This window comes from Enterobacter sp. PL_is379, assembly GCF_055817355.1.
In genome coordinates, this window is sequence record NZ_JBVPGT010000031.1 from 54,718 (window position 1) to 494,378 (window position 439,661).

The following is a 439,661-nucleotide window of genomic DNA, read 5'->3' on the forward strand; positions in this document are numbered from 1 at the left end:
GGACGAGTACGGATTTCTGCGATAACGGTAAGCATGTTTACTACTCCTTTAATTCCAGGCTACCAGTTAAGCAAAAATTTTCGCGAGATGCTTGCGATATTCTGCGATATAGCTCGGGACATCAGGCATTTTAATCACGTCGTTGACGATAAAGGTCGGCAGCGGATCCATGCCCAGGAACTGATTCGCCTTGTGGAACGGCAGGTACGCGCCGTCCACGCCCACGCCTTCGAAGAACTGATCTTTCTCGGTGAAGGCTTCCAGCGGCGCGTTCCAGGTCAGTGACAGCATATATTTTTTGCCCTGAATCAGACCGCCTGAACCGTATTTTTTGGACGCGTCAGAGCGGGTGCGACCGTCGCTGGCATACAGTGAGCCGTGACCTTCGGTGAACACGTCGTCCATGTATTTTTTCACGGTCCACGGCGCGCCCATCCACCAGCCTGGCATCTGCCAGATCACCACGTCAGCCCACAGGAAGTTCTGCACTTCGGCCTTCACGTCGTAGTTACTGTCTGCACGCACGACCTTAACATCATGCCCGGCGTCGCGCAGGAAACCATCCGCGACCTCGGTCAGGGTGTCATTCAACTGGCCTTTAGAGTGCGCAAATTCTTTTGCACCGTTAATAATCAGAATGTTGCTCATTTTTTGTCCTCGACGATGAGAGTATGCCGGGTATTCTACGCGCGAGGACGGAGCGGAAAAATGAGCAAAATGTGCAAAGTCTTTTGCGTTAAACGCAATAATTCCTTACCAGCTGACCTTCGCTTCAAAACCACCTTCAGGGGCATTGCTCAGCGAGACGCGCATCCCGTGCAGCGCGGCGATGCGTTTTACGATGGATAATCCCAACCCGCTGCCCGTGGCATCCTGACCCGGCGGACGATAAAAGCGCTCGCCGATGCTCGCCAGCGCGTCCGGTGAAATCCCGGGACCGTTGTCGCGCACGCTAAAGCTACGCGCGTCCAGCGTCACGTCCACCACGCTGCCGTGCGGGCTGTAGCGAATCGCGTTATCCAGCAGGTTGCGCACCAGCAGGCTCAGGAGCAGCGGCTGGCCCGTACGTGTAACCTCTGGTGCATGGATATTCAGGCGAACATCAATGCCTGCCTGCTGCGCCGGATGCCAGATATCCAGCACCGCCGACTGCAGTAGATCGGCAAGCGTTATAGGTTCGACATCGTCCAGGTTGTCCAGCGTATCCAGACGCGACAGCGTGAGGAGCTGGTCCACCAGCCGGGAAGCGCGGTCGATTCCCGCATGCAGCTGCGTCAGCGCCTTTTCCCGCGCCTGCGGATCGTCATGAGAGAGCTGCGCCACGTCAGTTTGTACCTTCAGGGCCGCCAGCGGGCTGCGCAGCTCGTGGGCCGCATCGGACGTAAAGCGGCGCTCGCGGGTCATCATCTCCTGGGTGCGCGCGAAGAGATGATTCAGCGCGTCGAGCAGGGGGCGTACTTCTGTTGGTACGCCCTCCGTCGGCAGGTTATCTGTGGCGTCCGGCGAGCGGGAGCGCAGGGTCTGTGCCAGCTTTTTCAGTGGCTTCAGCTCCCGACTGAGGAGGAGAACCAGCAGCAGCAACATCACGGGCAGCGCCACCAGCCAGGGGGTCAGTTGTGAGCTGACCACGTCCAGCGCCATATCCTGGCGGTACTCCCACTCCTGACCGACCACCACGCGGTACTTCCCGTCGGGTGAGGTCAGCCACAGGAAACGCCATTCGTCGTTGTCGTCCTGGAGCTGCCCGTTATCAAACCCGTCGCGGCGATAGTGGTACGGAATATCGCGCCCGTTCTCGCCGTCGTTCAGCAGCATTTTGCCCTCGACGCTGTAAATGGCGAAAGCCAGCGCGTCGTCATCCAGACGACCATGCTTCACTTTTTTGGGGATCTCACGCATGCGTTCGGGGGCGCGGATCTCGTCAAGATCCATCGTCAGCAGCCGTTTGGCAAACAGCATCTGCTGCGTGTCGAAGAGCTTATCCAGCTTGTGGGTGGTCTGCTGCCAGGCCACCAGGCTGGCGGCAAACCATGCCGTCAGGGAAAGCGCTAAAAAAAGGAGCGTCAGGCGCAGCTTCAGGCTCAGGCGTTGCGTCAGCTTCATGCGTCACCCAGGATATAGCCGATGCCGTGCACGGTGCGGATAAACTCGCTGCCAAGCTTGCGGCGCAGATGATGAACGTGAACTTCGATGGCGTTGCTGGAGACGTCGTCGTCCCAGGTATAAAGCTTTTCCTCGATAAGCTTTCGCGGCAGCACCCGGCCCGCGTTACGCATTAATAGCTCCAGCAGCGCGAACTCTTTCGGCTTCAGCGTCAGCGGCTCACCGTCCAGCGTGGCGACGAGTCGGGTCGGATCGAGCGTGACCTTGCCGTGGCGTAGCTCGCTATGCGTCTGGCCGTGGCTGCGGCGGACCAGCGCCTCAAGGCGGGCACCCACTTCAATCAGCGCGAACGGCTTACAGAGATAATCATCCGCGCCAAGACGCAGCCCCTCCACGCGCTGGTTAAGCGCATCCCGTGCGGTCAGGATCAATACCGGCTCGCTGCGCCCGCTTTCGCGCCACGCGCGCAGGATCTCCAGACCGTCGATTTCCGGCAGCGTCAGATCCAGCACCACGGCATCATAGGGCGCAGAAGCGAGCGCGGCCTGACCGGTTTTACCGTCGGTAAACCAGTCCACGCTAAAGCCCATTTTGCTTAACCCCGCCTTGATACCGTCACCGATTAACCTGTCGTCTTCTACCAGTAAAATGCGCATGTTCCCTCCTTGATGCCGTCAGTCAGTAAACCCTCTGTAAGCGCCTGCTGTACAGCAATAATAAATAAATTTTTCCCTTAAGAAGTTGTTAAGGATTACCCTGTTTAATGGACTGCGAAACCAGATTAAAGGGAGAGTTAATATGAAAAAATTCGCTGCTATTGCCGCCATCATGATGATGACCACTGCCCCCGTTTTTGCCGCGCAGGGCGGATTTAACGGCCCGTCTGCCGCACAGACCCAGACCCAAACGCAGGCAGGCGGTTTTGTCGATAATGACGCCAACCTCACCACCGCGGTGAAGGTGAAAGAGATGAAGGACGACAGTTGGGTGAAGCTGCGCGGGAACATCACCCAGCGCCTGTCCGATGACCGCTACACCTTCCGCGATGAGACCGGCACGGTGAACGTGGAAATTGACCACAAGCGCTGGAACGGCGTGACCGTCACCCCTCAGGATAAAGTGGAAATCCAGGGCAAGGTCGATAAAGAGTGGAACGATTTTGAAATCGACGTGAAGCAGGTCATTAAGCTGAACAAATAACCCTGAAAGGGCCGCATAAGCGGCCCTTTTTCTTTGTGACTCAACTCGCCAGATAAGGTAGTATCTGCGGCAATATTGCCTGAAACCCTTCGGTTTCTGAGTTGAGGAATCACACGTAATGAGCGATATGGCAGAGCGCCTCGCGCTACATGAATTCACGGAAAACGCCTACCTGAACTACTCCATGTACGTCATCATGGACAGGGCGTTGCCGTTTATCGGGGATGGCCTGAAGCCCGTTCAGCGCCGCATCGTCTATGCGATGTCCGAGCTGGGGCTGAACGCCACCGCCAAGTTCAAGAAATCCGCCCGTACCGTCGGTGACGTGCTGGGTAAATACCATCCGCACGGCGACAGCGCCTGCTATGAAGCGATGGTGCTGATGGCCCAGCCGTTCTCTTACCGCTACCCGCTGGTGGATGGCCAGGGGAACTGGGGTGCGCCGGACGATCCGAAATCCTTCGCGGCGATGCGTTATACCGAATCCCGTCTGTCTAAATATGCCGAAGTGCTGCTGGGCGAACTGGGTCAGGGAACCGTTGACTGGGTACCGAACTTCGACGGTACGCTGCAGGAGCCGAAGATGCTGCCTGCGCGTCTGCCGAATATCCTGCTGAACGGCACCACCGGTATTGCGGTCGGTATGGCGACGGACATTCCGCCGCACAACCTGCGTGAAGTGGCGAAAGCCGCCATCACCCTGATTGAGCAGCCGAAAGCCTCGCTCGACGATCTGCTGGATATCGTGCAGGGTCCGGATTTCCCGACCGAAGCCGAAATCATTACCTCGCGTGCGGAAATCCGCAAAATCTACCAGAACGGTCGCGGCTCCGTGCGCATGCGCGCGGTGTGGAATAAAGAAGACGGCGCCGTGGTGATCACCGCGCTGCCGCATCAGGTTTCCGGTGCCAAAGTGCTGGAGCAGATCGCCTCCCAGATGCGCAATAAAAAGCTGCCGATGGTGGACGACCTGCGCGACGAGTCTGACCACGAGAACCCGACCCGTCTGGTGATTGTGCCGCGCTCCAACCGCGTGGACATGGAGCAGGTGATGAACCACCTGTTTGCCACCACCGATCTGGAAAAAAGCTACCGCATCAACCTGAACATGATCGGCCTCGACGGACGCCCGGCGGTGAAAAACCTGCTGGAGATCCTCACCGAATGGCTGACGTTCCGCCGCGATACGGTACGCCGTCGTCTGAACCATCGTCTGGAGAAAGTGCTTAAGCGCCTGCATATCCTTGAAGGTTTGCTGGTGGCGTTCCTCAATATCGACGAGGTGATTGAGATCATCCGTACCGAGGACGAGCCGAAGCCGGCCCTGATGTCGCGCTTTGGCATCAGCGAAACCCAGGCCGAAGCGATCCTCGAGCTGAAGCTGCGCCATCTCGCCAAACTGGAAGAGATGAAGATCCGCGGCGAGCAGAACGAGCTGGAAAAAGAGCGCGATCAGCTGCAGGCGATCCTCGCGTCCGAACGCAAGATGAACACCCTGCTGAAGAAAGAGCTGCAGGCCGATGCCGACGCGTTTGGCGACGACCGTCGTTCTCCGCTGCACGAGCGCGAAGAAGCGAAAGCGATGAACGAGCACGACATGCAGCCGTCCGAGCCGGTGACCATTGTCCTGTCGCAGAGCGGCTGGGTGCGCAGCGCCAAAGGCCACGATATCGACGCGCCGGGGCTCAGCTACAAAGCGGGCGACAGCTTCAAAGCGGCGGTGAAAGGGAAGAGCAACCAGCCGGTGGCGTTTATCGATTCCACCGGCCGCAGCTACGCCATCGACCCAATCACACTGCCTTCCGCGCGCGGGCAGGGCGAGCCGCTCACCGGCAAGCTGACGCTGCCGCCGGGCGCGACGGTTGACCATATGCTGATGGAAGCCGATGAGCAGAAGCTGCTGCTGGCGTCCGATGCGGGCTACGGCTTTATCTGTACCTTTAACGATCTGGTTTCCCGCAACCGTGCCGGTAAGGCGCTGATTAGCCTGCCGGACAACGCTCACGTGATGGCGCCGCTGGTGATTGAGAACGAAAGCGACATGCTGCTGGCGATCACTACCGCCGGACGTATGCTGATGTTCCCGGTCAGCGATCTGCCGGAGCTGTCGAAAGGCAAGGGCAACAAGATTATCAACATCCCGTCGGCGGAGGCCGCGAAAGGCGAAGATGGCCTGGCGCACCTCTTCCTTCTGCCGCCGCAGAGCACGCTGACCATTCACGTCGGCAAGCGCAAAATCAAGCTTCGTCCGGAAGAGCTGCAGAAGGTGGTGGGTGAGCGCGGTCGCCGTGGCTCGCTGATGCGCGGTCTGCAGCGTATTGACCGCGTGGAGATTGACTCTCCTGCACGCAGCACCGCGGGTGACAGCGAAGAGTAATGTCGTGATATCCCCCTCTGTCCGGAGGGGGAATTTCAATAAAATTTCCCGTAAAATCGTTGTTAATTCGTGCGTTGCGATTAACAATACGCGCTCGTAATAAAGTCCTTACCTGGCCACAGGTGAAGTATAATTGTCAGCTGTTGGGGCTTCAGAGGTCGCTATGCTATATATTGTTCGTCTTATTCTTACCGTTATCTACTGCATTCTGGTCTGTATTTTCGGCTCTATTTATTGCCTGTTCAGCCCGCGTAATCCGAAGCATGTCGCCACCTTCGGCCATATGTTTGGTCGCCTTGCGCCGCTGTTCGGTCTGAAGGTTGAAAAACGTCTGCCGGAAGGGGCGGAGAATTTCGGTAACGCCATCTATATCGCCAACCATCAGAACAACTACGATATGGTGACGGCCTCTAATATCGTGCTTCCACCGACCGTGACGGTGGGCAAAAAAAGCCTGCTGTGGATCCCGTTTTTTGGTCAGCTGTACTGGCTTACCGGTAACCTGCTGATCGACCGTAACAACCGTGCAAAAGCGCACAGCACCATTGCGGAAGTGGTGAATCATTTTAAAAAGCGCAAAATTTCAATCTGGATGTTCCCGGAAGGGACGCGCAGCCGCGGCCGCGGCCTGCTGCCGTTTAAAACCGGTGCGTTTCATGCCGCAATTGCGGCAGGTGTTCCAATTATTCCTGTGTGCGTTTCCAATACTTCGAATAAGATTAATCTTAACCGCCTGAATAACGGGCTGGTGATTGTCGAAATGCTGCCACCCGTCGATACCAGCAAATACGGTAAAGATCAGGTGCGCGAGCTGGCCGCGCACTGCCGTGATCTGATGGCTGAGCATATTGCGCTGCTCGACAAAGAAGTCGCAGAGAGAGAAGCCGCCGGTAAGATTTAATCCGGCGTTGAAGGGAAAACGAATTCCCGCGTTGTTAGTCGTTTCAGATGGAGCTTATATGTCACTCAGTCGGCGTCAGTTTATTCAGGCTTCGGGGATCGCCCTTTGTGCGGGTGCGATGCCGCTGACAGCCAGCGCCGCCGGGCAGCAACAGCCGCTGCCTATTCCGCCACTCATTGAATCCCGTCGTGGTCAGCCGCTTTTCCTGACTCTGCAGCGCAGCCACTGGTCCTTTACCCAGGGGACGCGTGCGCCGGTCTGGGGCATTAACGGACGTTACCTTGGGCCGACCATTCGCGTGTGGAATGGCGATGACGTAAAGCTCATCTACAGTAACCGCACCCCTGAAAATGTCGCCATGACCATCAGCGGCCTGCAGGTGCCTGGCCCGCTGATTGGCGGCGCGGCGCGAATGATGTCTCCCAGCGCCGACTGGGCGCCCGTTCTGCCGATTCGCCAGAGCGCGGCAACCCTGTGGTATCACGCCAACACGCCTAACCGCACGGCGCAGCAGGTCTATAACGGCCTGGCCGGAATGTGGCTGGTGGAAGATGAGGTCAGCAAATCCCTGCCGATCCCGAACCACTACGGCGTGGATGACTTCCCGATTATCATCCAGGACAAACGTCTGGATAATTTCGGTACGCCGGAATACAGCGAACCGGGCAGCGGCGGCTTCGTCGGCGATACGCTGCTGGTAAACGGCGCGCAGAGCCCGTTTGTCGAAGTGTCCCGTGGCTGGGTGCGCCTGCGTCTGCTCAACGCGTCTAACTCGCGCCGCTATCAGCTGAAAATGAGCGATGGCCGTCCACTGCACGTAATTTCCGGCGATCAGGGCTTTTTACCGGCGCCGGTTTCCGTCAAACAGCTGGCGCTCTCGCCGGGTGAACGTCGCGAAGTGCTCATTGATATGACCAATGGGGATGAAGTGTCTGTCACCTGCGGTGAAGCGGCCAGCATTGTTGACCGTATTCGCGGGTTCTTTGAACCGTCGAGCATACTTGTCTCGACCCTGGTGCTGACCCTGCGTCCAACCGGTCTGCTGCCGCTGGTGACCGACAGCCTGCCAATGCGTCTGCTGCCGCAGGAAATCATGAGCGGCTCGCCGGCGCGCAGCCGTGATATCAGCCTGGGCGACGATCCGGGGATCAACGGCGCGCTGTGGGACGTTAACCGCATCGACATCACCGCGCAGCAGGGCACCTGGGAGCGCTGGACGGTTCGCTCGGATATGCCGCAGTCGTTCCATATTGAAGGGGTGTCATTCCTGATCCGCAACGTTAACGGCGCGATGCCGTTCCCGGAAGATCGCGGCTGGAAAGATACCGTCTGGGTGGACGGTCAGGTTGAACTGCTCGTCTACTACGGTCAGCCTTCGTGGCCACACTTCCCGTTCCTGTTCCACAGCCAGACGCTGGAGATGATGGACAGGGGCTCCGTGGGGCAGATGCTGATCAATCCGGCACCGTAAATTGCTTTTCTCCCTCTCCCTGTGGGAGAGGGCTGGGGTGAGGGCAACAGCCTGCATAATACCCCTTCATTTCCCACATTGATCCAGCGTATAATCCCGCTCCTTTTGTCTATTTTTTCTTCGGAAGCATTATGAGCGCAATTTCCCTGATCCAGCCGGATCGTGACCTCTTCTCCTGGCCCCAGTACTGGGCGGCCTGCTTTGGACCGGCGCCGTTCCTGCCGATGTCCCGGGAAGAGATGGACCAACTGGGCTGGGACAGCTGCGACATTATTCTGGTCACGGGCGATGCCTACGTTGACCACCCGAGCTTCGGCATGGCCATCTGCGGCCGTATGCTCGAAGCGCAAGGCTTCCGCGTGGGGATCATCTCCCAGCCTGACTGGAACAGCAAAGACGACTTTATGCGTCTGGGTAAACCCAACCTGTTCTTCGGCGTGACCGCAGGCAACATGGACTCGATGATCAACCGCTATACCGCCGACCGTAAGCTGCGTCATGACGACGCCTACACGCCGGATAACGTGGCGGGTAAACGCCCCGACCGCGCGACCCTCGTCTATACCCAGCGCTGTAAAGAAGCCTGGAAAGACGTGCCGGTGATCCTGGGCGGCATCGAGGCGAGCCTGCGCCGCACCGCGCACTATGACTACTGGTCAGATACCGTTCGCCGCTCGGTGCTGGTGGACTCCAAAGCCGACATGCTGATTTACGGTAACGGCGAGCGTCCGCTGGTAGAAGTGGCGCACCGTCTGTCGCAGGGCGAGCCGGTGAGCAGCATCCGTGACGTGCGCAATACCGCGATCATGGTAAAAGAGGCGCTGCCGGGCTGGCGCGGTGTGGATTCCCGCATCATTGATATGCCGGGCAAAATCGACCCGATCCCACACCCGTACGGTGAAGATCTGCCGTGTGCCGATAACAAGCCGGTTGAGCCGAAAAAAGCGGAAGCGAAGGCTATCGTCGTGCAGCCGCCGCGCCCGAAACCGTGGGAAAAGACCTACGTGCTGCTGCCGTCCTACGAGAAGGTGAAAGCCGACAAGGTGCTCTACGCGCACGCGTCCCGTATTCTGCACCATGAAACCAACCCGGGCTGCGCCCGCGCGCTGATGCAGAAGCACGGCGAGCGCTTTATCTGGATCAACCCGCCGGCGATCCCGCTTTCCACCGAAGAGATGGACAGCGTCTTTGCGCTGCCGTACAAGCGCGTGCCGCACCCGGCGTACGGCAACGCCCGCATCCCGGCGTATGAGATGATCCGCTTCTCGATCAACATCATGCGCGGCTGCTTCGGCGGATGCTCCTTCTGCTCCATTACCGAGCACGAAGGGCGTATTATTCAGAGCCGTTCGGAAGAGTCGATCATCAATGAGATCGAAGCGATTCGCGACACTGTGCCGGGCTTTACCGGCGTGATTTCTGACCTCGGTGGCCCAACCGCCAACATGTACATGCTGCGCTGCAAGTCGCCGCGCGCGGAGCAAACCTGTCGTCGCCTCTCCTGCGTCTATCCGAGCATTTGCGAGCACATGGACACCAACCACGAGCCGACGATCAACCTCTACCGCCGCGCGCGCGATCTGAAGGGCATCAAGAAGATCCTCATCGCGTCCGGGGTACGTTACGACATCGCCGTGGAAGATCCGCGCTACATCAAAGAGCTGGCGACGCACCACGTCGGCGGCTATCTGAAGATTGCGCCGGAGCATACCGAAGAAGGCCCGCTGTCGAAGATGATGAAGCCGGGCATGGGCAGCTACGATCGCTTTAAAGAGCTGTTCGACACCTATTCGAAGCAGGCGGGTAAAGAGCAGTACCTGATCCCGTACTTCATCTCCGCCCACCCGGGCACGCGCGATGAGGACATGGTGAACCTGGCGCTGTGGCTGAAGCAGCGTCGCTTCCGTCTGGATCAGGTACAGAACTTCTATCCGTCACCGCTCGCCAACTCGACGACCATGTATTACACCGGCAAGAACCCGCTGAGTAAGATTGGCTATAAGAGTGAAGAGGTGGTGGTGCCGAAAGGGGATAAACAGCGTCGTCTGCACAAGGCGCTGCTGCGTTACCACGATCCGAAAAACTGGCCGCTGATCCGCCAGGCGCTGGAAGAGATGGGTAAAAAACATCTGATCGGCTCGCGCCGCGACTGCCTGGTACCGGCTCCGACGCTGGAGGAGATGCGCGAAGCGCGTCGCCAGAACCGCAATACGCGCCCGGCGCTGACCAAGCACACGCCAATTGTGCATCAGCGTTCAAACGGTAGGGCGGGAACGAAGAAGAACGTAAAACGTAAGATCGGTTAAACCTGTAACAATGCCCGGTGGCGCTGCGCTTACCGGGCCTACAGGTCAGCGCGTAGGCCGGGTAAGGCGCAGCCGCCACCCGGCTTTTTTCTGCATAAGGATAGGAGGCCAAAAATGAAAATAAGGAAGTTAACAGGAACGATGCTGATTGGCCTGACGTTATGCGGTTGTGTAATGCACCGCCAGACACAGCCAGAAGTGGAAGGACGTCTAATCGACAGCGCAGGTAAGCCAGTCTCTGGCGCTAAAATAACATTAGAGAGGGAGCAAACGCTTTCTGACGACAACGGTCGTTTTGCTTTTCAGAGCCAGCATGAGTGGATCTTTTTTCTGCCAATAGGTCCGATGGACTGGATTTATCACACCCCGCTCCAGATAAGTGTCAACGGAAAGGAATATGATGCAGAAGCAGGCGGCGGTCTCGGTGGGCCACATAAACTTGAAGGGAAAGCGTATAACGTTATTTGCACATTGCCTGATCTTCCCGGAGAAGCGAGATGTCAGTCCGGTTTATAGATTAAAACGAGCCCGGCGGAAGACCAGGCTCGTTTTAGGTATTACCCGCCAAACTGATCCGGGTCCGGCCCAAGCCGCTTACCCTTATCCAGCTTCGCAATCTCACCCAGCTCGTCTTTGTCCAGACGGAAATCCCAGACGTCGAAGTTCTCGGCGATACGCGACGGCGTGACTGATTTCGGTATCACCACCAGGCCGTTGTCCAGATGCCAGCGAATGACGATCTGCGCCGGGCTTTTGCCGTATTTATCCGCCAGTTCGCGGATAATTTTTTGATCGAACACGCCCTGGCCACCCTGCGCCAGCGGGCTCCAGGACTCGGTCTGGATTTTATGCGTGGCGTTCCAGGCGTGAAGCTGACGCTGCTGCAGCAGCGGGTGCAGCTCGATCTGGTTAATGACAGGCGCGACGCCCGTCTCGTCAATCAGCCGCTGCAGGTGATGAACCTGGAAATTACAGACGCCGATGCTTTTCACCAGCCCCTCTTTCTGCAGTTCAATCATCCCTTTCCAGGCATCAACGTAGTGATCGATAGCCGGAACCGGCCAGTGCATCAGCCAGAGATCGACGAAGTCGAGCTGGAGTTTTTCCAGGCTCTCTTCCAGGGCTTCGCGGGGACGTTTTTGGTCGTCGTTCCAGAGTTTAGTGGTGATGAACAACTCATCGCGAGGGACACCGGCGCTGGCCAGTGCGGTACCCACGCCGTCCTCGTTTTTGTACGCGGCGGCAGTGTCAATCGACCGGTAGCCGACTTCCAGGGCTTTATGAATGGCGGAGACGACCTCGTCGTTACCGGCTTTCCATACACCTAGCCCCAGCTGGGGCATCACGTTGCCGTCCTGCAGCTTGATTACGGTTTGGTTTGCCATTTTTCCTCCTTCAGGTGCGCATCGCCGGAGGGTTCCTCCGGCGATGGGGTGTGCATTAAGTCTGGACGAAATGTCAAAAAACGAAAGTCGGGGGGACAAAAACGCTTAGCGTGCCGCCTCGTAAATACGACGGCTGACGTCCAGCGTGATGTCGCCGTGCTCGCCCAGATGGGTCATACCGTGCTCTTCGAGTTTCGCCAGCAGGGCAGGGATAGAGCTGCCGTCCAGGCCGTAGCCAGACAGACGCGTTGGCACGCCCAGACCTTCAAAGAAGCTGCGGGTCGCTTCGATGGCGGCATCAATACGCGCATCGTCAGAACCCTCGGTGATGTTCCACACGCGTTCAGCGTACTGCAGCAGTTTGGCGCGTTTGGTGTCGCGTTTTTCGTTCCACAGGGCAGGCAGCACAACGGCCAGCGTCTGAGCATGGTCCAGACCGTGCATCGCCGTCAGCTCGTGGCCCAGCATGTGGGTTGCCCAGTCCTGCGGCACGCCAGCCCCGATCAGGCCGTTTAGCGCCTGCGTGGCGGCCCACATTACGTTGGCGCGAACGTCGTAGTTTTCCGGCTCTTTCAGCGCTTTCGGACCTTCTTCGACGAGCGTCAGCAGAATGCCTTCCGCGAAGCGATCCTGAATTTTGGCATTCACCAGATACGTGACGTACTGCTCAACGGTATGAACAAAGGCGTCGACCACACCGTTCGCTACCTGACGCGCAGGCAGGGTGTAGGTGTAAACTGGGTCCAGAATGGCGAACACAGGCTGAACGTGTTCGTTCATGAATGCTTGTTTGTCGCCGGTGGTTTTACGGGAGATCACCGCGCCCTTGTTGGATTCAGAACCGGTCGCTGGCAGGGTCAACACGGAGCCCATCGGGATAGCGCTTTTGATGTCGCTGCCGCGGGTTTCCAGAATGTGCCATGGATCGATGCCGTCAGCGTAGTGCGCTGCCGCCGCGATGAATTTGGTACCGTCCAGCACGGAGCCGCCGCCGACCGCCAGCAGGAAGGTGATGTTTTCTTCGCGGGCGATTTTCACCGCGTTCATCAGCGTTTCGTAAGACGGGTTTGGCTCGATGCCGCCGAACTCACGAACGTCCAGACCGTCCAGCGCGCTGTAAACCTGATCCAATACGCCGGTTTTTTTCACGCTGCCGCCACCGTAGGTGATCAGCACGCGGGCGTCAGCAGGGATCTGCGCGCGCAGATCGGCGATAGCGTCTTTACCAAACAGAATGCGGGTTGGGGTGTGAAGATTAAAGTTGTTCATTGCTCGTTCCCTTTAGTGGGTGAAAAACCGTGGTGGCGCAGAGGGCGACCTGATGCTGCTCATTGTGGCCGCCCGGGGCTACGCCCTCAATGCACATTCCTGCCGATGTCTTGCCCATTTCTACAGAGCGCTGGAGAAAGCGCGGAAAACAACGCACACTGTCAACGTCGAAAACCGCACCCGGAGTAACGCAAGATGAACCGTGAGGCTATCTGCCAGCAGCTCACTGCGCAGATTAAAAGACTGATAGATAACGAAAATGGCGTCAGTGGCCTGCTTCCTGACATTCGCCTGCTTTATGGCACTCAGCCAGGGACGCGCACGCCGGTCATGTACCAGCCGGGCATCGTTTTTCTCTTCTCGGGCCATAAAATTGGCTATATCAACGAGCGCGTGTTCCGCTACGACACCAATGAATATCTGCTTCTGACGGTACCTTTACCCTTCGAATGTGAAACCTTCGCGACAGAGGCCGTTCCGCTGGCGGGTATTCGCGTCAACGTCGATATTCTGCAGCTGCAGGAGCTGCTGATGGAGATAGGCGAAGATGAACTCTTCCAGCCTTCGATGGCGTCGAGCGGGATTAACTCGGCGACGCTGTCGGAAGAGATCCTCTGCGCCATTGAGCGTCTGCTGGACGTGATGGAGAGGCCGCTGGACGCGCGCATTCTGGGCAAGCAGATTATCCGCGAAATTCTCTACCACGTGCTGCTGGGCCCGGGGGGCGGAGCGTTACTGGCCCTGGTGAGCCGACAGACCCACTTCAGCCTGATAAGCCGCGTGCTCAAGCGTATCGAGAGCCAGTACACCGAAAACCTCAGCGTCGACCAGCTGGCGGCGGAAGCGAACATGAGCGTCTCGGCGTTTCATCATAATTTTAAATCGGTGACCAGCACCTCGCCGCTGCAGTACCTCAAAACCTACCGGCTGCATAAGGCGCGGATGCTGATGATCCACGACGGCATGAAGGCCAGCGCGGCGGCGATGCGGGTGGGCTACGAAAGTGCGTCGCAGTTCAGTCGGGAGTTTAAGCGCTATTTCGGCGTTACGCCGGGAGAAGATGCATCACGTATAAGAACGATGCAGGGAGTCTGACGAAAAACGTAGGCCGGGTAAGCGATAGCGCCACCCGGCTTTGTTGAATTATGCACTGCAGTACTTCTTCTTAATCACCACTGCGATAGTCCCCACCAGGCCCGCCACCAGCAGGAACATCGGCAGCACCATCAGGAAGGTCATCACCTGATCTTCGTGGTGTTTCACGAAGGGGATCATATTCAGCGCGTAGCCGAGCGTCGTCACCACGCCAACCCACAGCAGGGCGCTCAGCCAGTTGAAGAACTGGAAGCGGCGGTTCGACAGGCCGGAAATGCCCGCCATCGTCGGCAGAAGGGTGCGAACGAACGCCAGGAAACGCCCCGCCAGCAGCGCCAGCAGGCCGTGCCGGTCAAACATGCAGGTCGCACGCTGATGATATTTATGCGGCAGCTGCGCCAGCCAGCTTTTGACGACGCGCGTGTTCCCCAGCCAGCGGCCCTGCAGATAGCTCAGCCAGCAGCCCAGGCTGGCTGCGGAGGTAAGGATAACCATCGTTGGCGTGAAGTCCATGACGCCTTTACCGATTAACGCCCCGGCAAGTAAAAGCAGGCTGTCACCGGGTAAAAACGAGGCTGGCAGTAATCCATTTTCCAGAAACAGAGTTGCGAACATCACGAAATAGACGATACCGACGACGTGAGGATCCGCCAGCGCGGCAAAATCGTGGTGCCAGAGCGCCGCAATAATATCTTGAATAACAGCCATGGACTTTCCTGTGGAACAGCAGATATAGCGCTATTGTACTCCCTTATTCGCCCGTCGGGTTTGATCCCGGGCGCAACTCATGCAGACTTTTCCGCTTGCGGTGTCCATAAAAGCGTCCAGGGAGTACATTTTCAGCCAGCACTCTACACGATACGCTCGAACCCTGCTGCTAAATCCGCAATCAGATCGTCAACATTTTCTAAACCGATATGCAGTCGAATCAGGGTACCGCTGAAGTCCACGTCGCCACCGGGGCGCAGGGCCGCAATCTGTTCCGGCTGGTTAGCCAGGATGAGGGATTCAAAACCGCCCCACGAGTAGGCCATGCTGAAGAGGGTAAAATTATCCAGATAGCTTGCCAGCTCGTCATTATTCAGCCGTTTTTTCAGCACAAACGAGAACAACCCGCTGCTGCCCGTAAAGTCACGTTGCCAGAACTCATGGCCTTTACTGCCGGGTAGCGCGGGGTGATTCACGCGCTCAACCTGCGGATGCTGCGCCAGCCATTCGGCCACCTTCAGGCTGCTTTCATGGTGCTGACGCAGGCGAACGCCCAGCGTGCGGAGTCCGCGGCTGGTCATGTAGGCCGTGTCGGCATCCACCATCTGGCCCATCAGGTAGGCGTTTTCACGCAGCTGATCCCAGCAGCGCGCGTTGGAGACCGCAGTACCGATCATGCCGTCAGAGTGGCCAATCAGGTACTTCGTCGCCGCCTGAATCGAGATATCAATGTCGAAGTCCAGCGCTTTGAACAGCACGCCTGCCGCCCAGGTGTTGTCGATCATAACGATCGCCTCTGGCGCTTTGCTGCGCACGGCCTTCACGATAGCCGGCACGTCGTGAATTTCCATGGTGAGCGACCCCGGCGATTCCAGGAACACAATGCGCGTGTTTGGCTGAATAAGTTCGGCAATACCTTCACCAATCAGCGGGTCGAACCAGCCGGTGGTCACGCCGAGCTTGCTGAGAATTTTGGTACAGAAGTCCTGGCTGGGTTCGTAGGCGGTGTTGGTCATCAGGATGTGATCGCCCTGTTCCACGAACGCCAGAATGGTGTTGGCGACTGCAGCCGCTCCGCACGGGAACAGCGCGCAGCCTGCGCCGCCTTCCAGCTCGCACATCGCCTCCTGCAGAGAAAAATGGGTTAGCGTGCCGCGACGGCCATAAAACAGGCCGCCTTTCGCGCGGTTGCGCGTGGCGATTTTTTTCTCCTCAACGGTATCAAACACCAGCGAGGAGGCGCGTTGAATCACGCTGTTGACAGATCCCTGAGTATATTTTTTGCTGCGTCCTGCCTGTACCAGCGTGGTATCAAGATGCTTCTTTGTCATGTTCGCTAACCCTGTTTTTATACGTCTGGACGTCCAGACTACCACGATTGGAAAAAACTGCACCCGCAGGCTTATCGAATAAGCAGAAAATATTAGCAAAAAAACGCATAAGAAATTTTTACTGCGTAAGCGCAAGGAAAGTGAACGAAAATTGCGGCACTATGCAAATACTAATGAGAACTACTATCAATTCGACGACGTTTTGATATTATTACGTTCAGATTTTGTGATTTGCGTCCTGGAGATACAGAGTGGGTAATAATTTGATGCAGGCGGATCTCTCCGTTTGGGGCATGTATCAGCATGCTGACATCGTGGTTAAGATTGTGATGATCGGCCTGATTCTGGCGTCCGTTGTCACCTGGGCTATCTTCTTCAGCAAGAGCGCCGAGCTGCTTTCGCAGAAGCGTCGTCTCAAGCGGGAACAGCAGCAGCTGGCTGAAGCCCGCTCTCTGGATCAGGCTTCAGACATGACCTCATCCTTCCACGCGAAAAGCCTTACCACCCTGCTCGTGAATGAAGCGCAGAACGAGCTGGAACTCTCCGCGGGCAGTGAAGATAACGAAGGCATCAAAGAACGTACCGGTTTCCGCCTGGAGCGTCGCGTGGCGGCCGTTGGCCGACACATGGGGCACGGCAATGGTTATCTGGCGACCATCGGGGCGATCTCACCGTTTATCGGCCTTTTCGGTACGGTCTGGGGCATCATGAACAGCTTTATCGGTATCGCGCAGACCCAGACCACCAACCTGGCGGTTGTGGCCCCGGGTATCGCAGAAGCGCTGCTGGCGACGGCGATTGGTCTGGTCGCGGCGATTCCGGCGGTGGTTATCTATAACATCTTCGCGCGTATGATTGGCAGCTACAAAGCCACGCTGGGTGACGTTGCCGCGCAGGTTCTGCTGCTGCAAAGTCGCGATCTCGACCTGAATGCCAGCTCGGTTAAGCCGGTGCACGCGGCGTCCAAACTGCGCGTGGGTTGATAGTATGGCGATGCGTCTAAACGAAAATCTGGACGATAACGGTGAAATGCATGAGATCAACGTGACGCCGTTTATCGACGTTATGCTGGTTCTGCTGATTATCTTCATGGTGGCTGCGCCGCTGGCGACGGTGGATGTGAAGGTAAATCTGCCTGCCTCATCCAGCCAGCCCCAGCCGCGCCCGGAGAAGCCTATCTACCTGTCGGTGAAGGCGGATAAATCCATGTTCCTCGGCAATGACCCGGTGACGGCCGACTCTGTCATCCCGGCCCTGGATCAGCTTACGGGCGGTAAGAAAGACACCACGGTCTTCTTCCGTGCGGATAAAACCGTTGATTATGAAACCATGATGAAGGTAATGGACACGCTGCATCAGGCGGGTTACCTGAAGATTGGGCTGGTCGGCGAAGAAAAAGCGGCCAAAAAATAGAACGAAAGCTGGCGAAAGCCAGCTTTTTTGTTTTCTGCCACGCAACATCGTTATTATTTTCTGCTGTATATCCCCATTCTTCATATTTCCTTATCAATAAAGCAATAATTAATAATCCATTGATAGTTAAGTAAATATCAGTATTCGGCTGAGCCATTAAAATATATCGTTGGCTGAAATGGCGTCGGGGAATATCCCCACTACGCTTAAAAAAGATAATAAAAACAAACCTTCTTCGAAGGCTCTTTTCACCTGCACAGCAAGAGACTCCCTATGGCTACGATGACATGGCTGTATCCGCACGCGCCTCAAAACGATCTGTTTTCGCTTTCTGCCATTCGACGACGCGCCGACAGGCTAATACTGGTGCTCATCTGGTCGCTGTGGGCCATCTCGCTGGGCGTGGGCTATATCAACGAAAACATCATGCAGGGGGCGATTGTCGGCACTTCACTGGCCTGTTTATCGACGCTGCTGACGATGGTGTTCCCCGGCGCGCTGTTACTCCGCCTGAGCTCTGCGTTTGTGCTAATGGCATTTTCCGCGCTGCTGATTCATCTGGGCGAAGGTGAAACCGAATACCATTTCTCGGTTTTCGTCCTGCTTTCCGCGCTCCTTGCCTGGCGAGACTGGCGCCCGCTGGTGATGGGGGCGGCGGTCATCGCATTACATCACCTGGTGTTCAACTATCTGCAGGAAAACGACCTGTACGGCGTCGTGGTGTTCATGCACACCGGCTTTCATATGGTGGTTTTCCACGGGCTGTTTGTGGTGGTCCAGACCGCGATCCTGGTGCTGTTGGCGATTCGTATGGAGCAGGACGCCCGCTCGGCGAGCGAGGTGGCAAGGCTGGCGGGGGTGATCAACCGCGAACCGGGGTACCTCACGCTGGCCGTCGATGCGGCACCCGCAGAGTCTCCCTTTGCCCGCACGTTCAGCCTGACGCTGGGCACCATGCGCGCCACGCTTGAGCAGGTCAGCGCCAATATTGGGCAACTGCTGGAGGCATCCCGCGCGTTAGGACAACGCAACAGCGCGCTGTCGGAACGTACCGATCACCAGGCAAGTTCGCTGGCGACGGCAGCCAGTGCGATGGAACAACTGAGGGCTGTCGCCACCCTGACCAGTGAAAAAGCCCGCCAGGTTCGGGAGGTGGCATTCAGTACCAGTAACGTGGCGGAGCAGGGAGGCCATAACGTACGGCAGGCGATTGCGGCGATGGAGCACATTCGCGAGGAGTCGCAGCGCATTTACGCCATTCTGGAGCTGATCGACGGGATTGCGTTCCAGACCAATATCCTGTCGCTCAACGCCTCGGTCGAGGCTGCCAGAGCGGGGGAACATGGCAAAGGCTTCGCGGTGGTTGCCTCGGAAGTGCGCGTGCTGGCCCAGCGCAGCGAGGGGGCTGCAAAAGACATTCGCCAGCTGCTGACCGCATCGCAGGCAACCACGCTGCAGGGCGTCGAGCAGGTTGAGCAGGCCGGTATGACAATGAAGTCGATCATTGAGAGCATTGAAGGGCTCCGCTCTCTGCTGGAGGAGCTGTCGCAGATGAGCGAGCAGCAGCGGGCGAGCATTGCGCAGATGAACGACAGTATTGCCAGCATCGATGCCAGCGTGCAGGAGAACGTGCGTCACGTAGCGCAAACGCTGCAGGTGGCTGAAGCGCAGCGGCAGCAGACGGGGCAGTTAAAAGAGGCGATTGCCGTATTCAGATTTAATTAGCGTTGCGGTTCGGAAGGGGCGCTGGCGTCAGACGCCAGCGCGTCCTCATCAAGCGCAACGCAGGTGACGTTTGAGGTGCGGTACTCACCGTCTGACAGTTTGCGCGTCAGGCGCAGAGTGGCGATTTCTCTGGCAAGCAGATACTGGTAATTGGCCTCGAGGCGACCCAGAAGCTTCTCTTTCAGCTCTGGCCGCTGTTCCATGATGGCGTTCATCACGGCACCGTAAATTTCTTCTTTGACCTGTAGCGGATAAATTTCACGGCGATTCTGCCATTTCAGCCGCACCAGCGTTGCCGGGATCGATACCAGGTCCTGGGTAATACGCGTCATCTCGTCATTTTTTGTGTTTCGCAGCGCATCGAGATTTTGCTTTAAGATAAATTCATCACTTTTCTTATCATCTAAAGTCAAATAAACGTCGTTGTTTTTAACTTCCTTCACGTTAATCCTCCCCCAGGCTATAAAAAATTGGGTTGTTTTTTTCGCGCGTAATTAAGTTAAGCCAAATTTCATTGCCCGCTTCGTTAATTTCTTTGGTCTTTTCGGCCAATATTTGACTTAGTTTCTGGGCATCTATTTCTCCTTCGGCCTGCAGATCGTTCAGCAGGTGGACGAAGGCTTCAATTTTTATGGCGCGAAATAAGCGGTCTTTAATATGGCGATCGTGCTCTTCCAGCAACATATTACGGGATTTGCCGGTGCGGGAAACACCAATTAATATATCAGGCTCGAAATCAGAGAGCTTTCTTTTCCCCTGAGTGAAACTGGCCTCTTTTTCTGCTTCCGTCGGTTGCTGTTCCACAGGCGTAATGTGGTACTTAGCCGGGACGAGATAGTCGGGCAGCATTTTTAATTTCCTTTAATTTCAACAGGGTGGGGTTGGTAAAGGCGTGAGATTCGTTGACAATATCATGAGGCAAATTTAAAATCAAAAAAAATGGAGCCTACCCATGAACAGCATCTTTTTTACGGTCATCACATTACTATTACTGACCGCTGGTGTTCTTTTATTGATGCAGGAGTTCAATAAAACGAAAGTGTCGAAAGACACCAGTGAACCCCCGCAACCTGAACTGATGACAAAAGAGGAAGGTGAAGACCATTTCTCTGTATTGATGAACTCCGTTACGCCGGTCTGGTACTGGCGGGTGAACCACGAATATATCGACTTTTTACACGCGACAATTAAGCGCATGAAAATGTCGGAAATTAATGATACGCCCGGACTGTTTGAGGCGCAGCGTCGCTGTAGCGACCTGAATTCAGCCGTGTATAAATATTATGACAATATCAAAAAGCGCTGCCTTAACGGCGAGAAGGTCTCTTATTCCGATCTGGACGTATTAAATTTGCGGCAGTGTTTTCGCGAGTTCAGTCTGGAAGCCTATCCTGAGCTGGTGGCGCTTGTCTGGCCGGAGTACGCCCGTCCCGAGGTTAACCCGGACAACGTCTGAGTGGCGTACTGTTGAGTTATTGCAAACAGTCAGCGCCGTTGAGATATACTGGGCGCTGGTTTCTTTTGCAAACAGGACTTTATGGAACGCTTTTTTGAAAATGCCATGTACGCCTCTCGCTGGATACTGGCCCCCGTCTATTTTGGCCTTTCGCTGGCGCTTGTCGCGCTGACGATTAAGTTCTTTCAGGAAATCCTGCATGTTCTGCCGAACATTTTTTCCATTGCCGAAGCGGATTTGATTCTGGTTCTGCTGTCGCTGGTGGATATGACCCTGGTGGGCGGGCTGCTGGTGATGGTGATGTTCTCCGGCTACGAGAATTTTGTCTCCCAGCTTGATATCGACGAGCGTAAAGAGAAGCTCAGCTGGCTGGGCAAAATGGATGCGTCATCGCTGAAGAATAAAGTGGCCGCGTCGATTGTGGCGATCTCCTCTATTCACCTGCTACGCGTGTTTATGGACGCGAAGAACGTGCCGGATAATAAACTGATGTGGTACGTCATTATCCACCTGACGTTTGTGCTCTCTGCGTTTGTGATGGGGTATCTGGATAAGATCAGTAAGAAGTAAAGTACACTTTACCCCTCACCCTAACCCTCTCCCCAAAGGGGAGAGGGGACTGCTCGGTGCGGCCTTTCTCCCTCTCCCCTTTGGGGAGAGGGCGGGGTGAGGGGCAAGGGCATCAGCCCGCACTATTTCTCAGACGACGCCTGCCACAGATTCAACTCCCCATCCGCAACATGCTGGTCAATCCGCTTGAGTTCGTCCTCCGTAAAGCGCAGGTTTTCCAGCGCCTGAACATTCTCTTCCAGCTGTTCCGGGCGGCTTGCGCCAATCAGCACGGACGTCACGCGCGCATCTTTCAGCAGCCAGCTTAGCGCCATCTGCGCCATGGTCTGACCGCGCGCCTGCGCCATTTCACTCAGTAAACGCAGGCTGTTCAGGTTGGCTTCGGTCAGCATTTTTTCGTTCAGACCGCGGACTTTCTTGCCTTCACGCTGCATGCGTGAATCTTCAGGAATACCGTTCAGGTATTTTCCGGTCAGCAAACCCTGCGCCAGCGGGGTAAAGGCGATACACCCCGTACCGTTTGCTTCCAGCGCATCCAGCAAACCGGTCTTATCGACCCAGCGGTTGAGCAGGTTATAGGACGGCTGGTGGATCAGCAGGGGGATCTTCCACTCGCGCAGCAGCTCGGCCATTTTTTGCGTGCGCCCGGTTGAGTAGGAGGAAATGCCCACATACAGCGCTTTGCCGCTCTGCACGGCGTGGGCCAGCGCAGAGGCCGTCTCTTCCATCGGCGTGTTTTCATCCACGCGGTGGGAATAGAAAATATCCACATACTCGACGCCCAGGCGCTTCAGGCTCTGGTCGAGGCTGGCGAGCAGATATTTGCGGGAACCGCCCGAGCCGTACGGCCCTGGCCACATGTCGTAACCCGCCTTGGTGGAGATAATCACCTCGTCGCGGTACGCGGCGAAGTCCTCACGCAGCAGGCGGCCGAAATTCTCTTCCGCGCTACCCGCCGGAGGTCCGTAGTTATTGGCGAGATCGAAATGGGTGATGCCGAGGTCGAAGGCTTTGCGCAGCAGCGCGCGCTGGGCATCAAGAGGCTGAACGTGGCCGAAGCTGTGCCACAGTCCCAGCGACAGCGCAGGAAGGCGCAGACCGCTCTTTCCACAGTAGCGGTACTGCATATGTTCATAGCGGGTAGCGTCAGGGTACCAGGACATGATGTCTCCTTTTCTTATCGATAATTTTTTGAAACGTCGTTTTCATTCTGAACTTATCACATCACTAAGCGCGAAGATAATGGTTAACGGCGGCTGTGCGACCAGTGAAGCCACGCTAATTAAAAATGATCACAAAACGTTATAATTTCCCTCGTTCCTGCCGATAACGAGAGTAGTACTCGCCTCTGGGCGAACTCACCCTCACGGCAAGGAAGACTTATGAATATGCTCCGTAATTTCACGATCCGCTTCGTCATGCTGGCGATTCTCGGGATCTTTTGTTTAATGTGGGCGGGTGTTGGACTGTACAGCACCTGGTCCCTGTCTCGCGTGACTGATGGCAACGAGGTGGACCGCCAGTTGGTCAAACAGATGACGGTGCTCAGTCAGGGCAACGATCAGTATTTCCGCTTTGTGACCCGTCTGAGCCGAGCGATGGAAGTCAAAGCTGCAGGCGGCACGCCGGATCTGGCCTCTGCCCAGCAGGCGCTGGATAACATGGGCAAGAAGCTGGCTGAAATGAAAGCCATTTCCCCTGGCCCGATGGATGAGCAGATCTCTTCCCGGGTGATCGGCACCTGGCAGGCGCTGCTTGAACAGGGCGTGACGCCGCAAATGCAGCAGGCGAAGCTGGGCGCGCTGGACGGCTACCGTCAGCAGGCCAACAACGTCACCCCACCGCTGAGCCGCGCGTTCGGCGCGGCGGCTGAAGAGTTCAACAATGCTGCCGCGAAGTCGCTCGACAGTACCCGCGTGGTGGTGGACGGCCTGACCAGCATGACCCGCACGGTGATAATCGTCGCCACGATTATCGGCCTGCTGATCCTGTTCTTCACCGACCGTTACCTGGTGGCGATGCTGGTCAAACCGCTGGACCGCATTCGCCAGCAGTTCCGCCAGATTGCCCAGGGCGATCTCAGCCAGCCCATTGAGCCGTTCGGCCGCAACTGCGTGGGCCAGCTGGTACCGCTGCTGAGCGCCATGCAGGACAGCCTGCGTGAAGCGGTCAGCACGATCCGCTCCGGCAGTGAAAATATCTGGCGCGGCGCGACGGAAATCTCCAGCGGTAACAACGATCTCTCGTCCCGTACCGAAGAGCAGGCGGCTGCGCTGGAAGAGACGGCAGCCAGCATGGAACAGCTGACCGCCACGGTGAAGCTGAACGCGGAAAGCGCGCGTCAGGCAAGCCAGCTGGCCGATGTGGCCTCTACCACTGCCAGCCGCGGCGGCTCACTGGTGGAAGAGGTGGTGACCACCATGAGCGGGATTTCGGAAAGCTCGAAGAAAATTGCTGAAATCACCAACGTAATCAACAGCATTGCCTTCCAGACCAATATTCTGGCACTCAATGCGGCGGTTGAAGCGGCGCGCGCGGGCGAACAGGGGCGTGGTTTCGCGGTAGTGGCAGGTGAGGTCCGCAACCTGGCAAGCCGCAGCGCCAACGCGGCCAAAGAGATTGAGGGGCTGATTACCGACTCCGTTTCCCGCGTCGAGCAGGGGGCGAAGCTGGTGGGCGACACCGGCACCACTATGGATGCGATTTTGCGTGACGTGACGGAAGTGACGACCATTATGAAGCAAATAGCCTCTGCCTCTGAGGAGCAAAGCAAGGGCATTTCGCAGGTCGGGGTTGCCATTACCCAGATGGACGGCGTTACCCAGCAAAACGCCTCGCTGGTTGAAGAGGTTTCCGCGGCGGCGGCGGCGCTGGAGCGCCAGACCGAAGATCTTCAGCGCTCGGTGCAGAAGTTCCGCCTGACGGCATAACGCAGCGCTGCAAGGCCGCCTTGTGCGGCCTTACATTATTAACGTCTTCCCCTCCAGCTCGCGCTGAAACTGCTATTCTTTTGCTAACCCCCCTGACGTTCTGGGCTCTCTTCTATGAGGTGTTGCTATGAACAGATCGTTATCTGTCATCCCTGTTCTCTCTTTCATTTTTCTGATGCTGTTTTCGGTTTTTGCCAGTGCGACCCAGCAGGCGCAGGAACGGCGCGTGGCGCGTGATGTCAGGCAGGAAACCCGCGATACGTCACGGCAGGTGAAGCAGACCTGCGTGGCAAACAATAACCAGAGTAATCACGACTGCCGCCAGGACAAGCGCCAGATGAAACAGTCCGGACGGCAAAAAGCGCGGGATATTAAGTATTAACATAACAGGTGAGGCGGCATGCAAGCGTATTTCTTGCCGCCTTTTAAAAAAACGTAAGTCAATATTTTTTAAATATTAAAGTATTTGCTTGTAACAATATATTTGGCATTTTCTGCACATTCCAGAACATGAAAATTAATATTGTCTTAAGATTCAGCCGACATAATGAATTATCTTCTTGATACCGGAAATAATTCAATTTATGAAAAACCGTATTATTTTATTTGCTGCCCTGGCAGGTTTTGCCGTGGTCAATACAGCGATGGCCCAGAGCGTCACGGTCGATGTCCCTGCCGGGTATAAGGTCGTGATTGTTCCGCAGTCAGCCACGGTTCCTGAGGCGGTAAGCGTTGCGCCTGCACCTGCACCTGCACAAACAACGTATGTCGCCCCTGCACCGGTCTATCATCCGCGTGCACGCCATGTGGCGAGCGTGGCGGAAGGGATGGTGATTGAGCATCAGTATGACGATCACCATTGATGTATTCCGGGTGACATTTCTGGCCATAAGTTGAGGGCAAATAGTCGTGATTGGGTGCAGGGAGTTATTACTGAACAGTCATGAGGCCGGGCACGCGCTGCGACGCCCGGCGAAGTTTATCAGTGCGTCGCTTCACCAATCAGCGCGCCCGTTCCCGCGCCAACGGCCGCACCTTTCAGCACGCTCTTGCCGGTAACCGCCGCGGCACCTGCGCCCACGGCAGCACCTACCGCACCACCTTTACGCGCGGCTTTACCTTTGTCGCCGTTTTTGAACATGGAACCGGTGCCTGCGCCAACGACGGCGCCGCCAACCGTCGATTTCAGATCTTTACCCGTCGCCGCGCCAATGGCTGCGCCTGCTACCGCGCCAGCGGCGGTTTTGTCGATGGCCATTCCCGAGGTGGAAAAAATGAGGGCGCTGATAACCAGCGTTGTTTTAATAAGTTTCATAACAGATCCTTTGTGACTGCTGTCGGTTGATACGTTGCTTCTCACTCTGAGGTGAGAAAAACGCACAGATAGTGCCAGCAATGCCGGCTCAACCTTTAGGCCAATCATGCCCTGAGCAAGGATCTCTGTTGCCGGGCGGCGATCCGCCCGGCTAGTCGTCACGCCTGACGTTTGTCTTCTGTATTGGTCTCGAAGTCGCTCGCCGCGTGGCGTTCGTGGAGCTGCTCGTTCAGCTCGCCGCTGGTGCGGTTAACGATACGTCCGCGCTTAACGGCATGGCGGTTCGCCACGTCTTTCGCCCAGCGCTGCACGTTGGTGTACTTTTCTGCGTCGAGGAACTCAGCGGCGTTATACACGCTGCCCAGCGCTACGCAGCCGAACCATGGCCAGATAGCGATATCCGCGATGGTGTACTCCTCACCCGCCACGTAGCGGCCGCGCGCCAGCTGTTTATCCAGCACGTCGAACAGGCGTTTGGCTTCCATGGTGAAGCGGTCAATCGCGTACTCAATTTTCACCGGCGCGTAGTTGTAGAAGTGGCCAAAACCGCCGCCGAGGAACGGCGCCGCGCCCTGGAGCCAGAACAGCCAGTTCAGCGTTTCGGTGCGTCCCGCCGGATCCTTCGGCAGGAAGTGGCCGAACTTCTCCGCCAGATAGAGCAGAATATTGCCGGACTCAAATACGCGCGTTGGCGGGTTCGTGGAGTGGTCACGAAGCGCCGGTATTTTCGAGTTCGGGTTCACCTCAACGAAGCCGCTGGAGAACTGATCGCCCTCGCCGATGCGGATCAACCACGCGTCGTACTCCGCGCCCGTCACGCCCAGCGCCAGCAGCTCTTCGAGCATGATCGTCACTTTCTGGCCGTTCGGTGTTCCCAGCGAGTAGAGCTGTAGCGGGTGCGAACCGACAGGTAGATCTTTCTCATGGGTCGCGCCGGAAATGGGGCGGTTGATGTTGGCGAACGCGCCGCCGTTGTTCTTTTTCCATTCCCACACTTTTGGTGGCTGATACGTGTTGTCTGACATGTTGGCCTGCCTTTTGAGTGATGTGTTGAGGCAGTGTAGCAGGAGATTTGTGAAGCGTTTAACCAACTGAGCGTAATCGATCTGCCGCTATTCCTTCCGGCGCTTATATATATCAAATCCGGCATAAGCTTAATCGAAAATCGCATTTTCATAATTAATGCGTAAACGGATAAAGCTGCATATGATGCTTCAACATAAATAAAAGATGCAGTAATAAACACTTTATAAGGCAAGGAGTTAGTGAGATGCGCAAGCTTCTGTTATCGGCAGTGGTCGTTTCGCTCGCGTTAGGCCTGGCGGGCTGTGATGATGCGAAAAATAAAGAGACCAATACGCCCTCAGCGGCAAAAAGCGACGCGCTAAAAGAGGGCGGTTCGCTGATTATCGGTATTACCTCCGGCGACCCGTTAGCCGTTAATCCGCTCTATGCCAGCGACCGTACCACGTTAACGATCATGCAGGCGCTCTATGCCCCGCTCTATAGCTTCAACAACGGTAAGATCGAGTGGGGCCTGGCGGAAAGCCTGACGCCCTCCGCCGACAACCTGAGCTACACCCTGACGCTAAAACCCAACCTGAAATGGCAGGACGGACAGCCGCTGACGGCGGACGACGTGGTCTTTACATTCAATAAGCTGCTGGATGCCAAACAGCACAGCTTCTTCCGCAGCATGTTCACCTACGGCGATAAGCCGGTACAGGTAAGCAAGGTTGACGACCGCACCGTTAAGTTCACCTTACCGCAGGTTAGCGCCGCCTTTACCGGCACTCTGGTTCAGATCTACCCGATTCCGCAGCACGTGTTCGCAGGTGAAGGTGACCTGGAAAAGAGCAGCAAAAACGATGCGCCGGTAGGCTCCGGGCCGTTCAAATTTAAAGAGTACCGCGCCGGGCAGTATTACGCCCTGACCCGTTTCGATGATTACTGGAACGGCAAAGCGAAGCTTGATTCGGTCACTTACCGTTTCGCCAAAGACAGCAACGCCGCCAACCTTGCGCTGCAAAACGGTGAAATCAACCTCAAGATGGTTGACCCGCAGGACGTGAATCGCCTGAAAAATACCGGTAAGTTCGACTTCGTGGTCTATCCGGAAGGCCGCCTGGCCTATATGACGTTCAACCAGAACGTGCCGGTGATGAAGAGCAAAGCGCTGCGTCAGGCCATCGCGTATGCCATCAACAAAGACGAGCTCACCCAGACCGCCTTTACCTCGCTGGACTACGCGAAACCGGCGACGTCGTTCCTGACGCCCGATACGCTTTACAAGACGGATGACGTCGAGCAGTACAAGTTTGACCTGCAAAAAGCCCAAGACCTGCTCAAGAGCTCCGGCGCGCCGGACAACCTCAAGCTGCGCCTGGCGTATGTGAACACCAACAAAACCCAGGAGAGCATGGCGCTCTATATTCAGCAGGCGCTGAAGGCGATTGGGGTGAACGTGGAGCTGATGCCGCTGGACTCCAACGCCATGTCTCAGCGCAGCCTTGATATGAACAACACCGCGTGGGAGCTGAATCTGGGCGGCTACATCATGGGCTCCGAGCCGGACGGTTACAAATCGCTGTTCATGAGCAACGAAGCCTATAACTACGCGCACTACAAAAATCCGCAGTTTGATGCTCTGTGGGATAAAGGCGCCGTGGAAACCGACGCCGCGAAACGTGCCGATATCTACAAGCAAATTCAGCAGACCGTGGCGAACGACATGACGTACTACCCGATTGCCTACACCAATGCGACCGTCGCGGTGGACAAGCGCTTCGGCGGCACCCAGGAGGCAGAGCCGAAACCGGTCTATCTGTTCCAGGATCTGTCAAAAATCTATCAGAAATAAGTGATTGCCCCGGCCGTCAGGTCGGGGATTTTGTAAGGGCATGTCGTGAACACACTCCTCACGCGTCGGCTGCTGCAACTGCTGCCGATGCTGTTCTTTATTTCACTGGTGGCGTTTTTGCTGGTCAAGCTCGCGCCCGGCGATCCGGTGGCGGCGTACATTACGCCGCGCATGGCCCCGGAAGATATCGAACGTATTCGCCAGAGCCTGGGGCTGGATAAGCCGCTGGTCACGCAGTACGTCCTGTGGCTGAAAAACGTCCTGCAGGGCGATCTCGGCTATTCGCTGATTTATCACCGCCCGGTGCTGGAGATGATCGGCGAACGCATTCCGGCCACGCTGGGGCTGATGGGCGCGTCGCTGCTGATGGCGATCGTGCTGGCGATCCCGCTGGGCCTGCTGGCGGGGGCATTTAAGCACCGCTGGCTGGATCACGTGCTTAACCTGTTCGCCTATATCGGCATCTCGGTGCCGATTTTTTGGTTCGGCATCTTGCTCATTACGGTCTTTGCCGTGCAGCTTAACTGGTTCCCCAGCATGGGTATGCGCACCATCGGCATGGAAGATAACGCGCTGGACGTGCTGCGTCACGGCGTGCTGCCGTGTATTGCCCTCACGTTCTACAACCTTTCCAGCTACGTGCGCTACATCCGCTCCAACACCATCTCGCAGCTCTCGGCCGACTACGTGCAGACCCAGCTGGCCTACGGCGCCACGCGTTCCGGCATTCTGTTCCGCCACGTGCTGAAAAATGTGCTGCTGCCGGTGATTACCCTGTTCGGCCTGTCGTTCGGTGAGCTGATTGTGGGGGCCTATGTGACGGAAAGCGTCTTCTCGTGGCCGGGGATGGGGCTGCTCGGGATCCAGTCGATCGCCTCGCTGGACTACCCGCTGATCATGGCGATCATCATGCTCTCGTCGATGATGCTGATCGTCGGTAACCTGATCGCCGATCTGCTTTATCGCTTCGCCGATCCCCGCATTCGTACGCTGAGGTAACCCGGATGAGCAGACGCTGGCAGCAGGTTCGTCACCAGCTGCGCCGCAACCGTCCGGCGCAGTTCTCCCTGTTTGTGCTTTTTATTTTCGTTGTCGCCGCGCTCTGTGCGGGCCTAAGTCCGTACGATCCGGATCGGATGGCGCTCGGCGCACGCACGCTACCGCCGGATGCCGCGCACTGGTTCGGCACCGACGAGTATGGCCGCGACTACTTCACCCGCGCGCTGTATGGCGGCCAGATCTCCCTGATGGTCGGTTTTCTGGCGATGCTCTTTTCCACGCTTATCGGCACGGTGGTAGGAACGGTGAGCGGCTATTTTGGCGGCTGGCTGGATAACCTGATGATGCGCGCCGTGGATATCCTGATGGCCATTCCGGCCTTCTTCCTGCTGCTGGTGGTGAATGCTTACCTCAAGCCGGGCGTGGATAACATCATTCTGATCATCAGCCTGCTGACGTGGATGAACATGTCGCGGCTGGTGCGCGCAGAAACCTTATCGGTGAAAGAGCGCGAGTATGTGCTTTATGCCCGCGCGTCGGGGGAAAACCCGCTGCGCATTATCGTGCGCCACATTATTCCCGGCGTGCTGCCGACCATTATCGTGGCCGCCACGCTCAATATCGCCTCGGCCATTCTGATGGAGTCGACGCTCAGCTTCTTAGGGCTGGGCGTGCAGGCGCCGGCGGCATCGTGGGGAAGCATGCTCAACAACGCCCAGTCGTATATTGGCGAAGCGTCGTGGCTGGCGATGTTCCCCGGCATTTTGATCCTGCTGACGGTGTTCAGCTTTAACGTGCTGGGCGATGTCTTCCGTACCGCCTTTGAGCCAGGAGCGAATCGCGATGAGTAACCTGTTAGCGCTTGAGAACCTGCAAACCACCTTCCGCACCCGCGAGGGCGAGGTTCACGCGGTGCGCGGCGTGAGCTTTCAGGTGCAGCCGGGCGAACTCGTCGGTATCGTCGGCGAGTCGGGCTGCGGGAAAAGCGTCACCTGTAAGTCGATCATTCAGCTACTGGGGAACAACGGACGGATAACCGGCGGCAGCATCCGCTTCCAGAATGACGATCTGGCGCAGAAAACCCCTGAGCAGATGCGCGCCATTCGCGGCAACGAAATCGCGATGATTTTCCAGGATCCGATGACCGCCCTGAACCCGGTGCTGACCATCGGCAAACAGATGGCGGAGATCCTGATGCGCAATAAAGGACTGACCAAAAAAGCGGCCAAAGCGGCGGCCATCGCCATGCTGGAACAGGTGGGCATTGCCGAGGCTGAACGCCGATACGACCAGTATCCCCACGAGTTTAGCGGCGGGATGCGCCAGCGGGTGATGATCGCGATTGCGCTCTCCTGCAACCCGAAGCTTCTTATTGCCGATGAGCCAACCACCGCGCTGGACGTGACCATTCAGGCGCAGATCCTGCGTCTGCTGAAAAGCCTGCAACAGCAGACCCAAACCGCGATTCTGCTGATCACCCACGATCTCGGCGTGGTGGCGCAGGTCTGCAGCCGCGTGGTGGTGATGTACGGCGGGCTGGTGATGGAGGAGGGGAGCGTGGAGGACATTTTTTATCGCCCTGCGCATCCTTACACTCAGGGTCTGCTGGCCTCGCTGCCGCGCCCGGATGAGGTTAACCAACGCTTATCGCCCATCGAAGGCGCGCCGCCTGGCCTGCTTAACCCGCCGCCGGGCTGTCCGTTCGCCGAACGCTGCCCGAAACGCATGCCCCAGTGTGAACGGCAGCCCGCATTTTACACCGCCGGAGAGGGCCATCGCGCCGCCTGCTGGCTATGGGCCGATAAGGAGATTCAGGCATGAGTGAACAACAGGCGCCATTAGTGAGCGTTCGCGATCTGCGCAAACACTATCCGCTCAACGGCGGTCTGCTGCATAAAGGCGTGGCCGTGAAGGCGGTTGATGGCGTGAGCTTTGATATTCAGCCCGGCGAGACGTTTGGCCTGGTGGGAGAGTCCGGCTGTGGGAAATCCACCCTCGGGCGCGCCATCCTGCGCCTTTTCGATATTACCTCCGGCGAGATCCTCTTTGCCGGGCAGGCGATCGCTCACGCCCGCGAAAAAGAGCTCAAGCCGCTGCGTAAGCGGATGCAGGCGATTTTTCAGGATCCTTACTCCTCGCTCAACCCCGGCATGACGGTACGACAGCTGGTGGCCGAGCCGATGCAGATCCACGGCTACAGCCGCGAAGAACAGCGGGAACGTACGGAAACGCTGCTCTACAAAGTGGGGCTGAAGCACGAACACCTTGAACGATTCCCGCATGAGTTCAGCGGGGGGCAGCGTCAGCGCATCAGTATTGCCCGCGCGTTGTCCGTGCGTCCTGAATTTGTGCTGTGCGATGAACCGCTTTCGGCGCTGGACGTCTCGGTGCAGGCGCAGGTGGTGAATATTTTGCAGGATCTGCAGCAGGAGCTGGGGCTGACCTATCTGTTCATCGCCCACGATCTCTCCATGGTGCGCCATATCTCCAGCCGCATTGGGGTGATGTATCTCGGTAAGCTGGTGGAGGTGGCCCCGGCGAATGAACTGTATCAGCGTCCGGCGCACCCCTACACCCGCGCGCTGCTGGCGGCGGTTCCCCGGCCCGATCCGCGCATCCGCAATCTCGAAGACGCCACCCTGCGCGGCGACATTCCAGGCCCCACGTCCGCGCTGCCGGGCTGTAAGTTCTGCAGCCGCTGCCCGCACGCCATGCCGGTTTGCCAGACGCAGGAGCCTGCCATGCGGGAGATTGCGCCAGGGCATTTCGCGGCGTGCTGGTTGTTTAACGTGTAATTAATGCCCCACGCAGGTGTATGATAAATGCCCCTCTGTCAGGTTAATTACAACGTGCAGACGACGACAACCCTTAAAAAAATTGCCGCCTGCCTGTTTTAGGTTGGATACATGCGTAAAGGAAAGTTAAGCAGTGATGCGCCATTCGGGACATTGTTAGGCTATGCGCCCGGTGGCGTGGCGATTTACTCTTCAAATTACGGCAGTCTGGACCCGCGCAACTACCCGGAAGATGCGGATTTTCGCAGCTATATTGGCAACGAATACATGGGCCACAAGTGGCAGTGCGTTGAATTTGCCCGCCGTTTCCTGTTTCTCAACTATGGCTTCGTGTTTACCGACGTCGGCATGGCATGGGAGATCTTCTCCCTGCGCTTTTTGCGTCAGGTGGTGAACGATAACATCCTGCCCCTTCAGGCTTTTGCTAATGGCTCAAAACGCGCGCCGCGGGCCGGGGCGCTGCTGATCTGGCAAAAGGGCGGCGAGTTCCATGAGACCGGCCACGTGGCGGTGATCACCCAGCTTCTGGACGATAAGGTGCGTATCGCCGAGCAGAACGTGATTCACTCTCCGCTGCCGCTCGGGCAGCAATGGACGCGCGAGCTGCGTCTGAGCGTGGAGAACGGGTGTTATACGATCCATGACACTTTCAACGACACGGAGATCCTCGGCTGGATGATCCAGACCGACGACACGGAACACAGCATTCCCCAGCCGGAAATCGACGGCGAACTGCTGAAAATCAGCGGCGCGCGGCTGAAAAACAGGCGTCAGTTCGACGGAAAATGGCTTAACGAAAATGACGCATTGCAGCAGGCGTATATCCGCGCCAACGGCCATGTGATCAACAAAGATCCCTGCCAGTACTTCACCATTACCGAAAGCGCCGAGCAGGAGCTGATCAAGGCCACCAACGAACTGCATCTGATGTACCTGCACGCGACGGACAAGGTGCTGAAAGACGACAGCCTGCTGGCGCTTTTCGACATCCCGAAAATCCTCTGGCCGCGCCTGCGCCTCTCCTGGCAGTGGCGTCGTCACCATATGATCACCGGTCGTATGGATTTCTGCATGGATGAGCGCGGGATCAAGGTCTACGAGTACAACGCGGATTCCGCCTCCTGCCATACCGAGGGCGGGCTGATTCTCGAAGAGTGGGTGAAAAACGGCTATCGCGGCAACGGGCATAACCCGGCGGAAGGGCTGCTGGAAGAGCTGACCGGCGCCTGGAAGCACAGTCACGCGCGGCCGTTTGTCCACATCATGCAGGACAACGATGTCGAAGAGGACTATCACGCGCTCTTTATCCAGCGTTCGCTGATGCAGGCCGGGTTTGAAACCAAAATCCTGCACGGGCTGGGGGCGCTGAGCTGGGATGCCGCCGGACAGCTGATTGACGACGAAGGTCGCCACGTCAACTGCGTGTGGAAAACCTGGGCGTGGGAGACGGCGATAGAGCAGATCCGTGAGGTCAGCGAAACCGAATATGCCGCCGTGCCGATCCGCACCGGACATCCTGAAGGCGAGGTGCGCCTGATTGACGTCCTGCTGCGCCCGGAGGTGCTGGTCTTTGAACCGCTGTGGACCGTCATTCCCGGCAACAAGGCGATTCTCCCGGTACTGTGGCAGCTGTTCCCGAACCACCGTTACCTGCTCGACACCGATTTTGAGGTTAACGATCTGCTGAAGCAGACCGGCTATGCCGTCAAGCCGATTGCCGGACGCTGCGGCAGCAATATCGACCTGATTAGCGCCCAGGACGAGCTGCTGGATAAATCCAGCGGCAAGTTTGTCGACCGTAAAAACATCTACCAGCAGCTGTGGTGCCTGCCGAAGGTCGACGGCAAGTACATTCAGGTCTGCACCTTCACCGTGGGTGGGAACTACGGCGGAACCTGCCTGCGCGGCGATGACTCGCTGGTGGTGAAGAAAGAGAGTGATATCGAGCCGCTGATTGTAGTTAAAGATAAGTAGCTCTTACCCGCAGTAAAAAAGCCCCCGCAGGGCATTCTGCGGGGGCTTTTCGTTACTGTTCTTCCTCTTCCAGCCCGTTGATCTTCAGATCGATGATGCGGCCAATCTGGTCATGATAGACCGTCAGCAGGTTGTACTGGCTCATCTCGGAGATGATCTGCGGTGAGACATTAAAGCTGCGGGCTAGCTCCTCCTGGTGAAAATAGCCCGGCTGACGCCGCCTCACGTGGGCGCGGCGGCGGTTGTACTGATACCACAAAATCAGCAGCCAGCCGTTGAGCGCGGCGAACAGTAAATAGATCAACACCGTATTAAAGGACGCAATAATGACGCCCCAGCGGTGGTCGCTCTCCTCGGTGAGCTGCATCCAGAGCCGGGCATACAGGAAAAACAGAAAGCCTCCCCACGCCACCAGCGTTAACGCGGCATCGAAAACACGTGGCAATAGCCGATGTTCGGTCAAAATTAAGGTATTTTCGTTCATTGAATGCTTCCTTTTCCCCGGTCCGGACTGATCCAGCGCGCGCGGGCGCGCTGGCGTTTAAGCATGACTTTTGGAAATGCGACGAGGGTGGTGAACAGGCCAATCATCCAGTACACCATCGGGAACCAGATCACCCAGAAAAGCGAGCTGGCCACCTTCCGTTCATAGCGCCGCTCGATGTACAAACTGACCAGGAACTGCAGGAGGCACATCACCCCCAGCAGCAGCCCGGTAAACTCCGGTGGAAAAAGGCTCTCCACGGTCAGCCTGGCAGGAACAGGGGCGATATGGCTGAGGATAAATAACAGCACCGTCATCGCGTACGCGAAGGCCCACAGCGTTGACAGGGCATACTCAAGAAACAGGGGCCACATGCGGTGATGCTCCCAGCGCACAATCCTGCGCAGGTTGACCAGAAACACCTCCGCGCCGCCCTGGGCCCAGCGCAGACGCTGTTTCCACAGACCCTTGAGCGTCTCCGGCATCAGGATCCAGCACAGCGCCCGCGGCTCGAAAAAGATATCCCAGTGGCGCAGCTGGAGCTTCCAGCTGATGTCGATGTCTTCGGTGATCATGTCCGGGCTCCAGTACCCGACGTCCGCCAGCGCCTGTCGGCGAAAGGCGGCAATAACGCCCGAGACGGTAAAGACCCGGCCATAGATCCGCTGCGTCCGCTTGATGAGCCCAATAATCGATGAGAACTCGCCCACCTGGATGCGACCAATCAGCGTGGAGCGCGTGCGAATACGTGGATTGCCGGTGACTGCCCCAACGTGGGGATACTGAATCAGCGGTGCCACCAGATACGCTGCCGTATCGCGATCGAGCAGGGCGTCACCGTCAATGCAGACCAGCAGATCGCCCCGGGCCGCCGCTGCCCCGGCTTTGAGCGCCAGCGCCTTCCCCTGGTTCTCCGCGAGGTTAATCACCCGCAGGCGCGGATGTTCCTGCGCCAGAGCCTGCAATACCTCCGCCGTGTTGTCAGACGAACCGTCGTTGATGGCGATAACTTCTATATTTTCATACCGCTGAACCAGCGCGGCGCTGATGGTCTCCCGGGCATTTCGTCCCTCGTTAAAGCAGGGGATCAGAATGGAGATGAGCGGCTCACCGGCGAGCGTCGGCGCGGGCGTGTCTTTATCCCACGACCAGTGGCGTTCAAGCTGAAACCAGAAATAGAGGCCGCCGGTTATCCAGAGCACCGACATGAACAGCGGCCAGAAGAACACAAAATCCAGAATCAGCTCACCGGTAAAGAGGGCGGCCACGCCTAACGGCAACCCGAATACCAGACATAAAATAGAAAAGGCGATAATGCGATCAGTCATTGTCAGGATACCAGTACGAAGAAAATACAGGCCTGATACGTGAGATATCAGGTTGGTTGTTGATGAAATCATCGGGGTAGTAGCCGTAGTTTTTGACGCCGTTCAGCTGGAGCACGCGCATCCACTGTGCCAGCTGGCTGTCGGAAACGGCGCGCGGCGGTTGCTTATCCCAGTCTCTGGCCTGCAGCTCGAAAATGGTTTTATCGAGCGCGCCGGGACGCGTGGCGACCGCTTTAACCAGACGCGTCAGCCAGGCATCGCTTTCGTCTACCGGGACGGACTCCATCAACGGCATGGCCATCGGCACCGTCCAGTCATACTCCGCCAGAAAATCGTCAAGATTCTGCGCGAACCACGCCTCGCTTTCGGGCTGCAGAATGGGTAAGGCGAACATATTGCGCGCGGTTTTTATCTGCGGGCCACGGATATGCTTCACCGCCAGGCTCAGGGCGTGGGTAAACCCGATAAGCAGTTGGCTCTTCTGGCGAGTCGTGTCCTGCCCGGCATCGTCCACGTCCGTCAGCACCGCATCGTCATGAAACAAAATCCCATTGAAGCTGGCATAGCGGGACAGATCTTCATAGATGTCCGTCACCTGCTGGCGCACCTGCGGGTCCCACGGGGAGAGCCGGATATAGGGCTCGGTGGCCTCGCTCAGTTGGCCTGTCTGGCGATCCCGGCGCTGCACGCGCGGCAGAGCAGGATCGAGATCGAACGAGAGCACCGGCATCCACGCGAAGACTTTCACGCCCGCGCGGGTTTGCAGCTGCCAGGAGACAAAATTAAAGAGATCGGCCCGGACCGGCAGCTGGCGGTTGGGAAAATAGAGTGCCTTGATCCTGCCGTCGCCCTGCGGGTCGGCAAACGCCTGCAGGAAAACATGGCTGATTTTCATGTCGTAGACCCGCTGGATCAGCCTGTTGATATTTTGGGTCTGCTGGGCCGGATCGGGATCGTAAACGTAGTCGAGATCGACGTGCATGACGCGCACGGGCTCTCGCTCCTGAACCTGGCTTACCGTACTGGCAAACGCCTTGAGGGAGGGATTACCGGCGATCAGCAGACGAGGGATGTTCCCCAGCTCCTGCACGTTCCCCAGCCCGTCTTCAAGGGTAAAGGCCAGCTGATAACCCTGCTGTCTGGCGATCGCAAGCGACGTACCGTTAGCAGCGCCGTAGGGCCAGACCCAGGCGCGCGGTGCCTTGCCCGTCACCTGCGCGATTTTTTCGGTCACTTTACGAACGTCATCGCCGATCCGCTGGTTGAACTGTTGGTCGGTTTCATAGCGGCCCGTTGCTTTATCATAAAAACGATTGGCGATCGCCGGTTCGCGGCTGCCCTGCGGGTTGGCCGGAATGCCGTAATGCGAGGCCCAGGTATGCGATCCAATCTCAATCAGCGGGGACTGGCTGAGCTCGCGCACCATGTCCCACGTCGCGAAGCGATCGCGGGGCGTCATCAGGCCACCGAAGTTAACTTTTTGATTTTCCGGCGTATCCACCCAGCTGCCCACCGGCGCCCACAGCGCAGGAACGTTCCACGCCTGAAGCAGCGGCCAGACGCGGGTGTAAAAGCTGCTGTAGCCGTCGTCAAAGCTGAGCAGAACGGCTTTGGGCGGCAGCGTTTTTTTCCCGTCATGGGCATCCAGGATGTCCTGCACGCTAATGACGTGATAACCGTTGTGCAGCAGCCAGCTTATCTGCTCGTTTAGCGCGCTGGTACGCACGGAGAGGTAGCGCTGATCGGCGGCATCGTCTTCGACGTCGTGGTAGGCCAGTACCAGAAACTGGTTCTGCGGCCAGGGTTTGCTCGCCTCCAGCTGTGGCCGCGCGTTGGGCGCAATAAACGAAAATGCCTGCGCGCAGACGCTCGCGCTGAGGCAGAGCCAGCCGATGAGTATCAGGCTCACGGAAAAACGTGTGTTCATCATAATCATCCTTAAAAGCGTAAAGTCGCATCAAACGTGACGGAGAGGTTGCTCTCGCGTTTGCCGTCGTAAGGGCGCTTGTCCCAGTTCAGCATCACGCCGGTGTCCATGACGTTGTTCCACTGAACGCGTTGTCCGTAACCCAGCAGGGTGATGGCGCCAGCGGACTGATTTTTCTGCCAGTAGCCGCCTCCACCCGCCACGAACTGCTGGCTCCAGAGGGTGTCGTAATGGCGATACATTTCATGGTCGACGGACAGGGCGGCCGTCACGGACAGGTCCCGCGCCGGGTTGTAATAGAGCGTGTCGTGCAGGCTGTTTTTACTGGCGGCGATCCCTGGTTCGAGATCCAGCGTCAGGGACGGGGTCTGCCAGAGACGCTCCTTACCCGTGAGGGTGTATTCCTGTCGGCGGTTATGGTCCGAAAAGCGGCTGAGGGCGGCGCTGAACTGGTACTCACGGCGCTCGTTTTGATACCAGCGCACCCCGCCTTCCCCCCGGTTGGCGCTGATCCCGTTGCGTAACGCCCGCAGGGGCGTAGTGCGCGACAGGCGTTCAAGGCTGCCGCTGACCTGCCAGTTATCCGTCAGAACGTACGAGGTTGAGAGGCGAGCGCCCGGCTTGTTTTCCCCGTGATAGCGGTTGCTGGAGAGCTCGGCTTCGAGCTGGAGGTCGCGTGGTCGCCATTCGACGCCGCCCAACAGGTGACGGCTGGTGCCTTTGCCTTCTTCGAAATTACTCTGCGCATAGCGGGTGCCGGCAAATAGCCGCCAGTTATCCGCTACGGGCGGGCCATAGAGCGTGGCGTCCCAGTTGAGGTCGTGCGTCCCGCTGACGGGGTTATCGGAGTGCAAGCCCTTGCTCGCGTTGAGGCGCAGTTCGGACATATGGTGGACGGTGCGTAGCCTGTCCAGACGCCTGGCGCTGCGATCGACGGGCGTGCGGGTGATGACGTCGTCGGCCAGTAAATCCATCTGCCGCCACTCCTGCAGATCCATGGCGACGTAAGCCTGCTGCTGCTCAAGTTCCAGATTCGAGGGCTCCAGCGCCTCGGCCATTTTCAGCGTTTGCTCGGCCGCGCGCGGCAGACCCCGCGCCTGAAGCAGCGTGGCGTAGTCAATCTGTAAGCCCTGATTGCCCGGCGCCGTTGTCGCCAGATGGTGCGCCAGCTTTTCGGCTTCCGGCAGGGCATTCGTCGCCAGCAAATAGTTAAAACGGAGCGACTGCCCGGTAAGCCACAGATCGTTAGGCTGAGGGGTAGGTGAGCCGAAATCGTAACGGGTCCAGGGGACGTTGCGGGTCTGGCGCTCTGCATACCGGCGGGCGGACGGATACTCCCCCGTATCCAGCCAGGCGTAGAAAAGCGCGTGCTCCTCGTCCTGCGGGTCGGAAGCGTATTGCGGATAGCGTTGCAGAAGCGAGAAGGCGGCAGCCGCGTTTTTCTCCTGCAGGTACGCGGAGATCACCCAGCCGATTGCCCAGCCCGGCACCGGATGCTGGGCTGCCGTCAGATCCTGATATTCGCTGATGACCCGCGGGTAATCACCATGGGCGTACAGCGCGCCGAGCCGGTCGATACGCGCAAGGATGATGTCTTCCGCCGCCTGCGGCTCGCGTTGCCAGCGAGCAAGCAGCGCGCCGTAACGATTCAGCGCAGATTGCGCAAGCTGCAGGCGCTCCTTTTCTGTTCGGCCAGGCACATCGGCAAGGCGAACGCTTTCGGCTGCGGCATTCAGCTCAAGGCGACGACGCCCTGCGGGGGACAGCGCCACCTTTTGTGAAAGAAGGAGCGCGGGGGTATTGACCCGGTTATCCGTTAGCGCATCAATCAGCTCCCTGAGGAGCGTTTTATTCTCAGGTGCGATATTCAGCGCGCGCGTGTCTGCTAAGAGCCGATCCCAGCTTTTTCCCTGGCGTAACCAGACATACGCCAGCGTCTGAAGATGCGCCTGAGAGGGATTTTCCGCCACCAGCCGCCGGGCTTCCTGCAGGGCAAGCGTATCTTTGCGTGCATCGGCCAGGGTTTTGATATAGCCGATACGATAATCGTCGTTATCCGGCGCAAGGCTGCGCGCCTTTTCCCAGAGCGCCAGGGCGGGCTGCCACGCCTTTTGATTTCGCCTGGATTGCGCGACAGCCGCAACGCCACGGGCGGGTAGCGGCATATAAATGCTGTAGCGCTGCCAGACCTGAATAACCTCGTCATCATGACCTGCCCAGGCCGCCACCTGTAACCAGTCCGCAACGTGTTCAGGCGTCAGGGCATGCTGCTGCTGATAACGCTGAAGATAATCGAGAAACGACGTGTAATTACCGTTACGCGCCTGTTGAATCTGTTGCTCATAAACGGATTCCGTAGCCTGAACCAGAACAGGAAAGAGTAATAACAGAAACAATAATGTTGGGGTGCGATAAAAGAATAATGTACTGAAGCTAAGTGATCTTTCCATATCTATTTGCCATTTGTTTATCATGAATCCATTGCATAACACGGCCGCCTTTAAGCTCAGCGTAAAAGGCCATAAATGAGAACATTAAATCTGAATGCAGTGATGTTACGGGGTACTTACTTAAAGGTAATTATGGATCCTCATCTCAGTAGACTGGATGGGAGGTAATGTACACCTGATATGTTGCCGGATAAATATGCTGAAAAGCGGCTGAGTAGTTTTGAGATAATTCTGGAACGAGCAGGTTTTAATGATTATTTTGAATTGGGGTCTTAATCGTAACTAACTGAAATAAAATGATTTTATTTTTATTGTGACAGTTTTGTATATATTTTTTATGACGTTTATCTGCCTCAATTAAAGTACTTTCTGGTGCATGTTTGGGAAGTTTCATGACAAAAATTCTTAATGTTTAGAGAAGTGACTTTTCTGCGATTGTTTTTTATTTATAATTAATGGCAGACATTGAATGATAGTCTACAGGAAGTCTTACTCATCAATGTCTGTATTGAGGGATGTCCAAAGCCAGAATACATTTATCGTTAATATAACAGCGCTATAAAACGAAGGCGGCCTTCTTTCTGAAGGATCGTTCTTGCTTTAATCTAAAAGGGATGGTTAGTGGCAACTTCAATAGTGTTAGTGACTCAGGATCGCTACCTTGTCAGGGGAATGCGGATATTTTTTCCGGATATTATCCTGCTCGATTCGATTGACAGAAACATATTTGATAACGGTGCAGATGAATATTCTGTATTGATTGATAGTCGTTGTCCGCTCCGTTTATATGATTACCTGATACGCCATCCGGCCAGAACGAAAAAAACAATCTGCTGCGTTATGCTTGATATGCGTCACCGCGAGGAGAATCTGCTCAGTATGAAGCTGTTTATCAATACGTCGCTGACGGCGCCGGACATGGCCTCGCTGTTTAATCTGGTGCTCAATATGAAGGGCAGGCGCCTGACCACGAAGTGGCTGCTGAATTTACGGCTGAGCATGCACGAAACGATCATGTTGCGGTTGCTGAGGGCAGGGATGTCAATGGAGGAGATTGCAGGCGAGCTGAATACGTCGGTGAAAAGCCTCTACCGCAAACGGACGGCGCTCTCAGAACGGCTGGGGGCGGAGAACTTTAATGAGGCGTGTTTGTTTATCTTCAAAAACAAACTGCTGGGCACTGGTGGGAACGATCCCTAGGTTGGGGAGAGAACAAAAGCATAATTGCGGGCGGTATTCTGAGGTTTGAGAACGCTGGATGAGGATAACTTCCTGGCCTTGGGTTTGGATTTACTCTGGCTCAAAACGACACAAGGACGTTGTCATGGACACGATTGAAGAGTCTGGTCACCGCCACTGTAAGATATCTTCAACTATTTGATATAAATATAAATTTGACAAATATCGTCAGGTAGCGATTTATCCGTCAAATTCAGTTAAACTTCGTCACATGTTTCAGTGAGTTATGGGACGGTTAGTAGAATGACCAGCGAAGAAGCACTTTTAAAATCAGGTTTTAGTAAACGAGATCTTCAAAAGCTTAAAAACAATATCGAGAATTACGGTGGTTCGTTTGATAGCGTAACTCATGATCTGGCCAATCGTTTTAAGGCAATGAAGTGGATAACTATTATTGCCTTTATCATACTGGCTTTAACTCTTTTACTTGCATCCAGGGATACAAGTCTGACACTTGCGCTCACGTTATTGATTGTACTACCTTTTATCTGGTATATAACGCCAGCAAAACTTGGCTACAAATCCTGGCGTTACCGTAAAATGCTGACTAATTCTGAGACGGGTCGCTGACGGACAACAGATCAAAAATAATCTTAGCTTTCACGCCGTAACCCGCTATTTTCATTGTAAGCTGCGGGCGGCTCAATGTGCTCACCTTTCGGTAATAGTCTGTGGGCATATAACGAAACAGTCGCCAGGTACCTGGTCGCCGCAACAAGCCAAAAATGGTATAAGCGTTAGCGGCCAGTGAAATAGATTTGTAGACACCTAACCCGTTCTCACGACTAAAGCCCATAAACTCAGCTGTAGACATCGCGGCATCCGCGACCAGCCCTTCACTGGTAGTGTTGTTCGTTGCGTAGCGAGCCACTTCTTTACTGATGCTGTTTGCCCCGTCAGTAACCAGAACCGCACCAGCAAGGACCCCGAGAGGGGTCATAGTGCCAATAAGGGTAAATCCTGCGGCTATTTCAGCACCGGCCAGGACAACACTAACTGCCGAGATAACATACCCAACAATTTTGTTATTCTCTCGGATGAACTCGACTTTAGCGTAAAGCTTCGCTGCCTTAGTTCGTAATAAACGAGCTTGTTCCAGAAGGTTATAGTTTTCTTCTCTAAGTTTTTTAACGCATTCCATGCATTCTTCATCTGATTTAGCCCGACGAGCTAACGTAAACTGTTGTTCTATGAGGTCCCGAATTTCCTGAATAAACTTCATTCGAGTCAGACCATCGCTGAGATGAAAAGCCGACAGAGTGTTGGCTGTATTTACCAGTTTTCTGGCTTCCATATTCACCATCGTTTCCGCCCAGGCTTTATTTCTTCCACCTGATTGCATCATGTTAAGCAATGCTGCATCCATTGTAATTCCTCTCAATTGCTTTACCGGCATCTGTTTAGACTGATAAACGGCTCCCTCTGACAGCCATGCGTGCCAACGCATGGACAATATAGTAGCAATGTAGTTACGGGGTCTGAAGCAGAAGTCGCTTTTTACAGCTTCGCTCCTCGGCCTGATTTGTTGCTGGTGCTCACATATGTTGTGCCACTCCTGCTCCAGTGAATAGCTGCCCTACATATCTGAAAGCAATCTTTGCACTTTCGATAAAGCCGGATGACGGGGAGAGCCCCTATCCTGTTGAGTAATTTACTCATTTCGCTGAGTGGTTGGCGGGGTCAGTCCATGTTGAGGGCAGGGATGTTAATGGAGGAGGTTGCAGGCGAGCTGAATACGTCGGTGAAAAGTCTCTATCGTAAACGGACGGCGCTCTCGGAACGGCTGGGGGCGGAGAATTTTAATGAGGCGTGTTTGTTTATCTTTAAAAACAACCTGCTGGGCGCAGGTAGGAACGATCCCTGGGTTGGGGAGAGACCAAAAGCATAAAACTTTCTGCGGGCGCTATTCTGAGTTTTAAGAAAAATGGACGGTGACAGCATCCTTGTTTCAGATATGGATTTATTCTGGCTCAAAACGAGAGAAAGGACGCTGTAATGGACACGGTTGAAGAGTCTGGTGGAACGTATTTCTATCACGGTAATGCTAACGTAACAGCGCAGGAGCTATTTTTGCTCATATTTGCTGAAGGTCTTGCAAATCATATGGGAGTGACGGTTGAGACTGCTGCAACCATTTTGGCTGGGCAACCCCTTCTGCCTAAGCGAAAGGTCCTGGGTGCATCCGGATCACGGACAAGTATTGCCTCGAAAGTTGCGCGGCGTATTTTAAAGGGAGCACGTTTCCCCGATGGCATAAGGGTCGAAACCACCATTGGTATGGGTAAGACACGTCTAACAAACAAGGTCGGGGCAGCAGTAGGGCGGGCGGTACCGTATGTTGGTTATACTCAGGCGGTGATTATTTTTATTACGGTTGCCAGAGAAACGAGAAGCAAGTACAACCTCATCGCGCGACCTAAAGATTGTATTACCTGGACATATTTCTGATGTTGCTTCCTGATGAGCAAGAATTAGTAGATTACATCACTGAGAATTATAGTGACCGTAAAACTCCGGCAAGGAAAGAATGGACCTTCCAGGAGCATTTCAATCTCGTACCTGAAGATCTTGAAGACATGCTGCTTGACCTTTTCACCCGGTATGGAATTGAATACAGCAACTTTGTGATGGACCATTATTTTGAACCGGAGCTGTATTGGTTTCAGTTTCGGCTCAGAAAAAAATTCCGCGATCGGCAGTACAAGCCGCTAACGCTCGAAATGATTATTGAGTCGGCAAAAGCGGGGCGCTGGCTGTATGACTAAGGGGCTGAAAGCCCCTTATGATGTTTACGCCGATTGGCACTCGTTACATGCATCACTAAAAATGATGTTCCCATCGTTCTGCTTCCAGGTGATTTCTCATACTTGAGTTCGAAGGTTTCCATAGGGTTTTCGTTAGGGTTATCGCCTGTAGTCATCGCAGGGAAATCGATACTATCCTGACGTCTTCAGACAACATGTTGAAATACTCTTCTCCAAGGCCAGAGTAATTTATCCGATACTACTTTATCTCAGCTGCTGACAGGTTTTGACCTGTCGCAACAGCTTTGTACAGGTATGGGCTTGAACAATCGAATTCCTTAATGACCAATATAGTCGAGTACAGTCGCGTACCGGTTATTTTACCGGTTGCGGTATCCGTTGGGAGCACAAGGTTATGGTGAAAACCTTTGACTTCAAAAAGGACCAATGGGCTAAGATAATGCCCATTGGTGAGGAGTGATACAAAACCGAAAACGTAATTTATCACTCTGTTTTATTTTGCATTCCATACCAAAGTACAGCGGGTACAGGAGTTCTAAAATGTCGACAGGCAATCAAATCGAGAATAATCAAACCTGCCTGTATCGCACTTGACTCTTTGAAAATATTATATCTTTCGTTTTCTCGTAGTTCATCCATTCTCTTCTTGTAATCATTCATATTATCCGGAAAAACTATTGGTGCCTCTGTCTCACCAGTGAAGGATTGTGCCTGATGAAAGTAAAGGTGACTATAAAGGTCATTTGTTGGATGCCAGAGCTGAGAGCATATATTTTTATATGATTCTTTTATACCAGTTAATAATGCAAGATATCCTTCTTCTTTTTCCAGTATCACACACCATCCCATTAAAGTGGGGATAATCCATGACATGCTTGTTGTTTTTTCTTTTAAATATGCATCATCGCTATTGCATTCCATACTAATAAGATCGTCAATAGAGTCCGTTGATATTGGATGTTCTCGCCCAATCCGCAGGACGTAATCCAATCTCGAAATTAGTTCTCTAAGCCATGTTTCGACAGCTTCCTTCCTCCCCATCAGCGTAAGAAATATTAATCCGAGAGTAATTTCTATGGCATTCTCATCAAGACGTGGCGAACCAGAGGCGGGATTGTTTATGATTAATGCACATAAGCTATCGGCAACGATATGGGCATTATGAATGTGGACTGTCCCTCCATTACAATCGTTCCTAAGTGCGAGAAAGAAATTATTTAATCCGAGAGTTGCAAGTATACCAATATGTTCAAATACAGTTATATTGACCAACGAACTTTCAGTTGAATATAAAGAAAGAAGATATTTTTCATGGAAATATGGCTGAACTTTGGAGAAATATTCATCTGAAATGTTAATATAATTTTGCCATATAACTTCAAACGCAGGGAAGTATTTTTCTGGGTTTTTTTCAAGATTGATACGATGCCATACCCATAGAAGGCATCGTTCGGATACAAACAACGCTTGTTTCGTGTTGCCATCCTGTATCGCCCAGTAAGCTAAAATATTAGCTGCGAGATAGCAGGTGCGGATAGACTTTTCCAGTTCTGCTTTCTTCATTTCTTTAACTTTTTTCCCGTCATTATCAAGCATCAGGATTCGTAGTAGTAATCGATGGTAATCAACTCGAGAATAATCATTTTCACTAATCAATGATAGAGACTTTCTTAAATCGGTTCTGTCAATATCATTGAATATATGCTCATTTAACATGTATTTTTCAATAAAAGTGGAAAGCTTATCTGCTCCCCAGAAATCAAACTCATGGGACTTATGAACATCAAGATATCCGGCCCAATTTTGATTTATCTCTTCTTTCATATCACCACTAGTGGATAATATTATTTTCTTGGGCAATTTTTTGTGTTTTGGTTGTAAATGATGTCTAAGGTAAACATCAAATACTTCATTTAAACTCTGTCGTATGGACTGTGGCCCGGAATCCCATTCAGCTCTACCAAGATCTTTTTGCTTTATTACAAATATAAATAGTTTTTTTTCTCCATCATCAGGATCTTTACCTATTGCAGCAATGTCAACACCATATTGTCTTGTCCCTGTTTGTGTAGTAAATAGAGGGACGATATTCATTGATAATAATAAATTAGGCAACAACCTGTCGAGTTCATTCCTCTCTTTCAATGTTCGAATATATTGGGAAATTAGTATTTTCATATTGTATCCTTTTTTGCTGTCTTGAGCATTATCGTACGTAATTCATAGCCAACATTGTCCATGACATACCTTCTCGGAAGAGAATAGCTACTCGAAAAAGGGTGCAGATATGATGGTTCACTGTAGCCAGAACCAAAGTCATCATTATAATAAAACGAAGCTACCCCTGCTTTAAGTTGTATACGAGTAGCTATTTTAAATACAAGCGAATCTTCATTTATAGCCTCTTGTGTTTTGGCCATAACTTTATTCCGTTCTTTTTGAAAGGACAGTACATATGCTGAAGGTGGTTCGAATTCTTTTATTCTTGGATGTGTTTTTAGTGAGTTAAGATAGTCTTCCGTACGAACAAGAATTTCATCATATATTTTTAATGTGCGATTTCTTTTATTTCTGATTTTGTTTTTGCAATCTCTTATTACATCTATGACATAGTTTGGATAGTCTAAGGCTATTTCATTTGATATGACAGATAATACAATTTTATCCGCTCTATTATTTGCAGTATCAATATTCAGTAATGATAGTATGGAAGTCATCAAATGTTTCTCATTAGTAATATAACCTAGAGTTCTGCGCACCAAAAAAATTAAATCTCTTTCAGTGAAATCATTAATAATGGGTAGGCTATAACTTAATGAATTACTACTATTATTAACCATTAAATGTTTGGATAGTAATTGTGAAAACTCAGTGATTTTTGGATTGTCATCGATTAGTGCTAATGTGAAAATCTTATTGAGTAATTCATTGGATTTTGTAGTGTGATATAAAAAACTCTCTATCTCCTGAGATTTTCTAACTATAGAACCATTCTTTATCATTAAAAATAAACAATTAATTAGTATTTGGTGTTTGGTTTCATCTTCAGTTAGGGATGATAAAATATGAAATACTAACCCTCTGAGTTCGATATTATCTCCTGAGTTAATACAGATAGTATTTATCCAGTCAGGAAAGTCAGCATGAGATTGTAACTTTTTAGCCGTTGCTATTTTTTGGCAAAGTAATATTATTGCTTTTGTATTTTTATCCTTGAGTAAATCATGGATGACTTGACAAAAATCAGGTATTTTATCTACCGTGTTTACAATTGCTTGTATAGCAGCATTGGAAATTTCTGTAAACGGAGAAGTGATTTTTTCTTTGATGATTGATTTTATTTCATTGTTACGATATTCTATATTATTTACTTCTACAAATCTACTGAGTATCCACAAGGCTTGTGGTGACAAGATAACGTCATTTTCTTCTATGTCATCGAGCAAAATATCAATAGCTGATGTATAGTTTTCTTTTCTTAGTGAAAATAAGGCGATGTTATAGAGGTGAAGAGTTTCTTTTTTTATATCCGAATGAAATGTATTAATTATCTTGTGACATTTTTGAGGGTTATTGGCCAGTCGTTCTCCTAACAATGTAAATATTCCAGAATATTGGTTGTATTTATTGTGAATGGCGGAGAAGAAGTTAAATAAAGTATTTATATCTAGGTTGTTAGAGTGTTTTATAAATTGATCGGCCAGAGACGTAACCTCATATTGGTTACGTTCAGATGAGAGCAGCATTTGCCAAATATTGATTTTATTTTCATATAAACTAAGAAATATGCCAGCGGTTGAACGATCGCCGCGAAAACTCTTACCCCATATGCAAAAAGCAGTCTGTAGTATGATTTTCTCCGCATCGATACAATCACTGTCTATTTCTGAGAAATAATGATGGGAAACATAATGATCTCTGTCTTCATAAGATGAAAAGATTAATTTACCGCCCTTTAGAGAGTAGCCTTCAGATTTCTCTACGTTTAGAAATGAAAGCTCCTGTTCAGTGAGTTCATACTCCAATTCATCTGAGTTTGACAAAAAAAGCTTATAAGCAATATCTTGAACAATATTATCCTTCATTATCATACCTCCAATAAAGGCAGGGTCATGCCTGTAGGGTTTAACTCTATTCTTTATACCAGAAAAATGGGCTTGACCAGCCTTATCAAATCAATATCTGTGTCTTTTACCGCAAGCATAGTTTTGTTTTGTGTGTCGTGGGAGAGGAGATAGATTTGGTTTAATGAACAGGCTGATACCTAGAGAACATGCTTCACCAGTTGCTTTTTTTACTTTCTACGATCTATCTTCCATAACCTCGCTTGCTGCTATTGGCTAATTGCAGTATCTTTTACCCGCACCTGCAAAATCAGGTGTCGGGCTTGACCTCCTGAAAATTGTTACAGGCGACATACGACGCGCCAGCGTCTTTTTTTATGTCGTACGCACGGCTATACCTCAATGGTGGGCCGGGCGGGGGCGTCGAAAGACGCGCCGGTTTCCTGTAACGCCGGTAAGGTCAACCCTGCTCGGTTCCGCCACCCGTGAGATTGACCTCTCCAGTTGCGGAAATATAAACGTTACAGGAGGATGCCACTATGGCTACTATCCCAACCTCGTTTCACCCTTTATTTACCGTTCCCTTCAATCACAAAACTGACTTCACGGAACTCGCGGACAACTGCGAGCGTTTTAGTGAAGCGCTGGTAGAGTGCCATGATCCTGTACAGAAAATGGCGCTGTGCGGACGGCTTTGCGGCTGCCTGGCCTTATTACAACCGACATTGACGGAACCTGTTCCGGAGTGTTTGAAAGAGAGCCTAACGGTGGATGAATTACCACTGCATGTACCTGCTTTTGAAGTGGAAGTGGAGCAGGTGGGGCACTACTGCCAGGTACTGACACAGTTGATAGTGAGTGGGTCTCTGACGGTGGAAACAGAAAGAGTCATCAGTGATTTACTGTATGAACTGGTGGGATATTACGCCGAAACGTTAAAAGCACCGCGTTGGCTAAGAACAAAAGAAGGAAGTATTGAGCTGTTAGATTAGCCCAAAGCAAAAACCCAGCCATAGGCTGGGTTCTTTAAATAGTGGTGCCCGGACTCGGAATCGAACCAAGGACACGGGGATTTTCAATCCCCTGCTCTACCGACTGAGCTATCCGGGCAACGGGGCGCATTAAACCCGATCTGCCCGGTGGCGTCAACGAAAAATGTTGTTTTCGTTACGGACTGCGCAATCTCTCACCATTTCGCCGCATCCTTAAGCGAAAAAGTGCGTCCAGAGCGCGGAGAGCGGCATGGCGAGCAGCAGTGCGGGCAGCATGTTCACCACGGCAAACATCTTGATCCCACAGATGCGCAGCCCGGTAGCCAGCAGCAACAGGCCGCCGACGGCGGTAAAGTCTGCCATCATCGCCGGCGTAGTGAGCGGGAGAATTAACGTGGCGCAGGTAGCCAGTGCCAGCTGGATAAGCAGCATCGGGAAGCAAATCGCCGCCACGGCAATGCCGAGCGTGGTGGCAAAAATAGTGGCGGTGAAGAAATCAAGAAACGCTTTTGCAATCAAAATGCTCGGGTCGCCCGTCATCCCTTCCTGCATCGAACCGAAAATCCCGGTGCCGCTGGCGCAAAACAGAATAATGATGGCGACATAGTTCTGAATAAACGTCTCGTGCGTGCCGTGTTTCGCCTTGCCCGGTCGGGCTATCAGGTTTTTGGCTTTGCTCACCGCGCTGTTAATGCCTTTTTCAAGATAGCAAAACTCGCCAATCAGCGCGCCGAGCAGGGTGGCCAACACCATCACCGGCAGGTTGGCGCATTTGACCACCAACAGAATACCGATCCCTAACGATGCCAGGCCGAATATTGAGGGCATGGAGGTGCGAATACGCTCCGGCAGCCGCTGGCTTAGCACTGCGCCGAGTACCCCGCCCAGCAATACGGCTCCTGCGTTGATAAATGGCCCGATAACCACGCTTAACTCCTGTTATTTAATCATTGATATTGCATTATTATGGCACGTCAGCGCTGCGCGGGCCTTAGCTTTGGGTGGTTTCGTGCATACTGATTCCTTCTTGCACCTCAAAATAAAAGGTGACATTATTGCGCGAATTTTCTCCTCCCTGTCTCACCGTTCGGTGAGGGTAATTGCGCTTATGAAAACCATGAAAATCGCCGTCAGCCGCGAGCTGCTCTCAACTGTGTCTACGCACCGCGAAAAGGTGACGCTGGACAGCACGGATTTCACCGATGTGGCAGCCGTCGTCATGACGACGACAGAGAGTCGCAGCGGCATCCTTGCATTGCTGAAACGCACGGGCTTTCATTTACCGGTGTTTATTTTCTCGCAGGAGCCAACGGAGGTGCCCGATGGCGCCACCGCGGTCATCTCGGGTAAAGCTCAGGAGTTTCTGGAGCTGGAAACTGCTGCCAGCCGTTACGAAGAGAACCTGCTGCCGCCCTTTTTCGACACCCTGAGTCAGTATGTGGAGATGGGCAACAGCACTTTCGCCTGTCCGGGCCACCAGCACGGCGCCTTTTTCAAAAAACACCCGGCAGGGCGGCAGTTCTATGATTTCTTCGGTGAGAACGTATTTCGCGCCGACATGTGCAATGCCGACGTGAAGCTGGGCGATCTGCTGATCCACGAAGGGTCCGCCAAGCATGCGCAAAAATTCGCGGCTAAAGTGTTCAACGCGGATAAAACGTACTTCGTGCTGAACGGGACGTCGGCGGCCAACAAGGTGGTAACTAACGCGCTGCTCACCCGCGGCGATCTGGTGCTGTTTGACCGCAACAACCATAAATCTAACCACCACGGAGCGCTGATCCAGGCGGGTGCCACGCCGGTTTACCTTGAGGCCGCGCGTAACCCGTTTGGCTTTATTGGCGGGATTGACGACCACTGCTTTGATGACGCGTATCTGCGGGATCTGATCCGCGAGACGGCGCCGGAGAAGGCCGACGAGGCGCGTCCGTTCCGCCTGGCGATCATTCAGCTAGGCACCTACGACGGGACGATCTACAACGCCCGTCAGGTGATCGACAAGATCGGCCATCTGTGCGACTACATCCTCTTTGACTCCGCCTGGGTGGGCTACGAGCAATTTATTCCGATGATGGCGGAAACATCCCCGCTGTTGCTGGAGCTGAACGAGAACGATCCGGGGATTTTCGTGACCCAGTCGGTGCACAAACAACAGGCCGGATTCTCGCAAACCTCGCAGATCCATAAAAAGGATAACCACATTCGTGGTCAGGCGCGTTTCTGCCCGCACAAGCGGCTGAACAACGCTTTTATGCTGCATGCCTCCACCAGCCCGTTTTACCCGCTGTTTGCGGCACTGGATGTCAACGCGAAAATACATGAAGGGGAGAGCGGACGCAGGCTGTGGGCGGAGTGCGTCGAGCTGGGCATTGAGGCGCGCAAGGCGATCATCGCCAACTGCCATATGATCAAACCGTTTATCCCACCGGTGGTGGCGGGGCGGCCGTGGCAGGATCATCCGACGCACGCCATCGCCAGCGAGCTGCGCTTCTTCAGCTTCGAGCCGGGGGCCAAATGGCACGGGTTTGAGGGCTATGCAAGCGAGCAGTACTTTGTCGACCCGTGCAAGCTGCTGCTGACCACGCCGGGCATCGATGCCGAGACGGGGGAGTACACCGATTTCGGGATCCCGGCAACGATTCTGGCGCACTACCTGCGTGAAAACGGCATCGTGCCGGAGAAATGCGACCTCAACTCGATCCTGTTCCTGCTGACGCCTGCCGAAAGCAGCGAGAAGCTGGCGCAGCTGGTGGCGATGCTGGGCCAGTTTGAACAGCATATTGAAGACGACACGCCGCTGGCGGACGTGCTGCCGACGATCTTCCAGAAATACCCGGTGCGCTACCGGGATTACACCCTTCGCCAGCTGTGCCAGGAGATGCACGATCTCTACGTCAGCTTTGACGTCAAGGATCTGCAGAAGGCGATGTTCCGCAAGGAGAGCCTGCCGGAGGTGGTGATGAACCCACAGGATGCCAATCAGGCGTATATTCGCGGAGAGGTGGAGCTGGTTCGCATACGGGATGCCGAAGGACGGATTGCTGCCGAAGGGGCGCTGCCCTATCCGCCGGGCGTGCTGTGCGTGGTGCCGGGTGAAGTCTGGGGCGGGGCGGTACAGCGTTACTTCCTGGCGCTGGAGGAGGGGATCAACCTGCTGCCGGGCTTCTCGCCGGAGCTGCAGGGGGTTTACAGCGAGAAGGATGCCGACGGGATCAAGCGGCTGTATGGGTATGTGTTGAGATAGTGCAGGCTGCTGCCCTCACCCTAACCCTCTCCCACAGGGAGAGGGAACCTTTCATCAAACCGCACTACGCTTGTACATCCTCCTCGGATGCCCAATCTTGCCGTACAGCATCTCCACCGTCAGAAAACCCGCCTCCACGCAGTGTTCCAGATAGCGCCGGGTGGTGGTTTTGCTTAATCCCGTTTCGCTCACCACTTCATCCACGGTAAAGCAGTGCGTTGCCTTGTCGTTAAACAGCGACTGCACCCGCGCCAGCGTATTTTCCTCAATGCCCTTGCTGCCGTTGTCCAGGCGGTAGTTTTTCGCCTGTAGCTGATACAGCGAATCCACGTTCTGCTGGTCGACAATCTTCCAGACCCGCTGCTGTTCGGCAAACTGCACAAACCGCTCCAGCGACTGGCTGAGCCGCTTCCAGGAGACGGGTTTGAGGATGTAGTCGAACGCGCCGTTGCGAATCGCCTGGCTGCAGGTGTCCATATCGCTGGCGGCGGTAATAAAAATCACCGAGCAGTTGGCGCGGGCCAGCATGGGGTTATTGATCAACGAGATCCCTTTGCCGTCCGGCAGATAGTTATCCAGCAGCACCAGCTGCGGCTGTTTGTTTGCAAGTTCTGCCTGAGCCGCAGCCAGCGACGAGGCAATGCCCACCAGCCTCAGTCGCGGATGTTTGCTTATCAGCTCCGCGTGCAGTTGCGCCAGCTCGTTCTCGTCTTCAACAATCAGTACGTCGATAAGTTCATGTTGCATAGTCGGTGTCTTCCAGTTGCCGGGCGGTTCCCGTGGCCGGGATAAACAAGGAGAAAATGGCGCCGCGCGGGGTATTATCGGCAACTTCTATCGCGCCGCCAGCCTGTGTGACATAGCTTTCGATCAGATACAGGCCAATCCCATGATCGCCGCGTGTTTTGGTGGTGATGCCGCGTTCAAAGATCCGGTCACGGATCCCCGGTGTAATGCCAACGCCCTGGTCGGCCACTTCAATAATCAGCTCCTGGTCGCTGAGTTTTATCAGCACTTCTACCGGCGCATGGGGAAGCGGCGACCGCTGCGTCGCTTCGATGGCGTTATCCAGCAGGTTGCCAATAATCGAAATCAGCTCTTGCTCCCCTAACGGCAGGAACGGCCTGTCCAGCCGACATGCCGGGTCGAAACTCAGTTCGACGCCTTTCTCCCGCGCGCGGGCGGCTTTGCCCAGCAGCAGGCCACACAGGGTCGGGGAGCTGAAGCGCGAAGAGATAAAGTCCAGCAGCTCCTGGGCATGCTCCGACTGCGCCTGAATGTAGCCAATGGCTTCCTCATAGCGGCCCATATGCAGCAGGCCGGAGAGCGTGGTCATTCGGTTTAACTGCTCATGGCGCATAATACGCAGGTTATCGACATAGCGTTTTACCTGGCTGAGCTGGGCGCTCAGCGAGTCGATTTCGTTGCGATCGCGGAAGGTGATCACCCACCCCTGCAGCGACCCCTCAAGCATGATGTGCACTCGGCTGGCAATCACCGTGAGATCGTTAAAGCGGCAAATCTCGTCATGGGTATCTTTCGCCAGCATCGTCTGCGTGTCGAAGAACGGGACCGGATCGATAACCTGGCTTATCAGCTGCCCGCGCAGCTCCCGGGCCGGCTGGCTCAGACCCAGCAGCTTGCGCGCCGCCTGGTTGATCACTTCAATCCGCCGCCGATCGTCAATGGCAATCACCCCTTCATAAATAGACTCCATCATCGCCTTCTGCTGGCGCACCAGCAGCCCGATTTCTCGCGGCTCAAGAGAGAAGATCTGCTTCTTGATGCTGCGGGTAAAGAACCAGGAGAAGATAAAGAGAGCGATCAGCAGCAGCACGGCGGCAATCAGGATATTGACCACCTTACTGACGGTAATGGTGTCCAGGTAGCTGGTGAGATAGCCGACAGAAACAATGCCGACCACCTGTCCGGCAGCGTTGAAAATGGGGGCCTTACTGCGCAGCGAAATACCCAACCCGCCTTTGCGAATGGTGGTGGTGCTTTTACCCTGCAATACGGCGTCGTTGTCACCGCCTACCAGGGTTGTGCCCACTCTGTCGGCGAAGACGGAGTGAAAAAGATGCTGGCCCTTATTATCGCCAATCACAATAAAGCTGGCGTCACTGTGCGCAGAAATCTTCTGCATAAAATCATGGATGGCGATGATATTCTTCTGTTCAACTTCATGTCGCAATGTTGGAATAAGCGCAATCTCTTCAGCCTGTATTTTGGCGCGCGTGCTCATTTCCTGATAAAGCTGTTTCCCGACATCGGCATAATAATATCCGCCCAGTAACGCAAAAAGCACTGAGAAAAAGGCAACCAGCGAAATAAACAGCTTGATCTGGAAAGAGACTTTCATAACTATCACGCAAGGTAGCGACAAAGATCGCCAATATATCATCTTTTTTCACGCGGGCGCCCGCTTTGCCGAAAACTTGTGATCCCTTGCACAGCGGGCGTTGTAAAAGCATCATCCCAAAGACGGGTGGCCTCTGGCTGCACGAATAAATGTTATTTGTTTGTTCAATTCAGAAAAGAAACCATAAAAACCACGACAATAAATAAGGCATAAATCACATTAAATAAAAGAAACCATTAAAACCATAGCTGCCATTAAAACTTCGCTTTTAATATGTCATTCCTCACATAAAGTAAGCCTTTGTGACTCTAAGCTGAACGCACAAAATAACCAAGGGGCTTATTATGAGCACAACTGACGATTCTTTCTCTGTTACCCACGACCCGATTGAAATTCAGCGGCCTTCGCTTAAAGAGCGCTGGTGGCATATTATGGATACCTGGAAAATCGGGATTATTCCTCTGCCGCTGTTCGTTCTGGCGGGCGCGCTGATCGCCATTGATTGCCTGGGCGGAAAACTGCCGAGCGATATCGTGGTGATGGTGGCGACGCTGGCCTTCTTCGGCTTTGCCTGCGGTGAGTTTGGTAAACGCCTGCCGATTGTCGGCAAGCTCGGCGCGGCGGCGATTTGCGCCACCTTTATCCCTTCCGCGCTGGTCTATTATGGCCTGCTGCCGGACGTGGTGGTCGAGTCCACCACCAAGTTCTACAAATCCACCAACATCCTCTACCTCTATATCTGCTGCATTATTGTCGGCAGCATCATGAGCATGAACCGCACGGTGCTGATTCAGGGCTTCCTGCGCATCTTCTTCCCGATGCTGTGCGGCGAAATCGTCGGCATGCTGGTGGGGATGGGCGTCGGCCTGGCGCTGGGTCTTGAGCCATTCCAGATCTTCTTCTTTATCATCCTGCCAATCATGGCGGGCGGCGTTGGGGAAGGGGCGATCCCGCTTTCCATCGGCTATGCCACCCTGCTGCATATGGATCAGGGCGTGGCGCTCGGTCGCGTGCTGCCGATGGTCATGCTCGGCGGTCTGACGGCGATCATCATCTCCGGCTGCCTGAACCAGCTTGGTAAACGCTACCCGCATCTGACCGGTGAAGGCCAGCTGATGCCTAACCGCGCTAATGCCGATGCCACCGTCTCTCAGCCTGCGTTCTCCGGCAAAGCGGACGTGACCACGATCGCCTCCGGCGCGCTGCTGGCGGTGCTGCTCTACATGCTGGGCATGCTCGGCCACAAGCTGATTGGCCTGCCTGCGCCGGTCGGCATGCTGTTTATGGCGGTGCTGGTGAAGCTCTGCAACGGCGCCTCTCCGCGCCTGCTGGAAGGCTCTCAGGTGGTGTACAAATTCTTCCAGACCTCTGTGACCTACCCGATTCTCTTTGCCGTTGGCGTGGCCATCACCCCATGGCATGAACTGGTGGCCGCCTTCACGCTGACCAACCTGCTGGTGATTATCAGCACCGTCTCCGCGCTGGTGGCGACCGGGTTCTTCGTCGGCAAAAAGATTGGCATGCACCCGATTGATGTCGCCATCGTCTCCTGCTGCCAGAGCGGCCAGGGCGGTACCGGCGACGTGGCGATCCTGACCGCAGGCAACCGCATGAGCCTGATGCCGTTCGCCCAGATTGCTACCCGTATCGGCGGGGCGATTAACGTCTCCATCTCACTGCTGATTCTGGGCAACTTCCTCGTTTAAGTTTTCAGGAAAGAACAATGAAACTCGCAAGCTTTTTATACCAGGGAAAACGCAGCTACGGCATCGTGCAGGCCGACGGCGTGATTGATTTAGGCCGCCGTCTGGGCGACCGCTACAGCGACCTCAAGGCGCTGCTGCAGGGCAACGGGCTGGCGCAGGCCACCCGCTACCTGAACGATGCCGTGGACGTGCCGATGAGCGCCATCACCTTCTTACCGGTGATTGAGCAGCCGGAAAAAATCCTCTGCGTGGGCATGAACTACGCCGACAAGCGCAAGGAGTTTGACCAGCACAACCCGGCCCCGACGCTGTTTGTCCGCTTCCCGGATTCACAGACCGGCCACAACGAGCCAGTGCTGAAGCCGCGCCACTCCAGCGAATTCGACTACGAAGGCGAACTGGCGGTGATCATCGGTAAAGGCGGGGAGAACATCAGCCGCGACGACGCCCTGCGCCACGTGGCGGGCTACAGCTGCTACATGGACGGCTCCGCCCGCGACTGGCAGCACACCTGGTTCACCGCCGGTAAAAACTGGCGTCAGACCGGCGCGTTTGGTCCGTGGATGGCGACGGCGGATGAGATCCCCGATCCGCACCAACTGGCGATTCGCACCTGGCTGAACGGCCGCATGGTGCAGGAAGACAACACCAGCAGCATGATCCACAAGGTTGCGGAGCTGATCGAGTACATCAGCACCTTCACCCGCTTAAGTCCTGGCGATGTGATCATTACCGGATCCCCAGGCGGGGTGGGTAAAAAGCGTAACCCGCCGCTGTTTATGAAAGAGGGCGATCGCATTGAGGTGGAGATCGAGCATATCGGTCATCTGAGCAACGTGATCGTGGAAGCGCCAGCCGTCGGGCTTGCGGCGGCACACTGAGTAAGGCGGCATGAACAGTCAACCCATCGATTTTCGCCACACGCTGGTGGCGAAACATCCGGAACGCTTAAGTCAGATCCGTTATCTGCTGGCAGACAGCGGCCTTGGCCTGGACAACGACATCACGCTGTTCGTCGAAGCCTGGTCCGGCTCGCAGCTGGTGGGTTGCGCAGGGCTTGCCGCCAACGTCATCAAGTGCGTGGCGGTTAACGAGCAGCTTCGCGGCGAGAACCTCAGCGCGCGGCTGCTGGCAGAGGTGGAACATGCGGCGCTGGAGCGCGGCCATTTTCACCTCTTCCTCTGCACCCGTCCGTGCAACCGGGAGCGTTTTGCCCGCAGCGGCTTCTGGCCGATTGCCCAGAGCGGGAACAACGCCGTGCTGATGGAGAACACCCCGCAGGGGATCGAGCGCTACTGCCGCTCTCTGCGCGCGAACCGCAGGTGCGGGGAGAAGATTGGCGCCATCGTGATGAACGCCAATCCGTTCACCCTCGGCCACCGCCATCTGGTGGAGCAGGCGGCGGCGCAGTGCGACGCCCTGCACCTGTTCGTGGTGCGCGAAGACGCGTCGTTCTTCCCGTTCAGCGCGCGCCTCGAGATGGTGCGCGCGGGCGTGGCGCATCTGCCCAACGTCGTGGTGCATGAAGGCTCACAGTACATCATATCTCGTGCCACGTTTCCGGCCTACTTCCTGAAGGAGACCGGCAAAGTGCAGCAGGCGTGGAGCGAGATCGACGTGCTGATCTTCCGGGACTTTATCGCCCCGGCGCTCGGCATCACGCACCGCTTCATCGGCTCGGAGCCGTTCTGCGATATCACCCGCCAGTACAACCAGACGCTGCACGACCTGCTGGCCTCGCATATCGAGGTGGTGGAGATGCCGCGCATCAAGGCCACCGGCGACGCCATATCGGCGTCCGAAGTGCGCCGATTACTGAAGACACAGCAGTTTTCCCGGATCCGGGAGATTGTCCCGGACTCCACCTTCGCGCATCTCGAAACGCATTACCGTGCGAGTGCGGAAGTCGCTTAACTACCAGGAATTTATCATGAAAATTGTAAGGGAGGCGCTGGCCGGAACGCAGGAGTCCAGCGACCTGATGGTGAAAATCGCTCCCGCTCACGGCGAGCTGGAGATCGTCATCCACAGCGAAGTGATTAAGCAGTTTGGCGAGCAGATTCGCCAGGTGGTCAACGACACGTTGCGCGCCATGAACGTGCACCAGGGATTAATCATTATTGAAGACAAAGGGGCGCTGGACTGTGTGATCCGCGCCCGCCTGCAAAGCGCGCTGATGCGTGCCGCCGACGAACAGACCATCAACTGGGGGGCGCTGAAATGAGCAAACTCCGCCGCAGTATGCTGTTCCTGCCGGGCGCCAACGCCGCCATGCTCTCCACCGCCTTTATCTACCGTCCCGACTCCATCATGTTTGACCTTGAGGACGCCGTTGCCCTGCGCGAGAAGGATACCGCGCGCATGCTGGTGTTTCACGCGCTGCAGCACCCGATGTATCAGGATATCGAAACCGTGGTGCGCATTAACCCGCTCAGCACGCCGTTTGGCCTGTTGGATCTGGAGGCCGCCGTGCGGGCCGGCGTGGACGTGATCCGCCTGCCGAAAACCGACACGCCGGACGACATCTACGAGCTGGAGGGCCACCTTGAGCGTATCGAGCGCGAGTGCGGCCGCGAGGTCGGCTCCACCCGCGTGATGGCGGCGATTGAGTCGGCCATTGGCGTCATCAACGCCGTGGCGATTGCCCGCAGCTCTCCGCGCCTCATCGGCATCGCGCTGGCCGCCTTTGACTACGTGATGGACATGCAGACCGAGCGCGGCGACGGCACCGAGCTGTTCTACGCCCGCTGCGCCGTGCTGCACGCCGCCCGCGCTGCCGGTATCGACGCCTTCGACGTGGTGTGGTCAGACGTTAACGACGAGGCCGGTTTCCTGCGCGAGGTCGATCTGATCCGCAAGATGGGCTTCAACGGCAAATCGCTGATCAACCCGCGTCAGATTGACCTGCTGCACAACGCCTACGCCCCGACGCAGGAAGAGGTGGATTACGCCAGAAGGGTGATTGAGGCGGCAGAAGAGGGCGAGCGTAACGGCCTGGGCGTGGTGTCGCTCAACGGCAAAATGGTGGATGCACCGATTATTAACCACGCGCAGGTGGTGCTGGAGCGCGCGGCAGCCTCCGGCGTGCGTCGGTAAGGATGAGATGATGAATCAGACTGAACTTCTTCACGTGAATTTTCCCCATCTGCGGGACTTAAAACCCTTCGATACCGCCCACAGCGCCACGCCGTGGCTGGCGGACAGCGATGCGAAGCACAGCCGTAAGCTCTGCGCCTCTGTTGAAGAGGCGGTTAAGCGCTGCGGCCTGCAGGACGGGATGACTATCTCCTTCCACCATGCGTTTCGCGAAGGCGACCGGGTGATCAACACCGTCGTGGCGCTGCTGGCGCGGATGGGCTTCAAAAACCTGACGCTTGCCTCCAGCTCGCTGATGACCTGCAACGATGCGCTGATCGAGCATATCGAAAGCGGCGTCATCACCCGGATTTACACCTCCGGCATGCGCGGCAGGCTGGCGGACGCCATCTCCCACGGGTTGATGGACGAGCCGGTGCAAATTCACTCCCACGGCGGGCGCGTGAAGCTGCTCCAGGACGGCGAGCTGAATATCGACGTGGCGTTTCTCGGCGTGCCGTGCAGCGATGAGTTTGGCAACGCCAACGGCACGCACGGCAAATCGTGCTGCGGTTCCCTGGGCTATGCGATGGTGGACGCCCACTTTGCCCGCAAGGTGGTGCTGCTGACTGAAGAGCTGGTGCCGTTCCCCAATATGCCCGCCAGCCTGGTGCAGGACCAGGTGGACTACATTGTGCAGGTTGAAAGCGTGGGCGACCCGGCGAAAATCAGCGTCGGCGCGGCGCGCGTCACCAGCAACCCGCGCGAGCTGATGATCGCCCGCTATGCGGCGGACGTCATTGAACACTCCGGCTACTTCAAACCAGGCTTCTCGATGCAGACCGGCTCCGGCGCGGCGGCCACGGCCTGCACCCGCTTTATGGAAGAGAAGATGGAGCGCAGCGGCGTGAAGGCGCGCTTTGCGCTCGGCGGCATCACCGGCAGCCTGGTGGATCTGCACGAGAAGGGGCTCATCGAAAAGCTGCTCGATACCCAGTGCTTTGACGGCCAGGCGGCGGCCTCGCTGGCGCGTAACCCGAACCACGTGGAGATCTCCACCAACGTTTACGCTAACCCAGGCAGCAAGGCGGCAAGCTGCGACCAGCTCGACGTGGTGATCCTCAGCGCGCTGGAAATCGACGTCGAGTTCAACGTCAACGTCATCACCGGATCCGACGGCGTGATGCGCGGCGCGTCCGGCGGGCACTGCGACGTGGCCGCCGCGGCGAACCTGACCATCGTCGTTGCGCCGCTGCTGCGTAGCCGCATTCCGACGGTGGTGAAGCGGGTTACCACGCGCCTCACGCCGGGCGAAAGCATCGACGTGCTGGTTACCGATCACGGCATCGCGGTCAACCCGGCGCGCCCGGAGATCCGCGAGCGGCTGCTGGAAGCCGGGCTAAAGGTTGTGGATATCAACGCGCTGTATGAGCGGGCGATCTCCCTGACCGGCGTCCCGAAACCGATTGAGTTTACCGACAAAATCGTCGGGGTGATCCGCTACCGCGACGGCAGGGTGATCGACACCGTGCGACAGGTGAAGGAGGAAGTATGACTTTAGCGACACCCGTGCGGGCGGGTGTCAGCCTTGACGAACTGCTGGCGGCGAAAGAGCGCCGCGCAGCGCGCCAGGCTGACATGCTTGAGCACTATCAACAACCGGTGATTTCCCTCACGCTGGTCACGCCTGGGGAAATCAAGGACAGCCTGCGCTATCGCAATACCATGGGCGTGGCGCTGCAGATGTGCGACCAGCTCCTGTGGGAGAACCGCTGGCAGGTGCTGGATCGCCAGGTACTGTGGCTCCCGACGGGACCTGAAGCCCTCTGGTGCGTGGCCCATCCGGCGGTGGAAATCAAAGCGCACTGTACGGATCTGGAGCAGACGCACCCGCTCGGCAGGCTGTGGGATCTGGACGTGATCTGCCCTCAGCATGGCCACGTCGGGCGTCAGTCGCTGGGGGCGAATCTCAGGCGCTGCCTGATCTGCGACGCGCCCGCCCACGCCTGTTCCCGTTCGCGCAACCACCCCGTTGAGCAGGTGGTTTCCCGCGTGGAGAAGACGATCGATGACTGGTTTGCTCGCGACTAAACCGCGCCCGGCTGACGTGCCTGCGTTTGCCGAAGCGGCGCTGTGGCAGGAGCTGGATCTCACGCCCAAGCCGGGGCTGGTGGATAAGCTCAACAACGGTTCCCATCGCGATATGGACCACGCGCTGTTTGTCCGCAGCATTGCGGCGATTACGCCATGGTTTTCGCGCTTTGCCGAGCTGGGCAGCGCGCATGCGGATAAACCTGCTGCCGAACAGTTAAGGATTATCCGCCCGATGGGGATGGCCTGCGAGCAGGCGATGTATGCCGCGACGAACGGGGTGAACACCCACAAAGGCGGGATTTTTGCCCTGGGTTTACTGTGCTTCGCCGCCGGGCGTGTGAAAAATATCTCCGCAGAGAGCCTCTGTTGTGAGGTGAGTAACATCTGCAGCGGGCTGGTATCGCGGGAGCTGGCCGCACGCAGCGGACAGGCGACGGCGGGCGAGCGACAGTTCCAGCAGTACGGCTTAACCGGCGCGCGCGGTGAGGCGGAGAGCGGCTTTGCGACGGTGCGTAAGGCGCTGGCGCAGTGGAATGGACATTCACTTCACGGCCTGCTGTTACGCCTGATGGCCGTCAATCAGGACAGCAATCTGGTATCTCGCGGCGGCATGGAAGGGCTGCGCTACGTTCAGGGCTACGCGCGGGAACTGCTGGCTAACGGCTGGGACCGCGAGGCGTTGATCAGAATGGATAACGCACTGATTGAACTTAACCTGAGCCCGGGCGGCAGCGCGGATTTACTGTCGGTGGGGTGGGTGCTGTCTGGAATAAAATAGCCGGGTGGCGGCTTCGCCTTACCCGGCCTACGGTCTGGTTTTGTAGGCCCGGTAAGCGTTAGCGGCACCGGGCACAACAATCAATGCGCGATCGGCTGCGCACCGTGTGGTTCACGCACGTGCTTGTACTTGAACAGCGCGATGAACGCGAAGAACAGCACCAGCGAGTACGCCGCGAAGATCAGCCACACCGGCTGCCAGTTGGTGATGCCGTTGGTGGTGTACATCTCAACCACTTTACCGCTCACCACGCCGCCCAGAATACAGCCGAAGCCGTTGGTCATCATCAGGAACATACCCTGCGCACTGGCGCGGATTTCAGGCTTCACTTCTTTTTCCACAAACACCGAACCGGAGATGTTGAAGAAGTCGAAGGCGCAGCCGTAAACAATCATCGACAGCACCAGCAGCACGGTGCCGAACGGGCTTGGGTCGCCGTAGGCGAACAGACCGAAGCGCAACATCCACGCCGCGATACTGATCAGCATGACGTTCTTGATGCCGTAGCGGCTCAGGAAGAACGGAATGGTCAGGATGAACAGCGTCTCAGAGATCTGAGAGATGGACATCATCACCGACGCATGTTCAACGATAAAGCTGCCGGAGAACAGCGGGTTGTTATCGAAGCTGTGCAGGAAGGTGTTGCCGAACATGTTGGTGATCTGCAGCTCCGCGCCCAGCAGCATGGAGAAGATAAAGAAGATCGCCATGCGTTTGTTTTTGAACAGCGCGAAGGCATCCAGGCCGAGCATGGTGCTCCAGCTCTGGTTTTTCTGCTGGTTAGACACCGGAATGGTTGGCAGCGTCAGGGTGAAGATCGCCAGCAGCACGGAGAGCGCCGCACCGATATAGAGCTGCATATGGCTCAGTTCGAAGCCCGCGAAGCTCACGCCCCACATCGCCATGATAAAGCCGATGGTGCCCCAGATACGGATTGGCGGGAAATCGGTCACGATATCCATATCCGCGGATTTCAGACGGTAGTAGGAGATGGTGTTGATCAGCCCAAGCGTTGGCATATAGGCCAGCGAGTTAAGCAGGATCACCATGAACATTGCCCCCGGCGTGGTCACCTGAGCCGCCATAAACAGCGTCCCCGCGCCCACCAGATGGCAAAGCATGTACAGCCACTTGGCGCTTAGCCATTTATCCGCCACGATCCCCAGCAGCGTCGGCATGAAGACCGCCGCAATACCGAGCGAGCTGTATACGGCACCGATTGACGCACCATCGAACTTGAGCGTCACAAACATATAGGAGCCGAGTGTAGTCAGCCAGCTACCCCACAGGCAGAACTGCAGAAACGACAATATTTTAAGCTGCAGCTTAAGGTTCATGTTACTTTCCTCACAAGTGAGCGGGAGATATGTTGTTATAGGAACATTCAGGGTTGTTATTTGATGCAATTCTATCAGTTGGCAACGATATGTTTTGTTACCTCCCGCAAAAAAATGCAATCCACATTAATTTGCAGTTTGGATTGTGATGCAAATAACATTTTCGTATGGGTGGGGGGAAGCAGAACACCTTCTCCTGCAAGGAGAAGGTGTGCCGATCACCGACGACGATAGTTTTTCTGCGCGGTATTCACCTTATACAGGTACCGGCGGGATTCCGCAGAAGGGTGGCGGGTGGTGAGGGTGGAGTAAACATCCCCCGGCGCCATGCTGTTGATGATGTTCGCAGCCTGCACTTTGTCATTCGAGAAGACGCGCAGCACGCTGCCCGCGCCGCCGTTATAGGCGGTGATCACCGCATAGCGGCGCGACGTTGGGTTATCAATTCCGCCCAGATACACATTGTTCAGCATCGCCAGATAGGCGGTACCGGTATCAATGTTGCTCTGCGGGTCGAACAGATAGCTGCGGCTCGGCGTGCCGGATTTCCCCTGCGCGCGGAAGACGTCTTTCCCGGCGCTGTGCTGCACCACCTGCATCAGCCCCAGGGCGTCGGAACGGCTTACCGCATACGGGTTAAACGAGGATTCGGTCTGCATAATCGCCAGGATCAGCGACTCATCCACGCCGTACTTACGTGAGGCCTGACGCACCATCCCAATGTACTTATGCGCACGCTTGTCGAGGTGGTTCGGGACGAGGTTGATGGTGACGCTGTAGATAATCTTCAGACCGTTAGAGCGGCTTTTCAGGCGCGTCTGCAGCAGGTAGTCGGCAAATTTCGTGGCGCGACCTTCCCAGCGGATCGGCTGGCCGGTCTGATCGACAACCTGGCCGTACAGGAACGGCTCTTTCGAGATCGTAATATCGTCGGCATCGGAGTAGAGATCGATAGATCCCGGATCGTCACCCATCAGCAGGGTTTTGATAATGGCCTGACGTAAGCGCGCTGCAGGGTCAGTGCCTGCAATGGTCTCAATCGTGATCGTACCCTCATCAAAGTTGATGTGGCTACGGGTCAAATAGGCGTCGGTGTACTTAACGTAGTCCTTGGGTCCGGCAATAAGAACTTCGTTAAATCCCCATATGTTCTCGATGTTGTGGGCAAACTGCCCCATCAAAATGTCAAAACCGTTGGTGTCCTTGATCCAGGCTTCGTTGTAATCTTCGCCTTTTTTTGACGAACACGAGACAAGCAACGGCGCAACAAGGGCTAGCGCTAAAAGTTTTTTCATCATTCCGGGAGTGCGTGTTGTGTTTGCTTTAACGGCGGGGTTTCCCCCGCACGCTGTTATTTTTCCGGTGGCGTATAGCCTTCGATGTGTACGTCTTTACCTTCGAACAGGAAGCTCACCATCTCCTGCTCCAGCAGCTTGCGGTGTTCCGGGTTCATCATGCTGAGTTTCTTCTCGTTAATCAGCATGGTCTGCTTTTTCTGCCACTGTCCCCAGGCTTCTTTGGAGATTTCATTGTAGATGCGTTTACCCAGGTCGCCCGGATAAAGCTGGAAATCCTGGCCCTCAGCGTCACGCTGCAGGAAAGTACAAAAAATCGTTCTGGCCATACTCATTCCTCTTTTTCTTGTCGATGCTAAACCATTGCACCGGCACGTAATTGCTGTAACAGGCGCTCCACGGGAGCCGCCAGTCCGACTGATGGCGGTTGCGCTAAGTTATACCAGAGAGCGGTGCCTTCATCCATGCACGAGGCAAATGACGACACGGGAAGCCACATGGGTACAATATCCAGGTGGAAATGGCTGAAGGTATGGCGAAACGCGGTCAGCTGCGTCAGGTTATCGGCAGCAATCCCACGCTTTTTAAGCCATTCACGCAGCAAGTCTTCATCTTCAAACTGTGGGAAGCAGTATAGACCACCCCACAGGCCGCTCGGCGGACGCTGGGCCAGGAAGACCTCGTCGCCGTGCTGCATCAGCAGCATATAGCCGGCGCGCTCCGGCAGCGTCTGTTTGGGTTTCTTACCCGGATACTGCGCCCAGGAATGGTTGGCATACGCCACGCAGAGATTTTTCACCGGGCAGAGTTCGCATTTTGGTTTTGAGCGCGTGCAGACCATGGCACCGAGATCCATCATCGCCTGGTTGAAACGCTCGACGCCGTTGGCCGGGGTGACCGCTTCACTAATTTCCCAAAGACGTTTTTCAACGTCCTTTTTCCCCGGCCAGCCGTCGACGGCGTAGCAGCGTGCCAGCACGCGCTTTACGTTGCCGTCGAGGATCGGGAAATGCTTGCCTAACGACAGGGAAAGAATCGCACCTGCGGTTGAGCGTCCGACGCCGGGGAGATCGGCCACCTCGTCGAAGGTTTCCGGGAATTTCCCGTTGTGGCGCGTCGCGACCTGCTGTGCGGCCTTGTGAAGGTTACGCGCGCGGGCGTAATAGCCAAGACCGGTCCACAGGTGCAGGACCTCGTCCAGCGGGGCGTTGGCCAGATCGGTCACCGTCGGGAAGCGCGCCATAAAACGCTCGAAGTAAGGGATCACCGTGGCGACCTGCGTTTGTTGCAACATCACCTCGGAGAGCCATACTTTGTAAGGCGTTTTTTCAATTTGCCAGGGCAGGGTTTTACGCCCGTATTTGTCGTACCAGTCCAGCACCTGGGCTGAAAATTGAGAGGCTTGCATGGTCATCGATTCGCATAATCAGGGACGCAGATTGCAGCACAGCGTCAATCTGCTGTAAACCGGATCTTTCCCATGCTTGCATAGAAGCCTTAACTTTGGATAATGCCCGTTTCCCGAACATTCTCACAAGCAGACAACTCTTTTATGAAAAACGACGTCATTTCACCGGAATTTGATGAAAACGGTCGCCCGCTGCGCCGTATTCGCAGCTTTGTCCGTCGTCAGGGCCGCCTGACAAAAGGTCAGCAACACGCGCTGGACAACTACTGGCCGGTGATGGGCGTTGAGTTCAGCGAGCAGCCTCTGGACTTTACTGAACTGTTCGGCCGCGAAGCACCCGTCACGCTGGAGATCGGTTTTGGTATGGGCACCTCGCTGGTGACCATGGCGAAAGCCCGCCCGGAGCAGAACTTCCTCGGTATTGAAGTCCACTCCCCGGGCGTGGGTGCATGCCTGGCAACGGCCCATGAAGAGGGCGTTGAGAACCTGCGCGTGATGTGTCACGACGCGGTGGAAGTGCTGCACAAAATGATTCCTGACAATTCTTTAACCATGGTTCAGCTCTTTTTCCCTGACCCGTGGCACAAAGCACGTCATAATAAACGCCGTATCGTTCAGGCACCGTTTGCCGAGCTAGTGAAAAGCAAGCTGAAGCTGGGCGGTGTCTTCCATATGGCGACCGACTGGGAACCGTATGCGGAACATATGCTGGAAGTGATGTCGTCGCTGGACGGTTACAAAAACCAGTCTGCGAGCAACGACTATGTACCGCGTCCGGAATCGCGTCCGGTAACGAAATTTGAACAGCGTGGCCATCGTCTTGGTCACGGTGTATGGGACTTAATGTTCGAGAGGGTGAAATAATGGCAAAGAATCGTAGCCGTCGTCTGCGTAAAAAGATGCACATCGAAGAATTCCAGGAAGTGGGCTTCTCCGTTGCGTGGCGTTTCCCGGAAGGCACCAGTGTAGAACAGATCGATCAGGACGTGGATGCGTTCATCAACGACGTGATTGAGCCAAACAAGCTGGCCTTCGACGGTAGCGGCTACCTGGCATGGGAAGGTCTGATCTGCACCCAGGAAGTGGGTAAATGCACCGAAGAACATCAGGCGCTGGTGCGTAAATGGCTTGAGGACCACAAGCTGGAAGATGTCCGCGTCAGCGAACTTTTCGACGTTTGGTGGGACTAATAAAGAAGTCAGGGGCCAGCATTAGCTGGCCCATTTTGTCTGAGGGAGTGTTTAAGATGCGCAAAACGTTGCTGGCTGTTGCTTTGATGGCAACTGGATTCACCGCCCATGCGGATTATCAGTGTAGCGTCACCCCGCGTGATGACGTGGTGTTAAGCCCGCAAACCGTGCAGGTCAAAGGCGAGAACGGCAATCTGGTGATTACGCCGCAGGGGAACGTCACCTTTAACGGCAAGCAGTACAACCTGACTGCCGCACAGCGTGAGCAGGCGAAAGACTATCAGGCCGATTTGCGTACCGCGCTGCCGTGGATTAATGAAGGTGCCCTGACGCGCGTCGAAAAGAGCCGCGTGGCGCTGGATAAGATCATCACTAAAGAGGTGGGGGAGAGCAGCAATATGCGCACCCGCCTGACGAAGCTTGATAAGCAGCTTAAAGAACAGATGAACCGGATTATCGAGACGCGTTCCGACGGCCTGACTTTCCACTACAAGGCGATTGATCAGGTCCGTGCCGACGGGCAGCAGCTGGTGAACCAGGCGATGGGCGGCATCCTGCAGGACAGCATCAACGAGATGGGCGCCAAAGCGGTGCTGAAAGGCGGCGGTAACCCGCTGCAGGGCGTGCTGGGCAGTCTGGGCGGCCTGCAAACCTCTATTCAGAACGAGTGGAAGAACCAGGAAGATGATTTCCAGCAGTTCGGCAAAGACGTGTGTAAACGCGTGGTGTCGCTGGAAGATAGCCGGAAGGCGCTGGTGGGGACGCTGAAGTAAGATCTCTGCGCGCTGGGCCCCTCACCCTAACCCTCTCCCCAAAGGGGCGAGGGGATGGTTTACTCCCTCTCCCTTTCAGGGAGAGGGCCGGGGTGAGGGTTGCAGCATTTGCAGTGTCTCAAGGATCTTTTCTAAAACCACCTCTTCGTTATCCCAGAGTTCGTTATTCCAAAATCGAATGACATGCCAACCTTTCTTGTTAAGCCAGCACGTTCTTTGACGATCGTATTCCTGATTTTCATCATGCTGTCCGCCATCCAGCTCAACTGCCAGACGTGCTTCGCAGCAGGCGAAATCGAGTATGTAATTTCCTGCCGGATGCTGGCGGCGAAATTTATAATTTTCGAAACGGCGGCTGCGCAGTAGATACCAAAGTCGCCTTTCTTCCGTTGTCAGCTCGCGTCTGAGCTGTTTTGCATATGAACGAGTAATTTCCATCCCCGCACTCTGCCAGCCTTTCCCTCAGCCGGCAGAACGGGATGCAAAATCCTGAATCAGCCTTCAGGATTCTTCGGCGAGGAACAGCTCAAGAAGGGAGTTTAAGAACAGTTTGCCGTGCTCGGTGATCTGCCAGTATTCATCACACTCGGTGAGATACCCCTGGGCCAGCGCCTCGTCGATTTGCGGGCGAATCACCGACTCCGGCAGCCCGGTGTAACGTGTAAATTCCGCGCGCGGCGCGGCCTCCAGCAGGCGGAAGCGGTTCATAAAGAACTCAAACGGCTTATCCGCCGCCTCGACGTCGTGCTGACGCTCCAGGTAGCGGCCTTCCATATACCCGCGCGGGTGGCGGGTTTTGGCGGTACGCAGAATGCGCCCGTCCGGGAAGGTCACCTTGCCGTGCGCGCCGCAGCCAATCCCGAGATAGTCGCCAAAGCGCCAGTAGTTCAGGTTGTGCTGACACTGGTAGCCCGGCTTCGCGTACGCGGACGTTTCGTACTGCTGATAGCCCGCAGCGGTTAACAACTGGTGACCTTGCTCGAAGATATCCCACAGCGCGTCGTCGTCCGGCAGCACCGGCGGGCGGGAACCGAACAGCGTGTTTGGCTCGATGGTGAGCTGGTACCACGACAGGTGCGGCGGGTTCAGTGCAATGGCCTGGCGCAGGTCGTCCAGCGCCTCGTCCAGCGACTGATCCGGCAGGCCGTGCATCAAATCGAGGTTGAAGCTGCGAAGATTAAGCCCGGTCGCCAGGTTTGCCGCGCGCTTCGCCTCTTCCGGGCCGTGAATGCGCCCCAGACGTTTTAGCTTCGGTTCGCTAAAGCTCTGCACGCCGATGGAGATGCGGTTTACGCCCGCGCGCTGATAGTCGACAAAACGGTCGGCCTCAACGGTGCCGGGGTTGGCTTCCATCGTAATTTCAGCATCCGCCGCCAGGTTCAGGCGCGCACGCACGCCGTCCAGCAGCGTCTGCATCGCCGGGCCTGAAAGCAGGCTCGGCGTACCGCCACCAATGAAAATGGTCTTAACTTCACGTCCCTGTGCGTAAGGTACATCGGCGTCCAGGTCGGCCAGCAGATGCGCAACGTAATCATCGTGCGGCACTTCGCCCTTCAGCGCGTGCGAGTTGAAATCGCAGTACGGGCATTTCTGCACGCACCACGGGATGTGAATATAAAGACTCAGAGGCGGCAAATTAGCCATTACGCAGTGCTTCCAGTAACAGTTTCAGCGCGCGTCCACGGTGGGAAATCGCGCTTTTCTCTTCGCGGGTCAGTTCCGCAGCGGTTTTGCCCTCGGAAGGGACAAAGAAAATCGGGTCGTAGCCAAAGCCGCCGTTGCCAGCCGCTTCACGGGTAATCACGCCCGGCCAGCTGCCGTGGCAGACGATAGGCGTAGGGTCTTCCGCGTGACGCATATAAACCAGTACGCAGTGGAACTGCGCGGTACGCTGTTCGTCCGGTACGTCTTTCAGGGCGACAAGCAGCTTTTCGAGATTCTGCTGGTCGGTGGCGTCAGCGCCGGAGTAGCGCGCGGAGTAAATCCCCGGCGCACCGCCGAGAAAATCCACGGCCAGGCCGGAGTCGTCGGCAATCGCGGGCAGGCCCGTAATCTGCGCGGCGTGGCGCGCTTTCAGGATCGCGTTTTCGATAAACGTCAGCCCCGTCTCTTCGGCGGAATCCACGCCAAGATCGGTCTGGGCGACCACGTCCAGCCCAAAATCATTTAATAGCGAGGCCAGCTCGCGCACTTTACCAGCGTTGCCGGTCGCGAGAACAACTTTCTGCATGGTTTAGTCCTGTTCTTTCAGTGCCGCGACTTCCGTCGGGATAGATTGTGGATTAAGGATTTTTACCTGTTTATGTCGCCCAAGTTCACCTTTTTCAATGATGACCTGGCTTTTGGCGACGCGAAACTGTTTTGCCAGATATTTAGTCAGATGCGCGTTCGCCTGGCCGTCAACCGGCGGGGCGGTGATGGCGACTTTTAACTCGTCGCCATGCAGCCCAACAATACCGTCACGGCTGGCTTTTGGCTGAATATACAGCCGCAAGACCAGCCCGTCAGCGCAGGTGCTTACTGCACTCATGGCGCCATCCACAGCCCCGGCAGCAGCATATTGCCCGTGGACTGTAACAGCTCAGCGATCCCCATGTTGACCACATAGAGCAGCAGAACCAGGATCATCGGGGAAAAATCGATGCCGCCCATAGACGGAAGCAGGTTACGGATTGGACGCAGCAGCGGCTCTGCCAGCTGAATCAAAGCATACTCCACCGGGCTACGCCCCTGGCTGACCCAGCTCATGATGGCCATCACCAGCAGCACCCAGAAAATAAGCAGACCGATGGTTTTGACCAGAATCAGGACCGCAGCAATCCAGATAATCGGCTGGAAGGTGATGACCATAAACAGCACGATCGCTTTGATAACGCTCAGAATAAACGCCACCAGCAGAGACGAACTGTCGATGGGGCCCATGGCCGGGATAATACGGCGCAATGGTCCGACAACAGGCTGCGTGATTTTCACGACAAACTGCGAGAACGGATTGTAAAAGTCACAGCGGGCCCACTGCATCCAGACGCGCAGCAAAAGCGCCATCGTATACAGCTCAAGCACAGTTGAGAGCAGGAAAGTCAACGTCTTCATGGCGTTCCTCAGGTTTCCTTATTATTTTGAGTAGTCGCGCGCACCGAAAATTGCCGTGCCGATGCGCACCATAGTGCTGCCTGCCGCGATGGCGGCTTCCATATCATCCGACATGCCCAGAGAAAGCGTGTCTACCGTGTTATAGCGCGCTTTAAGCGCCTCAAATGCTACAGCCATTTGCTGTGCCACGGCAAACTGCCTTTCATAACTTGACTCAGGCGCCGGAATAGCCATCAGCCCGCGCAGGGTTAAGCGCGGCAGTTCGGCCACCTCTGCGGCCAGCGCGTCCAGCTCGCTCAGCGCAATGCCGGACTTGCTGTTTTCGTCGCTGATGTTGACCTGAATCAGCACGTTAAGCGCTGGCATCTCTGCCGGACGCTGGTCGTTCAGACGTGTCGCAATGCGCAGACGGTCGATGGTGTGACACCAGTCGAAGTGCTCTGCCACCAGACGGCTTTTGTTCGACTGCAGCGGGCCAATAAAGTGCCACTGCAGATCCGTCTTCCCCTGTTCCTGGAAGTAGCGAATTTTATCCACGCCTTCCTGCACGTAGTTTTCACCAAACGCCCGGTGGCCTGCCGCTATCGCTTCTGCGATGGCGCTCGCAGGCTTGGTTTTGCTGACTGCAAGCAGGGTAATTTCTTCTGAAGCCCGGCCGCAACGCGTTGCTGCGGCTGAGATTTTGTCCCGGACCTGTGCCAGGTTATGCGCAATGTCGTTCATTTTCCGAGGAGTAGTCTATGGATGTGGAAGAAATTGTGGCCCTTAGTGTAAAGCATAACGTCTCCGATCTACACCTGTGCAGTGATTCGCCACCCCGCTGGCGCAGAACAGGCCGCCTTGAGCCGGCACCGTTTCCTCCTCCCGACGTCGGGGCGTTGTTAAAAGCGTGGCTCAACGACGAGCAGCAGGGGATATGGTGGGCCAGCGGGCAGGTGGATTTTGCCGTGACGGTGGCGGGAGGCCAGCGTCTGCGCGGCAGTGCCTTTAAGCAGATGAGCGGTATCTCTGTAACGCTCCGGCTGTTGCCGCGTACCTGCCCGCAGCTCGCTTCGCTGGGCGCGCCGCGGGCAATCCCGGAACTGTTGTCCAATGACGCCGGACTGATTCTGGTGACAGGAGCAACCGGCAGCGGTAAATCAACTACGCTGGCGGCGATGGTCGATTTTCTTAACCGCCATGCTGATGGCCATATCCTCACGCTTGAAGATCCGGTGGAGTTTATCTACCGGAGCGAACGTTGTCTGATCCAGCAGCGGGAGATAGGTCAGCACAGCCCGTCATTTGCAGAAGCGCTGCGCAGTGCCTTACGCCAGGATCCGGACGTGATTCTGCTTGGAGAGTTGCGCGACAGCGAAACGATCCGCCTTGCGCTAACTGCGGCGGAAACCGGGCATCTGGTGCTGGCGACCCTGCATACGCGCGGGGCATCGCAGGCGATTGAACGGCTGGTCGATACGTTCCCGGCGCAGGAGAAAGATCCGGTGCGTAACCAACTGGCCGGCAGCCTGCGGGCGGTGCTGGCGCAAAAGCTGCTTCCCGATCTCCAGGGCGGGCGCGTCGCGCTGTATGAACTGCTGGTGAACACTGCAGCGGCGGCGAATCTCATTCGTGAAGGGAAAACGTGGCAACTGCCCGGCATCATTCAAACCGGTCAGCAGGCAGGAATGCAGAACTTTGACCAGAGCCTGGCGGAGAGACGGGCGCAGGGGCGGCTGTAGGCCCCTGTGCTTAAAAGCCCTGTTCGAAATAGCTTTCGAGGATGATGACGGCAGAAGCGGAGTCCACGCTGCCTTTGTTCAGCGCCCGGAAGCCGCCGTGCTCAAACAGACCCGAGCGCGCTTCGACGGTGCTCAGACGCTCGTCGTGCAGCTTCACGGAGACGCCAAAGCGGCCATGGATTTTATTGGCAAACTTACGCGCCCGGGCGGTCAGCGGCTGTTCGGTACCGTCCATGTTGAGCGGCAGCCCAACAATCACGTCATCCGGCTGCCACTCTTTGAGCAGGCGCTCAATGAGGTTCCAGTCCGGCGTGCCGTCGTTGGCCTTCAGGGCCGTAAGCGGACGCGCGGTACCGGTGATGCGCTGCCCCACGGCGACGCCAATGCTTTTAGTACCAAAATCGAAGGCAAGAAGCGTTCCGCTCATCAGGCGTGCCCCGCTACGCCAGGCATGGTCAGGATATCAATGCCAATCAGCTTTGCCGCGTCACGCCAGCGATCGGCGATAGGGGTTTTAAACAGGATATTCATGTCCGCAGGGGCGGTGAGCCAGGCGTTATCGAGGATCTCTTGCTCAAGCTGGCCTTTCTCCCACGACGAATAGCCCAGCGCCACCAGCACTTCAGAAGGCTGCTCTGCGGTGCCCAGCGTTTCGAGTACGTCACGCGAGGTCGTGATAACGGTCTTGTCGGAGATGCGAATGCTGGAAGAGAATACCGGCGGCGTATGCAGGATAAAACCGCGATCTTCTGCAAGAGGTCCACCCAGCATCACGGGCTTATCAAGCCGGATTTCCGGCAGTCGCGCTTCAGCCGGGATTTTCAGCTTGTCCAGAATCCCTTCAACCTGAAGATTTTCCAGCGGTTTATTAATGATAATGCCCATCGCGCCGTCTTCATTGTATTCACAAATATAAACCACGGCGCGGCGAAAAATCGGGTCCTGGAGAGCAGGCATGGCAATAAGAAAGTGATGCTGTAAATTCATTGTCAGAGGTACTGTTTCCTGGTTTAAAAAGCGACAGCGCCCAGTATGGGGACAAACTCAGGCGCTGTCACTAATAGTATTGTTAGGTTATTTTTGTAAACGCTTTTCGATAGCGTCCATCAGCATGCCGGTGATTGAGACAGGGAATTCCGCCTCAATTTCACGAATGCAGGTCGGGCTGGTGACGTTCACTTCGGTAAGACGATCGCCGATGATATCCAGTCCGACGAAGATCAGACCTTTGGCTTTCAGCGTCGGGCCAACGCGGCGGGCAATTTCCCAGTCGCTTTCGGTCAGCGGACGCGGCTCGCCGCGGCCACCGGCGGCCAGATTACCGCGGGTTTCGCCACCCTGCGGGATACGTGCCAGGCAGTAAGGAACCGGTTCGCCATCCACCACCAGAACGCGTTTGTCGCCGTCTTTGATCGCTGGAATATAGTTCTGCGCCATGCAGTAGCGCGTGCCCAGTTCGGTCAGCGTTTCGGCAATCACGCCAATGTTTGGGTCGCTCTCTTTCACGCGGAAAATCGATGCGCCGCCCATGCCGTCCAGCGGCTTCATGATGATATCGCCGTGCTTCTGCCAGAATTCTTTCAGCTGCGCTTTGCTGCGGGTCACCAGGGTTTCCGGCGTCAGGTCAGAGAACCAGGCGGTGTAGAGCTTCTCGTTACAGTCGCGCAGGCTCTGGGGCTTGTTGACGATCAGCGTGCCTTTCTCTTCAGCGCGTTCGAGAATATAGGTGCAGTAGATGTATTCGGTGTCGAACGGCGGATCTTTACGCATCAGGATGACGTTGAGATCGGCCAGGGAAATGTCCTGCTCGGTGCCGAATTCGTACCATTTGTCGTAGTTCTGCTCGACGTTAACGATGCGGGTGCGCGCGCGGGCTTCACCGTTGATCAGGTAAAGATCGTTCATCTCCATATAGTGGAGTTCATAGCCGCGACGCTGCGCTTCCAGCAGCATGGCGAAGCTGGAATCTTTCTTGATGTTAATGTTTGCGATGGGGTCCATCACGATGCCGAGCTTGATCATGTTCTTCTCCGTTAATGCTTCAACCCAGATCGCCAAACCGTACCTGTAGCGCGGTAATGGCCGTGAGTGCCGTTGTCTCAGTGCGCAGAACGCGAGGTCCCAACAGAATATCAGTAAACTGGTAACGTGCCGTCATCGCAATTTCGTCCGCCGACAGGCCGCCTTCGGGGCCAATCAGCAGGCGTACGCGCTCAACGGGCAGGGGCAGCGTATTGATGCTGGCGCTGGCGCGCGGATGAAGATTGAGCTTCAGCCCACTGTCCTCTTCTGCACACCACTCCTCCAGATCCATCGCCGGGCGGATCTCCGGAATACGGTTGCGGCCACTCTGTTCGCAAGCCGCAATGGCAATTTTCTGCCACTGCTGGATCTTTTTGTTCAGACGTTCCGCATCCAGTTTAACGCCACAGCGCTCAGAAAAAAGTGGCGTAATGAGGCTTACACCCAGTTCAATGGATTTCTGAATGGTGAACTCCATTTTCTCGCCGCGCGACATCACCTGGCCCAGATGAATGTGCAGCGGTGATTCCCGGTCGTCCACTTCGCCACGCAGGACGTTAACGTGTACGCTTTTTTTATCAGACCGCGTGATTTCCGCGTCGAAAACCTGGTTCGAGCCGTCGAACAGCTGTATTGCCTGACCTGCGCCCATGCGCAGCACGCGGCCAACGTGGTTGGCGGCGTCATCAGACAGGGCGATTTCGCGGCCTGCGGTAATCAGTTCAGGATGGTAAATGCGGGGAATGCGCATAGTCAGAAATTCCATGTGTCATGCGATATAAGCGAATTGCCGTAGTGTAGGTTAGCTCTTTTGCGCCTGGCAAGCCCGCTGGACGTAAGGGTTGTGATTCCCCTGGACTCTGGCGATACGTTCGTCGCGCTGGCATTCCCACTCCGTCACCGGGTACTGCTTGTCCCAGGCGTTGAACAGCTGCGTCTGCTGGCGGGAAAGGTTGAGGTCGTAACGGTCACGCATATAGAAGTAGGTGCGGGCAATGCTGCCGCGCGCGCGGGCAGGGGGCTCGGCGACTTTCTCTTTAAAATCAACCTTCATACCGCACTGGCCGTACTGGCCTTCGCCACCGTTCCACTGGCTGTACATGAAATTACCCCGGTCGCCGTTCACTTCACCCACGGCAGGCTGCAGGTTATGCATATCGCTTTCCATCTGGCGATACACCGGATCTTTGGCGCAGTTTTTACGTCCGCCATCCTGCCAGCACTGGCGCTGGTGGCCAAACTGCCAGGCCGGAACGACATGCTCCCATTCAATACGGCTGGCGCGGTTTTCGTTTTTACGCACCTTATAGCCGCAGGACTCAAGGTCAACGACCCCTTTTTTACCCTGCCAGTTAATTTTACAGCCGCAGTAGAAATCGCCCGGCACGTCAGCGTTGACCTTCACGCCTGCGGCCTTGGCCTGGGAAAAACTGTTGATACCGTCGGCCAGAGCATGGCCTGAGAGCGCCGTCGTCAGAAAGGCGACCGCGAGAGAAAAATTACGGGACATCTTACACTCCGTGTCAAAACGAGCCCGCAACGTAACGAATGTTGTTCCTGTATGCAATCAGTCAGATCAGGAAAGTTCCTGAAAGTTCAGATGATTATTCCGCAACCAGCGGCTCGCCGCATTTGACGCAGCGGTAGGTCGCCTCGCCGCGCACCACGCGATTATGGCGACGGACGGTAAGCTGGTGCTGCTGACACTGGCAGCGGTAGGGGAAGGTATTGCGGCGCACCGATTCCAGCTCGAACTGATGGGTACGGCGTGCCGGAACGCCGAGCACTGCCTCCATCATCCACTTCCACTCTTTTCCATGCGGCGCGACGCGGCCAAAGTGTTTCCACACCAGCAGATGTGCCAGCTCGTGCGGTACCACTTCCTCGATAAACGCCTGCTGGTTTTCCATCATCAGCACCGGGTTAAGGCGGATCTCATACGACTCGAGCCAGGCGGTACCGGCCGAGGTTCCACGCTGCTGGTAGACGAGTTTGGGTTCAGGATAATTGCGACCGAGCTTCAGGTTCGCCTGGGCAAGTTTTTCCCGCAGGCTGCGCATAACGGCCTGCTGAATGGCGATGGGGAGACGGGGTGCTTTCATAGGGGCAGAGCATAAAGCGCGAAGCGGGGAGGCGCAAGAGGCGCCTCCCGCAAGATAATTAGTCGTGGGCGCCGATTTCGCGCAGAGGACGACCTTTCATCAGGTTACGTTCAATATGTTCCAGCGAAACGTGTTTGGTTTCTGGAACCAGCCAGATGGTCAGCACAATAAAGAAGATGTTCAGACCGGCGTAGACCCAGAAGGTGTTCGCGTTGCCCAGGGTATTGAGCATGGTCAGGAACGTTGCGCCGACGATCATGTTGGCAACCCAGTTGGTTGCGGTAGAGCAGGTGATACCAAAATCACGCCCTTTCAGCGGCTGGATCTCCGAGCACAGTACCCAGATCAGCGGACCGGCGCTCATCGCAAACCCGACGATAAACATCAGCAGCATGCCTACCGCAAAGTACTGGGCGGTTGGGGAGTGAATGCCCACATGCATCATGGTACCGAGGACGCCCATACCGGCCGCCATCACCAGGAAGCCCAGCGTCAGGGTTGGCTTACGTCCCCAGCGGTCCACCAGACCGATGGCGATAAAGGTCGCCAGCACGTTGGTCAGACCCACGATGACGGTCCCCCACATCTGCTCGGTGGTGTTGGTATAACCCGCCAGCTCAAAGATTTTTGGCGCGTAGTACATGATGACGTTCATCCCCGTGAACTGCTGCATGACCTGCAGCAGCACGCCAAGGAACACCGCACGGCGGAAGTTGCTGTTCTCTTTAAACAGCGCCCAGCCGGACTGTTTGACCTTCAGGCTTTCGCGGATCTCTTCCAGCTCGTTTTTTGCCTCCGCACTGGTATCGCGCAGGCGAAGCAGCACGCGTTCAGCATCCACGAAGCGGCGTTTGGCAGCGAACCAGCGCGGGCTGTCCGGCAGGAAGAAGACGCCAATCAGCAGCAGGATGGCCGGGATGATGATCACGCCGAGCATCCAGCGCCATGCGCCGCTGTAGCTAAACGCGGTATCGGAAAGGTACGCGCCCAGGATACCGATGGTGATCATCAACTGGTACATCGAAATCATACTGCCGCGGATTTTCTCCGGCGCGATTTCAGACAGGTAGAGCGGGGCGGTATAGGACGCCACGCCCACGGCCAGGCCGAGCAGCACGCGGGAAACCAGCAGAACCTCAACGTTAGGCGCAGCGGCAGAGAAGAGTGAACCAGCAACGAACAGGATCGCGCCGATCATCAGGCTCTTTTTACGCCCGAGCTTGAAGGAGAGCCAGCCGCTGCCGACGGCCCCGACGGCAGCGCCAAACATCATGGAGCTGACCACCCATTCCTGGGTGTGAGCGCTGATCTGGAACTCGTCAGTGATGAAAGGTAATGCACCGGCAATCACGCCGATATCCAGGCCAAAAAGTAATCCTGCCAGGGCGGCGAGGAAACAGACGAAGAATGTCATCGCCTTGTTGGACGTACGCCCCTGTTTTTTATTGTCAGGCATTATGCCCTCCAGTTGGGTTATCAGTTTTATTGATGTAAAGGGTAGGTGAGTGACTCGTAAAAATATGTGAGATTAATCACATAGGTGTAATCGGTTACACTAACGTGGAACCGTAAAAATAATTAAAGCTTTGAAAATATAGAGGTAAACGAGGTGATGCGCATCGCGTTTGTTAGAATTTCGGACTTAACTGAAATGAAATGTAACAGCAGAAGAAAGGCGATCAGGCAAAGAGATTATTCTGAAAGCGGGATATATTTGGCATGGTGTAATCGGTTTCAAACATAAAAAAAGGCCAGCCCGAAGGCTGGCCTTTTAAAAGCGATGTCAGTCGATTACTTCAGACCGGCAGCTTCACGCAGCAGGGCGGCTTTGTCGGTTTTTTCCCATGGGAAATGTTCACGACCAAAGTGACCGTATGCCGCGGTTTCTTTGTAGATTGGGTGCAGCAGATCCAGCATCTGAATCAGGCCGTATGGACGCAGGTCGAAGAACTCGCGCACCAGCAGCGTCAGCTGTTCTGAAGGCACTTTTTCAGTACCGAAGGTTTCAACCATGATGGAGGTTGGTTCAGCCACGCCGATAGCGTAGGAAACCTGGATCTCACAGCGGTCAGCCAGGCCGGCGGCAACGATGTTTTTCGCCACATAACGTGCAGCGTACGCCGCAGAACGGTCAACTTTAGACGGATCTTTACCGGAGAACGCACCGCCACCGTGACGCGCCATGCCGCCGTAGGTATCAACGATGATTTTACGACCGGTCAGACCGCAGTCACCCATTGGGCCGCCGATAACGAAGCGTCCGGTTGGGTTGATAAAGAATTTGGTCGCAGAGCTCAGCCATTCGGTCGGCAGAACCGGCTTGATGATCTCTTCCATCACTGCTTCCTGCAGGGATTTCTGATCGATATCTTCGGAGTGTTGGGTAGAAAGCACTACCGCGTCAATACCGACGATTTTGCCGTCGTCGTACTGGAAAGTGACCTGGCTTTTCGCATCCGGGCGCAGCCACGGCAGGGTGCCGTTTTTACGAACTTCAGCCTGACGCTGCACCAGACGGTGTGCGTAGGTGACCGGTGCTGGCATCAGCACGTCGGTTTCGTTGGTTGCATAGCCGAACATCAGACCCTGGTCGCCCGCGCCCTGTTCCAGCGGATCGGCACGGTCAACGCCCTGGTTGATGTCTGGAGACTGTTTGCCAATCGCGCTCAGTACCGCGCAGGAGTTGGCATCAAAGCCCATATCAGAATGCACATAGCCGATCTCACGCACCGTGTTACGGGTGATCTCTTCGATATCAACCCATGCGCTGGTGGTAATCTCACCGCCAACCAGAACCATGCCGGTTTTGACATAGGTTTCACACGCTACACGCGCTTTTGGATCCTGCGCCAGGATCGCATCCAGCACCGCATCGGAGATTTGGTCAGCAATTTTATCAGGATGTCCTTCTGATACGGACTCGGACGTAAACAGGTGTTTTGCCATGTTTTATTTCACCTAAGAGGAATTTGGTTAGCTCAAGCTGCTGTGTGGAATAGCCAAAGGAGATAATTCTACCAAGGCCTGCAGGTTTTTGACACTGGCAGTATGAGTGTTAATCAGTATAGATGGATTAACATCTGGATGGCTATTTTAGGTCACTTCTTCGCCCGATTTCCAGTTTTTTTTGACTAACCTCTCACTCAGTTGAAATTGCTGCTGGCAATAATTCCTGACGGCCCCGGCAACACGCGCATTTTTGTTTTGCTTTTTAGCCCCCTTCTCGGTATAAAACGCGGCGCGCGGCTCATATAAAATAAGCGCTCGATGAACTCATCGTGTCGCCACTTCCAGCCGGGTTAAGCAGTGAACTTTTAGCTTTGGCTTGGGGTCCGTTTCAGCAGAGGCGGCCGTGGAGGTGATACGAGATAATGAACCATCGTTTTCCGCTAACTCAGCGCAGCCGTTCTGGCGCGTATTTGATTCCCGCAACCCGCATTTCTAGTCTGCAAACCTGCCGATGTTATACCCATCTCGGCGCTTCTCAGGATTCCAGGGCCGGTCACGCTTTGTGAAAACTGAACAAGGGCGCTCTTGTTAATACAAGAGTTTTCTCGTGGTTTCGCCGAACCTTGTCATACAGAGTTCGGATACGTGTTTTACAATGATATGAATAAGAAACCGGTCGCACGGTCTGGATTTCAGCATACTCTGCTGGGAAACGGAGCCGTTTATGGGTTGTTATCGCCGTATAACGCTGCGATAGTAGTCAACTGTTTTACACTTAATACAAAGAGTTGAGGTTCGCTATGTCTGACGACATGTCTTCTTTTTCGCCTTCGTCAGCGGGCGAACAGGGTGTACTACGTTCTATGCAGGAGGTTGCGATGAGCTCCGAGGAAGCCAGCAAGATGCTGCGCACTTACAATATTGCCTGGTGGGGCAATAACTACTACGACGTCAACGAACTGGGCCACATCAGCGTCTGCCCGGATCCGGACGTCCCTGAAGCGCGCGTGGACCTTGCTAAACTGGTGAAAGCCCGTGAAGCTCAGGGCCAGCGTTTGCCTGCACTGTTCTGCTTCCCGCAGATCCTGCAACATCGCCTGCGTTCTATTAACGCCGCCTTCAAGCGCGCGCGTGAGTCCTACGGCTATAAAGGCGACTACTTCCTGGTTTACCCAATCAAGGTAAACCAGCACCGCCGCGTGATTGAATCCCTGATCCACTCCGGCGAGCCGCTGGGGCTGGAGGCTGGCTCCAAAGCGGAGCTGATGGCGGTTCTGGCGCATGCGGGCATGACCCGTTCGGTGATCGTCTGTAACGGCTATAAAGACCGTGAATACATTCGTCTGGCACTGATTGGCGAGAAGATGGGCCACAAGGTCTATCTGGTTATCGAAAAGATGACCGAAATCGCCATCGTGCTGGAAGAGGCCGAGCGTCTGAACGTGGTGCCACGCCTTGGCGTGCGTGCGCGTCTGGCGTCACAGGGTTCCGGTAAATGGCAGTCCTCCGGCGGCGAAAAATCCAAGTTCGGCCTGGCGGCGAACCAGGTGCTGCAGCTGGTGGAAATCCTGCGCGAGCGCGGTCGTCTCGACAGCATTCAGCTGCTGCACTTCCACCTCGGCTCGCAGATGGCCAACATTCGCGACATCGCCACCGGCGTGCGTGAATCCGCGCGGTTCTACGTTGAGCTGCACAAGCTTGGCGTGAACATTCAGTGCTTCGACGTGGGCGGCGGCCTGGGCGTGGACTACGAAGGGACCCGCTCGCAGTCGGACTGCTCCGTGAACTACGGCCTGAACGAATACGCGAACAATATCATCTGGGCGATCGGCGATGCCTGTGAAGAGAACGGCCTGCCGCACCCGACGGTAATCACCGAATCCGGCCGCGCGGTCACCGCGCACCATACGGTGCTGGTCTCTAACATCATCGGCGTTGAGCGTAGCGAAATCACCGAAGCGACGCCTCCGGCAGACGATGCCCCGCGCTCCCTGCAAAGCATGTGGGAAACCTGGCAGGAAATGCACGAGCCGGGCACGCGTCGTTCCCTGCGCGAATGGCTGCACGACAGCCAGATGGACCTGCATGACATCCACGTGGGGTATTCCTCAGGCACCTTCAGCCTGCAGGAGCGCGCGTGGGCGGAGCAGCTCTATCTGAACATGTGCCATGAAGTGCAGAAACAGCTCGACCCGAGCAACCGCGCGCACCGTCCGATTATCGACGAACTGCAGGAGCGTATGGCGGATAAGATTTACGTCAACTTCTCGCTGTTCCAGTCGATGCCGGATGCCTGGGGTATCGACCAGCTGTTCCCGGTTCTGCCGCTGGAAGGGCTGAACCACGCCCCGGAACGTCGCGCGGTGCTGCTGGACATCACCTGTGACTCCGACGGTGCTATCGACCACTACGTTGACGGCGACGGTATCGCAACGACGATGCCAATGCCGGAGTACGACCCGGAGAACCCGCCGATGCTGGGCTTCTTTATGGTCGGCGCGTATCAGGAGATCCTCGGCAACATGCACAACCTGTTCGGTGATACCGAGGCGGTTGACGTGTTTGTCTTCCCTGACGGCAGCGTGGAAGTTGAGCTGTCTGACGAAGGGGATACCGTGGCGGACATGCTGGAATACGTTCAGCTGGATCCGAAAACCCTGCTGACGCAGTTCCGCGACCAGGTGAAAAACACCGGGCTGGACGATGCGCTGCAGCAGCAGTTCCTGGAAGAGTTTGAAGCGGGTCTGTACGGGTACACCTACCTGGAAGACGAGTAGGAAAACCTCCCTCTCCCGGTGGGAGAGGGTCGGGATGAGGGCATCAGCCCGCACAATGCCCTATACTCACTTGAACCCGTATGCATTACCGGCGATAATTCGCCCCAATAAGCGATTTACGAATCAATCCCTTCCTCGTCGGGTTTAACGACGCGGAGGGGATTTTTTTTCATCTGTTTTTAATGTATCGACTTTAAAAGAGGTCAGGACATGAGCACTTTAGGTCATCAGTACGATAACTCTCTGGTATCTAACGCGTTTGGTTTTTTACGCCTTCCGATGAACTTCCAGCCGTACGACAGCGACGCGGACTGGGTGATCACCGGCGTGCCGTTCGATATGGCAACATCTGGTCGTGCGGGTGGTCGTCACGGTCCGGCGGCGATTCGTCAGGTTTCCACTAACCTGGCCTGGGAGCATAACCGCTTCCCGTGGAACTTCGACATGCGCGAGCGCCTGAACGTGGTGGACTGCGGTGACCTGGTGTATGCCTTTGGTGACGCGCGTGAGATGAGCGAAAAGCTGCAGGCCCACGCCGAGAAGCTGCTGGCTGCCGGTAAGCGCATGCTCTCCTTCGGCGGCGACCACTTCGTGACCCTGCCGCTGCTGCGTGCCCATGCCAAGCACTTCGGTAAAATGGCGCTGGTACACTTTGATGCGCATACCGACACCTACGCGAACGGCTGTGAGTTTGACCACGGTACCATGTTCTTCACCGCGCCGAACGAAGGTCTGATCGACCCGAACCACTCCGTGCAGATCGGTATTCGCACCGAGTTCGACAAGGACAACGGTTTCACCGTGCTGGATGCGGGTCAGGTTAACGATCGCGGCGTGGATGACATCCTCGCGCAGGTGAAGCAGATCGTGGGTGATATGCCTGTGTATCTGACCTTCGACATCGACTGCCTGGATCCGGCATTTGCACCGGGTACCGGTACGCCGGTGATCGGCGGCCTGACCTCAGACCGCGCCATCAAGCTGGTACGCGGCCTGAAGGATCTGAACATTGTCGGGATGGACGTGGTGGAAGTGGCGCCTGCGTATGACCAGTCCGAAATCACTGCGCTGGCCGCAGCGACCCTGGCACTGGAAATGCTCTACATCCAGGCTGCTAAAAAAGGCGAATAAGCCTCTCCTGGCGTGAAAAAAACCTCTCCATGGAGAGGTTTTTTATTGCCTTTAGAACACGTTAAACGGGTATTCCACGTAAGCGCGGATTTCGTCCCCGCCCACGTTATAGTCGCTGGCGTTGCTTGAGACGCGCAGCACGGAGTAGCGCAGTTTCAGTTTCAGATCCTTCGCCGGGCCATCCTGCACCTGGTACTGGATCTGGTTAAACCACTCGTGCTCTTTACCGTTGCTGGTTTCAGCGGTTTTGATGTTATCGCCGCGCACGTAGGCGGTGGTCCAGCTCAGGCCCGGTAAGCCAAGGCCGCCAAAGTCCAGACCGTAGGATGCCTGCCAGGAACGTTCATCTTCGCCGTTAAAATCAGACCAGTAGGAGTTCGCCAGCCAGATGGTGTTACCGCCGTCACCCACGCCGCCCTGGTCGCGATAGCCGCCATAGTTGTAGCCGGTGCTGCCGCTGCTCTGCTGGTAGGCCACTTTGAACGTGTGAATATCCCAGATGTAGCTCGCCGCCAGGCTCCAGATGGTGTTGCTGCGGCCCGTGTCGAGGCTGTCAGCGTAACCCTGGTCCAGACGGGAGTTATAGCCGTTGAAGTCGAGCACCAGCTGCTGCCCGGTGCTGAACGGCTGTTTGAAGTTCAGGCCCAGATACTGCTTGTTCATCACCTCTTCATTATGAGAAGCGTAAAGCGCGCCGCTGAACTGGTCGTTAAACTGGTAGCTTGCGCCGCCGAAGGAGAGGCTCTTCAGCCCGCTGTCGTGGCGGTCATCGCTTTTACGCTGCTCGTCGGTGAAGTAACCGGCGTTGATTTCCAGACCGTCGATCTCTTTTGAGGTCAACATAGCGCCGGTGTAGCTTTCAAACAGCAGGCGGGAGCTGTCGGCATTGATGATAGGCAGCTCAGGACGCTGATTCCCGTAACTTAGCACGGTGTTCGATATGCGCATTTTGGCGGTTGCGCCAAACTTTGCCAGATCGGATTTTGCCCGGCCATCATCTTCCTGTTTAAAGAAGTCGATGCCGCCTGCGCCGCTTTTGCCCCGGCCGCCGTCCAGGCGCACGCCGTATTGAGCAATACCGTCCACACCAAAGCCCACCAGCCCTTCGGTATAGCCGGATGCAAACGTGGCGATGATCCCCTGACCCCATTCGGCTTTGTCCTGCTGGCCCTGATGGTAGTCGCGGCTGATATAGGCATTGCGTAAAAACAGATCCAGATGGCTGTCGTCAATAAAACCCTGACTGTCGGATTGCTGGCTTGCAGCGGCAGGTAATGCGGCAAATAAACTTAAAGCAATTAATGATAATTCTTTTTTCACGGAGGGAACGTCTCTGTCTGGATATATTAATTTGAATAACTGCGGAAGTGATAATTACCGGAAAAAGTGACCTTTGCAATAATTATGTGACCAGACATTTCAATATGATAACGTAGATTTGGCGGGGCTTTCAGGGGTGTTATCGATATGTGCTGTTAAGTTAACAATTCATGCGAAATAAAAAGGAGGCAAAACTGCCTCCTTCTGAAATTATTTAATTCCGTCTGCAGCCATACGGTCGCGAATATGCTGTGCGCGCTCTTCTGAGGCTGGGTGATCGTCAAACATGGAGCTTTGACGTCCCGCTTCCAGTTTGGCCAGTTTTTCAAAGCTGGTGGCTAAACCTGATGGATTAATGCCGCGTTTGCGCAACAGATCGTAGGAGTAATCATCCGCTTCGGACTCCTGGCGCTGGGAGAACTGGGAGTTAACCAGCTTTTCACCTACGTCGCCAAGCTGCGACTGCGACAGGCTGCCAACGATACCGCCCGCTGAGGCCGCCGCTGCGCGGATGGCGTTGGTGCCTAAAGCAACCTGCATCCCTTTCTTCACGTGGCCCAGGGCAACGTGGCCCATTTCATGGCCGATGACCGCTTCCACTTCGTTGTCGGTCATCATGTCCATCAGCCCGCTATAGACGCGGATGCAGCCGTTCGCCATCGCGAAGGCGTTCACGTCTTTCGCCATGTACACCTTGTAGTTCACCGGCTGGCCGTTGATGTTATCGCCCAGCGCAGAAGCAATCTTATCCAGACGCTGCGTGTAGGTACTGTTAGCCGGCGCAAGCGTGGCTTTTCCGTCCATATCTTTACAGGCCTGGTCGCTCAGCGCTTTTACCTGCGCATCGCTCAGGGAATAGGCCTGAAAGGCCTCTGCGCCTGAGGTCATCAGGCCGTTAGAATCCATATTCTGACAGCCGCTCAGCAGGAGCGTTGTACCCAGGGCCAGCACTATTGCACGCATTTTCATGAGGTTGCTTCCGTACTCGTTAATCTGAATAAAATCCGAAAAGTGCACCGTCAGCGAAGCCGGTGTCGCGCTAAGTATAAGGAATATCTACAGGGCCGGGCGAGTAGATTGCGCAACATGCGAGCATGATCCAGAGATTTCTTAAGCTGCAAAAGAATGGTCCATGTACATGGCATGCCGCTTGGGTTACATTGTTGGCACTTTTTTCCGGCGTAGCCCAAAACGCGCTGTCGTCAAGGGCATGGCCTTTAACAGTCCGATCTGGAGTTAAAATGTCCTCACGTAAAGAGCTTGCTAATGCTATTCGTGCGCTGAGCATGGACGCAGTACAGAAAGCCAAATCCGGCCACCCAGGGGCCCCTATGGGTATGGCTGATATCGCCGAAGTCCTGTGGCGCGATTTCCTGAACCACAACCCACAGAACCCGTCATGGGCTGACCGCGACCGTTTCGTACTGTCTAACGGCCACGGCTCTATGCTGATCTATAGCCTGCTGCACCTCACCGGCTACGATCTGCCAATTGAAGAGCTGAAAAACTTCCGTCAGCTGCACTCTAAAACTCCAGGTCACCCGGAAGTGGGCTACACCGCTGGCGTAGAAACCACCACCGGTCCGCTGGGTCAGGGTATTGCTAACGCTGTGGGTATGGCGATTGCTGAGAAGACGCTGGCGGCGCAGTTCAACCGTCCTGGTCACGACATCGTTGACCACTTCACCTATGCGTTCATGGGCGACGGCTGCATGATGGAAGGCATTTCTCACGAAGTGTGCTCCCTGGCAGGTACCCTGAAGCTGGGCAAACTGGTTGCGTTCTATGACGACAACGGTATCTCCATCGACGGTCACGTTGAAGGCTGGTTCACCGACGACACCGCTAAACGTTTCGAAGCCTACGGCTGGCACGTTGTGCGTGGCGTTGATGGCCACGATGCTGACTCGATTAAACGTGCAGTAGAAGAAGCGCGCGCGGTGACGGACAAGCCGTCCCTGCTGATGTGCAAAACCATCATCGGCTTCGGTTCGCCGAACAAAGCGGGTACGCACGACTCCCACGGCGCGCCGCTGGGCGACGCGGAAATCGCACTGACCCGCGAAGCGCTGGGCTGGAAACACCCTGCATTCGAAATCCCATCTGAGATCTACGCTCAGTGGGATGCAAAAGAAGTGGGCCAGGCGAAAGAAGCGGCCTGGAACGAGAAGTTCGCTGCTTACGCGAAAGCGTTCCCGCAGGAAGCGGCTGAATTCACCCGTCGTATGAAAGGCGACATGCCGTCTGACTTCGACGCGAAAGCGAACGAGTTCATCGCTAAGCTGCAGGCGAACCCGTCTAAAATCGCGAGCCGTAAAGCGTCTCAGAATGCGATTGAAGCGTTTGGTCCTCTGCTGCCTGAATTCCTCGGCGGCTCCGCTGACCTGGCACCATCTAACCTGACCCTGTGGTCCGGTTCTAAGCCAATCAACGAAGACACTGCCGGTAACTACATCCATTACGGTGTACGTGAATTCGGTATGACTGCGATTGCCAACGGTATCTCTCTGCACGGTGGTTTCCTGCCGTACACCTCTACATTCCTGATGTTCGTTGAATATGCACGTAACGCCGTGCGTATGGCCGCGCTGATGAAACAGCGTCAGGTGATGGTCTACACCCACGACTCCATCGGTCTGGGCGAAGACGGTCCAACTCACCAGCCGGTAGAGCAGGTGGCTTCCCTGCGCGTGACCCCGAACATGAGCACATGGCGTCCGTGTGACCAGGTTGAATCCGCGGTAGCGTGGAAATACGGCGTTGAGCGTCAGGACGGTCCAACCGCGCTGATCCTCTCCCGTCAGAACCTGGCGCAGCAGGAGCGTACCCCTGAGCAGCTGGCGAACATCGCTCGCGGTGGTTACGTGCTGAAAGATAGCGCGGGCCAGCCAGAGCTGATCTTCATCGCCACCGGTTCTGAAGTTGAACTGGCTGTGGCAGCGTGGGAAAAACTGACTGCCGAAGGCGTGAAGGCGCGCGTGGTTTCCATGCCGTCTACCGACGCGTTCGACAAGCAGGATGCCGCTTACCGTGAATCCGTGCTGCCTAAAGCGGTCTCCGCTCGCGTGGCAGTGGAAGCGGGTATCGCTGACTACTGGTTCAAATACGTGGGCCTGAACGGCGCTATCGTCGGTATGACCACCTTCGGTGAGTCTGCTCCGGCAGAGCAGCTGTTCGAAGAATTCGGCTTCACCGTTGAGAACGTTGTCGCGAAAGCGAAAGAACTGCTGTAATCGTTTGTACGGTGCGGGCTGATGCCCTCACCCCAGCCCTCTCCCACCGGGAGAGGGTGCAAACACTAAAAACGGTAACCTCTCGGTTACCGTTTTGCTTTTACCTCGCCGTAAATTATTCCACCTAAAATGTGACGCAAGTCATATAGCTCGCTTATTCATCTGGACAGACATTCCTTTTATTCCCCGATTCGCTTATTCTTGCTGAAGCGTTTCAGTCGATTAAATGTTCGACAATTGACCAATCAATCGCAGTTTGTGACAGCAAGGATTCCCCTTCGGGCGTAGCTGGATTACTCTTTCAGCCACCTCAAACTCAGGGATTGCTTTGCAGGAGATCTATGACCGTACGCGTAGCGATTAATGGCTTCGGTCGCATCGGACGTAATGTGGTTCGTGCTTTGTATGAATCCGGACGTCGGGCGGAAATAACCGTGGTGGCAATCAATGAACTGGCGGATGCTACGGGCATGGCGCATTTGTTGAAATACGACACCAGCCACGGACGCTTTGCCTGGGATGTGCGCCAGGAAAGAGATCAGCTCTTTGTGGGTGATGACGCTATTCGTGTGCTGCATGAGAACAGCATCTCCGGGCTACCCTGGCGTGAACTGGGTGTGGATGTGGTGCTTGACTGTACCGGTGTCTACGGCAACCGCGAACATGGCGAAGCGCATCTGGCTGCCGGCGCGAAAAAAGTCCTGTTTTCTCATCCCGGCAGTAACGACCTCGACGCGACCGTCGTGTTTGGCGTCAACCAGCATGAGCTGCAGGCCGAACACCGCATTGTTTCCAACGCCTCCTGTACCACCAACTGCATTATTCCGGTCATCAAACTGTTAGACGATGCGTATGGCATTGAATCCGGCACCGTGACCACGATTCACTCCGCCATGCACGATCAGCAGGTTATCGACGCCTACCATCCGGATTTACGACGCACTCGCGCGGCGAGCCAGTCAATCATTCCGGTGGATACGAAACTGGCGGCAGGGATCACCCGAATTTTTCCGCAGTTTAATGACCGCTTTGAAGCGATTGCCGTGCGTGTTCCAACGATTAACGTCACTGCAATCGACCTTAGCGTGACGGTGAAAAAACCGGTAAAAGCCTGTGAAGTCAACCTGTTGCTGCAAAAAGCGGCACAGGGGGCATTTCATGGTATAGTTGACTATACGGAATTACCGTTGGTCTCAGTAGATTTTAACCACGACCCGCACAGCGCCATCGTTGATGGCACGCAAACGAGGGTTAGTGGTGCACACCTTATCAAGACGCTGGTCTGGTGTGATAACGAATGGGGCTTTGCTAACCGAATGCTCGACACCACGTTAGCAATGGCCGCTCAAGGTTTCAGGTAAGACGCATCGTGCGTCTGCAAAACTTTAAGAATCAACGAGAGGATTCACCATGTCTGTAATTAAGATGACCGATCTGGATCTGGCTGGTAAACGCGTTTTCATCCGTGCCGATCTGAACGTACCGGTTAAAGATGGCAAAGTGACCAGCGACGCGCGTATCCGTGCATCTCTGCCAACCATCGAACTGGCTCTGAAGCAGGGCGCGAAAGTGATGGTCACCTCCCACCTGGGTCGTCCAACTGAAGGCGAGTACAACGAAGAGTTCTCTCTGCTGCCAGTGGTTAATTACCTGAAAGACAAACTGTCCAACCCGGTTCGCCTGGTGAAAGATTACCTGGACGGCGTTGACGTTGCAGCCGGTGAACTGGTTGTTCTGGAAAACGTTCGCTTCAACAAAGGCGAAAAGAAAGACGACGAGACCCTGTCCAAAAAATATGCTGCACTGTGCGACGTATTCGTGATGGATGCCTTCGGTACGGCTCACCGCGCGCAGGCGTCAACCCACGGTATCGGTAAATTCGCAGACGTAGCGTGTGCCGGTCCTCTGCTGGCTGACGAACTGGAAGCGCTGGGTAAAGCACTGAAAGAACCTGCTCGTCCAATGGTGGCTATCGTTGGTGGTTCTAAAGTTTCTACCAAACTGACCGTTCTGGATTCCCTGTCTAAAATCGCTGACCAGCTGATCGTTGGCGGTGGTATCGCGAACACCTTCGTTGCCGCTCAGGGCCACAACGTGGGTAAATCCCTGTACGAAGCAGATCTGGTTGACGAAGCCAAACGCCTGCTGAGCACCTGCGATATCCCGGTTCCAACTGACGTTCGCGTCGCGACCGAGTTCTCCGAAACCGCAACCGCGACTCTGAAGTCTGTAAACGACATCAAAGATGAAGAGCAGATTCTGGACCTGGGCGACGTTTCTGCACAGAAACTGGCTGAAATCCTCAAAAACGCAAAAACTATCCTGTGGAACGGTCCGGTAGGCGTGTTCGAATTCCCGAACTTCCGCAAAGGGACTGAAATCGTTGCTAACGCTATCGCAGACAGCGAAGCGTTCTCTATCGCAGGCGGTGGTGACACCCTGGCAGCAATCGACCTGTTCGGTATCGCTGACAAGATCTCCTACATCTCCACTGGTGGCGGCGCATTCCTCGAATTCGTGGAAGGCAAAGTACTGCCAGCAGTAGCAATGCTCGAAGAGCGCGCTAAGAAGTAAGCCATTCAAGGGCAGGGAAACCTGCCCAATTTTCAGCGCGCTTTTAAGAGCTCGCACCTTTTCTAACGGCCGAAGATACAGGACTAAGCAACATGTCTAAAATTTTTGATTTCGTAAAACCTGGCGTTATCACTGGTGATGACGTACAGAAAGTGTTCCAGGTAGCTAAAGAAAACAACTTCGCTCTGCCAGCAGTTAACTGCGTGGGTACCGACTCCATCAACGCCGTACTGGAAACTGCTGCTAAAGTTAAAGCTCCAGTTATCGTTCAGTTCTCTAACGGCGGCGCTGCGTTCATCGCAGGTAAAGGCGTGAAAACTGACATTCCTCAGGGTGCTGCAATCCTGGGCGCTATCTCTGGTGCGCACCACGTTCACCAGATGGCTGAGCACTACGGTGTTCCAGTTATCCTGCACACTGACCACTGCGCGAAGAAACTGCTGCCGTGGATCGACGGTCTGCTGGACGCGGGTGAAAAACACTTCGCGGCAACCGGTAAGCCACTGTTCTCTTCTCACATGATCGACCTGTCTGAAGAGTCACTGCACGAAAACATCGAAATCTGCTCTAAGTACCTGGCGCGCATGGCCAAAATGGACATGACCCTGGAAATCGAACTGGGTTGCACCGGTGGTGAAGAAGACGGCGTGGACAACAGCCACATGGACGCTTCTGCACTGTACACCCAGCCAGAAGACGTTGATTACGCTTACACCGAGCTGAGCAAAATCAGCCCACGCTTCACCATTGCAGCGTCCTTCGGTAACGTACACGGCGTTTACAAACCAGGCAACGTGGTTCTGACCCCAACCATCCTGCGTGATTCTCAGGAATACGTTTCCAAGAAACACAACCTGCCGCACAACAGCCTGAACTTCGTCTTCCACGGCGGTTCCGGTTCTTCTGCTCAGGAAATCAAAGACTCCGTAAGCTACGGCGTAGTGAAAATGAACATCGATACCGACACCCAGTGGGCAACATGGGACGGTATCCTGCAGTACTACAAAGCGAACGAAGCTTACCTGCAGGGCCAGCTGGGCAACCCGAAAGGCGAAGACCAGCCGAACAAGAAATACTACGATCCACGCGTATGGCTGCGCGCTGCCCAGACGTCCATGGTGACCCGTCTGGAGCAGGCTTTCAAAGAACTGAACGCGATCGACGTTCTGTAATTTGAGCTGCTAACAGCATCAGAAGGCCCGCAAATGCGGGCCTTTTTTTATGCTTTTTCAATACCCTGCCGGACCGGTTTTTGTGATCTGTTTGGCAATACTTGCGCTTTTTGTTTACCCTTTACGGACCTGCCTGTCTCCATGGGGGATGGATTTTGTGTTTTGGTTTAACAAAAGGAAGAATAAATGGAACAACTCGATGTTGTAGACAGCATCAATAACGCCGGTAACTGGCTGGTGCGTAACCAGGCGCTGCTGCTGAGCTATGCCGTGAACATCGTCGCGGCGATTGCCATCATCATCGTCGGGATGATCGTGGCGCGTATCGTATCGAACGCGGTTAACCGCGTCATGCTGGCCCGTCACATTGACGCCACGGTGGCTGACTTCCTCTCCGCACTGGTGCGCTACGGCATTATCGCCTTTACGCTGATTGCGGCGCTGGGCCGCGTGGGCGTGCAGACCGCCTCCGTCATTGCCGTTCTCGGTGCCGCCGGTCTGGCCATTGGTCTGGCGCTGCAGGGCTCGCTTTCAAACCTGGCGGCAGGCGTTTTGCTGGTCACCTTCCGTCCGTTCCGCTCCGGCGAATACGTTGACCTTGGCGGCATTGCCGGGACCGTGCTGCAGGTGCAGATTTTCTCAACGACCATGCGTACCGTCGATGGCCGCATCGTGGTCGTGCCGAACGGGAAAATCATCGCGGGCAACATCATTAACTTCTCCCGTGAGCCGGTGCGTCGTAATGAGCTGATTATCAGCGTGGCGTACGACTCCGATATCGATCAGGTGAAGTCGCTGATTAGCAACATCATTGCTTCAGACGATCGCATTCTGAAAGACAAAGAGCAGACGGTTCGCCTGAATGAACTGGGCGCGTCCTCCATTAACTTCGTGGTGCGTATCTGGAGCAAGAGCAGCGATCTGCAAAACGTGTACTGGGACGTGCTGGAACGCATTAAGCGCGACTTCGACGCCAGCGGCATCAGCTTCCCGTACCCGCAGATGGACGTAAACGTCAAAAAAGTTAAGGAAGCAGAATAACGTCACCCGTAGGCCCGGTAAGCGCTAGCGCCACCGGGCTTTATTTTTATAAGCCCCGCTAATCCCCAATTAAAATTATCCATTTCCTCTTATGTGATTCGCGCAGTATAGTCGGCTTCCAGAACAACACTGCGAGAAAATCGTCATGCTATCTTATTATTTTCAAGGGCTTGCATTAGGCGCGGCCATGATCCTTCCGCTCGGCCCGCAAAATGCGTTCGTGATGAATCAGGGCATCCGCCGCCAGTATCATCTGATGATTGCCCTGCTGTGCGCGGTAAGCGATTTACTGCTGATCTGTGCCGGGATTTTTGGCGGCAGCGCATTGCTGATGCAGTCTCCCTGGCTGCTGGCGCTGGTCACCTGGGGCGGCGTGGCGTTTCTGCTCTGGTACGGTTTTGGTGCCCTGAAAACGGCGATGAGCAGCAACCTCGAACTGGCGAGCGCGGAGGTCATGAAGCAGGGTCGCTGGAAGATTATCGTCACCATGCTGGCGGTCACCTGGCTTAATCCGCATGTTTATCTGGACACCTTTGTGGTGCTGGGCAGCCTGGGCGGTCAACTGGACGTAGAGCCGAAACGCTGGTTTGCGCTCGGTACGGTCAGCGCCTCGTTCCTCTGGTTCTTCGGTCTCGCCATTCTGGCGGCATGGCTGGCACCTCGTCTGCGTACGGCCAAAGCCCAGCGCATCATTAATATCCTGGTGGGGCTGGTGATGTGGTTTATTGCCTTTCAGCTGGCAAAAGAGGGAATTCACCACGTTCAGGAATTGTTCAACTAATCCTTGTCTTATGGACAACTGAACAAGACCCGCTAAGCTTGCTGGCATGCGCCCTGTTAATGGGCACTCTTCGCAACATGGAGGAATAACAGTGAAGTTTAAGGTGATGGCCCTGGCGGCATTAGTAAGTTTTGGTGCGGTGTCGGCGCAGGCAAGTGAACTGCCGGATGGCCCGCACATCGTCACTTCTGGCACCGCAAGCGTGGACGCGGTACCCGATGTTGCAACCCTGGCAATTGAAGTCAATGTGGCTGCGAAAGATGCGGCATCTGCCAAGAAGCAGGCTGACGATCGTGTTGCGCAATACCTTTCTTTCCTCGAGCAGAACGGTGTCGGCAAAAAAGATATCAACTCCGCGAACCTGCGTACTCAACCCGATTACGACTACCAGAATGGTAAAAGCATCCTGAAGGGCTACCGCGCCGTGCGTACCGTTGAAGTGACCGTGCGTCAGCTGGATAAGCTTAACTCGCTGCTGGATGGTGCGCTGAAGGCGGGTCTGAACGAAATTCGTTCCGTGTCGCTGGGCGTTGCGCAACCGGAGAAATACAAGGACGAAGCGCGTAAAGCGGCGATCGATGATGCCATTCACCAGGCGGAACAGCTGGCTTCTGGCTTTAAGAGCAAGCTCGGCCCGGTTTACAGCGTGCGTTACCACGTCTCTAACTACCAGCCAAGCCCGATGGTACGGATGATGAAGGCTGACGCAGCCCCGGTGTCCGCTCAGGAAACTTACGAGCAGCCAACCATTCAGTTCGACGATCAGGTGGATGTGGTCTTCCAGCTGGAACCCGTTGCAGCACAGCCGAAACCGGCTCAGTAATCTGTAGGCCGGGTAAGGCGAAGCCGCCACCCGGCTTATTTTTTAATCCTGTCTCAACACCTTGTGCCCGTACGCCAGCAGCGCGTCAGTGACGTTGCGCATCATCCGGCTTTCCGGCGCAAAACGGTGCCAGTAGAGCATCCGACGCTGATACAGCCCCGGCGTCAGGTCAATCAGCTCACCGCTTTTCAACTCTTTCTCAATCTGCAGATGCGGGATCATGCAGCAGGTGGTGCCCTGACGCGCAAGCTGCACGAAGGCTTCAGATGAGTTAACGATATGGCACGGCACGCTGCCCGGCGGCAGATCGAAGTTTTGCTGCAGGAACGCCTGATGCATATCGTCCAGATGGTCGAACGCCACGGCAGGGGCTTTCAGCAGCGCCGCGCGGGTGACGCCGTTCGGGAAGTAGCGCTCGGCAAAGGCTTTTGAACCCACAAACAGGTAATCCAGGGCGCCCAACTGATCGACAAGGCAGCTCGGCAACGCCTGAGGCTGGATACTGACCGCCCCAACTACCTCACCGCGACGCAGGCGCTCCTGGGTACGGGTTTCATCTTCAACCTGCAAATTCAGGCGGATAGGGGAGTCAGCTAATACCGGCGCCAGGGCCGGCAGCAGCCAGGTCGCCAGACTGTCGGCGTTGACCGCCAGAGAGAGCAGCAGCGGCGTAGAGCCCGTTTGTTCGTCACCCAGCCACTCGTCTTCCAGCAGTTCAACCTGGCGCAGCAGGGCGAGGAGCTTTTGTCCCTGCTCGGTTGGCCGTGGCGGCACGGTACGCACCAGCAGCGGCTGACCGAACATATTTTCAAGCTGTTTGATACGCTGTGATACGGCGGACTGCGTGATGCAAAGCTTTTGCGCCGCGCGCTCAAAACCTCGTTCACGAATAACTGCATCAAGTGCCTGTAGTGTTCTGTAGTCCGGACGTTTCATTGCTCTGGCTGGCTCCTTAATTTTGCTTATTCTGCACTATGACACAATTTTCCCTTTGTGGCAGACGAATTCCATTCGACGTGTTCTATAATGCGCCCTGAGTTTTCACACCACAGGCAAAACGATCATGACGCAGGATGAACTGAAAAAAGCAGTAGGATGGGCCGCTCTCCAGTACGTACAGCCGGGTACCATTGTCGGTGTCGGTACGGGATCAACCGCGGCACACTTTATCGATGCGCTGGGCACGATGAAGGGGCAGATCGAGGGCGCGGTTTCCAGCTCTGATGCTTCCACGGAAAAGCTGAAAAGCCTCGGCATTACCGTTTTCGATCTCAACGAAGTGGATCGTCTGGGGATTTACGTTGATGGCGCGGATGAAATCAACGGCCACATGCAGATGATCAAAGGCGGCGGCGCGGCGCTGACGCGCGAAAAAATCATCGCCTCCGTTGCGGACAAGTTTATCTGCATCGCAGACGCCTCCAAGCAGGTCGACATTCTGGGCAATTTCCCGCTGCCGGTCGAAGTGATCCCGATGGCGCGTAGCGCGGTTGCCCGTCAGCTGGTGAAGCTGGGCGGTCGTCCGGAATATCGTCAGGGCGTAGTCACCGACAACGGTAACGTGATCCTCGACGTTCACGGTCTGGAAATTCTCGACGCGATTGCGCTGGAAAATGCCATCAACGCTATCCCAGGCGTAGTGACCGTAGGGCTATTCGCCAATCGTGGCGCGGATGTGGCACTGATCGGCACCGCTGACGGCGTGAAAACCATCGTAAAATGATCTGACGGGGGGAGTCCTCCCCCCGCTAAAAAATTTTTGAAAAGCTAAATTCGGTGACTTGTGTCACGTTTTTGAGCCTCTTTTGCCGATCCTGCCGCGTTTGTAAATTTCCATAGCATTTTCCTCTGACATTTTGCTCTGTATGACTTTTCTTCAGAGTGCCGACGCAAACGTTCATATTGCTGCAATAGTTTTTTTTGATATGTTGGCTACAGCGGATTCATATCCAGCACAACATCAGTTCAGACAAAAACAGGGTCGGGTAAATGGCAAAGGTATCACTGGAGAAAGACAAGATTAAATTCCTGCTGGTCGAGGGCGTGCATCAAAAAGCAATCGATAGCCTTCGTGCGGCAGGTTACACCAACATCGAATTTCACAAAGGGGCGCTCGATACCGAAGAGCTGAAAGCGTCCATCCGTGATGCCCACTTCATTGGCCTGCGATCCCGTACTCACCTGACTGAAGACGTTATTGCTGCGGCGGAAAAGCTGGTGGCTATCGGCTGCTTCTGCATCGGTACCAACCAGGTTGACCTGAATGCTGCCGCCAGACGCGGTATTCCCGTCTTCAACGCCCCGTTCTCCAACACCCGTTCCGTGGCGGAGCTGGTGATTGGCGAACTGCTGCTGCTGCTGCGCGGCATTCCTGAAGCGAACGCCAAGGCGCACCGCGGCGTGTGGAACAAGCTGGCGTCTGGCTCCTATGAAGCGCGTGGTAAAAAGCTGGGGATTATCGGCTACGGCCACATCGGTACGCAGCTCGGTATTCTGGCTGAATCCCTGGGCATGCACGTGTTTTTCTACGATATCGAAAGCAAGCTGCCGCTGGGTAACGCCACCCAGGTTCAACACCTCTCTGATCTGCTGAACATGAGCGACGTGGTGAGCCTCCACGTGCCGGAAAATGCGTCCACCAAAAACATGATGGGCGCGGAAGAGCTGGCGCTGATGAAGCCAGGCTCACTGCTGATCAACGCCGCGCGCGGCACGGTTGTCGATATCCCGGCACTGGCTGATGCGCTGAAGCGTAAGCACCTGGCGGGCGCGGCCATTGACGTGTTCCCGACGGAGCCAGCCACCAACAGCGATCCGTTTACCTCTCCGCTGTGCGAGTTCGACAACGTGATCCTGACGCCACACATTGGCGGTTCTACCCAGGAAGCGCAGGAGAATATCGGTCTGGAAGTAGCGGGTAAACTGAGTAAATACTCCGACAACGGTTCTACGCTCTCTGCGGTGAACTTCCCGGAAGTGTCGCTGCCGCTGCACGGTGGCCGTCGTCTGCTGCACATCCACGAAAACCGTCCGGGCGTGCTGACCGCGATCAACCAGATCTTTGCCGAGCAGGGCGTCAACATCGCCGCGCAGTATCTGCAAACGAACTCGCAGATGGGTTACGTGGTCATTGATATCGAAGCGGATGACGATGTTGCCGAGAAAGCGTTGCTGAGCATGAAGTCTATTGCGGGGACGATTCGCGCGCGTCTGCTGTACTGATGGTGCGAGGTAAATGCAAAACGGTAACGATAGTTACCGTTTTTTATGTTTTCACCCTCTCCCTGTGGGGGAGGGCTGGGGTGAGAGCATTAGGCTGCCTGTTTCACCACTCCCACAACTTCGATGGCGTCACTACCGCCGGCAACGGCACATCCCACTTCTCTACCGGCAACGCCTCCACGCCCTGACAATCATGCGCGTAACCCACCGGCTGCACCCCGTACTGCTGCCAGTTTTGCAGCGTCCTGTCATAAAAACCGCCGCCCATCCCTAAACGCTGGCCCTGTTCATCAAACGCCACCAGCGGCGTAATCAGCACATCCAGCTGTGACAGCGGCAGCACGTCGCGCACGTCGAGTTTCGGCTCGGTGATTTTCAGGCGATTCACCACCAGCTCGCTGTGCGGGTGGTAGTGCAGAAACAGCAGATTACCGTCGCTAAACGGGTGCAGCACCGGCAGGTAGACTTTCTTCCCGGCGCGCCAGAGCTGCTCTATCAGCGGTTGGGTATCCAGCTCTCCATCAAATGACAGAAACAGCGCAACGGTGTGCGCCATTACGACAGGGGGATACGCCATCATACGGGCGGCGGCCTGCTGGGCAAAATGCGCTTGCTGATCGGGGGTTAACGCACGGCGGCGCTGACGAATGAGCTGACGGATATCCTGGCGTGAAGCAGAAACTTCAGGGAATTGAGTCATGGTAGTCGGTAGAAGAAAAGAGAGGGAATCTCCGAGATGCCGCCGCAGGCTGTAACCCTTGAACCCTTGGTTCAAGGTGAATGTGTCGTCATAGTTTTAAGGCTTCTCGGACGGACCGAGCATGCTCACCAACCATGGAGCGCCACATTCTTGTGGTATGAAATATCGGCTCAGGGGACTGGCCCGCTTGCGAACATCTCAGAGAAATTTTGTCTTCACAGTTACTCTACCATAGTCAACTGAGAAGTGTTATTCAAACTTTGGTCCCGGTCTTTCGGGATTGCGACCTTGATCAAGCAATGCCTGTTCTATGGTCTGCTGGAGCATTTTAATGCGCTGCTCCATGCTTGCCGCGTAGTCGCGGGTCTTCGCTTTTTCCTGAGTCAGTTCATAGCTGATGTTCAACGCGGCGATGAAAACCAGCTGCTCAGTATTTGTGACTCTAGTGCGTTCTTTTAGATCTTGCAACCGCTGATTCAAATCGTCCGCTGCCTGATTCAAAGCATCCCTTTGTTCAGGCGGACAATTCACTCGCAGTGAACGGCCAAAAATCTGGAGATCGACGGGTTGTGCAGACATGCCACCTTCCTGCTGATTGACTGCGCTGCCTTCGCTTACTGCCCCGGGGGCTGCGAAGGGGCGACACTATAGCTACCCTGATGTGAAGATACAAGCCCTTTTCTGGTATCACCAGGGTCCAAAGTGGTAGCATATCATGAAACTTCCCCCCTTTGACGACGAATGCTCATGTCTATACAGAACGAAATGCCTGGTTACAAGGATTTAAACCAGTTACTGAACCAGCAGGGAGTCGGTTTAACCCCTGCCGAAATGCACGGTCTGATCAGTGGCATGCTGTGCGGCGGAAACAGCGACAGCTCATGGCAGCCGCTGATCCACGACCTCACGAATGAAGGGCTGGCGTTTGGTCACGAGCTGGCGGAAGCGCTGCGTAAAATGCATGCCGCCATCAGTGATTCGCTGGAAGACGATGGCTTCCTTTTTCAGCTTTATCTGCCTGAAGGCGACGACGTCAGCGTGTTCGATCGCGCCGATGCGCTGGCCGGCTGGGTAAACCACTATCTGCTGGGGCTGGGCGTCACGCAGCCTAAACTGGATAAAGTCACCGGCGAAGCGGGTGAAGCGATCGACGATCTGCGCAACATCGCCCAGCTTGGCTACGACGAAGACGAAGACCAGGAAGAGCTGGAAATGTCGCTTGAAGAGATTATCGAGTACGTGCGTGTGGCGGCACTGCTGTGCCACGACAACTTCACGCGCTCACAGCCGACCGCGCCGGAAGTCCGCAAGCCAACCTTACATTAAGAAAAATAACGCACAGGAGGGTGTCATGGTTATCTCAAGTCAAGAGTATTCGCGCCGCCGTCAGGCGCTGCTTGCAACAATGCAGCCGGGCAGCGCCGCGCTGATTTTTGCTGCGCCCGAAGTGACGCGCAGCGCCGACAGCGAATATCCTTATCGCCAGAGCAGCGACTTCTGGTACTTCACCGGCTTTAACGAGCCGGAAGCGGTACTGGTGCTGATTAAGAGCAATGACACCCACAACCACAGCGTGATTTTCAACCGCGTGCGCGATCTGACGGCCGAAATCTGGTTTGGCCGCCGCTTAGGGCAAGAGGCCGCACCGGAAAAGCTGGGCGTTGACCGCGCGCTGGCGTTTAGCGAAATCAACCAGCAGCTCTATCAATTGCTTAACGGCCTCGACGTGCTCTATCACGCGCAGGGCGAATATGCGTACGCTGATGAGATTGTCTTTACCGCGCTGGATAAGCTGCGCAAAGGCTCGCGCCAGAACCTGTCCGCACCGGCCACGCTGACGGACTGGCGTCCGGTGGTGCATGAGATGCGCCTGTTCAAGTCTGAAGAAGAGCTGAATTTGATGCGTCGTGCGGGCGAAATCAGCGCCCTGGCGCACACCCGCGCGATGGAGAAATGCCGTCCCGGGATGTTCGAATACCAGCTGGAAGGCGAAATTCACCACGAATTTAACCGCCACGGCGCGCGCTATCCCTCCTACAACACCATCGTTGGCGGCGGGGAAAACGGCTGCATTCTGCACTACACCGAAAACGAAAGCGCTTTGCGCGACGGCGATCTGGTTCTGATTGACGCCGGCTGCGAATTTCAGGGCTACGCGGGGGATATCACACGTACCTTCCCGGTGAACGGTAAATTCTCACCGGCACAGCGCGCGATTTACGACATTGTTCTCGAATCCCTTGAGACGGCGCTCAGGCTGTATCGTCCCGGAACCTCCATGCAGGAAGTGACCGGTGAAGTGGTGCGCATCATGATTACCGGTCTGGTCAGGCTCGGGATCCTGAAAGGGGATGTCGACACCCTGATTGCTGAAAATGCGCATCGACCGTATTTCATGCACGGCCTGAGCCACTGGCTGGGGCTGGACGTGCATGACGTTGGCGCTTACGGCACCGACCGTTCGCGCGTGCTGGAGCCGGGCATGGTGTTAACGGTGGAGCCGGGTCTGTATATCGCGCCGGATGCCGACGTGCCTGAAGAGTACCGCGGGATTGGCATTCGTATTGAAGACGACATCGTGATTACCGAAACCGGTAACGAAAACCTGACCGCGAGCGTCGTGAAAAACGCTGACGATATTGAGGCGCTGATGGCAGCGGCACGCGCATGAGCGTGATTATCGTTGGCGGCGGCATGACCGGGGCTACGCTGGCACTGGCCATTTCACATTTGACGAAAGGCCAGCTTCCGGTGCACCTGGTGGAAGCCGTTGCGCCAGAGGCGTCCAACCACCCCGGTTTTGATGCCCGCGCCATTGCGCTCGCGCAGGGCACCTGCCAGCAGCTTTCCCGCATTGGCATCTGGCAGGCCATTGCCGACTGCGCCACGGCAATTAAAACCGTTCACGTCAGCGATCGCGGCCATGCTGGCTTTGTCACCCTGGACGCGCAGGATTATCGTATTGATGCTCTTGGGCAGGTGGTTGAGCTGCACGACGTCGGATTGCGTCTGTTCCGCCTGCTCCAGGACGCGCCGGGCATCACGCTGCATTGTCCGGCGCGCGTGGCCAGCGTGAGCCGCAGTGAGGCGTCGGTTAGCGTGACGCTGGAAAACGGCACCGTCCTTGAAGGCCAGCTTCTGGTCGCCGCGGACGGTTCGCGCTCGTCGCTCGGCGCCCAGTGTGGCGTGGAGTGGCGGCAGCAGCCTTACGGCCAGGTGGCGGTCATTGCGAACGTCGCTACCGCAGCTGACCACGACGGCAGGGCGTTTGAGCGCTTTACGCAGCATGGCCCGCTGGCGATGCTGCCGATGTCGGACGGGCGCTGTTCCCTCGTCTGGTGTCACCTGCAGGATAAAGCTGAAGAGGTGAAGGCCTGGTCAGACGAACGTTTTTGTACCGAGTTGCAAAAAGCCTTTGGCTGGCGGCTGGGGCGTATCACCCATGCCGGCCAGCGGGCGGTCTACCCGCTTTCGTTGACTACGGCGTCTCAGTCCATCTCCCATCGTCTGGCGCTTGTCGGTAATGCCGCGCAGACGCTGCACCCCATCGCGGGGCAAGGGTTCAACCTTGGTTTACGCGACGTCATGAGCCTGGCGGAAACCCTTTCGCAGGCATGGGGTGAGCAAAAAGACTGTGGGGCGTATTCGGTGCTGAGCCATTACCAGAAGCGCCGCCAGGCGGATAAAGAGGCCACCATCGGTGTGACCGATGGTCTGGTCCATCTTTTTGCCAATCGCTGGGCACCGCTGGTTGCGGGCCGCAACCTCGGGCTTATGGCGATGGAACTATTCATTCCGGCACGTGACGTGCTGGCGCAGCGGACCCTGGGTTGGGTCGCGCGTTAAGGAGTTATCACCGTGCAAAATGTTGATGTCGCCATCGTTGGCGGCGGAATGGTCGGACTGGCATTGGCCTGTGGTTTACAGGGCAGCGGCCTGCGCGTGGCTGTGCTGGAGCAAAAGCAGCCTCAGCCCGTTGCCCCGGATGCCCCGCCGGAACTCCGCGTCTCGGCGATCAATGCCGCCAGCGAGAAATTGCTGACGCACCTTGGCGTCTGGTCAGATATTGTGGCGCAGCGCGCCAGCTGCTATCACGGCATGGAAGTGTGGGATAAAGACAGCTTTGGTCATATTGCTTTTGATGATGAAAGCATGGGCTATAGCCATCTGGGTCACATTGTTGAAAACGCGGTGATCCACCACGCGCTGTGGCAGAAAGCACAGCAGTGCAGCGACGTGACCCTGATTGCGCCTGCGCAGATCCAGCAGGTGGCGTGGGGCGAAAACGAGGCGTTTATCACCCTGCAGAGCGGCGACATGCTGACCGCGCGTCTGGTGGTCGGTGCTGACGGTGCCAACTCCTGGCTGCGTAATAAAGCCGATATCCCGCTGACCTTCTGGGACTATCGTCATCACGCGCTGGTGGCAACGATCCGCACCGAAGAGCCGCACGGCGGCGTGGCGCGCCAGATTTTCCACAACGACGGCATACTGGCGTTCCTGCCGCTTGCCGATCCGCACCTGTGCTCGATTGTCTGGTCCCTGGTGCCGGAGAAAGCCCAGCAGATGCAGGAGGCAACGCCGGACGCCTTTAACCAGGCGCTGTGCGTGGCCTTTGATAACCGCCTTGGCCTGTGCACGCTTGAAAGCGAGCGTCAGGTGTTCCCGTTAACCGGCCGCTACGCGCGTCAGTTTGCCGCGCACCGTCTGGCGCTGGTGGGGGATGCGGCGCATACCATTCATCCGCTGGCCGGGCAGGGCGTTAACCTTGGCTTTATGGACGCGGCGGAGCTGGTCGAGGAGCTGCGTCGCCTGCATCGCGAAGGGAAGGACATCGGGCAGCATCTCTATCTGCGCCGCTACGAGCGCAGCCGCAAGCACAGTGCGGCGATGATGCTGGCGGGCATGCAGGGCTTCCGCGAGCTGTTTGCCGGGGCGAATCCGGCGAAAAAACTGCTGCGCGATATCGGCCTCAAGCTGGCCGATACCCTTCCTGGCGTCAAACCTCAACTCCTCCGTCAGGCGATGGGTCTTAACGACCTGCCGGACTGGCTACGTTAATTTAGACCCCTGTCACACTTTATTTTCCCGGCCTCCGCGCCGGGGAAATGCCCTCGTTTGAAATATTCTAATTTCACGTCATTTTTCGCATTAGATAATCTAATGTCGCGTTTTTCTTGTTACGGAAATTCGGCCCGATTTTCCGCACGAAATATCACCATGTGCTAAATCCTGTTAGATCATTGTTAATTTTGTGCGGGGTTAATCGCATTTTTCCAGTGAATAACTCTGTAGGCTTTTTAGCGTTTTTTGGTCATAAGCTAATGTGATGACCCATTTTGCCTTATGGTTAACCGCCGGTTTCGGTGGTAAGTTCAGGTAAAAGAGAACGTTTGCGTCGGTGCCCGAACGCGGGGCCGATACCGGGTTTCACGGTGAATTTTTCAACGAGGACAAGATGGCTCAACAGACTCCTTTGTACGAACAACACGTGTTATGCGGCGCCCGCATGGTGGACTTCCATGGCTGGATGATGCCGCTGCACTACGGCTCGCAGATTGATGAGCACCACGCGGTGCGCACCGATGCCGGTATGTTCGACGTGTCCCACATGACGATTGTCGATCTGCACGGTAGCCGCACCCGGGAGTTTTTGCGTTATCTGCTGGCAAACGACGTCGCCAAACTGAAGACGCCGGGTAAAGCGCTCTATACCGGCATGCTGAATGCCTCGGGCGGCGTGATTGATGACCTTATCGTCTATTACTTCACTGAAGATTTCTTCCGCCTCGTTGTAAACTCCGCCACCCGCGAAAAAGACCTCCCCTGGATCACCCAACACGCCGAACCTTATGCCATCGACATCACCGTCCGTGACGATCTGTCGCTGATCGCCGTGCAGGGGCCGAACGCGCAGGCGAAAGCCGCCTCTCTGTTTAACGACGAACAGCGCAACGCCACCGCTGGCATGAAGCCGTTCTTCGGCGTGCAGGCGGGCGATCTGTTTATCGCCACCACCGGCTACACCGGTGAAGCGGGCTACGAAATTGCTATGCCAAACGAGAAGGCCGCTGATTTCTGGCGTGCGCTGGTGGAAGCGGGCGTGAAGCCTGCGGGCCTGGGCGCGCGCGATACGCTGCGTCTGGAAGCGGGGATGAACCTTTACGGTCAGGAGATGGATGAAGGCGTCTCTCCGCTGGCCGCCAACATGGGCTGGACCATCGCGTGGGAACCGGCTGACCGTGACTTCATTGGTCGTGAAGCGCTGGAGATGCAGCGCGAGAAGGGCACCGAACAGCTGGTGGGCCTGGTGATGACCGAGAAGGGCGTGCTGCGCGGCGAACTGCCGGTGCGCTTTACCGATGCTGACGGCAATCCTCGTGAAGGCGTGATCACCAGCGGAACCTTCTCACCGACGCTGGGCTACAGTATTGCACTGGCACGCGTGCCGGCGGGGATTGGCGAAACGGCGGTGGTGCAAATCCGCAACCGTGAAATGCCGGTCAACGTAACCAAACCGATTTTTGTTCGCGCCGGTAAGCCGGTCGCCTAATCATTTTTATCAGGAGAACTTCAATGAGCAATGTGCCAGCAGAACTGAAATACAGCAAAGAACACGAGTGGCTGCGCAAAGAGGCGGACGGCACTTACACCGTAGGGATCACCGAGCACGCGCAAGAGCTGCTGGGCGACATGGTGTTTGTTGACCTGCCTGACGTGGGCACGACCGTTAGCGCGGGCGACGACTGCGCCGTGGCGGAGTCCGTAAAAGCGGCCTCTGACATCTACGCCCCTGTGAGCGGCGAAATCGTTGCCGTCAACGACGCGCTGAGCGATTCGCCAGAGCTGGTGAACAGCGAGCCTTATGAAGGCGGCTGGATCTTCAAGATCAAAGCCAGCGACGAATCCCAGGTTGCCGCGCTGCTGGATGCGACCGCGTACGAAGCACTACTGGAAGACGAATAACGTTGTGCCGGATGGCGCTGCGCTTATCCGGCCTACAGCTCAACGTAGGCCCGGTAAGCGTTAGCGCCACCGGGCAACAGCGTTACAGATAACTACGATTCACTGCACGTTTCAGGAACCATCGCTCATGACACAGACTTTAAGCCAGCTTGAAAACCGTGGCGCCTTCATTGAACGTCACATTGGGCCGGATGCTCAGCAACAGCAGGAGATGCTGAAGACGGTTGGCGCGGATTCATTAAACGCACTGATCGGCCAGATTGTGCCAAAAGACATCCAGCTTGCCACGCCGCCTCAGGTGGGGGAAGCCACTACGGAATTCGCCGCGCTGGCGGAGCTGAAGGCTATTGCCGGCCTGAATAAGCGCTATAAGTCTTACATTGGCATGGGCTATACCAACGTGCAGCTGCCGCCGGTTATCCTGCGCAACATGCTGGAAAACCCGGGCTGGTACACCGCTTACACCCCGTATCAGCCAGAAGTTTCCCAGGGCCGTCTGGAAGCTTTGCTGAACTTCCAGCAGGTGACGCTGGACCTGACCGGCATGGATATCGCCTCTGCTTCTCTGCTGGATGAAGCCACCGCCGCCGCCGAAGCGATGGCGATGGCAAAACGCGTGAGCAAGCTGAAAAATGCCAACCGCTTCTTCGTCGCGGCGGACGTGCATCCGCAGACGCTGGACGTGGTGCGTACTCGCGCAGAGACCTTCGGCTTTGACGTGATCGTCGACGACGCTGACAAAGTGCTGGATCATCAGGACGTCTTCGGCGTGCTGCTGCAGCAGGTAGGTACGACGGGTGAAGTACACGACTACGGCGCGCTGATTGCCGAGCTGAAATCCCGCAAAGTGGTTGTCAGCGTTGCCGCCGATTTTATGGCGCTGGTGCTGCTGACGGCGCCGGGTAAACAGGGCGCAGATATCGTATTCGGCTCCGCACAACGCTTCGGCGTACCGATGGGCTACGGCGGCCCGCACGCGGCGTTCTTCGGCGCGAAAGATGAATTCAAACGCTCCATGCCTGGCCGTATTATCGGCGTCTCAAAAGATGCTGCCGGTAACACCGCGCTGCGCATGGCGATGCAGACCCGCGAGCAGCATATCCGCCGCGAGAAAGCGAACTCCAACATCTGTACCTCACAGGTGCTGCTGGCAAACATCGCCAGCCTGTACGCCGTGTTCCACGGCCCGGCTGGCCTGAAACGCATTGCCAGCCGCATTCACCGCCTGGCCGATATTCTGGCCTGCGGTCTGCAGCAGAAAGGCCTTAAGCTGCGCCACGCTCACTACTTCGACACCCTGTGCGTGGACGTGGCGGACAAAGCCGCCGTGCTGGCGCGCGCGAATGCGGCAGAGATCAACCTGCGCAGCGACATTCACAACGCCGTCGGCATTACGCTGGATGAAAGCACCACCCGCGACGATATCCTGAACCTGTTCAGCGTGCTGCTGGGTGATGCGCACGGTCTGGACATTGATGCGCTCGACAAAGAGGTCGCGCTCGACAGCCGCTCCATTCAGGACAGCATGCTGCGTAACGATGCCATCCTGACGCACCCGGTCTTTAATCGCTATCACAGCGAAACCGAGATGATGCGCTATATGCACTCCCTGGAGCGCAAGGATCTGGCGCTGAACCAGGCGATGATCCCGCTAGGCTCCTGCACCATGAAGCTGAACGCCGCGGCAGAGATGATCCCGATCACCTGGCCTGAATTCTCCGAGCTGCACCCGTTCTGCCCGCCAGAGCAGGCGGAAGGTTATCACATGATGATCAACCAGCTTTCTGACTGGCTGGTGAAGCTTACCGGTTATGACGCGCTCTGCATGCAGCCGAACTCCGGCGCGCAGGGTGAATATGCGGGCCTGCTGGCGATCCGTCACTATCACGAAAGCCGCAACGAAGGTCACCGCGATATCTGCCTGATCCCAAGCTCCGCCCACGGTACCAACCCGGCCTCTGCCCAGATGGCGGGCATGGAAGTCGTGGTGGTGGCGTGCGATAAGAACGGCAACATCGATCTGGCCGACCTGCGTGCGAAAGCCGAGCAGGCGGGCGACAAGCTCTCCTGCATCATGGTGACCTACCCGTCCACCCACGGTGTGTACGAAGAGACCATCCGTGAAGTGTGCGAAGTCGTGCATCAGTTCGGCGGTCAGGTATACCTCGACGGTGCAAACATGAACGCTCAGGTGGGCATTACCTCGCCGGGCTTTATCGGCGCGGACGTGTCGCACCTGAACCTGCACAAAACCTTCTGCATCCCGCACGGCGGCGGCGGCCCGGGCATGGGGCCAATCGGCGTGAAAGCGCATCTGGCGCCGTTTGTGCCGGGCCACAGCGTGGTGCAGATTGAAGGCATGTTGACCCGTCAGGGCGCGGTCTCAGCGGCACCGTTCGGTAGCGCCTCTATCCTGCCAATCAGCTGGATGTATATCCGCATGATGGGCGCGGAAGGGCTGAAGCAGGCGAGCCAGGTGGCGATCCTGAACGCCAACTATATTGCGACTCGCCTGAAGTCCGCCTTCCCGGTGCTCTATACCGGCCGCGACGGTCGCGTGGCGCACGAGTGCATCCTCGATATTCGTCCGCTGAAAGAGCAGACCGGTATTAGCGAGCTGGATATCGCCAAGCGTCTCATCGACTACGGCTTCCACGCGCCTACCATGTCGTTCCCGGTTGCGGGTACGCTGATGGTGGAGCCAACGGAATCTGAAAGCAAAGCCGAGCTGGACCGCTTTATCGACGCGATGCTGGCGATCCGCATGGAGATCGACCGCGTGCAGGACGGCGAGTGGACGCTGGAAGATAACCCGCTGGTTAACGCCCCGCACACCCAGCACGAAATGGTGGCAGAGTGGAACCACGGCTATTCCCGCGAGCTGGCGGTCTTCCCGGCAGGCGTGGCGAACAAATACTGGCCGACCGTGAAGCGTCTTGATGACGTCTACGGCGACCGTAACCTGTTCTGCTCCTGCGTGCCGATGAGCGAATACCAGTAACATTGCTGCTGTAGTAACGTAGGCCGGGTAAGGCGAAGCCGCCACCCGGCTTTTTTATTGGGAGAAGCGAATGGCAATTGCACTGGTCACCGGCGCCAGCCGCGGCATCGGTAAAGCCACCGCGCTGCAGCTGGCTCGCGAAGGCTACACCGTGGCGGTGAACTATCATCACAACATTAAAGCCGCGACGGACGTCATCAGGCAGATTGTGGATGCGGGTGGTAAAGCCTTTACCGTCCGTGCAGACATCAGCGATGAAGCTCAGGTGCTGGCGATGTTTAATAGCCTCGATCGTGAAGGTGAGCCGCTGACCGCGCTGGTCAATAATGCGGGAATTCTGTTTGAGCAATCCACTATCGAGAATCTCTCCGCTGAGCGCATTAACCGCGTCCTGGCGACCAACGTCACGGGCTACTTCCTCTGCTGCCGGGAAGCGGTAAAGCGCATGTCCTTCAAACACGGCGGCAAGGGTGGGGCGATAGTGAACGTCTCTTCCGCGGCGTCACGTCTGGGCGCGCCGGGTGAATATGTGGATTATGCCGCGTCGAAGGGGGCGGTGGATTCGCTGACAACGGGTTTATCGCTTGAGGTCGCGGCGCAGGGCATTCGCGTTAACTGCGTCCGTCCGGGTCTGATCTATACCGATATCCATGCCTCAGGCGGAGAGCCGGGGCGGGTGGATCGCGTGAAATCATTGCTGCCGATGCAGCGCGGCGGCCAGCCGGAAGAGGTCGCCCAGGCGATTGTCTGGCTGCTGAGCGAAAAGGCGTCGTACGTCACGGGCAGTTTTATAGAGTTGGCTGGCGGGAAATAAAAGCCGGGTGGCGGCTTCGCCTTACCGGGCCTACACGAGTAGTAGGCCCGGTAAGCGCAGCGCCACCGGGCAAAAAATCACAGCGCCTCGCCGTTGCTGGCAATCACGCCTTTATACCACTCGAAGCTCTTCTTACGGGAACGCGACATGTCGCCCGTGCCGTCGTCGTGCTTGTTCACATAGATAAAGCCGTAGCGCTTGCTGTACTGGCCGGTGGTGAACGATACGCAGTCGATACAGCCCCATGGCGTATAGCCCATCAGATCCACGCCATCGTGCGTCACGGCTTTGATCATCTCTTCCACGTGGGCACGCAGGTAGTCGATACGATAGTCATCGTTGATGCTGCCGTCCTCTTCGACTTTATCGTAGGCGCCGAACCCGTTTTCCACGATAAACAGCGGCTTCTGATAACGTTCGTACAGTTCGCACAGGGCATAACGCAGGCCCACCGGGTCAATCTGCCAGCCCCAGTCGGACGCCTTCACGTGCGGATTCGGCACGCTGCCTTCGAAACCGGAAATGGCATCGCCGGTACCGCCTTCCGCTTTCACCGCGTTGGTCATGTAGTAGCTGAAGCCCAGGTAGTCGCAGGTACCTTCACGCAGGATCTGCTCGTCGCCTGCCTCCATTTTGATGGAGAACCCGCGGCGCTCCCACTCGTTCAGCACGTAGGACGGGTAGTAACCACGCAACTGGACGTCGGTAAAGACATAGCGCTCGCGCATCGATTCCTGGGCAAACATCACGTCTTCCGGTTTGCAGGAGAACGGATAGAGTGCCACCATCGCCAGCATGCAGCCGACTTTCATCTCCGGGTTAATACGGCGCGCGGCTTTCACCGCCAGGGCGCTGGCCACAAACTGATGGTGCAGGACCTGGTACATGGTCTCTTCCGGATTGTCATGTTCGGTATAGACCACGCCCGAGCAGCAGTAACCGAACAGCGGCGCGCGCCAGTTGCGCTGGTTGTTGATTTCGTTGAAGGTCATCCAGTATTTGACCTTGTTTTTGTAGCGCTCGAAGACCACTTCCGCGAAGCGCACAAAGAAATCGACCACTTTACGGTTGGTCCAGCTACCGTACTCCTTCACCAGGTGCAGCGGCATTTCGAAGTGGGAGAGGGTGATTACCGGTTCAATGTTGTACTTCAGCAGCTCATCGAACATGTCGTCGTAAAATTTCAGACCCTCTTCGTTTGGCTGCGTTTCGTCACCGTTCGGGAAGATACGCGTCCAGGCAATAGAGGTGCGGAAACACTTGAAGCCCATCTCGGCAAACAGCTTGATGTCTTCTTTATAATGGCCGTGGAAATCGATAGCTTCATGATTGGGGTAGTATTTACCCGGCACCACCTCTTGCGTGATTTCACGCGGCACGCCGTGTGCGCCGCCGGTTAATACATCGCAAATGCTTGGCCCTTTACCGCCTTTGTTCCAGCCGCCTTCTACCTGGTGAGCCGCAACCGCGCCGCCCCATAAAAAATCTTTTGGTAAGGTCAATTTTTTCATCGCTGCTATTCTCAATAAATGGCTTATTAGCATCGAGTCTAGCAAAGCGAAATTAAATGTCACGATATAACAAGGTGTGCATAATGTGATTTGTCACATCAAAAAAACAGGGTGTTTTATTCTGTGAGTTTCTTCGCCAGTTTACGTCCCAGAGACTCCAGAATATAAATGACGGGAATTTGCGTGGTGATGTCGTAGACGCCTGCAATACGCGTCTGAGGAACATGCCAGGAGAGATTAAAGTCCGCCAGCTTTGCGAGGCGCGAGTGCTCATGGCTGGTAATGGAGAGCACTTTGCAGTGATGCAGGCTGAACTGGCTGGCGAAGCGCAGGATCTCCTCGGTCTCGCCCGAGACGGAGAGCACGATCGCCAGCGCATTTTTCGCCATATCATTGGTGACCGGGAAATAAGGGTCATCAATATGGTTGCTGAATTTTCCGATATTAGAAAAGAAACGTGCGCCATATTTTGCCAGCGAGCCTGACGTGCCTGCGCCGACAAATATAATGCGTTCTGACGATAAAATAATATCGACCGCATTATCTAATAACGCGTCGAACTCTTCATTATTCACGCTTTTAAAAAAGCTGATAATTTCGCTGGCACCGAAGTTTGTCTGCTGGGGCTCGTTCTGTTCAAGATAAAGCTTAAAGCGCACGCGGAATTCAGAATAGCCTTCGCAGTTAAGCTTGCGGCAAAAGCGCAGGATAGTGGTGGTTGAGACGCCTGCCGCATCCGCCAGCTCGCGGATGGTCATGTACATGACTTTGTCACGATTTTTTATGACATAGTTGTAGACCATCATCTCCAGGTTATTGAGACTGGCAATGGCGGAGTGGGTGAACATACTCACAATGGCATAACTCTTATTCTGACCTCATCGTCACATCATAACATGCACCCGGACGGCAGGATCCATTTTTATGCTCTTGATTCATAATGATTAAATTTTTGTGTGAACAATTGTTAGGTGAAAGATTTCTTTATATCTATGATTTTTAGGTATAAATTTTGAAATGAAATTATTTTAGCTAACAGGTGTTCACTGGAATCATTCTCAGTTAGCATAGTTATGCGATGAATAATCATCTTTAGTTTTCCCGGAGTTTTGTATGGTGAGCAGACCATTAATCGCACAGGGATATTCGCTGGCTGAGGAAGTAGCCAACAGCATCAGCCACGGCATTGGCCTGGTGTTTGGGATTGTCGGTTTAGTGTTATTGCTGGTGCAGGCGGTGGACACCAATGCCAGCGCGATGGCTATTACCAGCTACAGCCTGTATGGCGGGAGTATGATCCTGCTGTTCCTGGCGTCGACGCTGTATCACGCGATCCCGCATCAGCGGGCCAAGACGTGGCTCAAGAAATTTGACCACTGCGCTATCTATCTTCTGATTGCAGGCACCTACACACCGTTTTTGCTGGTGGGGCTTAACTCGCCGCTGTCGCGTGGCCTGATGATTGTTATCTGGAGCCTGGCACTGCTGGGGATCCTGTTTAAGCTGACCATAGCACACCGGTTTAAGGTGCTGTCACTGGTCACCTATCTGACGATGGGCTGGCTGTCGCTGATTGTGGTGTATCAACTGGCGGTCAAACTGTCGGTAGGGGGCGTGACGCTTCTGGCCTTAGGCGGTGTGGTGTACTCGCTCGGCGTGATCTTCTACGTCTGCAAGCGCATCCCGTACAACCATGCCATCTGGCACGGCTTTGTGCTGGGCGGCAGCGTGTGCCACTTTTTGGCGATTTATCTTTATGTGGGGCAGGTGTAGTTTTTTACACCGTGCGGACGGTTGCCCTCACCCCGGCCCTCTCCCACTGGGAGAGGGAGGACACCAAAACCGTAGGCCCGGTAAACGCAGCGCCACCGGGCGATACAGCATCACTCTTCCAGAGAATACGGCAGCGGCTCGATGCTCAGTGTGTTCGCATCGTCACGCACGCGGAACACGCTGTCAGCCTCCATGTCGTTGTTCATGACGGCTTGAACCAAAAGACGTCCATCATCCAGCTGTACAGCGGCTAATACGGTGCCGGTGCGGCGCCAGTTATCACCCATCTTCAGCTCTAAGTCTTCACCCGCTTCAGGTACACGGCTGGCATGCCCCGCCAGCGTCCACAGCGCACGTTTGTTTGCCCCGCGGAATTTCGCACGGGCGACCATCTCCTGGCCGGTGTAACAGCCCTTTTTAAAGCTGATGCCTCCCAGCGCCTGCAGGTTGGTTGCCTGAGGAATAAACTGCGCGCTGTTTGCGGCGTCAATGATCGGCAGACCCGCCTCGATGTTCAGCGCCAGCCACTGCTGACTGTTGTTGAGCTGCGCTTCGCCGCGCAGCGCCTCGGTGACGCGTTCGGCAGTTGCCGCATCCGTGACTAACAGGAAACGCTCCGCCGGGTGTTCAAACCACAGGATGGATGTCGCGCCTTCGCTGACCACCTGCTTTTCCGCATCCGGCAGTTCGCTGAACAGATTTTTCAGCGCCGCACGCGCCTGGAAACCGGCCACACCCAGCAGGACATGTTCGTCGTCCGGGGTGATAGTAACTTTGGAAAAGACCGCGTACTTTTTCAGCTCCTTGAGCTGGGCCTCTTGCAGGCTGCGGCGCTCAATAAAGGCAAAGCCGTCCTGGCGGCGGAAGATACGCAGATTGCTCCACATTTTGCCTTTTGGGTCGCAATGCGCGGCCAGCAGGTGCTGGTGTTCGGTCATCTGGCTGACGTCGGCGGTCACCTGGCCCTGCAGGTATTTTTCGGCGTCGGCACCGGTGAGCGTTGCCAGCGCCCAGTCATCAAGAGAAATAAGCGTCAGCGGCAGACGCGCAGAGGCGGCGGGCTGGCGAGGAGAAAATGGTGTAAAGGCCATAACGATATCCTGAATTGCTTAACGCTTTGATAATGCCTAATGGTAAAAGAGCCTGCAGGCAATGCAAGCGCTTTCAGCAGACCATTTGTGCCTTAAACCGGTTATGCGTAGCGCTACGCAAAATAATGTAATCCGCTGTCTTTGTGGGGATTATTCTGGAAGCCTGCTCGGCGAATGCAATATTCCAGTAATGAAACGGTCAAAAACACGTTACACTAGCTGGTGTCCCCGTAGAGAAATAAAGAACACTGAAGGGGGTACCGACTGTGCCAAACGTAATGCAGGAAACTGAACATGGATATTAACAACAAGGCCCGTATTCACTGGGCGTGCCGCCGCGGCATGCGTGAACTTGATATTTCCATCATGCCTTTCTTCGAATATGAGTATGACACCTTAAGCGACGATGATAAGCGTCTGTTTGTTCGACTGCTTGAGTCTGACGATCCGGATTTATTCAACTGGCTGATGAACCACGGCAAACCCGCCGACACCGAGTTGCAACGGATGGTGCAATTAATTCAAACACGGAATCGGGAACGTGGTCCTGTGGCAATCTGATCTTCGCGTCTCGTGGCGCTCGCAGTGGATGTCTTTATTGCTCCACGGCCTGGTTGCGGCCATTGTGTTACTGATGCCGTGGCCGCTGAGCTATACGCCGCTGTGGCTGCTGTTACTGTCGTTTGTCGTTTTTGACAGCGTACGCAGCCAGCGTCGCATTAATGCCCGCCAGGGAGAGATTAAATTACTGATGGATTCCCGCCTGCGCTGGCAGGGTAAAGAGTGGGATATCCTCGGTATGCCCTGGATGCTCAACTGCGGCATGATGTTACGGTTACGCAAGGTGGACGGCGGGCGTTGCCAGCATTTGTGGCTGGCGGCTGACAGTATGGATGCTGCCGAGTGGCGAGACCTGCGCCGGATGTTGCTACAACAGACGACGCAGGGGTAACGCGCGTTAGCTAAACTTTTCTGCCATCTCGCCCAGGATCTGCTCGCACCAGCTTTGCAGGCGTTCATCGCTGAGATCGTACTGGTTGGTTTCATCCAGCGCGAGCCCAACAAACAGCTCGCCGTCGGCAATAATCGGCTTTTTACTGGTGAACTCGTAACCTTCGGTTGGCCAGTAGCCGATGAACGACACCCCTTTCGGCGCCAGCTTGTCGTGCAACATGCCGAGCGCGTCCAGGAACCACTCCCCGTACCCCAGCTGATCCCCCATGCCGTACATGGCAATGATCTTGCCGTCGAGATTGACTGAATCGAGTTGATCCCAGATGGCTTCCCAGTCTTCCTGTATCTCACCAAAATCCCAGGTTGGGATGCCGAGGATCAGCACATCGTACTGTTCCATCAGAGCGACCGCGTCATCTTTCAGGTTATGCAACGTCACCAGTTCCGGGCCAATGATGTCGCGAATTTTCTCTGCCGCCATTTCGGTGTAGCAGGTGCTGGAACCATAGAACAGACCAATATTCATCGCGTAACTATCTCAATTCTTGCTTTGACTTTGCGCGTAGTGTACCAGAAACCGGTCGCAATCAGGCATAATAGCCTGACTGCAGAATCAAAGGGGCTGATGTGGAAAAGGATCTCGCACTGATCGAACAGTTTCTCGACGCGCTGTGGCTGGAGAAAAACCTGGCCGAGAATACCCTCAGCGCCTACCGTCGCGATCTCACCATGCTGGTGGAGTGGCTGGCCCGTCGGCAGCTCTCGCTGGCGAGCGCGCAAAGCGACGACCTGCAGGCGCTGCTCGGTGAACGTGTCGAAGGGGGCTACAAAGCGACCAGTTCTGCGCGCTTGCTCAGCGCCATGCGTCGGCTGTTCCAGCATCTCTACCGTGAGAAGATCCGCGAGGACGATCCCAGCGCGCTGCTGGCATCCCCTAAGCTCCCGCAGCGGCTGCCGAAAGATCTCAGCGAAGCACAAGTTGAGAGATTATTACAGTCACCGGCAGTTGACCTGCCGCTGGAGTTACGCGATAAAGCCATGCTTGAGCTATTGTATGCTACCGGCCTGCGCGTTTCGGAACTGGTTGGCCTGACGATGAGCGACATCAGCCTGCGTCAGGGCGTGGTGCGCGTCATCGGTAAAGGAAACAAGGAAAGGCTGGTTCCGCTGGGCGAAGAGGCGGTTTACTGGCTGGAAACGTATCTGGAGCACGGTCGCCCGTGGCTGCTCAACGGCGCGTCTATCGACGTTCTGTTTCCGAGCCAGCGCGCACAGCAGATGACGCGGCAAACGTTCTGGCATCGCATCAAGCATTACGCCACACTGGCCGGTATCGACAGTGAAAAGCTTTCGCCGCACGTATTGCGTCATGCCTTCGCGACGCATCTGCTCAACCACGGCGCGGATTTACGCGTGGTGCAGATGCTGCTGGGACATAGCGATCTTTCCACGACGCAAATTTACACCCATGTCGCGACGGAACGCCTGCGGCAGCTACACCAACAGCACCACCCTCGTGCGTGAGTGCCGACGAATTGTAACAGGATCAACTATGAAAAAGAGTTTCGCGCTGTTCACCCTGCTGGCAGCCTCATTTACCGGTTTCGCCCATGCGGACGACGCCGCCATCAAACAGTCGCTGGCTAAGCTTGGCGTCACCGGCAGCGATATTCAGCCTGCACCGGTTGCCGGCATGAAAACGGTGCTGACGAGCAGCGGCGTGCTGTACGTCACCGAAGACGGCAAACACATTATTCAGGGGCCAATGTACGACGTGAGCGGCGCGCAGCCGGTGAACGTCACCAACCAGCTGCTGATGAAAAACCTGAACGCGCTCGAAAAAGAGATGATCGTCTATAAGGCGGCGCAGGAAAAACACGTCATTACCGTCTTCACCGACATCACCTGCGGCTACTGCCACAAGCTGCATGAAGAGATGAAAGATTACAACGCGCTGGGTATTACCGTACGTTACCTGGCCTTCCCGCGCGCGGGCGTGCAGAGCCAGCCAGAGCAGGACATGAAGGCCATCTGGTGTGCGAAAGACCGCAACAAAGCGTTTGACGACGCGATGAACGGCAAAGGCGTTAAGCCGGCCTCCTGCGACATTGATATTGCTAACCACTACGCGCTTGGCGTGCAGTTTGGCGTTAACGGTACGCCAGCGATTGTCCTGAGCAACGGCTATGTCGTTCCAGGCTATCAGGGACCGAAAGAGATGAAAGAGTTCCTCGACGCGCACCAGAAACAGTTTGGTGGTAAATAATCCGCGTGAAAGCCCCAATAAAATTGCGCCGCCGCGAGGCGGTTGAACCGGTTGATTTGCCAGATGAACTCCCGGCGCTGCTTAAGCGCCTCTACGCCAGCCGCGGCGTGCGTAGCGCTGAGGATCTTGAACGCAGCGTGAAAGGGATGCTGCCCTGGCAGCAGCTGAGCGGTATCGAAAAAGCCACTGAAATGCTCTACAACGCGCTTCGTGAGGGAACGCGGATTGTGGTGGTAGGGGATTTCGACGCCGACGGCGCAACCAGCACCGCGCTGAGCGTGCTCAGCCTGCGCGCGCTGGGCTGCGATAACGTCACGTATCTGGTGCCGAACCGTTTTGAAGACGGCTATGGCCTCAGCCCGGAAGTGGTCGATCAGGCCCACGCCCGCGGTGCACAGATGATCATGACCGTCGATAACGGCATCTCTTCCCATGCGGGCGTCGATCATGCTCACGCTTTGGGGATCCCTGTGCTGGTCACCGATCACCATCTGCCGGGCGAAACGCTGCCGGATGCGGAAGCGATTATTAATCCCAACCTGCGCGACTGCGATTTCCCGTCGAAATCCCTCGCAGGCGTGGGCGTGGCGTTTTATCTGATGCTGGCGTTACGTACCCTGTTACGCGATAAGGGCTGGTTCGACTCCCGCGGTATTGCCGTACCGAACCTGGCCGAATATCTCGATCTGGTGGCGCTGGGTACCGTCGCGGACGTGGTGCCGCTTGATACCAATAACCGCATTTTGACCTGGCAGGGCTTAAGCCGCATCCGGGCAGGCAAGTGCCGTCCGGGGATTAAGGCGCTGCTGGAGATTGCCAACCGCGATCCGCTCAAGCTGGCGGCAAGCGATTTGGGCTTTGCCCTCGGGCCGCGTCTTAACGCCGCCGGAAGGCTGGACGATATGTCCGTCGGCGTGGCGCTGCTGCTGTGCGATAACATTGGTGAAGCACGCGTTCTGGCCAATGAGCTGGACGCGCTGAACCAGACTCGTAAAGAGATTGAGCAGGGGATGCAGGCAGAGGCGCTGACCCTGTGCGAAAAACTTGAGCGCAGCGGCGATACGCTGCCGGGCGGCCTGGCGATGTACCATCCTGAGTGGCATCAGGGCGTGGTCGGCATTCTGGCGTCGCGCATTAAAGAGCGCTTCCACCGCCCGGTGATCGCGTTCGCCCCCGCGGGCGACGGCACGCTCAAAGGCTCTGGCCGCTCAATCCAGGGTCTGCACATGCGTGATGCCCTGGAGCGTCTTGATACGCTGTATCCGGGCCTGATGCTCAAGTTTGGCGGCCATGCGATGGCGGCGGGCCTGTCGCTGGAAGAGGCGAAATTCGACGAGTTCCAGCGGCTGTTTGGTGAACTGGTCACCGACTGGATCGACCCGGCCCTGTTGCAGGGGGAAGTGGTGTCCGATGGTGAGCTTTCACCGCTTGAGATGACGATGGACGTGGCGCAAATGCTCCGCGATGCCGGTCCATGGGGGCAGATGTTCCCGGAGCCGCTGTTCGACGGCCGTTTCCGCCTGCTGCAACAGCGTATCGTCGGCGAACGTCATCTAAAAGTGATGGTCGAGCCCGTGGGCGGCGGCCCGCTGCTGGACGGCATTGCCTTTAACGTTGATACGGCGGTATGGCCGGACAACGGCGTACGCGAGGTCGAGCTGGCGTACAAACTGGACATCAACGAGTTTCGCGGTAACCGCACCCTTCAGATCATCATCGACAATATCTGGCCAATTTAGCGGCAGTAATCTCTATAAAAAAGGGCGTGGATTCGGTACAATCCCGCTCTTATCACCGCATTTTGACAAGTCCATAAAAGAAAACAGACCATGTTTGAAATTAATCCGGTAAAAAACCGTATTCAGGACCTCACGGAGCGCTCTGACGTTCTTAGGGGGTATCTTTGACTACGATGCCAAGAAAGAGCGTCTTGAAGAAGTAAACGCCGAGCTGGAACAGCCGGACGTCTGGAACGAACCTGAACGCGCACAGGCGCTGGGTAAAGAGCGTTCCTCCCTCGAAGCTATCGTAGATACGCTGGATCAAATGGCCCAGGGGCTGGAAGATGTTTCCGGTTTGCTGGAGCTGGCCGTCGAAGCCGACGACGAAGAAACCTTTAACGAAGCCGTGGCAGAACTCGACGTGCTGGAAGAGAAGCTGGCGCAGCTTGAATTCCGTCGCATGTTCTCCGGCGAATACGACAGCGCTGACTGCTATCTTGATATTCAGGCAGGTTCTGGCGGTACTGAAGCGCAGGACTGGGCCAGCATGCTGACGCGCATGTACCTGCGTTGGGCAGAAGCGCGCGGCTTCAAAACTGAAATTATCGAAGAGTCTGAAGGTGAAGTGGCCGGTATTAAATCCGTCACCATCAAGATCATCGGTGACTACGCCTACGGCTGGCTGCGTACTGAAACCGGCGTTCACCGCCTGGTGCGTAAGAGCCCGTTCGACTCCGGCGGCCGTCGTCATACCTCCTTCAGCTCCGCGTTCGTTTACCCGGAAGTTGACGAAGATATCGATATCGAAATTAACCCGGCGGACCTGCGTATCGACGTTTATCGCGCATCCGGCGCGGGCGGCCAGCACGTTAACCGTACGGAATCGGCGGTGCGTATTACCCACATTCCAACCGGGCTGGTCACGCAATGCCAGAACGACCGTTCCCAGCATAAGAACAAAGACCAGGCCATGAAGCAGATGAAAGCGAAGCTTTATGAGCTGGAGATGCAGAAGAAAAATGCTGAGAAACAGGCGATGGAAGACAACAAGTCTGACATCGGCTGGGGCAGCCAGATCCGTTCTTACGTCCTTGATGACTCCCGCATCAAAGACCTGCGTACCGGGGTTGAAACCCGCAACACGCAGGCGGTGCTGGACGGCAGCCTGGACCAATTTATCGAAGCAAGTTTGAAAGCAGGGTTATGAGGAACCAACATGTCTGAACAACAAGCACAGGGCGCTGACGCGGTAGTCGATCTTAACAACGAACTGAAAACCCGCCGCGAGAAGCTGGCAGCGCTGCGCGAGCAGGGCGTGCCGTTCCCGAACGATTTTCGTCGTGACCATACCTCAGACCAACTGCACGCTGACTTCGACGCGAAAGAGAACGAAGAGCTGGAAGCGCTGAACATCGAAGTGGCCGTTGCAGGCCGCATGATGACCCGTCGTATCATGGGTAAAGCCTCCTTCGTAACCCTGCAGGACGTTGGCGGCCGTATCCAGCTGTACGTTTCCCGTGACGATCTGCCGGAAGGCATCTACAACGAGCAGTTCAAGAAGTGGGACCTGGGCGATATCCTGGGCGCGAAAGGTAAACTGTTCAAAACCAAAACCGGTGAACTGTCTATCCACTGCACCGAGCTGCGTCTGCTGACCAAAGCCCTGCGCCCGCTGCCGGACAAATTCCACGGCCTGCAGGATCAGGAAGCGCGCTATCGTCAGCGTTACCTGGATCTCATCTCTAACGATGAATCCCGCAAGACCTTCAAAATTCGCTCCCAGATCATGGCCGGTATCCGCCAGTTCATGGTGAACCGCGACTTTATGGAAGTGGAAACACCAATGATGCAGGTGATCCCTGGCGGCGCATCTGCACGTCCGTTCATCACCCATCACAACGCTCTGGACCTGGACATGTACCTGCGTATCGCGCCGGAACTGTACCTGAAGCGTCTGGTGGTTGGTGGTTTTGATCGCGTGTTCGAGATCAACCGTAACTTCCGTAACGAAGGTATCTCCGTTCGTCATAACCCAGAGTTCACCATGATGGAACTCTACATGGCGTATGCGGATTACAAAGATCTGATCGAGCTGACCGAATCCCTGTTCCGCACCCTGGCGCAGGACATTCTGGGCACCACCGAAGTGCCTTACGGTGAAGAAGTCTTCGACTTCGGTAAGCCTTTCGAAAAACTGACCATGCGCGAAGCGATCAAGAAATACCGTCCTGAAACCAACATGGCGGATCTGGATAACTTCGATTCTGCGAAAGCGATCGCCGACAGCATCGGTATCAAGGTTGAGAAGAGCTGGGGTCTGGGCCGTATCGTGACCGAGATCTTCGAAGAAGTCGCCGAAGCGCACCTGATTCAGCCGACCTTCATCACCGAATACCCGGCGGAAGTCTCTCCGCTGGCGCGTCGTAATGACCAGAACCCGGAGATCACTGACCGCTTCGAATTCTTCATCGGCGGCCGTGAAATCGGCAACGGCTTTAGCGAGCTGAACGATGCGGAAGACCAGGCTCAGCGTTTCCAGGATCAGGTTGACGCGAAAGCGGCAGGCGACGACGAAGCGATGTTCTTCGACGAAGACTACGTGACCGCGCTGGAGCACGGTCTGCCACCAACGGCGGGTCTGGGGATTGGTATCGACCGTATGGTAATGCTGTTCACTAACAGCCACACCATCCGCGACGTGATCCTGTTCCCGGCGATGCGCCCGGTGAAATAAGACATTAAGATGTAAAAAAAGCCCCGAAAGGGGCTTTTTTATTGCGCCGCGAAGGCTTTGAGTTTTTCGCGGGCGGTCGTCGCTTCCATGACCATCCACGGGCTAAATGCCCAGGGCGTCGCGTCCAGCGCGCGGAATAGCGCGTCCAACTCAACCCACTGATAGTCCATCACTTCATCTTCGTTTATCGTCACGTCATTGGTGATGCGGGCAGCGAATACCGGGCAAATTTCGTTTTCCACGATCCCGGACGGGTCGGTTTCCCGATAGCGAAATTCAGGGGCGACGGCGGTGATATCGGTCAGTTCAGCGCCCACTTCAAAACGGCAGCGGCGGATTATCGCCTGTATCGTCTCTTCGCCGGACTGCGGGTGGCCGCAGACGGAGTTGGTCCAGACGCCGGGCCAGGCTTTTTTGCTTAAGGCGCGCCGTGTGATCAGACATTCGCCTTTTGCGTTAAAAAGCCAGGAAGAGAAAGCCAGATGCAGCGGGGTGTGTAACGTGTGCGCGGCATACTTTTCCTGAGTGCCAATCACCATTCCCTGGTCGTTTACCAAAATAACGTGTTCTTGAATACTCATTGATGCTCCAGTGCCAAAATGCCGAGTGGTTCAGCACCATCAGCCGAAGCATTATACTGCATTCTTATACGAACGGTTTGGCTCGTAGAGCGGAAAAGGGCATGACCCCTGTTCGTTTTGGCTGTTATCATAGGGCGCCATTCACGCTGACCGAGGATCTGTTTTGTTTGCAGGAAGCCTGACGAGAAAACCCCTTACCGCTGTTTTTTGCCTGACGTTGACGCTATTCCTGGCGGGCTGTTCAGGGAGCAAATCTTCGGATACGGGAAGCTATTCCGGTTCGGTCTATACCGTTAAGCGCGGGGACACCCTGTACCGGATTTCGCGTGCAACGGGGACCAGCGTGAAGGATCTGGCGCGGCTGAATAACCTTTCTCCGCCCTACACTATCGAGGTGGGGCAGCAGCTGAAGGTGAGCGGCGGATCGTCCTCGGGTAAAAAGTCCTCTTCGAAAGGCAAAACCGCCAAAGTGACGCCGTCCTATCAGGTGCCGCAATCGTCATGGCCGCCGGTTGGACAGCGCTGCTGGATTTGGCCTGCCAGCGGTAAAGTGGTCGCCCCTTACTCACTCTCTGAAGGTGGTAACAAGGGTATTGATATCGCCGCTGCGCGCGGTACGCCGGTTTATGCCTCCGGAGCCGGGAAGGTGGTTTACGTGGGTAACCAGCTGCGCGGCTACGGTAACCTGATCATGATTAAGCATGGGGAAGACTACATCACGGCCTATGCGCACAACGACACGATGCTGGTCAACAACGGGCAGAACGTCAAAGCCGGGCAGAAGATTGCCACCATGGGCAGCACCGGTACGGATGCGGTGAAGCTGCATTTCCAGATTCGCTATAAGGCGACGGCCATCGATCCGCAGCGCTATCTTCCTGCGCCCGGCAGCAAACCGAAGTGCTAAGTGATTATTTAATCGCCGGTTAGTTGTGAAGAGGCTTGTATGAAGGTGCGTAAGGTCTATAATGCCTTACGCACCTCAAAGCGGGCGTAGTTCAATGGTAGAACGAGAGCTTCCCAAGCTCTATACGAGGGTTCGATTCCCTTCGCCCGCTCCAAACTCCAGTCTCCTGAAGTCTACCCAACTCAATTTTCCCTTGATAAATAAGCAGTTATAGCATTCTATTAGTCTATTGAACTCAATTGTACTCCCCCAGGGTCAAGCTCAATGTGGGGGTATGGATGGGGGTATAATTGTACCCCCTGCTGAGAGGTACCCCCAATGAAGCTGACAGCTCGTCAGGTTGAAACTGCAAAACCTAAAGAGAAGCCCTACAAACTGGCTGATGGTGGTGGTCTTTACCTGCTGGTTAATCCCAATGGCAAAAAATACTGGCGTCTCAAGTACCGTTCACTAGGTAAAGAGAAACTGCTCGCTATTGGCGTTTACCCCGATGTTTCTTTAGCTGAAGCCAGAAGCAAGCGAGAGGATGCTAAAAGGACATTAGCGGCTGGCAACGATCCTTCTCTTGAACGGAAAATTGAGAAACTAAGTCGTCAACAAGACGCAGAAAACTCTTTTGAGGCTATCACGCGGGAGTGGTATCAGCGTCGCTATGACCGCTGGTCTGTCTCCTACCGCGAAGAGATGCTGAGAACCTTTGAAAAGGATGTGTTCCCTTATATCGGTCACCGGCCAATCAAAGATATCAAGCCGATGGAGTTGCTTGCAGTTCTTTCAAAGATAGAAGCTAGAGGGGCAACTGAGAAGGTCCGTAAGGTTCGCCAGCGCTGTGGAGAAGTCTGGAAGTATGCTGTTGTGACTGGCAGGGCCGAGTACAATCCAGCACCAGATCTAGCCAGCGCCGTGACTCCTCATGAGAAAGAGCACTATGCTTTTTTAACCCAGGATGAATTGCCAGAGTTTCTTCGGACTCTGAACACCTATGCCGGTAGTGTGCTTGTTAAGATTGCGATGCAATTACTTATTCTGACAGGAGTAAGGCCTGGGGAGTTGAGGCAAGCGGAGTGGCAGGAATTTGATTTTGAGCGGAAGGTTTGGAACGTGCCAGCAGAGCGAATGAAAATGCGCCGACCTCATCTGGTTCCGTTATCAAGCCAGGCAATTGACCTGCTTAATCAGCTTAAACCCATGACTGGAGCAGGAGCGTTGCTGTTCCCTGGACGTAATAATCCTAAGAAACCAATGAGTGATATGGCATTAACTGTGTTGGTAAGGCGTATCGGCTATGCCGGGCGCGTTACAGGGCATGGATTCCGCCACACGATGAGTACCATTTTGCATGAGCAGGGATTCAACTCTGCCTGGATTGAGTTACAACTGGCTCACGTCGATAAGAACTCAATTCGTGGAACGTATAACCATGCTCAATATCTGGAGGGGAGGAAGGAGATGATGCAGTGGTATGGGGATTATGTCGAAGCGTGTTTAACTAAGTTTGTATAAGTCTGAGAATAGGGAAAACGAGTTTTTGATGTCTTTCCTTTTTCCAAGGTCATTATTGTTCATTGCTGTATAAAAAAACAGTATATTAAACAGTGCATTGGATCACTAAATATGATTCTATAATTTTATTTTTTTTGATTTTCGTGATACATATCGCCTTAAATTGTTTCATTTGCATCCACTAAATCAGCTGGATAACAATTGGAATTTTTAGCTATTGTAGGAGAATGAGGTGGCTAAAAATAAAGCGGTAAATGCTGGGGTAGATGCCTTAACTGGTTTCGAGTTTCAAAGAAACTGTGCATTATATCTTTTGTTAGATAATTTTAATTCTTTCATTGACAAAAACTTCTTTATTTGTATTGAACATCATGATGATTTTCTTTTTTGCTATAAAACTGACTGTTTAGCTTATATTAACGAGATATATGCCTACCAAGCAAAAAAACTTAGCGGAAAAATATGGACTATCGATGCTAGATTTTCTGAGATGGTATCTAAAATTCTATTAGTTGGGGATAATCTTAAAAATGACTCTTTCGAAAAAAGTGAGGATTATAGGCATCAGTTAACATTTATATCAAATACAGAAATAGAGTTAAAATACTCGCCTCTGAAGAAGTTAAAAGCTGAAGGTGCTACTGAGCAGATAGTAAAGATAAATGAGCAAAACTCCACCTGTGTTTATAATGATTTACATGAAAGTATTAAAGTTAAAATCGAAAATAGAATAACAGAAGTTTGCAATGAAGAATCTTCGGTTTTTCATCGGCAAGAGTTAGATAACTTACATATTCAGTGGGTCGATTTCCCAAGAACTGCTGCGAAACAAAAAGAATCTCTTATTGGACTCATGGTTAGAAAATTCCCTCATATAGCTGATCCGAAAGCAGCTATTGATGTAATACTTACTCTATTTAGGGATGTAGAGACTGTATATAACCAAGGGCAGGAAATATGCCTGCTTGATCCAACAAAAAGGGTTGAAGGCGAAGATATAAAAAAAGTCATGAATATTATTGATTCACAGCAAAAGGCATTCGACTATTGGCGTGCCGAAGCAAAGCAATTCTCAATGAAATTTAGAATACCACTTAGCATACAGAAAAATCATGAAAACTATATACTTAACTCTTTTGAACTACTCAAGGATATGAGTAATTACGATTATCAAATTATTAAAGACTTTGTTAGAAATAATGATTACACAACTCAATATATTTCTCTGCAAGATGCATTAACTGCATATGTTGATAATATTAGAAAATCTCATTCTATAAACTTGGATAATATTGATACATTTTTTGCAGTTCTGTGTTCTTACGTTGAGTGCTACGATTAAGGTATACCATGAAGACAATTATAAAGTTTGATAGATTGTTTGTTGTCTCTGAAAGTCATAATTTATATTACGACCAAAAGTTTTCAAATAAAATAAACATAATAAGTGGGTGTAATACCTCGGGTAAAAGTACTTTAATACAGAGCATTTTATTTACCTTTGGAATTAATGATGTTAAAGATGGTTTGAGCGAAATTATTCGATACAAACCTACGTTCAGATTGGATTTCAGCATCACTAAAGGAGGTGTAGATAAAAAATATATAATAGTAAGAGAGCTCGGTAGCATATATTTAAAAGAGGATGGGGGGGATCTTTTTAGTTTTCATGGTATTGACTCTGATGGTCGAGTTGAACATGTGAAACTTAAGGAAATGTTATCTCAATTATTTGATTTTAACATGCTTTTAGAACAGAAGGGGGAGCTAAAAAAAGCATCGATAGAATGTATGTTCCTGCCTTACTATATTTCTCAATCTGTAGGGTGGGTTTATTTAAGAGAGTCATTCTCTAACCTTGGTTTTTATAAGGACTTTAAAGACACGTATCTTGATTATTATCTTGGCATAGAAAATTCTTTTGATAAAGAATATTTTTATAAGTTAACAAAAGAGCGGGCGCAACTTCAGTCGAAGATCTCCTCATTGAGTAAATATAGCACTGAGCCTCACTTTGTTGTTTCTAAATTACTGGATGAAGAATTCGGCGATGAGGCACAGAAGTATATTGATGATTATATAAATTTAGTTGCATCATTAGACGAAGAACGTGATGTATATACGAGTTTGTGTAATAAATTATCCTTAACTAAAAATCATGTCAAGATCCTAAGAAGAACTAAAAGAAATATCAAAAACCAAAACTATAACAATATTGACCGTTGTCCTGCATGTACGCAAATACTTTCTTATTCCCTAGAGGGGTTATATGGTTATTATCAAAACATCAATGATACTGATAAACTATCAGAGCAAATAAATAATAAAATACAAAAGATACAGTCTGATATTAATAGTTCACTTGCGAAGATTAAAAAGTTAGAAATTGATATATCTTCAAACTATTCATATTTTCTTGAGAAAAAATCACAAAATATATCTGTTAATACATGGATCGATAATAAAGCAAACATACGTCTGTTAAGCAATATTCATGAAGAGATAGAAGAACATACAAAAAGGTCTGATGAAATTAAAGGGTTGATTGATGGGATGGGAGAGGAGCAGTCTCTTTTTGTCGAGCGGTTTAACAAAGAAAAAGATTTCAAGGGGATATTTAAAAAATATCTTAATGACATGCAGTTATTCAATGTAACAGAACCTAGATATACAGATCTTTATAAAATAAACTCGTTCCCTTTTCAAGGCGTTGAGCTTCACAAAACTGTAATGTCATATCATTTTGCATTAAATTCTTTAATAAGAGAAACAGACAATATACATCGACTTCCATTTATGCTTGATGCGATTCTAAAAGAAGATATCGACGACAGAAATTTTGATCTCATACTTTCGTTTGTTGGAAGAAATCTTCCGACAGATACTCAATCATTTATATCGATATCTGAGTATTCTGAAGATAACCTCTTGAAAGATGGTAAAGATGTAAATGCATTCCGAAGAGCCAAGGTGAAAGATATTAAGAATCGATACTTTCCTGATGGTACGAATTTATTCTTTATTGGTGATGGGAAGCATGAGAGAGCATTTTTATCAAAACCTTTGGATTTAAACCTCGATATTTTTGTCGATACTTGTCGGCTTACTGAATGATTCCTTTAGTTAATAGCGAACGCACAAGTTTGTGCGTTCGCTATTTATTCTATATATTTGTTTTACCGTATATGATCTTGCAAGTAATCTTTAGCCGAGTATCATAGAGCCAGATAGGTAGGGGAACGACTATGATTTTTACAGCATTACAACTCTTCAAAAACCTCTCCGATGAAACCCGCCTAGGCATTGTGTTGCTGCTCAGAGAGATGGGAGAGCTGTGCGTGTGTGATCTCTGTACAGCGCTGGATCAGTCACAGCCCAAGATCTCACGCCATCTGGCGATGCTCAGGGAGAGTGGTCTATTACTGGATCGCAAACAGGGCAAGTGGGTTCACTACCGTTTATCCCCGCATATTCCTTCCTGGGCCGCTCAGGTGATTGAGCAGGCTTGGTTAAGCCAACAGGACGACATACAGGCCATCGCCCGTAAGCTAGCATCGGCAAACTGCTCTGGTAGCGGTAAGGCTGTTTGCATCTAAAAAATTTGCCTGAACATATATGTTTTTTCAAATGTTAGGTATTCAGAATGAGGACCTTAACGATGTTTGACCCGGCAATGTGCTACTGTACCTGCGTATGTGGCTCAGATGTCGATCAGGTTCTGGTTGATTTTTCTGCAGATGTGCAGTGGCTGAAAGGACGTGTCGTACAGGTTGAGCGTTACAACCTGGCGCAGCAGCCCATGAGCTTTATTCAGAATGAGAAAGCGAAAGCATTACTCGAAGCATCTCGAGCAGAAGGGCTTCGGCTACTGCTGTTGGGCGGCGAAACGGTGATGGCAGGGCGGTATCCAAAACGTGCTGAGCTGGCTCGCTGGTTCGGCATTCTGCTGGAGAAAGTGGGATTAGCTCCCACCAACTGCTGTGGTGGCAATACTTCCTGTTGCTGAGTATGTCAGGAGGACATATGAAATTCTTACAGAATATCCCGCATTACCTGTTTTTTATCGGTAAGGGAGGTGTAGGAAAAACTTCTATTTCCTGCGAGACCTGAGACCGAGATTGTCAGAAAAAGATAATTAAACTGATTAAAGTTTACTTTAGTATTGAAACTATAATTATCAAAAAAAAGGCAAACAAAAACCATCCTATAGCCTCACCAACCCAGTACTTGGACGCTTTTATTTTATAACGTCCCATGTTAACAAGCTGCGTTGTGCTTTGCTTTCTGGAAAAAAACATCTTTAATGAAAGAATGCCTTTAACTACTATCGCTGAAATAATTAGAGAAATACAGAATAAAAAATTTATGTTGTTCATGCTGTTCCCTTTTTTATATTCTGGATAAATATAACTGGATATATCCAGAGCATTAGCAGAAATGGTTAATGCAGATAGAATTAAAACGTGTGTAAAATAGTTAACCTTTTCAAGTTATACCTGGCTGTCTCATCGACGGGATCATGTCAGAAAACAAATAAATGTCCAGAATTACGTTACGGTAATGTTATAAAGCAAAGTTTTAGTCACAATCTGTTGATGTGTATCAACGTGTTTCGAATACATTCCTTATAGTGTTTGTTTACGTGTCAATTAGGTAATTCAGTCCACAAAAATAACCTTACAATACAACATGATGAAATGTATTAATGACTGTGTGGCATGAGACTTGCTTTTATAAAAGGCTAAACAATATGATCATCTGCATGATAAGGCCAAAATAAAGCAAGTTACTCGTTTCAGGATTTTTGCATAATTCCTGTTATTCACCAGTGATATTGCAGGCCAAAGGAAAAGAGGTTCACATGAAACTGCAACTTGCACTGGACGGACTGGGATTGTCAGAATCCCTTATTCTTCTTGATAAAGTAAAAGATTCAATCGATATCATTGAAATTGGCACCTCTTTCATTATTCGTGAGGGGCTTAGGGCAGTTTCCGAGATAAAGAGATGTTTTCCACACTTCGAAATTCTGGCAGACCTAAAAATCATGGATGACGGTTATTTCAAAGCGGGAAAAGCGTATCGCGCCGGCGCTGATTATGTCACGGTACTCGGTGTCACCGATCCGCTGACGATCAAAGGCTGCCTTGACATTGCGGGTCAATTAGGGAAAAAAGTGGTGGCAAATCTGATGTGTGTTAACGACCTGCCGACACGTATCACAGAACTTGAAAATATGGGAGTTCATGTCCTGTCTGTTCATACCGGTGTTGATCAACAGGCCGTCGGTCGGGAGCCAATAGAAGATTTACAGTTGTTGGTCGCCCACACGAAGAGGGCTGAGATTGCTGTCGCGGGAGGGATCAACAGTCGTCGCGTCTGGAAGTACATTGATCTGCGTCCGGAAATCATCATTGTCGGCGCAGGTCTGATTCATCACCCGGCCCCCGCAGACGAAGCGGCAGCCATCAAACAACAAATGCGTGAAGCCCGTTAAGCACTCTCACATTAGGGCCGTAATGAAAACGGCCTGTTCGCTCAGACTTACTTCCTGCATAACTCTATCTTCAGTCAACATTCGCGGGGGAGGTGGTTCGGACATGAATGCATTACTGGCCATTTAAGGCCGGATCAGGTTTCCCCTGAGAAATAAATCTACGCTATTCTGACCTGGCGTTTTTCGTCAGGAGCCAGCGCACCTAAGCCTCATCCGATAAACAAGTAAAAGGATCCGGGTTTTATGAAAAGAATTGCCATCGACATGGATGAAGTTATCGCCGATTTCAACTGCAAGTTTATTGCTTCCTTTAATGCCCGTTTCTGTGAAAACATTACGGTCACCGATCTGGCCGGCAAAACGGTTGAGGAGTTCCGTCCACAACTGCTGGCGGAGATGCGGGCAATGATTTGTGAGGACGGTTTTTTCCGCGATATGCCGGTGATCCCGGACAGTCAGAGGGTGGTGGAAGCTCTGCATAACAGGTACGAAATCTTTATTACCAGTGCCGCCATGGACTGGCCGGGTTCTTTTAATGCCAAGTATCACTGGCTCCAGGAAAATTTCCCCTTCATCAGCCCTAAAAACGTGGTGTTTTGTGGCAACAAGAGCATTGTTCATGCTGATTACCTGATCGATGACACACCGCGACATTTTCTAACCTTCCAGGGAGAAGGGATCCTGTTTTCTGCCCCCCATAACCTTGATACGGAAGGATACCGGAGGGTTAATAGCTGGCAGGATGTGGAAACGCTCTTCCTCTCATGAACGTCAGTGGGCCCGGTTCTCGGGCCCTCTCATTACCAGGCCTTATGCAGCAGACTGAGCAGCTGCGACTGACTTAGTTTCGCCGGATTGGCGCGCATGGATGAGGCATTGAGTGCCGCTTCCGCTGCCGCCTCAAGTGCCTCATAAGGTACACCGAGTTCCCTGAGGGTACCCAGTCCGTGGCGATGGCTCCAGTCCGCAAGGGCTGTGAAAGCCTGTGTGGTAGGGACACTAAAGCTGAGCGCCAGGGCGTCACGAATTTCTTCGAGGCGGCTAAGGCTTTCTTCTGACGCGACATTTTCCAGATTCAATTCCAGGCCATAGGGCAGCAGCGTACCGCATAGCGCTCCGTGGGGAGCATCACATAACCCCCCGAGCGGACCGGCCAGACCGTGGATCACTCCCAGCCCGGCGTTAGCCAGTGCCAGACCACCACACAGGCTGACCCAGGCCATTTCATCCCGACTGGTGGTACATTCTTTCTCCGTCAGTGTTCTCAGGGCATTCATCGCGCGGGGAATAGCATCACGGCACAGCATATCGGTGAATGTATTAGCCCGGTTACATACATATGGTTCGATCACCTGGGTGAGGGCGTCCAGCCCCGAGGCCAGGGTCACTGATCGTGGTGTTCTGTCTGTTAATGACGGATCGACCACGGCCAGATCGGGCAGCATGCGTTTATCCCTAAGACTTACCTTCCGGCGTTGTTCAGGAACATTAATGACCGCGTTTTTGGTGACTTCCGCCCCGGTGCCTGCCGTGGTCGGAATGGCCACGAAGGGCAGGGGAGCAGATTCCAGTAAACGTCCGTTCCCGATCACTTCCAGATATTCAATGATGCTGCCGTTGGCTGGCACCAGAGCCGCAATAGCTTTGCCTGCATCAATGACGGCACCGCCTCCTAAACTGACGATCACTTCAATACTGGCTTCGCGAGCCTGTTCAACACCATTCCGGATATCTTCCAGACTGGGTTCCCGGGCTACGGAGAATGTATGGACATCGAGCCCGGCCCCGGCTAATTGTCCGAGCAGCACAGCCGCGCGTGCAGAAGAAGAGCCGTGAACCAGCATCACCCGCTCCGAACGCTGAGCAACCCATCCGGCAACAGTATCAAGCTGCCCACGCCCGAAGTGAATTTCACCGGCGCTGAAAACAGAAAAGAGAGACGGCATAAGGATATCCTTCATAAGGTAATAAACGGCACCGGCGCAGATGTTGTTGGCCTGCACCGTGCCGCAATTCGGCCTCCACCCTAATCAATATTTTCAATCACAGTCACACTTCTGCTGCTATTTGTGGCTGAGATCGTGATTTTCAAAAGTGTGTCTATCTGTCTGAAAACACATGGGTACAACATTACTTTTTCAGCAACACGTTTAAAACACATTTTTTTTAAGATTTATGTTGTTGATTTTTATATGGAATAAAAATATGGCACGGTTTCTGCATTAGTATTGCCATAAAATTAATAACCTCAAGAGAGAAGAAAGATGAATCCTGAGTCAGCCGAATTTGTCATTCACAACAAAAGTGGTTTGCATACTCGCCCCGGGGCTGTGCTGGTTAATATAGCCAAACAGTTCAGCAGCGATATTCAGATTGCCAACGTCACCTCCGCCGGGAAGCCGGTTAATGCCAAGAGCCTGATGAAGCTGATGGGAATAGGTGTACGTAGTGGTCACACAATTCGTGTGGAGGCAACAGGTGAAGATGCCAGAAAGGCAATTGAAGCTATTTCCGAAGGAATTGCTTCAGGACTGGGAGAATAAACGATGCCTGGCGCAGCGAAGAAGGTATGTCTTATTTGCGGTAGCGGAGCTTCCAGCGCATTTCTGGCGATTAATGTCAGAAAAGCGGCTGCAAAAATTGGCCTGGATGTGATTGTGGAAAATCGTCCGGAGTCTGATTTTAAGAAAGCCCTCAGTGAATATGATTCAGTCTTAATTGCGCCTCACCTGGAATTTCTTTTGAAAGACTTTCATCTGTCCGCAGATGATTATTGCCGGGATGTGCAGATTATTCCTTTTTATATCTACGGCACTCTGGACGGTAGTTTGATATTAAGCATGCTACAGGACGTACAAAATAAACCCAAATGAACAGTACCTACCTCTACACTTACAAGGGTATTAAGCCATGAGCAAAGAACAAGTTTCTCTGCAAGTTAAAATACAGAGAATGGGGAATTTCCTCAGTGGAATGGTTATGCCAAATATTGGTGTCTTCATTGCCTGGGGTCTCATTACTGCACTGTTTATTCCGACCGGTTGGTTCCCGAATGAATATCTGGCCAAACTGGTAGGACCGACCATCACCTATTTATTACCTGCGCTGATTGGCTATACCGGCGGGTATAACGTCTATGGTAAACGCGGAGGTGTTATTGGTGCCGCAGCCACCATGGGCGTTGTGATTGGCTCCGACATTACCATGCTGGTTGGTGGGATGGTGATGGGGCCACTGGCGGCCTGGATAATCAAGAAAGTGGATAAGCTGTTTGAAGGAAAGGTGAAGCCTGGCTTTGAAATGCTTATCGACAACTTCAGTATCGGTATTGTTGCCGCGCTGCTGATGGTGGCGGGTTATGCGGTTGTTGAACCCATCTTCTCTGTCATTTTGTCCACGCTAGCACAGGGCGTGTACTGGGCGCTGAATAAAGGTCTGATTCCGTTTACCGCGATCTTTGTTCAACCTGCCTGTGTTCTGTTCCTGAACAACGCGATTAACCACGGCATCATGGCGCCGCTGGGTATACAGCAGGTGGTAGAACACGGCAAGTCGATTCTGTTCCTCGTGGAAGCGAACGGTGGTCCGCAACTGGGTGTCCTGCTGGCATACATGTTCTTTGGTCGCGGCATGGCGAGAAAATCAGCCGCACCTGCTGCGCTTATCCACTTCATTGGCGGTATCGGTGAGATTTACTTCCCGTTCGTCCTGATGAAACCAAAACTGATCATCGCGCCAATCGTCGGCAGCATGGTTTCCCTGTTCATCTTCCAGACGATGGACGGTGGTGTGGTAGGTATCCCATCCCCGGGCAGTATCATCGCTTTCCTGATGATGACACCGAAAGGGTCCTTCATCGCCAACATTCTTGGTTACGGAATTGGCTGCCTGGTGTCCATGGCCATTGCCGGTGCCCTGTTGAAAATGGATGCTCGCCGTGATGCGGAGCTGGAAGCACAGGAACTGGCCGCCGCAGCGACAGCTGAGAATGTTGTGGAAGTTTCTGAAAACACGCCTGCTGCTGCAGCTGTAGATGCGCAGAATACGGTAGTGCCTGGTGTGAAGATCAAGAAAATCATCGTGGCCTGTGATGCCGGAATGGGCTCCAGTGCGATGGGGGCATCCGTACTCCGTAACCGCCTCAAAAAGGCGCAGATTGAAGGTGTCGAAGTCAAAAATGCTTCCATCAGTAATCTGCCTGACGACGTGGATCTCATTATTACGCACTTCGACTTAATGAAGCGGGCGAAATCCAATGTCAGCAGACCGAATGTTTCTTTCATGGGTATCCGTAACTTTGTGGAAGCAACACAGTACGACGAAATTATTCACCAGGTAAAAGAAAACAACGCATAAGGATAATTATGGAAATCTTAAAACTTGACAATATTACGTTATCCGCCTCATTCCAGGATCGTGATGAAGCGATAAAGGCAGCCGGACGTATTCTTGTAGAAAATGGCTACGTTGCTCCGGAATATGTCGATTGTATGTTACAGCGCGAAGCGGTTATTTCGACTTACGTAGGAAATAATGTTGCTGTGCCACACGGGATTTCCGGAAGCGAAGGTTTCATCAAAGAATCAGGGATTTCTGTGGTCGTGGTGCCTGAAGGTGTTCAGTACTCCGAACACGATGTCGCCAAACTGATTATTGGTATTGCTGGCCGGGATGGCCAGCACATGGACATCCTGGGTCAGATTGCAATGATTTGTTCAGAGCAGGAGAACGTTGACGAGATCCTGCAGGCGAAAAGTGCTCAAGAAATTCTCGAAATATTTCAGAAGGAGTTGGTATGAAAGCTGTCCATTTTGGTGCAGGTAACATCGGTCGCGGTTTTATCGGTGATCTGCTGAATAACTCAGGCTATTTCATTACGTTCCTCGACGTTAATAAGCCGATGATTGACGCGATTAACAAGAACGGAAGCTATTACTTTTACTGGATCGATAAAGGCTATTCAAAACGTGAAGTCACCAACGTCGCCGGTATTTACCTGGTAGACGAACAGGATGCAGCTATTAAGGCCATTGAAGAGTGCGATATTCTCACCACCTCCGTGTGGGCAGATAACCTGCCGAAAATCGCAGCCGTGGTGGCGAAAGGTCTGAAACAGCGTCTGGTTTCCGGTCAGCCGAAAATCAACGTCCTGGCCTGTGAAAACGCCCTGTTTGCCTCCGATCGCCTGCGTCGTGAAGTGGTTAACACCGGCATCATTACTGACGCAGAGCTGCATCAGGTCAGTAACTTTGTGAACACCTCCGTTGACCGTCTGGCGCTGACCAACGTTCGTAACGGTGAAACCTGTCTTGATATCGATTCCAACTGTGAGCTGATGATCGAAAGCAGCGCGCTGGTTGATCCGAAAAGCCAGCCTATCCAGGGTGCAGACTATGTGGAAACCCTGAAGCCGTTCATTGAACGCAAACTGTATGTCGTGAACTGCGGACATGCTGCAGCCGGTTACCTCAGCTACCTGAAAGGCTACCCGTATGTACAGGACGGTTTCGCCGATGCCGAAATCGTTAAGCAGGTGGAAGATCTGATGTGGGAATCGGCACAGGTCATGATCAAAGAATATGGCTTTGGTGAAGATGAGATGAAGCACTACATCAAAAAGACCATTGCCATCTGGACTTCCGGTACCGTGAAAGATGATACCCGTCGCGTTTGCCGCTCTCCGATTCGTAAGGTGAACGACACCGACCGTCTGGTAGCCCCAGCGAAAGCATACTGGAATTTGTTCGGTGAAGAACAGCTGTACCCGAAAGTGATCGCTGCCGCTTATGCCTTCGTCAACGAAGAAGATGAACAGGCGGTTGAATTGCAGCGAGCTATTGCGGAGAACGGCATTGAAGCTGCAATCGAGAAATATTCAAACATCCCTGCCACAGCGCCGCTGGCAAAACAGATTGTTAAAAATTTCCTGACTTTTAAAGAACTGCAGAAATAAGAGAGGCACAAATGAAACTTCAATTAGCACTGGACGAAATGCCGTTATCCGAAGCGCTGTTATTCCTGGACAAAGTAAAAGAGTCCGTTGACATCGTAGAAGTTGGTACCCCGTTTATTATCCACGAAGGTTTGAAGGCGGTTACCGAAATTAAACGCTGTTTCCCGCAACTGGAGGTGCTGGCCGACCTGAAAATCATGGATGCCGGTTACTACGAATCTGAAATGGCATTCAAGGCGGGTGCGGACTACGCCACCGTTCTGGGCGTCACCGATATCCTGACCGTGAAAGGTTGTGTAGATATTGCAAACAAAATGGGCAAAAAAGTCGTTGTTGACATGATTTGCGTACCAAACATGCCAGAACGTATCCGCCAGCTGGAAGAAGTCAAAGCCCATATTCTGTCTGTTCACACCGGTGCTGACCAACAGGCCGCAGGACGCGAGCCCATCGAAGATCTGCGTGTAATGGTTGAGCACACTCGTGAAGCTGGAATTTCTGTTGCCGGCGGTATCAACTCTAAGTCGGTCGCAAAATATGTAGCTCTGAATCCCGACATCATCATTGTAGGCTCAGGCATCACTCACAACCCTGATCCTGCAAAAGAAGCTGCTGCTATCAAAGCGGCAATGCGTAAGGGAGCTTGATTATGCAGGCGAAAGAATTACGTGAAATTCTGCAGGAGCTGACTGGTCTGGCTGAACATGTTAATCAGGCTGACGTCGACAAGCTGATTGCTGAAATTGAAGGAGCAAACAAACTGTTTCTGGCAGGTGCCGGTCGCTCAGGGTTTATGATCCGCGCTTTCGCGAACCGTCTGATGCACCTCGGTTATGAGACCTATCTTGTTGGCGAAACCATCACGCCGCCGGCGAAAGAAGGTGACCTGCTGATCATTGGCTCCGGCTCGGGTGAAACCGGTAGTCTGGTCTCCATGGCGCAGAAAGCGGTTGCCCAGAAAGCGAAGATTGCTCTGATCTCCATCTATGACGACTCAAGCATTGGCAAGCTGGCCAGCGCCGTCATCAAACTGCCGGGCTCGACGCGCAAAAGTGGTGAAGGGAAGGGGATCCCAACTATCCAGCCTCTGGGGTCGTCGTTTGAACAGTTACTGTTCCTGACCTGCGACAGCATCGTGCTCACCATCATGCGTCGCAAAGGAATCGAGTATGAAGACATGTTTGCTCGTCATGCCAATCTGGAATAAGTAAACCATAAGGGGTTCCGGTTCTGACCGGTCGCCGGAATCCCTCCCTTTTGAGTACTGAGGGGGCACTAAAATGCTGGATACCTTTGAATCACAAACCACCGACCAGTTAGGTCACTTCGCCTGGTGTGCCTTGGTGGCATTGGGCCTAGCCAGACAGGAAGGTAAAGCAACAAATCAGGTGAGTGAACACGTTTTTATTTCGAACTGGCTGAACAAAGCCTGGAAAGATAAACGTTTTCCTAAAAGTATCGCACCAGAATTAACCGGATTAATAAAAAGAGCCCGGGCGGAAGGGATAGCAGCCAATCTGGAAAAAGTGCTGTATGCCCTCTTTAAAAAATGCACCAGAAGCATTATCGAGCAGTCGGAATTGTTTCGCCTTAATTTTGCCATCGATGGCTTTAAGCGTTATGGCTGGAAAACCGTTCTGACCACGGCGCGAGACTGGAAAGTGCTGACGAAATGCGACCCATCCATGGTCGAAGGAAATGCACTGATTATTGACAATAAATCCCTGTATTCATCCTTCAATGATTCCGGGTATTTACTGAAGCCGCTGGAACTCAAGGTTTTTGGTGACAAGGCTTTTTTTATTAATTTACTCAAACGGTTTTATCTGCCGGTTGTGGCGACAGGGGATGATTCAGTTTTTCTGCTGACACCAGAAAGAACGGAATATATCCGTAACACAATTATCAGGTCCAAGTTGAGTGATTTTCACTCGGCGAAAATTCATTCGAACACGACGCTTAGTCTGTCTTCTGGTATAAGGTGAAAAACATGATCAACAGAATGATCCTCAACGAAACCTCTTACTTTGGTAAAGGTGCCATCCGTTCAATTGTGGACGAAATCAAAAAGCGTGGTTTTACTAAAGCGCTGATTGTGACAGATAAAGATCTGATTAAATTCAATGTGGAGACCAAAATTACCGCGCTACTGGAAGAAAACGGTCTGGCCTATGCGATTTATGATGAAGTCGTACCAAATCCGACCGTAAACGTGGTGCACAAAGGAGTGGAGGCTTTCAAACAGGCCGGTGCGGATTACCTGATTGCCGTGGGTGGTGGTTCGCCACAGGATACCTGCAAAGCGATTGGAATGATGATGGCTAACCCGGAATATACCGATGTCCGCATGCTGGAAGGTGGTGCCCCCACCCGTAACCCATCCATTCCGATCATTGCCATTCCGACCACCTCCGGCACTGCAGCGGAAGTGACTATCAACTACGTGATCACCGACGAAGAAAAACGTCGAAAATTTGTCTGCTTTGACCCGCACGATATCCCGGTAATCGCCGTCATTGACCCGGAGATGATGTCCAGCATGCCAGCAGGTCTGAAAGCGGCAACGGGTGTCGATGCCCTGACTCACGCTATTGAAGGTTACATTACCCGCGGTGCCTGGGAACTGACAGATATGTTCCATATCAAGGCCATTGAAATTATTGGCCGTTCTCTGCGTGATTCGGTTAAAGGGATCGCCTCCGGTGTGGAAGGTATGGCGCTGGGCCAGTACATTGCTGGGATGGGCTTCTCGAACGTGGGTCTCGGTCTGGTGCATGGTATGGCGCACCCGCTGGGCGCTTTCTACGGCACCCCGCACGGGGTGGCTAACGCGGTATTACTCCCGCATATCATGGCATTTAACGCCGAACACACCGGAGAGAAATATCGCGATATCGCCTTCGCTCTGGGTGTTAAAAACGCTTATGACCTGACGCTGCCGGATGCGCGTAACGCCGCAGTGGATGCGGTGGTGAAGCTGAATAAAGACATTGGCATCCCGGAGCGTCTGCGTGATGTGGGCATGAAGGAAGAAGATGCAGATGCACTGGCAAAAGCCGCCTTTGCCGATGTCTGTACCCCGGGCAACCCGAGAGACTGCGACGAAGCAACCGTGAAAGCGCTGTATCTACAGTTGTACTAAGCAATCGTTGATGGAAAGTTAGTGGCTAAAAAGTAATCTTAACGAAGTCAAGTTGGAAGGATTTTGAAGCATTGCTTGCAATGCTTCTTTTTTTTCAGCCGTTCTGGCTATGTGATAAAATAATCGGTATGTATTTAATTTGTAACGGGTATCAGTGCTCATGCGAATAGATGATGTTTATGCGAAACTGAAACAGTTAGCCGGCGAAAATGGAGTAAGCGCCAAAGAAATCGCCGACGCCATGAACATTGGTCGTTCAAATGTCAGCCATGAACTGAACAAGCTGGTACTGCAGGGAAAAGCCCGGAAAAAAAGTGGAAAACCGGTTCTGTTTCAACCTGTGGTACAGCAGGTTGTGCTGAACGAATCCCGCAAAGATATCCTGGGTGCCCACCTTAAGCTTAACCCCAGCCTGAAGCTGGCCATCGAGCAGGCTCGCGCGGCCGTTCTGTATCCGCCAGACGGCATGAATATGTTGATCCTCGGCGAAACCGGTGTAGGTAAGTCCCTCTTTGCCGAGTTAATCGTGTCGTATGCACAGCACAACAACATCATCCCTGCTGAAGCAGAGCTAATCATCTTTAACTGTGCGGACTATTCGAATAACCCACAGTTGCTTATCGCCCAGTTGTTCGGCACGCGAAAGGGGGCCTATACGGGGATTGACGAGAACCGAATCGGCCTGATTGAAAAGGCGAATAATAGCTTCCTGTTCCTCGATGAGGTCCATCGTTTGCCACATGAAGGGCAGGAAATGCTGTTTACCTTTATGGATAAGGGAGTCTATCGGCGTCTTGGAGAGGCTGATGCCCTTCGTACTGCCAACGTCAAAATCATTGCGGCGACGACGGAAACCCCTGAATCACACCTTCTCCGTACGTTTACCCGCCGTTTTCCCATAACCATCCGTTTGCCGGCATTGAGGGAACGGACACTGCAGGAGCGGATTAAACTGGTCCATTCATTCCTGCAGACCGAATCAAAATCGATACAATGCAGCATCAGCATCTCCGGTAATGCCCTGCGGGCCTTCTACATCTATGACTGCCCGAACAATATCGGCCAGCTGCGCGCTGATTTGCGTTCTGCCTGTGCCAAAGCGTACGTCGATTACGTCACTGGTATTCGCGAAATCATCACCATCACCAGTGACTATCTTCCTCAGCACGTCAGCGCCTTTCTGCTCAATGAAACCGAACACCGTAAGCTGTGGAACGAACTGTTAGGGGGCAAAACCAAATTCACCGTTTTTCATCCCAGTGGGGATATTGAAAACGAAAATATGTTCTTTCTGGATGAGCAGCAGAAAGGGACAACATTGCAGAAAATGGAGCTCAGTACACTCTTTGGTGCCGGGCCGGAAAGCTCCTACCTACAGAGCCTGTATGCGACCAAACTCAGTATGATCAAGAGTAAGGACGATATCAAAACCATTCAGGATTACGTTACCGGTACAATTTCTGAACTCACTGATGAGATCATACAGCTCAGCCAGAAACGACTGGAGAAAACCTTTGACATCAATTTCCAATATGCCCTCAGTATCCATCTTGAGAAAACCCTGAACCGGCTGAAGTTTGACCAATTGATCACTCATCCTCGACTGAATGACATCAGGATAAAACATAACCGTGAATTTAACGTGGCTCTGGATTGCCTGCGCATTATCGAGAAAAAGGTGGACATCTCCATGCCTATCGATGAAGCGGCATTTCTGACCATGCTCTTCATCCATTATGAAGATAGTGAAGTGCTGCGCGCGAAGCAGGTGAGGGTTATGCTCATTATGCACGGGGAAAGTGCAGCAACTTCTATGGCCGATACAGTCAATGAGTTACTGGACGTGGAATATGTTAAAGGGTTTAATCTTTCGCTGAAAGTCCAGCCGCAAATTATCCTTGAACAGATTATTGCCTATATCAAAACATGGGAGGTCAAGTCTGACCTTTTCCTGTTGGTGGATATGGGGTCACTGTCGAATTTTGGTGCAGTGATCCTGCGTGAGTGTGGGGTCAGGACTAAGACCATGCAGTTGGTCAGTACCATGCATGTTATTGAAGCCGTTCAGAAAGCGATGCTAGGCCTGCCACTTGAGGAAATTTATAACGAAGTCCTGGGGGTGAACTATCTTCTGGATCAATCCTACCGCGCTAAGAGTGAATTTAACCGACAGACGAAGAAACTGGCTATTGTAATGGTCTCTTCCTCAGAAGAGGATCTGCCGGAAACCCTGACCAGCTTGTCAAACCGCCTGACATACAAACCCAATATTCTCGAAATTATTCCGATTATCTCTTCCGACAAACAAGATATTGCTCAGCGGCTGAAGTCCACATCGTATGTGTTCGATATTGTTTCGGTTATTACCAATATTCCAATCCCGAGTCAGTGGCGTACCCTGCGTCTCGATGAAATATTGTGGGAAGAAAACATTACCACTCTTCAGGCGATTATCGACATTGAAACCACCTATGTTCTGCTGGTTGAACCCCTCAACGGGTTACTGAAAAACACCAGTGCTTCCCGGGTTGTTACTGAAGTGCGTAAAGCCGTGCTGAAAATTTCGGAAGCGCAGGGGCTTAACCTGACGGCTAACGCTCATATCGGGATTGCCATGCATCTGTCCTGTCTTATCGATAAAAAGTTGACTGATGGACCAGCTTCTGCTCCTGTCCGTCAAACCCGAGCCGGGAATCAAGCGTTTTCCAGGGATCCGGTATTGAAGGTTTTCTCAAAAGAGTTGCACGCGCTCGAGACAAAGTTTCAGATAGAATTCAGTGATGATGAAATCGTATATCTAAAATCGCTTTTTGAGCAGAATAGCTTTTAACGAGTCGGTAGCCCCCCCGTGATGGAGGGCTTTTCTGAAACTCACGCAGAAACTCAGTAGCCTCTATAGGGCAGGATCGTCTACTGGGGCGGGGTCTGTCCAACTTTCCAGAAAGTACAGAATCAGATTGATCGTGATACTGCAGGAAAAAATGGCAGATTTAATACAGCAACTCGAGTTTGATATAACCGCAGCAGAACTGTCAGCCTATCTTTTTAAACCGGGCCATGCCTGATAACTTACCTGGTAGCGATAATAATGGAGACCGACGGAGGACTCCACTTTGGTTGCGGGATCAGCGTTTTGCGCTGCTGGCGCTGGAGTAGTCGCGTTTAGTGATATTTTCGCATTTATCCTGTTTCCGCAGGATGAGTAATTTTACGCAACCGGCTCGCGCTGACGATGACCGATACCGCAGAGGCCGCGGCAGCGCTCCACAGCGCAACATGAATTGACCTTTCATCTGCTGCCAGCAGAACGGCTACGGCGGCGGCTCCCAGGCACTGCCCGAAAGTGCGCATAATGGATAAAACACCGGACGCATAACTCGCGTGCTCACGAATAACGTTTGAGAGCATTTCCCGGTTATTGGGACTCTGAAAGCAGCCAAACCCTATTCCGCACACCAGACTTCGCAGGCAGATATCCCACATTGAAGGGCCGGCGGGTAACGTCGCCAGCAGGATCAAACCGATGACAAAAATCACCAGCCCCAGGGTGGATATCGCCGGGGCTGATATCGTGTCCGCCCAACGGCCTGCATGCGGCGCAATCAGCACGATCCCTAACGGCCACGGCGTAAACAGCAGGGCAGACACTACCGGACTGTAGCCGTATTCGCTCTGAAACAGGAAGGGTAGCGCAATAAAGGTGATCCCCTGGCTGACAAAAGCAACCATCGACGTGAAGGCCGCGAGGGTAAAACGTTCATTTTTAAACATGGTCGGCGGCAGTAAGGGATGATCCGTGCGGCGGATTTGCCAGATAAAAGCCATGCCGCTCAGCGCAGCGAGAGCCATCCAGCAAAGGCTGCCGAATTGAGAAGTAGCGTTCTGTAGGCTGTTCGCCGCCATGATCGTCGAACCCAACAGCAGCGCCGACAATATGGCGCCCAGGGTGTCGAAGGGCGCCTGCATAGGGATCGCATCCCGCGGCAGCGCTCTGACCGCCAGCAGTAAGGCGAGGGTGCCGGGAAGAACGTTTATCGCAAACAGCCATTGCCAGCTCAGGGTGTGAAGGATCGTACCGCCCAATACCGGGCCGATAGCGGAGCTGGAGGCAATGAGCAGGGCATGGAACCCCAGAATGCGGCCAAGTAATCGTCCGGGAAATACGGACCTGAGTATTGCGGGGGCAATACTCAGCGTCGCCGCGCCGCCGATCCCCTGAAGCACGCGCATACCAATAAGCACTTCGGGCTTATTCGCCAGCGCGCAACCCAGTGATGTCAGGGTAAAGGTCGTCAGGCCCGCCAGAAATACGGGGCGATAACCCAGACGGGCCGCAAGCGCCGCGAATATCGCCAGCGTCATCGCAGCCGCCAGCAGATACCCGTTGGCGAACCAGACGGCAATACTGGCAGGTACCTGCATCTCCTGAGCCATTGAGGGCAGGGCAATGTTGATCATGGTGCCATCAAACACGCCCATTAAGGTGGTGGTCATTATTGCGGCCATCACCCGTGCACGCGCCGGGCCAGGCAGTCCTTCGTCGCCGGGTTGGCTGGAAAAGAGCGTCATCATTTGTCCTCTGAGAAGAGTGTATGGATGACAAAACTATAAAGATGGCTTTTACTGGGCGGAAGGCGCACTACTTTCACTTTATTATTGCATCAAACGCCTTATCTTAATGTACTGGGAGGAAGGATAATGTCTGATCCCGATTTTAATTTGCTGGTAGCACTCGACATATTGCTGAGTGAAGCGAGTGTCGCAGGTGCGGCACGTCGTCTGAACCTCAGCACCTCGGCCATGAGCCGGACATTAAGCAGGTTACGCGATGTCACAGGAGACCCGATCCTGGTGCGCGCCGGGCGTAACATGGTACTGACCCCGTGGGCCGAAGCGACCCGGGATCGCGCCAGGCGTGCAGTGCACGAGGCCAGGGCAGTATTGCAGCCCTCAACGGAAACGTTCTGCGCGCGAAGTCTGGCGCGTCTTTTTACCATCAGGGCAAACGATGGCTTTGTGGTGGCGTTTGGGCCTGCGCTCATAGCAGCGGTTGCCGACGCCGCGCCGGATGTCTGTATACGCTTCGCGCCTAAGCCGGAAAAAACGTCGCGCTATCTTCGGGAAGGGCTGGTTGATCTGGAGATTGGCGTTCAGAGTAATATGGGGCCAGAAATACGGCTGCAACGACTGTTTGAGGATCGGTTTGTTGGCGTCGTGCGTAAAGGGCACTCGCTGGCTAAGCAGGCAGAAATAGGCGTGGGTGATTATGTCGCCTGGGGCCATGTGGTAGCGTCACCCGATGGCGCGTTGCACGGATCCGTCGACGATGCGCTGGCCGAACTGGGGACAAAACGTAAAATTGCGAGCGTCGTACCGGGATTTCCGACAGCCCTGTCCGTGGCGCTGGAATCGGATCTTATCGCCATGATACCCGCACTCTATTTACTCAATCAGCAGGTAACGGACCAGGTACATGTTTTCGAGCTGCCGTTCAAAAGCCGTCGTATTACGGTATCGCAGATGTGGCACCCAAGAATGGAACGCGACCCCGGTCACCGCTGGCTGAGAGAGCAAATTCTTGCGATATGCGGTGTGGGGAGGTCAGTCATGACTAAGGAGCCTGTATAGCGATTGCTATAACATCAATTTATATTAAATGAATAATTCAATTCATTGATATTTAATATAAAATACATCAAGCGAAGTAGCGGTGTAGTAACTAAATTGAGATGCCCATCTCTGACCAAATAGACATGTCCGCGCTACCGTCTCGCCACAGCGATCGCTGCTTTCATGAGACTCATGACGGCATACGGAACGGCAATTTTCTCAATGAGCGATGTGAACAGACTCACGATCGAAGTCTCCATACTTCGATAGACCGTTTATGTTCTTTCCGCGAGACCTAATCGGAAGCCCTCGTGGTACCTTTAAATTAACAATTAACGATAAATAAAGGACAGCTTACCTGTCCTTTATTCTTTTTTATTCAGCTTTGCTTTCGCGCGATCGCAATACCTCGCCGACCACCGGGGCGGCGGTAAACGCATTTGGCCATCCCGCGTAGAACGCCGCCTGGGCGACTACTTCTCCGGCCTCTTCAGCCGAAAGCCCATTATCCATGGCTCTGTTCAGGTGGTAGCCAATCTGCGCGCTCTGTCCGGCGGCGATTAACGCGCTGACCGTCACCAGACTTCTGTCGCGGGGCGTAAGCGCGGGCCGTTGCCAGAGGTCGAGAAACAGCGGGTCGGCGGTAAATTTAACCAGGCCAGGCGAAATGGGGCCGACATTTTTTTCCACGGTCTCTGCACGCTGTTTCTCTACCTGTTCATTGAGTGGCAGCAGCGTTGGCGAGGCGGCGGGCAGGGCCTCTGCCGTGATGCCGCGGGCTGCAAAGATCGCTTTGGTCACGCTGACGGCTGACATTGCATTGGGCCAACCTGAGTAGAACGCCAGATGGGTAATGATCTCTGATACTTCCGCTGGCGTCACGCCGCTATCGAGCGCAACGGCAATATAGTGCTTCAGCTCGCCTGGCTGGTTGCGGGCAATCAGCATGGCTACGGTCACGATGCTACGGTCCCTGGGCGAGAGGGCTTCGCGTGTCCACAGATCTTCAGTAATTGCTTCTCGACCAAAGCGTGCCAGCGCCGGTGAGACCGCGTGAATATCAGCGTCCACAAGGGTGGAGGGGGTAATTTTCATCATAGCTTCATCTCTTTGTTCGTTGGCATAAGTAAAATCAGACAGCACAAGCGACAAGGCTGCCGCGGCAATCACGTTTTTCATGTTTTATTCTCCCTGCTGAACAGGACAGAGGGTTACCGCGTCCACACCTGATGATGGTCTTTGGCTTGCGGCGTGTTTTGCGCCATCACGCCTGTGAGAACGTGCGGCTGGTAGGCCTCTTCCAGATAGCGGATCTCCTCAGAACTGAGCCGCAGGTTCACGGCGCTGACCGCACCGTCAACATGGTGCTTTTGCGTGGCGCCGACCACCGGGGCGGTGACTTTAGTCAGCAGCCAGGCCAGCGAGATTTCGGTCATGGAGACCTGATGCCGTTCGGCAAGTTCGGCGACGCGCGCAATAATGATCCGATCCTGCTCTGCCGTGCCGTCGTATTTCCCCCGGGCATAATCATCTTCCACCGCTCGCCGCGTGTAGCCTTCTAAACGCGAGAGACGGCCGCTGGCCAGCGCGCTATAGGGGGTCATGGCGATATTATCTTCTGCGCACAGCCCGAAGAGTTCTCGTTCGTCTTCACGCATAATCAGGTTGTAATGGCTTTGCATGGAGACAAAGGGCGTCAGCCCTTCGCGTTCAGCAAGGGCGTTCGCCTTCGCCAACTGCCAGGCATAGCAATTGGAAATGCCAATCGCGCGCACCTTGCCGGCGGTCACGGCGGCGTGCAGCGCCTCCAGCACGTCGATAACCGGGGTGTTGTGATCCCAGATGTGGTAGATGTAGAGGTCGATGTAGTCCATCCCGAGGTTTCGCAGACTCTGGTCAAGCGAGCGGGCTATCGCCTCTTTTCCGCTGATCCCCTCGGCTATCTGGGCAGCGGTTCGTGGCAGAAACTTGGTGGCCAGCACCACCTCCTCGCGTTTTGCCATCTCCCGCAGCGCCCGGCCACCGGCCCGATAACCGGGGCGAGCAGAACAACAGAGGTCAGCGCAGCCATGATCCTGATGGAATCCTTTTCATCAAAGGCCTCCTGTATTGATACATAACCCACGGTGGAGATGAAGCAGATACTGGTTCCCTGTATAAAACGGGCAATAAAATACTGTTCGATCGAGGTGACAAACAGCATGCTCAGGCATGCCAGGGCAAAGATGATTGCACCAGTGAGCAGGACGGGGCGGCGACCAATCCGGTCGGAGAGAGGTCCCAGGAGCCACTGGAGCGCCAGTCCGCCTGCCATATACAAACTGACTGATACTGGAGCCAGCGTAACATCCGCCTGTAACTCATTTATAATGTTAATGACGCCCGGCTGAATAAGGTCCGTTGTCAGGTAGGCTGAAAAATCGTAGATGATCATCGCCAGTGGAAATAATAGTATGCTGCCATACCTGCTAAGGCTCCCCAAAAATGGCTTCATAAACGGGTTCTCCGTTTTTATTATTGAATGGTTATTATCAACTTAGATCGTGCAGTTCCTTATCCATCGCAGGAGTCAGTCTGAGATCAAGAAATGCTACCTCCAATCCCTTGCGCTGAGGTGTACAACACATGATGCCCGTTTTGACAGGGCCCGTAGGGAAATGGCATAAGCGAAGTAATGGCCAGTGCTGTCCATCTGAGGAGTACTGCAGTCGTAACGCATCTTTTTTACGGGTCAGACGCAGCCAGAATTCCTTCGGATCCCCAGGAAAGAGTCCTGTAGCCCAGTCGGAATATCCCTGCGTGAGTACACTCCCGATTGCAGGTGCTCCATCGTTGAATTCGATGCCAGCTTTGAGCCAGTGCTGTTCGTCAGAGATAATCATAATTCCGGCCTGGTCATAGAGTGTGGTGAAGTCTGCACGGATCCTGACCTGAAAAGTAAAATCACCTGTTAAATCAGTAGTGTAGACGTGGCCGGTAAAACGCTCAAATCCGTACCAGGTACGGCACCAGAAATCAGTATGCTCATCTGTGATTACCGACAGGGCGTTATTTTCGTAGCACCATACGGCGGGCTCATTGAGCCATTCAAACTTGCAACTCATCATTGTTCTCCTGTCATTCGGAACGCAGCTAAAATGTCAGCTCCATCTCAAACTGGCATAACGGTTCAGCCTGATAACCCGCCGTAGTAAATAATGGTGCCAGCGTTTCTGGGATAGCGGCTGATGTACCTATGCCAGGCCATCTGGCATTGATTTTCTTCAGCATTGTTTTAGCCCGTCCCTGGTAACGATACGCCGGTTCAACAAACAGACAGCGGATCTGAGGTTGGCCCATGAACTCCGCGACAGCACACCATGCATGTTCGTTATCCCTGAGGATGTCGCAGGGAATAGTCAGGAGCGGCAGGGGACTGGCCAGCCAGGGAAGATCATCATCTGGCGCAGACCAGACGGTACGCAGGAAGTCGTCAACAGTCCTGGATTCCATATCCCCTGAAGGTATTTCCAGACGAGACTGTGGATCTCCCCGGTATTTACACAGATGTCGGCGTACCTGAAAACCGAGCGCGTGATAGAGAGCGATGGCCCGGGTATTTCCGCGCATCACTTCCAGCCTCACGCTGGATAACTTTTTCTCTTTTAAGGAGGTAAACAGAGGAGCAAGCATCTGTTTTGCCAGTCCCTGGCTCCGGTACTCGGGCAACACACCAAATGCCGCAAGACGTGCCTTGTCCATTCTTCGGGTTACGATGGCAATTGCCGCCGGGTTATCATTGACCAGCCAGACAAAGGAGTCTTCAAGGCTCAACCCTTCGGAAATGAAACGTGACGCAAACATTTCCGGGGGCAACGCAAACGGTGTCAATGATTCATCAAAGCTGTCTGCAAGAATACGGCACAGCTCCGTAATGCTGCATTCGATGGCTGGTACCGGAATAACGGTCATAGATAAAGCTCTCCATTGCGGTTACCGGGAGCTACAGGGGGAAAATATGCACCCTGTTTTCTCAGGCAGTGAAGCTGATTTTTACAGAGCGGGCACTGCGATCGCCCTCACCATGGTAAACAGCTTCGATATTGTTACCGTCCGGATCCAGAACAAAAGCGGCATAGTATCCGGGATGATAGGTTCGTTCGGCAGGTGCGCCGTTATCACGTCCGCCATGATTTAGTGCTGCGTGGTAAAACGCGTTCACCGATTCACGGTCTGCGGCCTGAAAGGCCAGATGGTGCCGTCCTGTAGGCACTCCGCCAGACTCCGAACTTATTACTGACGAAATGACCAGTTCGTCAGCCCAGATATAATCGTCATCGGTAATAACCATGGGGATCTTAAGTTCCGCCAGAACAGCAGTGTAAAACGTTTTGCTTGCGGCAAAGTCGTTTACCACGAGCTGGATATGGTCGATAAGTCTGCCACGATGCAGCGTATAGTTATCCATGGTTCATTTCCTTATTCAGATTCTGTCAGTCAGGTCTTTACCTGTGAAACTCAACAGAGGCACAACTCTACGTAATGCTTGTGTTGTTGAAAAAAAATACGTTAAGTTTTGTGCTCTGAACCCGACAGATATCAGAAAATCATTCCAGATTTGGTCTTTGTACAGAAATTGCTATTCCGTTATTCGCTTATGACCAGGCTCTCAATTGTCAGTTGTAATATAACGAGCAGGGATGAGATAAGAGCAAGCCATTTTACGGGGCGTAGTTTACGTTCAGGTATAGAGAGCGTGTGGAGTATGGCATGACGCTTCATTTTATTGAGTGGCATGCTGCCTCCTGAAAAGAGCCCCCTGCACAGGCTGCTAAACAATGAAAAAAGAATCATTCCACAACCAAGGCACTTATGAGTAAGGTTAATTGCCGTGGAGCTAACGTAACGGTCGAGGCGGTAAAAACAAGCCACAAGTGGCTAACCGTTTTCCTACCGAATTGACAGCGTCCTCCTGTAGAACTGTTCGTTTGTTAGCCAGAACAGGTTAACGGATAAAAACGGTATATCCATATCAAATAAGAGGTTGTTTAGCGTTTATTTAAAAAATACTAATCGAATAATGCGCGCTCGAATAATAACAAATTCGGAACTATCCAGAAATGCTAATTAATAGGTGCTTATGAGAACTGGAGAGATAACTCCTTCTGATGAGCCACAATGCAGTCTCATCCCGGTCAGGAGATTCTCAGGTTTAATAAGCATGATTAACCAGTACTGTAATGATGGCTCAACGTAAGACGCGTCAGTTTGCTGTTGACTCTCCTGTAAGGTAAGACTGTAAGGTCCACTTATTCATTCAGGGAGATAGTTACATGTATCAAATAGGGCTGTTTTCAAAGATCTGCCGTGTGACGATAAAAACGCTTCATTACTATAATGAAATCGGTTTACTTGTCCCTGCCTATATTAATCCTGAGAATGGTTATCGATTTTATACTTCTGATCAATTAATGAAATTCCATCAGATTGCGAGTTTACGTCAGCTTGGATTTACAATAACTGAAATAGTTACTCTTACTCAGGATGAAAATTCCTACCATATAATTGAACGGCGACGCCTTGAAATACAGAAACAAATTCGAGACATGAACGATATGCTCTCCCGAATTAACCACTATCTGCAACATAAAAAAAAGGAAAGAATTATGTTATATCAAGCTGTTTTGAAAGAGATCCCGGAATGTATTGTTTACTCCAAGCGTTTCATTGTTCCTGATTTTTCCTCTTATATCAAATTAATTCCGCCTATAGGACGAGAGGTTATGAAGGCAAATCCAGGTTTAACCTTAACTACCCCGGCTTATTGTTTCACTCTTTATCATGATAAAGAGTATAAAGAGAAAAGCATGGATGTGGAGTTCTGCGAAGCTGTTAATGATTTTGGTAAAAATGAAGGAAATATTATTTTCCAGATAATCCCTGCCATAACAGCTGTAACTGTAATACACAAGGGACCATATGATTCATTAAGAAATGCTTACATTTACCTTATGCAATGGGTTGAAGACAATGGTTACTTGTTAACAAATTCACCAAGGGAAAGCTACATCGACGGCATCTGGAACAAACAAGACTCCGCAGAGTGGATGACTGAAATACAGTTCCCTGTAGAGAAAGTTTAATCGAAATGCAGGCTGGCCCGGTTAAGGGCCACCTGCTGATAATCATTCAGATTGGAAATTCCCAGGCTGGCATTGTCGTCAGGTAACATTTTGCCTGCTTTTGTGCCCGACTTTTTGCCAGCAATCAAGGCAACCCTGTATCGCCTATGACCAGTGTTTAAGATTGCCGTTGCTGTCGCTGCAGTACGCACAATATTTATCACTGGCACTTTGTGCATCGGTTGAATACATCGCCATTCCGCAGGCCTGATTAAACCACTTGTGCTGTGTCATCATATGCTCCTTCAGTCAGTTGATTGTCTACTAAACATACAAACTTACTGCATGGTCTTTAACGGGTCAGATCAACAGCTCCTGATGGAACGGAACCACTATGAACATTGATTGAGCTCATTTACCCGATAAGCGCTATTTTGATAGGCTCGACTTAACTCGTTGACCATTTACAGGATTGTAACGTTGGAAATCTTTTTTTAACCCACTGAAAAGTATCTCTTAAATATTTTTCATACATAAAAATTCATGGTCCGTTCAGTACGGATCCGATTTTGTATGGGTTAAAAAAGGTACGTTATGAAAGTTACATGGACCGTCACGCCTGTGGGGTATCAGTGCATCGCGAAGCGGTGCCCTTCATGCAAAATTAAACGGGACTTCACGCCGTCAGGTGCTTTTCGGGTTAATTCTCAAAAGAAGTTGCTGGATGTATGGAGTATCTATAAATGCACACACTGCGATTACACCTGGAATATCTCCCTGTTTTCTCGTCTGCACGTCAGCAAAATTGACCGCCAGCTTTATCATCGGCTGATGAGCAACGATGCCGCCACGGTTCAACATTTTGCCTGTGATATCGCGACGCTGAAGCGGAACAACGCCGAGCTATCGGGTCGGCCTGATTTTCACGTTCAGGAGCGCTGGCCGTTAAGCATCACCGCCCACCAGCGGATCCACGTTAGTGTCAGGATCTCTCGTTCATTCCAGGTAAGTCTGCTGTCGATTTTGAAGCAGCAGCTCATGCTGAGCGCTGGTGAGATTCAGAGAAGGGTGGAAGCAGGGCAGATCGGCGGCGTTACGATGAAGATGCTTAAATCGAGAAAGCTGAAGGCTGGGGATTATAAGTTCCAACTATCTCTGGATGCGTTGTATGCCAGACGAAGGATCACTCTGAAACAACGATGAAAGTAAGAAGCTCACCTTGAGGTTGTTGGTATATAAATATCGTGGCCTTTCAAAGTAGTGAACAAAATACCAATAAAAAAGGTGAGCTTCAGCTTTTAATCATCAATCACCACTATCTGGATAGGCCTCCAAACAAAGTAAGAGAGGAGAAGGCTAAACTTACTCGCCTACTCAGGTAACAAGAGCGCTTTGTTAGCAGTACGCTCAACGCTGTAAATTCCAGAATGGCATTTTTTACAATGCTTGTTACCGACGTAATCTTCACTACAAAGAACGCAGAACCAGTGGGTAGGCGGGCTGGTCGAGGTATCGATCGCATAAGTGATCTGCCGCAATTTTTTAATACGGGCAGCTTCCTTCTCCATTGGGTCCACCCAGGCGCACTTCATTAGTTTATGGTGAGATATCGAGTGCTGAATATGCTCAAACCAAGGGCCTTCTTTCTCATCCCCTTTATGTAATATTAGCCTGCAGCCACAGCTGGCGCATGTCCAGTGCTCGTTGGTATTGGAGGCTTCAGCGGCTTCCTTAGCAGTGACATACTTGTTGTATATGTTGTTTGCCAGAAAGCATTTCAGTATGCGCATCCCGTCACCTCCGCAGTCTGGTCTGCTGCACTGGAGTGCGCCCGGCTGTAATCACCGGTGCGGCAGGTCATGCAGTACCGTTCGCCGTAGTAATCGCTGTCGCAGCCAGAACAGTGCCATTCGGCCTTGCGCACCAGCGGTAAGACATCCGGCACATAGCGACGCAGCATGCGCACCCGCCTGGCTTCCTTAGACTCAGGGCGTACATAGGGACAATGGTGGCGTCCGTTCTCCGTCAGGTTTTCCCATGTGTGCTCAAACCACGGGCGGTTAGTACCCCATTCAGGATGGAATAACAGAGCGCTGCCGCAGAGGTGGCAGGTGTAGCGGTCATAAGGGTGAAGCTGTGCAGTGGTTGCGCCCGTGAGACGCTGATTGCCGTCAAGGCCGATAAAGGATTTGGCGTATATCGTCATAGTATTAGTCCTTTGCCGTATGACGCGCAGAGCTAAGCCGTCCCGAGGAGGGCAGCAGTGGAGGTCATACGACTGGTGGTGTTAAATCAGATGGGGAATGTGATTGCGTTCGACAGGTTATTGACGGGACTGTGCAATGCGTTGCTGTAGCCAGGCTTCCACTTCGCTCTGAAGCCAGCGAGAACTTCTGCCCAGCTTAATGGGCTTTGGGAACGCCCCGTCTTTAATCAGTTTGTAGAACCATTTGTCCGTTAAGCCAGTGAGTTGTGTGATAAACGCCATATCGACAAATTTGTCGGTAAGAAGGCTGGCAGGTGTGGTCATCGTTTTTCTCCTTAAGTGAATGGGAGAAGGAGCCAGGTATGGTGAGCGCAGACTCCTTCAAACGATGTGGCACCGGCGTAATTTTTAACTGGCTTTTCGCCGCCTGCCTGCTGTCCGTGGCGCAGGAATTTTACTCAACTGGCAGATAACCCCCAGGCTTTTCTGTGCCTGCTTGCTGAGGTAGCTCAGGATGTACTGCATACCTCTGCGGCCCCTGGCATCGTCATAAGAGGTCACCCGTTCTCCTCGCACGCGATAATGTTCTTTAGGCTCACAACGGTGCGTGTGTCCTTCTCCCCATGTCACATACTTCCAAGTGTCCCTGAGTGCTTCAAAGACAGTCCAGACCTGGCGATGCTTCTGACCGTTGAGGTAAAACGCGGCGTGGATGTGAAAACCATGCTGTTCAGTTTGTTCCAGTACCCATGCGTAACCCACCAGCCCGTTGATATCCCCGCTGCGTTGAATCAGTAACGTGATATCCGCTACTGTCGAATGAATATCTCCCTGACCATGTGAATCGCTGTCCTGAAGGTAAGAGAAGTCCACCCGTAGCATCAGTAGCTTGGAATAACGCTCAAATAACTGGTCCTGATGTCGTCGTAGCTTTCGGCTCAGGGCTGTGTGCTGAACGTAACTGAGATTGATATCGGTCGTGTCGTGGTAGCTCATGTCTGATTCTCCATGTGAGTGTAATCGTCATGGGAATGGACACTGGCGTCAGTTTTGAAATGGGTGCAGGAGAGCGGTAAGTATCGCGGTACCCTGATGATTGCCGTGCCAGGGCATCGCTCATGGGAGTGGAGGGCTACGAAAGTGCTTCTCTATAAAATATCATTTTATTCCTTAATTAATTGATTTCGGCCCCATGGTCATGCACTTCAAGGCAGGAGCACTTGCTCATCTCATTGCGTTGACCTTGTCGGCACCTTCGCCAATTTTGACCAGATGATTTTTAAATTATCTTACCAACTACAGACTCTTCCCCGGACCTGACTCAGCAGCATAAGAGAGACGAGTTTAGGCCGTTTTTCGTTATACTACTGTGATAAATAGGCCAGAAAGAGGCGGAGAAGGCAGTTTGCAGAGCATTTTGGGCATAAAACCCAGTATTAATGGCATCTGTAAGTGAGGGAAATAATTAAAAAACGACAATATACGTCATAAAAGACGACGATTTATTGTATTAAAATCGAGCCATTTCATACTAAAAAACAAACATGATAAACGTCAAAATTCGTATAGTTTAAGTGTGAGAATTGTGTGATCGGACGAGTGACAATTTCGATGTTTCAGCGAGTTGGGAGGAGCGAGGGATGGCAGGCCTGAAGGATGACTTTAGAGTGTTTGACTTACGCCGGGAAGATCTGGCCTATGAGAGTCCTAACCAAAGGTGGGGGGAAATCAGCCATCAATATTTCTTTGTTGGGTTCGAGCGTCTGGAGGAGGATGAAAGGCCAGATAAGGAAGAAAAATCCAAAGCTAGCTTCAGGATGTTCGATATGCTGGACAAACTTTATCTGAACCAGGCGACCAGCGATGGGCAAGAGTTTAGAAGACCGAAGATGAAGTTTCGTGATTCTCAGCCAATCCACAGCGAACAGTTAGAGAAAAAGTGGAGAGATGCGCTTTTAAAAGCGATATCTGATAAAGAAAAGGCATTATCTTATCTCTGCGAGAACTATCGGAACGTTGTAAGAAAGCATCGTCAGGTTGAAATGTTGACTCTGAGTTTCTATTTACCTCTTGATAAAGGGGAGAAGATGCGGAACATACGGATTAAAAAAGATGACTCTCGTTTCAGACTACAACTCGCTGAACTTGAACGACGCTTTACCTTGATGAGGAAAAGGATAAATGCGGATCCGCTTTATAAAGCCGCCTGTGGTTATTCGCGAGTGATACTGATAAATGCTAGATTTGAGCCTTTCTATCTGGTGAATTTCTTTTTCAAAAAGCATCCAGACAGTCGGATAGACAGCTTTGTCTCATTAGACATTTACAGGAAATGGGTGCAATCGGGTAAGAAAGAAAACAAATCTGGTGAGCAGGTTGGATATTATTGCTTTAAGGATGCTTCCCGGCCACCTGTTCCAGAAAACAGTGGGCTATTTATTCGCAGGCCAGACCGAGTAACCGATGTTGGTCAATTTTCAGACCCAATCTCGTTGGTCTTATCAGAAGAAAGGAAATTCGAAAACAACCGCAAAGATTATCTGGCTTTCTTTCGCCTTCAGGCCCAAATCTATAATGTTATTCCAGGTGCACGAACCCTGACATGTTCTGACAATTTTACCTACATCAACGCAGCCGAGAAGAAACGCAGAAAAGCCAAAAAAGAAGACCTGAAGAAGAAATCCAAAACAGCATTCCCTATCACTGAAACTTCAGCTGTACCCGGAAATGATCTCTATGATAAAGAGGGCTCTCCCGAGTTGCTTTACCTGTTCGACGAATTTAATGATGACCTGCCTTCAAACCTTGAGGAGCATGTCTACGGGATTTTAAAAGAGGAGAAGCCGTAACAATACTTTGTGTGGCAGTTGAACGACGTCAGAAAATGAACCAGTGGCTATGGTTTCTCAGGCAAATGCGGTACATAGTTGCAAACTTAAACAGCCACCAGGTATCATTCAAGTCATGTTACTGGATAGTTCAACGTCTGCTATGAGCGAAGAGCAGACGATAAGCGCAGTTGACGTGGTAAGAAAAGGTATTCTCAATGAGCACTTGTAGACTGCAATCTATGTTTATTGGAAAATCCGAAATGAGGGTTTAAATTTTATTTAAGAGGGATTACATGCGTACTCGTCCAGCCTCTCGATTGATAGTCCTTTCGCCTGAAAATCAGGTTCTGCTCTTTAGATTCTGCCATAAAGATGATGCTCTGGAAGGAAAAACATACTGGGCAACGCCAGGGGGAGGACTTGAGCACAACGAGTCTTTTGAGCAGGCGGCGTTACGTGAATTATTTGAAGAAACAGGCCTGATAAGAAAAACTACGGGACCACAAATAGCCTCCAGAACCTTCCCTATGGTGCTACCAAGTGGTGAGAACGTTCTTGCTGAAGAACGTTTCTTTATTATTACTACGGATAAATTAGAAATTGACCGCTCAGGTTGGAGTAACAACGAAAAAGAAGTCATTAGTAATCACTATTGGTGGAGCTTAGAAGAGCTCAGACAGACCAATGAAACCATCTTCCCACTCGATTTGATAATTAACATACTTGAAGACTTCCCGTGCACTTAACACTCTGAAATGATCTGGATGTCCGCTCCTGGAACAAAGCGGACATTTATTACCTTTAAGTATAGCCTGTCTATTTAACCAATCTTCCAGCTTCAGGCCCGGTACCCTCCCAAACTCTCGCGTATTATTCGTCACCAGTACCGCGCCGACCGCAATGGCATGTCCGGCAATCGCCGTGTCGCTCGGACCGATCGGCGTCCCGGCGAGGAGCTGAGCCATATTTATCTCCGTGGTCGCATCCACCGCTGCGCGATCCTAGGGCAGGACGACATCGAGACTGGCGCAGATAGCGTCAGCCAGCTGCTGCACGTGAAGCGACTGCCAGGGTACGCCAGCCATCATGATGCGCTGTAGATCGGCCTCGCTGCGAATATTCATCAGTCGGCAGTATTCCTGGTTCTCGGCCAAGGAGCCCCCGAGGTCATACCAGTTTCCACGGTTCGCCTCTCTGCTGAATTTTTCCGGAACCAATTTCTGTCAAAGTAGGATCAGCTTCTCTGTAATATTAAGTGATTCGGTTAGCTGAGCGTATTGAGGATAAAGTGGCCCGGCATTCTGCTGCGCCTGTTCTGGAGGTACTGGTCCGGAGAGGATGGCCGTTAATGAACTGCTCAGATGAAAGGTTGTGGTTTCACCGTCTGAAAAGCAATAAACTGCAATGCATAACGTCTGATAAAAGTCTGTAATCTATAATCTGTCAGGCAGATAAATATCATCGGACATCTTTCATAAACTGATTGTTTTCAGAGGTAACATGCAGCCTCCCGACCTTCCAGGAAATGAAGAAGAAAGGCTTAAATCGCTTTATGTTACGGGGCTTCTCGATACCCGCGACGATGAGCGTTTTGAACGACTAACCCGCCTGGCCAGACGCATTTTTCAGGTGCCAGTGGCACTGATTAGCCTTCTGGATCGCGATCGTCAGTGGTTGCTGGCATGTGAAGGGCTTGGTATTCGCGAAACCCCTCGTAACATTTCGTTTTGCGGGCATGCCATTCTGCATGAGGGGCCTTTCATCATTCTTGATGCAGCAGCCGATAAGCGGTTCCACGACAATCCCCTGGTCACCGGTGAGCCCTATATCCGGTTCTATGCAGGACAGCCGGTTAGCCTGCCTGACGGCACGGTGGCCGGCACGCTGTGCCTGATCCACACTTCTCCCCGTACCTTTTCAGAGGATGACATTGCGTCACTCCGGGATCTGGCCTGCATTGTCGAGGATGAATTCCAGGCCATAAGCATGGCAATGACGGACAGCCTGACGGGCATTCCCAACCGGCGTGGGTTTTACAGTGCAGGAGAAAAAGTATTCCGCTCGATGAACCAGCATAATGCGACGTTCAGTCTTATCTATTTTGATCTGGATAAGTTCAAGCCGATTAACGATCTCTGGGGACACGCTGAGGGTGACGAGGTTCTTAAGATATTTGCAGCCTCTTTATATCAGCATCTTGAACCGGGAGAAATTGCAGGCCGTATCGGCGGCGATGAGTTTGTCGCACTTATTCGGCGAAACGGAAACACCCAGTCTTTTCTGAACGCGCTGAGTGCGAGTCTGGAGTACCATAATGAAACGTCAGGCAAACCCTACTATATCAATTATTCTTTTGGTGAGCTGATTAATAACGCAGACCAGTATGCGACGCTGGCGGAGATGATTGGTAAATGTGACGAAGTGATGTACCTGAAGAAAAAACGAAAAAATCTGTCACAGAAAACAGAACCGTGATACTTCCCTTCCCGGCTGAACTCCGGGCCCGGGGTTCAGGGGTACAGCAAAAAAGCATGATTTTTGATTTAAGAGCGCATAAGATCATTTATATTTACTTTATGTTCAATAATGCTTCATTCGCAATAATTTTGATTAATTAGTGTCTTATCTACATCAATTTCTCTTTTGTTTCCCTGAGATCCGAAAATTACCAGAGTCGGATCTTTGCCGGTGCGCCTCTCAAGAGCGCAGTATGGCTAACCCCAGAATTGGTCTTTTCGAATGTTTTTCTTGCAGGTGGACAGGCAGCTATGAGCGAGTAGCGGAAGCTCACAATTGTTATTACCGCGTAGGATGCATTACTAACGTTGCTATGTGTTAACGAACGGGGAGCGGGTCAAGCTAATCGAAAATGCAGGTCGAACCGATTTCAAATACAGGTCACAGCATTTATGCTGCTGCAATTGTTGGCAGAAATAAGTTGGCAAGCTCGATCTCGAAGGGGTGGACTGGAAAAAAAGCTGGTTGAGGTGGATTAAAATGGCTATGGAAGTTCACGGATTTATTATTTCGTCTCCGTTCGTGTTCGTCTGCGATGATAAGGTTTATAGCAGCCAATCGGGAAAAAACTGGACGGGCATATTTAGCCGTTACGGTACGCAAGCCTGGGGGAATGATATCTATGCTTCCCAGCGCGTTGAGCGGGATTGCCCGCCAAATCGTAACGAAGAAGTTCGTTTGGCTTTCCGTGGCGCAGTTATGCGCCACTTCAAGCTGAACTACACTCAAATCGAGGCATTCTTCCAGCGTCAGATCGACGAGGACAAGCAAATCCTGGTCGAAGGAAATTCGGTTAAACGCCATGTGGTTGGCCGTAGCAGCTACAACACAGGCAGTAGCTGCACGACTATATCTGCACCCGCGCCCGCTCCAGCCAAAAAGGAATCCCCCCATCCAGCGCTTAAACATGGTTGCCCAGCAAGTCGCCTGGAAGAATTCCTGACCTGGGAAAAAGCGCACCTTGGGATTTTGAATCGTGTCAAAATGCCCCAGCGCGTTGCCATGTTCCTGGGAACCTGGGAAGAACCGAAAGCGGTCGAACCTGAACCCCAGGCTGAAGAACCTCGGGCCGAACGGTCGCTGGTTGAAGAACGCGAACACAAAGAAGATGTACCCTTCTATGGCCGTCGCCGTCGTGATCAGGGGAAATTCCGTGAAGATGTGATGCTTAACTGCGGTGGCCGTTGTGTCTACACAAATGCCATTGCGGTACGCTGCGAAGCCGCACACCTTAAAGCCCACGCTCGCAAAGGTGGCGCGAGCTTTAAAAACGGTCTGCTGCTGCGCGCTGATATCCACAAGCTCTTTGACGCGGGACTATGCGCCATCGATCCGCGCACGCTTAAACTCTGGTTCGCGCCAGATTTGGTAAAAAAAGACGCAGATCTCGCGGCCATTGATGGGATAACGATGCGCAAAACGCAGCTCCCTATCAACAAAGACAACATCGAAGACCGCTGGGATGCCTTCGTTAAGATCTTGCTGGCATGATTAACTGGTCACAAATGTCCACTCCTGGCACGAAGCAGACCCACATAACTAATTCACTAGCCTTCATTCAGTGTTCGCTTAAACCGATCGTCAGAGCTGAGATCTAAAATTTAGTCAGTTATATATCATCTTAATGAATTCCTTTACCTTTCTCTTCAACAGGCCATCTCCACCGGATGGCCTTTTTTATCCAGAGGCCAGCATGAAACATCTCTCGGGCTACGCCCTTATCCGCCGTCACCTGCGGCGCTATCCACGCTCACTACGACAACATTTGCTGAAAGAACTCAATCAGCTCGTCACGTACGAACCCGTGATTGGCATTATGGGTAAAACCGGCGTCGGTAAGTCCTCGCTGTGTAACGCGCTGTTCCGCAGTGAAGTCTGCGCAGTCAATGCGGTGGAAGCCTGCACCCGTCAGCCTCAACGGGTTCGTCTTCGCTTTGGCTCTCACTATTTGACGCTGATTGACCTGCCTGGTGTAGGAGAAAGCCTGCAACGTGATGATGAGTACCGCGAACTTTATCAGGAACTGATGCCACAGCTTGATATGGTGCTGTGGGTGTTAAAGGCGGATGACCGCGCCTTCTCGGTAGAGGAGCAGTTTTATCAGGCTGTTTTTGCCGGGTACAACGGGCCACTGCCTCCATTGATATGGGTACTGAATCAGGCGGACAAGACCGAACCGGCAGAGCAATGGAACTGGTCTTCCGCGCAACCCTCAGCGCTGCAGGCTGAACATATTGCTCAGAAACAACAGGCGGTCGCCCGCCAGCTGGGAATTGCAGAGCGTGATGTACTGGTCATCTCCGTCAGGGGGCGTTACCGGCTGTCGCGCCTGGTGGAGGCCATGATTACCCGTCTCCCAAAGCAGACCCGCAGCCCGCTGGTACCGCACCTTCAAACCGGCTATCGCACACAAGTCGTTATCAGCAGCTCCCGCACCGGCTTTGGCGAGGCGGTCGTGGAGGTGATTGACCGCATCATTGATTTGGCCCCGCTGCCGCAAGTTGCCCGCTCGGCTCTTCAGGCCGTGACGCATACCGTGGCCCGCGCCGCCCGCACGATCTGGTCCTACTTCTTCGGTTGACTTTCTCCGTACGTCCCACATTTCGATAAGTTTTTTCGTTCATACACGATCGAAATTCTCGATCGACCCGATCGGATATCTTCATTATCCAGGCGAAAAAACCGCTTATAAAATCCCCTGGCAGACATTCACTGAGTAAGCGCGACAGCGCACCTGTCGCATCACAAGGAGCAAATATGAACATGTTCTCTGCTGCCGCCGCCGTAATCACATTACTGGCAGGCCTCGTCTCATCTGCGGTAAGCGCAGAAAATGACGCCATCAAAGTCGATATCCAGAAAAGTGGCTGGGAGTGCAATGACTGTGTCTACGTCACTGTGACTGCCCGCACGGAGCGGATTCAGATAAAAAATATCGATGTAAACCGGGGCAAATGCCCGCAGCTGAAGCAGGGCGTGACCACCATTCAGGGTCAGAAGATGGAGGGGTGGTGGCCCAATAAAGACCCGTTCACGCCCCGTACGATGCAGTTTGCTGACAGTCTGACCTGGCGATTTGGCAACACGCTCTGGCAGAAGGGTATTACCTGCAATGTTATTGAAGCCCGGATATTCACTGACCTGGGTGTATTCACTTACAGCTGAAACCATGATGAAAATAAAACAAACGACCCAAAAGATTGTCTCGTTGCTGATACTGGCCTGCCTCGCAATGAGCGCCGATGTGTCTGCGGCACCCGCCGGGAATGAGTCCCGACTAATTACAGATGAGGCCGGATATCTGGTCTGCCATCGGTGTGGCCCGGAACACAAGGACAGCTATCTAATAGCGGAGTATCCTGCGGGCTCGCGGGAGAAATCCGTGAATTATCACCTCGTCCGGGATATGAGTCGCTACACCTTTCTGATGTCTTCGGATGCCCCGGCGACTGCGGCGAATCAGACGCCGGATTTCTGGTACATCGATAAGCAATCATCCACCCCGGCGCTGAACAGCATTGTCTTTGACGACGATAATTCGGCACTGTCATCCGCAGAGCACATCACCGTGACAGAGGCTGACGGCCAGACCCGGCTCAACGTTATCTGGGCGAACGGGAAGCGGAACATCTTCATTCTCGATAATCCTTAAACCCCATCAGATCAGCATCACACCCGACGCCCTGCTCATTCGAGTGGGGCGTTTTCTTTTGTGCCTTCAGATAAGGAAACAACCATGAAATTAGCCAGCCGTTTTGGTGCGGTGAACCTCGTTCGCCGTGACCGCCCGCTCACCCACGAGGAGCTGGCGCACTATGTGCCGAGCGTGTTCAGTGAAGACAAGCATGAATCCCGCTCAGAACGTTATTCATATATTCCGACCATCACCCTGCTTGAAAACCTGCAGCGTGAAGGGTTCCAGCCCTTCTTTGCCTGTCAGACCCGCGTGCGGGACCCCAGCAAACGTGAACACACCAAACACATGCTGCGCCTGCGCCGTGAAGGGCAAATCACCGGTAAGCAGGTGCCGGAAATTATCCTGCTGAATAGTCATGATGGGTCCAGTTCCTATCAGATGCTGCCGGGACTGTTTCGTGCTGTTTGTCAGAATGGGCTGATATGCGGGGAGAGTTTTGGAGAAGTACGTGTGCCGCATAAAGGCAACGTGGTGGAGAAAGTCATTGAAGGGGCTTATGAAGTGCTGGAGATATTTGACCGGGTGGAGGAGAAGCGCGATGCCATGCATTCACTCCTGCTACCGCCACCTGCTCAGCAGGCGATGGCGAAAGCGGCACTGACTTACCGTTTTGGGGAAGAGCATCAGCCGGTCACGGAGTCACAAATTCTTGCGCCACGCCGCTTGCAGGATGAGAGCAATGACCTGTGGACCACGTATCAGCGCATTCAGGAAAACCTGATTAAAGGCGGTCTGTCCGGTAGAACGACCAAAGGCAAACGGGCCCATACCCGCGCAGTGAAAGGCATCGATGGGGATGTGAAGCTCAATCGTGCCCTTTGGGTCATGGCTGAAAACATGCTGGAGCTCGCATCATGACCGCGCAGAAACAAAAGGGCCAGAGCCTGCTTCCGGCCGGACCTTTTACCCGCCAGCAGGCGGAGTACGTCAACGCGGCATACCAAAACATCTTCATCGAGGATGACCAGGGAAGCCATTTTCGGCTGGTCCTGCGCGATGCGGATGGCCGGATGGTTTGGCGAGCCTGGAACTTTGAACCGAAGGCCGGGACCGGGCTTAATGCGTACATCCGGGACTACGGCATCCTGCAGGGCCCTCTCAGCCGCCTGCCTTATTAACCACATTGCCACGCTTTCATTTTTCCCCTGACCCGCCAGCCTGAACCGCTGGCTTTTTTATTACCGGAGAAACCCATGAATGACACCACAACTGAACTCACCATTTCCGTCGCTGTTGTTGCCGATGAGTTACGCATCGGCTTCTGGCCGCAGCACTTTGGCTCCATCCCGCAGTGGATAACCCTTGAACCTCGCATTTTCGCCTGGATGGACCGGCTGTGTGTCGATTATCACGGCGGTATCTGGCGCTTTTCGACGCTCAGTAATGGAGGTGCTTTTATGGCTCCAGAGTCAGAGAGCGATGAGAAGTGGTCATTGTTCAACAACATGAACGGCAATGGCGCAGAGCTTACCAGTGAAGCTGCAGGGATAGTCGCGTGCCTGATGGCATACAGCCACCATGCCTGTCGTACCGAATGTGACGCGATGACTGAGCATTATTATCGCTTACGTGACTACGCGCTGAACCATCCGGAATGCAGCGCCATTATGCATCTCATTGACTGAGGCATACCGAACATGAATACCGCAATATCCCCACCGTTATCGCAGCCTGAACTCTTTCCGGTGTCGGTCATGGCTCAGCATGGTTGCCTGCTCCCCGCGACATCCGGATTGACACCCTATGCCCAACGGACCATTCGCCGGGCTATCAACCTGCTGGATAAATATCTGCGCCAGCCCGGCATATCTTTTACCTCAAGTACTGCTGCCCGTGACTGGCTTCGGTTACTGCTGGCAGGACAAGAACGGGAAGTGTTTATGGTGCTCTATCTTGATAATCAGCATCGTTTACTGGAGAGCGAAACGCTGTTTGCCGGTTCAGTTAACCATGTCCAGGTCCATCCCCGCGAAGTAGTTAAGTCAGCGCTTCGCTTAAATGCTGCAGCTGCCGTGCTGGCGCATAACCATCCATCCGGTGATCCCGAGCCCAGCCAATGCGATCGCAATATTACGGGCAGGCTTAAAGATGCCCTGGCACTGGTTGATGTGAACACGCTCGATCATCTGGTCATCGGCTCAGAGGGCATTGTGTCGTTCGCGGAGCGAGGCTGGATATGAAAATCATCAGTAAACGCCAGGCAATGACCCTGTACCGGCAACATCCTGGCTCCCGGCTGTTTCGCTTCAGTACAGGAAAATATAAATGGTCAGGTAGTATCTGCCATTATGCTGGCCGCGAGGTGGAAGATATACGCGGCGTTCTGGCCGTATTTGCTGAACGCCGTCAGGACCGCAATGGTCCCTATGTCATTCTTCGAAGTGTCACTCTCAATTAATCTTTCCCTTTAATCAGGAACAATAATGAACAATCACTCAGAATCTGGTGACAAGCCGGAGAATCCAGCCTGCCAGCAGTGGGGGCTAAAGAGTACGATCACCCCCTGTTTTGGAGCTCGTCTGGTACAGGAAGGCAGCCGGGTGCATTTTCTCGCTGACCGCGCCGGATTCAACGGTACTTTCAGCGACGAGCATGCGTTGCGCCTCGACCAGGCCTTTCCGTTGATACTCAAGCAGCTGGAGCTGATGCTCACCAGCGGAGAACTCTCCCCCCAGCATCAGCACTGTGTCACCCTATATTACAACGGGCTTACGTGCGAAGCCGATACACTTGGTAGTTGTGGCTACGTATACATCGCCATTTATCCCACTCAACGTTAATTACTTTCACGAGAGAAAAAATGAAATTTCTACCTGCAACAAATATGCGGGCGGCGAAGCCATGCCAGTCGCCTGTGACTATCTGGCAAATGCTGCTTGCACGCCTGCTGGAACAGCATTATGGCCTGACACTCAACGACACACCATTTAGTGATGAGACGGTAATTCAGGAACATATCGATGCCGGTATATCTTTGGCCGATGCTGTTAATTTTCTGGTGGAAAAGTACGGGCTGGTTCGTACCGATCGCAGAGGGTTTAGCTGGCAAGAACAAACGTCATATCTCACGATTATTGATATCATGAGGGCCCGCTGCGATCTGGGTTTATTAAATCATAATTAGTCTGATGCTAATGGTGTCGCTGCTTTCGCAGTATGCTTGCCATTTGCTATCATCTCGCTTCCTGCTGATTTATCGACAAAGGTAATTACTTGAATTCAAAGTCTCTGTGCTTTGGGGGTATCTTTGGGGGTATAAGTTAAGATATAACTTGAAAATTCTGTATTTTTCAGGTACTTGTTTGGTTTGTTCTACTCCCTTCGCCCGCTCCAATCTCCTGATAAATCAATAAGTTATGATTTAGCAGTTAGTTACGTTGCCCCGCTTTAGCAGGTACAACTTAAACTACCCATTGTTCTACACCCGCACCTGTCGCGTGATTGGTCTGTGGTACAAGGGAGCATATCATCACGCTGGCGGTGGTTCCAGGTTCTTACCGCGACAGCAAAACAACGAACAAAAAGCCGCATACCTGGCATAACTCCCGAACAGATTGATCATACGCATTTAAGCCCGATGTGCGGCCTTGTGGCTGCGTAAACAGGTGTGTAGTGGTAAACGTACCTGCACACGATATGCAGACCCTGCCAGCGCTTCGCTCACGCTCCGAAAGGTACACGAGCACCCTGATAAGGTGTGATCCCTCTGACAATCTGATTTGGTCACTGGTGACTTTCGCAAAGTGAAACCAACCAGGTTGGCCTGATGCAGTCGCTATGCTCCGCTTGTTGCTTGTACCACTAACGGGGCTTTATGGCTTCTATTGTCTGAAATCTGATACATTGCACAAACATCATGTGGATTACTGTAAAGTTCATCTCTATGATTATGTGTGCCATTGCCAGTGCCAGTGCCAGTGCCAGTGCCAGTGCCAGTGCCAGTGCCAGTGCCAGTGCCAGTGCCAGTGCCAGTGCCAGTGCCAGTGCCAGTGCCAGTGCCAGTGCCAGTGCCAGTTAAGAAATGTGGAGAGGACAATATGGATGTTACTGATGAGGCTTTGTTGGGTTCTGGCTTTACACCATCGGATTTGAAGAAGATAAAGAACAACGTTGAAAGCTATGGTGGAACGTTGGGGAATGCAATCAGGGACCTGGCCAGGCGATTTATTCTTGCCGTGTGGGTTGTATCCGGTTGCCTTGCTGTATTCATTTTTCTTGTGATGTTCGCATCTGAGCAGAGTGTTTTCTCTGGTGCTATTGGCCTTTCTTGTGGCGCAGCGGTTGCAATTTTTATACAACCGCCTGTACTTGCTTATAAATCTTGGCGATTCTGTAGAGCGAACAAATCTTAATTAGTACTGTTATCAGTAGCCAGAAGATCAAAAATGACTTTCGCTTTGACACCATATCCAGCGATTTTCATCGTTAGCTTAGGCTTGCTCATTGTGTCAACTTTTCGGTAGTAATCACGCGGCAGCCAACGGAATAATCGCCAAGCTCCGGGTTTCCTTGCTAAGCCGAAGATACTATAGACACTCGCCCTAGAGTCACCGTATTATAAAGAGCTAATCCACTTTTTGGGCTAAACCCCATAAATTGTGCGGTCTCCATTGCGCCATCAGCAAAAATTCCTTCCGATTTGGATTGTTCACCATAGCGAAGATGGCTTGCTTCTTTTGTTATACCGTTAATACCATCAACAAATAAAACTGCTCCTGCAAGAATTCCAACAGGGGTCATAGTGGACATCATAACCATCCCACCAAATAATGCTGCTCCAGATACCACTACATGGATTGCCGAAATCACGTATCCGACGATTTTATTGTTTTCCCTGACAAACTCGACCTTTGCATAAAGTTGGGCGGCCCTGGTTCTTAACAAGCGTTCTTGTTCTTGCAGATTATCTGTTTCGGCACGCAGATTTTTGATGCATGAAATGCATTCTTCATCGGTTTTGGCCCGTCGTGCAGTTTCAAATTCTTTCTCTACGACCTGCCTTATCTCTTCGACAAACTTGATACGTGTTATCCCATCTTGCAAATAGAATGCTGATAGCCGATTTGCAGTTTCGACGAGTTTCCGGGCTTCCAGATTTACCATGGTATCTGACCATGTTCTGTTCCAGCCCCTGTTGAGCAGCGCAATATCCATTAAAGACTCCATCCCAAAATGTGTCTGGTCATTTTACGTGCAATAAGGTCGAAGACAACAGGAAATACTTTCACAACCCGCCCCCGTGGGTGTCCCGTTGCTTTATCCTTCCAGTTTACATTCTCCTGTTCAAAATATCCCCGGCTCTGTTGGTGATCTGCTAGACCGTCAGCCCAGGCCCTCGGTGAAAAGCGCTTTTCTTCGCCAAATATCGCTACGTGATGCCTTCAGCGACACGCCTCACTGCAACAAGCAGTGCAGTTACACAATCCTGCTTTGGGCTGACGCGAGGGAGGTAACTTGATGTTTTGAAGTGCGTCTGTTCACTAATTGTTCGGTTATTTAACATATTCTTTGTTGTGCGCACCAATATTGTAGTAGCTTAATTGAGATGTTCGTCTCTGACCAAATAGACATGTCCGCGCTACAGTCTCACCACAGCGATCACTGCTTTCAAAGGATGAGACTCATGAAGGCATAAAGAACGGTGATTTACTAAATGTTTGGTCAACCCGAGTGAGCTTTAAGCGCTCAGGGTCAACCTACTAACCTGAACGCTTTCTAGCTCTGTTTTTTATTAATCTCATTGCACTTTTTGACTGTGTGAGCCCTAGAGCCATATGGTTTTCATACTCTTTGAATAATAAGTCAAGGCTGTTATTTATATAAGATACATATTTCTCAGTAGCGGTTACAATCTCGGGAAAAACCTTAAAAAATTCTTCGGTATGTATATCTAAAAAATAAGATGTCGCTCTCGATAAATGTTTTTTGTTTGAACTTATCGATAGCCTTTCTTTAATCATGTCGTTATTATCCAAACAGAATGAGTAAAGAAAATCATAAGGGGGTATAAATCTATTACTGAAAATAACTCTATTGTAAATACTTTCAATTATTTCAATTTCATTATATTTATCTTCTCCTCTCAAAAGTTTAAATGTCATGCTTTGGAAATTATTTACATCAAAATTGATACTAACATCGGCTAAAATTGATTTAACCTCTTCAAAGTTAACATACGCGACAACACCATTTCTACTTAATTTCTTAGAAGTGTTCAGGATGTTTGATACATAATCATTATAATATCCTATTTCATTTAAACACTTACACATATAACAAAAGTTACGCTCATAAAAGCAACTGGCTTCGCTCCAAAATTCTATTTGTTCATCATCAGGCCTTTTTGTAAGGAATCTCGCTGCATAATAATCCTGTATCGATTTATGGATAAATGTATAAGCATCATAACCATCGCTTACAAGAAGATTAGTGAGGTTAATAATGTCCATCATTACATCGTACTCGTTTTCAGTTTCTTTATTTATAAACTCTAAAGACTCCTTAAAAATAGATAAGCAGGTGTTTCTGTCAAGCGTTGTTTTTTGATCTAAGTGTGACATAAAAGAAAAATAAATAAAACAATTCTCGAGCTGTATATCATTTAGCGTGCTAAGCCTTTCACGAGAGAAAATTTTGTGGTAGTCGTGTTTATATGCCAGAGATGAAAAAAGCGCATCATAATAGGAGGTTACATTCTCAGGGTCTCTGCCTAATCCAAAGCAAGTTACTATAAATATATCAACTAATATGGGCGTTATGATAGATTCATGAAGGAATTTTTTCTCATCTAACATTTTATTAAGTTGCTTAACGGAATTAACATTCGTTATGTTCCGATGTATGATATTTCTTACATCCAGCTCCTTTAAGTATTCTAATTTATAAGTAGTATATGCCGGTAGTTTACAAAATTCCGTATCAGGTCTAGTGGAGCAAATAACGCTACAGTTCCATTGCATATCACACTCATCCAAGAATTTTATTGCTTGTTTTCTGTGGCTTACAGGAATTTCATCAAACCCATCAAGATATAAACGCACTGGATTATTTTTCAATAATGCTGACACGTCAGTTTTACTACAGTCAACGCCGTTTATTATGAAATGTGTTTCTAGTGCTTCAACTAATGATAATTCCTTTGAGAAATCAAGATTCCTTAAGCTTAGAAAGATAGGAAAAAACAGAGACTTATTTAAGTCTTCAAGGAACATTTTTTTCATGGTCATTGTCTTACCTTGTCCGGCAACACCGACAAGACAAACACGCTGCTCTTGTTCTAAGCTTTCATAATCATCTATGGTTATGTTTTTTCTTCTGTAACTGGATACATTAAGCGGATAATATATTTGATCCAAATATACATCTTTATCCCCGCTTAATATTGTTCTGAATGTGAATACCTTTTTCAAAAGATTTTCAGTGTATTTTTTATTTGAACTACTGTCACTAAGCGTCTTATAGATATTTATTGACCGGATAATCTCATCAGCTTTCGAGATGGCTTTCTCTGCTGATTTTTCACCAATTTTTTTTAACAAACCAGAAATAAATGGAATCGTTAATGAGGAGACTGTACTGGCGATCATTCTATTACTCCAAAGAGGATTTAGAAGTAACGTAACAGGAAATGTACTTTATGTCAGCGAACTCTCCTTTTTTTTATAAATAAAAATCTACTTAATTAAAATGTACCTTTGAAAAGTAGACTCTCTGCGGTACGCTTTTCGGAATCATTCACCTCGATTTTTCACGCAGCGCGCCGGAGGACTTCCGCCCCGGACGGGCCCTGAATGTCCTGATACCCGATGATGATCCTGAGCTTAACCTGTCGCTGGATGTCATTCTGCCCAATGAGAATTTCATGCCGATGCTGCCCGGAGATAAAGTCCCGGTTAATCCTGCCCGGGTCTACCTGCTTTCCCTCAACTCCGCCCGTAGCTGGCTGACCAGGGCCTCGTTCCTTGGCATTGTCGCCGACATGCTCGGGGCCGCTTCCCTGGAGTCCAACAGTTGGGGTAGCCTGCGGCGCCATTACGTAATGGCCGTCACGGAACTCCTGCGCGTCACCGGCCGTGCCATTGCCACCATCTGCGGCAGCCCAGGGCATTCCGCAATCTCAGTAAGCTGGGCAAGTGCAGACGTTGTTGACATCGGAAAAGTAACATTTGAGAGGTAGATTGCATGCTCTCACTCTGTCAAAGCAAAAAAGGCTGCATTACGCAGCCTTTTAAAATTCACCCTTTCGGAAACACCCACACATGCTTCTCCGGCAACGAAAGATGGCAGTGCTGCGGATCCCGAACCTCATGCCCATACGCGCGAATGACAAAATCATCCCCCACCGTGCGGAACAGGTACTCCCAGCGGTCGCCGAGGTACATGCTGGTGAGCAGCGGCAGCTCAAGCTGATTTTCCCCTGGCCCCTCGACCACCGCCACGCGCTCGACGCGGATCACCGCCGTGGCGTCAGCGCCACTCTGCACGCCTTCACCGGCCTGGCCCCACAGCACCCAGCCTTTGCCTTCGATACGCGCTCTGCCGTCGCGCACTTCGGTGACCTTGCCGTGCAGGCGATTGTTGCTGCCCATAAACTCGGCGGTAAACAGCGTCTTCGGCGAGCCGTACATCTCCTGCGGCGTGCCTTGCTGTTCGATCTTGCCGTTGTTCAGCAGCAGGATGCGGTCGGAAATGGACATCGCTTCGTTCTGGTCGTGCGTCACCATCAACGCGGACAGCCCGAGCTTGATAATCAGCTCGCGCAGGAACACGCGGGCTTCTTCGCGCAGCTTGGCGTCGAGGTTGGAAAGCGGCTCGTCCAGCAAAATCACCGGCGGGTTGTACACCAGCGCGCGGCCAATCGCCACGCGCTGCTGCTGCCCACCGGAGAGCTGGTGCGGGTGACGTTTGCCAAGATGGCCCAGACCAAGCTGGTCCAGCACGTCCTGCACGCGCTGCTGGATCTCTTTGGCCGGGACTTTGCGCAGCTTGAGCGGATAGGCCACGTTCTCAAACACGGTTTTGTGCGGCCACAGGGCATAGGACTGAAATACCAGCCCCAGGTTACGCTCTTCCGCCGGGACCTCACTGCGCGGCGTGCCGTCGTAAACTTTATTGTTGCCAATCACAATCGAGCCCTGGGTCGGTTTTTCCAGACCCGCGACGGCGCGGAGCAGGGTGGTTTTACCGCTGCCGGAGGGGCCTAACAGGGAGACCACCTCGCCGCGCTTCAGGTTCATGGAGACACCTTTTAAAACAGGATTGTCGCCGTAGGTTAAGTGCAGATCGTCAACCGCTAATTCAATCATGTATTTTCACTCCGAAACGAAGGGCAATGCCCAGACCTACCACGACAAGCAGGATGTTAATGAAAGAGAGCGCCGCCACGATATCAATGGCACCCGCGGCCCAGAGGGAAACCAGCATCGAGCCGATGGTCTCCGTGCCGGGCGAAAGCAGGTACACACCCGTTGAGTATTCGCGTTCAAAGATCAGGAACATCAGCAGCCACGAACCGATCAGACCGTAGCGGGAGAGCGGAATGGTGACGTGGCGGGTGATCTGCCCGCGCGTCGCCCCGGTGCTGCGCGCGGCTTCTTCAAGCTCCGGCCCTACCTGCAGCAGCGTGGAAGAGATAAGCCTCAGCCCGTAAGCCATCCACACCACGGTATAGGCCAGCCAGACGCTGAAAATGGTGCTGCGCAGCGAGCGCAGCCAGACGATGACGTTCTCACGCATCCAGTCGGTCCAGGCAAACCCGGAAAGCCAGCCGGATTTCAGCGAGTTATCCAGCCACATCGGCAGGAACAGGAACACCCACAGGAAGGCCAGACCCGCCAGCAGGCCAGGCACGGCGCGCGGCACCAGCACGCTGTAGTCCAGGAAACGCGTGGTGTTGTCCGGCTTACGGTGCATGGCAATGCCGACAAACAGGTAGCACACCACGGCCAGCGCGCCGCCAATGACGCCAATCGCCATGGAGTTGACGATGGCGCGCAGCAGGTTGGGCTGCGCCCAGATGGTGCGGAAGGTGTTCAGAGAAAGCTCGTCCCACAGCGAAACGCCCACGCCCCAGTTCGAGATAAACGCGCGCAGCACCACGCCGAGCAGCGGAACGCCGATGGTAACGGTGAGCCAGAAGGCAATCACCGCGCCAGCTACCCAGCGCCATTTACCCAGCGGTAGCGCGCGGGCCTGCGAGGCCTTGCCCTTCATGGTGACGAAGCGGTTGGCGGTACGCATCAGTCGACGCTGGAGCATCACCAGCGGGATGGTGATGCAGATCAGCACCACGGCAACCGCCGCCATCAGGTTATAGGATGGGGTGCCCATCTTGTTCGTCAGCTTATAGAGATAGGTCGCCAGCACCATGTTGCCTTCCGGGTCGCCGAGGACCAGCATCAGGCCGAACACCTCCAGCCCCAGGAAGAACAGCAGCACGGTGGCGTACAGAATCGACGGGCGCACCATCGGCAGGCTGACGGAGGTCATCACCTGCCAGGGCGACGCGCCCGCGGTGCGCGCGGCTTCTTCCACATCGGAACCCACGCTGCGCAGTGCAGACGAGATATACAGATAGGCGTGCGGGACGTGCGTCAGGCCGGCGATGACCACAATGCTCGACATGTCGTAGATGTTCCACGGCACAAAGCCAATCAGCGCCTCTGCCCACTGGGAGAGAAAGCCCACCGGACCGGCGGCCACCACGTAGCCGAAGCCCAGCACCATCGGTGAAACGAAAATCGGCACCAGGATCAGCGGCTCAATCAACCGGCGGCCGGGCAGGTCGGTACGCACCATCAGAAACGCCAGCACGCCGCCCAGCGGAATAGAGATAAAGACCAGCCCGAAAGCAAGAATAAAGCCGCTTTTCAGGGCCTTATAAAAATCAGGGTCGGTGAAAATAAAATCAAATGATTCAAAGCTCCACTCTTTTGACGGCGAAAAGAACGGCGCGGACAGGAAGCTCTGTATCACGATAAACGACAGCGGCGTGTAGATAACCAGGGCGGTTATCAGCACGACGATGCCTCGCGGCAGGCTTTGCCACTTTCTGCGTAATGTATTCATGGGGTATCCCTGGTATTGCAGCCCAGAAAAACGAACTCAGTCGATAAGGAAGCGCGGCGGCCAACGCCGCGCTCAGATGCTTATTTACCGGCGGCGGTACGCCACTCTTTGATGTACTCGAGGCGTTTTTTCGGCTGCAGGTATTCCAGCAGGGTTTCATCAACCGGGATCGGCTTCAGCGCGTTGCCGAGGATTTTTGTCAGGCCGTCGATATCATTCTTGCCTTCGATATCGTTACGAATGGAGGGGATGTCCGCCTGATTGGCCAGAATGTTTTGCCCTTGTTCAGACAGCACGTAGTCCAGCCACAGTTTCGCAGCGTTGCCGTTTTGCGCCTGCTGGCTGATGAACGACACGCGCGACAGCACCAGGGTGTAATCTTTTGGATAGGAGATGCCGAGCGACGGATCGTTCTTCGCACGTGCTTCCGCATAGGAACCGAGGATATTGAAGCCAATCAGGTTTTCACCGGAGGAGACGCGCTCCATCATGGTGCCGGTAGACGACTGCACCGACAGGCCACCTTTGGCGACGTCGGCCAGGGTCTTAAAGTAGTTTGGATCGGCGCTGTGATCCTGTACCGAGAGCATAAAGCCCAGACCCGATTTTTCGATGTCGTAGGTGGTGACTTTGTTCTTGAATTTGTCCGTCTGGCTGGCAATCAGCTTCGCCAGCGCGGCGTGAGAATCCGGCACGTCACCGGCCGGGATCAGACGCTTGTTGTAGATAAAGACCACCGGCTCATAGGTGGTGCCGTAGGCCTTATCTTTCCAGACCGCCCATTTCGGCAGCTGGCTTTGCTCCGGAGATTTGTACTCCATGGCGTAGTCGGTGGCGAGCTTCAGGCCGGTGTCCATCGAGGAGCTCCAGACCACGTCACCGCTCACGCCGCCGGAAGCCTGTTCGCTGATGAAACGGTTGTACAGCTCGGTGCTGTTCATGTCGTTGTATTCGACTTTAATGCCCGGGTAGGTTTTTTCGAAGCCCTGGATCAGCGGTCCGGCGGCTTTGATGTCGGTGGTGGAATAGATGACAACCTTGCCTTCTTTCGTGGCGGCATCAACAACTTTTTGATACTCAGCAGGATACCCCTGCGGCAGGGTAGAGAGTGCAGAAGCAGAGAACAGTACAGTAGCGGTAAGCAGAGAAATTCGGAACGTGTTCGACATTATAGTTAACCTTTTAGTTACATTTGAGGAACTAATTGTCAACATAGCGTATCGGGCTCCACCCACAATAGGGGGGAGCGGGGAATGATTCCGAAGTGTGATTGTCGCCGTCGTTTCAGCAATTAACACCATAAAATCCGCGAACGTTAGCTTACGAACGGTTCTGGATTACGGTTTATCAGGGGCTTTGCGGTATAACCGGCGTGGATGACCAATATTGCCATACAGCATTTCGACGCTGATAAACCCGCTCTCCACGCAGTATTCAAGATAGCGGCGCCCCGTGGTTTTGCTGATCCCCACGTTTTCCACCACCTCCTCAACCGACATCGCATTGTCGGGATGTTCGGCGAACAGGCGTTTAATGCGTTCCAGCGTCTGGGGCTCAATACCCTTCGTGGACGGCGTAGCTGAGGACTCCGCGGCAGGCAGATTAAACAGGCGATCCAGCGCATGCTGGTCGACCACCTTCACCTGCTGCACGGTGTGGATGAAGCGCATAAACCGCTCCAGCGAGGCGTGCAGGCGCTGGAAAAAGACGGGCTTGATGAGGTAGTCAAACGCGCCGCTGCGCATGGCGTGGCTGCAGGTTTGCATATCGCTGGCGGCGGTGATGAAGATCACCGAGCATTCGTAGCTTTTCAGCAGCGGGTTATCGATGAGCTCCACGCCTTTACCGTCCGGAAGATAGTTGTCCAGCAGGATAAGCCGCGGCTGATGCTGACGAATCAGGCGGCATGCCTGCTCAATCGACGCGGCGATGCCCACCACGCGCAAATGAAAATTCTGCTCGATATACTCGCGATGTAGCTCCGCCAGGTGCGGCTCATCTTCAACGATCACAACATCAAGTGCTCGGGTCATGCTTTTGCCCATTCGGAATAAACACAGAAAAAATAGTCCCTTGTGGCGTGTTGTCGGCAATCTCAATACTGCCGCCGGCCTTGTCGATATATCCTGCCACCAGAAACAGGCCAATACCGTGCTCGGTACCCACAATGTCGTTTTCGCTGTCCGGTTTGCTGCTGAATCCCTGGCGGAATATATGCGGCTTCATCGCATCCTCCACCCCGCAGCCCCGGTCAGCCACCTCGATCAGCAGCTCCTGGTTACGGTCAGAAATGTAGAGCTCCACCGGCGCGGGTACCGGTGCCTTAAGGGTCGCGTCCACCGCGTTATCCAGCAGATTACCAATAACCGACATCAGCTCCGTTTCGTTGAGCGTGGCAGGCATGCGGGTGAGCTGGCAGGCGGGGTCAAACAACAGCTCGATCCCTTTCTCGCGCGCGCTGACGTATTTTCCTAACAGCAGACCACACAGCGCGGGAGAGGAAAAGCGGGCGGAGACAAAATCCAGCACGCGCTGCGCGCCTTCGGACTGTACCTGGATGTAACGGATCGCCTCGTCATAGTGTTTCATCTGCAGTAATCCCACCAGTGTGGCGGTCCAGTTCAGCTGCTCGTGGCGCATAATGCGCAGGTTATCCGCATAGCGCTTGATCTGACTGAGCTGGCTGCTGAGCGTGTTAATGTCATTTTTGTCGCGAAAGCTGTACACCCAGCCGCTTTCAACGCCCGGTTCGACCTCAATCGCGACGCGGTTGACGATCACCTCCCGCTGGTTCAGCACGGCAATCTGGTCGTGGCTACCACTGCTCACCGAGGCGTAGCGCTGGGATAAAAAGCCCGGCGACGTCTGCAGAACGTCTTCCAGCGGTTTGCCGATAAGTTCTTTCTCACTTTGCCGAATATCCAGCATTTCTCGTGCGGCGCGGTTAATTAAAATCAGCTGCTTCTCTTCATTGACGGCAAATACCCCCTCATACATGGCTTCTAATAGCGCGCGCTGCTGCAAAACCAGCTGAGCGATATCTTTCGGCTCCAGTCGGAACATCTGTTTTTTGAGATTGCGAGTAAACAGCCAGGAGAACATAAACAGCAGCAGAAGAAGACCCGCGCCGTACAGCCCGGACTGCCAGAGAATGCGGGCATTAATATTGGCTATATAGGAGGTCAGATAGCCGACCGAGACAATACCGATCACCTGGTGCTGCGCGTTGAAGATGGGGGCTTTGCTGCGTAGCGACACGCCAATCCCACCCTGACGCACGGAAATAATGGTTTTACCCTTTAACACCTCCGCATTGTCCCCGCCGATCATCGGTAAATTAATACGCTCCGGGGATTCCGAATGATAGAGGTGCTGTTCCTCGGTATCGCCAATCACAATGTAGCTGGCATCGCTTTCGGCGCGCAGCGGCTGAATTAACCGGGCGATACCGGGGATATCTCTGGCCGCAACCATTGCCGCCAGACCCGGCATCAGCGCGATCTGGCTGGCCTGAACCCGGGCGCGCTGGCCGAGATCGTGATGGAGCTGTCGGTCAATAAAATGAAACAGGATTGTTCCGAGCAGAACTAACAGCAGGCAGGAGAAGCACACCAGCGCTAAAAACAGCTTTACCTGAAAAGAGAGTCTGCGTTTCATTCAACCTGCGGAAGTTATGTAAAAGTGACATTTGCCGAGCCTGACATGCGCCAGTAGTGGACGCAATCTGGCGAGAAAAGAGTTGTGACCTGGCTTTTCGTTTTCGGCGTTATAGCCATCAGGATCCCGTCAGGCTATTCTTCATTCAGCACGATAATAATTATAGAGGCAATGTCATGGATAAAGAGCTTCTGGATGCGGGTTACCGGGCCTATACCGGCGAGAAAATTGACGTTTACTTCAACACCGGGATCTGCAAACACTCCGGTAACTGCGTGCGTGGCAGCGCAAAGCTGTTTAATCTGAAACGTAAACCGTGGATTATTCCCGATGAAGTGGACGTTGAAACGGTTGTCCGCGTGATTGATACCTGCCCGAGCGGTGCGCTGAAGTATCGCCAAAAATAAGCGAGGAACCATGGATATTCTGGAAGGCCATAACAAGTTTTACGTGAATGATGCGAACGGTAATCAGGTCGCGGAGATTGTCTTCGTGCCGACCGGCGAGCACCTGAGCATCATTGAGCATACCGATGTGGATGAGAGCCTGAAAGGGCAGGGGGTCGGTAAACAGTTGGTGGCAAAAGTGGTGGAGAAGATGCGCGGTGAGAACCGCAAAATTATTCCGCTGTGCCCGTTCGCGAAACATGAGTTTGATAAAACGCGGGAATATGACGATATTCGGGCGTAAATAACACCGGCGATGGCCGGTGTTTTTTTATCTCACCTGCTCAAAAAGCAATACCATCGCGATCAGCACCATGATCCCTCCTGATGCCATGCTTACCAGACGCGCCGCCTGTGGTCGGGTCGCCAGTACCGCTTTCGAACCATACCCCACCAGCAGATAGACCAGCGTACAGGTGATAAGGTGCATCATCCCAAGCGCGGACATCTGCATCGCTATCGACCAGCTTCCGGTCGGGTCCGTAAACTGAGGAAGCAGCGCCAGGAACAGTAAAAACACTTTTGGGTTTAGGCCGCTAATGCAGAGTCCTTTCACCGCCCACTGTTTCCAGCTTCCCGCGTGGTGGGTGGCCTTTTCCGGTGCGGCAGGGTGACGCAGCAACATTATGCCAAGCCACATGAGATACAGAGCGCCAGCCACGGTCAGCCCGGTCAACGCCAGCGGATGTTGAGCAATCACGACCCCCACGCCAGCCACCACAATCAGCGTGGCTAACAGATGCCCGGACATCAGCCCCATCACCGCCGGTACCACGCGTCGCCCGTTAATCCCGGCGCTAATGGCGTAGGCCCAGTCGGCCCCCGGGGTCATGATAAGCAGAAAAGAAACCACCCAAAAGCCGGCCACAATACTCATTTCCATCGTCCTGAAAACTCCCGCAGTGCGTCAAACGTTGCGAAAAAGAATATCGTTAACCCTGCGAAATAGGCTTTCAATGTTATGCTCATAACACGGTTAAATTGAGAAAATCTTCCACATGGATAGCATCGATCGAAAAATTCTTGCTGAGCTACAGTCAGATGGCCGCTTATCCCTTACCGAGCTGGCTGAAAGAGTGAATCTGAGCCTCTCACCGTGCCATCGACGCGTGCGGGCGCTGGAGCAAAGCGGGGCCATAACGGGATACCGTGCCAGCCTGGATCCGGCTAAAATGGGGTTTAACTTCCTGGCGATCGTCTTTGCGACGCTGAAAGAGGGGGACCGAAAGGCGGTTAGCGCGTTTGAAGCGGCGGTGGAGGAAATTCCGCAGATCGTGCTGGCGCAGCGTCTGTTTGGCGATCCCGATTATCTGATGCACGTCGTGACCCGCGACCTCTCCGCTTTCCAGAAGCTCTATGACGAGAAGCTTTCCGCCATGCCTGGCGTGCAGCATCTTCGCTCTACGCTGGTGATGAAAACGGTGGTGCAGGACAGACCTTTTCCGCTGGACGTCACGGGACGAGACTAAATGACATGCCCGGCAGAGCGCCGGGCATCAAAGGAGATTAGCCGACAAACATCACCGACACGCACAGCACCCCGACGATCAGCGTCAGCAGGTTGCCAATGGAACGGTACTGTTTCAGGGAGGGGATCAGATACGTCGACAGCGTCGGCATGATAAACAGGATCATGGCGATAAGCGGGCCGCTGATGGCGTAAATCATCGAAATGGCGTTCGGGTTAATGCAGCAGACGGCAAAGGTGATTAACGACACCCCCATAATGGATATCGCGCGGTTAAAGGCGCGGCTCTTTTTCACGCCCACCTGATTGAGCGACGACTTCACGATTTCCGTTGCCCCTTCAATCACCCCAAAATAGGTGCCGAGGAACGATTTCGACATCGCAATAATCGCCACGATAATCCCGGAAATACCCAGCCACGCCGGTGAAGAAGGCATCATCGACAGCGCGGACAGGATCGTCACCCCTTGCTCTTTGGCGGTCACAATGTACGACGGCGGAATAGAGAGCAGGCAGCTGAAGACAAAGAACAGCACGCTCAGGCAGATAATCAGGTACGCCACCTTCATGATTTTCTTGCATTTATCCATTGCGCCGTCGGCAAATTTCTCGCGACGGTCAACGGCAAATGTGGAGATAATCGGGGTATGGCTGAACGCAAACACCATCACCGGAATCGAAATCCAGACCTGGTGCAGCGTATGGCGATCGACGGCCATCTGGCTGGTCAGCAGCGAAGGTTGCCAGCTGCCGATCAGATAGAGCGAGACAAAAAGGAAGTAGGCAATCAGCGGAAACACCAGGAAGCCCATCACTTTTATCGTGATATGCCGTCCCATCAGGAAGATCAGATTCAGGACCAGCACCACCCCCAGGCTGACCAGCACGCGAACGGCGGTATCCACCGTCAGGTGTTTTGCCAGCTGTTCCGTGAGTGAGTTGGTGATGGCCACCGCATAAATCTGCACCACCACAAAGAAGGCGATGAAATAGAGCGTGGTGATCAGGTTGCCGATCTTCCGGCCGTAATAGTGCGAAACGGCGCCGGTGATCCCTTCGTTGCCTTTCGTTTTTGACGAGAGGATAAATTGCGCCAGCGCTTTGTGCGGCCAGTAGGTTAAGGGGTAGGCCACGAGGGCAGTAATAAACAGGACGATTGCGCCTGCGGAGCCCAGCTGAATGGGCAGGAAGAGCGTTCCTGCGCCCACGGCCGTGCCGTAGAGAGCGAAACTCCAGAGAGTCTCATCTTTTGACCAAATTTTCGACATTAGAGCAACGTATCAACTATCAAACCATCAGAATGGAGTGCAATTTACCATAGTTATGCACGGAGAGCGCAGTTGCTTCGAAGGCGTTTGGCCGGAACGGACGTCCGGCCAGAAGGCGTTTAGCCTGCCAGGGCGCGTCGTTGCTGGCGGCGCTTAAGAAATTTCTCGCGAAGGCAATCGTACGCCCAGTTATAGAACATGGTGTACGGCAGGAAGAACAGGAAGAAACCTATTTCCAGTGTGAATGCCTGCAGCAGGGTGACGCCCAGTACGGCGGCGACAATCGACACGCCGATCACAATAAACCCGCATTCGAACCCCAGCGCATGCAACGCACGCACTTTTGCCGTACGTTTGACGCGCTGAACGGGCCAGAAACGGTCGAAGCCGAAGTTATAAATAATGTTCCACAGCATGGCGGTGGTCGCCAGAATAATGGTCAACCCACCCATTTCCACCACGGAACGCTGCATGAGCCACGCCGCCGTAGGGGCGAGGATCGCCGTCGCGATCCCTTCAAAACAGACAGCATGAAAGATCCGCTCCGGCAGTTTACGTTGGAGTTCATCCTGATGTTGCATAGCGATAGACCTCGTTATTCGCCGGTATCGGCGTTGATGTGGCCTATTTTCATCGCTAAAGCTGATATATTAAAGATAGTATCCATCGCTAAAGTAGATAGGTTATGCGCTATTCACCCGAAGCCCTTACCGCGTTTGTCGAGACCGTTGCGGCAGGCTCTTTCTCTGCGGCTGCACGCCGGCTGCGTAAAAGCCAGTCGACGGTCAGCACGTCCATTGCCCATCTTGAAGCCGATCTGGGCTTCGAGCTGTTTGACCGCTCGGCACGCCAGCCGGTGTTAACGGCCCAGGGGGAACAGGTGTTGGGCTATGTGCAGGCTATTCTCGCCGCCAGCACGCGGCTGGATGAGCTGGCGGTGTCGCTATCGGCGCAAACGGAGGCGCGTCTGACGTTTGTCCTTTCTGATACCCTCAACCCGGACGTGCTGGAAGAGATGATGAAACAGTTTGACGCGCGCTTTCCCCATACGGAATTCGAATGTCTGATTGGCGAGGAGGAGGACGTGATCGATCTGCTGCAAAAGGAGCGCGCGCAGATTGGCCTCACCGAGGCGCGAGACGGTTATCCTACGGATATCGGCGCTATCCGGCTGCCGATGCAGACCCGCATGGCGATCTATGTCGCGACTACGCATCCGCTCGCCGGACAACATGACGTTCAGCGTGACGAGCTGCACGGCTGGCGAGAGCTGCGGCTGAGCACCTATCTTGAGCGCGAGGCGGAGATCGCGCGCGGGCCCGTCTGGTCAGCCCCGAATTACCTGTTACTCTTGAGTATGGCGGTACAGGGGTTTGGCTGGTGCGTCTTGCCGTGCGCGCTGGTGGATGAGTTTGCCGCCGCGAAATCCCTGGTACAGCTCAATGTTCCCGGCTGGCCGCGGGCGATCGGCATCGATCTGCTGTGGAATAAACGATCCCCTCCCGGCGTTGCCGGAAGCTGGCTGCGGCAGTATCTGCAGGATGCACGCTGATCCTTGTGATTAAACTCACTATTTTTAAACAATTAAGATAATTGCCAGTAACAATCCTCTACTATCGTCATGTCATTTAACACAGAGGTCGTGATGAAAGATGTCGTAATAGTGGGTGCGTTGCGTACAGCTATCGGCTGTTTTCAGGGAGCGCTTGCGCGTCACTCGGCGGTTGACCTGGGGAGCGTGGTGGTGAAAGCGCTGGTGGAACGTAGCGGGATCGCAGCACATGAAGTTGACGAGGTGATTCTGGGACAGGTCCTCACGGCCGGTGCCGGGCAAAACCCTGCGCGTCAGGCGGCGCTGAAGGGCGGGCTGCCCAATACCGTCTCCGCTATCACCATCAACGACGTCTGTGGTTCAGGATTAAAAGCGCTGCATCTCGCGACGCAGGCCATCCAGTGTGGTGAGGCGGACGTGATCATTGCGGGCGGGCAGGAGAATATGAGCCGCGCGCCGCACGTGTTGACCGACAGCCGCACCGGCGCACAGCTGGGCAACAGTCAGCTGCTCGACAGCCTGGTGCATGACGGCCTGTGGGATGCCTTCAATGACTATCATATGGGCGTGACGGCGGAAAATCTGGCGCGCGAGTACGGTATCAGCCGTGAGGTGCAGGACGCCTATGCGCTGAGCTCGCAGCAAAAAGCGCGTGCGGCGATCGATTCCGGTCGTTTTCGAGACGAAATTGTCCCAGTCAGCGCGCTGCGTCAGAACGGCGAGGTGATGGTTGTAGATACCGATGAACAGCCGCGCACCGACGCCAGCGCTGAAGGGCTGGCCAGGTTGAATCCTGCTTTTGAAATGCAGGGCTCGGTGACGGCGGGAAACGCCTCTTCCATTAACGACGGCGCTGCCGCCGTCATGATGATGAGCGAAAGCAAAGCCCTCGAACTCGATCTTCCCGTGCTGGCCCGCATTAAGGCATTCGCCAGCGTGGGGGTTGATCCAGCGCTAATGGGGATCGCGCCGGTCTACGCCACCCGTCGCTGTCTGGAGCGTGCGGGGTGGCAGCTTTCAGATGTGGATCTGATCGAAGTGAACGAAGCCTATGCCGCACAGGCGATTTCCGTCGGAAAAATGCTGGAGTGGGATCCGCTTCGGGTTAACGTGAACGGTGGGGCGATCGCGCTGGGGCACCCGATCGGGGCGTCCGGCTGCCGGATCCTGGTTTCGCTGGTCCACGAAATGAAAAAGCGCAATGCCCGCAAAGGGATTGCCACGCTCTGTATCGGCGGCGGGCAAGGGGTGGCGCTGGCCATCGAACGCTAACCTTTCCTCATTGAAAAGACCTCCTCCGGGAGGTTTTTTTGTGCCCTTTTTCTCCCGTCGGTTTAATTGTGATCCGAACATCAATTCCGTTATAAACAAAAATAAAAAATGAAACGTTGTTTTAAATGTAATTGAAAAGCTCACTTTATGCCGATAGTATGTGCTTATTATGAAAAACGGAACGCTGTTTCGTTTTACTTCCCGCCTTCGGGCATGACCACATCTGGAGGTTACCGTGGACGTCAGAGAAAGCATCCACAGCGCGCACGCCAAAACGCTGGATACTCAGGGGCTGCGCAAGGCATTTTTAGTCGAGCAGATATTCGAGGCCGACAGGTACACCATGGTTTACAGCCATATCGACCGCATTATTGTGGGCGGCATTATGCCCGTCACGAAAACCGTCTCCGTGGGCGGCGAGGTCGGTAAACAGCTGGGCGTGAATTATTTCCTCGAGCGTCGCGAGCTGGGGGTGATTAACATTGGCGGACCGGGCACCATCACCGTAGACGGACAGTGCTATGAGATTGGCCATCGCGAGGCACTGTACGTAGGTAAAGGGGCGAAAGACGTGGTCTTTGCCAGCATCGACGCCAGCAAGCCTGCGAAGTTTTACTACAACTGCGCGCCGGCTCACACCACCTGTCCAACCAAAAAAGTGACCACGGCAGACGTCGCGCCCGTGACGCTGGGCGACAACCTCACCAGCAACCGCCGCACCATCAATAAATACTTCGTGCCGGACGTGCTGGAGACCTGTCAGCTCAGCATGGGGTTGACCGAGCTTGCGCCAGGGAATCTGTGGAACACCATGCCGTGCCATACCCACGAGCGCCGCATGGAAGTCTACTTCTACTTCAACATGGATGAGGACGCCTGTGTGTTCCACATGATGGGACAGCCGCAGGAAACGCGCCATATCGTGATGCACAACGAGCAGGCGGTGATTTCGCCGAGCTGGTCTATTCACTCCGGCGTTGGGACAAAAGCCTACACCTTTATCTGGGGAATGGTGGGCGAAAACCAGGTCTTTGATGATATGGACCATGTTGCGGTCAGCGATCTGCGCTAGTCGCGGGCGGTGAAGCAAAAACCTGCCTGTGAGTGACAGGCTCTGAAAGAGTAAGGAATAAACATGATTCTGGATGCATTCTCTCTGCAGGGGAAAGTGGCGGTGGTTTCCGGATGTGACACCGGGCTGGGTCAGGGGATGGCGTTAGGCCTGGCGGAAGCGGGCTGCGATATCGTCGGGATTAATATCGTTGAACCGACGGAAACCATCGAACGCGTGACGGCGCTGGGTCGCCGTTTCCTGAGCCTGACCGCCGACCTGCGTAAAATCGATGCCATTCCTGAACTGCTGGATCGCGCGGTGGCGGAATTCGGCCATATCGACATTCTGGTCAACAACGCCGGGCTGATTCGCCGTGAAGATGCGATCAACTTCAGCGAACGCGACTGGGATGACGTAATGGATTTGAACATCAAGAGCGTATTTTTCATGTCCCAGGCGGCGGCAAAGCACTTTATCGCGCAGGGGAACGGCGGCAAGATCGTGAATATTGCCTCCATGCTCTCGTTCCAGGGCGGTATCCGCGTGCCGTCTTACACCGCGTCCAAAAGCGCCGTGATGGGCGTGACCCGCCTTCTGGCAAATGAGTGGGCGAAACACAACATCAATGTGAATGCCATTGCGCCGGGCTACATGGCGACCAACAACACCCAGCAGCTGCGTGCAGACGAGCAGCGCAGCGCGGAAATCCTCGACCGCATTCCGGCGGGGCGCTGGGGGCTTCCGCGCGATCTGATGGGGCCGGTGGTCTTTCTGGCCTCGTCGGCATCGGACTATATCAACGGCTACACCGTGGCGGTCGATGGCGGCTGGCTGGCACGTTAATTCCACCTGCATGACGAACCTCTGCCCTCGGGTGGAGGTTTTTTTTGGCTAAAAATTACCATTATCCATATGACATAAGATGAAAAATCCATACTGAAAATTCATAAATGATGCGTATCACAGTTTTATTGCTTAAATATTAGGTAATTAATAAAAAACGGTGCGATTTCAGCATTAGTTGAAATTGTAATGTCCATCACAGATCGTGATGCCATAGCGAAATAATCCATATCTTCACGAATTCCCGCCTGACACTTTTCCTCGCTTTCTCGTAATTTCAGTTAACGAATTTTGCTGTTGAGGCAGGAAAAATATGACATCTATCAATGACTCTACCCTAATGCCCGCTGCGCTGCGTGATACCCGGCGCATGAACCAGTTTGTCTCCATTGCCGCCGCCGTGGCGGGCCTGTTATTTGGACTGGATATCGGCGTCATTGCCGGAGCGCTGCCCTTTATTACCGATCACTTTACCCTCAGTAACCGTCTGCAGGAGTGGGTGGTGAGCAGCATGATGCTCGGCGCGGCCATCGGGGCACTATTTAACGGCTGGCTATCGTTCCGCCTGGGGCGCAAATACAGCCTGATGGTCGGGGCGATCCTGTTCGTCGCGGGTTCGATCGGCTCCGCGTTTGCGACAAACGTAGAGGTGCTGCTGCTTTCCCGCGTGCTGCTGGGCGTGGCGGTGGGGATTGCCTCCTACACCGCGCCGCTTTATCTCTCCGAAATGGCGAGTGAGAACGTGCGCGGCAAGATGATCAGCATGTATCAACTGATGGTCACGCTGGGTATCGTGCTGGCGTTCCTGTCTGACACCTACTTCAGCTACAGCGGCAACTGGCGCGCAATGCTCGGCGTGCTGGCGCTGCCAGCGGTGGTGCTGATTGTCTTAGTGATTTTCCTGCCGAACAGTCCGCGCTGGCTGGCGCAAAAAGGGCGCCACGTGGAGGCAGAAGAGGTCCTGCGCATGCTGCGCGATACCTCGGAGAAAGCGCGCGAAGAGCTGAACGAGATCCGCGAAAGCCTGAAGCTGAAGCAGGGTGGCTGGGCGCTATTTAAGATCAACCGCAACGTGCGCCGGGCGGTCTTCCTCGGCATGTTGCTGCAGGCGATGCAGCAGTTCACCGGCATGAACATCATCATGTACTACGCGCCGCGTATTTTTAAAATGGCCGGGTTCACCACCACGGAACAGCAGATGATCGCCACCCTGGTGGTCGGGCTGACCTTCATGTTCGCCACCTTTATTGCCGTATTCACCGTGGACAAAGCCGGCCGTAAACCTGCGCTGAAGATTGGCTTTAGCGTGATGGCGCTCGGCACGCTGATCCTCGGTTACTGCCTGATGCAATTTGATAACGGCACGGCGTCAAGCGGACTTTCCTGGCTTTCTGTCGGGATGACCATGATGTGCATCGCTGGCTACGCGATGAGCGCCGCGCCGGTGGTGTGGATCCTGTGCTCCGAAATTCAGCCGCTCAAATGCCGTGACTTTGGCATCACCTGTTCCACGACAACCAACTGGGTATCGAACATGATCATCGGTGCGACGTTCCTGACGCTGCTGGACGCGATTGGCGCAGCGGGAACGTTCTGGCTCTATACGGTACTGAATGTGGCATTTATTGGCGTCACGTTCTGGCTGATCCCGGAAACCAAAGGCGTGACGCTGGAACACATCGAGCGCAAGCTGATGGCTGGAGAGAAACTGCGGAACATCGGCGGGTGATTTTTTGCCCGTCCGAAGGTTTTAATACGTGCCGCAACTGGAAAGGGAAAGGTGGCTTAATCACAATAAAAATGTGACTAAGATCACCACTAACTCTGGTAGGGAGTAGACACAGAGAGGGAACAGGCATTAGGATTTTTCTTATGTTGATGTATTATCGGAACACCGCCATCAATGTTAAGAGATGCGTTGCATCCGGAAAAAGAAGAATCACTATGTCAGAAATGGATTTCAAAAAAAGCACGGACCTCGACTTTCCCCGTTATGCCGGCCCGGCTGTAAGCGCAAAAGAGATCGATCTTCTGGGACTTTTTGAGGTCCTTCTGGCGGCGAAAAAACGTATCGTCGCCATCGTCTTTGCTTTCGCGCTGGTGGGGCTGGCCGTTTCATTTTTACTGCCGCAGAAATGGACCAGTAAAGCGGTGATCACCCCGGCAGAACAGTCGCAGTGGAATCCGCTGCGCCAGATGCTGGTTGCGCTGCAGGTGCTTGACGTGGACGTGAAAATTACCCGTCCAGAAATTTTTGATCTCTTTATTAAAAAGTTTCAGTCGCAGTCATTGCTCGAAGAGTACATGAAATCCTCTCCTTATGTGATATCGCAGCTTAAAGGTGTTGAGGTGGATCCGCTCGATCTGCATCGTGCGATAGTCAACATCTCAGACAGAATGAAAGCGGTGAATGACGATCAGGGAAAAGGCGCGGATAAAGTGCCTTTTGTCTCCTGGACATTGAGCTTCACTGCGCCAACAGCAGGCGATGCGCAAACCGTTTTGGAGGGGTATATCAATTATATCGTGGCTATCGTCGAAAAAGAGACGGTGCAGAATATCCGCAACCAGATCGCCCTGAAAACGAACGTTGTTGAGCAGCAGCTGGAACTGGATCGTGTTCGTCTGACCAATGTTCACAATACCAACCTGCAGCGACTGAATTATTCCCTGGAAGTGGCGAATGCCGCCGGTATCAAGAAGCCGGTCTACAGCAACGGGCAGGCCGTAAAGGATGACCCGGATTATTCCGTTGCGCTCGGTGCTGACGGTATCGCGCAAAAACTGAAGATTGAAAAAAATCTGAAGGACGTGACTGAACTGAATGCGGACTTTCAGAACCGGGAATACTACCTGGCACAGCTGAAAAATCTCTCCTTTGCCGATGTTAAACTTGAGCCATTCCGGTACCAGCTCACTCCTTCCATGCCGGTGAAAAAGGATGGCCCGGGCAAGGCTCTGATTGTCGTTCTGGCGGCGCTTCTTGGGGGCCTGTTTGCCTGCGGTAGCGTGTTACTGCGCGAGGCGATGCACACCCGTACTTCGCCGCCAGAGCCGGTGGCGAAATAAAATCTGCAGTTTAAAAAGGCGCTGAATAGAGCGCCTTTTTTTATGTGCATCGGTTGTGTTAAAAAAAGAGACCAAAGATAAGGAGGGATGATGAAAACGATCGGCCTGTTAGGTGGTATGAGCTGGGAATCGACAATCCCTTATTACCGCCTGATTAATGAAGGGGTAAAGCAGCGTCTGGGTGGTCTGCACTCCGCAAGTCTGCTGCTGCACAGCGTTGATTTCCATGAAATCGAAGCCTGCCAGTCGAGCGGTGAGTGGGATAAAGCCGGAGAGATCCTGGCTCAGGCGGCGCTGGGACTGGAGCGCGCCGGCGCCAGGGGGATAGTGCTTTGTACCAATACCATGCACAAAGTGGCGTCGCATATTGAAGACCGCTGCTCGCTGCCGTTTCTGCATATCGCGGACGCGACCGGGCGTGCGATTGCGGCATCCGGAATGCGCCGCGTAGCGCTTTTGGGTACACGCTACACCATGGAGCAGGATTTTTATCGTGGACGTTTGCACAGTGAATTTGGGATAGAAAGCCTGATCCCGGATGAAGAAGATCGGGCGCGCATCAATCAGATTATCTTTGACGAGCTCTGCCTCGGTACCTTCAGCGAAGCTTCCCGCGCGTATTACGTCAGCGTTATCGATAAACTTAGGCAGCAGGGGGCCGAAGGGGTGATCTTCGGCTGCACTGAGATTGGTTTGCTGGTACCCGTCGAGCGAAGCCCTCTCCCGGTATTTGATACCACTGCAATTCATGCCGCCGATGCCGTGGCGTTTATGTTGTCCTGAGCACCCGGTTTAGGTTTACGTGTTGGCGGCGTCATAAGCGGATTGCGCCGCCACAATGGCATCAATATTATTTTCCACCCAGTGCGCAAGCACAGTCACCGTTTCGGTTAACGTCTGGCCAAGCGGCGTCAGGCTGTACTCGACGGTTACAGGTACCGTGGCGAATATCTTTCGCGACACCAGCCCATCACGTTCCAGTTTGCGTAAAGACTGGGTCAGCACCTTTTTGGTGATTCGCTGAATATCACGTTGAAGATGACTAAAGCGCATCGGCCCATTCTCAAGGCGCGCAAGAATTAACAGTGCCCACTTATCGGCGATACGCGCCAGCACGCCGCGGGTCGGGCAGCGTTCATCGAACACGTTGTAAGGAGGCATCTCCTTTTTCAGAACTGCTGTTTGGGTCATGGTGGTTCCCTCGAGGTAACCAGGTGAGATAAAGGTGCCTTCTTACGCCCATGAATGTTTGCGTGTATAAAACGACGTAAGGTTTCTATTTGATACCAGGGAACCGAAAATGGCAACGGGCTCGCAGAGCAATTTTAAAGTCGTCTTAATCGTTTGACTCACAAGGCAATATTGCATCAGGAGAACTATCATGAGCGTTGTAGTTATCTATTATTCTGGCTACGGCCACACCAAACGCGTTGCTGAAACAGTCGCCGAGGGCGCGCAGGCTGAGCTGATCGCCATTGACAGCAATGGCGATATTCAGGAAAGCGACTGGCAAAAACTTAACGATGCCAGAGCGATTATTTTTGGCGCGCCAACCTACATGGGAAGCGTACCGTGGCAGTTTAAGAAATTCGCTGATGCGACCTCAAAAGCCTGGTTCGTGCGTAGCTGGCAGGACAAAGTGTTCGCGGGCTTCAGCAACAGCGCCAGCCTGAACGGTGATAAGCAGGTGTCGTTACAATACCTGCAAACGCTGGCCTCTCAGCACGGTGGGATTTGGGTGAGCCTGGGGCTACCGCCGTCAAATACCCTCGCGGCAACCCGTCAGGATATTAATAATCTGGGCGGTTCAGTCGGTTTGCTGGTGCAGTCTCCATCAGATGCTGATGCTGGCGCCATTGCCAGTGGCGATCTGCAAACCGCTGTGAAATTCGGCGAGCGTGTTGCGGCCATCGCGAAACGTTTTAACTGAGTTTTCAGACGCCCGCTGTTCAGTGGGGCGTCTGATTCAACATCCTATTTAGCTGGCCAGCCAATAGACTTAACCCTCCTTGCAGATGCTCACTGAACGCCTCCACCAGCGCCGATGCCGGACGATGCAGTGGGCGGATTAGGCTAACGGTGAAAGGAACTGAGACACTAAACCGACGTACAACAATCCCACTTTCCGTATAATCCAGCGCCGTGAGCGGATTCACCACCGCGACGCCGACGCCTGCGCGTACCATCGCACAAATCGAGGCCGCGCTGTGCGTTTCTACCACCATTCGGCGTTTGACCTGATGCTCGGCAAACAGCGTATCCAGCAGCTGTCGATAACTGTCAGTCTGCGACAGGCTGATGTAGTTTTCCCCGTGGAAATCCTCCGGTGTAAGCACTGCGTTACCGGCAAGCCGATGCCCGGCGGGCAGAACGCACACTTCATCTAACGAGAGCAACTCCGTGCGCGCCGTTCCCGCTGGCGTGGAGAGGGTTTCGGTCAGGCCTAAATCATGGCGCTGAGCCGAAAGCCACTCTTCAAGCAGAGGTGATTCCTGAGGCACGATGGTGAGGCTGACCTCCGGGTATCGGGCCAGAAAGGGTTGCAGCAGCATCGGCAAAAAGGATTGCGAAAAGACGGGCAGGCAGACGATCGACAGCTCGCCCTGACGAAACTCGCGCAGGCTTTCCGCGGCACTCACTATTCTATCCAGCCCGTACCAGGAGCGCTGAACTTCCTCGAACAGGCGTAACCCTTGTACCGTCGGGTGAAGCCTGCCCCGGGTACGTTCGAACAGCTTCAACCCCAGCACTTTCTCGAAGCGCGCCAGCTCGCGGCTCACCGTCGGCTGCGAGGTATGCAGCATCTGTGCGGCTTCGGTGAGATTGCCGGTGGTCATCACGGCGTGAAAAATCTCGATATGGCGTAAATTGACGGCGGGCATAGGGCACCTGAAAGCAGAGAACTAACCATATCATTTTTGCATAGACTCGCGATAAAACGATATTTTTTATTCTCTTTGTGCTGTGGCGTAATCATGAAAACGCATTTATCCGGAGAAGACCATGCCACGCCCGCTGAACCAGACTGATACCGATTTGAACGCCGACAACCTGCTGCGCCTGCCCGCCGAGTTTGGCTGCCCGGTGTGGGTCTACGACGCGCAGATCGTTCGCGAGAAGATCGCCGCCCTGCATCAGTTTGACGTGGTGCGTTTTGCCCAGAAGGCCTGCTCCAATATCCACATTCTGCGCCTGATGCGTGAGCAGGGCGTGAAGGTGGACTCCGTTTCACTCGGCGAAATCGAGCGCGCGCTGGCGGCCGGATACGATCCGAAAGCCGACGGTGACGCGATCGTCTTTACCGCCGATGTGATCGACGATGCGACGCTGGCGCGCGTCCACGAGCTGCAGATCCCGGTGAATGCCGGCTCTGTGGATATGCTGGAGCAGCTGGGCGAGGTTTCACCCGGCCATCGCGTCTGGCTGCGCGTGAACCCGGGCTTTGGTCATGGCCACAGCCAAAAAACCAATACCGGTGGCGAAAACAGCAAGCACGGGATCTGGTATGCCGATATGCCTGCCGCGCTGGCGGTATTACAGCGCTACGGCCTGAAGCTGGTGGGGATTCATATGCACATTGGCTCTGGCGTCGATTACGGCCACCTGGAGCAGGTGTGCGGCGCGATGGTGCGCCAGGTTGTCGACTTCGGTCAGGATCTGGAGGCGATCTCTGCCGGTGGCGGTCTCTCCATTCCTTATCGCGAGGGCGAAGAGGCGATCGATACCGATCACTATTACGGTCTGTGGAGCGCAGCGCGCGATCAAATCGCCGCGCATTTGGGCCACGCGGTGAAACTGGAAATTGAGCCGGGTCGTTTCCTGGTGGCGGAAGCCGGCGTGCTGGTTTCGCAGGTGCGCAGCGTGAAAGAGATGGGGTCTCGCCACTTCGTATTGATTGACGCAGGCTTTAACGATCTGATGCGTCCGTCCATGTACGGCAGCTATCACCACATTACCGCCCTGGCTGCCGACGGCCGCGATTTATCGCAGGCACCACGCGTTGAGACGGTCGTTGCGGGGCCGCTGTGCGAATCGGGTGACGTGTTTACCCAGCAGGAGGGCGGCAAAGTGGAGACCCGCGCGCTGCCAGAGGTCAAACCGGGTGATTATCTTGTGCTGCACGACACCGGTGCTTACGGGGCGTCTATGTCATCTAACTACAATAGCCGCCCGCTGCTGCCGGAAGTGCTGTTTGATAACGGCAAGGCGCGGCTGATCCGCCGCCGCCAGACCATTCAGGAACTGCTGGCGTTAGAGCTCATCTGATGAAAGTACGGCCCCGTCGTGACCGAATCGCGTAAGACCAGCGTGCCGGTAAACGGTGGGATGGCATCGACCGGCTGGTTTTTTGCCAGCCGGATCGCCTGATCGATGGCCGTGACAATCATATTGTCGATGGGCAGATAAACCGACGAGAGCGCAGGTTCCAGCCATTTCGCGCTAGGGGCATCGTCAAAGCCGAACAGTGAAATATCCTGCGGGATTTTACGCCCCGCCTGGTGTAACGCTTTGGACGCGCCCAGCGCCATATCGTCGTTACAGGCAAACAGGGCGCTAAAGGATACACCGTCGGCAATCAATTCCTTGCACAGCTCATATCCCCCGGTCATTCCCGCATCGCCGTACTTTATCCGACGCTCGTCCAGACGGATGCCGTGCTTTTCCAGCGCCTTGCGATAGCCCATCAGCCTCGCTTTTCCGGTTGGGGTATGGATCGGGACGGTGATACAGGCGATCTCCCGATGGCCCTGTTCGATCAGATAATCCACGGCCTTAAACGCGGCATCCTGCTGTTCGAAGAACACGCAGCGATCCGGCGCCTGGCTCACTTCACGGTTAATGACCACCAGCGGTGTTTTTACGGTGTTCATCAGTTTGATGATCGCTTTTTCGCTCATATAGCGCGTATAAAGCACGATGGCATCGCACTGGCGATCGGCGAGCATCTGCACCGCCTGTTCTTCCTGTTCCGGCGCGTCGTGACCGTCGGTGACGATAAGCTGTTTCCCGTGGGTTTCGGTCTGCCGCGACGCCTGCTGGAGAAGGCGGCCAAAGTAAAAGCCGTCGAAGGTCGAGACGACCAGACCAATGCTGTTGCTAGTCTGGTTAGCCAGCGAGCGCGCGAGAAAGTTCGGCCGATAGCCCAGCTCTTCCATCGCCGCAAACACCTGCTGACGCGTACTCTCTTTAACCTGACCCGTGCCGTTCAGCACGCGCGATACCGTGGCCTTAGACACGCCCGCGCGCAGTGAGACATCCAGCATTGTTACCATTCTACATTCCTGCTTTCACGTAATGATCTGCAGTTTAACACAGAGCTTACGCCGTATAAGCGATGCGGGAAGCGCAAAAATTCCGCCACGATCACGCTTTTCGGTAACGATTTGTCTGGCCTGCCTGAAGTAAAACTAAATAGTCTGACTCTGGTAAAATAATCGCCAAAACGAGCTGGAGGCGTCAGGCCAGCCCATTAATGAGAATACGCAGGTGAAACGTGAAAAAGACTGTTATCCTCCCGCTTTACGATGCACCGCAGTATGCTGAGCAGGTAACCGACTGGATCTGGCAGGCGTTTGGCGAGGGGCTTCCCCGGGAATTTTTCCACAGCATCGTTGAGCACAGCCAGACGCCAGGAAAATTACCGCTGACGTTTATTGCCGTTGAGGACGAAAAGCTACTTGGTACGGTGGGGATCTGGCGCTGCGATTTGATCACCCGTCAGGATCTCTTTCCGTGGCTGGCGGCGCTGTACGTTGACGACGCGGCGCGAGGCAAGGGGCTGGCAGGAAAGTTACAGCAGCATGTTATTACCTGGGCCGCGCAGGCGGGATATGAAGAACTGCACCTCTGGTCTGCCTGCCGTGACTTCTACGAACGTTACGGCTGGCAATATATCGGCGATGGGCTGGAATACCCCAACACGCGGGTTCACCTCTACCGTTATTCGCTCTGCGCTTCCGCAGGCGACGCAACGGAGTGACGACGAACCAGCGTCGGACTAAACAGATGCGTAATATCCGGCGGCTGGCGCTGTTCCGCCAGCGCTAACGCCAGCTCGGCGGCCTGTGTGGCCATGGTGATAATCGGGTAGCGCACGGTGGTCAGGCGCGGGCGAACGTAGCGGGAGACCAGCACGTCGTCGAAGCCAATCAGCGAAATTTCTGCCGGTACCTCAATCCCGTTGTCGTTCAACACCCCCATTGCCCCTGCGGCCATCGAGTCGTTATAGCTGGCAACCGCCGTGAAATTCCGTCCGCGACCCAGCAGCTCGGTCATGGCCTGTTCACCGCCGCTCTCATCCGGTTCGCCATAGGCCACCAGGCGGTCATTGCACGGCAGTCCGTTTTCGCGCAGGGCATCGTAGTAGCCCTGCAGACGGTCTTCTGCATCAGAAATCGGGTGGTTTGAACAGAGATAGCCAATCCGGGTGTGGCCCTGCTGAATCAGATGACGGGTCGCAAGCCACGCGCCGTAGCGGTCGTCGAGCGCCACGCAGCGTTTCTCAAAGCCGGGAATAATGCGGTTGATGATGACCATCCCGGGGATCTGCTTCATCAGATGAATCAGTTCGGCATCCGGGATCATTTTGGCGTGTACTACCAGCGCCGCGCAGCGGTGGCGGATCAACTGCTCGATGGCCTGGCGTTCTTTTTGTTCATTATGATAGCCATTGCCGATCAGCAAAAAATTGCCTGTCTGATAAGAAACCTGCTCAACGGCTTTCACCATCGCGCCGAAAAAGGGATCGGAGACATCTCCTACCACCAGACCAATGGTTTCTGTGGACTGCTGGGCGAGCGCGCGGGCATTGGCATTGGGATGATAGTTCAGGGATTCCATGGCGCTTTGTACCGCCTGGCGTGATGCGTCACTGGCTTTTGGGGAGTCGTTAATCACGCGGGAGACGGTTGCCACCGACACACCTGCCAGACGGGCCACATCCTTTATTGTCGCCATTCATTACCTTCTTATTGGGGGTAAGCGTTTACACACCAAATAGTGTTGCGGAAAAGCGGCGCGCATTCAAGGGGAGCGGATTTCCGCTCTCCACAAACGTGACGCAGAACAACCCTGGCGGTGTAATCGTTACACGCGCAGTCATGTCTGAAGAATGTCAATCTGAACCTTTGGTTACACTTTGCCTCAGGCTGTTGCGATTGTCCGATGGCGAGGATGTTAATGAGATTGATACAGTTGAGATCCCAGAGGTATTGATTGGTGAGAATTCTTAGTACGGTTTCGTACTCATCTCTTGCACCAACCTGCGCGGATGCGCAGGTTTTTTTTCGCCTCCACTTTTGCTGTCGCTCCCGTATCACTTCTCGTGTAATCTGCCACCATTTACTATCAACCCTCCACACTGGCTGGCAAAGGGAGTTGAGATGCTATTTGGGTTCTTCCGTACACTGTTCCGTATTCTTTTTCGCATCCGCGTCACTGGCGATGCCCAGGCGCTTCGCGGCGAACGCGTTCTTATCACACCAAATCATGTTTCCTTTATAGACGGTATCCTGCTGGCGCTGTTTCTGCCCGTGCGCCCGGTATTTGCGGTCTATACCTCCATCAGCCAGCAGTGGTACATGCGCTGGCTCACGCCGCTGATTGATTTTGTGCCGCTCGACCCGACAAAGCCGATGATGATTAAGCATCTGGTGCGTCTGGTCGAGCAGGGTCGTCCGGTGGTCATTTTCCCGGAAGGGCGTATCTCCGTGACCGGTTCGCTGATGAAAATCTACGACGGTGCGGGGTTTGTCGCGGCGAAGTCAAAAGCGACCGTGGTGCCGCTGCGTATTGAAGGCGCAGAGCTGACCCATTTCAGCCGTCTGAAGGGACTGGTGAAGCAGCGTCTGTTCCCCAAAATCACGCTGCATATTCTGCCGCCAACGTCGTTACCGATGCCCGACGCGCCGCGTGCCCGCGATCGCCGTAAAATCGCCGGGGAAATGCTGCACCAGATTATGATGGAAGCGCGCATGGCCGTGCGTCCGCGCGAAACGCTGTACGAATCTCTGCTTTCCGCGCAGCACCGCTATGGCGCGAAGAAAAACTGCATCGAAGACATCAACTTTACCCCGGATACCTATCGCAAACTGCTGACCAAGACCCTGTTTGTGGGGCGCATTCTTGAGAAGTACAGCAAAAAGGGCGAAAAGATTGGCCTGATGCTGCCTAATGCGGGCATCAGCGCGGCGGTGATTTTCGGCGCGGTTTCCCGGGGCCGGATCCCGGCGATGATGAACTACACGGCGGGTGTGAAAGGGCTGACCAGCGCCATCACCGCTGCCCAGATTAATACCGTCTTTACCTCTCGTCAGTTCCTGGACAAAGGCAAGCTCTGGCATCTTCCCGAGCAGCTCACCCAGGTACGCTGGGTTTTCCTGGAGGATCTGAAAGCCGACGTGACCACCGGCGACAAGCTGTGGATTTTTGCTCACCTGCTGGTGCCGCGTCTGGCGCAGGTCAAACAGCAGCCGGAAGATGATGCCATTATCCTCTTCACGTCGGGATCGGAGGGCAACCCGAAAGGCGTCGTCCACAGCCACAAGAGCATTCTGGCGAACGTTGAGCAGATCAAAAGCATTGCTGACTTTACCGCGGATGACCGTTTTATGTCGGCGCTGCCGCTGTTCCACTCCTTTGGCCTGACGGTGGGGCTGTTTACGCCGCTGCTGACCGGCGCAGAAGTGTTCCTCTATCCAAGCCCGCTGCATTACCGGATTGTGCCGGAGCTGGTGTATGACCGTAACTGCACCGTCCTGTTCGGCACCTCAACGTTCCTCGGCAACTACGCGCGTTTCGCCAATCCGTATGACTTCTATCGCGTGCGGTATGTGGTGGCCGGTGCGGAAAAACTGCAGGAGAGCACGCGCCAGATCTGGCAGGACAAGTTTGGCCTGCGCATTCTCGAAGGGTATGGCGTGACCGAGTGTGCGCCCGTGGTCTCGATTAACGTGCCGATGGCGGCGAAACCGGGCACGGTTGGCCGAATTCTGCCGGGGATGGACGCGCGTCTGCTGGCCGTGCCGGGCATTGAGGACGGTGGCCGTCTGCAGCTCAAAGGGCCAAACGTGATGAACGGGTATCTGCGCGTGGAAAACCCGGGCGTGCTGGAAGCGCCGACGGCGGAAAACGTCAACGGTGAGGTTGAAACCGGCTGGTACGACACCGGGGATATCGTCCGTTTCGATGAACAGGGCTTTGTACAGATTCAGGGCCGCGCGAAACGCTTCGCCAAAATTGCCGGCGAAATGGTCTCTCTGGAAATGGTGGAGCAACTGGCGACGGCCGTGTCCGCCGAGAAGATGCACGCCACGGTCGTGAAGAGCGATGCCAGCAAAGGTGAGGCGCTGGTACTGTTTACGACCGACAGTGAGCTTAAGCGCGACAGATTACTGAGCTATGCACGCGAACACGGTATTCCTGAACTGGCCGTGCCGCGCGATATTCGCTACCTGAAACAGCTCCCGGTGCTGGGCAGCGGGAAGCCAGATTTCGTGACCCTGAAAGGCATGGTTGAAGAGGCGGAACAGCAAAATGCGTGAGTCAGTACACACTAACACTTCACTCAGGTCGAAAGGCATGATGGCCGTCATTGCCGCGCAGTTTCTCTCTGCGTTCGGCGATAACGCGCTGCTGTTTGCCACGCTGGCGCTGCTGAAAGCCGAGTTTTACCCCGACTGGAGTCAGCCGATCCTGCAGATGGTGTTTGTGGGCGCTTACATTATCTTTGCTCCGTTCGTCGGGCAGGTGGCGGACAGCTTCCCGAAAGGTCGGGTGATGATGTTTGCCAATGGCCTCAAGCTGCTGGGTGCGGCCAGCATTTGTTTTGGCTTTAATCCGTTTATTGGCTATACGCTGGTGGGCATTGGCGCCGCCGCCTACTCCCCGGCGAAGTATGGCATTCTCGGCGAGCTGACCACCGGGGATAAGCTGGTGAAAGCCAACGGTCTGATGGAGTCGTCAACCATTGCCGCTATCCTGCTCGGATCCGTTGCGGGCGGCGTGCTGGCCGACTGGCATGTCCTGGCGGCACTGGGCGTATGCGCGGCGGTGTATGGTGGGGCGGTCGTGGCGAACCTGTTTATTCCTAAACTGCCGGTGGCTCGCCCGGGACAATCCTGGCGCTTTAAACCGATGACCGGCAGCTTCTTTAGCGCCTGCCGCGTGCTGTGGCGTAACGGTGAAACGCGTTTTTCCCTGATGGGGACCAGTATGTTCTGGGGTGCGGGCGTCACGCTGCGCTTCCTGCTGGTCCTGTGGGTGCCGGTGGCGCTGGGGATTACTGACAACGCGACGCCGACCTATCTGAATGCGATGGTGGCCATCGGCATTGTGGTGGGGGCAGGCGCGGCGGCGAAGCTGGTAACGCTCGAGACGGTAGCACGCTGCATGCCCGCAGGGATCCTGATTGGCGTCGTGGTGCTGATCTTCTCGCTGCAGCATGCGTTATTGCCCGCGTATGTCCTCCTCATCCTGATTGGTATTCTGGGCGGTTTCTTCGTGGTGCCACTGAACGCGTTACTGCAGGAGCGGGGCAAACAGACCGTCGGGGCAGGCAATGCCATCGCGGTACAAAACCTGGGGGAAAACCTGGCGATGCTGCTAATGCTGGGGCTCTACTCGCTGGCGGTAAAAGTGGGCGTGCCAGTGGTGGGGATTGGCGTCGGGTTTGGCGGGCTGTTTGCGCTGGCGATTGCGGGTTTGTGGATCTGGCAACGTCGCCGCTGATAAGTGCGGCCTGATGCCCTCACCCCGGCCCTCTCCCACAGGGAGAGGGAGCAAACCCTAAAAACGGCAACGTGCGTTGCCGTTTTGCTTTTATTACGGTGCAGGATACGTATAAACCTGATGCACCGCTTCAATCTCCGCTAACACCTCTTCACTCAGGTTCAGATTGAAACTCGCAATATTGGTTTTCAACTGCTCCATCGTGGTCGCGCCCAGCAGGGTGCTGGCAACAAACGGCTGACGACGCACGAAGGCCAGCGCCATCTGCGCAGGGTCAAGACCGTGACGCTTCGCGATATCCACATAGGCGGCAACGGCTTTCTGCGTCTGCTCGCCGCTGTAACGGGTAAAGCGGCTAAAGAGGGTGTTACGCGCTCCGGCCGGTTTCGCGCCGTTCAGGTATTTCCCCGTCAGCGTGCCGAAGCCGAGACAGGAGTAGGCGAGCAGTTCCACTTCTTCATACTGCGTCACTTCGGCCAGACCCACTTCATAGCTGCGGTTAAGCAGGCTGTACGGGTTCTGAATAGTCACGATACGCGGCAGATCGTGTTTATCCGCCAGGTGCAGATAGCGCATGACCCCAAAGGCCGTTTCGTTAGAGACGCCAATATAGCGGATTTTTCCCGCGCGCTGGCATTCGGTCAGCGCTTCCAGCGTTTCCAGCAGCGTCACGGCGGGGGCGCTCTCATTCCAGGTGTAGCCGAGCTTACCAAAGCAGTTGGTTGGGCGCTGAGGCCAGTGCACCTGATACAGATCGAGATAGTCGGTTTGCAGGCGCTTCAGGCTGGCGTCCAGTGCGGCGCGGATATTCTTGCGATCGAGGATCTGATTCGGGCGGATCCCGGTATCGTTGTTGCGCGCGGGGCCGCTGACTTTTGAGGCAATCACCAGCTTTTCACGGTTGCCGTGTTTTGCCAGCCAGTTACCGACGTAGGTTTCGGTAAGTCCCTGCGTTTCCGGACGTGGTGGAACAGGGTACATCTCCGCGACATCAATCAGGTTAATCCCCTGGCTGACGGCGTAATCGAGTTGTGCATGGGCATCGGCTTCGCTGTTTTGTTCACCAAATGTCATCGTGCCCAACCCCAGTTGGCTTATTTCCAGAGCGCTGTGGGGGATACGGTGATAATGCATAGCCGGCTTCCTCAGTAGACTTATAGACCGCGTCAGGGCGTGCCCGACAAAGGAATATAAACATGGCAGAGGGGAAGCAAAAGGGGAAGAAAAAAATCAAAAAGGTCAGCAAGCGACTGACCTCTCTCTGTTTATCGCTCGATAATTTGCGATACTTCGTCGCGATTGATCTGCATTTTATTGCCTTCCTGATCGCGGTAGCTGACCAGACCGGTATCATCGTCAACTTCGGGTTTGCCGTCGGTCAGGATCATTCGACCATCTTTTGTCGCCATGACGTAATCGCTGCTACAGCCCGATACGGCAAACGCTAAACCGACTGCTGAAACTAACACTGCCCATTTTTTCATCGTTATCGTCCTCATCTGGCGCGTATCAAATCATAATCTAGTATTAACCCGATATGGCGACTTGAGGAAGCAGTAAAATCTTAAAAAGCAGTCGATTATGTTTGAGAGCTCGCAAAATAAGTAAAAAACTATGTTTTTAACAGGAAATGACGTGCCAGGAGCGCGCCGGTGAAATTCTTTTTGAGATAAAAACCGCGCGGCAGCGTTAGTATCGGCTCACCCTGTGCGCCGATGGCCTCGGTAAGCGCTTTACTGTTGGCCGCTTTCGGACGCAGCTGTAACACTTCTCCGTGTCGGGCGGTGATGCGCTCTACCTGCCCAAGAACGATCATGTCCATCAGCTCCTCCCAGTCCAGCCGAAGCTGATGCTCTTCATCCTCGTTCGGGCTCCAGAGCAGCGGCGCGCCAACGCGACGGTCGGCCAGGGGGATCTGTCGCTCGCCTTCAACCGGTACCCACAACACGCGCTTCAGCTTGTGGCGAACGTGGCTGGTTTCCCACGTCACGCCGGTGTTGCCGGTTAATGGCGCAACGCAGACAAAGGTGGTCTCAAGCGGCTTGCCCTGGCTATCTATTGGGATGGTTTTTAACTCCACGCCAAGTGCTGCAAAATCCTGCTCGGGTTTGCTCCCTGCGCTCGCACCCAGCCACAGCTCAAGCAGCATGCCGATCCAGCCTTTATCCCGCTTAAGATCCTTCGGGATCGGAAGCCCTGCCATTGCCGCCAGCTCGCCAAGCGAAAAGCCCGCAAGACGCTGTGCCTGCTGGAGCAACTGGCCCTCGCTGGACGGCGGTGAGAGCAAGGGTGTAAGCGGATGCATGACGGTAACCTTTTGATTAAAAAATAAACGAAGAAATTGTCCCCTGTGGATAGAGTTTAACTATTTCTGTACCAATATTCCATGTGTATGATTTATAGGTTTTTTTATGGGTTTGAAATCGTTTCACCCGAGTCAGAAAACCGGTTGTTCAAATCTGGTCACTGACAATGAACAGGATCTTACACCATGTTATCCACAGAAAAATGGGATAACTGGGCATAACCCTGACTACTGTTTCAATTTACAGCCTTGACGTGCGATGAAAATCGAATTTTCAAACAAATTGTGACTAACTTATTGGCACAATCTGTGGATAAAACCGACGCTGTTCGATCTTTCATCAGCACGACGATCCCTGATGTGATGATCGTCACGCTATTCTGTTTTGTGTTCATGGAAATACATTTAACTTTATGAAAATAAATGCATTATTGAATTCAGGTGAAAGAGGGGATATGGCAGCGTTTAAGGTTGTTCATCGGTAATCAGACACTTCTTCACAACTATATCCACAGAAAAGGTGAATAAAATTCCCTTCACTGCCACTCATCTGTTTATAACTCAGCACTTATTTGTGAGTTATTCAAATGTTATTAGGTTGCAGCCCTGTAAGAGAGTGGTTTACCGCCTCCCTGTAGTGTGAAACAATCATTCATATATAAGGTTTAGTTTGGGGTAGTCCGGTGATTGATGACGATGGCTACCGCCCGAACGTAGGAATAGTAATTTGTAATCGTCAGGGCCAGGTAATGTGGGCCCGGCGATATGGTCAGCACTCCTGGCAGTTCCCGCAAGGCGGGATCAATCCGGGAGAGTCCCCAGAACAAGCGATGTACCGGGAGCTTTTTGAAGAGGTCGGTTTAAGCCGAAAAGATGTTCGCATCCTGGCTTCGACCCGCAACTGGTTGCGTTACAAGTTACCGAAACGTTTGGTGCGTTGGGACACAAAGCCGGTTTGTATCGGCCAGAAACAGAAGTGGTTTCTGTTGCAGTTGGTGGGCAACGATTCAGACATCAATATGCAAACCAGCAGTACGCCGGAGTTCGATGGCTGGCGCTGGGTGAGCTATTGGTATCCTGTTCGTCAGGTCGTGTCATTTAAACGCGATGTTTACCGTAGGGTGATGAAAGAGTTTGCAAGTGTGGTAATGCAGCTTCAGGAGATCCCGCCTAAGCCGCAGAGCGCACCTGCCTGGCGACGTAAAAGAGGTTAAGCTACGCAAATCATGCTCACCCGCTTGCGAGAAATAGTCGAGAAGGTGGCCAGCGCGCCGCGTCTGAACGAGGCGCTGAATATTCTGGTCACCGACATCTGCCTTGCGATGGAGACCGAGGTCTGTTCGGTGTATCTGGCCGACCACGATCGGCGCTGCTATTACCTGATGGCAACCCGTGGTTTGAAAAAACCACGCGGACGCACCGTAACGCTCGCATTTGATGAAGGTATCGTGGGTCTGGTCGGGCGGCTGGCTGAACCCATCAACCTTGCTGACGCACAAAAACACCCCAGCTTTAAGTACATCCCTTCCGTAAAAGAAGAGCGCTTCCGCGCTTTCCTTGGCGTGCCGATCATTCAGCGTCGCCAGCTGCTCGGCGTGCTGGTCGTCCAGCAGCGTGAGCTACGTCAGTACGACGAAAGCGAGGAGTCTTTCCTCGTCACGCTGGCCACGCAGATGGCGGCGATCCTCTCCCAGTCCCAGCTTGCCGCGCTTTTTGGTCAGTATCGCCATACGCGCATTCGTGCCCTTCCGGCATCGCCAGGCGTGGCGATAGCGGAAGGCTGGATGGACGCTACGCTGCCGCTGATGGAGCAGGTTTACGAAGCCTCAACGCTTGATGAAGCGCTGGAGCGCGAGCGTCTCACCGCCGCGCTGGAAGAGGCGGCGAATGAGTTTCGTCGTTACAGCAAGCGCTTCGCCGCAGGCGCGCAAAAAGAGACGGCGGCGATCTTTGACCTCTATTCGCACCTGCTCTCCGATGCGCGTCTGCGTCGTGAGCTTTTTGCGGAAGTGGATAAAGGCTCGGTCGCGGAGTGGGCGGTTAAGAAGGTTATCGAAAAATTTGCCGACCAGTTTGCGGCACTGACCGACGGTTACCTGAAAGAGCGGGCAGGGGATCTGCGCGCGCTGGGGCAGCGCCTGCTTTTCCATCTTGATGACACCATTCAGGGCCCGAATGCCTGGCCAAAACGGTTTGTTCTGGTTGCCGACGAACTTTCGGCAACGACGCTGGCTGAACTGCCCCAGGACAGGCTGGCCGGTGTGGTGGTGCGTGATGGTGCCGCCAACTCACACGCCGCCATTATGGTGCGCGCGCTGGGTATCCCTACCGTTATGGGGGCGGACATTCAGCCGTCGGTACTGCACCGACGTACGCTGGTGGTCGACGGCTATCGCGGTGAGCTGCTGGTCGATCCTGAGCCGGTTCTGCTCCAGGAGTACCAGCGTCTTATCAGCGAAGAGAATGAATTAAGCAAGCTGGCGGAAGATGACGTTAACCTGCCCGCACAGCTGAAGAGCGGTGAGCGGATCAAAGTCATGCTCAACGCCGGTTTAAGCCCTGAACATGAAGAAAAGCTTGGCAGCCGCATCGACGGTATTGGCCTATACCGTACTGAAATCCCGTTCATGCTGCAGAGTGGTTTCCCCTCCGAAGAGGAGCAGGTGGCACAGTATCAGGGGATGCTGCAGATGTTTAACGACAAACCTGTCACCCTGCGTACCCTGGATGTCGGGGCGGATAAACAGCTGCCCTATATGCCGATCAGCGAAGAAAACCCGTGCCTGGGCTGGCGTGGGATCCGCATTACGCTCGATCAGCCGGAGATCTTCCTGATCCAGGTACGTGCGATGCTGCGCGCCAACGCGGCGACGGGCAATCTCAGCATCCTGCTGCCGATGGTCACCAGCATCGATGAGATCGACGAGTCCCGGCGGCTGATCGAACGTGCTGGCCGCGAAGTGGAAGAGATGATCGGCTATGCGATCCCGAAACCGCGGATTGGGGTGATGCTTGAAGTGCCGTCTATGGTCTTTATGCTGCCGCAGCTGGCAAACCGTGTTGATTTTATCTCTGTCGGCACGAACGACCTGACGCAATATATCCTGGCCGTCGACCGTAACAATACTCGCGTCGCCAGTATCTACGACAGCCTGCATCCGGCGATTATTCGCGCGTTAGCGATGATCGCCCGTGAAGCGGAGCAGTACGGTATTGATTTACGCCTGTGCGGTGAAATGGCCGGGGATTCAATGTGTGTTGCGATCCTGATTGGTCTGGGATTCCGCCATCTGTCGATGAACGGTCGCGCCGTCGCCCGCGTGAAATACCTGCTGCGGCATATCGACATCAATGATGCCCGCGAGCTGGCTGAACGCAGCCTTGAGGCGCAGCTGGCAACGGAAGTCCGCCACCAGGTCGCGGCGTTTATGGAACGACGCGGTATGGGCGGTCTGATCCGCGGCGGCCGCTAATCGTTTTTCGCCCTCTCCCTGTGGGTGAGGGCGCCAGCGCGCATAAAACCCTATACACATCTTTTACATCTCTGGCGCATCCTCCGCGCCCGCCTTGTGCTATGATTCGCAACTTTGGAGCCTCTGCTTACAGCAGAATCGCATTTCTACCGCTGTCCACTTTCAGCGGAATAACAACATCTTGTGGTGACAGATGAACAGTGGTTATCTGCATTTTCCGGAATTTGATCCGGTCATTTTCTCAGTAGGACCTGTTTCGCTTCACTGGTACGGTCTGATGTACCTGGTGGGCTTCATTTTTGCCATGTGGCTCGCTGGCCGTCGCGCCAGCCGTCCGGGCAGCGGCTGGACCAAAAACGAAGTTGAAAACCTGCTGTATGCGGGCTTCCTCGGCGTGTTCCTCGGTGGTCGTATCGGGTATGTGCTGTTCTATAACTTCCCGGTATTCCTGAACGATCCGCTCTATCTGTTCCGCGTCTGGGACGGCGGCATGTCCTTCCACGGCGGCCTGATTGGGGTGATCCTGGTGATGGTGATTTTTGCCAAACGCACCAAACGCAACTTCTTCCAGGTTTCAGATTTTATCGCACCGCTGATCCCGTTTGGTCTCGGCGCTGGTCGTCTGGGCAACTTTATCAACGGTGAACTGTGGGGCCGCGTCGACCCGAGCGTGCCGTACACGATGCTCTTCCCGGGCTCCCGCGCAGAAGACATCGCGCTGCTGCCATCGCATCCGGAGTGGCAGTCCATTTTCGATACCTACGGCGTTCTGCCGCGCCATATGTCTCAGCTGTATGAGCTGGCGCTGGAAGGCGTGGTGCTGTTTATCATCCTCAACCTGTTTATTCGCAAGCCGCGCCCGATGGGGGCTGTTTCCGGGCTGTTCCTGATTGGCTATGGCGCGTTCCGCATCATCGTCGAATTCTTCCGCCAGCCTGACGCACAGTTTACCGGCGAGTGGGTACAGTACATCAGCATGGGGCAGATCCTCTCCATTCCGATGATTGTCGCGGGTGCCATTATGATGATTTGGGCGTATCGTCGTCGTCCACAGCAACAAATTTCCTGAGGAACCATGAAACAGTATCTTGAATTGATGAAAAAAGTGCTCGATGAGGGCACGCCGAAAAACGACCGCACCGGTACCGGTACGCTCTCCATTTTTGGCCACCAGATGCGCTTCAATCTGCAAGAAGGCTTCCCACTGGTGACGACAAAGCGCTGCCACCTGCGCTCGATCATTCATGAACTGCTCTGGTTCCTGCAAGGTGATACCAACGTTGCGTATCTGCACGAAAATAACGTCTCAATCTGGGACGAGTGGGCAGATGAAAACGGCAACCTGGGCCCGGTTTACGGTAAGCAGTGGCGCGCATGGCCAACGCCTGATGGCCGCCATATTGACCAGATCACCACCGTGATGAACCAGCTGAAAAACGATCCGGACTCGCGCCGAATCATTGTTTCCGCCTGGAACGTCGGCGAGCTGGATAAAATGGCGCTGGCACCGTGCCACGCGTTCTTCCAGTTCTATGTGGCGGATGGAAAGCTTTCCTGCCAGCTCTACCAGCGCTCCTGTGACGTGTTCCTCGGCCTGCCGTTTAACATTGCCAGCTATGCGCTGTTAGTTCACATGATGGCGCAGCAGTGCGACCTGGAAGTGGGTGATTTTGTCTGGACCGGTGGGGATACCCATCTTTACAGCAACCATATGGAACAGACGCATCTCCAGCTGACCCGCGAACCGCGTGCGCTGCCGAAGCTGATTATCAAACGCAAACCGGCATCAATCTTCGACTACCGCTTTGATGATTTCGAGATTGAGGGCTACGACCCACATCCGGGCATCAAAGCGCCCGTCGCTATCTGATGCGATAAAGCGTGACACAACCGGTGCTATTTAGCGCCGGTTTTTTTTCGCCTTTATCCCGTTTCCCGAGGCGCTATCCAGAAAGCGTGCAACGCGCTGCAACTCTCCCAATTCTCCGGACAACACCTCGTAAAACGAGGATCCGTCGCTCGTCATCTTCACGGCGCTTCGCCACACTCCCGGTATGAAAAAAGAGAACGGTTTTACGCTTATCGAAACGCTTGTCGCCGTTTCGCTTGTCTTTATCCTCAGCGCCTCAGGTCTGTACGGCTGGGACAGCTGGCAACGACAGCAGCGGCTGTGGCAAACCGCCAGTCAGGTGCGAGATTACCTGCTGTTTCTGCGCAACCATGCCAACCGGCACAACAGCGACCATCTTATTACCCTTCAGCGGGTGGGAGGCGGGGACTGTCTGGTGAGCTCTGCCGTGCAGGGCTGTAAGAAGGAGAGTCCCTTTGTGCTGATTCCGCTCTGGCCTGAGGTCGAGGTCAGTGAGGTCACGCCGTCGCTGGGGTTTTATGGATTAAGGGATACAGCGTGGGCAGGGCGGATACGCGTTCAAAGCCGTGCCGGAGCATGGCTGATTATTGTCTCAAATGGAGGACGCATCAGGATGTGTCAGGTCTCTGAGGGAGGTTCATGTTGATGAGGCAGCGCGGTTTCTCACTGACTGAAGTGCTGATTGCCACGGCGATGAGCAGCCTTTTGCTGATAAGCGCATCGCGTTTTTTACCCGGGCTACAGCGGGCCGCATTACTGCAATCCGGCCAGCGAGAGCTGGAAGAAGAGGTCTGGCAACACCTGTTCGCCCTCGGCAAACAGCTTCAGCGTGCGGGGTACTGCGCGGGAAATTGCCAGGGACAGGCGCTGGCGATCGGCAGGCAGGGGAGCTGCATCATTGTGCGGTGGGATGCCAACAGTAACGGTCGCTGGGATAGCAGCGCATCAGAAAATGACAGCACCGGTTTTCGTCTGGAATCGGGGGCGCTGGAAACCCTGCGTGGCGCGACGTCGTGTGAAGGAAAAGGGTGGGAAAAGCTCACGGACCCGGACAGGCTTGCGATCGCACATTTTGTCGTGAGGAAAGTGGAACATGCCGGTTTTGCGCCAGAGGTAAATATCGAACTGGCCGCGAGACGTAAAGGCGATAAAGGAGAACCCTGGCAGGCGTTGTATACGGTCACGGGGTATAACCTGTGAGCCGTCAACGCGGGATGTCTTCGCTGGCGCTGGTTCTGCTTTTACTGGTGCTCGGTACCCTGATCCTGACGGGGCTAAACCAGCAGGTCACAACGTTCAGTGCGCTCGTTGGCGGTGAGAGCCGCTCGCTTCAGCAGCAGGCGACGGCGCAGTCCGCGCTTGAGTGGGGACGGGTTCAGAGCTGGTCATCAGAGCTGCAGGTTCAGTGCAAAAAGACATCGGCGTGGCGAGTCTGTTTGCGCCAGCTGAGTGAGGCGCGTGTGCTGCTGATTGCCGGAGACAGTGACCTGCTGCTCTGGCGCGCAGGAGAGATTGTCGACGGGAAAATTCGCTTTTCGCCTCACGGCTGGAGTGATTTTTGTCCACTAAAGGAGAGCGCGTTATGTCAGCTGCCGTGAGCCGAGAAAAAGGGTTTAGCATGGTGGAGGTCCTGCTGGCGATGATGCTGCTGGTGATCGTCGTGACGGCTCTGTCGGGTTATCACCGGGCGCTGGCGGCGCGGTTTAGCGTGTTTAACCAGTATCGCCAGCTCTGGCACCATGCCTGGAATCAGTCTCAGCTCTCAACAAATGTTCTCCCCGCAGGCTGGCAGGCCAGTCGGGGGCAGACAACGCTCGCAGGATGTGTCAGCATCACGGTTACACTAATTTCTCCTCTGGGGCGGCGCGGTGAGATAACGCGTCTGCATTGCCCGGTTAGCCAGTAGTCGGGAGCGTCTATGTTAAGGGTCTACCACTCAAATCGTCTGGATGTGCTGGAAGCACTGATGGAGTTTATCGTTGAGCGCGAGCGGCTTGACGATCCTTTTGAGCCTGAAATGGTGCTGGTGCAGAGCACCGGTATGGCACAGTGGCTGCAAATGTCGCTTTCCCGCAAGTTTGGCATAGCCGCGAATATTGATTTCCCTCTGCCCGCGAGCTTTATCTGGGAGATGTTTGTCCGCGTGTTGCCGGATATCCCGGAGCAGAGCGCCTTCAACAAACAGGCCATGAGCTGGAAGCTGATGGCGCTGCTGCCGGACATGCTGCAGCGTGATGAATTCACCATGCTGCGCCACTACCTCAATGACGATACCGACAAGCGGAAGCTTTTCCAGCTGGCATCGCGCACCGCCGATCTTTATGACCAATACCTTGTTTACCGTTCTGACTGGTTAATTCGTTGGGAAGCGGGCGAGTTGGTTGAAGGCCTGCCGGAGGCGCAAATATGGCAGGCCCCGCTGTGGAAAGCGCTGGTAGAGCATACGGAGAAACTGGGCCAGCCTAAGTGGCACCGTGCCAATCTCTACGAGCGGTTTATCTCGATACTTGAAAATGCGTCGGAGCGCCCGGCCCGACTGCCGTCACGCGTTTTTATCTGCGGAATATCCGCATTACCCCCTGTCTATCTAAAGGCGTTGAATGCGCTGGGTAAGCATATTGATATCCATATTTTGTTTACCAACCCATGCCGACAATACTGGGGGGATATCCTCGACGAACGCTGGCTTGCCCGGCTGGTGAGCCGCCAAAGAAAGCGCCTTTTTGAAGAACGTGCCGTCCCGCTGTTTAAAGATGGCTCGACTGCCGGGCAGCTTTTCGATGAAGACGGTATCCAGAACCTGCCCAATCCGCTGCTTGCCTCATGGGGAAAGCTGGGGCGTGACTACATTCATATGCTTTCAGACATCACGTCCTCAGGGGAAGGTGACGTGGATGCCTTTGTTGAGATCGCCCCGGACAGCCTGCTGCATAATATTCAGTTAGATATTCTGGATCTGGAAAACCGTGCCGTCATGGGCGTGACGGCGAACGAGTTCGAACGCAGCGATAATAAGCGAAAACTGGATCCTGACGATCGCAGCGTCACGATCCACGTTTGCCACAGCCCGCAGCGTGAGGTCGAAGTGCTTCACGACCAGTTGCTGGCGATGCTGCAGGAGGATCCCGATCTGACGCCACGCGATATCGTGGTGATGGTGGCGGATATCGACAGCTACAGTCCCTTTATTCAGGCCGTTTTTGGCAGCGCGACGGGCGAGCGATACCTGCCTTACGCGATATCTGACCGTCGTGCCCGTCAGTCGCATCCGGTATTGCAGGCGTTTATCACTCTCCTGTCACTGCCGGATAGCCGGTTTATCTCCGAAGATGTCCTGGCGTTGCTGGATGTTCCCGTGCTGGCCGCACGCTTCAACATCAATGAAGAGGGGCTGCGCTACCTTCGTCAGTGGGTTAACGAGTCTGGCGTACGATGGGGGATCGATGACGATAACGTTCAGGAATTCGAGCTTCCCCCTACCGGGCAGCACACCTGGCGATTTGGCCTGACGCGTATGCTGCTGGGCTACGCCATGGAGAGCAGCCAGGGCGAGTGGAATGAGGTGCTGCCTTACGATGAGTCCAGCGGGTTAATTGCTGAACTGGTGGGGCATTTAGCGTCGCTATTAATGCAGCTTAACCGCTGGCGATATGCGCTGTTGCAGCCGCGTCCACTTGAAGAATGGCTCCCGGTCTGCAGGGCGTTACTCAATGATTTCTTCCTGCCGGACAATGACACCGAAGCGGCCATGGCGCTCATTGAAACCCAGTGGCAGGCTATCATCGATGAAGGCGTGAATTCCCACTATCAGGAGGCCATCCCGCTGTCGCTATTGCGGGATGAGCTGACGCAGCGGCTTGACCAGGAGCGAATCAGCCAGCGTTTCCTGGCGGGTCCTGTCAATATCTGTACCCTGATGCCCATGCGCTCTATCCCGTTCAGGGTGGTCTGCCTGCTTGGCATGAACGACGGTGTGTATCCGCGGGCGCTGCCGCCGCTGGGGTTCGACTTGATGAGCGCAAACCCAAAACGGGGCGATCGTAGCCGCCGTGATGATGACCGCTACCTCTTCCTTGAAGCGCTCATTTCCGCTCAGAGTAAGCTCTATATCAGCTATATCGGTCGTTCCATTCAGGACAACAGCGAGCGTTTCCCCTCTGTACTGGTGCAGGAGCTGGTGGACTATATCGGCCAGAGCCACTACCTGCCGGGAGATGAAGCGCGCAACTGCGATGAAAGCGAGCAGAGGGTGAAAGCCCATATCACCTGTTTCCACAGCCGTATGCCGTTTGATCCGGTGAACTATATTGCCAGCGAGCGCCAGAGCTATGCACAGGAGTGGCTACCGGCGGCGAAAAAAGAGGGAAGTGCTCATACCGATTTCATTCAGGAACTTGATCCGCGCCCAATCGACACTCTGACCTTCGAACAGCTTCAGCGGTTTTGGGCGCATCCGGTGCGCGCCTTCTTCCAGCAACGACTGCAGGTCAACTTCCGCTCTGAAGAGAGCGAAATTCCTGAGGCAGAGCCGTTTACGCTGGAAGGTCTGGAGCGCTACCAGTTAAACCTGCAGCTGCTGAATGCGCTGGTTGAAGAGGAAGATGCGGACAAGCTTTACCGCCGCTACCGCGCTGCGGGTCAGCTGCCCTACGGCGCGTTCGGGGAAATTGTCTGGGAGGCGCAGTGCCAGGAGATGACCGCTCTGGCGGAGCGCGTGAGAGCGTGCCGACAGCCGGGGAAAAGTATTGAAATCGATCTCAACTGCAACGGGGTACAGCTCACGGGCTGGTTAACCCAGGTTCAGCCGGACGGGCTGCTGCGCTGGCGGCCCTCAATGCTGAGCGTTTCGCAGGGATTGCAACTCTGGCTGGAACATCTTGTCTACAGTGCGGGTGGGCATAAAGGCGAAAGCCGGATTTTCGTGCGCAAAGAGGGCGAATGGCGCTTCCCGCCGATGGAGTCTGAACAGGCGTTACGGTACCTGTCTTTGTACATTGAGGGCTACCGTCAGGGAATGAACAAACCGCTCCTGTTACTGCCGGAAAGTGGCGGAGCGTGGATAAAAGCCTGTTATGACGCGCAGAATGATGCGATGTTAACGGATGAGGCTTCGCTGCAGAAAGCACGCAGTAAATTTATGCAGGCCTATGAAGGTAACATGATGGTGCGTGGCGAAGGTGAAGATGTCTGGTATCAGCGCTTATGGCGAACCCTTGAGCCAGAGTACTTCGAGGCTATCACGGAAGAGGCGCAGCGCTACCTGCTGCCGTTGTTTAAATTTAATCAGTCCTGAGTGCTGTATAAAAATTGCGCAGCATGGGGTGTTCATTTATGATGCACTTCTTATCACGGACTGATGTACCCAATAAAGAGATGTTGGCGTGTCCAGCACGCAATGTGTTAATGATGTAGCCGTGATAAAGAGGTAGCACCTTGTTTAAAGCGTTTGTTTTGTTTTTCGCCCTCTGGGTACCCGTCACTCAGGCAGACTCCGGTTGGCAACCCGTTCAGGAAACTATTCGTAAAAGCGAAAAAGATACCCGTCAATATCAGGCTATTCGTCTTGATAACGGCATGACCGTACTGCTGGTTTCCGATCCGCAGGCGGTGAAATCCCTTTCGGCATTAGTGGTGCCGGTTGGATCGCTGGAAGATCCTGACGCTCATCCTGGTCTTGCGCACTATCTGGAACATATGACGCTGATGGGGTCAAAAAAATACCCGCAGCCAGATAGCCTGTCCGAATTTCTGAAAATGCATGGCGGCAGTCACAATGCCAGCACGGCACCATACCGCACGGCCTTTTATCTTGAAGTCGAAAATGATGCGCTGGAAGGGGCGGTCGATCGCCTTGCTGATTCCATCGCCGCGCCGTTGCTGGATAAAAAATATGCCGATCGTGAACGCAATGCGGTGAATGCCGAGCTGACCATGGCCCGCACGCGAGATGGTATGCGCATGGCCCAGGTCAGTGCCGAAACCATCAACCCTGCACACCCGGGTTCGCGTTTCTCCGGCGGTAACCTTGAGACGTTAAGCGACAAACCGAACAGCCCGGTGCTGGATGCCCTGCACGCGTTTCGCGATAAATACTACTCCGCCAACCTGATGAAAGCGGTCATCTACAGCAATAAACCGTTGCCGGAGCTGGCAGACATGGCGGCTAAAACGTTTGGCCGGGTGCCGAATAAAAATATCGACCTGCCGCAAATAAACGTCCCGGTGGTTACGGACGCGCAAAAAGGCATCGTTATCCACTACGTGCCGGCGCTGCCGCGCAAAGTGCTGCGCGTGGAATTCCGCATCGATAACAACACCGCACAGTTTCGCAGTAAAACCGATGAGCTGGTCACCTACCTGATAGGTAACCGTAGCCCGGGTACGCTGTCTGACTGGCTGCAAAAACAGGGGCTGGTGGAAGGCATTCGCGCCGACTCCGATCCGGTTGTGAACGGCAATAGCGGCGTGCTGGCGATCTCCGCCACCCTGACCGACAAAGGACAGGCCAACCGTGATGAAGTCGTGGCGGCTATCTTCAGCTACCTCGCTTTACTGCGCGAGAAAGGCGTCGATAAGCGCTATTTTGATGAACTTGCCCACGTGCTGGATCTCGATTTCCGTTACCCGTCCATCACCCGCGACATGGATTACGTTGAGTGGCTGGCGGATACCATGATCCGCGTGCCGGTGGAACATACCCTCGATGCGGTAAATATTGCCGACCGGTATGACGCCGGGGCGGTAAAATCCCGCCTGGCGATGATGACGCCGGAGAATGCCCGCATCTGGTTCATCAGCCCGAACGAACCGCATAACAAGACGGCGTACTTTGTCGATGCCCCTTATCAGGTAGATAAAATCAGCGCCCAGACCTTCGCCGACTGGCAGAAGAAGGCCGGTGAGATTGCGTTGAAGCTGCCGGAGCTGAACCCCTATATTCCGGATGACTTCTCGCTGATCAAAACGACGAAAGATTACCCGCATCCGGAACTCATCATTGATGAGCCAACGCTGCGCGTCGTGTACACCCCAAGCCGCTATTTCGCCAGCGAGCCAAAGGCCGATGTCAGCGTGGTGCTGCGTAACCCGAAAGCGATGAACAGCGCCAAAAATCAGGTGATGTTCGCGCTCAATGACTATCTCGCCGGTATCGCGCTCGATCAGCTCAGCAACCAGGCGGCCGTGGGCGGCATCAGCTTCTCCACCAACGCCAACAACGGTTTGATGCTCAATGCAAACGGCTATACCCAGCGTTTGCCTCAGCTGTTCCAGGCACTGCTGGAAGGGTATTTCAGCTACACGCCGACGGAAGAGCAGCTTGAGCAGGCCAAATCGTGGTACGCCCAGATGATGGATTCTGCCGAGAAGGGCAAAGCTTACGATCTGGCGCTTATGCCGGCGCAAATGCTGTCGCAGGTTCCTTATTTCCAGCGTGAGGATCGCCGCGCGCTGCTGCCTTCCATCTCCTTAAAAGACGTGCTGGCGTACCGTGACGCGCTGAAAACCAACACGCGTCCGGAGTTCCTGATCGTCGGCAACATGAGTGAGGATCAGGCCAAAACCCTGGCGGAGAATGTGCGCACTCAGCTCGGTTCGAAAGGCGACGAGTGGTGCCGCAACCAGGACGTGCTGGTTGAGAAAAAGCAGAATGTGATTTTTGAAAAGACGGGTAACAGCACGGATTCCGCGCTGGCCGCGGTCTTTGTGCCAACGGGGTATGATGAATTCGCCAGCTCAGCGCAGAGCGCCGTGCTGGGACAAATTATTCAGCCGTGGTTCTATAACCAGTTACGCACAGAAGAGCAGCTTGGCTACGCGGTATTTGCCTTCTCCATGAACGTCGGCCGACAGTGGGGGCTGGGCTTCCTGCTGCAAAGCAGCGACAAACAGCCGGCGTATCTCTGGCAGCGTTACCAGGCCTTCTTCCCGCAGGTGGAAGCAAAGCTGCGCGCGATGAAGCCGGAAGAGTTTGCTCAGATCCAGCAGGCCGTCATCGCGCAGGTAATGCAGCCGCCGCAGACGCTGGGTGAAGAAGCCTCGCAGCTGAGCAAAGATTTCGATCGCGGTAATCTGAATTTTGATTCGCGTGATAAAGTAGTGGCCGAGATAAAACAGCTGACGCCGCAGAAGGTTGCCGACTTCTTCCATCAGGCGGTCATTAAGCCGCAGGGTATCACCATCCTGTCCCAGGTTTCCGGTAGCCAGAACGGGAAAACGGAGTACGTGAACCCGAAAGGCTGGAAAGTCTGGAAAAGCGTCAGCGCGCTGCAGCAATCTATGCCCTGGAGTAAGAAAGAATGACCGATACCGCTGAGTCCCTTGATCCCTTACGTTTACCTCTGCAGGGTGAACGATTGATTGAAGCCTCAGCGGGAACGGGAAAAACCTTCACCATCGCCGCCCTCTATCTGCGTCTGCTGCTGGGGCTTGGCGGCAACGCCGCTTTTCCACGCCCTTTGAGCGTGGAAGAGCTGCTGGTGGTGACCTTCACCGAGGCTGCCACCGCTGAGCTGCGGGGCCGTATTCGTACCAATATCCACGAGCTGCGCATCGCCTGTCTGCGTCAGAGCACGAATAACCCTCTCTACGCGAGCCTTCTGGAAGAGATTGCCGATAAGCAACAGGCAGCCCAGTGGCTGCTCCTCGCCGAACGACAGATGGACGAAGCGTCCGTCTTCACCATTCACGGTTTTTGCCAGCGCATGCTGAGCCTGAATGCGTTTGAATCCGGTATGCTGTTTGAGCAGCAGCTTATTGAAGATGAATCCGTGCTTCGCTATCAGGCCTGCGCGGATTTCTGGCGTCGCCATTGCTACCCGTTACCGCGCGATATCGCCGAAGCCGTACACGCGTTGTGGAAGGGCCCGGAGGCGCTGCTGCGCGCTATCGATCGTTATCTGCAGGGGGAAGCGCCAGTCATCAAATCCCCGCCGCCGGCAGATGAAACGCTGGCCTCACGGCATGAAAAAATCATCGCGCAGATTGCCGACATCAAGCAAAAATGGCTTGAGTCCGTTGGCGAGATTGACGCAATCATCGAAAATTCCGGGATTGACCGACGCAAGTTTAACCGTGGCAATCAGGGGAAATGGATCGACAAGATCGGCGCCTGGGCGCAGGAAGAGACGCGAGGCTACCAGCTCCCGGACGCGCTGGAGAAATTCTCCCAACGTTTCCTGGTTGAGCGGACCAAAGCCGACGGCATTGTCCCTGAGCATCCCCTGTTTGTGGCGATTGAATCCCTGCTGGCGGAGCCCTTAACGCTCAACGATCTGATGATTACCCGCGCCATGACGGAAATTCGCGAAGCCGTCGCGCGTGAGAAACGCCGCCGGGGTGAACTGGGTTTCGACGATATGCTGAGCCGCCTTGATGCGGCGCTGTGCAGTGAAAACGGTGAAGCGCTTGCCGCCGCGATCCGCACCCGTTTCCCGGTGGCGATGATCGACGAATTTCAGGATACCGACCCGCAGCAGTACCGCATTTTCCGCCGTATCTGGCGCCAGCAGCCCGACACCGCGCTGCTGTTAATCGGCGATCCGAAACAGGCTATCTACGCCTTCCGCGGTGCGGATATTTTCACCTACATGAAAGCCCGCAGTGAGGTTGACGCGCACTACACGCTCGATACCAACTGGCGCTCCTCTCCCGGCATGGTGGAAAGCGTCAACGGGCTCTTCAGCCGCATGGATACGGCGTTTATGTTCCGGGAGATCCCGTTTCAGCCGGTAAAGTTTGCCGAGAAAAATGCCTCGTTGCGCTTCGAGTTCAACGGCGAGACGCAGCCTGCCATGAACTTCTGGCTGCTGGATGGGGAAGGCTGCGGCGTTGCCGACTATCAAAATGCCATGGCCCAGCACTGTGCCGCGCAAATCCGTGACTGGCTCAGTGCGGGCGCGCGCGATGACGCGCTGCTGTGGAAGGGGGATAAACCCACTCCGGTAAAGGCATCGGATATTACGGTACTGGTGCGTAGCCGTCAGGAGGCCGCGCTCATCCGCGACGCCCTGACGTTACTGAATATCCCCTCCGTCTACCTCTCAAACCGCGACAGCGTCTTTGAAACGCTGGAAGCGCAGGAGATGCTATGGCTGCTGCAGGCCGTGCTGGCCCCGGAGCGGGAAAGCACGCTGCGCAGCGCACTGGCGAGCGCGATGCTCGGGCTGAATGCCCGGGATATTGATGCGCTCAACAATGACGAAGCCGCATGGGATGCCGTGGTCGAAGAGTTTGTTCGCTACCGCGAAAAATGGCAGAAGCGCGGGGTAATGGCAATGGTGCGCGAGCTCATGGCGCAGCGCCATATTGCGGAGAATATGCTGGCGACAGCAGGCGGCGAGCGCCGTTTGACCGATATTTTACATATCAGCGAACTGTTGCAGGAAGCGGGTACGCAGCTGGAGAGCGAGCATGCTCTGGTGCGCTGGCTGGCGCAGCAGATTGCCGATCCGAACAGCAATTCGTCCAGCCAGCAGATGCGCCTTGAGAGCGATAAACATCTGGTGCAGATCGTCACCATTCACAAATCAAAAGGCCTGGAATATCCGCTGGTCTGGCTGCCGTTTATCGCCAATTACCGCGTGCAGGATCAGGCCTTTTACCACGATCGCGAGTCGTTCGAGGCTGTGCTCGATCTCAGCAACGCGGAGTCCAGCGTTGAGCTGGCAGAGGCCGAACGTCTGGCGGAAGATTTGCGCCTGCTCTACGTAGCGTTGACCCGTTCGATCTGGCACTGCAGCCTGGGCGTTGCGCCTCTGTTCCGTCGCCGTGGCGAAAAGAGCGGGGAGAGCGATTTTCATCTGAGCGCGCTGGGGCGGCTTATTCAGCAGGGTGAACCCAAAGACGCGGCAGGCCTGCGTCAGTGCATCGAATCCCTTTGCACTGAGCATGTTGCCCTGCATATTCCTTCGCTGCCCGACAACAGCCGCTGGCAGATGCCGGAGCTGCGTGATTCAGCGCTCCATGCCCGCCAGGTTGTGCGTACGATAGCCGACGACTGGCGCGTCACCAGCTACTCCGGTTTACAACAGCACGGGCAGAGTATCGCTCAGGATCTGATGCCAAAACTGGACGTGGATGCCGCGGGGGCCGGTAGCGTACCCGTTGAGCCGGTGCTCACGCCGCACCAGTTCCCGCGCGGCGCTTCTCCGGGCACGTTTTTGCACAGCCTGTTTGAAGAGCTGGATTTTACCCAGCCGGTTTCCGAAGAGTGGGTGCTGAAGATGTTACAGAGCGGTGGTTACGACGCGCATTGGCAGCCGGTTCTCACCGACTGGATCCGCGCGGTTCTGCATGCTCCGCTCACCGCGCAGGGGATCTCGCTTAGCCAGTTGACTACCAAAGATAAGCAGGTGGAGATGGAGTTTTATCTCCCCATCGCCAGCCCGCTCAGGGCCGAGGCGCTTGATGCGGTGATCCGCGAGTACGATCCGTTATCCGCCGGGTGCCCGCCGCTGAACTTCCGCCAGGTGCAGGGGATGCTCAAAGGTTTTATCGACCTGGTTTTCCGCCACGAAGGACGCTACTACCTGCTGGATTACAAATCGAACTGGCTGGGTGAAAGCAGCGAAGCCTACACGCAAGACGCGATGGCCGCGGCCATGCAGATGCATCGCTACGATCTGCAGTACCAGCTTTATACCCTGGCGCTGCACCGTTACCTGCGCCATCGTATTGCCGATTACCGTTACGACGCGCATTTTGGCGGCGTGATTTACCTGTTCCTGCGCGGCGCGGATGCCAACGACCCGCGTTCCGGCGTCTTTAGCACGCGTCCGGCTGTGGAACTGATTGAAAAAATGGATAACCTGTTTGCTGCAGGCACGGAGGAGGTGGCATGACGATGCAGGCGCTACTGCTGGACGCGGTTGAACAACGATTACTGCGCCACCTGGACGTGCAGTTCGCCATGATGGTGGCAGGCGAGGAGCCTGCCGTCATGCTTGCCGCCGCCATTCTGAGCAAAGACGCGGGGGAGGGGCACGTATGTCTGCCGCTGTCGCGTCTGGCGGTGGATGAGAAAACGCCTCCGGCTTTACAGGCGTGTTTCGCACTGCTGGGTGACGCAGTGGACTGGCAGGAGATACTACTCGGCTCGCCTGCCGTGAGCGGAGCCGATACCGGGACGCCGATGATCCTTGTCGGCGAGCGTTTGTATCTTAACCGGCTCTGGCGTAACGAACTGACGGTAGCGCGCTTTTTCAGCGAGACCAACGCCCCGCTTCCCTGCGATGAAACGCAGCTGCGGCAAACGCTGGATACGCTGTTCACCTCTGACGACGAGACAGACTGGCAGAAAGTGGCGGCTGCCGTGGCCTTAACGCGACGGATCTCGGTGATTTCTGGCGGCCCGGGTACCGGGAAAACGACCACCGTGGCAAAACTGCTTGCCGCGTTGATTCAGTTATCGGGTGAGCAAAAGTGCCGTATTCGCCTGGCGGCCCCCACCGGTAAAGCGGCGGCACGTCTGACGGAATCGTTAGGCGGCGCGCTGCAAAAGCTGCCGCTAACCGGTGAGCAGCTTGCGCTTTTCCCCAATGAGGCCAGCACGCTACACCGTTTGCTTGGCGCTCAGCCAGGTAGCCAGCGTCTGCGCTACCATGCCGGTAATCCGCTGCACCTTGACGTGCTGGTGGTGGATGAAGCCTCAATGATTGACCTGACGATGATGTCGCGTTTGATCGATGCGCTACCGCCGCACGCGCGCGTCATTTTCCTCGGCGATCGTGACCAGCTTGCCTCCGTTGAGGCGGGGGCGGTACTGGGTGATATCTGTACCTATGCCAGCCTGGGATATACCGCTGAACGCGCTCAGGAGTTAGCCCGTCTCACCGGATGCTCGCTCACCTCTGAAAATCATTCGCTAGCAGGGGCGCTGCGCGACAGCCTGTGTCTGCTGCAAAAAAGCTACCGTTTCGGCAGCGACTCCGGCATCGGCCAGCTTGCGGCAGCGGTGAACCGGGGCGACCGGCGCGCCACCACGGCGGTATTTGACGGAACCTTTACGGATATTGAGAAAAAATCGCTGCAAAGCGCGGAAGAGTATCAGGCGATGCTTGACGACGCCCTGCAGGGGTACCAGCGCTTTCTGACGGACGTACAACAGCAAAGTTCGCCGGAGCAGGTCATTGCCGCGTTTGGCGAATATCAGTTGCTCTGTGCGCTGAGGGAAGGCCCCTTTGGTGTCCGGGGTCTTAACGACAGGCTGGAACAGCTGCTGGCGCAAAAACGCAAAATTAACCGTACCCCGCACTCGCGCTGGTACGAAGGGCGACCGGTGATGATCTCCCGTAACGACAGCGCGCTGGGATTGTTTAACGGGGATATCGGGATTGCGCTCGACTGCGGTCAGGGACTGCGCGTCTGGTTCCAGATGCCGGACGGCAGCGTGAAGTCTTTCCAGCCCAGCCGTTTGCCCGAGCATGAAACCGCCTGGGCGATGACGGTGCATAAATCCCAGGGCTCCGAATTTAACCACGCGGCGCTGATCCTGCCCACGCAGCTTTCCCCCGTTATTACCCGCGAGCTGATCTATACCGCCATAACGCGCGCGCGTCAGCGCCTGTCGCTCTATACCGATGAACGCGTGCTGGTGCAGGCGATTGCCACCCGTACGGAACGTCGAAGCGGGCTGGGCGCAATATTTGAGTCCCTCTGAACGAAAGCCCTCGCCGGACGGTGAGGGCGTCGTATTATCCCAGGTCAGCCATCAGCACTTTTGAGCGGCGCTGATAGTTGTACATCTCTTTCTTCGTCTCCGGCAGAGAATCGATATCCACCGGCGTAAACCCGCGCTCCTGGAACCAGTGAATGCTGCGCGTCGTCAGGACGAACAGCTTGCTCAGCCCCATCTGGCGCGCCTGTGCCGCCACGCGCTCAAGCAGCATTTCACCGCGAGAAGAGCTGCGGTAATCAGGATGCACCGCCACGCAGGCCATTTCACCGATCTTCTCTTCCGGGAACGGATAGAGCGCGGCGCAGGCAATAGTCAGGTTATCGCGCTGAATAATGGTGAATTTGTCGATCTCCATCTCCAGCTGTTCGCGTGAGCGACGCACCAGAATACCCTGCTGTTCCAGCGGGCGGATCAGTTCCAGAATGCCGCCGATATCGTTGATGGTGGCGCGGCGGATCTGCTCCGCACTCTCCATCACAATCTGTGTACCAATACCGTCGCGGGAGAAAAGCTCCTGCAGCAGGGCGCCGTCTTCCTGATAGCTGATCAGGTGGCTGCGGCGCACACCGCTGCGGCAGGCCTTCACGGCGCCACGCAGGAAGCGGACGGTGCCGGAGTGGTAATCGCCTTCGGCTTCCAGCGCCTCCACGCGGGCCTGGGCTTCGTTCGGGAAGAGTTCCGGCACGATTGTTCCTTCATCGTTCACCACGCCCTGGGAGGAGCAGAACCCAATCATTTTTTCCGCCTTCAGCTTGATCGCCAGCTGCGTGGCAATCTCTTCAGACGTCAGGTTAAAGCTTTCGCCGGTCACGGAAACGGCGACCGGGCCCATCAGCACGATGGCACCGCTGTCCAGCTGGCGATGAATGGCTTCTTCATCAATACGACGAATACGGCCGCTGTGACAGTAATCCACGCCATCGTCCACGCCGAGCGGCTGGGCAATGATAAAATTGCCGCTCACGACGTTGATATGCGCCCCCTGCAGCGGCGTGTTGTTCAGGCTCATGGACAGGCGAGCGGTAATATCCAGCTGCAGCAGGCCCGCCGCCTGTTTCACCAGCTCAAGGGTTTTGGCATCGGTGACGCGGGTATGTTTGTGGTAAATCGGCTCGTGGTGGTGAGCGGCCAGGTTGGCGTCGATCTGTGGACGCGCGCCATACACCACCACCAGGCGGATCCCCAGGCTGTGCAGCAGGCCAATGTCATTGACGATGCTGGAAAAATTTTCATGCTCAATGGCTTCGCCGCCAAGCATGATGACAAACGTTTTTCCCCGATGGGCGTTGATATAGGGAACAGAATGGCGGAATCCCTGGACCAGTTCGGTTCTACGTTCCTTCACCATGGCACAACCCTTAATGAATGTTTATTCGTAATTTCTGTATTTTTATTCGATTGTGGTCGCGTGTGCAAGCGCAAATTTTCCGCGACCCACAGAAATTGGTAAGTAATCCGTGCGTTAGCGTATGATTGTTTACCCTTTTATAGATGACAGTTTATGCGTCATTCGTTAAAGTTTTCGGTCAGTCTGGACATTTTGCATATTAGTCAGTGTTCTTGCTCGGGAGAAGCATGTCGGGATCCAATTCAGCAATAAGCCGCCGCCGTTTGTTAAAAGGGGCCGGGGCAATGTGGTTGCTTAGCGTCAGTCAGGTCGGTCTTGCCGCCACCAGCCAGGTCGTGGCGGTGCGCGTCTGGCCATCGTCGACCTATACGCGCGTGACGGTCGAATCCAATCGCGTGCTGAAATATAAGCAATTTGCCCTCAGCAACCCGGAGCGTGTGGTGGTGGATCTCGAAGGCGTTAACCTCAACTCCGTGCTGAAAGGAATGGCGGCGCAGATCCGCGGTGACGATCCGTTTATTAAATCGGCGCGCGTCGGGCAATTTGATCCGCAAACCGTGCGCATGGTGTTTGAACTGAAGCAGAACGTTAAGCCGCAGCTATTTGCCCTGGCGCCTGTTGCGACCTTCAAAGAGCGCCTGGTGATGGATCTCTACCCGGCCAATGCGACGGATATTCAGGATCCGCTTCTTGCCCTGCTGGAGGATTACAACAAGGGCGATTTGGAGCGTCAGGTGCCCCCTGCGCAAAGCGGTCCGCAGCCGGGGAAAGCAGGGCGCGATCGTCCGATTGTGATCATGCTCGATCCAGGCCACGGTGGCGAAGACTCTGGCGCGGTGGGGAAATACCGTACGCGTGAAAAAGACGTGGTGCTGCAAATTGCGCGCCGCCTGAAAGCGTTGATTGATAAAGAAGGCAATATGCGCGCCTATATGACGCGTAATGAGGATGTCTTCATTCCGCTGAAGGTCCGGGTGGCGAAAGCGCAGAAGCAGCGCGCCGATTTGTTCGTGTCGATCCATGCGGATGCGTTTACCAGCCGTCAGCCAAGCGGCTCGTCGGTGTTTGCGCTCTCGACCAAAGGCGCGACCAGTACCGCCGCGAGATACCTTGCGGACACCCAGAACGCCTCTGACCTGATTGGTGGCGTGGGCAAAAGTGGCGATCGCTACGTCGACCACACTATGTTCGATATGGTGCAGTCGCTGACCATTAACGACAGCCTGAAGTTTGGTAAAGCGGTGCTGGGCAAGCTGGGCAACATCAATAAGCTGCATAAGAACAGCGTTGAACAGGCCGGATTTGCGGTACTCAAGGCGCCGGATATCCCGTCCATCCTGGTTGAAACCGCGTTTATCAGTAACGTGGAAGAGGAGCGTAAGCTCAAGACGGCAAAATTCCAGCAGGAGGTTGCGGAGTCGATTCTGGCAGGGATTCGTGCGTATTTCTCTGACGGGGCGACGCTGGCGCGGCGCGGGTAGATCTTTTGGCCGGGTTCACGCCCGGCAAATTCACAAACGACAGATACAAAAAAACACCCTTAAGGGTGTTTATTGTTTTAGAAGTGTTGGTTGCGGGGGCCGGATTTGAACCGACGACCTTCGGGTTATGAGCCCGACGAGCTACCAGGCTGCTCCACCCCGCGTCCGTCATTCTACTCTTGTAGAAGCTTACTTCTTCAAATTTGATTGGTTGCGGGGGCCGGATTTGAACCGACGACCTTCGGGTTATGAGCCCGACGAGCTACCAGGCTGCTCCACCCCGCGTCCGTCTTTCTACAGTCGTAGAAGATACTTCATCAAATTTTAATTGGTTGCGGGGGCCGGATTTGAACCGACGACCTTCGGGTTATGAGCCCGACGAGCTACCAGGCTGCTCCACCCCGCGTCCGTGGATGCGCACTATACTCGGATAGGTTTGTGATGCAACCCCTTTTTCACATTTATCATGATTTTGTATGCAAATTGAACGACATGGCGTTGTTTGGACTACTTTTTGCGCAAAATTTGCCAAAGGGCATGCGATCGCATTTCATTAGCCCTGGCGGTTTGTTATCTTCATCACGCGGAAATGGGCAACTTAAAGACGAGATATAATGAAAGGACGTTGGGCGAAGTATCTGATGGCGGGCGCAATGGTAGCGATTCTTGCGGCCTGTTCTTCCAAACCGACCGATCGCGGTCAACAGTATAAAGACGGGAAGTTATCCCAGCCTTTCTCTTTAGTTAATCAGCCTGATGCGGTCGGCGCACCGATTAATGCCGGTGATTTCTCCGAGCAGGTCTACCAGATCCGCAACGCGTCGCCGCGTCTATATGGCACTCAGAGTAGCGTGTATAACGCGGTCCAGGACTGGCTGAAAGCAGGCGGCGATACGCGCAACATGCGCCAGTTTGGTATCGACGCCTGGCAGATGGAAGGGGCCGATAACTACGGCAACGTTCAGTTTACCGGCTATTACACCCCGGTTATCCAGGCACGACACTCGCGTCAGGGCGAGTTCCAGTATCCTATCTACCGTATGCCGCCAAAACGCGGTCGTCTGCCGTCTCGCGCTGAGATCTACGCCGGTGCGCTGAGCGAAAACTACGTTCTGGCCTACAGCAACTCCCTGATGGATAACTTCATCATGGACGTTCAGGGCAGCGGCTACATTGATTTTGGCGACGGTTCACCGCTTAACTTCTTTAGCTATTCCGGTAAAAACGGCCACGCCTATCGCAGTATTGGCAAGGTGCTGATCGACCGTGGCGAAGTGAAGAAAGAAGACATGTCGATGCAGGCGATCCGCGAGTGGGGCGAGAAACACAGCGAAGCCGAGGTGCGTGAGCTGCTGGAGCAGAATCCGTCGTTCGTCTTCTTCAAACCGCAAAACTTCGCCCCGGTGAAAGGGGCTAGTGCCGTTCCGCTGATTGGCCGCGCGTCGGTAGCATCGGATCGCTCGATTATTCCTGCCGGCACCACGCTGCTGGCTGAGGTTCCTCTGCTGGACAACAACGGCAAGTTCAACGGCCAGTATGAGCTGCGTCTGATGGTGGCGCTGGACGTCGGCGGGGCGATCAAAGGCCAGCACTTCGATATCTATCAGGGCATTGGCCCTGACGCTGGCCACCGCGCGGGCTGGTATAACCACTACGGACGCGTGTGGGTACTGAAGGCGGCGCCGGGTGCCGGAAACGTATTCAGCGGCTGATTGTGGTATTCTGAGCGCAATACGGATTACTGTTCAGGGTGAGGAAAACCTCACCCTTTTTACATCTGAGGTTTTATGTCTGTGGTAATCAGCGACGCCTGGCGCCAGCGTTTTGGCGGGACGGCACGTTTATATGGTGAAAAAGCCCTGCAGCTGTTTGCGGATGCGCATGTCTGCGTCGTGGGCATTGGTGGTGTGGGGTCGTGGGCGGCAGAAGCGCTGGCGAGAACCGGTATTGGCGCAATCACGCTGATTGACATGGATGACGTGTGCGTCACCAACACCAACCGTCAAATCCACGCTCTGCGCGATAGCGTCGGCCTGGCGAAGTCTGAGGTCATGGCGGAGCGTATCCGCTTGATCAACCCGGAGTGCCGCGTGACGGTGATCGACGACTTTGTGACGGCAGATAACGTCGCGGAGTATATGAGTAAAGGCTACAGCTATGTGATTGACGCCATCGACAGCGTGCGGCCAAAAGCGGCGCTGATCGCATACTGCCGCCGCTACAAGGTGCCGCTGGTCACGACGGGCGGCGCGGGCGGGCAAATCGATCCGACGCAGATCCAGGTGGCCGATCTGGCGAAAACGATCCAAGATCCTCTGGCTGCCAAGCTGCGTGAGCGCCTGAAGAGCGACTTTAACGTGGTGAAGAACAGCAAAGGCAAGCTGGGCGTCGACTGCGTGTTCTCGACCGAAGCGCTGGTCTACCCGCAGGCGGACGGTTCCGTGTGTGCGATGAAAAGCACGGCGGAAGGGCCAAAGAGAATGGATTGCGCCTCCGGGTTTGGTGCGGCCACCATGGTGACCGCCTCCTTCGGCTTTGTGGCGGTGTCTCACGCCCTTAAGAAAATGATGGCGAAGGCGGAACGTCAGGCCTGAGCCTGACGTGCGGCATCCAGTACCGCGTCGCTGAGCGCGATTAACCCCTGACCGCGTGAGGCGCTGAGCTGCGCGCGCAGTCCAAGCTCATCAAATAACGCCAGCGGCGAATGTGCCAGCAGTTCCGCCGCGCTTTTCCCTTCCACAGCGGTCAACAATACGGCCAACAGGCCCCGGACAATGCGGCCTTCGCTGTCGCCGAAGAAGTGCAGCTTCTCGCCGGAGACGCTCACGCCCAGCCAGACGCGGTTTTCACAGCCTGCGATCTCTTTCGCCTGCGCTTTGAGATCGTCTGAAAGCGCAGGGAGCTGTTTACCCAGCAGGATCAGCTGACGATATTTATCTTCCCACTGCTGGAGCGGGGCGAAGGTCTGTTTTAAGGTCTCTTCTGTGATGACCGTGCCAAACGGATGTCCGGCTAAAGCAGCGCTAGTCATTAATCCACCAGTATTTCAAGGGCGCGGTCAACGGCGGCAACCAGCGCGTCGACATCGCTTTGGGTATTATACGGCGCAAACGAGGCGCGCAGCGTACCGTTAACGCCGAGCGCCGCCAGCAGCGGCTGGGCGCAGTGCTGTCCGGCACGCAGGGCAATGCCATATCCGGCCAGCAGCGTCACCATGTCGCTATGATGAACGCCCGCAAAATCAAAGGCGAGCAGGCTTGAGTCCTGAACGCGGAACGAACGGAAACCCGGGCGCTTATTGAGTTCTTCCTCTGCCAGCGTCGCCAGTCCCCGGCTCCAGCTTTCAGCCTGAACGATGTCTGTTTCTGCCAGCCACTCCAGCGCCGCGCTTAAGCCAATCACCCCCGCCACGTTCGGCGTACCGGCTTCCAGACGATAGGGAATGTCCTGAGTGTTGAAGCCATCGAACGACACTTCGGTAATCATTTTGCCGCCACCGAGCCACGGCGTCATTTTTGCCAGCAGATCTGGCTTGCCATATAACGCCCCTATACCGGTTGGCCCGTAGAGCTTATGTCCTGAGAAGGCATAGAAGTCGATATCAAGCGCCTGCACATCAGCGGGGAAGTGCACTACGCCCTGGGCGCCGTCGACCATTACCACCATCCCGCTGGCATGGGCTATGCGAATGGCCTGAGCCAGAGCCGGGCAGCCTCCCGTGACGTTCGACATCTGTCCGAGCGCCAGAATGCGGCTGCGGGAGGTAATCAGCTCGGGGAGACGGGCCACATCGGGTAGAAGGTCTGCACCCAGTGGAAGCTTCACCACGCGTGCACCCGTTTGCTCGGCCACCATCAGCCACGGCACCAGGTTGGCGTGATGTTCCGCCTCGCTAACGACGATCTCATCGCCCGGCTGAAGCAGCGGGCGCGCGTAGCACTGGGCCACCATGTTGATGGCCTCGGTCGTACCGCGCGTCCAGACGATGTTTTTCCCGCTTTCGGCATTGATCAGGTGCGCGACCTGATCGCGTGCCGCTTCATAGCGCGCGGTTAAACGCTGCGCTTCGGCAAACTGGCTGCGATGCACGTTCCCGGCGCTCAGGCTGTAGAACTGCTGCGTGGCCTCAATCACCGCCTGGGGCTTAAGGGCGGTGGCGGCGCTGTCCAGATAAATACCGGCATCGGCCAGGGCCGGAAACTGTGCGCGGAACTGCGCAGGGCTGAAAGCGTTCATGGGATTCCTCATTTCAATATAGCGATCGTCGCGCAATTTCAGCGGCAGGGCAAGGAGGTTGATATCTATCAGAATTGTCTGCTTATCCTGATGACCCTAAAAAAGCAGGTTATGCTAAATAGTGTTAGGCGGATGTTTTAGCCTGTTATAAATCGAGGTTTGAATAGCATTAATTGCTAAAGGAGAATAATCATGAATAAGACAGCTGCAATCATTTCTGCCTGTGCGTTTACTTTTGCCCTGAGCGCGTGTTCCGGTAACAACTACGTGATGCACACCAACGATGGTCGTTCTATCGTATCGGAAGGGAAACCGACTACTGATAACGATACCGGGATGATTTCATACAAAGATGCTAACGGGAACAAGCAGCAGATCAACCGCACGGACGTGAAAGAGATGAAAGAGATCGAGCATTAACAGATCGCAGGCGAAAAAAAAGCACCGCAAATTGGCGGTGCTACATTAATCACTATGGACAGACAGGGTAAATGTACAGGAAGTGAAAAATTGGTAGCGTTGCTACCGTGGTCTGAATCGCAGACCAATTGCAAACACAACAACACAACATCACAACCGTAAGCCAAAAGCCCTTCAGAACACGCATTCCGAAAAAAGCTCTTCGTTCCGGCTCAGGAAGTGCCGCCACTATAGGTATTTGCTGGTAGTTCCTCAACGGACAAATTATAATGGCTCAGATAAAAAAAACTAATAGGTTAAACGTTGTTTCCTGTTTGTTAAAATCCGTTAACATCTAAGCCAGATAACCATGTCAAAGCGATTGCCACCCCTCAATGCATTACGTGTTTTTGATGCAGCAGCACGTCACCTGAGCTTCACCCGCGCAGCCGATGAGCTTTTTGTGACACAGGCCGCAGTAAGTCATCAAATCAAGTCTCTGGAGGATTTTCTGGGCCTTAAGCTGTTTCGTCGACGCAACCGTTCGTTGCTGTTGACCGAAGAGGGGCAGAGCTATTTTCAGGATATTAAAGAGATTTTTTCACAGCTTACGGAAGCCACGCGTAAGCTGCAGGCTCGCAGTGCAAAAGGTGCCCTGACCGTCAGTTTATTGCCCAGTTTTGCCATTCAGTGGCTGGTGCCAAGACTTTCAAGCTTTAACTCAGCTTATCCGGGGATCGACGTTCGAATCCAGGCCGTAGATCGTCAGGAAGATAAGCTGGCAGATGACGTGGACGTCGCCATTTTTTATGGTCGCGGTAACTGGCCGGGCTTGCGTGTTGAGAAATTATACGCAGAATATCTCCTGCCGGTCTGCTCTCCCCTGCTGTTAACAGGTGAAAAGGCGCTGAAGTCACCCGCTGACCTGGCTCAGCATACGCTTTTGCATGATGCCTCTCGACGCGACTGGCAAACTTATACCCGTCAATTAGGTCTTACTCATATAAACGTGCAGCAGGGACCCATCTTTAGCCACAGTGCGATGGTGTTACAGGCTGCCATTCACGGGCAGGGCGTGGCGTTGGCGAACAACGTCATGGCGCAGTCCGAAATTGAGGCAGGCCGCCTGGTTTGCCCTTTTAATGATGTACTGGTCAGCAAGAATGCGTTTTATCTGGTTTGTCATGACAGTCAGGCAGAACTGGGTAAAATAGCCGCCTTCCGGCAGTGGATACTGGCGAAAGCGGCAACCGAGCAAGAAAAATTCCGCTTCAGGTATGAACAATAACGTTTGTGTGCCGGGCACGCATCAATTCAGGACTTAAACATGACCAGCCGATTCATGCTGATTTTTGCCGCGGTGAGTGGCTTTATTTTTGTTGCACTGGGCGCCTTTGGCGCACATGTCTTAAGCAAATCTTTAGGCGCAGTAGAGATGGGCTGGATCCAGACCGGCCTTGAATATCAGGCGTTCCATACGCTGGCTATTTTTGGGCTGGCAGTGGCGATGCAGCGTCGTATCAGTATCTGGTTTTACTGGAGCAGCGTGTTTATGGCGCTGGGTACCGTGTTGTTCAGCGGTAGCCTGTACTGCCTTGCGCTCTCTCATCTGCGCCTGTGGGCGTTCGTTACACCTGTCGGCGGCTTCAGCTTCCTGGCGGGTTGGGTATTAATGTTTATCGGAGCTATCCGTCTGAAACGCAAGGGCGTTGTTCATGAATAAGGTTGTTTTATATTGTCGCCCGGGGTTTGAGAAAGAGTGCGCCGCGGAAATTACCGATAAAGCGGCGAAGCGTGAAGTCTTCGGCTTTGCCCGCGTAAAAGAGAACGCGGGCTATGTGGTATTCGAGTGCTATCAGCCTGAAGACGCAGACAAGCTGGCACGCGAGCTGCCGTTCAGCTCGCTGATCTTTGCTCGCCAGATGTTTGTTGCGGGTGAGCTGCTGAAGGATCTTCCGCCGGAAGACCGCATCACGCCAATTGTCGGCATGCTGCAGGGCGTGGTGGAGAAGGGCGGCGATCTGCGCGTTGAAGTGGCGGATACCAACGAAAGTAAAGAGCTGATGAAGTTCTGCCGTAAGTTCACCGTGCCGCTGCGTGCGGCGCTGCGTGATGCGGGCGTGCTGACGAACTACGAAACGCCGAAGCGTCCGGTGGTGCATATCTTCTTTATCGCACCGGGCTGCTGCTATACAGGCTATTCATACACTACCAACAACTCTCCCTTCTTTATGGGCATCCCGCGTTTGCGCTTCCCGTCTGATGCGCCAAGTCGTTCCACGCTCAAGCTGGAAGAGGCGTTCCACGTCTTTATTCCGGCGGATGAGTGGGATGAGCGTCTGGCAAACGGCATGTACGCCGTTGACCTTGGCGCGTGCCCGGGCGGCTGGACCTATCAGCTGGTGAAACGCAATATGTGGGTATCGTCCGTTGATAACGGTCCAATGGCGCAAAGCCTGATGGACACCGGGCAGGTCACGTGGCTGCGTGAAGATGGTTTCCGCTATCGCCCGAACCGTAACAACATCTCGTGGATGGTGTGCGATATGGTTGAGAAGCCGGCAAAAGTCGCCGCGCTGATGGCCTCCTGGCTGGTGAACGGCTGGTGTCGTGAGACCATTTTCAACCTCAAGCTGCCGATGAAAAAGCGCTATGAGGAAGTGTCGCAGAACCTGGCGTACATTCAGGAGCAGATGGACGAACACGGTATTAACGTGGAGATCCAGGCGCGTCAGCTGTATCACGACCGCGAAGAGGTGACGGTGCATATTCGTCGCTGGTGGGCCGCGGTCGGCGGACGTCGCGACGAGCGATAGTGCGCTGATTGCCCCTCACCCCGGCCCTCTCCCCAAAGGGGCGAGGGGGAAAAGACCGCACCGAGCAGTTCCCTCTCCCTTATGGGGAGAGGGTTAGGGTGAGGGGGCATTAACGTTCTAACCGCAGCTGCTGTAAATTCCCGTCCAGCTGTAAATCCGTCTGTAGCGTTGCGATTTCCCGGCAGATAAACGCCATCTCTTTATGCGCCTCCAGCTTCTTGCGCCACTTCTCTGGCACCTCATCCAGACGGGCGTAAATCCCTTCCAGACTTTGAAAATCGGTCAGCAGCTGTGCGGCGCTCTTCGGCCCAATCCCGGCCACACCCGGAACTTTAGAACTGCTGATGCCTGCCAGCCCCCAGTAATCCGGCAGTTGCTCAGGCGATACGCCAAACTCGCTGGCAATAAACGGCGCGTCCAGCCAGCGTTTTTGAAAATAGTCGCGAATGCGGATAGTGGGGGAGAGCAGCTGGCAGTAGCCTTTGTCCGTTGAAACGATCGTGGCCTGATGCCCGGCACTCGCCACCTTTACGGCCAGGGTGGCCGCGAGATCGTCGGCTTCATTTCCCTGTGCCCCCCAGCAGGGGACGCCCCGCTGTTCAAATGCGGCGCGCAGCATGGGCAATTCAGCGTGAAGATCGTCCGGCATCGGTGCCCGTCCGGCTTTGTAGTCCGGCAGACGCTGGTGTCGCCAGCCCGTATTGCGGGCTTCGTCATCAAATACCGCGACCGCATGGGTGGGTTCACTGTGGCGGATAAGCTGTTCCAGCGCGTGCAGACAGGTGTCTTTACAAGGCGTCCCCTGTACCGCATGGATACGGCGAATCAGGTTAAGTGCATCGACGATAAGTAAATGAACGGCCACAGATAATCTCCCTTCTATCTAATGCAGGAAGGGTAACACTGTCAGCAGCATGAAACTATGAATGGTGGGGAAAACAGGAAGAAGCCTCGCAAAACGAGGCTTCCTGAGTGGCTTAATCGCAGGTTACGATCTTCATCGCCAGTCCGCCGCGAGAGGTTTCGCGGTATTTGGCGTTCATATCTTTACCGGTTTCGTACATGGTTTCGATAACCTTATCGAGACAGACGCGCGGCTCGCTGGTGCGGCGCAGCGCCATACGTGCCGCGTTCACCGCCTTCACGGAGGCAATCGCGTTACGTTCGATGCACGGCACCTGTACCTGTCCGGCAACCGGGTCACAGGTCAGTCCCAGGTTATGTTCCATGCCGATTTCCGCAGCAATGCACACCTGGGTCGGGCTTGCACCCAACAGTTCGGCCAGACCCGCCGCCGCCATGGAGCACGCCACGCCGACTTCACCCTGACAGCCGACTTCCGCACCTGAAATGGAGGCGTTCATTTTGTACAGTGAACCAATCGCACTGGCGACCAGCAGGTAGCGCGCCAGTGAGTTCGCGTTCACTTCACGGATAAACTTGTCGTAGTACGCCAGCACCGCCGGAACGATACCGCAGGCACCGTTAGTCGGCGCGGTGACCACACGGCCCCCTGCGGCGTTCTCTTCGTTCACCGCCAGGGCGAACATGTTGATCCAGTCAACGACGGCCATTGGGTCCGTTGTCGTTTTGTCGGTGCTCACCAGCATACGGCGCAGCGCTGCGGCACGACGCGGCACGCGAAGCTTGCCCGGCAGAACGCCTTCGGTGGTGATCCCGCGCTCAATACCGCCGCGCATTACGTCCCAGACGTTAGTGAAGTGCTGTTCGAGCTCTTCTTTGCTGTGAAGTGCCAGCTCGTTTTTCATCATCAGGCCGGAGAGGGAAAGGCCCGTCTCCTGGCAGTGACGCTGAAGATCCGCCGCCGTTTTGTACGGATACGGCACCTCGACAGAAGCGTTATCGGTTTGACCAAAGTGGTCTTCGTCGACGATAAAACCGCCGCCGATAGAGTAATACGTCTGGCTGTATACCGCTTTGTCGCCGGCCAGCGCGGTAATGCGCATGCCGTTTTCGTGCAGCGACAGGTTGTCCGCATGGAAATTCATGCAGTGGTCAACCGGGAATTCAACCTCATGCTCGCCGTTCGCCAGCAGCAGGCGCCCGTGGGTGTTCACGTCCTGGATAAAGCCAGGGATCGCATCAATATCAACGGTATCCGGCAGGTTTCCCGCCAGGCCCATGATAATGGCGATATCGGTATGGTGGCCTTTCCCGGTCAGGGAAAGCGAGCCGTATACATCGACAACCACGCGGGTAATGTCATGCAAGATGCCGCGTGCAATCAAGTCATCCGTGAACTGCTTACCGGCTTTCATTGGTCCGACGGTGTGAGAGCTGGAAGGACCAATACCGATTTTGAAAATATCGAATACGCTAATCATGATGCGTCCATTGCTTTCAGTCAGAGAGGGAGGAGTGCGCCGTCCGAAGACGGCGCGGGTGATAATCAGAACATGGTGTACAGGGAGTAGAAGATCGCAGAGATTGCGATAAGACCCATGATAACCACAAAGACGTTGCTCACATGACCGCTGTACTTGCGCATAGCAGGGACTTTCTGAATCGCGTACATCGGCATCAGGAACAGAATCATCGCGATGACCGGGCCGCCCAGGGTTTCAATCATGCCCAGGATGCTTGGGTTCAGCGTTGCTACCGCCCAGGTGGTGAGCAGCATGAACAGTGCAGTGATTTTGTTCAGCTTGTTGATTTCAATGCTCTTGCCTTTACCGCGCAGAGATTTAATCACCATACCGTTGAAGCCTTCACGTGCGCCGAGGTAGTGGCCCAGGAAGGATTTGGTGATGGCGATAATCGCGATGATAGGTGCCATCCACGCAATGACAGGTGCGTTAAAGTGGTTTGCCAGGTAAGACAGAATAGAGATGTTCTGCTCTTTCGCTGCCGCCAGGTCCGCCGGGGAGAGGCTCAGTACGCAGCTGAAGACGAAGAACATAACGGTCAGTACCATCATGATGTGAGCGCGTGCCAGGATGCTGGAGCACTTCTTCTCTGCACCATTACCGTACTCTTCACGTTTCGCAACAGCGAAAGAGGAGATGATTGGGGAGTGGTTGAAAGAGAACACCATTACCGGAATCGCCAGCCAGAGTGTCATCAGCAGGCCGTTACCGGTTGCCGATGCGCTGCTCAGGGACAGGGTTTCCAGCGCTGCACCGTTCCACTGTGGGATCAGGTAGCAGGCCAGCACCATCAGAGCAATAACGAACGGGAAGACCAGTACGCTCATTGCTTTCACAATCATCTGCTCACCGAAGCGCACGATGGTCATCATGCCCACAATCAGGATCAGAGACAGAATCGCACGCGGCGGCGGCGTCATGTGCAGCTGGTGCATCATGAAGCTTTCAACGGTGTTAGTGATCGCCACGCTGTAGACCAGCAGAATAGGGTAAATCGCGAAGAAGTAGAGCAGGGTAATCAATTTACCTGCGCCAACGCCGAAATGCTCTTCAACCACTTCAGTGATGTCTTCGCCCGGGTTTTTACCGGACAGCACGAAGCGGGTCAGACCGCGGTGTGCAAAGAAGGTCATCGGGAAAGCAATGATAGCCATGATGATCAGCGGGATCAGACCGCCGACGCCTGCGTTGATAGGAAGGAACAGTACACCAGCGCCGATTGCCGTGCCGTAAAGGCCAAGCATCCACATGGTATCCGTTTTGCGCCAACCACTTCGGGATTCAATCGAAGCAACGGTGCTGGTTTGAGTGGTTTCCATCTGTATCTCCTGGAGGAAGCGAATTGTCAGGTTTTTTAGTCAAATCCGATGAAAAAGTGCCTGACGGTAATATGAAATTCGTTCAGTGACGGTTTTTTAATAATTTTCACCCGTAACTATTGGCGGGCGGAAAGATACATTCTAGTTATGAATCTATCAGTGATCGTGATCCCAAATGCAATAATCCACTTATGATGTGGGCATCTTTAGACCATTTATCTGTTAAAAAAACATCAAAGAGAATTTACGGGCGCGAAGGCTACCACCAACGACATGTGCGCTGAAAGACCGCCCCGTGATATAGGTGTCTTTCGCTGTAAAGAAATGGGTTTTTAGTATTTTCTGGCAGGTAATTTGGATTAAGGCTGATAATTTACGGTTGCAAAATGCAGGTAATCGTTTGCGTATGTGACAACTTTGTAAAAGATATAAGTGATGCCTATGAATTACATCAGGAATAAAAAAAGCCGGGACGCGCAACAGGGCGACCCGGCTTTGATGAGATATCGCTAAGCGTCAGGTGCAGATTTCGTAGCAAGGAATATAGGCAGAGCCCGGCAGCTTCATGCGGTGCTGGGCGACAAAGCCCTGCAGCATGTCATCCATGCGGCGCATCATCTCCGGATCGCCGTGGATCTTGTACGGACCGTACTGTTCAATGGCGCGGATACCGACCTCTTTGACGTTGCCCGCCACAATCCCGGAGAAGGCGCGACGCAGATCGGCGGCCAGGACTTCCACCGGCTGATCCGGGTAGAGTTTCAGGTTCGCCATGTTCTCGTGTGAAGGCTCGAACGGGATCTGCAGGTCCGGCGCAATTCGAATTGACCAGTTAAAGCTGTACGCATCACCGGTATCGCGACGGTTTTCTTTCACCAATGGCATCGCTTTCTTCATCTGGCGGGCCACCTCCGCAGCATCGTCGATGATGATGCGATAGTGACGACGCGCGGCTTCACCCAGCGTGTGCACGATAAACTCGTCCAGCACGCGGAAGTAGTCGGCGCTCTCTTTTGGCCCGGTCAGGATCAGCGGCAGAACCTGATCTTTGTTGGCCGGGTTCATCAGAATACCCAGCAGGTAGAGCAGCTCCTCCGCTGTCCCCACGCCGCCCGGGAAGATGATAATGCCGTGGGCGATACGGACAAACGCCTCAAGACGTTTCTCGATATCCGGCATGATAATCAGCTCGTTAACCAGCGGGTTAGGTGGCTCAGCGGCGATAATTGACGGCTCGGTCATGCCGATGAAACGCCCCTCTTTATAACGCTGCTGCGCGTGCCCAACCGCCGCACCTTTCATTGGCGCTTCCATCGCACCCGGACCACAGCCGGTACAGATATTCAGCTCGCGCAGGCCAAGCTGGGTGCCCACCCGACGCGCATAAAGGTACTCGGTTTCGTTAATGGAGTGACCGCCCCAGCAAACGACCATGTTCGGTGCTTCACCCACGTGCAGGGCGCGGGCGTTACGCAAAATGGAGAACACCAGGTTGGTGATATGGACTGAGCTTTCCAGGTCGAGATGCTGGAAACGGCCTGCGTTGTGGATCTGCCCGTTAACAAACAGGATGTCACGCAGCACGGCAAACAGGTTAGCCTGAAGTGAACGAATGATGCGCCCGTCGACAAAGGCCTCTTCCGGCGGGTTGATGACTTCGAGCTTCACGCCACGCTCGCGGCGCAGCACGTTGATATCAAAGCTTTCGAAGCGGGACAGCAGTTCTTTACTGTTATCTGTCAGGCTTCCGGAGTTCAGTACGGCAAGTGAACAGTTACGAAACAGTTGATAAAGATCGCTGCTGGCCGTGCGTTTAAGCATGTCCACTTCCAGCTGCGACAACATATCCATTGAGCCAAGCGGGCTAATATGTGTAATCAAGTGAGCTCCTTACGGGACGATTATCGTCTTTCCCTGTTGATTACAATAGCCCTGGCGCGTGACGTTTCACAACCTAAAGCGCGGAAGATACCGCGCATATTGTGAAAATATTTATATTACTGACGCACCAGCCGTCCCGTCGCCGGCACAAAATCGGTGTTGGTGCGCCACGGGTTAATGTCCAGACCGCCGCGGCGGGTGTAGCGCGCGTAAACGCTCAGCTTCTCCGGCTGACAAAAACGCTGAATATCGCTAAAGATGCGCTCCACGCACTGCTCGTGGAATTCGTTGTGATGGCGGAACGACACCAGGTAGCGCAGCAATTTTTCCCGGTCGATTTTTGGGCCGCGGTACTGGATCTGCACCGAGCCCCAGTCCGGCTGGTGGGTGATCAGGCAGTTGGATTTCAGCAGATGGCTGACCAGCGTCTCTTCGACTACCTTTCCGCTCGCCGCGTTTTCGAGGTAATCGGCGCTGAATTCATAATTCTCCACCTCAATATCCTGATCGTCGATGCAGGTCCCGTTGAAGTGGGCGACAGGCTGCCCTTCCAGCTCGTGCAGGCGATACAGTGAAACGCTTACCTTACCCTGCGCGCAGGCGCTTAAGTCACGTTCCAGGGTGTGCTGAACGTCGTCCCAGCTGTTGAATTTTGTCTGGTTAAAACTGTTGAGATACAGCTTAAAGCTTTTGGACTCGACGAGATTAACGCTGGCGTAATCCAGCTCGACGTGGCCCACCGCCACCTGCGGCAGACCGCGTGCGTTGAGCCAGGAGAGTTCGTACAGCGTCCAGATATCACCGCCGACAAACGGCAATGCGTCCGCATGCAGACCCAAAGGATCGCGATTCAGGCTGCGTGGTACGCCCTGCAGCAGGCTTGCATCGTAGGTATCGCGGTAATCGGTCGATTTACCCAGCGTTAAGCCGGTTAACGCCTGATGATTTTCGTAAGACATGTTTCATAGCCACTTTACAGGTACACTTATGGGCTGAGTTTATCCTGTCTGACAAGAAGAGAGAAATCGGTGGACGTCGAAACTGCAAATGCCCTCACTACCTTCACGACCCGCTATTGCGACGCATGGCATGAAAAGCAGGGCTCGTGGCCGCAAAGTGCTGATTTATATGGCGTACCCTCGCCGTGCATTATCTCTTCGCTTGACGATTACGTTATCTGGCAGCCGAAGCCCAATACCGGCGAGCAAAATGTAAATGCGGTTGAACGGGCAATGGACATTGTGGTACAACCAGCGGTTCATGCGTTTTATACCACGCAGTTCGCAGGGGATATGCCCGCGCGCTTTGCTGATATCACGCTGACGCTGTTGCAGACCTGGAGCGGAGACGATCTGCAGCGTGTTCAGGAAAACCTGATTGGTCATCTGGTCACGCAAAAGCGCCTTAAGCTTTCTCCGACGCTCTTTATTGCTACGCTGGACAGTGAACTTGACGTTATCTCCGTCTGTAACCTGTCAGGTGAAGTGGTTAAAGAGACTATCGGTACCCGCAATCGCGAGACTCTCGCCCCCTCTCTTGCGGATTTCCTCACCCGACTTGAGCCACTTCTGTAATCCATGATGCTATAGCGCGTGTGAGAGATCTCTTACAAGGTTTGTGAGAGATCGCTGGAACATTCAGTATTACCTCATTTAGTTCAGATTAATATTACTGTGTTTTTCAATGGATTACGTGTTTATTGCACCGTTTTTAGGGATTTCTTAGGTCTTACACACCCGAAAGGGTGGGTTGTAAGACGAAGCGGAATAGCGGATTCTATCTCCGTCGACAGGATGCCGACACGAGAAACGAACATCAGGATGATGGCGTATCTCACTCAGGACTCGTCAGGATGGCGCTGCAGGAAGGCTTCAGGATGAAGCGAAGTGGATTACGCAGGATGCGTAAGGGACACCTCCAGGAAGGAGAACGAGAGCCGGTCAGGATGGTCGGTGGGTCTGGAAGGCCAGGACGTTTCAGGATGAAACAAACACGTCAGGAAGATGTGTGCAGGATGCATCGGTTTACGGATGACCATGCCTTCGGGCTTCAGGAAAAGTTGTCACGGATGAGCAGGGAGCACGAATTGTAGCTGGAATGCTGCGGAACGAACCGGGAGCACTGTTTTTACAGTGCTCCCTTTTTTTATTTCTGTCTTCCGCAATGCTATGCTGCGCGCCGTTCACTTTTTCAGTTGAGGTTACTATGACGCAACACGATAGCGTTCGTGCTCAGTTGCACGCCATCGAAGCCCTTTTGCGCCAACATCAGCTGTGGCAGGAGACCGCGCCGCAGCCAGAAGCGTTCGCGAGCACCCAGCCCTTCTGCCTGGATACGCTGGCCCCGTTTGAGTGGCTGCAGTGGGTGTTAATTCCGCGCATGCACGCCCTGCTTGAGGGGGGGCACCCGCTGCCGCAGGCGTTTGCTGTCTCTCCCTACTATGAAATGGCGCTCGAGGCGACGCACCCTGCGCGTGACGTGATGCTGGTCGAACTGGAAAAACTGGATGCCCTGTTTGCCGGTGAAGATGCATGACGCTTGAGATCCTCTATCAGGACGAGTGGCTGGTGGCGGTGAATAAACCGTCAGGCTGGCTGGTGCACCGCAGCTGGCTGGATCGCGACGAGAAAGTGGTGGTGATGCAGACCGTTCGCGACCAGATTGGTCAGCATGTTTTTACCGCCCATCGTCTCGACAGACCGACCTCCGGCGTGCTGCTGATGGGGCTGTCCAGCGAAGCTGGCCGTCTGCTGGCGCAGCAGTTTGAACAGCACCAGATCCAGAAGCGCTATCACGCGATCGTGCGTGGCTGGCTGACCGAGTCCGCCACCCTGGACTACCCGCTGGTGGAAGAACTGGACAAAATTGCCGATAAATTTGCCCGCGATGACAAAGGTCCGCAGCCTGCGGTGACGGATTATCGCGGCATGGCGACGACGGAAATGCCGGTGGCCACCAGCAAATTTCCGACCACGCGCTACAGCCTGGTTGAGCTTCTGCCCAAAACCGGGCGTAAGCACCAGCTGCGACGCCATCTTGCACATCTGCGCCACCCGATTATTGGCGACAGCAAACACGGTGATTTGCGCCAGAACCGCAGCGCGGCCGAACACTTTGGCTGCCATCGTCTGATGCTGCACGCGAGCGAGCTCAGCATGACGCACCCGTTTACCGGCGAGCCGCTGACTATTCGCGCGGGGCTGGACGACGTCTGGATGCAGGCGCTGTCACAGTTTGGCTGGCTGGGACAACTCCCCGAAAATGAAAGGGTTGAGTTTGTATCGGGCAACGTTCAGGATGAACAGTAAACGCATTCATTATGGGAAAATAGCATGGCTGAAGTAGGCATTTTTGTCGGCACAATGTACGGCAATTCGCTGCTGGTCGCGGAAGAGGCTGAGGCGATTCTGGCAAGTCAGGGCCATAAAGCCACGGTCTATGAAGACCCGGAGCTGGCAGACTGGGAAAAGTATAAAGACAAATACATTCTGGTGGTGACCTCCACCACCGGGCAGGGCGATCTGCCGGACAGCATCGTGCCGCTGTTCCAGGGCATTAAAGACCAGCTTGGCTATCAGCCGGACGTGCACTACGGCATCATTGCCCTGGGCGACAGCTCTTACGCCAACTTCTGCGGCGGCGGCAAGCAGTTCGATGCGCTCCTGCAGGAGCAGAGCGCCCAGCGCGTCGGCGAGATGCTGCTGATTGATGCGGGTGAGCACCCGGAGCCAGAAAGCGAATCAAACCCATGGGTCGAGCACTGGGCAACGCTGCTTAAATAACCCTGCGCTATACCAATGGTAGGCCGGGTCAGGCGTAGCCGCCACCCGGCATTACCCCCCCAAACGCCATTTCCGTGAACCACCTTCCACTCCTCTGGGCTTATGCCCTAAACAACCTCACTCACACCCTTTAATACTGTGTTTTTGCACGGTGAGGTGAAGAGGCACTCCTTCATATACTTTTCCGGTCACGATAAAACGGCTTCAGGCCGTACCAAAACGACAAAATCAATCTCATTCTGCTTACCCTACCGGTGCTGTACAGAATGAACCAGGCGAAAGCTATGTTTCAGGAGTGCAACAATGAGTTCATTAAGCCACGCAGCGAGCAGCGCTGAAAAGCGCACCAATGCCCGCTACTGGATAGTGGTGATGCTGTTTATCGTCACGTCCTTTAACTATGGTGACCGCGCCACGCTGTCGATTGCCGGCTCGGAAATGGCAAAAGATATCGGTCTCGATCCCGTGGGCATGGGTTACGTTTTCTCCGCCTTCTCGTGGGCCTACGTCATCGGGCAAATTCCTGGCGGCTGGCTGCTGGACCGCTTTGGCTCTAAACGGGTCTATTTCTGGTCCATCTTCATCTGGTCTGCCTTTACCCTGCTGCAGGGCTTCGTCGATATCTTCAGCGGCTTCGGCATTATCGTGGCGCTCTTCACGCTGCGCTTCCTGGTGGGGTTAGCGGAAGCGCCTTCCTTCCCGGGCAACAGCCGCATTGTGGCGGCCTGGTTCCCGGCGCAGGAGAGGGGAACGGCGGTGGCGATTTTTAACTCCGCACAGTACTTCGCGACGGTGATCTTTGCGCCCATTATGGGCTGGCTGACCCATGAGGTGGGCTGGTCGCACGTGTTCTTCTTTATGGGCGGACTCGGGATCGTCATCAGCTTTATCTGGCTGAAAGTGATCCACGAACCCAACCAGCATCCTGGCGTAAACAAAAAAGAGCTGGAGTACATCGCAGAAGGCGGCGCGCTGATCAACATGGATCAGAAATCCTCGACGGCGAAAGTCCCGTTCAGCCAGAAATGGGCGCAGATCAAGCAGCTCGTCGGCTCGCGCATGATGATCGGGATCTATCTGGGCCAGTACTGTATTAACGCCTTAACCTACTTTTTCATCACCTGGTTCCCGGTATACCTGGTTCAGGCCCGTGGTATGTCGATTCTGAAAGCGGGATTCGTCGCCTCGGTCCCGGCAATCTGCGGTTTCGTGGGGGGCGTGCTCGGCGGGGTGATTTCCGACTGGCTGATGCGCCGCACGGGGTCACTGAACATCGCGCGTAAAACGCCTATCGTGCTCGGCATGTTGCTCTCCATGACCATGGTGTTCTGTAACTACGTCAATGCCGAGTGGATGATCATCGGCTTTATGGCGATGGCCTTCTTCGGCAAAGGCATTGGCGCGCTGGGCTGGGCGGTGATGGCGGATACGGCCCCGAAAGAGATCAGCGGCCTGAGCGGCGGTCTGTTCAACATGTTCGGCAACATCTCCGGGATTGTTACGCCCATCGCGATCGGTTACATCGTCGGCACCACCGGATCGTTCAACGGTGCGCTGATCTACGTGGGTGTGCATGCGCTGGTGGCGGTATTGAGTTACCTGGTGCTGGTGGGGGATATCAAACGCGTCGAACTTAAACCTGTTGCGGAGCGTGGCTGATGACAACGCAATCGAGTCCAATCGTCACGGAGATGAAGGTCATCCCGGTGGCCGGGCAGGACAGCATGCTGCTCAATATTGGCGGTGCGCATAACGCCTGGTTTACCCGTAATATCGTCGTACTGAAAGACAGCGCAGGAAATACCGGCGTGGGCGAGGCCCCTGGCGGAGAGGTGATTTACCAGACGCTGGTCGATGCCATTCCGCAGGTCGTGGGCCAGGAAGTGGCCCGTCTGAACAAGGTGGTCCAGCGGGTGCATAAGGGCAATCAGTCGGCAGACTTTGAGACGTTCGGTAAAGGTGCCTGGACGTTTGAACTGCGCGTCAACGCGGTCGCCACCCTGGAGGCCGCCCTGCTCGATTTACTGGGTAAGGCGCTCAATGTCCCGGTCTGCGAGCTACTGGGGCCCGGTAAACAGCGCGATGCGGTCACCGTGCTGGGCTATCTGTTCTACGTTGGCGATCGCAATAAAACCGATCTCCCCTATCTGGCCCGAACCGCGGGCGACCACGACTGGTATCAGTTGCGCCATCAGGAAGCGCTCTCCAGCGACGCGGTGGTGCGGCTGGCCGAGGCGGCGCAGGATCGCTACGGCTTTAAGGATTTCAAGCTGAAGGGCGGCGTGCTGCCCGGCGAGCAGGAGATTGACACGGCCCGGGCGCTGAAAAAGCGCTTTCCGGATGCACGGATCACCGTCGATCCCAACGGCGCATGGCTGCTGGATGAAGCGATTAGCCTGTGCAAAGGGCTGGGGGATGTCCTGACCTATGCGGAAGATCCCTGCGGCGCGGAGCAGGGTTTTTCGGGCCGTGAAGTCATGGCTGAGTTCCGTCGCGCCACCGGGCTGCCTGTCGCGACCAATATGATTGCTACCAACTGGCGCGAAATGGGTCACGCGGTGATGCTAAACGCCGTCGACATACCGCTGGCGGACCCGCACTTCTGGACGCTCTCCGGCGCAGTGCGCGTGGCGCAGCTGTGCGACGACTGGGGGCTGACCTGGGGCTGTCACTCGAACAATCACTTTGATATTTCGCTGGCGATGTTTACCCACGTTGGCGCGGCGGCGCCGGGTAACCCGACCGCCATCGACACCCACTGGATTTGGCAGGAAGGGGAAGCCCGCCTGACGAAAAATCCGCTGGAAATCATCAATGGCAAGATTACCGTACCGGATGCGCCGGGCCTGGGCGTGGAGATTGACTGGGATCAGATCCATAAAGCCCATGAGGCGTATAAAAAATTGCCGGGCGGCGCGCGTAACGACGCGGGTCCGATGCAGTACCTTATTCCCGGCTGGACATTTGACCGTAAGCGCCCTGTTTTCGGACGTCACTGATAAAAGGATTGAACGATGAGTACTTTTTCTACCCCTGTAGTTACCGCCATGCAGATCGTTCCGGTTGCGGGCCATGACAGCATGTTGATGAACCTGAGCGGCGCGCATGCTCCGTTCTTTACCCGCAACATTGTCATTATCAAAGACAATTCCGGCCATACGGGCGTGGGCGAAATTCCGGGCGGGGAGAAGATCCGCCAGACGCTGGAAGATGCCATTCCGCTGGTGGTGGGCAAAACGCTGGGTGAGTACAAAAATGTCCTCAACACTGTGCGCAACACCTTTGCCGATCGCGATGCCGGTGGGCGTGGCCTGCAGACCTTCGATCTGCGCACCACCATTCACGTGGTGACCGGGATTGAATCCGCCATGTTGGATCTGCTGGGTCAGCATCTGGGCGTCAACGTTGCGTCGCTGCTGGGCGAGGGTCAGCAGCGCAGCGAAGTGGAAATGCTGGGCTATCTGTTCTTTGTTGGCGACCGCAAGCTGACGCCTTTGCCGTACCAGGGCCAGCCGGACGAACAATGCGACTGGTACCGGCTCCGCCACGACGAGGCGATGACTCCGGATGCGGTGGTGCGCCTGGCGGAAGCCGCTTATGAAAAATATGGCTTCAATGATTTCAAACTGAAGGGCGGCGTGCTGGCCGGTGAGGAAGAGGCGGAAGCCGTGACCGCGCTGGCAAAACGCTTCCCGCAGGCGCGCGTGACGCTGGATCCGAACGGCGCATGGTCGCTTAATGAGGCCATTGCGATCGGTAAACAGCTGAAAGGCGTGCTGGCGTATGCGGAAGATCCGTGTGGGGCAGAGCAAGGCTTCTCAGGACGTGAAGTGATGGCGGAATTCCGTCGCGCTACGGGGCTGCCGACCGCGACCAATATGATTGCGACCGACTGGCGTCAGATGGGACACACCCTGTCATTGCAGTCTGTTGATATTCCGCTGGCGGACCCGCACTTCTGGACGATGCAGGGGTCGGTGCGCGTGGCGCAGATGTGCCATGAGTTTGGCCTGACCTGGGGCTCGCACTCTAACAACCACTTCGATATCTCTCTGGCGATGTTCACTCACGTCGCCGCCGCCGCGCCGGGCACGATCACCGCTATCGACACCCACTGGATCTGGCAGGAAGGTAACCAGCGTCTGACTAAGCAGCCGTTTGAGATCAAAGGTGGCATGGTGCAAGTGCCTTCCACCCCGGGGCTGGGGGTTGAGCTGGATATGGATCAGGTCATGAAGGCCCACGAGCTGTATCAAAAACACGGTCTGGGCGCGCGCGACGACGCGATGGCGATGCAGTATTTGATCCCGGACTGGACATTCGACAATAAACGCCCGTGCATGGTACGATAAACGCATTGGGACCGCTCCCATGAGCGGTCTTTTACGTGGTGTATGCTTAACGTAACGACTATGCGTAAGGATGGCTTATGAAAATTGTTATCGCACCGGACTCGTATAAGGAAAGTTTGAGTGCGCTTGAGGTTGCGACAGCGATAGAACGTGGTTTTCGCGAGATCTTTCCCGAGGCGATTTACGTCAAACTGCCGGTCGCGGACGGTGGCGAAGGGACGGTTGAGGCGATGATCGCGGCAACGCAGGGACGCATTGTACATGTTCCGGTAACCGGCCCGCTGGGTGAGCGCGTGGAAGGGTTTTATGGCTTATCCGGTGACGAGCAGAGTGCCTTTATTGAAATGGCGGCGGCAAGCGGCCTGGAGCTGGTTGTGCCTTCGCAGCGTAACCCGCTGAAAACCACCTCCTGGGGCACGGGCGAACTGATTCGTCACGCGCTGGATGCGGGCGTTAAGCATATCATCATTGGCATTGGCGGCAGCGCCACCAATGACGGCGGCGCAGGGATGGTGCAGGCGTTGGGCGCTAGATTGCTCGACGCCAGCGAACAGCCTCTTGGGCAGGGCGGGGGCGAGCTGGGAAAACTCGCGCGTATCGACCTGAGCGGGCTGGACAGACGTCTGGCGGAGTGCCGGATAGAAGTCGCCTGTGATGTGACGAATCCGCTTACCGGAAAGGATGGCGCGTCAGCCGTATTTGGCCCGCAAAAGGGGGCCACTCCCGAGATGATCGTTACCCTGGACAACGCGCTGGCGCACTATGCGAGCGTGATTGCCCGGGATCTGGATATCGATGTGCTAAACCTTGCTGGCGGCGGCGCGGCGGGTGGCATGGGAGCCGCGCTGTACGCCTTTTGCGGCGCGCAGCTGCGCCAGGGCATTGAGATCGTGACCGATGCGCTACACCTGGCCGACCAGGTGGCCGATGCGGATCTGGTGATCACGGGAGAAGGTCGCATCGACAGCCAGACGATCCACGGCAAAGTCCCGGTGGGCGTGGCAAAAGTGGCGAAACGCTTTAACAAACCCGTCATCGGCATTGCAGGCAGCCTGACGGCGGACGTTGGTGTGGTTCACGATCACGGCATTGATGCCGTGTTTAGCGTGATCTACACCATCTGCTCGCTGGAAGACGCGCTGGAAAATGCCGGCGAGAACGTCAGGATGGCCGCAAGGAATATCGCGGCGGTGCTGAAAGTCGGGCAGGGGATGTAGTTCTCCCTCTCCCCGTGGGAGAGGGGCGGGATGAGGGCATCAGGCCGCACCCGCAATCGTAGGCCCGGTAAGGCGAAGCCGCCACCGGGCTTTTACCTCAGCTCCCCAACACTTTCATCGCTTCCCGCGTCACGTTATCCATTTCATCCAGCAGCTCCAGGAACTCCGGTTCAAGCTCCGATTCCGGCGTACCGGCACGCAGCTGCTGTTCCAGCAGCTGGCAGAGGTTTTTCAGCCGCGGTACGCCGCTGTACCCGCAGCTACCGTGCAGCTTGTGGATTGCTTCCAGCAGATCTTCCGGGTTTTCACCCACCAGCTGCTCTTCCACCTTATTGCGAATTTCCGGCAGGAACGCGACCAGCATTTGCAGCATCTCGCGGGCCAAATCGGGTTTACCTGCCGCCTGGCGCAGAGCAAGCTGCCAGTCAAGGGTCGCGTTCTGGTTGACGGTTATTTCAACCGGCTCGCTGGATACCGTGTACGTCCCGCCAATATGACCCGGCTTATAGCGTAACAGCAGGTTATGAAGTTTCTCTTCATCGATTGGCTTCGCCAGATAATCATTCATTCCGGCGCTCAGCAGCTTCTCTTTTTGACCGGCCATCGCGTGTGCGGTGACTGCAATCACCGGCGTTTGCTGCTGATGCGGCAGCTGGTGGATCAGCTCGCAGGCCCGAATGCCATCCATGCCCGGCATCTGAATATCCATCAGGATTAAATCGAACTGCATCTGCTTAGCCTGTTCAACCGCCTGCGCGCCGCTGGTGCACAGCTCAACGTGCTGAACCTGGTCTTCAAGCAATGCGCCAATGAGCTTCAGGTTGGCCGGATTATCATCCACCGCCATCACGCTCATCGGCAATTTTTGCTCATCGTCAATCATCGGGAGGGCATGCTGGCTGAGACGGCAATACTCCGTGAGCGCGGGCAGCAGGCGGGTCGCGGTGAGCGGTTTCAGCAGACACGCGGCGGCCCCGTCATTTTTCAACTCTTCTGCATTGAGCTGCGCGTGGCAAGGCAGCGCCAGCAGCAGGTAGTCGGTCATCGACGCGGCTTTCGCCAGTCGCTCCTGCTGCATGGTCAGCTCGCCGGTGAAGGTGACCGGGATCCCCATCAGCAGGATGTCGTAATGCTCAACGGCCAGGGCGGAGAAGGTTGGGCTGTAGACCACCTCCAGCGGCGTGGTGCTTAAGATGTCGAGCGCGCACTGTGCTGCCGCCGCGTTAGGTTCGACGTAGGCCAGACGCTTGCCTTTCAGGCAGTCCGTCACCGGGCCATCGGTCAATACGTTTGGATTGAGGTCCAGATTAATGTGGAACCAGAAGGTTGAACCGCGGTTCGGCTGGCTGTGGAAAGAGATATCGCCGCCCATCTCGTTCACCAGGCGTTGCGTGATCACCAGCCCCAGGCCGGTGCCGCCATGACGGCGGGAGATACTGGCATCCGCCTGACGGAACGCCTGGAACAGACGCGACTGATCCCGCTCCGGAATCCCGATGCCGGTATCGCGGATCTGGACTTCAATCTGCACCTTATTGCTGCTGATCGAGCGTTTTTCTACCAGAATGTCGATGTTACCGCTTTCGGTGAATTTAATGGCATTCCCGACAAGGTTGGTAATGACCTGCTGCAGACGCAGCGGATCGCCAATAACGTTATCCGGTACGTCGTTTTTAATGTTGAGCGTCAGCTCAAGGCCTTTGTCGTGCGACGAGTGCGCGAGCAGCGTCACCACCTCATCGAGCGTACTGCGCAGCGGGAAGGGAATACTTTCCAGGATAAGTTTGCCCGCTTCCAGCTTGGAGAAGTCCAGCACGTCGTTGATGATCGCCAGCAGGTTGTTGGCCGAGCGCTCAATGGTGTGCAGGTGATCGCGCTGGGTCGGGTTGAGCTCGCTTTTCAGGGTCAGGCGGGTGAAGCCGATCACGCCGTTGAGCGGCGTACGCAGCTCGTGCGACATATTGGCCAGGAATTCCGACTTAATACGTGCCGCTTCCTGAGCGCGCTTTTTCGCCAGATCCAGCTCAACGTTCTGAATCTCCATCTGCTCCAGCGTTTCGCGCAGGTCGGACGTCGCCTGGTCAACGTTGTGCTGCATCTCTTCGTGGTACGCCGCCAGCGACATCGCCATCGAGTTGATGCCGTTTTTCAGCATATCCAGCTCGCCCAGCATAAACCCTTCCACACGGCTGTCGAGCTGTCCCCGGCGGATGCGGTCAACCGTGTTAACCATGTTGCGGATGGGGCCCGTCACGTCGCGCATCAGGCGCCAGCCGAAAATCAGCGCAATGCCGATGCAGAACAGCATCATCACGCCAGAGATAAAGATCTCTTTATACTGCTGTAGCCGGACCGACTTGAGATCCAGCTCCAGCGCCACATATCCCAGCATATTGTTGCTGGATTTGGCGTCAGATTGCGCAGATTCATCGGGTGAATAGCTTTCCGATACGATCGGCGTGCGCAGGATCATGATATCGCCGCGCCGCAATACGGTGAGGTGGCGCGGGAACGGCGTACCGTCCGGGATCTTCAGGGCCGCCGGATCGAGATGAAAATTCGAGGTGACAAACAGGCGGTTATGTTCGTCGTAAACGGAAATGGCGCGTACGATGTCCGAGTGGCGCCGGTGGAGTACGCTGATTAACTGCCCAATGGATTCGCGGTTTTGCAGGTTCATGCCGTATTCGCTGGAAACGGCAAGCGGTTCGATAATGCTGGCGCCCGCATCCTCCAGCTGTCGCTGCAAATCGTTATAGCGGTGCACCACAAAGAAGATACTCAGCAGCAAACCGATGAGAACGGTGGGGGCGAGGATCAAAATCATCATGCGCGCGCGCAGGCTGTAGTTGGTCATGGCGTTCCGTTATGGGACAATTAAGATAATTATGTTTATGTGAGAAAAATCTCGGCGATGGCGCAATTCTACTCTGCAAAGCGACGCGTGACGACGCGTCAAATCATCACTGTTGAAGCCACGGACCTTGATCCGTTTGGTCAGGGAGTGGCACGTCACAATGGTAAGGCTCTGTTTATAACAGGTTTACTGCCAACAGAACGAGCAGAAATTACGCTGACGGAAGATAAACGCCAGTTCGCGCGTGGGCAGGTTAAGCGTCGCCTCAACGATAGCCCGGAGCGCGTGAATCCCCGCTGCCCACATTTTGGCGTTTGTGGGGGCTGCCAGCAACAGCATGCGAGCACAGAATTACAGCAAAAAAGCAAAAGCCGCGCGCTGGCGCGTCTGCTTAAACATGACGTTAATGAAATTCTCGCCGATGAGCCCTGGGGCTATCGTCGGCGCGCACGTCTGAGCCTCAGCTATCAGCCAAAAACGGATCGGCTGGAGATGGGGTTTCGCAAGGCCGGCTCCAGCGACATCGTTGATGTGAAGCAGTGCCCCATTTTGGTGCCCCATCTTGAGGCATTGCTTCCGGATGTGCGCACCTGCCTCTCCGGGCTGGACGGCATTCGCCATCTCGGGCATGTCGAACTGGTCATGGCCAACAATGGACCGCTGATGGTCCTGCGCCATACCGCGGCGTTGTCGAAAAAAGATCGCGAAAAACTGGAACGCTTTTCGCATTCACACGACCTGGCGCTTTTCCTTGCACCACAAAGCGAGATACTTGAGCAGGTTACCGGTGAGGTGCCCTGGTATGCGTCAAACGGACTACGCTTAACGTTCAGCCCGCGGGATTTCATTCAGGTGAATGACGGTGTTAACCAGCAGATGGTTGAGAAAGCGCTGGCGTGGCTGGATGTTCAGAAAAGCGATCGGGTGCTCGATCTGTTCTGCGGAATGGGCAACTTCACGCTGCCGCTGGCGCGAAAAGCGGCCAGCGTCGTCGGCGTGGAAGGCGTTGAGGCGCTGGTGGCGAAAGGGCAGGAGAACGCACAGCAGAACGGCTTGCAAAATGTGACATTCTTTCATCAAAATCTTGAGGAAGATGTCACCCAACAGCCGTGGGCAAAACAGGGCTTTGATAAAATCCTGCTTGACCCGGCGCGTGCCGGTGCCCCAGGTGTGATGGCACATATTATTAAACTCGCGCCAAAGCGTGTGGTCTATGTTTCCTGTAACCCGGCAACGCTTGCCCGGGACAGTGAGGCATTAATTAGCGCGGGTTACCAGATTCAGCGTCTGGCAATGCTGGACATGTTCCCGCACACTGGTCATCTGGAATCGATGGTGTTGTTCGAGCACATCTAATTTGTTTGGCTTGTCGACTTCGACAGGCCCTGGTCCCTAAAGGAGAGGACAATGGTTGCGGTAAGAAGTGCACATCTCAATAAAGCTGGGGAGTTTGACCCACAAAAATGGATCGCAAGTCTGGGAATTTCCAGCCAGCAGTCGTGTGAACGCTTAACCGAAACCTGGGCCTATTGTCTGCGCACCACGCAGGGGCATCCCGACGCCGATCTTCTCCTGTGGCGCGGCGTGGAGATGGTTGAAATCCTGTCCATGCTGAACATGGACATCGAAACGCTGCAGGCCGCGCTGCTGTTCCCTCTCGCGGATGCGGACGTGGTCAGCGAAGACGTACTGCGCGACAGCGTCGGGAAATCCGTCGTCGCGCTGATCCACGGCGTGCGCGATATGGCGGCTATCCGCCAGCTCAAAGCCGCGCACACCGATTCCGTCTCCTCAGAACAGGTTGATAACGTTCGCCGGATGCTGCTGGCCATGGTGGATGATTTCCGCTGCGTGGTCATCAAGCTGGCCGAGCGTATTGCCCACCTGCGTGAGGTGAAGGATGCGCCGGAAGACGAGCGCGTGCTCGCCGCCAAAGAGTGTACAAACATCTATGCGCCGCTGGCGAACCGCTTAGGGATTGGTCAGCTGAAATGGGAGCTGGAAGATTACTGCTTCCGCTATCTGCACCCGGCGGAATATAAACGTATTGCCAAACTCCTGCACGAGCGCCGCATCGACCGCGAGCACTATATCGAGGAATTTGTCGGTGGCTTGCGCCAGTCGATGAAAGAAGAGAACGTGCGCGCCGAAGTCTACGGGCGGCCTAAGCATATCTACAGCATCTGGCGCAAAATGCAGAAGAAACACCTCGCCTTTGACGAGCTGTTTGACGTGCGCGCCGTGCGTATCGTGGCGGAGCGTCTGCAGGACTGCTACGCCGCGCTGGGGATAGTGCACACTCACTTCCGTCATCTGCCCGATGAGTTCGATGACTATGTCGCCAACCCTAAACCGAACGGCTATCAGTCTATCCATACCGTGGTGCTTGGCCCTGGCGGCAAAACGGTCGAGATTCAGATCCGCACCAAGCAGATGCACGAGGACGCCGAGCTGGGCGTCGCCGCGCACTGGAAATACAAAGAAGGTACGTCCGGCGGGGCGCGTTCAGGACATGAAGACCGTATTGCCTGGCTGCGCAAGCTGATTGCGTGGCAGGAAGAGATGGCCGATTCCGGCGAGATGCTCGACGAAGTTCGCAGCCAGGTCTTTGATGACCGGGTCTATGTCTTTACCCCGAAAGGGGACGTTGTCGACCTGCCTGCGGGCTCTACGCCGCTCGATTTTGCCTACCACATCCACAGCGATGTGGGGCACCGCTGCATCGGGGCGAAAATCGGCGGACGAATCGTACCGTTCACCTATCAGCTGCAGATGGGTGACCAGATTGAAATCATTACCCAGAAGCAGCCCAACCCGAGCCGGGACTGGCTTAACCCGAACCTGGGCTACGTCACCACCAGCCGCGGACGCTCGAAAATCCACGCCTGGTTCCGTAAACAGGATCGTGACAAGAACATCCTTGCCGGTCGCCAGATCCTCGACGACGAGCTGGAGCATATCGGGATAAGCCTGAAAGAGGCGGAGAAATTCCTGCTGCCGCGCTACAACTTCAACGAGCTTGACGAGCTGTTAGCGGCGATCGGCGGCGGTGATATCCGTCTGAATCAGATGGTGAACTTCCTGCAGGCGCAGTTCAATAAGCCAAGCGCGGCAGAGCAGGACGCGGCGGCGCTGAAGCAGCTGCAGCAGAAAACCTACGCGCCTCAGCAGCGCAGCAAAGACAATGGCCGCGTGGTGGTCGAGGGCGTGGGCAATCTGATGCACCACATTGCCCGCTGCTGCCAGCCTATTCCGGGCGACGATATCGTCGGCTTTATCACCCAGGGGCGCGGGATTTCGATTCACCGTTCCGACTGCGACCAGCTTGCCGAGCTTCAGTCGCATGCGCCGGAGCGCATCGTGGAAGCGGTCTGGGGTGAGAGCTATTCCGCCGGCTATTCGCTGGTGGTGCGCGTTACCGCCAACGACCGCAGCGGCCTGCTGCGCGACATCACGACCATTCTCGCCAACGAAAAGGTCAACGTGCTGGGCGTCGCCAGCCGCAGCGATACCCGCGAGCAGCTTGCCACCATCGATATGACCATCGAAATCTACAACCTGCAGGTGCTGGGCCGCGTGCTCGGCAAGCTGAACCAGGTGCCGGATGTGATTGACGCGCGTCGTCTGCACGGCGGCTAAACATCCTCTTACGTAGGCCGGGTAAGGCAACGCCGCCACCCGGCATTTTTTCATCAGGACAGTACTATGACTCAAATCGACCGCCTGCTCGGCATCATGAAACGCCTGCGCGACCCGGAAAACGGCTGCCCGTGGGACAAAGAGCAGACTTTCGCCACCATAGCCCCGTACACCCTTGAAGAGACCTACGAGGTGCTGGACGCCATTTCCCGTGAAGATTTTGACGACCTGCGCGGTGAACTGGGCGATCTGCTGTTCCAGGTGGTGTTCTACGCGCAGATGGCGCAGGAAGAAGGGCGCTTTAACTTTGACGATATCTGCGCTGCCATCAGCGACAAGCTTGAGCGCCGTCATCCCCATATTTTTGGCGATGCCACCGCAGGGAACAGCGCCGAGGTGCTGGCCCGCTGGGAGCAGATCAAAAGCGCCGAGCGGGCGGAAAAATCCCAGCACTCCGCGCTGGATGATATTCCGCTGAGCCTGCCCGCGCTGATGCGCGCGCATAAAATCCAGAAACGCTGCTCCGCCGTCGGTTTTGACTGGACCTCCCTCGGCCCGGTGCTGGATAAAGTGCACGAAGAGATTGATGAAGTCATGCACGAAGCGCAGCAGGCGGTGGTGGATGAAGCAAAGCTTGAGGAAGAGATGGGCGACCTGCTGTTTGCGACCGTCAATCTTTCTCGCCACCTGGGTGTAAAAGCGGAAACGGCGCTGCAAAAAGCCAACTTAAAATTCGAACGACGCTTTCGCGAAGTTGAGCGGATTGTCGCTTCGCGAGGCCTGGAAATGAGCGGTATTGACCTCGAAGCAATGGAAGAAGTCTGGCAGGAAGTAAAGCGCCAGGAATCTGATCTCTAACGGAATTTTGCGATCAAGCGCAATTTGTGTGATTTTTTAAATGACAAGCGCTTGATTTGCGTCAAAAACATTTACCCAAAAGGGGCTATTTTCTCACTCCTTATGTTTGTCATGGCCTGGAATGGAGACGGAGAATGAAAGTTTGTGGCGCTCGCCGTGTTCGGGTATACTACTTTCCCGTCCTGGTTATTCCATCGTTTCACCCTAACTTCTCAGGTTCAGCATGACAACGAACTATATTTTTGTGACCGGCGGGGTCGTATCCTCTCTGGGTAAAGGCATTGCCGCAGCCTCCCTCGCAGCCATTCTTGAAGCCCGTGGCCTCAATGTGACCATGATGAAACTGGATCCGTACATCAACGTCGATCCGGGCACCATGAGCCCAATCCAACACGGGGAAGTGTTCGTTACTGAAGACGGCGCTGAAACCGATCTGGATCTTGGCCACTACGAGCGTTTCATCCGCACCAAAATGACCCGTCGTAACAACTTCACGACTGGCCGCATCTACTCCGACGTTCTGCGTAAAGAGCGTCGTGGTGATTATCTGGGTGCCACCGTTCAGGTTATCCCGCACATCACTAACGCCATCAAAGAACGCATTGTTGCGGGTGGCGAAGGCCACGACGTGGTGCTGGTTGAAATCGGCGGTACCGTGGGTGATATCGAATCTCTGCCATTCCTGGAAGCGATTCGTCAGCTGGCGGTAGATATTGGCCGTGAACACGCGCTGTTCATGCACCTGACCCTGGTGCCATACATGGCCGCTGCAGGTGAAGTGAAAACCAAACCGACTCAGCACTCTGTTAAAGAGCTGCTCTCCATTGGTATTCAGCCAGACATCCTGGTTTGCCGCTCCGATCGCGCGGTTCCGGCGAACGAACGTGCGAAAATTGCATTGTTCTGTAACGTGCCTGAAAAAGCCGTTATTTCAATGAAAGATGTCGATTCCATTTATAAAATCCCGGGCCTGTTGAAATCGCAGGGCCTGGACGATTATATTTGTAAACGATTCAGCTTGAACTGTCCGGAAGCTAACCTGTCTGAATGGGAACAGGTTATTTATGAAGAAGCCAACCCGGCAGGCGAAGTGACTATCGGTATGGTCGGCAAGTACATCGAGCTGCCGGATGCCTATAAGTCAGTGATCGAAGCGCTGAAACACGGTGGTCTGAAGAACCGTGTCTCCGTGAACATCAAGCTGATTGATTCGCAGGATGTTGAAACGCGTGGCGTTGAAATCCTGAAAGATCTGGATGCTATCCTTATCCCTGGCGGCTTCGGCTACCGCGGTGTAGAAGGCAAGATCGCTACCGCGCGCTATGCGCGTGAAAACAATATTCCATACCTCGGCATCTGCCTGGGTATGCAGGTTGCGCTGATCGAATTTGCGCGCAACGTAGCGGGAATGGAAAACGCGAACTCTACGGAATTTGTGCCAGACTGTAAGTACCCTGTGGTGGCGCTTATCACTGAATGGCGTGACGAAGAAGGTAACGTCGAAGTCCGTACCGAGAAGAGCGATCTGGGTGGCACCATGCGTCTTGGCGCACAGGCCTGCCAGCTGACTGACGATAGCGTGGTTCGCAAGCTGTATGGCGAGCCGGTCATCACCGAGCGCCATCGTCACCGCTATGAAGTCAACAACATGTTGTTGAAACCTATTGAAGCCGCGGGCCTGCGTGTTGCGGGACGCTCCGGGGATGATCAGTTAGTCGAGATCATTGAAGTGCCAAACCATCCGTGGTTTGTCGCCTGCCAGTTCCACCCGGAATTTACTTCAACGCCACGCGACGGGCATCCGCTGTTTGCAGGCTTCGTGAAGGCCGCCAGCGACTACCAGAAGCGTCAGGCGAAGTAAAAAAAGTTAGAACGGCAACGCGTACCTTTGGTACGCGTTGTTTGTCTGGAGTTTTAGTTTAACTTGTACTGAGGAAAATCTAATGTCCAAAATCGTTAAAGTCATCGGTCGTGAAATCATCGACTCCCGTGGTAACCCGACCGTTGAAGCCGAAGTTCACCTGGAAGGTGGTTTCGTTGGTATGGCTGCTGCTCCATCAGGTGCTTCTACCGGTTCCCGCGAAGCGCTGGAACTGCGCGATGGCGACAAATCTCGCTTCCTGGGTAAAGGCGTACTGAAAGCGGTTGGCGCTGTAAACGGTCCTATTGCTCAGGCAATCATTGGCAAAGACGCCAAAGACCAGGCTGGCATCGACAAGATCATGATCGATCTGGACGGTACTGAAAACAAATCTAACTTCGGTGCGAACGCAATCCTGGCAGTTTCCCTGGCGAACGCCAAAGCGGCTGCGGCTGCTAAAGGTATGCCACTGTTCGAGCACATCGCTGAACTGAACGGCACCCCAGGCAAATACTCCATGCCTGTACCAATGATGAACATCATCAACGGTGGTGAGCACGCAGACAACAACGTTGATATTCAGGAATTCATGATTCAGCCAGTTGGCGCGAAATCCCTGAAAGAAGCGGTACGTATGGGTTCTGAAGTGTTCCACAACCTGGCTAAAGTTCTGAAAGCCAAAGGTATGAACACGGCTGTTGGTGACGAAGGTGGCTATGCGCCAAACCTGGGTTCTAACGCAGAAGCACTGGCTGTTATCGCAGAAGCAGTAAAAGCTGCAGGCTACGAGCTGGGCAAAGACATCACCCTGGCGATGGACTGTGCAGCATCTGAATTCTACAAAGACGGTAAATACGTTCTGGCTGGCGAAGGCAACAAAGCGTTCACCTCCGAAGAGTTCACTCACTTCCTGGAAGACCTGACCAAACAGTACCCAATCGTGTCTATCGAAGACGGTCTGGACGAGTCTGACTGGGCTGGCTTCGCATACCAGACTAAAGTACTGGGCGACAAAATCCAGCTGGTTGGTGACGACCTGTTCGTAACCAACACCAAGATCCTGAAAGAAGGCATCGAGAAAGGCATCGTTAACTCCATCCTGATCAAATTCAACCAGATCGGTTCTCTGACCGAAACTCTGGCTGCGATCAAAATGGCGAAAGACGCTGGCTACACCGCTGTTATCTCTCACCGTTCTGGCGAAACTGAAGACGCTACCATTGCCGACCTGGCTGTGGGTACCGCTGCAGGCCAGATCAAAACTGGTTCTATGAGCCGTTCTGACCGTGTTGCTAAATACAACCAGCTGATTCGTATCGAAGAAGCGCTGGGCGAAAAAGCACCATACAACGGTCGTAAAGAGATCAAAGGCCAGGCATAATCGCCTAAGCCTTAAAACGAAAATGCCAGTCGAATGACTGGCATTTTTTTTTGGCTATTTAAAATCAACCGCCATTTGCTCCGGAATGGTCAGCCCCTGAGTGGTTTGCACGCAGCGGGCGATATAATCCGTAAAGCGGGGTGGCTTCGGCATCCCCATGCTCAGCAGCTTATCGTTGCTGAAGCGCACGTTAAGCGTGGCAAACGCACCGTATAACCGCATGGCTTTCAGCATCAGACGTTCGTTGCACGGCCCAAAAATATGTTTCAGCTCGCGACGCATTCTGACCAGCGTTTCGTAGCTGACCTGCGCATACTTATCACCGACGGGGGCTTTCTCCAGCGCCTGCGCCATTGCCTGATCGATATCCGCAAAGCGAACGCTGTTCTCTTCTCCCGCAGAAATGTGTACCACTTCTCCCGGACGAGCATTGCTGTTGAGCAGCATTAGCATCGCGTCGGCGCAATAATCCACCGGAACAACGTCGATCCGGTCTTCCATTGAGCACATAAACTTCTGCAGCATCAGGCCCATGCTAAAGACCCAGAAAATGCTGCTCGACGGTGTGCAGCCGTGACGGGTATGGCCGACGACGATGGACGGACGGGCAATGAGCAGCGGCAGGTTCGGACACTCCTGGCGCATCAGCTGTTCGATGGTTGACTTCGAAAACGTGTATTCCACCAGGTGTTCAGCATTCTCTCTGAATTCGGCGCTTTCGGCGACCAGGGAATCCTGCTCCGGCGTGCATGACATCGCGGTGCCGACGTGGAGGAAACGCTGCAGTCCTGTGACCTGCTCCATACGGCGCGCCAGCGCGAGCGTACCTTCAACGTTGACCTTCCAGATCAGCGGGTTGTTACCAAATGAGGCGACGGCCGCACAGTTCACGACATGCGTGACCCGATCCAGACGGGGATCGTTCAGGAAGGCTTCAGGCTGGCTGAGGTCGCCAATCAGGATATTATCCACCGTCAGGGAGGCCAGTTTGTCCTCAGGAACGTTGAACTTGCGCATATTCTCCAGCACGCGCTCCAGCCCGCTCTGCGGATCGCCGGCACGCGCAAGCAAAAGGAGTTCTACGGATTGATCGTTGGTCAGGATTTTTTCAAGAACTGCACCGCCCAGAAATCCGGTCACGCCTGTAATCAATAACATCTTCATTAATACCGTCTCATTATGATTGATGAGGCGGATTGTAGGCGCGCAAAAGTAAACGGCATTTAAATAATAAATCGCCGAAACCGACAGCATCTTAAGCTTATTTTAAGGAAAGGAAATCGGGCGGATATTTTGGACATTAGCGGAAGGGTAAAAATTCACTCTATTAAAATTTAAATTTTAACTTATTGAATTTAATGTTTTTTATAGAGGCGTGCCCGAACGGTAAACTTAATTCAAAATGTAATAAATATAATAATTTGTTACACCAAACATTTATCAAATAAATGATTTAAACGCCACTTAACTAAAATCAGACGGCATAAATCGCAGGCTATTTTATTTAGCCTGCGAAGGATTTTTAGAGTAACAGAGGAAGCGTAGCGCTGGCTGTTTGTTGGCTAACGTCGCCGTAATGACCATCCAGCGCAATCATGGACGTGGTCAGCAGCTCGACCAGCAGCATCACCCCAACCTTAGCATTGAGTGCGCCTGCGCTAAGGGGTCCCTCTGGTTTGGCAGCCACCAGCAACATGTCGCTCAGGGACGCCAGCGGGCTGCGGGGCGTATTGCTGAGTGCCAGAACCTTAACGCCGCGCTTGCGGGCAAGCTTCACCACGTGGAGTAAATCCCGCGTTGAACCCGAACTGGAGATGGCCACAACCAGCGTCTCTTTCGAAAGCGTTGTCGCATTCATGGCCGCGCGGTGCATATCGCTAAACAGCTGTGCGGGTTTGCCCAGACGCAACAGCTTGTAGTGCAGATACTCCCCAAGGATCGCGCTGGCCGCGACGCCATAAATTTGCACGGATTGTGCCTGGTGCAGAGCCAGCGCCGCCTTTTCAAGCAGCGTGCGGTCGAGGAGCCTGGCGGTATCCTGCAAAGCCTGCACCGACTCATCCACGACGTTATCAATCTCATCTCCCGCCTGACGCGCGGGCTGGCCCTGCTGAATATCCAGCGCAAGCGCCATTTTAAATTCGTTATAGCCTTTGCAGCCCAGCGTGCGGCAAAGACGCGTGACGCTGGCCTCGCTGGTGTGGCTCTCGCGCGCCAGCTCGGTGATCGTCAGGTAGAGCACCCGGGCAGGATCGCTGAGGACAAATTCACCGAGTTTTTGTTGTGTTGGGCTGTACCCGGAAGCCTCCTGGCGTAGCTTCAGCAGCAGGTTTTCATGGTCTGACATGCTCGATCCTTAATGCGTTTCTCTGCGACTAGTGTGGCGGAAAGCGGGGGAAAGATGCCAGTCATTTTGAAAAAGTATGATCGTCGTCCTGGTTTTTGATGATAATTTTCACTATTAAATATTTATATGATAAAAATTTTCATCGTTTAATGGGGGGATGAAAAAATGATGCAAATATTCAGTGGGGCTTCTTCAGGGGGATGGTTTGAAAAAGCGCAGCGCTTTGGCAAATCCTTTATGTTGCCGATTGCCGTGTTGCCTGCGGCGGGTCTGCTGCTGGGGATAGGCGGCGCGTTATCGAATCCCAATACGCTGGCGGCTTATCCGTTTTTAGACGTGGGCTGGCTTCAGGCCATTTTCACCATCATGAGCAGCGCAGGATCCATCGTGTTTGCGAACCTCTCGGTGCTGTTTGCCGTTGGGGTGGCCGTAGGGCTGGCAAAAAGCGATAAGGGTACGGCCGGACTGGCGGCATTACTCGCGTTTCTGGTGATGAATGCCACCATTAACGCGCTGCTGATCCTCACCGGCAAACTGGCGCACGACAACCCGGGCGCCGTGGGCCAGGGCATGACGCTGGGCATTCAGACGCTGGAAACCGGTGTGTTTGGCGGCGTGGTGATTGGTCTGGTGACCTGCACGCTCCATCATCGGTTTAATAAAATAGCGCTTCCGCAGTTCCTCGGATTCTTTGGCGGCTCGCGCTTTGTTCCTATTATCAGCTCGCTGGCGGCGATCCTCGTCGGTGCACTCATGACCGTGGTCTGGCCGCATTTCCAGAAGCTGATTTTTGGTCTGGGCGGGCTGGTGGATGCCACCGGCTATCTGGGCACCCTGCTGTACGGCTTTATTCTCCGCATGCTGGGCCCGTTTGGTTTGCACCACATCTTCTATCTGCCGTTCTGGACCACCGCGCTTGGCGGCAGTGAAATCGTCAACGGTCATCTGGTGGAAGGCACGCAGCGGATCTTCTTCGCCCAACTGGCCGATCCTACCACGCGTCAGTTTTACGAAGGCACGTCACGCTTCATGTCCGGGCGCTTTATTACGATGATGTTTGGCCTGCTCGGCGCGTGCCTGGCGATGTACCACACGGCAAAACCCGAGAACAAAAAGCGCGTTGCCGGACTGCTGCTTTCTGCCGCGTTAACCTCGTTCCTGACCGGGATTACCGAGCCTATCGAATTCTCGTTCCTGTTTATTGCACCGGTGCTTTACGTCATTCATGCGCTGTTTGACGGGCTGGCGTTCATGCTTGCACACATGCTGCATATCACCATCGGGCAAACCTTCTCCGGCGGTTTTATCGACTTCGTGCTGTTCGGCATTTTGCAGGGGGAGGCCAAAACCAACTGGATGTTCGTTCCGCTGGTCGGCGTGCCGTGGTTCTTCCTTTACTACTTCACCTTCCGCTACCTGATTAACCGCTTTGATTTTGCTACGCCGGGTCGGGAAAAGGAGGCGATGGCTGACGAAGTCAGTCTGCCGCAAAACGAACGCGCTGCTGCGGTGATCGCCGGATTAGGCGGAAAAGACAATCTTGAAGAGGTGGACTGCTGCGCCACGCGTCTTCGCGTCACGGTGAAGGACGGCAGCAAGGTGAATGACGCGGCGCTGAAAGCCACCGGGGCGCGCGGCGTTATCGTGCGCGGTAACGGTGTTCAGGTCATTTATGGCCCGCATGTCACGATTATCAAAAACGAAGTGGAAGAGATCTTATCGTAATGAAAACTGTACTGGATAACCTGAAGGGAAAACTGATCGTCTCCTGTCAGGCGCTGGAGAATGAGCCGCTGCATAGCCCGTTTATTATGTCGCGGATGGCGCTGGCGGCGGCGCAGGGCGGGGCCGCTGCAATTCGTGCCAACAGCGTGGTAGATATCGAGGCCATTAAGCAGCAGGTCTCTTTGCCGGTCATCGGCATCATCAAACGGGATTACCCGGAAAGCGAGGTGTTTATCACCGCCACGATGAAAGAGGTGGATGAGCTCATGACCGTCTCTCCGGAAATCATTGCGCTTGATGCGACGGCGCGGGAGCGTCCCGGCGGAGAATCCCTGGAAACGCTGGTCTCGCGCATCCGCTCACGCTATCCCGCGGTGCGGCTGATGGCGGATATCGCCTCCGTGGACGAAGCCGTGACGGCGCAGGCGCTGGGCTTTGACTGCGTCGGCACCACGCTTTACGGCTACACGGCGGAAACCGAGGGTCATACATTGCCTGACAACGACTGCACGTTCCTGAAAGCGGTGCTGGCGGCCGTGACGGTTCCCGTGGTTGCCGAAGGCAACGTGGATACGCCTGAACGCGCGGCCAGATGCCTGGCGCTGGGCGCGCATACGGTCGTCGTCGGCGGTGCGATCACCCGCCCACAGCAAATCACGGAACGGTTTATGGCGGCGATTGGCGCGCAAAGCACCGATGGAGCATGACCATCCGGCGGGGATCTGCGATACTTATCGTTTATCCCCTTTACTGAGATGACTATGCAGTACCCGATTAACGAGATGTTCCAGACCCTGCAAGGCGAGGGTTACTTTACCGGCGTTCCCGCTATTTTCATTCGTTTACAGGGATGCCCGGTTGGCTGTGCCTGGTGTGATACCAAACATACGTGGGATAAGCTCGCAGATCGGGAAGTGTCGCTGTTTAGCATTCTGGCGAAAACCAAAGAGAGCGATAAGTGGGGCGCGGGCAGTTCCGAAGATCTGCTGGCCATTATTGGTCGTCAGGGCTGGACGGCGCGCCACGTTGTGATCACCGGCGGTGAACCCTGCATCCACGATCTGACGCCGCTGACCGAGCTGCTCGAAAAGAACGGCTACAGCTGCCAGATTGAAACCAGCGGCACCCATGAAGTGCGCTGTTCACACACAACCTGGGTGACGGTATCGCCAAAAGTGAATATGCGCGGCGGGTATGACGTGCTGTCTCAGGCGCTGGAACGCGCGGATGAGATTAAGCACCCGGTAGGGCGCGTGCGTGATATCGAAGCGCTGGATGAACTGCTGGCCACGCTGACAGATGAAAAGCAGCGCGTCATTGCGCTTCAGCCGATCAGCCAGAAAGATGACGCGACGCGCCTGTGCATTGAAACCTGCATTGCGCGCAACTGGCGCCTGTCGATGCAGACGCACAAGTATCTGAATATTGCATAAAAAAAGCCCGATGGCGCGAGCGCTTACCGGGCCTATGGTTCGATGCTCTTATAGGCCGGGCAGGCGTCAGCGCCACCCGGCAAGCATCACTCTCCGCGATACACGCAGCCTGCCGTGCAGGTCTCTTTGATCATCACCGCGCTCAGCAGCGGTACCAGCGGCTTCATCTGATCCCATATCCATTTTGCCAGCACTTCACTGGTCGGGTTTTCAAGGCCCGGGATCTCATTCAGGTAGTAGTGATCCAGACGATCGTAGGTCGGCTTAAACGCCGCCTTCAGCTCGGCAAAATCCATGATCCAACCGGTATGCGGATCAACTTCACCGGTGATCTCAAGACGCACCATGAACGAATGCCCGTGCAGACGGCCGCATTTATGTCCTTCTGGGACATGCGGAAGGTGGTGGGCGGCTTCGAAGGTGAAATCTTTAAACAGTGTGGTGGACATGATCGCTCTCAGTAATGCGGAAAAAACCGCCGCATAGTACCGGAAAGCACAATTTTTAGCATTAACTAAAACGGCTCTGAAGCCAGGCGTCTCATTAAGAGGCGTTTTTTGTTGTTTTTATCGATAATTTTCAGAGGGTTAATTAATCGGTTTTATCGCTAAGCATGACAACCAAAACAGGTTAGTCCATTTGGTTATTTATTATTTCCATCCCTTCTTTAATTGTTATTATCCTCGCCGTTAACCTTATCTTCAGTTTGGATTTATTCGCTTAAAGTCCGCTTGGCTACTGGAACATAACGACGCATGACAACACAGGCCCCACCTTCAAATTTGCTTCCCCTGAACCCGGAGCAACTGGCGCGCCTTCAGGCTGCCACCTCTGATTTTTCTCCCACTCAGCTTGCCTGGGTCTCCGGTTATTTCTGGGGAATGCTCAATCAGCAGCCTGGCGCCGTGGCAGGTGTACCGGTAACGGCCGTTGAAATTCCGGCCATTACCCTGATTTCCGCCTCGCAGACGGGCAATGCCCGCCGCGTGGCCGAGGCGCTGCGTGACGACCTGCTGGCCGCCAAACTGAACGTGAACCTGGTCAATGCCGGGGATTATAAATTCAAACAAATCGCGTCAGAAAAACTGCTGGTGGTTGTGGCCTCAACGCAGGGTGAAGGTGAACCCGCAGAAGAAGCGGTGGCCCTGCACAAGTTCCTGTTCTCGAAAAAAGCGCCGAAGCTGGATGGCACGGCGTTTGCCGTGTTTGGCCTGGGCGATACCTCCTATGAATTCTTCTGCCAGTCCGGTAAAGACTTCGACAGCAGGCTGGCGGAACTGGGCGCGGAGCGTTTGCTGGACCGCGTTGACGCGGATGTCGAATACCAGACCGCCGCCGCCGAATGGCGTGCACGCATCGTTGAGGTGTTAAAAGCGCGCGTGCCGAAAGAGACGTCGACGCAGGCCGCGTTCACCGCGACGGGTGCTGTTAACGACATCCACACCAGCCCGTACACCAAAGAGGCGCCGCTGACGGCGAGCCTGTCGGTGAACCAGAAAATTACCGGCCGCGACTCGGAAAAAGACGTGCGCCATATCGAAATCGATCTGGGAGACTCGGGCCTGCGCTATCAGCCGGGCGATGCGCTGGGTATCTGGTATCAGAACGATCCGGCGCTGGTGAAAGAACTGGTTGAGCTGCTGTGGCTGAAAGGCGACGAGCCTGTCACCGTTGACGGCAAAACCCAGCCGCTTTCAGAGGCGCTGCAGTGGCATTTCGAACTGACGGTGAACACCCCGAATATCGTCGAAAACTATGCCACCTTGACGCGCAGCGAATCCCTGCTGCCGCTGGTGGGCGATAAAGCGAAGCTTCAGCATTACGCCGCGACGACGCCGATTGTCGATATGGTGCGCTTCTCTCCGGCTCAGCTGGATGCCGATGCGCTGATCGGTCTGCTGCGCCCGCTCACCCCGCGCCTGTACTCTATCGCCTCTTCCCAGGCTGAAGTGGAGAGTGAAGTGCATGTTACCGTCGGCGTGGTGCGCTACGATATCGAAGGCCGCGCCCGCACGGGTGGGGCATCAGGCTTCCTGGCGGATCGCGTGGAAGAAGAGGGCGAAGTGCGCGTCTTTATCGAGCACAACGACAACTTCCGCCTGCCGGCAAACCCGGAAACCCCGGTCATCATGATTGGCCCTGGCACCGGCATTGCGCCGTTCCGCGCCTTCATGCAGCAGCGCGCGGCAGATGAAGCGCCGGGTAAAAACTGGCTCTTCTTCGGCAACCCGCACTTTACCGAAGATTTCCTCTACCAGGTTGAGTGGCAGCGCTATGTGAAAGAAGGCGTTCTGACCCGCATCGATCTGGCCTGGTCCCGCGACCAGAAAGAAAAAGTATACGTACAAGACAAACTGCGCGAACAGGGCGCAGAGCTGTGGCGCTGGATCAATGACGGTGCCCACATTTATGTCTGCGGCGACGCCAATCGTATGGCGAAAGACGTTGAGCAGACTTTGCTGGAAGTGATTGCCGAATTCGGCGGTATGGATGCCGAAACGGCGGATGAATTTTTAAGTGAGCTGCGCGTTGAGCGCCGTTATCAGCGAGATGTCTACTAATGAGCGAAAAACATCCAGGGCCACTGGTGGTCGAAGGTAAACTGACAGACGCCGAGCGCATGAAGCTGGAAAGCAACTATCTGCGTGGCACCATTGCTGAAGATCTGAATGACGGTCTCACCGGCGGTTTCAAAGGCGACAACTTCCTGCTGATCCGTTTCCACGGCATGTACCAGCAGGACGACCGCGACATCCGCGCCGAGCGTGCAGAACAGAAGCTGGAGCCGCGTCACGCGATGCTGCTGCGCTGCCGTCTGCCGGGCGGGGTGATTACCACCAAACAGTGGCAGGCGATCGACAAGTTTGCCGGTGAGAACACGATCTACGGCAGCATCCGTCTGACCAACCGTCAGACCTTCCAGTTCCACGGTATTCTGAAGAAGAACGTCAAGCCGGTGCACCAGATGCTGCACTCCGTTGGGCTGGACGCGCTGGCGACCGCCAACGACATGAACCGTAACGTGCTTTGCACCTCGAATCCGTATGAATCCGAGCTGCATGCCGAAGCGTACGAGTGGGCGAAGAAGATCTCCGAGCACCTGCTGCCGCGCACGCGCGCCTACGCAGAGATTTGGCTCGATCAGGAAAAAGTCGCCACCACCGACGAAGAGCCGATCCTTGGCCAGACCTACCTGCCGCGTAAGTTTAAAACCACGGTCGTTATTCCACCGCAGAACGATATCGACCTGCACGCCAACGACATGAACTTCGTGGCGATCGCCGAAAACGGCAAGCTGATTGGCTTTAACCTGCTGGTGGGCGGCGGCCTCTCCATTGAGCACGGTAACAAGAAAACCTACGCCCGCACCGCAAGCGAGTTCGGCTTCCTGCCGCTGGAGCACACGCTGGCCGTGGCGGAAGCGGTAGTGACCACCCAGCGCGACTGGGGCAACCGTACAGACCGTAAAAACGCGAAAACCAAATACACCCTGGAGCGCGTGGGCGTCGAGACGTTCAAAGCGGAAGTGGAGCGTCGCGCGGGCATCAAGTTCGAGCCGATCCGCCCTTACGAATTCACCGGTCGCGGCGATCGCATCGGCTGGGTGAAAGGCATCGATAATAAATGGCACCTGACGCTGTTTATCGAAAACGGCCGTATTCTGGATTATCCGGGCCGTCCGCTGAAAACCGGTCTGCTGGAAATTGCTAAGATCCATAAAGGCGAGTTCCGCATTACCGCTAACCAGAATCTCATTATTGCCGGCGTGCCGGAGAGCCAGAAGGCGAAGATCGAGAAGCTGGCGCGCGATCACGGGTTAATGGATGCGGTGAAGCCGCAGCGTGAAAACTCAATGGCCTGCGTGTCGTTCCCGACCTGTCCGCTGGCGATGGCCGAAGCGGAGCGTTTCCTGCCGTCATTTACTGACAAGGTTGAAGCGATTCTGGAAAAACACGGTATTCCGGACGAGCATATTGTTATGCGCGTGACCGGCTGCCCGAACGGCTGCGGCCGTGCGATGCTGGCCGAGCTGGGTCTGGTGGGGAAAGCGCCGGGGCGTTATAACCTGCACCTGGGCGGTAACCGAATCGGTACGCGCATCCCGCGTATGTTCCGCGAGAACATCACCGAGCCGGAAATTCTTGATTCCATCAACGAGCTTGTCGGGCGCTGGGCGAAAGAGCGCGAAGCGGGTGAAGGCTTCGGCGACTTTACGGTGCGTGCGGGCATCATTCGCCCGGTGCTCGATCCCGCAAGGGATTTCTGGGAGTAACCACGAGAGGTAATTATGTCCGTACTCGATCTAAACGCGCTTAACGCATTGCCAAAAGTCGAACGCATTCTGGCACTCGCAGAAACCAATGCCCACCTTGAAAAGCTGGATGCCGAAGGGCGCGTGGCGTGGGCGCTGGAAAACCTGCCGGGAGACTATGTGCTGTCGTCGAGCTTTGGTATTCAGGCGGCGGTCAGCCTGCATCTGGTGAATCAGATCCGTCCGGACATTCCGGTGATCCTCACCGATACCGGCTACCTGTTCCCGGAAACCTACCAGTTTATTGACGAGCTGACGGACAAGCTCAAGCTGAACCTCAAAGTTTACCGCGCGACGGAAAGCGCGGCCTGGCAGGAGGCGCGCTACGGTAAGCTGTGGGAACAGGGAGTTGAGGGCATTGAGAAATACAATGAGATCAACAAAGTTGAGCCGATGAACCGGGCGCTGAAAGAGCTCAATGCGCAGACGTGGTTTGCTGGCCTGCGCCGCGAGCAGTCCGGCAGCCGGGCAACCTTGCCGGTGCTGGCGGTCCAGCGCGGGGTGTTTAAAGTGCTGCCGATTATCGACTGGGATAACCGGACGGTGTATCAGTATCTGCAAAAGCACGGGCTGAAGTACCATCCGCTGTGGGACCAGGGCTATCTGTCGGTGGGTGACACCCACACCACGCGCAAATGGGAACCGGGAATGGCGGAAGAAGAGACGCGATTCTTTGGGCTGAAGCGCGAGTGCGGGCTGCACGAAGGGTGATCCTTATCCTCCCCCTCACCCTAACCCTCTCCCCAAAGGGGAGAGGGGATTGCCCGGAGCCGTCTTTTCACCCTCGCCCCTTTGGGGAGAGGGCAGGGGTGAGGGGAAAATAAGCACTAGGCTTTCCCCGCTTTCGCCAGCTCCTTCACCAGCGGCAGCATCACCTTCACCACATCACGGCTGCGGTGCTCAATCCGCTGCGGCAGCGCGCGATCGATGTGCTGCTGATTATCCAGCATCACGTTGTGCCAGCTTGTCCCGTCCGGGAAGGCTTTTGATTTAGCCCGCTGCTGATAGCCATCTTTTTTGCCCAGCGCCCAGTTTGTCGCTTCCACGTACAGCACCGGAATGCCCGCCTTATCGAACACTTCCCCGTCGTTGCAGCAGCCCGTTCCTCGTGGGTAATCCGGGTTACCGCCGGGGTTGCTGGTGGCATAAACCCCGTGGCTGCGGGCAATCGCCAGCGCACGATCTCGCGTCAGTTTCCGCACGGTACCCGGCGTACTTTGCCCGCTGTTGAAATAGAGCTTGTCGCCGACGATCAGGTTATCGAGGTTGATCACCAGCAGCGTATTTTTCTTCTCCTCAGCGCTCATGCGTTTAAGGAGATTCTCAGCGCCGAGTTTGCCCTCTTCTTCACCGCTGGTGGCCACGAAACGGATACCATACTGGGTTGGAATATCCTTCATCCGCTCGGCCAGTTCGAGCATCACGCCCAGGCCTGCCGCGTTGTCGTCCATGCCCTGCAGCGTCAGCCCGCCGAGGTTGTTATCCGTATCGGCGTCACTCATCGGGGCGTAGGTATCAAGGTGCGCCATAACAATAATTTGCTCTTTTGCGCTACCTTCATGCGCCGCGATAACCGTACTGCCGGTCACGTTATGCCAGTTTTTCGTTTTGTTTCGTGAGGTATAGACGTAGCGGCTGTGAAACGACCGGATGTCGCTCTGGTAGCCCATCCCGGCAAACTGCTGGCGAAGATAGTCCGCGGAGAGCATTTCCGCAGGCGAACCGGTCATACGGCCAGGAAAGACGGTGGCAATATGCCGCGCCTGCATATTGGCGATTTCACCATAAGGTTGGTTTTTTGCCTGGGCAGGAAGAATAAAGCAAACGCCGAGCGCCAGGGCAGCAATACGGTGGCGCGTTGCGGAGAACATAGTGAGTCCTTAAAAACTGAGCAAAATAATAACCCGCTTAGTATGAAACTGTGATCGTCCATACACAATTTGAATTGCTCTTAAATGCCCGAAATTTCGCGTGTTAAGCACTTTTTGGTATTAGCTTTTTCACGGCGTTATTCCATTGAGTAACTACTCATTCCAATTCGTAATTTCATTCGGTCTAAGCCGCCCCCTATAGTCCCTCTATTCCTCGTTGTTAGTGAGTTGTTGCTTGTGGACTATCTGCCCTTATTTGCCGCGATAAAAGAGAAGCCGGTGCTGGTTGTTGGCACGGGTGAAATTGCCGATCGCAAAATTGCGTTTCTGCAGCGCGCAGGGGCGCAGGTGCGGGTAGTAGCAGAAGCGGATTTCGACGAATCCCAAATCGACAGCGTCGTGCTGGTGATTGCGGCGACCGAAGATCGCGACCTGAACCGGCGGATTTCCGAGGCCGCTCAGGCCCGCTACCGCCTGGTGAACGTGGTGGACGACCAGCCTTTATGCTCGTTTATCTTCCCGTCGATCGTTGACCGTTCGCCGCTGCTGGTGGCGATCTCCTCCGGCGGTACCGCACCGGTGCTGGCGCGCGTGCTGCGGGAAAAAATCGAAGCGCTGCTGCCGACCAGCCTCGGGCGCATGGCGGAAAAAGCCAGCTACTGGCGCAACCATCTGAAAACCCGCCTGACCAGCGTGACGGAACGCCGTCGCTTCTGGGAACGCGTGTTTCGCGGCCGCTTTGCCAGCCTGATGCATGCCGGCAATGAGACGGCGGCGCAGAAAATTCTTGAAGACGAACTGGATAACCCCGGCAGCACCGGCGGGGAGATCATACTGGTAGGCGCAGGACCGGGCGATGCCGGGCTCCTGACGCTGCGCGGACTGCAGGTGCTGCAGGACGCGGACGTGGTGTTTTACGACCATCTGGTTACCGACGGCGTGCGCGAGCTGATCCGTCGCGACGCGGAGCAAATCTGCGTCGGCAAACGGGCTGGTGAGCACTCTGTGCCGCAGCACGACACCAACCAGATGCTGATTGACGCCGCCAAAGCGGGTAAAACCGTGGTGCGCCTGAAAGGGGGAGACCCGTTTATCTTCGGTCGCGGCGGCGAAGAGCTGCAGGCGGCAGCCGAAGCGGGCGTACCGTTCCAGGTGGTGCCCGGCATTACGGCGGCCTCTGCGGTAACGGCCTACGCCGGTATCCCGCTGACCCACCGCGATTACGCCCAGAGCGTCACCTTTGTGACCGGCCACTACAAGGCTGACAGCACACCGTTCGACTGGTCCCATCTCGCCCAGAGCCGCCAGACGCTGGCGATTTACATGGGCACGATGAAGGCGGCGGATATCAGCGAACAGCTTATTCAGCACGGTCGCGAGGCGACGACGCCCGTTGCCGTCATTTCTCGCGGCACGCGCGTCGATCAGCACGTTGCGACGGGCACCCTGGAACAACTTGCAACCCTGGCGAAAGATGCCCCGATGCCCGCCCTGATCGTGGTGGGAGAAGTGGTGCAGCTGCACAGCACGCTCGCCTGGTTCCAACACACAACCGATACAGAAGGCTTCGGTTCTTCTGTCGTAAATTTGGCTTAAGGAACGGTTATGGACCAAAAACGTCTTACACACCTGCGGCAGCTCGAAGCGGAGAGTATCCATATCATCCGCGAAGTGGCCGCCGAGTTTTCTAACCCGGTGATGATGTACTCCATCGGTAAAGATTCCAGCGTCATGCTGCATCTGGCGCGTAAAGCGTTTTATCCGGGCACGTTGCCGTTCCCGCTGCTGCACGTGGATACCGGCTGGAAATTCCGCGAGATGTATGAGTTTCGCGACCGTACCGCCAAAGCCTACGGCTGCGAGCTGCTGGTGCATAAAAACCCGGAAGGGGTGGCGATGGGCATTAACCCGTTCGTGCACGGCAGCGCCAAGCATACCGATATCATGAAAACCGAAGGGCTGAAGCAGGCGCTGAATAAATACGGTTTTGACGCTGCTTTTGGCGGCGCGCGCCGTGACGAAGAGAAATCCCGCGCCAAAGAGCGTATCTACTCCTTCCGCGACCGCTTCCACCGCTGGGACCCCAAAAACCAGCGCCCGGAGCTGTGGCACAACTACAATGGTCAGATCAACAAAGGCGAAAGCATTCGCGTCTTCCCGCTCTCTAACTGGACCGAGCTGGATATCTGGCAGTACATCTATCTGGAAAACATCGAGATCGTTCCGCTGTATCTGGCCGCCGAGCGCCCGGTACTGGAGCGCGACGGCATGCTGATGATGATCGACGACGATCGCATCGACCTGCAGCCGGGTGAAGTGATCAAGAAACAGATGGTCCGTTTCCGCACCCTCGGTTGCTGGCCGCTGACCGGCGCGGTGGAATCCAGCGCGCAGACGCTGCCGGAGATCATTGAAGAGATGCTGGTGTCCACCACCAGTGAGCGACAGGGGCGCGTGATTGACCGCGACCAGGCAGGCTCCATGGAGCTGAAGAAACGTCAGGGTTATTTCTAAGGAGCCGCCATGAACACCACTATTGCTCAACAAATTGCCAACGAAGGCGGCGTGGAAGCCTATCTGCACGCGCAGCAACATAAAAGCCTGCTGCGTTTTCTGACCTGCGGCAGCGTGGATGACGGGAAAAGTACCCTGATTGGCCGTCTGCTGCACGATACGCGCCAGATTTACGAAGATCAGCTCTCTTCCCTGCATAACGACAGTAAACGTCACGGCACCCAGGGTGAAAAACTCGACCTGGCCCTGCTGGTGGACGGCCTGCAGGCGGAGCGCGAGCAGGGCATCACCATCGACGTGGCCTACCGCTACTTCTCTACCGAGAAGCGCAAGTTTATTATTGCCGACACCCCGGGACACGAGCAGTACACCCGTAACATGGCAACCGGCGCCTCTACCTGCGACCTGGCCATCCTGCTGATGGACGCGCGTAAAGGCGTGCTGGATCAGACCCGTCGTCACAGCTTTATCTCCACGCTGCTGGGGATCAAACACCTGGTGGTGGCGGTCAACAAGATGGATCTGGTGAACTTCAGCGAAGAGAAGTTCGAGGAGATCCGCCAGAGCTACCTGACCTTTGCCGAGCAGCTGCCGGGCAACCTGGATATCCGCTTTGTGCCGCTCTCGGCGCTGGAAGGGGATAACGTCGCCTCCCAGAGCGCGAACATGCCGTGGTACAGCGGCCCGACGCTGCTGGAGGTGCTGGAAACCGTTGAAATTCAGCGCGTGGTCGACACCCAGCCGATGCGCTTCCCGGTGCAGTACGTTAACCGTCCTAACCTCGATTTCCGCGGTTTCTCAGGTACCCTCGCGTCAGGCTCCGTGAAGGTCGGCCAGCGCGTTAAGGTGCTGCCATCCGGCGTGGAATCCACCATCGCCCGCATCGTCACCTTCGACGGTGACCTGCAGGAAGCGGGCGCCGGTGAAGCCGTAACGCTGGTGCTGAAAGACGAGATTGATATCAGCCGGGGCGATCTGCTGGTGGATGCCCAGGAAACCCTGGCCGCCGTACAGGGGGCTTCCGTGGACGTGGTGTGGATGGCGGAGCAACCGCTGACGTCGGGCCAGAGCTACGACATCAAAATTGCCGGCAAGAAAACCCGCGCCCGCGTGGACGGTATTCAGTTCCAGGTGGACATCAACAACCTGACCCAGCGTGAGGTTACCGAACTGCCGCTGAATGGCATCGGTCTGGTCGATCTGACCTTCGACGAACCGCTGGTGCTGGATCCGTATCAGCAGAACCCGGTGACGGGGGGGCTTATCTTTATCGACAGGCTGACCAACGTTACCGTCGGGGCCGGTATGGTCCGCGAACCGATTAAACAGTCTGTCGTGGCGTCTGAATTCAGTGCCTTCGAGCTGGAACTGAACGCGCTGGTGCGTAAACACTTCCCGCACTGGGGCGCACGCGATCTGCTGGGAGGCAAGTAATGGCCGCCCATGATGAGAACGTCGTCTGGCATCCTCATCCGGTGACCGTCGCCCAGCGCGAACAGCTCCACGGTCACCGTGGGGTTGTGCTGTGGTTTACCGGGCTGTCCGGCTCGGGTAAATCAACGGTGGCGGGCGCGCTGGAAGAGGCGCTGTATCAGCAGGGCGTAAGCACGTACCTGCTGGATGGTGACAACGTGCGTCACGGCCTGTGCAGCGATTTAGGGTTTAGCGACGACGACCGTAAAGAGAACATCCGCCGGGTAGGCGAAGTGGCCAGCCTGATGGCGGACGCCGGGCTGGTGGTGCTGACCGCGTTTATCTCTCCGCACCGCGCCGAGCGCCAGATGGTGCGTGAACGCGTGGGTCAGGATCGCTTTATCGAGGTGTTTGTTGATACGCCGCTGGAGATTTGCGAAGCGCGCGACCCGAAAGGGCTGTACAAAAAAGCGCGTGCCGGAGAACTGCGAAACTTCACCGGAATTGACGCGGTATACGAAGCGCCTGAATCGCCTGAAATTCACCTGGAGGGTCAACAATTGGTAACAAATTTAGTAAGCCAATTATTAGACCTGCTCAGACGGGACGATATTATCAGATCCTGAGACGGTATCGTTCGGGAGCTGTCTTCCCGAACGATGAGTCACGGTCACAGGATTAGCTATGCGCAACAGTGAACATTACATCACCACCACCGGGTCGGAGCCGCTCGCGACCGACGACGAAACGACCTGGTCATTTCCTGGGGCCATCATCGGCTTCGTCTCATGGTTGCTGGCGCTGGGTATCCCGTTTCTCATCTACGGCGGTAACACGCTGTTCTTCTTTCTCTACACCTGGCCTTTCTTTCTGGCGCTGATGCCCGTGGCGGTTGTCGTCGGCATTGCGCTGCACTCGTTACTCAATGGCAAGCTCCTGTACAGCACCGTGGTCACGATTGTGACGGTGGTTCTGATGTTTGGTCTGTTATTTTTGTGGCTCATGGGCTAACTTCAGCCATAATTCAAACCGTAACCAACTGTGTAACGATATTGTGCAGGACGATTCTGCGGAAAAAATGTGGTACATTTGCCCGCGATGTTGCGGCATCTCTGTTACCCCGGCGTAGTGCTCTGGGGAAGTCTTGGGATGATGATGCCGTTTTTCAGGGGGCAGGATGGGTAAACTAACGCTGCTGTTGCTGGCTTTGCTAATCTGGCTGCAATATTCGCTGTGGTTCGGTAAGAACGGACTGCACGACTATAGCCGGGTAAGCGATGACGTCGCGGCTCAGCAGGCAACAAACGCCAAACTTAAGGCGCGAAACGATCAACTCTTTGCTGAAATTGATGACCTCAATGGCGGGCAAGAGGCGATTGAGGAACGCGCACGCAATGAACTCAGTATGACTAAGCCGGGCGAAACCTTTTATCGTCTGGTTCCGGATGCGTCTAAACGCAATCAGGGCTCAGCACAAAACAATCGATAATCAGGCCCAGGATTACGACATGGCAGTAACTTTTTCGGACGTATGCGCCGTGGTGCCGGCCGCAGGTTTTGGCCGGCGCATGCAGACAGAATGTCCCAAGCAGTACCTCTCTATTGGCGATAAAACGATCCTCGAGCACGCCGTGGCGGCGCTGCTGGCGCACCCACGGGTGACGCGGGTGATCATCGCTATCAGCCCTGGCGATGCGCGCTTTGCGCAGCTGCCGCTGGCAAATCATCCACAGATTACCGTCGTTGACGGTGGCGCCGAGCGCGCCGATTCCGTGCTGGCGGGCATTCAGGCCGCCGGAAACGCGCCGTGGGTGCTGGTGCATGACGCGGCGCGTCCGTGCCTCCATCAGGACGACCTTGCGCGTCTGCTGGCCCTGAGCGAAACAAGCAAGGTTGGCGGGATTTTGGCCGCACCGGTGCGCGACACCATGAAGCGCGCCGAGCCGGGTAAACAGGCTATCGCCCACACCGTCGATCGCGTCGATTTATGGCACGCGCTGACGCCACAATTTTTCCCCCGCGAATTACTCCACGACTGCTTAACGCGTGCGCTTAGAGAAGGTGTGACCATCACAGACGAAGCCTCTGCGCTGGAATATTGCGGTTTCCACCCTGAGCTTGTTGAAGGACGCGCTGATAATATTAAAGTGACGCGTCCGGAAGATTTACAGCTTGCGGAATTCTATCTTACCCGTTCGACCCATCAGGAGAAGGCATAATGCGAATTGGACACGGTTTTGATGTACACGCCTTTGGCGGAGAAGGCCCAATTATCATTGGCGGCGTGCGCATTCCTTATGAAAAAGGACTGCTGGCGCATTCTGATGGCGACGTGGCGCTGCATGCGCTGACCGACGCGCTGTTGGGCGCGGCCGCGCTGGGTGATATCGGCAAGCTGTTCCCGGACACCGACCCGGCATTTAAAGGCGCGGACAGCCGCGAACTGCTGCGCGAAGCGTGGCGTCGCATTCAGGCGAAAGGTTACACCCTCGGCAACGTCGACGTAACGATTATTGCCCAGGCCCCGAAAATGCTGCCGCACATTCCGCAGATGCGCGTGTTTATTGCAGAAGATCTGGGCTGCCATATGGACGACGTGAACGTGAAAGCGACGACGACCGAGAAGCTGGGCTTTACCGGGCGTGGCGAAGGGATTGCCTGTGAAGCCGTGGCGCTGCTGGTGAAGGCGAGCAAATGACAGACTTCGACAACCTGACATACCTGCACGGTAAACCGCAGGGGAACGGGGTGCTGAAAGCCAGCCCTGAAGACTTCCTCGTGGTAGAGGATCTGGGCTTTGAGCCGGATGGCGAAGGCGAACATATCCTGGTGCGTATTCTGAAAAATGGCTGCAATACCCGCTTTGTGGCCGACGCGCTGGCAAAATTCCTTAAAATTCATGCCCGCGAAGTGAGCTTTGCCGGGCAGAAAGATAAACACGCCGTCACTGAACAGTGGCTCTGCGCGCGCGTTCCCGGTAATACGATGCCTGATTTAAGCAAATTTGAGCTTGAGGGTTGTAAGGTACTGGAATTCGCCCGCCACAAGCGAAAACTGCGTCTGGGGGCGTTGAAGGGTAACGACTTTACGCTGGTGCTGCGGGAAGTGACCCACCGCGAAGACGTTGAAAAACGTCTGAACGCTATCAGTGAACGCGGCGTGCCGAACTACTTTGGCGCGCAGCGCTTTGGCATTGGCGGCAGCAACCTGCAGGGCGCGCTGCGCTGGGCGCAAAGCGATGCACCGGTGCGGGACAGGAGTAAACGCAGTTTTTGGTTGTCGGCGGCCCGCAGTGCGTTGTTTAATCAGATTGTGAGCGAAAGGCTGAAAAAACCGGACGCGAATCAAGTTGTTGTTGGCGATGCGCTACAATTAGCGGGACGCGGAAGCTGGTTTGTGGCAACGGCCGAAGAAATGGCCGATGTGCAGTCGCGCGTGGACGCAAAAGCGCTGATGATTACCGCCGCGCTGCCCGGTACGGGCGACTGGGGAACACAGGGCGACGCGCTGGCCGCCGAGCAGTCAGCCGTAGCGGATGCGCCAGAACTGCAATCCTTGCTGGTGCGGGAAAAAGTCGACGCGGCACGCCGCGCGATGCTGCTCTATCCGCAGCAGTTAAGCTGGAACTGGTGGGATGACGTGACCGTCGAGTTACGCTTCTGGCTACCGGCAGGTAGCTTTGCCACCAGTGTTGTCAGGGAACTTATCAACACCTCGGGTGATTATGCGAATATTGCTGAGTAACGATGACGGGATCCACGCGCCGGGCATTCAGACCCTGGCGAAACACCTCCGCGAATTTGCGGATGTGCAGGTCGTGGCACCCGATCGTAACCGCAGTGGAGCGTCTAACTCGCTGACGCTGGAGTCGTCGCTTCGCACCTTTACCTTTGAAAATGGCGATATTGCCGTGCAGATGGGCACGCCAACCGACTGTGTTTTTCTGGGCGTGAACGCGCTGATGCGACCGCGTCCGGATATCGTTGTCTCCGGCATTAACGCCGGTCCTAACCTCGGCGATGACGTGATTTACTCCGGTACCGTGGCGGCCGCAATGGAAGGGCGCCATCTGGGGTTCCCGGCGCTGGCGGTCTCGTTAAACGGCTACACGCACTACGACACCGCCGCTGCGGTGACCTGTTCGATCCTGCGGGCACTCGGCCGCGAGCCGTTGCGTACCGGGCGCATCCTCAACATCAACGTGCCGGATCTTCCTCTCGATGAAATTAAAGGCATTCGCGTCACCCGTTGCGGAAGCCGACATCCTGCCGATCAGGTGATCCCGCAGCAGGATCCGCGCGGCAACACGCTTTACTGGATTGGCCCTCCTGGCGATAAGTGCGATGCGGGTCCGGATACCGACTTTGCCGCCGTAGAAGAAGGCTATGTTTCGGTTACCCCGCTGCACGTAGATTTAACCGCGTATAGCGCGCATGATGTGGTGTCGGGCTGGCTGGATCGCGCAGGAGTGAACGCGCAATGGTAAACAAACGTGTACAAACTCTTCTGGAACAACTCCGCGCGCAGGGGATCCGCGACGAGCACGTGCTTGAAGCACTTGCTCAGGTTCCGCGTGAGAAATTTGTAGACGAGGCGTTTGAACACAAAGCGTGGGAAAACGTGGCGCTGCCCATCGGGCAGGGCCAGACGATTTCGCAGCCTTATATGGTAGCGCGGATGACGGAGCTGCTGGAGCTGACGCCCGACTCCCGCGTGCTGGAGATTGGCACCGGGTCGGGGTATCAGACTGCGATCCTGGCGCATCTGGTGCACCATGTATGCTCCGTTGAGCGGATTAAAGGTTTACAGTGGCAGGCGCGTCGTCGCCTGAAACAACTTGATTTACATAATGTTTCGACACGACACGGTGATGGATGGCAGGGTTGGAAAGCTCGCGCCCCGTTTGACGCCATCATCGTGACGGCGGCCCCGCCTGAAATTCCAGCTGCCCTGTTATCGCAGCTGGATGAGGGGGGCATTCTGGTTCTGCCTGTCGGGGACGAGCAGCAGCTGTTGAAGCGCGTTCGTCGGCGCGGCGGCGAGTATATTATCGACACCGTGGAAGCCGTGCGCTTTGTGCCTCTGGTGAAGGGGGAGTTGGCCTGAGACTCGGAATTATCCAGGGTTATTAAGGCAAATTCAGCGTATGGTGTGGCGCGAAAGATTCGTGCCATCACGGTAAATTTTAAGTCACTTGTAGTTAAAACATTCCTGGGGGATAAATGAGCGCGGGAAGCCCTAAATTCACCATCAGCCGTGTTGCGGCATTATCACTGGTTTCGCTCTGGCTGGCAGGTTGTACAAGTTCTAACAACGCGCCTGCGCCCGTCAGTTCCGTCGGCGGAAACAGCGGCTCCGGTAACACGTCCAGCGGAATGTTAATCACGCCGCCACCTAAAATGGGGACGGCTGCGCCGCAGAAAACACCACAAATTCAGCCTGTGCAACATCCTGTTACACAGCCAATGCAGGTTCAGCCAGTTGAACAACCTGTTCAGACCCAAAATGGCCGCATAGTCTATAACCGCCAGTATGGGAACATTCCGAAAGGCAGCTACACCGGTGGCAGCACCTATACCGTGAAACGCGGCGATACGCTGTTCTACATTGCGTGGATCACCGGGAACGATTTCCGTGACCTCGCGCAGCGCAATAACGTCCAGGCCCCATACGGTCTGGAAGTCGGGCAAACGCTCCAGGTGGGTAACGCGACGGGCACGCCGCTGACCCCTGGCAACACCGTTTCCGCGGCCGATGTGACGGCGCAGAATAACAGCGTTAAGCCTGCACAAAAATCCACCACGGTGGTTGCTTCACAACCTGTAATTACGTATTCTGAGGATTCAGGTGATCAGACTGCTAACAAAATGTTGCCGAATAATAAAGGGACTGCGACTGCTGTCACAGCACCGGTTACGGCACCTGTGGTTAGCTCTACTGAACCGACTGCCAGCAGTATGACCTCCAGTTCGCCGATTTCTGCATGGCGCTGGCCAACTGACGGCAAGGTTATCGAAAACTTCTCTTCCTCCGAAGGGGGAAATAAAGGGATCGATATCGCAGGGAGTAAAGGACAGGCTATCATCGCGACCGCAGACGGACGCGTTGTGTATGCCGGTAACGCTCTGCGCGGTTACGGTAATCTTATTATCATCAAACATAACGATGATTACCTGAGTGCCTACGCCCATAACGACACAATGCTGGTCCGGGAACAACAAGAAGTTAAGGCGGGGCAAAAAATCGCTACCATGGGTAGCACCGGAACCAGTTCTACACGCTTGCATTTTGAAATTCGTTACAAGGGGAAATCCGTAAACCCGCTGCAGTACTTGCCGCAGCGATAATTTGACGGGGCATGCCAGCCAGGGTGTCTCGTTCAGGGATCACGGGTAGGAGCCACCTTATGAGTCAGAATACGCTGAAAGTTCATGATTTAAATGAAGACGCGGAATTTGATGAGAACGGAGTAGAGGCTTTTGACGAAAAAGCCTTAGTAGAAGAGGAACCCAGTGATAACGATTTGGCTGAAGAAGAGCTGTTATCGCAGGGTGCCACACAGCGTGTACTGGACGCGACTCAGCTTTACCTTGGGGAGATTGGTTACTCCCCACTGCTAACGGCCGAAGAAGAAGTCTATTTCGCACGTCGTGCTTTGCGTGGTGATGTGGCCTCGCGTCGTCGCATGATTGAAAGTAACCTGCGACTGGTCGTGAAAATTGCCCGCCGTTACGGCAATCGTGGTCTGGCTCTGCTGGATCTGATTGAAGAGGGCAACCTGGGTCTCATCCGCGCAGTTGAGAAGTTTGACCCGGAACGCGGGTTCCGTTTCTCAACCTACGCGACCTGGTGGATTCGTCAGACCATCGAACGGGCTATTATGAACCAGACCCGTACGATCCGCCTGCCGATTCACATCGTCAAAGAGTTGAACGTTTATCTGCGCACCGCGCGCGAGTTGTCCCATAAGCTGGACCACGAGCCAAGCGCAGAAGAAATTGCCGAACAACTCGATAAACCGGTTGATGACGTAAGCCGTATGCTGCGTCTCAACGAGCGCATTACCTCCGTTGACACCCCGCTGGGTGGCGACTCCGAAAAAGCGCTGCTGGACATCCTGGCCGATGAAAAAGACAACGGCCCGGAAGACACCACGCAGGACGATGACATGAAACAGAGCATCGTCAAATGGCTGTTCGAACTGAACGCCAAACAGCGTGAAGTGCTGGCACGTCGTTTCGGTTTACTGGGGTATGAAGCTGCGACACTGGAAGACGTCGGCCGCGAAATTGGCCTGACCCGTGAACGTGTTCGTCAGATTCAGGTTGAAGGTCTGCGCCGCCTGCGTGAAATCCTGCAGGGGCAAGGTCTGAATATCGAAGCGCTGTTCCGCGAATAAGCAACCTTTCGTCAAAAAAGGCCCGTCGTGAGACGGGCCTTTTTCTTTTGTGTTACGGTTGCGTCGCCGTCTCGTGCAGCAGACGCCACACTATCCGATCGCCTTCCTGATTGAGCACCGCGGTTGACCAGCGCACGTTAACGGGCTGGTCCGGCCGGGTTTGCGTCTCCCGGTAATGGAGTACCGCGCCGTGAGGCCACGCCTGGCGCGTAGTTAATTCATCAATGACGATCTTCAGTCCGGGACGGCTTCCGCGCTGTTTTTCCAGAAAGCTGACAAGGCCGTCATAGTCGATATGAACGCCGCCCGGCGGGATCATCAGAAAATCGGGACGAAAACGGGCGTGCAGGGCGTCGGAATCACCTTCACCTTTGCCTAACCAGTCTTCAAGCGCAATGTGGAGGTCGATAATGTCGTGTTCGAAAGGCGTCATGAATTCTCCTGTCGCAGCTGGGTGAGCACCTGCGAATTGTTAAGACGAAAAACATACAGTACAGGCAGCAAGGTCATGCCTGCTGCAAAAATAAACATCCCGTGCCAGGCGGCGAGCGGTGGCAGCCACGCCTGAGCCAGGTTCAGCACTTGGGCAAGCAGCAGGGCACCGGCAAAAAAGCTCAGCTGACGATTGAGATTCCACAGCGCGCTGGCATCCGGCATCTCATCCCGTCGCGTTGTCAGAAACGCGCTGCTCTGAGCCGTACTGCTGCACAGGCTTCCTCCCGCGCCCATCAGGGTAAACGCAACGGCAGGCAGCAGCGTAGCCGAACTGATGTTAATCAATAGCAGGATACCCGTGGCCTGCAACAGGCAGCCGATGACGATCAGCGGCCGGGGACCGATACGGTTAAAATAACGTCCCGTTGCCGTGATGGCGATAAACGATGCCACGGACCACGGCAGCATGAGCATCCCCGTTGCGGCTGGGCTCATGTTCGCCACGTGCTGAAGATAAAACATGCCCGTGACGCTCACCCCAATAAATACGCCAGGAACGCATAAATAAACAAGCATGGAAAAACGCAAAAGCGGGTCCGCGAGCAAGGGCAGGTTTAGCAGTCTGGCCGCTTTCATCGTGGGTTTTTCGTGTTTAAGCCACAGGCACGCTAGAGCAAAGGTCACGATAGCGACCGGTAGCGTAGCGAAAAAGATCCATCGCCAGCCCAGCGTCTGCACCAGCACGCCGCCGACAGCCGGGGAGCAGGCCGGGGCAAGCAGCGCGACCAGCATCACCGCCGAGGAGAGTCTGGCACGCTCGTGAGGCTTATACTGTTGCCAGGTCAGCGCCTGTCCAACGGGGATCAGTAAGCCTCCTCCCACGCCCTGGATCATTCGCCAGGCGATCAGACTTTCAAGCGTTGCAGACAGGCCCGCCGCTGCGGAGGCTGCGCTGAACAGAAAAAGCGAGAGCAGGATGACGCGCTTGGGCCCGATGCGGCGCGTGAGCACGCTGCTAAACGGGATCACCAGCGTCAGGCCGGCAATGTACCCGTTACTAACCCAGGTAAGGGCCGAAGGCGTGGCGTTAAAGACGTGAGCCATTGCCGGGAACGCGACGCTGGCAATGAACATGTTGATCAAATCAAGAAAAAAGCCCAGCAGATAAACAACGGCGACTTTGCTGCGATACGTCATGGTGGATCCTCCGGTGAGGTGGCGTATCGTATCGGCTCGGTAATCACGGATAAACCTGACAAAGCGCGATATACTGTCAAAAATATTTTGACAGTAAAGGGCGTGATGATGATTAACCTGCAGCGGACGCAGATGTTTGTCGCGGTGGCCGACACCGGCAGTTTTACGGCGGCCGCCGAGGCGATGGGGCTGACAAAAGCGGTCGTTAGCTTCAATATTCGCCAGCTTGAAGATGAGCTGGGCGTTACGCTGCTGCTGCGCTCCACCCGTCGACTGACGTTAACCGAGGCGGGCGCGCTTTTTCATCAGCGCAGCGTGGCGCTTCTGAAGGACGCCGAACGGCTGCAGGAAGATGTCCGCGCGAACCATGCGGGGCTTACTGGCGAACTGCGGATCACCACTACGCCCGAGTATGGCTCCCGGGTGGTGGTGCCGCTGCTGGCCAGGTTTAGCCAGCAGCACCCGGATCTTCGCGTACGACATGCTTCGTCGTCCCTGCACGCCGACCTTATCTCGGAGCGCTTTGACGTGGCCATCCGGCTGGGAACGCTTGCCGATTCGCGCAACCACGCCGCGCTGATTTCGCACTTTTCTATTATCCCTGTGGCGACGCCCGGGTGGCTCGTTAACCATCCGATAGAAACGCTTGCGCAGCTGGCTCACGCGGACTGGATTATTCACGAGCGCCTGGCCTCGCCGCTGCGCTGGCAGGTGAGAGATGCCAGCGGTGCGCCTGACATGCTGGAGATAAAACAAGCGCCGCGCCTGTTTGCCGACAGCGCTCAGGCCCTTATGGCTTTTGCGCTCGCAGGCGGTGGGGTGGCGTTACTACCGGAATGGCTGGTACGCGGTGCGCTTGATGCGGGAAAACTGGCCCCGGTATTACCGGAATATACCTTTGCGCGGCAGGGTATCTATGCGGTGTATCCTGATGCCCGGCATGTGTCAGCGAAAGTGCGCACCTTTATCGATTTTATGCGTACCAGCGTGAATTAATCGTGCATCATCTTTTTGATGAGCGCCGAGAACTGCTCCCGTTCGGCCTTGCTTAGACGGCCTAAAAAGGCCTCATCAACCTCATTGCCTACCGGCTTGCAGTCTGCAAGCAGGGCTTCCCCTTCTGGCGTCAGGAAGACAAAGCGACGGCGCTTATCCGCAGGGTCGTGCTCGCGTTTGACCAGACCACGCGCCTCCATACGGCTGAGCATCTCCGCCAGGGTCGCTTTCGTGCTGACCGCGACTTCAGTCAATGCCACCTGTTCAATGCCCGGATGCTCGGCAATGGAACGCATCACCGCATACTGTGGCTTGGTCAGTTCCGGCAAGGCATGTTGCCACTGCGCGGTATGCTGTTGAAAAAGCTGACGTAACAGGTGGAACGCCTCTTGTCTTAGTTCCATGAACACTCCGACGGAAAAAATCTCCCCCTATGATAGCCGCTATTGCTCTCAATTTTAACGCGGCATTTTTTAGCCATTCGTGTGATCGTATGCGAACGATCTTGTCAGAAAAACAATCCTGGAGTAGCTTATTTATAATGTTCGTGTACGAACAAATTATTGAGGTGATGAATGAGATTGATAGTAGGAATGACGGGAGCAACGGGCGCGCCGCTGGGTGTGGCTTTATTGCAGGCACTGCGTGACATGCCGGAGGTGGAAACCCATCTGGTGATGTCTAAGTGGGCAAAAACCACCATTGAGCTGGAAACGCCTTACACCGCGCAGGACGTCGCTGCGCTGGCTGACGTTGTCCACAGCCCGGCTGACCAGGCCGCCACTATCTCTTCCGGCTCGTTTCGCACCGACGGCATGATCGTCATTCCCTGCAGCATGAAAACGCTGGCGGGTATCCGCGCGGGTTACGCCGAAGGGCTGGTGGGACGTGCGGCGGATGTGGTGTTGAAAGAGGGGCGCAAGCTGGTGCTGGTTCCCCGTGAAACGCCGCTCAGCACCATTCATCTTGAGAACATGCTTGCGCTCTCCCGCATGGGCGTGGCGATGGTGCCGCCTATGCCTGCGTATTACAACCACCCTCAGACCGCAGATGACATTACCCAGCATATTGTGACCCGCGTGCTCGACCAGTTCGGTCTGGAGCATAAAAAGGCGCGACGCTGGAACGGGCTGCGGGAGGCGAAACATTTTTCACAGGAGAATAAAGATGGCATTTGATGATTTGAGAAGCTTCCTCCAGGCGCTCGATGAGCAAGGGCAACTGCTGAAAATTGAGGAAGAGGTAAACGCTGAGCCCGATCTGGCAGCGGCAGCCAACGCGACCGGCCGCATTGGCGACGGCGCGCCCGCGCTGTGGTTCGACAACATTCGTGGCTTTACCGATGCCCGCGTGGTGATGAACACCATCGGCTCCTGGCAGAACCACGCCATTTCGATGGGGCTGCCGGCGAACACTCCGGTAAAAAAACAGATCGACGAGTTTATCCGCCGCTGGGATAAATTCCCCGTCACACCGGAGCGCCGCGCTAACCCGGCCTGGGCGCAGAATACGGTGGACGGTGAAGACATCAACCTGTTCGATATTCTGCCGCTGTTCCGTCTGAACGACGGTGACGGGGGCTTTTATCTCGATAAAGCGTGTGTCGTCTCGCGCGATCCGCTTGACCCGGATCACTTCGGCAAGCAAAACGTCGGGATCTACCGCATGGAAGTGAAGGGCAAGCGCAAGCTCGGCCTGCAGCCGGTACCGATGCACGATATCGCTCTGCATCTGCACAAAGCGGAAGAGCGCGGCGAAGACCTGCCGATTGCGATTACCCTCGGCAACGACCCGATCATCACCCTGATGGGCGCCACGCCGCTGAAATACGATCAGTCCGAGTATGAAATGGCCGGCGCGCTGCGTGAAAGCCCGTACCCTATTGCCACCGCGCCGCTGACCGGCTTCGACGTGCCGTGGGGTTCTGAAGTGATCCTGGAAGGGGTGATTGAAGGCCGCAAGCGTGAAATCGAAGGGCCTTTCGGCGAGTTTACCGGGCACTACTCCGGTGGCCGTAACATGACGGTTGTCCGTATCGACAAAGTCTCTTACCGCACCAAACCGATTTTCGAATCCCTTTACCTTGGCATGCCGTGGACCGAGATCGACTATCTGATGGGACCGGCTACCTGCGTGCCGCTCTACCAGCAGCTGAAAGCAGAATTCCCGGAAGTGCAGGCGGTTAACGCGATGTACACCCACGGTCTGCTGGCGATTATCTCCACCAAAAAACGTTACGGCGGTTTTGCCCGCGCGGTCGGTTTACGTGCCATGACCACGCCGCACGGTCTGGGCTACGTGAAGATGGTGATCGTGGTGGATGAGGATGTCGATCCGTTCAACCTCCCGCAGGTGATGTGGGCGCTGTCATCGAAAGTGAATCCTGCAGGGGATTTGGTGCAACTGCCGAACATGTCGGTGCTGGAACTGGATCCTGGATCCAGCCCGGCGGGCATTACCGACAAACTGATTATCGATGCCACTACGCCTGTCGCACCGGACACCCGTGGCCACTATAGCCAGCCGGTACAGGATCTCCCAGAAACCAAAGCCTGGGCCGAAAAACTGACCGCGATGCTGGCAGCACGCCAATAAGGAGGAAAAGATGATTTGTCCACGTTGTGCCGATGAGCATATTGAAGTGATGGCGACGTCGCCGGTAAAAGGGGTCTGGACCGTTTACCAGTGCCAGCATTGTTTGTATACCTGGCGCGACACTGAACCGTTGCGTCGTACCAGCCGTGAGCATTATCCGGAAGCGTTCCGCATGACGCAGAAGGATATTGATGAGGCGCCTCAGGTGCCGACGATCCCGCCGCTGTTGTAAAAAAAGCCCGGTGGCGCTGTGCTTACCGGGCGATAACATCGTGCGGTCTGTTTTGCCGGGTGGCGGCTTCGCCTTACCCGGCCTACAAAACCCGTAGGCCCGGTAAGCGCAGCGCCACCGGGCAAAAGACCGCAGAGAACTAAACCAGACTCTTCAAACGATAAATCCACTCCAGCGCCTGACGTGGCGTCAGTGAATCCGGATCGAGGTTTTCCAGCGCTTCCACGGCAGGCGATGTCTCTTCCGCCGGTACCAGCAGCGACATCTGCGTACCATCAATCTGCGTCGCCGCCGCATTCGGTGAGAGGCTTTCCAGTTCACGCAGTTTCTGACGCGCGCGCTTGATCACCTCTTTCGGTACACCTGCCAGCGCCGCGACGGCCAGGCCATAGCTCTTGCTCGCCGCGCCATCCTGCACCGTGTGCATGAAGGCAATGGTATCGCCGTGCTCCAGCGCATCCAGATGAACGTTCGCAACCCCTTCCATTTTCTCCGGCAGCTGCGTCAGCTCGAAGTAGTGGGTAGCGAACAGCGTCATGGCCTTGATTTTATTCGCGAGGCTTTCCGCACAGGCCCATGCCAGTGACAAACCGTCATAGGTTGACGTTCCGCGTCCGACTTCGTCCATCAGCACCAGGCTGTGCTCCGTCGCGTTATGCAGAATGTTTGCCGTTTCGGTCATCTCGACCATGAAGGTAGAGCGACCGCTCGCCAGATCGTCCGCTGCCCCGACGCGGGTAAAAATGCGGTCGATGGGGCCAATCTCCACGTTTTGCGCCGGGACGTAGCTGCCGATATAGGCAAGCAGGGCAATCAGCGCCGTCTGACGCATATAGGTACTCTTACCGCCCATGTTCGGACCGGTAATGATCAGCATTCTTCTCTGCGGTGACAGGCTCAGCGGGTTGGCGATGAACGGTTCATTCAGCACCTGCTCTACCACAGGGTGACGACCTTCAGTGATACGAATGCCAGGCTTGTCGGTAAAGGTCGGGCAGGTGTAGTTCAGCGTTTCCGCGCGTTCTGCCAGGTTCACCAGCACGTCCAGTTCCGCCAGCGCGCTGGCGCTCAGCTGCAGGTCGGCCAGGTGCGGCATCAGCATGTCGAACAGCTCGTCATAAAGCTGTTTTTCCAGCGCCAGCGCTTTACCCTTCGAGGTAAGGACTTTATCTTCGTACTCTTTCAGTTCAGGAATGATGTAGCGTTCGGCGTTTTTCAACGTCTGGCGACGCACGTAGTGAATCGGCGCCAAATGGCTCTGCCCGCGGCTGATCTGAATATAGTAGCCGTGTACCGCGTTATAACCCACTTTCAGGGTGTCGAGCCCGAGACGTTCGCGTTCGCGGATTTCCAGCTTGTCGAGGTAGTCCGTCGCACCGTCGGCCAGCGCGCGCCATTCGTCCAGTTCCTCGTTGTAGCCAGGGGCAATCACGCCGCCATCACGCACCAGAACCGGAGGCGCATCGATAATGGCGCGCTCCAGCAGTTCGCGTAGCTCGGTAAATTCGCCCATGGTTTCGCGGAGTTTCTGTACCGGCGCGCTGTCAACGTCGCTCAGCTGTGCACGGAGTTCCGGTAACTGCTGGAAAGCATGACGCATCCGCGCGAGGTCGCGCGGTCGTGCCGTGCGCAGCGCCAGACGAGCCAGGATACGCTCCAGATCGCCCACCTGGCGCAGGACAGGCTGCAGCTCGGTATAGCGATCCTGCAGGGCGGCAATCGTCTGCTGACGGCAAACCAGCGTAGCGGTATCGCGAATCGGCATATGAAGCCAGCGTTTCAGCATGCGGCTGCCCATTGGCGTTACCGTACTGTCGAGGACCGACGCGAGCGTGTTTTCTACGCCGCCCGCCAGGTTCTGCGTGATCTCCAGATTACGGCGCGTGGCGGCATCCATGATGATGCTGTCCTGCTGGCGCTCCATGGTGATAGAGCGGATATGCGGCAGGGAGGTGCGCTGGGTATCTTTCACGTACTGCAGGAGACACCCTGCCGCACACAGCCCGCGCGGGGCATTTTCAACGCCAAAGCCAATCAGATCGCGGGTGCCAAACTGCAGATTCAGCTGCTGGCGCGCGGTATCAATTTCGAATTCCCACAGCGGACGACGACGCAACCCACGACGACCTTCAATCAGCGCCATTTCGGCGAAATCTTCGGCATAGAGCAATTCTGCCGGGTTGGTGCGCTGCAGTTCGGCTGCCATCGTTTCACGGTCAGCCGGTTCACTCAGACGAAAACGTCCGGAGCTGATATCCAGCGTCGCGTAGCCAAAGCCTTTACCGTCCTGCCACAGCGCTGCCAGCAGGTTATCCTGGCGCTCCTGTAACAGGGCTTCATCACTGATGGTGCCAGGCGTGACGATGCGCACGACTTTGCGTTCCACCGGGCCTTTTGAGGTCGCCGGATCGCCGATCTGTTCGCAGATGGCGACGGATTCACCCTGATTCACCAGTTTCGCCAGGTAGTTTTCTACCGCGTGGTGCGGGATACCTGCCATCGGGATGGGTTCACCTGCCGATGCGCCACGTTTGGTCAACGAGATGTCGAGCAGCTGCGATGCACGCTTAGCATCGTCATAAAACAGCTCGTAAAAATCACCCATACGGTAAAACAGCAGGATTTCCGGATGCTGTGCCTTCAGCTTCAGATACTGCTGCATCATCGGCGTATGTGCGTCGAAATTGTCGATTGTGCTCATGGAGTTATGATGTCCATTTCTTTGAATATAAACCGTTTTGATCGGCTCAGTGGCCGTTTGTTCCTTCTATTGTCGCATGAAAAAAAGGTCCGGCGCAGAAAAATGTCGTGGCTTTACGAGCCGTCTTCCGACATTAATTCAATGATAATTTTTCCATGCTCCACGCCCACTCTGACTCTGGAATGGGTCGTAAACCCCGCCTTTTCAAGCCAGTCACCTTTTAAGCTCAGCGCCGCATGTACGCTGTAACGCTTTGGTATCTTGGTATTGCGGTCTTCATGGCGCTTTCTAAAATATCCCACTCTTAAATGGCGATAGGGTTTGCTGATAGCGAGCTCTTGCATAGGGTCTCCAGACAACACGGACAAAGGTCATTTCTGATGCCTGTATAAAATACCAGTGATTATCGGTCGGTGCAGGGTTAAAACTGGAATCAGGCTTCAGGAAACGAAATGCAACCGCTGAAATACAGTGCTTAAAAGTGTATTATTAATGCACTTTATTATTCGGTAGGCCGTTATGTCCGGTAAACGCATCTCACGAGAAAAAGAGACCATCGCGAAAATGATCGCGTTGTATGAAAAGCAGTGTCCGCAGGCATCTCAGGAGGAAGGGCATTATCAGGCGCTCAATGCGTATGCCGATAAGCGCCTGGATAAGTGCGTTTTCGGTGAGGACAAGCCTGCCTGCAAGCAGTGTCCGGTACACTGCTACCAGCCTGCCAGACGTGAAGAGATGAAGCAGGTCATGCGCTGGGCAGGTCCGCGTATGTTATGGCGTCATCCTATCCTGACCGTTCGTCATCTGATTGATGATCGTCGTCCCGTACCGGAACTGCCGGAGAAGTACCGTCCGAAAAAGTGATCGGTTCAGCGTCTCAGCGGACGGCAAATCACGTTCAGGGCCAGCGCGCTGCAGAGTGGGAAAAGGGCCAGCAGCAGCCAGGGATACATTGCCTGCGTTGAGGGCACCAGCGCGCGATCCAGCAGGCTGCCAAACACCAGGTTTCCTGCCAGTACCGCAATGCCCCCGGCGGTGGCGAGTGCCCCGTAGTGCGCGCCAAGCGTGGACTCCTCCGCAAACCGAGGGATCAGATCTTTCGCCGATGGCACCAGCAGCATCTGTCCCAGCGTCAACAGCGTCACAAAGCAGACGGAAGGCAGTAAGCGCAGCCAGCCTTCCGGCGGCGTCATCGGGGCAAACATCGCCACGCTCGCGAAGGCGGCTGAAAGCAGCAAAAAGCCTACCGGCAGGAGCCTCACCGCGCCCACGCGCCGGGCGAAACGCGCCAGCGGCAGCTGTAATGCAACGATCAGCAACGAGGCCAGCATAAAAAGCGGGCCGAGATCTTTCTCGTTACCGCCAGAGCGCTGGATCTCCACCGGCAGCGCCAGATAGAGCTGGTTATAGCTTAACAGCCACGAGCTGTAGGCAATGATAAAGGCGACAAAGCGCGGCTGGCGGAACGTCGTCCACCAGGGAACGAGCTTCAGCGTCCGGGGGGCGTGGCGTGACGCGGGCAGGCAAAAGTAGAGCACCACCAGCGCAACGATAAAGACCCCTGCGCCCGCCAGCGCCACCTGGCGAAAGCCCAGGCCGGTGAGCAGGGAGCCGGCAACCGGGCCCAGTACCGCACCGAGTTCCCCGCAGACCGCAAAGAGCGCGAACCACTCCGCCCGACTTCGTTTACCTTTCGCCTCGCTGTGCGTGCCCGCTTTCGCCAGCAATGCCTCAATAGACGGAGAAAACAGCGCGCCGCCCACGCCTGTCAGGCACGCACCCAGAATAATCGGCCACAGCGAGCCTCCAAACGCCAGCAGCAGATAGCCCGCAACGCGAATCATGCACCCGCTCAGGATAACGACTTTCGCGCCAAACCGATCTGAGAGCGCACCACCGACGATAAACATCCCCTGCTGAGAGAACGTGCGCAGGCCTAGGATCAGCCCGATCAGTCCGCCGGAGAGCAGCATATCGTCGCGCAGGAATATTGCCAGGAAGGGGACTACGGCGTAAAAGCCGATGTTAAAAACAAACTGGCTACCCAGTAAGACGGGCGGCCAGAGCGTGGTGGCGGGGCGAAGGAGCATCGTTTTTCACTCGCCCCTAAACGATAAAGTGGATGTGCTTTTTGCCATGGAACGGCGAGATCTCGATTTTGGTTTTGACCCGGAAGACATCCCAGAGCAACGACTCGGATAAGATGTCCTGCGGTGTCCCCGTCGCCACAATTTGCCCTTTCTGCATCACAATCAGCGAGTCGCAGAACATCGAGGCGTGGTTAAGATCGTGGATAGCGACAATGCTGGTGACCGGTAATTCGCTGATCAGCTGCATCAGCTGCATCTGATGATGAATGTCCAGGTGGTTGGTCGGTTCATCCAGCAGGATTTCCGTCGGGGTCTGGGCCAGCGCGCGGGCAATGTGGACGCGCTGGCGCTCGCCGCCGGAGAGGCTCAGCCAGCCCTGGCCACTTTTATCCAGCATATCCACGCGCTGTAGAGCGGCGGTGACGGTCTCGTCATCGTGGTTGCTCCAGTTGGAAAAGGCGGAGTGGTGTGGAATACGCCCAAGTTTCACCACGTCGCGCACGCGCATATTGGCGTCCGTCATGCCGTGCTGCTCCACGAAGGCGACCCGGCGGGCAAGCTGCTTTTTGGCGATGCGGGAGATGTCCTGCCCGTCCAGGGTAACGCAGCCAGCATCCGGGCGACGCAGCCCCGCGAGGATCCGTAAAAGAGACGATTTCCCGCAGCCGTTAGGGCCAAGCAGTCCTACCGTTTCGCCCCGTGACACCTTCAGCGAGACGTCATTAACGATGACCTTTTTGCCGACCTTCCAGGTAATATTTTCCGCACAGATGCTCATCACTTATTCCTTGAACGGTAGATAATCACGGCAAAGAAGGGGACGCCCACCAGCGCGGTGACCACCCCGACGGGCAGGCTTTGCGGTGCAATCAGCATGCGCGAGGCAATGTCTGCCAGCACCATCAGGATCGCCCCTGCCAGCGCGCTGGCAATCAGCAGCGTGCGGTGCAGCGGCCCGAACAGGAAGCGCATCACGTGCGGCACCACCAGCCCGACAAAGCCGATTGACCCCGCCATGCTGACGATGGTCGCGGTAATCAGCGCGGTAGTGGTAAAGAGCGTCAGGCGCACCCACGGGACGGCAATACCTAAAGAGGCGGCGGCGTCATCACCGAACGTGAAGGCATCCAGCGCCCGGGAATAGTAGAGGCAAACGGCTAATCCAATCAGTACCACGACCAGCGCCAGCTGGAATTCAGGCCAGCGTACGCCGCTGAAGCTGCCCAGCAGCCAGAACATTACGTCGCGCGCCTGCTGGGCGCTGGCGGAGGTGCTGATGGTGTAGGCGGTAATGGCGTTGAAAAGCTGCGAGGCGGCGACCCCTGCCAGAATGGTCCGTTCATTCCCGCCGCGCGCGCCGTTCGTCAGAAACGCGACAAACGCAAACGCGGCGAACGCCCCGGCAAAGGCACCGGCGGAGAGAGACACCGCACCGGTGCCGATCCCCAATACGACGACAGAAACCGCCCCGGTCGACGCGCCCGCGGACACACCGAGCACGTAGGGTTCCGCCAGCGCGTTCTTCAGCAGGCTCTGCAATACGGCACCGCAGATGGCCAGCCCCGCGCCGCAGCAGGCCGCCACCAGCGCGCGGCTCAGGCGAAAGTCCCAGATGACGCTCTCATAGATGCGAGTGAGCGGAACCTCGGTAAGCCCCATTTTATTACTGATGGCGTAAAACACGTTATCCAGCGGGATGGACAGCTCGCCTACGCTGACGCTCAGGGCGATCACCAGAAATAACAGTACCAGGGCGAGCAAAGCCGAGGTCGTCAGAACCAGGCTCTGCCGGGCCTGAAGAACGGCGGATGTCATCAGTTCAGCCCCAGTTTTCTGAGCTGTTCGCCGACCTGCTCAGCCCCGTAAATCGTGCGAATCGTCGGGTTCATGGCCTGGCCGTCCATCACCACGATATGGCCTTTTTTCACGGCGTCCAGCTGGCTGACCGCCGGATCGCTCTTCAGGAATTTGATTTTCTCTTGTGCGTTATCCAGCGCCCAGCGGTTGCGATCCAGGCTGGAGACCACAATCACATCCGGATTGGCGGCAATAATGCTCTCCCAACCCACGGTCGGCCATTCGGTCTCGGAGGTGATGGCGTTATGCCCGCCCATCAGGCTCGCGATAAACCCGGAAGGGCTGTTTTTACCGCCGACGTAGGCGTCCGCAGAGGGGGAGGAGCTGGAGAACCAGAAGACAAACGACAGGTCTTTTTTGTTCTTGCTGAATTCCTTACGCAGGTCGGCCTCGCGCTTTTTGAAATCGGCAATCACGGCCTGACCGCGGTCTTCAACGTTAAAGATTTTGGCGAAATCCTCAATCTCCTGATAGAGATACGTCATATCCCACAGTTTCTGGCGGCTGCCGTACATATCGCCGGTGGCTTTTTTTGTCGCGCACATGCCCGGTGACACGTAGCTGTTCACGCCCAGGGTCATCAGGTCTTCGCGTTTTGCTACCTTGCTTTCCGGTCCCAGCAACAGCGGCGTTTGGGCGGGGACAAAGTCGGGATTTTGCGCAAGCACGGATTCAAGGGTAGGGATTTCGACCGTCAGGGTTTTGATTTTTGCGTTCTGTTCCGCCAGCTGCGGCAACACTTTCGTTGGCCAGAAGGCGCTGGCCTTCACCTTATCTTCCAGCCCCAGCAGGAGCAAAATTTCGACGGTATTCTGGCCCAGGGCCACGACGCGTTCCGGCGCTTTGGTGAATGTTTCTTTATAGCCACAGTTTTCAATGGTCAGAGGATATGTGGTTGCCAGAGCAGAACTGACCGACGCAACCGCCAGGCCTAACGCGCAGATGACCTTCTTCATGAAACGCTACCCTTGATTAATATTATTATTGATGCAAATGAAACTCATTATTAAGGCGGAATTTTATACAGAGGAAACGATTTTGTGTCAATGAGGGACAATTGCGCAGGGTAACGAAAGGCGGTGTCAGAGCAACACCGCCGGATTGGGGGGCTTAAACCAGGCTCTCTTTCTCAATCCCGAGTCGCTTCATGCGCGACAGCAGGGTAGTGCGTTTTAACCCTAAACGCTGGGCGGCACCTTTTGGCCCGGCGACCACGCCGTTGGTCTCTTTGAGTACGCGCATAATGAGCTGATATTCATCTTCTCCCTCTTTCGCTGTCTCGGCGGCGGGCACGCTCACGTCAGGCAGCGTCACTTCAGGCAGGGAGAGCTGCAGCACATTGCCGCGCGTCAGCAGCACCGCACGTTCGATGACGTTTTCCAGCTCGCGCACGTTGCCGGGCCACTCCATCGATGAAAGGGTACGTAACGTCTCGGCAGGAATGCTGTCGATATTTCGCCCCATCCGGCGCGCGATCTTGGCGGTAAACGCTTTGACCAGCAGGGGGATATCTTCCGGGCGCTCGCGCAGCGGCGGCAGGAAGATAGGGAACACGTTCAGGCGATAGTAAAGGTCGCTGCGAAACTCGCGGTCGGCGACCATTTTTTTCAGATCGCGGTTGGTGGCGGCAATCAGCCGCACGTCGGTCTGGATTAGCTTGTTGCTTCCCAGGCGCTCAAACTCCTGCTCCTGCAACACGCGCAGCAGTTTCGGCTGTAGCTCCAGCGGCATATCGCCCACTTCGTCGAGAAACAGCGAGCTCTTGTCCGCCAGCTCAAAACGGCCCAGCCGCTGGCTGCTTGCCCCGGTGAATGCACCGCGTTCGTGGCCGAACAGATCGCTTTCCAGCAGCCCTGCGGGCATCGCGGCGCAGTTCATCTTCACCATCCGTCGGCTGTTGCGGTTGCTCAGGTTGTGAATAGCGCGGGCAATCAGCTCTTTACCCGTACCGGTTTCGCCTAGGATCAGCACCGTGCTGTCGCTTTGCGCCACCATCTCGACCTGCTTGAGCACGCTGTACATGGCATCGCTGCGCCCGATGATTTCACCAAACTCGCTGTCCACGTTGTTGAGCTGTTCGGTCAGGGCCAGGTTCTCATCCACCAGACGCTCTTTCAGACGATGAATTTCCTGATAGGCGAGGGCGTTATCCAGGGCGATGGAAATACGTTCGGCGATCTGACGCAGCAGCTTCAGGTTGGCGGTGGTGAACACGCCCTCCTCACACTGCGCCAGCTTAAGCACGCCCAGCATGGTGTTGCCGGACATCAGCGGCAGCAGGCACAGGGTCTGAATTTTGTTGCCCCAGGTGTTAAACAGCATCCGCTCGTACGGCGCTACCGGGTCCTGCTCGTTCAGGTTGAGCAGGAGGATCTCTTTGCTTTTGAAGACTCGTTCAGAAAGGGTCCCCGCTTCATCTACTTCGCTCTGCTCGTGTGCCGGGTTGGCTTCATCAAGATAATGCGTGGAGTAGATGTTCAGCTTGCCCTTGCGATGGCCGCGAAGCGCAATGCTGATGGCGTCGATTTTGAAATAGTGGTGTATCTCTTTCGAGACTTCGCTCACCAGTTCATCCATGTCGAGCCGTGACAGCACGGCGTTGGTGATGGCGACCAGAATGCGGAAGTTGTCGCGTTCGCGGCTCAGCAGGTCGTAATCCACATTATTGGTGACGCGGCTTTGGATCTGCTCAGCGACGACGGCCACAATCTGGGTAAAGGTGTGCAGGCGTTCGTATTCCGCCTCGCTCCAGGGCTGGTCGGTGGTGCGGATAAACTCGCAGCCGCCAAAAATCTGACCCTCTGCCGCCAGCGGCAACATGCAGTAATGCCCGAAAGGCTGATAGAGGTTACTCTCCGCGAGCCGCGGCCACGCCTGGCGGAACTCCTCAAAGTTGCAGTGCAGCACTTCAGGTCGGGAGAGAATGCGGCGCACCGGGCCATGCGCGAGATACGTTTCGTCTTCGTATTCAAACGTTTTGCCATTGTCACGCGTTGAGTAGTAGCTCGCGCGGTGCGTTCCGCTATGCCACAGTACAATCGCGGCGCTGTCGGCCAGCCCCGACTGCCTGACCAGCCGGGTCAGGGCATCGCTCAGCGCGCCGAGATCGGGCTGCTGTAAAAGTGTGCGCGTGATGTCAAACAGGCCCTGCTGTCCAAGATCGCTCATCGGTGTATACGGCATAGTGCTTTCCAGTAAAAACGAGCAAAAAAATCCGTGCTGACCGCTTTTGGCGCGGTTCTAGCAAATACGGGGTAAAGGTTCCGCGTGCGGCAGATCCAGCGTGCGCTTCACGCCATAAAGCCCGGTCAGGCGCACCCCTTTGCGCTCAACCACTTCACCAATCATTGCCGCCTCTTTTCCTGACGGATGAGCCCGCAGCTGTTCAAGAACGGCTTCCGCGGCCGCGCGTTCAACGCCAATCACCAGTTTGCCTTCGTTTGCGAAGTTAAGCGGGTCCAGCCCCAGCAGTTCGCAAAGCCCGCGAACGGCGGGCTTAACGGGCAGGCTGCGCTCGGTGAGTTCAATCCCGTACCCGCAGCTTGCTGCAAATTCGTGGACCACGGCATTCACACCGCCTCGCGTGGCGTCCCGCAGGGCTTTGACGCCGGGTACGGCACGCAGCGTCTGAATCAGCGGGGTGAGCACCGCGCAGTCGCTGCGCAGTTCCCCGTCCAGCCCCAGGCCTTCGCGCAGGTTCAGGATGGTCGCCCCGTGGCAGCCCAGCGTTCCGGTCACGATCAGCACGTCGCCCATGCTAAGCTGCTGCGCGCCCCAGTGAATATCGGCGGGGATCGCCCCCATGCCGGCGGTGTTGATAAACAGCTTGTCGGCCGCGCCGCGCTGCACCACTTTGGTATCGCCGGTGACGATAGCTATCCCCGCCTCGCGCGCGGTCTGCGCCATGCTGTTAACCACTGCCGTGAGCGTCTCCATCGGCAAGCCCTCTTCGAGGATAAACCCGCAGGAGAGGTAGCGCGGAACGGCGCCGCTGACGGCCACGTCGTTGGCCGTGCCGCAGACGGCGAGCTTGCCGATATCGCCACCCGGGAAGAACAGCGGGTCAATGACGTAGCTGTCGGTGGAGAAGGCCAGCCTGTCGCCCTGGGCGGTGAGGGGGGCGAGGTCAATGCGCGCCTGGTCTTCCTGTTCGGCAAGCCAGGGGTTGTTAAAGGCCGACATAAATAGCCGGTTAATCAACTGCTGCATCGCCTGTCCGCCGCTGCCGTGCGCCATTTCAACCGTATTCATGCTTCACTCTCCTGGTTGCGATACTGATACCACGCGGCACACGCCCCTTCGGAGGAGACCATCAGCGCGCCAAACGCCGTTTGCGGGTTGCAGGTATTGCCAAATAACGGGCACTGATGCGGTTTGCATTTGCCGGTGAGCACCTCGCCGCAGCGGGCCCGGGGATCGTCGTAAACCTGCTGCGGCTGCGGGCGGAAATGCGCTTCGGCGTCGAATGTGCGATAGGCTGACGTCAGGCGCACGCCGGATTCGGCAATCAGCCCCAGACCACGCCATTCGCTGTCGCCCTCAACGCTAAACACGTCGGCTATCGCCTGCTGTGCCCGTTCATTTCCCGCATCCGGCACCACGCGCCGGTACTGGTTTTCCACTGCACTCAGGGCCGCTATTTTCTGCTCAACCAGCATGGTGACACCTTGCAGTAGATCAAGTGGTTCGAAACCAGCGACCACTAACGGACGATTGTACTGTTCAGCGATAAAACCGTAGGCGTCTGTGCCAATCACCATGCTGACATGCCCCGGTGCCAGAAAGGCGTCAATGCCGTTTCCCGGCTCTTCCAGCAGGCTGCGCAGGGTGGGGATAAGCGTAATGTGCTGGCAGAAGAAGAAAAAGTTATCGACGCCGCGCGCTTTCGCCTGCTGCAGCGTGATGGCGGTGGCGGGCATGGTGGTTTCAAACCCCAGGCCAAAGAACACCACCTTGCGCGCGGGATTATTCTCTGCCAGCGTCAGGGCATCCATCGGCGAATAGACGATCCGCACGTCCGCACCGCGCGCTTTTGCCTGCAGCAGCGAGCCGTTTTTCCCCGGCACGCGCATCGCGTCGCCAAAGGTGCAGAAAATGACGTCGGGCTGGCTGGCAATTTCAATACAGCTGTCGATGCGCCCCATCGGCAGCACGCAGACCGGGCAGCCGGGGCCGTGGATAAACTCGATGTTCTCCGGCAGCAGCTGGTCGAGGCCAAATTTGAAGATGGCGTGCGTGTGCCCGCCGCACACCTCCATGATCCGCAGCGGTCTTTCTGTCGTGTAGTCCAGCAGCGCTGCGCGCGTTTTCAGGTGGCCGATCAGCTGTAGCACCTGCTCCGGCGCGCGGTATTCATCAACGTAACGCATGATTACCGCTCCTCGCCGTATAGCAGCGCGCCCACGTCAGGCTCCACGTCAAACATGTTCTGCAACGCATCCAGCGTGTCGCGGGCTTCCGCTTCGTTAATTACGCTCATGGCGAACCCCACGTGCACCAGCACCCACTGGCCGAGACGCGATGCGCCCGTTTCATCTGTGTTGCCCACCAGCGTCAGGTCCACGTCGCGCAGGATGCCGCAGACCTCGACTTTGGCCTGATTACCGTCGATGGCGTAAATTTGCCCAGGTACGCCTATGCACATCGCTCGTTCTCCAGCCACTGTAGCCAACTGTCCATGCCGTCACCGCGCGTGGCGGAGACCAGCAGGATCTCAATCTCTGGATTCACTTCACGGGCATACGCCAGGCACTTATCCACGTCGAAATTCAGGTACGGCAGCAGGTCGACTTTGTTCAGCAGCATGATGGACGCGGCGGCAAACATATGCGGGTACTTCAGCGGTTTGTCTTCGCCTTCGGTCACCGAAAGCACCGCCACCTTGTGCCGTTCGCCCAGGTCGAAGCTCGCCGGGCAGACCAGGTTGCCGACGTTTTCAATAAACAGAATGCCATCATCCGCCAGCGGCAGACGCGGGGCGGCGTCGGCAATCATCTGTGCATCCAGGTGGCAGCCTTTGCCGGTATTAACCTGAATCGCCGGGGTGCCGGTTTCGCGAATACGCGCCGCGTCGTTAACGGTTTGCTGGTCGCCTTCAATCACCGCGCAGGAGACGCGCCCGTTCAGGCGTTTGAGCGTTTCCGTTAACAGCGTGGTTTTGCCGGAGCCGGGGCTGGAGACCAGATTCAGCACCAGCTGTTTGCGGGTGGCAAAGCGGACGCGGTTGCGGGCGGCTATCTGATTATTTTTGTCCAGCACGTTGATTTCCACCTCCAGCATCTGGCGCTGGCTGATGCCCGGTGCGTGGGTCCCCGCCTCCCCGTGGCCGTAGTGCAGATCGCCCGCATCGGAGCGCTGTGGAGCGAAGGTGATACCGGTCAGTGCCGCAGAAGGGCGTGGGGCAGGAGAAAAGGGCGCGGAGCGAAACGCGGAATGGGGGCGATGTTCATCCCCTTCTATATACAGGTTGCCTTCGGCGCAACCGCAGGTACTACACATACTTTACTCCTTCTCGATTTCGAGACGTTGGATCTGCATGCCGTCATCCGCCACGATGCGAAGACCGGTGCTCTGACACTGCGGACAGCGCTGAACCTTTGATGACAGCAGGGTGACGTACTGCTGGCACTGCTCGCACCAGCATTCCGCCTGCTGCTCTTCAATATGCAGTTCGCAGCCTTCCGCCAGCGTGCCGCGGCACACCAGTTCAAAACAGAAATTCAGGGCGCTGGTCTCGACGCAGGAAAACGCCCCGACCTTCAGCCAGACGCCGGTAACGCGTTTCGCGTGGTTTTGCACTGCCTGCTGCTCGATAAGTTCCAGAGCCCGCTGGCAGAGGGTGATTTCGTGCATGACGCCTCCTCAGTGAATTGCGCCATTGAATGCAATAACGGTGCCAGCTTGATTTTTGTTAAGGCGTGACGATGTCAACGCTGTCGAAATGACACGTCGACACCGCGGCGTTGACAGCGGTTTTGCAATTAAATCCATTAAAAATCATATTGATAAAAACTGGCATGGAATCTGCTTAACAGCCGCTATCTCCATTAAACGGATACCTTCTATGACTATTTGGGAAATCAGCGAAAAAGCGGATTACATCGCGCAGCGTCATCAGCAGCTGCAGGACCAGTGGCACCTTTACTGCAACTCGCTGGTTCAGGGCATTACCCTCTCGAAAGCGCGTCTTCACCACGCGATGAGCTGCGCGGCACAGGGGGATATGAGCTTTGTCCTGTTCGGCCATTTCACCATTAACGTGACCCTGGCGGATAACTTCAACAGCCACACCATTGAGTACCACCTCGAGACAAAAGACGGCGAAAAACAGTGTATTGCGAAGGCGCAGCTGATGGCCGACGGCATGGTGGACGGCCACGTCAGCAACCGCGATCGCCAGCAGGTGCTGGAGCACTATCTGGAAAAAATCGCGCCGGTCTATAACGGCCTGTACGCCGCCGTTGAACGCGATCTCCCGGTCAACCTGAAGCAGCTGATGGACGGAAATGCCTCAGCGAACGTGGCCTGACCCTTGCGTGTCGAGAAGTGTCGACAAGACAGTTTTTCGTCAAAAATGACTATCACCAGAGGATGACCCGGTGAACCGTTTTGTAATTGCCGACTCGACGGTCTGTATTGGCTGTCGAACCTGTGAGGCGGCGTGTTCGGAAACGCATCGCCTGCATGGGCTGCAGTCCATGCCGCGCCTGCACGTCATGCGTAATGAAAAAGAGTCTGCCCCGCAGCTCTGCCATCACTGCGAAGATGCTCCCTGCGCGGGTGTCTGCCCAGTGAATGCCATCACCCGTGTTGATGGCGCTGTCCAGCTGAACGAAAGCCTGTGCGTAAGCTGCAAGCTGTGCGGCATCGCCTGCCCGTTTGGCGCGATTGAATTTTCCGGCAGCCGTCCGCTGCACATTCCGGCGAACGCTAACTCGCCAAAAGCCCCGCCTGCGCCACCGGCTCCGGCACGCGTAAGCACGCTGCTGGACTGGGTGCCCGGCATCCGCGCCGTGGCGGTGAAGTGCGACCTGTGCAGCTTCGATGAGCAGGGTCCGGCCTGCGTGCGCACCTGCCCGACTAAGGCATTGATTCTGGTTAACATTCGCGACATCGCCCGTACCAGCAAGCGTAAACGCGAGCTGACCATCAACAGTGATTTTGGCGACCTTTCTCTGCTACAGGCGCTTAACGAGGGGGCGAAATGAACGCGGCAATGATGATTACCAGCGCGGTAGCCTGTTTTACTGCCGCCGCTGTTCTGGCGCTGATCTTCTCATTCCATAAAACCCTGAGCGGCGCGATCGCCGGGATTGGCGGGGCGGTAGCTAGCCTGATGACGCTGGCGGCAGGCGGCGTTGTCCTGCTCGGCGGCCAGTCCGCAGAAACCGTGATGCCGCTGATTCGGCACACCGTTGAGATCACGCCCCTGAACGCCATCTGGCTGGTGACGTTTGGTCTGTGCGGGCTGTTTATCAGCCTGTTCAATATCGACTGGCACCGCCACCCGCACGCTAAAGCCAACGGCCTGCTGGTCAATCTGCTGATGGCGACGGCGGTCTGTACCGTTATCGCCAGCAACCTCGGCGCGCTGGTGGTGATGGCGGAGATCATGGCGCTGTTCGGCGTGTTCCTGACGGGCTGCAGCGCCTCCGGCAAGCTGTGGTTTGCGCTGGGACGCCTGGGGGCGCTGCTGCTGGTGCTGGCCTGCTGGCTGGTGTGGCAACGCTTTGGCACGCTGGATTTCTCTGCGCTCAACGGGCATCCGCTGGGGAATGACGTCTGGCTGCTGGGCGTTATCGGCTTTGGCCTGCTCGCTGGCATCATCCCGCTGCACGGCTGGGTGCCGCAGGCGCATGCGAATGCCTCCGCGCCCGCCGCCGCGCTGTTTTCGGTGGTGGTGATGAAAGTGGGTCTGTTCGGAATTTTGGCGATTACGCTGACCGGCGGACAACCGCCGCTATGGTGGGGCGTTGTGCTGCTGATCGCCGGAATGATTACCGCGTTCGTCGGCGGCCTGTACGCGCTGATGGAGCACAATATCCAGCGTCTTCTGGCGTACCACACGCTTGAAAATATCGGCATCATCCTGCTCGGTATTGGCGCGGGCGTAACCGGGCTGGCGCTCAATCATCCGGCGCTAATCGCGGCCGGTTTTATCGGCGGTCTTTATCACCTCGTTAACCACAGCCTGTTTAAAAGCACCCTGTTCCTCGGCGCGGGAAGCCTCTGGTTCCGCACCGGCCATCGGGACATCGAAAAGCTGGGCGGGATTGGCAAAAAGATGCCGGTAATTTCACTGGCGATGCTGGTCGGGCTGATGGCGATGGCCGCGCTGCCGCCGCTGAACGGCTTTGCCGGGGAGTGGGTGATCTATCAGTCCTTCTTCGCGCTCGGTCAGAGCGATCTCTTTATCGCGCGTTTGCTCGGCCCGCTGCTGGCGGTCGGGCTGGCAATTACCGGGGCGCTGGCGGTGATGTGCATGGCGAAAGTCTACGGCGTGACCTTCCTCGGCGCGCCGCGCACCCGCGAAGCTGAAAACGCCTGCTGCGCACCGTTGTTGATGGGCGTGAGCGTGGTCGCGCTGGCGCTGTGCTGCATCGCGGGCGGCGTCGCCGCACCGTGGCTGTTGCCGCTGCTGGGCAACGCCATTCCGCTGCCGCTGACCGTGGCGAATACCACCGTCTCTCAGCCTATGATCGCGCTGCTGCTGATTGGCGCACCGCTGCTGCCGCTCGTCCTGATGCTGTTCTTCAAACGCGACAGGCTCACCTCCCGCGCGCGCGGTGCGGCGTGGGCCTGCGGCTACGAACATGAACAGTCGATGGTTATCACCGCCCACGGTTTCGCCATGCCGGTGAAGGAGAACTTCGCCGCCGTGCTGAAGCTGCGCCACTGGTTGAATCCGGTGGCCTGGGTACCCGGCTGGCAGAGCGCCGCCGCGCCCGCGCTGTTCCGCCGTCTGGCGGTCATCGAGCTGGCGGTGCTGGTGGTCATTGTGATTTCACGAGGAGCCTGACATGAGTCTGTTACTGGCAATTCTTCAGGCGCTGGTGCTGTTCGCCGTAGCGCCGCTGCTGTCGGGCATCACGCGCGTGGCGCGCGCCCGGATGCACAACCGTCGCGGGCCTGGGGTGCTTCAGGAGTACCGCGATATCTTCAAACTGCTTTCTCGTCAGAGCGTGGCGCCGGATGCCGCAGGCTGGGTCTTCCGCCTGACGCCGTTCGTGATGGTGGGCGTCATGCTGACCATCGCCACCGCGCTGCCGGTGGTGACGGTAGGATCGCCGCTGCCGGCGCTCGGGGATCTGATTACGCTTATCTACCTCTTTGCCATCGCCCGTTTCTTCTTTGCGATTGCGGGCCTCGACACCGGGAGCCCGTTTACCGGCATCGGTGCCAGCCGCGAGGCGATGCTCGGCGTGCTGGTTGAGCCGATCCTGCTGCTGGGGCTGTGGGTCGCCGCGCAGGTGGCGGGTTCCACCCACATCAGCTTTATCACCCACACCGTTTACCACTGGCCGGTGGCGTGCTCAATCCCGCTGGTGCTGGCGCTGTGCGCCTGCGCGTTCGCCACCTTCATTGAGATGGGCAAACTGCCGTTCGACCTGGCCGAAGCCGAGCAGGAGCTGCAGGAAGGGCCGCTTACCGAGTACAGCGGCTACGGCTTCGCGGTGCTGAAGTGGGGCATCAGCCTCAAACAGCTGGTGGTGCTGCAGATGTTTGTCGGCGTCTTCTTCCCGTGGGGGCAGATGACGCACTTCTCCGCGGGCGGTCTGCTGCTGGCCGTCGTGGTTGCCGTCCTCAAGCTGCTGGTTGGCGTGCTGGTGATTGCCCTGTTCGAAAACAGCATGGCGCGCCTGCGTTTTGTCGAAACGTCACGCATCACCTGGGCCGGTTTTGGTTTTGCATTTTTAGCGTTCGTCTCCTTGCTGGTGGCGTGATTAAAGAGAATTTTTATGTCTGAAGAAAAGAAAGGTCAGCAGTATCTCGCCGCGTTGCATCAGGCTTTCCCCGGCGTGGTGCTGGAGGAATCCTGGCAAACCAAAGACCAGGTAACCGTCACTATTAAGGTGAACTACCTGCCGGAAGTGGTGGAGTTTCTCTACTACCGGCAGGGCGGCTGGCTGTCGGTACTGTTCGGCAACGACGAGCGCCAGCTGTGCGGCAGCTATGCGGTGTACTATGTGATGTCGATGGAGCAGGGCGAGAAGTGCTGGCTCACCGTGCGCGTCGAAGTCGACCCGAATAAGCCGGAATATCCGTCCGTCACGCCGCGCGTGCCTGCCGCCGTCTGGGGCGAGCGCGAAGTGCGCGACATGTACGGCCTGGTGCCGGTCGGCCTGCCGGACGAGCGCCGCCTGGTGCTACCGGACGACTGGCCGGACGAGCTCTATCCGCTGCGCAAAGACAGCATGGACTACCGCCAGCGTCCGGCGCCGACCACCGACAGCGAAACCTACGAGTTTATCAACGAGCTGGGCAGCAAGAAGAATAACGTGGTGCCGATCGGCCCGCTGCACGTCACCTCTGACGAGCCGGGCCACTTCCGCCTGTTCGTCGACGGTGAAAACATTATCGACGCCGACTACCGCCTGTTCTACGTCCATCGCGGCATGGAAAAGCTGGCGGAAACCCGCATGGGCTACAACGAAGTGACCTTCCTCTCTGACCGCGTGTGCGGCATCTGCGGCTTTGCCCACAGCACCGCCTACACCACCTCGGTGGAGAACGGCATGGGGATCGTGGTGCCGGAGCGCGCGCAGATGATCCGCGCCATTCTGCTGGAGGTGGAGCGCCTGCACTCGCACCTGCTGAACCTCGGCCTGGCCTGCCACTTTGTCGGCTTTGATTCCGGGTTTATGCAGTTCTTCCGCGTGCGCGAAGCGTCGATGAAGATGGCGGAGATCCTCACCGGGGCGCGTAAAACCTACGGCCTGAACCTGATCGGCGGGATCCGCCGCGACCTGCTGAAGGACGACATGATCCAGACCCGCCAGCTGGCGCAGCAGATGCGCCGCGACGTGCAGGAGCTGGTGGACATGCTTCTCAGCACGCCAAACATCGAGCAGCGCACCGTCGGCATTGGCCGCCTTGACCCGGAGATCGCCCGCGACTTCAGCAACGTCGGCCCGATGGTGCGCGCCAGCGGCCACGCCCGCGATACCCGCGCCGATCACCCGTTCGTCGGCTACGGCCTGCTGCCGATGACCGTGCACAGCGAGCAGGGCTGTGACGTCATCTCGCGGCTCAAGGTGCGCATCAACGAGGTGTTCACCGCGCTGAATATGATCGACTTTGGTCTGGACAACCTGCCGGGCGGCCCGCTGATGGTGGAGGGCTTCACCTACATCCCGAACCGCTTTGCCCTCGGCTTTGCCGAAGCGCCGCGCGGGGACGATATCCACTGGAGCATGACCGGCGACAACCAGAAGCTCTACCGCTGGCGTTGCCGCGCGGCCACCTACGCCAACTGGCCAACCCTGCGCTACATGCTGCGCGGTAACACCGTGTCTGACGCGCCGCTGATCATCGGCAGCCTCGACCCGTGCTACTCCTGCACCGACCGCATGACCGTGGTCGATGTGCGCAAGAAGAAAAGCCAGGTGGTGCCGTACAAAGAGCTTGAGCGCTACAGCATCGAGCGTAAGAACTCGCCGCTGAAATAAGGACTCGCCATGTTTACCTTTATCAAAAAAGTGATCAAAACGGGCACGCAGACCAGCAGCTATCCGCTGGAGCCGATGCCGGTGGATAAAAACTTTCGCGGCAAGCCGGAGCACAATCCGCAGCAGTGCATCGGCTGCGCGGCCTGCGTCAACGCCTGCCCGTCGAATGCCTTAACGGTCGAGACGGATCTCAAAACCGGCGAGCTGGCCTGGCAGTTCAACCTCGGGCGCTGCATCTTCTGCGGCCGCTGCGAAGAGGTCTGCCCGACGGTCGCCATTCGTCTGTCGCAGGAGTACGAGCTGGCGGTATGGAAGAAAGAAGACTTCCTGCAGCAGTCGCGCTTTGACCTGTGCAACTGCCGCGTCTGCAAACGCCCGTTCGCCGTGCAGAAAGAGATCGACTACGCCATCGCGCTGCTGCAGCACAACGGCGACGCCCGCGCGGAGCATCACCGTGAAAGCTTTGAAACCTGCCCGGCGTGCAAGCGTCAGAAGTGCCTGCTGCCGTCCGACCGCATTGATATTACCCGCCATATGAGAGAGGCCAGCTGATGGAAAACCTACTGGGCCCGCGCGACGACAACGGCATTCCGGTGCCGATGACGGTGGACGAATCCATCGCCAGCATGAAGGCGTCGCTGCTGAAAAAAATCAAACGCTCGGCCTACGTCTACCGCGTGGACTGCGGCGGCTGCAACGGCTGCGAGATTGAGATCTTCGCCACCCTGTCGCCGCTGTTTGACGCCGAGCGCTTCGGCATCAAAGTGGTGCCGTCCCCGCGCCACGCGGACATCCTGCTGTTTACCGGGGCCGTCACCCGCGCCATGCGCTCGCCCGCGCTGCGCGCCTGGCAGTCCACCCCTGACCCGAAAATCTGCATCTCGTACGGCGCCTGCGGCAACAGCGGCGGCATCTTCCATGACCTCTACTGCGTCTGGGGCGGCACCGACAAAATCGTGCCGGTGGACGTCTACATTCCGGGCTGCCCGCCGACGCCTGCCGCAACGCTGTACGGCTTTGCCATGGCGCTTGGCCTGCTGGAGCAGAAAATCCACGCGCGCGAGCCGGGCGAGTTGGACAACCAGCCAGCGGCCATTCTGCACCCGGATATGGTGCAGCCGCTGCGGGTGAAGGTCGATCGCGCGGCGCGCAGGCTGGCGGGCTATCGCTACGGCCGTCAGATTGCCGACGACTATCTGCGCCTGCTGAGCCAGGGCGAGCATCAGGTCGCACGCTGGCTGGAGGCGGAAAACGATCCGCGCCTCAATGAGATTGTGGCGAACCTGAACAGTATCGTCGATGAGGCGCGTATCCGATGAGTGAAACGGTGGTGTTCAGCCAGCTGAGCCGTAAGTTTATTGATGAGAACGATGCCACGCCGGATGCGGCGCAGCAGGTGGTCTATTACAGCCTGGCGATTGGGCATCACCTCGGGGTGATCGACTGCCTGGAGGCGGCGCTGAGCTGTCCGTGGTCCGAGTATCTGGCGTGGATCGCCACGCTGGAGGAGGGCAGTACGGCGCGTCGCAAGATGGAAGGCGTGCCGAAGTACGGCGAGATCGTGATCGATGCCAACCACATTGCGATGCTCGCCAACGCCTTTGACGCGGCGCTCGGCGGGCAAACCCCCGAGCAGCAGGCGTGGAGCAAAACGCTGCTCGGCATGCTGCACGATATTCATCAGGAGAGCGCCATCTACCTGATGGTGAGGAGATTACGTGACTGACGTTTTACTGTGTGTCGGCAACAGCATGATGGGGGACGACGGCGCGGGTCCGCTGCTGGCGGAGATGTGCGCCGCGAACCCGCAGGGCAGCTGGGTGGTGATTGACGGCGGCAGCGCGCCGGAAAACGACGTGGTCGCCATTCGCGAACTGCGCCCGGACAGGCTGTTAATCGTCGATGCCACCGATATGGGACTCAACCCCGGCGAGATCCGCCTGATTGACCCGGACGACATCGCCGAGATGTTTATGATGACTACCCACAATATGCCGCTGAACTACCTGGTCGATCAGATTAAAGACGACGTGGGCGAGGTGCTCTTTTTGGGCATTCAGCCGGATATTGTCGGGTTTTATTACCCGATGACGCCGCCGGTGAAAGCGGCGGTGGAAGTGGTGTATTCACGGCTTGCGGAGTGGGGTGGGGACGGGGATTTCTCCCGGCTCTGAGCAGTGCCGGGTGGCGGCTTCGCCTTACCCGGCCTACCAAACCCATCTCCCTCTCCCTGTGGGAGAGGGCTGGGGTGAGGGCAACAGGCTACTCGAGATCCCCCCCGTTACTCGCAATCACCTTCTTATACCACCAGAACGATTTCTTGCGTTTGCGCTCCAGCGTGCCGTTCCCGGCGTCGTCGCGGTCGACATAGACAAACCCGTAGCGCTTGCTCATCTCCCCGGTTGAGGCAGAGACAAGGTCAATACAGCCCCAGGTGGTGTAGCCCATCAGCGGCACGCCGTCCTCAATCGCGTCGCCCATCGCGCGGATATGCTCGCGCAGATAGCTGATGCGGTAGTCGTCGTTAATCTCGCCGTTTTCATCAACGACATCTTTCGCTCCCAGGCCGTTTTCCACCAGGAACAGCGGCTTCTGGTAGCGGTCGTACATCATGTTCATGGTGATGCGCAGGCCGAGCGGGTCGATGCCCCAGCCCCATTCGCTCACCTGAATGTGCGGGTTGCGCAGAGATTTGACGATGTTCGCCGCATTGGTGTTGTTCGCGTTCATATCCGCCGAGGCGCAGCGCGAGGCGTAATAGCTGAACGAGACAAAGTCGACGGTGTTTTTCAGAAGTAGATCATCGCCCGGGTCTTTAACAATCACCACGCCTTTCTCGCGGAACACGCGGGCAGAATAGGCCGGATAGCTGCCGCGCGCCTGCACGTCGATAAAGAACAGGTTCTCGCGGTCTTTCTCCAGCGCCATCCACACGTCTTCCGGCTTGCAGGAGTACGGATAGAAGTTTCCGCCCGCCAGCATGCAGCCGACCTGGTTTTCCGGGTTCACCTCGTGAGCAATTTTAGTCGCCAGCGCGCTCGCCACCAGCTCGTGGTGCGCGGCCTGGTATTTCACCTGATCTTCATTTTCGCCTTTCTCAAACACCAGCCCCGCGCCGGAGAACGGGCTGTGCAGCATGATGTTGATTTCGTTGAAGGTCAGCCAGTATTTCACCAGCCCGTTAAATTCCTCAAAGCAGGTGCGGGCATAGCGGGCAAAGAAATCGACCATCTTACGGTTGCGCCACGAGCCGTACTCCGTCACCAGGTGCATCGGCACGTCGAAGTGGCAGAGCGTTACCAGCGGCTCGATGTTGTACTTTTTGCACTCTTCGAACACCGCGCGGTAGAAGGCAATACCCTCTTTGTTCGGCAGCGGTTCGTCGCCGTTCGGGTAGAGGCGGCTCCAGGCAATCGAGGTGCGGAACACCGTAAAGCCCATCTCCGCCATCAGGGCGATGTCCTCTTTATAGCGATGGTAAAAATCAATCGCCTCGTGGCTCGGGTAGAACTCGTCGTCATGCAGCGAGAAACGCTTTTCCTTACCGAGTTTCACCGCCAGGCGATTCGCGCCGTGGGGAATCATATCGACCGTCGTCAGCCCTTTGCCGCCCTCACGGTAAGCGCCTTCACTCTGGTTGGCGGCAAGCGCGCCGCCCCATAAAAATCCTTGTGGAAACACAGACATTCTTACCTCGCTTTCAATTTATGCTTTTGCTGCGTTGTTCTGTACCGGTGCGGTCTGCAGGGCGCGCGCTTTTTCGGCGTCGTCTTCGACCGGAATATCCTCAAAGCCCAGTATCAGGGTCAGAACAAACGACAGCACCACTGCCAGACCCATTACGCCAAACACCCAGACGATGGTCATCGGGTTCGCCGGGTCGAAGAACTGTACGCTGGTAAACAGCCCCGGTGCCGCCATCGAGTGGCTGGCGAGACCGGCCATGCCCGCCACCGCGCCGCAGATAAAGCCGCTGATCAGGCTTGCAATCAGCGGACGTTTCAGACGCACCGCCACGCCGTACAGGGCCGGTTCAGAGATCCCCGCCATGATGGCGGAGGCCGCCGCCGCCAGTGCCGTCTGGCGCAGCTCCGGGTTTTTGGTTTTCCACGCCACCGCCAGCGACGAACCGCCGAGCGACAGGTTGGCGCCGATTTCCGACGGCATGACCATCCCTTCTTTGCCCGTTTCGGCAATGGTCTGAATGATGGTTGGCGTAAACACGCGGTGCATCCCGGTCATGACCAGCAGCGGCCACAGCGCGCCCATGATGGCCACGGAGAGCCAGCCCAGATAGCCGTGAATGGTGTAAACCAGCGCGGAGATGGCGCTACCGATCCAGATGCCCAGCGGCCCAATCAGCACGATGGCGAGCGGGGCGGCAATCAGCACGATCAGCATCGGCTTGAGGAAGTTTTTGGTTACCGCCGGGGTGATGCGATCCACCCAGCGCTCGATGTATGACAGGCACCAGGTCATCACCAGAGCCGGGATGACGGTGTAGGTGTATTTCACCGCCGTCACCGGGATAAAGGCGAACTCAACGTGTTCGCCCTGCGCGGCTTTCGCCATCAGCTCGATAAAGCTCGGGTGCACCAGCACGCCCGCAATGGCGATGGCCAGCGACATGTTGGTTTTGAACTTCACCGCCGCCGAGGCCGCCACCATCAGCGGCAGGAAGAAGAACGCGCCGTCGCCGATGACGGTCAGAATAGTGAGCGTCGGCGCGCCTTTTGGCAGCACGCCGGTCATCTCAAGGATCATCGCCAGCAGCTTGACCATTGAGCCGCCGATGATCGCCGGGATCAGCGGGGACATGGTGCCGATCAGCGCGTCGAGGATCCCGGCGCCAATGCGACGCAGCGTCAGCTTTTGCGGGCCTTCCGGTACGGCAGGCTGCAGGCTGGTTGGCAGCAGGCTCACCACTTCGCGGTACGCCTGCGAAACGGTGTTGCCGATGATGACCTGGCACTGGTTGTCGGTGCGCACCACGCCGAGCACGCCGCTGATGCTTTTCAGGCGCGCGGTATCGGTAAGGCTTTCGTCTTTCAGAACGAAACGAAGTCGCGTCATGCAGTGGGTGACTGCGACGATGTTCTCTTTGCCACCCAGCGCGCTGACAACGTCGTTCGCCAGCGCAGCGTAATTTTTGGCCATCGGATGTGATCCTGTTATCGTTTTGAGAAATGTAGGAAACCGGTTCCACATAATCATCATGAGTTTCTTTTGATGAAACAAGATCGCTTTTTGACCATTTTTTTATTTCGTGACACCGATCACCAGCAGGAGCCAAAAGCGTGATTTCACCGCTGCGACAATTTTTCTGCAGTGCAGTACACTGCGCTCCATCAGATGCAGACGGAATAACAACATGACCACGATGCTTGAAGTGGCGAAGCGGGCAGGCGTTTCGAAAGCCACGGTGTCCCGGGTGCTGTCGGGCAATGGCTATGTCAGCCAGGAGACCAAAGATCGGGTGTTTCAGGCCATTGAAGAGAGCGGCTATCGCCCAAATTTGCTGGCGCGCAACCTGGCGACCAAACGTACCCAGACGCTGGGCCTGGTGGTGACGAACACCCTTTATCACGGCGTCTACTTTAGCGAGCTGCTGTTTCACGCCGCGCGCATGACGGAAGAGAAAGGGCGGCAGCTGATCCTCGCGGACGGCAAGCACAGCGCGGATGAAGAGCGCGAGGCGATCCAGTATTTGCTCGATATGCGCTGCGACGCGGTGATCATCTATCCGCGTTTTCTGAGCGTGGAAGAGATGGATGAGATCGTCGAGAAGTGCGAGCAGCCCATTATGGTACTCAACCGCCGCCTGCGGAAAAACAGCAGCCACAGCGTGTGGTCCGATCATAAAGCCTCCAGCCAGGACGCGGTGTCACAGCTGATTGCGAAAGGGCATCGGGAGATCGCCTTTATCACCGGCTCGCTGGATTCTCCCACCGGGGTTGAGCGTCTCTCCGGCTATAAGGACGCGCTGGCGCAGCACGGTATTCCGCTGCGCGAGGGGCTGATTGCGCAGGGGAAGTGGAACCCCGCCAGCGGCGCGGCGGCGGTGTCCGAACTGCTTGCTCGCGGTGAACGCTTTACGGCGCTGGTGGCGAGTAATGACGACATGGCAATTGGCGCCATGAAGCAGCTGCACGACAGCGGCGTAGCCGCACCGGACGCGGTGTCGGTGATCGGTTTTGACGACGTGGCCATCGCGCCTTACATTGTGCCGTCGCTTTCCAGCGTACGTATCCCGGTAACGGAGATGATCAAAGAGACCATCAGCCGCCTGATCTTCATGCTCGACGGCGGCGAGTTTAAATATCAGCAAATTTTCTCCGGCGAGCTTGTCCTGCGCGACTCGGTTATTGACGGCCCGCACCGCTGATGTCGACAGCTGTCATCGTCATAAGTGACGATGACAGCACCGCTTTTATTTTTAAAACCAAATAAAATCAATAATTTAATTATTGGCACGGTTTATGAATATCTCCGGGCATAACTGTAATGCTGGAGAAGCAGATGAACCGTTTTATTATGGCCGATGCCAGTAAGTGTATTGGTTGCCGTACCTGTGAAGTGGCGTGCGTGGTTTCCCATCAGGCGGAGCAGGACTGCGCGTCGCTTACCCCTGACACGTTTTTGCCGCGCATCCACGTCATCAAAGGCGTGAATATTTCCACCGCCGCCATCTGTCGCCAGTGCGAAGACGCACCGTGCGCCAACGTCTGCCCGAACGGGGCGATTAAACGCGAGAAGGGCTTTGTGCACGTGATGCAGGAGCGCTGCATTGGCTGCAAAACCTGCGTGGTCGCCTGCCCGTACGGCGCGATGGAGGTGGTGGTCCGTCCGGTGGTACGCAACAGCGGTATGGGACTGAGCGTGCGCGCGGACAAAGCCGAAGCCAACAAATGTGACCTGTGCTACCACCGCGACGCCGGCCCGGCCTGCATGGAAGCCTGCCCGACGCACGCGCTGGTCTGCGTGGATCGCGACAAGCTTGAGCAGATGAGCGCCGAAAAGCGCCGTCGCGCGGCGTTCGACACCTCGTCATCGCTGCTGTTCTGAACCGTATGAGCAGCAACGGCGTTCAGCTGCGCGTGCGCGGCAAGGTGCAGGGCGTCGGGTTTCGTCCCTTCGTCTGGCAGCTGGCGCAGGCGCTTCAGTTGACCGGTGACGTCTGCAATGACGGAGAGGGCGTGCTGGTGCGCCTCGCGGGTAATGGGGGGGCCTTTACCGCGAGGCTGCATCAGGACTGCCCGCCGCTGGCACGCATTGACCGCGTGGAAGCGCAGCCGTTTACCTGGGCGCACGTACCGGAGGACTTTACCATCCGCCACAGCGCGGCCGGGACAATGGACACCCAGATTGTGCCGGATGCCGCCACCTGTCCGGCGTGTCTGGCTGAGATGTGCGACCCACTCGAACGCCGTTATCGCTATCCGTTTATCAACTGCACCCACTGCGGGCCGCGGTTTACCATTATCCGCGCCATGCCCTATGACCGTCCGGCCACGGCAATGGCGCCGTTCCCGCTCTGTGGGCCGTGTGAAGCCGAGTACCGCAATCCTGCCGACCGCCGTTTTCACGCCCAGCCGGTCGCCTGCCCGGACTGCGGGCCCGCGCTTATGTGGCGTGCGGGCGACATGACTGCTGAGCGCGAGGCTGCGCTGCGCGCAGCGGTGGCGATGCTGAAAAGCGGCGGTATTGTCGCCGTCAAAGGGCTGGGTGGCTTTCACCTCGTCTGCGACGCGCGTAACCCGCAGGCGGTCGCGACGCTTCGGTCACGCAAGCAGCGGCCCGCGAAGCCGCTGGCGGTGATGATCCCGCATGCGGATGACCTGCCGGAGACGGTTCAGGCGCTGCTATGCTCACCCGCCGCACCCATTGTGCTCACGCCGAAAGCCTGGCTGCCCGCGTTACCGGAAGGTATCGCGCCCGGTCTGGATTCCGTGGGCATCATGCTTCCCGCGAACCCGCTGCAGCATTTGCTGATGATGGACTGCCAGCGACCGCTGGTGATGACCTCCGGCAACCTTAGCGGCAGGCCGCCTGCCATCACCAACCGGCAGGCGCTGGATGAGCTCAGCGGCATCGCGGACGGCTTCCTGCTGCACAATCGCGATATTCTTCAGCGGATGGACGATTCGGTGGTGGATCGGGACGGCGCGATGCTGCGCCGGGCGCGCGGTTTTGTGCCGGATGCCATCACGTTGCCTGCGGGATTCGAGAATATCCCCGCCATGTTGTGCACCGGTGCGGAGATGAAAAACACCTTCTGCCTGGTGCGTGGCAACCAGGCTGTGCTGAGCCAGCATTTTGGCGATCTCGGTGACGAGGGTGTCGAAGCGCAGTGGCGCGGCGCGCTCTCGACGATGCAGGACATCTACGCCTTCGAGCCGGAGCGCGTGGTGTGCGACGCCCATCCGGGGTACCGTGCGCGCCAGTGGGCGCAGGCGCAGGGGCTGCCCGTTGAAACCGTGCTGCACCATCACGCCCACGCGGCGGCGTGCCTGGCGGAAAACGGCTGGCCGCGGGAGGGCGGAGATGTTATCGCCCTGACGCTGGATGGGATCGGCATGGGTGAAAACGGCGCGCTGTGGGGCGGGGAGTGCCTGCGTGTCAACTATCTCGAGTGCGTGCATTTAGGTGGCCTGCCTGCCGTTGCGCTGCCGGGGGGCGATCTGGCGGCGCGGCAGCCGTGGCGCAACCTGCTCGCCCAGTGTCTGGCGTTTGTCCCTGACTGGCAGCACTATCCGGAAACGCGCGCGGTACAGCGTCAGAACTGGCCGCTGCTGGCGAAGGCTATCCAGCGCGGCGTCAACGCGCCGCGGGCGTCGTCGTGCGGTCGCCTGTTTGATGCCGCCGCCTGCGCGCTGGGTATCGAAACCCAATCCTGGGAAGGTGAAGCGGCGTGCAGGCTGGAAGCGCTGGCGGCACAGTGCAACGGCGTCGAACACCCGGTTACGCTGTCGGTGGAAGACTTCGCGCTTTTCTGGCAGCAGTGGCTGAGCTGGCAGGCAGAGCCCTGCGAGCGCGCGTGGGCGTTTCACGACGCGCTGGCAAAAGGGCTGGCGGAGCTCGCTGCGTTCCATGCCCGGCGCTTATCGCTGTCGACAATCTGTCTCAGCGGCGGTGTGTTGCACAACCGTCTGCTGCGCGCGCGCCTGCGTCATTACCTTTCTGACTTTACGCTTCTTTTTCCTTCGCGCCTGCCCGCAGGTGACGGAGCGATCTCCTTCGGGCAGGCGGTGGTCGCCGCTGCCCGGTCATGTTTACAAAGGACTAAAAATGTTACGACTGTTACGCAATGAACCTCGCGCCGCGCTCCTGCTGCTGGCTCTGGTAATGGCAAACCTGCTGGCCTGGGGATGGGCATGGCACACCTTTAGCGGCAGCACGGCGCTGATGGCGGCAAGTCTGCTGGCGTGGTGTTACGGGCTGCGACACGCGGTGGACGCTGACCATATTGCCGCCATTGATACCGTGACGCGTAAGCTGATGCAGCAGGGCTCGCGCCCGTCCGGCGTGGGGGCGTGGTTCTCGCTGGGGCACTCCACCATCGTGGTGCTGGCCTCCATTGCCATCGCCGCTACCGCCACGGCGTTTCAGAAAAACATGGAATGGTTCCACGAAACTGGCAGCCTGATTGGTACCGCCGTTTCCGCGACCTTCCTGCTGGCGATGGCGCTGGTGAATATGGTGATCCTGCGCGGCGTCTGGCGCAGTTTTCAGGCGCTGAAACACGGCAGGCCTGTGCAGGGCGACATCACGCTCCCTGCCCAGGGCGGCGTCATGAACTGGCTGTTTGGCAAAACCTTTCGTCTGGTGAATAAAAGCTGGCAGATGTACCTGGTCGGTTTCCTGTTTGGCCTCGGCTTTGACACGGCCACCGAGATTGGCGTGCTGGGGATCTCTGCCGCCAGCGCCTCCAGCGGGATGTCGGTGTGGTCAATCATGATCTTCCCGGCGCTCTTCGCCAGCGGCATGGCGCTGGTGGATACCCTCGATAACCTGCTGATGGTCGGTGCCTACGGCTGGGCGTTTAACAAGCCGCAGCGCAAGCTCTATTACAACATGACCATCACCGGCACCTCCGTGGTGGTGGCGCTGTTTATCGGCGGGCTGGAAGCGCTGGGTCTGCTGATGGATAAATTTGCCCTCAGCGGCGGCGTCTGGGATCTGATTGGCGCGGTAAACGACAACCTGGGCAACGCCGGGTTTGTGGTGGTCGGGCTGTTCGTTGCCTGCTGGCTGATCTCCATGGTCAACTACCGCTGGCGCGGCTACGACGCGCTGGTGGTGCGATCCTGAGCAGGGGGTAGCCAGGCGCGGGTAAAATCAAGCCAGCCGCTGGCGGTCAGCACAATGTCCTGCACGTTTTCCAGGGTGTTAAGACGGTAGCGGTAGTGGAAAAGCGGCGTACAGGCGCCGCTTTCCAGCAAGGAATGAAAGAAGGAGGGCAGGTGATTATTCAGGGTCTCCTCACTTTCACAATAACCCATCAGTTTCTGCTTCTCTTCTTGCCAGGTGTCCTCGCCTAAGGCCGTGGCCCACGCAGGCTCATCAAAAAACCACTCCACCAGGGCAAAGCCTGGCAGTTCACCCGCCAGATAGTCACCCAACAAAAGATCGGCCTGATCCAGCGCGTTATGACCATGCCACTCTTCGCGATCTTTCCATTTCACCGTCACGTTGCAGCTGTGCTTTTTCAGGCGCGCGCGCAGAATATCGGCCAGTTCGCACAGTTCAGGTGTGTGGTAGCAAACCAGCGAAAGCGTGGCGGGAAGCATCGCTTCCGAAGCCTGCGGGTATTGCGGTGGTGTCAGGCCTGGCAGTATTTCCGTTTGGGTTTCTAAATCATCCCGATGGAGAAACTGTTGATGAGTCATGCTCTGAATTTCCTGACGTAGCCAGGCCGCAAGCGGCTCGGGTAACCTGGCGTTTACCATTAGCCAGGCGAATCCGCCGCTGGTGGACGTTACCGCTGCCTGCGCATTTTGTCCTTTCCCGACGGTGATCCACGCCGGTTTTTGCGCCTCCGTACGGGTTCGCCAGAACTCTATCGCATGCAGTAGCGGATGGGCAGCAAAATACCAGGGCTGGCGCTCCAGGCGCAGGTAGTGAGAATGGTGGTGCGCAATGGCAAAGGGCCCGGCACCGATGTCCGGTTGCTGTGGATGTGGCAGGCGGCATACGTGGTGCGCGAGACGATGCGCCAGCATCGCATCGGGGATGGTCAGTTGTATCTCCAGACACCAGGGGGCAATAAGCAACGCCCTGCAGACGTGAGTCAGACCTGCATTGCGTGCCGGATCGGCCAATACCTGTTGCAGCGCAATGAGGATATCTTCATCGCTGATAGCTTGCCCATTGTGCCAGTGCGCACCGCTGCGCAGGTAAAAACGCCAGCGGCGTTTGTCTTCGTTGAATTCCCAGTGATGGGCTAGATCAGGTACTGGATGCGGCTGACCGGGCATATAGCGCGTTAATCCCGCGTGTACGGCGCAGATAATGTGCTGCTCAGCGCGACGACGCTGAAGCGCCGGATGAAGCGACGTCAGTGGACGATACCAGGGAATGCGCAGGGTTGGCTGGTGCTTAAGCCACTTTCCGCCTAAAAAGGGTGTGATGATGTGATGCAGGCTTGCTGGATCACCATCAGCCAGCTGCAGCGCGCTCTGGTAATCCCCCTTCTCCAGGCAGGCGTGCATCAGAGGGGCGCTGAGTTCGCTGGTGGTTGTCAGGCAGTGCAAGATGGCGCGATGTCCCCGTCCCGGCTGAGCATTCCAGCTTAACCATCCGCTCTGCGCCAGCTGGCGCAACAGGGTACGTGCATGACGTTCACTGCACAGCGCCACCTCGGCGACTTCAGCAATAGTCGTCGGTTTTGGCTCTGCGCCATAGTGTTGATAAAGCCGTTGATACTGACGGATTTTCTGAAGCTGGCGCATGTCGACGTACCCAGGATAAAAGGTGGATGCTGAGAGTGTAGGTTTTTTTGCGGAATAATTAAGGTCTGGATTGATAAAGTGTTCCGGTTTTGTTCCCCCTCCAGGGCGGAGAGGGAACCGGATTATGCAGCGTCAGATTTCAAGCTGTGCCCGAATCTTTAGCGCAATGCTTTCTGCCTGTGGGCCCAGAATAACCTGCGCATTCTGCGTACCCATTTTGAGAATACCTTTCGCGCCCAGCGATTTCAGCACGGTCTCATCCAGCACGCTGTTATCAACGAGCGTCAGGCGCAGGCGGGTAATGCAGGCATCGACAATCCTGAGGTTGCCTTTGCCACCCAGTGCCGCGATGTATTGTGCGATGGCTTCGCTTTGATCGTCAGAATTACCCGCTACAGCCTCGTCGTCTTCGCGGCCCGGCGTTTTCAGCTTAAAGAAGCGGATCGCGAAGGTGAATACGACAAAGTATATCGCGAAGAACAGCACGATCAGTGGGATCAGGATCCACGGCTTAGTAGCCAGTCCCCAGTTGAGAACGAAGTCGATAAGCCCGGCAGAGAAACCAAAACCGTGCAGTACGCCGAGGCTGTTGGTGATCACCATGCTCACGCCCGCCAGTACCGCATGCAGCGCATACAGAGCAGGGGCAAGGAACAGGAAGGAGAACTCGATGGGCTCGGTAATGCCGGTCAGGAAAGCGGTCAGAGCCACGGAAAGCAGCATCCCCCCTACGGTAGCGCGACGTGCTTTCGGTGCGGCGAAATACATCGCCAGCGCAGCACCCGGCAGGCCTCCCATAAAGATCGGGTAAGCCCAGGCCATGTAAACGCCTGCATGCGGGTCACCGGCAAAGAAGCGGTTAAGGTCGCCACGGGTCAGGTCGGTTGCAATCTGCGTGATGCTGGAACCGTCAATACCCGGTACAGCACCGCCAACCACCAGCCCTTTTACCACGTCAGGGGCCAGACAGATATTGTGTACCGCGCTGGCGGCATCGTAAGTCACTTTCAGGCAGTCGCCGAGACTAAACCAGAAGACGGAGTGCAGAATGTAATGCAAACCGAAGGGGATTAGCGCGCGGTTCAGGACACCATAAATAAACCATCCCGGTTCGCCGCTGCGGGAGACAAACAGGCTGAAGGTATCAATACCATGCTGCACGGAAGGCCAGACATACCCGCAAATCCAGGCGATGAACAGGCAAATAAGCCCGGTTACGATCGGCACCAGGCGTTTGCCCGCAAAGAAGGCGAGAAAGTCCGGAAGTTTGGTGTTTGAGAAACGGTTGTAGCAGTGACCCGCGACGACACCGGCAATGATCCCGGCGAAGAAGGACATGTTAATGGATGAGTTTATGACGGCCGTGGCTTTGGTAAGCACCAGAAAACCCACCGCCCCTGCGAGGGCTGCAGCACCGGCGTTGTCTTTTGCCAGACCAATGGCGATCCCTAAGGCAAACAACAAAGGTAGACTGTCAAAGATACCGCCACCGGCGCTGGCTATAAACGGAATATTAAAAACATCAGGCTGCCCGAGGCGTAATAATATCGCTGCAACGGGCAGGGTGGCGATTGGCAACATCAGGGCTTTACCCAGACGTTGCAGATAACTAAATGCGTTCATGAGAGTGGATTCCAAAAAGGACTTAATTCACGACGAAAAATAACACCTTTTATTTTAATGCGAAAGTCCCTGTAATAAAAATGTGATGCGGAATAAATTAATTTTTATTATATTTTATCAGCGAATTGTTCACGGCATAAACAATGATGAAGTAACTAATTTGTTCCGGTTTTAACCTGGTCGTGCTTCAGTTATCACGTTTACTCACCGGCATCATCAGTTCTCGCAGGCGCTCTATGCGCGCCTCCGGGCTGAGGTAGAGCCAGCGAAACAAAATATGTTCTGATTTTTTAGCCTGTTTAAAATAGGCGGAAAGGTAGTTGAGTTCTTTGCTAAAGGTGGTCATGGGATGTCTCCGGCTAATGGGTCTATTTTTAGGATAAGCCGAAAACAGGAAATAAAACAGGCTGGTGTTTATCAGGTGTTCCGTATTTAAATATTGATGGATGTAATGGTTAAGGGATTAATGGTGATGATTTATCTTATTTGTATTTATGTCCTGAATAGAATTCGCAAAAAAAAGCCCCGGGACATCGGGGCTACGGATAATATAATCCAATGGTTAAGTGAGCGTGGCAAGAGATTACGGGTTACGCGGGCAGCGATTTCAGCAGAGCGAAAGCCTCCTTCATCCGATCTTCGCTAACCACAAAGGCGCGTACCTGACCTTCGGCGTCAGAGCCGCGTGCAACCATTCCGTGAGGTTCAATGGCAATCTGCCAGCTCAGATCCATGCGCTGCGTCTCCCCCGCAAGATGCAACGGTAACTCTGGCGTTTTAACCTTCACCAGCATGGCGGGGAGTTTCAGCGGTGCGCTGCCGCCGAGCAGGTTTTTCGCCAGATACATGGCGCTCAGCTGTATCGGCTGCAGGAAAGGCAGCACCTGACCGTTGATTTCAGCGCAGTCGCCTAACGCGTAAATATCGGGCTGCGTGGTTTGAAGGTAGCTATTTACCTTCACGCCACGGCCTGTTTCGGCGCCTGCACGATGCGCCAGCGCAGTTTCCGGGCGCAGGCCCGTCGCCGCGATAACCACATCCACCTCAATGCTGCGGCTGCGGTCGAGCGTGGCACGAATACCGCCTTCGGTTTTGCGCAGGCTTTGCAGCTGCGATTTCAGCAGCAGATGCACCCCCATGTCGGTCAGACGATGCTGTAAGCGACTGCTTACTTCTGCGGGCATCAGCGCCGACAGAATGCTCGCCGCATGGTCGACCAGGGTCACCGATTTGCCCGCCCGGCAGAAATCCATCGCCAGCTCGGTGCCGATCAGCCCCCCGCCGACAATCATTACCCGCTGTGCGTCGCGAAGCGCCGTTTCGCTGGCCTGATACGCCTGCTGGCTGTTGAGGGTGAGCATCAGCTCGTGCCCCTCAATCGGCGGCACGAAAGCAGAGGCACCCGTGGCCAGCACCAGCCTGTCGTACTGCCAGGTCTTCTCTTTTGCTTTCACCACGCGGGCGGCGGCGTCGATATCGGTGACCCAGGTGTACGGAAACAGACGCAGGTTGAACTGTTCAGCGAACTCCCCCGCCGTCTGGCGGGTGAGGTCTTCGGCGCGCTGATTCTGGCTGATGACGTGGCTTAGATCAGGCTTGTTGTACTCGTCCATGCTGTCGGCGGCAATCACCGTCAGCGGCACGCTGGCATCTTGCTTGCGGATGTTTTTCACCAGCTGACGGGCGGCAAAGCCCGAGCCGATGATGACGATACCGTTGCTCATTTTGCCTCCGTACCCAGTTCGTCAAAGACGTCCTTACCGAGGGAACATTCCGGGCAGAGGAAATTGTCCGGCACGTCGCGCCACGGCGTGCCCGGGGCAACATCCTGCAGCGGTTCGCCCAGGTCAGGATCGTAAATCCACTGGCAGACGCTGCACTGCATGCGCGGGCCGAGATCGGCGGCTGCCGCGGCGGCACAGGCGCAGGCTTCCTGCTGTTCGGGTGCTTTTGCCGCCACTTCCGGCAGCGGAGCGAGCGCCCACTGACGGGCAATGTCGCGACCGTGCTGGCGACAGATCTCCAGGGCGTCGATATCCGGGCGCCACTTGGCCTTCAGGCTCATGGACATCTCAAAGCCCGCATCCTGTAAGCGGGTGGAGAGGCGGTCTACCGCGCCGCCGCTCCAGCCGTGGGAGCCAAAGGCGCTGGCGCGTTTGTTACGGAAGCGCAGGCCTGTCATCTCTTCTACCAGACCGGCAATTTTCGGCATCATCACGTTGTTCATGGTGGAGGTGCCCACCAGCACGCCCTTAGAGCGGAACACGTTGGTTAACACCTCATTCTTATCGCTGCGCGCCACATTGAAGATTTTCACCGCCACGTTCGGGTCCACTTCGTTGATGCCCTGGGCAATGGCGTCCGCCATCATGCGGGTGTTGTTGGACATGGTGTCGTAGAAAATAGTGATGCGGTCTTCCTGATAGTCCGCCGCCCACTTCAGGTACAGCTCGACGATCTGGGTGGGGTTTTCACGCCACACCACGCCGTGGGAGGTGGCAATCATCTCCACCGGCAGGTTGAAGCCGAGGATTTCGGTGATTTTTGGCGTGACCAGGCGGCTGAACGGGGTCAGGATGTTGGCATAGTACCGCTGGCACTGCTCGAACAGCTCTGTCTGATCCACTTCGTCATTAAACAAACGTTCGTCGCAGTAGTGCTGGCCGAAGGCGTCGTTGCTGAACAGCACCGCGTCACCGGTCATGTAGGTCATCATGCTGTCCGGCCAGTGCAGCATCGGGGTTTCCACGAAGATCAGCTGCTTGCCATTACCGATATCCAGCGCGTCGCCGGTTTTCACGGTGTGGAAGTTCCACTCCGGATGGTGGTGGTGGCCGTTGATCGAGTCGATGGCGTTGGTGGTGCAGTAGACAGGTGTGTTCGGGATGTAAGACATCAGCTCGGTCAGCGCCCCGGCGTGATCTTCTTCCGCGTGGTTGATGATGATGTAATCGATGGCGTCGAGATCGATTTCGCTGCGCAGGTTCTGCACGAACTCGCGGCTGAACTTGTGATCGACGGTATCGATCAGCACGTTTTTTCCTTCGCGGATGAGATAGCTGTTGTAGCTGCTGCCGCGCAGCGTTTTGTATTCCGTCCCGTGGAAATCGCGCACTTCCCAGTCACGTTGACCGACCCAATGAATGTTATTTTTAACCAGAATAGACATAGCAACCTCTACGTAATACAGCATTTTCAAATAAGATGGTTTGCTTTTATCAAGTTGCGTGCCAACTTTTAATTTATTGATTTTACTTAATTAATTTTTTTATGATCCGTAATTGGTAGTCATTATGACTACTCAAAACAGTGTCATTATGACAACATGCATTGTCAAAATGACAGCGAGGCAGACATGAGCTTTTCCGTAGACGTGCTGGCGAAGATCGCCATTGAGCTGCAAACCGGTATCGGCCATCAGGACCGCTTTCAGCGGCTGATCTCCACGCTGCGCCACGTGCTGGCGTGCGACGCCTCGGCGCTGCTGCGCTACGAAGGACGGCAGTTTATTCCCCTGGCGATCGACGGGCTGGCGAAGGACGTGCTCGGACGGCGCTTTACCCTTGAAGGCCATCCGCGTCTGGAAACTATCGCCCGCGCGGGTGACGTGGTGCGCTTCCCGGCGGACAGCGACTTGCCCGATCCGTACGACGGGCTTATTCCCGGCCAGGAGAGCCTGAAGGTGCACGCCTGTATCGGCCTGCCGCTGTTTGCCGGGCAAAACCTGATTGGGGCGCTGACCCTCGACGGCCTGTCGCCGGACCAGTTCGATACTTTCAGCGATGAAGAGTTGCGCCTCATTGCGGCGCTGGCCGCCGGGGCGCTTAACAACGCGCTGCTGATTGAACAGCTGGAGAGCCAGAATATTCTTCCCGGCAGCCCGGCGGCGTTTGAGCAGATAACGCACACAGAGATGATTGGCCTCTCGCCGGGCATGGCTCAGCTCAAAAAAGAGATTGAGATTGTTGCCGCGTCCGATTTGAACGTGCTGATCTTCGGGGAGACCGGCACCGGCAAGGAGCTGGTGGCGAAATCCATTCACGAAGCCTCGCCGCGCGCGATTAACCCGCTGGTGTACCTCAACTGCGCCGCGCTGCCGGAGAGCGTGGCGGAAAGCGAGCTGTTTGGTCACGTTAAGGGAGCGTTTACCGGGGCCATCAGCAACCGCAGCGGCAAGTTTGAAATGGCCGATAACGGCACGCTGTTTCTGGATGAGATTGGTGAGCTTTCCCTTTCGTTACAGGCCAAGCTGCTGCGCGTGCTGCAGTACGGCGACATCCAGCGCGTGGGGGATGACCGCAGTCACAGAGTGGACGTTCGCGTGCTGGCGGCGACCAACCGTGACCTGCGTGAAGCGGTGCTGGCCGGGCAGTTCCGCGCCGACCTGTTCCACCGCCTGAGCGTGTTCCCACTTACCGTGCCGCCGCTGCGCGAGCGCGGGGACGACGTGGTGCTGCTGGCGGGCTATTTCTGCGAGCAGTGCCGTCTCCGGATGGGGCTTTCCCGCGTGGTGCTGAGCCCGGGGGCGAGGGCGCATCTGTTGAGCTACGGCTGGCCGGGCAACGTGCGCGAGCTGGAGCATGCGATCCACCGTGCGGTGGTACTGGCGCGGGCGACGCGCTCGGGTGACGAAGTGGTGATCCACGCGCGGCATTTTTCGCTGCAGGATGAAACCGCACCGGCTGTCGTGCAGGCGGCGCCAGAAATAGCGAATGAAAATCTGCGTGAAGCCACGGAGACGTTTCAGCGTCAGATGATTATCCGCGCGCTGGATCAGAATAACCGCAACTGGGCGGCGTGCGCCCGGGCGCTGGAGATGGACGTCGCCAACCTGCACCGGCTGGCGAAGCGTCTCGGGCTGAAGGGTTAGATAATCCCGGCCTGATAGAAATCCTGCAGGTTGATGGCGCCGCACAGCCTGCCGGCGTCATCCACCACCGGTGCGGCGGTGATTTTGCGCTTCATCAGCACCTCTTTGGCTTCAATGGCGCGGCTCTCGGCGTTCAGCGTCAGCCCGCCCTGGGTCATGGCGTCCGACACTTTGGTTTCCAGCTTGCCACCGCCCACCAGCCAGCGGCGCAGGTCGCCGTCAGTGAATACGCCTTTGACGTACCCGTCGTCGTCGCACACCGCCACCAGCCCCAGACCGGTGCGGCTGAGCTCCAGCATCGCGTCCATGACGCTGGTATTGAGTTTGACCTGTGGAATCGCATCTTCTGTGCGCATCAGGTGGTGGACCTTGTTGAGCAGGCGCGCCCCGAGCGCCCCCGCCGGATGCGAGCGGGCGAAATCTTCTTCGTTAAACCCGCGCGCCTGCATTACCGCCATCGCCAGCGCGTCGCCCATCATCAGGGTATTCACGGTGCTGGAGGTGGGGGCGAGGTGCATCGGACAGGCTTCACGCTCAACGGAAATATCCAGCGTCGCTTTGGCGGCCAGCGCCAGGGGCGAGCGGGATTTCCCGGTCATCGCCAGCAGGGCGACCGATTTTTCCTGCAGGCGCGGAATAATGAGATCCAGCTCTTTCGCCGAACCGGAGTAGGAGATAAACAGCATCACGTCGCGGCTTTCAATCATTCCCAGATCGCCGTGCAGCGCCTCTGCAGGATGCACGAAGAAAGCCGGGGTGCCGGTGCTGGCCAGCGTCGCGGCAATCTTTTTGCCGATGTGGCCGGATTTACCGATGCCCGCCACGATCACTTTGCCTTCGCAGTGGATAATGGTGTTGGCGGCACGGACAAAATCCTCGCCCAGACGTTCCGGCAGGCGGCTGGCTTCCTGCAGCTCCAGCATCAGCGTCTGGCGGCCCGTTTCTAACAGAAAATCACTCATCTCTCTCTCCGGTTACGATCACGTCGATGCCTTTCTCTTCCAGCGCTTTCCTGAACGCCGGATCGATACCCGCGTCGGTAATCAGCTTGTCGACGCTTTCCAGGCTACAGACAATGTTGGGGCTTTTACGGCCAAACTTCGACGAGTCTGCCATTAAAATTACTTCCCGCGCGGCGTTGCACATGGCTTTACTGACGCTGAACACCTCGTTGAACGTCGTGACGCCCGCGTTCAGATCGATGCCGTCGGTGCCCATGAACAGTTTATCAAAGCTGAAGTGGTCGAAGGCGTTCTCCGCCAGCTGTCCGTGAAATGAGGCGGATTTTTTGCGAAAGGTGCCGCCGGGCATCAGGATGGTCTGCTCGCTGTCGAATTCCGACAGGGCGTTGACGATGTGCAGGCTGTTGGTCATCACCGTGATGTTGTTAAAGCGGCTGAGCAGCGGGATCATCTGCAGGACGGTACTGCCGGCATCCAGGATGATGGAGTCGCCATCGTGGATAAATTTCACCGCCGCTTCGGCAATCAGCGCCTTCTGGTGGGTGTTGATCAGCGTTTTGTGATCGATAGGCGGGTCCGCTTCATCCTTATTGAGCACCACGCCGCCGTAGGTTCGAATGACGGCGCCAGAGTTTTCGAGCAATACCAGGTCCTTGCGTATTGTCGTGCCGGTGGTGTCAAAGTAGTGGGCCAGATCCTCTACCGAACATTTTCCCTGCTTTTGCAGATGTTCGAGAATGGCCGCCTGCCGCTGACGAGGTTTCATAGGCGCTTCGTTCCTTAGGTTGCGAAATGATAATTTCGCAAGTCTATAGCTTTCACAACGAAATTATCCATGTTTCAGATTAAGCGCTAATGATAGTGCATTCTGACAGAGTGGATCATGGGGAAAGATCACATCAGGCTGCAATTCCTGCAACGAAATGCCGTTAATTGCCTGGATTTTCACCGGACGGGCAAAGACGGTCATGCCGCGCATGAGCAGTGAATCGCAGACGTTATTGTTTTCATCCAGCGCAATAGCCACGACGACCCGCGGTTTGAAGCGTCCGCCGGAACGTCCGACTCCGACGCGACCTTTCTGACACAGGGCATCAAACGCGCGGTTAAACTGGTGGATTTGCCAGCCGCCGAACGCCATCTGGCAGAGCCAGGCGAGGGCGGCAACGGTGATGAGTGCGGTGACCATATAGGCTCCTTATTGTATTCCCTCTCCCTGTGGGAGAGGGTTAGGGTGAGGGCATCAGGCCGCTCGATCAGAACATCACCTGCCCACCGGTGACGTTAATCGACTGTCCGGTGCAGTACGAGGCTTTCGGGCTGGCGTAAAACAGCAGCATGTTCAGCACGTCCTGGTAATCGCACCCGCGCTTGAGCGGCACTTTATCGATGTAGTACTGCTCCACTTCTTCCGCTTTGATGCCGAGCTTGGTGGCGTACTGCGGCAGCAGGGACTGGAACATCGGCGATTTCAGCAGGTTGCCCAGCATCAGCGAATGCACGGTAATGCCGTATTCGGCCAGATCCAGCGCCAGAGACTGCGTCAGCCCCACGCCGCCAAACTTCGCCGCGCTGTAGCCGGAGTTGTGCTTGCTGCCCACCTTCCCAGATTTTGAGTTGATCTGAATGATGCGCCCCTGAATGCCGTCGCGGATCATCAGACGGGAAAACTCGCGGGCGCAGAGGAAATAGCCCACCAGATTCACCTGCAGCGAGCGGTCAAAATCCCCCAGTTCGAAATCGCTGATAAAGGCCGCTTTCGCAATCCCCGCGCTGTAGACCAGCAGGTCGGTGCGTCCAAAAATCTCGTCCACGCCGCGGGCCAGCGCCATCACGCTCTGCTCGCTGGTGGCGTCGGCACCAAACCCGTACGCCATCCCTTCGCCAAACTCGGTGTTGATGGTATCCGCCACGCGGGCGGCTTTTTCACTCTGAATGTCCACTACCGCCACGCGGTAACCTTCTGCGGCAAGCCCACGGCAGAGGAACTCGCCTAAGGTTTGTCCTCCACCAATGACAACGGCAACCTGACTCATGTGTTTCTCCTTAATTACGCAACAAATTTTAACGTGCAGCCTGGGGTGACAGCCTGCGGAACCGGACCATCGACGTGAACCGTGCCGGGATACTCCGCCTGCGGCTGGCCGTCGAAACGCAGGGTGATGTGGCCCAGCTCGCGCAGGTTTTGTTCAGCGACGTCGCCGACGGCGGTGACGGCATAGCGTGCCTCGCCCAGCTCCAGCTGGCTTCCTGCCTTCAGCTCGCCCTTCAGCTCGCCGTGGCAGTGGATAAAGCAAAACTCTTCGATATCCGCAGGCGCCCCTTCGCGGAAGGTGATTAGCATCTGGTCGCTCAGCGCGTCGGCGGCGCTCTGGCCGATGCGGGTAATGGTGGTCTGGTAAATCACGGTCATGGCAGGAACCTCTTATTGATAAATAAAGCCGGAGACAAACCAGGCAATCAGCACCGTCGGCGCGCCCGTCAGGAAGCGGCTGACCAGCACGGACGGCACGCCCACGCGCACGGTGTCCTGGCGCGCTTCGGCCAGCGACAGCCCCACGGGGATGAAATCGCACGCCGCCTGGGCGTTAATGGCAAACAGGGCGGGCAGGGCGAGGTGCGGAGGGATGTTCCCCAGACCAATCTGCACGCCAATCAGCACGCCGATGACCTGGGCAATCACCGCGCCCGGGCCGAGGAACGGCGACAGCAGCGGGAAGGAGCAGATCAGCGCCAGCGTCACCAGGCCGAGCGGGTGGCTGGCGAGCGGGGCGAGGCCGTGGGCAATCCAGTCGCCCAGGCCGGAGGCCATGATGATGCCGATCAGCGCCGAGACGAACGCCATAAACGGCAGAATGGTCTTCAGCACCGTGTCGATGGTGTCGCGCCCGGACTGGAACAGCACCGCCACGGCGGAACCCATGCCCATCCCGACCTTCGCCAGCAGGCCGTCGCTCTGCTCGGTGATTTTCTTGCTGGTGTCGTACTCGCGCGGGGCCTCTTTTTGCGGCGCGGGAGTCCCATTCACCAGCGCGATGTTGTCCTCCTTCACGCCCGAGACATAAATGTCTTCAAGAATGTACTGCGCCAGCGGGCCGGATTTTCCGGTGGAGTGAATGTTCACCGTTGGAATGCGGCGCTTCGGGTAGATGCCGCAGCGCAGCGTGCCGCCGCAGTCGATCACCGCCACGCCGATTTCCGCCTCCGGCGGTTCCCCTTCCTTGAAGCCGTCGACCGCTTCCCAGCCGGTTAGCTCGCGCAGCCTGTCGACGATCGCCGGGCGCGTCCCCGCGGTGATGTAAACAATCTTTTTGCCTTCGGTGGCGTCGAACTCCAGCGGGCCGCCCCAGCCGCCCGTGCCTTTCTCAATGCGGATCCGGTTCATGCTGCGGCTCCTGAAAGATGGACTTTCTGTTCAAGCTGGATGCCCATTTTTTTCTCAAAAATGGCGGTGGTGAGGTCCGTCACCCAGCCGCGGAAAAAGTTGGTGACCAGGCCGACCAGCAGGTAGCTCACCGCCAGCGGGCCGAGCGGCAGGCCAAGCGTGGTGAGACCGCTGGCGATCCCGAGATACACAAACAGCTCGCCGGGGTTAATGTGCGGGAACAGGCCGTTCATCGAATGGCAGCTGTAGGAGGCGGCTGCGTAATAGCTCGGCTTGTACTTCTCTGGCATAAAGCGACCGAGGCTTAAGGTCATCGGGTTGCAGAACACGAAGGTGCCGATAAAGGGCAGTATCAGGTAGCGGGACAGCGGATTCCCGGCACAGCGCTGGGCGAAGCGTTCAATACGCTGCTGGCCGATAAAGTTGATCAGCGCGTTCATGATCACCAGCAGGCTGATCAGCAGGGGCAGGATCCCGGTCACCATGCCGGTGAACACTTCTCCGCCTTTCTGAAACAGCCCGATGAACCACTCGGCGCCGTGGGTGATGGTTTCTATCATTCTTCTCTCCTGTGGGGCGTTTGTTTTTGTCTATCTGCGGCTAATAATAATCACTTTGAAAGATTTTAAAGTGTTAGTTAGATCTCACAATGAAAGAAAAATGGATTATTTTGAAAGTTAATTGACGTGGTGAATGATTTTCGGTGTAAAAAAGCGCGGATTTGCGTGGGGGAGGTGCGTACCGCTTCCTTGAGGTGTTGCGGATGCTTTACCATACTGGGTTCTTATCGAACCCGTTAAATGGATGTCTCATGTTCAAGCGTCGTTATGCAGCGCTGTTGCCTGCGCTTATTCTGCTGTCTGCCTGTAGTAGCAAACCTAAGACCGAAGCCGTTCAGCAAACGGCGGGCGCGCCTTCCGGAGGATTCCTGCTGGAGCCGCAGCACAATATGATGCAGATGGGCGGCGACTTCGCGAATAACCCGGCGGCCGAGCAGTTCATCGATAAAATGGTGAGCAAACACGGCTTTGACAGACAGCAGCTGCACGAAATTTTGTCTCAGGCCAAGCGTCTGGACTACGTGCTGCGCCTGATGGACAGGCAGGCGCCGACGGCTCAGGTGCCGAGCGGGCCAAACGGCGCGTGGCTGCGCTATCGCAAACAGTTTATTACCCCGGACAACGTGCAAAACGGCGTGGTGTTCTGGAATCAGTATGAAGATGCGCTCAACCGCGCGTGGCAGGTGTACGGCGTACCGCCTGAAATCATTGTCGGGATTATTGGCGTGGAAACCCGCTGGGGCCGCGTGATGGGTAAAACCCGCATCCTGGATGCGCTGGCGACGCTCTCCTTTAACTACCCGCGCCGCGCGGAGTATTTCTCTTCCGAGCTGGAAACCTTCCTGCTGATGGCGCGCAACGAGCAGGACGATCCGCTCGATCTGAAAGGGTCGTTTGCCGGCGCGATGGGCTACGGCCAGTTTATGCCGTCGTCCTATAAACAGTATGCCGTCGACTTTAACGGAGATGGTCACATCAACCTGTGGGATCCGGTGGATGCCATCGGCAGCGTGGCGAACTACTTCAAAGCGCACGGCTGGGTGCCGGGCGGCCAGGTGGCGGTGCAGGCGAACGGTCAGGCGCCGGGGCTGGAAAATGGCTTCAAAACCAACTACAGCATTTCGCAGCTGACCGCGGCAGGCTTAACGCCAACGCAGCCGCTGGGTAATGCGCAACAGGCGAGCCTGCTGCGTCTGGATGTCGGAACGGGCTATCAGTACTGGTACGGCCTGCCGAACTTCTACACCATTACCCGCTATAACCACAGCACTCACTATGCGATGGCCGTATGGCAGCTGGGGCTGGCTGTATCCCAGGCCCGCGTGCCGGCGGCGTCACCGTTTAGTCAGTAAGCTGCTCCGACGGGTAGGCCGGGTAAGGCAACGCCGCCACCCGGCATGGCTGCGCGCACGGTGCGGCCTGATGCCCCTCACCCTGACCCTCTCCCACGGGAGAGGGAAGTTTTGCAGAAACATTTCGCCACACTCCCTTTTAAACCCTCCATTTACATCTTAACCGTCTTTTATTATTGTTATGTTATAACATTTAATGCGGTGTCGACATGTCAACGTCCCTTTTTTCTCTGTCTGCTCTGGTCCGGCTTTTGCTGGCGCTGGTGCTTGTTGTCTTTATCGGGCTGGCCGTGCGCTGGGCGGTGGCATTGCCATGATCGTGATGAATGAACTGGTCGCGGGTTATGAACGCCTGCCCGTTACGCGACCCCTCTCGGGCACGATTGAGCGCGGAAGCATGACCGCCATTATCGGCGCTAACGGCTGCGGGAAATCCACGCTGCTGAAAACGCTGGCGGGATTTATCCCGCCCGTCAGCGGTGGCTTCCGCTGGCAGGGTAAGCGTCCGGTAATCGGCTGGCTGGCACAGCGTCACGCGCTGGAGGCGCAGTTTCCGCTGACCGTGCAGGACGTCGTAAGCATGGGCTGCTGGCCGGGCATTTCGCTTTTCTCCGGGTTTCGTCGCGAAACGCGGCTGCGCATTGCCAGTGCGCTTGAGCGCGTTGGGCTGGCATCCATGGCGTTATCCACCATCGATGAGCTCTCCGGCGGCCAGTTCCAGCGCATGCTGTTTGCTCGCGTCCTGGTGCAGCAGGCGCCGCTGGTGATGCTGGATGAACCCTTTACCGGGGTCGATGAGGCCACCTGCAACGTGCTGATGGATGTGATGCTGGAGATGTATATGCAGGGGCAAACGCTGCTCGCGGTACTGCACGACAGCGAGCGCGTGTCGCGCCATTTCCCGCAGACGTTGCGGCTGGATGCTGACGTTCCCCAGTGGAAAACCGAGCGGGTGAGGGTGGCATGATCTGGCATCTCTTTTTTCAGCCGTTTATTGAGTACGGCTTTATGCGTCGCGCGCTGGTGGTTTGCCTGGCGCTCTCCGTCAGCACTACCGCGCTTGGCGTGTTTCTTCAGCTGCGCCGGATGAGCCTGATGGGCGATGCTCTTTCTCACGCCATTTTACCGGGTGTTGCCGTGGGCTATTTGCTCAGCGGCATGTCGCTGCTGGCGATGAGTATCGGCGGTTTTATCGCGGGAATTACCGTGGCGCTGCTGGCCGGCCTGGTCAGTCGCCGCACGCCGCTGAAAGAAGATGCCAGCTTTGCCGGGTTTTATCTTGGCTCACTGGCGCTGGGGGTCACGCTGGTGTCGCTTCGCGGGTCGAATGTCGATCTGCTGCATCTGCTGTTTGGCTCCATCCTCGCCGTGGACAACGACGCCGCGCTGTTTGTCACGGGCGTGTGTATGTTCACCCTTATCGTGCTGGCAATGTTTTATCGCGGACTGGTTACCGAAGCGTTTGACACCGCCTGGCTACAGGTGAACGCCCGCTGTCTGCCCGGCCTGCTGCACGGACTGTTTCTGGCGCTGCTGGTCCTTAACCTGGTGGCCGGTTTTCAGGTGCTCGGCACGCTGATGGCCGTCGGGCTGATGATGCTGCCGGCCGTGGCGGCACGATGCTGGGTACGCACGCTACCGGCGTTACTCCTGATGGCGGGTATCAGCGGTATTTTCTGCGCATGGCTGGGGCTGAGCCTTTCCTGGGCGATGAGTCTACCGGCCGGGCCATCCATTGTGCTCACCGCCAGCGCGCTGTTCTTTATTTCCATTTTATTGGGTACGCGAAGCAGGCTCGCTGGCAGTCTGCGGGCGTATTTTTAACGCAAGGGGAAACGATGAAACGTACAGGATTAGTAGTGGCACTCGCGCTGGGGATGATGTCGCACGGCGTGATGGCGAAAACGCTGAATGTGGTCACCAGCTTTTCGATACTGGGGGACATCACCCAGGAGGTGGGCGGTGACCATGTGAAGGTGACGACGCTGGTCGGGCCGGACGGCGATCCGCATACCTTCGAACCGTCGCCGAAAGACAGCGCGGCGCTGAGCAAGGCCGATGTGGTGGTAGTGAACGGCCTGGGGCTGGAGGGCTGGCTTGACCGTCTGGTGAAAGCCTCCGGGTTCAAAGGACAGCTGGTCGTCGCCTCAACCGGGGTGAAAACCCACACGCTTGAGGAAGATGGAAAGACCGTGACCGATCCGCACGCGTGGAACAGCGCGGCGAACGGGGCGCTGTATGCGCAAAATATTCTGAACGGGCTGGTGAAAGCCGATCCGCAGGACAAAACCGCGCTGGAAGCCTCCGGTAAACCCTATATCACGCAGCTTAACCAGCTGGATAGCTGGGCTAAAACGCGTTTTAGCGCGATCCCGAAGGATAAGCGCAAGGTCCTGACCAGCCATGATGCGTTCGGCTATTTCAGCCGCGCCTACGGCGTGACGTTTATGGCGCCGCAGGGGCTGTCGTCTGAGAGCGAAGCCAGCGCGGCGCAGGTGGCTGAGATTATCAATCAGATCAAAGCCGACGGCGTAAAAACCTGGTTTATGGAAAATCAGCTCGATCCGCGTCTGGTTAAACAGATTGCGTCGGCGACGGGCGCGCAGCCTGGGGGCGAACTTTATCCGGAAGCGTTGTCGGCAAAAGGCGGGGTGGCAGACACCTACGTTAAGGCGTTTCGCCACAATGTGAACACTCTCGCTGACAGCATGAAATAACCTTTCCACCGCCGGTGCGTCCGTACCGGCTTTTTTCTGAAGCCCCCTCGTAAAACCTGAAGTGCATCCCCACATCTGACGAGAAAGTGCTATCTTGTGCAGCACGTTTTTCTGATGCCTGGAGCGAGAATGACTGATCATGAATTGATGCAGCTTAGCGAGATAGTGGGCCTTGCGCTGAAGCAGCGTGGCGCGACAATCACCACTGCGGAGTCCTGCACCGGCGGCTGGGTGGCGAAAGCGATTACCGATATTGCCGGCAGTTCCGCCTGGTTTGAACGCGGTTTTGTGACCTACAGTAACGAAGCTAAAGCACAGATGATTGGCGTGCGCGAATCCACACTGGAACAGCACGGCGCGGTCAGCGAACCGGTAGTGATCGAGATGGCCATTGGTGCGCTCAAAGCGGCGCGTGCAGATTACGCGATTTCCATTAGCGGCATTGCGGGCCCGGACGGCGGCAGCGACGTGAAGCCTGTTGGCACCGTCTGGTTTGGGTTCGCCACGTCCAAAGGGGAAGGGATCACCCGTCGGGAGTGCTTCAGCGGCGATCGCGAAAGCGTGCGTCGTCAGGCAACCGTTTATGCGTTAAAAACGCTCTGGCAACAATTTCTACAAAACACTTGATACTGTATGACCATACAGTATAATTGCACCAACAGAACAGAAATCCACGGTGAAGCACAGTCGCTTCTCCCGGCATGACAGGAGTAATAATGGCTATCGACGAAAACAAACAGAAAGCGTTGGCGGCAGCACTGGGCCAGATCGAAAAGCAATTCGGTAAAGGCTCCATCATGCGCCTGGGTGAAGACCGTTCCATGGATGTGGAAACCATCTCCACCGGTTCGCTTTCTCTGGATATCGCGCTGGGCGCTGGCGGTCTGCCTATGGGCCGTATCGTAGAAATCTACGGGCCAGAGTCCTCCGGTAAAACCACCCTGACGCTGCAGGTGATTGCCGCGGCACAGCGCGAAGGTAAAACCTGTGCGTTTATCGATGCCGAGCACGCGCTGGACCCTGTTTATGCCCGCAAACTGGGTGTAGATATCGACAACCTGCTGTGTTCTCAGCCGGACACCGGTGAGCAGGCGCTGGAAATTTGTGACGCGCTGGCGCGTTCTGGTGCCGTTGACGTTATCGTGGTCGACTCCGTTGCCGCACTGACGCCAAAAGCCGAAATCGAAGGTGAAATCGGCGACTCTCACATGGGTCTCGCGGCACGTATGATGAGCCAGGCGATGCGTAAGCTGGCCGGTAACCTGAAGCAGTCCAACACGCTGCTGATCTTCATCAACCAGATCCGTATGAAAATTGGTGTGATGTTCGGTAACCCGGAAACCACGACCGGGGGTAACGCACTGAAATTCTACGCCTCTGTCCGTCTGGATATCCGTCGTATCGGCGCGGTGAAAGAGGGCGAGAACGTGGTGGGTAGCGAAACCCGCGTGAAGGTTGTGAAGAACAAAATCGCTGCGCCGTTCAAGCAGGCCGAGTTCCAGATCCTCTACGGCGAAGGTATTAACTTCTTCGGTGAGCTGGTTGACCTGGGCGTGAAAGAGAAGCTGATTGAAAAAGCGGGCGCCTGGTACAGCTACAACGGTGACAAGATTGGTCAGGGTAAAGCGAATGCCATCTCCTGGCTGAAAGAGAACCCGGCTGCGGCGAAAGAGATCGAGAAGAAGGTACGTGAGCTTCTGCTGAACAACCAGGACTCCACGCCAGATTTCGCGGTTGATAGCGCGGATGCTGAAGAAACTAACGAAGACTTTTAATTCTTTCGTTTAACAATGAAGGGCTGCTGATGCGGCCCTTTTTGCATTTCTGAATCAGCAGGTTTTTTATGAGTGAACCGACAACACGTCGACCCGCGTATGCACGCCTACTGGATCGCGCGGTGCGCATCCTGGCCGTTCGTGACCACAGTGAACAGGAGCTGCGGCGAAAACTGTCGGCACCGGTGATGAGTAAAAACGGCCCGGAAGAGATTGATGCCACCGCGGAAGATTATGACCGCGTCATCGCATGGTGCTATGAGCATCGCTATCTTGATGACGAGCGTTTTGCCTCGCGGTTTCTCGCCAGCCGTGGCCGCAAGGGATACGGGCCCGCGCGCATCCGGCAGGAGCTAAACCAGAAAGGGGTAGCCCGGGAGTCCATCGAAAAAGCGATGCGCGAATGCGACGTTGACTGGTGCGAGCTGGCAAAAGAGCAGGCCATTCGTAAGTACGGCGAACCGCTGCCGCGTGAATTTTCAGAAAAAGTCAAAATCCAGCGCTTTTTGCTCTACCGCGGCTTTCTGATGGAAGATATTCAGGATATCTGGCGTAATTTTGCCGATTGAACGCATGCGGGATTTTACTTCCCACTAAAGAAAACTTATCTTATTCCCACTTTTTCCAGTAGCTGGTCTGTCCAACGGTTTACCGATACAGGCTGGCTACGACATTTCGTTAGCTTGATTTCAGGATAATTATGAGCAAGAGCACCGCTGAGATCCGTCAGGCGTTTCTCGATTTTTTCCATAGTAAGGGACACCAGGTTGTTGCCAGCAGCTCCCTGGTACCGAACAACGATCCGACTCTGCTGTTTACCAACGCCGGGATGAACCAGTTCAAGGATGTGTTCCTTGGTCTCGACAAGCGTAATTATTCCCGCGCCACAACCTCACAGCGTTGCGTGCGTGCGGGCGGTAAACACAACGACCTGGAAAACGTCGGTTACACCGCGCGTCACCACACTTTCTTCGAAATGCTGGGTAACTTCAGCTTCGGCGACTACTTCAAACACGATGCCATTCAATATGCGTGGGAACTGCTGACCGGTGAAAACTGGTTCAACCTGCCGAAAGAGCGTCTGTGGGTTACCGTCTATGAAACCGATGACGAAGCCTACGAAATCTGGGAAAAAGAAGTCGGGATCCCGCGCGAGCGTATTATTCGCATCGGTGATAACAAAGGCGCGCCATACGCGTCTGACAACTTCTGGCAGATGGGTGATACCGGTCCTTGCGGCCCGTGCACCGAGATCTTCTACGATCACGGCGACCATATCTGGGGCGGCCCTCCAGGCAGCCCGGAAGAAGACGGCGATCGCTACATTGAGATCTGGAACATCGTCTTCATGCAGTTTAACCGTCAGGCCGACGGTACGATGGAGCCGCTGCCGAAACCTTCCGTTGATACCGGTATGGGTCTGGAGCGTATTGCTGCGGTTCTGCAGCACGTTAACTCCAACTACGAGATTGACCTGTTCAGCATCCTGATCAAAGCCGTTGCCGAAGTGACCGGTGCGACCGATCTGAACAACAAATCGCTGCGCGTTATCGCAGACCACATTCGTTCCTGCGCGTTCCTGATTGCCGACGGCGTTATCCCGTCGAATGAAAACCGTGGCTACGTGCTGCGTCGTATCATTCGTCGTGCCATCCGTCACGGCAACATGCTGGGCGCGAAGGACACCTTCTTCTATAAACTCGTTGGGCCACTGATTGGCGTGATGGGTGCTGCCGGTGATGAGCTGAAACGCCAGCAGGCGCAGGTAGAGCAGGTTCTGAAAACCGAAGAAGAGCAGTTTGCGCGTACGCTGGAGCGCGGTCTGGCGCTGCTGGACGAAGAGCTGGCGAAACTTAAGGGCGACACGCTGGATGGCGAAACCGCTTTCCGCCTGTACGACACCTACGGCTTCCCGGTTGACCTGACGGCGGACGTTTGCCGCGAGCGCAACATCAAAGTTGACGAAGCGGGCTTCGAAGCCGCGATGGAAGAGCAGCGCCGTCGTGCGCGTGAATCCAGCGGTTTTGGTGCGGACTACAACGCGATGATCCGCGTTGATAGCGCGTCAGAATTCAAAGGTTATGAGGCGCTGGAACTGACCGGCAAAGTGACCGCCCTGTTTGTTGACGGTAAAGCCGTAGAGAGCATCAGCGCGGGTCAGGATGCGGTGGTCATTCTGGACAAAACGCCTTTCTATGCGGAATCCGGCGGTCAGGTTGGCGATAAAGGCGAACTGAAAGGTAATGGTTTCAGCTTCAGCGTCAGCGACACCCAGAAATACGGTCAGGCGATTGGTCACCAGGGCAAACTGGTTTCCGGTTCTCTGAAAGTGGGCGAGGGCGTCCAGGCTAACGTGGATGAAGCTCGCCGCGCGCGCATTCGTCTGAACCACTCTGCAACCCACCTGATGCACGCTGCCCTGCGCGACGTACTCGGTACTCACGTTGCACAGAAAGGTTCTCTGGTTAACGACAAAGTGCTGCGTTTCGACTTCTCGCATTTTGAAGCGATGAAACCGTCTGAAATCCGCGCGGTGGAAGATCTGGTGAACGCGCAGATCCGTCGCAACCTGCCAATCGAGACCCATATCATGGATCTCGAGGACGCGAAGAAAAAAGGTGCGATGGCGCTGTTTGGTGAGAAATACGACGAGCGCGTTCGCGTGCTGAGCATGGGCGACTTCTCTACCGAGCTGTGCGGCGGTACGCACGCCTCGCGCACCGGTGATATCGGCCTGTTCCGCATTGTTTCCGAGTCGGGTACGGCGGCAGGTGTGCGTCGTATTGAAGCGGTGACCGGTGAAGGTGCGATTGCCAGCCTGCATGCGCAGAGCGATCAGCTGCACGACATCGCGCAGCTGCTGAAAGGCGATAGCCAGAACCTGGGCGAGAAAGTGCGCGTTGCGCTGGATCGCACGCGTCAGCTGGAAAAAGAGCTGCAGCAGCTGAAAGAGCAGGCTGCGGCGCAGGAGAGTGCAAACCTCTCCAGCAAGGCTGTAGACATTAAGGGCGTCAAACTGCTGGTCAGCGATCTGGCGGGCGTTGAGCCTAAGATGCTGCGTACTATGGTCGACGATCTCAAGAACCAGCTTGGTTCTACCGTTATCGTGCTGGCGACAGTGGCAGAAGGTAAGGTTTCTCTGATTGCGGGCGTCTCTAAGGATGTGACCGACCGCGTCAAAGCAGGGGAACTGATTGGTATGGTCGCTCAGCAGGTGGGCGGCAAGGGTGGCGGTCGTCCGGACATGGCGCAAGCCGGTGGTACGGATGCGGCGGCACTTCCTGCGGCATTAGCCAGCGTTGAAAGCTGGGTAAGCGCGAAACTGTAATAACTACAAAGCACAAGCAGACGCCATAGCGGTAACGTTATGGCGTCTTGTTCACTGTGCTATCGATAACGATAAAGTCAGGTTGAGTTTGTGTATATCGGCTAAACTTACGTTTAACAGAATGTGATGCCGTGACTGCTTACACTTTACGTGTTTGTCATCGCTTACTTTTTGGCGTTATATGATGGATAATGCCGGGATACAAGAGACCCGACTCTTTTAATCTTTCAAGGAGCAAAGAATGCTGATTCTGACTCGTCGAGTTGGTGAGACCCTCATGATTGGGGATGAGGTCACCGTGACAGTTTTAGGGGTAAAGGGTAACCAGGTACGTATTGGTGTTAACGCTCCTAAAGAAGTATCTGTCCACCGTGAAGAGATCTACCAGCGTATCCAGGCTGAAAAATCCCAGCAGTCCAGTTACTGATATTGTCGCGTCTCGCTGTCGGGCGAGACGCAACCCTCCTGTCATTTTTCCTGCTCAACGTTACCGTTTAATTTCAAACGCTCTCTTTTTAACCACTCCGTTACCCTAAACTCGCTCTTACGCCGCCATTTCTGCATAGGTTTTCTGTGAAGATGCCTGCAAAATCCGCTTATAAAACACCCTCTTTGCGGCTTTTACATGCGAATTGCGTGTGATTTGTGCAAACGATAAAAGCTTTTGGAAAATTGTTTGACTTATAAGTCCCAGAAAGTAATATATGCGCCACGCAGCGACGAGAAGCTCTTAACGAGTAACTCGAAGCACTCGAAAGAGGCGTTGTGTGGTGAGGTGGCCGAGAGGCTGAAGGCGCTCCCCTGCTAAGGGAGTATGCGGTCAAAAGCTGCATCCGGGGTTCGAATCCCCGCCTCACCGCCATTTTGCATCCGTAGCTCAGCTGGATAGAGTACTCGGCTACGAACCGAGCGGTCGGAGGTTCGAATCCTCCCGGATGCACCATATTCTTTTGGATAACAGCGATGCTGTTGTTTTAAGGTCTGCGAGTTAATCGCAAGCACCAGGGAGGATAACGTTGCTTTAGCAACGGCCCGCAGGGCGAGGCGTAAGCCGAGTAATCCTCCCGGATGCACCATCTTCTCCTTCTTTGTTTATTCCTTCGACGTTCCGTCAGCAATCACACTCTCTGTCAGCGACAAAAACCACCATTTACGATAAAGTAATGCTTTGTTAATCGGTTAGTGAGAGCACGATGTACGCACAGTATGACGGTTTGATCTTCGATATGGATGGTACCCTTCTGGATACCGAACTCACGCATCGTCAAGCCTGGACCGACGTCCTGGGCCGCTACGGTATGCGTTTCGACCTTCAGGCGATGATCGCCCTCAATGGCTCCCCAACCTGGCGTATTGCACAGGCCGTGATTGAACTGAATCAGGCCGATCTCGACCCGCACCTGCTCGCACGCGAAAAAACCGATGCGGTAAAAGCCATGCTCTTAGATACCGTACGTCCTTTGCCGCTGATTGATGTGGTAAAAGAGTGGCACGGGCGTCGCCCGATGTCGGTAGGAACGGGCAGCGAAAGCGCGATTGCAGAGGCATTACTCAACCATCTTGGCCTGCGCCACTATTTTTCTGCCGTGGTCGCCGCCGATCATGTTAAACATCACAAGCCCGCACCGGACACCTTCCTGCTCTGCGCAGAATTAATGGGCGTCCCTGCGGCAAAATGTGTTGTGTTTGAAGATGCCGATTTTGGTATCCAGGCCGCGCGTGATGCCGGAATGGATGCGGTGGATGTGCGCTTACTGTGAGTGACGCACTGTCACTCGCCTCATTATTCGCCAGCAGTTTTTTAAGCGCCACGCTGTTACCGGGCAATTCGGAAGTGGTGCTGGTGGCGATGCTGTTGTCCGGCGTGAGTCAGCCCTGGCTGCTTGTATTAATAGCAACAATGGGTAATAGCCTTGGAGGGCTGACTAACGTTATTCTTGGGCGTTTCTTTCCGCTGCGCGAAAAATCGCGCTGGCAGGAAAAGGCAGTCGGCTGGCTAAAACGCTATGGCGCTGCCACGCTGTTATTAAGCTGGATGCCTGTAATAGGCGATTTACTGTGTCTGCTGGCGGGATGGATGCGCATCTCCTGGGGACCGGTGCTCTTTTTTTTGTGCCTTGGCAAGGCGTTGCGCTATGTTCTCGTGGCGTGGGCAACACTACAGGGTATGACGTGGTGGCACTAATTGGTGGAATGAATACGCGACCTTCAATCGTCAACCATTACAATTATGCTGAGTAACATTACTTTGACAGGCGGGAGGTCAATTTGATCCCGGACGTATCTCAGGCGCTGGCCTGGCTGGAAAACCACCCTCAGGTATTGAAGGGTATTCAGCGTGGTCTTGAGCGTGAAACGCTGCGCGTTAACGCGGACGGCAGTTTAGCGACGACGGGTCACCCGAAGGCGTTAGGCTCGGCGCTGACACATAAATGGATCACAACCGATTTCGCTGAAGCGCTGCTGGAGTTCATCACCCCAGTAGAGGGTGATATTGATCATATGCTGACGATCATGCGCGATATCCATCGCTACACCGCGCGCAACATGGGCGACGAACGTATGTGGCCCCTCAGCATGCCGTGCTATATCGAGCAGGGGCAGGAGATTGAGCTGGCGCAGTATGGCACGTCAAATATTGGTCGGCTGAAAACGCTCTACCGTGAGGGGCTGAAAAACCGCTACGGCGCGTTGATGCAGACCATCTCTGGCGTGCACTACAACTTCTCGTTGCCGATGGCTTTCTGGGAAGCGAAATGTGGTGAAACGGATAAAGACGCGATCTCTGAAGGCTACTTCCGCCTGATCCGCAACTACTACCGTTTCGGCTGGGTGATCCCGTATCTGTTTGGTGCCTCCCCGGCGATCTGTTCTTCGTTCCTGCAGGGGAAACCGACCACGCTGCCGTTCGAGAAGACCGACTGCGGAATGTACTATCTCCCGTACGCCACCTCTCTGCGCCTGAGCGATCTCGGTTATACCAATAAATCGCAAAGCAATCTCGGTATTACGTTTAACGAATTGCACGAATATGTGGCAGGATTGAAGCGGGCGATCAAAACCCCGTCGGAAGAGTACGAGAAAATCGGCCTCGAAAAAGACGGCAAGCGCCTGCAAATCAACAGCAATGTGCTGCAGATTGAAAACGAGCTGTATGCGCCTATTCGTCCTAAGCGCGTGACGCGCAGCGGCGAAACCCCATCGGATGCGCTGCAGCGCGGCGGGATTGAATACATTGAAGTGCGCTCGCTGGATATCAACCCGTTCTCACCGATTGGCGTTGATGAACAGCAGATTCGCTTCCTGGATCTGTTTATGGTCTGGTGCGTGCTGGCGGATGCGCCGGAAATGAGTTCAGACGAACTGCTCTGTACCCGTACAAACTGGAACCGCGTGATTCTGGAAGGGCGTAAACCGGGTCTGACGCTGGGTATCGGCTGCGAAGCGGCACAGTTCCCGTTGACGAAAGTCGGCAAAGATCTGTTCCGCGATCTGAAGCGTGTTGCCCGGACGATGGACAGCATCGACGGCGGGGACGCGTATCAACAGATTTGCGACCAGCTGGTGGAATGTTTTGATAATCCGGAACTGACGTTCTCAGCACGCATTCTGCGTTCTATGATTGATCAGGGCATCGGTGGTACGGGGCGTTCACTCTCGGCGGAGTACCGTGAGATGCTGATCCAGGAGCCGTTAGAAATCCTGAGCGAAGCAGATTTTGTAGCGGAACGCGATGCGTCCGTTGTGCGTCAGAAAGAGGTTGAAGCGGCGGATACCGAGTCGTTTGAGGCGTTTCTGGCGAAGCAGGCTTAAGCAGAAAAGAAAAAGGCCACATCGCTGTGGCCAAAATATACATCTCTGAATTCAGGGATGATGATAACAAATGCGCGTCTTTCATATACTCAGACGCGCATTCTGTAGAAGAGTTCAGTTTATTTTAAAAAAAATCACTATCGGAGGTGACGTATGCCGTTATTAGATAGCTTTACTGTCGACCATACCCGTATGGAAGCACCTGCAGTCCGCGTGGCGAAGACCATGCACACCCCGCACGGCGACACGATCACCGTCTTCGATCTGCGTTTCTGCGTGCCAAACAAAGAAGTGATGCCGGAGAAAGGCATTCATACGCTGGAACACCTGTTCGCCGGCTTCATGCGTGACCACCTGAACGGCAACGGCGTTGAGATCATCGATATCTCTCCGATGGGCTGCCGTACCGGTTTCTACATGAGCCTGATTGGCGTGCCTGATGAGAAGCGCGTCGCGGATGCCTGGAAAGCGGCGATGCAGGACGTGCTGAAGGTGAAAGAGCAGAACCAGATCCCTGAGCTGAACGTTTACCAGTGCGGTACCTATCAGATGCACTCTCTGGAAGAAGCGCAGGAGATCGCGCGCCACATCATCGAGCGTGATGTTCGCGTGAACAGCAACGAAGAGCTGGCCCTGCCGAAAGAAAAACTGCAGGAACTGCACATCTAGTGCACCTTTTCCCTCTCCCTCAGGGAGAGGGTAGGGTGAGGGTGGTTTAATCCCATGACCACAACCTTAACCTTCTCCTTTATCCAGCGTTCCCTCGTTCCGTTCGCCCATGATTACGCTCATGGTGACAGCGAGCCGTGGCATGAGCACGACTGCGCGCAGCTGCTGCACACCCTGAGCGGCGTGGTACGGGTGGATACCGCATCAGGTTGTTGGGTTGTGCCTCCCGGTCGCGGCGTCTGGCTGCCGGCGGGGACCCGCCACTCGCTTCGCATCACCGGCAACGTGGCGGCGCGAACGCTGTTTATCGATCCGCTGGCGCGGGCCGATCTCCCGGCCACTTGCCAGATCGTGCAGATCGCGCCGCTGCTGCGCGAGCTGATCCTCGTCTCCCTTGGTTTACCTGAATCGTACTCACCCGGAAGCCGGGATGAGCGCGTCTATGAGCTCATTCTCGATGAAATCCGCACTATGCCGGTGCTGCCGTTTCACCTGCCGGAGCCGGAAAGTGAGGCGTTACGTCGCCTGTGCCTGCAAATCCGGCAAAGCCCGGGTGAAAGCTGGAGCAGCGCGCAGGCTGCGAGCATGATGAACATGAGCGAGCGCACCCTGAACCGCCATTTTCAGCAGCAGACGGGATTAAGCTACGGAGAGTGGCTGAGAAGGGCGCGCCTGCTGGAAGCCTTAGTGCGGCTGGCGCAGGGCCAGCCGGTATTACGCGTGGCGCTGGATTTGGGGTACGGCAGCCACAGTGCCTTTACGGCCATGTTCCGTCGGGTGATGGGCGTCTCTCCCAGCGATTACTTTAAGAACGACTGACGGCGTTAAAGAGCGCCTGAAGCGACGCGCGCGCCACGTCGCTATCAATGCCCACGCCCCAGCGGCTGCTGCCGTCCTGGAACAGACAGCGGATGTAGGCCACCGAGCGGCTGTCGCTGCGTTCACCTAACGTATGCTCGTGATAATCCTTAATCACGAACGGGGCGTTGACCCAGCTGCTTAAGCCCTGAGCGGCGGCGGAGAGCAGACCGTTGCCCTGACCTTCCAGCTGGCGCGTTCCTCCCTGTGTGACGACGCTGGCCGTCAAACGCAGCTGGCCGTCCTGCTGGCTGTCGCTGCGGTAGGATTGCAGCGCATAGTGCGGCGTTGCCACCAGGCCGTAGCGGGTGCGGAACAGCTGCCACAGTGCATTTTGCGTCATCTCTTTTCCGTGACGATCGGTTTCCTGCTGCACGTGCTGGCTAAAATCCTGCTGCAGGGCGCGGGGCAACTTCAGACCATGGTTCTGTTCGATCAGCCACGCGCTGCCGCTTTTTCCTGACTGGCTGTTCACGCGGATCACCGCTTCGTAGGTGCAGCCAATATCCTGCGGATCGACGGGCAGGTAGGGCATCTCCCAGCGATCGCCAGGCCTGCGGGCATCAAAGCCTTTTTTGATCGCGTCCTGGTGTGAGCCGGAGAAGGCGGTATAGGCCAGCCGTCCTGCCCACGGATGGCGCGGATGCACCGGCAGCTGATTGCAGGTTTCCACCACTTCCACCACCCGGTTCATATCGCTAAAGTCCAGATTCGGGCTAACCCCCTGGCTGTAGAGGTTCATTGCCAGCGTCACCAGGCAGACGTTGCCCGTACGTTCCCCGTTACCAAACAGGCAGCCCTCCACGCGGTCAGCCCCCGCCATTACGGCCAGCTCCGCGCAGGCGACGCCGGTACCGCGGTCATTATGCGGATGCACGCTGATGCAGACATCGCGGCGGCGGCTAAAGTGGCGACAGAAGTACTCGATCTGGTCGGCATAGACGTTCGGCGTGCTCACTTCGACGGTGGCGGGTAAGTTGATCACCATTGGCCGTTCGTCGCACGGCTGCCAGATCTCCGCAACGGCTTCACAAATCTCCAGCGCAAACTCTGGCTCGGTAAAGCAGAAGGTTTCCGGGGAGTATTCATACTGCCATCGGGTGTCCGGGTTCTCTTCACACAGCTGACGAATAAGCCGCGTGGCGCGCGTCGCCAGCTCGACGACTTGCGCTTTCTCCATGCCGAACACCAGGCGGCGGAACAGCGGGGCTGTGGCGTTGTAGAGATGGACGGTGGCCTGCTTCGCGCCGCGCAGGGATTCAAAAGTGCGATGGATGAGATCTTCCCGTGCCTGAGTGAGCACCTGAATCGTCACGTCATCCGGGATGCGGCTCTCTTCAATCAGCTGGCGAACAAAGTTGAAATCCGTCTGCGAGGCGGAAGGAAAAGCGACCTCGATCTCTTTGAATCCGCAGCCCAGCAGCAGGTCCCAGAACTGCAGCTTGCGCGCGCTGTCCATCGGCTCGGCAAGGGCCTGGTTGCCGTCGCGCAGGTCGGTTGAGAGCCAGCGCGGCGCACGAGTGATGCGTTGCTCCGGCCAGCGGCGGTCGGGCAGGGAAAGGGTCGGATAGGGTTGGTACTTGTCGGCGGGTGTGTTCAGCATGATGCGCTCCTGTTGTCTTTTCACTATCGTGAATCGATTTCAGGCACGCTGCTTTATCGGAACTGACAATGGCTGTCGCGTTCTGGACACGGTGCGGTTTTTTGCCGGATGGCGGCTACGCCTTATCCGGCCTACGTTCGTAGGCCCGGTAAGCGCAGCGCCACCGGGCAACTGTCACAGAACTAGTGCGCGCCACCGCCGCCGCTACCGGCGCCAAACGGTGGTTTAGCAAACCACACCAGCCCCAGCAGGACGATAAAGATCCCCGCCGATATCCAGAAAATCTCGTTGGCCGAGATAATCAGCCCCTGGTTGGTGATCTGCTGGGCAATCCACCCTGACGCCTGCTGCTCCGTCATACCCATTCCCTGAAGCTGGTTGTACATTTCGCGGGAGTTCGGGTTGAACGGGTTCACCGCTTCGGTCAGCTGCGCATGGTGCATCGATTCACGGTTAGTCCACAGGGTGGTGGTGATCGAGGTACCGATGGAGCCCGCCAGCGTTCGCGTAAAGTTCGACAGGCTCGACGCCGCCGCCATGCGCTCAGGCGGTAAACCGGAAAGCGTGATGGTGGTCAGTGGCATAAAGAAACACGCCACGGCAAAGCCCTGAATAAACTGCGGCCACGCGGACGCGCCAAAGTCCATTCCCGGTTCGAACGTATACGCGCGCCAGTAGAAGCATACGGCGTACATGATAAAGCTGAACGTCACCAGCCTGCGCATGTCGAGCTTGTGGGCGAAGCGGCCAATAATCGGCGACAGCAGAACCGGAATCAATCCAACCGGTGCCGAGGCTAAACCTGCCCAGGTTGCGGTGTAGCCGTATACCTCCTGCAACAGCTGAGGCAGCAGTACAATCGCGCCGAAGTAGAGCATGTAGGCGAGGCTGATACACAGACAGCCTATGGTGAAGTTTCGCGACTTAAACAGCGACAGGTCGACTATCGGGTTATCGTCCGTCAGCTCCCAGACAATCAGGAAGCTCAGCGACACCACCGCGACAATCGTCAGGATGATGATCTCCCGGGAGTTGAACCAGTCCAGCTCTTTGCCCTGGTCGAGCATAACCTGCAGGCTACCGATGCCGATAACCAGCAATGCCAGACCAATGGCGTCGATACGCCGCTGTTCCGTCCGGGTTTCTCTGCCGCGCAGCGTCTGGAGCGTCAGCATTACTACGATGGCGCCAATCGGTACGTTGATGAAGAAGATCCAGCCCCAGTGATAGTTGTCGCTGATATAGCCGCCTAAGATAGGCCCGCAAATCGGGGCGACAATCACGGTCATTGACCATAGCGCAAGCGCAATTGAGCGTTTGGCGGGCGGGTAGTTGTTCAGCAGTAAACTCTGCGACAGCGGAATCAACGGCCCGGCGACAATCCCCTGAATAACGCGGAAGAATATCAGCATCGTCAGGCTGCTGGACATGCCGCACGCCCAGGAGGCAAGAACGAACAATACCGTCGACCAGAGGAACAGCTTCACTTCACCGACGCGCTTTGCCAGCCAGCCGGTAATCGGAATGGAGATGGCGTTTGCCACCCCAAACGAGGTAATGACCCAGGTCCCCTGGCTCAGAGACGAGCCAAGGTTACCGGCGATGGTCGGGATCGCCACGTTCGCGATGGTGGAGTCCAGCACCTGCATGAATGTCGCAAGAGAGAGCGCAATGGTCATGATGACCAGCTGCGCCCCTTCCAGCGGTTTTTGCGGCTTTTGCTGTTGCATAACGCTCACCTTCGGATTAACCAGCGTTTGCCTTCACGATGTCATCGATCAGCTTGTTGACCGGATCGAGGCTAATTTCACGGGCGTTACTTTCATAAGCCGGGCTGCTGCGCACCTGGCTTGCCAGGATCTGACCGTCGCGGTTGGCGGTGTCGACCGTCACCAGCGTAGAGAGGCCGATACGCAGCGGGTGATCCGCCAGCTGTTTGGCATCCAGCTCAATACGCACAGGCAGACGCTGAACCACTTTGATCCAGTTACCGGTGGCGTTTTGCGCAGGCAGCAGGGAGAAGGCGCTGCCGGTCCCCATATCCAGGCCGACCACTTTACCGGTGTACTTCACGTCATCGCCGTAGATGTCGCTGACAACCGTCGCGGTCTGGCCGATACGCATATGGGCAAGCTGTGTCTCTTTAAAGTTGGCATCTACCCACAGATTGTCTGCCGGCACGACCGCCATCAGCGGCGTGGTTGGGCTAATCTGCGCCCCTGGCTGGACGGAACGACGGGAGACATAGCCGGTCATCGGGCTGACGATTTTAGTACGCTGCAGGGCAAGCCACGCGTTGCGCACTTCAGTCGCCGCCTGCTGAACGGCGGGCTGGTTTTCCAGGCTGGTGCCTAGCACCATCGCCTGGTTGGCGTTGTACTGTTGAATGGCCACATCCAGCTGTGCCTGAGCGCTGGCCACGGCATCGCGGGCGTGCTGCAGCTCTTCACGGCCAATCAGGTTAGCCGTGCCGAGCGGCACGCGGCGGTTCAGGTCGCTCTGCGCCTGCGCCAGTGCCGTTTTCTGCACGTCGATGTTGGCCTGCAGCTGTTTGCTGTTGATCATCAGCTGGCGGGTCTGACGGACGCTGGAGGCCAGCGCGGTCTGTGCTTTTTCAAACGCCTGCTGGGCGTCGGTTGGATCGAGGGTCACCAACACATCGCCTTTTTGCACAAAGTCGGTATTGTCAGCCCAGACTTTCGTCACGCTGCCCGACACCTGCGCCATAATTTGTACCTGGTTCCCTGCTACGTACGCGTCGTCAGTCTCTTCAGCATGACGCAGTACTAAAAACCAATAGATCCCATATGCCACGGCAATAATGATAAAGAGCAAGGTCAACAGAAGAAGGGCGCTCTTACGTTTGCCTTTCTTGTTGGCCGGTTGCTGCGGGGTAGTGCTCTCCGCATTTGCGCTCATTGTAGTTCTCCACGATCTTCTTATTTTCACATCGGCTGAGCCGACCTGTTGTCAGAAAGGCCAGCAGTGTGACGTGCTGGCCTGTCGGTTTTCTTATGAATCTGGAATGGTGAGCGTGTCGTCGCGTTAGCGCAGCGCCTCAAGAACGGCGCCGTCTTCATCCATCTGGTCAAGACGGGTGAGCAGCTTGCGAGTGATGTGCTCAAGCTGGTCGCGCTCGGCGGTGCTGAGGACAGACCAGAGTTTGTGCAGGCAATTGTGCTGAGGTGGCAGCACCTCGCGCAGGAACTGGTGACCTTTATCGGTCAGTTGCAGATGCAGGCAGCGGCGATCGTTGTCGCTTTCACGGCGCTCAATCCAGCCACGCTTTTCGAGTTCATCGGCAATACGGGTCGCATTGGTACGGGAAGAGCCCAGCGCGCAGCTCAGTTCGGAAGGCTGAATGCTGTGATTTTCCTGAGACTCCAGCGTAATCAACGCCATAAACAACGTCTCGTTAATCCCTTGAGCTTTCAGCATTTTATTACGGTTTTCCAGTAGCTTACCCTGCATGTGCATGCACAGGCGAGTCAGCAGGATTTCCTGGTACGGGAAGTCCTCATGGCGACTGGCGCGGAATTTAAGCATTTGTTCAATGGGCGTAAACGAACTATCCATTTGGGCATAACCTCATTAATTACAGCCGATATAGTAACGATAGTGACAAATAATGTAAATGAATTATTTGTGCGGTTATATCCGCCAAATCAATGTCACCATCAGAAAGCGCCGGGTAAGTCCGTGACCCGGTGAGCACAGAAAGCGTAGGGTGTGAACCCGCTGAAGAGAGGATGTGAGGACGGGGGTCTGAACTATTCATGCCGATTGTAAATATGTCACCCACATTAAAATTTCTGGGATAAATGATTACGTTTACATTAACAGAGTGAAAGGCCTCTTAACACCCTAAGAGGCCAACGCAATGTAAAACTTAGTGAATTGCATCCTGGCGATGGTAACCACGCCACCATACTAGCAGGTTAAGGGTGGCGACGATGGCCCCGATCGCACATACCCCCGACCAGCCTGCATGCTGCCACGCCGACGCTGAAATGAGCGAACCCGCCGCGCCGCCAATGAAGTAGCTGGTCATGTAACCGGCCGTCAGGCGGTTACGCGCCTCTGGCTTCACGCGATAGATGACGGTCTGATTGGTGATGTGAACGCCCTGAACGGTGAGATCGAGCACCAGGATGCCGACGATCAGCGCCAGCACCGAGACGTGCCCATACCAGATTGCCGCCCAGGAGAGCAGAAGTAAAATCAGCCCTGCGGAGGTGGTCAGGTGGGATTTACCCTTGTCGGCCAGCCCGCCTGCGGGACGCGCGCCCAGTGCGCCTGCGGCACCGGCCAGACCGAACAGGCCAATCACCCCTTCGGAATAATTGAACGGCGGCGCTGCAAGCAGAAACGCCATCGACGTCCACAGAATGCTGAAGTTAGCGAAGGTGAAACAGCCCAGCAGGGCGCGGGTGCGCAGAAGCTTATCCTGGGTGAACAGACTGAAAACGGAGGCCAGCAGTTGAGGATAGTTCAGGTGGTTGTCCTGCTTCACTTTTGGCAGCCCGCGCCACAGCGCCAGCGCCATGATGACCATCAGCACGCTCGCTACCCAGTATACGGTGCGCCAGCCGCCGAGGCTTGCCAGCAGCCCGGCAACGGTACGCGCCAGCAAAATCCCCAGCAGCAGGCCACTCATGATGGTGCCCACCACCTTGCCGCGTTTTTCCGGGGAGGCGAGGGTCGCGGCGAGCGGGACCAGAATTTGCGCCACCACGGAGAACAGCCCCGTCAGCGCGGTACCGACGATCATCATCGTCAGCGACTGGCTGCTGGCGGTGATCAGCATCCCACCGGCGGCCAGCAGGGTCATGGAGACGATCAGCATTCGGCGTTCAAACATATCGCCGAGCGGCACCAGGAACAGCAGTCCGGCGGCATAGCCGAGCTGTGCAGCGGTGACAATAAAGCCTGCGGAGCTGGCGGAGAGATTGAACGCGCGGGCGATGGTGTCGAGAAGAGGCTGCGCGTAATAGTTGCTGGCGACCGCCAGACCCGTTGCCACGGACATTAAAAGGATGAGTGCGGGGCTAAGCCCTTGAGTGGTTTTTGTCATTAGTTTCAGGAATCGTTAGTTGAGTGATTATTTTTCCGGAAACCATAATAGCTAATGATTGTGAATGTTGGGGGATTGTTATGTGTGTGTTTGTGCGGTTAATCCCCTCACCCCAGCCCTCTCCCCAAAGGGGAGAGAGTGTATAAAGTCCCCTCTCCCCTTTGGGGAGAGGGTTAGGGTGAGGGGCAGGGGGTTGTTTTTACTTCTGCGCCGCAAGCGCCTCTTTCACCCAGCCGTCAAACTGCTGCTGGTGGGCTTTGATCCAGCCGTCCACGTGGCCTTTCACATCCGCTTCGGAGGATTTACCCGCGTGCATCATCGCGTTCTGGGCGTTGATGTCCGCCAGCGGCAGCTTCATCACCGAGAACAGCTTCGCCGCCGCCGGATTTTTCTCCGCCCAGGCTTTGTTGGCCACGATATGCATGGTGTTCACCGGGAAGCCGTAGTTCATGCCGTTCGGCAGCTTGGTGTCGATGTCTTTCTGCTCGCCCGGCAGGGAGGAGAACGGCACCTGCAGCCACACCACGTCTTTACCCGGCTTCAGCACGTCGCTCACCCAGTACGGCGTCCAGGTGTAGTAGATCACCGGTTTACCCTCTTTGAAGCGGGCAATGGTGTCGGCCATCATCGCTGAATAGTTGCCGTGGCTCACGTCGACCGTTTTCGCCAGATCGAAGGCTTTGTTCTGGTGATTAATCACCGCTTCACAGCCCCAGCCCGGCGAGCAGCCCATCATGTCGGCCTTGCCGTCACCGTTGGTGTCGAACAGTTTGGCGATCTTCGGATCTTTCAGCTGTTCAATGTTGGTGATATGGTACTTATCGGCGGTTTTCTTGTCGATCAGATAACCCTGCGCCGCGCCGGTCACGAAGGTGCCTTCGCGGTAGAATTTCTTGTCGCCACCGGCGGCGGCATACATATCGTCGTGCAGCGGCTGCCAGTTCACCGCGGTGAAGGTGGCGTCACCGGAAGCAATCGAAGTGTAGCCCACGTTGTAATCCACTTCGCTCGGCGTGTTGACCGTGTAGCCCAGCTTCTCCAGCGCGCGGCTGACGATCAGCGTCTGGAAGCTCTCTTCCGAAATGGTGCTCTGCACCGGCTGCACGGTAATGCCTTTGCCCGGCAGGTCAGCCGCGAAGGTGCTGGTGGAGACAAGGGTGGCAAACGCTGTGGCAAAAAGTACGTTATGTCGCATCGTTGTTCCTTATTTTGACTTCGTGAAAGGGCGGGTGAGTAACCCGACAGGGCCGGTGGTATACCAGCGACGGTTGCCGCGACTGCGTGAATCACGACCGACGGCCTGAGTCAGGCGGTCAAGAATAATGGCGAGGATCACGATGCCGACGCCGCCGACGGTGGCCAGCCCCATGTCGAGGCGGCCAATGCCGCGCAGCACCATCTGACCGAGACCACCAACGGCGATCATCGAGGCAATCACCACCATTGAGAGTGCCAGCATCAGCGTCTGGTTAACGCCCGCCATGATGGTTGGCATGGCCAGCGGGAGCTGAACCTTAAACAGCATCTGGCGCGGGCTGGCACCGAACGAGCGTGACGCTTCGATCAGGTCCGCAGGCACCTGGTTGATCCCGAGAATGGTCAGACGAATAATCGGCGGCAGGGCAAAGATAATAGTGACCACCACGCCCGGCACGTTGCCGATGCCGAACAGCATCACGATAGGCACCAGATAGACGAACGCCGGGGTGGTCTGCATTGCATCCAGCAGCGGACGGATAATCTTCGCTGCCCGCGGGCTGCGCGCCAGCCAGATCCCCATCGGCAGGCCGATGACAATGCAGAAGAGCAGGGCGGTCAGCACCAGTGCCAGGGTGATCATCGCCTGCGACCACGCGCCAATCGCGCCAATGGCAATCAGCGAAATCAGCGTGGCGACCCCCATCCCGGCGCTGCCAAACTGCCAGGCGATCAGAGAGAACAGGATAATGGCGACCGGCGCCGGCATGCCCAGCATCAACTGCTGGAAGCCGTTCAGGATGTAATCCACCGGGATGCGGATCCCCTGGAAAACCGGACGGAAGTGCGTGACCACCCAGTCGATCCCCTCCGTCACCCAGCTGTCCAGCGGGATCAGCGTTTTATGGAACGGATCCATGATGTTGAAGTGTTCTGGCGCAGGCGCGGGTGCGCTGTTCAGCCAGTCTGCCGCGCCGCCGTCGGCTGGGGCTGGCGTGGAACCCCACGCGTCGGCGGATTGCGCAGCGCTGTCCGCTGCTTCAGTGGTGCCCCACGGGTTTGATTGATCAGCCATTGTTTGCCCCCTCGCGATCTAAAGCCTGCAGCAGCATCCGTTTTGAGATGATGCCGACGTACTGTTGTTCCTCGCCCACGACCGGCACGGCGCACGGCGCCTGCCCTACGTGAGAGAGCAACTCGCTGAGCGGCGTTTCGGCGTCCACTGCAAGCGGAGCGTCAATTAACGCCGCATCGATTCCCCGGTTTTCGCCAAGCGCGGTTTTCAGGGAGTCGATGGAGACAACGCCAACAAATTTATTGCCGCGTTCAACCAGATAACCGTATTCACGGTCTTCGTCCTGCAGCAGCTTAAGCGCCGAGCGCGGGCCGAAACCTGGGGTTTTACGAATAATGCCGTTCGGCGTTCGACGGGCAATATCTTTGGCGCTAAAGACCTGGCTAATATCCACGCCGCGGAAGAAGGTGCGGACATAATCGTTCGCCGGATTATTGAGAATTTCATCCGGCGTGCCGACCTGCACCACTTCACCGTTTTGCATAATGGCAATACGGTCGCCAATACGCATGGCTTCATCCAGATCGTGGGAAATAAAGACAATGGTTCGCTGATGTTTAGCCTGTAATTTTACCAGCTCATCCTGCATCTCGGTGCGAATTAACGGATCGAGGGCGGAGAAGGCTTCATCCATTAATAAAATATCTGGATTAATGGCTAATGCGCGGGCTAATCCAACGCGCTGACGCATACCGCCGGAAAGTTCATCCGGGTACGCATGCGCATAATTTTCCAGCCCGACCTGACGCAATGCATCAAGGGCTTTTTCCTGACGTTCCTGAGCCGGCGTGCCGGCTAATTCCATGCCGAAGGCGGTATTATCCAGTACCGTCATGTGCGGCATTAGCGCGAATGACTGGAACACCATTGCGATCTTCTTTCTGCGCACCTCGCGAAGCTCAGCGTCTGATATTCTGGCGATATCCACGCCGTCAATCAGCACCTGCCCGCGGGTGGGTTCAATCAGGCGATTGAGAAGGCGAACCATAGTGGATTTACCCGAACCGGATAATCCCATGATGACAAAAATCTCGCCTTCTTCAATGGCCAGACTGGCGTCTTTAACGCCAAGCGATAGCCCGGTTTTTTCCAGAATTTGCTCTTTCGTAAGGCCTTTTTCAATATATTTGAATGCGCGCTGCGGATGCTCGCCAAATACTTTATAAAGATTTTTCACTTCTAATTTAATTGCCATGCAATAGAGAGTGTCCTGTTATTTGTTTATGTCGATATGATTACCATGGTAAATTGTTAACGGGCATAACCCTAACATACTGAGAATCTGAGACAACCCTGGGTTTGCTTATGACGTGAATTTTAAGGGAAGCGAAACGGCTGAATTTCCCATGAATAAAGGGCTGAGAGCGTTTTGAATTTTTCTCAATTTTTTGCTGCTGCATCGGGGAATTTCGCCTGGATCGGAATGATTCAGGCGAATATGACTCGGAAATGACAGTGTAGTTGCTTTGTAAATATTAGAGAGGAAATTGTTGGGTTTATATTAAATTAACGAACGTTAACGTTCATTAAAAATCCCAGTCTTCATCCTCGGTTTCCACCGCTTTGCCCATCACGTACGATGAGCCCGACCCGGAGAAGAAATCGTGGTTTTCGTCGGCGTTGGGCGACAGCGCGGCCAGAATCGCCGGGTTCACCTCCGCCATCTCCGGTGGGAAAAGCGCCTCATAACCCAGGTTCATCAGCGCCTTGTTGGCGTTGTAGCAGAGGAAGGCCTTCACGTCGTCCTCCCAGCCGGTGCCGGCGTACAGTTCCTCGGTATAGCTCAGCTCGTTGTCGTACAGATCCATCAGCAAATCGAGCGCAAAGCCTTTAAGCTCCTCGCGCTTTGCCTCGCTGACTTTCTCCAGCCCTTTCTGATACTTATAGCCGATGTAATACCCGTGCACCGCTTCATCACGAATGATGAGCCGAATCAAATCGGCGGTGTTGGTGAGCTTGCCCCGGCTCGACCAGTACATGGGCAGCCAGAACCCGGAATAGAAGAGGAACGATTCCAGAAACACGCTGGCGATCTTCTTCTTCAGCGGCTCGTCGGCCCGATAATACGTCAGCACCAGCTCCGCTTTTCTCTGCAATGACTCGCTCGCTTCACTCCAGGCATAGGCCGCGTCCACGTCTTTGGTCTGGCACAAGGTGGAGAAAATCGAGCTGTAGGAGCGGGCGTGCACCGCCTCCATAAAGCTGATGTTCGACATCACCGCCTCTTCGTGCGGCGTCAGCGCGTCACTCATCAGAGCCGGTGCGCCGACGGTATTTTGAATGGTATCCAGCAGCGTCAGGCCGGTAAAAACGCGGATCGTCAGCTGCTGCTCGGCGTGGTTCAGCGTTTGCCAGGCCGGAATATCGTTGGAGAGCGGGACCTTTTCCGGCAGCCAGAAGTTGCTGGTCAGGCGGTTCCACACCTCCAGGTCTTTGTCGTCCTGGATTTTGTTCCAGTTAACGGCACTCACGCGTGACAGTTTCATCCTTTCTCCTTACAGCGCGCAGGACACGCAGCCTTCAATTTCGGTGCCTTCCAGCGCAAGCTGGCGCAGGCGAATGTAGTAGAGCGTTTTGATGCCTTTCTTCCAGGCGTAGATCTGCGCTCTGTTGATATCCCGCGTGGTGGCGGTATCCGGGAAGAACAGCGTCAGCGACAGCCCCTGATCCACGTGTTTTGTCGCCTCGGCGTAGGTATCAATGATTTTTTCCGGCCCGATCTCATACGCGTCCTGATAGAGCGCCAGGTTCTCATTGGTCATAAACGGGGCAGGGTAGTAAACGCGTCCGGTTTTGCCTTCCTTACGAATTTCAATTTTCGATACGATCGGGTGAATGCTCGAGGTGGCGTGATTGATATAGGAGATCGAACCGGTTGGCGGCACCGCCTGCAGGTTCTGGTTGTAGATGCCGTAGCGCATCACGTCGTCACGCTGCTGCTGCCACATCTCACGCGTCGGGAGGGTAATCCCCGCGCGAGCAAACAGTTCGCGCACTTTTTCGGTTTTCGGCTGCCAGTTGCCTTCCAGATACTGGCTGAAATATTCCCCGCTGGCGTAGCGGGACTGCTCAAAGCCCGCGAAGCGCTGGTCGCGCTCGCGCGCCAGCATCATTGAGGTGTGCAGCGCGTGCCAGGTGACGGTGTAAAAATAGATATTGGTGAAGTCCAGTCCTTCCGGACTGCCGTAGGCGATGCCTTCCCTCGCCAGATAGCCGTGGAGGTTCATCTGCCCCAGCCCGATGGCGTGCGACGCGGCGTTGCCCGCCTCGATGGACGGCACGCTGCGGATGTGGCTCATGTCCGACACCGCTGTCAGCCCGCGAATGGCGGTTTCTATCGTGCGGCCAAAGTCGGGTGAATCCATGGTGTGGGCGATATTCAGTGACCCGAGGTTACAGGAGATGTCTTTGCCGATCTCCGCGTAGTCCAGGTTTTCGTCGTAGGCTGACGCGCTATTGACCTGCAAAATCTCCGAGCACAGGTTGCTCATGTTGATGCGCCCGGCAATCGGGTTCGCGCGGTTCACCGTATCCTCAAACATGATGTACGGATAGCCGGACTCAAACTGAATTTCGGCAAGCGTCTGGAAGAAATCGCGGGCGTTGATGGTTTTTTTGCGAATGCGATCGTCGGCCACCAGTTCGTCGTAGAGCTCGCTGATGGCCACGTCGCCAAAGGCCTTGCCGTAAATTCGCTCGATGTCATACGGCGAGAAGAGCGCCATCTCGGCATTCTCTTTGGCGAGCTTAAAGGTGATATCCGGGATCACCACCCCCAGCGACAGGGTTTTGATACGGATTTTTTCGTCGGCGTTTTCGCGTTTGGTATCGAGAAAACGCAGAATGTCCGGATGGTGCGCGTGCAGGTAAACCGCGCCCGCGCCCTGGCGCGCGCCAAGCTGGTTGGCATAGGAGAATGCATCTTCCAGCATCTTCATCACCGGGATCACGCCGGAGGACTGGTTTTCGATGCGCTTGATCGGCGCGCCCGCTTCACGCAGGTTAGAGAGCAGAAACGCCACGCCGCCGCCGCGTTTGGAAAGCTGCAGCGCCGAGTTCACCGCGCGGCCAATCGACTCCATATTGTCTTCGATGCGCAGCAGGAAGCAGGAGACCAGCTCACCGCGCTGGGCCTTGCCGCAGTTGAGAAAGGTTGGCGTGGCGGGCTGGAAGCGTCCGGAGAGGATCTCGTCGGTGAGCTGCTCCGCCAGCGCTTCATTACCCTGCGCCAGGGTCAGCGCGACCATCACCACGCGGTCTTCAAAGCTTTCTAAGTAGCGTTTACCGTCGAAGGTCTTCAGGGTATAGCTGGTGTAGTATTTCCACGCGCCAAGGAACGTCTGGAAACGAAAGCCGCTGGCATGGGCGCGTTCAAACAGCTTCACGACGAAGGCGCGTTCATAGCGGGTGAGGACGCGCGCGTCGTAGTAGCCCTCGTTAACCAGATAGTCGAGACGTTCATTCTGGCTTGCAAAAGTCACGCTGTTGGGCCGCACGTGGGCGGCAAAAAAGGCATCCACCGCCTCACGGTCTTTATTAAACTGAATGCGTCCCTCCCGGTCATAGAGGTTAAGCATGGCGTTTAATGCGTGGTAATCCGGCGTCGCCTGCATTACCCGTTCTGCGGTTGTCGTTGCCAAAATTCGTTCACTCCTTTACGCACGTTTTCGACGTCCTGCTGCGTCCCCATCAGCTCAAAGCGATAGAGATACGGCACGCCGCACTTTTGAGAGATGACATCTCCGGCGCGGCCAAAGGCATCGCCGAAATTGCGATTCCCCGCCGCAATGACGCCGCGGATCAGCTCCCGGTTATGGGGATCGTTCAGAAAGCGGATCACCTGGCGAGGCACAGAGCCCGCCGTACCGCCTCCGCCATAGCTGGGCACCACCAGAATGTAAGGTTCCTCTACCCGGATCCGCTCCCGCTCGTTAAGGGGAATGCGCACCGCAGGCAGCCCGACGCGCTCAATAAAGCGGAGCGTGTTTTCCGAGCTGCTGGAGAAGAACACCAGTCTGCTCATGCCCGTGCGGCCTGCGCGGCGATGCGGTTGATCATGTCCGGGCGGAAGCCAGACCAGCTGGTCTCCCCGGCCACCACCACCGGAAGCTGACGGAAACCCTGCGCGCGAAGGGTATCGGCGGCCTCGGGCTGCTGGTCAATATTCACCATCTCAAACGCCACGCCGCGGCTTTCCATTGCCCGTTTGGTCGCGTGGCACTGAACACAATCGTTACGAGTGTAAATAATAATGCTCATGATTCGTATTTCCATTTAAAATGAGAGAACGGCGCGAGTCATCGCGTCAGGTTGTGTGTGTCTTGCTAAAAGGAATACTAGATGTAGTTGTCTTAAGTTTCAACCATACAAGATATGGGAAATTTAGATTGATGTTGTCCCGATGATGAGCACAGCGGGGCAGGGCAGGCTATACGGGTTTTACAGGCGAGAAGGCAAAGAAAAGCCCCGGCAGCCACTGACCACCGGGGCAGATAACGGTGCGTGAGCGGGTTATTTACGCAGGCTAAGCAGAGCGCCCACAAAGATACCGACGGCCGCTACCGTGCCGAGCGTACAGAGCGGTTTCTCGCGCACGAAGGTCGTTGCGCAGCTGACCGCATCGCAGGCAGCCTGTGTCGTACGCGTGCGGCCGTTTAAGCGTGCGCGGGTTTCACGGAGCAGAGACTGAGCCTTACGTTTTGCGGCATCCGCTTCGTCCTTCGCGTCACTTCCCCAGGACTTCAGCACCTCTTCGAGCGTGTCCGCTAATTGGCTGACATCATTACGAATATCCTGAGCGTCGTCATTAATATCGTTTCGGTTCGGTCTGTTAAACATACGATCCTCCGTAATTTTGTGTTCCCGTTCAGTTTAGTTCAGAAATTTAATATCTGAAGCGCATCACGCGTTATCCGGCAGTTTATGGATTATTCTGAAAGCCCTGCTAATGCTGAATACTGTAAGGTTGCCGGGCAGGAAAAGATAACGAGGAAAAGATATGTATTTACGACCTGATGAGGTGGCGCGCGTTCTTGAAAAAGAGGGATTCACCATGGATGAGGTGACACCAAAAGCGTATGGATATCGCCGTGGCGATAATTATGTTTACGTTAATCGTGAAGCAAGAATGGGACGTACCGCTCTCATTATTCACCCGACGCTGAAAGACAGAAGTCTGTCATTTGCTGAGCCTGCCTCGGATATTAAAACCTGCGATCACTATCAGCAATTTCCGCTCTATTTGGGCGGTGAACGGCATGAGCATTATGGTATTCCGCATGGCTTCAGCTCACGCATGGCGCTGGAGCGGTTTTTGAAGGGACTGTTTGGCGACGTACAGTAAATTCGCGACTGGCGTGCGCCAGTCGCTTCACATCACGCTTTTGCCTGACTGTACTGGCTGACTTTAAACAGGCGGCGGCAGTAGTCGAGGAAATAGCCGTAAACCGCACCCATCAGCATTGAAATCACAATATTCGAACTGACCGCCGCAGCGATCTGGTGCCAGTCTGCACCCACTGTCAGCAGAATGGCCACGTAAACCGGCGACTGGAACGTCACATAGGCCAGGACGTCCGCCAGGTTTTTCACCCAGCCTGCGGGGCTGATACGACGCGCAAAACGCATGACGGCATCGCGGTATAAGCCGTAAGGCCATGCAATAATTATATTGACCGGGATCGCCACCAGACGAGAAGAAAGTGACTGCTCGAAGGACATTCCGGAGAGGAATATTTCGATCAGCATGTTCACAACGGAACAGTAGACAACCATCGCGAAAGTATCCGCCACGGCATGGCGAAGGCGTGATTGCGGTGAGAACATGTCTGAACTCCTTGAGAAGAACACAAAAGAAACGATTTTCCTGAAGCGATTAGTGCTTTAGGTTGGTTTGCTTGACGTGTATAGCGTATATCTCTGCGTTTGAACTAACAACTAGTGATTAATTTTTATTTAATCGCCTTTTGTCCACAAAATTCTCTAAAAATGATTGTTTTTTATCCGGTTCGTTATAATCTGTCTCGATTGGCTGTTTTTTCAGGTAAATCAGATGGTTGGTGTTTATGGCGCCAGGGGGGGAATCGTTCCTCTTGTGCGAGGCGTAGAATGCTGAAATTTTGATTAAAGCTGACCATTTATATTGATGCGATGATTGAATCCATGCGTATCCCGCAGGCGTTATAAGATAATATTCGCAGTGATATTTAAACATATTTACCCTACAGGCAGGGCGCCCCCACGGGTAGATATTTCAGCGGAAATGAATTATTCTGTCGACGATTTATCTATTTACCCTAAAGAGAAGGTTTTCAAATAATATGTCTTTGACGTTACAGAATCTTAATAATATCCGAACTCTGCGCGCCATGGCGCGTGAATTATCCCTGGACGTTCTTGAGGAAACGCTGGAAAAGGTCAGGGTCGTTACTGAAGAGAAACGGAGTGAGCTGGCGGAATTAGAGCAGCAGCGTGCTGAACAGCAGGAAAAAATTAATGCCCTGCTGGAACTGATGAAAGCCGATGGTATTTCACCGACTGACCTTCTGGGCTCTGAAAGGGCGCTGACGGGTAATCCAGCGAAAAAGCGCAAGCCGCGTGAAGCAAAATATCGTTTTATTGACCAGAACGGTGAAGAGAAAACGTGGACCGGCCAGGGCCGCACGCCGAAGCCTATTGCCAACGCGCTGGCAAACGGTAAATCGCTGGATGATTTTCTGATCTGACAGGTGAGCCGGGCGGTACACGCCGCCCGGCTGGCTGTTCAGCAGACGCCGAAATCGCCTTCTTCGGTATACGGCGCCACATCGGCAGCTTTCAGAGTATATTTCTCGCCTTGCTCATTGCTGGCCTGAACCGCCACAATGCTGTCACCGTTCACTTCGAGCACTTTCAGTTTCGGGCCGCCTTTACGCGGTTGCACATAATCACCGACAGAAAACATATTACCTCCTCATCGTTTTAGCGATCTTCACCTTAGCCCACGCATGGCGCCGGGTACAGCGTATTTCACCGATTACTGCTTATGAGGTACGCCGGTTCCAGGGCATTACCCTGAGCAGTCGCGCCATACCGCAAAAGCCCGTCACACCGGCGAACAGCAGCCCGGCTCCGACAAAACCGCTGAGCAGGAAAAAAGCGCCGGAGACGCTATAGCCCAGCACCACGCCGCAGAGAATGAGCAGCCCGGCAGCAATTTGCACCTGACGCATCAGTGGCAGCGGCTGGGATTTGTCTTCGACGGTCGGCAGCCCGGCCTGCTTCCAGCCCTGAATGCCCCCTTCGACCACAAATGCCTGAGCGGGCGCGGCGGCCCGCGCAAGGCGGTCGGCATTGCCTGAGGTGCGGGCACCAGACTGGCAGTGAAAAATCACCGTATCCCTCGCCTGAGCGTTAAGACCGCCGGGTAAGGTATCCAGCGGCACGGACTGCGCGGCGGGAATATGCTCGCGGGCGTACTCGTCGGCATCACGAATATCAATCAGTTTTGCGCCTTCAGCGATGCGGGCGCTGGCCTCGCGCGGTGAAATAAGGGGAAGTGACATGGCGGCTCCTTACGGGCAATAAAGGGTTTTCAGGGTGCTGATGAGCTGATGCACCGCATCGTTTTTAATGAAATAGAGAATGCGCTGCGCGTCGCGGGTGCTGTCGATAAGACCTTCCTCACGCATGCGCGCCAGATGCTGCGACGTGGCGGAAGGACTTAGCCCCGTCGCGCGGGCCAGTTCCCCCGCGCTGGTGCCGGGGGCGCCGCACAGGGTGCAGAGGATCAGCAGCCGACGCGGGTTGCTCATCGCTTTTAAAAGGTTTGCGGCCTGCTCTGCGCTGGCCTGAAGCTGTTCGAGTTCGGTCATGATAGTTTAGTATTTGCTTAATTAAGATAATGCTAAAGTAATTGTGCGCATTATGCCAGCGTCAAAAGCGTAAAAGAGGGTAAACGCAGGGGAGAGAACTGGCGCAGACAGGTAAACTGGCTATGCTTAGAGATAGTTCTCTTTATTATTTTCAATGGATTAGCTTGCACGGAGTTTTGATATGGGTTTTTGGCGTATTGTTTTTACCATCCTGTTGCCGCCGCTGGGCGTGCTGTTGGGCAAAGGTTTCGGCTGGGCGTTTATTATCAACATTATTCTGACGCTGCTGGGTTACATCCCGGGTCTTATCCATGCCTTTTGGGTTCAGAGTAAGAACTAAGCACGCCAGAGTAAGTCGCTGTAGATCCCGGTCAGCACGCCCTGGGGGCCAAACTGCTGTTTGATCCAGCGCGTGACCTGGCCGGTCGCGGCATGCTGCGTGGCAAGCAGCATGCGCGAGTCCTGACGCGGGTTATTGATACGCCGCGTCACCAGCAGCCCGTCTTCCACCGCTTCCCGCGCCATATACTCCGGTAAAAAACCTATCCCTTCACCCAGGATCTGACACTGGCATTTGGTATTAAAGTCCGGCACCAGAATGGCTTCCTGTCCGTGCAGCAGCCAGCCGACCTTCTTGTTAATGGTATGCGCAGTATCTTCCACCATGATGTTGGGGTACAGGCGCAGCTGGCTCTCCGCTATCGGTTCCGGGACGAAGGCCAGCGGGTGTTCCGGCGCGATGGCAAAGACCCAGCGGATGGCGCCGATCTCGGTGTAGTCAATCCCGCCGCCGTCGAGCAGCGTGTCCGGTGCGCCGATGGCGATATTGGCCTGGTTGTTGATGATGGAGTCCCACACGCCGTTATAGACCTCCGTGGTGACGGTGATCTGGCAGGTGGGAAACTGCTTTTTCAGCACCTGCAGAAGCCGCGCAGTATGGCGCGGCGTATACAACAGCTGGTTAATACAGATGCGCACCCGCGCCTCGATGCCCTGTGAGATGGTATCAATCCCGCGCTTGATGGCGTGAAAGTCGTTAAGCAGGTCGGTGGCCTTACGGTAAAAGTAAAAGCCGGACTCGGTCAGCTCAATGCTGCGCGTGTTACGCACAAACAGCACGACGTCCAACCCGGTCTCCATGCGCTTAATGGTGTAGCTGATGGCGGACGTGGTGACGCCCAGCTCGGCGGCGGCTTTGCTGAAGCTGCCGAAGCGTGCGGCGGTAGTAAAGGCCAGCAGGTTCTCTTCGGTAAAGATGGAATTCATATCTCACTCCCTTCAGCCATCAGTTTTGAACATATTTTAACAGCGTTGTTACAACGCATTTGAAGCCGATCACAGTTCTGGATCTTTGCTTAAAGCCCTGGTGCATAAGGCTTCATCAGGCATAAGCATAATGCAGTCTCGAGCGCTAAAAAGCGGAAAAACATAAGAAAAAGGTTGCACAGACGCACGTTTTGACTGGTTTGTTGAATTTAACTCAACAATGAATTGACTGTCGATGAATCATTTTTAAGCGGATTCTTTTATGACCAGGCTGTTGCTATTCTCAGGTCAACAGAAATAAAAACATCAGGAGTCTGAATATGTCTGCAACTGAACTCGTTACTGAATTTCTGCTGGCGGCAGAGGAGGGCAATAGCGATGCGCTAAAAGCCTGCCTGGAGAAAGGCGTGGATATTAACGCCACCAACCGCCAGAAAAGAACCGCCGTTATTATTGCCAGCCTGAAAAAACATTATGCCTGCGTAGAGTTATTAATTGCCGCCGGAGCGGATATTGATAAACAGGACCAGACCTGCTTTAACCCTTTCCTCATTAGCTGCCTGACGAATGATTTAACTCTCCTGCGGCTGGTATTACCCGCGAACCCGGATCTCGACCGCCTGACGCGTTTTGGCGGCGTGGGCATTACGCCAGCCAGTGAAAAAGGGCACGTGGAGATCGTACGCGAGCTGCTGGAAAAAACCGATATCAACGTCAACCACACCAACTTTGTTGGCTGGACGCCGCTGCTGGAAGCCATCGTCCTAAACGACGGCGGCGCAAAGCAGCAGGCGATCGTGAAGCTGCTGCTGGATCACGGCGCGAACCCGCACATGACCGACAAATACGGCAAAACCCCGCTCGAGCTGGCGCGGGAGAAAGGCTTCACTGAGATTGCCGACCTGCTGCTGGCGGCGGGCGCGTAAAGCAACCTGCCAGTCATTTCCGGCTGGCCGTTAATTCAAAAGTATTTTTACCGACGTGCATTTTGCACGACGGCGGCCCCCTTTTATCCGTATTCAGGAGAAAACAATGCCAACCAAAATCGTTATAAAAAAGAATACGTATTTTGATTCGGTGTCATTAATGTCCGTTTCCACCAAAGCCAATAAATTGCCGGGCGTCGACCAGGCGTTTGTGGCCATGGCGACGGAGATGAATAAAGGCGTATTAAAAAACCTCGGGTTATTAACGCCGGAATTAGCGGAAGCCAAAAACGGCGACCTGATGATCGTGATTAAAGGTGACGCGGCGAATGATGAAACGCTGGCCGCTATTGAAGCGCTGTTCACGCGTAAAGAGAGCGCAGGTTCCCATGAAGCGCGCTACGCGACGATTGCCAGTGCCAAAACCCATCGCCCGGACAGCAACCTTGCGGTGATTTCCGTCAACGGCACCTTCGCCGCCCGCGAAGCGCGCCAGGCGCTGGAAAACGATCTTAACGTGATGCTGTTTTCCGATAACGTGTCGCTCGACGACGAGCTGGCGCTGAAGCAGCTGGCGCACCAGAAAGGGCTGCTGATGATGGGGCCGGACTGCGGCACCGCCATCATCAACGGCGCGGGACTGTGCTTTGCTAACGCGGTGCGTCGCGGCTCGATTGGCATCGTCGGCGCATCCGGCACCGGCAGCCAGGAGCTGAGCGTGCGCATTCACGAATTCGGCGGCGGCGTATCGCAGCTGATTGGCACGGGCGGGCGCGATCTCAGCGAGAAAATCGGCGGCCTGATGATGCTCGACGCCATCGACATGCTGGAAGCCGACGAGGGCACCGAGGTTATCGCGCTGATCTCCAAACCAGCGGCGCCTGTCGTGGCAGAAAAGGTGCTGGCCCGCGCCAGAGCCTGCCGCAAGCCGGTGGTTGTTTGCTTCCTCGGGCGCAATGAACCGCCCGCCGATGAGGACGGCCTGCAGTTTGCGCGCGGCACCAAAGAGGCAGCCCTGAAGGCGGTCCTGCTCACCGGCATCAAAAAAGAGTCCCTGGACCTGCACCCGCTCAACTGGCCATTGATTGAAGAGGTGCGCGCCCGCCTGACTCCGCAGCAGAAGTACATTCGCGGCCTGTTCTGCGGCGGCACCCTGTGCGACGAGGCGATGTTCGCGGCGCTTGCGAAATTCGACGACGTCTACAGCAACATCCAGCCGGATCCGTCTAAGCGCCTGAGCGACATCAGCGTCAGTAAAGCCCATACCTTCCTCGACTTTGGCGACGACGATTTCACCAACGGCAAGCCGCACCCGATGATCGACCCGACCAACCGCATCGGCCGCCTGCTGCAGGAGGCCCGCGACCCGGAGGTGGGCGTTATCGTGATGGACTTTGTGCTGGGCTTTGGCGCGCACGAGGATCCGGTCGGCGTGATGCTCGACGCCATTAAGGAGGCGCAGACCATCGCGAAAGCCGATAACCGTCCGCTGGAAATCCTCGGCTACGTGTTGGGTACCGACCAGGATCCGCAGTCGCTGGCGCAGCAGTGCCAGCTGCTGACCGACGCAGGCGTCATCTGGGCCAGCAGCAGCACCAACACCGGATTACTGGCACGCGAATTTGTCTGCAAAGGGGAGAACGCATAATGACCACCTTATTCAACCAGCCGCTGAACGTCATCAACGTTGGCATCGCGATGTTCAGCGACGATCTTAAAAAACAGCACGTATCCGTCACCCAGCTCGACTGGACGCCGCCGGGGCAGGGCAATATGCAGGTCGTTGAGGCGCTTGACCAGCTGGCGGAAAAACCGCTGGCGGAGAAGATCGCCGCCGCCAACAAGCTTGCGCTTGAGCGCATTATCCAGTCCCATCCGGTGCTGGTGGGCTATGACCAGGCGATTAACGTTGTGCCGGGGATGACCCGCACCACCATTCTGCACGCCGGTCCGCCTGTCTCCTGGGAAAACATGTGCGGCGCGATGAAGGGCGCGGTCACCGGGGCGCTGGTGTTTGAAGGGCTGGCGAAAGATCTGGACGACGCGGCACGGCTTGCCGCCTCCGGGGATATTACGTTCTCGCCGTGCCACGAGCACGACTGCGTGGGCTCGATGGCGGGCGTCACCTCCGCGTCGATGTTTATGCACATCGTTGAGAACAAAACCTACGGCAACCGCGCCTTCACCAACCTCAGCGAGCAGATGGCGAAGATCCTGCGCATGGGGGCCAACGACCAGAGCGTCATCGACCGCCTGAACTGGATGCGCGACGTTCTCGGTCCGATGCTGCGCGACGCGATGAAGATTATCGGCGAAATCGACCTGCGCCTGATGCTGGCCCAGGCGCTGCACATGGGCGATGAGTGCCACAACCGCAACAATGCGGGCACCACGCTGCTGATCCAGGCGCTGACCCCGGGGCTGATCCAGGCGGGCTATCCGGTTGAGCAGCAGCGCGAGGTGTTCGAGTTTGTCGCCAGCAGCGACTACTTCTCCGGCCCGACGTGGATGGCGATGTGTAAAGCCGCCCTGGATGCCGCTCACGGCATTGAATACAGCACCGTGGTCACCACCATGGCGCGCAACGGCTACGAGTTCGGCCTGCGCGTTTCCGGCCTGCCGGGGCAATGGTTCAGCGGCCCGGCGCAGCAGGTGATTGGCCCGATGTTTGCGGGCTACCGGCCGGAAGATTCCGGGCTGGATATCGGCGACAGCGCGATCACCGAAACCTACGGCATCGGCGGTTTTGCGATGGCGACGGCCCCGGCAATCGTTGCGCTGGTGGGCGGGACGGTGGAGGAAGCTATCGACTTCTCCCGTCAGATGCGCGAAATCACCCTCGGCGAAAACCCGAACGTCACCATTCCGCTGCTCTCGTTTATGGGGGTTCCGACCGCCATCGACATCACCAGAGTCGCGGGCAGCGGCATTCTGCCGGTGATTAACACCGCCATTGCCCACAAAGACGCGGGCATCGGCATGATAGGGGCGGGCATCGTTCACCCGCCGTTTAGCTGTTTTGAAAAGGCGCTGTTGACCTTCCGCGATCGCTACTTTTTATAAGGCAAGCATCCATGAAAAACATGAAGCTGGAGTGGAAAAGAGGTGACTGGGCGGCGTATTTCGGGTTGATGACCAACAACCTGACCAATTTGCTGACCATGATGGGGCTGCTCATTTTTGTCGTCGGCATCCCGAAGGAAATTGTTTATGGACGCATCGCGCCGGCCTTCGGGCTGGCGGTGCTGACCGCGAGTATTTGCTATGCCTGGTTCGGCATGCAGATGGCGCGCGCCACCGGACGAACGGACGTCACCGCGCTGCCGTCCGGCCCGAGCGCGCCGTCAATTTTTACCGTGACCTTCCTGGTGCTGATGCCGGTTTATCAGCAGACCGGTGATGCGGAGTTTGCCATCCAGATTGGCCTGGTGTGGTGCTTTGTTGAGGCGATGATCCTCGCGGGCGGCTCGTTTTTAGGGGAAACCATCCGCAAGATGATCCCGCGCACCGTGCTGCTGTCGTGCCTCTCTGGGCTTGGCCTTCTGCTGCTGGCGATGAACCCGATGCTGCAGGCGTTCGAGGCGCCGACCGTGTCGTTTATCGTGCTACTGCTGATCTTCATCAACTGGTTCGGTAAAAAGCCGATTTTCGCCCGCATCCCGACCGGCCTGCTGCTGCTGATAGCCGGTACCGCACTGGCGTGGGTCTCCGGCCTGCAGAGCCCGGAAGCGATTAAAGCGTCCATGTCATCCTTCGGCTTTAACCCGCCGCAGGTGCACGTGGAGGGCTTCCTGCAGGGCCTGCCGCACGCGCTGCCGTATCTTGCCTCTGCCGTGCCGCTGGGGCTGGCGAACTACATCTTTGACCTGGAGAACATCGAAAGCGCCCACGCGGCGGGGGATGAATATCCGACGCGTAAAGTCATGCTGGCGAACGGTCTGGCCTCAATGCTCGGCTGCCTGATGGGGAACCCGTTCCCGGTGACGGTCTACGTCGGCCATCCCGGCTGGAAAGCGATGGGCGCGAGCATCGGCTACACGCTGGCCTCCGGCGTAACCATGTTCATCGTGCCGCTGTTCGGGCTGGGGGCGTTTATGCTCGCCATCATTCCGATGACCGCCATCGTGCCGATTCTGGTGTTTATCGGCGTGGTCACCGCCAACCAGGTGGTGAGGGAAACGCCCAAAGTGGAGGTACCCGTCATCTTCATCTGCCTGTTTCCGTGGATCGCCAACTGGGCGCTGACCATGATGAACAGCGTGATGGGTGCGGCTGGCACGAATGCCGCCAAAATCGGTACCGACGTGCTGCACAGCAAAGGGATCTACTACGAGGGATTAGTCCATCTGGGGAACGGAGCACCGCTTGCCAGCATGCTGTGGGGCTGTATCGCCATCTTCGCCATCATTAACAAACCGCTGCGCGGGGCCATTGCGGCTGCGTGTGGGGCGCTGTTGGCGCTGTTTGGGGTGATCCACGCCCCGGTCGTGGGCTTTGCCGAAGGCAGCTCGCTGATGTTCGTCACCGCGTATCTGATGATGGGCGGCATGTTTGTGGTGAAGCATGTGCTGGATAGCCGCGAAGCGGCGAACGCTGAGCCGGGTACCGTTGCGAAGGAGCACGTATGAAAGAGCTTATGGTTGTCGCCATTGGCGGTAACAGCATTATCAAAGACAACGCCAGCCAGTCGGTTGAACATCAGGCGCAGGCGGTGAAAGCGGTGGCAGAGTCGGTGCTGGAAATGCTGGCCTCCGACTATGACATCGTGCTTACCCACGGCAACGGCCCTCAGGTGGGGCTGGATCTGCGCCGGGCTGAAATTGCCCACGAGCGGGAGGGGCTTCCCCTCACGCCGCTGGCAAACTGCGTGGCAGACACCCAGGGCGGCATTGGCTACCTGATCCAGCAGGCGCTGAACAACCGCCTGGCCGCGCGCGGGGAGCAAAAAGCGGTCACGGTCGTCACGCAGGTGGAGGTGGATAAAAACGATCCCGGCTTTACGCACCCGACGAAACCTATCGGTGCGTTCTTCAGCGAGGCACAGCGCGACGAGCTGCAGCGCGCGCACCCGGACTGGCGTTTTGTTGAGGACTCCGGCCGTGGCTATCGCCGCGTGGTGGCTTCACCGCAGCCGCTGCGGATTGTTGAGGCGGATGCCATTAAGACGCTGACCCAAAAAGGGTATGTCGTGATCGGCGCGGGCGGCGGCGGGATCCCGGTCGTGCGCAGCGAACAGGGGGATTACCAGAGCGTCGACGCGGTGATTGATAAAGATCTCTCCACCGCGCTGCTGGCGCGGGAGATTGGCGCCGACGTGCTGGTGATTACCACCGGCGTGGAAAAGGTGTGCGTCAACTTCGGCAAGCCAAACCAGCAGGCGCTGGACATCGTTAACGTGGCGCAGATGAGGCGTTATATGGAGGAAGGCCACTTCCCGGCGGGCAGCATGCTGCCCAAAATCGTCGCTTCGCTGGAATTCTTACACCACGGCGGCAAACGCGTGATTATCACCTCGCCGGACTGCCTGCCCGCCGCGCTGCGCGGGGAAACCGGTACCCATATTGTGAATGAAGGAAGATAAGATGAGTGAAAACAAAAGCCGCCGCGAGTTTATCAGCCAGAGCGGCAAAATGGTCACCGCCTGCGCGCTGTTTGGCGCGACCGGATCCGTCGCGTATGCTGCTGACTCCGCAAAGCCAACCTGCGAGACCGGCAAACCGATGAGCATCACCGCAAAACACTACTACCTCGACAACGTGCTGCTGGAGGCCGGGTTTAATGTCGACGGCGGCGTGGCGACGAGCACCCGCACCGAACTGAAAACGCTGGAGATTAAAGACGGGAAGATCGTCGCCCTGCGCGACAACAAGCGCCACGCCGACGCCACGCTGCCGCACTACGATGCGGGCAACAAGCTGATGCTCCCGGCGATGCGCGACATGCACATTCACCTGGATAAAACCTTCTACGGCGGTCCGTGGCGATCCCTCAACCGCCCAGCGGGCACCACGATTCAGGACATGATCCGCCTTGAGCAGAAGCTGCTGCCGGAGCTGCAGCCCTACACCCAGGAGCGGGCGGAAAAGCTGATCGACCTGATCCAGTCGAAAGGCTCCACCATCGCCCGCAGCCACTGCAACATTGAGCCGGTTTCCGGCCTGAAAAACCTGGAAAACCTGCAGGCGGTGCTGGCGCGCCGCAAAGCGGGTTTTGACTGCGAAATCGTTGCCTTCCCGCAGCACGGGCTGCTGTTGTCGAATTCTGAAAAGCTGATGCGCGAGGCGATGCAGGCCGGGGCGCACTACGTGGGCGGGCTGGACCCGACCAACGTTGACGGCGCGATGGAGAAATCTCTCGATCTGATGTTCCAGATTGCGCTGGACTACGACAAAGGGGTGGACATTCACCTGCACGAAACCAGCCCGGCGGGCGTGGCGGCGGTGAACTACATGGTCGAAACCGTGGAGAAAACGCCGGAGCTGAAGGGCAAGCTAACCATCAGCCATGCCTTCGCGCTGGCGACACTCAACGAGCAGCAGGTGGATGAGATCGCCACCCGCATGGCGGCGCAGCGGGTGACCATCGCCTCTACCGTGCCGATTGGCACCCTGCATATGCCGCTGAAGCAGTTGCGCGAGAAGGGCGTGTTCGTGATGACGGGGACCGACAGCGTAATCGACCACTGGTCGCCGTACGGTCTGGGGGACATGCTGGAGAAAGCGAATCTCTATGCGCAGCTCTATATTCGCCCAAACGAGCAGACGCTCTCCCGCGCGCTGGGGATTGCGACCGGCGACGTGCTGCCGCTGAACGACAAAGGCGAGCGCGTGTGGCCGAAAGCGCAGGATGACGCCAGCTTTGTGCTGGTGGACGCCTCCTGCTCAGCCGAAGCCGTGGCGCGTATTTCCCCGCGTACCGCAACGTTCCATAAGGGAAATCTGGTTTGGGGCGTAGTGGGTTGATGTGCATTTCTCCCTCTCCCTGTGGGGGAGGGTTGGGGTGAGGGCATCAGGCCGCAGGCAATGCTTTATACTGGGAGTCACATTCTTAAAGAGGGATCTGCCATGGCACAAAACATCTACGACAACCCGGCGTTTTTCGAAGGCTACGCCCAGCTTCCGCGCTCGGTTCAGGGTCTGGACGGCGCGCCGGAGTGGCCTGCACTAAAAAGCATGCTGCCGGATTTAACCGGTAAATCGGTTGTCGATCTCGGCTGCGGCTACGGCTGGTTCTGCCGCGCCGCGCGCGAGCTGGGCGCTGCTGACGTCACGGGGGTCGATATCTCAGAAAAGATGCTCGCCCGCGCGGCTGAACTGACTGACGACGCACGGATTCACTATCAGCGTAGCGATCTGGAATCACTTAAGCTCAACGAGAACAGCCTCGATCTGGTCTACAGCTCTCTGGCGCTGCACTACCTGCCGGAGCTGGATACCCTGTTTGCGAAGGTTCAGCGCGCGCTTAAGCCCGGCGGCAGCCTGGTCTTTTCGATGGAGCACCCAATATATACCTGCGCCTCCCGTCAGGGCTGGCTGACCGACGATAGCGGCGAGCGGTTCTGGGGCGTGAACCATTATCAGGACGAAGGCCAGCGCGTCAGCAACTGGCTGGCGGACGGGGTGATCAAATATCACCGCACGCTGGGCACCACGCTTAACGCGCTCATCAGGGCTGGATTAACGATAAGCGAGGTCAACGAGTGGGGGCCAACGCAGGCGCAGATTGACGCCTGGCCCGCGCTGGCCGAAGAGGCGGAGCGCCCGATGCTGGTGCTAATCGCCGCCCGCAAGGATCAGTAGCCGACCTTGTATACGCGCCCGGTCTGCACGCCTTCCACGCTGCGGCGGTAGGCCTGCGCCACGGTCGCGGCGGAAACGCTTTCAAAACCCGGGAAGAAGCCGTCGTACGTCTCGACGGATTCGGTAAGGACCGTCGGGCTTATCAGGTTGATGCGGATCCCGCGCGGCAGCTCGCAGGCTGCCGCGCGAACAAACCCTTCCAGCGCGGCATTCACCGTGGTGGCGTTCACGCCCTGCGCAATCGGCTCGTGCGCCACGATCCCACTTATCAACGTAATCGAGCCGCCTTCATTCAGGTAGTGCTGGCCGGTCAGCGCCAGGCGCACCTGCCCCAGCAACTTATCCTGCAGCCCCTGGTTAAAGTCGCTGTCTTTCATGGTCGCGAGCGGGCCGAAGTAGAGGCCACCGCTGGCGGACACAATCGCATCTACCGGGCCGATTTTCTCGAACAGCGCCTGGACGCTCGCCTGCGAGGTGATATCCACCTGCTCGTCGCCCTGCGTGCGACCGACGCGGATGACCTCGTGGCGACGACTCAGCTCTTCCGTTACCGCACGACCGACCGTACCGCTGGCACCAATAATGACGATTTTCATAGCTGACTCCTTCTGTTGTGAGCCTTTATTCTTTAATAAATCAAAATACGGATAAACTGGGCTAAAGTTAGAAGATTGCTAACCAGAGATTTGGAATATGGATAAGCTCCGCAGCATGGAGACGTTTATTGCCGTGGTGGAAAGCGGCAGCTTTACCGGTGCGGCGGCACGGCTGGAGATGTCGGCGGTGATGGTGGGCAAGTACGTTGCGCTGCTGGAAGCACAGCTCGGCACCCGCCTGCTGGAGCGCAACACGCGCCGTCAGAGCCTGACGGATGCCGGACGCGTCTATTTCGACGAGGCGAAGCGGGTGCTGGAGCAGGTCTCCATTGCTGAGAATGCAGTCGAGCGGCTCCGTGCTGCACCTGCCGGAACGTTGCGCGTCACGGCACCCACGTCGTTTGGCGGCTGCGTGATTGCCCCGCTGACGGCCACCTTTTTGCAGCGCTACCCGGAGGTACGCATCGAGCTGGATCTCACCAATCGGATGGTCGATCTGGTGGAGGAGGGCGTCGATCTGGCCATTCGCATTGGTGACGTTCGTAATGACGATCTGGTGGCGAAATATCTGTGCCCCTACAACATGGTGATCTGCGCCGCACCGGACTATTTAGCGCGACACGGCACGCCGCAAACGCCAGACGATCTGGTGGATCATCTCTGTCTTTCGCACACGGTGTGGACCGCGCGCAACGAGTGGCGGCTGCCGGGCGTGGAAGGAGAGGTGCGCTGGAAGCGGGATGCGATCTTAAGATGTAACGACGGCTACGGCTTACGCATGGCGGCGCGGGCCGGGGCGGGGCTGTTGCTGCAACCGGAAGTGCTGGTGGCGGAAGAGCTGGCAAGCGGCAGGCTGGTGCGCGTGCTTGAGCCGTTCACGCCCGCGCCAAGGCCGGTGCATTTATTGTGGCGTCAGGATTTACGTCAACTGCCTAAGCTTACGGAATTTATCGCCCATATTCTGCTAAGATTGGGCACAATATAAAAAAAGAAGGTAATCAAAGAATGTCTGCAAACAAACTCGCCAGCAGCGCGCAGGGCCTGCAATCATCTGCCATCCGTGAATTATTAAAACATAGCAAAATGGCAGGGGTGATATCGCTGGGCGGGGGTATTCCTAATCCCGATCTGTTCGATCACGAAGGGCTTAAAATTGCTGCCGATGCCGTCTTATCTCAGCATTTTGGCGAGGCGTTCCAGTACGGCCTGACGGAAGGCGTCCCGGGGCTGCGCGAGGAAATTAAACGCATCTGCGAGGGGCGCGGTATCGCCTGTAAGGCCGATGATGTGGTCGTGACCTCTGGTTCACAGCAATCGCTTGACGTGCTGGCGCGTGCGTTAATCAACCCGGGTGACACCGTTGTGGTTGAGCGTCCAACCTATCTTGCCGCGCTGCAGGTCTTCGGCCTGGCGCAGGCCAACTTTGAATCCGTTGGCACCGACGGCGACGGTATGAAGGTGGACGAACTTGAGGCCCTGGTGGCAAAGAAAGCCATCAAAGCGGTCTATATTGTTCCGACGTTTGGCAACCCTGGCGGGGTAACCCTTTCTGAAGCGCGCCGTAAGCAGCTGGTGGAATTATCAAAGCGCTATGACTTCGTGATTATTGAAGACGATCCGTACAGCGAAATTAATTATACCGATGAAGTCTTCCGCCCGTTAATCGCCCATGCCAAAGATATCGGCAATGAAGAGAACGTGGTGTATACCTCGACCTTCTCTAAAATACTCGCGCCGGGTACTCGCGTAGGCTGGGTGCTGGTGCCGGAATGGCTGAAGCGCGCGGTAGTGAACCTTAAGCAAACCACCGATCTGCACACCAGCACGCTGTCGCAGCTGATGACGTATGAATACCTGAAAACCGGTCGTCTGGCCGATCAGATTAAAATGATCCGCGAAGCCTATCGCCAGAAATACCAGACGTTCGCAACCGAGCTGGAAACCGAGCTGGGCGACGTGATGTCGTTCCACAAGCCGAAGGGCGGGATGTTCCTGTGGGCGAAGATGAATAATGGTAGTAACACCACCCGCTGGCTTGAAAAAACGTTAAGCAACGGCGTAGTATTTGTGCCTGGCGAGTTTTTCTACTGCAATGAGCCAGACCCAACGACGCTGCGCATGTCATTTGTGACGCCAACGGATGAAGATCTGAAAGAGGCGGTTCAACGCCTGAAAAAATCGCTCTAAAAGAGCTGCGCATAATGGCTTTCCTGCCGTTATGCGCAATACGCGTTCAGGGCGGCACGGGCCGCTATCGTTCATGGTGAGTTCCATGTTTGAATTTCTGATCGGTGTCGTTACCCACACGCCCGTCTGGGTGTGGGTGCTGTTTATCTTCCTCATCTCTCGCGGCATTAAAGCCCGCAGGCCCGCTACCGTTACGCTGGAGAGGCTTGCCATCATTCCCGCTATCTTTCTTCTCTGGGATATCTACGATCTGGTGGTCTACCGCACGTTAACCCCCGGGTCTGTCGCATTGTGGACGGCGGGGATCCTCGCCGGGGCCGCGCTGGGGTATTTCCTGATTAAGCAGGCGGTTATCACCCGCGCAGAGGCGCCGCGCACCCTTTTCCGCCAGGCAGACTACACCGCGCTGCCGTTTATGATGCTGGCGTTCGGGGTCAAGTATGTGCTGGGCGTGATGAGCGCGGTCTCTCCCCAGACGATGCAGCAGCCCGCCATGAGCGCGCTGGCGATCGTCTCCGGCGGCGTGTTTGCCGGCGTGTTTATCGGGAAATTTGCGCGCTATATTGGCGTGTATAACAGCGCCGCACCGCGCCCGGCGGAGTGACGTTATTCTGTCGCGTGTGCCAGCGTGCGGTCTGCAGCATCGCCGCTGAGTGCTCGCGTGACTTCATGGATCCGCCAGATTTTCCCTTCACGCAGCGCGGCAAACAGGTAAACCTCGATCTCTGCCTGACGACCATCAGGATACGTGACCGTCACGATATGCCGGTCAGCCAGAAGTTCGTCATGACAGGCTATCTCCACCACGGTAAAGGCGATCGTGCGGATCTGTGAGCTTACGTGGCTCAGATGCTGGACAAAACCCCGGTAGTCAAGCGCGTGATCGTCCGTAAACTGCTGGTAATCGGGTGTAAATACCTCTGCCGGATCGATATCGCCGTTGAATAAGCAGGTTAACAGGCACGCCATCTTTTCGCGCTGCGCGGCGTTGTCGGTGTCGGCTATCAGGGACGTGATAATGCTCATACGGGCTCCTTATGTGGTTGAGTCCCCATTATCCTTGACAGCCGAAGACGTAGTTTCTGTAATGCGTCGATGAATAACGATTTTCGGTCAAAATGAGATGGTCAGTTTTGAAACGCTCCGTCATCCCGGCGGGTATCGAACGCCGTTGCATAGTCATCGCACCGGCCAGCTGTGGCGCATTGCAACGGGTCTGTTGGTCATTGAGACGCAGCAGGCGCGCTCGGTCGTACCGGCAAAACACATCGGCTGGATCCCGCCAGGTCAGCAGCACGCCGCTTTTTCTGAAAGTGCGATAGAAGGCTGCGCCATCTATCTTGACCCCGCCTGCTGTGCAGGGCTTCCCGATGCGCCCGCGCTGTTCGAGCCCGACGATCTCACTCATGCACTGTTTTCCCGTTTATGTGGTGCAGAGAGTGAGTACGATCCGCGAAAGCTGACTTTGCTGCTGGATGAGCTTGCCCTGACGCCCCAGATTCACTTTTCTCTTCCCGTGCCGACGGATCCGCGTCTGAAGAACGTGGTCAGCCATTTGCTGCAGTTTGTCGATGATAACCAGACGGTCGAGAGCCATGCCCGCCGTGCGGGGATGAGCGTGCGTACGTTCAACCGTCGGTTTAGTGCCCAGACCGGAATGAACTTTGTTAACTGGCGGCAGCTGGCACGCGTCATGCGGGCAATGGAGTGGCTGGCGGCGGGGAAGCCGGTAGGGTGGATTGCGCTGTCCTGCGGCTACAGCAGCGTCAGCGCATTTATTGAGGTTTTCAGAGCATGGACCGGTAAAACGCCGGGGCAGTGGGCGATGTTGCGGTCTGATGCCCTCCCCACGTCCCGCTGAGCTTTACAATGTAGGCCGGGTAAGGCGAAGCCGCCACCCGGCGATTGACTACCGCTCCCTCAGCGCCTCTTTCGCCCGGTTAAACGGCTTAATCAGATAATCCAGCACCGTTTTCTCGCCGGTCTTAATGTCCACCGTGGCAATCATCCCCGGCACAATCGAGAAGTGCCTGCCCGCCTTATTCACCAGGTAATCCTGGCTGGTGCGGATAAACACCCGGTAATAGAACACCTCCGGCTTGGCCTCGTCCTGGATGGTATCCGGAGAAATCGTCTCCACGACCCCGTGCAGCCCGCCGTAAATGGCGTAATCGTAGGCGGTGATCTTCACCAGCGCCTCCTGGTTCGGGTGGATAAAGGCGATGTCGCGCGGCGACAGGCGGGTTTCAATCAGCAGGTGATCGTCTACCGGCACAATTTCCATCAGCTCGCCGTTGGGCGGGATCACCCCGCCGATGGTGGTGACCTTGATGTTTTTGACGATCCCGCGCACCGGGGATTTTACCGTCAGACGGGTGACGGAATCCTGGCGGCCCTTGAGGATGGCCGAAACCATATCCACCTCCGCGTTGGCCTTGGAGAGCGCCTCGCGCGCCTGGACGTAATACTGCGAGCGCACGTCGGTGAGCTTCAGCTCCAGATCGCTTTTCTGCCGCTGCAGGCGCAGCACCTCCACGTGGCTGGCGGCCCCGGTTTTCACCAGACGCTGGGTGATGGCCAGCTCTTTATTGGCGAGATCTAACGCGGCGCGCAGCTCCCGCTGGGTATCCTCCAGCTGCGCGCGGCGCGAGTTGTACAGCCGCGTTTCGTCGGCAATCAGATCCGGCCATTTTGCCAGCGAAGGGGGAAACTTCAGCGGGAGATCGTTCACCTCGGCGTACAGGCGGGCGCTGGAGGCCAGTGAAGCCCGGTAGCGCGCCGCGCTTTCGCCGACGTTTGATTCGGAACGGGTAGGATCAAGCCGCGCCAGCACCTGTCCGGCCTGCACCTGATCCCCCTCGTGGACGTTCAGCTCGGTGAGGATCCCCCCGTCCAGCGACTGTAAAACCTGCTCGCGCGAGCTGGGGATCACTTTACCCGAGCCGGTTGACACCTCATCCAGCATGCCAAACCACGCCCAGACGCCCAGCGCCACGAACATCAGCAGCGAGAAGATCACGATCCGACGCGCGCCGGTGTAGCCGCTTTCGGAGTCGAGGGCGTTATCCAGATCGTCCATTGCCGCCACGTCACGCTGACTGATTTTCATTTTTCCACTCCCGTCCGGTTGCTGCCTGCTGCTGTTGCTGCATACGGCTGTTGTTCAGCGCCTGGGCTTTTGGCGCGTCCATCACCAGCATCCCCTCTTTCAACACCACGACGCGCTCCACCAGCTCCAGCACCGGGACGCGATGCGTGGCGACAATCAGGGTGCGGTGACCGAGCCAGTCGCCCAGGCGCTGGATGAATTCCCGCTCGGTGTGCTCGTCGAGCGACGCGGTGGGTTCATCCATCAGCACAATATTCGGATCGCGCAGGAGCATTCGCGCCAGCAGAATCGACTGGCGCTGCCCGCCGGATAACCCCACGCCGTTTTCCATGATCGGGTAGTCCAGCCCTTTGGGCAGCTTCTGCACGAAGCCCGCCGCACCGGTCAGCTCCAGCGCCTCAAAGATCTCTTCGTCGGTAGCGCGCGGCATGCCGAGGGTAATGTTTTCGCGCAGGGTGCCGTAAAACAGACGCGCATTCTGGGTCATAAAGCCGACGTTGCGCCGGACGTCGGCGACGTCGAGATGCGGCAGGCTGAAGTTATCAAGCCGCAGCTCGCCGGCTGCCAGATCCATCCCGCCCGCCATGGCCTGCAGCAGGGTCGATTTGCCCGCGCCGTTGCGACCGAGGATCGCCACTTTCTCACCCGGCCGGATCTCCAGCCGGTTAATGCGCAGCGCCATGCGCGGATCGTCCGGCTGATAGCGGAACTGCGCCTGCTCGAACAGGTAGTGACCGCGCAGCACGTCCTGGCGGATCGGCGTCTCCTCGCGCTGGTTTTCGGTGGGAAGCTGCATGATGCTGTCCAGCCCCTCTTTTGCCGCTTTGACCTGCTGCCAGCGCGCCAGCACGCCGCACAGCGTCGCCATCGGGGCGATCATGCGGGAGGCCAGCATCGACGCGGCGACCACCGAGCCGGTAGTCAGGGTGCCGTCGATCACCATCGGCGCGCCGACCACAATCACTCCGGCGTAAACCAGGCTCTGGATGGTCATCCCCCAGCTAATCAGGTTCTGCGTCAGCTCGCGGGTGCGCAGGCCGGATTCGGCGGTGATCTGGATATAGCTGTTCCACTGCTGCAAAAAGCGGTTTTCCGCCTGCATCAGCTTGATGTCCTCCAGCCCCTGCACGCTCTCCACCAGCACCGCGTTGCGCAGGGTCGATTCATGAGCCGACTGTTTCGCCAGCTCCGCCAGCTTCTTCTGCAGCAGCAGGCCGGGCAGGACCATGATCACCGCCGCGACCGGGGCGATCCACGCCAGCTGCGGGGCGATGATCGCCAGCACCACCACGAACAGTAAAAAGAAGGGCAGGTCGACAATCGTCGAGATAGTGGACGAGGTGACCATCTCGCGGATCTGCTCCAGCTCGCGCAGCTGTGAGATAAAGCTCCCGGTGGAGCGGGGGATCGCGCTGTTGCGCAGCCGCAGCGCGTGGCCGAATACGCGATCCGAGACGCGCATATCCGAGCGCTTGCCCAGCAGATCCATAATGTGCCCGCGCGCCACGCGCAGCACAAAGCCAAACAGGGTGGCAATCAGCACCCCGATGGTCAGGACGTACAGCGTCGGGTAGGACTGGGCGGGGATCACCCGGTCATAGACCTGCATGGAAAAGACGATCCCGGAAAGCGACAGCACGTTGATAAAAAGCGCGGCCAGCATTACCCAGCTGTAGGGGCGGAGATCGCGCATCACCAGCCGGTAGAGCCAGTCCGGTCGGTATTTTGAAATATAGGCGTCCACGCGGCTGTCCTTCAGCGCGGCGAGTGGACGCAGGGCAATAACGTGGCGGATAGCGGGCAGCATCGCCGTCATCGACAGCCGGTTGGTGTAGGTCTCATCGCCGAAAAAACTGACTTCCAGCGTGTCATCGCCGTCGAAGTGCTCGATCGCACCGACCCGGCCGTCATTCAGCGCCACCACCACCGGCAGACGCCAGCTGTTGATCGACTGCTGGTCAGCGGTGAGCAGTTGAAACGACAACCCCGCCTCACGCGCCAGCTGGGTGAGGGCGGGTACCATCGGTTTGCCTTTCAGCCACGGTGCGCCTGCGATCAGCGCGCCGGGCGAGCAGGCGACGCGGTAGCGCGTGGCGATAAAGCCAAAGGCCTGCGCCCACTGCGCCAGCGCCTCATCCGTCATGTTTTCACCTTGCGGGATATCACGCTGCTTCATGGCTGGATCTCCACGGTCTGGATGGTGCGGTTATCAAGATCGAACGCATGACGCAGCTGCCCGGTGTTATACAGGCAGTTGAGCTGCAGCTGGTGCAGCTGACCGAGGGTCTGCTGCTGGGTGAAGCGCGCCTGATAGACCTCCTGTTCGGCGTTGAGCACGTCGAGCAGCGGGCGCGAGCCGAGGTCAAGATATTGCTGCTGGTACAGCTCACGGGTGCGGGCGCTGAGGGCTTCCTGGCGGCCCTGGATTTGCAGCGTGCTTTGCAGGCTCATCACCTGGCTACGGGCTTCCAGCAGTTTCTGGCGGACATCAAGGCGCGTGCGCTGAATGGTGGACTGCGCCGCCTCCACCGCGTGTCCGGCAGCGTTACGCCGGGCGGTGAGGCCGCCGCCCTGATAGAGCGGCATCTGCACTTTCACCCATGCGGAATACTGGGTGCGATCCCGCGTTTCGCTGCCTGCATAGCGGTCGTTCATGTAGTGACGCACCTCCGGCTCCAGTGAGACGGTTGGCGTCATCTGCGCATCGGCGTAGTCGAGGTTAGCCTGGGCGACGTTAGCCTGCGCCCAGGCAGCGAGAACGGCGGGAACCAGACGGTCGTCCGGCTCGGCGACATCGCAGCTGCGGGCCAGCTTTTGCGGAAAGTCGTTGCTGATCGCGTTCAGGCTGTTCCAGCCGAGAAAGCTCATCAGCGTGGCGCGGGCACTGTCGAGGCTGGCCTGGTACTGCATCAGCTGGGCGCGAGCGCCTTCGATACGCGCATCGGTCTGCACCACGTCAGAGAGCGACGTGGCGCCCTCGTCGTTACGCTGGCGGGTCAGCGTGCCGATGGAAGAGAGGGCTTCAAGCTGCTCTTTTGCGGTGTCGACCATCTGCTGCCAGGTTTGCACCTGTACCATGGCGACGGCGGTATCGTGGGCGATGGTGTCGATACTCACCAGCACGTTGGCCTGCTGCTGGGCAACGCCAGCGCTCTCGGCGCGCACCTGGCTGGCTACTTTGCCAAAGTCGTAGAGCATTTGTGAGAGAGAAAGCACCAGCGACGGCGTAAAGCCGTTCTGATCGCCGTCGTGGGAATAACCGTTGTCCACGCCGGCATTAATCTGCGGATAGTATTTTGATTTCGCGACGTCCACCTCTTCGCTCTGCTGGTAGAGTTTGCCCACGGCTTCGCTGATGGCCGGGTGCCAGGTAACGGCGCGGTTGACGGCCTCGCCAAGCTGCAATGAACCTGGAGCGGCGTTGCCTGCTACCGGGGCCACGCGCCCGTTGAGTGAGGGGAGTTCCTGCGTTTCGCGAAGCTGTCCGGTATTGATGGTTGCCGCCGGATTTGCGCAGAAAGCGGGCACAGATATCAGGCAGCACGAGAGCCACCAGTAAGGCATCTTCATTCCCATGTCATGTCCCTAATAAAATAAGTAAAGCTTTATTGTTATGCCCGGGCGCTGTGCGCCCGGGTCATCTCTTGCAGGTGCTATCAGGTAATGATGTGTTGCTGGTTAACAAGCTCGTCGTAGGTGGTCTGAACGTTATCAAGCGTAACGAGCGTGGTATTAGTGTAGGTGGACCCCGCACCATCACGGTCGATGGAGATCACAGTGTTGCTACCGCTTTGTGTGACATGGATATAATTCCCCAACGAGGCGGTATTACCGTCCCAGCCCACCAGCAGATCGCCAATGTCGATCTTGTCTCCCTGCGCCAGCGAGAACCCGGTCCAGTGATCGCCTCCGGCGCTGCTGACGTTACCCGCCGTGGCATTCCCCACCGTACTGTTCAGCACCTGGTAAATCAGCGTATCGCCGTAGGCCGTACCGGTGATGGCGTCGTTATGCTCCGAGCTGATGAACTGCGGCGCCATATTGATGGTTAGCGTGGCGCTGTCCGTGTTGCCGTTGGCATCGGTCAGGGTGTAGTTGAAGGTCTCCTTCGAGGTCATGGTTGAGAGCGATACCCCGCTGTTGAGGGTATAGGTGTAATGACCGTCAGCGCCGATCGCCAGGATGCCGTAATGGCCGGTGATGTTCACCGTTGCGCTGCCGGTATACGGATCCAGCGTGGTGGTCACGCCGTTGTAACCGGTCACGCTCAGACGGGTATCCACCGAGTGGAGCTGATCCAGCACGCCGCCAGAGTCGGTACCGTCAAAGATGTTGCCGTTGACGGTGTGGCTGCCTGTGACGTCAAAATCACTCAGCGAGTAGGTGGTGCCGTTCACGCTTGGCGTGATGGTGATGGTCCCCACGCTGAGCCCCGGGACGCTGCCGGTAAAGTTCAGCGTATAGGTCCCGGCGTTGAGATCCAGCCCGGTCAACGGAACGTCGATACTGCCGCCCAGCAGCGAGCCGCCGCTGAAGGAGCCGCTGCGGATGACGCCCGAGCCGTCGCTGATGGACCAGTTCACCGTCAGTCCGCCCAGCGCCAGCCCCGAGGTCACGCTAAAGTGCAGCGACGCGTTGTGCAGCGCGGTGTTTGGGTCGACCACGAAGGTTCCGCTTCCGCTGCCCTGGGTTGATGAGAACAGGGCAGTCGTCCAGCTGGCGACGCCCACGGTGGTATCCGAGTAGACCGACGTGTGATGCACCGAGGTGAGGTCCATCGTGGCGCTGACATCGTTGACCGCATTCATTGCCTGCGCGGTTGGAGTGATGTTGAGCGACGCCGTATCCTTCGAGCCATCAGGCGCAGTAACGGTGTAAACGAAGGTATCCGGCGTGCTGATATGGTCCGCCCCCACGCCGCTTCTCAGGGTATAGGTGTACTGACCGGACGAATTGATGGTCAGCGTGCCGTATTCCCCCTGAATGGTAGTGGTGCCGCTGCTGTTGACCGCCACGCCGTTCACTTCCGTAACCAGCGTGCCCGCTGGCACCGGGTCATTCGCCAGCACGTCGCCCGTGGTGGTTTCGCTGATACTCGCCACGCTGTAGACATGATCCTGCAGGACGCTCAGGGTGTAACCCGTCAGTACAGCGATCCCAGACGCGGTATTCAGCAGGAACAGATACTCCCCGGCGGGCAGGTTCAGCGTCAGCTGCGGTGACGTTCCCCCCAGCAGCGGGGCGCGCAGCCAGCCCGATTCGACGCGAACCTGCTCGAAGGTCTGGGTCGCGTTGTTGAACTTATAGACGTACAGATCGAACACTGACGCCAGCGCCACGCCGCCCACCGAGGCCTGGATGGTCATGGTGCGGGTCGTGCCTTCCTCCACGTTGTAGATAATCGGGTTGGTCATGTCGTCCAGCAGGTTAAGCCCCAGCGTGTTGCCGAGATTAATGCCCACCAGGGTAAAACCGTTCTGAGACGAGGCGCCGTTATTAATTTCGTGCACGCTGGTGTCGAAGGTCAGGGCGTTGGTGTCGTCAACGGCGACAATACCGTTGACTACCGTACCGGCACCCAGGGACAGCACCAGCTGTGCCGACGCGCTGACGCCGTTATGGGTAATGGTGTAGGTGAAGCTCTCCGTGCGGCCAATGACCGCGGCGCTGGTGTCGGTCAGGCTGTAGGTGTAGCTGCCGTCGCGGTTAATGGTCAGCGTACCGTACTGGCCCTGAATCACCGTGCCGTCGGCGTTCACGCTGGTGGTGGCGCCCTGGGCGTTAGTGACCGCGGAGATAGTGGTCCCTGCCGGCGCGTTGTCGCTGCCGGCGGTTGGATCCGTATCGAGGATCACGTTGCCGTTGAGGCTGGTTTCACCGGTGACCGTACCCGGACCGGTCTCTTTCACCGCCACGTCGAGGCTGGTGTAGGAGCCGGTCGCCAGCAGGTTGGTGTTGTAGCTGAGCACGCGATAGTTGCCGTCAGCCAGCCCGGTCAGGTTCAGTGAGACGCCGGTTGCGCCGAGGGTCAGCAGATCGGCAAACTGCGGCTGGCCGGTATCCACCACGGTGGTCCAGGCGCCGTTGACGTAATGCTGAACCACCAGCTCCAGGGTATTGAGCAGAGAGAGCACCGCCCCCGTGGCGTTGGCGTTCACCACGATATCCGCGCTGCCGCCGCTGCCCACCGTGAAGTTCACCTGGGCGGTATCGTTGCCCAGCAGCGTCAGTACGTTGCCGACGGCGCCGACCAGCAGGAAGCCGTAATCGCTGTACTGGCTGTTGGTCACGGTCGCCGTGGTGCTGAGGTTCAGCTCTTCGACGTTATTGCTGGCGGAGAGCGGCACCACCGGCGCAAGGGCAGAGCCCGGCAGCGAGGTGTTGCCTGCGACGTCGGTGGCGGTGATCTGCAGCGTCTGGCCTTCGGTCTGTTTGTTAATGAAGGTGTAGCTGTAGGTGCCGTTGCTGCCCGCAGTGGCGGTCACCGTCGAGCCGTCCGCAAGGCGGATAGCGACGATGCTGCCTGCTTCCGCAGTCCCGGTCAGGACGCTACCGTCAGCGTTAAAGGTCCCGGTCGGTGCCGTTGGCGCGATCGTATCGACGATAATCGTCGTCACGGCGGACGCCACGCTGGTGTTGCCCGCCGCATCGGTGGCCGTGGCGGTGAGGTTATGCGTGCCTTCCGCCAGCGCGGTGGTAGTTTGCGCCAGGGTCCAGTTGCCGCTGCCATCGGCGGTCACCGTACCCACCAGCGTGATGCCATCGTAGATCCGCACCGTGGCATTCGCTTCGGCTGTCCCGCTCAGCGTTGGGCGCGTGTCGTTGGTCGGATTCGTACCGGTCACCGGCCCGGTGACGCTGCCGACATCATCAATGACCGAACTAATGACCGGCGCGGCTGGCGGGAGGGTATCGACGTTAATCACATACCCGGCGGTGGGCGCGCTGGCGTTGCCTACCGCATCGGTAGCGGTAAAGGTCAACGTGTGCGCGCCGTTGCTCAGCGCCGGAGATGGCGTAAAGCTCCACGCCCCACCGGTCGCCGTCACGCTGCCGATTTGCACGCCGTTATCAAAGATTTTCACCGTGGAACCCGCTTCCGCCGTGCCGCTGAGCGTTGGCTGCGCGTCGTTGGTGATCCCGCCGTTGGCAATCGGCGTCGCCGCATTGCCCACGTCATCCACGATACTGGTCAGCACCGGCAGCGCAGGCGGCGTGGTGTCGACAGTGAGGCTGAAGCTGGTGGAGGACACGCTGGTGTTGCCTGCCGCATCCGTGGCCTGCGCGGTAAAGCTGTGCGGACCACTCGCCAGCGTGGTGGTGAGCAAGATACTCCAGCTCCCGCCGCTATCCGCGGTGCCCGTTCCGACAAGCGTGGTTCCCTCATAGATCTTCACGGTGGCAAACGGTTCACTGGTCCCGACAAGGCGCGGTACGGTGTCATCGGTTGTCTGCCCGGACGTGAGCGGGCCGGTGATGCTGCCCACGTCGTCTATCGCCTGGCTGATAACCGGCGCGTTCGGTGCCGCGGTATCAATAATCAGGGTAAAGTCCGGCGAGGTCGGGCTGACGTTACCCGCTGCATCGGTGACCGTGGCGGTCCAGGTATGGCTGCCGCTGGCCAGCGGCGCTGACGGCGTAAAGCTCCATGCCCCGGTACCGTCCGCCTGAACGGTGCCGACCGGCTGCCCGTTCTCATAAACGGTGACCGTGGCGTTGGCGGTCGCGGTGCCGTTCAGCGTCGGCGTGGTATCGTCGGTGCTCTGCCCGGAAGATAGCGGGGTTTGAATGCTGCCCACGTTGTCACCCGCGGTCGAAATGACCGGCGCCGACGGTACGCCCGTATCCACCGTCAGGTTAAACGGCGTCGTCGTGCTGCCGATATTGCCTGCCACGTCGGTGGCGTTGAAGGTGATTGCGTGCGGCCCGTCGCCCAGATCGGTGCCCGGGGTGAAGGTCCAGTTGCCCTGGGCATTCACCACCGCCGTGCCAATTTCGCTGCCATCAACGATCACGTGCACTGTGGCACCCACGTCGCCCGTGCCGTTGAAGGTCGGACGCGCGTCGTTGGTCGTGTTGCCCGACGTGAGCGTCCCGGTGACGGGCGCGACATCGTCAATTACGCTGGTCACCACCGGTACGCCAGGGGCTGCGGTATCAACGGTAAAGGCAAAGACCGATGAGTTCGCCGAGGCGTTGCCTGCCGCATCCGTTGCATAGACGCGAAGGGCGTAGCTGCCGTCGCCCAGCGGCGCGGTCGGCGTAAAGGACCAGTTGCCGCCTCCGTCAACGGTTGCAGTACCAATCTGCGTGCCGTTATTCATGATGTGAATAGTGCTGCCTGCCTGCCCGGTACCGCTGATGGTTGGGGTGCTGTCGTTGGTCACCTGGCCGCTGGTGAGGTTGCCCGTGACGCCGCCAGGGACGTTGTCGTTTACCGTATCCAGCGTCGGAACCGTCGGTGCCGTCAGGTCAACCACCACGCTCCAGGGGGCGGAGGCCGCGCTGACGTTGCCCTGCGGATCGGTCGCCCGAACGGTGAAGCTGTGCGAGCCTTCACCGAGCGCGGTGTCAGGGGTAAACGTCCAGATACCTGTGTTGTCAGCCGTGACCACAGCAATCTGCGTGCCGCCGTCGAAAATGGTGACCACGCTGTTTGCGTCCGCTGTCCCTGTAAGGGTTGGCGTGGCGTCATTCGTTTCGCTGCCGCTGACCACCGTGGTGGCAGCGTTACCGACATTGTCCGTAACGTTGGTGATGACCGGCGTGGCGGAAACGGAGTCCACCACGACGGTGAAGCCCGCAGAAGGACCGCTCTGATTCCCCGCCGGGTCTGTCTCGCGGATGGTCAGGACGTTATTCCCCTCTGCCAGAGGGGGCGTGGTGTAGCTCCAGGTGCCGGTATTGCCGATCACCACGCTGTCCAGCAGCACGCCGTTGTTGTAGATGGAGATGGTATCGCCTGCTGCGCCGGTGCCGGTGAGGGTCGGCTGGTTGTCGTTGGTGGTCTGGCCGCTGGTCAGCGGACCGGTGCCTGGGCCGACGTCGTCAATCACGGCGCCGATAGTCGGCGTGCCCGGTGCGGTGAGGTCAACGGTAACGCTGGCCGCCGGAGAGCGGCCGCTGGTCAGGTTATTGAGGGTCGCGGTCACCTCAAAGGTGTGTAGCCCCTCGCCAAGCGCGGCTGGCGTATAGCTCCAGTTGCCGCTGCCGTCGGCAGTGACCGTCGTCAATGGCGTCGCGCTACCGTCCAGGTAGATAGCGATCTGGCTCCCCGCCTGAGCCGTGCCGGTAAGGGTTGGGGTGGTGTCGTTGGTGGTTTTGTCTTTCACATCGCCCGTGATTGGGGCGACGTCATCGTTGATCGCCGTGATGACGGGCACCTGCGGCAGGTCGAGCGGTGAATCGGTAACGATAAAGGACGCGCCAGGGCTGGCATTTCCTGCGGCATCGGTAGCGCTTACGGTCAGCGTGGTCGGATCCAGCTGCGCCGGGCTCAGCGCAATGGAGAAGCTGCCGTCGCTTGCGACAACGCCGGTACCAATGACGGTCCCACCGCTGTCTTTCACGGTAACGGTGGTTCCCGCTTCGGCATTACCGGTCAACGGGGTCCCCTCCTGTGCCAGGGACATGTTGGTCGGGTCGGCAGGTGCGGCGGTGTCCACCGTCACGCTCAGCGGCGTAGAGTTTCCGGAGGCGTTACCCGCAGGGTCGGTAGCAGAGACGGTGAAGGTGTGCGGGCCATCCGACAGCGTTGTGCCTGCCGTCCAGCTCCAGCTGCCGTCCGGCTGTATCGTGACCGGCACGCCCGACGGGGTACCGTCGATGGAGACGATAACGGTGGTGCCGGGTTCGCTGGTCCCGGTGAGGGTCGGCGTGCCGTCGCGGGTGTAGAGCACGTTGTTGGTGAGCTGGCTGTCTGAAACGGCATTAATTTGCGGAATCTCAGGCGCAGCGGTATCGAGCGTGACGGTAAAGACCGCACTCGGCGCGCTGACGTTGCCCGCCGCATCCACGCCCGCAACGGTAATGTTCAGCGGGCCGTCCGTTTGCACTGGAAGCGTCAGGCTCCATTCTCCGTTAGCGACCACGACACGGCCCAGTTCGACGCCGTTGTTGTAGACGATCACTGTCTCACCGTTAACGCCGGTTCCGCCCACTGTCGGCGTGGTATCCGTGATGTAGCCCCCGTTCGGCTCGCCGCCCACGGCGCCAATCACTGGCGTATCCGGCGCCACGGTATCTACGGTGATCGTAATCGCTGGCGACGGGTCAGAGACGTTGCCTGCCTCATCGGTGGCGGTGGCGGTATAGACGTGGCTGCCCTCCGCAATGTCGCTGCCAGGGCGCCAGCTCCAGTTGCCGTTGCTGTCTACCGTGACGGTGCCAACGATAGTCGGCGTGCCGCCGTTGACCGTGTCAGTGATGTTGATAACGTCGTTCGGCGTACCGGTGCCGCTCAGCACCGGGCGCGGATCGTTGGTGGTGCCGCCATCGGGAACGGGGCCGGTGATCTGGGTGACGCTGTCGGTGACGATCGGTGCCGCAGGGGGAGCCGGCGGGTCGGTGTCAATGGTGATGGTGACCGGCTGCGACGGGGCGCTTTCGTTGCCCGTGCCGTCCACGTTGGTGACGGTCAGGGTGATGTCATAGGTGCCGCCAGCCAGGGGGGATGGCGGCGTCCAGGACCAGTTGCCGGTATTGTCCACGACAGCGTCACCGATTTTGACACCGTTGCCGTAGATCGTCACGGTATCGCCCGCCGTGCCGGTACCGCTCAGGGTCGGCGTGGTGTCGCGGGTGATTTCTCCCGGGTTCAGCGGCGTTTGCGTTGTGCCGCCGTCAGGATTGACGGTAATTGCCGGGATATCCGGCGTGGCAGGTGCGACGGTATCCACCGTCAATACAAACGGGCTGGAGATAGTGGTATTGCCGGCGGCATCCGTGGCGTGAACCGTCAGGGAATGCGGGCCGTCGGTGAGCGGGGTGACCGGCGTAAAGCTCCAGCCGCCGCTGCCGTCGAGGGAAGCGGTGCCGAGCAGAGTTGTGCCGTCATAGACGGTGATCACCGCATCCGCCGGAGCGGAGCCCTGCAGCAGCGGCTGGGTGTCGTCGGTGGTATCGCCGCTGGTGAGCGGGCCCTGAACGCCGCCGACGTCATCGGTCACGGTGGCAATGGTGGCAGCCGTTGGCGGTGTGGTATCGACGGTCAGGGTGAAGCCGCTTGACGGCTGGCTGGTGTTGCCCGCCGCATCGGTGGCGACAACGGTAAAGGTATGAGGCCCCTCCCCAAGCGGCACGGTGGGGGTATAGGTCCACACGCCGTTGTTGTCGACCGGGGCCGTGCCAAGAACGGTGCCATCCAGGCGGATGGTGACCGTCGAGCCTGGTTCAGCCGTGCCGTTGAGCGTCGGCGTGGTGTCGTTGGTGCTGTCGTTGGGGTTGAGCGCGTCGAGGCGCTCCGGCACATCATCCAGCACCTGGGTAATAACCGGGGCAGCAGGCGCGACGCTGTCAATTGTCAGCGTCCAGGTGTTGGAGACGCCGCTGGTGTTACCTGCCGCGTCGGTCGAGACGGCGGTCAGGGCGTGCGGACCCTCACCGATTGGCGAGGACGGCGTAAAGGTCCATGCGCCGAGACCATCGGCAACGGTTGTGCCAATTTCAACACCGTCCACGCGCAGGCTGATCGTCGCGTTTGCTTCGGCGGTACCGCTGAGCGTCGGGGTGGCGTCGTTGGTCGTGGCATTTGGGCCGAGTAAGCCAACAATTCCACCGGGCACATCGTCCACGACTTGTGAAATCACCGGGACGTCAGGTGCCGTCCCGTCGACGTTAATTGTCCATGCGGTTGATATTCCGCTCAGGTTACCGGCGGCATCCGTCGCCGTTGCCGTCAGCACGTACGTGCCATCGGTCAGCGGTGTGGGCGGCGTAAAGCTCCACTGGCCAGAGGAGGGAACAACCACCGTACCGAGGACATCGCTACTGTTGGAGATCGTGATGGTCGAGCCAGCTTCACCCGTTCCGTTAACGGTTGGCGCCCGGTCGTTTGTAAGCCCGTTAGGGCCCACGGGGCCTGTGGTGGCCTGCACGTCATCAATCACAGATATGATAACCGGTGTCTGCGGCGGGGTAATATCCGGTGCCGCCGCGGAGGTGGTTGGACTGGTGTTGCCTGCCGTGTCGGTGGCGTCAGCGGTCAGGATTTCGCCGTTGAGCTTCGGCGGGGTCAGCGTCAGGCTGAAGTTACCCTGGCTATCGGCAACAACTGGATTGCCAACGAGTGCGCCGCCTTCACGGATAGTCACGGTGCTGCCCGGCTCTGCAATGCCGCTGATGGTGCCGCCATCATTCGAAACGACGAGGTTTCCAGGGGCTGACGGCGGGGTAGTATCCACAGTAAAGGTGACAGGTGCTGATGCCGTACTCTGGTTTCCGGCCGCATCGGTTTCAGTGACGGTTATGGAGTGTGTCCCGTCCGGCAGCGGAGCGTTTGGCGTAACGCTCCAGGTACCGTTGGGCTGCACCGTCGTTGTGCCAATCGCCACGCCGTTATCATAAATGGTGATGGTTCCACCTGGCTCGCCCGTTCCCGCCAGGAGCGGCAGTGAAGCATCCGTAGGCGCGCCCGACGTAATGGTCCCCCTGATAAGACCTGTATCGTCGGTCAGCACAATCGCGGTCGGCGCGTCCGGCGGAGTAAGATCCACCGTAAGAGTAAACACCGGTGAGGCTGGCCCGGTGTTGCCGGCGGCGTCGGTTGCCTTCACGGTAATCTGGTGAGTGCTTTCACTCAGGTCAACTGACGGGGTAAAGGTCCAGGTGCCGTTGCTGGCGACGATTGCCGTACCAATAGCGACTCCGCCGTCATAAATCGTCACGGTCGAGCCCGCCTCGCCGGTGCCGGTAAGCTGTGGGCGCTGATCGTTGGTGCTGCCGCCGTTGGACACCGTCCCCGTCTGCGGGGCAATATCGTCGATTACACTGCCAATCGTTGGCGCATCGGGCGCGGTTATGTCCGGCGCGTTGAGCGTTGTGCCCGGGCTGGTATTCCCGGCGTTATCCGTCGCGGTGGCAGTCACCTGCTCGCCGTTGGTCAGCGGTGTTCCGAGAGAGACGGTAAAGTTGCCGTCGCTGCCCGTTTTTCCGGTGCCAACGACATTGCCGTTCGCGTCTTTCAGCGTGATAGTGCTGCCCGGTTCGGCGGTACCGGTAACGGTCTTGCCATCTGAAGAGAACTTAATACCGGAAGGTGCATTCGGCGGCGTTGTGTCCGGATCGGCAGGATCGACGGGGGGGTTGGTACTATTGTTATTACCGCCATCTCCGCCACCGCCGCCGGTACTTGCCGCAGCCGCGATACCGCCTGCAGCGACAATGCCGCCGAGGGCCCATGGCCAGAAGGCGGCACCACCGGCATCACTTCCTGACGCCGCAAGCAGTACGTTCGTAGACGCGATAGATTCGTACGTGGCGGCGCCAGCCGGATCTTCAATCCACCATAACGCGCCGTTGCTGTCCTGCAGTACCAGCTGGCTCACGCCCTGCGCGTCCGTGACGTAGAAATTTTTTACAGTGATCACCTCGCCGGAGTGCAGCGTAACCAGCAGATCGTTACCACTTCGCGCGAAGCGGGAGACACTCGCTCGCTCGACGTGAAGCTCAACGATGGAGGAATGGCTCAGCGTGACCTGTGTGCCTTCCATTTTCGTTTCTACGCCAGTAAGTTTCGAGATAACAGAGATTTGGCTCATTTAGTTATTACTCCAGCAGATGTGTCATAAACGGCGAGCAAGACGAGCCATCTCTGCAGAAGGTAAAGGGCGCCCCCGGCGCAGTCGCTGTTATAACGCAGCACTGACCGTTTTTTTAGCGCGCACGATGCCCGCCAGGATTCAGAGTGGCAACATCAGAGCGAATCTAATTTTTTATGAAAGAGAACCGTTTTATTCGTGTTTTATGTTTTGTAAAACCCTGTAATTAATAGAGGGATTATTTTTGAGGATATAAAATTGATATAGACAGAAAACATGGGTTGTGCAAATTAAGCTTTCGCAAATAAGTGCGAAAACAAGGTGGAAGGCATTGGTATATTGATGTTGTCAATAATTATGATGGTGCAACCCTTTGTTTTATATGACTTTAATTTTAGTGTGTAATGTTTTTTTTAGCGTGGTTTACGCACTGCGATAATTGGTAGGGAATGTTTTGAATATAATGTAAAACTATATTGTTTAGGTTTGCTTAATGTTCATTTAAGTTAGGGTAATGTTTTTGATATAAAATATATTATGTCACTTGCACTATAAAATATATTCTTATGCGAGGTTAAAACTCTGCTATTACGCGAAATAATAACGTTAAGGAGAGGATGAGATAACCTGATTTATTTTCATTGGGCTACAACGTCAGCATGATTTTGTGACAGCAAAAAATTTACGGGGAGAATGAATAAAACTCATCAGTCGGACGTTTACTGACGTCACTCCCCACTCACCCTGGAGCTTTATATGAACACGACCTCGTTTCGTTTGATCCCGGTGCTGATTTTTTCCCTGCTGTCCCCACTGGCGCTGGCGATGGGCAATAATAGTACCGAGAGCAAAACGCCCGACTGTCCTGCCGGACAGGTGTATGACAGCGCTACTCAGAAATGCGTGCCGGACAAGAGCAGCAGCCTCAGCGACCAGGACAAAACCAACTATGCGTACCATCTCGCGAAGAAAGGAGAGTACCAGGCGGCGCTGAATCTGCTTGATTCGCTGAAAAATGGCAATACGGCTGAAGCGTGGAACTATCGCGGGTTCGCCACGCGCAAACTTGGCCGTACGGACGAAGGCATTGGTTACTACCAGCGTGCGCTGGCTATCGCCCCGGATTATGCCAAAGCCCGGGAATATCTCGGTGAAGCGTGGATGGTAAAAGGACGTCCTGACCTCGCGAAAGAACAGCTGAAGGTCATTGCCGGTATTTGTGGCCAGTCCTGCGAGGAGTACCGTGACCTGCAGGCCGCCATTAACGGACATCCGGAATCCTGATTTTCTCGTGGAGGGAAAGCCCATCGCTACCAGTGAGGTTCGTCAACAGTTAGCCGCACATCTGTCGCGTCTCTGGCGCTATGGGCTGGTGCTGTCGCGAAACAGGGATATCGCCGAAGAGCTGGTTCAGTCCACCTGCGTGCGTGCGCTTGAAAGGAGCAGCCAGTATACGCCGGGCACACGCATCGACAGGTGGCTGTTCGCGATACTGCACTCCATCTGGATCTCTGAGCTTCGGGCTCGACACGTGCGTCAGGGGCAGGGATTTGTGGCCAGCGACGAGCTCCTGGCACCGGACACCCGCGAACAGGATGAGACGCGTCTGCATTACCTTAAGGTGATGCAGCGGGTCAACACGCTGCCTGAAGCCCAGCGCAACGCGGTATTTTTGGTTTATGTCGAAGGCTTTACCTACCAGGAGGCGGCGGACACGCTGGCGGTGCCGATCGGTACCGTGATGAGCCGGCTGGCAACGGCACGGGCTCGGCTTGCCAGGTCCGCTGACGCACTGCCTCCGGTAAAGGAGAAACGCTATTGAACGCGCACCGTTTTGCACCGCCCTATAACGACGACGCTATCGTGGCATGGATAGATGGCGAGATGTGCCGCGCCGACGCACAGCATTTTGAAGAACAGTTGAAACGTGATGAACGCCTCGCCGGGCGAACCAACGAACTGATGAAAAGCAGCCAGGATTACGCCGGGGCGTTTGCCTCCCTGCTGGATGACGCGCCTCTGGAGACAATGCAGGCGCGTCTGGCTGCTATTCCCGAACCACAGTCCTCCACGGCGCCTGGCGTTAGCAGGCGGTCGCTAATTGCCGCATCGGTCAGCTTTTTGATGGTCGGCTCCGGGCTGGGCTACCTGCTGCGGCCCGCTTCCGCGCCAGCGGATGAGAACGCCCATATTCGCGACCTCGAAGCGCAATATATGTCCCTGTATAGCGTCGAGACGCTGCTGGATATGGACAGCGCAACGCCGATCCTGCAGCGCGGGCTGGAACGGGCCGCACAGGATATCGGCATAAAGCTGCACATGTCGCAGCTAGTCCTGCAGGGGGCAGAGTTGAAGATGGTGCGAATGCTGCGCTATGAAACCACCTCTATCGCGCAGATTGCCTGGATCAACGCCGACTTCGGCCCGATGGCGCTCTGTATTTCTCCTGTTGACGAGAAGACCAGGGCCTCTCTGCGCCAGGAGCAGCGGCACAGCATGAACCTGGCGTGGTGGCAGGAAGCGGGCTACCAGTTTGTCCTGATTGGTCGCAATCCGCCGTCTCACCTGCGGGGAAACGCGGAGCAGCTACAGCGGCTCATTTCAGGATGACGGCACGTCGTTTGTCTTAATCGCAATGGCGATGGCAATACGATCGTCCACGACCAGCGCAAACTTATCCATCCCGTAGGACGCGCGCGAGATCGCCGTAGTGGCATCCAGGGTGAGGACTTGCGCATGCGGGTCTTTCACTACGGCCTCCAGGAGCACCGGGCGGGCAATGTTACGCACGGTCAGCGTGCCGAACACCCTGAACCGCCCGTCACCCAGGGCGACCACGCGAGAGCTGATGAACTCGATAGTCGGGTAGTGCTCAGAATCAAAAAACATATCGCTTTTCAGCTGCCAGGTAAGCAGTTTGTTTGAGGCCACCAGAGTTGCTACGGGAATGGTGACGTGAATATGGTCGTCGACGTCGTTTTCCGGGTTGAGGGTCACGGCGCCCGTCACGCCGCTGAACGTCGCCCAGGAGAGGATGCCGCCGAAGGCATGCCACGATAGCCGAATGGCGGTGTTATCGGTGTCGATAATGTAGCTTTTTGGGGCAGCTAACGCCCACGGACAAAACAAAATCAGCACTATCACCAGGCGTCGCAGCATCTCAGGATCTCTTTTAAGGGGGCAGGGAGTAAACGCGTCACCCCCGGGATCTATTCGACTTTTGTGCGTCAGGGTGTTTTAACGATATCCACTGAAATTTCGACGGCGGCGATCGGGCCCCGGTTTTCCAGCCAGTGGACCGTATTATGGTCTTCCGGCCACCCGACGCCGGGACCGTAATCGGTGGCGATACCGTTACGATGATCGGTGATGGTCCCCTCAAGGATAAAGACGGTACCGGGGCGATCGATATGATCGTGCACCGGACCAAAGACCGCGCCGGGGGCGAGCGTCACCCTGCGCATGCGAAGCTGTCGACCGTCCATGCCTGCGATCTCCGGGCCCAGATCGACGATGGAAAGCAGTTCAACGGTAACGCCCTGGGTTTCTGGTGCGGTTTCTTTGTGGCTCATGACGGTGCCCTCCTGAAACAAGTTTAGCCTTCAGGAAGCAGGGTGGGAGGGAATAAAAAAGGCCGCGTATGCGGCCTTTCGAAGGGATTACTCAGTGACTTTCTTTTCCAGCTCGCTGGCACCTTCTTTAGTTTTGTTCCAGCCTTTCTCAGCGCCTTCTTTGGTGGCATCCCACCCTTTCTCGGTGCCTTCTTTGGTTTTATGCCAGGCTTTCTGGGAATCTTCGCTGACCTTGCTGCCAAAGCTTTCGCTTTTACCTTCCGCAGCGTGCTTCTGTTTCAGCTTCAGCTCTTCACCTTTATTCTGCTCTTCGTGCAGTTTTTGCTTCGCCTCGTTGGCGTTTGCGTTCGCCGCCGCGACGGTATCGTCAGTTGCATGTGTGGTCGCAGCAAATACTGGGGAAGCCAGCAGAACGGCAGATAATGCGATAATTGTTTTTTTCATAATATCCTCATTTAACGTTATCGGTTATGAGCGTGATTCAGCATGGCACAGGCGAAGCGGGATGGCTTTAGGAAAAAACTGTAATGAGATCAATGTGCCCTGATGAGGGGGATTTCGCCTGAGGATTATCCAAAGGATAAAAAGCCTATTTCCGCGAGGGCGGCGAGCGTCAGGAGAATGAATATTATGACGGTTATGGGTTTGTACATGTTGGGGTTCCTTCCGGGTTGGGGCGGCTAATCCGTAGCGCTGGGTGATGTGGGTAATTTTGCACAGGCGGGGGGAGAGGGTGTTGATGTTTGTCAAAGCCAGGGGAGTACAACATAAACAACCAGCCGGTAGGTCGTTATGTTTTAAAGATCAAGATATAGTAGCTTTGATTAGAAGGAGGGAAATAGCATGGCGATAACGGAAGAAGCGTTGCTTAGATCTGGTTTCACAAAAGAAGAGCTGCAAAAGCTTAAACGCTACGTGGATACTCAGCGTTCGACGCTGGATATTTTGCTTCCTGCGCTTTCAAATCGGTTTAAAGGGACTGTTATATTTTCAGTCGTACTTACGGTTCTGTTCATACTGGCGGTTTGCTTCGCTTCGCGAGAAAATATCATTTCATCAGGCATTGCTGTAGTGTTTATCTTTGGTATCTTCTGTTGGATGACCCCCCTCAAATTAACGTATAAAGCCTGGCGTTTTAAGCAGGATTATTATCACTAGACAGCAAGTCAAAAACAATTTTTGCGTTTATGCCATATCCAATGATTTTCATGGTGAGTTTTGGCCGACTCATAGAGTCCATATAATCTCATAAGGACTGCTTTGTTGCCTTTACTGGTACGACTATGTTAGTCAGATATCCGAGTAATCGACGATGGTCAGAGATTTCTCCGAATTTACAGGGCAATATAACGCATCGGGAGAACCCTCTTAGGACATTATTGTTCCTGCAAAAAATATCTGGCCTGCCTGTTCACTGCGCGATACCCTGTAATGCTTTGTCTTTTTTGTGAACAGGAAAAAGTATGCTTAGTACGTTACCCGATTTACACAGAAGTTTTGCAGAGCAACTTAAGCTTAAATTTCAGGCTGATTCGCGGATTCACTCCCTTCTCGCCGGCGGCTCGCTTGTTCATGGCGGGTTTGATAAATATTCCGATCTTGATTTTGTCGTTGTGGTAGACCCTCTCTACTATGACGAAATCATGGCTCAGCGTATTGTGTTCGCCGGAACACTGGGTCACCTGCTCCATGCTTTCACCGGGGAACATGTGGGAGAGCCTCGTCTGCTTATCTGCCTGTATGGTCCCGAACTCCTTCATGTCGATCTGAAATTTGTCACCCTGGAAATGCTCACTCAGCGCGTTGAGGAGCCCGTGGTGTTATTTACCCGTGATAACACCGCTCTGGAGCGCCAACTGGCAAAATTTAGCGCTCACTGGCCTGATATGACGCCGGAGTGGTTTGAGTCCCGAGCCTGGATCTGGCTTCATTACGCGGTGGTGAAACTGGGAAGGGGAGAACTCTTTGAAGCGATAGGCATGCTGGCATTCTTCCGGGAGCAAGTGCTGGGACCTATGCTGTACCGTCGAGCAAATCTACCGCAACGTGGGGTTCGCCGCATCGAATTCCTCAGCATTGATCCTGATGACCTGTTGGCTTCCACGCTGGCAATGCACGATCGTGATTCCGTCAGCATGGCCCTCAGAAAGGCTGTTGAGGCTTATATCACGCTGCGGGCTGATGCGCTGCCGGAAAATATCGCAGACGATGCGGCACGTTGGGCGGTTCTTGCCATGCTCGAAGCCAGAACCTGACCTTAAAAGGTTTGGTCTGTTCCGCTCCCCATGTTCAGACGACTTTTGCTAAAAAATGGTCGTCTGAATTTCGGTTGTGAGGTTCTTCCTGAGTGCTTAGATTCATTTTCAATCTATCGAGAGGATATGAATATGAACTTTGCAGAACGCCACTATCAGCATGAGCCTCTTCTTATCGCCAACGTCTGGGATGCCGCCAGTGCTGTCGCAGTGCAAAAAGCAGGCTACCAGGTTCTGGGAACGTCCAGTGCAGCTATAGCGTCCACACTGGGATATGACGACGGCCAGGGAATGCCGTTTGATGAGTTATTTTATATGGTCACCCGGATCCGGGCTGTCAGCAACCTGCCATTGAGCGTTGACATGGAAGCAGGGTATGGTGATTCAGCCGAAGAGATAGCAGACAATCTGCGGCGCCTTGCTCAGACAGGCGTCGCAGGCGTTAACCTCGAAGACAGCCGAGTCATAAACGGGGTTCGTCAGCTTGACGATGCCTCTGATTTTTCCCGTAACCTGAGAGCAGTGTGCAATATGCTGAGAAGGGAAGATTATCGTCTGTTTCTGAATATCCGGACTGACACGTACCTGCTCGGGCATGAAGATGCGTTGCAGGAGACGATATTACGGGGTCAACGCTATAAAGCTGCAGGTGCCGACGGCCTTTTTGTTCCCTGCCTGACGTCAGAGAAAGACATCAGCCTCATAGCAGAGGCAACGGGATTGCCCCTGAATGTCATGTGCATGCCCGATCTTCCGTCATTCGACAGGCTGAAACGGGCCGGGGCAAGCCGCATTTCAATGGGCAATTTTGTTCATTCAGCGATGCAGTCAACGCTGACTGATGTCATGCATGCGATCCGAGCGCGTCAGACGTTTGAAGGACTTTTTAGTGATGAAAATAACCGATAAGAATTTATGCGATATCTGGTATCAGGCATTACTTGAACGTGCTTCAGACTACACTGGCGTGTTTTTTGTTGGCGTCAAAACCACTGGCGTATTCTGCATTTCGGTATGCAGGGCGCGAAAGCCCAAACGCGAAAATGTCGAATTTTATAAAGATGCCAAATCTGCCCTGGCGGACGGCTTTCGTCCCTGTAAGGTCTGTAGGCCCGCTGAAAATGCGCACAGCGCGCCATTATTCGTTGAGCAGGCGCTTGCGCTTGTCAGGCGCGATATTAAATCCCGTGTAGCAGACGCGGAGCTTCGTCAGCATGGCATCAGCCCGGAGCGGGTAAGACGCTGGTTCCTGCAACATCACGGCATCACTTTTCAGGCTTTCCAGCGAATGCAGCGGGTGAACGTTGCCTTGCAGGAGCTGAAAAGCGGACGAGCGGCGACTGACGTTGCGCTGGACAATGGCTATGAATCCCTTAGCGGCTTTGGTTACACCTACAAGCGGCTTACTGGCGCAGCGCCGACTCAGGCAACCCAGGTGATAGTCATTCACCGGTTTACCACGACGCTTGGACCGATGTTTGTCTGCGCGACAGAGCAGGGTGTCTGTCTGCTGGAGTTTACCGATCGCCGGATGTTGGAAACTGAATTCCGCGATATTCAGCGTTTATTTAACGCCAGAATCGTCACCGGTGAAAACAACCATACCCGACAGACAGTAAAAGAGGTCGGCGAGTATTTTGCCGGAACGCGCCGACAGTTTGATCTCGCTTTAGATGCCCCGGGCAGTGATTTTCAACAATCCGTCTGGCATGCGTTGCGTGCTGTTCCCTATGGACAGACCTCACACTATCAGGCCATTTCACTACGGCTTAATAAGCCAAATGCTGTGCGCGCCGTCGCTGCCGCTAATGGTGCCAACCGGATTGCGATTGTGATTCCCTGTCACAGGATAATTGGAAAAGATGGCGCGATGACAGGTTATGGAGGGGGGATTTCACGCAAAGAATGGCTTATTGAGCATGAGAGAAATTATGTTTAATGGCGTGACATGTTGAGGTAATAAAAAGCCCGCAGGGCTTGCACCGTGCGGGCTTTCAGGACTTCATCAGACGCGGAGTCTGAATACTTCTCAGGAGCATTTATCCAGCTCAGCGGAAAGCCTTTTCATTCTGATAAATAGTGACTTCAGCTTACGTTTTCCGACGCCGGTGCGGCAGATATCGTTATGTACTTTTTCAGACCTGACTTCCGTTTAACCCCTTTGGGATCGGAAACAAAAGGAAGCCGCAAGCGAGGTGAATCGGACACTGTCAGTGTCCAGATATAATCCCCAATAAACCTGAAGTCCACGCTATCGTCAGTGACCTGGAGATCCGCAAAAGTTCCTGTCGAGTACTCATTGCCCAAACGAACAATTTCTTTAAGCCCGTCATGAACGTCAATAAGGGCAATTGTCAGGGATTCTTCAAAGATAATGTCATCCGTCAGAAACAGGATGTAACGCTGCTCATTAACCTGGACCGCTGCTTCAAGCACTTGCCCCGGTACAATAATGCCGGTGCTTTTACCATGGAGCACAATGTCAGATTGATCCTGGGATACGTCGGTAGCTTCGTGAACCTTAACCAATGCTATTGAATTAACCTGTTGCATAATCAATTCCACAAACGTCCCATTTCCCATGCAGCAAGAGCGCCGCCGACGAAGCCGCCGATAATGGTGTCAAGCGTGCCAGAAGTCGACTTTCCCCATTGAATGATAAAGCCGTCTGGCAATTTATGGTATCCATTGAAGCCTGAAGATGTGCAGAGTTGACTTGGTTTGCATTCTTTCCCTACGTTCCTTGTAGCGGCAATGCCTAAATCCAAATTTAGGATAATATTGTGGAGTATGTTCTGGACGATACCAAAGGCCATTATTAGGATTTATTTCGTCAGCTTAAACAGGGAAAGGCGATGGATAAGACCGAACAGTTAAACGGAACATACTTTTTTGAGGGAATGAGCATCGATAAAGAGGAGCTACTTTACTGGCTTATTCTGGATGAATTTAAAAAGCAGTTTAGTGATGTGATTGATTTGATGGCAATTGCTTCCATGTTAGTCAGCTTGCCGGTAATTCCTGTCAGTGGGAAGCTGGGGGCTGGCGCTGCAACCAGGGGAACAAGCCCGCTTTCTCTTGGCCTTCGTACGCTTATTCGACAGCGTTTTAAGCAGGGCCGTAGAACCATCACTTGGGCAAAACTCTTGCGTGGCGAATAGGCATACACAACCAGTATAGGGGCATACATCGGGAGATGGCTCCCTTGGGTTGGCGCCGTACTGACGGCCTATGACCTTGCCATGATCACCCATAACGTTATCCACCGTTATCAGCTTATCGTTGGGCCAGGAGAAAGGTAATGACAGACAAAGCCGCACTCGTCAGGGAACTCATTAAAAAACACTTCTGGGAAATGTCGGACGATACTTCTGTAAGTACAGGGAAACAAAGTGTACTGCCGGAAGATATGACTGATTTTCTTGAAGAATATTCAGAAAGTCTGGATGTGGATATGTCTGGCTTCGTCTTTAATCGTTACTTCCCAAACGAGGGGATTCGCTTCCTGCCAAATGCGATATTGCCCCGCTATCTTAGAACCGATCATCATGCGCCCGAGCCGTTGACAGTAAGTATGCTTATTGAATCGGCAAATGCAGGGCGTTGGCTTTTTTAAGGGTGACAAATGTCTTTTGAGTAATCAGGGGAAATACTTTTACTTTTGAGCTGGAACCAGTTGACTGTAAAAGTCGAAAAATACTGCCTAAAGCTGTCTTTTGCTGTTTTCCTGCAACTACAGACACAAAAAAGCCCGCAGGGCTTGCGCCATGCGGGCTTTCAGGACTTCATCGGATGACTCTGGTAATCACCGATGGAGAATTTTGGTGGGCTGGCGGAGTCTGAATAAATCTCTCAATGTATTAAATATAAAGGATTTTTCCGTATTCAACTTTCAGTTGTGTACCTAAACGTGTACCAATTATGAATTGTCATAGTAATACGATCCTTCTTTAGAAATGTGTCACCTTTTTCATGTGGTCTTTTTTTTAAACAATAAGCACAGAAAAAAAGTTTTTTTGCATTTAACTGTTCACACTGTTCACCTCAGTTATTTCTCATTTTATATCATGTGGTTAGGTGGTGATGAGTTGGAGAAGGGTGAACAGTCGACTCTTCACCTTTGTTCGTTTTGCTCGTTCTGGCTGCGCCCGGTCAGGCAATACACGGGGGGTATAAAAAGTTTTTTCCGGTTTTACTGTTCACACTGTTCACCTTTTCTTTTTTATCAATAATTTCAAAGTGATATAGGGTGAATATACGGTGATGGGTGAACAGTGGAGTGTTCACCTTATGACAATGGCCGGAAAGAAAAAGACCGGCTGTTGCCGGTCTGGAGTGGGTTAAGTCGCTGCAGGTTCGTCGCATTTCGGCAGCCAGTCGCCGTAGCTTTCCTCTTTCAGCGACAGATTGGTCTGTATCCCCAGCTTTGTGTGCCGCTTCTCATAATTCAGGCCGTACTCTTTCAGCATCATGGGCAGCCCCAGCCCGAACATTTTCAGGCTGAGCACGTTTCTGTACCCGTTGGCCTCCATATAGGCCAGATACGCGTGATAGAGATATTTACGGTAATTACGCGGGACAATGCTGGCATTGCCCATAAACATCCCGTTAGTCTGCGGCAGCATTTCCAGATAGCCGCAAAAATCAAACGTCGGGTCAGCATCGCGCTTGATGCTGAGCGCTTCATCGGAGTTCTGCTGTGACTGGAGCAGTCCGCGCGCTGCCATCGGGTCGCTGAACTTCTGCATGAGCTGGCGCACAATCACGGCCAGCTCGCGCGCAATTTTATCCCTGAGCTGCGGGTCGCGTTCCTCCGGGGCAATCTGCTCCGGGAAATGAATAATCACCCGGCGACGCGACACACCGCCACTGCGGTCGGTGAAGCGCATTGGGTTATTGTTCACGGCCAGAATCACCGCCGGGATATGCGTTGAGTACGGATTCTGGTATTTCGGGTCAACCGAGACCGCATCGCCGCCGGTGATGGCCTTCAGCCCTGCACCGTCACCGCTCCATTTTTCCTGGTCAGGCAGACGTATCAGCGAGAAGCCAATCAGGGATGCACGCTTGCGGGGGTCTTCCAGCGTATCAATATCGGCCGACGTGGCGTTATCCTCTCCGGCGAGCAGGGTCGCAATTTCGGCCAGAATACTTTTCCCGCTCCCGCCGGGACCGGTGACTTCGAGAAAGAGCTGCCAGTCGTAGCGGTTCGCCAGCACCATAAACAGCGCGGCCAGAATTACATCGCGTTTTTCTGGTCTGCTACCGGCAGCACGGTCGAGCCAGCGCCAGAAATTCGGGGCATGGGTCTCCAGCATTTCGCCTTCCACCGGCGGGGTAAAATCCACGTCGCACAGCGTGCGCAGCCAGTGCGATTTGTGGTGCGGGCTGAATATGCCGCTTTGGGTATCGAGTACCCCGTTGCGAAAGCCAATCAGACGGCGTGCCGGTGCGGCCTGCTGAGGAATAATCAGCTTCAGCGTCTCCACCACTGAGGTGATTCTCCCCGACGAGAACGGGGCACGCAGGCGCTGGAAAAGCCCGGCTACGTCGCGTTCGAAACTGGACGGCTGAACGACTTTCCATATCCCTGCTTCATAACGGGACAGGAGCTGGCCGTTCGCATCCACCGCCAGCGCTTCGCCGTAATGCTCATGCACCCGCAGAGCCTTGTCGCTGGCGCTCATGGCGGTAAATTCCGCCTCGCTCATGGTATCGAACGGACTTTGTACCGGTGGCCGGATGGCATCATAAATCGCTTTTCGGGTGGCCTCCCCGCCGTTCTGCATAAACGCATCATTCCAGTCACCGAACACCGGAGGCAGGGCGACAATGCCCTCACAGGCTTCTGCGGCCGCGGTGGCTTTTGTCTGGCCATCGCCGTTAAGGTCACGGTCAGCAGCGAGGACAATCTGACAGGCCGGGAGTTTCTGACGGGCAAGGCTCGCCAGAGAAAGGAGGTTCACGGACGACAGCGCCACCATGACGGTTTCTCCGGTCAGGTGATGTACGGTGAGCGCGGTCGCATAGCCCTCCGCAATCCACAGGCGTTTTCCGGCCTGTTTTTTCCCTTCGATGGTATGGCACGCCCCTTTTACCGCCCCGCCTTTCAGGGTGCGTTTGAGACCGTCAGAATTAATAAGCTGAAGGTTAACCAGTGTGCCGGTATCGTCATACAGCGGGACAACCATATCACCGGCGCGGAACGTCACGCCGCCGGTTTTATGTGTGGCCGTCAGCATGACACATTCATGACCGGGGAATCCCTTGCGGGTCAGATAAGCGTTGCCGCTGGCCGTGCGGGTTTTCTCCATCAGTCTGACGGCCAGCGCGGCCGCCGCTTTGCGGTCTGCTTCGGTTTCAGCCTCTGCGGCCGCAATCACTTCCGGGGCAACCGGCGGCAGGTTGCCGGTCACGGCGTTCACCTTTCCGGCAGCCTCTGATGCGTTCACGCCGAACACCTTTTCGACCAGCTTAAGCCCGTCACCCGCGCCGCACTGGTTACAGAACCACGTCCCGCGCCCCTCTTTATCATCAAAGCGGAAGCGGTCAGAGCCGCCGCACACCGGACAGGCCTGATGCCGGTTTTTAATGACCTTCACCCCCAGCGCCGGGAGAATGCGCGGCCAGTGGCCGCACGCCTGTTTTACGGTTTCCGTTACGTTCATTTTCATCGTTATTTTCTCCCTCAGTGCACAACAGGCGATTGAATGTGACGGGCGCAGAGTTCATCCATCACTGCGAGCCCGAGAAAGGACAGTGAGGGCGCGGCCTTGAGTGGTCCGGCTTCCATTAAATCTTCCAGCAGCGCACAGGCAATCTGGCGGCCTTTTTCCTCACCGTGCTGGCGCAGATAGAAGCCCTCCAGCTCGTCGGCGATGGCGCTTTCCAGCGCATCAAGGGTGAGGTGTTCGTAGCGGTGCTGACGCTCGCATACTGTCAGCCATGCACAGGCCACGGCGCGGCGATAGAGCGCGGCGCGTAATACGGGTGAAAGAGGCTTTTTCATATGTTGTCCTCCCCGGTCAGCCAGCGCTTTTTGCAGCGCTCGACCACGCCGTCGAGCTGGGCGGTCATGAGGTAAATCACGGAGGTGAGCTGCAACTGCTGCGCCGGGTCGCGACAAACGGAGGTTGAGTCCTGCACCTTCATCAGCTCGTCAACGAGCTGGCCGAGATTACGCATATGCTCAAGGCACTCGATATCATGAGGGGTGATAAGGGTCTGTTTCATGGTCGCACCTCCGCAACCGGCAGGCGGCCAGCGAACGACAGAACGTAGTCGCGAACGAGGGACAGGCGTGCGGCGTGTTCATCACCGGCAACGGTGCGAAGCATACAGATACGGGGTTTACGGTCTGCGCGACGAACGGCGGCAAACACAAAGACAAACTGCGGATGTGACGGGGTGAGGGTCGTAGCCATGATGGCAGCCTCCATTGAGTAGCGGTTAACGCCACCACCGGAGTTCTCACGCTCGGGTGGTAGCCCAGACGGGGGTGAGAAACCGGCCTCAATGGGTACCGGCCAGCCCGAAGGCTGCCCCGCCTGAGCCACCATTACGCAGATACAGCAACGGCTCAAGAACCGATGCGTAAACAACAGGTGCACATAGGCATAGACACAAAAAAAGACGCATGGCGCGTCCGGTGTCGCCACTGAGTAACTCGGGTTCTCACGCCCGGCTGCCGATTTTGCGACAGCGGGAAAACTATACCTGGAAACAGCGACAGGAAGCAAGCCAGAAAAAGGGGCTGTTTGCTGAACGGTCATCATCATGCGTCATAGCCCCGGTTACGCTCGGCAATGCGATCTGCCATCCATGCCGTGATTTCAGACTGCGCCCACGCCACGTTTTTTCCGCCGAGAGAGATTTGTTTCGGGAAAGCCTCCCGGCTGATGAGGTCGTAAATGGTCGACCGGGACAGACCGCAAAGATGCATCACTTCGGGCAGGCGGATAAAGCGTTCCTGAACGGCATCAGAGACCGGCATCATCGGGGCGGCAGGGGCAGAAGACGGGGAAGAAAAAGCGGTGTGCATCGGGCTACCTCATAAAGTCCATACTGTGCCGGTCGTGTCCGTCCGGCCTCGGGTAGCTCTCTATTTTGTGAATATTTATCCTCAGGGCAACAAGTCTTTTACGGACAATTTTGCATCCAGACCGTTGATTTATCGAATGTGGCAAACCCATGGCAACTGCTGGCAATCAGTGGCAATTGATGGAAAACCCATGATTACTTTTACTGATTAATACCTCCTGCATTGACCGGAATAAAATATAAAAGCCCCAAGATAAGCCAGAACGGCAGGTGAACAGTGGTGAACGGACGGTGAACAGTCAGACCTGCAACTGTTCACCCTTTAACTTACTGTATTATTTGTACTTTTATTTATTGTGAACAGTGGTGAACAGTTATCAGTAAAAAAACAAACGATGAGTAAGGTTTTGCTGAGACCTTTCTCTGGCAAGCCGAGTTTTGAGTGCTGTTTGTGCCAGAACTGCCACAACTGCAATGAATCGAGATGTTGTGTGATGAAGGGCAGAATCATTTCAGGTTGAACACACGGAGAGCCTGAACATGAAACCCGAAACAGTCATTACCGCCCTGCAGAATGCAGCCGCTCAACAGTCAGCAGAGAGCAGCCAGCGCATCACCGACAAGCTGAGCGCATTCACTGCGGCCAGAGACACCCACGCGGCCAGCATGCAGGAACTGAAAGAGATTGATACATCCATTGAACGCTGTAAGCAGGAGCGGCAGACCGCCCTCAGTGAGAGTGCAGAGGCGGAGCAGGACTGGCGCAGTCGCTTCCGCACCCTGCGCGGCAATCTCACCCCTGAAATGAAAGCTGAGCACAGCAAGCGTATCGCCAGTCGCGAGCTGGCCGACGAGTTCACCGGCCTGATTGCGGAGCTGGAAACTGACCGGACACGCGCCATGCTGAATGCCTGCTCGACCGCCAGTAAATACCTGTCAGCGCATGATGATGCCTTTACCACTTATGCCGGTGCGGAATGGGCTCAGGCTGTCAATGCGGTTCCCGTCGCCCTTATCCGCGCTTTCCTGCTGCGCATTCGTGCCCTCGAAATGCAGGGTGACAGTGCACCGCAGTCCGTGGTCATCAGTGAGCTGCGCGATGCGCTGAGCCGTCAGGGCAGCCTGTATCACTTCGATATGAAGCAGGAGCCGGTGTTGTCCGTGACGGGCATGCACCGGCCGCAGATTACTGACGTTGATACGGAGCTGTTACGCAGCCCGGCGAAGAGAATGATGCTCGCCAGAAAACTGGCTGAGAATGGCGAGACAAAAGCGGAGGTATAAGCATGTTTCACTGCCCGTTCTGCAAAACCAGTGCGCACGCCCGAACCAGTCGCTATCTGTCTGAGAACGTCAAACAGCGCTATCACCAGTGCGTGAACGTCGAGTGCTCGGCGACCTTCCGTACGCTTGAATCCGTTGACGGGATTATCCGTTCACCGGTTACTGAGCCGGTTATTCCTGTACCCGCACCGGCGGCCACCGTTAACCGTGCCGGTGCGTGAGCACGGCCAGACATCAGGAGAGATACACGTGACCACACTGACGCTACAGAAAGCCTTTGAGGCCTGTCAGGCAAATAAATCCGCCTGGCTGCAACGCCGTGATGAACTGAAGCAGGCCGAACAGGCATACCGCGAACAGCTTGCCGGTAACGGCCACAGCGGCCGGAGCCTGCAAACCCTGCGCGAAATTATCGACGTGAAAAAGTGGGAAATAAATCAGGCTGCCGGGCGTTATATTCGCTCGCATGAGGAGGTGCAGCGAATCAGCATCCGTAACCGTCTGAATGTTTTTATGCAGGCACATGGCGCGGAGCTGGCCGCCGCCCTTGCCCCGGAGCTGATGAATTATTCCGGGCAGCATTACGCCATTCAGCGCTGCGCCATGCAGCACTCACTCGACTATCTGCGTGAGGCGCTGCAGGTCTGGCTGGCCGCCGGTGAAAAAATTAATTATTCGGCGCAGGATAATGACATTTTAACGGCCATCGGATTCAGGCCTGACGCGGCTTCGCGCGATGATAATCGTGAAAAATTCACACCAGCACAGAACCTGAATTACACCCGCCGACGCGCAGAGCTGGCCGCGCAGTAGTCCTTTCAAAAATTACCGAAAATCCCGCCTTTTTCCCCTAAAAAAGCCATGCATGCATAAGGTGCATGGTTTTGCATGCGTTTTAGCGACACTGGATCCCCCGCCAGCGCCAGCACTGGCGCGCCCTGAGGCCGGTCATGCACCTGCATTAAATGCGCCCCCTTAAGCGGGCAGGCGGGGCGGGGAGAGCATTGCGCGCAATTGGCTATACCTTGCGTCATTGAGAATAGAATTCATATACTCTAAATACCCGCCATAGTTACCTTTGAACTTATTGACTATACGTTACACCATCAAAGAAGTTGTTCATTATATATTCTTCAATCATGCTTGCACCGATTAACCCGGATAATCCGAAAACATAGTTTAAAGTTTTAAGGTGGTCCAGAATGGTATGTAAAGTTAGTTCTTCATTGTCTAAGTCAAGATTTATAGCATCATCAATCTTTTTTGTAATCATGCGCGGTAGCCCATATTCTTCTAATTGATAAACAATTGGAGGGAGAAATGCGTTTGAAGTTTTATAGATAAATGGAGATATGTCTGTGTTTCTATTTGGGATTAGCTCGTTAAGCAATACATTTACATCATTCAGTAATGAAGATAATTTGAATGTAAGGTTTCTTTCTAATTCAAAGAGTTCATTTATCGTAATGTTGTGTTTTGAGAGTTTTCTTAATATTTCAGGGATGGTTAATTTCCAGTTATAACTTGCAATTTTAACATAAGAAACAAATTTATTATACTCAACTCCCCATCCGGCCGGTTTTAATTTAATTATTTTATATAAAAAATAATCCCAGCTTTCAGGGTTTTCAGAATTAAGGTAAGAAATGCTTAACCAATCGCTAGGATTCATTGATATATCCACAGCAATATCTCTGATTAGAAATGGATCATTAGATTTGAATGCACCTTCTGATTGTAATCTATTGAATGTTTCAAAGCCTAATAATGATTGCATTTCTTCTTTATAAGCTATGATGGCAGAAATTTGTTCTGGAGTTAGGTCGTTTTTAAACTCCGTCTCATCAATATCGCCGACAAGTGCATTGGGTATTGTAAGATCTAATTCGTTATCTTCTTCTTTTGGTGGCGGAGACAGTAAGTATATCTTGCCTACGAAGTGTTTGAACATTCTTCCGCTTCTGCCAATGATATTTTTATACATGAAGTCTTTCAGATTGCGGTTTCCATTTTTTGATTGCCATATGATTACGTTTTCTGCTGCTGTATTAACTCCCTCGACAATTGAAGAAGTTGATATTAAGTTTTTTAATCCGTTATTTTCTTCAAATAGTTTTATTTGAATTTGGCTGATTGAACGATGTAGTTGTCCATTATGAATGCCCGTTCCCTTTTCAATAATATCTGCAAGCATCCATTTTTGAGAATAATTCAATCTCAACCAATCAGAGAATTCTTTCAATAACTTAACCTCGCTTTTTTTATGATTATTGAGAATTGCCGCTGATATTTTATTGATGTTAGAATAAGTTCCAGCGTAAATTAAAGATTTTCCTGCTGTGTTTTCAAGGATATCTAAAAGAAATGAGGATTTTTTTTGAGGATCCTCATTTATTTGTTTTGATAGGTCATGTTTTTCTAAAAATACTGTGCTGAAATCCAATTTCAAAAATTCCATTCCTTTTGTGAAAGGATTGCTTTTCAATGTGCTAATGTTTGGAGCTAAAAAATATCGTTGCTTTGCAATTTTTGTGAACTTCATTATTGCTTTCAATAAAGCAGGTGCTCTTTCCTTGTCATGATTCTCACTTGCTTTATAAAATTCATCAATGATTAATAAGTCTAACTCATTAATTTTATCTAAGTAGCTAATTGCTCTTTCTTGTGGGAATATAAATATATTCTTTTGAGAAATGCTAACGTCAGCAGTTGTAATTATTTTATATTCAGCAGCAAATTTTTTATGCAACCTTCTTCGGGTCTCGTCTGTAAGAGATATTGTAGGGACAATAATCAGAACATTAGTCGGTTTGTTTAATGATATAAAAGCATCAATAATGAAGCTTTTCCCAAAACTTGTTGGTGCGCTTACAGCTAAGCTTTCACCATTTAATAATCTTTTTAATATTAAGGATTGCTCTCTGTGTAAAGTGATTGGAGTGTTTAAACCAACTTCAACTTTGAATAAATCATAGATTAATCGTTCATTCCAATCTGCTGTTTCAGCCTGAATGTAAGGATACAACCCTGTGCATCTGATGAGATGATTAACTAAAGGCGTATAATGGATTTTATGTTTTTTATGATAATCTAAAAGAAGGATTAAACTATTCCTGGCTTCATCCTCCTTATCTGAGTTGATAAGGTCGTTTATTTCTTTGCATTTTGAAAATACATGCGCCACATGTTCGCCATCATTGTCAGTAGCACTGGTAATCTCATTGTTCATATTACTGTTCCTTGTGAAAACGAACTGTTTCAACAAACTTATTAATTATTTGTTCTTTCTTTGGAATAGGGAAAAGGATTAGGTGAAACTTTATCTTATCATAATCATGGATGTTTTTTATTTTTATTTGGTGTTTTTTAAAAAAAGACTGAGCTCTTTCTTTATGGAGTTCTATAATTGATGACTTATATTCAGGGGAAAGAGACGAGGCGTTTTCTGTTATAGGGCATTCATGTAAAATGAAAATAGGGATATTGAGTATTGGCTTAATATTATCAATTGAGTTTTTAGATGACAAGGAATACATTATTTTAGATCTTAGTTCATCATTTTTTACCAAGCTAACTAGATCTTTAGTGTTTGTTATTATACTATTTTCTTTCTTTATTTTGTCTGTTGAAATGGAATTGTTAACTGATGTGATTATTGAATCGAATCGGTCATCTTCAATACTATTGTAAAATTTTGCTTCACCGAACCATAACGTAAAGTTGTTGTCATCTTCTATAACAATATGTACGCTGTCTGCACCCTTGGCATTATCTTGAGTGTTCTGTTTATAAAATATTTTAGGTACAACAGGTAGCGCTTTAAAGTGGTGTTTCATAATGCCATATAAAAAAATCTCAGCGAGCTCGCTTCCTTTGCTAATATCTTTTTCACTATCTGTAAGTCTAAGGTTCTGTGCTGCTTTAGCTAGAGATGTGCTAGGGCCACCTATATATGCTTCCCTTTCCTGATTCGATAGAGCGGTTTCTAATATATTATCCCATATAAATCGGTGGAATTTTTGATGGCGCCATTTGCCGTCTTCAAAATCATTTGTCATAGAAATAAGTTTGTTATTTTTATTGATTGTATTAATGCTATCATTAAAGAGTGTCGATAGGCTTTGGTCTATAAGAATATCAAAATCCATTATATTCCTCATTATTCCGTTACTACTAGGCGTGGACTTATGAGCAACCCCTCATCCTAGCGACTTATTCGATATGTAAGCAAAGATAGTATTTCTTTATGATAAAAAAAACTGTAAATAAAAACATGTGTATTTATACATGTTTTTCTGGAGGCTTAAATTTTATCGTTGAACTAGTTCACCCCACCAATTCATTAAAGCAATACGTTTTTCTAGATAGGTAGAGCGGTTATAAGCCCTCCTAACTTCATTTTTATCGCAATGCGCTAATGCTGACTCAATTACATCAGCATTAAATCCATGTTCATTGAGTGCTGTACTGGCAATTGAGCGTAAACCATGAGCCACCAACTTTCCACCATATCCAATTCTCTTAAGTGCTGCATTGGCAGTTTGGCTATTCATTGGACGCTTAGGATCGTTGCGACTTGGAAAAACGTATTCGCGATGCTCACTTATAGATTTCATGATCTCTAAGATTCCTAGCGCCTGCGGTGATAAAGGAACAATGTGTTCACGCTTAGCCTTCATTCGTTCGGCGGGAATCGCCCAGAGTTTGGCATCGAGATCGATCTCGACCCACCGAGCACCAGAAGCCTCAGAAGGGCGCACTAGGGTCAGAAGCTGCCACTCAATAAGACAACGAGTCGTAACAGACAGGTTTGACATGACCAGAGAACGCATCAGCTTAGGTAATTCTTCTGGTCGTAGCGTGGGCATATTCTGCTTTTTGGGTTTCTCAAATGCCATTCCAACACCTGATGCCGGGTTAGCATCAATCAGGCCAGTGTTGACTGCGTAAATCATTATTTCGTTAATGCGCTGGACCAAGCGACGAACAGTCTCTAATGCGCCGCGTGCTTTGATCGGTTCCAATGCTTCAACTATCGTTCTGGCCTTAATCTCCTGAACGGGTATCGCACCGATTGCCGGGAACACGTCTTTATCCAAAGAACGCCAAATATCCTTTGCATAATCCTTTGTGACACTTTTGCTTTTAATCTGGAACCAGTTAGCAGCCACTGTTGAGAAAATGCTGTCTAACTCAATCTGGCGTTGTTCTGACGCTTGTTCCTGTTGCTGTTGTGGATCCATGCCTTGCGCGAGCGTGGTTAAGTGCTGGTCGCGTATCTGACGAGCTGCTGCGAGTGTAAGGGCAGGGTATGAGCCGAGACTCAAATTTGTGCGGCTGCTGCTTCCCGGTCGTTGATAACGGAAGCGCCAGAGTTTTTTACCGGAGGTTTTGACGAGCAAGAACAGGCCATCACCATCATGCAGAGTGAAGTCTTTTTCGCGGGGTTTCGCTTTCAGGATTTCGTTGTTAGTGAGGGGGCGTGTAATGCGCGCCATGTCTGGATCCCTTCCATAATTGGTACACGTTTAATGGACCACAGTATAGCGTGTACCTAAACGTGTACCAATTTTATCTGGATTTAGCCGGATGTTCTCGGACAACAACAGACACAAAAAAGCCCGCAGAGCTTGTGCCATGCGGGCTTTCTGTACTTCACCGGACGTATCCGGATCATGATTTGGTGGAGCTGGCGGGAGTTGAACCCGCGTCCGAAATTTCTACATCCTCGGTACTACATGCTTAGTTTGTCTTTACATTCGCACGCCAGCTGCGGACAGACACGCCACTAACGAACTAGCCTGATTAGTTTTAACGCTTCAACCCCAGGCAGGGCTTCCACGCGATCTCTTTTGGGTTTGACCTCTCTTTGATCCCCGTCTTAAGAGCGGAAGCTAGGGAGAGAGGGCTCAGAGCAGGTTATTAAGCTGCTAAAGCGTAGTTTTCGTCGTTTGCGACTATTTTTTTGCGGCTTTTAACGAGGCAAACCGCCCCTCGGCATGCACCTTGGGTTTCGCAAATCCCGTCGAATCCAGAATCAGCCCCAATAGTGTTGAACTAAGTATACCAGATTTCACTTCCTGGATACCAGCCCGGAACGCTAACTTATTGAATAGTACAATAAGTGTGCAGAATCAACGTCCTGCGTTTTTCATGATGCGTGCTTTGTCGAGCTGCCATTCGCGCTCTTTCAGGTCAGTACGTTTGTCGTGCTGTTTTTTACCCTTCGCGACGCCAACTTTCACTTTGCACCAGGCGTTTTTCCAGTACAGCGACAGGGCGACCACGGTGAAACCTTCACGGTTAATGCGTCCGTAGAGGGATTCCAGCTCACGCTTGTTCAGCAGCAGCTTGCGGGTGCGCGTAGGGTCACACACGTAGTGTGAGGAGGCGACGGTCAGCGGCGTAAAGTTCGCGCCGAACAGGAAGGCTTCGCCATCTTTCAGGATCACGTAGCTATCGCCGATGTTGGCTTTCCCGGCGCGCAGCGATTTTACTTCCCAGCCCTGCAACGCAAGGCCAGCTTCGAATTCTTCTTCAATGAAATACTCGTGGCGAGCACGCTTGTTGAGCGCAATGGTCGCCGAGCCTGGTTTATGTGCTTTTTTCTTCGTCATAAGTGTCGTAAAGCCGTCGGTAATCTGATTTCAAAAAGTCACCTCATTGCGTCCTGTGAGGTCTAACGCGCTATCTTAGCACGAGATGAGGCTTAGCGTTTTTTTAACAGGTGATAAATGTTATTATTTGTCCGTTGTGTGACCATGGGAAATGCTATGCCTCAGATTAGCCGTACTGCGCTTGTGCCTTACAGCGCGGAACAAATGTATCAGTTAGTGAACGATGTTCAGTCTTATCCAGAATTTATTCCGGGATGCACCGGGAGCCGCGTTCTGGAGTCCGGCCCGACGCAGATGACTGCGGCGGTGGACGTCTCCAAAGCGGGGATCAGCAAGACGTTCACCACCCGCAATACGCTGACCAGCAATCAGAGTATTTTGATGCATCTGGTAGATGGTCCGTTTAAAACCCTGATGGGAGGCTGGAAGTTTACGCCGCTGAGCGCTGACGCCTGCCGCATCGAGTTCCAGCTGGACTTTGAATTTACCAATAAGCTGATTGAGCTGGCGTTTGGCCGCATCTTTAAAGAGCTGGCGTCCAATATGGTTCAGGCGTTCACCACCCGCGCCAAAGAGGTTTACAGTGTCGCATAAGATTGCTGTAGAAGTGGTGTACGCGCTGCCGGAGAAGCAGTACCTGCAGCGCGTGACGCTGGAAGAGGGGGCAACCGTTGAGGCGGCTATCCGCGCGTCCGGCATCCTTGAGCTTCGCAGCGATATCGACCTGGCGAAAAATAAGGTCGGGATTTACAGCCGTCCGGTAAAGCTGGGTGATGTGCTGAAAGAGGGCGATCGGGTGGAGATTTATCGTCCGCTGATTGCCGACCCGAAAGAGCTGCGTCGTCAGCGTGCGGAGAAGGCAGGTAAGTAGCGTGTTTTCCCCTCACCCTGACCCTCTCCCCAAAGGGGCGAGGGGATAAAAGAAATACAAAAAAGGTGCTCAATGAGCACCTTTTTGCTTTTCTGACACCGGATTATTTGGTCAGGGCAGGCTTGTTGTCGATGTTGGTCAACACACCGGCGCTGCTGAAGGTCAGCGTCAGGGTCTGCTGGGTCGCATCTTCGTGGCCCGGCTTCTGACGGAATACATAGAACCAAGTGTTAGTGCCGAACGGATCGGACATCATCGGGGTTCCCAGTGTATAAGCGACCTGCTGTTGTGTCATCCCCACGCGGATTTTGGACACATCGTTAGGGGTAAGGTAGTTCCCCTGGTTGATGTCAGGACGGTAAACCACTTTCTCCAGAGTGGAACAGCCTGCGGTCAACATCAGAAGAACCGCTGCAGCAGCGGTCAGCATTTTACAACGCATAGTGATTTGATTCCTTTTCGGGCCCGAGCAGAACGCGGCTCATATGTAATATGCCGATGATAATAGACCTTGCCCCACTTTGAAACCGGTCTGGCGGCGTTTTTGTTGTTCTGTATGACCCTGAGATCCCGAAAAAGTTTATGCCGCCAGCAGTTCTTTCGCGTTCGCGAGCGTGTTACGCGTGACTTCGCTGCCGCCGAGCAGGCGTGCCAGCTCCTGCAGGCGCGCACGTTTATCCAGCGGCTTCATGTGTGTTTCAGTCATTTCACCGTCGGTTTCTTTACTGACGATAAAGTGATGATGACCACAGCCCGCGACCTGCGGCAGGTGGGTGACACACATCACCTGCGTTGATTCGCCGAGCTGGCGCAGCAGTTTACCCACCACCGCCGCCGTTGGGCCGCTGATGCCGACATCCACTTCATCGAAAATCAGCGCCGGGGTTTCCATTTTACGCGCGGTAATCACCTGAATCGCCAGCGCAATACGCGACAGTTCACCGCCGGAGGCCACTTTGGAGATAGCCTGCAGCGGCTGCCCCGGGTTGGTAGTGACGCGGAACTCGATGCGGTCCGCACCTTCCGCCGTCAGGTGGTTCTCTTCAAAGCGGACATCAATGGTGAATACACCGTGCGGCATCGCCAGCGTGTGCATGCTGTCGGTGATGTGCTGGCTTAGCTCCTGGGCGTAATGCTGACGGATTTCATGCAGCTTTTGCGCTGTCGCCAGGGCCTGTTCATGGTGCAGGTTCACCGCCAGAGAGAGGGTTTCCTGCGAGTCAGCCTGATCGTCAAGCTGCTGCTGCTCTTCCAGCAGAGACTGATAGTAGCCCGGCAGCTCTTCCGGCGTGACGTGGTGCTTGCGCGCCAGTGAAATCTGACGGGAGATACGCTGCTCCAGCTCAAACAGACGGTTCGGGTCGAGATCCAGACGTTCACAGTAGTGGCGCAGTTCGTCACTGGCTTCGGAGATCTGAATAGCCGCTTCTTCCAGCATATCCAGAACGCCTGAAAGCTTGCTGTCCATGCCGACCAGTTCGGTAATCAACTGGCGGACGTTATACAGCTGTCCTTGCAGGTTTACGTCTTCGCCATCCGCCAGCAGGTTAAGCGCATTCTGGCTGGTTGAGAGCAGGTGACCGCTGTTCGCCAGGCGTTTGTACTCTTCGTCGATTTGCTCAAACTCACCCGGCTGTGGGTTGAATTCGTTCAGCTCTTTAAGCTGGTACGCCAGCAGCTCCGCACGTGCGGCGCGCTCCTGGCTTTGCTGCTGATGCTGGGCAAGTTCACGGCAGCTCTGATGCCACTGGCGATAGTGTTCCGCCATAAGCTGAGTAAGCGCGTACTCACCCGCATAGCCATCCAGCAGCGCTTTCTGCTGTTCGGGTCTGACGAGTTGCTGATGCGCGTGCTGACCGTGGATCTGGATAAGCAGCTGGCCGAGTTCACGGAGCTGGGAAAGGGGGACCGCCGTGCCGTTGATAAAACCGCGGGAACGACCGTCGCTGCTGATGACGCGGCGGAGTAAACACTCACGTCCATCTTCGAGCTGGTTCTGCTCCAGCCAGCGCTGGGCGGCAGGGGTGTCTTTCAGGGAGAAACGGGCGCACAGGTCGGCACGGTTGGCGCCCATGCGCACCATATCGCCCTCTGCGCGGCCGCCAAGGCACAAGCCGAGGGCATCAATGGCAATGGATTTACCTGCACCGGTTTCCCCGGTGATCGCCGTCATGCCGCTGTGGAAATCGATCTCAAGCTCACGAACAATGGCAAAGTTGCTGATGGTCAGTTGTGCCAGCATAATTGTTTTCCTGTATGAAAAACCATAACTGTGTTTTCATACAGTATAAACTGGTTTTTTATACAGTAAAGTACTGGATGCAGAATCAGAACAATTTTTTTGACCAGCCAAGCTTCGAGCTTAATGTGTTGAAATAGCTGTAATCTTTCGGATGAATCAGATTCAGGTGGTAATCACACCGACGAATGAGGACATCTTCACCTTCCTGGATTGGCAGCGCTATCTGGCTGTCGCAGCTGATCTCCAGGTCGTTACGGCGGTGCGAGAAGCGCAGACGGATCGTGCTGTCGCCGTTGATGACCAGCGGACGGGCGGAGAGCGTGTGCGGGAACATTGGCACCAGGGTAATGGCATCCAGCGAGGGCGTCAGGATCGGGCCGCCGGCAGAAAGCGAGTAAGCGGTTGAGCCGGTCGGGGTGGAAATAATCAGCCCGTCAGAACGCTGGGAGAAGGCAAAGATTTCGTCGATATAGACTTCGAACTCGATCATGTGCGCCACTTTACCGGGGTGAAGGACCACCTCGTTAATCGCGGTGCTGATGCGCTTCTGGCAGTCCTGCTGGCACACCTGCGCTTCCAGTAAAAAGCGTTTTTCACTGATATAGTGGCCTTCCAGCACGTCGGCCAGCTGCTGCTGCGCATTGTCTGGGTCGAGGTCGGTTAAAAAACCGAGATTGCCACGGTTGATGCCGATGACCTTAATGTCATAGCGCGCCAGCGTGCGGGCCGCGCCGAGCATGTTGCCGTCGCCACCCACCACCACGGCGAGATCGGCCTGTTGGCCTATTTCCGCCAGCGTGCCGGTTTTGACGCTCTTCAGCTGCAGCTCCTGAGCAATCTGCTGCTCGACCATCACTTCATAGCCTTTGCTACACAACCAGCGATACAACATTTCATGTGTCGTTAGTGCGGTAGGGTGACGCGGATGCCCGACGATCCCAATACACCTGAAATGATTATTCATTTTCTGGAGGTCCTTGTGCCTGATGAATGATGACAATCTGTCTTGTTCCCTTGAATCCCGGAAACTGATCCCCATAATAAGCGAAGTTAGCGAGATGAATGCAGAAAAACGCGGAGAAATTCATGAGTAGTAAAGAACAGAAAACGCCTGAGGGGCAAGCCCCTGAAGAAATTATCACGGAACAGCACGATGAAGTTGAGGCTGTAGAGCCAGACGCATCTGCTGAGCAGGTGGACCCGCGCGATGAAAAAATTGCGAATCTGGAAGCCCAGCTGGTAGAAGCACAGAATCGCGAACGCGATGGTGTTCTGCGCATCAAGGCGGAAATGGAAAACCTGCGTCGCCGTACCGAGCAGGACGTTGAGAAGGCGCATAAATTTGCGCTGGAGAAATTCGTCAACGAACTGCTGCCGGTAATCGATAGCCTCGATCGCGCGCTGGAAGTGGCTGACAAAGCGAATCCGGACAACGCGGCAATGATCGAAGGTATCGAACTGACGCTGAAATCCATGCTCGACGTGGTGCGTAAGTTTGGCGTGGAAGTAATTGCCGATACCGACGTTCCGCTGGATCCAAACGTTCACCAGGCGATTGCGATGGTTGAATCTGAAGAGATTGAAGCCGGTAAGGTGCTGGGCGTAATGCAGAAAGGTTACACCCTGAACGGCCGTACCATTCGCGCGGCGATGGTGACCGTGGCGAAAGCGAAAGCGTAATTCGCTATCCGTAGTGCCGGGTAGCGGCGTTCGCCTTACCCGGCCTACAACCTTACTCCGCGATACTTTCGCGCAGGGGTTTAACGGGCAGGACTTTCACCTGCTTGATCATATTGTCCTGCACGTCCAGGATATCAATATCGTATTGCTCAATGCGCACCCGCGTGCCCGCCGCCGGGATCTCTTCCAGCGCTTCCAGAATCATCCCGTTAATGGTGCGAGCCTCATCTTCCGGCAAATGCCAGTTAAAGGCTTTGTTGAGTTCGCGAATGTTCGCGCTGCCGTCAATCAGCACCGATCCGTCGTTTTGCGGGGTAACCTCTTCCGCGAGGGAAGGCGACATTGAGGTGGTAAAGTCCCCGACAATCTCTTCCAGAATATCTTCGACCGTCACCAGCCCCTGAATATCGCCGTACTCATTGACCACCAGGCCGACCTTCTTCTTGTTGCGCTGGAATTTCACCAGCTGCGTGCTGAGGGGGGTTCCTTCCGGCACGTAGTAAATTTCGTCGGCGGCGCGCAGCATCACCTCTTTGGTGAACTCTTTTTTCTCGGTCATCAGCCGGTAGGCTTCGCGCACGCGGAGCATGCTGATGGCGTCATCCAGCGAGTCGCGGTACAGCACAATGCGCCCGTGCGGGGAGTGCGTCAGCTGGCGGACGATGGCTTTCCAGTCGTCATTGATGTCGATACCGACGATTTCGTTACGCGGCACCATGATGTCGTTCACGCTCACCTTTTCCAGATCCAGCACCGACAGGAGCATGTCCTGATTGCGGCGGGAGATCTGCGAGCGGGATTCATGCACGATGGTGCGAAGCTCTTCTTTGCTGAGCGCGCTGCTGATGGTGACGTCGGCTTTGATTCCCACCATCCGCATCAGGACGCGCGTCACCATGTTCAGCAGCCAGACCAGCGGCATCATCAGGATCAGCAGCGGTGCCAGCAGGAAGCTGCTCGGGTAGGCGACTTTCTCAGGGTAAAGCGCGGCGATGGTTTTTGGCAGCACTTCGGCAAACACCAGCACCACGAACGTCAGCACGCCGGTGGCAATCGCCACCCCGGCGTTGCCGTACAGGCGCATCCCGACGATGGTGCCGAGGGCAGAGGCCAGAATGTTGACGAGGTTGTTGCCGATGAGCACCAGGCTTATCAGGCGATCCGGCTTACGGAGCAGTTTTTCAACGCGACGTGCGGCGCGGTTACCCTGTTTAGCACGATGACGCAACCGGTAGCGGTTTAAGGTCATCATGCCGGTTTCCGAGCCGGAGAAATAGGCGGAGATGACCACCATGACGATCAGCGTAACGATCAGCGTGGTGGTAGAGATGTGTTCCAGGGGGAACTCCTTTGTTTCTTAGCCAGCAAATTGCTGTATGAAGCGGCTGCCAAAATAGGCAAGGGTGAGAATGCCTGCACCCGCGACGTTGAACCAGACCACGCGACGACCGCGCCAGCCTTCATGATAATGGCCCCATAACAGGACAATATAGACAAACCACGCGATGATGGAGAGCACCGCTTTATCGATATTCTCCACGCTGAACAGGTTCTTCATGTAAAACAGGCCCGTGCAGAGCGTCAGCGTCAGCAGCACCACCCCCACCTGGGTGATGTGGAACATCTTACGCTCAATGACCATCAGCGGCGGCATTTCATGGTTAAAGGCCAGCTTTTTGTTTTTCAGCTGATAGTCAATCCAGGCGAGCTGCATGGCGTAAAGCGCGGCGATGATCAGCGTCGCGTAGGCAAAGAGCGACAGGCCGATATGCACCAGCATCCCCGGGGTTGCCTCCAGATGCGTAATAAACTCATTAGGCATAAAGGTAGCGAGGGCCAGATTGATCAGCGCAAAGGTGTAGACAATCGGCAGCAGCAGCCAGCCGCGATTTTTAGACGCGACGATGGTCATCACCGTACAGATCATCAGGCTGACCAGCGAGCCGACGTTGAGGACGCTCAGGTTTTGCACGCTGCCGTCGCCGGGAATGATGCGTGATTCCAGCGCAAAGGCGTGGCTAATCAGTGCGATGACCGCAGAAAGAATAGCCATGCGCCGCCAGCCGCTGTTTTTTTGCAGCAGTCCGGGAACGATCAGCGCGAGGCTGACAGAGTAGGCAACAAGGGCGATCAGTGCGAAAACAGGCATATAGGCATCGACAGTTGTCTTAATAAGAAAGAGAAGCAGTATAACGTTACGTGACGCCTGCTCCAACCGTTGCATAACAACAAAGGCGCCTTCATGTTATACTCCGGCAAAATTCTGTGTATGTGTCGCCCATGGCGGCCCAACGTTTCTACTCAGGCGAGAGACAATGTTTGATAATTTAACCGATCGTTTGTCGCGCACGCTGCGCAACATCAGCGGCCGCGGACGCCTTACTGAAGAGAACATCAAGGAAACGCTGCGCGAAGTGCGCATGGCGCTGCTGGAAGCAGACGTCGCGTTGCCGGTTGTTCGTGATTTTATCAACCGCGTAAAAGAGAAGGCGGTTGGTCATGAAGTTAACAAGAGCCTGACCCCGGGTCAGGAGTTCGTCAAAATCGTTCGTAATGAACTGGTTTCGGCGATGGGCGAAGAGAACCAGGTGCTTAACCTGGCGGCTCAGCCACCGGCAGTGGTGCTGATGGCGGGCCTGCAGGGTGCGGGTAAGACGACCAGCGTCGGTAAGCTGGGTAAGTTCCTGCGTGAAAAGCACAAGAAGAAAGTGCTGGTGGTCTCTGCGGACGTCTATCGCCCGGCGGCGATCAAACAGCTGGAAACCCTGGCCGAGCAGGTCGGCGTAGATTTCTTCCCGTCCGACGTGGCGCAGAAGCCTGTCGACATCGTTAACGCCGCGCTGAAAGAAGCGAAGCTGAAATTCTATGACGTGCTGCTGGTGGATACCGCCGGTCGTCTGCACGTTGACGAAGCGATGATGGACGAGATCAAGCAGGTGCATGCCTCTATCAATCCGGTAGAGACCCTGTTCGTTGTCGACGCCATGACCGGTCAGGATGCGGCGAATACCGCGAAAGCGTTTAACGAAGCGCTGCCGTTAACCGGCGTGGTGCTGACCAAAGTGGACGGTGACGCCCGCGGCGGTGCGGCGCTCTCCATTCGTCACATCACCGGTAAGCCGATTAAATTCCTCGGCGTGGGCGAAAAAACCGAAGCGCTGGAGCCGTTCCACCCGGACCGTATTGCCTCCCGTATTCTCGGCATGGGCGACGTGCTGTCGCTGATCGAAGATATCGAGAGCAAGGTTGACCGCGCGCAGGCCGAGAAGCTGGCCAGCAAGCTGAAAAAAGGTGACGGTTTCGATCTCACCGACTTCCTTGAGCAATTGCGTCAGATGAAAAATATGGGCGGCATGGCCAGCCTGATGGGCAAACTGCCGGGCATGGGCCAGATCCCTGACAACGTGAAAGCGCAGATGGATGACAAGGTGCTGGTGCGTATGGAGGCGATCATCAACTCGATGACCCTCAAAGAACGCGCTAACCCGGATATCATCAAAGGTTCCCGTAAACGCCGTATCGCAGCCGGTTGCGGCATGCAGGTGCAGGACGTTAACCGCCTTCTGAAACAGTTCGACGACATGCAGCGCATGATGAAGAAAATGAAGAAAGGCGGCATGGCGAAGATGATGCGCGGCATGAAAGGGATGATGCCTCCCGGTTTTCCAGGGCGTTAATCGCTTTTGAGATTGCTTTTTGCCCGAAAATGAGTAAAATTTTCGGGCTTTTAATATGACACCCGGGCTCCGTTCCTCGATGGGGCCCGGTTGTTTTATTCACACAAGAGGATGTTATGGTAACTATTCGTTTAGCACGTCACGGCGCTAAAAAGCGTCCGTTCTACCAGGTTGTTGTGACTGACAGCCGTAATGCACGCAACGGTCGCTTCATCGAGCGCGTTGGTTTCTTCAACCCACTGGCCGCTGGCGCAGAAGAAGAAACTCGTCTGGATCTGGATCGTATCGCTCACTGGGTTGGCCAGGGCGCTACTGTTTCCGATCGCGTTGCTACGCTGATCAAAGCAGCAAACAAAGCAGCTTAATCTGTCACGGTGGTCATGATGAGCAATAAAGTACCTGTTGAACCGATCGTATTGGGAAAAATGGGTTCTTGCTACGGTATCCGTGGTTGGCTCAGAGTGTTTTCCTCCACTGAAGACGCTGATAGCATTTTTGATTACCAGCCCTGGTTTATCCAGAAAGGCGGTAAGTGGGAAGAGGTCGAGCTGGAAAGCTGGCGTCACCACAATCAGGACATCATCATCAAGCTGAAAGGCGTTGACGATCGTGATGCCGCGAATGCGCTGACTAATTGTGAAATTGTCGTGGATTCGTCGCAGTTGCCACAGCTGGAAGAGGGCGACTACTACTGGAAAGACCTTATGGGTTGCCAGGTAGTCACTACCGAAGGCTACAGCCTGGGGAAAGTCATCGATATGATGGAAACCGGGTCGAATGACGTTCTCGTCATTAAGGCAAACCTGAAAGATGCATTTGGCATCAAGGAGCGGTTGGTCCCGTTCCTCGATGGACAGGTTATCAAGAAAGTCGATCTCACTACTCAAACCATTGAAGTAGATTGGGATCCTGGTTTTTAAATTCTCCGGATAAACGGTAAAAGACGGCGCTATGTGGATTGGCATAATTAGCCTGTTTCCTGAAATGTTCCGCGCGATTACCGATTACGGGGTAACTGGCCGGGCAGTAAAGAATGGCCTGCTGAGCATCCAGAGCTGGAGTCCTCGTGACTTTACTCATGACCGGCACCGTACCGTGGACGATCGTCCTTACGGCGGCGGACCGGGGATGCTAATGATGGTGCAACCCTTACGGGACGCCATTCACACAGCAAAAGCCGCGGCAGGTGAAGGCGCAAAGGTGATTTATCTGTCACCTCAGGGACGCAAGCTTGATCAAGCGGGCGTGAGCGAACTGGCGACGAATCAAAAGCTGATTCTGGTCTGTGGACGCTACGAAGGGATAGATGAGCGCGTAATTCAAACCGAGATTGACGAAGAATGGTCTATCGGCGATTACGTTCTCAGCGGTGGTGAGTTACCGGCAATGACGCTGATTGACTCCGTCGCCCGGTTCATTCCGGGGGTTCTGGGCCATGAAGCTTCGGCAACGGAAGATTCCTTTGCCGGTGGGTTGCTGGACTGTCCACACTATACTCGTCCTGAAGTGTTAGAAGGGATGGAAGTACCGGCGGTGTTACTGTCTGGAAACCATGCCGAGATACGTCGCTGGCGTTTGAAGCAGTCGCTGGGCCGAACCTGGCTTAGAAGACCTGAACTTCTGGAAAACCTGGCTCTGACTGAAGAGCAAGCAAAGTTGCTGGCCGAGTTCAAAACTGAACACGCGCACCAGCAGCATGAACATGATGGGAATGCGTAATACGCTCCCGAATATCAGTTTACCCAGGATAAGAGATTAAATTATGAGCAACATTATTAAGCAACTTGAACAAGAGCAGATGAAGCAGGACGTACCTTCCTTCCGTCCAGGTGACACCGTGGAAGTGAAAGTATGGGTTGTTGAAGGTTCCAAAAAACGTCTGCAGGCATTCGAGGGCGTGGTTATCGCTATTCGTAACCGCGGTCTGCACTCTGCATTCACTGTTCGTAAAATTTCCAACGGCGAAGGCGTTGAGCGTGTCTTCCAGACTCACTCTCCGGTAGTTGACAGCATTGCTGTTAAACGTCGTGGTGCTGTACGTAAAGCTAAACTGTACTACCTGCGTGAGCGTACTGGTAAGTCTGCTCGTATTAAAGAGCGTCTGAACTAATAACGCGCTTTCGCAACATCCGAAAGCTTGTAGAAACAAGGGGTTAGCGTAATGCTAACCCCTTTTTTCGTTTCAGTGTCCATAGAATGTCCACTTAGAAAGGGTTATTGTTAGCTTTACTTACCGCTACTCTTTTCCTACTGTTTGTTTCGTTCATTTGGGTTACACTGAAATTTCTTCAATGTGCGTATTAAGGATAAAGGATGCTTTCCCACTCTTTTGAAGATCTTGCACAGGCCTTCCGGGTTTTATTAGAGTCTAATTGGTCGCTACAGCGCTTGTTGGCTATTGATCGTGCTGAAGCAATTGGCAATTTAGAGTCGGGCCTGAACACACAGCTCAATGCTTTTCATAATTTGTATGACAACATGCAAAGTAATGGGGTAGAGCCTGATTGGTACTTGAAACCAGAGTTGTTAATGATGCTTGTTATTAGAAATGCTCGGCATCATAACAAGGCAAACCGTATAAGAAGTATTTATAATTTTCACCGTCAGGCTATGAGTGATCCTACACAGCAAAAAAACTATTTTTATGTGAATTTCCCAGCTCCTCCTGAAGAAGAAGGTGGAGGTTACTTTGAGGTTCCTATTTCATGGGGCGATATTGATGAGATGCTCTCTCTACCGCGTCAAGAATCTCGACTTAGGTCAGAGGCTAAAGAACGCATCCGAAATTATTTAGATGCTGGTTCATTTGAAGCTAAAGCAAGCCAACTTGGGTTTGCAAAAGAAGATATATTTATAAATTACGTGCCGTTGTCGATGTGTGCAGGAATCGCACTTTATCCTTTCATCAAAGATAATATTTCTTTGAATGAGGATTCAGTTGAAGCTAAAAGTTTTTTATCACTTTTTAAAACAACACATCCTGCTTTAACAAGACAGCATGTCTGTAAGTCAATAGCTTTTTCATTACCAATTTAAAATATGTTAGGCAAGGCCTTTAACTCAGGCCTTCACCCTAAAGCCAGAGTTGCTGTTGCTTGCTGAATCGCCATACGTTTGCTAGTCATTTTATGATGAATGGAGAGGATATTCTTGTCTTACAGCGAATATTGGGCATGCAAACATTAGAGAGACGATGAGATATGCCCTTTTGCTCCAGAACACTTAGAAGATGCCGTATTTTTAATCCATTAATGAATATCAAAGATAGGAAATTTATGAGTTTAAATAATGAAGATGAAAAAAGAGTTACTGAAGATGCTACGAAATTAACTGATGGAGTGAAGAAAATAAGTGGTGAGCGAAGGGTTATCTCCCTTATGGCAAGAAATCCCGGCCTTATAAATATCATGGAGATGTTTTTATGGTTCTATGTTTCTTTCTTTATTTTTATGATTTATAAATCTCCTATGGTCGATACTATCCCTTCTGAAACATCAGCTTTCGCCATGTTTTTAAATATGAGTGCAGGGGTTAAGGCTTTAGCCTTAGGCTTGATTCCATTGGCATTTACAATGGTGTATCGAATATCTCCGATACAAATGATCCTTAGGCGTGCCTTGTCTATTAATGACGAGGTTAGAATTACTTCAGTGGCTCTTGGTGTTGTGAATGATGAACCTCAAAAAACCAAATCAGATTTGGCTGAGGGGTATTTAAGCGATTTGGTCGTGAGCTCCGCTAGGTTATCTAAGGATATATATAGCCGAGGTAGTTTATATTTACTGTTTGGGGTGGTATTTTCAATAGTGGGGTTAGTATTTTTTTACTCGCAAGTTCATGTTTCTGATTCGCTACCGCCTGTAGTTAATATTCCGAAGTCGAACAGCTTCATAAATGAACTGGTTTATCTCGCTCCTAAGTTTGGTATACTTTTTTTTATTGAGCTAATATCATTTTTCTTCCTCAAGCAATATAGAGTCACAATGGATGAATTCAGATATTATGAAGCGATAAAACGCTCTCGTGAGGAAACCTTAGCTGTGGTAAAGCTACTTTCAGTTAACTCTGAGAATGTCGATTACATGGCTGTTCTAGATAGATTAAAGTTTAGTTCCAATGTTGGAAGACTCGAAAGCGGGCAAACGACAGAGCTCCTAGAAGCCAGGAGATTCGATAAAGATGAATTGGATTTTCTAGCTAAAATTGCCGAGGTCGTGGCTAAGAAAGGATGATAAGCAATGTGTGATGACCATAAACTACCCACGCAGCATGTTTTTGACAGCATTTGGTTGCACCAGAGATACATGTTACTAACTGTTTATAATTAAAAGTTTATATTTATCCATGTGATGGATTGAAAGCGTCTGAACTAAGATTCGCTTAAGCGACATCCTGTTAGAAAGGGCTGGCCGAAAGGCTGGCCCTTTTTTTATCCCTGCGCATTTCTCACGTTAACCCTTTCGTCATAAATCATTTACAATGCTTGCCTCTTGAATGGAGGGGAAGTGGATAACGTACTGCATCAGCCTGACCGGAAACGCGCAGCGGCATTGACCGCGCTGTTCGCGATCCTGCTGATCGTGGTAGCACCGCTTATCTCCGTCTCGTTGCAGAAAGATCCCATGAGCGCCATGCCGGGCATGCATCATGACATGAGCATGATGTCGATGGACGAGCATCACGGCGATATGCCGCACACGATGCCTGTCGACCATGCTGAAGCGTGCGGCTACTGCGTGCTGTTAGCGCATGTCCCTGGCGTGATGCTGGCGCTCATCATCCTGCTCAGCGTGGTGCTGCAGAGGCTTCGCGTTAAGCCGCCGCATCAGGCGGTCAACCACTGGCACTTCTTCCCCTGGCTTTACCCTGATACCCGCGCGCCGCCGCGACAGTCTGCTTTTTCCCTTTAAAAACAAAATCGATAACTTTTTGCCTTAAAAAGGAAAAGTATGACTACCTGCACTCCGCGCGCGGCATGGGGAAACCTGCTGCGTCGCCTCCATTTCTACGTCGGGCTGTTTGTCGGCCCGTTTATCTTCTTCGCCGCGCTGACCGGGACGCTATATGTGGCGACCCCGCAGCTGGAAAACGCACTCTACCGGCACGCGCTCCACGCGGATTCCGTGGGCGAGCCGCAGCCTCTGGCAGAACAAATCGCCGCGGCGGAAAAAACCGTTGGATCAGATTTACATTTGCACGCCGTGCGTCCGGGGCTGGTTGAGGGCGAAACCACCCGCGTGATGTTCGCTGACCCGAAACTTGGGCCATCGGAGAACCGGGCTATCTTTATCGATCCGGTGAGCCTGGCGGTGCTGGGAGATCTGACGGTATACGGCACCAGCGGGATTTTACCCCTGCGTCAGACCATTGATTACCTGCATACCTCTCTGCTGCTGGGCGACATTGGGCGCCTTTACAGCGAGCTTGCGGCCTCGTGGATGTGGGTTGCCGCGCTGGGCGGTGTTGCCCTGTGGTTTTATACCCGACCCAAACGGCGGATCAACAATCGCTTCCAGAACCGGCGTCGGGTGCACGTGACGCTGGGCTGGGTTCTGCTGGGTGGAATGCTGCTGTTCTCCGCAACCGGCCTGACCTGGTCCCAGTGGGCTGGCGGGAACGTGGATAAGCTGCGGGCAGAGATGAACTGGCTCACCCCGCAGGTGAACACGACGCTATCCGGCCAACATGAGGTTATGGATGAACATGCCGAACATCGCGGTCATCACGGTGGGATGATGATGCCGGAAATGGCGATGGATTTTACGCAGTTTGACAAAGTGCTAAGCGCGGCGCGTAAAGCGGGGATTGATGCCAACAGGCTGGAGATCCGCCCGGCGAAAACGATGGATCGTGCCTGGACCGTGACGGAAATCGATCGCAGCTGGCCGACCCAGGTCGATGCCGTTGCGGTTGATCCTTCGACGATGCAGGTTCTGGACAGAACCCGATTCGAGGATTTCCCGCTAATGGCAAAACTGACCCGCTGGGGCGTGGATTTCCATATGGGGATCTTGTTCGGCCTGGCAAATCAGCTGCTGCTCGTGGCGTTTGGTCTTGCCCTGTGCGTGCTCATTATCTGGGGATACCGGATGTGGTGGATGCGTCGTCCTGCGCAATCGGCAGTGAGTCCGGTACAAACGCTTTGTCAGAGCTGGCTGGCGCTGTCAGGATGGGGAAGAGGCGTTACGGTGGTAACCAGCGTACTGTTGGGGTTGGCCCTGCCGGTCATGGGCGCGAGTCTGGCGCTGTTTGTTCTGGTGGACTGGCTGCGCTGGCGAGCGGCAACCAGGGTGACGCTCGCCGAATCATCCGCTAAATAACCCTATGGCGTGCTGATAACCACTGCGACGCGGCGGTTTTCAGCGCGCCCTTGTGGGGTACTGTTGCTCGCAACCGGGTATTTTTGACCTAATCCCCGCGTGGTGAGATTGCTGCGCGGGATATTTGCACCCTTAGCCCAGGCTTCGGCCACCGCATTGGCGCGTTTTAACGACAGCGCTTCGTTGTAGCTTTCTTCCCCGTAGTTATCCGTGTGACCGTCCATTCGCGCGTGGTTCAGCCCGGTTTCCGCCAGGCGAGAGGCCATGGACTGGATCTGTGTTTCACTTTCCGGGCGCAGCCTGGCGTCATTTTTATCAAACAGGATGGTGTCCGATATGCCAAGCGACCAGTCACCGTTCAGTTCGTTAAAACCGTAAGACTTCATCGCCGCAATTTGCTCAGGAGTGAATTTGCCTGCCGGCGGCGACTGACAGCCTGCCAGAATCAGTGAGGCCAGTACTATCGGCGCGAAGTAACGTTTTAACATAGAATTTCCTTTCTAACTTATTGTTTTCGTACGCTGGTTTTTAACCTGGTACATGTTGCGGTCAGCCCTCTCCAGTAATGCTTCCACGGAAGCATTTTCCCACGCCAGAGCAAAGCCAATGCTGAGTGACATCGATGCTTTTTGTCCGTTATGAAGATCAAACGGACGGATAAACTGCTGCGAAAGCGCAGCACAAATGTGTTGAACCTCAAGCTCAGAGTGCACGCCGTACAGCACCATGGCGAATTCGTCACCGCCAAGCCGGTATGCCTGGTGACGTTTGTCGCCAAACTCCATCATCCTGCTGGCGACTTCAATCAGCACGCAGTCTCCTGCCGCGTGTCCCCAGGTGTCGTTAATAAACTTAAAATTATCACCGTCGAGGAAGAGCAGGGCCGAGTTTGTTTTGGCTGAAGGGTCGTTCATTAAGGCTGCAATGCTGTTACGAAATGCCGCACGGTTGGCAAGACCGGTAAGCGGGTCGTGCATGGCGGTACGCAACAGCTGGGCGTTTTTCGCCTGCAGCTTCAGCTGCCACTCTTCCATTTCATCCAGAAGACTGTTGAAGTCCTCGCCAAACTGGTGAAATTCTTCGATACGGCCATCTTTCACCCGGCGGGAGAAGTTGCGGTTCGTGCGTACGTCATGCACGACGTCGGTAATGTTCTGCAGGGCCGTAACCATCCCATGATGCAAAGACTGGGTAATGATGAGCGCGACGACGGCGGCAAAGAGAATGCAGCCGGTCAGAACGGCAAACGACATCCAGATGAAATGGCTGATCAGACTGTCACGCGCGGTAAGGCGAATTTCGCCGATCGTTAAGCCGTTATGCATGATGGGCTGCGCAACCGGTACGGGGAAAAGCCAGCGGCTGACCAGTGCACCCAGCGTGTCGTTGTTATCTTCCGGGTTCCAGGACCAGTAGGCGAACCGCTTTTTATGCGCGTTAATCACCTCGGCCACGGCAAACTGCCCCTGTTTGCCCAGGGCGGCAAGCGTTTCGCTGGCCGCGAGCGAGTCGTTGAAAACCAGCGAGGCTTCCAGGCTGTGGCTCATTGTGGCGCCGGTTAATTCGAGATTCTTTTGCGCGTATTGTTTTAAGGTTACGACGGAGGCAAAACAGAGCAACAGCCATATTAACGTCATGGTGATAATGACGCTTATCATGCTGTTTCGCCTCAATGTTCTTTTAAACGTCGGACGTGATGTTGAAGTGAAATCTTTATCCATGCTGCTTATTCCGTGCCAGCATTAATACATCCGGATTGACTCTTACGCCACTGCGCGTCAATGCATCCAGGTTGACGGAAAACCGTACCTGGCCGCGATCGATCATCAGGCAAAAGGCACTGCCAATTACACATTCCGGATTTTGCTCTGAGATTAATAGCAACGCTCTGCCCTGATATTGACTTATTAATTCAAGTTGTTTTGCCGGTGATTCAGATCCGAAATAAATCGCATCGCACGTCGCGGCCAGGGCTTCCCGATCGTTACGTACAATAACGGGGGTATAAGGTAACTCGTTGTGCCCTTCGTCGCCGCTGAGGGCATGCGTATAGCGAGAAGTGGCGTAGACGCAGAGTTTAGGTTGCCCGGTAAGTGACGGCCATCGCGTATAGCTCACAATGCCTGAGACAATTGAGCGTACCGATTTATCCGTTTCCGTAAGTGCGCCTGCCGTCGTTGGGCCCACCATAAGGAACAGCATTAACACCAGAGTGAGTCGGAAAAAAGAGATCAAGAATGAATTTCTCACCAGAATCCGCCACATCGCTCCGGAAATAGACGTCCTTAAGAGTTGTGGGCAGAATATCATTGTTTATCAGATCCGTCATTATGTCAGAAATAGCATGAGGCCAACCTAAGCTAAATCCTACTGTTGTGTATTTTCCGGTGGATAAAAACAGACTTAATTGAGTCTGCTGGAGCGCATACTTTCATCCATCCCTTTCTGCCATGACGCACGCAGTGTTGCCGCGTTTTCGACAGTATCGCAGCTGGCAGGGAAAGATTTCCCTGCTAATCCCCAGGCATGAATAAATCCTTCTTCGCAGACTTTCTTCTGACCATCGGCATAGCCGCGAAGATATTCACTACGATCGACGTGCGTGTCGTTAAAACTATCGGCCAGGGCCTGGTTATCTTTAACCGGCAGGCCATTCATGGCGTCTTCTTTACCGGCATCAAACCAGGATGGGCTGGTCCAGTCGGGCTGGAAGGTGTAAGGATTGATCTGACAGCCCGTTAAAAACAGCGACAACAGCGCGAGAGCAATTGAACGCATAGCCATTCTCCTTTTTTCTTCAGCATAGCCTGGCTAAAGAAAATCTGTCTGTAATTTAAAGTTTACGTTTTTATCAGCTGATTTTTGCAATAAATTGGCATCTGTAAACTAATGTGTACGTATTTTGGATTGAAATGTTTACTTTTTATGGTATCGTGGTCTCACCTCATCGAGGAAAACAACTATCGCAAACGAGCTTTACAGGATCGCCATCATGCAAAAAGACGCGCTGAACAACGTACATATCACTGACGAACAGGTTTTAATTACTCCGGATCAACTGAAAGCAGAATTTCCGCTGAGCGTCGCGCAGGAGGCTCAGATTGAGCACTCTCGTCAGACCATTTCTGACATTATCGCCGGCCGCGATCCGCGCCTGCTGGTGGTATGCGGTCCTTGCTCCATTCACGATCCTGAAACCGCCATTGAGTACGCTCGTCGATTTAAAACATTAGCGGAGGAGGTCAGCGATAGCCTCTATCTGGTGATGCGCGTCTATTTTGAGAAGCCACGTACTACCGTCGGCTGGAAAGGGTTGATTAACGATCCGCACATGGATGGCTCGTTTGATGTGGAAGCAGGCCTGAAGATTGCGCGTCGCCTGCTGGTGGAACTGGTCAGCATGGGGCTGCCGCTGGCAACCGAAGCGCTGGATCCGAACAGCCCGCAATACCTTGGCGATCTGTTCAGCTGGTCCGCGATTGGCGCGCGTACCACGGAATCGCAAACCCACCGCGAGATGGCATCTGGCCTGTCGATGCCGGTTGGTTTTAAAAACGGTACCGATGGCAGCCTGGCGACGGCGATCAACGCCATGCGTGCTGCCGCCATGCCGCACCGTTTTGTCGGTATCAACCAGGCGGGCCAGGTATGCCTCCTGCAAACGCAGGGTAACCCCGATGGCCATGTGATCCTGCGCGGCGGGAAAGCCCCGAACTACAGCCCGGCGGACGTGGCCCAGTGTGAAAAAGAGATGGAGCAGGCGGGACTGCGCCCGGCACTGATGGTAGATTGCAGTCATGGTAATTCGAATAAAGATTACCGTCGCCAGCCAGCGGTTGCGGAATCTGTGGTCGCACAGATCAAAGATGGTAACCGTTCGATTATCGGTCTGATGATTGAGAGCAATATCCATGAAGGCAATCAGTCGTCTGAACAACCGCGCAGTGCCATGAAGCACGGCGTCTCCGTGACGGATGCCTGCATCAGCTGGGAGACCACCGATGCGCTGCTGCGTGAGATCCACAAAGATTTGAACGGCCAGCTGGCGACGCGTCTGGCTTAAGAGGTTAGTTATGGTTGCTGAATTGACCGCACTGCGCGATCAAATTGATGAAGTGGATAAGGCGCTGCTGGACCTGCTGGCGCGCCGCATGGCGCTGGTTGCCGAAGTGGGTGAGGTGAAAAGCAAATACGGCCTGCCGATTTACGTCCCGGAGCGCGAGGCCTCCATGCTGGCCTCCCGTCGCAAAGAGGCGCAGGCGCTGGGCGTTTCGCCGGACCTGATAGAAGATGTTCTGCGTCGCGTGATGCGGGAGTCCTATTCCAGCGAAAACGACAAGGGTTTTAAAACTCTCTGCCCGTCCCTGCGTCCGGTGGTGATTGTCGGCGGTGCAGGGCAGATGGGGCGTCTGTTTGAAAAAATGCTGACGCTGTCTGGCTATCAGGTGCGCATTCTGGAAAAAGAGGACTGGGCGCAGGCACCGGAACTCATGAAAGATGCCGGGATGGTTATCGTCAGCGTGCCGATCCACGTGACGGAGCAGATCATCGAAAAGCTGCCTCCTTTGCCGAAAGATTGCATCCTGGTGGATCTGGCCTCTGTCAAAAATGGTCCGCTGCAGGCCATGCTGGCTGCACATACCGGCCCGGTACTGGGTCTGCACCCAATGTTTGGCCCGGACAGCGGCAGCCTGGCTAAGCAGGTGGTGGTTTACTGCGATGGTCGTCAGCCGGAAGCCTATCAGTGGTTCCTGGAGCAGATTCAGGTATGGGGTGCGCGACTGCACCGCATCAGCGCGGTCGAGCACGATCAGAACATGGCGTTCATTCAGGCGCTGCGCCACTTTGCGACGTTTGCCTACGGCCTGCATCTGGCGGAAGAGAACGTGCAGCTTGAACAGCTGCTGGCACTCTCTTCACCGATCTATCGTCTGGAGCTGGCGATGGTCGGCCGCCTGTTCGCGCAGGATCCGCAGCTGTACGCGGACATTATTATGTCCTCCGAGAACAACCTGGCGCTGATCAAGCGCTACTATCAGCGCTTTGGGGAAGCCATTACGCTGCTGGAGCACGGAGACAAGCAGGCGTTTATCGACAGCTTCCGCAAGGTCGAGCACTGGTTTGGCGATTACGCGCAGCGCTTCCAGAGTGAGAGCCGGACGCTGTTGCGCCAGGCAAATGACAGTCGCCAGTAATGCGATGATGTATATACTGAAAGCCAGCATTGCTGGCTTTTTTCATTTTGGGGAACTGTCATGGCCGAACCGCAGCTGCTGTTGAATTATACCGGGCATTTGCCTGAATGCCCGACGTGGAGCGTAGAAGAGCGCGCGCTCTACTGGGCCGATATTCTTGAAGGGGAGATCCACCGCTACCATCTGCCGACGGCGGAACACACCGTGCTTTCTTTCCACGAGGAGGTGGGCTGTTTCGCGCTGCGCGAGCGCGGCGGGTTTATCGTCGCCATGCGCAATGGCATCTGGCTTGCCGATAAGCATGGCCTTCTGCAGCGCAAGGTGTGCGACAACCCCTCTAACCCGCAGCTGGCGCGTTTTAACGATGGGGGTACCGACCATCAGGGCCGGTTCTATGCGGGCACGTTCTGGGGGCCGGGAGATTACAACGGCGCCCTGCTGATGCGCATCGACAACGACCTGACGCCGAAGGTGATCCAGTGCGATATCCACGGGCATAACGGCTTAGCGTTTAGCCCGGACAAGCAGTGGATGTTTACCTCAGACACGCCAAACGGTGTGATTTACCGTACCCCGCTTGATGAGCAGGGCGAACCGGGTAAGCGAGAGGTGTTTCGTCAGTTTAAAGAGGGCGAGGGGATACCGGACGGCGCGGCGATGGACGTGGAAGGCTGCTACTGGAGCGCGCTGTTTGACGGCTGGCGCATCGCGCGTTTTTCACCGCAAGGGGAGCTGCTGGAAGAATACCGCATGCCGGTACGTTGCCCGACGATGGTCTGCTTTGGCGGCGATGATATGAAAACGCTGTTTATTACCACCACGCGGGAAAATATGGATGCGGAGGAGGTGGCGAAATATCCTCTCTCCGGCGCTATCTTCACCCTGCCGGTGAGCGTGGCAGGGATGAAGAAAAGCCGCTTTATCGAACGTTAGATCGGATCGACCGGGACGACGTTTTCGCTCGGATAGCAGCCCAGCACCTTCATGGAACGCGTGATCTCGCCCAGCTCGCGCAGGGCTTTCTGCATGGAAGCAGATTCCAGGTTGGCCTGGATATCGAGGTAGAACATCTCTTCCCACGGGTTACCGTGGATTGGGCGCGATTCCAGCCTGGTCATGATCAGGTTGTGATTACGCAGTACCAGCAGGGCTTCAACCAGCGCACCGGCCTGTTGGCCGGTGGCCATCAGCAGCGTGGTTTTGGCCGGTACCTGGTCAGACACATTGATTGCCTTGCGGGCCAGCACCACGAAGCGGGTAATGTTTTGCGTCTGGTTTGCCAGGTTGCGTTCCAGCACCTGTAAACCATACAGCGCGCCGCCCGCTTCGCTGCCGAGCGCCGCGACGGTGGGAGAGTTCGCCTGGGCGACTTTTTCCATCGCCGCCGAGGTGCTTTCGGTGTACTCAATTTTCCAGTTCGGATAGCGGTTCAGGAACTGGCTGCACTGCTGAAACGGCTGCGGGTGGCTGTAGACCGTTTCGATCGTGTTCAGGTCCGTTGAGCCGGAGACCAGCACGCAGTGATCGATAGGGATCGTCAGCTCGCCGACCAGCGACAGGCTGGTGTGCTGCAGCAAGTCGTAGACATCGTTGATGGCGCCGGAGCTGGTGTTTTCAATCGGCACCACGGCGTAATCCGCCTGGCCGGTCTCGACCTGGTTAAAAATGTCGGCAAACTTCGCGCAGCCGCTTTCAATAAACTCTTCGAAATGGCGTGCGGCATACTGACGTGCGGCCAGGTGAGAATAGGAGCCCTTTGGCCCGAGGAAAGCGATACGCGCAGAGTGCGGATTGGTCTTATTGAGATGCTGCTGGAGTAGCGCTTGCTGGGTCAGAACGGAGTCTTCGATGATGAGCTGGAACAACCGGGTGATGTAGTGGGCATCGAGATGATGCGCTTTACCGAGTTGGATCAGACGCTCCAGCAGATCCCGCTCGCGGTCGATATCACGAACCGGGCGATGGGAGTCCAGTTTGGCTTTGCCCACTTCAACGGCAAGAGTACGGCGTTCGGCCAGCAGCGCCAGCAGTTTCTCATCCAGCGCGCTGATTTTTACGCGCAGATCCAGTAACGGGTTTTCCGGTGTCATAGTGTTGCCTGTCTCATTTTATCGTTATCAATAAAAAAGGCCCCCCGGTGTGGGAGGCCTTGTTGTTCGTCTTCGCATTCTTTATCACACGACGAAACGCCTCCCGTTCAGGGGAAGGTAAAAAAGAATGCGAAGAAGAACGGCGTAAGTTTCATAAAGTCATCCTGTGAGTGATACCGTTAAAGTACCCGTACTGTTTTCACCCTGTCAATAAAAAACAAAAAACGCGCCCGAAGGCGCGTTGGCGGTACACTCAATTTAAAGGATTACTCTTCTTCAACTTCTTCCGCGAAGCTGGCGTCTTTCACCGACGTTGTGGCGCGACGGGCTTCACCTTTGTGTTGCACTTTATTGAGCTGCCGTTCCAGCTTGTTGATCAAATCGTTAATAGCGGTGTACATATCCTCGTGTTTTGCGCTGGCGACCAGATGGCCGTTTGGAGTATTGATAGTTGCGTCAGCGATGAAACCCTGCGGCTCCTTGGACAGGATGATATGTGGATTAATCAAATGTGTTTGCCATTTATCCAGTTTGGCGAGACGGTCTGCGACGTGCTGGCGAATTGCCGGAGTAATTTCCATTTGTTTACTGGTAATGTTCATTGTCATAAATTTTACCTCTTGTCTTTCCGTCTTGGTGATTCCAGCATACCCGACCTAATGTCAAAATGTGTGATTTAGATCACGTTATTTTGTCGGTTTTTGTCAGGGAATCTTTTTTGTGAGGCAGGGCAGGAAGAGGTGAGATTTACCTTGTAGAAGGCATAAATTGGGGCCATAGTTGACAGGATGTGTTGAGGCTAACGCGCTTCAGCGACGCTCAGAAACGAATAAAAAAACGGCAGCCTTCGGGCTGCCGTTTTGCATTGAGGCAAAATCAGGTGTTGCTGCTGTTCGCGGCGATGATTTTCGCCACTTTTTCAGCCTGAGCGGTCATCTGCATCTGACGGTAAGCATTTTCCATCAGCTTCAGGCCGTCGCGCGTTGCCTGAGTATCCGGATAATCTCGCAGCATACCTTCTACGCGGTTAACCACGGCAACCCATGCGCCACGGCGGGTATAGTATTCCGCCACGGAGTATTCATATTTCGCCAGACGATCTTTCAGGAACACCAGACGCTTGGTGGCGTCGGTCACGTACTGACTGTTCGGATAGCCGCGCACCAGTTTGGAGAAGTCATTGAAGGCATCACGCGCATGCTGCGGGTCACGGTCGGAACGATCCACGCCGAAGAAGCCCTGCAGCGCACTGTCGTCCAGCGCCATGTTGGTGAGGCCGCGCATGTACATCACGTAGTCGATGTTAGGATGAGTCGGGTTCAGACGCATGAAACGATCGATGGTTGCCTGAGCCAGCGGCAGATCGGCATTTTTATAGTATGCGTAGATGAGATCTAACTGTACCTGCTGCGAATACGGACCAAATGGATAGCGATTATCCAACGCTTCCAGTTGCGTTATCGCCTGTTTCCAGTTACCGTCCTGCAACTTTTGTTGTGCAGTCGCATAGATTTCATTCGGCGGATTGTCAGGGACCTGTTCATTTGAACCGGAGCAGCCCACCAAAGCCAGGCTCAACGTGGCCGCTGCCACCAGATATTTCATGCGCGTCATGACGTTTTGACTTTCCTCAAATGTTTGTCCGGGAGAAACTCTGTTCCTGCTCCCGATTAAGACCAGCTACAATAGCACACTATATTAAACGGCAAAGCCGTAAAACCCAACGTTAAACGAAGAAGCAGTTTATGGCACAACGAGTAGAACTCACCGCAACAGTCTCCGAAAATCAGCTCGGTCAACGCTTAGATCAGGCTTTGGCCGAATTGTTCCCTGATTATTCGCGTTCACGCATAAAAGAATGGATCCTTGACCAGCGCGTGCTGGTAAACGGCAAGATCTGGGACAAACCAAAAGAGAAAGTGTTAGGTGGGGAAGCTGTCGCCATCAATGCTGAAATCGAAGAGGAAATCCGCTTCGAGCCGCAGGATATCCCACTGGACATCGTCTATGAAGATGATGACATTCTGGTGATCAACAAGCCGCGCGACCTGGTTGTTCATCCGGGCGCGGGGAACTCTGACGGTACGGTACTTAACGCACTTCTCCATTACTATCCACCGATCGCGGATGTCCCGCGCGCGGGCATCGTGCACCGTCTGGATAAAGACACCACGGGTTTGATGGTGGTGGCGAAGACCGTTCCTGCTCAGACACGTCTGGTGGAGTCGCTGCAGCTGCGCGAAATCACCCGTGAGTATGAAGCGGTAGCCATTGGGCATATGACCTCTGGCGGAACGGTGGAGGAGCCTATCAGCCGTCACCCAACCAAGCGTACCCATATGTCGGTGCATCCGATGGGTAAACCGGCGGTGACGCACTATCGCATTATGGAACACTTCCGTATTCATACGCGCCTGCGTCTGCGTCTGGAAACCGGGCGTACTCACCAGATCCGTGTGCATATGGCCCACATTACCCATCCGCTGGTGGGCGATCAGGTCTACGGTGGCCGTCCGCGTCCGCCTAAAGGCGCATCGGATGAGTTCATCAGCGTATTGCGTAAATTCGATCGTCAGGCGCTGCACGCGACGATGCTGCGTCTTTACCATCCTATCACCGGCATTCAGATGGAGTGGCATGCGCCTATCCCTCAGGATATGGTGGATCTTATTGACGCCATGCGTGCTGATTTCGAAGAACATAAGGATCAAGTGGACTGGTTATGACCAAACTGATTGTCCCGGAGTGGCCATTGCCTGCTGGCGTGGCTGCCTGCAGTTCAACCCGCACTGGCGGTGTTAGCCAGGGCGCGTGGGAGTCATTGAACCTCGGTGCGCACTGTGGTGACAACCTGGAACACGTGGAAGAGAACCGCAGGCGTCTGTTTGCTGCGGGGAACTTGCCGTCGAAGCCGGTCTGGCTGGAACAGGTTCACGGCAAGGCGGTGCTGAAGTTGACGGGAGAACCCTATGCTTCTAAACGCGCTGATGCCTCTTACAGCAATACTCCGGGAACCGTTTGTGCCGTAATGACCGCCGATTGTCTGCCAGTGCTGTTCTGCAACCGTGCAGGTACCGAGGTGGCTGCAGCACACGCGGGCTGGCGTGGACTGTGTGAAGGCGTGCTGGAAGAAACCGTCGCCTGTTTTAAGGATGAGCCCGCCAATATTATGGCCTGGCTTGGCCCGGCCATTGGTCCTCGCGCTTTTGAAGTGGGCCCAGAGGTCCGCGACGCCTTTATGGATAAAGATCCGCAAGCGGTGGACTCCTTCCTGCCCTCTGGAGATAAATATCTGGCCGATATTTACCAGCTTGCGCGTCAGCGTTTGAATAACGTGGGCGTAACGCAGATCTCCGGCGGCGATCGCTGCACATTCACCGAAAAGGGTGATTTTTTCTCTTATCGCCGCGACAAGACCACTGGTCGTATGGCAAGTTTTATTTGGCTGATATAACCTAAAGAATCAAGACGATCCGGTACGTGCCGTTTTCTTTTCACATAATTCAGGTCATTAACCTTGAATAATTGAGGGATGACCTCATTTAATCTCCAGTAGCAAATTTGACCTGTTATGGGAGGAGTTATGCGTCTGGATCGTCTTACTAATAAATTCCAGCTTGCTCTCGCCGATGCCCAGTCCCTCGCACTGGGGCACGACAACCAATTTATCGAACCTCTTCATTTAATGAGCGCCTTGCTGAATCAGGAAGGGGGATCGGTACGTCCTTTATTAACGTCCGCTGGCATTAATGCTGGCCAGTTACGCACCGCTATCGATCAGGCGCTGAGCCGTTTGCCGCAGGTCGAAGGGACCGGCGGCGACGTTCAGCCGTCGCAGGATCTGGTACGCGTGCTGAACCTTTGCGACAAGCTGGCGCAAAAACGTGGGGACAACTTTATTTCGTCAGAGCTATTTGTTCTGGCGGCGCTTGAATCACGCGGTACCTTGACCGACCTGCTGAAATCTGCCGGTGCGACCACCGCCAATGTGACTCAGGCGATTGAGAAAATGCGCGGAGGTGAAAGCGTGAACGATCAGGGAGCCGAAGACCAACGTCAGGCTTTGAAGAAATTTACGGTCGATCTGACCGAGCGTGCTGAACAGGGCAAACTTGACCCGGTTATCGGCCGTGATGAAGAAATCCGCCGTACCATTCAGGTACTGCAGCGTCGTACCAAGAACAACCCGGTGCTGATTGGTGAACCGGGTGTCGGTAAAACCGCCATTGTTGAAGGGCTGGCGCAGCGTATCGTCAACGGTGAAGTGCCGGAAGGCCTGAAGGGCCGCCGCGTGCTGGCGCTGGACATGGGCGCGCTGGTGGCCGGTGCGAAATACCGCGGCGAGTTCGAAGAGCGCCTGAAAGGCGTGCTTAACGACCTGGCGAAGCAGGAAGGCAACGTCATTCTGTTTATCGATGAACTGCACACCATGGTCGGCGCGGGTAAAGCAGACGGCGCGATGGATGCCGGGAACATGCTGAAACCTGCGCTGGCGCGCGGTGAGCTTCACTGCGTCGGTGCCACTACGCTGGACGAATATCGTCAGTACATTGAGAAAGATGCTGCTCTTGAGCGTCGTTTCCAGAAAGTGTTTGTTGCTGAACCAAGCGTTGAAGATACCATTGCGATCCTGCGTGGTCTGAAAGAGCGCTATGAACTGCACCACCACGTGCAGATCACTGACCCGGCCATCGTTGCGGCGGCGACGCTTTCGCATCGTTATATCGCTGACCGTCAACTGCCGGATAAAGCGATCGACCTGATTGATGAAGCGGCGTCGAGCATTCGTATGCAGATTGACTCGAAACCTGAAGAGCTGGACCGGCTCGACCGACGCATCATTCAGCTCAAGCTGGAACAGCAGGCGCTGAAGAAAGAGTCTGATGAAGCCAGTAAGAAACGCCTCGATATGCTCAATGAAGAACTGGACGATAAAGAGCGCCAGTATTCTGAGCTGGAAGAAGAGTGGAAAGCCGAGAAAGCCTCGCTTTCCGGTACGCAGACCATCAAAGCTGAACTCGAACAGGCAAAAATTGCCATTGAGCAGGCTCGCCGTGTCGGCGATTTGGCGCGGATGTCTGAACTGCAGTACGGCAAAATTCCTGAGCTGGAAAAACAGCTTGAGATAGCGACGCAGTCAGAAGGGAAAACGATGCGTCTGTTACGTAATAAGGTGACGGATGCAGAAATCGCGGAAGTGCTTGCTCGCTGGACCGGTATTCCGGTGGCGCGCATGCTGGAAGGCGAGCGTGAAAAACTGCTGCGCATGGAGAACGATCTTCACAATCGTGTGATTGGTCAAAACGAAGCGGTTGAGGCGGTATCGAACGCTATTCGCCGTAGTCGTGCGGGGCTTTCCGATCCTAATCGTCCTATCGGTTCGTTCCTGTTCCTGGGGCCGACCGGTGTCGGTAAAACCGAGCTGTGTAAAGCGCTGGCTAACTTTATGTTCGACAGCGACGATGCGATGGTGCGTATCGACATGTCCGAGTTTATGGAGAAACACTCCGTCTCGCGTCTGGTCGGTGCGCCTCCGGGATATGTCGGTTATGAAGAAGGCGGTTACCTGACGGAGGCGGTTCGCCGTCGTCCTTATTCCGTCATCCTGCTGGATGAAGTGGAAAAAGCACACCCGGATGTGTTCAACATCCTGTTGCAGGTGCTGGATGATGGGCGTCTGACCGACGGGCAGGGGAGAACGGTCGACTTCCGTAATACGGTTGTCATTATGACCTCGAACCTGGGTTCTGATTTGATTCAGGAACGTTTCGGTGAACTGGACTACAGCCATATGAAGGATCTGGTGCTCGGTGTGGTGAGCCATAACTTCCGTCCTGAGTTCATCAACCGTATTGATGAAGTGGTGGTATTCCATCCTCTGGGTGAGAAACACATTGCGTCGATTGCGCAGATCCAGCTGCAGCGTCTGTACAAACGTCTGGAAGAGCGTGGGTATGAAATTCACATCTCCGACGAGGCGCTGAAGCTGCTGAGCGAGAATGGTTACGATCCGGTTTACGGTGCGCGTCCATTGAAACGTGCTATCCAGCAGCAGATCGAAAACCCACTGGCGCAGCAGATCCTCTCCGGAGAGTTGATTCCAGGCAAAGTTATTCGTCTGGAAGCCAACGACGATCGCATTGTGGCAGTGCAGTAAGTCACAAAACGCAAAAACGAGCCGCTTGCGGCTCGTTTTTGTTTAAAAACCAGGCGAAAATTGATGTCTGGAGTCGGTTTTGCCTGGAAAGTGAGCGGTCAGTAAATAAATTTCACTTTATCCTTGCAGGTTCAGAATTACTCCCTATAATGCGCCTCCACTGACACGGAACAACGGCACACACGCCGCCGGGTCAGCAGAGAAAAGCGAAAATAAACGCTTGACTCTGAAGCGGGAAAGCGTAATATGCACACCCCGCGCCGCAGCGAAAAGCGAAGCG

416 protein-coding genes, 7 tRNA genes, 2 other RNA genes, 10 pseudogenes and 1 other annotated feature (1 of these 436 running past the window's edge) are annotated in these 439,661 nt (G+C 55.3%); of the genes and pseudogenes, 253 read left to right on the plus strand and 182 right to left on the minus strand.

Going from position 1 to position 439,661, the window contains the following annotated elements; all coding sequences use genetic code 11:
* The 4 genes from AC0TOY_RS16685 to qseB all read right to left on the minus strand — a co-directional run.
* Window positions 1-35 carry the start of a putative quinol monooxygenase gene (locus AC0TOY_RS16685; protein ID WP_032640570.1) on the minus strand. It extends 280 nt beyond the left edge of the window, so 35 of the gene's 315 nt are visible here — the first part of the coding sequence; the start codon lies at window positions 33-35; its stop codon lies beyond the left edge, outside the window.
* Window positions 36-66: 31 nt separating this feature from the next.
* Window positions 67-648: an NAD(P)H-dependent oxidoreductase gene (locus tag AC0TOY_RS16690; RefSeq protein ID WP_024906501.1), complete on the minus strand. Its 582-nt coding sequence runs from the start codon at window positions 646-648 to the stop codon at window positions 67-69.
* A 105-nt stretch (window positions 649-753) separates the two neighbouring features.
* Window positions 754-2,103 (minus strand): quorum sensing histidine kinase QseC, encoded by a 1,350-nt coding sequence (gene qseC, locus AC0TOY_RS16695; RefSeq protein WP_473722211.1) that lies wholly within the window; start codon window positions 2,101-2,103, stop codon window positions 754-756.
* Window positions 2,100-2,759, minus strand: a complete 660-nt coding sequence (gene qseB, locus AC0TOY_RS16700) for a quorum sensing response regulator transcription factor QseB (protein WP_090418686.1) — start codon at window positions 2,757-2,759, stop codon at window positions 2,100-2,102. The genes qseC and qseB overlap by 4 nt, the downstream gene beginning before the upstream one ends.
* 142 nt (window positions 2,760-2,901) lie before the next feature.
* Here qseB and AC0TOY_RS16705 point away from each other — a divergent pair, with 142 nt between their 5' ends.
* The 6 genes from AC0TOY_RS16705 to AC0TOY_RS16730 all read left to right on the plus strand — a co-directional run bounded on the left by AC0TOY_RS16705 (window position 2,902) and on the right by AC0TOY_RS16730 (window position 10,874).
* Window positions 2,902-3,303, plus strand: a complete 402-nt coding sequence (locus AC0TOY_RS16705) for a YgiW/YdeI family stress tolerance OB fold protein (protein WP_023344926.1) — start codon at window positions 2,902-2,904, stop codon at window positions 3,301-3,303.
* A gap of 118 nt (window positions 3,304-3,421) precedes the next feature.
* Window positions 3,422-5,680, plus strand: coding sequence for a DNA topoisomerase IV subunit A (gene parC, locus AC0TOY_RS16710; protein WP_032650247.1), 2,259 nt, complete (start codon window positions 3,422-3,424; stop codon window positions 5,678-5,680).
* Between the two features lie 163 nt (window positions 5,681-5,843).
* A complete protein-coding gene (plsC, locus tag AC0TOY_RS16715) occupies window positions 5,844-6,581 on the plus strand; it encodes a 1-acylglycerol-3-phosphate O-acyltransferase (RefSeq protein ID WP_024906505.1) in 738 nt (245 codons plus the stop codon).
* Between the two features lie 58 nt (window positions 6,582-6,639).
* Complete coding sequence (gene ftsP, locus AC0TOY_RS16720; RefSeq protein ID WP_061714469.1) at window positions 6,640-8,052, plus strand: cell division protein FtsP; 1,413 nt, start codon at window positions 6,640-6,642, stop codon at window positions 8,050-8,052.
* Between the two features lie 131 nt (window positions 8,053-8,183).
* On the plus strand, window positions 8,184-10,358 hold the full coding sequence (locus AC0TOY_RS16725) for a YgiQ family radical SAM protein (RefSeq protein WP_473722213.1): 2,175 nt from the start codon (window positions 8,184-8,186) through the stop codon (window positions 10,356-10,358).
* Between the two features lie 114 nt (window positions 10,359-10,472).
* On the plus strand, window positions 10,473-10,874 hold the full coding sequence (locus tag AC0TOY_RS16730) for a transthyretin-like family protein (RefSeq protein WP_048990484.1): 402 nt from the start codon (window positions 10,473-10,475) through the stop codon (window positions 10,872-10,874).
* A gap of 41 nt (window positions 10,875-10,915) precedes the next feature.
* Here AC0TOY_RS16730 and dkgA read toward each other — a convergent pair whose 3' ends face one another.
* Both dkgA and yqhD read right to left on the minus strand, forming a co-directional pair.
* Window positions 10,916-11,743, minus strand: coding sequence for a 2,5-didehydrogluconate reductase DkgA (gene dkgA, locus AC0TOY_RS16735; RefSeq protein ID WP_048990483.1), 828 nt, complete (start codon window positions 11,741-11,743; stop codon window positions 10,916-10,918).
* Window positions 11,744-11,848: 105 nt separating this feature from the next.
* On the minus strand, window positions 11,849-13,012 hold the full coding sequence (gene yqhD / locus AC0TOY_RS16740) for an alcohol dehydrogenase (protein ID WP_473722215.1): 1,164 nt from the start codon (window positions 13,010-13,012) through the stop codon (window positions 11,849-11,851).
* A gap of 195 nt (window positions 13,013-13,207) precedes the next feature.
* On the opposite strand from yqhD, the gene AC0TOY_RS16745 reads away from it, so the two are divergent.
* Complete coding sequence (locus AC0TOY_RS16745) at window positions 13,208-14,107, plus strand: AraC family transcriptional regulator (RefSeq protein WP_148769371.1); 900 nt, start codon at window positions 13,208-13,210, stop codon at window positions 14,105-14,107.
* Between the two features lie 48 nt (window positions 14,108-14,155).
* Here AC0TOY_RS16745 and yghB read toward each other — a convergent pair whose 3' ends face one another.
* Both yghB and metC read right to left on the minus strand, forming a co-directional pair.
* Complete coding sequence (gene yghB, locus AC0TOY_RS16750) at window positions 14,156-14,815, minus strand: DedA family general envelope maintenance protein YghB (protein WP_024906512.1); 660 nt, start codon at window positions 14,813-14,815, stop codon at window positions 14,156-14,158.
* A gap of 143 nt (window positions 14,816-14,958) precedes the next feature.
* Window positions 14,959-16,146, minus strand: a complete 1,188-nt coding sequence (gene metC, locus AC0TOY_RS16755) for a cystathionine beta-lyase (protein WP_048990480.1) — start codon at window positions 16,144-16,146, stop codon at window positions 14,959-14,961.
* 251 nt (window positions 16,147-16,397) lie between these two features.
* Between metC and exbB the strand changes: the two genes are divergently transcribed.
* The 3 genes from exbB to AC0TOY_RS16770 all read left to right on the plus strand — a co-directional run bounded on the left by exbB (window position 16,398) and on the right by AC0TOY_RS16770 (window position 19,284).
* The gene (gene exbB / locus AC0TOY_RS16760) at window positions 16,398-17,129 is read left to right on the plus strand and encodes a tol-pal system-associated acyl-CoA thioesterase (RefSeq protein ID WP_473722217.1); all 732 of its coding nucleotides are present in this window, start codon (window positions 16,398-16,400) and stop codon (window positions 17,127-17,129) included.
* Window positions 17,130-17,133: 4 nt separating this feature from the next.
* A complete protein-coding gene (exbD, locus tag AC0TOY_RS16765; protein ID WP_024906515.1) occupies window positions 17,134-17,559 on the plus strand; it encodes a TonB system transport protein ExbD in 426 nt (141 codons plus the stop codon).
* 273 nt (window positions 17,560-17,832) lie between these two features.
* Window positions 17,833-19,284, plus strand: a complete 1,452-nt coding sequence (locus tag AC0TOY_RS16770) for a methyl-accepting chemotaxis protein (protein WP_069719968.1) — start codon at window positions 17,833-17,835, stop codon at window positions 19,282-19,284.
* On the opposite strand, the gene AC0TOY_RS16775 is transcribed toward AC0TOY_RS16770, so the two are convergent.
* The gene (locus tag AC0TOY_RS16775) at window positions 19,281-19,727 is read right to left on the minus strand and encodes a cytoplasmic protein (protein ID WP_473722218.1); all 447 of its coding nucleotides are present in this window, start codon (window positions 19,725-19,727) and stop codon (window positions 19,281-19,283) included. The genes AC0TOY_RS16770 and AC0TOY_RS16775 overlap by 4 nt on opposite strands.
* Window position 19,728: 1 nt before the next feature.
* A complete protein-coding gene (locus tag AC0TOY_RS16780) occupies window positions 19,729-20,133 on the minus strand; it encodes a hypothetical protein (RefSeq protein WP_473722220.1) in 405 nt (134 codons plus the stop codon).
* 103 nt (window positions 20,134-20,236) lie between these two features.
* Between AC0TOY_RS16780 and AC0TOY_RS16785 the strand changes: the two genes are divergently transcribed.
* Both AC0TOY_RS16785 and AC0TOY_RS16790 read left to right on the plus strand, forming a co-directional pair.
* On the plus strand, window positions 20,237-20,740 hold the full coding sequence (locus tag AC0TOY_RS16785) for an ESA_00282 family adhesion-associated protein (RefSeq protein WP_023309170.1): 504 nt from the start codon (window positions 20,237-20,239) through the stop codon (window positions 20,738-20,740).
* An 81-nt stretch (window positions 20,741-20,821) separates the two neighbouring features.
* Complete coding sequence (locus AC0TOY_RS16790) at window positions 20,822-21,310, plus strand: TIGR00645 family protein (protein WP_023333400.1); 489 nt, start codon at window positions 20,822-20,824, stop codon at window positions 21,308-21,310.
* A 122-nt stretch (window positions 21,311-21,432) separates the two neighbouring features.
* Here AC0TOY_RS16790 and AC0TOY_RS16795 read toward each other — a convergent pair whose 3' ends face one another.
* A complete protein-coding gene (locus tag AC0TOY_RS16795; protein WP_061714476.1) occupies window positions 21,433-22,473 on the minus strand; it encodes an aldo/keto reductase in 1,041 nt (346 codons plus the stop codon).
* Window positions 22,474-22,692: 219 nt separating this feature from the next.
* On the opposite strand from AC0TOY_RS16795, the gene AC0TOY_RS16800 reads away from it, so the two are divergent.
* The 3 genes from AC0TOY_RS16800 to AC0TOY_RS16810 all read left to right on the plus strand — a co-directional run bounded on the left by AC0TOY_RS16800 (window position 22,693) and on the right by AC0TOY_RS16810 (window position 25,103).
* A complete protein-coding gene (locus tag AC0TOY_RS16800) occupies window positions 22,693-24,240 on the plus strand; it encodes a methyl-accepting chemotaxis protein (RefSeq protein WP_473722222.1) in 1,548 nt (515 codons plus the stop codon).
* 127 nt (window positions 24,241-24,367) lie between these two features.
* The gene (locus AC0TOY_RS16805) at window positions 24,368-24,622 is read left to right on the plus strand and encodes a hypothetical protein (protein ID WP_090418665.1); all 255 of its coding nucleotides are present in this window, start codon (window positions 24,368-24,370) and stop codon (window positions 24,620-24,622) included.
* A 202-nt stretch (window positions 24,623-24,824) separates the two neighbouring features.
* Entirely contained in the window at window positions 24,825-25,103 is a 279-nt protein-coding gene (locus AC0TOY_RS16810) for a hypothetical protein (protein WP_473713200.1), read from the plus strand.
* Window positions 25,104-25,222: 119 nt separating this feature from the next.
* Here the strand turns inward: AC0TOY_RS16810 and AC0TOY_RS16815 are convergent, their stop codons facing one another.
* The gene (locus AC0TOY_RS16815) at window positions 25,223-25,555 is read right to left on the minus strand and encodes a glycine zipper domain-containing protein (protein WP_473722223.1); all 333 of its coding nucleotides are present in this window, start codon (window positions 25,553-25,555) and stop codon (window positions 25,223-25,225) included.
* 158 nt (window positions 25,556-25,713) lie between these two features.
* Entirely contained in the window at window positions 25,714-26,580 is an 867-nt protein-coding gene (yghU, locus tag AC0TOY_RS16820; protein WP_008499796.1) for a glutathione-dependent disulfide-bond oxidoreductase, read from the minus strand.
* Window positions 26,581-26,825: 245 nt separating this feature from the next.
* Between yghU and AC0TOY_RS16825 the strand changes: the two genes are divergently transcribed.
* The 6 genes from AC0TOY_RS16825 (at window position 26,826) to gss (ending at window position 34,183) form a co-directional block, all read left to right on the plus strand.
* A complete protein-coding gene (locus AC0TOY_RS16825) occupies window positions 26,826-28,415 on the plus strand; it encodes an ABC transporter substrate-binding protein (RefSeq protein WP_473722224.1) in 1,590 nt (529 codons plus the stop codon).
* Window positions 28,416-28,460: 45 nt separating this feature from the next.
* Window positions 28,461-29,414: an ABC transporter permease gene (locus tag AC0TOY_RS16830; protein WP_090418657.1), complete on the plus strand. Its 954-nt coding sequence runs from the start codon at window positions 28,461-28,463 to the stop codon at window positions 29,412-29,414.
* Window positions 29,415-29,419: 5 nt separating this feature from the next.
* Entirely contained in the window at window positions 29,420-30,265 is an 846-nt protein-coding gene (locus AC0TOY_RS16835; protein WP_021242100.1) for an ABC transporter permease, read from the plus strand.
* On the plus strand, window positions 30,258-31,235 hold the full coding sequence (locus AC0TOY_RS16840; protein WP_024906525.1) for an ABC transporter ATP-binding protein: 978 nt from the start codon (window positions 30,258-30,260) through the stop codon (window positions 31,233-31,235). The genes AC0TOY_RS16835 and AC0TOY_RS16840 overlap by 8 nt, the downstream gene beginning before the upstream one ends.
* Complete coding sequence (locus AC0TOY_RS16845) at window positions 31,232-32,209, plus strand: ABC transporter ATP-binding protein (RefSeq protein ID WP_473722225.1); 978 nt, start codon at window positions 31,232-31,234, stop codon at window positions 32,207-32,209. Before AC0TOY_RS16840 ends, AC0TOY_RS16845 begins: the two co-directional genes overlap by 4 nt.
* A 111-nt stretch (window positions 32,210-32,320) precedes the next feature.
* On the plus strand, window positions 32,321-34,183 hold the full coding sequence (gss, locus tag AC0TOY_RS16850) for a bifunctional glutathionylspermidine amidase/synthase (protein WP_024906527.1): 1,863 nt from the start codon (window positions 32,321-32,323) through the stop codon (window positions 34,181-34,183).
* 52 nt (window positions 34,184-34,235) lie between these two features.
* Here the strand turns inward: gss and pgaD are convergent, their stop codons facing one another.
* Genes pgaD through pgaA form a run of 4 tightly spaced genes read right to left on the minus strand, consistent with a single transcriptional unit; the run spans window position 34,236 to window position 40,372 of the window.
* Complete coding sequence (pgaD, locus tag AC0TOY_RS16855; protein ID WP_061714482.1) at window positions 34,236-34,667, minus strand: poly-beta-1,6-N-acetyl-D-glucosamine biosynthesis protein PgaD; 432 nt, start codon at window positions 34,665-34,667, stop codon at window positions 34,236-34,238.
* The gene (gene pgaC / locus AC0TOY_RS16860; RefSeq protein WP_024906529.1) at window positions 34,664-35,995 is read right to left on the minus strand and encodes a poly-beta-1,6-N-acetyl-D-glucosamine synthase; all 1,332 of its coding nucleotides are present in this window, start codon (window positions 35,993-35,995) and stop codon (window positions 34,664-34,666) included. The genes pgaD and pgaC overlap by 4 nt, the downstream gene beginning before the upstream one ends.
* The gene (gene pgaB, locus AC0TOY_RS16865; protein WP_090418646.1) at window positions 35,988-37,925 is read right to left on the minus strand and encodes a poly-beta-1,6-N-acetyl-D-glucosamine N-deacetylase PgaB; all 1,938 of its coding nucleotides are present in this window, start codon (window positions 37,923-37,925) and stop codon (window positions 35,988-35,990) included. Before pgaB ends, pgaC begins: the two co-directional genes overlap by 8 nt.
* 8 nt (window positions 37,926-37,933) lie before the next feature.
* Window positions 37,934-40,372, minus strand: a complete 2,439-nt coding sequence (gene pgaA / locus AC0TOY_RS16870; RefSeq protein WP_473722228.1) for a poly-beta-1,6 N-acetyl-D-glucosamine export porin PgaA — start codon at window positions 40,370-40,372, stop codon at window positions 37,934-37,936.
* A gap of 672 nt (window positions 40,373-41,044) precedes the next feature.
* Here pgaA and AC0TOY_RS16875 point away from each other — a divergent pair.
* Entirely contained in the window at window positions 41,045-41,572 is a 528-nt protein-coding gene (locus AC0TOY_RS16875) for a helix-turn-helix transcriptional regulator (RefSeq protein WP_473722357.1), read from the plus strand.
* Window positions 41,573-41,854: 282 nt separating this feature from the next.
* Window positions 41,855-42,181 carry a hypothetical protein gene (locus AC0TOY_RS16880; RefSeq protein WP_039265473.1) on the plus strand — a complete coding sequence of 109 codons (327 nt, stop codon included), beginning with the start codon at window positions 41,855-41,857 and terminating at the stop codon, window positions 42,179-42,181.
* Here AC0TOY_RS16880 and AC0TOY_RS16885 read toward each other — a convergent pair.
* Window positions 42,159-42,977 (minus strand): DUF4225 domain-containing protein, encoded by an 819-nt coding sequence (locus AC0TOY_RS16885; protein ID WP_024906534.1) that lies wholly within the window; start codon window positions 42,975-42,977, stop codon window positions 42,159-42,161. The two genes, AC0TOY_RS16880 and AC0TOY_RS16885, sit on opposite strands and share 23 nt — an antisense overlap.
* Before the next feature lie 321 nt (window positions 42,978-43,298).
* Between AC0TOY_RS16885 and AC0TOY_RS16890 the strand changes: the two are divergent.
* The 3 genes and pseudogenes from AC0TOY_RS16890 to AC0TOY_RS16900 all read left to right on the plus strand — a co-directional run.
* Window positions 43,299-43,499: pseudogene (locus tag AC0TOY_RS16890) on the plus strand (hypothetical protein); the annotation flags it as partial.
* A gap of 107 nt (window positions 43,500-43,606) precedes the next feature.
* The gene (locus tag AC0TOY_RS16895; RefSeq protein WP_473722229.1) at window positions 43,607-44,059 is read left to right on the plus strand and encodes an STM2901 family protein; all 453 of its coding nucleotides are present in this window, start codon (window positions 43,607-43,609) and stop codon (window positions 44,057-44,059) included.
* Window positions 44,059-44,376 carry a DUF1493 family protein gene (locus AC0TOY_RS16900; RefSeq protein WP_473722231.1) on the plus strand — a complete coding sequence of 106 codons (318 nt, stop codon included), beginning with the start codon at window positions 44,059-44,061 and terminating at the stop codon, window positions 44,374-44,376. The genes AC0TOY_RS16895 and AC0TOY_RS16900 overlap by 1 nt, the downstream gene beginning before the upstream one ends.
* A gap of 24 nt (window positions 44,377-44,400) precedes the next feature.
* On the opposite strand, the pseudogene AC0TOY_RS16905 reads toward AC0TOY_RS16900, so the two are convergent.
* The 3 genes and pseudogenes from AC0TOY_RS16905 to AC0TOY_RS16915 all read right to left on the minus strand — a co-directional run.
* Window positions 44,401-44,791, minus strand: a pseudogene (locus AC0TOY_RS16905) (Hcp family type VI secretion system effector); the annotation flags it as partial.
* Between the two features lie 68 nt (window positions 44,792-44,859).
* Window positions 44,860-46,554 carry a hypothetical protein gene (locus AC0TOY_RS16910; RefSeq protein WP_473722233.1) on the minus strand — a complete coding sequence of 565 codons (1,695 nt, stop codon included), beginning with the start codon at window positions 46,552-46,554 and terminating at the stop codon, window positions 44,860-44,862.
* Window positions 46,551-48,461, minus strand: a complete 1,911-nt coding sequence (locus AC0TOY_RS16915) for a hypothetical protein (protein ID WP_473722234.1) — start codon at window positions 48,459-48,461, stop codon at window positions 46,551-46,553. The genes AC0TOY_RS16910 and AC0TOY_RS16915 overlap by 4 nt, the downstream gene beginning before the upstream one ends.
* Window positions 48,462-48,979: 518 nt before the next feature.
* Here AC0TOY_RS16915 and AC0TOY_RS16920 point away from each other — a divergent pair.
* Complete coding sequence (locus tag AC0TOY_RS16920) at window positions 48,980-49,432, plus strand: hypothetical protein (RefSeq protein WP_267217290.1); 453 nt, start codon at window positions 48,980-48,982, stop codon at window positions 49,430-49,432.
* Between the two features lie 42 nt (window positions 49,433-49,474).
* Here the strand turns inward: AC0TOY_RS16920 and AC0TOY_RS16925 are convergent.
* Together AC0TOY_RS16925 and AC0TOY_RS16930 are read right to left on the minus strand one after the other, a co-directional pair.
* Window positions 49,475-49,550, minus strand: a tRNA-Phe gene (locus tag AC0TOY_RS16925).
* A gap of 95 nt (window positions 49,551-49,645) precedes the next feature.
* Window positions 49,646-50,359 (minus strand): DUF554 domain-containing protein, encoded by a 714-nt coding sequence (locus AC0TOY_RS16930; protein WP_262789972.1) that lies wholly within the window; start codon window positions 50,357-50,359, stop codon window positions 49,646-49,648.
* Window positions 50,360-50,540: 181 nt separating this feature from the next.
* Between AC0TOY_RS16930 and AC0TOY_RS16935 the strand changes: the two genes are divergently transcribed.
* The gene (locus AC0TOY_RS16935; protein WP_473722237.1) at window positions 50,541-52,676 is read left to right on the plus strand and encodes an ornithine decarboxylase; all 2,136 of its coding nucleotides are present in this window, start codon (window positions 50,541-50,543) and stop codon (window positions 52,674-52,676) included.
* Between the two features lie 54 nt (window positions 52,677-52,730).
* On the opposite strand, the gene AC0TOY_RS16940 is transcribed toward AC0TOY_RS16935, so the two are convergent.
* Together AC0TOY_RS16940 and AC0TOY_RS16945 are read right to left on the minus strand one after the other, a co-directional pair.
* A complete protein-coding gene (locus AC0TOY_RS16940) occupies window positions 52,731-53,423 on the minus strand; it encodes a response regulator (protein ID WP_090418633.1) in 693 nt (230 codons plus the stop codon).
* A complete protein-coding gene (locus AC0TOY_RS16945) occupies window positions 53,413-55,038 on the minus strand; it encodes an ATP-binding protein (protein ID WP_473722238.1) in 1,626 nt (541 codons plus the stop codon). Before AC0TOY_RS16945 ends, AC0TOY_RS16940 begins: the two co-directional genes overlap by 11 nt.
* Before the next feature lie 344 nt (window positions 55,039-55,382).
* Here AC0TOY_RS16945 and AC0TOY_RS16950 point away from each other — a divergent pair, with 344 nt between their 5' ends.
* The 8 genes from AC0TOY_RS16950 to citG are packed head-to-tail and all read left to right on the plus strand — an operon-like array spanning window position 55,383 to window position 62,691.
* Window positions 55,383-56,744, plus strand: coding sequence for a 2-hydroxycarboxylate transporter family protein (locus AC0TOY_RS16950; RefSeq protein WP_021242090.1), 1,362 nt, complete (start codon window positions 55,383-55,385; stop codon window positions 56,742-56,744).
* A 17-nt stretch (window positions 56,745-56,761) separates the two neighbouring features.
* Window positions 56,762-57,625 carry a fumarylacetoacetate hydrolase family protein gene (locus AC0TOY_RS16955; RefSeq protein ID WP_045134818.1) on the plus strand — a complete coding sequence of 288 codons (864 nt, stop codon included), beginning with the start codon at window positions 56,762-56,764 and terminating at the stop codon, window positions 57,623-57,625.
* 10 nt (window positions 57,626-57,635) lie between these two features.
* Window positions 57,636-58,658: a [citrate (pro-3S)-lyase] ligase gene (gene citC, locus AC0TOY_RS16960; RefSeq protein WP_473722239.1), complete on the plus strand. Its 1,023-nt coding sequence runs from the start codon at window positions 57,636-57,638 to the stop codon at window positions 58,656-58,658.
* 16 nt (window positions 58,659-58,674) lie between these two features.
* Complete coding sequence (gene citD, locus AC0TOY_RS16965; RefSeq protein WP_090418625.1) at window positions 58,675-58,968, plus strand: citrate lyase acyl carrier protein; 294 nt, start codon at window positions 58,675-58,677, stop codon at window positions 58,966-58,968.
* Complete coding sequence (gene citE, locus AC0TOY_RS16970; protein ID WP_473722240.1) at window positions 58,965-59,840, plus strand: citrate (pro-3S)-lyase subunit beta; 876 nt, start codon at window positions 58,965-58,967, stop codon at window positions 59,838-59,840. Before citD ends, citE begins: the two co-directional genes overlap by 4 nt.
* A gap of 10 nt (window positions 59,841-59,850) precedes the next feature.
* Window positions 59,851-61,374, plus strand: coding sequence for a citrate lyase subunit alpha (gene citF / locus AC0TOY_RS16975; protein ID WP_248272498.1), 1,524 nt, complete (start codon window positions 59,851-59,853; stop codon window positions 61,372-61,374).
* The gene (gene citX / locus AC0TOY_RS16980; protein WP_024906547.1) at window positions 61,371-61,910 is read left to right on the plus strand and encodes a citrate lyase holo-[acyl-carrier protein] synthase; all 540 of its coding nucleotides are present in this window, start codon (window positions 61,371-61,373) and stop codon (window positions 61,908-61,910) included. Before citF ends, citX begins: the two co-directional genes overlap by 4 nt.
* On the plus strand, window positions 61,888-62,691 hold the full coding sequence (gene citG / locus AC0TOY_RS16985) for a triphosphoribosyl-dephospho-CoA synthase CitG (protein WP_473722241.1): 804 nt from the start codon (window positions 61,888-61,890) through the stop codon (window positions 62,689-62,691). The genes citX and citG overlap by 23 nt, the downstream gene beginning before the upstream one ends.
* Before the next feature lie 80 nt (window positions 62,692-62,771).
* On the opposite strand, the gene AC0TOY_RS16990 is transcribed toward citG, so the two are convergent.
* The 4 genes from AC0TOY_RS16990 to mutY form a co-directional block, all read right to left on the minus strand.
* On the minus strand, window positions 62,772-64,028 hold the full coding sequence (locus AC0TOY_RS16990; RefSeq protein ID WP_008499767.1) for a nucleoside permease: 1,257 nt from the start codon (window positions 64,026-64,028) through the stop codon (window positions 62,772-62,774).
* A gap of 218 nt (window positions 64,029-64,246) precedes the next feature.
* A complete protein-coding gene (mltC, locus tag AC0TOY_RS16995) occupies window positions 64,247-65,323 on the minus strand; it encodes a membrane-bound lytic murein transglycosylase MltC (protein WP_024906549.1) in 1,077 nt (358 codons plus the stop codon).
* 56 nt (window positions 65,324-65,379) lie between these two features.
* Window positions 65,380-65,652, minus strand: coding sequence for an oxidative damage protection protein (locus AC0TOY_RS17000; RefSeq protein ID WP_023309138.1), 273 nt, complete (start codon window positions 65,650-65,652; stop codon window positions 65,380-65,382).
* A gap of 26 nt (window positions 65,653-65,678) precedes the next feature.
* Window positions 65,679-66,731 (minus strand): A/G-specific adenine glycosylase, encoded by a 1,053-nt coding sequence (gene mutY / locus AC0TOY_RS17005; RefSeq protein WP_473722242.1) that lies wholly within the window; start codon window positions 66,729-66,731, stop codon window positions 65,679-65,681.
* A 144-nt stretch (window positions 66,732-66,875) separates the two neighbouring features.
* Between mutY and trmB the strand changes: the two genes are divergently transcribed.
* The 3 genes from trmB to AC0TOY_RS17020 are packed head-to-tail and all read left to right on the plus strand — an operon-like array spanning window position 66,876 to window position 68,694.
* A complete protein-coding gene (trmB, locus tag AC0TOY_RS17010) occupies window positions 66,876-67,595 on the plus strand; it encodes a tRNA (guanosine(46)-N7)-methyltransferase TrmB (protein WP_023333355.1) in 720 nt (239 codons plus the stop codon).
* Window positions 67,595-67,921: a YggL family protein gene (locus AC0TOY_RS17015; protein ID WP_014885198.1), complete on the plus strand. Its 327-nt coding sequence runs from the start codon at window positions 67,595-67,597 to the stop codon at window positions 67,919-67,921. The genes trmB and AC0TOY_RS17015 overlap by 1 nt, the downstream gene beginning before the upstream one ends.
* A 56-nt stretch (window positions 67,922-67,977) precedes the next feature.
* Window positions 67,978-68,694: a YggN family protein gene (locus tag AC0TOY_RS17020; RefSeq protein WP_024906551.1), complete on the plus strand. Its 717-nt coding sequence runs from the start codon at window positions 67,978-67,980 to the stop codon at window positions 68,692-68,694.
* A 75-nt stretch (window positions 68,695-68,769) separates the two neighbouring features.
* On the opposite strand, the gene AC0TOY_RS17025 is transcribed toward AC0TOY_RS17020, so the two are convergent.
* From AC0TOY_RS17025 to AC0TOY_RS17050, 6 genes are all read right to left on the minus strand, one after another.
* A complete protein-coding gene (locus tag AC0TOY_RS17025; protein ID WP_473722243.1) occupies window positions 68,770-69,132 on the minus strand; it encodes an endonuclease domain-containing protein in 363 nt (120 codons plus the stop codon).
* A gap of 63 nt (window positions 69,133-69,195) precedes the next feature.
* Window positions 69,196-70,338: a radical SAM family heme chaperone HemW gene (hemW, locus tag AC0TOY_RS17030; protein WP_090418619.1), complete on the minus strand. Its 1,143-nt coding sequence runs from the start codon at window positions 70,336-70,338 to the stop codon at window positions 69,196-69,198.
* Window positions 70,331-70,924, minus strand: coding sequence for an XTP/dITP diphosphatase (locus AC0TOY_RS17035; RefSeq protein WP_473722244.1), 594 nt, complete (start codon window positions 70,922-70,924; stop codon window positions 70,331-70,333). The genes hemW and AC0TOY_RS17035 overlap by 8 nt, the downstream gene beginning before the upstream one ends.
* Window positions 70,925-70,927: 3 nt before the next feature.
* Window positions 70,928-71,224 (minus strand): DUF167 family protein YggU, encoded by a 297-nt coding sequence (yggU, locus tag AC0TOY_RS17040; protein ID WP_023309131.1) that lies wholly within the window; start codon window positions 71,222-71,224, stop codon window positions 70,928-70,930.
* A complete protein-coding gene (locus AC0TOY_RS17045; RefSeq protein WP_090418613.1) occupies window positions 71,221-71,787 on the minus strand; it encodes a YggT family protein in 567 nt (188 codons plus the stop codon). Before AC0TOY_RS17045 ends, yggU begins: the two co-directional genes overlap by 4 nt.
* A gap of 21 nt (window positions 71,788-71,808) precedes the next feature.
* Complete coding sequence (locus AC0TOY_RS17050) at window positions 71,809-72,510, minus strand: YggS family pyridoxal phosphate-dependent enzyme (protein ID WP_024906555.1); 702 nt, start codon at window positions 72,508-72,510, stop codon at window positions 71,809-71,811.
* A 17-nt stretch (window positions 72,511-72,527) separates the two neighbouring features.
* Here AC0TOY_RS17050 and AC0TOY_RS17055 point away from each other — a divergent pair, with 17 nt between their 5' ends.
* Window positions 72,528-73,508 carry a type IV pilus twitching motility protein PilT gene (locus tag AC0TOY_RS17055; RefSeq protein WP_090418610.1) on the plus strand — a complete coding sequence of 327 codons (981 nt, stop codon included), beginning with the start codon at window positions 72,528-72,530 and terminating at the stop codon, window positions 73,506-73,508.
* A 10-nt stretch (window positions 73,509-73,518) separates the two neighbouring features.
* Here the strand turns inward: AC0TOY_RS17055 and ruvX are convergent, their stop codons facing one another.
* From ruvX to metK, 8 genes are all read right to left on the minus strand, one after another.
* Window positions 73,519-73,935 (minus strand): Holliday junction resolvase RuvX, encoded by a 417-nt coding sequence (ruvX, locus tag AC0TOY_RS17060; protein WP_235402081.1) that lies wholly within the window; start codon window positions 73,933-73,935, stop codon window positions 73,519-73,521.
* A complete protein-coding gene (locus AC0TOY_RS17065; RefSeq protein WP_032645077.1) occupies window positions 73,935-74,495 on the minus strand; it encodes a YqgE/AlgH family protein in 561 nt (186 codons plus the stop codon). The genes ruvX and AC0TOY_RS17065 overlap by 1 nt, the downstream gene beginning before the upstream one ends.
* 87 nt (window positions 74,496-74,582) lie before the next feature.
* The gene (gene gshB, locus AC0TOY_RS17070; RefSeq protein WP_061714498.1) at window positions 74,583-75,530 is read right to left on the minus strand and encodes a glutathione synthase; all 948 of its coding nucleotides are present in this window, start codon (window positions 75,528-75,530) and stop codon (window positions 74,583-74,585) included.
* Window positions 75,531-75,549: 19 nt separating this feature from the next.
* Entirely contained in the window at window positions 75,550-76,281 is a 732-nt protein-coding gene (gene rsmE, locus AC0TOY_RS17075) for a 16S rRNA (uracil(1498)-N(3))-methyltransferase (RefSeq protein ID WP_024906558.1), read from the minus strand.
* A 51-nt stretch (window positions 76,282-76,332) separates the two neighbouring features.
* A complete protein-coding gene (gene endA / locus AC0TOY_RS17080) occupies window positions 76,333-77,040 on the minus strand; it encodes a deoxyribonuclease I (RefSeq protein WP_023333343.1) in 708 nt (235 codons plus the stop codon).
* A 94-nt stretch (window positions 77,041-77,134) separates the two neighbouring features.
* Window positions 77,135-77,632, minus strand: coding sequence for a SprT family zinc-dependent metalloprotease (locus AC0TOY_RS17085; RefSeq protein ID WP_032650144.1), 498 nt, complete (start codon window positions 77,630-77,632; stop codon window positions 77,135-77,137).
* Window positions 77,633-77,690: 58 nt separating this feature from the next.
* Complete coding sequence (galP, locus tag AC0TOY_RS17090; RefSeq protein WP_048991665.1) at window positions 77,691-79,088, minus strand: galactose/proton symporter; 1,398 nt, start codon at window positions 79,086-79,088, stop codon at window positions 77,691-77,693.
* Between the two features lie 335 nt (window positions 79,089-79,423).
* Window positions 79,424-80,578, minus strand: coding sequence for a methionine adenosyltransferase (metK, locus tag AC0TOY_RS17095; protein WP_010435443.1), 1,155 nt, complete (start codon window positions 80,576-80,578; stop codon window positions 79,424-79,426).
* Window positions 80,579-81,003: 425 nt separating this feature from the next.
* On the opposite strand from metK, the gene AC0TOY_RS17100 reads away from it, so the two are divergent.
* The 4 genes from AC0TOY_RS17100 (at window position 81,004) to speB (ending at window position 84,489) form a co-directional block, all read left to right on the plus strand.
* Window positions 81,004-81,147, plus strand: coding sequence for a hypothetical protein (locus tag AC0TOY_RS17100; RefSeq protein WP_425340246.1), 144 nt, complete (start codon window positions 81,004-81,006; stop codon window positions 81,145-81,147).
* Window positions 81,148-81,241: 94 nt separating this feature from the next.
* Window positions 81,242-81,373 carry an acid stress response protein YqgB gene (yqgB, locus tag AC0TOY_RS17105; RefSeq protein ID WP_127312443.1) on the plus strand — a complete coding sequence of 44 codons (132 nt, stop codon included), beginning with the start codon at window positions 81,242-81,244 and terminating at the stop codon, window positions 81,371-81,373.
* An 8-nt stretch (window positions 81,374-81,381) separates the two neighbouring features.
* The gene (gene speA / locus AC0TOY_RS17110) at window positions 81,382-83,358 is read left to right on the plus strand and encodes a biosynthetic arginine decarboxylase (RefSeq protein ID WP_024906561.1); all 1,977 of its coding nucleotides are present in this window, start codon (window positions 81,382-81,384) and stop codon (window positions 83,356-83,358) included.
* A 210-nt stretch (window positions 83,359-83,568) separates the two neighbouring features.
* Entirely contained in the window at window positions 83,569-84,489 is a 921-nt protein-coding gene (speB, locus tag AC0TOY_RS17115; protein ID WP_008499737.1) for an agmatinase, read from the plus strand.
* A 51-nt stretch (window positions 84,490-84,540) separates the two neighbouring features.
* Here speB and AC0TOY_RS17120 read toward each other — a convergent pair whose 3' ends face one another.
* On the minus strand, window positions 84,541-85,809 hold the full coding sequence (locus AC0TOY_RS17120; protein ID WP_148769683.1) for an OprD family outer membrane porin: 1,269 nt from the start codon (window positions 85,807-85,809) through the stop codon (window positions 84,541-84,543).
* 210 nt (window positions 85,810-86,019) lie between these two features.
* Window positions 86,020-86,778 (minus strand): metalloprotease LoiP, encoded by a 759-nt coding sequence (loiP, locus tag AC0TOY_RS17125; RefSeq protein WP_032650140.1) that lies wholly within the window; start codon window positions 86,776-86,778, stop codon window positions 86,020-86,022.
* Window positions 86,779-87,050: 272 nt separating this feature from the next.
* Between loiP and tkt the strand changes: the two genes are divergently transcribed.
* The 7 genes from tkt to AC0TOY_RS17160 all read left to right on the plus strand — a co-directional run bounded on the left by tkt (window position 87,051) and on the right by AC0TOY_RS17160 (window position 95,433).
* Window positions 87,051-89,042 (plus strand): transketolase, encoded by a 1,992-nt coding sequence (tkt, locus tag AC0TOY_RS17130; RefSeq protein WP_032650139.1) that lies wholly within the window; start codon window positions 87,051-87,053, stop codon window positions 89,040-89,042.
* 341 nt (window positions 89,043-89,383) lie between these two features.
* The gene (epd, locus tag AC0TOY_RS17135; RefSeq protein ID WP_023333324.1) at window positions 89,384-90,403 is read left to right on the plus strand and encodes an erythrose-4-phosphate dehydrogenase; all 1,020 of its coding nucleotides are present in this window, start codon (window positions 89,384-89,386) and stop codon (window positions 90,401-90,403) included.
* Between the two features lie 49 nt (window positions 90,404-90,452).
* The gene (pgk, locus tag AC0TOY_RS17140; protein ID WP_024906565.1) at window positions 90,453-91,616 is read left to right on the plus strand and encodes a phosphoglycerate kinase; all 1,164 of its coding nucleotides are present in this window, start codon (window positions 90,453-90,455) and stop codon (window positions 91,614-91,616) included.
* Between the two features lie 92 nt (window positions 91,617-91,708).
* Window positions 91,709-92,788 (plus strand): class II fructose-bisphosphate aldolase, encoded by a 1,080-nt coding sequence (fbaA, locus tag AC0TOY_RS17145; RefSeq protein WP_008499731.1) that lies wholly within the window; start codon window positions 91,709-91,711, stop codon window positions 92,786-92,788.
* 186 nt (window positions 92,789-92,974) lie between these two features.
* Window positions 92,975-93,829 (plus strand): small-conductance mechanosensitive channel MscS, encoded by an 855-nt coding sequence (gene mscS, locus AC0TOY_RS17150; RefSeq protein ID WP_473722245.1) that lies wholly within the window; start codon window positions 92,975-92,977, stop codon window positions 93,827-93,829.
* A 145-nt stretch (window positions 93,830-93,974) separates the two neighbouring features.
* Window positions 93,975-94,610, plus strand: a complete 636-nt coding sequence (gene argO, locus AC0TOY_RS17155; protein WP_148769685.1) for an arginine exporter ArgO — start codon at window positions 93,975-93,977, stop codon at window positions 94,608-94,610.
* 91 nt (window positions 94,611-94,701) lie between these two features.
* Entirely contained in the window at window positions 94,702-95,433 is a 732-nt protein-coding gene (locus tag AC0TOY_RS17160) for an oxidative stress defense protein (protein WP_024906567.1), read from the plus strand.
* Window positions 95,434-95,475: 42 nt separating this feature from the next.
* On the opposite strand, the gene argP is transcribed toward AC0TOY_RS17160, so the two are convergent.
* Window positions 95,476-96,369 (minus strand): DNA-binding transcriptional regulator ArgP, encoded by an 894-nt coding sequence (gene argP, locus AC0TOY_RS17165; RefSeq protein WP_008499727.1) that lies wholly within the window; start codon window positions 96,367-96,369, stop codon window positions 95,476-95,478.
* 127 nt (window positions 96,370-96,496) lie between these two features.
* Here argP and rpiA point away from each other — a divergent pair, with 127 nt between their 5' ends.
* On the plus strand, window positions 96,497-97,156 hold the full coding sequence (gene rpiA / locus AC0TOY_RS17170; protein ID WP_014885151.1) for a ribose-5-phosphate isomerase RpiA: 660 nt from the start codon (window positions 96,497-96,499) through the stop codon (window positions 97,154-97,156).
* Window positions 97,157-97,422: 266 nt separating this feature from the next.
* On the plus strand, window positions 97,423-98,655 hold the full coding sequence (gene serA, locus AC0TOY_RS17175) for a phosphoglycerate dehydrogenase (RefSeq protein WP_024906569.1): 1,233 nt from the start codon (window positions 97,423-97,425) through the stop codon (window positions 98,653-98,655).
* Window positions 98,656-98,758: 103 nt separating this feature from the next.
* On the opposite strand, the gene AC0TOY_RS17180 is transcribed toward serA, so the two are convergent.
* The 3 genes from AC0TOY_RS17180 to zapA all read right to left on the minus strand — a co-directional run bounded on the left by AC0TOY_RS17180 (window position 98,759) and on the right by zapA (window position 99,934).
* Window positions 98,759-99,355, minus strand: coding sequence for a 5-formyltetrahydrofolate cyclo-ligase (locus tag AC0TOY_RS17180; RefSeq protein WP_061714502.1), 597 nt, complete (start codon window positions 99,353-99,355; stop codon window positions 98,759-98,761).
* 24 nt (window positions 99,356-99,379) lie between these two features.
* Window positions 99,380-99,563, minus strand: a non-coding RNA gene (gene ssrS, locus AC0TOY_RS17185) — 6S RNA.
* A 41-nt stretch (window positions 99,564-99,604) separates the two neighbouring features.
* Entirely contained in the window at window positions 99,605-99,934 is a 330-nt protein-coding gene (gene zapA / locus AC0TOY_RS17190) for a cell division protein ZapA (RefSeq protein WP_006811891.1), read from the minus strand.
* 168 nt (window positions 99,935-100,102) lie between these two features.
* Between zapA and AC0TOY_RS17195 the strand changes: the two genes are divergently transcribed.
* From AC0TOY_RS17195 to AC0TOY_RS17230, 8 genes are all read left to right on the plus strand, one after another.
* The gene (locus AC0TOY_RS17195; protein WP_024906571.1) at window positions 100,103-100,681 is read left to right on the plus strand and encodes a YecA/YgfB family protein; all 579 of its coding nucleotides are present in this window, start codon (window positions 100,103-100,105) and stop codon (window positions 100,679-100,681) included.
* 31 nt (window positions 100,682-100,712) lie between these two features.
* The gene (pepP, locus tag AC0TOY_RS17200) at window positions 100,713-102,026 is read left to right on the plus strand and encodes a Xaa-Pro aminopeptidase (RefSeq protein ID WP_152680654.1); all 1,314 of its coding nucleotides are present in this window, start codon (window positions 100,713-100,715) and stop codon (window positions 102,024-102,026) included.
* Window positions 102,023-103,201: a 2-octaprenyl-6-methoxyphenyl hydroxylase gene (ubiH, locus tag AC0TOY_RS17205; RefSeq protein ID WP_248165622.1), complete on the plus strand. Its 1,179-nt coding sequence runs from the start codon at window positions 102,023-102,025 to the stop codon at window positions 103,199-103,201. The genes pepP and ubiH overlap by 4 nt, the downstream gene beginning before the upstream one ends.
* A gap of 12 nt (window positions 103,202-103,213) precedes the next feature.
* Entirely contained in the window at window positions 103,214-104,416 is a 1,203-nt protein-coding gene (gene ubiI / locus AC0TOY_RS17210) for an FAD-dependent 2-octaprenylphenol hydroxylase (RefSeq protein ID WP_024906574.1), read from the plus strand.
* A 397-nt stretch (window positions 104,417-104,813) separates the two neighbouring features.
* A complete protein-coding gene (gcvT, locus tag AC0TOY_RS17215) occupies window positions 104,814-105,908 on the plus strand; it encodes a glycine cleavage system aminomethyltransferase GcvT (protein WP_267217311.1) in 1,095 nt (364 codons plus the stop codon).
* A 23-nt stretch (window positions 105,909-105,931) separates the two neighbouring features.
* Window positions 105,932-106,321 carry a glycine cleavage system protein GcvH gene (gene gcvH, locus AC0TOY_RS17220; protein ID WP_008499718.1) on the plus strand — a complete coding sequence of 130 codons (390 nt, stop codon included), beginning with the start codon at window positions 105,932-105,934 and terminating at the stop codon, window positions 106,319-106,321.
* A 127-nt stretch (window positions 106,322-106,448) separates the two neighbouring features.
* The gene (gene gcvP / locus AC0TOY_RS17225) at window positions 106,449-109,322 is read left to right on the plus strand and encodes an aminomethyl-transferring glycine dehydrogenase (protein WP_024906576.1); all 2,874 of its coding nucleotides are present in this window, start codon (window positions 106,449-106,451) and stop codon (window positions 109,320-109,322) included.
* 70 nt (window positions 109,323-109,392) lie between these two features.
* Complete coding sequence (locus AC0TOY_RS17230; RefSeq protein ID WP_473722246.1) at window positions 109,393-110,136, plus strand: SDR family oxidoreductase; 744 nt, start codon at window positions 109,393-109,395, stop codon at window positions 110,134-110,136.
* 77 nt (window positions 110,137-110,213) lie between these two features.
* On the opposite strand, the gene bglA is transcribed toward AC0TOY_RS17230, so the two are convergent.
* Together bglA and AC0TOY_RS17240 are read right to left on the minus strand one after the other, a co-directional pair.
* Window positions 110,214-111,647 (minus strand): 6-phospho-beta-glucosidase BglA, encoded by a 1,434-nt coding sequence (bglA, locus tag AC0TOY_RS17235; protein WP_061714507.1) that lies wholly within the window; start codon window positions 111,645-111,647, stop codon window positions 110,214-110,216.
* Window positions 111,648-111,763: 116 nt separating this feature from the next.
* On the minus strand, window positions 111,764-112,495 hold the full coding sequence (locus tag AC0TOY_RS17240) for a MurR/RpiR family transcriptional regulator (protein WP_473722358.1): 732 nt from the start codon (window positions 112,493-112,495) through the stop codon (window positions 111,764-111,766).
* Between the two features lie 265 nt (window positions 112,496-112,760).
* On the opposite strand from AC0TOY_RS17240, the gene trhA reads away from it, so the two are divergent.
* A complete protein-coding gene (trhA, locus tag AC0TOY_RS17245) occupies window positions 112,761-113,420 on the plus strand; it encodes a PAQR family membrane homeostasis protein TrhA (RefSeq protein ID WP_063144936.1) in 660 nt (219 codons plus the stop codon).
* A 110-nt stretch (window positions 113,421-113,530) separates the two neighbouring features.
* On the opposite strand, the gene ygfZ is transcribed toward trhA, so the two are convergent.
* Entirely contained in the window at window positions 113,531-114,511 is a 981-nt protein-coding gene (gene ygfZ, locus AC0TOY_RS17250) for a tRNA-modifying protein YgfZ (RefSeq protein WP_157189698.1), read from the minus strand.
* Between the two features lie 294 nt (window positions 114,512-114,805).
* Here ygfZ and sdhE point away from each other — a divergent pair, with 294 nt between their 5' ends.
* Both sdhE and AC0TOY_RS17260 read left to right on the plus strand, forming a co-directional pair.
* Window positions 114,806-115,072: an FAD assembly factor SdhE gene (sdhE, locus tag AC0TOY_RS17255; protein ID WP_006178375.1), complete on the plus strand. Its 267-nt coding sequence runs from the start codon at window positions 114,806-114,808 to the stop codon at window positions 115,070-115,072.
* Entirely contained in the window at window positions 115,053-115,463 is a 411-nt protein-coding gene (locus tag AC0TOY_RS17260) for a protein YgfX (RefSeq protein WP_023326024.1), read from the plus strand. Before sdhE ends, AC0TOY_RS17260 begins: the two co-directional genes overlap by 20 nt.
* A 6-nt stretch (window positions 115,464-115,469) precedes the next feature.
* Here AC0TOY_RS17260 and fldB read toward each other — a convergent pair whose 3' ends face one another.
* Window positions 115,470-115,991 (minus strand): flavodoxin FldB, encoded by a 522-nt coding sequence (fldB, locus tag AC0TOY_RS17265; RefSeq protein WP_023309099.1) that lies wholly within the window; start codon window positions 115,989-115,991, stop codon window positions 115,470-115,472.
* A gap of 101 nt (window positions 115,992-116,092) precedes the next feature.
* Here fldB and xerD point away from each other — a divergent pair, with 101 nt between their 5' ends.
* The 5 genes from xerD to lysS all read left to right on the plus strand — a co-directional run bounded on the left by xerD (window position 116,093) and on the right by lysS (window position 122,186).
* Window positions 116,093-116,989: a site-specific tyrosine recombinase XerD gene (xerD, locus tag AC0TOY_RS17270; RefSeq protein WP_024906583.1), complete on the plus strand. Its 897-nt coding sequence runs from the start codon at window positions 116,093-116,095 to the stop codon at window positions 116,987-116,989.
* Between the two features lie 28 nt (window positions 116,990-117,017).
* The gene (dsbC, locus tag AC0TOY_RS17275) at window positions 117,018-117,731 is read left to right on the plus strand and encodes a bifunctional protein-disulfide isomerase/oxidoreductase DsbC (protein ID WP_024906584.1); all 714 of its coding nucleotides are present in this window, start codon (window positions 117,018-117,020) and stop codon (window positions 117,729-117,731) included.
* 5 nt (window positions 117,732-117,736) lie between these two features.
* On the plus strand, window positions 117,737-119,470 hold the full coding sequence (recJ, locus tag AC0TOY_RS17280; RefSeq protein ID WP_048991824.1) for a single-stranded-DNA-specific exonuclease RecJ: 1,734 nt from the start codon (window positions 117,737-117,739) through the stop codon (window positions 119,468-119,470).
* A gap of 90 nt (window positions 119,471-119,560) precedes the next feature.
* Window positions 119,561-120,659 (plus strand): peptide chain release factor 2 gene (gene prfB / locus AC0TOY_RS17285; RefSeq protein WP_096059326.1). Its coding sequence is split into 2 segments (ribosomal slippage): window positions 119,561-119,635 and window positions 119,637-120,659, totalling 1,098 coding nucleotides; the frame shifts between segments, so codons are not numbered across the junction.
* A gap of 9 nt (window positions 120,660-120,668) precedes the next feature.
* Entirely contained in the window at window positions 120,669-122,186 is a 1,518-nt protein-coding gene (gene lysS, locus AC0TOY_RS17290; RefSeq protein ID WP_248165629.1) for a lysine--tRNA ligase, read from the plus strand.
* Between the two features lie 38 nt (window positions 122,187-122,224).
* Here lysS and idi read toward each other — a convergent pair whose 3' ends face one another.
* Window positions 122,225-122,767, minus strand: a complete 543-nt coding sequence (gene idi / locus AC0TOY_RS17295; RefSeq protein ID WP_090418563.1) for an isopentenyl-diphosphate Delta-isomerase — start codon at window positions 122,765-122,767, stop codon at window positions 122,225-122,227.
* A gap of 163 nt (window positions 122,768-122,930) precedes the next feature.
* On the opposite strand from idi, the gene actS reads away from it, so the two are divergent.
* The 10 genes and pseudogenes from actS to AC0TOY_RS17345 all read left to right on the plus strand — a co-directional run bounded on the left by actS (window position 122,931) and on the right by AC0TOY_RS17345 (window position 131,442).
* On the plus strand, window positions 122,931-123,674 hold the full coding sequence (gene actS, locus AC0TOY_RS17300) for an amidase activator ActS (RefSeq protein WP_473722247.1): 744 nt from the start codon (window positions 122,931-122,933) through the stop codon (window positions 123,672-123,674).
* A gap of 80 nt (window positions 123,675-123,754) precedes the next feature.
* Window positions 123,755-123,828 (plus strand) — tRNA-Gly (locus AC0TOY_RS17305).
* Window positions 123,829-123,992: 164 nt separating this feature from the next.
* Window positions 123,993-125,177, plus strand: a complete 1,185-nt coding sequence (locus AC0TOY_RS17310) for a tyrosine-type recombinase/integrase (protein ID WP_064159883.1) — start codon at window positions 123,993-123,995, stop codon at window positions 125,175-125,177.
* Window positions 125,178-125,409: 232 nt separating this feature from the next.
* The gene (locus AC0TOY_RS17315) at window positions 125,410-126,519 is read left to right on the plus strand and encodes a dsDNA nuclease domain-containing protein (protein WP_079951695.1); all 1,110 of its coding nucleotides are present in this window, start codon (window positions 125,410-125,412) and stop codon (window positions 126,517-126,519) included.
* An 8-nt stretch (window positions 126,520-126,527) separates the two neighbouring features.
* On the plus strand, window positions 126,528-128,291 hold the full coding sequence (locus AC0TOY_RS17320; protein ID WP_248165631.1) for a P-loop NTPase family protein: 1,764 nt from the start codon (window positions 126,528-126,530) through the stop codon (window positions 128,289-128,291).
* 131 nt (window positions 128,292-128,422) lie between these two features.
* Complete coding sequence (gene arsR, locus AC0TOY_RS17325; RefSeq protein WP_064159920.1) at window positions 128,423-128,773, plus strand: As(III)-sensing metalloregulatory transcriptional repressor ArsR; 351 nt, start codon at window positions 128,423-128,425, stop codon at window positions 128,771-128,773.
* Between the two features lie 47 nt (window positions 128,774-128,820).
* On the plus strand, window positions 128,821-129,183 hold the full coding sequence (gene arsD / locus AC0TOY_RS17330) for an arsenite efflux transporter metallochaperone ArsD (RefSeq protein WP_248165633.1): 363 nt from the start codon (window positions 128,821-128,823) through the stop codon (window positions 129,181-129,183).
* Window positions 129,184-129,200: 17 nt separating this feature from the next.
* Window positions 129,201-129,284 (plus strand): annotated as a pseudogene (locus tag AC0TOY_RS17335) (ArsA-related P-loop ATPase); the annotation flags it as partial.
* Window positions 129,285-130,038: 754 nt separating this feature from the next.
* Window positions 130,039-130,674, plus strand: a complete 636-nt coding sequence (gene hxlA, locus AC0TOY_RS17340; protein ID WP_064159923.1) for a 3-hexulose-6-phosphate synthase — start codon at window positions 130,039-130,041, stop codon at window positions 130,672-130,674.
* A 243-nt stretch (window positions 130,675-130,917) separates the two neighbouring features.
* Window positions 130,918-131,442, plus strand: a complete 525-nt coding sequence (locus AC0TOY_RS17345; protein ID WP_064159924.1) for a 5' nucleotidase, NT5C type — start codon at window positions 130,918-130,920, stop codon at window positions 131,440-131,442.
* Between the two features lie 32 nt (window positions 131,443-131,474).
* Here AC0TOY_RS17345 and AC0TOY_RS17350 read toward each other — a convergent pair whose 3' ends face one another.
* The gene (locus AC0TOY_RS17350) at window positions 131,475-132,620 is read right to left on the minus strand and encodes an iron-containing alcohol dehydrogenase (RefSeq protein ID WP_248165635.1); all 1,146 of its coding nucleotides are present in this window, start codon (window positions 132,618-132,620) and stop codon (window positions 131,475-131,477) included.
* A 318-nt stretch (window positions 132,621-132,938) separates the two neighbouring features.
* On the opposite strand from AC0TOY_RS17350, the gene AC0TOY_RS17355 reads away from it, so the two are divergent.
* From AC0TOY_RS17355 to AC0TOY_RS17400, 10 genes are all read left to right on the plus strand, one after another.
* Window positions 132,939-133,217 carry an HPr family phosphocarrier protein gene (locus AC0TOY_RS17355; protein ID WP_064159926.1) on the plus strand — a complete coding sequence of 93 codons (279 nt, stop codon included), beginning with the start codon at window positions 132,939-132,941 and terminating at the stop codon, window positions 133,215-133,217.
* A 3-nt stretch (window positions 133,218-133,220) separates the two neighbouring features.
* The gene (locus AC0TOY_RS17360) at window positions 133,221-133,547 is read left to right on the plus strand and encodes a PTS sugar transporter subunit IIB (protein ID WP_064159927.1); all 327 of its coding nucleotides are present in this window, start codon (window positions 133,221-133,223) and stop codon (window positions 133,545-133,547) included.
* Window positions 133,548-133,584: 37 nt separating this feature from the next.
* A complete protein-coding gene (locus tag AC0TOY_RS17365; RefSeq protein WP_139396729.1) occupies window positions 133,585-135,030 on the plus strand; it encodes a PTS mannitol transporter subunit IIBC in 1,446 nt (481 codons plus the stop codon).
* An 8-nt stretch (window positions 135,031-135,038) separates the two neighbouring features.
* Complete coding sequence (locus AC0TOY_RS17370; protein WP_064172017.1) at window positions 135,039-135,473, plus strand: PTS mannitol transporter subunit IIA; 435 nt, start codon at window positions 135,039-135,041, stop codon at window positions 135,471-135,473.
* Window positions 135,470-136,627 carry a mannitol dehydrogenase family protein gene (locus AC0TOY_RS17375; protein ID WP_139396732.1) on the plus strand — a complete coding sequence of 386 codons (1,158 nt, stop codon included), beginning with the start codon at window positions 135,470-135,472 and terminating at the stop codon, window positions 136,625-136,627. The genes AC0TOY_RS17370 and AC0TOY_RS17375 overlap by 4 nt, the downstream gene beginning before the upstream one ends.
* 11 nt (window positions 136,628-136,638) lie before the next feature.
* Window positions 136,639-137,274, plus strand: coding sequence for a 3-hexulose-6-phosphate synthase (gene hxlA / locus AC0TOY_RS17380; RefSeq protein WP_061376392.1), 636 nt, complete (start codon window positions 136,639-136,641; stop codon window positions 137,272-137,274).
* A gap of 2 nt (window positions 137,275-137,276) precedes the next feature.
* Window positions 137,277-137,834, plus strand: coding sequence for a 6-phospho-3-hexuloisomerase (hxlB, locus tag AC0TOY_RS17385; protein WP_064172019.1), 558 nt, complete (start codon window positions 137,277-137,279; stop codon window positions 137,832-137,834).
* A 73-nt stretch (window positions 137,835-137,907) separates the two neighbouring features.
* The gene (locus AC0TOY_RS17390) at window positions 137,908-138,612 is read left to right on the plus strand and encodes a DUF2913 family protein (protein WP_151085496.1); all 705 of its coding nucleotides are present in this window, start codon (window positions 137,908-137,910) and stop codon (window positions 138,610-138,612) included.
* Between the two features lie 5 nt (window positions 138,613-138,617).
* The gene (gene fucO / locus AC0TOY_RS17395; protein ID WP_473722248.1) at window positions 138,618-139,769 is read left to right on the plus strand and encodes a lactaldehyde reductase; all 1,152 of its coding nucleotides are present in this window, start codon (window positions 138,618-138,620) and stop codon (window positions 139,767-139,769) included.
* A 160-nt stretch (window positions 139,770-139,929) separates the two neighbouring features.
* On the plus strand, window positions 139,930-142,599 hold the full coding sequence (locus AC0TOY_RS17400; protein WP_473722249.1) for a sigma-54-dependent transcriptional regulator: 2,670 nt from the start codon (window positions 139,930-139,932) through the stop codon (window positions 142,597-142,599).
* 350 nt (window positions 142,600-142,949) lie between these two features.
* Here AC0TOY_RS17400 and AC0TOY_RS17405 read toward each other — a convergent pair whose 3' ends face one another.
* Complete coding sequence (locus AC0TOY_RS17405; RefSeq protein WP_046881969.1) at window positions 142,950-144,338, minus strand: MFS transporter; 1,389 nt, start codon at window positions 144,336-144,338, stop codon at window positions 142,950-142,952.
* Window positions 144,339-144,467: 129 nt separating this feature from the next.
* On the opposite strand from AC0TOY_RS17405, the gene AC0TOY_RS17410 reads away from it, so the two are divergent.
* A complete protein-coding gene (locus tag AC0TOY_RS17410; protein WP_032755477.1) occupies window positions 144,468-145,397 on the plus strand; it encodes a LysR family transcriptional regulator in 930 nt (309 codons plus the stop codon).
* A 357-nt stretch (window positions 145,398-145,754) separates the two neighbouring features.
* Here the strand turns inward: AC0TOY_RS17410 and AC0TOY_RS17415 are convergent, their stop codons facing one another.
* The 6 genes and pseudogenes from AC0TOY_RS17415 to AC0TOY_RS17440 all read right to left on the minus strand — a co-directional run bounded on the left by AC0TOY_RS17415 (window position 145,755) and on the right by AC0TOY_RS17440 (window position 149,826).
* Complete coding sequence (locus AC0TOY_RS17415) at window positions 145,755-146,558, minus strand: carboxymuconolactone decarboxylase family protein (RefSeq protein WP_044613476.1); 804 nt, start codon at window positions 146,556-146,558, stop codon at window positions 145,755-145,757.
* A 32-nt stretch (window positions 146,559-146,590) separates the two neighbouring features.
* Window positions 146,591-147,400, minus strand: a pseudogene (locus tag AC0TOY_RS17420) (aldo/keto reductase); the annotation flags it as partial.
* A pseudogene (locus tag AC0TOY_RS17425) lies at window positions 147,394-147,873 on the minus strand (MFS transporter); the annotation flags it as partial. The pseudogenes AC0TOY_RS17425 and AC0TOY_RS17420, both read right to left, overlap by 7 nt.
* 37 nt (window positions 147,874-147,910) lie before the next feature.
* Window positions 147,911-148,483 (minus strand): DUF1349 domain-containing protein, encoded by a 573-nt coding sequence (locus tag AC0TOY_RS17430; protein ID WP_236948539.1) that lies wholly within the window; start codon window positions 148,481-148,483, stop codon window positions 147,911-147,913.
* A 28-nt stretch (window positions 148,484-148,511) separates the two neighbouring features.
* Window positions 148,512-149,330 carry a GNAT family N-acetyltransferase gene (locus AC0TOY_RS17435; protein WP_236948530.1) on the minus strand — a complete coding sequence of 273 codons (819 nt, stop codon included), beginning with the start codon at window positions 149,328-149,330 and terminating at the stop codon, window positions 148,512-148,514.
* Window positions 149,331-149,391: 61 nt separating this feature from the next.
* Window positions 149,392-149,826, minus strand: coding sequence for a VOC family protein (locus AC0TOY_RS17440; protein ID WP_236948529.1), 435 nt, complete (start codon window positions 149,824-149,826; stop codon window positions 149,392-149,394).
* Window positions 149,827-150,691: 865 nt separating this feature from the next.
* Here AC0TOY_RS17440 and AC0TOY_RS17445 point away from each other — a divergent pair.
* On the plus strand, window positions 150,692-151,501 hold the full coding sequence (locus tag AC0TOY_RS17445; protein ID WP_236948528.1) for a MerR family transcriptional regulator: 810 nt from the start codon (window positions 150,692-150,694) through the stop codon (window positions 151,499-151,501).
* Between the two features lie 46 nt (window positions 151,502-151,547).
* Here AC0TOY_RS17445 and AC0TOY_RS17450 read toward each other — a convergent pair.
* A pseudogene (locus AC0TOY_RS17450) lies at window positions 151,548-151,774 on the minus strand (hypothetical protein).
* 300 nt (window positions 151,775-152,074) lie between these two features.
* On the opposite strand from AC0TOY_RS17450, the gene AC0TOY_RS17455 reads away from it, so the two are divergent.
* Window positions 152,075-152,683 carry a DUF1062 domain-containing protein gene (locus AC0TOY_RS17455; protein ID WP_236948527.1) on the plus strand — a complete coding sequence of 203 codons (609 nt, stop codon included), beginning with the start codon at window positions 152,075-152,077 and terminating at the stop codon, window positions 152,681-152,683.
* A gap of 167 nt (window positions 152,684-152,850) precedes the next feature.
* On the opposite strand, the gene AC0TOY_RS17460 is transcribed toward AC0TOY_RS17455, so the two are convergent.
* From AC0TOY_RS17460 to AC0TOY_RS17475, 4 genes are all read right to left on the minus strand, one after another.
* Window positions 152,851-153,270 (minus strand): putative zinc ribbon protein, encoded by a 420-nt coding sequence (locus AC0TOY_RS17460; RefSeq protein ID WP_236948526.1) that lies wholly within the window; start codon window positions 153,268-153,270, stop codon window positions 152,851-152,853.
* A complete protein-coding gene (locus AC0TOY_RS17465; protein ID WP_236948525.1) occupies window positions 153,258-153,686 on the minus strand; it encodes a zinc-ribbon domain-containing protein in 429 nt (142 codons plus the stop codon). The genes AC0TOY_RS17460 and AC0TOY_RS17465 overlap by 13 nt, the downstream gene beginning before the upstream one ends.
* 117 nt (window positions 153,687-153,803) lie before the next feature.
* On the minus strand, window positions 153,804-154,010 hold the full coding sequence (locus AC0TOY_RS17470; RefSeq protein ID WP_101880614.1) for a helix-turn-helix transcriptional regulator: 207 nt from the start codon (window positions 154,008-154,010) through the stop codon (window positions 153,804-153,806).
* A gap of 84 nt (window positions 154,011-154,094) precedes the next feature.
* Window positions 154,095-154,682, minus strand: coding sequence for a YagK/YfjJ domain-containing protein (locus tag AC0TOY_RS17475; RefSeq protein WP_248165645.1), 588 nt, complete (start codon window positions 154,680-154,682; stop codon window positions 154,095-154,097).
* A gap of 644 nt (window positions 154,683-155,326) precedes the next feature.
* Here AC0TOY_RS17475 and AC0TOY_RS17480 point away from each other — a divergent pair.
* Window positions 155,327-156,535 (plus strand): hypothetical protein, encoded by a 1,209-nt coding sequence (locus AC0TOY_RS17480; protein ID WP_208692434.1) that lies wholly within the window; start codon window positions 155,327-155,329, stop codon window positions 156,533-156,535.
* Between the two features lie 275 nt (window positions 156,536-156,810).
* Entirely contained in the window at window positions 156,811-157,263 is a 453-nt protein-coding gene (locus AC0TOY_RS17485; RefSeq protein ID WP_221865536.1) for an NUDIX hydrolase, read from the plus strand.
* A 75-nt stretch (window positions 157,264-157,338) separates the two neighbouring features.
* Here AC0TOY_RS17485 and AC0TOY_RS17490 read toward each other — a convergent pair.
* Window positions 157,339-157,566: pseudogene (locus AC0TOY_RS17490) on the minus strand (PIN domain-containing protein); the annotation flags it as partial.
* A 451-nt stretch (window positions 157,567-158,017) separates the two neighbouring features.
* On the opposite strand from AC0TOY_RS17490, the gene AC0TOY_RS17495 reads away from it, so the two are divergent.
* From AC0TOY_RS17495 to AC0TOY_RS17555, 13 genes are all read left to right on the plus strand, one after another.
* Window positions 158,018-158,992, plus strand: coding sequence for a GGDEF domain-containing protein (locus AC0TOY_RS17495; RefSeq protein ID WP_196520870.1), 975 nt, complete (start codon window positions 158,018-158,020; stop codon window positions 158,990-158,992).
* A gap of 522 nt (window positions 158,993-159,514) precedes the next feature.
* A complete protein-coding gene (locus tag AC0TOY_RS17500) occupies window positions 159,515-160,525 on the plus strand; it encodes an HNH endonuclease signature motif containing protein (protein ID WP_248165648.1) in 1,011 nt (336 codons plus the stop codon).
* 202 nt (window positions 160,526-160,727) lie between these two features.
* The gene (locus AC0TOY_RS17505) at window positions 160,728-161,615 is read left to right on the plus strand and encodes a GTPase family protein (protein ID WP_048294087.1); all 888 of its coding nucleotides are present in this window, start codon (window positions 160,728-160,730) and stop codon (window positions 161,613-161,615) included.
* A gap of 176 nt (window positions 161,616-161,791) precedes the next feature.
* Complete coding sequence (locus AC0TOY_RS17510; protein WP_048294088.1) at window positions 161,792-162,199, plus strand: hypothetical protein; 408 nt, start codon at window positions 161,792-161,794, stop codon at window positions 162,197-162,199.
* A 217-nt stretch (window positions 162,200-162,416) separates the two neighbouring features.
* Window positions 162,417-162,686, plus strand: coding sequence for a hypothetical protein (locus tag AC0TOY_RS17515; protein ID WP_473722250.1), 270 nt, complete (start codon window positions 162,417-162,419; stop codon window positions 162,684-162,686).
* An 84-nt stretch (window positions 162,687-162,770) separates the two neighbouring features.
* Window positions 162,771-163,589 (plus strand): DUF932 domain-containing protein, encoded by an 819-nt coding sequence (locus AC0TOY_RS17520; RefSeq protein WP_048294090.1) that lies wholly within the window; start codon window positions 162,771-162,773, stop codon window positions 163,587-163,589.
* A complete protein-coding gene (locus AC0TOY_RS17525; protein WP_048294091.1) occupies window positions 163,586-163,849 on the plus strand; it encodes a DUF905 domain-containing protein in 264 nt (87 codons plus the stop codon). Before AC0TOY_RS17520 ends, AC0TOY_RS17525 begins: the two co-directional genes overlap by 4 nt.
* Window positions 163,850-163,924: 75 nt before the next feature.
* Window positions 163,925-164,356, plus strand: coding sequence for an antirestriction protein (locus tag AC0TOY_RS17530; protein ID WP_048294092.1), 432 nt, complete (start codon window positions 163,925-163,927; stop codon window positions 164,354-164,356).
* 12 nt (window positions 164,357-164,368) lie between these two features.
* On the plus strand, window positions 164,369-164,911 hold the full coding sequence (radC, locus tag AC0TOY_RS17535) for a RadC family protein (protein WP_248165654.1): 543 nt from the start codon (window positions 164,369-164,371) through the stop codon (window positions 164,909-164,911).
* Entirely contained in the window at window positions 164,908-165,129 is a 222-nt protein-coding gene (locus AC0TOY_RS17540; RefSeq protein ID WP_012543032.1) for a DUF987 domain-containing protein, read from the plus strand. The genes radC and AC0TOY_RS17540 overlap by 4 nt, the downstream gene beginning before the upstream one ends.
* Before the next feature lie 25 nt (window positions 165,130-165,154).
* Complete coding sequence (locus AC0TOY_RS17545; protein ID WP_236948519.1) at window positions 165,155-165,511, plus strand: type IV toxin-antitoxin system YeeU family antitoxin; 357 nt, start codon at window positions 165,155-165,157, stop codon at window positions 165,509-165,511.
* Window positions 165,512-165,531: 20 nt separating this feature from the next.
* Complete coding sequence (locus AC0TOY_RS17550) at window positions 165,532-165,855, plus strand: TA system toxin CbtA family protein (RefSeq protein WP_236948518.1); 324 nt, start codon at window positions 165,532-165,534, stop codon at window positions 165,853-165,855.
* Window positions 165,856-166,768: 913 nt separating this feature from the next.
* The gene (locus AC0TOY_RS17555; protein ID WP_090418557.1) at window positions 166,769-167,083 is read left to right on the plus strand and encodes a hypothetical protein; all 315 of its coding nucleotides are present in this window, start codon (window positions 166,769-166,771) and stop codon (window positions 167,081-167,083) included.
* Here the strand turns inward: AC0TOY_RS17555 and AC0TOY_RS17560 are convergent.
* From AC0TOY_RS17560 to AC0TOY_RS17590, 7 genes and pseudogenes are all read right to left on the minus strand, one after another.
* Window positions 167,080-167,885 (minus strand): annotated as a pseudogene (locus tag AC0TOY_RS17560) (DUF4225 domain-containing protein). The gene AC0TOY_RS17555 and the pseudogene AC0TOY_RS17560 overlap by 4 nt on opposite strands.
* A gap of 545 nt (window positions 167,886-168,430) precedes the next feature.
* On the minus strand, window positions 168,431-170,317 hold the full coding sequence (locus AC0TOY_RS17565; protein ID WP_473702219.1) for an NACHT domain-containing protein: 1,887 nt from the start codon (window positions 170,315-170,317) through the stop codon (window positions 168,431-168,433).
* Between the two features lie 648 nt (window positions 170,318-170,965).
* Window positions 170,966-172,036, minus strand: a complete 1,071-nt coding sequence (locus tag AC0TOY_RS17570; protein ID WP_021242036.1) for an ABC transporter ATP-binding protein — start codon at window positions 172,034-172,036, stop codon at window positions 170,966-170,968.
* Entirely contained in the window at window positions 172,029-173,798 is a 1,770-nt protein-coding gene (locus AC0TOY_RS17575) for an ABC transporter permease (protein WP_023294491.1), read from the minus strand. Before AC0TOY_RS17575 ends, AC0TOY_RS17570 begins: the two co-directional genes overlap by 8 nt.
* A gap of 80 nt (window positions 173,799-173,878) precedes the next feature.
* A complete protein-coding gene (locus AC0TOY_RS17580; RefSeq protein ID WP_473722251.1) occupies window positions 173,879-174,967 on the minus strand; it encodes an ABC transporter substrate-binding protein in 1,089 nt (362 codons plus the stop codon).
* Between the two features lie 168 nt (window positions 174,968-175,135).
* Complete coding sequence (locus AC0TOY_RS17585) at window positions 175,136-175,831, minus strand: response regulator (protein ID WP_370884452.1); 696 nt, start codon at window positions 175,829-175,831, stop codon at window positions 175,136-175,138.
* The gene (locus AC0TOY_RS17590; RefSeq protein ID WP_370884451.1) at window positions 175,815-177,455 is read right to left on the minus strand and encodes an ATP-binding protein; all 1,641 of its coding nucleotides are present in this window, start codon (window positions 177,453-177,455) and stop codon (window positions 175,815-175,817) included. The genes AC0TOY_RS17585 and AC0TOY_RS17590 overlap by 17 nt, the downstream gene beginning before the upstream one ends.
* A gap of 176 nt (window positions 177,456-177,631) precedes the next feature.
* Here AC0TOY_RS17590 and yjdI point away from each other — a divergent pair, with 176 nt between their 5' ends.
* Complete coding sequence (gene yjdI, locus AC0TOY_RS17595) at window positions 177,632-177,862, plus strand: 4Fe-4S mono-cluster protein YjdI (RefSeq protein ID WP_008499689.1); 231 nt, start codon at window positions 177,632-177,634, stop codon at window positions 177,860-177,862.
* A gap of 10 nt (window positions 177,863-177,872) precedes the next feature.
* Window positions 177,873-178,145, plus strand: a complete 273-nt coding sequence (locus AC0TOY_RS17600) for a GNAT family N-acetyltransferase (RefSeq protein ID WP_008499687.1) — start codon at window positions 177,873-177,875, stop codon at window positions 178,143-178,145.
* Between the two features lie 27 nt (window positions 178,146-178,172).
* Here AC0TOY_RS17600 and AC0TOY_RS17605 read toward each other — a convergent pair whose 3' ends face one another.
* Complete coding sequence (locus tag AC0TOY_RS17605) at window positions 178,173-178,784, minus strand: LysE family translocator (protein WP_370884450.1); 612 nt, start codon at window positions 178,782-178,784, stop codon at window positions 178,173-178,175.
* A gap of 115 nt (window positions 178,785-178,899) precedes the next feature.
* Here AC0TOY_RS17605 and AC0TOY_RS17610 point away from each other — a divergent pair, with 115 nt between their 5' ends.
* Window positions 178,900-179,370: an Lrp/AsnC family transcriptional regulator gene (locus AC0TOY_RS17610; RefSeq protein WP_024909320.1), complete on the plus strand. Its 471-nt coding sequence runs from the start codon at window positions 178,900-178,902 to the stop codon at window positions 179,368-179,370.
* 37 nt (window positions 179,371-179,407) lie between these two features.
* Here AC0TOY_RS17610 and AC0TOY_RS17615 read toward each other — a convergent pair whose 3' ends face one another.
* Both AC0TOY_RS17615 and AC0TOY_RS17620 read right to left on the minus strand, forming a co-directional pair.
* Window positions 179,408-180,637: an amino acid permease gene (locus tag AC0TOY_RS17615; protein ID WP_473722252.1), complete on the minus strand. Its 1,230-nt coding sequence runs from the start codon at window positions 180,635-180,637 to the stop codon at window positions 179,408-179,410.
* 119 nt (window positions 180,638-180,756) lie between these two features.
* The gene (locus tag AC0TOY_RS17620) at window positions 180,757-181,218 is read right to left on the minus strand and encodes a multidrug/biocide efflux PACE transporter (RefSeq protein WP_473722253.1); all 462 of its coding nucleotides are present in this window, start codon (window positions 181,216-181,218) and stop codon (window positions 180,757-180,759) included.
* Window positions 181,219-181,322: 104 nt separating this feature from the next.
* Here AC0TOY_RS17620 and AC0TOY_RS17625 point away from each other — a divergent pair, with 104 nt between their 5' ends.
* The 7 genes from AC0TOY_RS17625 to AC0TOY_RS17655 all read left to right on the plus strand — a co-directional run bounded on the left by AC0TOY_RS17625 (window position 181,323) and on the right by AC0TOY_RS17655 (window position 189,210).
* Window positions 181,323-182,189: a LysR family transcriptional regulator gene (locus AC0TOY_RS17625; protein WP_045909903.1), complete on the plus strand. Its 867-nt coding sequence runs from the start codon at window positions 181,323-181,325 to the stop codon at window positions 182,187-182,189.
* Window positions 182,190-182,282: 93 nt separating this feature from the next.
* Window positions 182,283-183,461 (plus strand): acetyl-CoA C-acetyltransferase, encoded by a 1,179-nt coding sequence (locus AC0TOY_RS17630; protein ID WP_045415627.1) that lies wholly within the window; start codon window positions 182,283-182,285, stop codon window positions 183,459-183,461.
* A gap of 235 nt (window positions 183,462-183,696) precedes the next feature.
* Window positions 183,697-184,533, plus strand: a complete 837-nt coding sequence (gene kduI / locus AC0TOY_RS17635; protein ID WP_045909902.1) for a 5-dehydro-4-deoxy-D-glucuronate isomerase — start codon at window positions 183,697-183,699, stop codon at window positions 184,531-184,533.
* Window positions 184,534-184,596: 63 nt separating this feature from the next.
* Complete coding sequence (gene kduD / locus AC0TOY_RS17640) at window positions 184,597-185,358, plus strand: 2-dehydro-3-deoxy-D-gluconate 5-dehydrogenase KduD (protein WP_048224726.1); 762 nt, start codon at window positions 184,597-184,599, stop codon at window positions 185,356-185,358.
* Between the two features lie 313 nt (window positions 185,359-185,671).
* Window positions 185,672-187,087 carry an arabinose-proton symporter AraE gene (gene araE, locus AC0TOY_RS17645; protein ID WP_024909313.1) on the plus strand — a complete coding sequence of 472 codons (1,416 nt, stop codon included), beginning with the start codon at window positions 185,672-185,674 and terminating at the stop codon, window positions 187,085-187,087.
* A 215-nt stretch (window positions 187,088-187,302) separates the two neighbouring features.
* Window positions 187,303-188,427, plus strand: a complete 1,125-nt coding sequence (wzz(fepE), locus tag AC0TOY_RS17650; protein WP_024909312.1) for an LPS O-antigen length regulator Wzz(fepE) — start codon at window positions 187,303-187,305, stop codon at window positions 188,425-188,427.
* Between the two features lie 90 nt (window positions 188,428-188,517).
* The gene (locus AC0TOY_RS17655; protein ID WP_024909311.1) at window positions 188,518-189,210 is read left to right on the plus strand and encodes an aspartate/glutamate racemase; all 693 of its coding nucleotides are present in this window, start codon (window positions 188,518-188,520) and stop codon (window positions 189,208-189,210) included.
* A gap of 15 nt (window positions 189,211-189,225) precedes the next feature.
* Here the strand turns inward: AC0TOY_RS17655 and AC0TOY_RS17660 are convergent, their stop codons facing one another.
* On the minus strand, window positions 189,226-189,618 hold the full coding sequence (locus AC0TOY_RS17660; protein WP_073961475.1) for a winged helix-turn-helix transcriptional regulator: 393 nt from the start codon (window positions 189,616-189,618) through the stop codon (window positions 189,226-189,228).
* A gap of 190 nt (window positions 189,619-189,808) precedes the next feature.
* On the opposite strand from AC0TOY_RS17660, the gene AC0TOY_RS17665 reads away from it, so the two are divergent.
* Entirely contained in the window at window positions 189,809-190,357 is a 549-nt protein-coding gene (locus AC0TOY_RS17665) for a flavodoxin family protein (RefSeq protein ID WP_032645441.1), read from the plus strand.
* 19 nt (window positions 190,358-190,376) lie between these two features.
* Here the strand turns inward: AC0TOY_RS17665 and AC0TOY_RS17670 are convergent, their stop codons facing one another.
* The gene (locus AC0TOY_RS17670; RefSeq protein WP_473722254.1) at window positions 190,377-191,309 is read right to left on the minus strand and encodes a LysR family transcriptional regulator; all 933 of its coding nucleotides are present in this window, start codon (window positions 191,307-191,309) and stop codon (window positions 190,377-190,379) included.
* 121 nt (window positions 191,310-191,430) lie between these two features.
* Between AC0TOY_RS17670 and lysA the strand changes: the two genes are divergently transcribed.
* Window positions 191,431-192,693 (plus strand): diaminopimelate decarboxylase, encoded by a 1,263-nt coding sequence (gene lysA / locus AC0TOY_RS17675; RefSeq protein ID WP_024909307.1) that lies wholly within the window; start codon window positions 191,431-191,433, stop codon window positions 192,691-192,693.
* Here lysA and AC0TOY_RS17680 read toward each other — a convergent pair.
* Window positions 192,663-193,700 (minus strand): LacI family DNA-binding transcriptional regulator, encoded by a 1,038-nt coding sequence (locus AC0TOY_RS17680; RefSeq protein WP_032648146.1) that lies wholly within the window; start codon window positions 193,698-193,700, stop codon window positions 192,663-192,665. The two genes, lysA and AC0TOY_RS17680, sit on opposite strands and share 31 nt — an antisense overlap.
* 221 nt (window positions 193,701-193,921) lie before the next feature.
* On the opposite strand from AC0TOY_RS17680, the gene AC0TOY_RS17685 reads away from it, so the two are divergent.
* Window positions 193,922-194,407, plus strand: a complete 486-nt coding sequence (locus tag AC0TOY_RS17685) for a GNAT family N-acetyltransferase (RefSeq protein WP_473722255.1) — start codon at window positions 193,922-193,924, stop codon at window positions 194,405-194,407.
* Here AC0TOY_RS17685 and galR read toward each other — a convergent pair.
* Window positions 194,368-195,384, minus strand: coding sequence for an HTH-type transcriptional regulator GalR (gene galR, locus AC0TOY_RS17690; protein WP_048990698.1), 1,017 nt, complete (start codon window positions 195,382-195,384; stop codon window positions 194,368-194,370). The two genes, AC0TOY_RS17685 and galR, sit on opposite strands and share 40 nt — an antisense overlap.
* A 425-nt stretch (window positions 195,385-195,809) precedes the next feature.
* Between galR and aas the strand changes: the two genes are divergently transcribed.
* Window positions 195,810-197,969, plus strand: a complete 2,160-nt coding sequence (gene aas, locus AC0TOY_RS17695) for a bifunctional acyl-ACP--phospholipid O-acyltransferase/long-chain-fatty-acid--ACP ligase (RefSeq protein ID WP_473722256.1) — start codon at window positions 195,810-195,812, stop codon at window positions 197,967-197,969.
* On the plus strand, window positions 197,962-199,155 hold the full coding sequence (gene lplT, locus AC0TOY_RS17700) for a lysophospholipid transporter LplT (RefSeq protein ID WP_473722257.1): 1,194 nt from the start codon (window positions 197,962-197,964) through the stop codon (window positions 199,153-199,155). The genes aas and lplT overlap by 8 nt, the downstream gene beginning before the upstream one ends.
* 93 nt (window positions 199,156-199,248) lie before the next feature.
* Here lplT and AC0TOY_RS17705 read toward each other — a convergent pair whose 3' ends face one another.
* The 3 genes from AC0TOY_RS17705 to mutH all read right to left on the minus strand — a co-directional run bounded on the left by AC0TOY_RS17705 (window position 199,249) and on the right by mutH (window position 201,460).
* The gene (locus AC0TOY_RS17705; RefSeq protein WP_248272365.1) at window positions 199,249-200,289 is read right to left on the minus strand and encodes an NADP(H)-dependent aldo-keto reductase; all 1,041 of its coding nucleotides are present in this window, start codon (window positions 200,287-200,289) and stop codon (window positions 199,249-199,251) included.
* A 131-nt stretch (window positions 200,290-200,420) separates the two neighbouring features.
* Window positions 200,421-200,639, minus strand: coding sequence for a YgdI/YgdR family lipoprotein (locus AC0TOY_RS17710; RefSeq protein WP_008499668.1), 219 nt, complete (start codon window positions 200,637-200,639; stop codon window positions 200,421-200,423).
* A gap of 128 nt (window positions 200,640-200,767) precedes the next feature.
* Window positions 200,768-201,460, minus strand: coding sequence for a DNA mismatch repair endonuclease MutH (gene mutH, locus AC0TOY_RS17715; RefSeq protein WP_032648136.1), 693 nt, complete (start codon window positions 201,458-201,460; stop codon window positions 200,768-200,770).
* Window positions 201,461-202,143: 683 nt separating this feature from the next.
* Here mutH and rppH point away from each other — a divergent pair.
* The 12 genes from rppH (at window position 202,144) to recD (ending at window position 220,460) form a co-directional block, all read left to right on the plus strand.
* Window positions 202,144-202,674, plus strand: a complete 531-nt coding sequence (rppH, locus tag AC0TOY_RS17720) for an RNA pyrophosphohydrolase (RefSeq protein ID WP_013098553.1) — start codon at window positions 202,144-202,146, stop codon at window positions 202,672-202,674.
* Window positions 202,675-202,686: 12 nt separating this feature from the next.
* Window positions 202,687-204,933, plus strand: coding sequence for a phosphoenolpyruvate--protein phosphotransferase (gene ptsP, locus AC0TOY_RS17725; protein WP_024909296.1), 2,247 nt, complete (start codon window positions 202,687-202,689; stop codon window positions 204,931-204,933).
* A gap of 193 nt (window positions 204,934-205,126) precedes the next feature.
* A complete protein-coding gene (lgt, locus tag AC0TOY_RS17730) occupies window positions 205,127-206,002 on the plus strand; it encodes a prolipoprotein diacylglyceryl transferase (RefSeq protein WP_023309046.1) in 876 nt (291 codons plus the stop codon).
* Between the two features lie 6 nt (window positions 206,003-206,008).
* Complete coding sequence (thyA, locus tag AC0TOY_RS17735; RefSeq protein WP_014885081.1) at window positions 206,009-206,803, plus strand: thymidylate synthase; 795 nt, start codon at window positions 206,009-206,011, stop codon at window positions 206,801-206,803.
* Window positions 206,804-206,987: 184 nt separating this feature from the next.
* The gene (locus tag AC0TOY_RS17740) at window positions 206,988-207,449 is read left to right on the plus strand and encodes a prepilin peptidase-dependent protein (RefSeq protein WP_473722258.1); all 462 of its coding nucleotides are present in this window, start codon (window positions 206,988-206,990) and stop codon (window positions 207,447-207,449) included.
* Window positions 207,443-208,003, plus strand: a complete 561-nt coding sequence (locus tag AC0TOY_RS17745; RefSeq protein ID WP_473722260.1) for a prepilin peptidase-dependent protein — start codon at window positions 207,443-207,445, stop codon at window positions 208,001-208,003. Before AC0TOY_RS17740 ends, AC0TOY_RS17745 begins: the two co-directional genes overlap by 7 nt.
* Window positions 208,000-208,401 carry a DUF2509 family protein gene (locus tag AC0TOY_RS17750; protein WP_473722261.1) on the plus strand — a complete coding sequence of 134 codons (402 nt, stop codon included), beginning with the start codon at window positions 208,000-208,002 and terminating at the stop codon, window positions 208,399-208,401. Before AC0TOY_RS17745 ends, AC0TOY_RS17750 begins: the two co-directional genes overlap by 4 nt.
* Entirely contained in the window at window positions 208,386-208,709 is a 324-nt protein-coding gene (locus AC0TOY_RS17755) for a prepilin-type N-terminal cleavage/methylation domain-containing protein (RefSeq protein ID WP_024909292.1), read from the plus strand. Before AC0TOY_RS17750 ends, AC0TOY_RS17755 begins: the two co-directional genes overlap by 16 nt.
* Before the next feature lie 12 nt (window positions 208,710-208,721).
* On the plus strand, window positions 208,722-212,096 hold the full coding sequence (gene recC, locus AC0TOY_RS17760) for an exodeoxyribonuclease V subunit gamma (protein WP_473722262.1): 3,375 nt from the start codon (window positions 208,722-208,724) through the stop codon (window positions 212,094-212,096).
* 140 nt (window positions 212,097-212,236) lie between these two features.
* Window positions 212,237-215,104 carry a pitrilysin gene (gene ptrA / locus AC0TOY_RS17765; protein WP_473722263.1) on the plus strand — a complete coding sequence of 956 codons (2,868 nt, stop codon included), beginning with the start codon at window positions 212,237-212,239 and terminating at the stop codon, window positions 215,102-215,104.
* Window positions 215,101-218,643 carry an exodeoxyribonuclease V subunit beta gene (gene recB, locus AC0TOY_RS17770; RefSeq protein WP_473722265.1) on the plus strand — a complete coding sequence of 1,181 codons (3,543 nt, stop codon included), beginning with the start codon at window positions 215,101-215,103 and terminating at the stop codon, window positions 218,641-218,643. The genes ptrA and recB overlap by 4 nt, the downstream gene beginning before the upstream one ends.
* On the plus strand, window positions 218,640-220,460 hold the full coding sequence (gene recD, locus AC0TOY_RS17775) for an exodeoxyribonuclease V subunit alpha (RefSeq protein ID WP_473722266.1): 1,821 nt from the start codon (window positions 218,640-218,642) through the stop codon (window positions 220,458-220,460). The genes recB and recD overlap by 4 nt, the downstream gene beginning before the upstream one ends.
* Before the next feature lie 34 nt (window positions 220,461-220,494).
* Here recD and argA read toward each other — a convergent pair whose 3' ends face one another.
* Entirely contained in the window at window positions 220,495-221,826 is a 1,332-nt protein-coding gene (gene argA / locus AC0TOY_RS17780) for an amino-acid N-acetyltransferase (RefSeq protein WP_008499655.1), read from the minus strand.
* A 227-nt stretch (window positions 221,827-222,053) separates the two neighbouring features.
* On the opposite strand from argA, the gene amiC reads away from it, so the two are divergent.
* Window positions 222,054-223,307 (plus strand): N-acetylmuramoyl-L-alanine amidase AmiC, encoded by a 1,254-nt coding sequence (amiC, locus tag AC0TOY_RS17785; protein ID WP_032648118.1) that lies wholly within the window; start codon window positions 222,054-222,056, stop codon window positions 223,305-223,307.
* A gap of 87 nt (window positions 223,308-223,394) precedes the next feature.
* Here the strand turns inward: amiC and AC0TOY_RS17790 are convergent.
* The 3 genes from AC0TOY_RS17790 to AC0TOY_RS17800 all read right to left on the minus strand — a co-directional run bounded on the left by AC0TOY_RS17790 (window position 223,395) and on the right by AC0TOY_RS17800 (window position 223,713).
* Window positions 223,395-223,471: transfer RNA gene (locus AC0TOY_RS17790), tRNA-Met, on the minus strand.
* A gap of 44 nt (window positions 223,472-223,515) precedes the next feature.
* Window positions 223,516-223,592 (minus strand) — tRNA-Met (locus AC0TOY_RS17795).
* Window positions 223,593-223,636: 44 nt separating this feature from the next.
* Window positions 223,637-223,713: transfer RNA gene (locus AC0TOY_RS17800), tRNA-Met, on the minus strand.
* Between the two features lie 208 nt (window positions 223,714-223,921).
* Here AC0TOY_RS17800 and mltA point away from each other — a divergent pair.
* Together mltA and tcdA are read left to right on the plus strand one after the other, a co-directional pair.
* Window positions 223,922-225,019, plus strand: a complete 1,098-nt coding sequence (gene mltA, locus AC0TOY_RS17805; RefSeq protein WP_023309035.1) for a murein transglycosylase A — start codon at window positions 223,922-223,924, stop codon at window positions 225,017-225,019.
* Window positions 225,020-225,094: 75 nt separating this feature from the next.
* Window positions 225,095-225,901 carry a tRNA cyclic N6-threonylcarbamoyladenosine(37) synthase TcdA gene (gene tcdA / locus AC0TOY_RS17810; protein WP_008499651.1) on the plus strand — a complete coding sequence of 269 codons (807 nt, stop codon included), beginning with the start codon at window positions 225,095-225,097 and terminating at the stop codon, window positions 225,899-225,901.
* On the opposite strand, the gene csdE is transcribed toward tcdA, so the two are convergent.
* Both csdE and csdA read right to left on the minus strand, forming a co-directional pair.
* Window positions 225,892-226,338: a cysteine desulfurase sulfur acceptor subunit CsdE gene (gene csdE / locus AC0TOY_RS17815; RefSeq protein ID WP_023333259.1), complete on the minus strand. Its 447-nt coding sequence runs from the start codon at window positions 226,336-226,338 to the stop codon at window positions 225,892-225,894. The genes tcdA and csdE overlap by 10 nt on opposite strands.
* Entirely contained in the window at window positions 226,338-227,543 is a 1,206-nt protein-coding gene (gene csdA, locus AC0TOY_RS17820; RefSeq protein WP_473722267.1) for a cysteine desulfurase CsdA, read from the minus strand. Before csdA ends, csdE begins: the two co-directional genes overlap by 1 nt.
* Before the next feature lie 192 nt (window positions 227,544-227,735).
* Here csdA and AC0TOY_RS17825 point away from each other — a divergent pair, with 192 nt between their 5' ends.
* The 4 genes from AC0TOY_RS17825 to rlmM all read left to right on the plus strand — a co-directional run bounded on the left by AC0TOY_RS17825 (window position 227,736) and on the right by rlmM (window position 230,758).
* Window positions 227,736-227,963: a YgdI/YgdR family lipoprotein gene (locus AC0TOY_RS17825; RefSeq protein ID WP_008499648.1), complete on the plus strand. Its 228-nt coding sequence runs from the start codon at window positions 227,736-227,738 to the stop codon at window positions 227,961-227,963.
* Window positions 227,964-228,312: 349 nt separating this feature from the next.
* Window positions 228,313-229,230: a glycine cleavage system transcriptional regulator GcvA gene (gene gcvA, locus AC0TOY_RS17830; protein WP_024909282.1), complete on the plus strand. Its 918-nt coding sequence runs from the start codon at window positions 228,313-228,315 to the stop codon at window positions 229,228-229,230.
* Between the two features lie 39 nt (window positions 229,231-229,269).
* Window positions 229,270-229,665 carry a DUF423 domain-containing protein gene (locus tag AC0TOY_RS17835; protein ID WP_023309031.1) on the plus strand — a complete coding sequence of 132 codons (396 nt, stop codon included), beginning with the start codon at window positions 229,270-229,272 and terminating at the stop codon, window positions 229,663-229,665.
* Entirely contained in the window at window positions 229,658-230,758 is a 1,101-nt protein-coding gene (gene rlmM, locus AC0TOY_RS17840; protein ID WP_023309030.1) for a 23S rRNA (cytidine(2498)-2'-O)-methyltransferase RlmM, read from the plus strand. Before AC0TOY_RS17835 ends, rlmM begins: the two co-directional genes overlap by 8 nt.
* Window positions 230,759-230,867: 109 nt before the next feature.
* Here rlmM and xni read toward each other — a convergent pair whose 3' ends face one another.
* The 5 genes from xni to queF all read right to left on the minus strand — a co-directional run bounded on the left by xni (window position 230,868) and on the right by queF (window position 237,304).
* The gene (gene xni / locus AC0TOY_RS17845; RefSeq protein ID WP_021241892.1) at window positions 230,868-231,623 is read right to left on the minus strand and encodes a flap endonuclease Xni; all 756 of its coding nucleotides are present in this window, start codon (window positions 231,621-231,623) and stop codon (window positions 230,868-230,870) included.
* Between the two features lie 112 nt (window positions 231,624-231,735).
* A complete protein-coding gene (gene sdaB, locus AC0TOY_RS17850; RefSeq protein ID WP_024909281.1) occupies window positions 231,736-233,103 on the minus strand; it encodes an L-serine ammonia-lyase II in 1,368 nt (455 codons plus the stop codon).
* A gap of 65 nt (window positions 233,104-233,168) precedes the next feature.
* The gene (locus AC0TOY_RS17855) at window positions 233,169-234,464 is read right to left on the minus strand and encodes an HAAAP family serine/threonine permease (RefSeq protein ID WP_024909280.1); all 1,296 of its coding nucleotides are present in this window, start codon (window positions 234,462-234,464) and stop codon (window positions 233,169-233,171) included.
* A gap of 516 nt (window positions 234,465-234,980) precedes the next feature.
* On the minus strand, window positions 234,981-236,345 hold the full coding sequence (gene ppnN, locus AC0TOY_RS17860; RefSeq protein ID WP_008499641.1) for a nucleotide 5'-monophosphate nucleosidase PpnN: 1,365 nt from the start codon (window positions 236,343-236,345) through the stop codon (window positions 234,981-234,983).
* Window positions 236,346-236,461: 116 nt separating this feature from the next.
* A complete protein-coding gene (gene queF, locus AC0TOY_RS17865) occupies window positions 236,462-237,304 on the minus strand; it encodes an NADPH-dependent 7-cyano-7-deazaguanine reductase QueF (RefSeq protein ID WP_021241894.1) in 843 nt (280 codons plus the stop codon).
* Between the two features lie 69 nt (window positions 237,305-237,373).
* On the opposite strand from queF, the gene syd reads away from it, so the two are divergent.
* The 8 genes from syd to AC0TOY_RS17905 all read left to right on the plus strand — a co-directional run bounded on the left by syd (window position 237,374) and on the right by AC0TOY_RS17905 (window position 245,696).
* Entirely contained in the window at window positions 237,374-237,919 is a 546-nt protein-coding gene (syd, locus tag AC0TOY_RS17870; RefSeq protein ID WP_473722268.1) for a SecY-interacting protein, read from the plus strand.
* Window positions 237,920-238,550: 631 nt separating this feature from the next.
* Window positions 238,551-238,880: a YqcC family protein gene (locus tag AC0TOY_RS17875; RefSeq protein WP_023309024.1), complete on the plus strand. Its 330-nt coding sequence runs from the start codon at window positions 238,551-238,553 to the stop codon at window positions 238,878-238,880.
* The gene (gene truC / locus AC0TOY_RS17880) at window positions 238,877-239,653 is read left to right on the plus strand and encodes a tRNA pseudouridine(65) synthase TruC (protein ID WP_024909276.1); all 777 of its coding nucleotides are present in this window, start codon (window positions 238,877-238,879) and stop codon (window positions 239,651-239,653) included. Before AC0TOY_RS17875 ends, truC begins: the two co-directional genes overlap by 4 nt.
* A 24-nt stretch (window positions 239,654-239,677) precedes the next feature.
* Entirely contained in the window at window positions 239,678-240,127 is a 450-nt protein-coding gene (locus AC0TOY_RS17885; RefSeq protein ID WP_029741558.1) for a flavodoxin, read from the plus strand.
* Window positions 240,128-240,430: 303 nt separating this feature from the next.
* Window positions 240,431-241,786: a galactarate/glucarate/glycerate transporter GudP gene (gudP, locus tag AC0TOY_RS17890; RefSeq protein ID WP_157189669.1), complete on the plus strand. Its 1,356-nt coding sequence runs from the start codon at window positions 240,431-240,433 to the stop codon at window positions 241,784-241,786.
* Window positions 241,786-243,126 (plus strand): enolase C-terminal domain-like protein, encoded by a 1,341-nt coding sequence (locus AC0TOY_RS17895; protein ID WP_157189668.1) that lies wholly within the window; start codon window positions 241,786-241,788, stop codon window positions 243,124-243,126. The genes gudP and AC0TOY_RS17895 overlap by 1 nt, the downstream gene beginning before the upstream one ends.
* 15 nt (window positions 243,127-243,141) lie before the next feature.
* Window positions 243,142-244,479, plus strand: coding sequence for a glucarate dehydratase (gene gudD / locus AC0TOY_RS17900; protein WP_024909272.1), 1,338 nt, complete (start codon window positions 243,142-243,144; stop codon window positions 244,477-244,479).
* A 77-nt stretch (window positions 244,480-244,556) separates the two neighbouring features.
* Window positions 244,557-245,696: a glycerate kinase gene (locus AC0TOY_RS17905; RefSeq protein ID WP_157189667.1), complete on the plus strand. Its 1,140-nt coding sequence runs from the start codon at window positions 244,557-244,559 to the stop codon at window positions 245,694-245,696.
* Window positions 245,697-245,793: 97 nt separating this feature from the next.
* On the opposite strand, the gene barA is transcribed toward AC0TOY_RS17905, so the two are convergent.
* A complete protein-coding gene (gene barA / locus AC0TOY_RS17910) occupies window positions 245,794-248,553 on the minus strand; it encodes a two-component sensor histidine kinase BarA (RefSeq protein ID WP_024909270.1) in 2,760 nt (919 codons plus the stop codon).
* Window positions 248,554-248,610: 57 nt separating this feature from the next.
* Here barA and rlmD point away from each other — a divergent pair, with 57 nt between their 5' ends.
* The 5 genes from rlmD to eno all read left to right on the plus strand — a co-directional run bounded on the left by rlmD (window position 248,611) and on the right by eno (window position 256,292).
* Complete coding sequence (gene rlmD / locus AC0TOY_RS17915) at window positions 248,611-249,909, plus strand: 23S rRNA (uracil(1939)-C(5))-methyltransferase RlmD (protein ID WP_473722270.1); 1,299 nt, start codon at window positions 248,611-248,613, stop codon at window positions 249,907-249,909.
* A 51-nt stretch (window positions 249,910-249,960) separates the two neighbouring features.
* On the plus strand, window positions 249,961-252,192 hold the full coding sequence (gene relA / locus AC0TOY_RS17920) for a GTP diphosphokinase (protein ID WP_024909268.1): 2,232 nt from the start codon (window positions 249,961-249,963) through the stop codon (window positions 252,190-252,192).
* Between the two features lie 66 nt (window positions 252,193-252,258).
* The gene (gene mazG / locus AC0TOY_RS17925) at window positions 252,259-253,050 is read left to right on the plus strand and encodes a nucleoside triphosphate pyrophosphohydrolase (protein WP_023333241.1); all 792 of its coding nucleotides are present in this window, start codon (window positions 252,259-252,261) and stop codon (window positions 253,048-253,050) included.
* A 223-nt stretch (window positions 253,051-253,273) separates the two neighbouring features.
* The gene (pyrG, locus tag AC0TOY_RS17930; protein ID WP_032648095.1) at window positions 253,274-254,911 is read left to right on the plus strand and encodes a glutamine hydrolyzing CTP synthase; all 1,638 of its coding nucleotides are present in this window, start codon (window positions 253,274-253,276) and stop codon (window positions 254,909-254,911) included.
* A gap of 82 nt (window positions 254,912-254,993) precedes the next feature.
* Window positions 254,994-256,292 carry a phosphopyruvate hydratase gene (eno, locus tag AC0TOY_RS17935; protein ID WP_024909267.1) on the plus strand — a complete coding sequence of 433 codons (1,299 nt, stop codon included), beginning with the start codon at window positions 254,994-254,996 and terminating at the stop codon, window positions 256,290-256,292.
* A gap of 54 nt (window positions 256,293-256,346) precedes the next feature.
* On the opposite strand, the gene AC0TOY_RS17940 is transcribed toward eno, so the two are convergent.
* On the minus strand, window positions 256,347-257,456 hold the full coding sequence (locus tag AC0TOY_RS17940) for an SDR family oxidoreductase (RefSeq protein ID WP_032648092.1): 1,110 nt from the start codon (window positions 257,454-257,456) through the stop codon (window positions 256,347-256,349).
* A gap of 358 nt (window positions 257,457-257,814) precedes the next feature.
* Entirely contained in the window at window positions 257,815-258,639 is an 825-nt protein-coding gene (locus AC0TOY_RS17945) for a MurR/RpiR family transcriptional regulator (protein ID WP_024909265.1), read from the minus strand.
* A gap of 165 nt (window positions 258,640-258,804) precedes the next feature.
* Between AC0TOY_RS17945 and AC0TOY_RS17950 the strand changes: the two genes are divergently transcribed.
* The 3 genes from AC0TOY_RS17950 to queE are packed head-to-tail and all read left to right on the plus strand — an operon-like array spanning window position 258,805 to window position 261,797.
* Window positions 258,805-260,364 (plus strand): maltose/glucose-specific PTS transporter subunit IIC, encoded by a 1,560-nt coding sequence (locus tag AC0TOY_RS17950; RefSeq protein WP_024909264.1) that lies wholly within the window; start codon window positions 258,805-258,807, stop codon window positions 260,362-260,364.
* Window positions 260,364-261,071 (plus strand): N-acetylmannosamine-6-phosphate 2-epimerase, encoded by a 708-nt coding sequence (locus AC0TOY_RS17955; protein ID WP_473722271.1) that lies wholly within the window; start codon window positions 260,364-260,366, stop codon window positions 261,069-261,071. Before AC0TOY_RS17950 ends, AC0TOY_RS17955 begins: the two co-directional genes overlap by 1 nt.
* A 54-nt stretch (window positions 261,072-261,125) precedes the next feature.
* Window positions 261,126-261,797 carry a 7-carboxy-7-deazaguanine synthase QueE gene (queE, locus tag AC0TOY_RS17960; RefSeq protein WP_023333236.1) on the plus strand — a complete coding sequence of 224 codons (672 nt, stop codon included), beginning with the start codon at window positions 261,126-261,128 and terminating at the stop codon, window positions 261,795-261,797.
* Between the two features lie 86 nt (window positions 261,798-261,883).
* Here the strand turns inward: queE and queD are convergent, their stop codons facing one another.
* Window positions 261,884-262,246 carry a 6-carboxytetrahydropterin synthase QueD gene (gene queD, locus AC0TOY_RS17965; protein WP_014885039.1) on the minus strand — a complete coding sequence of 121 codons (363 nt, stop codon included), beginning with the start codon at window positions 262,244-262,246 and terminating at the stop codon, window positions 261,884-261,886.
* Between the two features lie 306 nt (window positions 262,247-262,552).
* Here queD and cysJ point away from each other — a divergent pair, with 306 nt between their 5' ends.
* Genes cysJ through cysH form a run of 3 tightly spaced genes read left to right on the plus strand, consistent with a single transcriptional unit; the run spans window position 262,553 to window position 266,820 of the window.
* Window positions 262,553-264,358 carry an NADPH-dependent assimilatory sulfite reductase flavoprotein subunit gene (cysJ, locus tag AC0TOY_RS17970; protein ID WP_473722272.1) on the plus strand — a complete coding sequence of 602 codons (1,806 nt, stop codon included), beginning with the start codon at window positions 262,553-262,555 and terminating at the stop codon, window positions 264,356-264,358.
* Complete coding sequence (gene cysI, locus AC0TOY_RS17975) at window positions 264,358-266,070, plus strand: assimilatory sulfite reductase (NADPH) hemoprotein subunit (RefSeq protein ID WP_473722273.1); 1,713 nt, start codon at window positions 264,358-264,360, stop codon at window positions 266,068-266,070. The genes cysJ and cysI overlap by 1 nt, the downstream gene beginning before the upstream one ends.
* A gap of 15 nt (window positions 266,071-266,085) precedes the next feature.
* Window positions 266,086-266,820 (plus strand): phosphoadenosine phosphosulfate reductase, encoded by a 735-nt coding sequence (cysH, locus tag AC0TOY_RS17980; protein WP_024909260.1) that lies wholly within the window; start codon window positions 266,086-266,088, stop codon window positions 266,818-266,820.
* A gap of 116 nt (window positions 266,821-266,936) precedes the next feature.
* On the opposite strand, the gene AC0TOY_RS17985 is transcribed toward cysH, so the two are convergent.
* Window positions 266,937-267,980: an aminopeptidase gene (locus AC0TOY_RS17985; protein WP_024909259.1), complete on the minus strand. Its 1,044-nt coding sequence runs from the start codon at window positions 267,978-267,980 to the stop codon at window positions 266,937-266,939.
* A gap of 237 nt (window positions 267,981-268,217) precedes the next feature.
* On the opposite strand from AC0TOY_RS17985, the gene cysG reads away from it, so the two are divergent.
* The 13 genes from cysG (at window position 268,218) to rpoS (ending at window position 279,306) form a co-directional block, all read left to right on the plus strand.
* On the plus strand, window positions 268,218-269,576 hold the full coding sequence (gene cysG, locus AC0TOY_RS17990) for a siroheme synthase CysG (protein WP_024909258.1): 1,359 nt from the start codon (window positions 268,218-268,220) through the stop codon (window positions 269,574-269,576).
* Between the two features lie 9 nt (window positions 269,577-269,585).
* The gene (gene cysD / locus AC0TOY_RS17995; protein WP_006811770.1) at window positions 269,586-270,494 is read left to right on the plus strand and encodes a sulfate adenylyltransferase subunit CysD; all 909 of its coding nucleotides are present in this window, start codon (window positions 269,586-269,588) and stop codon (window positions 270,492-270,494) included.
* A gap of 9 nt (window positions 270,495-270,503) precedes the next feature.
* On the plus strand, window positions 270,504-271,928 hold the full coding sequence (gene cysN / locus AC0TOY_RS18000) for a sulfate adenylyltransferase subunit CysN (RefSeq protein WP_024909257.1): 1,425 nt from the start codon (window positions 270,504-270,506) through the stop codon (window positions 271,926-271,928).
* On the plus strand, window positions 271,928-272,533 hold the full coding sequence (gene cysC, locus AC0TOY_RS18005; protein WP_048990159.1) for an adenylyl-sulfate kinase: 606 nt from the start codon (window positions 271,928-271,930) through the stop codon (window positions 272,531-272,533). Before cysN ends, cysC begins: the two co-directional genes overlap by 1 nt.
* Before the next feature lie 58 nt (window positions 272,534-272,591).
* Window positions 272,592-272,918: a DUF3561 family protein gene (locus AC0TOY_RS18010; RefSeq protein ID WP_008499610.1), complete on the plus strand. Its 327-nt coding sequence runs from the start codon at window positions 272,592-272,594 to the stop codon at window positions 272,916-272,918.
* Window positions 272,919-273,084: 166 nt separating this feature from the next.
* Window positions 273,085-273,396, plus strand: coding sequence for a cell division protein FtsB (ftsB, locus tag AC0TOY_RS18015; protein ID WP_008499609.1), 312 nt, complete (start codon window positions 273,085-273,087; stop codon window positions 273,394-273,396).
* 19 nt (window positions 273,397-273,415) lie between these two features.
* Window positions 273,416-274,126 (plus strand): 2-C-methyl-D-erythritol 4-phosphate cytidylyltransferase, encoded by a 711-nt coding sequence (gene ispD, locus AC0TOY_RS18020; RefSeq protein WP_473722274.1) that lies wholly within the window; start codon window positions 273,416-273,418, stop codon window positions 274,124-274,126.
* A complete protein-coding gene (gene ispF / locus AC0TOY_RS18025) occupies window positions 274,126-274,605 on the plus strand; it encodes a 2-C-methyl-D-erythritol 2,4-cyclodiphosphate synthase (protein WP_008499607.1) in 480 nt (159 codons plus the stop codon). Before ispD ends, ispF begins: the two co-directional genes overlap by 1 nt.
* On the plus strand, window positions 274,602-275,651 hold the full coding sequence (gene truD / locus AC0TOY_RS18030; RefSeq protein ID WP_248165704.1) for a tRNA pseudouridine(13) synthase TruD: 1,050 nt from the start codon (window positions 274,602-274,604) through the stop codon (window positions 275,649-275,651). Before ispF ends, truD begins: the two co-directional genes overlap by 4 nt.
* Window positions 275,632-276,393 (plus strand): 5'/3'-nucleotidase SurE, encoded by a 762-nt coding sequence (surE, locus tag AC0TOY_RS18035; RefSeq protein ID WP_021241911.1) that lies wholly within the window; start codon window positions 275,632-275,634, stop codon window positions 276,391-276,393. Before truD ends, surE begins: the two co-directional genes overlap by 20 nt.
* The gene (locus AC0TOY_RS18040; protein WP_157189659.1) at window positions 276,387-277,013 is read left to right on the plus strand and encodes a protein-L-isoaspartate(D-aspartate) O-methyltransferase; all 627 of its coding nucleotides are present in this window, start codon (window positions 276,387-276,389) and stop codon (window positions 277,011-277,013) included. Before surE ends, AC0TOY_RS18040 begins: the two co-directional genes overlap by 7 nt.
* A gap of 116 nt (window positions 277,014-277,129) precedes the next feature.
* Window positions 277,130-278,254 carry a murein hydrolase activator NlpD gene (nlpD, locus tag AC0TOY_RS18045; protein ID WP_061714543.1) on the plus strand — a complete coding sequence of 375 codons (1,125 nt, stop codon included), beginning with the start codon at window positions 277,130-277,132 and terminating at the stop codon, window positions 278,252-278,254.
* 59 nt (window positions 278,255-278,313) lie between these two features.
* Window positions 278,314-279,306: an RNA polymerase sigma factor RpoS gene (gene rpoS / locus AC0TOY_RS18050; RefSeq protein ID WP_008499600.1), complete on the plus strand. Its 993-nt coding sequence runs from the start codon at window positions 278,314-278,316 to the stop codon at window positions 279,304-279,306.
* Between the two features lie 52 nt (window positions 279,307-279,358).
* Here the strand turns inward: rpoS and AC0TOY_RS18055 are convergent, their stop codons facing one another.
* Window positions 279,359-279,739, minus strand: a complete 381-nt coding sequence (locus AC0TOY_RS18055; protein ID WP_024909252.1) for a DUF4440 domain-containing protein — start codon at window positions 279,737-279,739, stop codon at window positions 279,359-279,361.
* A complete protein-coding gene (locus tag AC0TOY_RS18060) occupies window positions 279,736-280,938 on the minus strand; it encodes an MFS transporter (protein WP_473722275.1) in 1,203 nt (400 codons plus the stop codon). Before AC0TOY_RS18060 ends, AC0TOY_RS18055 begins: the two co-directional genes overlap by 4 nt.
* A gap of 108 nt (window positions 280,939-281,046) precedes the next feature.
* Here AC0TOY_RS18060 and AC0TOY_RS18065 point away from each other — a divergent pair, with 108 nt between their 5' ends.
* Complete coding sequence (locus tag AC0TOY_RS18065; RefSeq protein ID WP_473722360.1) at window positions 281,047-281,934, plus strand: LysR family transcriptional regulator; 888 nt, start codon at window positions 281,047-281,049, stop codon at window positions 281,932-281,934.
* Here the strand turns inward: AC0TOY_RS18065 and AC0TOY_RS18070 are convergent.
* On the minus strand, window positions 281,931-282,338 hold the full coding sequence (locus AC0TOY_RS18070) for a MarR family winged helix-turn-helix transcriptional regulator (protein ID WP_024909249.1): 408 nt from the start codon (window positions 282,336-282,338) through the stop codon (window positions 281,931-281,933). The two genes, AC0TOY_RS18065 and AC0TOY_RS18070, sit on opposite strands and share 4 nt — an antisense overlap.
* A 171-nt stretch (window positions 282,339-282,509) precedes the next feature.
* Between AC0TOY_RS18070 and AC0TOY_RS18075 the strand changes: the two genes are divergently transcribed.
* From AC0TOY_RS18075 to AC0TOY_RS18085, 3 genes are read left to right on the plus strand one after another with little or no spacing between them, the layout of a single operon-like run.
* The gene (locus tag AC0TOY_RS18075) at window positions 282,510-283,112 is read left to right on the plus strand and encodes a non-oxidative hydroxyarylic acid decarboxylases subunit B (protein WP_024909248.1); all 603 of its coding nucleotides are present in this window, start codon (window positions 282,510-282,512) and stop codon (window positions 283,110-283,112) included.
* On the plus strand, window positions 283,102-284,529 hold the full coding sequence (locus tag AC0TOY_RS18080) for a non-oxidative hydroxyarylic acid decarboxylases subunit C (protein ID WP_024909247.1): 1,428 nt from the start codon (window positions 283,102-283,104) through the stop codon (window positions 284,527-284,529). The genes AC0TOY_RS18075 and AC0TOY_RS18080 overlap by 11 nt, the downstream gene beginning before the upstream one ends.
* A gap of 10 nt (window positions 284,530-284,539) precedes the next feature.
* Window positions 284,540-284,761, plus strand: a complete 222-nt coding sequence (locus tag AC0TOY_RS18085; protein ID WP_003862116.1) for a non-oxidative hydroxyarylic acid decarboxylases subunit D — start codon at window positions 284,540-284,542, stop codon at window positions 284,759-284,761.
* A gap of 139 nt (window positions 284,762-284,900) precedes the next feature.
* Here the strand turns inward: AC0TOY_RS18085 and mutS are convergent, their stop codons facing one another.
* Entirely contained in the window at window positions 284,901-287,462 is a 2,562-nt protein-coding gene (mutS, locus tag AC0TOY_RS18090) for a DNA mismatch repair protein MutS (RefSeq protein WP_061714546.1), read from the minus strand.
* A gap of 113 nt (window positions 287,463-287,575) precedes the next feature.
* Window positions 287,576-287,806 (minus strand): SymE family type I addiction module toxin, encoded by a 231-nt coding sequence (locus AC0TOY_RS18095; protein WP_473722276.1) that lies wholly within the window; start codon window positions 287,804-287,806, stop codon window positions 287,576-287,578.
* Between the two features lie 175 nt (window positions 287,807-287,981).
* Between AC0TOY_RS18095 and AC0TOY_RS18100 the strand changes: the two genes are divergently transcribed.
* Window positions 287,982-288,326: a nitrous oxide-stimulated promoter family protein gene (locus tag AC0TOY_RS18100; RefSeq protein ID WP_024909244.1), complete on the plus strand. Its 345-nt coding sequence runs from the start codon at window positions 287,982-287,984 to the stop codon at window positions 288,324-288,326.
* A gap of 5 nt (window positions 288,327-288,331) precedes the next feature.
* Here the strand turns inward: AC0TOY_RS18100 and AC0TOY_RS18105 are convergent, their stop codons facing one another.
* The 10 genes from AC0TOY_RS18105 to hypA form a co-directional block, all read right to left on the minus strand.
* Window positions 288,332-289,552, minus strand: coding sequence for an MDR family MFS transporter (locus tag AC0TOY_RS18105; protein ID WP_473722277.1), 1,221 nt, complete (start codon window positions 289,550-289,552; stop codon window positions 288,332-288,334).
* A 16-nt stretch (window positions 289,553-289,568) separates the two neighbouring features.
* Complete coding sequence (gene eitC, locus AC0TOY_RS18110) at window positions 289,569-290,330, minus strand: siderophore ABC transporter ATP-binding protein EitC (protein ID WP_267217490.1); 762 nt, start codon at window positions 290,328-290,330, stop codon at window positions 289,569-289,571.
* Window positions 290,330-291,367 carry a FecCD family ABC transporter permease gene (locus tag AC0TOY_RS18115; RefSeq protein ID WP_048993019.1) on the minus strand — a complete coding sequence of 346 codons (1,038 nt, stop codon included), beginning with the start codon at window positions 291,365-291,367 and terminating at the stop codon, window positions 290,330-290,332. The genes eitC and AC0TOY_RS18115 overlap by 1 nt, the downstream gene beginning before the upstream one ends.
* A complete protein-coding gene (eitA, locus tag AC0TOY_RS18120) occupies window positions 291,367-292,365 on the minus strand; it encodes a siderophore ABC transporter substrate-binding protein EitA (protein WP_267217491.1) in 999 nt (332 codons plus the stop codon). The genes AC0TOY_RS18115 and eitA overlap by 1 nt, the downstream gene beginning before the upstream one ends.
* Before the next feature lie 154 nt (window positions 292,366-292,519).
* On the minus strand, window positions 292,520-294,592 hold the full coding sequence (gene flhA / locus AC0TOY_RS18125; protein ID WP_473722279.1) for a formate hydrogenlyase transcriptional activator FlhA: 2,073 nt from the start codon (window positions 294,590-294,592) through the stop codon (window positions 292,520-292,522).
* 57 nt (window positions 294,593-294,649) lie between these two features.
* Window positions 294,650-295,660, minus strand: coding sequence for a hydrogenase expression/formation protein HypE (gene hypE / locus AC0TOY_RS18130; RefSeq protein WP_473722280.1), 1,011 nt, complete (start codon window positions 295,658-295,660; stop codon window positions 294,650-294,652).
* Window positions 295,657-296,778 carry a hydrogenase formation protein HypD gene (gene hypD, locus AC0TOY_RS18135; RefSeq protein ID WP_473722281.1) on the minus strand — a complete coding sequence of 374 codons (1,122 nt, stop codon included), beginning with the start codon at window positions 296,776-296,778 and terminating at the stop codon, window positions 295,657-295,659. Before hypD ends, hypE begins: the two co-directional genes overlap by 4 nt.
* Window positions 296,779-296,780: 2 nt before the next feature.
* Window positions 296,781-297,053 carry a HypC/HybG/HupF family hydrogenase formation chaperone gene (locus tag AC0TOY_RS18140; RefSeq protein ID WP_024909236.1) on the minus strand — a complete coding sequence of 91 codons (273 nt, stop codon included), beginning with the start codon at window positions 297,051-297,053 and terminating at the stop codon, window positions 296,781-296,783.
* Window positions 297,044-297,907 (minus strand): hydrogenase nickel incorporation protein HypB, encoded by an 864-nt coding sequence (gene hypB / locus AC0TOY_RS18145; protein ID WP_473722283.1) that lies wholly within the window; start codon window positions 297,905-297,907, stop codon window positions 297,044-297,046. Before hypB ends, AC0TOY_RS18140 begins: the two co-directional genes overlap by 10 nt.
* A gap of 3 nt (window positions 297,908-297,910) precedes the next feature.
* A complete protein-coding gene (gene hypA, locus AC0TOY_RS18150; protein WP_029739533.1) occupies window positions 297,911-298,261 on the minus strand; it encodes a hydrogenase maturation nickel metallochaperone HypA in 351 nt (116 codons plus the stop codon).
* A gap of 211 nt (window positions 298,262-298,472) precedes the next feature.
* Here hypA and hycA point away from each other — a divergent pair, with 211 nt between their 5' ends.
* From hycA to hycI, 9 genes are all read left to right on the plus strand, one after another.
* Entirely contained in the window at window positions 298,473-298,937 is a 465-nt protein-coding gene (gene hycA / locus AC0TOY_RS18155) for a formate hydrogenlyase regulator HycA (RefSeq protein ID WP_208763225.1), read from the plus strand.
* A 70-nt stretch (window positions 298,938-299,007) separates the two neighbouring features.
* Complete coding sequence (locus AC0TOY_RS18160) at window positions 299,008-299,616, plus strand: 4Fe-4S dicluster domain-containing protein (RefSeq protein ID WP_023308971.1); 609 nt, start codon at window positions 299,008-299,010, stop codon at window positions 299,614-299,616.
* Window positions 299,613-301,427 carry a formate hydrogenlyase subunit 3 gene (hycC, locus tag AC0TOY_RS18165; protein ID WP_473722286.1) on the plus strand — a complete coding sequence of 605 codons (1,815 nt, stop codon included), beginning with the start codon at window positions 299,613-299,615 and terminating at the stop codon, window positions 301,425-301,427. The genes AC0TOY_RS18160 and hycC overlap by 4 nt, the downstream gene beginning before the upstream one ends.
* A 1-nt stretch (window position 301,428) precedes the next feature.
* Window positions 301,429-302,352: a respiratory chain complex I subunit 1 family protein gene (locus AC0TOY_RS18170; RefSeq protein WP_473722287.1), complete on the plus strand. Its 924-nt coding sequence runs from the start codon at window positions 301,429-301,431 to the stop codon at window positions 302,350-302,352.
* A gap of 15 nt (window positions 302,353-302,367) precedes the next feature.
* Window positions 302,368-304,077, plus strand: a complete 1,710-nt coding sequence (gene hycE / locus AC0TOY_RS18175) for a formate hydrogenlyase subunit HycE (RefSeq protein ID WP_148769288.1) — start codon at window positions 302,368-302,370, stop codon at window positions 304,075-304,077.
* A 9-nt stretch (window positions 304,078-304,086) separates the two neighbouring features.
* The gene (locus tag AC0TOY_RS18180; protein WP_048993003.1) at window positions 304,087-304,629 is read left to right on the plus strand and encodes a formate hydrogenlyase complex iron-sulfur subunit; all 543 of its coding nucleotides are present in this window, start codon (window positions 304,087-304,089) and stop codon (window positions 304,627-304,629) included.
* Entirely contained in the window at window positions 304,629-305,396 is a 768-nt protein-coding gene (locus AC0TOY_RS18185) for an NADH-quinone oxidoreductase subunit B family protein (RefSeq protein WP_473722289.1), read from the plus strand. The genes AC0TOY_RS18180 and AC0TOY_RS18185 overlap by 1 nt, the downstream gene beginning before the upstream one ends.
* The gene (locus AC0TOY_RS18190) at window positions 305,393-305,803 is read left to right on the plus strand and encodes a formate hydrogenlyase maturation HycH family protein (protein WP_024909227.1); all 411 of its coding nucleotides are present in this window, start codon (window positions 305,393-305,395) and stop codon (window positions 305,801-305,803) included. Before AC0TOY_RS18185 ends, AC0TOY_RS18190 begins: the two co-directional genes overlap by 4 nt.
* Entirely contained in the window at window positions 305,796-306,251 is a 456-nt protein-coding gene (gene hycI, locus AC0TOY_RS18195; RefSeq protein ID WP_024909226.1) for a hydrogenase maturation peptidase HycI, read from the plus strand. Before AC0TOY_RS18190 ends, hycI begins: the two co-directional genes overlap by 8 nt.
* 88 nt (window positions 306,252-306,339) lie before the next feature.
* On the opposite strand, the gene AC0TOY_RS18200 is transcribed toward hycI, so the two are convergent.
* Complete coding sequence (locus AC0TOY_RS18200) at window positions 306,340-307,764, minus strand: 6-phospho-beta-glucosidase (protein ID WP_148769291.1); 1,425 nt, start codon at window positions 307,762-307,764, stop codon at window positions 306,340-306,342.
* Between the two features lie 18 nt (window positions 307,765-307,782).
* Window positions 307,783-309,234: a PTS cellobiose/arbutin/salicin transporter subunit IIBC gene (gene ascF, locus AC0TOY_RS18205; RefSeq protein ID WP_061714559.1), complete on the minus strand. Its 1,452-nt coding sequence runs from the start codon at window positions 309,232-309,234 to the stop codon at window positions 307,783-307,785.
* Between the two features lie 214 nt (window positions 309,235-309,448).
* On the opposite strand from ascF, the gene AC0TOY_RS18210 reads away from it, so the two are divergent.
* From AC0TOY_RS18210 to AC0TOY_RS18225, 4 genes are all read left to right on the plus strand, one after another.
* Window positions 309,449-310,462, plus strand: coding sequence for a LacI family DNA-binding transcriptional regulator (locus AC0TOY_RS18210; RefSeq protein WP_032648032.1), 1,014 nt, complete (start codon window positions 309,449-309,451; stop codon window positions 310,460-310,462).
* Window positions 310,463-310,596: 134 nt separating this feature from the next.
* The gene (gene hydN, locus AC0TOY_RS18215) at window positions 310,597-311,142 is read left to right on the plus strand and encodes an electron transport protein HydN (protein WP_029739520.1); all 546 of its coding nucleotides are present in this window, start codon (window positions 310,597-310,599) and stop codon (window positions 311,140-311,142) included.
* A gap of 5 nt (window positions 311,143-311,147) precedes the next feature.
* A complete protein-coding gene (gene hypF, locus AC0TOY_RS18220; protein WP_473722290.1) occupies window positions 311,148-313,388 on the plus strand; it encodes a carbamoyltransferase HypF in 2,241 nt (746 codons plus the stop codon).
* The gene (locus tag AC0TOY_RS18225) at window positions 313,366-314,388 is read left to right on the plus strand and encodes a HoxN/HupN/NixA family nickel/cobalt transporter (RefSeq protein WP_032648029.1); all 1,023 of its coding nucleotides are present in this window, start codon (window positions 313,366-313,368) and stop codon (window positions 314,386-314,388) included. The genes hypF and AC0TOY_RS18225 overlap by 23 nt, the downstream gene beginning before the upstream one ends.
* On the opposite strand, the gene AC0TOY_RS18230 is transcribed toward AC0TOY_RS18225, so the two are convergent.
* The 5 genes from AC0TOY_RS18230 to norV form a co-directional block, all read right to left on the minus strand.
* The gene (locus AC0TOY_RS18230) at window positions 314,361-316,028 is read right to left on the minus strand and encodes an SgrR family transcriptional regulator (protein ID WP_473722292.1); all 1,668 of its coding nucleotides are present in this window, start codon (window positions 316,026-316,028) and stop codon (window positions 314,361-314,363) included. The two genes, AC0TOY_RS18225 and AC0TOY_RS18230, sit on opposite strands and share 28 nt — an antisense overlap.
* Before the next feature lie 132 nt (window positions 316,029-316,160).
* Window positions 316,161-317,651 carry an N-acetylglucosamine-specific PTS transporter subunit IIBC gene (gene nagE, locus AC0TOY_RS18235; RefSeq protein ID WP_473722293.1) on the minus strand — a complete coding sequence of 497 codons (1,491 nt, stop codon included), beginning with the start codon at window positions 317,649-317,651 and terminating at the stop codon, window positions 316,161-316,163.
* A 187-nt stretch (window positions 317,652-317,838) separates the two neighbouring features.
* Entirely contained in the window at window positions 317,839-317,997 is a 159-nt protein-coding gene (locus tag AC0TOY_RS18240) for a hypothetical protein (RefSeq protein WP_162837374.1), read from the minus strand.
* Window positions 317,998-318,241: 244 nt separating this feature from the next.
* Window positions 318,242-319,375 (minus strand): NADH:flavorubredoxin reductase NorW, encoded by a 1,134-nt coding sequence (gene norW, locus AC0TOY_RS18245; protein WP_473722295.1) that lies wholly within the window; start codon window positions 319,373-319,375, stop codon window positions 318,242-318,244.
* On the minus strand, window positions 319,372-320,820 hold the full coding sequence (gene norV, locus AC0TOY_RS18250) for an anaerobic nitric oxide reductase flavorubredoxin (protein ID WP_208763216.1): 1,449 nt from the start codon (window positions 320,818-320,820) through the stop codon (window positions 319,372-319,374). Before norV ends, norW begins: the two co-directional genes overlap by 4 nt.
* Window positions 320,821-321,006: 186 nt before the next feature.
* Here norV and norR point away from each other — a divergent pair, with 186 nt between their 5' ends.
* Entirely contained in the window at window positions 321,007-322,521 is a 1,515-nt protein-coding gene (norR, locus tag AC0TOY_RS18255; protein ID WP_473722297.1) for a nitric oxide reductase transcriptional regulator NorR, read from the plus strand.
* On the opposite strand, the gene gutQ is transcribed toward norR, so the two are convergent.
* The 7 genes from gutQ to srlA form a co-directional block, all read right to left on the minus strand.
* Window positions 322,518-323,483: an arabinose-5-phosphate isomerase GutQ gene (gene gutQ / locus AC0TOY_RS18260; protein ID WP_420277357.1), complete on the minus strand. Its 966-nt coding sequence runs from the start codon at window positions 323,481-323,483 to the stop codon at window positions 322,518-322,520. The genes norR and gutQ overlap by 4 nt on opposite strands.
* Window positions 323,476-324,249 carry a glucitol operon DNA-binding transcriptional repressor SrlR gene (srlR, locus tag AC0TOY_RS18265; protein WP_021241949.1) on the minus strand — a complete coding sequence of 258 codons (774 nt, stop codon included), beginning with the start codon at window positions 324,247-324,249 and terminating at the stop codon, window positions 323,476-323,478. Before srlR ends, gutQ begins: the two co-directional genes overlap by 8 nt.
* A gap of 63 nt (window positions 324,250-324,312) precedes the next feature.
* Complete coding sequence (gene gutM, locus AC0TOY_RS18270; protein ID WP_032648019.1) at window positions 324,313-324,672, minus strand: transcriptional regulator GutM; 360 nt, start codon at window positions 324,670-324,672, stop codon at window positions 324,313-324,315.
* A 67-nt stretch (window positions 324,673-324,739) separates the two neighbouring features.
* Window positions 324,740-325,519, minus strand: coding sequence for a sorbitol-6-phosphate dehydrogenase (srlD, locus tag AC0TOY_RS18275; protein ID WP_023294411.1), 780 nt, complete (start codon window positions 325,517-325,519; stop codon window positions 324,740-324,742).
* A gap of 14 nt (window positions 325,520-325,533) precedes the next feature.
* Complete coding sequence (gene srlB / locus AC0TOY_RS18280) at window positions 325,534-325,896, minus strand: PTS glucitol/sorbitol transporter subunit IIA (protein WP_024907705.1); 363 nt, start codon at window positions 325,894-325,896, stop codon at window positions 325,534-325,536.
* Window positions 325,897-325,908: 12 nt separating this feature from the next.
* The gene (gene srlE / locus AC0TOY_RS18285; RefSeq protein WP_473722298.1) at window positions 325,909-326,868 is read right to left on the minus strand and encodes a PTS glucitol/sorbitol transporter subunit IIB; all 960 of its coding nucleotides are present in this window, start codon (window positions 326,866-326,868) and stop codon (window positions 325,909-325,911) included.
* A complete protein-coding gene (srlA, locus tag AC0TOY_RS18290) occupies window positions 326,865-327,428 on the minus strand; it encodes a PTS glucitol/sorbitol transporter subunit IIC (protein WP_473722299.1) in 564 nt (187 codons plus the stop codon). The genes srlE and srlA overlap by 4 nt, the downstream gene beginning before the upstream one ends.
* Window positions 327,429-327,679: 251 nt before the next feature.
* Between srlA and mltB the strand changes: the two genes are divergently transcribed.
* The 16 genes from mltB (at window position 327,680) to AC0TOY_RS18370 (ending at window position 341,901) form a co-directional block, all read left to right on the plus strand.
* Window positions 327,680-328,780 (plus strand): lytic murein transglycosylase B, encoded by a 1,101-nt coding sequence (gene mltB, locus AC0TOY_RS18295; RefSeq protein ID WP_193388032.1) that lies wholly within the window; start codon window positions 327,680-327,682, stop codon window positions 328,778-328,780.
* Window positions 328,781-329,093: 313 nt separating this feature from the next.
* On the plus strand, window positions 329,094-329,747 hold the full coding sequence (locus AC0TOY_RS18300; RefSeq protein WP_048991903.1) for a metal ABC transporter ATP-binding protein: 654 nt from the start codon (window positions 329,094-329,096) through the stop codon (window positions 329,745-329,747).
* Window positions 329,744-330,604, plus strand: coding sequence for a metal ABC transporter permease (locus AC0TOY_RS18305; RefSeq protein ID WP_473722300.1), 861 nt, complete (start codon window positions 329,744-329,746; stop codon window positions 330,602-330,604). The genes AC0TOY_RS18300 and AC0TOY_RS18305 overlap by 4 nt, the downstream gene beginning before the upstream one ends.
* A 14-nt stretch (window positions 330,605-330,618) precedes the next feature.
* The gene (locus tag AC0TOY_RS18310) at window positions 330,619-331,497 is read left to right on the plus strand and encodes a metal ABC transporter substrate-binding protein (RefSeq protein ID WP_024907700.1); all 879 of its coding nucleotides are present in this window, start codon (window positions 330,619-330,621) and stop codon (window positions 331,495-331,497) included.
* 129 nt (window positions 331,498-331,626) lie between these two features.
* The gene (pncC, locus tag AC0TOY_RS18315) at window positions 331,627-332,124 is read left to right on the plus strand and encodes a nicotinamide-nucleotide amidase (protein WP_024907699.1); all 498 of its coding nucleotides are present in this window, start codon (window positions 331,627-331,629) and stop codon (window positions 332,122-332,124) included.
* A gap of 89 nt (window positions 332,125-332,213) precedes the next feature.
* A complete protein-coding gene (recA, locus tag AC0TOY_RS18320) occupies window positions 332,214-333,272 on the plus strand; it encodes a recombinase RecA (RefSeq protein ID WP_024907698.1) in 1,059 nt (352 codons plus the stop codon).
* 68 nt (window positions 333,273-333,340) lie between these two features.
* Window positions 333,341-333,841, plus strand: coding sequence for a recombination regulator RecX (gene recX, locus AC0TOY_RS18325; protein ID WP_473702240.1), 501 nt, complete (start codon window positions 333,341-333,343; stop codon window positions 333,839-333,841).
* Between the two features lie 131 nt (window positions 333,842-333,972).
* Complete coding sequence (alaS, locus tag AC0TOY_RS18330) at window positions 333,973-336,600, plus strand: alanine--tRNA ligase (RefSeq protein WP_473722302.1); 2,628 nt, start codon at window positions 333,973-333,975, stop codon at window positions 336,598-336,600.
* Between the two features lie 241 nt (window positions 336,601-336,841).
* On the plus strand, window positions 336,842-337,027 hold the full coding sequence (gene csrA, locus AC0TOY_RS18335; protein WP_000906486.1) for a carbon storage regulator CsrA: 186 nt from the start codon (window positions 336,842-336,844) through the stop codon (window positions 337,025-337,027).
* 342 nt (window positions 337,028-337,369) lie between these two features.
* Window positions 337,370-337,462, plus strand: a tRNA-Ser gene (locus tag AC0TOY_RS18340).
* 4 nt (window positions 337,463-337,466) lie between these two features.
* A tRNA-Arg gene (locus AC0TOY_RS18345) sits at window positions 337,467-337,543 on the plus strand.
* Window positions 337,544-337,793: 250 nt separating this feature from the next.
* Window positions 337,794-338,360 carry a fructose-1-phosphate/6-phosphogluconate phosphatase gene (gene yqaB / locus AC0TOY_RS18350; RefSeq protein ID WP_473722304.1) on the plus strand — a complete coding sequence of 189 codons (567 nt, stop codon included), beginning with the start codon at window positions 337,794-337,796 and terminating at the stop codon, window positions 338,358-338,360.
* Window positions 338,357-338,785 (plus strand): YqaA family protein, encoded by a 429-nt coding sequence (locus AC0TOY_RS18355; protein WP_008499541.1) that lies wholly within the window; start codon window positions 338,357-338,359, stop codon window positions 338,783-338,785. The genes yqaB and AC0TOY_RS18355 overlap by 4 nt, the downstream gene beginning before the upstream one ends.
* Before the next feature lie 83 nt (window positions 338,786-338,868).
* Window positions 338,869-340,413 carry a glutamate--cysteine ligase gene (gshA, locus tag AC0TOY_RS18360; RefSeq protein WP_473722305.1) on the plus strand — a complete coding sequence of 515 codons (1,545 nt, stop codon included), beginning with the start codon at window positions 338,869-338,871 and terminating at the stop codon, window positions 340,411-340,413.
* Between the two features lie 153 nt (window positions 340,414-340,566).
* Window positions 340,567-341,082, plus strand: a complete 516-nt coding sequence (gene luxS, locus AC0TOY_RS18365) for an S-ribosylhomocysteine lyase (protein ID WP_024907693.1) — start codon at window positions 340,567-340,569, stop codon at window positions 341,080-341,082.
* A gap of 54 nt (window positions 341,083-341,136) precedes the next feature.
* The gene (locus AC0TOY_RS18370; RefSeq protein ID WP_473722307.1) at window positions 341,137-341,901 is read left to right on the plus strand and encodes an AraC family transcriptional regulator; all 765 of its coding nucleotides are present in this window, start codon (window positions 341,137-341,139) and stop codon (window positions 341,899-341,901) included.
* Here AC0TOY_RS18370 and leuA read toward each other — a convergent pair.
* The 13 genes from leuA to AC0TOY_RS18435 all read right to left on the minus strand — a co-directional run bounded on the left by leuA (window position 341,888) and on the right by AC0TOY_RS18435 (window position 356,727).
* Window positions 341,888-343,543, minus strand: a complete 1,656-nt coding sequence (gene leuA / locus AC0TOY_RS18375) for a 2-isopropylmalate synthase (RefSeq protein WP_473722308.1) — start codon at window positions 343,541-343,543, stop codon at window positions 341,888-341,890. The two genes, AC0TOY_RS18370 and leuA, sit on opposite strands and share 14 nt — an antisense overlap.
* A gap of 182 nt (window positions 343,544-343,725) precedes the next feature.
* Complete coding sequence (emrB, locus tag AC0TOY_RS18380; protein ID WP_024907690.1) at window positions 343,726-345,273, minus strand: multidrug efflux MFS transporter permease subunit EmrB; 1,548 nt, start codon at window positions 345,271-345,273, stop codon at window positions 343,726-343,728.
* Window positions 345,274-345,289: 16 nt separating this feature from the next.
* Window positions 345,290-346,462 (minus strand): multidrug efflux MFS transporter periplasmic adaptor subunit EmrA, encoded by a 1,173-nt coding sequence (gene emrA / locus AC0TOY_RS18385; RefSeq protein WP_045909303.1) that lies wholly within the window; start codon window positions 346,460-346,462, stop codon window positions 345,290-345,292.
* A gap of 126 nt (window positions 346,463-346,588) precedes the next feature.
* Window positions 346,589-347,119, minus strand: a complete 531-nt coding sequence (gene mprA / locus AC0TOY_RS18390) for a transcriptional repressor MprA (RefSeq protein ID WP_023333174.1) — start codon at window positions 347,117-347,119, stop codon at window positions 346,589-346,591.
* 313 nt (window positions 347,120-347,432) lie between these two features.
* On the minus strand, window positions 347,433-348,617 hold the full coding sequence (locus AC0TOY_RS18395; protein WP_024907688.1) for an MFS transporter: 1,185 nt from the start codon (window positions 348,615-348,617) through the stop codon (window positions 347,433-347,435).
* 199 nt (window positions 348,618-348,816) lie between these two features.
* Entirely contained in the window at window positions 348,817-349,812 is a 996-nt protein-coding gene (gene proX / locus AC0TOY_RS18400; protein ID WP_032647997.1) for a glycine betaine/L-proline ABC transporter substrate-binding protein ProX, read from the minus strand.
* Window positions 349,813-349,821: 9 nt separating this feature from the next.
* Complete coding sequence (proW, locus tag AC0TOY_RS18405) at window positions 349,822-350,889, minus strand: glycine betaine/L-proline ABC transporter permease ProW (RefSeq protein ID WP_148768864.1); 1,068 nt, start codon at window positions 350,887-350,889, stop codon at window positions 349,822-349,824.
* Entirely contained in the window at window positions 350,882-352,084 is a 1,203-nt protein-coding gene (proV, locus tag AC0TOY_RS18410; RefSeq protein ID WP_024907685.1) for a glycine betaine/L-proline ABC transporter ATP-binding protein ProV, read from the minus strand. The genes proW and proV overlap by 8 nt, the downstream gene beginning before the upstream one ends.
* 331 nt (window positions 352,085-352,415) lie before the next feature.
* Window positions 352,416-353,375, minus strand: a complete 960-nt coding sequence (nrdF, locus tag AC0TOY_RS18415) for a class 1b ribonucleoside-diphosphate reductase subunit beta (protein WP_473722310.1) — start codon at window positions 353,373-353,375, stop codon at window positions 352,416-352,418.
* A 9-nt stretch (window positions 353,376-353,384) separates the two neighbouring features.
* Window positions 353,385-355,529: a class 1b ribonucleoside-diphosphate reductase subunit alpha gene (nrdE, locus tag AC0TOY_RS18420; protein WP_473722312.1), complete on the minus strand. Its 2,145-nt coding sequence runs from the start codon at window positions 355,527-355,529 to the stop codon at window positions 353,385-353,387.
* Window positions 355,502-355,912 carry a class Ib ribonucleoside-diphosphate reductase assembly flavoprotein NrdI gene (gene nrdI, locus AC0TOY_RS18425; protein WP_267217508.1) on the minus strand — a complete coding sequence of 137 codons (411 nt, stop codon included), beginning with the start codon at window positions 355,910-355,912 and terminating at the stop codon, window positions 355,502-355,504. Before nrdI ends, nrdE begins: the two co-directional genes overlap by 28 nt.
* The gene (gene nrdH, locus AC0TOY_RS18430) at window positions 355,909-356,148 is read right to left on the minus strand and encodes a glutaredoxin-like protein NrdH (RefSeq protein ID WP_008502570.1); all 240 of its coding nucleotides are present in this window, start codon (window positions 356,146-356,148) and stop codon (window positions 355,909-355,911) included. Before nrdH ends, nrdI begins: the two co-directional genes overlap by 4 nt.
* A 252-nt stretch (window positions 356,149-356,400) precedes the next feature.
* Window positions 356,401-356,727 (minus strand): ElaB/YgaM/YqjD family protein, encoded by a 327-nt coding sequence (locus AC0TOY_RS18435; RefSeq protein ID WP_008502569.1) that lies wholly within the window; start codon window positions 356,725-356,727, stop codon window positions 356,401-356,403.
* A 160-nt stretch (window positions 356,728-356,887) separates the two neighbouring features.
* On the opposite strand from AC0TOY_RS18435, the gene AC0TOY_RS18440 reads away from it, so the two are divergent.
* A complete protein-coding gene (locus AC0TOY_RS18440; RefSeq protein ID WP_024907681.1) occupies window positions 356,888-357,232 on the plus strand; it encodes a DUF2002 family protein in 345 nt (114 codons plus the stop codon).
* Window positions 357,233-357,264: 32 nt separating this feature from the next.
* Here the strand turns inward: AC0TOY_RS18440 and alaE are convergent, their stop codons facing one another.
* The gene (alaE, locus tag AC0TOY_RS18445; protein WP_008502567.1) at window positions 357,265-357,714 is read right to left on the minus strand and encodes an L-alanine exporter AlaE; all 450 of its coding nucleotides are present in this window, start codon (window positions 357,712-357,714) and stop codon (window positions 357,265-357,267) included.
* Between the two features lie 494 nt (window positions 357,715-358,208).
* On the opposite strand from alaE, the gene stpA reads away from it, so the two are divergent.
* Window positions 358,209-358,613: a DNA-binding protein StpA gene (gene stpA, locus AC0TOY_RS18450; protein WP_024907680.1), complete on the plus strand. Its 405-nt coding sequence runs from the start codon at window positions 358,209-358,211 to the stop codon at window positions 358,611-358,613.
* A gap of 38 nt (window positions 358,614-358,651) precedes the next feature.
* On the opposite strand, the gene AC0TOY_RS18455 is transcribed toward stpA, so the two are convergent.
* From AC0TOY_RS18455 to AC0TOY_RS18465, 3 genes are all read right to left on the minus strand, one after another.
* On the minus strand, window positions 358,652-358,831 hold the full coding sequence (locus tag AC0TOY_RS18455; RefSeq protein ID WP_023308920.1) for a YodC family protein: 180 nt from the start codon (window positions 358,829-358,831) through the stop codon (window positions 358,652-358,654).
* A 79-nt stretch (window positions 358,832-358,910) separates the two neighbouring features.
* Window positions 358,911-359,432: a rhodanese family protein gene (locus AC0TOY_RS18460; RefSeq protein ID WP_157189635.1), complete on the minus strand. Its 522-nt coding sequence runs from the start codon at window positions 359,430-359,432 to the stop codon at window positions 358,911-358,913.
* 9 nt (window positions 359,433-359,441) lie between these two features.
* Complete coding sequence (locus AC0TOY_RS18465) at window positions 359,442-359,741, minus strand: ArsR/SmtB family transcription factor (RefSeq protein WP_024907677.1); 300 nt, start codon at window positions 359,739-359,741, stop codon at window positions 359,442-359,444.
* A gap of 181 nt (window positions 359,742-359,922) precedes the next feature.
* On the opposite strand from AC0TOY_RS18465, the gene AC0TOY_RS18470 reads away from it, so the two are divergent.
* On the plus strand, window positions 359,923-360,081 hold the full coding sequence (locus tag AC0TOY_RS18470; RefSeq protein WP_032645235.1) for a YqaE/Pmp3 family membrane protein: 159 nt from the start codon (window positions 359,923-359,925) through the stop codon (window positions 360,079-360,081).
* Here AC0TOY_RS18470 and AC0TOY_RS18475 read toward each other — a convergent pair.
* Window positions 360,078-361,007: a LysR substrate-binding domain-containing protein gene (locus tag AC0TOY_RS18475; protein ID WP_025759721.1), complete on the minus strand. Its 930-nt coding sequence runs from the start codon at window positions 361,005-361,007 to the stop codon at window positions 360,078-360,080. The genes AC0TOY_RS18470 and AC0TOY_RS18475 overlap by 4 nt on opposite strands.
* Before the next feature lie 320 nt (window positions 361,008-361,327).
* Between AC0TOY_RS18475 and AC0TOY_RS18480 the strand changes: the two genes are divergently transcribed.
* The 7 genes from AC0TOY_RS18480 to AC0TOY_RS18510 all read left to right on the plus strand — a co-directional run bounded on the left by AC0TOY_RS18480 (window position 361,328) and on the right by AC0TOY_RS18510 (window position 369,732).
* Window positions 361,328-361,933: an ankyrin repeat domain-containing protein gene (locus tag AC0TOY_RS18480; protein WP_024907675.1), complete on the plus strand. Its 606-nt coding sequence runs from the start codon at window positions 361,328-361,330 to the stop codon at window positions 361,931-361,933.
* Between the two features lie 106 nt (window positions 361,934-362,039).
* Complete coding sequence (gene fdrA, locus AC0TOY_RS18485) at window positions 362,040-363,581, plus strand: acyl-CoA synthetase FdrA (RefSeq protein ID WP_473722313.1); 1,542 nt, start codon at window positions 362,040-362,042, stop codon at window positions 363,579-363,581.
* Window positions 363,581-364,996: a YlbE family protein gene (locus AC0TOY_RS18490; RefSeq protein ID WP_473722315.1), complete on the plus strand. Its 1,416-nt coding sequence runs from the start codon at window positions 363,581-363,583 to the stop codon at window positions 364,994-364,996. The genes fdrA and AC0TOY_RS18490 overlap by 1 nt, the downstream gene beginning before the upstream one ends.
* An 11-nt stretch (window positions 364,997-365,007) precedes the next feature.
* A complete protein-coding gene (locus tag AC0TOY_RS18495) occupies window positions 365,008-366,561 on the plus strand; it encodes a xanthine permease (protein ID WP_473722316.1) in 1,554 nt (517 codons plus the stop codon).
* Window positions 366,558-367,514 (plus strand): carbamate kinase family protein, encoded by a 957-nt coding sequence (locus tag AC0TOY_RS18500; protein ID WP_473722317.1) that lies wholly within the window; start codon window positions 366,558-366,560, stop codon window positions 367,512-367,514. The genes AC0TOY_RS18495 and AC0TOY_RS18500 overlap by 4 nt, the downstream gene beginning before the upstream one ends.
* A gap of 1 nt (window position 367,515) precedes the next feature.
* On the plus strand, window positions 367,516-368,895 hold the full coding sequence (locus AC0TOY_RS18505) for an amidohydrolase family protein (protein ID WP_473722318.1): 1,380 nt from the start codon (window positions 367,516-367,518) through the stop codon (window positions 368,893-368,895).
* Between the two features lie 102 nt (window positions 368,896-368,997).
* Window positions 368,998-369,732 (plus strand): class I SAM-dependent methyltransferase, encoded by a 735-nt coding sequence (locus AC0TOY_RS18510; RefSeq protein WP_048990729.1) that lies wholly within the window; start codon window positions 368,998-369,000, stop codon window positions 369,730-369,732.
* Here AC0TOY_RS18510 and AC0TOY_RS18515 read toward each other — a convergent pair.
* A complete protein-coding gene (locus AC0TOY_RS18515; RefSeq protein WP_473722319.1) occupies window positions 369,726-370,328 on the minus strand; it encodes a short chain dehydrogenase in 603 nt (200 codons plus the stop codon). The two genes, AC0TOY_RS18510 and AC0TOY_RS18515, sit on opposite strands and share 7 nt — an antisense overlap.
* Window positions 370,329-370,425: 97 nt before the next feature.
* Between AC0TOY_RS18515 and AC0TOY_RS18520 the strand changes: the two genes are divergently transcribed.
* The 3 genes from AC0TOY_RS18520 to AC0TOY_RS18530 all read left to right on the plus strand — a co-directional run bounded on the left by AC0TOY_RS18520 (window position 370,426) and on the right by AC0TOY_RS18530 (window position 373,119).
* The gene (locus AC0TOY_RS18520; RefSeq protein WP_061714585.1) at window positions 370,426-371,313 is read left to right on the plus strand and encodes a LysR family transcriptional regulator; all 888 of its coding nucleotides are present in this window, start codon (window positions 370,426-370,428) and stop codon (window positions 371,311-371,313) included.
* 20 nt (window positions 371,314-371,333) lie between these two features.
* Window positions 371,334-372,515 (plus strand): aminotransferase-like domain-containing protein, encoded by a 1,182-nt coding sequence (locus AC0TOY_RS18525; protein ID WP_148768813.1) that lies wholly within the window; start codon window positions 371,334-371,336, stop codon window positions 372,513-372,515.
* A gap of 85 nt (window positions 372,516-372,600) precedes the next feature.
* Window positions 372,601-373,119, plus strand: coding sequence for a DUF6622 family protein (locus tag AC0TOY_RS18530; protein ID WP_024907665.1), 519 nt, complete (start codon window positions 372,601-372,603; stop codon window positions 373,117-373,119).
* Between the two features lie 2 nt (window positions 373,120-373,121).
* Here AC0TOY_RS18530 and AC0TOY_RS18535 read toward each other — a convergent pair whose 3' ends face one another.
* On the minus strand, window positions 373,122-373,541 hold the full coding sequence (locus tag AC0TOY_RS18535) for a nuclear transport factor 2 family protein (protein ID WP_148768812.1): 420 nt from the start codon (window positions 373,539-373,541) through the stop codon (window positions 373,122-373,124).
* A 97-nt stretch (window positions 373,542-373,638) separates the two neighbouring features.
* Between AC0TOY_RS18535 and AC0TOY_RS18540 the strand changes: the two genes are divergently transcribed.
* On the plus strand, window positions 373,639-374,376 hold the full coding sequence (locus AC0TOY_RS18540) for an AraC family transcriptional regulator (RefSeq protein WP_473722322.1): 738 nt from the start codon (window positions 373,639-373,641) through the stop codon (window positions 374,374-374,376).
* Between the two features lie 48 nt (window positions 374,377-374,424).
* On the opposite strand, the gene AC0TOY_RS18545 is transcribed toward AC0TOY_RS18540, so the two are convergent.
* The 4 genes from AC0TOY_RS18545 to AC0TOY_RS18560 form a co-directional block, all read right to left on the minus strand.
* Window positions 374,425-375,594 (minus strand): beta-barrel domain-containing protein, encoded by a 1,170-nt coding sequence (locus AC0TOY_RS18545; RefSeq protein WP_152680680.1) that lies wholly within the window; start codon window positions 375,592-375,594, stop codon window positions 374,425-374,427.
* 10 nt (window positions 375,595-375,604) lie between these two features.
* On the minus strand, window positions 375,605-377,800 hold the full coding sequence (locus AC0TOY_RS18550) for a type I secretion system permease/ATPase (RefSeq protein ID WP_024908316.1): 2,196 nt from the start codon (window positions 377,798-377,800) through the stop codon (window positions 375,605-375,607).
* Window positions 377,797-379,200, minus strand: coding sequence for a TolC family outer membrane protein (locus AC0TOY_RS18555; RefSeq protein ID WP_048992709.1), 1,404 nt, complete (start codon window positions 379,198-379,200; stop codon window positions 377,797-377,799). Before AC0TOY_RS18555 ends, AC0TOY_RS18550 begins: the two co-directional genes overlap by 4 nt.
* Window positions 379,201-379,280: 80 nt before the next feature.
* Window positions 379,281-389,381, minus strand: a complete 10,101-nt coding sequence (locus AC0TOY_RS18560) for a BapA/Bap/LapF family large adhesin (RefSeq protein ID WP_473722323.1) — start codon at window positions 389,379-389,381, stop codon at window positions 379,281-379,283.
* A 756-nt stretch (window positions 389,382-390,137) separates the two neighbouring features.
* Here AC0TOY_RS18560 and AC0TOY_RS18565 point away from each other — a divergent pair.
* Genes AC0TOY_RS18565 through AC0TOY_RS18575 form a run of 3 tightly spaced genes read left to right on the plus strand, consistent with a single transcriptional unit; the run spans window position 390,138 to window position 391,991 of the window.
* On the plus strand, window positions 390,138-390,665 hold the full coding sequence (locus AC0TOY_RS18565) for a tetratricopeptide repeat protein (RefSeq protein WP_024908319.1): 528 nt from the start codon (window positions 390,138-390,140) through the stop codon (window positions 390,663-390,665).
* Between the two features lie 7 nt (window positions 390,666-390,672).
* On the plus strand, window positions 390,673-391,203 hold the full coding sequence (locus AC0TOY_RS18570; RefSeq protein ID WP_080350491.1) for a sigma-70 family RNA polymerase sigma factor: 531 nt from the start codon (window positions 390,673-390,675) through the stop codon (window positions 391,201-391,203).
* Entirely contained in the window at window positions 391,200-391,991 is a 792-nt protein-coding gene (locus AC0TOY_RS18575; RefSeq protein ID WP_148769351.1) for an anti-sigma factor family protein, read from the plus strand. The genes AC0TOY_RS18570 and AC0TOY_RS18575 overlap by 4 nt, the downstream gene beginning before the upstream one ends.
* Here AC0TOY_RS18575 and AC0TOY_RS18580 read toward each other — a convergent pair.
* The 3 genes from AC0TOY_RS18580 to AC0TOY_RS18590 form a co-directional block, all read right to left on the minus strand.
* Window positions 391,983-392,540: a YceI family protein gene (locus AC0TOY_RS18580; RefSeq protein ID WP_032645317.1), complete on the minus strand. Its 558-nt coding sequence runs from the start codon at window positions 392,538-392,540 to the stop codon at window positions 391,983-391,985. The genes AC0TOY_RS18575 and AC0TOY_RS18580 overlap by 9 nt on opposite strands.
* A gap of 68 nt (window positions 392,541-392,608) precedes the next feature.
* Window positions 392,609-392,953, minus strand: a complete 345-nt coding sequence (locus AC0TOY_RS18585) for a cupin domain-containing protein (RefSeq protein ID WP_024908323.1) — start codon at window positions 392,951-392,953, stop codon at window positions 392,609-392,611.
* 87 nt (window positions 392,954-393,040) lie between these two features.
* Window positions 393,041-393,397, minus strand: coding sequence for a hypothetical protein (locus tag AC0TOY_RS18590; RefSeq protein ID WP_008502540.1), 357 nt, complete (start codon window positions 393,395-393,397; stop codon window positions 393,041-393,043).
* Between the two features lie 399 nt (window positions 393,398-393,796).
* Here AC0TOY_RS18590 and AC0TOY_RS18595 point away from each other — a divergent pair, with 399 nt between their 5' ends.
* From AC0TOY_RS18595 to AC0TOY_RS18610, 4 genes are all read left to right on the plus strand, one after another.
* On the plus strand, window positions 393,797-394,111 hold the full coding sequence (locus AC0TOY_RS18595) for a hypothetical protein (RefSeq protein WP_473722325.1): 315 nt from the start codon (window positions 393,797-393,799) through the stop codon (window positions 394,109-394,111).
* A gap of 305 nt (window positions 394,112-394,416) precedes the next feature.
* Complete coding sequence (locus AC0TOY_RS18600; protein WP_473722326.1) at window positions 394,417-395,208, plus strand: nucleotidyltransferase domain-containing protein; 792 nt, start codon at window positions 394,417-394,419, stop codon at window positions 395,206-395,208.
* Window positions 395,209-395,340: 132 nt separating this feature from the next.
* Window positions 395,341-396,117: an isocitrate lyase/PEP mutase family protein gene (locus tag AC0TOY_RS18605; RefSeq protein WP_473722328.1), complete on the plus strand. Its 777-nt coding sequence runs from the start codon at window positions 395,341-395,343 to the stop codon at window positions 396,115-396,117.
* Window positions 396,101-397,147, plus strand: coding sequence for a bifunctional transcriptional activator/DNA repair enzyme AdaA (locus AC0TOY_RS18610; RefSeq protein ID WP_473722329.1), 1,047 nt, complete (start codon window positions 396,101-396,103; stop codon window positions 397,145-397,147). The genes AC0TOY_RS18605 and AC0TOY_RS18610 overlap by 17 nt, the downstream gene beginning before the upstream one ends.
* A gap of 146 nt (window positions 397,148-397,293) precedes the next feature.
* Here the strand turns inward: AC0TOY_RS18610 and AC0TOY_RS18615 are convergent, their stop codons facing one another.
* Window positions 397,294-397,761: a hypothetical protein gene (locus AC0TOY_RS18615; RefSeq protein ID WP_473722330.1), complete on the minus strand. Its 468-nt coding sequence runs from the start codon at window positions 397,759-397,761 to the stop codon at window positions 397,294-397,296.
* Window positions 397,762-397,763: 2 nt separating this feature from the next.
* Entirely contained in the window at window positions 397,764-398,024 is a 261-nt protein-coding gene (locus tag AC0TOY_RS18620) for a hypothetical protein (protein ID WP_024908329.1), read from the minus strand.
* A gap of 39 nt (window positions 398,025-398,063) precedes the next feature.
* Here AC0TOY_RS18620 and AC0TOY_RS18625 point away from each other — a divergent pair.
* Both AC0TOY_RS18625 and AC0TOY_RS18630 read left to right on the plus strand, forming a co-directional pair.
* Window positions 398,064-398,510 (plus strand): annotated as a pseudogene (locus AC0TOY_RS18625) (STM2901 family protein).
* Window positions 398,510-398,824, plus strand: a complete 315-nt coding sequence (locus AC0TOY_RS18630; protein WP_095450548.1) for a DUF1493 family protein — start codon at window positions 398,510-398,512, stop codon at window positions 398,822-398,824. The pseudogene AC0TOY_RS18625 and the gene AC0TOY_RS18630 overlap by 1 nt, the downstream one beginning before the upstream one ends.
* A gap of 724 nt (window positions 398,825-399,548) precedes the next feature.
* Here the strand turns inward: AC0TOY_RS18630 and AC0TOY_RS18635 are convergent.
* From AC0TOY_RS18635 to AC0TOY_RS18655, 5 genes are read right to left on the minus strand one after another with little or no spacing between them, the layout of a single operon-like run.
* Complete coding sequence (locus AC0TOY_RS18635; RefSeq protein WP_473722332.1) at window positions 399,549-401,882, minus strand: primase-helicase zinc-binding domain-containing protein; 2,334 nt, start codon at window positions 401,880-401,882, stop codon at window positions 399,549-399,551.
* Window positions 401,883-401,896: 14 nt separating this feature from the next.
* The gene (locus AC0TOY_RS18640; RefSeq protein WP_473722333.1) at window positions 401,897-402,217 is read right to left on the minus strand and encodes a DUF5375 domain-containing protein; all 321 of its coding nucleotides are present in this window, start codon (window positions 402,215-402,217) and stop codon (window positions 401,897-401,899) included.
* Window positions 402,214-402,441, minus strand: coding sequence for a hypothetical protein (locus AC0TOY_RS18645; protein ID WP_473722334.1), 228 nt, complete (start codon window positions 402,439-402,441; stop codon window positions 402,214-402,216). The genes AC0TOY_RS18640 and AC0TOY_RS18645 overlap by 4 nt, the downstream gene beginning before the upstream one ends.
* Window positions 402,438-402,986, minus strand: a complete 549-nt coding sequence (locus tag AC0TOY_RS18650) for a host cell division inhibitor Icd-like protein (protein WP_473722335.1) — start codon at window positions 402,984-402,986, stop codon at window positions 402,438-402,440. The genes AC0TOY_RS18645 and AC0TOY_RS18650 overlap by 4 nt, the downstream gene beginning before the upstream one ends.
* Window positions 402,983-403,249, minus strand: coding sequence for a helix-turn-helix transcriptional regulator (locus AC0TOY_RS18655; protein WP_032983267.1), 267 nt, complete (start codon window positions 403,247-403,249; stop codon window positions 402,983-402,985). The genes AC0TOY_RS18650 and AC0TOY_RS18655 overlap by 4 nt, the downstream gene beginning before the upstream one ends.
* A gap of 539 nt (window positions 403,250-403,788) precedes the next feature.
* Here AC0TOY_RS18655 and AC0TOY_RS18660 point away from each other — a divergent pair.
* Genes AC0TOY_RS18660 through AC0TOY_RS18670 form a run of 3 tightly spaced genes read left to right on the plus strand, consistent with a single transcriptional unit; the run spans window position 403,789 to window position 405,345 of the window.
* Entirely contained in the window at window positions 403,789-404,532 is a 744-nt protein-coding gene (locus tag AC0TOY_RS18660; protein ID WP_473722337.1) for a capsid protein, read from the plus strand.
* 2 nt (window positions 404,533-404,534) lie between these two features.
* A complete protein-coding gene (locus tag AC0TOY_RS18665) occupies window positions 404,535-404,753 on the plus strand; it encodes an ogr/Delta-like zinc finger family protein (RefSeq protein ID WP_014830132.1) in 219 nt (72 codons plus the stop codon).
* 28 nt (window positions 404,754-404,781) lie between these two features.
* The gene (locus AC0TOY_RS18670; protein ID WP_473722338.1) at window positions 404,782-405,345 is read left to right on the plus strand and encodes a phage polarity suppression protein; all 564 of its coding nucleotides are present in this window, start codon (window positions 404,782-404,784) and stop codon (window positions 405,343-405,345) included.
* 271 nt (window positions 405,346-405,616) lie between these two features.
* Here the strand turns inward: AC0TOY_RS18670 and AC0TOY_RS18675 are convergent, their stop codons facing one another.
* From AC0TOY_RS18675 to smpB, 5 genes are all read right to left on the minus strand, one after another.
* Window positions 405,617-407,761 (minus strand): DEAD/DEAH box helicase, encoded by a 2,145-nt coding sequence (locus AC0TOY_RS18675; RefSeq protein ID WP_473722339.1) that lies wholly within the window; start codon window positions 407,759-407,761, stop codon window positions 405,617-405,619.
* 1 nt (window position 407,762) lies between these two features.
* Window positions 407,763-408,680: a HamA C-terminal domain-containing protein gene (locus AC0TOY_RS18680; RefSeq protein ID WP_473722340.1), complete on the minus strand. Its 918-nt coding sequence runs from the start codon at window positions 408,678-408,680 to the stop codon at window positions 407,763-407,765.
* Between the two features lie 162 nt (window positions 408,681-408,842).
* On the minus strand, window positions 408,843-410,030 hold the full coding sequence (locus tag AC0TOY_RS18685; protein WP_473722341.1) for an integrase domain-containing protein: 1,188 nt from the start codon (window positions 410,028-410,030) through the stop codon (window positions 408,843-408,845).
* A 183-nt stretch (window positions 410,031-410,213) separates the two neighbouring features.
* Window positions 410,214-410,577: a transfer-messenger RNA gene (gene ssrA / locus AC0TOY_RS18690) on the minus strand.
* 89 nt (window positions 410,578-410,666) lie between these two features.
* Window positions 410,667-411,149 carry an SsrA-binding protein SmpB gene (gene smpB / locus AC0TOY_RS18695; RefSeq protein ID WP_008502505.1) on the minus strand — a complete coding sequence of 161 codons (483 nt, stop codon included), beginning with the start codon at window positions 411,147-411,149 and terminating at the stop codon, window positions 410,667-410,669.
* Between the two features lie 156 nt (window positions 411,150-411,305).
* Here smpB and AC0TOY_RS18700 point away from each other — a divergent pair, with 156 nt between their 5' ends.
* On the plus strand, window positions 411,306-411,743 hold the full coding sequence (locus tag AC0TOY_RS18700) for a type II toxin-antitoxin system RatA family toxin (RefSeq protein ID WP_024908332.1): 438 nt from the start codon (window positions 411,306-411,308) through the stop codon (window positions 411,741-411,743).
* Window positions 411,733-412,020: an RnfH family protein gene (locus AC0TOY_RS18705; RefSeq protein ID WP_023308884.1), complete on the plus strand. Its 288-nt coding sequence runs from the start codon at window positions 411,733-411,735 to the stop codon at window positions 412,018-412,020. The genes AC0TOY_RS18700 and AC0TOY_RS18705 overlap by 11 nt, the downstream gene beginning before the upstream one ends.
* Before the next feature lie 103 nt (window positions 412,021-412,123).
* Here AC0TOY_RS18705 and bamE read toward each other — a convergent pair whose 3' ends face one another.
* The 3 genes from bamE to nadK form a co-directional block, all read right to left on the minus strand.
* Window positions 412,124-412,462, minus strand: coding sequence for an outer membrane protein assembly factor BamE (bamE, locus tag AC0TOY_RS18710; protein ID WP_023308883.1), 339 nt, complete (start codon window positions 412,460-412,462; stop codon window positions 412,124-412,126).
* Between the two features lie 138 nt (window positions 412,463-412,600).
* Window positions 412,601-414,262 (minus strand): DNA repair protein RecN, encoded by a 1,662-nt coding sequence (gene recN / locus AC0TOY_RS18715; RefSeq protein ID WP_473722342.1) that lies wholly within the window; start codon window positions 414,260-414,262, stop codon window positions 412,601-412,603.
* 85 nt (window positions 414,263-414,347) lie between these two features.
* Window positions 414,348-415,226, minus strand: coding sequence for an NAD(+) kinase (gene nadK / locus AC0TOY_RS18720; protein WP_008502500.1), 879 nt, complete (start codon window positions 415,224-415,226; stop codon window positions 414,348-414,350).
* Window positions 415,227-415,348: 122 nt separating this feature from the next.
* On the opposite strand from nadK, the gene grpE reads away from it, so the two are divergent.
* Entirely contained in the window at window positions 415,349-415,942 is a 594-nt protein-coding gene (grpE, locus tag AC0TOY_RS18725; RefSeq protein ID WP_032646909.1) for a nucleotide exchange factor GrpE, read from the plus strand.
* Window positions 415,943-415,994: 52 nt separating this feature from the next.
* Here grpE and AC0TOY_RS18730 read toward each other — a convergent pair whose 3' ends face one another.
* Both AC0TOY_RS18730 and AC0TOY_RS18735 read right to left on the minus strand, forming a co-directional pair.
* Window positions 415,995-417,281 carry an HlyC/CorC family transporter gene (locus AC0TOY_RS18730; RefSeq protein ID WP_032640969.1) on the minus strand — a complete coding sequence of 429 codons (1,287 nt, stop codon included), beginning with the start codon at window positions 417,279-417,281 and terminating at the stop codon, window positions 415,995-415,997.
* Window positions 417,282-417,299: 18 nt separating this feature from the next.
* Window positions 417,300-418,091, minus strand: a complete 792-nt coding sequence (locus AC0TOY_RS18735; RefSeq protein WP_014884879.1) for a cytochrome C assembly family protein — start codon at window positions 418,089-418,091, stop codon at window positions 417,300-417,302.
* Window positions 418,092-418,257: 166 nt separating this feature from the next.
* On the opposite strand from AC0TOY_RS18735, the gene ffh reads away from it, so the two are divergent.
* From ffh to AC0TOY_RS18785, 10 genes and pseudogenes are all read left to right on the plus strand, one after another.
* Entirely contained in the window at window positions 418,258-419,619 is a 1,362-nt protein-coding gene (gene ffh, locus AC0TOY_RS18740) for a signal recognition particle protein (RefSeq protein WP_014884878.1), read from the plus strand.
* 116 nt (window positions 419,620-419,735) lie between these two features.
* Window positions 419,736-419,984, plus strand: a complete 249-nt coding sequence (rpsP, locus tag AC0TOY_RS18745) for a 30S ribosomal protein S16 (protein ID WP_003863133.1) — start codon at window positions 419,736-419,738, stop codon at window positions 419,982-419,984.
* A gap of 15 nt (window positions 419,985-419,999) precedes the next feature.
* Window positions 420,000-420,539, plus strand: coding sequence for a ribosome maturation factor RimM (gene rimM, locus AC0TOY_RS18750; protein WP_032645319.1), 540 nt, complete (start codon window positions 420,000-420,002; stop codon window positions 420,537-420,539).
* A gap of 31 nt (window positions 420,540-420,570) precedes the next feature.
* Complete coding sequence (trmD, locus tag AC0TOY_RS18755; protein ID WP_473722344.1) at window positions 420,571-421,338, plus strand: tRNA (guanosine(37)-N1)-methyltransferase TrmD; 768 nt, start codon at window positions 420,571-420,573, stop codon at window positions 421,336-421,338.
* Window positions 421,339-421,381: 43 nt separating this feature from the next.
* Window positions 421,382-421,729, plus strand: coding sequence for a 50S ribosomal protein L19 (rplS, locus tag AC0TOY_RS18760; RefSeq protein ID WP_002914145.1), 348 nt, complete (start codon window positions 421,382-421,384; stop codon window positions 421,727-421,729).
* A 203-nt stretch (window positions 421,730-421,932) separates the two neighbouring features.
* Window positions 421,933-422,655, plus strand: coding sequence for a hypothetical protein (locus AC0TOY_RS18765; RefSeq protein WP_473722345.1), 723 nt, complete (start codon window positions 421,933-421,935; stop codon window positions 422,653-422,655).
* A gap of 68 nt (window positions 422,656-422,723) precedes the next feature.
* Window positions 422,724-422,871 (plus strand): annotated as a pseudogene (locus AC0TOY_RS18770) (tyrosine-type recombinase/integrase); the annotation flags it as partial.
* Between the two features lie 23 nt (window positions 422,872-422,894).
* Window positions 422,895-423,851, plus strand: a complete 957-nt coding sequence (locus tag AC0TOY_RS18775; RefSeq protein ID WP_473722346.1) for a hypothetical protein — start codon at window positions 422,895-422,897, stop codon at window positions 423,849-423,851.
* Between the two features lie 273 nt (window positions 423,852-424,124).
* Entirely contained in the window at window positions 424,125-424,529 is a 405-nt protein-coding gene (locus tag AC0TOY_RS18780) for a DUF2946 domain-containing protein (RefSeq protein ID WP_473722347.1), read from the plus strand.
* A gap of 39 nt (window positions 424,530-424,568) precedes the next feature.
* Window positions 424,569-425,939 (plus strand): PepSY-associated TM helix domain-containing protein, encoded by a 1,371-nt coding sequence (locus tag AC0TOY_RS18785; RefSeq protein WP_061714601.1) that lies wholly within the window; start codon window positions 424,569-424,571, stop codon window positions 425,937-425,939.
* Between the two features lie 2 nt (window positions 425,940-425,941).
* Here the strand turns inward: AC0TOY_RS18785 and AC0TOY_RS18790 are convergent, their stop codons facing one another.
* From AC0TOY_RS18790 to AC0TOY_RS18805, 4 genes are all read right to left on the minus strand, one after another.
* The gene (locus tag AC0TOY_RS18790) at window positions 425,942-426,427 is read right to left on the minus strand and encodes an OmpA family protein (RefSeq protein ID WP_473722349.1); all 486 of its coding nucleotides are present in this window, start codon (window positions 426,425-426,427) and stop codon (window positions 425,942-425,944) included.
* A gap of 12 nt (window positions 426,428-426,439) precedes the next feature.
* Window positions 426,440-427,660, minus strand: a complete 1,221-nt coding sequence (gene dgcN, locus AC0TOY_RS18795; protein WP_061714603.1) for a diguanylate cyclase DgcN/YfiN — start codon at window positions 427,658-427,660, stop codon at window positions 426,440-426,442.
* Window positions 427,653-428,204 (minus strand): regulatory sequestration protein YfiR, encoded by a 552-nt coding sequence (gene yfiR, locus AC0TOY_RS18800; RefSeq protein WP_473722350.1) that lies wholly within the window; start codon window positions 428,202-428,204, stop codon window positions 427,653-427,655. Before yfiR ends, dgcN begins: the two co-directional genes overlap by 8 nt.
* 138 nt (window positions 428,205-428,342) lie before the next feature.
* Window positions 428,343-428,717, minus strand: coding sequence for a DUF2799 domain-containing protein (locus AC0TOY_RS18805; protein ID WP_473722352.1), 375 nt, complete (start codon window positions 428,715-428,717; stop codon window positions 428,343-428,345).
* 214 nt (window positions 428,718-428,931) lie between these two features.
* Here AC0TOY_RS18805 and aroF point away from each other — a divergent pair, with 214 nt between their 5' ends.
* From aroF to AC0TOY_RS18820, 3 genes are read left to right on the plus strand one after another with little or no spacing between them, the layout of a single operon-like run.
* Window positions 428,932-430,002, plus strand: coding sequence for a 3-deoxy-7-phosphoheptulonate synthase AroF (aroF, locus tag AC0TOY_RS18810; protein ID WP_024908343.1), 1,071 nt, complete (start codon window positions 428,932-428,934; stop codon window positions 430,000-430,002).
* 10 nt (window positions 430,003-430,012) lie between these two features.
* Complete coding sequence (gene tyrA / locus AC0TOY_RS18815) at window positions 430,013-431,134, plus strand: bifunctional chorismate mutase/prephenate dehydrogenase (RefSeq protein WP_024908344.1); 1,122 nt, start codon at window positions 430,013-430,015, stop codon at window positions 431,132-431,134.
* Window positions 431,135-431,194: 60 nt separating this feature from the next.
* Complete coding sequence (locus AC0TOY_RS18820; RefSeq protein WP_473722353.1) at window positions 431,195-432,067, plus strand: SMP-30/gluconolactonase/LRE family protein; 873 nt, start codon at window positions 431,195-431,197, stop codon at window positions 432,065-432,067.
* Here AC0TOY_RS18820 and pheA read toward each other — a convergent pair.
* The 4 genes from pheA to bamD form a co-directional block, all read right to left on the minus strand.
* Window positions 432,064-433,224 carry a bifunctional chorismate mutase/prephenate dehydratase gene (pheA, locus tag AC0TOY_RS18825; protein WP_473722355.1) on the minus strand — a complete coding sequence of 387 codons (1,161 nt, stop codon included), beginning with the start codon at window positions 433,222-433,224 and terminating at the stop codon, window positions 432,064-432,066. The two genes, AC0TOY_RS18820 and pheA, sit on opposite strands and share 4 nt — an antisense overlap.
* 30 nt (window positions 433,225-433,254) lie before the next feature.
* Window positions 433,255-433,380, minus strand: a sequence feature (Phe leader region).
* On the minus strand, window positions 433,332-433,379 hold the full coding sequence (pheL, locus tag AC0TOY_RS18830; RefSeq protein WP_100249759.1) for a pheA operon leader peptide PheL: 48 nt from the start codon (window positions 433,377-433,379) through the stop codon (window positions 433,332-433,334). It overlaps the preceding feature by 48 nt.
* 110 nt (window positions 433,381-433,490) lie before the next feature.
* On the minus strand, window positions 433,491-433,832 hold the full coding sequence (gene raiA / locus AC0TOY_RS18835) for a ribosome-associated translation inhibitor RaiA (RefSeq protein ID WP_008502470.1): 342 nt from the start codon (window positions 433,830-433,832) through the stop codon (window positions 433,491-433,493).
* 268 nt (window positions 433,833-434,100) lie between these two features.
* A complete protein-coding gene (gene bamD / locus AC0TOY_RS18840; RefSeq protein WP_023308867.1) occupies window positions 434,101-434,838 on the minus strand; it encodes an outer membrane protein assembly factor BamD in 738 nt (245 codons plus the stop codon).
* 131 nt (window positions 434,839-434,969) lie between these two features.
* On the opposite strand from bamD, the gene rluD reads away from it, so the two are divergent.
* The 3 genes from rluD (at window position 434,970) to clpB (ending at window position 439,381) form a co-directional block, all read left to right on the plus strand.
* Window positions 434,970-435,950, plus strand: a complete 981-nt coding sequence (gene rluD / locus AC0TOY_RS18845; protein WP_473722356.1) for a 23S rRNA pseudouridine(1911/1915/1917) synthase RluD — start codon at window positions 434,970-434,972, stop codon at window positions 435,948-435,950.
* Entirely contained in the window at window positions 435,947-436,678 is a 732-nt protein-coding gene (yfiH, locus tag AC0TOY_RS18850; RefSeq protein WP_148769439.1) for a purine nucleoside phosphorylase YfiH, read from the plus strand. The genes rluD and yfiH overlap by 4 nt, the downstream gene beginning before the upstream one ends.
* 129 nt (window positions 436,679-436,807) lie before the next feature.
* On the plus strand, window positions 436,808-439,381 hold the full coding sequence (gene clpB, locus AC0TOY_RS18855; protein WP_032646889.1) for an ATP-dependent chaperone ClpB: 2,574 nt from the start codon (window positions 436,808-436,810) through the stop codon (window positions 439,379-439,381).
* The last annotated feature ends 280 nt before the right edge of the window (window positions 439,382-439,661 follow it).

Excerpts from the sequence above, each read along its gene's own strand:
- queE (WP_023333236.1), top strand. The coding sequence starts at position 261,126 with ATGCAGTACCCGATTAACGAGATGTTCCAGACCCTGCAAGGCGAGGGT.
- csdE (WP_023333259.1), bottom strand. The coding sequence starts at position 226,338 with ATGACTAGCGCTGCTTTAGCCGGACATCCGTTTGGCACGGTCATCACA.
- citE (WP_473722240.1), top strand. The coding sequence starts at position 58,965 with ATGAGCAAACTCCGCCGCAGTATGCTGTTCCTGCCGGGCGCCAACGCC.
- AC0TOY_RS16780 (WP_473722220.1), bottom strand. The coding sequence starts at position 20,133 with ATGCTGCCCGACTATCTCGTCCCGGCTAAGTACCACATTACGCCTGTG.
- AC0TOY_RS17520 (WP_048294090.1), top strand. The coding sequence starts at position 162,771 with ATGAAATTAGCCAGCCGTTTTGGTGCGGTGAACCTCGTTCGCCGTGAC.
- recX (WP_473702240.1), top strand. The coding sequence starts at position 333,341 with ATGAGTGAACCGACAACACGTCGACCCGCGTATGCACGCCTACTGGAT.
- yghU (WP_008499796.1), bottom strand. The coding sequence starts at position 26,580 with ATGTCAGACAACACGTATCAGCCACCAAAAGTGTGGGAATGGAAAAAG.
- AC0TOY_RS17710 (WP_008499668.1), bottom strand. The coding sequence starts at position 200,639 with ATGAAAAAATGGGCAGTGTTAGTTTCAGCAGTCGGTTTAGCGTTTGCC.
- tyrA (WP_024908344.1), top strand. The coding sequence starts at position 430,013 with ATGGTTGCTGAATTGACCGCACTGCGCGATCAAATTGATGAAGTGGAT.
- trmB (WP_023333355.1), top strand. The coding sequence starts at position 66,876 with ATGAAAAACGACGTCATTTCACCGGAATTTGATGAAAACGGTCGCCCG.
- AC0TOY_RS17540 (WP_012543032.1), top strand. The coding sequence starts at position 164,908 with ATGAAAATCATCAGTAAACGCCAGGCAATGACCCTGTACCGGCAACAT.
- AC0TOY_RS17390 (WP_151085496.1), top strand. The coding sequence starts at position 137,908 with ATGCTGGATACCTTTGAATCACAAACCACCGACCAGTTAGGTCACTTC.
- AC0TOY_RS18460 (WP_157189635.1), bottom strand. The coding sequence starts at position 359,432 with ATGTCACTTCCCCTTATTTCACCGCGCGAGGCCAGCGCCCGCATCGCT.
- AC0TOY_RS18440 (WP_024907681.1), top strand. The coding sequence starts at position 356,888 with ATGTATTTACGACCTGATGAGGTGGCGCGCGTTCTTGAAAAAGAGGGA.
- AC0TOY_RS17615 (WP_473722252.1), bottom strand. The coding sequence starts at position 180,637 with ATGTCGAAAATTTGGTCAAAAGATGAGACTCTCTGGAGTTTCGCTCTC.
- qseC (WP_473722211.1), bottom strand. The coding sequence starts at position 2,103 with ATGAAGCTGACGCAACGCCTGAGCCTGAAGCTGCGCCTGACGCTCCTT.
- AC0TOY_RS16705 (WP_023344926.1), top strand. The coding sequence starts at position 2,902 with ATGAAAAAATTCGCTGCTATTGCCGCCATCATGATGATGACCACTGCC.
- AC0TOY_RS18190 (WP_024909227.1), top strand. The coding sequence starts at position 305,393 with ATGAGTGAAACGGTGGTGTTCAGCCAGCTGAGCCGTAAGTTTATTGAT.
- lgt (WP_023309046.1), top strand. The coding sequence starts at position 205,127 with ATGAACAGTGGTTATCTGCATTTTCCGGAATTTGATCCGGTCATTTTC.
- AC0TOY_RS16880 (WP_039265473.1), top strand. The coding sequence starts at position 41,855 with ATGACCAGCGAAGAAGCACTTTTAAAATCAGGTTTTAGTAAACGAGAT.
- AC0TOY_RS16725 (WP_473722213.1), top strand. The coding sequence starts at position 8,184 with ATGAGCGCAATTTCCCTGATCCAGCCGGATCGTGACCTCTTCTCCTGG.
- qseB (WP_090418686.1), bottom strand. The coding sequence starts at position 2,759 with ATGCGCATTTTACTGGTAGAAGACGACAGGTTAATCGGTGACGGTATC.
- AC0TOY_RS17055 (WP_090418610.1), top strand. The coding sequence starts at position 72,528 with ATGGATGTGGAAGAAATTGTGGCCCTTAGTGTAAAGCATAACGTCTCC.
- fbaA (WP_008499731.1), top strand. The coding sequence starts at position 91,709 with ATGTCTAAAATTTTTGATTTCGTAAAACCTGGCGTTATCACTGGTGAT.
- AC0TOY_RS17065 (WP_032645077.1), bottom strand. The coding sequence starts at position 74,495 with ATGAATTTACAGCATCACTTTCTTATTGCCATGCCTGCTCTCCAGGAC.
- gcvT (WP_267217311.1), top strand. The coding sequence starts at position 104,814 with ATGGCTCAACAGACTCCTTTGTACGAACAACACGTGTTATGCGGCGCC.
- AC0TOY_RS18680 (WP_473722340.1), bottom strand. The coding sequence starts at position 408,680 with ATGGATTTTGATATTCTTATAGACCAAAGCCTATCGACACTCTTTAAT.
- recC (WP_473722262.1), top strand. The coding sequence starts at position 208,722 with ATGTTAAGGGTCTACCACTCAAATCGTCTGGATGTGCTGGAAGCACTG.
- bglA (WP_061714507.1), bottom strand. The coding sequence starts at position 111,647 with ATGAAAAAATTGACCTTACCAAAAGATTTTTTATGGGGCGGCGCGGTT.
- AC0TOY_RS17655 (WP_024909311.1), top strand. The coding sequence starts at position 188,518 with ATGAAAACGATCGGCCTGTTAGGTGGTATGAGCTGGGAATCGACAATC.
- grpE (WP_032646909.1), top strand. The coding sequence starts at position 415,349 with ATGAGTAGTAAAGAACAGAAAACGCCTGAGGGGCAAGCCCCTGAAGAA.
- rlmD (WP_473722270.1), top strand. The coding sequence starts at position 248,611 with ATGGCGCAATTCTACTCTGCAAAGCGACGCGTGACGACGCGTCAAATC.
- emrA (WP_045909303.1), bottom strand. The coding sequence starts at position 346,462 with ATGAGCGCAAATGCGGAGAGCACTACCCCGCAGCAACCGGCCAACAAG.
- aas (WP_473722256.1), top strand. The coding sequence starts at position 195,810 with ATGCTATTTGGGTTCTTCCGTACACTGTTCCGTATTCTTTTTCGCATC.
- pyrG (WP_032648095.1), top strand. The coding sequence starts at position 253,274 with ATGACAACGAACTATATTTTTGTGACCGGCGGGGTCGTATCCTCTCTG.
- AC0TOY_RS17950 (WP_024909264.1), top strand. The coding sequence starts at position 258,805 with ATGATGCAAATATTCAGTGGGGCTTCTTCAGGGGGATGGTTTGAAAAA.
- AC0TOY_RS17495 (WP_196520870.1), top strand. The coding sequence starts at position 158,018 with ATGCAGCCTCCCGACCTTCCAGGAAATGAAGAAGAAAGGCTTAAATCG.
- srlB (WP_024907705.1), bottom strand. The coding sequence starts at position 325,896 with ATGACCGTGATTTACCAGACCACCATTACCCGCATCGGCCAGAGCGCC.
- AC0TOY_RS16950 (WP_021242090.1), top strand. The coding sequence starts at position 55,383 with ATGAGCACAACTGACGATTCTTTCTCTGTTACCCACGACCCGATTGAA.
- pgaC (WP_024906529.1), bottom strand. The coding sequence starts at position 35,995 with ATGACTGATCGCATTATCGCCTTTTCTATTTTATGTCTGGTATTCGGG.
- nrdH (WP_008502570.1), bottom strand. The coding sequence starts at position 356,148 with ATGAGCATTATTATTTACACTCGTAACGATTGTGTTCAGTGCCACGCG.
- AC0TOY_RS18615 (WP_473722330.1), bottom strand. The coding sequence starts at position 397,761 with ATGCAACAGGTTAATTCAATAGCATTGGTTAAGGTTCACGAAGCTACC.
- AC0TOY_RS17580 (WP_473722251.1), bottom strand. The coding sequence starts at position 174,967 with ATGTCGAACACGTTCCGAATTTCTCTGCTTACCGCTACTGTACTGTTC.
- AC0TOY_RS17570 (WP_021242036.1), bottom strand. The coding sequence starts at position 172,036 with ATGATTGAATTAGCGGTTGACGATCTGCACTTAACCTACGGCGACAAT.
- hypE (WP_473722280.1), bottom strand. The coding sequence starts at position 295,660 with ATGAATACGGTTGAAATGGCGCACGGCAGCGGCGGACAGGCGATGCAG.
- fucO (WP_473722248.1), top strand. The coding sequence starts at position 138,618 with ATGATCAACAGAATGATCCTCAACGAAACCTCTTACTTTGGTAAAGGT.
- hypD (WP_473722281.1), bottom strand. The coding sequence starts at position 296,778 with ATGCGTTACGTTGATGAATACCGCGCGCCGGAGCAGGTGCTACAGCTG.
- metK (WP_010435443.1), bottom strand. The coding sequence starts at position 80,578 with ATGGCAAAACACCTGTTTACGTCCGAGTCCGTATCAGAAGGACATCCT.
- surE (WP_021241911.1), top strand. The coding sequence starts at position 275,632 with ATGCGAATATTGCTGAGTAACGATGACGGGATCCACGCGCCGGGCATT.
- AC0TOY_RS16785 (WP_023309170.1), top strand. The coding sequence starts at position 20,237 with ATGAACAGCATCTTTTTTACGGTCATCACATTACTATTACTGACCGCT.
- AC0TOY_RS18790 (WP_473722349.1), bottom strand. The coding sequence starts at position 426,427 with ATGTTAAAACGTTACTTCGCGCCGATAGTACTGGCCTCACTGATTCTG.
- AC0TOY_RS18665 (WP_014830132.1), top strand. The coding sequence starts at position 404,535 with ATGTTTCACTGCCCGTTCTGCAAAACCAGTGCGCACGCCCGAACCAGT.
- arsD (WP_248165633.1), top strand. The coding sequence starts at position 128,821 with ATGAGGACCTTAACGATGTTTGACCCGGCAATGTGCTACTGTACCTGC.
- AC0TOY_RS18475 (WP_025759721.1), bottom strand. The coding sequence starts at position 361,007 with ATGAATTCCATCTTTACCGAAGAGAACCTGCTGGCCTTTACTACCGCC.
- AC0TOY_RS18490 (WP_473722315.1), top strand. The coding sequence starts at position 363,581 with ATGACCACCTTATTCAACCAGCCGCTGAACGTCATCAACGTTGGCATC.
- rlmM (WP_023309030.1), top strand. The coding sequence starts at position 229,658 with ATGAATAAGGTTGTTTTATATTGTCGCCCGGGGTTTGAGAAAGAGTGC.
- AC0TOY_RS18480 (WP_024907675.1), top strand. The coding sequence starts at position 361,328 with ATGTCTGCAACTGAACTCGTTACTGAATTTCTGCTGGCGGCAGAGGAG.
- AC0TOY_RS17510 (WP_048294088.1), top strand. The coding sequence starts at position 161,792 with ATGAACATGTTCTCTGCTGCCGCCGCCGTAATCACATTACTGGCAGGC.
- kduD (WP_048224726.1), top strand. The coding sequence starts at position 184,597 with ATGATTCTGGATGCATTCTCTCTGCAGGGGAAAGTGGCGGTGGTTTCC.
- citD (WP_090418625.1), top strand. The coding sequence starts at position 58,675 with ATGAAAATTGTAAGGGAGGCGCTGGCCGGAACGCAGGAGTCCAGCGAC.
- fdrA (WP_473722313.1), top strand. The coding sequence starts at position 362,040 with ATGCCAACCAAAATCGTTATAAAAAAGAATACGTATTTTGATTCGGTG.
- AC0TOY_RS17825 (WP_008499648.1), top strand. The coding sequence starts at position 227,736 with ATGAATAAGACAGCTGCAATCATTTCTGCCTGTGCGTTTACTTTTGCC.
- AC0TOY_RS18100 (WP_024909244.1), top strand. The coding sequence starts at position 287,982 with ATGTCCGGTAAACGCATCTCACGAGAAAAAGAGACCATCGCGAAAATG.
- AC0TOY_RS17530 (WP_048294092.1), top strand. The coding sequence starts at position 163,925 with ATGAATGACACCACAACTGAACTCACCATTTCCGTCGCTGTTGTTGCC.
- barA (WP_024909270.1), bottom strand. The coding sequence starts at position 248,553 with ATGACCAACTACAGCCTGCGCGCGCGCATGATGATTTTGATCCTCGCC.
- gudD (WP_024909272.1), top strand. The coding sequence starts at position 243,142 with ATGAGTACTTTTTCTACCCCTGTAGTTACCGCCATGCAGATCGTTCCG.
- yggU (WP_023309131.1), bottom strand. The coding sequence starts at position 71,224 with ATGAGTGCAGTAAGCACCTGCGCTGACGGGCTGGTCTTGCGGCTGTAT.
- AC0TOY_RS18590 (WP_008502540.1), bottom strand. The coding sequence starts at position 393,397 with ATGAAAAAAACAATTATCGCATTATCTGCCGTTCTGCTGGCTTCCCCA.
- yghB (WP_024906512.1), bottom strand. The coding sequence starts at position 14,815 with ATGGCTGTTATTCAAGATATTATTGCGGCGCTCTGGCACCACGATTTT.
- ftsP (WP_061714469.1), top strand. The coding sequence starts at position 6,640 with ATGTCACTCAGTCGGCGTCAGTTTATTCAGGCTTCGGGGATCGCCCTT.
- idi (WP_090418563.1), bottom strand. The coding sequence starts at position 122,767 with ATGAGTATTCAAGAACACGTTATTTTGGTAAACGACCAGGGAATGGTG.
- ygfZ (WP_157189698.1), bottom strand. The coding sequence starts at position 114,511 with ATGGCCTTTACACCATTTTCTCCTCGCCAGCCCGCCGCCTCTGCGCGT.
- trhA (WP_063144936.1), top strand. The coding sequence starts at position 112,761 with ATGGTGAGCAGACCATTAATCGCACAGGGATATTCGCTGGCTGAGGAA.
- AC0TOY_RS16845 (WP_473722225.1), top strand. The coding sequence starts at position 31,232 with ATGAGTGAACAACAGGCGCCATTAGTGAGCGTTCGCGATCTGCGCAAA.
- AC0TOY_RS18535 (WP_148768812.1), bottom strand. The coding sequence starts at position 373,541 with ATGAGCATTATCACGTCCCTGATAGCCGACACCGACAACGCCGCGCAG.
- stpA (WP_024907680.1), top strand. The coding sequence starts at position 358,209 with ATGTCTTTGACGTTACAGAATCTTAATAATATCCGAACTCTGCGCGCC.
- speA (WP_024906561.1), top strand. The coding sequence starts at position 81,382 with ATGTCTGACGACATGTCTTCTTTTTCGCCTTCGTCAGCGGGCGAACAG.
- mscS (WP_473722245.1), top strand. The coding sequence starts at position 92,975 with ATGGAACAACTCGATGTTGTAGACAGCATCAATAACGCCGGTAACTGG.
- AC0TOY_RS17430 (WP_236948539.1), bottom strand. The coding sequence starts at position 148,483 with ATGAGTTGCAAGTTTGAATGGCTCAATGAGCCCGCCGTATGGTGCTAC.
- AC0TOY_RS17680 (WP_032648146.1), bottom strand. The coding sequence starts at position 193,700 with ATGGTAACAATGCTGGATGTCTCACTGCGCGCGGGCGTGTCTAAGGCC.
- AC0TOY_RS16955 (WP_045134818.1), top strand. The coding sequence starts at position 56,762 with ATGAAACTCGCAAGCTTTTTATACCAGGGAAAACGCAGCTACGGCATC.
- rplS (WP_002914145.1), top strand. The coding sequence starts at position 421,382 with ATGAGCAACATTATTAAGCAACTTGAACAAGAGCAGATGAAGCAGGAC.
- csdA (WP_473722267.1), bottom strand. The coding sequence starts at position 227,543 with ATGAACGCTTTCAGCCCTGCGCAGTTCCGCGCACAGTTTCCGGCCCTG.
- AC0TOY_RS18395 (WP_024907688.1), bottom strand. The coding sequence starts at position 348,617 with ATGACAAAAACCACTCAAGGGCTTAGCCCCGCACTCATCCTTTTAATG.
- tcdA (WP_008499651.1), top strand. The coding sequence starts at position 225,095 with ATGTCTGTGGTAATCAGCGACGCCTGGCGCCAGCGTTTTGGCGGGACG.
- AC0TOY_RS17370 (WP_064172017.1), top strand. The coding sequence starts at position 135,039 with ATGGAAATCTTAAAACTTGACAATATTACGTTATCCGCCTCATTCCAG.
- mutH (WP_032648136.1), bottom strand. The coding sequence starts at position 201,460 with ATGCATCCGCTTACACCCTTGCTCTCACCGCCGTCCAGCGAGGGCCAG.
- AC0TOY_RS18370 (WP_473722307.1), top strand. The coding sequence starts at position 341,137 with ATGACCACAACCTTAACCTTCTCCTTTATCCAGCGTTCCCTCGTTCCG.
- srlR (WP_021241949.1), bottom strand. The coding sequence starts at position 324,249 with ATGAAACCTCGTCAGCGGCAGGCGGCCATTCTCGAACATCTGCAAAAG.
- AC0TOY_RS17460 (WP_236948526.1), bottom strand. The coding sequence starts at position 153,270 with ATGCGCATACTGAAATGCTTTCTGGCAAACAACATATACAACAAGTAT.
- thyA (WP_014885081.1), top strand. The coding sequence starts at position 206,009 with ATGAAACAGTATCTTGAATTGATGAAAAAAGTGCTCGATGAGGGCACG.
- recB (WP_473722265.1), top strand. The coding sequence starts at position 215,101 with ATGACCGATACCGCTGAGTCCCTTGATCCCTTACGTTTACCTCTGCAG.
- citC (WP_473722239.1), top strand. The coding sequence starts at position 57,636 with ATGAACAGTCAACCCATCGATTTTCGCCACACGCTGGTGGCGAAACAT.
- truD (WP_248165704.1), top strand. The coding sequence starts at position 274,602 with ATGACAGACTTCGACAACCTGACATACCTGCACGGTAAACCGCAGGGG.
- AC0TOY_RS16875 (WP_473722357.1), top strand. The coding sequence starts at position 41,045 with ATGCGGATATTTTTTCCGGATATTATCCTGCTCGATTCGATTGACAGA.
- AC0TOY_RS18185 (WP_473722289.1), top strand. The coding sequence starts at position 304,629 with ATGGAAAACCTACTGGGCCCGCGCGACGACAACGGCATTCCGGTGCCG.
- pheA (WP_473722355.1), bottom strand. The coding sequence starts at position 433,224 with ATGACACCGGAAAACCCGTTACTGGATCTGCGCGTAAAAATCAGCGCG.
- AC0TOY_RS18675 (WP_473722339.1), bottom strand. The coding sequence starts at position 407,761 with ATGAACAATGAGATTACCAGTGCTACTGACAATGATGGCGAACATGTG.
- AC0TOY_RS18040 (WP_157189659.1), top strand. The coding sequence starts at position 276,387 with ATGGTAAACAAACGTGTACAAACTCTTCTGGAACAACTCCGCGCGCAG.
- yfiH (WP_148769439.1), top strand. The coding sequence starts at position 435,947 with ATGACCAAACTGATTGTCCCGGAGTGGCCATTGCCTGCTGGCGTGGCT.
- ascF (WP_061714559.1), bottom strand. The coding sequence starts at position 309,234 with ATGGCCAAAAATTACGCTGCGCTGGCGAACGACGTTGTCAGCGCGCTG.
- AC0TOY_RS18700 (WP_024908332.1), top strand. The coding sequence starts at position 411,306 with ATGCCTCAGATTAGCCGTACTGCGCTTGTGCCTTACAGCGCGGAACAA.
- AC0TOY_RS18555 (WP_048992709.1), bottom strand. The coding sequence starts at position 379,200 with ATGGGAATGAAGATGCCTTACTGGTGGCTCTCGTGCTGCCTGATATCT.
- gss (WP_024906527.1), top strand. The coding sequence starts at position 32,321 with ATGCGTAAAGGAAAGTTAAGCAGTGATGCGCCATTCGGGACATTGTTA.
- AC0TOY_RS16990 (WP_008499767.1), bottom strand. The coding sequence starts at position 64,028 with ATGAACCTTAAGCTGCAGCTTAAAATATTGTCGTTTCTGCAGTTCTGC.
- AC0TOY_RS18230 (WP_473722292.1), bottom strand. The coding sequence starts at position 316,028 with ATGCGCCAGCTTCAGAAAATCCGTCAGTATCAACGGCTTTATCAACAC.
- AC0TOY_RS17665 (WP_032645441.1), top strand. The coding sequence starts at position 189,809 with ATGAGCGTTGTAGTTATCTATTATTCTGGCTACGGCCACACCAAACGC.
- AC0TOY_RS18685 (WP_473722341.1), bottom strand. The coding sequence starts at position 410,030 with ATGGCGCGCATTACACGCCCCCTCACTAACAACGAAATCCTGAAAGCG.
- AC0TOY_RS16895 (WP_473722229.1), top strand. The coding sequence starts at position 43,607 with ATGGACACGGTTGAAGAGTCTGGTGGAACGTATTTCTATCACGGTAAT.
- AC0TOY_RS17625 (WP_045909903.1), top strand. The coding sequence starts at position 181,323 with ATGCGCTATTCACCCGAAGCCCTTACCGCGTTTGTCGAGACCGTTGCG.
- AC0TOY_RS17585 (WP_370884452.1), bottom strand. The coding sequence starts at position 175,831 with ATGACCCGAGCACTTGATGTTGTGATCGTTGAAGATGAGCCGCACCTG.
- cysH (WP_024909260.1), top strand. The coding sequence starts at position 266,086 with ATGTCCGTACTCGATCTAAACGCGCTTAACGCATTGCCAAAAGTCGAA.
- recD (WP_473722266.1), top strand. The coding sequence starts at position 218,640 with ATGACGATGCAGGCGCTACTGCTGGACGCGGTTGAACAACGATTACTG.
- yqgB (WP_127312443.1), top strand. The coding sequence starts at position 81,242 with ATGAATAAGAAACCGGTCGCACGGTCTGGATTTCAGCATACTCTGCTG.
- hypB (WP_473722283.1), bottom strand. The coding sequence starts at position 297,907 with ATGTGTAGTACCTGCGGTTGCGCCGAAGGCAACCTGTATATAGAAGGG.
- trmD (WP_473722344.1), top strand. The coding sequence starts at position 420,571 with ATGTGGATTGGCATAATTAGCCTGTTTCCTGAAATGTTCCGCGCGATT.
- lplT (WP_473722257.1), top strand. The coding sequence starts at position 197,962 with ATGCGTGAGTCAGTACACACTAACACTTCACTCAGGTCGAAAGGCATG.
- AC0TOY_RS17320 (WP_248165631.1), top strand. The coding sequence starts at position 126,528 with ATGAAGACAATTATAAAGTTTGATAGATTGTTTGTTGTCTCTGAAAGT.
- mltA (WP_023309035.1), top strand. The coding sequence starts at position 223,922 with ATGAAAGGACGTTGGGCGAAGTATCTGATGGCGGGCGCAATGGTAGCG.
- tkt (WP_032650139.1), top strand. The coding sequence starts at position 87,051 with ATGTCCTCACGTAAAGAGCTTGCTAATGCTATTCGTGCGCTGAGCATG.
- mutY (WP_473722242.1), bottom strand. The coding sequence starts at position 66,731 with ATGCAAGCCTCTCAATTTTCAGCCCAGGTGCTGGACTGGTACGACAAA.
- srlA (WP_473722299.1), bottom strand. The coding sequence starts at position 327,428 with ATGATAGAAACCATCACCCACGGCGCCGAGTGGTTCATCGGGCTGTTT.
- eitA (WP_267217491.1), bottom strand. The coding sequence starts at position 292,365 with ATGAAGAAGGTCATCTGCGCGTTAGGCCTGGCGGTTGCGTCGGTCAGT.
- parC (WP_032650247.1), top strand. The coding sequence starts at position 3,422 with ATGAGCGATATGGCAGAGCGCCTCGCGCTACATGAATTCACGGAAAAC.
- AC0TOY_RS17465 (WP_236948525.1), bottom strand. The coding sequence starts at position 153,686 with ATGACGATATACGCCAAATCCTTTATCGGCCTTGACGGCAATCAGCGT.
- norW (WP_473722295.1), bottom strand. The coding sequence starts at position 319,375 with ATGAGCAACGGTATCGTCATCATCGGCTCGGGCTTTGCCGCCCGTCAG.
- AC0TOY_RS17050 (WP_024906555.1), bottom strand. The coding sequence starts at position 72,510 with ATGAACGACATTGCGCATAACCTGGCACAGGTCCGGGACAAAATCTCA.
- AC0TOY_RS17195 (WP_024906571.1), top strand. The coding sequence starts at position 100,103 with ATGTCTATACAGAACGAAATGCCTGGTTACAAGGATTTAAACCAGTTA.
- rimM (WP_032645319.1), top strand. The coding sequence starts at position 420,000 with ATGATGAGCAATAAAGTACCTGTTGAACCGATCGTATTGGGAAAAATG.
- AC0TOY_RS17375 (WP_139396732.1), top strand. The coding sequence starts at position 135,470 with ATGAAAGCTGTCCATTTTGGTGCAGGTAACATCGGTCGCGGTTTTATC.
- AC0TOY_RS17310 (WP_064159883.1), top strand. The coding sequence starts at position 123,993 with ATGAAGCTGACAGCTCGTCAGGTTGAAACTGCAAAACCTAAAGAGAAG.
- AC0TOY_RS16885 (WP_024906534.1), bottom strand. The coding sequence starts at position 42,977 with ATGGATGCAGCATTGCTTAACATGATGCAATCAGGTGGAAGAAATAAA.
- hxlA (WP_064159923.1), top strand. The coding sequence starts at position 130,039 with ATGAAACTGCAACTTGCACTGGACGGACTGGGATTGTCAGAATCCCTT.
- AC0TOY_RS16795 (WP_061714476.1), bottom strand. The coding sequence starts at position 22,473 with ATGTCCTGGTACCCTGACGCTACCCGCTATGAACATATGCAGTACCGC.
- AC0TOY_RS17045 (WP_090418613.1), bottom strand. The coding sequence starts at position 71,787 with ATGAAGACGTTGACTTTCCTGCTCTCAACTGTGCTTGAGCTGTATACG.
- AC0TOY_RS17345 (WP_064159924.1), top strand. The coding sequence starts at position 130,918 with ATGAAAAGAATTGCCATCGACATGGATGAAGTTATCGCCGATTTCAAC.
- AC0TOY_RS16900 (WP_473722231.1), top strand. The coding sequence starts at position 44,059 with ATGTTGCTTCCTGATGAGCAAGAATTAGTAGATTACATCACTGAGAAT.
- pgaD (WP_061714482.1), bottom strand. The coding sequence starts at position 34,667 with ATGAACGAAAATACCTTAATTTTGACCGAACATCGGCTATTGCCACGT.
- AC0TOY_RS18630 (WP_095450548.1), top strand. The coding sequence starts at position 398,510 with ATGACAGACAAAGCCGCACTCGTCAGGGAACTCATTAAAAAACACTTC.
- ubiH (WP_248165622.1), top strand. The coding sequence starts at position 102,023 with ATGAGCGTGATTATCGTTGGCGGCGGCATGACCGGGGCTACGCTGGCA.
- AC0TOY_RS17455 (WP_236948527.1), top strand. The coding sequence starts at position 152,075 with ATGAAAGTTACATGGACCGTCACGCCTGTGGGGTATCAGTGCATCGCG.
- queF (WP_021241894.1), bottom strand. The coding sequence starts at position 237,304 with ATGTCTTACGAAAATCATCAGGCGTTAACCGGCTTAACGCTGGGTAAA.
- AC0TOY_RS17035 (WP_473722244.1), bottom strand. The coding sequence starts at position 70,924 with ATGCAGAAAGTTGTTCTCGCGACCGGCAACGCTGGTAAAGTGCGCGAG.
- AC0TOY_RS17550 (WP_236948518.1), top strand. The coding sequence starts at position 165,532 with ATGAAATTTCTACCTGCAACAAATATGCGGGCGGCGAAGCCATGCCAG.
- speB (WP_008499737.1), top strand. The coding sequence starts at position 83,569 with ATGAGCACTTTAGGTCATCAGTACGATAACTCTCTGGTATCTAACGCG.
- nagE (WP_473722293.1), bottom strand. The coding sequence starts at position 317,651 with ATGAACGCATTTAGTTATCTGCAACGTCTGGGTAAAGCCCTGATGTTG.
- AC0TOY_RS17000 (WP_023309138.1), bottom strand. The coding sequence starts at position 65,652 with ATGGCCAGAACGATTTTTTGTACTTTCCTGCAGCGTGACGCTGAGGGC.
- AC0TOY_RS17555 (WP_090418557.1), top strand. The coding sequence starts at position 166,769 with ATGGATGTTACTGATGAGGCTTTGTTGGGTTCTGGCTTTACACCATCG.
- AC0TOY_RS17505 (WP_048294087.1), top strand. The coding sequence starts at position 160,728 with ATGAAACATCTCTCGGGCTACGCCCTTATCCGCCGTCACCTGCGGCGC.
- raiA (WP_008502470.1), bottom strand. The coding sequence starts at position 433,832 with ATGACAATGAACATTACCAGTAAACAAATGGAAATTACTCCGGCAATT.
- hypA (WP_029739533.1), bottom strand. The coding sequence starts at position 298,261 with ATGCACGAAATCACCCTCTGCCAGCGGGCTCTGGAACTTATCGAGCAG.
- radC (WP_248165654.1), top strand. The coding sequence starts at position 164,369 with ATGAATACCGCAATATCCCCACCGTTATCGCAGCCTGAACTCTTTCCG.
- yqhD (WP_473722215.1), bottom strand. The coding sequence starts at position 13,012 with ATGAACAACTTTAATCTTCACACCCCAACCCGCATTCTGTTTGGTAAA.
- nadK (WP_008502500.1), bottom strand. The coding sequence starts at position 415,226 with ATGAATAATCATTTCAGGTGTATTGGGATCGTCGGGCATCCGCGTCAC.
- araE (WP_024909313.1), top strand. The coding sequence starts at position 185,672 with ATGACATCTATCAATGACTCTACCCTAATGCCCGCTGCGCTGCGTGAT.
- AC0TOY_RS17945 (WP_024909265.1), bottom strand. The coding sequence starts at position 258,639 with ATGTCAGACCATGAAAACCTGCTGCTGAAGCTACGCCAGGAGGCTTCC.
- AC0TOY_RS17440 (WP_236948529.1), bottom strand. The coding sequence starts at position 149,826 with ATGGATAACTATACGCTGCATCGTGGCAGACTTATCGACCATATCCAG.
- AC0TOY_RS18465 (WP_024907677.1), bottom strand. The coding sequence starts at position 359,741 with ATGACCGAACTCGAACAGCTTCAGGCCAGCGCAGAGCAGGCCGCAAAC.
- hycA (WP_208763225.1), top strand. The coding sequence starts at position 298,473 with ATGACTATTTGGGAAATCAGCGAAAAAGCGGATTACATCGCGCAGCGT.
- AC0TOY_RS17015 (WP_014885198.1), top strand. The coding sequence starts at position 67,595 with ATGGCAAAGAATCGTAGCCGTCGTCTGCGTAAAAAGATGCACATCGAA.
- rluD (WP_473722356.1), top strand. The coding sequence starts at position 434,970 with ATGGCACAACGAGTAGAACTCACCGCAACAGTCTCCGAAAATCAGCTC.
- AC0TOY_RS18055 (WP_024909252.1), bottom strand. The coding sequence starts at position 279,739 with ATGACGCCTTTCGAACACGACATTATCGACCTCCACATTGCGCTTGAA.
- AC0TOY_RS17755 (WP_024909292.1), top strand. The coding sequence starts at position 208,386 with ATGTCAGCTGCCGTGAGCCGAGAAAAAGGGTTTAGCATGGTGGAGGTC.
- AC0TOY_RS17590 (WP_370884451.1), bottom strand. The coding sequence starts at position 177,455 with ATGAAACGCAGACTCTCTTTTCAGGTAAAGCTGTTTTTAGCGCTGGTG.
- citX (WP_024906547.1), top strand. The coding sequence starts at position 61,371 with ATGACTTTAGCGACACCCGTGCGGGCGGGTGTCAGCCTTGACGAACTG.
- truC (WP_024909276.1), top strand. The coding sequence starts at position 238,877 with ATGACGCTTGAGATCCTCTATCAGGACGAGTGGCTGGTGGCGGTGAAT.
- ispD (WP_473722274.1), top strand. The coding sequence starts at position 273,416 with ATGGCAGTAACTTTTTCGGACGTATGCGCCGTGGTGCCGGCCGCAGGT.
- dsbC (WP_024906584.1), top strand. The coding sequence starts at position 117,018 with ATGAAAAAGAGTTTCGCGCTGTTCACCCTGCTGGCAGCCTCATTTACC.
- cysC (WP_048990159.1), top strand. The coding sequence starts at position 271,928 with ATGGCCGCCCATGATGAGAACGTCGTCTGGCATCCTCATCCGGTGACC.
- ftsB (WP_008499609.1), top strand. The coding sequence starts at position 273,085 with ATGGGTAAACTAACGCTGCTGTTGCTGGCTTTGCTAATCTGGCTGCAA.
- AC0TOY_RS17565 (WP_473702219.1), bottom strand. The coding sequence starts at position 170,317 with ATGATCGCCAGTACAGTCTCCTCATTAACGATTCCATTTATTTCTGGT.
- yqaB (WP_473722304.1), top strand. The coding sequence starts at position 337,794 with ATGTACGCACAGTATGACGGTTTGATCTTCGATATGGATGGTACCCTT.
- AC0TOY_RS17025 (WP_473722243.1), bottom strand. The coding sequence starts at position 69,132 with ATGGAAATTACTCGTTCATATGCAAAACAGCTCAGACGCGAGCTGACA.
- AC0TOY_RS18115 (WP_048993019.1), bottom strand. The coding sequence starts at position 291,367 with ATGACATCCGCCGTTCTTCAGGCCCGGCAGAGCCTGGTTCTGACGACC.
- amiC (WP_032648118.1), top strand. The coding sequence starts at position 222,054 with ATGTCGGGATCCAATTCAGCAATAAGCCGCCGCCGTTTGTTAAAAGGG.
- proV (WP_024907685.1), bottom strand. The coding sequence starts at position 352,084 with ATGGCAATTAAATTAGAAGTGAAAAATCTTTATAAAGTATTTGGCGAG.
- mltC (WP_024906549.1), bottom strand. The coding sequence starts at position 65,323 with ATGAAAAAACTTTTAGCGCTAGCCCTTGTTGCGCCGTTGCTTGTCTCG.
- cysN (WP_024909257.1), top strand. The coding sequence starts at position 270,504 with ATGAACACCACTATTGCTCAACAAATTGCCAACGAAGGCGGCGTGGAA.
- smpB (WP_008502505.1), bottom strand. The coding sequence starts at position 411,149 with ATGACGAAGAAAAAAGCACATAAACCAGGCTCGGCGACCATTGCGCTC.
- alaE (WP_008502567.1), bottom strand. The coding sequence starts at position 357,714 with ATGTTCTCACCGCAATCACGCCTTCGCCATGCCGTGGCGGATACTTTC.
- rpsP (WP_003863133.1), top strand. The coding sequence starts at position 419,736 with ATGGTAACTATTCGTTTAGCACGTCACGGCGCTAAAAAGCGTCCGTTC.
- AC0TOY_RS17525 (WP_048294091.1), top strand. The coding sequence starts at position 163,586 with ATGACCGCGCAGAAACAAAAGGGCCAGAGCCTGCTTCCGGCCGGACCT.
- exbD (WP_024906515.1), top strand. The coding sequence starts at position 17,134 with ATGGCGATGCGTCTAAACGAAAATCTGGACGATAACGGTGAAATGCAT.
- luxS (WP_024907693.1), top strand. The coding sequence starts at position 340,567 with ATGCCGTTATTAGATAGCTTTACTGTCGACCATACCCGTATGGAAGCA.
- AC0TOY_RS18515 (WP_473722319.1), bottom strand. The coding sequence starts at position 370,328 with ATGAAAATCGTCATTATTGGTGCCAGCGGTACGGTCGGTCGTGCGGTA.
- AC0TOY_RS16810 (WP_473713200.1), top strand. The coding sequence starts at position 24,825 with ATGAAAAACCGTATTATTTTATTTGCTGCCCTGGCAGGTTTTGCCGTG.
- AC0TOY_RS18085 (WP_003862116.1), top strand. The coding sequence starts at position 284,540 with ATGATTTGTCCACGTTGTGCCGATGAGCATATTGAAGTGATGGCGACG.
- AC0TOY_RS18820 (WP_473722353.1), top strand. The coding sequence starts at position 431,195 with ATGGCCGAACCGCAGCTGCTGTTGAATTATACCGGGCATTTGCCTGAA.
- AC0TOY_RS18095 (WP_473722276.1), bottom strand. The coding sequence starts at position 287,806 with ATGCAAGAGCTCGCTATCAGCAAACCCTATCGCCATTTAAGAGTGGGA.
- AC0TOY_RS18525 (WP_148768813.1), top strand. The coding sequence starts at position 371,334 with ATGTCTGCAAACAAACTCGCCAGCAGCGCGCAGGGCCTGCAATCATCT.
- argO (WP_148769685.1), top strand. The coding sequence starts at position 93,975 with ATGCTATCTTATTATTTTCAAGGGCTTGCATTAGGCGCGGCCATGATC.
- norV (WP_208763216.1), bottom strand. The coding sequence starts at position 320,820 with ATGTCTATTCTGGTTAAAAATAACATTCATTGGGTCGGTCAACGTGAC.
- srlD (WP_023294411.1), bottom strand. The coding sequence starts at position 325,519 with ATGAGTCAGGTTGCCGTTGTCATTGGTGGAGGACAAACCTTAGGCGAG.
- AC0TOY_RS18735 (WP_014884879.1), bottom strand. The coding sequence starts at position 418,091 with ATGCCTGTTTTCGCACTGATCGCCCTTGTTGCCTACTCTGTCAGCCTC.
- AC0TOY_RS16920 (WP_267217290.1), top strand. The coding sequence starts at position 48,980 with ATGGCTACTATCCCAACCTCGTTTCACCCTTTATTTACCGTTCCCTTC.
- recN (WP_473722342.1), bottom strand. The coding sequence starts at position 414,262 with ATGCTGGCACAACTGACCATCAGCAACTTTGCCATTGTTCGTGAGCTT.
- AC0TOY_RS18500 (WP_473722317.1), top strand. The coding sequence starts at position 366,558 with ATGAAAGAGCTTATGGTTGTCGCCATTGGCGGTAACAGCATTATCAAA.
- AC0TOY_RS18785 (WP_061714601.1), top strand. The coding sequence starts at position 424,569 with ATGACTACCTGCACTCCGCGCGCGGCATGGGGAAACCTGCTGCGTCGC.
- AC0TOY_RS18600 (WP_473722326.1), top strand. The coding sequence starts at position 394,417 with ATGCTTAGTACGTTACCCGATTTACACAGAAGTTTTGCAGAGCAACTT.
- emrB (WP_024907690.1), bottom strand. The coding sequence starts at position 345,273 with ATGCAACAGCAAAAGCCGCAAAAACCGCTGGAAGGGGCGCAGCTGGTC.
- AC0TOY_RS18495 (WP_473722316.1), top strand. The coding sequence starts at position 365,008 with ATGAAAAACATGAAGCTGGAGTGGAAAAGAGGTGACTGGGCGGCGTAT.
- rsmE (WP_024906558.1), bottom strand. The coding sequence starts at position 76,281 with ATGCGCATTCCCCGCATTTACCATCCTGAACTGATTACCGCAGGCCGC.
- dgcN (WP_061714603.1), bottom strand. The coding sequence starts at position 427,660 with ATGGATAAAGATTTCACTTCAACATCACGTCCGACGTTTAAAAGAACA.
- endA (WP_023333343.1), bottom strand. The coding sequence starts at position 77,040 with ATGTCCCGTAATTTTTCTCTCGCGGTCGCCTTTCTGACGACGGCGCTC.
- AC0TOY_RS18805 (WP_473722352.1), bottom strand. The coding sequence starts at position 428,717 with ATGCGTTCAATTGCTCTCGCGCTGTTGTCGCTGTTTTTAACGGGCTGT.
- cysI (WP_473722273.1), top strand. The coding sequence starts at position 264,358 with ATGAGCGAAAAACATCCAGGGCCACTGGTGGTCGAAGGTAAACTGACA.
- AC0TOY_RS17630 (WP_045415627.1), top strand. The coding sequence starts at position 182,283 with ATGAAAGATGTCGTAATAGTGGGTGCGTTGCGTACAGCTATCGGCTGT.
- hxlB (WP_064172019.1), top strand. The coding sequence starts at position 137,277 with ATGCAGGCGAAAGAATTACGTGAAATTCTGCAGGAGCTGACTGGTCTG.
- AC0TOY_RS17180 (WP_061714502.1), bottom strand. The coding sequence starts at position 99,355 with ATGACTCAATTCCCTGAAGTTTCTGCTTCACGCCAGGATATCCGTCAG.
- sdhE (WP_006178375.1), top strand. The coding sequence starts at position 114,806 with ATGGATATTAACAACAAGGCCCGTATTCACTGGGCGTGCCGCCGCGGC.
- epd (WP_023333324.1), top strand. The coding sequence starts at position 89,384 with ATGACCGTACGCGTAGCGATTAATGGCTTCGGTCGCATCGGACGTAAT.
- AC0TOY_RS17610 (WP_024909320.1), top strand. The coding sequence starts at position 178,900 with ATGGATAGCATCGATCGAAAAATTCTTGCTGAGCTACAGTCAGATGGC.
- AC0TOY_RS18455 (WP_023308920.1), bottom strand. The coding sequence starts at position 358,831 with ATGTTTTCTGTCGGTGATTATGTGCAACCGCGTAAAGGCGGCCCGAAA.
- pgaB (WP_090418646.1), bottom strand. The coding sequence starts at position 37,925 with ATGATGAACACACGTTTTTCCGTGAGCCTGATACTCATCGGCTGGCTC.
- gudP (WP_157189669.1), top strand. The coding sequence starts at position 240,431 with ATGAGTTCATTAAGCCACGCAGCGAGCAGCGCTGAAAAGCGCACCAAT.
- AC0TOY_RS17955 (WP_473722271.1), top strand. The coding sequence starts at position 260,364 with ATGAAAACTGTACTGGATAACCTGAAGGGAAAACTGATCGTCTCCTGT.
- srlE (WP_473722298.1), bottom strand. The coding sequence starts at position 326,868 with ATGAACCGGATCCGCATTGAGAAAGGCACGGGCGGCTGGGGCGGCCCG.
- proW (WP_148768864.1), bottom strand. The coding sequence starts at position 350,889 with ATGGCTGATCAATCAAACCCGTGGGGCACCACTGAAGCAGCGGACAGC.
- AC0TOY_RS16790 (WP_023333400.1), top strand. The coding sequence starts at position 20,822 with ATGGAACGCTTTTTTGAAAATGCCATGTACGCCTCTCGCTGGATACTG.
- AC0TOY_RS17435 (WP_236948530.1), bottom strand. The coding sequence starts at position 149,330 with ATGACCGTTATTCCGGTACCAGCCATCGAATGCAGCATTACGGAGCTG.
- AC0TOY_RS18640 (WP_473722333.1), bottom strand. The coding sequence starts at position 402,217 with ATGAAAAAGCCTCTTTCACCCGTATTACGCGCCGCGCTCTATCGCCGC.
- pgk (WP_024906565.1), top strand. The coding sequence starts at position 90,453 with ATGTCTGTAATTAAGATGACCGATCTGGATCTGGCTGGTAAACGCGTT.
- AC0TOY_RS17480 (WP_208692434.1), top strand. The coding sequence starts at position 155,327 with ATGGCAGGCCTGAAGGATGACTTTAGAGTGTTTGACTTACGCCGGGAA.
- eitC (WP_267217490.1), bottom strand. The coding sequence starts at position 290,330 with ATGAGCATCTGTGCGGAAAATATTACCTGGAAGGTCGGCAAAAAGGTC.
- eno (WP_024909267.1), top strand. The coding sequence starts at position 254,994 with ATGTCCAAAATCGTTAAAGTCATCGGTCGTGAAATCATCGACTCCCGT.
- AC0TOY_RS18305 (WP_473722300.1), top strand. The coding sequence starts at position 329,744 with ATGATCTGGCATCTCTTTTTTCAGCCGTTTATTGAGTACGGCTTTATG.
- AC0TOY_RS17365 (WP_139396729.1), top strand. The coding sequence starts at position 133,585 with ATGAGCAAAGAACAAGTTTCTCTGCAAGTTAAAATACAGAGAATGGGG.
- AC0TOY_RS18105 (WP_473722277.1), bottom strand. The coding sequence starts at position 289,552 with ATGCTCCTTCGCCCCGCCACCACGCTCTGGCCGCCCGTCTTACTGGGT.
- AC0TOY_RS18300 (WP_048991903.1), top strand. The coding sequence starts at position 329,094 with ATGATCGTGATGAATGAACTGGTCGCGGGTTATGAACGCCTGCCCGTT.
- AC0TOY_RS18765 (WP_473722345.1), top strand. The coding sequence starts at position 421,933 with ATGCTTTCCCACTCTTTTGAAGATCTTGCACAGGCCTTCCGGGTTTTA.
- AC0TOY_RS17445 (WP_236948528.1), top strand. The coding sequence starts at position 150,692 with ATGTATCAAATAGGGCTGTTTTCAAAGATCTGCCGTGTGACGATAAAA.
- AC0TOY_RS18540 (WP_473722322.1), top strand. The coding sequence starts at position 373,639 with ATGGTCAGTTTTGAAACGCTCCGTCATCCCGGCGGGTATCGAACGCCG.
- AC0TOY_RS16915 (WP_473722234.1), bottom strand. The coding sequence starts at position 48,461 with ATGAAGGATAATATTGTTCAAGATATTGCTTATAAGCTTTTTTTGTCA.
- ptsP (WP_024909296.1), top strand. The coding sequence starts at position 202,687 with ATGCTCACCCGCTTGCGAGAAATAGTCGAGAAGGTGGCCAGCGCGCCG.
- norR (WP_473722297.1), top strand. The coding sequence starts at position 321,007 with ATGAGCTTTTCCGTAGACGTGCTGGCGAAGATCGCCATTGAGCTGCAA.
- dkgA (WP_048990483.1), bottom strand. The coding sequence starts at position 11,743 with ATGGCAAACCAAACCGTAATCAAGCTGCAGGACGGCAACGTGATGCCC.
- leuA (WP_473722308.1), bottom strand. The coding sequence starts at position 343,543 with ATGCTGAACACACCCGCCGACAAGTACCAACCCTATCCGACCCTTTCC.
- AC0TOY_RS16805 (WP_090418665.1), top strand. The coding sequence starts at position 24,368 with ATGAACAGATCGTTATCTGTCATCCCTGTTCTCTCTTTCATTTTTCTG.
- hemW (WP_090418619.1), bottom strand. The coding sequence starts at position 70,338 with ATGGCTAATTTGCCGCCTCTGAGTCTTTATATTCACATCCCGTGGTGC.
- AC0TOY_RS18580 (WP_032645317.1), bottom strand. The coding sequence starts at position 392,540 with ATGCTGCGACGCCTGGTGATAGTGCTGATTTTGTTTTGTCCGTGGGCG.
- gcvA (WP_024909282.1), top strand. The coding sequence starts at position 228,313 with ATGTCAAAGCGATTGCCACCCCTCAATGCATTACGTGTTTTTGATGCA.
- arsR (WP_064159920.1), top strand. The coding sequence starts at position 128,423 with ATGATTTTTACAGCATTACAACTCTTCAAAAACCTCTCCGATGAAACC.
- bamD (WP_023308867.1), bottom strand. The coding sequence starts at position 434,838 with ATGACGCGCATGAAATATCTGGTGGCAGCGGCCACGTTGAGCCTGGCT.
- AC0TOY_RS17895 (WP_157189668.1), top strand. The coding sequence starts at position 241,786 with ATGACAACGCAATCGAGTCCAATCGTCACGGAGATGAAGGTCATCCCG.
- galR (WP_048990698.1), bottom strand. The coding sequence starts at position 195,384 with ATGGCGACAATAAAGGATGTGGCCCGTCTGGCAGGTGTGTCGGTGGCA.
- AC0TOY_RS18645 (WP_473722334.1), bottom strand. The coding sequence starts at position 402,441 with ATGAAACAGACCCTTATCACCCCTCATGATATCGAGTGCCTTGAGCAT.
- AC0TOY_RS17600 (WP_008499687.1), top strand. The coding sequence starts at position 177,873 with ATGGATATTCTGGAAGGCCATAACAAGTTTTACGTGAATGATGCGAAC.
- AC0TOY_RS17605 (WP_370884450.1), bottom strand. The coding sequence starts at position 178,784 with ATGGAAATGAGTATTGTGGCCGGCTTTTGGGTGGTTTCTTTTCTGCTT.
- AC0TOY_RS18510 (WP_048990729.1), top strand. The coding sequence starts at position 368,998 with ATGGCACAAAACATCTACGACAACCCGGCGTTTTTCGAAGGCTACGCC.
- AC0TOY_RS18550 (WP_024908316.1), bottom strand. The coding sequence starts at position 377,800 with ATGAAGCAGCGTGATATCCCGCAAGGTGAAAACATGACGGATGAGGCG.
- AC0TOY_RS17705 (WP_248272365.1), bottom strand. The coding sequence starts at position 200,289 with ATGCATTATCACCGTATCCCCCACAGCGCTCTGGAAATAAGCCAACTG.
- AC0TOY_RS17240 (WP_473722358.1), bottom strand. The coding sequence starts at position 112,495 with ATGTTCACCCACTCCGCCATTGCCAGTCTCAATAACCTGGAGATGATG.
- AC0TOY_RS17485 (WP_221865536.1), top strand. The coding sequence starts at position 156,811 with ATGCGTACTCGTCCAGCCTCTCGATTGATAGTCCTTTCGCCTGAAAAT.
- AC0TOY_RS18660 (WP_473722337.1), top strand. The coding sequence starts at position 403,789 with ATGAAACCCGAAACAGTCATTACCGCCCTGCAGAATGCAGCCGCTCAA.
- AC0TOY_RS16940 (WP_090418633.1), bottom strand. The coding sequence starts at position 53,423 with ATGCAACATGAACTTATCGACGTACTGATTGTTGAAGACGAGAACGAG.
- AC0TOY_RS16690 (WP_024906501.1), bottom strand. The coding sequence starts at position 648 with ATGAGCAACATTCTGATTATTAACGGTGCAAAAGAATTTGCGCACTCT.
- AC0TOY_RS17405 (WP_046881969.1), bottom strand. The coding sequence starts at position 144,338 with ATGACGCTCTTTTCCAGCCAACCCGGCGACGAAGGACTGCCTGGCCCG.
- mprA (WP_023333174.1), bottom strand. The coding sequence starts at position 347,119 with ATGGATAGTTCGTTTACGCCCATTGAACAAATGCTTAAATTCCGCGCC.
- AC0TOY_RS18545 (WP_152680680.1), bottom strand. The coding sequence starts at position 375,594 with ATGGACGATCTGGATAACGCCCTCGACTCCGAAAGCGGCTACACCGGC.
- lysS (WP_248165629.1), top strand. The coding sequence starts at position 120,669 with ATGTCTGAACAACAAGCACAGGGCGCTGACGCGGTAGTCGATCTTAAC.
- AC0TOY_RS17940 (WP_032648092.1), bottom strand. The coding sequence starts at position 257,456 with ATGAAGATGTTATTGATTACAGGCGTGACCGGATTTCTGGGCGGTGCA.
- alaS (WP_473722302.1), top strand. The coding sequence starts at position 333,973 with ATGAGCAAGAGCACCGCTGAGATCCGTCAGGCGTTTCTCGATTTTTTC.
- AC0TOY_RS18620 (WP_024908329.1), bottom strand. The coding sequence starts at position 398,024 with ATGGCCTTTGGTATCGTCCAGAACATACTCCACAATATTATCCTAAAT.
- AC0TOY_RS18225 (WP_032648029.1), top strand. The coding sequence starts at position 313,366 with ATGTTACGACTGTTACGCAATGAACCTCGCGCCGCGCTCCTGCTGCTG.
- AC0TOY_RS16840 (WP_024906525.1), top strand. The coding sequence starts at position 30,258 with ATGAGTAACCTGTTAGCGCTTGAGAACCTGCAAACCACCTTCCGCACC.
- AC0TOY_RS18610 (WP_473722329.1), top strand. The coding sequence starts at position 396,101 with ATGAAAATAACCGATAAGAATTTATGCGATATCTGGTATCAGGCATTA.
- ispF (WP_008499607.1), top strand. The coding sequence starts at position 274,126 with ATGCGAATTGGACACGGTTTTGATGTACACGCCTTTGGCGGAGAAGGC.
- nrdF (WP_473722310.1), bottom strand. The coding sequence starts at position 353,375 with ATGAAACTGTCACGCGTGAGTGCCGTTAACTGGAACAAAATCCAGGAC.
- AC0TOY_RS17670 (WP_473722254.1), bottom strand. The coding sequence starts at position 191,309 with ATGCCCGCCGTCAATTTACGCCATATCGAGATTTTTCACGCCGTGATG.
- gutQ (WP_420277357.1), bottom strand. The coding sequence starts at position 323,483 with ATGAGTGATTTTCTGTTAGAAACGGGCCGCCAGACGCTGATGCTGGAG.
- AC0TOY_RS18310 (WP_024907700.1), top strand. The coding sequence starts at position 330,619 with ATGAAACGTACAGGATTAGTAGTGGCACTCGCGCTGGGGATGATGTCG.
- AC0TOY_RS16835 (WP_021242100.1), top strand. The coding sequence starts at position 29,420 with ATGAGCAGACGCTGGCAGCAGGTTCGTCACCAGCTGCGCCGCAACCGT.
- AC0TOY_RS18530 (WP_024907665.1), top strand. The coding sequence starts at position 372,601 with ATGTTTGAATTTCTGATCGGTGTCGTTACCCACACGCCCGTCTGGGTG.
- sdaB (WP_024909281.1), bottom strand. The coding sequence starts at position 233,103 with ATGATTAGCGTATTCGATATTTTCAAAATCGGTATTGGTCCTTCCAGC.
- yfiR (WP_473722350.1), bottom strand. The coding sequence starts at position 428,204 with ATGTGGCGGATTCTGGTGAGAAATTCATTCTTGATCTCTTTTTTCCGA.
- AC0TOY_RS17575 (WP_023294491.1), bottom strand. The coding sequence starts at position 173,798 with ATGAATACATTACGCAGAAAGTGGCAAAGCCTGCCGCGAGGCATCGTC.
- cysJ (WP_473722272.1), top strand. The coding sequence starts at position 262,553 with ATGACAACACAGGCCCCACCTTCAAATTTGCTTCCCCTGAACCCGGAG.
- AC0TOY_RS18635 (WP_473722332.1), bottom strand. The coding sequence starts at position 401,882 with ATGAAAATGAACGTAACGGAAACCGTAAAACAGGCGTGCGGCCACTGG.
- flhA (WP_473722279.1), bottom strand. The coding sequence starts at position 294,592 with ATGCCGTATACACCGATGAGCGATCTTGGACAGCAGGGCCTGTTTGAC.
- AC0TOY_RS16945 (WP_473722238.1), bottom strand. The coding sequence starts at position 55,038 with ATGAAAGTCTCTTTCCAGATCAAGCTGTTTATTTCGCTGGTTGCCTTT.
- clpB (WP_032646889.1), top strand. The coding sequence starts at position 436,808 with ATGCGTCTGGATCGTCTTACTAATAAATTCCAGCTTGCTCTCGCCGAT.
- hxlA (WP_061376392.1), top strand. The coding sequence starts at position 136,639 with ATGAAACTTCAATTAGCACTGGACGAAATGCCGTTATCCGAAGCGCTG.
- AC0TOY_RS16825 (WP_473722224.1), top strand. The coding sequence starts at position 26,826 with ATGCGCAAGCTTCTGTTATCGGCAGTGGTCGTTTCGCTCGCGTTAGGC.
- recA (WP_024907698.1), top strand. The coding sequence starts at position 332,214 with ATGGCTATCGACGAAAACAAACAGAAAGCGTTGGCGGCAGCACTGGGC.
- bamE (WP_023308883.1), bottom strand. The coding sequence starts at position 412,462 with ATGCGTTGTAAAATGCTGACCGCTGCTGCAGCGGTTCTTCTGATGTTG.
- AC0TOY_RS17350 (WP_248165635.1), bottom strand. The coding sequence starts at position 132,620 with ATGCCGTCTCTCTTTTCTGTTTTCAGCGCCGGTGAAATTCACTTCGGG.
- hypF (WP_473722290.1), top strand. The coding sequence starts at position 311,148 with ATGAGCAGCAACGGCGTTCAGCTGCGCGTGCGCGGCAAGGTGCAGGGC.
- AC0TOY_RS16770 (WP_069719968.1), top strand. The coding sequence starts at position 17,833 with ATGGCTACGATGACATGGCTGTATCCGCACGCGCCTCAAAACGATCTG.
- AC0TOY_RS16745 (WP_148769371.1), top strand. The coding sequence starts at position 13,208 with ATGAACCGTGAGGCTATCTGCCAGCAGCTCACTGCGCAGATTAAAAGA.
- AC0TOY_RS17020 (WP_024906551.1), top strand. The coding sequence starts at position 67,978 with ATGCGCAAAACGTTGCTGGCTGTTGCTTTGATGGCAACTGGATTCACC.
- AC0TOY_RS17360 (WP_064159927.1), top strand. The coding sequence starts at position 133,221 with ATGCCTGGCGCAGCGAAGAAGGTATGTCTTATTTGCGGTAGCGGAGCT.
- ruvX (WP_235402081.1), bottom strand. The coding sequence starts at position 73,935 with ATGAGCGGAACGCTTCTTGCCTTCGATTTTGGTACTAAAAGCATTGGC.
- AC0TOY_RS17905 (WP_157189667.1), top strand. The coding sequence starts at position 244,557 with ATGAAAATTGTTATCGCACCGGACTCGTATAAGGAAAGTTTGAGTGCG.
- pncC (WP_024907699.1), top strand. The coding sequence starts at position 331,627 with ATGACTGATCATGAATTGATGCAGCTTAGCGAGATAGTGGGCCTTGCG.
- AC0TOY_RS18595 (WP_473722325.1), top strand. The coding sequence starts at position 393,797 with ATGGCGATAACGGAAGAAGCGTTGCTTAGATCTGGTTTCACAAAAGAA.
- AC0TOY_RS17855 (WP_024909280.1), bottom strand. The coding sequence starts at position 234,464 with ATGGAAACCACTCAAACCAGCACCGTTGCTTCGATTGAATCCCGAAGT.
- AC0TOY_RS17885 (WP_029741558.1), top strand. The coding sequence starts at position 239,678 with ATGGCTGAAGTAGGCATTTTTGTCGGCACAATGTACGGCAATTCGCTG.
- metC (WP_048990480.1), bottom strand. The coding sequence starts at position 16,146 with ATGACAAAGAAGCATCTTGATACCACGCTGGTACAGGCAGGACGCAGC.
- AC0TOY_RS17660 (WP_073961475.1), bottom strand. The coding sequence starts at position 189,618 with ATGACCCAAACAGCAGTTCTGAAAAAGGAGATGCCTCCTTACAACGTG.
- AC0TOY_RS18240 (WP_162837374.1), bottom strand. The coding sequence starts at position 317,997 with ATGACCACCTTTAGCAAAGAACTCAACTACCTTTCCGCCTATTTTAAA.
- AC0TOY_RS18210 (WP_032648032.1), top strand. The coding sequence starts at position 309,449 with ATGACCACGATGCTTGAAGTGGCGAAGCGGGCAGGCGTTTCGAAAGCC.
- AC0TOY_RS17355 (WP_064159926.1), top strand. The coding sequence starts at position 132,939 with ATGAATCCTGAGTCAGCCGAATTTGTCATTCACAACAAAAGTGGTTTG.
- AC0TOY_RS17835 (WP_023309031.1), top strand. The coding sequence starts at position 229,270 with ATGACCAGCCGATTCATGCTGATTTTTGCCGCGGTGAGTGGCTTTATT.
- AC0TOY_RS18075 (WP_024909248.1), top strand. The coding sequence starts at position 282,510 with ATGAGATTGATAGTAGGAATGACGGGAGCAACGGGCGCGCCGCTGGGT.
- csrA (WP_000906486.1), top strand. The coding sequence starts at position 336,842 with ATGCTGATTCTGACTCGTCGAGTTGGTGAGACCCTCATGATTGGGGAT.
- citG (WP_473722241.1), top strand. The coding sequence starts at position 61,888 with ATGACTGGTTTGCTCGCGACTAAACCGCGCCCGGCTGACGTGCCTGCG.
- gcvP (WP_024906576.1), top strand. The coding sequence starts at position 106,449 with ATGACACAGACTTTAAGCCAGCTTGAAAACCGTGGCGCCTTCATTGAA.
- AC0TOY_RS18565 (WP_024908319.1), top strand. The coding sequence starts at position 390,138 with ATGAACACGACCTCGTTTCGTTTGATCCCGGTGCTGATTTTTTCCCTG.
- hydN (WP_029739520.1), top strand. The coding sequence starts at position 310,597 with ATGAACCGTTTTATTATGGCCGATGCCAGTAAGTGTATTGGTTGCCGT.
- AC0TOY_RS18775 (WP_473722346.1), top strand. The coding sequence starts at position 422,895 with ATGAGTTTAAATAATGAAGATGAAAAAAGAGTTACTGAAGATGCTACG.
- argP (WP_008499727.1), bottom strand. The coding sequence starts at position 96,369 with ATGAAACGTCCGGACTACAGAACACTACAGGCACTTGATGCAGTTATT.
- AC0TOY_RS18200 (WP_148769291.1), bottom strand. The coding sequence starts at position 307,764 with ATGTCTGTGTTTCCACAAGGATTTTTATGGGGCGGCGCGCTTGCCGCC.
- hycC (WP_473722286.1), top strand. The coding sequence starts at position 299,613 with ATGAACGCGGCAATGATGATTACCAGCGCGGTAGCCTGTTTTACTGCC.
- aroF (WP_024908343.1), top strand. The coding sequence starts at position 428,932 with ATGCAAAAAGACGCGCTGAACAACGTACATATCACTGACGAACAGGTT.
- AC0TOY_RS17620 (WP_473722253.1), bottom strand. The coding sequence starts at position 181,218 with ATGCAACATCAGGATGAACTCCAACGTAAACTGCCGGAGCGGATCTTT.
- AC0TOY_RS17500 (WP_248165648.1), top strand. The coding sequence starts at position 159,515 with ATGGCTATGGAAGTTCACGGATTTATTATTTCGTCTCCGTTCGTGTTC.
- mltB (WP_193388032.1), top strand. The coding sequence starts at position 327,680 with ATGTTCAAGCGTCGTTATGCAGCGCTGTTGCCTGCGCTTATTCTGCTG.
- cysD (WP_006811770.1), top strand. The coding sequence starts at position 269,586 with ATGGACCAAAAACGTCTTACACACCTGCGGCAGCTCGAAGCGGAGAGT.
- AC0TOY_RS17230 (WP_473722246.1), top strand. The coding sequence starts at position 109,393 with ATGGCAATTGCACTGGTCACCGGCGCCAGCCGCGGCATCGGTAAAGCC.
- lysA (WP_024909307.1), top strand. The coding sequence starts at position 191,431 with ATGCCACGCCCGCTGAACCAGACTGATACCGATTTGAACGCCGACAAC.
- AC0TOY_RS16935 (WP_473722237.1), top strand. The coding sequence starts at position 50,541 with ATGAAAACCATGAAAATCGCCGTCAGCCGCGAGCTGCTCTCAACTGTG.
- gshB (WP_061714498.1), bottom strand. The coding sequence starts at position 75,530 with ATGATCAAGCTCGGCATCGTGATGGACCCCATCGCAAACATTAACATC.
- nlpD (WP_061714543.1), top strand. The coding sequence starts at position 277,130 with ATGAGCGCGGGAAGCCCTAAATTCACCATCAGCCGTGTTGCGGCATTA.
- AC0TOY_RS16815 (WP_473722223.1), bottom strand. The coding sequence starts at position 25,555 with ATGAAACTTATTAAAACAACGCTGGTTATCAGCGCCCTCATTTTTTCC.
- AC0TOY_RS17740 (WP_473722258.1), top strand. The coding sequence starts at position 206,988 with ATGAAAAAAGAGAACGGTTTTACGCTTATCGAAACGCTTGTCGCCGTT.
- AC0TOY_RS18010 (WP_008499610.1), top strand. The coding sequence starts at position 272,592 with ATGCGCAACAGTGAACATTACATCACCACCACCGGGTCGGAGCCGCTC.
- AC0TOY_RS18080 (WP_024909247.1), top strand. The coding sequence starts at position 283,102 with ATGGCATTTGATGATTTGAGAAGCTTCCTCCAGGCGCTCGATGAGCAA.
- AC0TOY_RS18060 (WP_473722275.1), bottom strand. The coding sequence starts at position 280,938 with ATGACGTATCGCAGCAAAGTCGCCGTTGTTTATCTGCTGGGCTTTTTT.
- AC0TOY_RS17875 (WP_023309024.1), top strand. The coding sequence starts at position 238,551 with ATGACGCAACACGATAGCGTTCGTGCTCAGTTGCACGCCATCGAAGCC.
- AC0TOY_RS18065 (WP_473722360.1), top strand. The coding sequence starts at position 281,047 with ATGATTAACCTGCAGCGGACGCAGATGTTTGTCGCGGTGGCCGACACC.
- proX (WP_032647997.1), bottom strand. The coding sequence starts at position 349,812 with ATGCGACATAACGTACTTTTTGCCACAGCGTTTGCCACCCTTGTCTCC.
- ffh (WP_014884878.1), top strand. The coding sequence starts at position 418,258 with ATGTTTGATAATTTAACCGATCGTTTGTCGCGCACGCTGCGCAACATC.
- AC0TOY_RS17985 (WP_024909259.1), bottom strand. The coding sequence starts at position 267,980 with ATGTTCTCCGCAACGCGCCACCGTATTGCTGCCCTGGCGCTCGGCGTT.
- AC0TOY_RS16910 (WP_473722233.1), bottom strand. The coding sequence starts at position 46,554 with ATGAAAATACTAATTTCCCAATATATTCGAACATTGAAAGAGAGGAAT.
- AC0TOY_RS17545 (WP_236948519.1), top strand. The coding sequence starts at position 165,155 with ATGAACAATCACTCAGAATCTGGTGACAAGCCGGAGAATCCAGCCTGC.
- AC0TOY_RS17475 (WP_248165645.1), bottom strand. The coding sequence starts at position 154,682 with ATGAGCTACCACGACACGACCGATATCAATCTCAGTTACGTTCAGCAC.
- AC0TOY_RS17415 (WP_044613476.1), bottom strand. The coding sequence starts at position 146,558 with ATGAAAAACGTGATTGCCGCGGCAGCCTTGTCGCTTGTGCTGTCTGAT.
- AC0TOY_RS17410 (WP_032755477.1), top strand. The coding sequence starts at position 144,468 with ATGTCTGATCCCGATTTTAATTTGCTGGTAGCACTCGACATATTGCTG.
- fldB (WP_023309099.1), bottom strand. The coding sequence starts at position 115,991 with ATGAATATTGGTCTGTTCTATGGTTCCAGCACCTGCTACACCGAAATG.
- galP (WP_048991665.1), bottom strand. The coding sequence starts at position 79,088 with ATGCCTGACAATAAAAAACAGGGGCGTACGTCCAACAAGGCGATGACA.
- AC0TOY_RS18070 (WP_024909249.1), bottom strand. The coding sequence starts at position 282,338 with ATGGAACTAAGACAAGAGGCGTTCCACCTGTTACGTCAGCTTTTTCAA.
- gutM (WP_032648019.1), bottom strand. The coding sequence starts at position 324,672 with ATGGTCACCGCACTCATCACCGTTGCCGCCCTCGCCTGGCTCTGCCAG.
- AC0TOY_RS18180 (WP_048993003.1), top strand. The coding sequence starts at position 304,087 with ATGTTTACCTTTATCAAAAAAGTGATCAAAACGGGCACGCAGACCAGC.
- argA (WP_008499655.1), bottom strand. The coding sequence starts at position 221,826 with ATGGTGAAGGAACGTAGAACCGAACTGGTCCAGGGATTCCGCCATTCT.
- AC0TOY_RS16730 (WP_048990484.1), top strand. The coding sequence starts at position 10,473 with ATGAAAATAAGGAAGTTAACAGGAACGATGCTGATTGGCCTGACGTTA.
- yjdI (WP_008499689.1), top strand. The coding sequence starts at position 177,632 with ATGGATAAAGAGCTTCTGGATGCGGGTTACCGGGCCTATACCGGCGAG.
- AC0TOY_RS18650 (WP_473722335.1), bottom strand. The coding sequence starts at position 402,986 with ATGATGATGACCGTTCAGCAAACAGCCCCTTTTTCTGGCTTGCTTCCT.
- AC0TOY_RS18170 (WP_473722287.1), top strand. The coding sequence starts at position 301,429 with ATGAGTCTGTTACTGGCAATTCTTCAGGCGCTGGTGCTGTTCGCCGTA.
- mazG (WP_023333241.1), top strand. The coding sequence starts at position 252,259 with ATGACTCAAATCGACCGCCTGCTCGGCATCATGAAACGCCTGCGCGAC.
- AC0TOY_RS18470 (WP_032645235.1), top strand. The coding sequence starts at position 359,923 with ATGGGTTTTTGGCGTATTGTTTTTACCATCCTGTTGCCGCCGCTGGGC.
- AC0TOY_RS18435 (WP_008502569.1), bottom strand. The coding sequence starts at position 356,727 with ATGTTTAACAGACCGAACCGAAACGATATTAATGACGACGCTCAGGAT.
- mutS (WP_061714546.1), bottom strand. The coding sequence starts at position 287,462 with ATGAGCACAATCGACAATTTCGACGCACATACGCCGATGATGCAGCAG.
- citF (WP_248272498.1), top strand. The coding sequence starts at position 59,851 with ATGAATCAGACTGAACTTCTTCACGTGAATTTTCCCCATCTGCGGGAC.
- rpoS (WP_008499600.1), top strand. The coding sequence starts at position 278,314 with ATGAGTCAGAATACGCTGAAAGTTCATGATTTAAATGAAGACGCGGAA.
- AC0TOY_RS17745 (WP_473722260.1), top strand. The coding sequence starts at position 207,443 with ATGTTGATGAGGCAGCGCGGTTTCTCACTGACTGAAGTGCTGATTGCC.
- zapA (WP_006811891.1), bottom strand. The coding sequence starts at position 99,934 with ATGTCTGCACAACCCGTCGATCTCCAGATTTTTGGCCGTTCACTGCGA.
- AC0TOY_RS18655 (WP_032983267.1), bottom strand. The coding sequence starts at position 403,249 with ATGCACACCGCTTTTTCTTCCCCGTCTTCTGCCCCTGCCGCCCCGATG.
- AC0TOY_RS17100 (WP_425340246.1), top strand. The coding sequence starts at position 81,004 with ATGAACCATCGTTTTCCGCTAACTCAGCGCAGCCGTTCTGGCGCGTAT.
- queD (WP_014885039.1), bottom strand. The coding sequence starts at position 262,246 with ATGTCCACCACACTGTTTAAAGATTTCACCTTCGAAGCCGCCCACCAC.
- AC0TOY_RS18140 (WP_024909236.1), bottom strand. The coding sequence starts at position 297,053 with ATGTGCATAGGCGTACCTGGGCAAATTTACGCCATCGACGGTAATCAG.
- pgaA (WP_473722228.1), bottom strand. The coding sequence starts at position 40,372 with ATGGAAAGATCACTTAGCTTCAGTACATTATTCTTTTATCGCACCCCA.
- AC0TOY_RS17400 (WP_473722249.1), top strand. The coding sequence starts at position 139,930 with ATGCGAATAGATGATGTTTATGCGAAACTGAAACAGTTAGCCGGCGAA.
- hycE (WP_148769288.1), top strand. The coding sequence starts at position 302,368 with ATGTCTGAAGAAAAGAAAGGTCAGCAGTATCTCGCCGCGTTGCATCAG.
- gcvH (WP_008499718.1), top strand. The coding sequence starts at position 105,932 with ATGAGCAATGTGCCAGCAGAACTGAAATACAGCAAAGAACACGAGTGG.
- relA (WP_024909268.1), top strand. The coding sequence starts at position 249,961 with ATGGTTGCGGTAAGAAGTGCACATCTCAATAAAGCTGGGGAGTTTGAC.
- AC0TOY_RS16800 (WP_473722222.1), top strand. The coding sequence starts at position 22,693 with ATGAATATGCTCCGTAATTTCACGATCCGCTTCGTCATGCTGGCGATT.
- plsC (WP_024906505.1), top strand. The coding sequence starts at position 5,844 with ATGCTATATATTGTTCGTCTTATTCTTACCGTTATCTACTGCATTCTG.
- loiP (WP_032650140.1), bottom strand. The coding sequence starts at position 86,778 with ATGAAAATGCGTGCAATAGTGCTGGCCCTGGGTACAACGCTCCTGCTG.
- AC0TOY_RS17085 (WP_032650144.1), bottom strand. The coding sequence starts at position 77,632 with ATGAAAGCACCCCGTCTCCCCATCGCCATTCAGCAGGCCGTTATGCGC.
- AC0TOY_RS17470 (WP_101880614.1), bottom strand. The coding sequence starts at position 154,010 with ATGACCACACCTGCCAGCCTTCTTACCGACAAATTTGTCGATATGGCG.
- serA (WP_024906569.1), top strand. The coding sequence starts at position 97,423 with ATGGCAAAGGTATCACTGGAGAAAGACAAGATTAAATTCCTGCTGGTC.
- nrdI (WP_267217508.1), bottom strand. The coding sequence starts at position 355,912 with ATGAGCAGACTGGTGTTCTTCTCCAGCAGCTCGGAAAACACGCTCCGC.
- AC0TOY_RS18505 (WP_473722318.1), top strand. The coding sequence starts at position 367,516 with ATGAGTGAAAACAAAAGCCGCCGCGAGTTTATCAGCCAGAGCGGCAAA.
- rpiA (WP_014885151.1), top strand. The coding sequence starts at position 96,497 with ATGACGCAGGATGAACTGAAAAAAGCAGTAGGATGGGCCGCTCTCCAG.
- AC0TOY_RS18585 (WP_024908323.1), bottom strand. The coding sequence starts at position 392,953 with ATGAGCCACAAAGAAACCGCACCAGAAACCCAGGGCGTTACCGTTGAA.
- AC0TOY_RS18560 (WP_473722323.1), bottom strand. The coding sequence starts at position 389,381 with ATGAGCCAAATCTCTGTTATCTCGAAACTTACTGGCGTAGAAACGAAA.
- AC0TOY_RS18605 (WP_473722328.1), top strand. The coding sequence starts at position 395,341 with ATGAACTTTGCAGAACGCCACTATCAGCATGAGCCTCTTCTTATCGCC.
- AC0TOY_RS18520 (WP_061714585.1), top strand. The coding sequence starts at position 370,426 with ATGGATAAGCTCCGCAGCATGGAGACGTTTATTGCCGTGGTGGAAAGC.